The following is a 461,373-nucleotide window of genomic DNA, read 5'->3' as shown; positions in this document are numbered from 1 at the left end:
TCAGTGGAAATCCCCAAACCCATATATCGGAATACTTCGACTTTTTCTCAGGGACCAGTACCGGTGGAATATTAACATCCATTCTACTATTCCCTTCTGAACAGGATCCCAATAAGCCAAAATACTCTGCTCGGGAAGCATTGGACATCTACCTCGAACATGGAGAGACTATCTTTTCGGCCAGTAAGTGGAGAAAGTTCTTAAGCAAATTTGGTTTAGTCAGTGAGATATATAATGAGGAAGTCATCGAAAAAATACTCGCGGATTATTTTGGGGATACCAAACTCAGCGAACTCATCAAACCATGCATCATAACAGCATACAATATCGAGCTTCGCAAAAACCATCTTTTTAGACAACAGAAAGCTATAAGCCATGGAGACACAAGAGACTTTTACCTGCGAGATGTATGTAGAGCTACCTCTGCAGCGCCAACTTTCTTTTCAGTAGCTGAGATATTCTCCCTCGCCAACACCCGTTATGTGCTTGTAGATGGAGGACTATTCGCACACAACCCAGCAATATCTGCACTTATCGAAGTACTAAAAAACTTCAACACATTCAGTATAAATGACATACACATCCTTTCATTGGGAACAGGAATCACCAAAAATGCCTACAACTATGAAGATTTCAAGAAAAAGTGGGCCATATCCATCGGTCCCGCTTTAGTGGATATTATGACCTCAAGCTCGTCGGAGAGTAATGACTACTTTATCAAACAACTCTTCCGCTCCGTAAACCGAGCAGGCAACTATATACGCATAGAGCCCACCAACCTCTCCTCTATCGACCCCGGAATGGATGCAGCGAGCAAATCCAATATCCAAAAAATAGTAGCCTTATCCGATAAAGTAATCAGTGAAAACGAATTGGTCATCGACAAACTCGCACATGAACTCATTCACGATAGAAAAGAAGTAGAACGGAGAAAGAAATCTGTTTGGAACTTTCTTTCCAGATAAAATTTCATAACTCGCCAGCTGCTGAATCCCAAAAGCAATGAACCTATCCCGACATTATCGGGAAGAAAGCTCATTGATGTCTTGAAATATAATGTCTAATCAATAATACGGACATTTTTATAAAAAAAAACGGATGGTTCACCACCATCCGTCAAAAATATTATTCCTTAATCAACGCGCGATCGAGGTGTACATATCCACCATCTACATAGAGCAATTGACCTGTAGTATGACTTGATTTATCGGATAATACAAACACCGCCGTATCAGCTATTTCTTCCGCTGTGGTCATTCTATTTCCCAATGGTATACGGTTTTTAATCTTCTGAAGCGTATCCTCAGGATTTTCTAAAGTCTGTATCCAGGAATCATATTGAGGCGTAGAAGCCTCCGCTACAACAATAGCATTCACACGTATTCCGAAAGGCAATAATTCTACCGCCCATTCGCGGGTTAAGGCATTACGCCCCCCATTAGAAGCGGCATAAGCAGATGTGCCGCCCTGTCCAGTTTCTGCAGTCTTCGAGCTGATATTAAGAATTGTTCCTTTTGACCGCTTCAATGCATCCAGAGCATGATGAGCCAACAGATAATAATGAATCAAATTCTTATGTAAAGACGCTAAAAAACCTTGATAATCTCCATTAGCCAATCCGACACCATCATTATGGCCTGCATTATTAACCAACCCATCAATACGTCCATAACGAGCCAATGCCTCTTCGACAGCACGAACACATTCGTCCGGGTTAGATAACTCTGCCTGTATCGTCAGAGCCTCCCCTCCGAGAATTTCAACTTCTCTTCGAACCGAGATATTATCATCCTCATTCCGGCCCACAATGATAGGTATCCCCCCTTCTCTAGCTAAAGCTAGGACAATAGCTCGTCCGATCCCCTTAGCACCTCCAGTCACAATGAAAACCTTATCTCTCAAATTTAAATCCATACCTATCAATATTATGTTATGTGATAAAACCTTACAGCATTCCGTCCCCAGAAGTCGGCGCGTTCAGATTCGCTAAACTCGTCCATGTAAGTGTTGGCTATCATCAAGACCTCTTCGTAGGTAGACGCCACCAAACTAACCGGCCAGTCGGAACCAAAACAAATACGCCCCTTACCAAAACAGGCAATTACATGCTGTACATAACGTTCAAAATCAGTGACAGACCAATTGTTCCAGTCCGCTTGTGTTACGAGCCCCGAAATCTTACAATATACATTTGGAAAGGCAGCCAATTCCTCAATAAAAGTAGCCCATTCTTCAAACTCACCAGTAGCCACTGCAGGCTTTGCCATATGATCCAACATAAATGACTGTTTCGGATGAGCTGCAACACACTTCAGAGTACTACTGTAATGCCTAGGATGTATTAATAGATCATAGGTATAACCATGTTTCGTAAGCGCCTTAATACCTCGTTGAAAAGTAGGCTGCATCAAAAAATCTACATCCGCTTCAGCTTCTATGATATGCCGAAATCCCTTGATAATAGGATGAACAGAGAGTCTCTGAAGCTGCTCTTCGATATCATCTGACCGCAAATCGACCCAGCCCACTACAGCTTTCACCATTTTATAAGCACCGGCCAACTCAACCAAAAAATCAGTCTCCCGCAAAGATTGATCAGCCTGTACTAACACCGCGCCATCGATTCGATTATCCTTAAGTGTCTTTGAAATATCATTTGGTAGAAAATTACGTTGTATTACTTTCATATCGTTCGTAATCCAAGCATCCTTCACAGGGTCAAATAACCAAAAATGTTGGTGTGAATCTATACGCATCGTCTATCTCTTTGAAAATCTCTTATTCTTACCTTAAGCACGCAACTACCTACGCCAAGCGATAACTTCTTGTCGCTGTTCGCCCAAATGATCAGCGCCAAGTTCAATCACATCTCCTTCTTTCAGATAGATTGGTGGATTAAACCCCAATCCGACACCTGCAGGCGTTCCTGTCGAAATAACATCACCAGGCAATAGAGTCATAAACTGAGAAACATACGAAACCACATGCTCTACCGAAAAAATCAGATTCTTCGTATTGCCTTCTTGGTAGGTCTTACCATTGACTTTTAGCCACAGGCGTACGTTATTGATATCCGGAATCTCTTCCTTCGTAGTCATCACCGGTCCCATAGGAGCAAAAGTATCACAACCTTTTCCTTTGTCCCATGTTCCACCACGTTCAATCTGGAATTCGCGTTCAGAAACATCATTGTGCAACACGTAACCTGCTACATAATCCAATGCTTCCGATTCTTCCACATACGTAGCCTTCTTGCCGATCACAATTCCAAACTCAACTTCCCAATCTGTCTTAACCGAGTTTTTAGGAATAACTACCTGGTCATTGGGACCAACAAGCGCCGTAGTGGATTTCATGAATATAATAGGTTCGGCAGGAATAGCAGCTCCCGTTTCTTCCGCATGATCTCTATAGTTTAGCCCAATACAAACAATCTTTGACGGTCGACCAAACGGAGCACCAAGCCGGCTATCTTTAGGGATCTCCGTAAGCTGTCCTGCGTTAGCTTTAACAAACTGTTCCAACCTATCCAAACCATTTTCCGCAAAGAAGCGCTCGTCATAATCGCCACCAAAAGCGGTGGTATCATAATTTATTCCATTAATCTGAACCCCTATTTTTTCTTTACCGGACTCGCCGTAACGTATTAATTTCATTTTCTATAGTATTTAGATGAGAGATATTAGATTTTAGAGCTGAGATATCAGACAGTGTATTCGCCTCAAATCTCATATCTTCAATCCCATATCTTCTATTAATTATTCAATTTAATAAACCCGCCATCGATCGGATAATCATTGCCTGTAATAAAAGCGGCATCATCCGAACAGAGGAACAAAGCTAATTTAGCAATTTCTTCCGGTTTAGCCATTCTTCCTATAGGTTGTGAGGCAGAAAGTTTATCAAACATCTCAGCTTCCTTACCAGGATAGTTTTTCTGAATAAAGCCATCTACAAAGGGAGTATGAACCCGTGCCGGTGATATCGAATTGGAACGTATATTATCCCTTAGGTAATCCCTAGCTATAGACATACTCATCGCATATACCGCGCCTTTGCTCATAGAATAGGCAAATCGATCAGAAATACCGACAAGAGCAGCTATAGAAGCTACATTTAAAATGGCGCCGCCTCCATAGCTCTTCATGCACGGAACTATCGCATGCAGCATATTATAGGCACCTTTCACATTTACATTAAACACCTTGTCAAAATCTTTCCCCGAGCAATGCTCGACATTTCCGACATGGGCAATACCAGCGTTATTGACCAAGATATCTACTCTCCCAATCTGCCCAATAATCGCTCCTACCTGTTCTTGATCCGTAACATTACACAAATGCAATATAGCCTTTCCTCCAGCATCAACAACCGCTTCTACAGTAGCCATCCCGTCTTTCTCGTTAAGATCAAAAATATGCACAGTAGCTCCCTGCTCCGCAAATAATGCCACTATAGCTCGACCTATTCCACTACCTCCACCGGTTACAACAGCGACTTTACCAACTAATTTTGACATACTATTTTGTTTTTATTATTAATACATAAGGTTTATCTTCTACAACAAGTGGAAGACTAACCTGTAAGGTTGAATTACTTAACGTATACTTCACTTTTTGATTCTTGTCAAATGAAGTCATGGATTGTATACCGATATCAAAATTAGGAACCTCCAATTTCGACAACTTCGTATTCAATACATGCAGGTAGACAATATTCCCCTTTCGGGTAAAAGCATAATCATCCGTAGGTTTTATAAAACCTCCCTGGGTACCATAGATACTCTCCCCATAGGTATCCAACCAACTTCCCATTTCCAGTAATCGTTCCTGCTGGTAATCTTGGATTTCACCGTTAGGCATAGGCCCCACATTCAGCAACAGATTGGAACCGTATCCGCCCGCTTTTATCAAATAGCTGATTACTTCCTGAAACGACTTACGCTTACGATCCTTGATATCAAAACCCCAAGATCCGGCGATAGTACCGCATACCTCCTTGGGCAATGCCCCGATATCCTCCGCCTTAGTACCGAATCCTGTGGTGTTATGTCCTGGAAGATCCCGCTCGAACATCTGAAAATCCTCCCCCGCTATAGGTGCAATATGATGATTGTTCCCTATGAGACACTGCGGTTGTAGACGATGGATAAGGCTATAAATCTCTCCATAATGCCAATCCGCATTAGGTTTGTCCCAATGTCCATCAAACCAAATACCGTCAATGGTACCATACTGCGTCAACAACTCAGTCAATTGACCTTTCATAAAAGCAATATATTTCCCCCAATCGGACTGCGTCGAATCCCGTCCAACAATCCCCCGTCCTGTACTTCCAGCAGGTAGATAATCATTCCGGTGCCAGTCCAATAAAGAGTAATAAAACATGATCTTAATACCTTCTTCTCGACAGGCATCCACTAATTCTCGGACAATATCACGCTTAAAAGGAGTAGACTCAACTACATTGTATGCAGATTGTTTCGTATGCCACATTGAAAATCCATCGTGATGTCTACTCGTAAAAGTGATATACCGAGCCCCACTCTGCTTAAATAACTTAGCCCACTGCTTTGCGTTAAAATCAATAGGATTAAAGAAACGAGGTAATAGTTCATATTCCCGCAGCCCAAAATTCTGATTATTCATAACCCATTCTCCGTCTCCCAATATGCTATACACGCCCCAATGAATAAATACGCCAAATCGAGCTTCTTCAAACCATTTGCGAGCATTTAGGTTTTCCGGACCAGGTTTATATCCCGTCTGCCCTATCGCAGACAGCAGGTGAAACAACAACAAACATGTCAGTACTATCTTTCTCATATCCTATCGTGGTTAATTATATTAAAGTGAAACTCCCCTTCGCCAAGGAATAAAATCATCTTGCCCCAGCTGAACCGCCTTCGGCATTTGCTCGCCACTAGCTATCGCGATGACATACTCCAATATTCTCTGGGCTACCTCAGCAATACTCTCCTCTCCATCGATAACAGTTCCGCAGTTAATATCGATGATATCTGGCATCTTTTGAAAGGTCTTCGTATTCGTGGACAACTTGACAACAGGAGCAATAGGATTCCCTGTAGGTGTACCTAACCCCGTAGTGAAAAGAACAACATTTGCCCCTGCAGCAACTTCAGCCGTCGTACTCTCCACATCATTGCCTGGTGTACATAGCAGATTTAATCCGGGCTCATTGACAACTCCTGGGTAATCGATTACTGCAACCACAGGAGATGTCCCCCCTTTCTTAGCTGCCCCAGCAGACTTAATAGCATCAGTAATCAGCCCGTCACGGATATTGCCAGGTGAAGGGTTCATATAAAAACCTGATCCATCTGCCTCGGCCTTGGCATTATAACTCTTCATCAGAAACATAAATTTTTCGGCAGTTTCCTCATCCACACAACGGTCACTCAGCTCCTGCTCTACACCACAGAGTTCAGGGAACTCCGAAAGAATCACAGAACCTCCCAACGTAACCAACATATCTGACAAATAGCCCAAAGCCGGATTTGCAGAAATACCAGAGAAACCATCCGAACCGCCACATTCTAGACCAATACACAATTTATCTAAACCTGCTTCCTCCCGAGATTGCTGATTCGCCTGAACCAATCCAGCAAATGTCGATTTGATGGCCTTTTCCATCAATCCTTGCTCTGTGCCTTCCAGTTGTTGTTCGAAAACAAACAGTGGTTTATCAAAGTTAGGATCGCGCTTAGCAATCTCATTCCGTAATATCGATGCCTGCGCATGTTGACAACCCAGGCTTAATACCGTAGCTCCCGCTACATTAGGATGGGTGATATATCCCGCCAACAGGCCACACAGGGCATCCGAGTCCATCCTTGTGCCACCACAGCCCATATCATGATTCAAGAACTTAACGCCATCAACATTCGGAAAGAGTCTCTTTTGCGATGCGTTCAACGGGCTTGCTGAAAAATCAACACTCAAAAGTTCATCAACCGAAGCTCCCGATTTATATCGCGCTATCAGCTCCTCAACCTCAAAAGAATAATCTTTACTATCTAACTTATAACCTAATTTTTCTTCAAGCGCTTCTTTAAGCGTTAGCACATTCCTATTCTCACAGAACACGAGTGGAATCACCAGCCAATGGTTGGCAGTACCTACGCTTCCGTTGCTACGATGATAACCTTTGAAACGACGGTTAACGAAACCTGATACATCCGGTTTATGCCATTCCAATTTTCTATTGCCCAACTCAAAATCCCCTGCCGCATGCCGGAGATTATCCACCGTAAGCAATGTTCCAATTTCTAATGCCTGATTCACCTTTCCAACCAGTACACCATACATGTATACCTCTGCATTCTTATCCAAATTGCTTACAGTAAACTTATGTTTAGCCGATACATTATCCTTTAACACGAAAGAATAACCATTCCAATCAATAGTAAACCCTTTTTCAAGATCGACTAAAGCCACCAACACATTGTCTTTCGGATGTATCTGTAAGAAAACCTTTTTTACCTTATCCATTTGTTACAACTCAAATATTTTATCCATAATTACCCACTTCTCGCCAGGACGGCTTCCTGGCATAGCACGTTGATATTTCCACATCAATGTCTCCCACTCCTGCACTTTCTCATTATTTGCATCCATCTCCCCTTTCTTCTCAAAACTAAAGCCCTCTTCTACGTCCATAATCATAAAAAGCCGATTACTAAAGCGGTAGATAGCCATCGAAAGTATACCAGAATCCTGTATAGAATGAATCACATCAGGCCACACTGCACGATGATATTCATCGTATTCTTTTATCAAATCTGGATTATCCTGTAAATCCAATGCCAACGCATATCTTCTCATAATACTTCCTTTTATCCTTATTTTTCTCCTTTATCTCCTCTTACTACTACTTTCTCTCTATTGTTCCACCCAAAGAGTAGCACAACAACAAAACAGATAAATACAACGTAGTAAGAAAGATGAATATTTCCCGTTATATCAGTTACTTTACTAGCAATAGGAGGTATTACAGCTCCACCAACAATAGACATTATGATAAGACTAGAGGCCGATTTAGTATCTGCACCTATCCCTGCTATCCCCATCGCAAAAATCGTTGGAAACATAATGGACATAAAAAACGTAATTCCTACAAGCGCATATAGTGTCATGAGACCAGTTCCGTAAATGACTACAAGAGATAACAAACAAGACATAATACTGTATAGTATCAGCAATTTATAGGGCTTCATATAACGCATAAAAAAAGTACCGACAAAACGTCCCACCATAAATAAAAAGCCCGCCAACCCAGCATAATATTTTCCTTCCTGCCCACTCATCCCTAAAGCATCCTCAGCAAATACTAATAAAAAACTAAAAACATAAATCTGAGCCCCGATATAAAAAAATTGAGCACAAACTCCCCACCGTACGTTCTTGTGCAACAGCGCCCCAAAAAAACCTTTAGATGAAGCACCTTCCTCTTCTTTTATCTCTGGCAATTTTGTAAAAAAGAATAAAACAGCAACCACTAGAATGAGTAATCCCAAAACTAAATAAGGCCCCTTTACCAAAGAAGTCTCAGCCTGTATATAAGCCAACCTAGCCTGTTCACTCATACGGGCCAACTCATCTCCGCTTTTAGGCTCCTCAGCCAAAATAAATATGCCCCCCACTATTGGAGCAATGGAAGCCGCTAACCCATTAAAAGACTGGGCAAAGTTCAAGCGTTGCGTTGCCTTCTCTGGATCACCCAATACTGTAATATAGGGATTCGCAGCAGTCTCCAAAATGGTCAACCCGCAGGATAGTACAAACAAGGCCCCTAAGAAAAAAGGATAGCTGATGGTATTGGCAGCAGGAATAAACAAAAAACAGCCCAAAGCGAACAAGCTCAATCCAACTAAAATACCGGTTTTATAGCCATAGCGTTTCATAATAATCCCGGCAGGAATCGCCAAAAAGAAATAAGCAATAAACACTGCAGAATCTACCAGAGATGCCTGAAAGTGACTCAAACTAAACGCGCTTCGAAGATGCTTAATCAGAATAGGGTCCAAGTTATGGATGAATCCCCAAAAGAAAAACAAAGAAGTGATCAGAATAATAGCAAACGTATATTTTTTTACTTGTGTCATACTGGATTATATTTGGTAATCACTAATTACGGGAGATAATTAGAATAAAACATAAAGCAATTTACCACATTAATAAATCATTTTACCAACATATATAAAAAACTAGATTATATTTGAATATAAACCTTACTATTGAATCATGAAACTGAAACAGCTTTCATTAGACCGAACATATTACAGTAGCTTCCATATCCGACAGGACAGCTATCCCAAATACCATAATACCTGGCATTACCACGAGGAAATAGAGTTTATATGTATATATAAAGGGCATGGAACCCTCTTCATTGGCGATTGCATCCAAAGTTTTTCTGCAGGCGATGTAGTCCTCATCGGTCCTAACCTCCCTCATTACTGGCTTTTTGAAGATCTGCGAGGCGATGAACAGTTAGATCCTATTGATTGTATAGTCATACACTTTAAAAAAGATTTCGCTGGGACTGACTTTTTTAATATCCCAGAGATGAGTCTATTGAAGGAATTGGTACAAAGTGCGGAAAAGGGCCTTTTAGTAAAAGATAATCTGCTAGCTGTCTTAAGACAACAACTTCGGGCGATATTAAACACGGAAGGGGTTACGAGATTTACCTACTTACTCCAGACCCTTGCACAATATGCCGCATTCCCCCACAAAAGACTGGTCAGTGACAACTACGCTATCCTTAATCACTCTAACGACGAACGTCGGATGAATGATGTCATGAATTATATCCGTGAACATTATAAGACGAAAATGGAGCTTGACAAACTAGCCGAACAAGCCAAGATGACCAAGAACTCATTCTGTCGGTACTTCAAGAATAAAACAGGAAAAACCCCGATACAATTTGTAAGCGAAATTCGAGTAGCACATGCATGCCGTTTACTCAAATACACAGATCTTAGTCTAAAGGAAATCTGCTTTGATAGCGGCTTTAATAACTTTGTAAGCTTTCATAAAATTTTCAAAGATCAACTCAACAAAACTCCTACCCAATATCGAAAGCAATAACAAAACTGTCATGGTCCCTTCAGCCCATCAACAGACATGAACCGCCCCCGATGTTATCGGAAGAGCGCTTAAATGTCAAGAAAAAACGCTCGGCTTTTCTATCAAAAACCGAGCGTTAGTTTGCTTTTTATCTGCTTAAAGAGAAAGGTAAGTCTTCAACAGTGGTTCCCCGCTTCTTATTCGGCACACTATCCATTGAAAAGTTAATTTTCCCTCCTTTGATCAACTCGCTATGATTAAGATAGTTTTTGGTAGAAGCTTTACCATTGACCGTCATCGATTTAATATACCGATTCATAAGACTATTGTTCTCTGCTTGGATAACCAGTTTCTTCCCATTATCAAAATGCAATGTTACCTTATCAAAAAGTGGCGTACCGACTATATATTCATCAGTAGCTGGAGTTACCGGATAGAATCCCAATGCCGAAAACACATACCAAGCCGAAGTCTGTCCGTTATCTTCATCCCCACAGTATCCATCTGGATTAGGCGTATACATCCTATTCATCGTCTCCCTCACCCAATACTGTGCTTTCCAAGGTGTTCCAACATAATTATACACATAAGGCATATGCTGTATCGGCTGGTTACCGTGTGCATATTGTCCCATATTAGCAATCTGCATCTCCCTGATTTCATGAATTGGAAAACCATAATAGGAATCATCAAAAATAGGGGGCAATATAAAAACAGAGTCCAATTTTGCTTCCAATGCCTTATGTCCGCCTGATAACCGAGCTAACCCTTCAAAATCCTGGAAAACCGACCAACTGTAATGCCAACTATTACCTTCGGTAAAGGCATCTCCCCATTTGAAAGGATTGAAAGGACGTTGAAAATTACCATCTTGATTCTTTCCGCGCATCAACCCCGATTCGGGATCGAAAAGATGTTTGTAGTTAAAAGACCGCTTCTTATAAAAATCAACCTCTTCTTTTCCCTTATTTAGCGATTTTGCCAACTGGTAAATCGAAAAATCATCGTAAGCATACTCCAAACTGCGCGCTACATTTTCGTGAATCTTTACATCATAAGGAACATAGCCCAAGGTATTGTAATAGCTGGCACCTGCACGTCCCACGGCAGTGATAGGCCCAGGATTCATCGAACCTTTCTTTACCGCTTCAAATAGCACCTCTATATCTTTAGAACGCACTCCTTTTATCCACGCATCGGCCACCACTGAAGCGGAATTATTACCGACCATAATATCACGATAACCTGGACTAGCCCATTCTGGCAACCAACCTCCTTCACGGTACGCATTTGCGAGCCCTTCCTGCATCTTTAGACTCATCTCAGGATACATCAGGTTAAGAAAAGGAAATAAGGCTCTGAATGTATCCCAAAAACCTGTATCTGTAAACAGATAACCTGGCAATACCTCTCCATTATACGGAGAATAATGCATCACTTTACCTGTTGCATCGTACTCATAGAACATTCTTGGAAAAAGCAAAGAACGATATAGACAAGAATAGAAAGTCCGTATCTGATCGATTGTCCCACCCTCTATCTCCAACTTTCCTAATTCTTTATTCCACACCGAAGCTCCTTTTTCAACAGCTTGATCAAAACTAAGTCCATCCAATTCTTTCAGATTCAGATTAGCCTGATCATGCGAAATAAAAGATGAAGCTACTTTGACTAAAACCTGATCTCCTCTACTTTTAGCCTGCAAACCGACAATAGCACCAACATGCTCCGCTTTAACTTTAAACCGCCCATTTTGTAAGACAGAATCTGCAAATGTGGAGATATTCGTAAATGAACGGTCGAATTCTAAGACAAAGTAATTTTTGAAATTATCCGGTACACCACCATTGTTTTTAGTGGAATAGCCAATAATCTTCCGCTGCTCCGGGATCACCTCCACAAAAGACCCTTTGTCAAAAGCATCGATCAATATAAATGCAGAGTCCGTCTGAGGAAAGGTAAATCGGAAATAAGCGGCGCGAGCTGTAGGAGTAATCTCTACCTTTGTATCATAATCAGCTAAATACACCGAGTAATAATGAGGTTTTGCGACCTCCGCCTTATGGGAAAAATAACTTGCCCTTTTATTTTCATCAAAAGTAGGCTTTCCTACCATAGCCATAACGCTAAATTGTCCGTAATCGTTCATCCAAGGTGAAGGCTGATGCGTCTGCTTGAATCCCCTGATTTTTTCAGCGGTATACGTATACATCCATCCATCTCCCATTTTACCTGTCTGAGGACTCCAAAAGTTCATTCCCCAAGGCATCGCAATAGCAGGATAGGTATTACCACTAGAAAGAAAATAGGTTGATTGCGTACCGACCAAAGTACTTACATAGTCAAGGGGAGCTTCCGTTTTACCAATTTTTTGGCTAAAACTACGTTGGATAAATAGCGAAAGAAATATCGATAATACAAAATTCAGTTTCATGCTGGTTATATTTTGAAAATATAAATATCTAAAAATATTCCAACAAAGCAAACTGCTAAATTATTTTAGCAGTATCAAAAAGCTAAAATAATCTTTCCACTGAAGGCACGGCTCTCCATCAACTCATGTGCGTAACGAGCATCTTTGTAAGAAAAAACCTCAGCAATAGGAGTCTTGTAAGCTCCTGTCTCGATCAAAGGAAGCACATTCTGCGATATAGCATCCGCTAGCTGTTTCTTAAACTCAAGTGATCGATTACGTAGCGTACTACCAGTTAGATGAATACGCTTTTGCATCATCTTAATCAAATTTAACTCAACTTTAGCACCCTGCATAGCATTAATCACAACAAGCCGCCCTTCCTCTGCCAATAGATTAATATTTTTTTCAAAATAAGTACCACCGATACTATCCAGGATAACATCCATCGAACCCGAGTTCCAGCTTTCTTCGAAGTCAGATTCTTTATAATTAACAATATGTGATGCCCCCAAGCTACGTACAAACGTTACTTTATCTGTCCCCCCAACCGTAGTAAAAACCTCTGCTGCAAATAGATGAGCCAATTGTATAGCTGTACTTCCAATACCACCAGCGCCACCATGTACCAAAAAACGTTCTCCACGAGTCAATCTTCCCCGTTCAAAAACATTATGCCATACGGTAAATAAAGTCTCTGGCATACCTGCTGCCTCCGTAAACGACAAATTATCAGGAATACGGATACAGCTCCCACAATCTACCGCAACATATTGCGCATACCCACCCCCAGCGACAAGCGCCATCACTCGGTCTCCGGCCTCGAAACTACGACAATCTTCGCCTACAGCCACAACTACTCCCGCAACTTCTAGTCCCGGAATATCTGCCACCGTACCGACTGGTGCAGGATAGTTTCCCCGACGTTGAAATACATCTGGCCTGTTTACTCCGGCGGCATGCACCGTAATCAAGACCTCATCCTTTCCCAGAAAGGGAATTGTCCGTTCTTGCACCTGTAAGACCTCAGGTCCTCCAGGTTCGGTTATCACAACTGCTTGCATCATTGCTTTTTTGGAAATTTTTGTAAACGAACATTTAATGAAAGCATAAAATAACGACCTAAACGACTGTTTTTGGCCTCATACACATCATTACCAATATATTCAGAAACTATACCCATCGTCTTATTCTGGTCGAATAAATCATAGCCCTGCAAACGCAATAAAGCAGACTTGTTCCGAAGAAAAGTTAACTCTATAAAACCATTCATTATCGTCTGGTTTTCATTCATAAAAGTATTCGCATAACCGTTATTATAACGCTGCGACATTTCTAAGCCTACAGACAGGTTATCATTCAAATATCCCCTAGCTCCCAAGCCCCAAAACATAGTCTCCACGTTAATTTTTGTTCTAAAGGGAATGTCATAACGAGTGTTGTTCCACATATAGTTTGCATTCAGCACAGACTCCACATAATCATTCCACTGGTACTTTAACTGCATAGACTGTGTCATCACCAACTGCTTAGTCGTACGCTTCTTTTCGTCAATAAATGATAGATTATTATAATAGTCCGTATTGCCCGTTAGATCTAATTGAAAATCATCATTAATAAAAGGAGTATTAAACATGTAATACCATCTATAATCATAGTATCCTGAAGTATTTCTAAAGGTCATTTCCTGTACAGTAGACCCCTCTTTAGAGTGCTTATCTATTACGATTTTATTAAGGATAAAATTATATGCAAAATTAGTCTCAAAATACTGCATCCTGGAACTGAAACTCTTTCGTAAAGTGGTTCCTATCCGATGTGCATTTTCGGCTTTTAGCTCTGGATTACCGGTTATAATATTCCTTGAATTTGTGTTATCCACCACAGGAGCAATCTGATTAAACGATGGCTGATTATTCTTGCCTTTATAATCCATCTGCCAATCCATTTCTTTAGAAAACCGATAGGTTACCTTAGCTGTTGGCATTAGATTTATATTTTCATATTTATACACCACGTTATCCTTGGTCACCCGTCCTTCCATATACAGGGGTTGTACGGCAAACCCTGCATGCATTTTAAACTTCTTATTAGGTTCATACTGATAGGTCACACCAGTTTTATTATTCTTAAAAAAATAATCATAATCTACCGTCAATGAATCGATATAATAAGGTACTGGAGCCAAACGATTCTCTACAAGACGTATTGCTTCTATACGCGTTACATCAAACTCATAACTGAACTCAAATAAACTATGTTCAAAAAAGGGTTCCACATAAGAAACCGAAGCCCGGGTCGAGTTGGTATAATTATTCTGTTTAATATACTGATCTTGACGGAATTCACCGTCTTTAGTAGCCATACCACTCTCTGCATACTGTTCAAAAACGCTTTCCCGCTTCTCTACATTATTAGAGTTTAGTATAAAATTTGCCACCAATTTACGTCCCACTTTATTAAACGATTTGGAATAGATAGCCTCTAAATTGCCATTAGGACTAATCTGATTAGATGAATCCCGATACACCCCTTCGTTTTTCTTCTCATAATTCGTTAACCTTGTGCTTTTCTTATTGAAACTGTTAAGCCTATTAAAAATCAAGTCTCCTTTTATCTGTAATACATCTGCGTTGTTGAACTTGCTATCAAAACCAAACTTCAGCTTATGATTTTGGTCTATATTATTCATCTTATATACCTCCTCACGTTCAATTTTATTGCCGACATAGGTAGAAGTCAATTTTGAAAACCCATCAGTTTCATTCTTCTGCCGAACGAAACTATAAGCGGCATTAAATGATGTACGTTCCCCCCACTTATCTGAAACATTGATCCCGGCAGAACTCACTTCATTGAGTCCATCTATAGGGTCAGCGTAATCTCCAATATCCATCGAACTGCGATTGCGGTCTCCACCTTCTGGACTACCGAAACTAAACAGATTGGTATTTGTGTTATTAAAAGATCCTAAAATTGAAATTTCTCTACCATCATCAAATTTATTTGCCCCAAAACTTCCTAAGTACCGGGAGTTAGTACCACCTCCACCGGTCACCTGACCAAAATAAATTTTCTTATGATCGTCTTTTAGGCTGATATTAATTATCTTTTCTGGGTCGCTTTGTTTTACTCCTAAGGCCTCTTCCTTATCACCGTAAAAATCAATCACCTGAACATTTTTAATAAAATCCACAGGCAGATTTCGTGTTGCAGTCAGCAGATCTCCTCCAAAAAAATCTTTGTTATCAACTTTCACTCTTTTTATAGATCTTCCATTATAAGTCACAGACCCATCACGTCCGACCTGAAAGCCAGGCAGGCTTTTTAAAGCATCTTCTAATAACGAGTTTTTTCGAAAATCAAAAGCATTAAAGTTGAACTGTACCGTATCACCATTCACCACAATGGGTAGAACCTTTAAAATATTAACGTCAGCGATTTCAACCGCATAAGGTTCAAGCCGAACAGCTGGAATTTCGAGTTCGCCCCCCACGCCTAGTACTAGCATAGATCTACTCTCACTTTTATATCCCAACATCGTATAAAGAAGCGATAGATTTTTTCCCTTAAAAGCTGAAAAACGAAAATTACCTAGAAAATCTGTCATTTGACTTAAGGTATCCGACTCACTGGTTAGACGTACACTGACCGACTTTAATGGATTGCCAGCCGTATCCAGGACCTTACCGTATACAATCTCTTGAGCAAAGGCAGAGTTCAGCAGCACTTGACAAGCAAATACAACAACGACAACCCCTATTTTATACCATGAGAATTCCACGAATCGGCCTGCAAAATCTAATTAGTTCAATATACTAAAATATTGCTATTCAAAAAAAAACCATTAAAGATTATACTATAAAACGATAAAAATTAGATTATCGTATACAAAGAAAGGCTATCATTATTGATAGCCTTTCAAATTCATTCTATATACGATGTCCGAGATTACTCGCCATCATAAGCAACTTTTACCAAGTGCTTATCAATTTCCCAACGGCCAGTACCTTCTTCACCTATAACATCGAACAACTCAAGGATACGTCTAGCTACATACTCCTCTTCCACTTGCTCAGCTAAGAACCACTGTAAGAAATTGAAAGTAACATAATCTTTCGCTTTCATACATTTGTCAGCCATATTATTAAACTGCTCTGTAACGAACATTTCCTGCTCCAAGGTTTGCTCAAACACTCCACGGAACGATTCAAAATCAACAGGGATATTCGTAATCTCCGGAGAGATAGCTCTTCCTCCACGATCGTTGATATAGTTAAAAAGCTTCAGCATATGCTCACGTTCTTCATCCGATTGCTTTGCAAAGAACTTAGAAGAATTGTCTAACCCTTGGTCATCACACCAAGCTGACATAGCTAGATACAATGCGGATGAATGAGCTTCGATTTTTACTTGCGCGTTTAATATATTCTCAATCTCTTCAGCTAGAGATGATCTTAATTTCAATAAATCTTTCATATCGTTATTTTTTATTTTTTACACTTTATTTAAACATAACAAACGACAATCATCCTTTGTTTGTTAATACAAAGATAAAGGCTAAATGAGCGATATAGATAAAAAATATGCAATACAAATTCAGTCTAAATTACAACCTAAAAAAGCTAAGTTGTTTAGACTCAATATGATTTAAAATAATTACAATTAGATTGCCAATACAGCGTCGCGTCTTAGGATGGAGCGAATCTGTCCATTTAATTCAAGCATAAATTTAGCGCCAGCCAATAGATCCCGTAACTCAAGCACATCTTCTACGGATAATAGAAAGCAGCGTTCCGTACGGAATGGCATAATTAATTCAAAATCAAAAGAGCGGGAAGAGTTATTCAGCATAGCCTCAACATCAATCTGATCGACACTCCGTTTGAACACAAAAAAATCACTTACCTTAAACGCCGTAGTATTACCTTGAAACTCTAACCAGTAACAGTTTTTTCGACTGCACTGATAAACCGCCCCCTGTGATGTTGTAAACACCTCTTCTACATTCGCTAATGGACAAATCATTTCTTCCTACCTTATTTTGTTTAGACTGCTATTGTTAAATGATGAGCAAATATAAACTTAATCAAGAATTAATCCAAATAAAATAAGAGATAGAAAAACATAAAAAAAAGCGGCTTAATAATAAGCCGCCTTCTTTAAACGTGTTCAGAGATTCTCCAACAATTAATACTCTTCCTCTTCTGCAGAGATTATCTCTTTATGATTACTAGCATTTGTCCTAGTTTTCGTTTTATGTTTATTAATCTGACGTCTCAACGACTCTACCGCAATATCTGTCGCCTCCTCAAAACTTTTCGCTTGCGCTTTTGCAAAAAGCTGACTACCTGGAATATTAAACTTCAATTCTACCACCTTATTCTCTTCGCCTTCCACATTTTCCAAACGAAGATAACATACGCCTTCAATGATATTGTCCAAATACTGCTCCAATTTGCCAGTTTTCCTTTTGATAAAGTCTACCAATTTTTGATCTGCATCGAATTTGATTGATTGTACGTTAATGTTCATTTTTCCTCCTTTTTTAAGCCTTTGGATGTGCTTGTTTGTAAATTGATTTTAACCGCTCTGCCGAATTGTGCGTATACACCTGAGTGGCCGCCAATCCAGCATGACCTAGTAACTCTTTGATTGCATTGAGATCCGCACCATTGTCTAATAAAGATGTAGCAAAGCTATGTCGAAGTACATGTGGGCTTCTTTTTTTCTGTGAAGTAATCATACTTAGATACTTTTTCACTACTCTATAAATCAACAACCGATACGCTCTCTTTCCTTCTTTAGTAACGACTAAATATTCGGAAATGTTTTCTAAATTTTGAAGTTTTTTCTTTCCTATATACTCTTTTAGTTCTTCGATTAAGGTTAAATGTAATGGAACAAAACGTTCCTTATTCCTTTTCCCTAATATAAGGATTTTTTTATTGTAAAAATCAATATCACTCTCTTTTATTTCCAAAAGTTCGGAAAGCCGTATACCCGTTCCAAAAAGCAGTTCCATAATAATAAAATCACGCAATGACTCAAAATCATCTGCTACTGCATCCATATGATCCAGCAATTGATTCATCTTATCCTTCTCCACCACAACCGGCAATTTCTTAGGTGTTTTCAACGCTTGAATCAAACGAACAGGATTTTTGACCACCAATTGCTCGCGTTGCAAAAACTTATAGAAAGAACGTAAGGTAGAAATTGCTCGATTCACAGAACTTGCCTCTTTCCCTTTCTCCCGCAGTATAGAAAAGTAATACCGCATCAGCTTATGATCAACTTCCTCAAAAGGCACATTTTCAGCTTCCAAAAAATCTAAAAAACCTTTCACCTCCATTTCATACGCTTTTATGGTATGTGGCGAGTAACGTTTCTCAAACGTCAAAAAACTAATAAACCGATCTTTATACATAGTATGCTACTTCCCCTCTCCTATCAAACTTAAGGAAAATGGTTTGTATTCGCCAACATACAATCAGAAAAAAACAAATGACTGGAAATCTATATCATTTCTTAAAAATTATATAACATCCTGGCCAACATTAACCCGAAATTAGTGTTATCATTATTATAATAACATTTTATACCACGATCTATTATGCATAAACACACCTATTATATCAGTGGCATGACCTGTGATGGTTGTCGTACACAAATAGAAAACAAGCTTAATGAAATACCTGGCATAAATGTCCGTATCTCGTTAGAAGAAGAAAAAGCAGAAATAGAGAGCGAAGACCACCTTGAGCTCGCCAAGCTTCAGGAGAAAATCAGCGAAATAAGCAGCAACTATCAACTACACGAACAAGCACACAGCCATCATCCGAATCCTCCAAAACAAGTCGACGATTCCCCTAGCGGGCAATACATCTGTCCAATGTTTTGCGAAGGGCACGATAAGATATATAGCCAAAAAGGGCGTTGTCCGGTGTGTAACATGTTCTTACAACCAATAGAACAGGTCCGCCAAACGCCCGCACATCAACATCAACATCCCCCAAAATCTCCAGAAAGCAATACATCTAATGCAGGAAAATATTACTGTCCCATGCATTGTGAAGGTGACAAGGTATATGATAAAGCTGGCACATGCCCAGTATGCGGGATGAATTTAGAAAAAATACCAGAGACAAATCTGAAAGTCACATTCAGTTGCCCGATGCACCCCGAGATTCAACAGGACAAACCAGGTGTCTGTCCTATCTGTGGTATGGATCTCGTACCTAACCAGCAGACAGAAGATGAAGATGACGTCTATCAAGACTGGAAAAAAAAGCTGATAATCAGCGTAATCTTTACCCTACCCGTATTCATCCTGTCTATGGGGGATATGCTTCCAGGAAAACCGATAAGTCAGCTCATTCCAGCTCATATCAATGGTTGGGTACAGCTTATTCTCACCTTGCCGGTTATCTTTTACACAGGCTGGACCTTCTTTCAACGTGGCTGGACATCTTTCAGAACATGGAACCTCAATATGTTCAGTCTTATTGCCCTAGGTACTGCAGCAGCTTTCATTTTTAGTATAGTAGCACTCCTATTTCCTCAGGTTCTCCCTACAGAGATGCTAGAACACAATGCCCATCCCCACCTGTACTTTGAATCGGTAGTCGTGATTATTACGCTCGTAATATTAGGGCAACTCATGGAAGCGAAAGCACATTCCAAAACCAACTCAGCCATCAAGGCGCTGGTCAAACTTACTCCCGCCGAAGCGATATGGCTACATGAAGGTAATGAACAACGAATAGCCGTAACAGACATACACAAAGGCTATATGTTGCGCGTGCGTCCAGGCGACAAAGTACCTATAGACGGTATTATTACAGAAGGAAGCTCTTCTGTAGATGAATCTATGATTACGGGTGAATCTATCCCTGTAGAAAAAAGAAAGGGCGACAATGTTATTGGAGGGACTATCAACGGCAATCATAGCTTCGTCATGCAAGCAACCCATATCGGATCAGAAACCCTATTATCCCAGATTATACAATTGGTCAACGATGCCAGCAGAAGTCAGGCCCCCATACAAAAGCTTACTGACCGAATATCAAGAGTATTTGTTCCCATTATTATACTCATAGCAATAGCCACCTTCATTGTTTGGATAGTAAGCGGAGTAGAAGATAGTCTTTCATATGCCATCACCAATGCCCTAGCAATCCTTATCGTAGCCTGTCCTTGTGCATTAGGTTTAGCTACGCCCATGTCCGTCATGGTGAGTATAGGTAAAGGTGCAAAAAATGGCATACTGGTAAAAAAAGCCGAAGCTCTAGAACAACTTCGTAAGATAGACTACCTTATTCTCGACAAGACAGGGACTATCACAGAAGGTAAACCTGAAGTAACCACTTTTGAAGGTGCGGACAATATTGATAATGATGATATCCTCCAAATAGCAGCATCGATCAACAAACAAAGCTCTCACCCACTGGCAGAAGCCATGGTCAATAAAGCGGCCGAGAAATCCATCTCCCTGTCAACCATTGAAGATTTCCTGAACATCACCGGAAAAGGAGTTGCTGCCCGTATCGGAGACCGTCAGGCATACTTGGGTAATGAAGCCTTACTCCAGGACAACCATATTAGTATTCCAACCTCCATAAGAGACAAAGTACATCAATTACAATCCAATGGCTCCAGTGTATCCTATCTAGCCTTAGATCAACAGTATGCCGGTTTTATTGCAGTAAAAGATAAGATAAAGGTCAATGCAAAAGAAATCATCTCTCATGTACAGAGTCTGGGCATCCAGGTTGTGATGCTCACCGGAGACAATGAACTTACAGCGCAGGCGGTAGCCAATGACACGGGAATAAACTCATTCAAAGCCAAACTACTTCCCCATGACAAGCTGGAAGAAATCAGCAAATTGCAAAGTGAAGGTAAAATCGTAGCAATGACGGGCGACGGAATTAATGACGCTCCAGCCCTGACGCAAGCTGATGTAGGTATTGCCATGGGATCCGGTACCGATGTTGCCATACAGAGTTCGGATATCACACTCTTAAAAGGAGAACTGACAGGCGTCTCCAAAGCAATAGACCTGAGCCGTATGATGATGCGCAACATCAAAGAGAATCTGCTGTTTGCATTTTTATATAATGTAATCGGAATACCGATAGCCGCAGGATTATTGTACCCTACGTTCGGCATATTGATGTCCCCAATGATTGCAGCCGCAGCCATGAGTCTAAGCTCAGTTTCAGTTATACTGAACTCATTACGTCTCAATCTCAAAAAACTATAACTGTTAAGTGACTCCATGTATATACAACAATGCATGGAGTCTAAAGACAAGCTTCTACCCAAAAGCTAAATACCTATTGGGATTCTCCAACAAAACTACCTATTTTTACACCAGATTATAAAAACTATTACTCTATTGCAAAATATTTAAAATAAGACCATCAGATAATATAATCAAGACATTCCATAAAACCATTAAAAAACAGACCATTTACAGATGAAATTCGGACAGGTAGCAGATCCTTCGACGATTGACTTTACAATCCCCCAAACTCCTCAGCAATCCCTCGACTTATTACTAAAAAACAAACAGGAGCAGCCTTTGGAGGTATATGTAGGTTGTGCCAAATGGAATAAAAATGACCTTAAAGGATTCTATCCCCGTGGCACGAAGGACGAATTAGCCTACTATTCGACACAGTTCAATGCTATTGAACTAAATGCTACATTCTATAACTCGCCTTCAAAAAGTCAGGTAGAAACCTGGAAAAACAAAACCCCAGAAGATTTTAAGTTTTTCCCTAAGATTCCGCAGTCCATCAGCCATTTCGGAAGATTATTGAATACAGACGAAAAAGTAAATGCATTTGTAGATTCTACCGTACTATTTGAGGAAAAGCTAGGCATGGCTTTCCTTCAACTAATCGACAATTTCAAACCAAAGGACTTTGACCGACTAGAATCTTTCTTGAGGAATTTCCCAAAAGGATACCCCTTAGCTGTTGAGGTACGTAATGAAGAATGGTTCTCTCCGTCAGTAGCCGAACGCTTCTATGCCTTATTAGAAGAAACAAACAAGACCAATGTCCTAGTCGATACAGCAGGAAGACGTGACATGATGCACATGCGTTTTACCACACCTACCGCTTTTATCCGTTATGTAGGAGCCAACCACCCATCGGACTATACAAGATTGGACGAATGGGTCAAAACGACAGTACAGTGGAAAGAGGCTGGCTTGCAACAACTTTACTTTTTCATCCATCAAAATATAGAAGTCGAGTCTCCCTTACTAGCAGCACATTTCATAGAAAAACTAAACAAAGCGATAGGCAGCAATCTCAATATCCCACAAAAGCCAGGGGATGCAAACAATAATAGCGCACCTACACTATTCTGATATGACACTAAAAGGTATTCATCACATTGCTATCATTGTAAGTGACTATACACGCTCAAAAGAGTTTTACACGCAATTGTTAGGATTGGAGATTCTGAAGGAGGTATATCGAAAAGAACGGGACTCATTCAAGCTCGATCTCGCTATTGGCAATCATTATGTTATTGAGCTTTTCTCCTTTCCGAATTATGTACCCCGCCCATCCTACCCGGAAGCACTTGGTCTACGCCACCTTGCCTTTGCTGTAGACAGCATCGAACAATGGATAGATAAGCTACAAAATAATGATATCCCCGTAGAGCCAATCCGTGTAGATGAATACTCTGGTAAAAAATTCACCTTTTTTCAAGACCCTGATGGGCTCCCTTTAGAATTGTACGAATACCAATAGAAAAGACACTTAAAGGCCACAAATCTTCTCCAGATAATGCTTGTTAATACCAAAATAAGCTTTAGTGCTATGGAGTTTATTTAAGATTTCTTGTTTCTTTAGCGACGATATTTCTTTCTTCTCCGCAACAATCATTACATTTTTAGGAGTATGTGCATCAGAGATAAATTGCATTACCTTAGTTTGATAACCATAATACTCAAGGATTAATGCTCTTATACTATCTGTTAACATCTCAGCATGGCGTTCTAAAAAAACACCGTGCCTAGTCATAAAATCCAGCTCATTTTTTTTCTTTACCCGTTCGAGTTCCCTACGCACCTGCTTATGACAGCAGGGCGCTACCACAATAAGCTTCGCATTGTACTGTATCCCCTTAAATATCGCATCATCTGTTGCCGTATCACATGCATGTAAAGCAATCAAAATATCAAGTTCATCTTCCGACACATAAGCATCAATAGTTCCCTGTGAAAAATGCAACGAATTGAATCCTGTATCTTTTGCAATCCCATTACACAACTCAACCAAATCCTGTCTATACTCGATCCCCTCTACCTTACTTTCTTTCTTTAATTCATTCGTTAAGTAATCGTACAATGCGAAAGTCAAGTATCCCTTACCAGCTCCCATATCCACGACCTTCAGTACATGATCCGACTGAAGCGTATTTAAAGAAGAGCTTAGAAGCTCAATATAATGATTGATCTGTTTCCATTTATCCTGAGCAGCTTTATACACTTCTCCCTTTTCATCCGTCAAACGTAGGGCATGAAGATAGCTTTTATTAGACTCTCCAATTTTTCGTTGCTTTTGCACATCGTGACTTCGTTCTTCTGGTTTCTTAGCCGTTGGCTTCTCCTTCCGTTCCGCCCATACACCTTTTTTGTTCTGCTGACAAATGAAGTTAGCTTCTACAGTGAATAAAGTACCGATTTTAAACTGTCCTGTATTTAGAAAATCCGCTATACGTTGCACCCCTTCTTTGATAGCATAATTTTTGGTAATATCCCTCGTTTTATACCTAAAGGTAAATGAAAGATTGATTTCCCGTTTTATCGACACCAACTTAACATAAACCTGTTTTAGCTCCTTTTCAGGACCATGATAATCTCCCAGTGACAGCTTGATAAAGTGGTCCTGTTCTATACTATTATTCAGCTTTTCGAAAAAAGAAGGTAGTGCCATATTGCAAATAGTGATTTTAGGCCACAAAGATACAAAATCAATTATTGCTGCTCCTACCTAATATTCCAACTACTACGATATTTAGATCTTTAACAGAAATTTCATCCCTGACATTCGTCAATCCGAAGCATTTTATTTAAGTTTGGGATAGACTCAGATTTACTATGCAGAACCCAGAAATTGAAGCCGTATTCTTTGATATTGACGGCACTTTACTAAGTTTCAAAACACACGAAGTATCTCCATCCACAGAAGAGGCGCTCGCACAGCTTCAAGCCAAAGGAATCAAAATCATACTATCCACAGGACGATCTATCAATAGCATAGACCACGTCAGGTACTTAGATTTTGACGGCTATATCACTTTCAATGGCGGCTACTGCGTGTCTAAAGAAGGTCATATTCTCTTCAAAAAATCTATTGATTCAAAGGATATCGAAAGTCTTCTAAAACATGCAAATGAAAAACCTTTAAGTTTTTCATTCATGTCAGAGAAGGAAGTAACTATACACGATGTAACGCCGGAGATTGCAGGCATGTACGCCCACCTTAACCTTCCTGTACCTCCACTGGTAGATATGGATAATGTAAATACAGACGAAATACTACAGACCAATATTTTCCTTGGACCAGATGAAGAGGAACAATTTATGCAAGAAGTAATGCCCAACTCCATAGCTTCCCGTTGGACTCCCCTATTTGCAGATGTGAACCCTAAAGGACAAAGTAAAAAAGTCGGTATAGATATTTTTTGTGAACATTACGGAATAGACATAACCAAGACCATGGCCTTTGGAGATGGAGGAAACGATATCACTATGCTTCAACATGTAGGCATAGGAGTAGCCATGGGAAATGCCAATCCCGAAGTAAAAGAAATAGCAGACTACATCACAGACGATGTTGATAGCGATGGTATTTGGAATGCTTTAAAGCATTTTAACGTATTGTAATCCACAAAAAAAGGTAAAGTGAAAACTTTACCTTTTTTATTAAATAGCTTATCAGCCTCAATTCAACAGTTGGTACAACGCGTGTATCCCATATTCCCTCAATTTTACTTCTCCCTTAAAACTATTGGCTACCTCTCCTCCTCTTCCACTTATTTCCACTTTTTCAACTCTGTCAAATTGAGATAACCAGGACAGATGTCTTTGGGCTGTCTCATTACGTGTGTAAGATAAAAGAAAAGCATGATCTGTTGACACATAAGGAAATTCATTTTTCCCGTTTGCGTCGGTACTTAGCCCGATCTGTTTACCCTCTATTCGCTTATAGAATTTATAGAACATCTTCTCAGGAAGGTATCCTGCCAAATGGGGTGATGCATTGAATGTAAATAAAATATTAGGCACCGCTTCCTCCCTTATTTCTTTTTTCTCTATCGCATTAAAATTCTCATCATAATCGTATGCAATGATGCTATCCGTTTGTAGCACATCATTGGCCCGCCATTGTATATCCATATACCCACCATAATAGTTCTTTAAGGTATCAACTGGGATATTATAACGCTGTAAACGGTTTTCATACTTCTCTAAAACAGGTCGGATATCCGCTTGACAATATACATTTAACACATTAGACGGAGGCAACTCCCGTACGTTAGCCTGTTGTGGCAATCGTAAAATATCATTAGACAAAGACCAATTTGCAGTTATCATTCCCTTTTTAAATGACAAATTTGCGTCCGCATCATTTCCCTTTTGCTTCCATTCGATATCGGCAGTATTTTCAAAACTAAACTCCGTTAGTGTTTTAATCGGCACCATTGCTGTAGTTCGTCCTTCCCAAATTTTCAACATTGCCGCTTTCTTATCTTTCTTATCAAAGCTAAGAGCTACTAAGACATTTTTGGAATCTCCGAGAAGTACTACCCTATTATCCTTACCATTAATCCACCAAAAATCATTTTCTTTTTCTATTCCAGTACTGTCGATACCGAGCTCAGTCCGCACGAAACCCTGTAACTGCTCTTGATTCTCAACACTAAACCATGTATACCACGTCTCTTCTTCATCTTTCAACGCAAACATATACACGTTAGCAGGAATTGATATTCCTAGGTTACGACTCGATTTACCATCACTTGTCGTATCGGTACTATCCTTACCAAAATAAGTCCCAGGATTTGAAATTGCATTCCAAGCAATGTCTGTCAGTATTTTATCTACAGCAACTTTAATCACATACTCACTTTCTTGATGGACCAAGCCTCCCTTCGAACGAGACTCCCGTACCGCCAAGAATAGATAGAGGCCTATTGCGATTACCGCAATAAGCCCCACTACTATAAATACTATTTTTTTCAATAGCTTCATTATTCTTTTAGTTTCAATGACCAACGATCCAAAACATCAAATAGGAATGCTAATGCATTACCTTTTCTATTCGGAAATTCCACAGCGATTTCTCCTGTTACTTTATTTCCTTTGACCCCTGTAGAAGTCATATAGAAATCACCGTATTGTTGTAATTCGGCAACAGTCTCCTCTATAGAGCGCTCAACTGGGATATCTAATTCCTCCAATAAAACAGGTATACGTTTTGTATTGAACAATAAGCTCAAATTATTTTTCTTAGCCATTGCTACATAAGGAGCATGTCCTTTTCCAGCGTAATGATTTGACTTTATCATCTCCATTTTAGCCATGTCATTACCAATAAATACCATCCCCTGCTTGATCAATAAATAAACAGTAATACCAGATCCCTTATTTTCCTTAACCTCATAGATACCATCATGATCAACTAATTCATTCTCCTGCACGCCGATCTGGATTATCTTTTCGAAAATACGTGTGTCATCCGAAGAAAACATCCATAAGAACTGAGGAATAGTCTCCGTTTTAGTTTTCTCTACTTCCGTATAGTTGTAATCGTCATCGTACTCATAATCAGTGTATGTTACATCTACTTTAGTCACACCATTTAAAACGAACAGGTTGTCACCTTTTATAACCTTTGCAATAGCCTTTTGATCCAAAGCAATGTCAAACAACATTGCACCTAAGCTAATCATGTTTGAATATCTTGGCATAAACGAGCCATAATAACTTTCCATGATTTTCGGAAGGTTCTTCAGGTAGGCCTCCGTATTCACATTAAAGGAGAAAAAGCCTAATACATCTTTATCCAAAAAAGGATAGAACTTTGGATTTAACTTCTTATTATAAATTTCCTTATAGTAAGAAGCCATCTCTTTGTCCAATGTCGCAGATCCAACGAACTTCAACTTATTTCCATCAACAACAATACTTGCATCGATTCCGTCAATACCATAGTCAAACTTTGGCTTTACACCGAACAACTCGCTAAGCGCTTCCTCAGGATAAAGATACTTGTAATAAGAAAACACATCTGCAGCATGGATATGTGCAATCGTATTGGCACTCAGCTTTGGTAATCTCTTAGCATCAAATGACTTGTAACCACCTGCCAACAGAAGTTCCATCTCGGCATTGACCCATTGTTTCACCAAATCATTTTTAATTGAATCGTTATGTCTCGTAATACTATCATAACGCGTATAATAATCATCAGCATACTCATCCTGCGCTAAAATAGAATCAACAATAGCATACTCGTCCTCATCTGTTGTATCTATCGGTGCAAGAATCGGTGGCGCTGCCAACTCATATTCCATTTCTTCCTCACTAACAGCAGCAGTAGCACGTGCAGCATCTGCTGCGGCTGAGTCCGCTGCGGCATCAAAGTCATATGCATCCCAAGTTGTTGCAGCTGAATCTACAACAGCTTCTGCATACTCCGCGTCATAAGCATCATATGCATTAGCTATCAATCCGTATCGATTGATTACATCCTCTTTTCTGAAATAGTAGTCCATAGCCAGACCTCCTAATACATACACTGTATTCTGATCCCAGCTAAGACGTAGAGAACGATCAGCAGAATAGATTGTAGGAAGAGAATTGACAATCTCTACTTTTTTATGTTTTGGGATAATGGACTCAAACTGGCTTTTGTCGGACAACGGGATTAAAGCGCCAATATACTGTACGCTATCTGTACTACGTACATACGCATAAGCTTTAGCTTTAAGATCGATTCCCAAGTCCTCTATCTTTGACGGTTTCAGTTTACTATCGCTGTTCATTTTATCAAAAAGCCCTAAACGGGTTAACGTAAGGTTCAGATCAGCAATATTCAAATGGTCAAATACAGCTTTATTATTGAAAGATACGACCACTTTAGCGTCATGAGGTACTTTCCGGATTAGGTCTTGAGCATTTGATGCTAAGGTCATCATTATGCCAAGTGCTAGTGCAGCAAATTTGTGTAGATACATATTTAAATTATAAAATTTTAAGCTTTTTATTTTAACGATATTTGGTTTGACAAGCTGACATTCCCATTCACTAGTTCTAATACTCCTACCCGCATCATGACAGCTTTTTTATTATCCGATATTTTCCCAACTTTATTATCCTGTTTTAGGACATTATCCTGAAACCTGTATATACTTGTAAAATAGGCATCGGAGAATGATTTCTGATTCTCTGGTTTCAATTTTGCTAACCCTTTCTTGGCTTCATCACTGTACGTATAGCTCCGCGCAAAGACCTTTGTCTTCGCATCATATGAATAACTTGAATAACTCGAGACTTTAGCTTTAAAATGTGTAGACAATGTCTTCGTAAAAGCATTCAATGCCCCTACATTGGTAAAGTCACATGATAAAGTACCTATAAAGTTATTGAAATCCAGACTATGCTGAACATTAGAAATCCCAGGCGTCTGCCTCAAAAGCTTCACGATATCATTGACCTCGGCTTGTATCTCTGATTTTGAAGGTACTTTCACCCCGTCTACTTTATCTAATTTCATTAAAGAAGCAACTTTCACCTTACTCTTACTCAAATTGACAGTTGCTTTTATACTACCTGAACCATTTGATTTCAGATTCACATCCTCTACCACATCAAAACAACTTGTCAAACTAAGAGTAGTGATAAAAACAAGTAGACAAACAAACCACCGATGCATTTTCATGACTGGATTAACCATATATAATTTACAAATTTCACAATGTCACAAAGGTAACAAGTACCTTCAAAAAATAATGAATGCATAAGTACAAAAGCTATTCCAAATCATATTCTAGAGCAAAAAAAGTACAATATTCACTGTTTTCCGGGATAATACAACTGCCACTATCGCTGATATTTGACACCTTCTACTGTCAATCGCACAGTAAATATTACATAAAGTTAATTTGTTCCTAACCACATTCTTCTTAGCTTCGCATATTATAATTTAATGCTATGCGCACTTTCAAAACACTATCTTTAGTTATAGTAACTGCATGGACATTAGCCGGTTGTAGGACTACCTACGTCCCCCGAGTAAGCGAGCCGACTACATATTCCATAAACTCATCCCTGCCGGAAGACAGTACTATTATTCACTACTACACTCCTTTTAAAATACAGATGGATCAGGAAATGAATAGACAAATTGGTTATTCGACACATTTTCTAAACAAAAGTAGGGCCGATGCAGAAAGTCTTGCAGGCAACTTCTTCGCTGATGCACTACTTGCCATGGGTAAAAACATAGATCCCGATGCGCAGATGGCTATTGCCACCAAAGGAGGGATTCGCTCAGAAGTAAAACAAGGTCCTATCACGGTAGGTTCCATGTTTGAGCTTATGCCTTTTGAAAATACAGTCACTATACTTGAGCTGTCGGCCCAGGACATTACAGTCCTTGCAGATTTTATAGCCAAAACCGGAGGTCAACCTATAGCGGGATTCACCTTAAAAATTAAGGGAGACAAAGCCTCAGACATCCGTATTAATGGCAAAGAAATCGACCCTAAGCAATCATACAAGTTGGTTACTTACGATTATCTCGCCAATGGAGGAGATTATATAGAAGGTATTACCACTCCAATCCACCGGACAAATAGCAGTTTGCGCGTCCGCGAAGGGCTAATACAGTATGTAGAAAAAACAACTAAAGAAGGTAAGAATATAAACACCGAGCTAGATGGAAGAGTTACAGTCATTAAATAGAAGATTATTTCTAAAAAGAGCGGCCGCTTTAGGTCTATTGGCTTCTTTCGCCCCTTTCGATAGTTTTGCTAAAAGTTCATCGAAATCAAAAGATGTCAAAATAACCATATTACATAGTAATGATGTGCATAGTCGTATCGAACCATTTCCAATGGACGGCTCAAGGATGCAGGGCTTAGGAGGTGTGGCGCGTAGGAGTACATTAATCCAAAAAATAAGGTCGGAAGAAAAAAATGTCCTGTTGTTTGATGCTGGAGATATGTTCCAGGGTACCCCCTATTTCAATTTGTTCGACGGACAAGTCGAACTGGAGCTAATGTCAAAACTGAAGTACGATGCTGGGACATTCGGCAACCATGAATTTGACAATGGCCTCCAAGGTATCTTAAAGCACTTTGACAAGGCCAACTTCCCCTTTATCACCTCCAATTATGATTTTTCGGAAACTGTTCTTGCAGGAAAAACCAAGGAATACCTTTTATTTGAGAGAGATGGCGTAAAAATCGGTGTATTCGCACTCGGAGTCAATGTGGAGGGCTTGGTCGACCCTAACGGTTACAAAGGCATGAAATACCTTGATCCGATGGAAGTGACTAATCGCATTGTTCCTAAGCTAAAAAAAGACCTTAAGTGCGATCTTGTGATATGTCTTTCCCACATGGGCTACTCTTACAAAGACGATACCATCTCTGATTTAAAACTTGCTGCCAATAGCAGAGATATCGACCTAATCATAGGTGGGCATACCCATACATTTTTAGAAAAACCTATAGAGGTTAAGAATCTCGATGGAAAAATCACATTGGTAAATCAAGTTGGTTTTGGAGGGGCAAGCTTTGGACGAATTGATTTTATCCTTAACCCTAAGACAAAACGCAAACAGATATTACTAAGCAGTAATTATACAATTGACAAAAGTTTAGAACAATCACTTGCCTAGATTTTCATAGCAACATTGAAAGCCCTCGTACGTCTCTATATAAATTCTTATAAAGGATTATCCCCTGCTGCCTGGCTATTAGCCTTGGTAATGCTCATCAACCGTACGGGTTCTATGGTTATTCCATTTCTAGGGATATACATGTCATCAGAACTCAACTTTTCCAAAACGCAGATCGGTTTGGTGCTGGGCTGTTTTGGGCTCGGCTCAGTAGCGGGTTCTTGGCTTGGAGGTTGGCTTACAGATAGATTTGGTAATTTCAAGGTACAGACCTGGAGTCTTATCCTTGTAATTCCGCTGTTTCTCATACTTCCTCTTTTTCGGACTTTTGAGACTTTAGCAGTAATGATTTTTATACTGACACTTGTAGCAGACACTTTCAGACCTGCCAACTCCGTGTCAGTAGCACGATACGCTAAGCCTGAAAATATCACCCGGGCATACTCTTTAAACCGTATGGCCGTTAATCTAGGCTTTTCCATAGGGCCTGCTTTAGGTGGCTTCTTGGCAACTTTTTCGTACAACTGGATTTTCTACGGCAACGCCATCGCCGCTAGTATTGCAGCCATCGTCTTTATTTACTTTTTTAGGAACAAAAAAGGGAATAACAAATACAGTCACCCACAGCCCCAAGAAGCCCCAACAAACAGTAGTACACCAGAGAAAAACGCATACCGAGATGGTTTATTTATAGGATTCAATATTTTCTGTTTCCTCTTCTCGATGGCATTTTTTCAGTTGATAACGACTCTCCCTCTATTCTACCGGGATGTCCATCATCTCGATGCCAGTCAAATTGGTCTGCTTCTCGGATTCAGTGGTTTTGTTATTGTTCTGTTCGAAATGGTTTTGATACACCTTATTGAAAACCGTATGACAGTCAGACAGATTATGCTGATCGGTACAGCTATTGCTGCTGGGTCCTATTACATGCTCAACTTTGATTTTGGGATGATATGGCTCTTTCTAGCCATGCTGGTACTTTCTACAGGTGAAATGCTAACACTTCCCTATACCGCCACTATTTCTATACAACGAGCTGGGAAAAATAATCAAGGAGCATACATGGGGTTTAACTCATTAGCATTTGCCGCCGCCAATATTTTCTCGCCCTACTTAGGTACCTATGTTGCCGAACATTTTGGATACCAAGTGCTGTGGAAAACTACAGGGACTGTTTTATTGATAGTGAGTCTTGCTTTTTATTGGATAATATCCAAAATGAAGGAAAGTTAACCTACATTTCGTTCATAAGGCACACGTGTCAAGATAGACCTTCCTAAAGTAATCTCATCTACATATTCCAACTCTCCGCCAAATGCAATACCACGAGCAATCGTACTTACCTGTACATCAAACTCGCGAAGCTTACGACAGAGATAAAATATCGTCGTATCTCCTTCCATAGTTGCACTAAGGGCCAATATAATCTCCTTAACCTCTCCTTTTCGCAACCGCTCTAGGAGCCCCTCAATTTTTAAATCAGACGGACCTATACCATCCATTGGTGATATCAATCCGCCAAGGACATGATACACTCCTTGATACTGATTTGTATTCTCAATAGCCATCACGTCACGCGTATCTTCAACAACACATATGGTCGATTTATCCCGCTTTATCGATTGACAGATTTCACAGGTTGGGTCATCCGATATATTATAACACACCTGACAATAACGAATCTTCTCTTTGAGCTGATCGATAGACTGCGTAAAGCGGCTCACCTCCTGATTGGATTGTTTCAAAAGGTGCAACACTAACCGTAAAGCAGTCTTGTTACCAATCCCTGGTAAACGCCCAAACTCTTCGACAGCGTTTTGCAATAATTTGGAGGAGAAGTTCATTTGGCAAAAATAAAAAGTAATTTTCTATTTTCAGCATTAACCGATTCTTTTCAATTCTGGTATTGCATACTCTTTTCTGTTTGATTATATTGTGGCATATTGTTCACGATATCTACGTATATATGACAGGAGAGAATAGAATTAGAAATTCATTTGCCAATAAGACGTGGCAGGAAATAAAAGTTAAGGACTCATGGCAGATTTTCAAAATCATGTCCGAGTTTGTAGATGGTTTTGAGAAACTGGCAAAAATCGGACCTTGTGTATCTATCTTTGGTTCGGCACGTACACCAGAGACGCATCATTATTATGAGATGGCAGTAGAAATTGCCAAGCTTTTAGCAGAAAAAGGGTATGGAGTTATTTCGGGTGGAGGACCTGGTATTATGGAAGCCGCCAATAAAGGTGCCTATCTTGCTGGCGGTAAGTCTGTAGGCTTGAATATTGAACTTCCTTTCGAACAATTTCACAACAAATATATCGACAGGGACAAAATCATGGAGTTCAATTACTTCTTTGTCCGCAAGGTAATGTTTATGAAATATTCGCAAGGATATATTGTCATGCCTGGAGGATTTGGTACTATGGACGAATTATTTGAAGCTATAACGCTAATCCAGACGGGCAAAATCGCTCGTTTCCCTATTATTTTAGTAGGTTCGGATTATTGGGGTGGATTATTGGAATGGGTAGAGAAAACTATGCTTAGCAATGCTTACATTGCTTCAGAAGACCTCAAGTTATTCCGCTTGGTAGACACCGCGGAAGAAGCCGTCGAACATATCTTCCGTTTCTACGATAAGTATCTATTGAAACCGAATTTTTAATAAGGTATTTTACAAAAAGTAAAACCCCTTAACCAAACTGGTTAAGGGGTTTTTATAAATACTACTATTCTCAAATACTAGAAAGCGTAACGCAATCCCAACGTTGCTGTCCAAGTTGTACCTTTTGTACTTGCTGGACGGAATGGAGTATTAACCAAGTAAGGAGCTCCATTATCAATATTCGCATCCGTATTGTTCATCATACGAAAAGTTGGTACATTCTGATTATCAATACTACGCGTAGTCAAAATATTTCTTCCCGCGCTTAATATATTTGTTTGAACTCCCCAATTTGAATTTAGCAAGTTTGCAAAGTTTACAATATCCACCGTCATTTGTAATTTATCACCTTTCATTCCAATATTACTAAATAAATCTTGTGTCCAGCGCACATCAAATCTATTCAACCAAGGCATTAAGAACTCATTTCTTGGCAAATACTTACCTCGATAACTCTCTAAGTTATTTTCAGCAATGAAAGCTTCGAGCGCTTTTTCTTGATCATCTACAGTGAATTTTTTACTTACCGTTTGTCCTGCTGAATTTTTGTAGTTTACAGAATATTCTTCGAACCTCAAGTCAGAAGCCTTATTGGGTAAGTACATTAAATCAACAGCTAAACCATCACCGTTGAGGTCATTTTGGTAGTAATAGGAGTAACGGCCTTGATGAGATCCGTCATAGTATATCCCCAATGTAGTATTCTTGATAGTATAACTAATGTTAGCAACAACACGATGTGGAATAGCAAAATTAGAGGTATGCAACATCATGTCATTAGGTGAATTGATTACCGGAGACGCCCCCCAAGCTGATGCTGCACTGGATCCGCTGTTTGCCGAAACATCTTTTGCTTTAGAGTAAGTATAGAACACCGAACCAGACAAGCCGTTCCATCTAGATACTGAAGCTCCGAAAGTAGCAGATAAAGCATATCCTTTAACACTTGTGTTCGTTAAGACAGTAGCACTATTCGCTCCAATTTTATCATTATATCTATAATCGCTCAAATTAGTGTAAAGCTCTCGATTATCGCCTGCATTATTTAAGAAGTTTTTAGAAGATTTACGATTTGCACCAAACTGCATTACTGCATAGACATCCTTAGTATACAATAGATCGGTTATTAAGGTAACTGGAGTATTCGGTATCTGATAATCTACCCCCAAGCTTGATCTCCATACCATCGGCATTCTAAAATTATCATCCACTAAGGCAAAAGTAGCGGGAGCTCCTTCGTTGGGTGTTTTTATAAACACATTCTCACCTCCGGCAGGAACATTATTAACATAATAGTAAGGATCATTTGGTTGGAATCTAATTCCTCCAATCCAATCTTTGACAGCATTATATCCGTCTGGTTCTATTGTATTTTGTAAAACTCCAGAAGCTGTTGGCATATTTGTCAACCACACGAATGGGATACGGCCTGTAAAAATCCCCGTACCACCACGAAGAGTCAGGCTACGATCTCCAAATACATCATAATTAAATCCTAAACGAGGAGATAACATAACACGAGATTTAGGCCAAGTACTAGACGAGTAATGTCTTGGATTTCCATTAATATCTAAAAGCTCTAGAGCATCTATAGATTTATTCCCTGCCAGTTTATTAATATAAATTGGCAATTCTGCCCGTAAGCCAAAAGTCAAATCTAACTGATCATTTACTGAAAAACGATCCTGAGCATACAAAGAGGCTAAACCAAAATTAATTCTTGAATATGTATCCTGACCTTCATAAGGATAAGTAATACCATACATAATAGGCGCTACTTCCTGAGGGGTCCCTGTTTTTAAGAAATCAGCTACAGAAGCATAACGATAGTACCCAGTCCCCATACGGGTATAAGAATTACCAAATTTTTGAATTTCAAAAGCAGCTCCAGCAGTAATATTATGCTTACCGAAATTCATATTCAAATTATTGGTAAAAGAGTAATTATCATTCACTACGTCATTTTTGTAGGAGAAAAGCTCTGTACCAAAACTCATATAGTTAGCAGTTCCAACTGCAGGGTTTGATCCAACGTTACCATCCCAAATATCAACAAAAGGGAACAATTGATCCGAAGGTGTTTTGCGTCGCTCTTGAATCTTTGAATAAGTGAATAAGAACTTATTAGAAAAGATTGAATTAAAGGACGAATTCAACTCTGTAGTAAAAGATCGAACAATATTCTCAAAACTATAATGTGCATTCTGAAAAGCCATTGAATTTTCCGAAATCCTATATGATGTCGAACGAGGTCTAGGTCCAGAGTCATTATTTGTAATCTGATTAGATTCTCCACGTAATACGTTATAACGGAATGCTAATTTATGCTTATCGTTAATATTATAATCAATACGTGCTAAGAACTTATTACCATATTGTTCAGCAGTATTTGCAAATCCCTGATATGCTCCTGGATCATAGCCCCAAACTGTCTTAAGATGGTTTTGAACAGCTATTAAGTCATCCTCTTTTACACGTGAAATATTCTGAGCTATATTTGCCGTTCCATCTTTTGAAGCCTTCCATAAATTGGCACCAGAAGCGTTAGCCCCCGTAGCTGCCTCACGTTCGGCAGATAAAAAGAAGAATAACTTATCTTTTATAATAGGCCCTCCAACTGTAACACCAAAATTCTTTTTTGCTCCCAAAACAAAATCAGGACCTTTTTCTCCGTTAATTTTATAGCCGTTAAGGTTCTCATTCGTAAAATAACCATAGGCCGTTCCATGAAATGTATTTGTACCAGATTTGGTTACGGCATTGATTCCGGCTCCTGTAAATCCAGATTGTGTTATATCAAATGGCGCTATGTTAACAGAAATTTCTTCGATTGCATCCAAAGAAATAGGTTGGGAACGTCCTCCAGGAAGAGGGTTATTTGTATCCGTTCCAAATCCGTTATTAAAGTTAGCACCATCAATTTGTAGATTATTATAACGTGCATCTCTACCAGCAAATGATGTTCCATTTGCCTGAGGAGTAAGACGAGTAAACTCTGTAATACTACGAGAGGTTTGAGGTAATACCTGAATCTGGCGTTGCCCAACACGTGTTGAAGCTCCAGACTTTAGTACTGATGCTCCTCTTCTACCTGTCACAGTTACTTCGTCTAAAGCTTTAGCCGTGTCACCAAAGATTGGATTTAACACAAAAGCTTGTCCCAATTGAAGATAGACATCCTCATACACGATAGGATTCTGTCCTACATAAGTAACTTCGACGCGGTAAGGCCCTCCCACACGCATATTGGCTAGATTAAACCGACCAGTTGAATTAGCAGAACCAGAATAGGCGGTTCCCGAAGGCAAGTGGATTGCTTTAATTGTAGCTCCAACTGTAACATGTCCTGAAGACTCGGTCACAACTCCATTCATGCTACTTGTAGTAACCTGCGCCTGAACGGTACCATAACTGGCTAAAACCAAAGCGAAAAAAAGTAAAGATTTTTTCATATTTATTTTTAAGATAGTTAAATCGACAACAAAACTAACAAGAGTGTTATCAAAAAGACGCACTTAACATAAATTTAATATACAGTAAATCAACATATAACACAAAACATAAGCTTCATATTTCAACAAAAATTACACTTATTTCAAAACATCTTAGAAATAAGAACAGCTTGTTAAAAACTTAATTTGATTTGACACCAAAAATTATACTTTTAACAAAAATTAACATTTATGAAATCGTTAAATTATTTTGCAAAGCGAACGGCCGAACGTAACAATGTTAATTTTTTAAAACAATTTCCTAACTAACATTTTTCCGTTATAAACAACAAAATGGCTGAAAATAATAAATACTTAAAAAACGTGTATTTTACTTCAAAACAATGCTTTATCGGAACATAAAAAACCCTACCTTTGCGCCAAATTTATAGCTAATCTAATAATGCAAAAAAAATCCACCCTATTGTATGCTACCTTAGCATGCATGCTTACTGGTAATATTGCTTTAGCCCAACAAGTAATAACCGGTAAAATCACGGACGGGAAACATCCTATCGCCGGAGCAACAATTTTAGTTTCTGGAAGTAAAATTGGAACGTCATCAGACGCCAATGGTAATTTTACACTAAAAACAGAACACAACACTGGACAACTAGAGATCAAGTACATTGGTCATGCGCCACAATCACTTACTTTTTCAGAAAAAAGTACTATCGGAACGATTATTTTAGTTCCTACAGCGGACCAATCTCTTGACGAAATCGTTATTGTCGGAAAGGGCGTGATTGATATTGCAGAGGGTAGACAGACCCCCATTGCGGTATCCACAATCCGCCGTGATGAAATTGAAGAGAAAGTAGGTGCTCAGGATATTACAGCTGCATTAGCGAATACACCATCTGTTTATATCTCAAGTCAGGCACGTGGCTTTGGGGAATCGTCAATGACAACGCGTGGATTTGATCAATCCAACACCGCATTCTTACTAAATGGTCAGCCGATCAATGGTATGGACAATGGCCGGGTGTACTGGTCTAACTGGAATGGCTTGACCGATATTGCATCTGTTATTCAGATCCAACGCGGTTTAGGTTCTTCAAAATTAGCAATCTCTTCTGTAGGTGGTACCACAAACTTCGTTACAAAATCTACGGACATGAAAGAAGGTGGTTTCTTCAGCCGCTCTGTTGGTAACGACATGTACCGTAAATCCACTTTGGCCTATAATACAGGTTTATTAAAAAGCGGTTTTGCAGTATCAGCTATGATTACGGATTGGCGTGGTGATGGTTATATGGACAGGACTGGAGGCGCAGGACAAAACTACTTCCTATCTATAGGCTACAAAGTCAATGAAAAGCATAACCTAAACTTGATGGTGACAGGTGCACCACAATGGCATAACCAAGGTTACACATCAAGATTAAGCAATTTTTTAGAAAAGGGACGTAAATTCAACGACAATACTACCATCATCAATGGTGTAGAAATGAATCCCCGTAAAAATTTCTACCATAAACCCGTTGCTAACTTTAACTGGGATTGGCAGATTTCCGATAAGGCATCTTTATCAACTGTAGTATATGCTTCCATGGCGAGAGGCGGTGGTCAGTCTTACCAAAAAGCGGATAAAACGTTTACAGCCCCCCTACTGGTTGCAGAAGTTAACAACCATCAATGGTATGGTATTGTTTCCAATTATAATCGAAAGTTGAATGATTACTGGAATTTCAATATTGGTTTTGACTTACGTGATTATAAGGGCGAGCATTACAAACAAGCAACAGATTTGTTAGGAGCTAATAGTATCGGTCACCAAGGAAATGTGAATTTACCTGGAGTTACCAACATCACTAACACTTATACAACAAACCCTTGGAAAACGTGGGGAGATCGTCCTAAAAATGCGGAAGACCGCTTAGGATGGGATTACGATCAAATGATTCGTTATGGAGGTGTTTTTGGACAACTTGAATTTGCAAAAGACGGTTTTACCGCTTTCTTCCAAGGTTCAGCTTCGCAACAACAAAATATCCGCGAAGACTATTACTTGTATAAAACTGGAGAAGGCAGATCTGAAAAAGTAAATAATTTTGGATACAATGCAAAAGGAGGTTTGAGTTACACTATCGAAAATCATACGCTATTCGGTAATGCTGGTATCTACTCCAGACAGCCTTATCAGAATAACATTTTTATGAACTATAGAAATGATATAAACACCAATGCTGAGAATGAAGAAATCGTTGGTTTAGAACTTGGGTATAAATTTGCGTCGGAATATTTTGATGTAAACCTTAATGCTTACCGCACAACATGGGACAACCGTGTTACTGGAAGTTCTAGCCGCGCTACAGCAGCTGATGTTAAAAAGTACAATCCAAGCAATGATCCTTCTCTACTTGTAGAAAATGATTACATATATTTCTCTAACTATGGCGTTAAACAAGTACACCAAGGTTTGGAATTGGATTTTGTAGTACGCCCATTCAAAGGTTTTAGGTTAAAAGGTTTCGGATCACTAGGTGACTGGAAATATGATGGAAATGCCACGACTATAGTTCGTAATGAAGCTCGTGTTGAACTGGCAACAACTAACCGTGACCTGACTGACGTACACGTAGGCGATGCAGCACAAACTTCTTATGGTGCTGGAGCAAAATACTCTCTACCAATGGGGTTATCTTTCGATGCCGATTATAGACGTTACGAGCGACTATATGGTAGCCTTCCGAAGGTAGGTTCTACATTACATTTGCCAAACTACGAATTAGTAGATGCTGGTATTTCCTATAAACTACAAATCAGTCACAAGAACACATTAAGCTTGCGTGCTAGTGTCAATAATTTATTCGATAAGTTATACATCACTGATGCTACATCTAATGTTGAGCCAACAGCCACCTCCGAATACTGGAAAGGGATCGAAACATCCAACTTTGTATTGATGGGATGGGGACGTACTTGGAATGGATCAATTAAAATGACTTTTTAATCATTTTATCTTATATCATAAAAGAGGGGCTGTCTCGTAATACTCGAGACAGCCCCTCTTTTATACAGCAAAAAACTATTACTTCACATTTCTTAAACTAAAAAAGGTTCAACTTCATACCAACTAGGGTACATTTTATTATATAATAAGGATTTCATACGGACTTTATTCGGAGATAACAGGGACTTCATTCGGATAAAAGCGAATAAAACCCCTGTTATTTCCCTTGTGTGTTCTGATTTAATACTTGTTAAATAATAACGTAGTAATAACATGTTCCCTAGCTATTAGTATTAGCTAATTAAGCTTAAAATAATACGGGAAGAGCAGAAAATAGACCAATGGGCTCTGCTTGTGGAAAGCTCAGACCTTTAAATGAGGCTAGATATTAAAATCAACGTAAGAAATAAAAGCAAAACGGCCTCCAGTGTAACCCGAGGCTTAATGTATTTAAAATGAGTTTTCTTAGAAGTAGACGTTATCGTTCATTTCGACTGTAGGGCAGCGAAATAGAGATCCCCCTTTTTTATTTTATGAAATATTACTAAATGAATCCACATAATCGATAGAGATTATACGTTCGTTCATCATTCGTACCCGTTGTCTCCTACTCGATATCTCATATACTACCATAAGCTTGTCCCCCTTTTTCTCAATCCCCTTTCGCAACGAGTTAATACCACTTTCTTTTAGAAAAGTCTCGAACTCATATAGTCTGGATGCTTTGTTATCTATAAACGTAACATAAATCGTTCTCGAGAAATAAATATTAGACAATACCGTTTCCATCTTCTGAAATAATGAGAGTACCACGACCATCAATATTGCAAGAGAAATACCGAGCATAAACTGTCCAAATCCAACCAACATCCCCACTGCAGCCATCGTCCATATTACAGCTGCAGTAGTCAAGCCCTGAACAGAGAACTTACCACGAAATATCACCCCCGCCCCCAAGAAACCAATTCCTGTAACAATGTTTGCCGCAATCCGGTCATCTGCCATATTCCCTAGACGCGAAGCCATCGTAAATATAGTAGCTCCCAAACAAATCAAAATAACAGTACGAAAACCTGCAGACTTATTACGGTACTCACGCTCCATGCCCACGATAGAACCGCATAGCAAGGATACTACAATTGTTTGAAAGTTCTCATTAGAGAATAAATCACCTATCATAAGGATGAATGAAATAAAAATTAAAACTTAGATCAATATATCTAAAAGCAAATATAAATGCAAAAGCAATAATTTGAAGACCTCTTTCAAGCATTTTATTTTTTCTGTTATTATTGTGACTTATACCAGTAAATCATACATTTACTATAACTTACATGACCATTCCTTACGTAGCTTATGAAAAGAAACGGATTTAAACATCAGTCCTTGTGCGTTGCAATCGCCTCCCTATCTGCGTTACTAGGTTCCTGTGCTTCTTACCAAAACTCAGCTTTCTCCTCACAGTTGAGACATAGCAACTGTAATCAACAAAATATATACAGCTATAAAGAAAGCGAGCTTCCCGTCCCACTGCATGAACTCTCCATCGACAGTCTATTGCATAATAAGATATCAAAGAAAAGCCTCAACATCGCCAACGCCATAGGAATACTAGATCCATTGACGCGTTACGCACGTGCTAAACAAGACATTAGCTCAGCTTCCGTGGAACATAAATTGGATATGATCAGTTTGAGATTAGATATCTTTCAGAAGATAAATAATGCTTCGTTGATTGTATCCGCAGTTTCTTCAGAGATGGACTGCGAAGAAGAACGCACAAGTCAAATAGCCAATTTTTTAGAAGGTAAACAAAGTGACTTAGAATCCAAACTTACGATTAGTGCTATTGTCATAGGAGCAAGTGGAGCTATTGCGACGGGTGGAACAATCAGTAATGAACGCGTAAGTAATAGTATAGGTATTGGCACAGGTATCGCAGAAGCGTCTATAGGTTTACTGATGCTATTCAACAAGCGTAAAATAGATTTCTATCATGAAAGAAATGCATTGAGAGATGTATGGCTTGGGAGTGAAACATCAACCAACTTTCCTCCTTTTATCTGGTATTATCTAAACTACGCTGACCCTAGTGAACCTGACACCAAATCAGTAAGAAATCAAATTATTGAAAAGTGGAAGAACTTTGGACAAATAGACGAAGAGGACGATGAATTAAAATTAGACAAACTATATTTTGGAAAGGGAGGAAAGTATAAAGCGGAAGAACTTAACAATCGCGCAGATATGTACGACCAAGTCGAATCTCACATTAACCTCTTAAAACAAGAACTGATGGCACTTTCCTTAGAGATAGAACGACTATAGCTGCAAAAAACAAATAAGTCGGACTTCATTTCCAGGAGCCCGACTTATCGATCGAAGGATTAACTTTTTTGTTTCCAGCCTCCGCCTAGTGCTCTATACAAATTTGCAATAGACTGAAGCTTTAATGTTTTGGTCGTCGCAAGTCCCAAGTCAGCCTGTAGTTTATTAGTCTGCGCTAAAATTACTTCTAGGTAACTGGCATTGTTATAACGGAATAGTGTCAAGGAATTATTCACCATAACTCCAGCCCGATCCACCATTTGCAGCGAAATCGCTTCTTGCTCTTCCAGCTTTTGTATCCGTATCAATGCATCCGACACTTCTGTTGCGGCCACTAATAGAGATTGTTTGAAATTCAATTCAGCTTGCTCCACCATAATCTTAGACTGTTCATATCGTGTTTTCAGTTGCTTTCCCTGCAATACCGGTTGCACAACACTCCCTGCAGCCATCCCGAACAACGAACCGGGTAGGTTAAACCAATTCGAAGCTTTAAAAGCATTCAGTCCACCCTGCGCTGTAATATTCAATGCCGGATACATACTTACTTTAGCGGCATGTGTTGCCAACTGTAGTTTCCGGATTTCCAATTCACTACTGCGCACATCGGGTCTATTTCCAAAAAGCTGAACCGGTACCCCTGTTTCCATTTCCTTAGGTACTAAGATCTCGTCAAGTCCTTTGCTCCGCACTATTGCGGCGGGGACACGTCCACAGAGCAACTGTAACGCATTTTCTTGCGTATGGACAGCACTCTCAATATCCCGCAACTGATGATCTAACTGATCGCGCGTCATTTCTTGCTGTTGAACAGCCAGAGCATTCGTCAACCCTAATTCCATTTGCTTTTGGAGAATGGCAAGTGTACTATCCATCAATAGCAAATTCTGCTGACTCACTTCCCGTTGTTTGTCCAACATCAGAAGATTATAATAACCTTGTGCTACTTCGCTGACCAATCCAGATTTGACAGCCCGTACTGCTTCTTCCGTTTTTAAATAATCAACCAATGCCTCTTGCTTCTGTGCCTTTATTTTTCCCCATATATCGGCCTCCCAAGAAACACCCAACACAGCAGCATTATAATCGGGGGTATAGCTTTTACCTATCCCCTGCTGTGCCATCTGCCCATTTAAACTGTTATCAGAAGGTCTATTTATACCCGCTCCAACGACAGTAGCCTGCACAACCGGTACATTCGCCCATTTAGATTGCTTATATCCCAATGAGGCTATCTCAATCTGCTTGATAGCAACCAGCAAATTGTTATTCTTAGCTAAGCTACTATCTATAAGCTGGATCAACAGCGGGTCCCTAAAAAAACTATGATAATCCAGATTAGCGATATTTTCGGCCGAGTCTGTACCGACCCCATCGAACACATCTCGATAACTCGCTGCAACCGGCAGATTTTCAGATCGCTGATATTTCTGTACTGTACATGCCCCCAATCCGGCTAATAGCGCCAATGGGATAGCTTTGAGTATAATATTTTGTTTCATTTTTGTAATTCCTATATGCATAACCCCATTTGATTATCGTTCCCAATCAGCCTCTGTAAGCTCTTTACCCTGCATTTTTTCCTGTAAAAACTGAAACAGAACAAAAAGAATCGGGGTAATAAAAAGTCCCAATATTGTTCCTACCACCATTCCGAATATCGCTGCATAACCAATAGAGTGGTTACCCATTGCAGATGGACCGACAACAAACAGAAGAGGTGTCAGACCAGCAATAAATGCCAATGATGTCATCAGAATCGGGCGCAACCGCGCTTTTGCTCCTTCGACAGCCGATGCTACCAGGCTCTTTCCAGCCTGTCTGCGCTGTATCGCAAATTCGACAATCAAAATACCATTCTTTGCCAGGAGACCAATAAGCATGACCATGGCGATTTGTACATATATATTATTGGACAATCCTCCAAGGCCAATACCAAAGAACACACCAGACAATCCCACAGGAATACTTAAAAGCACTGCAAATGGCAACATATAGCTCTCATATTGTGCAGACAACAAGAAGTAAACAAAGACAATACAAAGAATAAATATCATTGTCGTTTGCGAAGTAGCCTGACTCTCCTCTCGGCTCATCCCTTTGAAATCGTAAGTATACCCTGGAGGTAACACCTGTTCACTCACCTCTTCTACAGCTTGCATAGCCTGTCCCGTACTGTAACCTGGAGCAGGAACCACCGTTAGATTAGACGCATTAAATAGATTAAAGCGTTCGACCACCTCAGCACCTGTAGTAGACTGTAGAGTCACTAGTGTATTTATAGGTACCATTTCATTGTTAGCATTTCGAACGAACAACCCATTAAGCGCTTGCTGGTCGTTTCTGGTCTCAGGGGTAGACTGGACTAACACCCGGTAATATTTACCAAAGCGATTAAAATCGGAAGACTGTATACTACCGAAATACCCCTGCATAACCCCCATTACATCAGCGACACTAACGCCAAACTGTGCAGATTTCACTTCATCAACAAGAACTTCAAACTGTGGATAAGATACATCGAATGTTGTAAACGCAAAGGCAACTTCAGGACGCTGCATAAGCGCTCCCATCATCCCATAAGAGACGTTACCAAGTTGCTCTAACTCTCCATTCGTACGATCCTGCAATACCAACTCCATTCCACTAGTATTACCGAATCCATCCACTGTTGGTACGTTCAGCACCAAAAAATTCGCTCTGTCATCTGTAGACAATGTCCCTTGTAACTCTCCAATTACCTGATCGATACCAGCACGGGCAGCCTGAGGCTTCAACTTGACGAACAAACTACCAGCGGATGATGACATTGCTCCTGTAAATAAACTCAATCCCTCCACTGTCATCACTTCCAATACAGCAGGGTGCTTCAACAAGACATCCTCTGTATCTGACATAACTGTTGCCGTATTGGATTTAGATGTACCTGGACTTAAGTTAGCCGTAACAATCACAAAACTCTGGTCTTCATCCGGTATAAAGCCTTTTGGCGTAGTCATAGACATCCATACGAAAGCACCTCCAAAGACAAACATCAACGAAAATGCAATCCATTTATGTTTCAACATAAAGAGGATAGACCTTCCATAGCGATTCGTCATCTTATTAAAAGAAGCATTAAATCCGTGGAAGAACCGTTGTTTGAATCCTAACTTAGCCATACCATTCGAACCATGCTCCGAACGTAAGAACAGCGCACACAATGCGGGGCTTAGCGTAAGAGCATTGACCGCCGAAATAAGAATAGCAATCGCTAATGTCAGTGCAAACTGTTGATAGAACAAGCCTGTAGATCCCTCCATAAAGGCAACAGGGATAAATACTGCCGACATCACTAAGGTAATCGAAACTATCGCTCCTGAGATATCCCCCATAGCCGATACCGTTGCTGCCCTAGAACTCAGTTTTTTGTGTTCCATCTTCGCATGCACCGCTTCCACCACCACGATAGCATCATCCACCACAATACCGATAGCGAGTACCAACGCAAATAGAGTCAATATATTGATAGAAAACCCAAATAGACTCATAAAGAAAAACGTACCGACAATAGATACAGGCACAGCTATAGCTGGAATCAACGTCGACCGGAAATCCTGCAAGAATATATAAACAACGATGAATACCAGGATAAACGCTTCAATCAATGTCCATATTACCTGACTTATCGACTGATCCAACGATTCTTTTGTCGCATAAGGAATCGTATACTCCATCCCTTCAGGGAACGACTTAGCCAATTCATCCATACGTTGTTGCATAGCGATCTGTACCTCATTCGCATTTGATCCCGTCATTTGGAAAATAGCCATAGTCACCGCATCCTTCTTATTATAGCGGGACGACACATTATAACTATATGCTCCAAACTCGACCGTAGCTACATCTTTCAAGCGTAACACCGACCCATCGGCATTTGCCCGTACGACGATACCTTCATATTCCTCCGGTTCCGTAAACTTCCCTTTGTACCGAAGTATATACTCCTTAGCTTCATCTGTCAATTCTCCAAATCGCCCTGGTGCAGCCTCCAAGTTCTGGGACTGAATAGCACGTGAGATATCATTTGGAGTCAGACCATAAGCATTCAGCTTTACGGGATCCAACCAAACCCGCATCGCATAGTCCTTATTTCCGTATGCCATTGCATCCCCCACACCTTTAATCCTTTTGATTTCTGGGAGAATATTTATTTTGGCATAGTTTTCCAAGAACAAGTCAGACATCTTTCCATCCGTAGAAGTCAGATTGATCATTGCGATCATACTATTCTGCCGTTTCAAGGTCGTAATACCAGCCTGGATAACCTCCGCAGGAAGCTGATTCGTGACCTGCGCTACCCTATTCTGGACATTAATAGCCGCCTGATCAGGATCCGTTCCTAATTTAAAAATCACGGTAATAGTCAACGTACCGTCGTTACTCGCGGTCGATGTGATGTAATCCATATTTTCTACTCCGTTGATGGCATTCTCCAATGGCGGTGCCACCGAACGAGCGATAGTCACCGCATTCGCTCCCGGATACACAGCCATTACCGTGACAGTTGGAGGTGCAATATCCGGGAATTTCGTAATAGGTAGACTGATCATACCAACTACTCCCAGAATCACCAACAAAATAGATATAACAGTAGCCAAAACTGGCTTTTTTATAATCTTCTTTAGCATAAATAAAAAATGAAAGTGATAACGTATTAGTTATTTCTGTTCTTGGCCCTTTTCGCTTTTAGCAACTACAGCAGTACCGCTCTGTAATCTATCAAATCCTCTGACTACGTACTTGTCGCCAACCTCTACACCATCCGAAACAATAAAATCCTGTCCTACTTTACCCACAGCCGTGATAGGTGTCTGTTGTGCTTTACCTTCTTTATCCACGACAAAGACAAACAGTTTTTCCTGAATTGATTTAGTTGAAGCGATCGGAACCAATACCGCATCAGTAAGCTGTTCTTTAAGAATAATCTTACCTGTGTTGCCACTCCTTAAGAATGCTTTGGGATTGTCAAAACGGGCGCGCAGCGTGATTGCTCCAGTTCCTTTGTTGAATTGCCCTTCGACCGCATCTATACGTCCAGTATGTTCATACCCTTCTCCGTCAGACAACTTCAAGGCAACATCTTCCACTTTCTTTAACTTTTCGTCCATTGTATCTCCGGCATACTGGCGCTGGAAACGAATAAACTCATTTTCGCCCATACTGAAATACGCGAATATCTGGCGATTGTCCGACAACACCGTTATTGCCTCAGGATTTGTAGGAGCCAACAAACTTCCTAGACGGTAGTTAAACCGACCTACGAAACCATTTAATGGAGCCTTTATCGTCGAAAAATCAACATTGATTCGCGCAGATTCTATCGCCGATTTTGCCTGACCAACTGTTCCTAAAGCTGCTTGATAGGCTGCCTCCGCTTCCTTTACTTGCAAATCGGACACAATATTGCTTTTGACGAGTTCCTTTTTGCGATCTAAGTCAATTTTTACATTTACCAAATTTGCCTGTGCACTCATCAGCACAGCTTGTGCATTACGCAATTGCTCTTGATAAATCCGATCCTCGATTTTAAAAAGAACCTGTCCTTGACGCACATAAGCTCCTTCCTCCACATATATTTTGGTAAGATAACCCGAAACCTGTGGGCGGATCTCTACATTGGAAATTCCTTCCAAACTAGCCGCATATTCTTTTTTTAATTCAACATTTGATTTCGTAATTGTCGAAATCGGAACCTCCATTGGCCCGTTATTAAAGTCTCCGCCCTTTTCATTTTGCCCGCAGCTAGCCAGCAGAACAAATGAAAGTAACCATAATTTGAATGATTGTGACACGAATTTTTGACGCATAATATATACCCTTTTTTATTTTTCCGGACAAAAATCGCATAAAAAGAGCGAGTATAAAATGGTGCTTAAGCGCCAATATTTGTCCAAAGGTCGCTTCATAACGTCGTCCAATAACCGCTAAGACAGTACTGTGACAATTATTTGAAGCTATAAGTAGGAAAAAAGGCTATACCACTCCCCGGGACTTATAGAAAGTTGGAGAGAAGTCGGTGTGCTTTTTGAAAAACTTGCTAAATGACGCCTGATCCGTAAATCCCAACGCATAAGCAATCTCCTGAATAGATAATTTCGATGTTCTTAAGAGTAGCTTGGATTCCAACACAAGCATTTGACTGATAATTTCCTTGGGTGTTCTCAACATAGTCTTTTTGACAACACGGCCCAAATATTTTCGGCTCACAAAGAGTTGATCCGCATAAAACTGAATATCATGTTGCTGCCTGAAGAACTGCTTTAATAAATGGAAAAATTCCGAAGACAACGCTTCTTCCCTAGGTGATTTTGGCGTGACCAAAACAGTTCTGCTTAAAAAGGCTACAATCTCATGAACGATAAGCGAAAAAAAATGGAACATTATACCATCTATCAATGGAGCCTCCAGATGGGGAGTATTAAGGCGTTTCAATTCCAGCATATAAAATTCCATACGAGCAAACAAGTCTGGCTCATTTCGGATGATATCCTGAGATTCGTTCAACAGGGTTGCAGAAACATCATTGGAAACAAAACTTAATCCAACACTTTCCAAAACTTCTTCTGAGAAGAACATATACAAGGCTACATAATCATCCGAGATATAATCAATTCTAAAAGATCTAGAATTATTGGTAAACAGAATATCTCCGGCCTTTAATACATATTGCAATTCCCCTTCCGTATACCGGACGAAACCTTCCTTGATCAACAATACACCAAAATAATCGGCCCTATACAACAGATTTCTTTGCATAAGATAATTAGCCTTATTAACCTCAAAAACAATATAGTCATTGGTTTTGAGATTAAAATTCAGATGCGCCTGCAGATCATCTAAGGTAACAACGGACAAATATGTAGAACTCATGAGAAAATAGAAACTTTAGTATTCACCCGCCCATGCCATGTGAGAACGATGACTGAGACAAAAATCTCTGTTTAGCCCGATATCTTGAACAGCACAATGTAATATTTTTGTCGAAAAGTGATATGATTTTTCAATCTTAATCGTTAATTAACATGGTTATTCTTAATATTGAACATATATTAAAACTAAAAACTCATGAAACTAGTTAAAACAGCATTATTTGCAGCGGCATTATTTTCCGCACAGTTTACATTTGCACAGTTTAAGCAAACACCTTTACCATACGGATACAATGCATTTGAAGAGTCAATCGATGCGAAGACTATGGAGATACACTATTCTAAACACGCTGCTGCCTATACCGCTAACCTAAACAAGGCAATTGCAGGAACTGCAGCCGAAAAAGGAAGTATTGAACAACTGCTATCAAAAATATCTGGTCAAAGTGCAGCAGTTAGAAATAATGGTGGAGGTCACTACAATCATGAGCTTTTTTGGACAATCTTGACTCCAGAAAAAAACACAAAACCTTCTGATAAATTAGCAAAAGCCATCAACGAAACTTTCGGTTCTGTAGATGCCATGAAAGAGAAAGTAAATGCTGCTGGAGCTTCTCGTTTCGGTTCAGGTTGGGCTTGGCTTTCTGTTGACAAAAACGGCAAATTGTTCGTTAGTTCGACACCTAACCAAGACAATCCATTAATGGATGTTGTAGAAGAAAAAGGAACTCCAATTTTAGGTCTTGACGTTTGGGAACATGCCTATTACCTAAAATATCAAAACAAACGTCCTGATTATTTAGCAGCTATCTGGAGCATCATCAACTGGAAAGAAGTAAGCAACAGATACGAACAAGCATTAAAGAAATAGCTAACTTGTAAAATAAAAAAGCATCCCTAGGGATGCTTTTTTATTTTACAATGTTTTAAATTCCTTATATAATAAGAAGAGGTGTGCCGCGGACCAACTAAAATGCGGTGCCTTCAATCGCTTACCTGTACGCGCCTCATAATTTTCGTGAATTGGACCTTCCTCCTTCAAGCCCTCGAGACGATCAAACACCTGCTCTGTATATGAATCTGCGAGCGATGCATAACCATAACGTCTCAATCCAGATATCGCAAAATAAACCTGATCTAACCAAATTGGTCCTCTCCAATATCCTCTATCCATAAATTTTTCTTCTGAGATAGCCGCAGTAGGGAAAGGTATAAATGTTGAAAATTTTGACGTATCACTCATCACCTTTACCACTGCATCGGCCTGTGTTTGGGTTGCCAAGCCTGTCCACAGTGGTGCCCATCCCTCTGGCCCAAAGTGTTCGATCCATTCTCCCCCTAGTCTACGGTCAAAAAAATAACCTCTATCCCTATCAAAGAAAGTAGTCACGACATCCTTGTCCTCGTCTTCAAAAGACTGTCCTAAAATAACAGCGAACTTTTTCAGATATTGCTTTTCCACTTTTAAATAAGCATTTAGCTCGACCGACTCTTGATTCATACTCCAGGCATTAGAATTATTCTGAAGCATTTTTGCATCGTCAAAACGTATGGCATTATCCATACCGCTTTCCCATTTTGCAGCCTCCAATGTTCCATCTGTCGCACCATACTCACAAATACCGTTGTGGTCATGATCCCTATTCATATACCACCAATTATGATAGCGGACCAACTTACCGTACATCTCCTCAACAAAATCCTTGTCCTTATCAACTTCGTAGATCTCATTTACAGCCCATGCTGCCAATGGAGGTTTAGAGTCTCTATAATTATTTTCCTTACTGTCTGGATAAATACAATCTGCAACCATTCCTGCACTATCCTGAAAGTCAAACATGGCGCGTACCTGATTTTTTGCCAGGTTAACATCTACATGAGCTATCGCTACGGCATGCTTCCACGAATCCCAAGCCCATAAACCGACAAAATAATCGGCAACATGAGATGGCACTATGCCGTCATGCTTTATGTCCTCTCGTGCAGAACGCCAGTTACTCATAAGCGTAGCTACACTCTTAACCATGACTCGATGCGCCTCAAAAGATAGTTCCGCTCTAAAATTTGGTTTCAGATAGCGTTCCCATCTCATACTTTGCGCTTGGATCAGGCTTCCCTCCTCATTAACAATCCTCCTCCCATTTTTTTTAGCATCCTGTTTATGAAAACCTTTACGAAAATGCGTAATCGCGACAACATGCTGCTTCCCCATCAGCCTGCCGGTATACCGCTCTGCCTTGGTACTCAACGTCACCCCTTCCGAAAACGACAGCATAATTACTTCACCCCTCTGATTTTCAGTCCAAATATGACTTCCATCTTGTCTCCATCCCCCTTTCGAAAGTACTCCAGAGATCCAAACAGGATCAGCTGAGCTATTCGTTATTACCAACAAAGACGTTGAATCCGACAATATCCGGAGTGTCTGCTCGACTTTTCCTCCTTTATAATTTGACCGCATCCATAAACGGTCTACATAAGAGACGACACTATCTTGTCCCAACCGATCAAGTTGACCTTCTCCCTTCGGTTCCCCACCCAACACCTCCACAATTGCAGAACTCCACCAACTACGAGCGGCTAAATCATAGGGGCCACAAAATGCAGCTACACTCGTGTCCAAAGGAACACCATAGCCCAACCATGCCCCCCCATCCGTATATAGTGGATTGGTAAGACGTTTTGCTGCGTTCGGATCCTGTCTTATATCAAATAAATTATAGTAGTCGTCCATATTAAAATCACCCTTGTCCAGCTTAGTTACTGAACTAGAACAGGCCATACTGAAGACTGATAAAATGAACACCCCTATCCAGGAAAAATATTTTAGCATATTAGATTTTTTAAAAAGAACAAAAGAATGTAACCAAAAACGGTACCGTGAGATCTACAATTATACCGTGCGAAATAGCTACTACCACGTACGTTCTCCCACTATATTGCGAGATAATAGGCAAGCAGGTGTCCATGCTGGTAGCACCAGCCGCTGATATAGGTGCTAACCGTCCAAACCAACGTACCAATAGCGGAGCGGCCAAAAGGGCAAATATCTCCCGCATGATATTAGACATCAATGCAATTGTCCCTAGAGCTACACCTTTATATTTAGTAATAAAAATACTTGATAGCGAATAATAGCCAAATCCAGAACCTACCGCCATACTTTCGGTTATCGACCATTCGGGTATAAATACTCCTACTAGAGCAGTTCCAAGCAAAGTTCCTATTACGGTACCTATTGGAACCAATAGAATCTTCCAATTGGTCTTCCGCAAAGAATGAATCAATTCCTTATCGTAGCCTATACTCAATCCTACCAAAAACATCAATACATACAGCACGTACTGACTAGTATTTACCGAGAAAAAATCCGGAGGAAATACATCACCTACCCCAGAAAGAATCCCCAGTACGAAAAAACCGACAATAATCAGACTACCCTTCATGTTTTTGAAAAAAAAACTTGTAAAGTGCCCAAGCACAAAAGATACTTCCGATCAATGCACCAGTTGTAATCAACAGAGCCTGTATCCCTAACGTACTAAGACTAGACAGTAATTGCGCATTCGTCCCTACTTCTCTTCCCAATAGAAAAAGCAAAAAGTAAATAACAATAGAAATCCATTTTCCGACATGTCGAAAATGAGGGATTGACCTAACGCCAATCCCTACACCTACTCCGACCACCATGATACCGAATACAATTAACATATTTTTTAGTTTACTTTGTCGTTTGACTTAATTTCCAACAAAGGCGTTGGATAGAAGTTATGACTACTCGGATCAAAATTTGTCCTTCCTATCGCGTGCAATGCTTCCTTCGTTTTGCCCCATCTTCTCAAATCATAAAAACGCGTATTTTCCAATGCAAATTCAACGATACGTTCATGTTCGATTTGTTTTCTTACCTGTTCCTTATCCAATCCTGAAGACAGTGCTGGCATGTCCGCGCGCTTGCGTACCTCATTTATAAGAGGAATAGCATCACCAGACTTACCCTGTTCATTTAGTGTTTCGGCCAATAGCAACAGGACATCTGCATAGCGCATTAGAGGCAAATTGACAGCGGTTCTAGATTTATTCAAGTCATCAAATGTCGCTGGAAGATATTTCCTAAAACTCATACGACCGGAGCCCTGCTCGAACCTTTCATTGTACGTCTTTCCATAAACCCTTGGGGTATTGACATCGTTAAAGTAAGGATCCTCACAGAATAAAGTTTGATAGAGCCTCGAGTCATAATTTCCAGTAGTTGCCACCCTTCCTTCTTTTTTAAACTCAGACAACAACATGTTACTTGGAGTAATCTCATCCCAGCCTCCAAGTTCGCCCGTAGCAATCCATTTATGTATAGCCGTACGATAACTTGCTCCATTGGCTGTATTATCGGTAAACTGAAGCTCGAAGATAGATTCTTTGCTATTTTTATTGGTACCATCAAACATTGACAGAAAGTTCTTCTCTAATGTATAACCAGTTACATTTCTAAATGCCTTTTCTGCCTTATCCAGCATTTCATCCCGTCTCGAAGTCTCTTCGTAGGCTCGGGTCAGGTAACAATACCCCAAATATGCATAGCCAGCACCTTTAGTAGCTCTCCCCACATTAGCTTCTGTATGCTTAGGTGTCAAGCTACTCACCGCTTCTTCCAAGTCTTTAACAATAAAATCCCACACTTCTATACGCGACGATAGCTCTTTATTAATTTGACTTTCATTCGTTATGTATACGTCACGCAGAACTATTTTTTCCCAGTTCAGCAACAGCTTCATATGGTAGTAGGCACGTAAAAACTTTGCTTCAGCTACAATTTGATTTCGATAGTTTACATCCATATCAATTGTTGCTACCTTCTCTATCACTTGATTTGTAAAGGCGATCCCCGTATAATTGATATCCCAATATCTGGAAAATTGGCTATTCCCATTGGTGTAGGTAAAGTTATACAGTTCCACCCAAGTCTGGTAATTCATCGCATCACTTCCTATAACACAAATATCTTCTCTATAGGTTTCAACGGGAAACTTGATTTCAGAGAATTCCCATACATCTGTAGAGGATTCCAATTGAGAATATGCGGATGCTAATCCAGCCTCTGCATCGGATGCATTTCGCCAGAAATTACCTGAGGTCAACTGATCTGGTGCAGATAACTCTAATCTATCACTGCAGGACACTGTCGCCGAGGCCAAAATCAAGCAGAGAAATATATGTTTAAGTGTTGTTCTTTTCATCTTTATCAATTTTTAATTAGATATACGATCTATTATCTTAGAATAGAAACTGTAAGCCTAAAGTATAGGATTTGGTGAACGGAAAGATATAACGATCTACTCCAGCGCTCAGCACTCCCGAACTCCCAAATTCAGGATCTATACCATTATACTTGGTCCATGTAAATAGATTCTGTCCACTAATATAGAATCTTAGATTTTCTGATTTGATTGCCCCGAGAACATGCTTCGGTAATGTATAGCCCAGTTGTATTTGGCGTAAACGGATGAAATCACCTGCTTCCAGGAAACGCGTCGACTCCCGGCTATTCCCATTAGGATCTCCTAATACTGCTCTAGGCACATCCGTGTCCCTATTATTTTCAGTCCATGCATTAAGAGTACTACTCAGAAAGTTCGATCCCGAGCTCATTGCCTCAAAGAAGTAACGGTTGCCATTATATAGTTTATGTCCCCATCCGCTCCCCAACAATGCAGACATATCGAAACCTTTATACGATGCTCCTAATGTAATACCGACTTCCAACTTAGGTAGACCAGTACCACTGTACTGTTTATCGTCATCATTTATGCTTCCATTGCCATCGCTATCGACAAAACGAATATCCCCAGGTTTGGCATTAGGCTGTAGTAATTTTCCGTCAGCATTGACATAATTGTTCACTTCATCCATGTTTTGGAAGATACCATCGGTCTGATACAAGAAAAACCCTCCTATAGGAGATCCGATACGCGTCTGGTTCGGGAAGTGTTCGGACCCAAATTTAAGCCCCACTCCATATAGTGTCTGATCCTCTCCACCTAAAGAGATTACTTTATTTTTTAAGGTAGCGAGGTTAACACCGACATTATAGGCAAAAGGATTATTTTGATTAGTATACTTCAATTCCAACTCAAATCCGCTATTCCGGATTTTACCTACATTCAATACTGGGTCTACCAAACCAGACGAAGGCGCTATCTTTTTCGTAATCAATAGATCTTCAGTGGTATTGGAGTAATAATTTATTGCCCCCTTTAAAGTGTTATTAAACAAGCCAAAATCTGCACCTATATTTTGAGATACCGTAGTTTCCCAACCAATCTCTCTATTCTCCAAATTGGTAGCGATGCTTCCTGGCCAAGGATTCCCTCCTCCCCTTACATAACCTCTTACCAAACTATTATCGGAGTAGATTAAAGCCTGGTGGTCATAATATCTCAACGCAGCTTCATTCCCTAGCTTACCCCAGCTACCACGCAATTTGAGTTGATTTACCAAGCCCCCTTTAGGAAAGAATTCCTCTTCATCAATTTTCCACCCCAGTGCTAAAGAAGGAAAATTACCGTATCTATTATCTGGCCCAAACTTAGAAGATCCGTCCCTTCGTAAAGTGAACTGAAGTAAATAACGATTTGCGTACGTATAATTAATACGACCGAACACCGAGAAACGATTGTACTGATACTTTGACCCTGTACCACTGTATGTTCCTCCTCGCCCGGCGTCGATTGTCATAAAATAGGGATCCAAAAATCCTTCTGCCACCTCCTTGGTAACTAATCCTCCATTCTCAACCGAGTACACAATATTCTTTCCTTCTACCCCGATTGCATTCCAGTTGGACTCCTGCAGTGTTAATGATGTACCTAACAAAGCATTGATACTATGCTTATCAAAATCAGCTTGGTAATTTAACAGATTGTCCACAACCTGTTCCTGCCAATAGCTTCTTTCCTCACTGTAATAAGGATATTCGTAAGGGTTCTTTTCGTCCGAGGTAAATGCTGGTGTATGATAATATTTCTGGTTATTTATTCCATTAAATGCATAACTCGTCTTAAATGTGAGTCCTTTCCAGATGTCTACATTCACAAAGGCATTTCCTGCAAACTCTTGATTCTTGCTCCAACTTGTTTTGAAATATTCATCGGCCACCACATTTACGTTATTGGGTATGCCCCCCCAATTGGTTAAGCCAAAACCTCCGGACTGCTTGTCATCATAAATAGGCACCAATGGTGATATCATATAAGCTTCTTTTAAATTAAAATTAGGCCCTTGATATTTGGAATTAGTATACGCCATATTTCCCTCTATCGTAAATATATTCTTACGCGTACTTAGCTTCATCCGAACATTTTCCTTTTTAAAGTTATTCGCGATAACCACACCTTTGTCATTTCCGAGATTAGCAGATAAAGAATATCGGGTATCTTCAAATCCTCCCCGCACTGCGACACTATGTGCCGTATTTACCCCTTTCCGAAAGACCGCATCCTGCCAATCCGTATTAGCAGTACCTGGATTATTAATGTAATCGGGTAAAGCCACTGGTGCAGATGAATACTTGTTGTTTTCCTCATACATTTGACGATGCAATTTGACATAACCATTGGCATCCAATACCTCTAGACGATTGGCTGTAGAAGTGACATTGGCAAAACTATTGATATCCACCAATACCTTTCCTGACTTCCCCGCCTTCGTTGTTACAATCACAACCCCATTGGCGGCTACTGAACCATATATCGCCGCAGCGGCACCATCCTTAAGGATCTCCATACTCTCGATGTCGTTAGGATTCACATTACTAATAGAGCCCGGGAATCCATCAATAATATAAAGGGGATCATTACTACCAAAGGTATTAACCCCTCTAATCTTCACCTGCATTCCCGCACCTGCGATACCACTATTTTTTTGTACGTTAACTCCCGCTGCCATTCCCTGTAAGGCTTCAACGGGATTCGATGTCGCACGTTTTGCTAAGTCTTTTGCATCAATAGTTGTAATAGCTCCCGTCACATCGGATTTTTTGAGCGTACCATAACCGATTACCACCACTTCTTCCAACTCCTCATTACCAAGAACCAAAGTTATGTTCAGATATTTTCCTGCCGAAGCCGATACTTCTTGGTCCAAGTAACCCACATAACTGATTTTTAATCGTTCGTTACCATCCACTTCTATAGTAAAAGCCCCATTTCGATCCGTAACAGTGTTCTTGCCACTTTTAAGAGTAGATATACTCACTCCGGCCAAAGCATTCCCCTGCTCGTCACGGATGAGTCCTTTTACTTCATTTTCTTGTGTTCCCTTTCTAGCCTTCTTTAATAGAACTCGTTTACCAGATATTTCATAAGATACCCCACTATTTCCTAGTGCATTTTTCAATAGCGTCTCTAGATTGCCGGCTTGTTCGTCATAAGCGACCAAGGTGTTTACATCAATATCGGAGTTACTAAACATGAAGGAGTATCCATATTTCTTTTCAACCACTTCAATTAGTGATTTTAGGTTTACCGACTTCTTGTCTTTACCATTCACCTCCTGGGCATTAAGGCCAAAAAGTGTCTGGCTGAGGAGCAAAAAGCTCATCAGAATTGGTTTTTTTAGCATAATTTGTTTATTTAAGTGATTACATAATTTGTGTTTTTCGGTCTTATTTTAACGCTGTCTGACGGTTACCTGCTTCCCTTCAATTCTATAATCGAGAGGGGTGATAACATTGATCAACTGTAACATTTCACGTAAACTTTCGGTCTTCACCTTAAAAGTGTACCTCTTGGCAGATTTAGCATGTTCCCAATCCATTTCCACACCATACCACCTTTCTAGCTTTTTGACTACCACATCCAACGATTCATTCTCAAAAATCAGCTCTTCATTCTTCCAAGCACTATACTGTATGGCATTGTTATCTTGACGGAAAGCATAGGTGTTTTTCTCTTTATCATATCGAATCAAATCGTTTGGCAATAATTTCCGAACCAAGTCACCTTTCTTATTTTGAATATCTACTTTACCACGGAGAAGCGAAACTTCAGTATGTCTATCCTCAGGATAGGCCGATACATCAAATGCTGTCCCTTTGACCACTACGTCCAGATTAGCGGTCTCTACGACAAAAAGAAGATTTTTATTTTCTTTGACATCAAAAAAAGCTTCTCCCTCTAAGATTACCTTACGGTCATTCTGATTAAAAGTATTGTGATACGAGATCTTCGATCCAGCGTTCAACCATACGACCGATCCATCAGGCAACAGCACTTCGGATTTTTGACCCACGTTCGTTTTTATAGTAGTAAGCTGGTTCTGCAGTTGCTCTTGTATAGCATTCTTTTGGATAAAGAAAACGATCCCCCCTCCCAGGAAAAGTAACATCATGGCCACCGCGGCAGTGCCATACCAAAATCGCTTTGGATTGAAAACAAAAACCTTAGGTTTAGGACGAAGTTTTCCATAAACATGATCCCATATTTTATTTTTGGATTTGGTGTCTAATTGAATAGGTTCTTCATCGATATATCGCCATTCTGTTTTAAGCTGATCCATATAAACGCCATTTTTTGGATCCATAGACAACCATGCATCGATCTTATCCTTATCTTCCTGGGTACATCGATTGGAAAGATACGCAGCCAACAGCTCTAAAGAAGGTTTATAATTACTATTCATCGTACTTGGTTTACGATTAATAGACACAGGCAATAATAGAAACCCCTAAAAGAATTTTATTTTTTTTAAATAAAGTTACACAGCCCATATTGCGCCCTGTACGGTCAACAACAATAACAGCGAATTGGGGTCGGATAGCTGATATTTATAGATAATATGGGACTTGATTTTTCGGTAGGCAATAGACATCTGACTTTCGATCGTCTTTACCGAAAGTTGAAGTTCTTCGGCTACCTGTTTATAAGACTTATGAGCATCTTTACAATATTGGTAGATCATTTTACACTTTTCAGGAAGAGCTTCAACTGCTTCATTATAAAAGACAGCAAACTCCTCCATGTTAACACATTCCTGTGCATAAGCTCTGCTCATTTCTTCTGTTGCCCAGATTTCCTCCCGTAGTAGCCTACTATTTTGCGAGCGCAGAACGTTCAACATCCTATTTCGTGAAGATTTATAAAGATAGGTCTTAATATGAAATATACTTAGTGTGGCTCGGTCTTCCCAAAGTTTCACAAAGATGTCCTGAAGACAGTCTTCGATCAACTCTCTATCTCGAGTATAATATCCTAAAAAACGACACAAGTCATCGAAGTAGAGATTGAAGACCTCTTCTACCAACTCTTCATTGAGAAAAAACTCTTTCAGAATGGATTGCTTGTTCATAATTTGGCTTTAAACGAAGCTAAAGAAAAATTATGAAATAACAAACTTCTGACTTATTCGCTATTACATTAGTGCTTCTATCGTCTTTTCTAAATCTACCAAATCAAAAGGCTTGGGTAGATAGGCTTCCGCTCCAGCTTGAGCCGCCAAGGATGCGATATCACTATTTGCAGAACAATAAACTACCGGAATATCTTTGAATCTGGCATTACTTTTCACTAGCTTCGTCGCTTCTATCCCTCCTATATCCGGAATCCAATTGTCCATAATAATAACATCAGGCATCGCCTGCTCAAGACGCTCTATAATATCGTGGGATGTTTCAGAAATTTCAACAATATAACCTGAAGACTCCAATACTATAGAGAAGATACTTAAGATCGTCTTATCATCGTCAAAAATCATTACTTTTTTAGCCATACGTATATCAAAATAAGACTTTATTATTATTTATCATTCAACTTATTTATGTAGTGTGCAATGTCTTTTGGAGCTAGTACATGCTCAACTTTCAATTTATTCAATGCCTGTCTTGGCATAAAATCAACTTCTGCAGTAGCTGGATCCTGCACACATATAGTCCCACCGTATTGAGCGATATGAGCCAAGCCCTCTACTCCATCGCTATTAGCCCCTGACAGCAAAAGTCCGATCGCATTATCTCCAAAAACCTGTGCCGCGGAGTAAAACGCGACATCTATAGAAGGTCTGGAAAAGTTTACTTTTTCCGAAACATCTAAGGACATACATCCGTCTTTTTCAAATAACAGATGGTAGTCTGCCGGTGCTAGATACACCTTACCCTTTTCCAAAGGCATCTTATCAACAACCTCCAACACAGGCACTTTACAATATGCATTCAACAACATACCTAAAGTACTCTCGGGGTGGGCTTTGCGATGGAGCACAATTACCACAGTCCACAAAGAATCTGGTTCAAGATAAGGCAGAACTTCTATCAGCACATGGATACTTCCTGCCGATCCACCTATTACTACAACTTTCGTTCCGTTGGACATACCGCTAATGCTTTCTCCAGATTTTTTCATCCCCCACTTGGCGATAGTTACTTTCAATAGTGGAGAAACGGAGCGTTTCTTTAGTTCCTAAACCTAGATATCCCAGATTATGAAGACTTTCGTCAAATACTTTGAATACCCGTTCCTGTAAATCTTTGTCAAAATAAATCAACACATTACGACACAGAATTAACTGAAACTCGTTGAAAGATGTATCAGAAACTAAATTATGCGTCGAAAAAATCATCCGTTCACTCAATGCTGAATCAAATTTGGCATAATCATAACCTGTTACATAATAGGTTGAAAAATCGTTATTACCACCAGAACGTATATAATTTTCCGAATAGGCTTTCATCTGGTTCAACGGGAATATACCTGTCGCAGCTTTTTCAAGCACGGTAGGATTAATATCCGTAGCATACATCAAAGACTTGTGATAGAGATTCGCTTCTTTCAGTAATATCGCTATAGAATAAGCCTCTTCTCCTGTAGAACAACCTGCAATCCAAATACGAATCAAAGGATAGGTCCCCAATCGAGGCATTACCTCCTGCCTCAATACCTTATAAAAGCTTGGGTCGCGAAACATTTCGGTAACATTCACCGTAATCTCTTCTATAAAGTGTTGCAGATAAGAAGCATCATTAACGACCCGATAACGAAGCTCTGCAAAACTAGAAAAACGGTCTACAAGACATATCCGGTTCAACCTCCTCTTAAGAGAGGCTCTACTATACTGTCGAAAATCATAACCATAGATTGTTGCGACATCATTCAACAACATGGTTATCTCTTCATCCCGTAATATATCTGGCTCTAACATCACACCCATTTCTTTATTACATCCATCAAAATATCCACCTGTATAGGCTTAGAAACATAATCATTCGCCCCCGAATCTATACATTTTTCCCGGTCGCCACTCATTGCTTGAGCGGTAACCGCAATTATCGGGATATCGGGATACTTATCATCTTGCCGTATTACATTCAGCGCTTCATACCCATCCATATCAGGCATCATCATATCCATCAGTACCAGGCCTATCTGTTTATTACAGCGTAAGAGCTCTAAAGCCTCTCTGGCTCCTTGGCAGGTGACCACCTTGTATCCTTTTGCTTTAAGCGTCAGTTCTAAGGCAAAAATATTTCGTGCATCATCATCGACGATCAATATCAAGTTTTTGATTTCCATACTTAATACATCAAACTTTAGATTCATAAAGCCACACTCTTAAAAGCGAAAGCAACTGGTCCTTGTCTACCGGCTTGGAGATATAATCTGATGCTCCTGCCTGTATACATTTTTCACGATCCCCAACCATAGCCTTGGCAGTCACCGCTATTATAGGCAGCCGTGCAAATGCTGGCATTGCTCTAATTTCCTGTATCGTCTCATACCCATCCATCTCCGGCATCATCATATCCATCAATACCACTGCGATCTTCGGATTATTTTTAACTACTTCCAACGCTTCTTTGCCATTCGTAGCAGATAACACCTCCATCTGATACGGTTCTAGTGTTTTAGTCAACGAGAATATATTCCGCACGTCATCATCGGCAACTAAAACAGTCTTACCAACCAGCACCTCACTCAACGAACCTAATTTGTTCGTTTTTTTCTTTTCGACGTGTCCATTATTTTCTTCAACAAGATGTAAGAACAAGCCCACCTCATCCAAGATACGTTGGAAGGAATGCGCCGTTTTTACAACGATAGAATCAGCAAATTGTTTTATTTTCAATTCCTCGATCTGCGAGAGCTGCTTTCCTGTAAAGACAATAATTGGCAGATTCTCCAGCCCTTTATTGGCCTTAATCGCTTCCAACGTCTGATAACCGATCTGATCAGGTATCCCCATATCCAAAATCACACAGTTCACATCCTCGGTCATTAACGCATCAACCGTTTCCGACACACTCTCTTTTATCTCCGACTGTATATTGAAATTACTCAGAAAATAAGAGAGCGCCGTTGCATGTTTTGCATTTTCCTCTACAATGAGTACCTTTTTGGGATTACGGGTCAATGCTTCTTCAATACGTTCGAAAATACGTCCCATCTCCTCAATAGCGATTGGTTTGTTGATAAAATCAATAGCCCCTTTCATCAGACTCTCCCGCTTCATCTTCAAAGAAGACATCATATGTACTGGAATATGCCGTGTTTTAGGATTGTTTTTAAGATCATCCATAACCTGCCAACCATCCTTGACCGGTAGTTGTATATCCAATAGTATCGCTAGGGGCTGGTATTTTTCGGCGATATCCAACACAAGATCCCCTCGTACCAAAACGATTCCCTTATATTTCTGTTGCCGTGTATACTTCAAGAGCGCCTTGGCAAAGTTCGTATCATCTTCAACAATCAAAATTAACTGATCTCCATCCTGGATATTATCTCTATCATCAGGCACCTCATCAGGAATAGCTATCGCTGCATAAGAGGGCCTTTCCTCTGAAACAGGAACTTCTTCTGCTACCAGCGCGTTTGACTGCACCGTAAGCACCGGTTTGGCCCCTACCGAAGCACTCTGGTTTCTTTGTAACGGCACCAATATCATAAATGTACTTCCAATATCAGGTTGACTTTCCAAACTGATCTCACCATGGAGCAAACGCATGATTTCTCTACTTATAGATAATCCCAAACCGGTTCCTCCAAATTTTCTTCGAGTCGAGCCGTCTGCCTGTTGGAAAGCTTCAAAGATCAACTTTTGGTTTTCCTTACTTATCCCTATTCCCGTATCTGTTACTGCAAATTTTAAGAATCCTTCCTTCTCTGCACTAAGGCTTACATTCAGTGTTACTTTTCCTACAGAAGTAAACTTGATCGCATTTGACAATAGATTTCGAAGTACCTGTTCCAACCTGAGCTTATCGGTTTCGATCACCTCTGGCACCGCCCTATCGATCTCAACAGATAGACCAATTCCCTTATCCGTCACCACCGGAAGGAAGAGACTTTCCAGTTCGCGGCAAAGATTAGCGAGGTTCACCTCTTCAAACTCAAGCTTCATCTTTCCGGCCTCGATCTTTGAAAGATCAAGAATCTCGTCAATCAGAGTCAACAGTCCCGTACCCGAGCTCTGTATAACATTTGCCGATTCGACCTGCTCATCCGTCAGGTTATCCTCGATATTCTCAGCCAATAGACGGGATAGTAAAAGAATAGAATTCAATGGCGTGCGTAGCTCATGGGACATATTAGCTAGAAATTCAGACTTATATTTTGTCGTAAGTGCCAGTTCCTCCGCCTTTTTTTGAATTTCTAGATTTCTATTGGCAATCAATTCATTTTTCTCTTCCAATAGTTTTGACCGCTCTTCCAGTTCCTGATTACTCTGCAACAATTCTTCCTGTTGTACCCTCAGCTCCTCTTCAGAAGCCTGTAACTTCTGCGCCTGGGCCTCCAATTCCGTATTCAGGTTTTCCAGCTCGCTATGCTGTGCCTGTAACTCCTCCGACTGTGCTTGGGTCTCCTCCAATAGGCTCTGAATATAACTTCTTCCACGTGCAGACAATAATTCTAAAGCAATAAGACGGCCTGCCTCTTCTAAAAATGAAATTTCCAAAGGCTCGAACTTATCCATAGCTCCCAGCTCTACCACACCGTAACATTGTCCTTCCAGCATCAGTGGTAGCCATAACACATGGCGCAGCTTCAACTGCCCATTCGTAAAACTGATTACAAAATCAGTACTGTCAATATCTTCCAATAACCGCACCCGTTTGTCTACGTACACCTGACCGACCATCCCTTCCCCTACGTTGAAGCGATCTGCCATCTGTCCTTCCAGTCCATAATGGCTCCTTAGCGTCAAATGATCTTTATCTAAGAGATAAAATGCACCATTTATACATTCGCCATAATTAATCAGATGTGCCAGTGCATCTTGGGTGATCGCCTGTTCATCCTTATTGCCTACAAGTATCTCATTCAATAAAGCCAGCCCAGTCTGTTTCCATTCATTATCCTGTATTTTACGGAATGCCTCTTCCAAGTTGGCAGTCATCCCATTTAATGAACTTGCCAGACTTCCTAAATCATCTTTCTGTATATCTGATACCCGTACCGAGTAATCGCCTAATGATATTTCTCTGGCAATCTGCTCAATGACACGCACCCTATTACTCATGTCAGCATCTTTTTTCTTTAGGATATCCTGCAATTTCTCCCGCTTACGGAATTCACCACGAATCTGCATATAAAAAAAGATAGTGATACCTAAGGAAAAAAACGCTGCTATAACGATAAAGATCGACGTAGCATTGGATGAGTCATCTAATTCTTTATTTTGCTTTACCAACAGTTCATCTTCATCTCCTAAGAAACGGTTGATCAGGTTCCGACAGCTATCCATATAGACTTTACCTTCCTCCAACTGTTCAGCAGCTATCGTATTACCGGCGCGCTTTTGGTTCTCCCATTTTCCTAAAATTCCCAATCGCGTTTCTACCAACGACGATAGGCTATCCAAAACCTCAGCCTGTTTAGATTTTCGGGGTATAAGCTCTCTCGCCTCTTTAAAGGATTCAGGCAGCGACACCCGACTTCTCAAATAAGGTTCTAAAAAAGCTTCTTTATTCGTAAGATAAAAACCACGCTGTCCTGTTTCTGCATTTTGAAGATCGATCAGTATATGATTGATAGACTGTATCAATTGTTGGGTGCGTATCACCTGCTTCCGATTATCGATTTGCTTCTTTATACTGATATAAGAGGCCGCAGAACTTACAATCAGAACAAGCAATGAAATCCCAAAACCAAACTGTAGCTTTCTAATGACTTGTTTAGGCATCTTTCTTTAATTTAATGGTATACTAAAATAAAAAGTAGTTCCTTCTCCCGGGACGCTATCTACACCATACCCTCCATTGTGCTGTCGTATAATCTCGGCACATATATACAACCCTATTCCTAGTCCTTGAAACTTCACGGATGATTCCTCTACCCGATAAAATTTAGAAAAAACGTGTTCTTGTTTTTCTTTCGGTATCCCGATTCCAAAATCACGAACTGCGATATAAGCATATCCATCCCTTACTTGGGTCCTGACCACCACCTTTTCCGCTCCCGGAGAGTATTTAATAGCATTGGTCAAGAAATTGATCAACACCTGCTCTATACGGATTGCGTCGGCGTTTACTTCAACAACAAAAGGCTCGCCCTCACGCTCTACTTTCATATCCACATGTTGATGCGTGTGGGTAATCGTATCAATAGCATTCACTACGAGTGTCTCTAAATCAAAAGGTGCGCGATTCACTTTTAATTTTCCATTCTCCATTTTGGAAACATCCAGCAGATCTGCAATAAGACTTTCCAACTTTATCACCTGATCCTGAGCACGGTGAATATAAGTAGATACACTTCCATTCCCTTCTACCTTAACCATTCGCTCCAAAAGCTGTATGTAGGCTTTGATACTAGTGAGAGGGGTCTTCAATTCGTGACTCGCTATACTCAAAAACTCATCTTTTTTATTTTCAATCTGCTTCTGGTCTTCAATATCCGTAAAAGTACCTACCCAACTATTTACTATTCCACCTTCTTTGATAGGCCTGATGCGGAGTAAATGAAAATGATATATACCCGTATCAACATCTTTTATGCGCACCTCGGCTTCAAAAGGCTCGCCCGATTTTACATGCTTTTCAAAAAAGGTATGGACTTGTTTATCATCTGGATGGATTTGAGGAAATTCAATAGGAGATTGCGCGTATTTAAACCACTTTTCATTCACAAATGTAATGTGACCTAGCGCATCAGCTGTGAATGCTATCTGTGGAATGGTCTCTAATACAGTGTGCAAAAAATCAACTTTAAGCTTCAACTCTTCCTGTGCCAGCTTCCGACTTTCTACCTCACGTTGGAGTTTCCACTTCACTTCATTCAACGCCAGCGTCTGTTCATAGAGCCGGTAGAAAGTCTTCACTTTCAACATTAAAATATCGGGATCTACCGGTTTAGTGATATAATCTATACCGCCCGAAGCATATCCTTTAGTAATAAACTTCTTATCGGTATTCACCGCTGATAGAAAAATGATTGGAATTTCTTTCGTTTTACTGTAACCAGCCAAAGTTTCTGCCACTTCAAAACCGTCCATTCCCGGCATTTGTACATCTAAAATAATCAATGCATAGTCGGTTTTCAGAACTTTTTTGAGTGCCTCTTCTCCAGACAAAGCGGTATCTACGTGAAATTTTTTAGATTCTAACAAACTCCTCAATGAGAATATATTCTCGGGCTTGTCATCTACAATCAAAATCATAAATAAATGATTAGGTCTCCTATTTTATGTTTAGGCCTATTCCATCTCCTACTGGGATGAGGCCTCCACCAAAATAACGAAAAAACAGAAAAGAACGGCAGATCTTTACTATAAAATATGTTGGATACTAAAAGATTGGTTATTAAACTCAACCTTCTCCCCTATTGTCTTCCCCAACAACATCTTTCCAATTGGTGATTTTGGAGAAATCACATACACGTTGGAATAGTCTGCCAATTTCCCTACGCTTATAGCAACAAAATACCAACTACTTTTGTCTGTTGCTACGAGACTGCCTACCGACACGATGGATGTTGGCATTGCCTGTCGAATCCATTCCAGTGTTTTAAGGTCTTCCTCAGCCAATACCAATTGCTGTTGAAAACGGTTTAAATCCTGTTGAATCATTTCCCGGCCTGTCTCATATTTATCTCCAGCACTACTTTTGGTATCTTCCACCAACGAGTTATTAGCCGAGTCGATAGCTAATGTTACTTCCTTTACTCTGTTATTGACATACTCAAAACAAGCGTTCAACAATTCTTCTCTTGTCATAAATTCTCTCTCTCGGTATTAAACAGTAAACGCCCGTATTTAACGGGCGTTTACTAAATTATTCGCTTCTAGAACTTAGTTCTTCAACGCTTCTTTTAAGTTCTTCGCTTTTTTCTCTGCTTCGTTTGCAGTTTCCTTAACTGCATTTTCAGCTTTATCGCCTGCATCTTTTAAAGACGCACCTGCTTTATCAGCAGTATTTTCGATTGCTGCACCTGTTTTCTTTGCTGCATCTTTTGTAGCATCTACAGCGTTATTAACACCAGACTCTACTTTGTCACCTGCTTCTTTTAAAGCCTCTTTGGTTTTGTTCCAAGCTGCTTCTGCATCGGCCACAGCTTTACGTGCTGTTTCTTCAGCTTGCTTGTCACCTTTTGCAACAGCAGCATCCAAATCAGCTTTTGCTTTATTATAGTCTGCTTCCGCTTTTGAAACGGCATCTGACGCTACCTGATCCATCTTTTCGATGGAATGATCCACTTGTTCACCCGCTGTCACTTTACCATCCTCATTCTTATCTTTCGACGGAGAATTGTTGCATGAAGCAAATGTGATTGCTCCAGCTACTACTGCTAATAATGCAATTTTTTTCATTGGAATATAGTTTTAGTTAACCTTCTATATCAATCAATTTGTATGCCAAAACAAAATCACCTCACTCCATCAAATCATAGCCCCTTTTGGAACAGACTTAACCTTTCGGATAGATCGTCCCCTTCGCTGCTTCCAACGTATTCTTCAATAGGCCGACGATAGTCATCAATCCAACACCACCCGGTACCGGAGTGATCCAAGATGCTTTCGGTGCTACATTATCGAAATCAACATCACCATACAACTTGAAGCCAGATTTCGTCTCTGTCGAGTTCTCTCTATTGATACCCACATCTATTACAATAGCACCTTCCTTCACCATATCAGCAGTAACGAAATTCTTCTTACCTATAGCTGCTACAATGATATCGCCACGTAACACCTCCGTTTTCAAATCCTTGGTGCGGCTATGTGTCAATGTAACCGTGCAATTTCCAGGGTTGCTATTTCTCGCCAATAAAATACTCATTGGAGAGCCCACAATATTACTCCGGCCTACAACTACTGCATGTTTTCCAGCCGTATCAATACCATAGTGCGCTAGCATTAAAATGATACCATAAGGTGTAGCCGGGATAAAACAAGGCAAATTACGTTGCATACGTCCCAAATTGATGGGATGGAAACCATCCACATCTTTTCGATGATCAATAGCTTCTGTTACTTTATCCGGATCAATATGTGCTGGTAATGGTAATTGCACGATCAAACCATCTATATTAGGATCCTTGTTTATTTCTTGAATCTTAGCAATCAGTTCTGCTTCAGAGACCTCCACGTCATAACGGATATTAGTAGACTCAAAGCCCACTAATTCACAGTTTCTCATCTTGCTCGCTACATAGGTTTCACTCCCACCATCATTACCTACCAAAATAGCAACAAGGTGCGGTTTTCTTCCCGAAGCAGCCGTAAAAGCCGCAGCTTCAACTTTTATATCTTCTTTAATCTTTGCAGATACTTCTTTCCCGTCTAATATGTTCATAGTATTTAGCAGTTAGTATTAAGTATTTAGAAAGAACTTGCTACTATAGTATACTTAATCTTCTTCTTTTGTATTTATTAGTAAGTTATTAATCTAATTTTAGTACCGCCATAAACGCTGATTGTGGAATCTCCACGTTACCTACCTGACGCATACGTTTTTTACCTTTTTTCTGTTTTTCCAACAATTTACGCTTACGGGAAATATCTCCTCCGTAACATTTTGCGGTTACGTCCTTACGTAAGGCAGATATAGTCTCGCGTGCAATAATCTTAGCACCAATAGAAGCCTGTATACGGATTTCGAACTGTTGTCTAGGTAATAATTCTTTTAATTTCTCACAGATTTTCTTACCAAAATCATACGCATTACTTCTGTGGATCAAGGATGACAATGCATCGACAGGTTCGTCGTTAAGACGGATATCCAATTTCACTAGATCTGATTTACGGTAACCGATCTGATGGTAATCGAAAGAAGCATATCCTTTAGAGATAGTTTTAAGTTTATCATAAAAATCAAATACAATCTCTCCCATCGGCATTTCGAACACAAGCTCTACACGATCCGAAGTCAAATAAGACTGATTGATTATCGTACCTCTTTTTTGTATACACAACGACATTACCGGTCCTACAAACTCTGCTTTGGTAATAATATTCGCTTTGATATAAGGCTCTTCGATAGAATCCAGTTTACTTGGATCAGGTAGATCTGATGGATTGTGAACAATCACCTCTTCATTATCCTTGCTCAAGAAAGCCTTGTATGAAACGTTGGGAACAGTAGTAATTACCGTCATATCAAATTCACGTTCCAGACGCTCTTGGATAATCTCCATATGGAGCATACCTAAGAATCCACAACGGAACCCAAAACCTAGTGCAGCAGAAGACTCAGGCTCGAATACTAGAGACGCATCATTCAATTGTAAGCGATGCATCGATTCGCGAAGCTCTTCATAATCTTCGGTATCCACAGGATAGATTCCCGCAAAAACCATAGGTTTCACCTCTTCAAATCCCTGGATAGCAGACGTACACGGACGTTCTTTATGGGTGATCGTGTCACCTACTTTCACCTCTCGCGCTTCTTTAATACCTGAAATAATATAACCTACGTCTCCTGTCTTAATAACGCTTTTAGCGACTTGGTTTAGTTTTAAAGTACCTACTTCATCCGCATAGTACTCTTTTCCTGTTGCGACAAACTTTACCTTATCTCCTTTTTTGATCTCTCCGTTTTCAACTTTGAAATACGCCATAATCCCTCTGAAAGAGTTAAAGACCGAGTCAAAAATCAAAGCCTGTAGCGGTGCATCAGGGTCTCCTACTGGAGCAGGCACACGCTCTACAATTGCACGTAAGATATCTGGTATACCTAGTCCGGTCTTTCCCGACGCTGGGATAATTTCCTCCCTTTTACCACCTATCAAATCGATAATCTGGTCTTTCACCTCTTCAGGCATAGCTCCCGGAAGATCCATCTTATTTAAGATAGGGATGATTTCCAGGTCATGCTCCATAGCTAGGTATAGGTTGGAAATAGTCTGTGCCTGTATCCCTTGGGAAGCATCCACAATCAACAACGCCCCTTCACAAGCCGCAATAGATCTTGATACCTCATAGGAAAAATCCACGTGTCCAGGAGTATCGATTAGGTTAAGAATATATTGCTGCCCATCCTGAGTATACTCCATCTGAATAGCATGGCTCTTAATCGTGATACCTCTTTCTCTTTCCAAATCCATACTATCCAACAACTGGGCTTGTGCCTCACGCTGTGAGATGGTATTTGTGTATTCCAATAATCTATCTGCCAAGGTACTTTTACCATGGTCGATATGTGCTATTATACAAAAATTACGTATATGCTTCATATAGGGTTTATGCCTTCTTTTATAAACGGCAAATATACTGTATTTAAGTGAATTTTTTTTTCGAAAACGCTTGTTTTTTTAGCGATTCTTTTTTAACTGTGTCCCGAAACAGGAACACACCTCAGCAGTTGCCGAAAAGATATTTGTGAACACCAAAAAGGCCGCTCCTTGGTAGGGGCGGCCTCTTACTAAAATCATATACCGTAGCGTAAACTACAATTTACTATTCACATCTATTGCATTCAATTCTTCAAAAGCTTGTTTCAAACGCGTAACGAATGCTTCTTCCCCTTTGCGCAACCATACACGTGGGTCATAGTATTTCTTGTTTGGAGAATCGGCACCTTCTGGGCTTCCGATCTGTCCTTGTAAGTAATCATGATTTTTGGCTTCGTAACCACGAACACCATCCCAGAATGCCCACTGCATATCGGTATCGATATTCATTTTGATAGCTCCATAAGAAATTGCTTCTGCGATTTCTTCTGGAGAAGAACCAGAACCGCCGTGGAACACAAAGTTCACTGGTTTCTCTGCAGCTAACTTATATTTTTCACGGATATACTCTTGCGAATTATTCAATATAACTGGCTGTAACTTCACATTACCTGGTTTATACACACCATGTACATTACCAAATGCAGCTGCTACCGTAAACTTGTCCGAAACCTGAGACAACACTTCATAAGCATATGCTACCTCTTCTGGCTGTGTATATAATTTCGAGCTATCCACGTCTGTATTATCTACCCCATCTTCTTCACCACCAGTCACTCCCAATTCGATTTCTATTGTCATACCTAGTGGCTTCATGCGCTCTAAGTAGCGTTTAGAGATTTCGATATTTTCTTCAATAGGCTCCTCCGATAGATCCAACATATGCGAAGAGAACAAAGGCTTACCGTTTGCAGCAAAAAACTTTTCACCAGCATCCATAAGACCATCGATCCAAGGTAACAATTTCTTTGCAGCGTGATCCGTATGCAAAATAACAGCAACACCGTAATGCTCTGCCAACAAATGCACATGCTGCGCTGCAGAAACAGCACCTAATATACAAGCTTTTAGTCCATCATTATTCAACGTCTTGCCCGCATAGAACTGAGCTCCCCCATTTGACAATTGAATGATTACAGGAGAATTCACCGCCTTCGCTGTTTCCATTACCGCGTTGATAGAATTAGTACCTATCACATTTACAGCAGGAAGCGCAAATTTGTGCTTTTTAGCAATCTCAAACAATTCTTGAACTTGATCACCGGTTAGTACACCTTTATAATCTTTTAGGCTCATGTTTTTATATTTTAGTTTTATTTCTTTGATTCGATAAAGTTAAGTGTTTTAAATGAGAATGAAAACACTAGTGTAAAAAATACACTAAGATAATCCTAACATTCCATCAACTTACCTCCTGCCACCTCTACTACAGACATTCCTTTTGCATATGAAATCAAAATTGGCTAAGTTTAACAAATAAAAACAATAGAAATAGACTATGTTGGAGATATACGGAATCAAAAATTGTAATACGGTAAAAAAAGCACTAGACTGGATGAATGCGAATGAAATCGCTTACACCTTTCATGACTACAAAAAAGAGCCTGCTACACGTGAAAAACTTGAATCATGGGAAAAACATACCACCTGGGAATCCCTTGTTAACAAAAAAGGAACTACCTGGAAAAAGCTTTCTCCAGAAGAACAAGCGCAAGTCACAGACGCATCTTCCGCAAATACCGTCCTTCTTGCCAACAACAGCATGATTAAAAGACCAGTCATTGAATTGAAGGATGATGTAATCCTTGGTTTTGATGAGCATATTTACCAAGAAAAACTATTAAAAAAATGATTTACAAACCCTTCAAATACCTGCTGTATGTTGGATTAGCGGCATTTGCTATGCCCTCAATTGCCCAGCAAAATAGCAGCTATAACTATTCGGACGCCTTTGGCCCTAATTTTTACAGTTCAAACGGAACCGAGTACCGCTCTGCCAGCGGAAAACCCGGTCCAGCTTACTGGCAGAATTACGCTAGCTATTCCATCAAAGCAAAGCTTAATGAACAGCAAGACCGGATTTCTGGTTCTGTACAGATTGTTTATACCAACAATAGCCCCGAAGATTTAGATTTTATTTGGTTCCAATTGGATCAGAATCTTTTTAGTACCGAATCCAGAGGTCAGGCTACCATTCCACTATCAGACAGTCGATATGGTAGTTCCAGCAATCAATTTGAAGGTGGTTACAAACTGAACAATCTGCAGATCAACGGTCAGCAACAAGCTCCCTCGTACACCATTACTGACACCCGCATGCGCGTTGACCTTCCTACTCCTCTCAAAGCTAAGGGAGGAAAAACAACGCTGAGTATGGACTTCGAATTTTCTATCCCAGAATACGGTGCAGACCGTACCGGTATTCTGAAAACAGAAAACGGAAAAATATATGCCATTGCACAATGGTATCCTCGCGTCTGTGTATTCGATGATATCCTAGGCTGGAATACTCATCCTTATACAGGACCAGGCGAGTTCTATCTCGAATTTGGCGACTATGACGTCGAAATTACAGCTCCTGCAAATCATATTGTTGTATTAGGTGGCGAACTATTAAATCCGAATGAAGTCTGGACTCCAGAGCAGCTCAAACGTTACAATGCGGCCAAAACTTCGGAAAAGACACTGATGATCCGTAGCGAAGCCGAGGTAACCAACAAAGCCTCTCGACCAGACAAAAAAGAACTTACCTGGAAATACAGCCTCAAAAACGCACATGATGTCGCATGGGCATCATCGCCTGCTTTTATTATTGATGCCGCAAAAATAAACCTACCTTCTGGAAAATCGGCCCTAGCGATGTCCGCATATCCTAAAGAAAGTAACGGTGGAAATGCATGGGAGCGTTCGACAGAATACACCAAGGCATCTATTGAGCATTATTCAAAAAAATGGTTTGAATATCCCTACCCTGTTGCTGTCAACGTTGCATCCAATGTTGGAGGAATGGAATACCCTGCCCTTTCTTTTTGTGGACATGATGCCAAAGCAGGCAATCTTTGGGGTGTTACTGACCACGAGTTTGGCCATAACTGGTTCCCTATGATCGTAGGCAGCAATGAACGCCTCCATGGTTGGATGGACGAGGGATTCAACACCTTTATCAACGACATTTCAACAGAAGCATTCAATAAAGGCGAATATGCGGTAAGATATGGCAGAAAAAATGCCATGACGCTGATGTTATTTAATCCTGCTTTAGAACCTGTCGTAAACAGTCCTCAAACGATGAAAGAACGTAACATCGGCTTTCTTGTATACTACAAACCAGCTTATGCATTACACCTGCTCCGGAATGAGATTATTGGCAAGGAAAGATTCGACAAAGCCTTCCAGCGGTACATTCAGCACTGGGCCTACAAGCATCCTGCTCCGAATGACTTTTTCCGCACTATAGAAAATGAAACAGGCGAAAACCTTAACTGGTTTTGGCGCGGTTTATTCCAGAACAACTGGCAAATGGACCAAGCTATCACAGAGGTGCGTTACGTGGAACTAGATCCTTCCAAAGGAGCTATCGTGACAGTAGAAAATCTAGATAAGTTGCCTATGCCAGTGGAAATAGAAGCAACTACAGCTAGTGGTAAAAAAATAAATGTTAAACTCCCTGTAGAAATCTGGGAACGAAACAACAAATGGACCTTCAAACTGCGGTCTACCGAAAAACTTACAGAAGTAAAATTAGACCCAAGAGGCGTCTTCCCTGATATCAATCCAGACAACAACACATGGCGAGCCAAATAACAATGAAATCGATATACAAAATAATAATCACGAGCTGTTTGCTAATCGGGTTACAGCTACCTTCAGTGCAGGCACAAGACATCAAAGGTTATGTCTACGAACTCGTGAGCAGCACTCCGCTGTGGAACACCACCATCAAAAACATCAGAACACAGGAGGTTGTACAATCAGACCGTGACGGTAGTTTTAAAATCGGCGGACAACTTAACGATTATCTTGTATTTACAAATCCAGGCTACAAGCAGGACACTATATTCTATTACGAGAATAATATCCGGAGGATATATATGACCCGCGACGAGAGTCTAATTTCTATCGACGAGGTCATAGTAAGCCGGATGACAGACAGCAGACTTGCTGCTGAGATTGCCAAAGCTCAAAACGAAGGCAAAGCCGTAGATGCAAGTCAAGAACGTGGAGGACTGCGCGTATCTCCATCTAGACTATTTGGCAAAAAGGCAAAAGAATCCCGAAGAAACCTATCCATGCTGGTTGCGGAACAGGAGAAGAGAGATGTTGACAGGAGATTTACCACTCAGCTCATCGCTGCTACAGTACCCCTCAGTCCAGATGAAATCGCCTTATTCCGAGAACGCTTCAGACCAACTGCTGAATTCGCTAAAAAGGCATCTACAGAAGACTTCAAAGTGTATATTCTCGACTCCTATAAAAAGTTCAAATCAAATCAGTAACCCCACGGCATGACATTGAGATTTAACAGCATTATAGCGCTTATCGTACTTACTGTAACAATAGCTCAGGCCCAAAAAGTGGATCAGAAATTAGAGCAGAAAATAAAAAAGGAAATAGCAGGATTTCGGGGCGACATTGGCATCTATGTACATCAGCTGAAGAGTAATAAATTTGTTGCCATCAATGCAGACACCGTCTTCCCTACAGCTAGCATTGTAAAAGTTCCTATTCTAGCAGGAGTTTTTCAAAAAATAGCACAGGGAGAACTCAAGCTTGAGCAACCTTTTACCTATTCGGACAAGAGAGCTTATGGTGGATCTGGTCTGATGCAGTTTTACAAAGACAGCGCACAGACGGATCTCTCTACCATGATTTCACTCATGCTCACCTATAGTGACAATGTCACTTCAATTTGGTTACAGGAGCTAGCCGGTGGTGGGGCACAGATCAATCCACTGATGGACCAATTGGGGTTGACACACACCAAAGTAAATTCTAGAACGGCTGGACGGGAGAAAATCTGGGAAGAGTACGGCTGGGGACAGACCACTCCCCAAGAGATGGCAAAGCTATTCACCCTGATACGGAACGGCGCAGTCGTGGATGCACGTCATTCTGATAAAATGTACCGTTATCTTAAAAATCAATTTTACAACGGACGTTCATTATCCCAACTTCCAGCCTGGGTCAATACCATTGCCAAAACTGGTTCCGTAGACCGGGCACGCGGAGAAGTTGTCTTAGTCAATGCACCAAGCGGAGATTATGTCTTCTGTATATTGACAAAGAACAATCAAGATGCCAGCTGGACAGATGCAAATGAAGCAGAAGAACTTACGAGAAAGCTTTCAAGCATTATATGGAATCATTTTGAACCGAAGCATCCTTTTCAGAGCTTCAAAGTAATAAACTAAGAGAGGTGTCCAAATGGACACCTCTCTTAGTTTATTACAAAACTTTCTTAAAGCGCGTTAAACAAAGAAAACCTCTCCGAAAAATTCAGGCAAATGAAAGTTAGGAGTAGCATTTTGAATTGCATTCCAGGACATAAAATGTGGATTAGGTAAGCCATCACCACATTTATAAAAATTAGCGTGGAAAGTTCTCGCAGCATACCCCACATCACCGAATATATCTTTGGGAATGATTAGGTATATCTCCCAAGATTTAACTCCAGATTTCTTCACCACCTGTGTCCGAGCATCTATACGTTCGACAACCTCTTTAGGCAACCTATTCCGTTGTGCTTTATCTGCTGGACCGTAGCCTATCAAACCTGTTGCTAAAACATTGAATTCAAAATTATAATAGGTCTTTTTACCATCCAGAGAAAAGAAAAATTCGACGCAGCTATCTTCCCATACATTCTCATTTGGCCGTATATACTGTCCTTTTACAAATTCTTCTTTCACCTCATAGCGCAAATAAATATAACCCTCTGAATGAGCCATTTGAAAGCGAACCTCTGGCCGATAGGGAAATTCTGACTCCCATGGACATTGGTCTATAGCGTTCCAGGACAGCGTACTGAATGCCCTATCCAATTCTTTGATATCATCCGTTATATCTGCTATTTTTTCAACAGTAAGTCTCTTCATTAGAATAAATTGTTTTTTAATTTGAGTCCATCTACCAGGTAGACCAATAATTTAGCTATACACCAAACTTAACTAAAAAGCCTTGTATTCAACATACATACAGAAAAAAAAGCATTAATATCTCTTTTACGATGGAGTAACCACACTTTGGCTCAAAATTTCTCTCAGTTGCGCCTCAGCTCCCTCCAACTCTTTTACCAATTTCAACTGGGTATTCGTCCTTACCAGATTATGATCTGTATAGTGTACTTTATAATATACGTCCCCATCTATATAGTCTGTCAAAAAGCGGACAACCTGCATATACGGCAATAATAGAACGCCATACCATAGCGATTCAATTTCCTTCTCCGTCAGAAAATCCTTTGCTTCACTAAAGTACCCTTCTGTATAGGCCTGGAATAATGGGATATTGAGCACCACCTTATTCAAATCCTTTTCATCTTCTGCAGCGGCATTGATAATGGTACGTATAGCATCTCCAAAGTCATAGGCAACATACCCTGGCATCACGGTATCCAAATCTATCACACATTGTACGTTATCCTCTTGATCAAGTAGTACATTGTTAAACTTAGTATCATTATGTGTGATACGCAGTGGCAATTCACCTTTCTGTGCCATCACCAGGATACGACGCATCTTTTCCTCTCGCTCAAAGATATAATCTAATAGCTCTCCTACTTCAGCCAATCGACCTACACGATCAGCCTCGATTGCCTTTCTCAGGTTAGATAAGCGAAAATCAATATTATGAAAATTGGGAAGTATCTCCACCAATTGGGTTGCATCCAATGTGGATAACTGTTTTTGAAACCGTCCAAAAGCCATCCCTCCAGCAAAAGCCTGCTTTGTCGTTTCGACGATATCATAGCTCTTCGTACCATCCAAAAGGATAAAAATACGCCAATAGTCACCATTTGCGTCTTTTTGATATTTAGCTCCGCTTTTTGTTGGGATAATCGTCAGCGTGTGTTTATCCACATCGATAACCTCGTTTTTCAAAACCGACTTGAGGTGCGTAGTCACCAAATCAATGTTGTCCATCAGGCCATCTACATTCGGGAATATTTTATGATTGATTCGCTGGAGCAGATAGGATTTGTCTCCTTCATTCACGACCACTCTAAAACTATCATTAATATGGCCTGACCCAAAACGCTCAATACTGACCACCTTACCATCAAGTTCAAAACTACTTACTACCTTCTCCAGTTCCTCGGAATCGTACACTGACATAAACAGGATTTATAATTATTTTATTCAAAAACAGTTTAAATTACTGCAATATCTATAATTCGAAAGATTAAGTAAAGCTTTTTTTTCAATCAAACGTTTGCACTATTTTCGCTTAATATAAACTAAAATATTCTACGTTTTACTTTAACGATTTATTATATTCGTAGAAGATACCCCGTATACTCACATGATCACTGAAATAATCATAATCCTTGTTCTTATCTTGCTGAATGGCATTCTTTCCGCTTCCGAAATCGCAATTGTATCCAGTAGAAAAGCTCGTTTACAGGCTTCAGCAGCAAATAATCTTGGTGCCAAACGCGCATTGAAACTAAAGGAACAACCTAATCAGTTCCTATCTACAGTTCAGATCGGTATCACATTAATCGGTATATTAACTGGTTTTTTCTCTGGAGGTTCTATCTCCACTTACCTTGCTACCGTGTTACAAGAGGTCCCTGTACTGGCTCCCTACAGCCAGACACTTTCGGTGCTTTTGGTAGTCATTGCCATCACTTATCTTTCCTTAGTCATCGGAGAGCTGGTCCCAAAACGAATCGGCATGGCCATCCCCGAGAAGTACGCTTCGCTGATTGCGATTCCGATGGATACACTCAGTAAAATCGTTAAGCCTTTTGTATGGGCGCTGTCAATATCTACTGATTTTATCGTAAAATTACTCAACATCAAAGTCTCAAGTAATACCGTAACCGAAGAAGAAATCAAAGCCCTCGTAGATGAAGGTGTAGATAGTGGTATTATCGAAGATTTTGAACATGATATGGTAGACAGAATTCTAAACATAGGAGATAAAAAAGCAATCAACATGATGGTACATCGTAGCGATATTGCCTATTTAGATCTTGAGGATTCCATTGAAGACATCAAAGCCTACATCGTAAATAACGAGCATACCGAGTATCCGGTATGTGACGGCACATTTGACCAAATCAAGGGTATTATACACACAAAGAGCCTATTAAAGGCTGTATTGAGTGAAGAAAAGATAGTTCTCGAAAAACTGGTCCAACCAATCCCCTTTGTCAATGAAAACAGCAGTATCTATTCTGTTCTGGAAATACTAAAATCAGGAAAAGTATTACAAGCAGTAGTAATTGACGAATACGGAAGTCCACAAGGAATTATAACCGTAAAAGATATCATGGCCGGTTTAGTCGGTGGTTTCGATGATAACTCCGCAAGTAGTAGGTCAAAACTGTTCAGACAACGAGAAGATGGCACCTTTGTGTTGGAAGGGCGATATCAGCTTGACGATTTCTTTGAAAAGTTCGGGATTGACCTTAGCGAAGAAGATGAAGACGAGCTCGGCAACATCACTACCCTAGCCGGTTTGGTCTTTTTGTTGTTAGACCACATGCCGATGGAAGGCGAAACCGTATACTACAAAGGATATCGCCTCGAAGTACTGGATATGGACGGAAACCGTATTGACAAGGTTGTCCTTTCTACCCTAGACAACAGCGATAACACAGAAGTATCAAATATCGATTAGTTCAAATATTGATTGATAATGGCCAGCATTTGAGTTTTGGTCAATAATCCACTCTGTCTCCATACCTGTGCGCCATCTTTATAAAGAATCATGGTAGGGACTCCCTGTATTGCGAAACTCTTGGACAGGGCTTGATTACGATCGACATCCACCTTCAATACGGACAACTGCTCCCCAAAATGATCCTTCACCTCCTTGAGTATAGGTGCCAACGTCTGACATGGGCCACACCAGGCTGCTGAAAAGTCAACTAGCACCAGTTTATTTTTATTAATCAATTCCTTAAAATTTGCCATAATTAATACAACAACGAATAAAACCAACTTTTGTTTTTGTTCTCCTTACACTACCTTATCAATGAAAAGGGATACAGAGTTTCTCTAAATCTTCAATATCCCCTTGAAACATATTCAGGTCTACGTATCCCTTTATCCCAGATACCGCACCCCGCTCAGAAAACTGCCAAAAATCCCAATGTCCTTTAGGCTTTTCAACCCAAAAGTTGTAATTCGCTATCCATAAAGTATAATCTTTAAACTCCTTTTCCAGAAAGTCGGAGAAATAACTATCTCCTGAATAGACGATCGGTTTGATTTTATAGTGAGCTTCCACCCGGTCCAACCAACGCTTCAAACCTACTTTGAGGCTATCCATAGATTGGCTCTTTGGTCTTTCTTCTATATCCAATACCGGCGGCAAGTCTCCAGGGGATAGTTTCACCGTACGTATAAAGTTTTCCGCTTGTTTTACCGAATTTTCGTTAGGTCTAAAATAGTGATATGCACCCCGCAGCTTACTTCTATCCTGTGCTCCCTTCCAATTTGTCTGAAATTTCTTATCCTTATTCTTTTGTCCCATAGTGGCACGGATAAATACAAAATCAATTGGAAACTCTTGATTAATACTCTCTACCTCCTGCCAGTTTATTTTACTTTGGTACTCGCTGATATCAATACCAAATACCTTATCACGATGTTCGGACATCAAAAAAATATTCCGTGCATCATGTTTGTTTTTATCGGAGTCCGTAAAGCGGGCTTCCTTTCCTACCAACGCTTTAAAGTAATAGAAAATCCCCGCTCGGTAATGCCAGATTGCAAAAAGAAAAATAAGACCTATAGGAATGAGAATACTCCACATCAAGTAAGGCCTTCTATCACTCGCACCTGACACTAATTTCTCCTTGCTCCTTTTCTGATATTTTGCCATATTGCACCGAAAATAATGTATTTATTAGTTCTAAACAATACTCTTGTGCATGAAAGTTTACAATCCTAAAGATTGGCTTAATCTTACCCAATACTTCTACAAGTCCGATTATCTCAAAAAAATAGCTCCTTTATTAGTTCTTACCGCATTATTCTCTTGGGGTGTGGCTTATTTAGAATTAGAATACCTGAAGCTCTCAGACCGTAGTTGGGTAAAGAACATCACCATCGTCCATAGTCTATTAGGATTTGTTCTCTCATTAATATTGGTTTTCCGTACGAACACCGCTTATGACCGTTGGTGGGAGGCGCGTAAACAATGGGGTGCACTGACCAATGCAAGCCGTTCTCTGGCCATCAAACTCAACGCTATCCTCCCTGTCGACGATAAGGTAAGTCGTAGCTTCTACCGAAAGTCCATTCCTCTTTTTGCAGAAACTCTTTATAACTTTTTACGCTCGGATTACACCAAATTCATGTTGGATGAAGCCCTACATCCGGAGTTAAACGGACTAGATGACAAGAAGCATGGACCGAATCAAGTCGCCTCATTGATATTCAGGAAAACCAATAATCTCTATCAACAACAAGTCATCACCGGCGACCAGTTCCGGATTATTAACGATGAACTGACAGCAATGACCAATGTATGTGGAGCGTGTGAAAGAATAAAAAACACGCCAATCCCTATTGCCTACAGCTCCTTTATCAAAATATTTATTATCATCTACACCGCAACCCTCCCTTTTGGCTATGTATTTTCAATTGGTTATTTCGTTGCACTGGCTGTTCCTTTTATTTTTTATGTCCTTATCAGTATTGAGATGATTGGCGAATCTATCGAAGAACCTTTTGGTCGGGATTCGGACGATCTGCCCATCGACAAGATCACTTCTAACATAAAAAAACACAGCGGAGAGCTACTTCTACCTTGATTTTTTCTTTTTTTCAGCCGTCATAAGACACAAAAACAAATTAATCAACCTCATTTTCAAGCGCTAAGATATTATAGCTAGTTTTCGTTTTGCATAATTAGTTAGTTTTTCTACTTTTGTGGCGGAGAGCTGGCAGAGTGGTCGAATGCGGCGGTCTTGAAAACCGTTAACTGTAACAGGTTCGGGGGTTCGAATCCCTCGCTCTCCGCAGAAAAACCTTCATCGAAAGATGGAGGTTTTTTGCGTTTAGAAGGATGAAGAACCAGAAGGGATGGACGGGGTTCGATTCTTGAAGGTTCAAGATAGTGTGTGGGGATTGTGGGACTGAACCAATCCCTCGCTCTCCGCAGAAAAACCTTCATCGAAAGATGGAGGTTTTTTGCGTTTAGAGGGATGAAGAACCAGAAGGGATGGACGGGGTTCGATTCCTGAAGGTTCAAGATAGTGTTTGGGGATTGTGGGACTGAACCAATCCCTCGCTCTCAAAAGTCCGTTCAAGTCCCCTAAAGTCCCCTCGAGTCCGTTCAAGTCCGCCTTACCTTAGGTATAGCTGGTGTATAGCCAGTGCTATCCCACGTATATCGCATATATAATGCACTAAATACACATACATCAGAACCTAACTCGAAGAGGCCTACGGGAATAGACTGCGGTCGCGACTCCGAGAGATGGTCAATGTGATTGACTTTGATATGAGCGTACAGGATAGAGACAGTAGATATCAGTTCGGCAATACATCTGCCGAACTGATATTTTGAACATCAACATTTACCCTTTCATAATAAGTAATCATCTGTGAACAGCTATCCGTTAAGAGTTGCTCTATTGCTGAACTTTTAACAAATAGACAATCTAAATCATCCATATCCACAGTATAGCTATTTTGATATCTTACAGAAAGATAGGCTTCATTCAAAATCTCCAGCAGGAACATATCATACTCTTGATCAGTATCAAAAACCGTCAGCAATGAAGGTAAATAAGGTAATAGTAATTGGTGATGGTTACGCAAGTGATGAGAAATCTTCTCTCTACCTAAAAATACAATTTCTGTCATTCTATATAACAGTTCAAACGTCTGATGAAGCATAAAAGCACATAATGGGATGTGTCTCCTATTCAAATAGTATTCCGCACCATCCTTAAAGGATTTGATTTTGGCACATTCCATTTCAAAGCTTTCATAAGCCTTTTTCAAGTATGCTTCTATATCGGGAATCTTACTCATAACTGGAGTAGATTTAGGATTTATATAGATAAGATTATCAAAATGACATCTTTCAATGAAAGCACCACCTCCTCGGAATATACTTCTACGTACCTCATCGACGTAATATATTTGATAGCGAAGGTGACTATACTTACACATGACAATACCAACCATTGGACGAACTTCCGTAATATGCTGCCGGTTGGTTTTCGGAATCAGCACAAGCACCTCCTTAAACGAAGTCCCCTGGAAACAATAGCTAGAAAAATAAACTTGATCTATTTCCACCAACGATACAAGGCGATTTGTAATTAGATTCAAGGAATCAAATTCTTTGCTTTCAAAATGTACCATAATTAATCATTTATTAACCTTGCTTTAGTAAATATCATTGAATTTTTAGAGATAGTCGATATCCACCAATTGACCAGTTGCCTTTTTTCTCTTCATCTCAAGAAGCATCAGGTAGCAAGTTTTGATAATTAACTCTAAATCTTCCATCCTACACATGGAAAAAGTAATTGATCTGGATTTATCACAAACCTTTTGTTCAACCATACTGTCAATTGCTTTTTCGTAAGCAAGTACTTTCCATTCACGACCGAATAGTTGACCGATTAAATCTTCAAGATTAACGGGTGAATTTACTGGTAGGTTATTAAGGCATGATTTAATGTCATTTTGTAGTTCACCTATTGCATCCATACTTCTATCAACCTCAAATACTTTTGTCCATTCCACTGGAAGGATTCGACATTGAATTGTCATCCACATGGTCTGAATCATTACCCTAAAGTCTCTTCCCAGGTCATAATATTCGTTGTTCGTGAGCACCTCTGTCTCATCTGCCAGTACTGGTTTATATAGCTTATTTAGATTTGAAATATAATGATCCACGGACTTTCCGTCAAATAGGTTTACCAACCAGAAGTATGGATTAAACATATCCAAACCATCTACATCCATATCTTGATATGATGTCCGATTATAAAGTAAATGTGCTGTAGGCATATTTATAGCTTGAGCTAAAAAAAAATCAGGCATACTAAATAGATAAAGTGATTCGATAAGCTTTGCCAAAAAGATCTGTGTTTTCAATGGGTTCTGATCTATACGGACAAAGTCCCAGAGGTTTCCGTCTTCTTCAGTGACATAAAGCCAATGATCCAAAAGCTCAAGCCAACTTATAATAGATATTTCGTTATAAAAATCGTTTAGTACGGTATAAATATTAGCCGCATCAACGATAGATAAATTAGTGATATCACCGTAAAACCCACTTAAGCCAGAATTTCTTTGTCTGAATTGCGGCGACTGAAACTTTTCGGCTAGATATAGCGGATTTTCGATAAAATCAGTGGGTTCGACATCAATCCGTATTTGATATCGGTGATATTGGAATATTAATTCCCAACCATAATTAATAAGAAATTTCAACTTCTTAACGAATTTACTATAATCTTTTTTTGGAGGTTCTTCGCTAAGTACTTCTATAGTGAACTGATCCAATTCGATTTTAAGCTTACCAAGCTTATTCTTCTCAAAAAACCTTCTTAATTCAGACTGTTGACTTTCTATAATATTGTCTTTTTCGTCGTAGTGTTTTACGTGATATTTCGTTTCCATATGTGCGTATTATTTCTGATTTATTTCGTTATCAAATAACGTCGCCAATTTTTGCTCAAACGCTGTTTTCAAAATCTCAAAATATTTCTGCAGATCCGCGAAGCTTGGCAAGTATGCATCGCGCTTTGTGTCTTCGTCTAATTCTTCATTATCCCAGATTGGATATAATTCTATATTTTTTTCAGGAAAGCTTTGCACTAAGGGAATAATTCGAGTTGCCATTCTCCTGAGTTCAGTATACGATCTATTTAGAACAGGTAAATCCAATAGAAACGGGATAGATACCATTCTATACAACTGTTTAATACAAGCTAATGAAATGGCATATAATAGATCTGATGATATGTGATCATTATATAGCCCCTCGAATTGAGCTAGCATAGCCTTAGATTTTATAATTTGGTTTTGGAATCGATTAGTGATGATTTCTTGTACTCGTTTGATACCAGCTTGATCAAGCTCTTGGATACGATAGGGACTTCCCGAAAAGATAAGAAACTTTGATCTGCAATGTGCTGCATAGTAAGAGTGCTCATACTCCGTTTCACTGTTCCACTTATCATCAAAAAAGATATTTATCACAACTGAAGAAATTTTCATGCATGCAACATTTAAAATTCTTTCCACCAATTTTTCATGATTACAATCCTGTCGATGATTAAGTACTAATAAAATTTCTACAGTAGATTTGATATCAAACCTTTCTATACTAGGATGTGGAATTAAAAACAAACGACTTGGTTCCAACAACGCAATAATCATATCAAGAAGAGGTTTAAGCTGTGAGTATTCCCTATTAATCTGTAACACCCCACCAATCTTGCGCATCCAGTTTTCAAATTCGCCTGAATGATGTCCGGGGTGGAGGTAAATGTGGTTGGTTGTTCGTGTTGATAGGTCATTATCATATGCTTTTGAATGATGCCCATCATTTTTAATTGTAATCATAACTGTTTACATTTAGTTCACCCCAAAGAACCTAACAATCATCGATGTACCGAACCAAAACAACTTGTAACGCACCAATCCCATTAGTAAAAAACAATAGCTATTTTGTAAATTACTAAGCGCAAAGATTCTCGATAAACAAATGAGAGAATATTATTAACTTTGGGATATGAGTAAGGAAAACAAGATCGGACCAAAAATCAGCCGCTTACGCGAGTTGCGTGGCATGAAGCAAGAAGCATTAGCTACTGCATTAGGTGTAAGTCAACAGACGGTATCCAATATGGAACGTAGTGCTGAGCTAGAAGAAGATTTGTTAACCCAGGTATCACAAATACTAGGTGTTACTCCAGATGCAATACGTAATTTTGACGAAGAAGCGGTGTTTAATATAATTAATACATTTAACGATAATAGTTCTAACAATGGTGCATGGAGTACTCAACCGACATTCACATTCAATCCTATCGACAAACTACTAGAAGCACACGAAGAAAACAAAAAGCTTTACGAACGCCTTCTCGAAGCCGAAAAATCAAAGGTAGAATTATTAGAAAGGTTATTAAATAACAAATAAGCTTCTATTTCTTCAATTGTGCAACGGGCGTTACACAATTGAGAAACATCTCATTAATTACAATAAAAGTAAAGTGATTATCCAATTTTTGCCCCATCAACTCAGAGAAAACACTTAAGGTATATTTTCTACTTTACAGTTTATAGATAAATGGGCTCTCAAAAAATCAACAGATACTGAAGTAACGGTTATAACAGTACTTATAGAATCCTAGATCTAAAATAATGGGCTCACGATGGGCTCAATTCAATAAGACACTAAAATTATAGACCTATTCGACTTCACTTCGTTTCGCTCAAGGTGACGACAAATCCTAGCTTTTTAAACATTCTCATATTCTTACGGACTTTAATCATTATTTCGAAATTAAGATGCTTTATTGTCCTTAACTTGACATTCAGACTAAGTTAGGGACTCCAGTCTAGGTATTACCTTTTGTGGCACGATAAGACCTAAAATTTGATTCTTATCGTACCTCGATTGGTAAAGAAAGTGCAAATAATCAAGATGGTTAATTATTTTAACGCGTTAATTTCTTAATTTGCAACAAGTCCACCGTTGAAACTAAACAATAGCGCTTAACGTCGTTTCTAAAAGTTTAAAAAGATGATTCTAGAAGTAGCAGTATTAAATGTAAAGCCCGGCAGAACCCAAGATTTTGAAAAAGACTTTCAAACAGCTGCACAATATATTTCATCTATACAGGGATACATTAAGCATTCCTTACAGAAGTGTATAGAGGTGGACAACCAATATCTCCTATTGGTGGAATGGACTTCTGTCGAAGCCCACGAAGTCGGGTTCCGTCAGTCACCACAATACCAAGAATGGAAAGCCTTATTGCACGACTATTACAACCCTTTTCCACAAGTTTTACATTACAAAAGCTTATAGCCAAGATATGATAGATTATAATAACAAAACATTTATTGCAGTTGCTAACAGCGATAATGGAGAAACATCAGCTGATACCGTATTTAACTATAAGCAAGAAGGCTCAATGCTAACAGCACATTATAAGGGCGGTAAAATCATTTTTGGTCATCTCATTGGACTTGTGAACGAAGCGGGTATTATCGATATGCGCTACCATCAAATAAACAGCGAAGGAAAGTTAATGACCGGTGTATGTATTTCAAAGCCAGAAATTCTAGCTAATGGCAAAATACGATTGCATGAAGAATGGCAATGGACATCAGGCGACCTATCCTCTGGTCAATCGGTTGTAGAAGAAATCTAAATTATAACGAGTTAAGGGAGTGTAGGATTAAAAACATTAGTAATACAATTAACAGGAATTTATGAAATACGTCCATATTATTTTAGCTTTTCTAAGCATTCTTGCTTCCGTTTTTTTGACTTGCTTAGGGCTTTTTTTGTTCACAAAAAACCTAGGAATACTTACACCGTCTATTTTTATTATTACGGCCATTCTAATTGCTTTATATGTATTTAAAACTAAGCTCCTTTTTGTCAAAAGATACGAGAATGTGCTTACATACCCAATTGTCTTTGGAAGTTTATTTATATCAATAATCACCTACAATATTTTCAAGTATGAACGCATGGATGACCCAGATAATCAAATGATTCTTATAGCTATAGTAAGTTCAATTCTTATTCCTATTCTGTATTTAATATTTAATAAAAGAATATCCAATTAGCAACTTTAGCTCAGAAAAATCTAAATCAGTACAATATGTGGTGGATTTACGCCTTACTATCGGCCCTTTTTGCTTCCCTAACAGCCATCTTCGCAAAGCTGGGTGTCGCCAATATCAGTTCCAATCTGGCTACAGGTATCCGTACTATCATTATACTGATTCTAGTTTGGGCCATTGTATTCTTTAAGGGCGAAGTAAAGGATATCAGTAACATATCCAAACAAAGTCTTTTCTTTCTGATTATTTCGGGTATTGCAACAGGACTATCTTGGTTGTTTTACTTTAAAGCCTTACAGATTGGGAATGTTTCGCAGGTAGCCTTGGTCGATAAACTGAGTGTGGCACTGACCATTGTATTGGCAGTTATTTTTCTGAATGAATCACTTACCTGGAAAACCGCAATCGGTGCAGGGCTTATTATTGCTGGAACCTTGGTTATGATAGCGAAATAAGCTATTTTCTTTATATTTTTATCCTTATGAGCTCAACACGGATTATAATTAGCGTACTACTCCTATTAACGATATGCTTTAAAACTCACGCGCAAGAAAAAAATCAAGTAAAGCTTGAACTGGATTTTCAAAAAGCTCAGGGCAAATACCAAGAATTCGAAGCTAAATATAGACGCACGATCAAAACCAAAAACGTTGATTTGTCGTATCTTGAATGGGGCGAAAAGACCAATAAAGAACTCGTTTTAGTATGGCTACATGGAAGCTTGAGCAATGCTTATGAACTTGCGCCCTATGCAGAAGAATTTGTCAAACTCGGTTACCGTGTGTTCTCCATTGACCAATACAACGCGGGCAAGACTCCCCTACCTTCATTTGATGCTTCTTTTGATGACCTATCTGAAGATATCAAAACACTGCTAGACTCTTTAAAAATCCCAAAAGTGGTACTAGGCGGTTTTTCAAGAGGCGGATTCTTGGCAACCAATTTCTATAAACTATATCCCAGTTATGTAAAGGGGCTGATTTTGGAAGACGGAGGTTCTGTCGCGTTCAGCAGCAGTTACCTCAAACTGAACAAAGAGGCACTACAGCAAAAACTGAAAGAAGTAACTCCTCCTGATGTAATCAAGGAACAGTATTTTGCGCAGTATCCTACCGAATTTGACGCTTATAACAGCCTATACGATTCTGCGGATACAACGGATCAATTTGAAATTCTAAGCTATATACGGCCATTAGGGGATCAGTGGATAACCTATTACGGCCAACCTGAATATTACCATATGCAGGATAGTTTGCACATGGCAGAGGCTATCTTCGATAGCCCTAATGTGAGCAGATATGCATCTTCTATTATCAGAGTGGATCCTCCTGTCATCTTTCAAAGTCTAAAGGTCCCGGTTCTGATTTTAGACGCAGTCTCACCCGATGACCCTATTCCTGTTTACGAAGAGAACAAGAAGCTAGCTGAAAATCATCCACAGTGGATAACACATACCGTTGTAGAAAATGTTGCGCACAACATTCATTATGCAGAGCCTCAAATTTTCATTAAAGCGATTACTGACTTTCTAGCTAATCTTTAAAACAATTTTTTAAAAAATTTTAAGGAATAGGGCTGTCCCAAAACTTCTTAGACAGCCCTATACTCTTGGAATTAATTACCGCTCGTTCTTTTTGATTTTAGATTCGTCGGCCACTCCATCTGCTTACCGTTCTTATCTATCGGCAGTACAATTCTATCCCGCGATACCAGTTCGGGTTCTTCGCAGGCGAGATATGTTAGAATAGCGACGATAATCGCATTTTGCCGAACTTCATCAAACACGATCTTATCATAGGTATCGCGATTGGTATGCCAAGTCAATTTGCCATAATCCCATGATGTAGACGATAGTCCGAATGCCGGGATGCCCCGTTGGACAAAGGAGGAATGATCACTACCACCAGTACCTGGCATTCCGGGGAATGTAGTCTGAATTTCCTTGCGGAACTCTTCTGGAATATATTGCAACCAGCGACTAATGTATTCATACGATTTCTCAAAACCACTGCCTGCAATACGCACAATCCTTCCTGTTCCGTTATCCTGATTCCATACCACCTGAATATTTTTGGCAATTTCCGGATTATCCTCTACAAAAGCCGAAGAACCATTCAGTCCCTGTTCTTCACTTCCCCAATTTCCCACCAAAATAGTCCGCTTATTGTTTGGATATACCTTCTGTAAAATACGGACCGCTTCCATCATGGTAATCACTCCTGTGGCATTGTCGGTCGCTCCGGTTCCGCCATCCCATGAATCTAGATGCGCAGAAAGCACTACATATTCATTTGGCTTTTCTTTACCCTTTATTTCAGCGATACTATTATACGTTTTTGCTGTACCGAGTTCCTTCGAATTACCTTCCAGCAAAACCCGAGGCTTAACCCCTCTCTCAGCCATACGATACAACATGCCATAGTCTTCTAAAGCAATATTGAACACGGGAATCTGTTTTGATTTCGCGTCAAATATCCGCGTCAATCCAGGCAACTCCGTCCAATAGGAGTCAATTACCGCCACTGCCCCTGCAGCTTCTAGCGCTAATGGCAAAGTACGTCTCGTATGCTCCGTATAGGACATACTCAAGTCCCATTTCTTCTGTTGTTCATTCTTTAACCCCTGGTACTTATCATAACCTGCTGCCGAAGCGGACTCTTTCCAATTCGCATCCGAACGGCCCGATATAGGATTCATACCAATCAACACAATCTTACCTTTTACTGTCTTTAACCAAGCTTGAAAATCGGATGCTGAACTAAAGACAGGCATCGCTACCACTTCAGCCTCTATTCCTTTACCTTTTGTCGCAGGACTGAATGCCAATTGGGTACCTTCTAAAGATTTGACACGAGGATAAGTCATCGTAGCCTGAGAAGTTCCCCTGTCCCATGAACGCCACTCGCCATATACTTCATTGCGTGCTTCAGCCCCTAGTGCAGTATATGTTTTAACCACCCAATCGTGAGCCTGCTGCATCTGTGGGCTTCCCACCAAACGTGGACCTATCATATCCACCAACTCGAATGCATAGTTTTCCAAATAGGAGTTGCTATTCGCTTCCTGAACAATAGCAGTGACGACAGCGTTTTTATCCTGTGCAAAAACAGAGGAGCTAGTCAGTAATACATACGCTAAGCCCAATGACTTCAAAGCAACATGTTTAGTTAATGTTATTCTCATATTTATTATAATTAGTCATCTCTAAAATTACTAAAGATAATTCAGATTGGAAATTCACCTCCATTCATTCTTGTAGACTTTATAACTGTCCAACTTTTTTCTTCAATTACTCAAACTATTCGTTCTTAATAAAGTTTATACTATAACACATCTATCAAAAAACATAAAATACCTATTTATAAGCACATTAACTAGAGACCAATAGTATGGATAGTTTTAAAACACATGACGCCTATTCACCTGCCAAACTTGGCCCGATTACACTTCCTAACCGCACGATCAAAGCTGCTACGAGTGAAGGTCGTAGTCCTGATGGTAAAGTGACGCAAGCACTTATCGATTTTCACCGTGGTTTTATCGAAGGCGGCACCGGGATGACTACCCTCGCCTATTGCGCCATTTCACCAGAAGGCTTTGCAGCTCCTGGTGAAATTTTAATGATTCGTGACAACATCCCAGGTCTTCGGCAGTTTACCAAAGCTATGCACGATGCTGGTGGATTGGCTTCGGCGCAACTTGGTCACGCTGGCCCTGTGGCGAATAAAAACATTACGGGAGTGCGCCCAGTAGCACCATCTAGATTTGCCAATCCAACTAGTTTCCAGATATGTAGGGAGATTTCAAAAAAGGAAATAAATGAGATAATCATTCAGTTTGCTGATGCTGCTGAAGTAGCTGCAGATTCAGGCTTCGATGCTGTAGAATTACATTTTGGACATCTCTATCTAGTTTCTTCTTTCCTCAGCCCCTGGATCAACAAGCGTAAAGATGAATATGGTGGTTCTATAGAAAATCGCACCCGGCTAGCGAAGGAGATTTTATTAGCTGTCAAAGACCGTGTGAAAGACCGCCTAGCTATTATTATCAAGCTCTCCATGAGTGATGGTATAAAAGGTTCAATCTGGCTGGATGAATCGACCGAAACAGCACGTATTCTAGACGAAACAGGAGCCGTAGATGCTTTCGAATTGACAATGGGCTCTTCGGTATACAAACAAATGTATCTGTTTCGCGGAGATACCGATATTGATGGATTGGCTCAAACACAGAAAGGTATTTTTCGACTGGGGGTCAAGCTATTTGGAAAGCAGATGCTCGGTGTATACCCTTATGAGCACTTATACATGCTCAAATCGGCACGTCAATTCCAATTAATCATAAAAAATGCACAGTTGATACTTCTAGGAGGTATTAATGATGCTGTACATATTCAACGCGCTATGGAAGAAGGTTTTGGTTTTGTAGCCTTAGGTAGAGCTCTGCTAAGAGAACCTGACCTCATTAATAGACTCAAAAATAACAACCAAGGTCAAGGATTTTGTATACACTGCAACAAGTGTATGTTTTCCGTTTATCAGACTACAAACTGTGTATTTACACAGGACTATGCCACATCTTCCAAAGAAGCAATTTAGGTGGATACCCTTTAAAACAAATAAGGCTTAAGATTTAATAATCTTAAGCCTTATCCATTATCTGGTAAGAGTCTTACTTCTTTACTTTCTCAGTTTTTTTTACCGACCCCTTAATCTGCGTTTTCAATCTTTCTATTTCACTATTAGCAGTTTCCAATAATTCGGTTTTCTCTTCTAGCTCTCGTTGCATGGTTACGACCCTCAATTCCAACACACTAATCTTACGTGAATTTGTCCTTCTAACAGTCGTAAGCAAGTCTTCCAAAGTATATAGCAGATACGAACGCAATCCAACTCTATCTACATCAAGAGAATAACTATCAGCCTCTTTACCTCCCTTTCCCTGTTTTTCATATACTAACCCCATATCCATCAACCACGCCACACCGTCTTTATCAGTCTCCGAGTTATCTGTGTTTCTTTTTATCTTGATTGTTCTCTTACCCCGCTCTAAGTTCTTCGACCTCAAAACCCGTATAATAGGCATAAGACGATGCTCCAATAGTGTCAATAATTGATTAGGGGAATCATTGGTCAGAATTTTCTTTGCAAGTTCTGCAGGCTCACTACTGTTCATACCCACAAAAAAATTCACCCAAGTACTAGAACATATTTCCTTTTTTGGAGGCATATTCCAATTAATCCCCATATTACTTTGTATAAAGACCGTTGGGTACCACACCAATCTATCTAAATCTTCACAGGTCTCCTGAAATGTTCTTAAGCTCATGCTATAACTCAACTAATAATTGCTTCTTTTACACAGCTCCGTCTGCTAACAAAATCATTCTAAATATATTCATTTGGATGAATATATAGTTTTGATGTTCAAAACTATCAGTTTTCAACACAACCTCACGATAATTCTTAATCTCAGAATTAAAAACATTACATCCCACAACACCTCCCCCACTAAACAAACCTCAATTAGCTTTATTCTGCAGCAAGCCAATCACTTCTATCCTTTGATGTTACCACTGTTTCGGAGAGAGGATTATTATTTATTGAAAACAGGGGTAACATTCCCAAAGTCCTGCTGATATAACTACAGACAATTAAAGAAATATAAACTTTTAAAAATTTAGTTATGAAAAACACGATCAAAACTCTAGCACTAGTCGCCTTGGTATTAGTCGGCTTATCTTCTTGTGATAAGAAAGAAAATGCTCTTAACGAAGAGCAAAAAGAACAGATGTATGCTGTGAGCTTTCAATTAGAGGGCGCGGCTTCTTCGAAGGCTGTCCTTGTAGGAACGAAACCCGAATTAGAAAAAGCACTAAAGGAATCTGACGAACCTTTGGTGGTAAAGAAGATATCGAACAGCAATAATGTTTTCGAACCAGTAGTAGGTCCTACGAAACCTTCCTTTGAGAAATGTTGGGGAGAAATCCACAATTACTACGAGGCTCATTATTCAGGTTGGTTACAAACCGCGAATGAAACTTGTAAAAGTGTTATGGTCTGCCTTACCTGTCCAGAAGCAGGCGCGGGATTGTATGTTCTTTATGAAATCAAACCCACATCACCCAAATGTATTAAAGTCGTTATGGCTAGTACAAGCTTAATGAAGTTCGATTTTGGAAAAGGTCAATATGAGTCTGGTGAAGTAAGCAAATTCATCGACGCACAGACAAGGTAACGAACAAAAAAAAGCTTACTTCATAAAGCGACCATCTTAAAAATGGTCGCTTTTTAGTTTGAATTGTACCTACCATACTTGTCAAATCAGCCTTTTTTCATACCTTTGCAAAAAAAAACACTATGTTTTTCTATTTAAAAATTAGCTAAATAAATTCTTCCCTGTTATCTCACGATAATGGGTATATCTATTGTTGGAAATCAATTTATGGTTTCTAGGAGAATTGTATTATCTAATATTTTTAAAATGAAAAATCAAAAGAAGTCATTTATCTGGCTTATTATATTTCTTGTTGGGTTTCCGCAAATCAGTGAAACCATATACACCCCTTCCCTTTCCGAACTGGCGACGCACTATGATGTCACAGGTAATCAGATTCAACAAACGCTAAGTATTTATTTTGCTGGATTCGCTATTGGCGTATTTCTATGGGGGATACTTTCTGATTTTATCGGACGAAAATCGGCTATGCTGATTGGTATTGTGGTGTACATCGTTGGTTCTTTTTTATGTCTACATGCTCTCGATTTCCAAGCATTGCTGTTGGCTCGATTTATACAAGCTTTAGGAGCCGCTGTTGGCTCGAATGTGAGCCAAACCATTCTACGAGACACATACAGTGACCAAGAGCGCATCTCTGTATTCAGCAAAATATCGGCTGTATTAGCTTTTTCTCCCGCAATAGGCCCTTTGTTAGGTAGTATAGTGGCCTCTATCTGGCATGTATCGATGCTATTCAAACTATTGATTTTGATAGGAAGTGTTGCTTTACTTTGGTCCGCTAGCAGCTTGTCGGAAACCTTGGACTTCGAGTCAAAACCCAAATATGACTTTCGAAAAATCGGCAGAAATATTATTTCAGACCGATCGTTCTGGATTCTTGGAGGGCTTATTGGAACAATTAATGGTGTTATTTTTAGTTATTATGGAGAAGCTCCCTTTGTTTTTATTGAGCAACTGAACTTTTCACTGATTGAATATGGGTGCATTGGATTTCTAGTCGCATTTGCTAGCTTTTGTGGAGCAAAATTCTGCAAACGCATCAGTGCCAAAAAATCTTCGCAATATGTGCTCTATTTTGGCAATTTTACATTTCTACTGGGCATTCTTATTTATAGCCTTGCTGTACTATTGTGTGCTGACTGGACCCCGTGCCTTGTCGTGCTAATACTACTTGCCATATTTGTCATAATGTTTGGAATTACCTGTATGCTTCCCATCTGTCTGAGCAATGCATTGGTCCATCACAAGGCATACTTAGGGATAGCCGGAGCCATACTTGGTTTATACTACTATGCCATAGTTGGAGGAATCACTTGGGTGAGCAGCTATTTTCATAGTAGCTCGCTGCTGGTTTTCCCGATACTATTGTTCTGTTGGTTTATTATCAACACAGGATTAATTAGGTTGAACAGCAAATAAGTTAGCCCGATTCCATTAAACAGAAATCCCGTCATTCAATAACAGAAAGACGGGATTTTTATTTCTCTACGCTTCGGAATAAACCTTCAGCATGTCAATATGCATAATGCCATCTTCATCATAGGGCTCTCCTTCTGGAGCAAATCCCAAGGATTGGTACATCTTTGAAAGATGGTACTGTGCCCCAATCTTAATATCTACCTTTCCAAAAATAGCATAACACGCTTTAATAGCTTCTTCTACAATAATGTTCCCTAAACCTTTCCCTCTAAAATCCGGGTTGATTACAACCCGCCCCAAAGAGACTTGTTCATACGATAATCCTGCTGGCAACACCCTGCTATAGCCTGCCAAACAATCATCCAGATAGAGTAATACATGATGGGATTGGGGATCTTTGCCATCGGGGTCGAGATAGACGCAGCTTTGTTCTACCACGAAAACCTCACTGCGTAAACGCAACACCTCATAAAGCTCTAGATTCGTCAATTCATCGAAAGACTTTAAGGTCACACTTATCTTCATTACTTCTATTTTATTTGTTGTACAAATATCCGTTATAGGACTTAAAAGCCATAATTTTCCATTAAAATCACAGGCTCATGTGCAAAATAGGATATGCCTTACCTTGACCATCGTATTCCGAACGACCCGTCGCACCAAATCCCAGGTGCGTATAGAAACCTACAGCCTGCACATTCTGCTCATTCACATCCACCTTAGAGACCTTTAAATTATCCATTCCATACCTCGTTAATATTTTTCCAATTCCCTTTCCTCTATAATCGTTATGGATAAAAAGCATTTCCAAAGACTCTTCTGCGACACCTATAAATCCGACCAAAAGCCCCTCTTGTACATAGCCCCAAAGATTGACCTGTTCAAAATAAGAAGGTAACTGCTCTTGGTAATATTCAAAATCCTCTCTTTTTAGAAAATCATGGGTATGCTCCACAGCACTGGTCCATATTTCTATCATCCGCGGATAATCCGCCTTTTCTATTTTTCTAATCATAGTTCTACATCATAAGAATTGCAAAATTCGTTAATTATGTCGGAGATATGCTAAACTTAAATTAAAAATCTAGCGTCAATATAACCTTAGTTATAAGCTATAATCTGCCTATTACTAAGTTTTATATTAAGCTAGCTTTTACCTAGCCTTAACATAGCCTTTACCTAGCCTCAGCATAGTATTTCACTATGTTAATGCTATCTAATTACTACCTAAAATACGTCTTAAGGTATATCTTGATATCAAGGAAGTAATAACTATAACACTAGTAACCAAAATCTTTGTTAAATGAACGAATCTACATTGCATCATCTTTGTTATAAAATCGTTTGATAACATAAAAACAACGATATTGCAAATAAAACGAATGGAAGCAGTTTTTACAAAAGTCTCGGCAGATTGGAATAGAAAGCCTTATTTCGACTACTTTTATCATACGATTAAAACGAAGTACAATATCACCCATCATATCGATATAACAGTTTTTCGGGAACGCATAAAAGATAATAAACTTAAATTCTACCCTTCTTTCCTTTATCTCATCATGAAAGCGGTCAATCAAAATGAAGCGTTCAGGATGTCTTTTAATGAAGCTGGCGATTTAGGCATATGGAATTTTGTAAATCCGTCGTATACTATCTTCCATGAAGATGACAAAACGTTCTCCGACGTATGGAGTACCTACAAACCTACTTTCAAAGAGTTTTATGAAGAAGTAACTACTGATATCGAAAAATATAGGCATGTAAAAAAAATCAAAGCGAGAGAGGGTCGACCAGCTAATTTTTGTCCTATTTCAGTACTCCCATGGCTGAGTTTCGAAAGCTTCAGTCAGGATACCTACCACGAAAGTAATTTTCTCTACCCTATTATACGCTTTGGAAAGTATTATGAAAGAGATTCTAAGTGGCTTATTCCTATTTCAATTTTTGTTAATCACGCCGTTGCTGATGGTTATCATACCTGCAAATTAATCAATGATATAGAAGCATTGGGCAACGAAATCAACGACTGGATTTAGATTCCTGTTTTACCCCCCAAGCATCATACACATTACCTTTGTTGTCTTGGAAAGTAACATTCGGCATAGATGAATCCATTACCTTTCTGAACCCTTCCACATCGGGAACATCTATCTTTTTGTTTGTGTAATAGACAAATCGGTCATCCTTACCGACTCGCCCATCCAAGAGTTGATACGTTTCGGGATTGGCTAGCGGTATGACTTCGAGGTTATAATATACGTGCTTTTTGTCTTTGGCTATCAGTTCTGTTTTCGTTTTGAACAGTACTCGCAATGTCTTCGGATCTGCACCTGGTATTGGACGCCCAAAGAGAAACACCTCTTTCTGAGTTTTCAAAAGGTCATCGTCTACGACTTCAATCGGAAGGCTATTGGGAGAAAGGGGGCTTTTTATAACTCCCTCTTTTTTAAAAGGCTGAAAATAAAACAGCTTATTACCATCAACTAATACGTATTCATTATTTACTTTTTCTACTTCTTTCAACGATTTATCCACCACTAAAAACAGTTCTCCGTTATCTAGATACAGTTTTTCATCATCTTTCATAAAGCGGGCATTGAGAATCTGAAAACTTTTGTAATCCACTGAAATAAGGCGATTACGGTAATAATAATGGTTTTTGTCTTTTGCAAAACCAATTGCAGCAGCATTTAATCTTTGAAAAGTAGAAGGGTCGGCTTGTTCGATCATGGATAATACGTCTTCACCTCTCCTATTAAAATCTATATCATCTCCCATATAACAATATACGTGGGATTTATCTTTGGGTATTCCCTTTTCTACCTGAAAGGAATTCAAATCTATATGCTCCTGTTTACTTCCTCGAAAAAACACATGACGGCTATCTTTTCCGTAAGTTTCTGCAAGCGGTTGAAAAGATTGTGGATCTGCATCCATTTTCTTACTTCCTCTTTCAAAACTATTGCCACCCGGAATAAAATAGACATTTCCTTGTTTCACATAATATGATTCTGATTTGCTGGCATCGATTACTTTACCACAGGAACTACAAGTGACCAACATTACCAACCAATTTATACCGGAGAAAATCTTCTTTCGCATAGTTTTCTAAAATGTATTCTAAAACTAGTAATTACCTTAATAAGCATAGCGTATCTTTTACGATTCGTTTTATGTGGGTTATGATATGAGTTGGACTTTATATTAAGACACAATTGTATTGCTTGTAATAGCAAATTTATGTAGGTTTAAAACGAATTTTCACGAGACAATTAAATAAAAGAAGATATTCGATGATCAACAAAGATCCAATGAAAGAGTTGGCCTCACAGCTTCGCTGCCCATCGGGGGATCAGGCAGAGGCTATTGCCGACAACATGTCTACCTCCAACCAAGCTATGATTCAAGAAGCCATTTCTGCATTGACATTGGAAGACAAAAGCATTATACTTGAAATTGGTTTTGGAAGCGGAAAACATATTGCTCAACTCCTTGATATAGCACCTGACATAAAATACCATGGCATAGAAATTTCCGAAGCGATGCTCAACCTTGCTATCTGTCACAACCAATCTGTCGTCGATTCTGGTAGAGCTCACTTCGCTAAAGTAGATGGCAGTGGCTTAATACCCTATTCTGATAATTATTTTACGCATATTTTTTCGGTGAACACCTTGTATTTCTGGCCTGACATGGAGTTTTCATTAAGAGAAATACACCGTACGCTACAAGACGGAGGTCAGCTGGCCCTCACTTTTGTAGAAAAGGAATTTGGATCAAAGCTTCCTTTTACGCAACACGGATTTTCACTATATACGGACGATGAAATCGCTGAACATCTTTATCAGATTGGATTTGAGGCTATTCAATCAATGACATACACGGATGATACAACGAGTAAAGATGGGACACCTGTAAAGCGTACTTTTCTAACGGTGTATGCCGTGAAAAGTGAGCACGATTAATCGTTTGGCTACATAATGCTAAAATGCCTAAACATCATTAGTCCACCGATTCCTATAGAAATAAATGGGTAACCTTTCTGCAATGGCATCATATAGTCATAACCAATCCGACAATTAAACAAAGCCTGATATTCAACATACAGGTGTGGACTGACGCGAAATTGATTATCCATACCTTTATTAAAATCAAAGAGGTATCCGGTATGCACATTGGCTGAGACCAAAAAGTCTTTATATCTATTGTCAACGATATACCGAACAAATCCGACCTGCGGTGCTAATCCTGAAGGTTGTTTTGGATTTTTACTGCTGTAGTCTACGCCTACCGTAAAATCGTAATTCTTATCCCTATCAAACACGACTGGCACATTGAGAGCCGCCTGAAACATCGGCCTTTTGTCTTGTTTCATCCCCAAGCTAAATATTTGGGCGGAAGCCTTGGAAATAGTAAATATCCCAAGCAGTAATAGGTACAGATAATAGCTCTTCATAAATTGAGACTCTACAATATATATGCCTTAAATTTATATTTGCAGGTTTATTTTAGTGAATAGCCTATTACAATCCGAACATTAGTCTGTAAAAATTGAACATTCCTTTCTATAGGGAAAGGTTATCTTTGTATACTTCTCATACAAGGTTACCAAAAAAAGTACGATGAAATTACCTTTTGAATCCTATAATCCAGCTTGGAAAACAATGTTTGAAGGGCTTAAAGAAGAACTTAGCGAAATGCTGTTGGTTCTTTCTCCCCGTATCGAACATATCGGAAGTACATCCGTCGATGGTCTCTCCGCCAAACCAATCATCGATATTATGATTGGTGTATCAGACTATAGAGACTTGGATAAGGTGCCTATACTTTTGAATAATGGAAGTTATGTGTATTATGAAAAGTACAATGAGGATATGCCCTACCGTAGATTTTTTGTACGGTTGACAGCGAATGCCAAAGAACTGGGACTAATGGAGGTTATCGGAAAAGAAGATGATATCCCAGAGCAGATGCATGACCATAGTTTGCGCATGGCGCATGTCCATGTAATCCCTACGGATTCGGAACATTGGTTGAGGCATATTGCATTTCGTGATTACCTCCGGGCTCATCCTGCAATTGTACAGGAATACCAAACATTGAAAGAACGTCTAACACAACAGGAATGGAAGGACGGCAACGATTATAATGCGGGTAAAGACGTATTTTTAAAGAGAGAAGAACAAAATGCCCTTAGGTGGTATAAAGAATCTGAAGAGTAATGACACAAGAAAATATAGAAATAAGCGGAGCCACTTATACGCTCCATACACAATATCAACAGGAAGAAAGTTTACGTTTGGAATTCAACCGAATGACCCACAGCTTTTGGGATTTTGATTTTGAAAACTACTATCAATCGGGCTACTGGGATGATAGCTGTATACTGTACTCCCTCTTTGATGGGGCTAAAATTGTATCCCATGCTACCGTGAGTCTCTTTGATGCGGAGGTACTTGGTGAATCCAAAACATTGTTGCAAATCGGCACGGTAATGACGGATGAATCATATCAGAAAAAAGGCCTTGGGCGTTTTCTGATGGAACGTATACAGGATGATTTTAAAGAAAAGAGTGATGGCATGTTCTTATTTGCCAATGAAACTGTACTTGATTATTATCCAAAATTCGGCTTGGTCCCAGCTCCGGAATTTATCGCTGTAAAGCAGTTGGATACCCCGATGATTAGTCAGAAGCTATCGAATCGAAAACTGAACCTTGATATTGTCGAAGACTTACATCTATTCGAAGGCTTGATAGAACGTAACGTTACCAATAGTGCAGTGAGCTGTAAAAGCAAAGGACTTAGCCTATTCTATACTTATGCTTATCCAGAAATGGGTTTTAAAGATTCGATTTACTTTATTGAAGCGCTAGAGTGCGCTGTGGTAGTTGAACTAGAGAACAGCACTTTGCGTATCGTTGAACTGTTTAGCACGAGTAAGGTTAAGCTACAGGAGGTCATTGCTGCATTACAGGATTTCACTTTTGATAGGGTATCCCTGGGTTTTACGCCCCTTCAGGATGGATTCGATTTTGAGCCATGGCAGGATGATGACTTGCATCTCTTTGTCTCGCCCAATCTGAGACAGGCTTTCGAAGAACACAAACTTATCATCCCATTCTTATCACACACGTAACATAGACTTGAAATATATGCAAATACGAAGATTAACGAATCAGGATATTCCGGACTTGCTCCTTGCCATCAATGGTGCCTTTGCGGACTACATAGTGCCTTTCCAACTTAACAGTGAACAGCTGGATTTTAAAATCACATCCGAAGACATTCAAATGGACTATTCGGTCGGTGTTTTTGAAGATGGAACATTGGTCGCATTTATAATGCATGGGGTACGTCCTTTGGATAATGGCTATAGGGTATATAATGCAGGAACTGGTGTGTTGCCTGATTACCGAGGGAAGGGGCTTGTGGGACAGATGTACGCTTATATCGTTCCTTTTCTTCAGGCTCAGGGTGTTAAAGAAATGGTTCTCGAGGTTATAGAAAGTAATCAGTCTGCTATCCGTGCGTATGAAAAAGAAGGTTTTACAATAAAACGTAAACTATTGTGCTTTTCGGGTCCTCTGAAAGAATCTAAAGGGAATAACACAGCATTACTAAAGCCTTTGTCTTCGCTCCCTTGGGATACGCTATCGGATTTTTGGGATATTACACCAAGCTGGCAAAGTGATACCCGAAGTATGCAACTTGTACCTCCATCTATTCTCGGGGCTTTTATAGGGGACGAACTAGTGGGCTACGTTCTTTTTAATACGACGAAAAGAAGAATATACCAACTCGCCGTAAATCCTAACCAACGCCATAAAGGAGTGGCCCAACAGCTTATTGCTGCTATAGGGCAGCAGATTCCAGCAGAATCCATACAAATAAACAATGTGGACGAAGCTGCTGCTGATTTAAAACAATTCTTAGAAAAACAAGGGCTTCAAAATGATATTAATCAATTGGAGATGACCAAAAGTATTTAAGTCCATGATACGATTAGCAGAAGAACAAGACTATGACCGTATGGTCGATATTTGGTTGAATGCCTCTATCAAAGCGCATCACTTTATCCCTGAAGGATATTGGAAAGATGGGACTTCTGATATGAAGGAAATCTATCTGCCTCAAAGCCAATCTTGGGTGTATGAGGATGAAAGCGGCTGTATACAGGGATTTGCATCGTTAGTAGATAATCACATCGCTGCTTTATTTGTGGCTACCGATCAACAGGGCAATGGCTTGGGTTCTCATCTATTACGATTTGTAAAAACAAAATCAAGGCTGTTGACATTAAATGTCTATGCGGAGAATAAGGTTGCTGTTGAATTCTACCGGCACCATGGTTTTCAGGTGGATGAAGAACTCATAGATGAAGCGACTTCTGCCAAAGACCTTAAGATGGGCTGGAACAGTAATTTATTATAACAATCGATAACAATGAACGAGTCCCTACAACATTTTTACCTGGATAAAGAGGAGCCAAACAAAGGCTGCCTACTTGCTTTAAGAACAATTATATTGGGGCAAGACTCGGCTGTTACGGAGACTACTAAATATGGAATGCCTTGTTTTTGTTATAAGAACAAGGCATTCTGTTACCTCTGGGTGGATAAAAAAGTGAATGCTCCTTATATATTGGTGGTAGAGGGCAAGCTGTTGGAACACCCATTATTGGAAACCGGCGAACGTTCACGAATGAAAATATTACGGGTAAATCCCAATGAAGACTTGGACCTAGAAGTTATTACTGAAATCCTCAAACTGGCTTTAGACCTGTACCGCAATGGAACCATCAAGACCAAAGGTTAAGAATAAGCTAATTGCTGTCTTAAGCTTTCTTCTGTAATCTTGACATACTGAAAACAACCAGCAGCAAGAGAATAGCAAAGAATAGATAACGCCAAGCCAAATCCCCCTGTGTAGAAACCTGGCTACCTAAAGAAATCAAGGATCCTGATATCGAAGTTATAATATACACCAATCCGCCCATCAGTCCTCCAGCTGTGCCGGCATTAGTAGGGAAGAACAACATACTACTGGTAAAAAAGGTAGTAAACAATACGCCAGAGATGATGTGAATAAGGAAGGCAAAGCCTACCATAACGAAAATACTTTCATAAAACATGCTAACTCCTAAGAGGCCTATTATAGCGACTAACTGTACGGCTATGGGAATTCCAATTCGTTTATTAAATGGTTGATTCATCCGTTTCTTAGCAATAAATCCTCCTACTCCCCAGGAAAAACCAAGGAGTAAGGTACAATAGCCTATCGCTACAGAAGTATAGTGAAACGTATTTTCAATGATAAAAGGACCTGTGATATTAAATAGCATCACTATAGAATAGCTAATTCCCAAAATCAAAATGCCTAACATGAACTGCTTATTCTGCAGCATGGACTTATAGACAGATACTGTTTGACTTAAATTTATCTTCTTCTTTTCTGCAATACTTTCGCTACTGTATATCAGTTCGAAAACAAGCAGAATAGCAGCATAAAATGCCAGGAAATAAAAATTAGCCTGCCAATTGAATATCTTTTCGAGATAACCGCCCAAAAATGGAGCTAAAATCGGACCGCAAGACCATACAATAGTAAAGTAGCTCAGATAATTCTTAAGTTTATCGCCTTGATATAAATCCGCAAACAGAGCTCGGGTCGCTACGACTAGCGTTGCTACTGCCACACCTTGTACCCCTCGCAAAAAACAGATTATAAAGACGCTATCTGTAGAAGCAATGGCAATACCGCTCAATAGGAGGATAAACAACGAGAACAACCTCGGAAGATACCGTCCAATATTATCTAATATACTTCCTATAAACAGTTGGGAGATACCATAACTTAGCAAATAAGAAGTTAGGGTTAACTGAATATCTCTTTCACTGACCATCAATCCCTTGGCCATTGAAGGAAATGAGGGTAAATATATATCGGTTACAAATCCCGATAGTGGCATGGATATAAATGCCAATAGGGTTACCAGTTTTATTCGACTTTTAGAGGCTTCTCTCAACATATCCTATTTGTTTTTATCAGAAGACAAAACTAGATGGTAAATCTATTATTGAGATTTTATGATACAAAGTAAAAATTACGAAAATCAAATATTCGCTTTATTTTTACGATATTTCAACGGAGAGATTTGTGCATTCTTTTTGAAGAAATTATTGAAATGGGCGGGCTCTTCAAATCCTAACGTATAGCCTATTTCTGCGACATTCCAATCCGTATAGGTCAATAGGTTCTTCGCTTCTTCCAGTACTTTTCGTTTGATAAGCTGTGTTGTCGTCAGATTCGTAACCGATTTGACCGAGGCATTGAGATGGTTGACATGTACATGCAATTTATTTGCGAAATCGGCCGCTGTTCGCAACTCTAGCGGATAAGCTGGTGAATCTAAAGGAAACTGCTTATGAAGCATTTCATCAAATTGACGATACATGCGCACCGCACCGGCCTGCTCCTGCACCGCTACATCATCAACCCTCCATTCTAGTGCCAGATGCAGAATAGCAGCAAGATTGTTTTTTATCGCACTGCATTGCAATAGATAGTTGGAATTGTTGAGCCTATACATATTATTAAAGAAAGCTGTCACCGTAAGGAGCTGCTCTTCATCTAGGAAAATAATCGGATTACTCCACTCTTTAAAAAGAGAAGTTTTTTTGAATGGTTCGAAAGCCTGACTTCCAGAGAAAAACTCTTGATTGAACAGACAGAAATAGCCTTCTTGCTCATTGGTATCGCAAACCCAGGAATAGGGAATATTCAAGGCAGGTAAAAAAAGAACGGGCCGATCGATATAGAGTTCATGTTTGCCGTATTTGAACCACCCCTTGCCGATAATCAAACTGATTTTATAAAAGTCTCGACGGTTATAAGGAGTTTTAAAATCGCAGTATCTACGGAGTGAGATATTGAAATGTGATTTACCAATTTCAAAATCGCCTTCGCTGTCGTGCAAGTGACTCAACCGTTTATAATAATCGTCTAATGTTTCTAACGTCTCGCTCATGTGACTACAAAACTACAAAAATCAAACATTATCACCCAAAACAGAACAAGCTATCAAATAGATTGCTTCGCATAGCTACAAATGACAGATTACCTATGATGAGCTCGCAAGCTCGATTTACAAACTATGTCGTCATATCGACCGAAGCGGAGATATCTAGAAGCTATATAATTAACCCTATACAGTTTGTAGACCCGTTCGATTCCGCTCCGCTACACTCAGGGTGACGTTACTTTTATTGTCATTAAAACTCCACTGTGTTTGTTAAAAAACTAACCTCTCGCAATGACGTGCTGGTCAAACGTCATTGCGAATATGGAATGAAGCAGTCTGCATCAGGAATAAGATTGCTTCGCATAGCTCGCAAAGACGTACTGACCTAACGTCACTCCTTCACTTCTTAACCGCTGTAATCCTTCTTCAGAAGAGCGAACATCTCAGCATCTACAAAGCGACCTTTTTCAAAGAAGTAATCTCGTAATACTCCTTCGGATGAAAGACCTACTTTTTCTAACAATTTACGGGAAGCGATATTCGCTGGGTCAATAAATGCCTCTATACGGTTCAGCTTAAGTTCCGAGAAGCCATATTCTAAGATAGATGTTATTACTTCGGTCATCATTCCTTTTTGCCAAAAACGAGGGTGTAACTCATAACCTATCTCCGCCCGAAAATGTTCATTCGAGAAATTGTGGAAACCACAAGTACCAATCAATTCATCTGGATTTTCCTTTAGGCAAATCGCCCATCGAATGGTATCCTTTCTATCATAACGGTCTTGCCAAGTTTTGACAAGCTCGTCCGCCTCGGCTATATCCTGAAATGTAGGCAGGTCAAAAAACTCGGTTACCTCATCCTTCGAGAAATAAGAGAACAGCGCCTTTGCATCTGAAGGTTGAATCTGCCTCAGATGCAAACGCGCTGTATTTAATATTGGGAAATTTTCAAAACTCATATAGCTATAAAAGTACTCAAAATTATAGCCAACTGTTGAACTTTTTTATAAACCAATTCTTAACGACCTGGGTCAATAAACAATACGCAAAGAGTATTGCAAACAACCACGGAAAGTAACTAAGTGGTAATGCCTCCATTTTCAATGCCTCTGCAAATGGAGAGAATGGCAATAAAATACCGATCAGCATAATCAGAGATGTCAATGCGACCACTGGTGCTGCAGCCCAGCTCTGTATAAACGGAATCTTCTTTGTACGTATCATATGGATAATCAAGGTCTGTGACAGTAATCCTTCTACAAACCATCCTGTCTGGAATAAAGTCTGGTGTTCTGGACTATTGGCCTTGAATACAAAGAATAATACGGCAAAAGTTGCAAAGTCAAAGATGGAGCTGATTGGACCAATATAGAGCATAAAACGTGATACCCCTGCAGCATCCCACTTGCGTGGTTTCTGGATAAAATCCTCATCCATTTTGTCCCAAGGGATGGATATCTGTGAAATATCGTATAGTAAGTTCTGGATTAAGAGGTGCATCGGCAACATGGGCAGGAATGGCAAGAAGGCACTCGCTCCCAACATACTGAACATATTACCAAAGTTACTACTAGTGGTCATATTGATATACTTAATGATATTACCAAATGTACGACGACCATAGATTACCCCCTTACGAAGCACCATAAGGTCTTTCTCCAATAAGATGATATCTGCACTTTCTTTGGCCACATCGACAGCTGTATCCACGCTGATACCGACATCTGCTTCTTTTAACGCTGCAGCATCATTGATACCATCTCCCATAAAACCTACAGTATGTCCCTTTTCACGTAAAGCCCTAACGACACGCACTTTCTGTAAGGGATTAAGCTTTGCAAATACCGATACGGATTCAATGCAATTGTTTAAATCTTCGTCCGACATTTCTTCGAGTTCACTACCACGCACGATGTGCTGTACGGGAATACCAATATCTTTACATATTTTTTGAGTGACAATCTCATTATCTCCTGTCACTACCTTCACCTCTACGCCCAACTTGTGCAATGCCTCGATAGCTGGCTGAGCTGATGGCTTTGCTGGGTCTAGGAATCCGATAAAGCCGGTCAATGTCATTCCTTTTTCATCCCCAATACCGTAAGTCAATGGATGCGATGCATCAAACTCTTTAATCGCGACAAGGAGTACACGTAGACCTTCGTCATTCATTTTTTTTGAAGTCTGCAATACAATCCGACGCATGGTATCATCCATAGGGATTGCCTTATCATTTTCTACGTGGAGACTTCTATCTTCTCCGGGCTCAAAAGCATAATCACAAAGTGCCAACATCTCCTCTACTGCACCTTTACAAATCAGCAAATGCTTGCCGTCGTGCTTTTTTAAGATGACGGACATACGACGACGTTCAAAATCGAAAGGTATCTCATCGACTTTGAGGTACTGCTCTTCAACTTTAAGGTAATCATGTAGTTCCACGTGCTCCAACACGGCCTTGTCCATCAAGTTTTTAAGTCCCGTCTGGTGGTAACTGTTTAAATAAGCCCACTTCAACACTTCATCATCTTCTATACCGTACACATTGAGGTGTTTTTCCAGTACAATCTTGTCCAATGTCAATGTTCCTGTTTTATCAGTACATAACACATCCATCGCACCTATGTTCTGTATGGAGTTAAGGCGCTTTACAATCACCTTACGCTTACTCATATTGACTGCCCCTTTGGCTAGGTTGGCCGTCACAATCATGGGAAGCATCTCTGGCGTCAAGCCCACAGCTATTGCAATCGCAAAAAGGAGCGCTTCCATCCAATCCTGCTTGACCAGCCCATTAATCAAAAATATAACCGGGACCATGACCAGCATAAACCGGATCAACAGTAAGCTCACGTTATTAATCCCTTTATCAAAACTTGTTTCCGGTCTCTCGCTCGTTATGGACTTACTGATACTACCGAAATAAGTGTAATTGCCTGTAGCCACGACTACCGCCATTGCGGCTCCACTCACAACGTTAGTTCCCATAAAACAGAGGTTACGTAGTTCAATGACCTGCATATTTTCTGCATCGCGAATAGGCAAATGGTTCTTCTCTACGGGCAAGGCTTCTCCAGTAAGCATACTCTCACTGATAAACAAATCCTTACTGCTTAAAATACGGCAATCTGCAGGTATCATGTCTCCTGCAGAAAGGTAGACAATATCACCGGGCACTAATTCGGCAATCGCAATCTCCCGCTTTGTCGTTGATTTACGGACTACGGTAGCTGTAGTTTTGACCATACCTTTTAGTTTCTCTGCCGCATTATTACTTCTAAACTCCTGTATAAAGCGCAACAGGACGCTAAGCAGTACCATCACCAACACCACACCAAGTGTCATATAGTCTTTTTCGCCATGAGGCGCCAACCACACGTCGATAACAAAAGACACTAACGCAATAGCTAACAATATATATATAAAGGGATTCGCAAATGCCTGAAGCAACTGTATATACCACTTTGGTGCCTTTTGATGCTGTACCTCATTGGAGCCGAACTTTGCACGTCGGTCTTCTGCAATGCGATCGGTAATACCATCTTCGTTGGTTTCCAACATGGCATAGACCCATTTCTCATCCTGAGCGGAAGCATTCCTCAATTTGGTAATCGTCCCTAGATTCATACCACTGGAACCCAAAGTGGTTTGGAGCGCATCCTTAATCCTGTTGTTCATCTTTAATGCCATAAGATTTTTGTTTATTCTAATTTCAATGCTTCAAAATCTGTTACTAATCTATTTATCAGATGTGCTATCATTATAACTCAGACTCTGCACCGATAATTTCCCACCGTACTTTTACGACCTTCTCCTGAATGGTCAGCCGACTCGCCACCTGCTCAATTAAGCTATCCTGAGGGGTGACTGCCCGAATAATAGCTGTAATGATGACATGCGACTTATCATCCGTATCATCGCTGGATAATGATTTTAAGAGTACTCTATCTTCATTTCCTAACATCTGCATCAATGATATCCGTACGGCATTCTCTACATCGGTGCTACATTTGAGCTTAATCATGTAATCCAACTGTTCATGCTCGGATTTACTAAAACTCATCCGACCTAGCAGCAATCCCAGTGGGCGTAGTAATACGTGGGTCAATATAATCGCTAATGCGACAAGAGTTGCCTGTGGATACAATCCAACGCCGCACAAGGCCCCTACTGCTGCAGAACACCAGATTGTAGCAGCGGTATTAAGCCCCTGCACTGCTCCGCCGTCTTTCATAATAACACCAGCTCCTAAAAAACCGATACCACTCACGATATAAGAGGCTACCCTACCCGTAGCATCGCCAGCAATTTCGGCAGCTAGCAATAAAAATGAAGCAGCCCCTAATGACACCAAAGTGTTGGTCCGTAATCCTGCGCTTCTTTGGCGCCATTGCCGTTCTACACCAATCAACGCACCTAATAAAAAAGCGACAGCAAGTCGTGTTGCAAAGTCAAGAATTCCCATTGTCACAGATTTTTATTGTTTACAAAAACAAAGTTCCTATAATGACAACAAAATATGCGTTAGAGTGTTGGTAGAAAAAGATTAGAATTTTATTAGAATACGTTATAAATGTGGCAATTTGAGATAGAATGTTGTGCCTTCTGTGGGGTTGGAAACAACATGGATATTTCCGTTGTGCAGATTCACTATTTTATGGGTCAGGGAGAGTCCTATCCCATTACCATCCGTAAATGTCTTGTTCTCTCCACGGAAGAAAGGAGTGAAAATACGTTCTACGTCTTCGGCAGAGATACCGATTCCATTATCTTCGAAAGTTAAAATAACGCTATGAGCATCGAAGCCTATAGATACGGTACATTTATGGTCTTCGGAAAACTTACAGCCATTATCTATCAGGTTAGCAAAGGCCACTTTAAGTAAATAAGCATTGCCCAACACAGAAATAGAGGTATCATCTTCGATTTCGGCATCAAACTCTAAACCTATACGGTACGATGGCTCGGCAGTCTGTACCTGATGCAAGGCATCCAACAGAACCTCATCGATTCGAGTAGGTTTAAAGGTTATCTCCGTAGGATCGTAACTGGCTTTTGCCAGGTCAAGCAAACTATTGGATAGCTTGGTCAACCGTTTGGCATCATTCAATGCTCTTTGTATAGTAAGCTTATATTCTTCGATAAGATGCTCTCTCGAAGTAGAAAGCTCTAGCTCTGCAATGATGGCTGCTAATGGGGTGCGCAACTCGTGTGCAATATTAGAAACAAAATGCTTCTGCGCATCGAATGAACTTTCTAAACGGTCCAGCATACCGTTGAACGTGTCTGCCAAACCCGCCAGTTCATCACCATTTGCCGAACTTTCAATGCGTAAGTCCAGATTAGTAGCCGATATACTGCGCGCACGCTCTGTCATCGCATTAATCGGCTGAAAGAAACGTCTTGAAAAATATTTACCCGCAATATATATGACCAATAAAGATACGACCAACCCCACTAACATAGCTTTAAGCAAGTAATCCAATTTTCGATAGCCATACTCGTCATAAGCTGCGGCAGTCACCATATAATCCTTGCCTTGATAGGGATATAATACGCCTATCACCTGCCACTTATCTTGGTAGAAGCTCAGTCTATGTTCCTTAGCCAATGTGCTGAGCATATCGGGTGTCTCTTTTACAAAATCAATATCTACCGCATCATGGTACAGCAAGTTGTGCTCCATATCATAGATAGCGACCTCGACTTCGTTGAGTATTTTACGGTTGTTGTGGTATATATCCTGAAGGGTTTCTTTGTCGACACGGGCATTCAGAAAGACGTTGGCTTTGGTAATCGCTTCCTTCTCAAGGAGTGCATAGAATTCACGTTCCCGATTGTTAACGGAAGTATGATATACCGCAAATGCGAACAGTAGGAGGATAGCCCCTGTAAGCAAGGTAAAAAGCAATGTAAGTCGTGTCCTAATCTGCATTACATCTTATTTTAAAAAGTTACGGAGGTGAAATCAAGGTCTGTATTACTTTTCTTTTAAAATAAAGCCCATCCCTGATTTGGTATGGATAAGTTTTGTATCAAAGTTCTCATCCACTTTCTTCCGCAAATAATTGATATATACATTAATAAAATTTGTTCCCGTATCAAAATGCGTGTCCCATACTTTTTCGGCAATCTCCACCCGCGACAATACCCGGTCGGGATTCTGCATCATATATTCCAACAGCTTAAACTCTTTGGGCGTGAGGCTTATCTCCACATCCCCTCGTTTGACGACTTTGGTGTGTAGATTCATCTCCAAGTCGCTGTACCGCAGAACAAATCCCGTATTAGCCACAGGGCGTCCATTCCGTTTGAGCAGTGCCCGGACACGAACCAAGAGTTCCCGCATTTCGAAAGGCTTAACGAGGTAATCATCAGCCCCTGCATCAAATCCTTCTACTTTATCATCAGTAGTACCCAGTGCCGTGAGCATAATAATGGGCACATCAGGTTTTATCTGACGGATTTCTTTACACAAATCCAAACCATCCATTTTTGGCAATATGATATCCGTAATAATCAGTTCATAATCATTCTGTAGCGCCAGTTTCTTTGCCGACAATCCATCATAGGCTATCATGGAGGTAAAACCATGTTCTGTCAAACCACGCTGAATAAGCTCAGCTACGCGACTATCGTCTTCGACAATTAGGATGTTCATATGCAAACAATTCTACTTTTTATAGTCATTAACCTATATTAGGCCTATTTTAAATTTCTAATGGCAGACATGCTGCTTCGCAGTCATCCAGGTTGGCCGTCAGTGCCACACGGATATTTCACAGGCTACTAAATAGTAGCTCAAAACTAAGGAAATATATTCAATTAGTTTATTATCTATAGTTGGAGTTTTCTTTCTATCGAAAATTTTAGAAGAGTAGCTCCAGAAACAGCTATCTTTATTGCACGTAAATCAAGTACAGCCTTTATGGACAAAATCACCTCTAAAGCCGTTGTAGCTGACATTATAACAAAATCACGCGACATCTTTGAAAACAGAGGTAGAGCGGAGTTTATGGCAGTATTACATGCCGATTTGTTGAAAAAGAAAATCAGATTTCCGCTCTTAGAATTTGCTGCTGTACGAATTATGGATGCGGTACCACTAGCGCAACAGATAGAACTTATGGATTCTATCATCGAACTTCGTACAATTGGTAGTCAAGTACTCGCAGGTATTGCTTTGCAGCTACGCCTAGGAGTTGATTTTGAAGGTTCTATAGCGAAAGCCTGTAGTTATATCCAATATGGTAACGAGTGGTATGTGTGCGACATTATCGGCGAACGTGTGTTGGGCTATGCTTTATTGACTAAGCCAGAAGATACTATCCCTATTCTAAAGCAACTTGCGAAGCATGAGGATAAATGGATTGTTCGAACGGTAGGTGTCGCTACGCATTATGCCACAAAAAAGGGACTGGATAAGCATTTTGTGGAATCTGTTTTTCAGATTTTGCTGACCTGTACAGATACGACAGATTTTCACACGAAAAAAGGCATCGGTTGGGGTGCTAAAACGGTAGCCCGATTTCACCCGGATATCGTATCGAGGTACACATCCGAAATCATGGCCCCGACGACGAAGCAATGGTTCCGTACGAAAATCAATATCGGACTCCTTCGCAATAAAATGTCATGACACAGCGTATTTCTGCAAAAAGCATACTGAATAAAACGAAGCGACGAGACCCTTGGTTTTTGGATGACTATACATTGAATCCTTATAGCAGCTGTTCATTCAACTGCTTATACTGTTATACCAGAGGCAGCAAATACGGGATAAATATGGCAGAAAAACTGACTATTAAAGACAATGCTGTAGAACTTCTGCACAAGCAACTGACATTACGGGCCCGTAAAAAGGAATATGGTATCATCGTACTTTCTTCGGCCACAGACCCCTATCTGCATCTAGAAGAATCGGAACAGCTGACCAGGCGTCTTTTGGAGGTAATCCACTATCATCGTTTTCCGGTACATGTACTAACGAAGTCCGACCTGGTAGTTCGGGACTTTGATTTGTTAAAAGCGATAGATAGAGAGGCTATCTTACCGGATGACTTACAGAACAAGTTACAGCACAAAGCTATTTTAAGCTTTTCTTTTTCCACTATCGACGACACTGTCGCACGTATCTTCGAACCAGGAGCTACTGCCCCTTCGGCCCGTCTAAATGCTCTAAGAGCTGCACGGCAACAAGGACTCCATTGTGGAGTAAGCCTCATGCCTCTTCTACCTTTTATCTCCGATACAACTGCACAACTTGACTGGATGTTTCAAACCTTCAAAGAATTAGATATTTCGTATATTTTTCCGGCCACACTGACATTACATGGGGATAGCCCTTCAGCTAGTAAAACGCTCGTGTTGCGAGCTATTGCTAAACATTATCCAGAGCTGCTATCCAAATACGAACGATATTTTGCTAATGACGCACAGCTGCCTTTATACTACCGCAAGGCCTTCTCAAAAAAAATGCGCGAGCTGTGTCAAAATTATCAACTACCAAACACACTGTTTGGCTAGAAAAACAGTCTACTTTATTTATTTAATGGTACAGTGTAGCAAATCGCTCCAATAGTCGTTATAGCTTAAAACTGAAACTAAATTATTATGAGAAAGATTATTATCCTATTGGTAGCTGTAGCATCCCTATTGGGCTGTAAAAAATCAGAAGAAAAAGTAGACACTCCTGGATGTGTCCAAGAGATGGTCAAACGTTATGAGAACGAGTTGAAATGTACCGAACAAGGGTCAATGGAAACCAATCTATACCGTGGTACCTACAAAAATAAACAGGTGTATTTCGCTGACACAATGTGTCCAGTATGTAATGTACCCCCCCCTAAACATGGTTATGACTGCTCAGGAAAGAAGATTGAGTTCAGTGATTTCAAAGACGTAACTGATATCAAAGAAGTCTATAACAGTTGTACTAAAAAGGTAATCGAGTAAATATTTCGATTTCAGACCATCACTTTGTAGGTGGGGTCGTCGATAATATTTACATCTACGACTCCCTCTGCATTTTTCAACAGTCTGCGGCAGTCTTCGCTGAGGTGTTTCAATCGAAGGGTTTTACCCTGCTGTTGGTATTTTTCGGTAAGTTTATGCAGCGCATCTATTCCTGACATATCAACCACCTTACTTTCTCTAAAATCTATGATGACTTCCATAGGGTCGTCGAGAACGTCAAATTTTTCGGCAAACGCAGCTGTAGAACCGAAAAATAATGGCCCCATGATTTCGTAATGCTTTACTCCATCTTCATCGGTGTATTTCCGTGCGCGGATCCGCTTGGCATTCTCCCAGGCAAAGACCAAAGCGGATATGACCACTCCCACTAGTACAGCTAACGCTAAGTTGTGCAATAATACAGTTATCGCAGCGACTAGGATACCAACAAAAATATCTGGTTTTGGAAATTTATTGACAATTCGAAAACTCACCCATTGAAAGGTCTGTATCGCTACCATCATCATTACACCTACCAGTGCCGCCATAGGGATTTGTTCGATAAATGGAGCACCGACTAGTATGACCAGCATAATGGTAATAGCCCCAATAAATGCCGAGAGACGGGTGCGTGCTCCCGCTCCAATATTGACCAAGGTCTGTGCGACCATAGCACAGCCCCCCATACCTCCGAAGAAACCATTTGTAATATTGGCCACTCCTTGCGCTACGGCTTCCTTATTGGACTTCCCTTTGGTATTCGTGATTTCGTCCACCATATTTAATGTCAGCAGAGACTCTATCAATCCTACACCAGCCATAACCAAAGCGTAAGGAAAAATAATCTGGAGAGTTTCTATGGTAAAGGGCACCATAGGAATATGAAATGAAGGCAACGAGCCACTGACGGAAGCAATATCAATCACCTTCTTGGTATCAATCTTGAACAGGAACACGAGTGCAAACACCATCAGTATAGCGACCAAAGAGGCGGGGACAATCTTTGTCACCCTGGGCCATAGTAGGACGATAACTATCGTCAGTACCGTCAAACCTCCCATCCAATATAAAGAGATTCCCTGCATCCAGACCGTAACACCATTTTCGACGGTTTTGAACTGAGCGACCTGCGCCATGAATATAATCACAGCCAAACCGTTGAGAAAACCATACATCACGGGTTGGGGTATGAGACGGACAAATTTCCCAAGCTTGAATAGCCCAACGAACAATTGGAGAATTCCCCCTAAAATGACGGCAGCAAATAAATATTGAACACCATGGGAAGAAGCCAAAGCTATCAATACGACTACTGTTGCACCAGCTCCACCAGACACCATCCCAGGTCTACCACCTAGGATAGATGTGACGAGCCCCATCAGAAAAGCTGCATACAGGCCGGTAAGCGGTGAAAGTCCGGCTAGTATCGCAAATGACAGTGACTCAGGAATCATGGTCATCGCTACGGTGAGACCCGCTAAAACTTCGTTTCTATAGTTGATGGGTTGATTAAGGCCCAACACTCCCCGTACTCCTTGCATATAAATCCTATCTCATTAAAAACGTAAACCTATACGGATATACGGCAATACGGCTTCGTTAGAGATTCCCCAAGCAGCCTGTATCAGCATTAAATCGGCAGGGATAAAATATACCCCACCTCCATAGCCATGATGCCATGACTGTGATTTTTCCTGTGTCATCCAAACGCGACCGACATCATAAAAACCGACCAGCCCCACAGTTCCGGGAACGAGATACGAATCATAACTAAATAGCTTGGCTCGCATTTCTAGGTTATTATATACCATCGTCTTACCTGTAAAACGTCTGGAGTTGAATCCTCGAAGACTGCCCTCGCCCCCGAGCTGAGCATGCTGAAAGAAATACGGGTCGCCCCATACCGCATCCAGTCCGGTACGATTGGCCAATGTCGCAGCATCCTTTCCAAAAGTATGGTAAAAACTAAATGCGGTATTCAGATAGGTGTGTTGTTTACGCTCTCCCCCTATCTCTGACTGCCAATTGATCTTAGCATAAGCGTGTACTCCTTCTTTCGTGTTTTCGACATTGTCTCTTCTATCGTAGTCTATGCCGACTTTGGCACCGGTAAAGAACTTACTTCCATAAAAAGTCTCGGTCGGATGCTCGTTTTGGTAATCACCCAAGAACCTTCCATTATTTTTACTTTCCTGCGCATTGAAATAGGTGGAAGACGAACCATATCCCAGCCGCAAATTATTAGCGAGTGGATATAACAAGGCTATGTCCGCATTTACAACATCATAGCGATTGCGGTAATAATGTATCCCTCTATCTTCTCCTTTTTCATATACCGTATTATTACCATAGCCAAAAAAGTTACTCAGATTAAATGGCCCTTGAGATTCAATATCAATGTATAAATCCTGCTTTCCCCAAATTGATTTGGCTATGCCTTGATAACTTAGCATAAAAGATTCTCTCCCCGTCAGGTAGCTTGCTTTGAATACATGCTTGATAGCAAAGGGAGATTTACGGAATCCCTGGTTTTCGATAATATACCCTAGCCCCATAATCAAGCCGCGGTCAATACCGTAATTGACGTCAACCAGCACTCCTTTACGATCGTAGACAAAAGCTTCATAATCGTAGGCATGAACAACAGTATCTTTGCTCAGTCGGTAGCGTAACCCTAGATTTCGAGGTATTTTGTTTAGCGCGGTATCTTTATCATCGTAGAGGTACAATTTTTTATTATTCGAGAAAGAAGCCCCAATATTATACTCATCCCTGCCGTCTCCACCAATCAAACGTACTTTTATAGGCGATTTGTTTTCTCCTTCGATACGATAGCTATCCGTTCCGCCGATTCCATAAATACGGAGTTCCTTAGTCTCCTGAGGCAAGAAATCACGCTCTACAAGCACCCTCCCTTCGGTACCATCCTTTTTCTTGTTATTAACTTTTAAACCGATTACACCATCTTGTTTGTAATTCAGCTTTATAAACTCATTTTTTGCAGATAAAGGAATATCTACGACACGAGCCAGCGCTTTATAATATTCTATCCCGGTATGGGACATTTCATCTCTCCGGGAACGGATATTATGAACTAATTCATTGGCACTCAACTTAACAATCGTATCGGGCATGGCCAACATCGCATTCTCAATCAAGGAATCTGTAAGTGTCTCTTGTACCAGTTTAATTTCTGACTCCCAGTCTGATTGGTTTAATCCGTTCAAGAAGAAACGATCAAAATGACGGGCGTTGAAATTCCAGTGTGAAATATTTCTGATATGCGGACTGAAAGGTTGCAAATGCGCTTTCAACCATTGGTGGGAAAGCAGTACAGGAAATACGCCGGATGTCTTGTAATAAACTTTATCCCTATCTCTCGGAACGGGCGTATAGGTTTTTTTCCCCTTTTCTTTTTCAGGATCCCATCGCCAATTGTCCTCGTGCCGATCCCAATCCCCAAGAATCATATCCAATAAACGCGCCCTCAGTGTCAGGTCTTGTTCGACTCTGGTATCGTTATCTTCGAGCACTTTACGTATAACCTTGAGGGTATTGTCTGTTTTTTCATTCTCGAAAGGCATCCGGGGCTCAAAGATATAAGCCCTGTTCTTAAATACCGCTCTAAACTCGCCCAAGCGCTCATCGTCTCCGACATACACGAGCTCAGGCTTGGCGTGCGGAATTCCCAATGCTTCATTAAACGGAGGAACTGTCAATGCACCGAAAGGATGGGTGATTGAAATCTGATCCTGTACGATATCCTTTATAAACGTACTTCTAAGGTTCTCTGGCAAACTGCGTTCAGGATACTTCTGTATAGAACGTAATACCCATTCGCGCCCTTTGGGGTCTACCAGGCGTAACGATTGCGTCTGCATGCCCCCACCCAACTTAACGATCTGTAACCCTCCCTTTTCGGTGCTCAGATCGACTACACGCATAGGTACAGGGGTATTATATAGCTTACGATAGCTATCTCCAAACCAAAAACGGCGAACGGGACCTACTTTATCATATTCCGGCGCTATCAACGCACTCGTACTATCGACCTTCTGTCCATAAAGACCAAGTGGAAACTGTGCCATTATACCACAGAGCCATAGGCTCCAACCAATAGCTTTGTATTTTAATATCGTATCTCGTCTGCTATCTTGCATAGTTTATATCGTATAATACATTCCTATCCTTTATGAAATCACATTAACACGTAAAGCCCGTAAACCGCTGACTCCTTGCAGTTCTTCAAGTATCAATTCTTCAACATGGGACTCGATAAGGCCCAGTGCTGCTACAGAAAGAAGATCTTCTATTAAAATAGAGACTTCAGCCTCTCCCTGTACCACAACAGCTATCTTCCCGGGTTGAACCAGCCTTTCTTTGGTACCTCGAATCAATACTTTGTCGATCCGCTTCTTTATCATCTGATAACGTATATTGTACCCGCCCTCGACGTCAAATCGTCGTTCGTCATCTCTAAACGAAATATCAATCGCGTTAGGATGTACAAAAACCAACTGGGTGGTTTCCATCGCAACCTGTAGATTGTCCTGGAGCTCACCAATCTGTCGGCTAATCTGTGCCATTGATATCAATTGTTGTCGCCGGAATAGTCTCAATAGACTAGGGTTGAAGGCTATTGAAGGTGAAATAGATTGTCCTACATAGAAATCGTATTCTATTCCATCCGTTCTGAATTTTTCAAAATAGGAAGGAAATTTTGATTGGATAAAATCATTCAATTGTCCTATATTTTTACTGATGACGGTGTTTACGGTCTGTAGCGAAGTTTCGAAAGCATCCTGATAATAATTAGCCCCTAGATGCTCCGCGTAAACTTTAATCTGCTTATCAAGCTCGCTATCTAACCAAGATAATGTCAAAACGAAGGTTGGCACCTCTTCTTGAAAAAAGGCTGTAATATCGTGCATGTATTCCCCTCTATTATCTGTAGACAGCCAAGCTTCTACCTGAACCACTTTCCTCTTAAAGCTTTTTAATGCAGCCATATCTGGATAACGCTCTTCAGGAAGGTAACTCATCAAATTTATTAGCCGATCCAAATGACGCTTATTGTCTTTTCTAAAGGCAAGATTTCGGAGCATGGTCGAATCCTTAACATCGACTCCTCCGTACAAAGGATAGACGTCCGTAAATGTAATCCGCTCCAGGTTTAAAATCTCACTGGCATTGTCGTCATCTTTAAGATATTTGGCCGCGGCCTGATTAAAACGCCATTGTACTGCTGGCTGTAAAGCGGTATAATGCTGTAATATCACCGTCTCTAATTTATTCTTAAACCGGAGACGAAGGTCATACCCCAGTAAAGTGAGTACCGGAAATAAAGGTGATAACCGGGTTAAAATGGGGGGCGACAATTCCGAATCTCCACGGGTATGCAATTCAAGAAAGCCAACAAGCTCTCCTTGATGTTTGAGCGGAAAACAAACATAGCTACGTATTCCCAAAGATTGAATCTTACCTACAAAATATTCGTTTTTCGTATCGAAATCGGGATGTATATGATATGCTAAGACAAAAGGTGCTTCTAAATATTTAAGAATATGGTCTTCAATATTATCTAGATTACCGTCAATATAGTCGCTAAAAAGCAAATAATTGCGCGCTACTCCTTCTTTAAGAATGGGAACACCGTTGAGGTACAGAATCGGAAACAGCGAACAGTGTACATCTTCCTTATCCAAGACACTCTTAATTTTATCTAAAAGACTGTTTATAAAATCGGTACGTGTGTACTGGGTAAAGTCGGCAATCATTTCCTGGATCCTGTCTACCACAAAATCAACCGTTGCATCGGTAAACTTCAGCATCGAGAAACCCTCGAAAACAAAGTTATCCAGATGGATACTTTCTAAAAGCGGCTGTATGTTCGCTTCTTCGAGCATCTCCCGCTTATTGACACAAGAAAAATCTATCTTAGGCAGATCTGCCACCGGGCGCACAGACACATAGCTAAAGTCAACGGTCAACTGTACATATTTCTTAATCCCTTTTTCATCGATATATTCGTAGAGGTAGGGATTAATTGTCATGGGAATACCGTATAAGCGATCAAGAACCAACTCGTACATAATATTATCTACAACAATAGCATTTTTACAGAATAAGCCTGAGCTATTATCAATAATAGGCTGTAATGTGTGCTCCAACATGCTGTACATAGACTCCGTCCCTGCAAATAAAACCGATGGGATAGGCGTAGATACTCCCCAGGCTGTGGTCTTACGTTCGGCAAGGTTATTGACCCAACCAAATATCAATTGGAATACTTCTAAAAAATCAGGAGCAGTGTGCAATGACAGTTTCCCTTTTGCACGTTCCATCTCTTCAATACGGTCCACGACCATTTGGGTAATCCCATCAGTCACCGCATCTGTCCCATTTAGGGTCTTTAAGCAATTATAAAAATTAGATAAGGACAGCCCCCTCCCATCGCTCGTTACAGCAGTCAGCTTATCTATGTAGACATTTTTTGTCTTTATCATTCTATCGTTTCGGTTTGATCCTATAAATCTTAGCCTCCTCTTTATTTCCGGCCTCGCTGGATATATACAGATTCAACTGTTCATCAAATGTCAACCCTTCAGGTTGTTCGAAAGTATCTCTATCAAAACGGACTACCTGCTCAACATTAAAATCACGGCTGGTCACAATAAGAGCCCTATCCACAGAAGATATAATATACCATTCTTCTTTGGTAGGATGTTTGGCCATAGCGGAAGCTTTGAAAGATTTACCCATTGTCTTGTCCAATTGCCTTATTTCGTCGATGCTGATAACAAATGTGTTCTCCACGGATAATGCGCCATCGGATGACAGATTCAATAAGTACCCTGTCGTCGTCTTCGCCTTCTTATCCTCTTTACAGCTTTTACAAAGCACATGAAGTCTCTTCGTTTGTGTATCGTATGCCATAGATTCATATTCGCCATTCGGCAATAATCCGGTGTGTTGTCTCACGACCGATTTGTCGGTTGTCCCTATCGGGAAACTGTATATATCACCGTTGCTCTTGAGTACAAAGAAATGTGTGCCGTCACTTGCCAATCCTTCATAATCTCCACGACCGGCAAACTTGAACTCCGAAGCAATCTCGTCCTTCTCCAGATCGAAGGCAAAGAGAATCCCCTCTTCATCCTGTACGGCAAAAATCGTATGCGGAAAATCCGAGAGGTAAGTGATACCGGAAATTTCATCCAATACAGTAGGCATAGTGAAAGCTTGACCAGAACTCAGGGTATAAGAAAACTGGCTTGTATCCTGCGACGCCGTTGCCCCTTCTTGCTTAGCCGCCTTGGGATTACAGGCCCATAGGCTATTGATAATAATTCCGAACGTCAAGCAGAGAAGAATTCTCAATCTCTTTATAGGCAGTTTTAAATTATGTATTGTCATATCCCTAATAAGTTATTATTGCTATGAAGAAAGCAATCACTGATAAAACTAAACCAAACATAAATATACCATAGGCATAACGCAACAATCTGTACTTGCGCCCCAATACAACCCCTTGAGAATAGACATCCTTCGTCATCATACCGTATAAAAAACCGCTATCTTCCATAACCTCTTCCATTCCGGCCTTATAAGCATCGAAAGGCATTTTAAAAAAGTTACCAAAAAACAACAAATTGACCGTCTTATTCTGGACTTCCTCTTCTTTGAAAAAACCACTTGGAATCTTTGGTATAGTCGCTAGAATAGCCAGCACCATCGTAATCACTACGGCTGTCATTAGGGTGAACGTCGGTATAATGAGATGTTCGTTACTATCTAACTTCCGTAATAATCCAGCAGCTACAACAGAAAGAATAATAGAATTGACCGTCAACAGGATATTAGCTTTATTGTCTGCCATATCGCTAAGCCGTTGGTTATTGGATGATGTAATCCGAAACATCGTTTCGATACCACGTTCGGGACGGGACTTTTTCTCTTTTAGTTTTACTGTATTTTGTTTCTCTACCACGTTCCCACTATTCTTATCCATTAATGATTTCAAATTTTGTTGTTTTAGCTTCTCTCGCTGTCCTCGTGCATATTGCGTGTGATAGTGATGGTTTTCCATAAGCTTTATGGTCTGTAAACGCCATAATGCTTTGTCTATCGGCTGCCCTTTGACCAACTCTACTTCTCTACGCATTAACTTATTACGTTCAGAGAAATTTATACCTCCCAAATGAAACAAATCTGCATCGCAAACAATCTCTTGTAATAAACCTTCTGGTCTTTGGGGCATCTTGGTCGCTAATATACAACCTCGGATCTGCTGCCGCACTTCTTCATCAACAGCAAAGCCAAGGAGAAACTGATCAGCAAGCTCGGCACTACGTACCTCATGGTCCTGTGCACCACCAGGGAAATAACCTACATCGTGAAAATACGCAGCTGTAATAACAATAAACCTATCTTTGGAAGATAACATATAATGATCGGCCATTTCGCGTACCGCAGCAACGACATCCGATACATGCGTCTCATTGTGAAAACAGTAGGCTATATCTTCTGTTGATTGCTGTATATTCTTCTTAAGAAAAGAAGGAATCTGCTCAATAATGTATTCATATTCCATAAGTATCCGTAGCTAAAGCCTAAATTTACAATACAAGTATAAAATAAGCACAAAAAGTCCAAACAAAAAAATAGTACACCGTTTAAGATCATGTTTCATGAGCTATTATATACGGTTCAGTAGACATTATCTTCTTCTCACACCAATTAGCGGAAGATAGCATGCAACATTTACTTAGCTTTGACAATTACCGGTAAATACCTGCCTTGAGTTTTACTTTTGTATATATCAAGATGGCTTTGTAAAGGTTTTTTCGGATTTTTGTAGCTATAGGCCAATAACTAGGAAGATATTGAAGAATAAATTTAAAGTAATCAATCGAACAGGCTCTCAAAAGGATGCTTTTTTCACTGACATGGGCAAGCGCATAGTCATTGCTACATCTGCATTCCTCTTGTACAATATTGTTTCCTATATCGTTGATCCCTTGTCTTACTTTTGGCAAAACTATTTCCAACATGGATGGGACTACCTCTTAATGGATTGTGTAATTTCCTTTTTGTTTTGTTTTGCTGTATCCGAAGCCAGTATCGTGATTGGCAGGAAACTAAACAACTACGTTTCCTGGAAAGACAATCCACTCAAACGGCTACTTATCGAATCAGGTATAACTCTTGTTGCCGTACTACTGCTGCTTTATCTACAGATACTATTTTTTATCGCTTTCTTTGACGACCCAAACATCAAGGAAAGCCAACCTACTATACAAGACACGGTAGAATCTATCCGTTGGTTTGTGGTAAGCTTAATAATTTCTTTTGCCATAATGGCCATCAATACGGGCGACTATCTTATCACAAGTTGGAAAAATGCGGCGCTTAATGCAGTAGAGCAAAATCAGCTGGCCGTAGAAGCCGAATTGCAATCCTTAAAACTTCAATTGGATCCTCATTTTGTGTTCAACAATCTCAGTGTGTTATCGGAACTTATATTAACGGATCAACAGCTAGGACACGAATACGCGGAAAATTTCACCAAGCTATATCGTTATCTACTCGTTCATTCCAAAAAGAATCTGGTTCAGCTTGAGGAGGAAATCAAATTTCTCAACTCTTATATATTTTTACTGGAACAGCGCATAGGAGAAGGTGTTAAATTTGAAACAGATATCGATAAAACCTATAATCAGCTCTGTATCCCACCTATGACACTGCAGATGTTGGTAGAAAATGCGTTGAAGCATAATAAAACACTTCGTAAAGATCCACTCATTATCCGGATATATTCCAATGACCAAGAATGTATCGTTGTTGAGAATAGTCGACGGCCTATCGAGACTGTCACACTTTCATCAGGAATAGGCATCTCTAATATCGTCCGTCGTTACAAGCTACTAAACGCTACACCACCGCACATAAAATCTGATGACCAAACATTCAGCGTCACTGTACCATTACTAAAACAAACTGTATGAATATCTTAATCATTGAAGACGAAACACCTAATGCAGAAAGGTTAAAGCGGTTGATTCATGAAATCAGACCACAAGCTATCGTTCTTGAAGTATTGGAAAGCATCGTTGATAGTGTAGCATGGCTATCCAATAACCCGTTTCCAGATGTCATAATGATGGATATAAAACTTTCAGATGGCTTGAGTTTTGAAATTTTCAATCAGATCAAAATAGATGTCCCTATTATCTTTGTGACCGCATATGATGAATATGCCATAAAGGCCTTTAAGCAATACAGTGTAGACTATTTGTTAAAGCCAGTAGATCGGGACGAGCTCGTAGCAGCTTTTGAAAAATTAGATTACCTAACGGCCACTTCGGACCGACAGTCTTTCGAAAAGCTACTTTCCGCTTTTCAACCTAAGGAATACCGAAGTCGGTTCCTGATTCCTTATAGAGATGAGTTTAAAACTATTCTGGCGGATGACGTCCAATACTTCTCTTCCGAATCCCGGATTACTAGAGCCCGCCTAGTAGATAATAACGAAATCATTCTTCCTCAGACTTTGGACGAACTGGAGAAACAGCTGGACCCTAAACTATTCTTTCGGGCAAACCGACAATACATTGTACATATCAACTCGATAGCACGTATCTTCAACTATTTTAATTCGAAACTGAAGATTGTTTTGAAAGGAGATGAAAATACTGAAATCATTATTAGCCGAGAGAAGGCACCTCAAATCAAAACGTGGCTGGGTTATTAACCGCCACATTTCAGTCCCCATTTTCTACGTTTCAGTAAAACAATAACCTTATTACATCAAAGGTCTACGTTTATTTGCATCCTTAAAATACAAAGAACGTAGAATCTATGATGACAATGAATCACGTAAAAATCGCTTTAATTTACACATCGGCAATCGCCCTTTTCATGACCTCTTGTGGACAATCAGCATCAGAGCACAATGATGAAGCAATGCAGGCTGTAGAAACGGATTTCATCCGTCTTGAAGTCGAGGATGTAAATACCCATAAGGAGTATCCAGGAGCCATTGAGGGGATCGTAAATATCGAAATCAAACCACAGGTTACAGGTTATCTATCCGAAGTCCTCGTCCAAGAGGGAGATTTTGTTCAGAAAGGACAGACACTCTTTCGCATCAGTCCTGAGGTGTATACAGAGCAGGTCAAGAATGGACAGGCTGCACTCAAAGCAGCAATAGCAGCACAGGAAACAGCTCGTCTGGAAATTGAAAAGCTTAAACCATTAGTAGATGGCAAGGTCGTCACTGAGATACAGCTTAAAACTGCTATCGCAACGTACGAGTCTGCCAGTGCACAGGTAGAGCAGGCAAAAGCTAATTTAGGTTCTTCAAAAATCAATGTGGATTTTACGGTAGTAAAAGCTCCGGTGAGTGGCTATATCGGCCGTATCCCTAACCGTAAAGGAGCGCTCGTATCTCCGGCAGATCCGATTGCTCTTACCTCCCTGTCGGATATCAGCTCCGTACAAGTGTATTTTTCACTAAGCGAAGCAGACTACCTTGGTTATCAAAAGTCAGGTATGCTATCGCAAAATGGCAAGCAGGTCACATTAATTCTGGCCGACGGTTCAACATATGATCAGTTAGGGACTTTAGAAAGTGCAAGTGGAAACATTGATAAGGCTACTGGAAGTATTACAATGAAGGCTGTGTTTAGTAATCCGGACAAACTATTACGTTCAGGAGGTGCAGCCAAGGTGATGCTCAATCGTACCATCAATGCTATTGTACAATTGCCCAAATTGAGCGTCAAGGATATTCAGGACAAGTATTTTGTATTCAAACTATCTGATAGCAGTACGGTCAACATGGTCCCTATCGAAATCGAAGGGGGCACAAAAGACCTCTATTTCGTCAAATCCGGCATACAGCAAGGAGACAAAATAGCAATCAACAGAATCGATATGTTACAGGATGGCTTAAAAGTAGTAGCCAAAGACACCACGTTATCGATGCAATAAGCACAAGCTAATACAAGTATATCATGCTAAAGAAATTTATAGACCGTCCGGTACTCGCGACGGTAATCTCTGTAATCATTGTGATTTTAGGAATCCTAGGTCTTAGCCGATTGGCTATCACCCGATTTCCGGATATCGCTCCGCCGACAGTATCTGTGTGGGGTTCATTTCCGGGCGGTAATAGTGAGACGGTAATACGTTCTGTTGTCACTCCTTTAGAGGAACAAATAAATGGTGTAGAGGATATGGAATACATGCGATCTACCGCTAGTAACGATGGTTCATTTTCTATAACCATCGTGTTTAAACAAGGGGTAAATCCGGATCAGGCGGCAGTCAACGTGCAGAACCGTGTACAACAGGCGACACCTATCCTACCTCAGGAGGTAGTCCGCATGGGGCTCACTACATCGAAGCAGCAAAACAGTATGGTATTGCTATTTAATCTGTACACGGAAGACAATTCACGCTATGATGAGACCTTCTTACAAAACTATGCTAACATCAACCTTCTGCCGCAGATAAAGCGGGTAAAAGGTGTGGGAAAGGCAGAAGTGTATGGTATGAAAGATTATTCTATGCGTATCTGGCTAGATCCACAGAAGATGGCCGCACATGCCCTTGAACCAGCAGACATCTCTGCCGCTATTGCGGATCAGAGTCTGGAAGCTGCTCCAGGTAAACTCGGGGTAGAATCGGATGCTGCATTGGAATATGTAATCCGTTACAAAGGCAAGAAAAACCTGCCAGAGCAATACGAAGACATTATTGTCAAAAATGAAGAATCAAACCTGGTACGCCTTAGCGACGTGGCCCGGGTTGAATTCGGTTCCATATCCTATAGTGGAGACAACACTACCAATGGAAAAAACGCGGTATCTGTCGCTATTATGCAGGCCACAGGCTCTAATGCCAATGAGATTGAAATCGGCATCAATAAAGAAGTAGAAAAGCTGTCTAAATCATTTCCTCCGGGAGTCAAGTACTCTAAGGTAATCAGTTCAAAAGAACGGCTCGATGAGGCCACAGGGCAGGTAAAAGCAACATTGATTGAAGCCTTTATATTGGTATTTATCATTGTGTTCCTATTCTTACAGGACTTGCGTTCGACCATCATTCCGGCTATTGCAGTTCCTGTCGCGATCATAGGTACCTTCTTCTTCCTTTTAGTTTTTGGTTTTACCATCAACGTATTGACGCTATTCGCGCTAGTGCTGGCCATCGGAATCGTGGTCGATGACGCTATTGTGGTCGTAGAGGCCGTGCATGGTAAGATGGAAGGTACCAACCTTAGTCCAAGAGATGCGACTTATGGAGCTATGGGTGAAATTACTGGCGCTGTTATCTCCATCACTTTGGTCATGTCTGCCGTATTCGTACCGATCGGCTTTATGTCTGGATCAGCAGGGTTATTCTATAAGCAATTTGCGTATACTTTGGCAATCGCGATTATTATATCGGCGGTCAATGCCCTGACCCTTACTCCTGCCTTATGCGCACTGTTTCTAAAAAACAATCATGGAGAGGGGCATGGTCATGAGAAAAAGGGCTTTGTAAAACGCTTTACAACAGCTTTTAACGCTGGATTTGAAAACCTGACCGGAAAATATATCGCAGGAATAAAACTCTTGTTCCGTAAAAAAGCACTAGCTACCGGGATAATCCTAGGCACTATCGGACTAGCAGGGTACCTTTTGATGAGTACTCCAAAGAGTTTTGTACCGATGGAAGACGATGGTCTGCTGATGTACTCTCTGACCATGCCTCCTGGTACCGGCTTAACTAAAACAACAGAGGTAGCCGAGAAAATCAACAACATGCTGAAAGGCAATGAAGCGATACAGGAGAACACCTCCATCACCGGATTCAACCTACTGAGTGGTAGTGCAGGGTCGGGATACGGTATGGGATTTATCAAGCTCAAGCCTCAAAAAGAACGTGGTGCAGTTAAAGACATTAATGTGATCACGGAATCCATATCGCAACAATTGATGCAGGTGAAGGAAGGTGGTATCCTTACTTTTAGAATGCCACCTGTAGAAGGCTATGGTATCACGAACGATGCCGAAATTGCATTACAAGACCGTGTAGGCCGTGATCCTCAGGTTTTAAAAGACAAAGCAGATGAGCTGATAGGTCAGTTGATGGCGACTCCCGGTGTGGCTTACGCATACACGATGTTCCGCACAGACTATCCCCAACTCGAGCTGGAAATAGATGAAGATAAGGCCAAACAAATGCATGTGAGTGTTGCAGGACTATTGAACACCATACAGGCCTATTTTTCGGGAGATCAGTCTGCAGACTTTACGCGTTTCGGAAAGTTCTATAGAGTCAGTGTTAAATCCGATGGTGTATTTCGTATGGACCAGGACGCCTTCAATAACATATTCGTCCGAAGCCTTAAAGGTGAGATGGTACCTGTCAACACCTTAATAACGCTCAACAAGGTATATGGACCTGAAGCAGTAAATAGATACAATCTATACAACGCTCTGACCATCAATGTGTCGCCACAACCTGGGGTCAGTAACGGTGAACTGATGAGCCGTATAGAGCCTGTTCTAAATAGCTTACCATCGGATTATAGTTATGAGTGGACGGGACTTAGTCTTGAAGAGAAATCAGCCGGTAATCAGACTATTATCATACTCAGTTTATGTATATTCTTTGTTTACCTGATTCTTTCGGCACAATACGAAAGTTACCTATTGCCGCTTGCCGTGATTCTATCCATACCTACGGGTGTCATTGGTGCATTCTTAGGGATACGGGCGATAGGTTTGGACAATAACATCTTTGTCCAGGTGAGTCTGATTATGCTTGTTGGGCTTCTGGCCAAAAATGCGATCCTGATTGTGGAATATGCTGTACAGCGTAGAAAATCGGGCTTGTCGATTATAGAGGCTGCTATCGCTGGCGCACAATCGCGTTTACGCCCTATCGTCATGACCTCATTGGCCTTTATAGCAGGTATGATTCCGTTAATGGCTTCATCTGGAGGTATGGCAACTGGTAATATTTCGATCAGTATCAGTGCAGCTTTAGGAATGTTGAGCGGTGTACTATTGGGTGTATTTATTATTCCTATTCTGTATGCCCTGTTCCAATATCTACAGGAAAAGGTATCTGCGAAGAAAATACAACACGAGTTAAATATTAAATCATAATACAAAGGAACACGATGAAAATATTATATAGCGCAATTGCAACCATTATGTTTGTGAGTTCCTGCTCTGTAACTCAGAAATATAAACGACCAGAACTGGATCTACCAGACAACTATCGTACGGAACTCACGCTGACAGCTGATAGTATACAGTTGCCCTGGAAAGCATTTTTCCAGGACCCTTTACTGATTACATTAATTGATAAAGCTTTAGACAACAATCATGATTTACAGATTGCGCTCAAAAGCATCGACCAACTTGACTTGCTTCTAAAACAAGCCAAACTATCGATGCTCCCTACAGCTTCATTGAATTTAGGGGCTAGCCGAGGATGGTCTTCTAATAACAGTCTCAATGGTGCTATGAGTAGCCAATACACCAATAGTAAATACATGGATGACTATAGTGCGACGGTAAACGTCTCTTGGGAGGCCGACATCTGGGGCAAGTCTCAACTGTATAAAGAACAGGCGAGAGCTGCATACTTCGGTCAAAAGGAAAATTACACTGCGCTACGGACCCGCATTATCGCTCAGGTCGCCCAGGCTTATTATCGCTTGGTTGCATTGGACGAACAACTGAAAATCGCACAGGAAAATGTAACACTAAGCGAGAATCTGCTGCGTATCACCCGTCTTCAATATCAATCAGGGCAAGTGAATTCGCTCGCTATAGAGCAATCTGAAGCGCAGAAGAAGACTGCAGAACTAATCGTCCCCTTATCATTACAGTCTATTCGCATTCAAGAAAATGCATTATTGATTCTATGTGGTATGTACCCGGATTCTGTCCAGCGCACGACGCAATTAGGAGCGCTTACTCCGCAGGTATTTTTCAATACTGGTGTACCCGCACGTTTATTGAGCCGACGTCCGGATCTAAAAGCAGCAGAATATGATGTGATTGCACTCAACGCAAAGACAGGCCTTGCAAAAACAGCAATGTATCCTTCATTAAGTCTTTCGGCCCAAGCAGGGTTGAACTCCTTCTTATTTAAAAACTGGTTCGATTTACCAGGGTCAATTACAAAAAATATAGCTGCGAATCTCACACAGCCTCTATTCCAAAAAAAGGAATTGAAAACGGCCTACGAAACAGCTGTGATAGAACAAGAAAAGGCAGCTATACAATTCCAAAAAGTGACGCTATTAGCAGTCGCTGAAGTATCTGACGGTCTAGCAAACTATAAGGGCAGCTCAGACCGATTAACACTTGCACTGGAAAGAGGTGCTGCCTTGGATAAAGCGACAAACGATGCCTTATTACTTTACAAAAGTGGTATGGCGACCTACCTCGAAGTCATCAGCGCACAGAATGCGAAACTCCAAAATGATCTGGAGCGTAATAACCTCGAACAGGAAAAATTAAATAGCATTATCGATTTATACCGTTCCTTAGGAGGAGGAACGGATTAAAAACAAAGGCGGCCTTAAAATAGCCGCCTTTGTTTATTCTTTTTCTTTAGCCTTAATCGGGGCTTTATGCCCATTTTCGTCTATCAGATAATACCATCCCCCCTGCTTTACCATGACAGGCCAAGTTTTGTCCTTCGCCTGATAGTTTCTTCGGATTACATCGTAATCAGCTGTGATTATTATCTTTCCATTGGTATCGGCCATCCCCGATTTTCCGTCTTTTACAATCATGACCGTAGGATAACTAGAGCTAAAACTTATATCATCAAAAATAGGCTCCAGCAGTATAGTACCATCCCGTCTCACCAAACCATGATATTCGCCTTTCTGAACATGTAAAACACGTCCATCGGAACTGGCAGCGTACACATTATCGAACTCGAATGGTAGTACTACACGTCCTTCCGTATCAATCATTCCATACTTATGTTTTTTTCTTTCTTCTCCCTTCACTTGTCCTAATTTTGCGGCTAAAGCGATTCCTTCGTAGAAAGCATCCACCTGATCTACTCCTTCAAAGCGCTTTTCTTCTCCTTTATCGTTGATAAACAGATTACCTTCTTTACCGTATATTTTCTTCAGACCGTAAAAAAACTCACCATAGTTCTTTTTGTCATACTCAGGAAACCGAAGTAAATAATAAGATGGATTGGTATTCCAATCTGGATTTTCATAAATCAGTTTGTTATCAAAATCTATGAGTCTGTACTGTTTATTTTTCATCTCTAACAGCCAAAAACGATCCGACAACAGATGGCACTGTTCGATATTATCAGGCAGTGTATCCATCCTATCTTGCTTTATATCATAAGAATAAAATGCAGATTCATAGTTTTCAAGACTCTTACGGATAAGTATGCGGTTGCTGCTGACTATATCGATATTTTGTTCTGCTATTGGAATGACTATTTTCTCCAGCTTTAAGTCAAATAATCCAATCTCCTCACGATAACCACCCTCCTTCTTTCCATTCGAAAAGGAGATATAGCGATCTAGCAGCGGATATTCATGTTCGATTGCTCTTTTAGAAAATTGGTAAGAACCATCCAAAGAATAGATCGCTGGCAAGATTTCTTTTCCTTTGTCATCGGTGATTCCCATTTTACCTTTACTTTCTACGTGATAGAAGCTTTTCCCATTGCAATAGCGTCGATCTATACCATCATATTTTCCTATAGGCAGAATAGGTTTTCCCTCCCAACTAAAAACTCCTTTTAGTCCTTTTTTTGTTGCTGCTATTACATAGGGCTTTTCGTTCATCTCTGCATCATACCGCATTCGAGCCTTCATATTTTCGTCTCTCACCCCTTCTAATCCGTTAGCGGCCAAAGACACCGTAGGAACAAATTCGCTGGCATATCTCCCCGCAGCAGTTAAAAAACTGATTTCATCGTATTCAAAATCTAGAAGGATATCACCATGAATAGTTACTACCCCATATTTATCTTTTCTTTTAGCGATAGCAAGGTCACGATTGAAACTGCCAATATAGTCCAATGAGGGCTGAACAATCACTTTCTTGGAGAATGGGTCTATAATCCCGAGATGATCCTTCTCTTTAAAAACCAAAAAATTGGATCCAGTAATAGCTTGGTAAAGCTCGTGTCCCGAGATAATGACGCTTCCGGTGGTATCAAAAACGTAGGAATTATTGGCAATATTTGCTTCAAAACGAACGTCCTTTCCATAGTATAGAATCCGCATATATTCGTCGTATTGGACAGGGATAATCAGTTGTCCATCCGAACGGGCCAATCCGGCCTTTTCCCCATCTCTGACTTCGATAAAGTCATCACTGTAGAAATTCGTTACGTATTCAAATTTTGGTTCTTGCAGTAATTCTCCTGTTGTGGCCGAAACCCATCCCCAAAGGCCATTCCGGGAAACTGCAACAACGGTTTTATTCACTGCTTTGGCGTCATCGTAATCGAAGGGAACAATAATATTTCCGTGTTCATCTGCTACCGCAACCTTACCGTTACGTTTCAGAACAGCAAATTTATAATCATAATCTATTCCCTCATACCACTGTCCTTCGTAACGGGTTTCAAGTGTTATGGTATCGTACGCAATGGGAATCAAAAGCTTACCACTTTCCTGTAGTAAGCCATATTTACCATCCTTGATTACGACAAACAAATCCGCTGCATGCTCGTCGACTTCATCTATCCAAAGATTAGCCGTTGGATGGTAATAATAAGTCTTACCAGATTTCTTGATGCTTACCAGAGGGGAAAGATGGCTTCCCAAGTCTATGGACTCAACAATCTGCTCGTGCTGTGTGTACCCAATTGTAAACTGGAAAAACAAAACCAAGCTTAATAAATACTTCATCTTAAATCGAATATGCTCAAATATCGTGATTTAGGATGAACTATGGTATCCCTGAATACAGGTAATCTATAGTTTGCACACGACATCTGAGCATATAAATGGCGTACGATAAGACTGCCTATCGTAACGGACGAAAGTTTCTAAAACAATAGGCTGGCCATTATCCAACCTGTCAGATATAGACCTAGTCCATACATAAAATGAGCCTGCAGACTTCTAAACCGGGCTAAAGGAGGATTGGGAGTCTTTGAAGCAGCTACACCGAAACCAAATGCAGGCTGCATAATGAACCAAGGAGCTAAGGTAGTACCCAGACCTATAATCATGGCGGGCCAAAACGTAGGAGTGGTCAACCATGCTACACCCCATATCAGCAATAACAAATAAGCAAATGCAATACCTATCGTATAATGTGCTAACCACCCAATCTGCCTTTCTTTATAAAAAGGCGTCGCCTGTATAATTGAAGAATGCCTAAATGTGCCTCTACTAATATGACCAAGCCATCGTCCCAAAAGAGCATAATCTAACGATGGAATCTGCCATATCTTTTTTATGATCAACGCAAAAACATCCATTATCACAGTGGCTCCAACGCCTAATATAAGTGCATAAACTAGTGTAATCATATCTACATATTTAATCTAAGAGCACAAAGTTAATTAGGATACACACCGAAATCGCAACACAAAACATAGAGAAAACAGGACAAATCAAAGCATCCTATGTAACAAACAGACTGACATTTGATATGTACCATTTTTACTTGTAAATGTGTTATCCCCGCACTGGAAAGCTATCTAATTTTGTGCAGTATAAGGAGAAAAACAAATGGAAAAAGAAAACAACAGTTTGAAACTTCTGCAGTTTTATGCAGACTGGTGTCAGCCCTGTCAAATGATGATGCCTATAATCGAATCCATAAAAAGCAAAGGGTATCCGTTTCTAGAGGTACTACAATACAATGTAGACGAAGAGGCGACTTTATCCTTACAATATCATGTTCGCTCTATCCCGACGTTAATTGTTTTAAAAAACAATAAGGAGCTCTGGCGTTATACAGGTCCGATCCGTGCCAGTGAAATTGAAGAAGTACTTCTATCGGTACTATAATTTTATTTATCCCATATATACTTAATCGTAATACATCATGATTTTTTTAGACCAAAAAAGTGACAAACCCAGATTTATGCAATTCACGGCTGCCTGGTGCGGCCCCTGTAGAGTGCTCAACCCAATAGTCGACAACATTAAAAGCCAGAAACCTGCTGAAGTAGACTTTATGCGCATTGACGTCGATACACAAAGCGATATTGCGGAGGAATTTAACATCCGTGGCGTTCCGACTATAATTTTATTGGATAAAGATGGTAAAATAAGCTGGCGACATACTGGTCTAGCTTCAGAAAAAGAAATCATAAATCAAATCGATTCCCTTTTATAATGATGGTAAATACAACGAAATCTGTGATTATAGTCTCGACAAAGAAAGGGATACTATCCGTATTTGCCTGTGCTGACATACAAGATAGTGAATATGACCAAGCAATACCTTCAGTGGGGACTGGATGTCTGGCAACTCTAGATGTTGATCGTTATCTCACCAATCGAATAAAAAGCAATGAGATACTATGTATCGAAGAAGAATCTATAGTTTCGACGATAGGATCACGAAATGGCATCACCTGCATAGAGAACCTCTTCTTATAACACTCACATAATGATTATAAATAGAAGGAGCTTCCTACAAAAGACGGGAACAACATTATCTGGAATCGCGTTGTCAAATTCGCTTTTTGCATTCAACAGTAAACTGACAGATGAATATTTACCTTTATTTGACGTAATTATAGTGGGAGGTAGTTACTCTGGCCTTTCTGCGGCTTTAACATTAGGCCGTTCTCTACGTAAGGTTTTGGTCATAGATGGTGGGACACCCTGTAACATGCCTGCTCCACACTCGCACAACTTCCTAACCCAGGACGGCAAAGCACCTCTGGACATAGCCCACATGGCCAAACAGGACGTTTTAAAATATCCAAGCATTTCTTGGCTTGATGATCAGGTGACTCATAGCGAACTAAAAGATAATGTAATCGTAGTAGAGACTGCTAATGGTAAAAAAATCAGAAGCAGAAGAATTCTTTTCGCGACAGGATTAAAAGATATCATGCCTGGCTTAAATGGTTACAATGCTTGCTGGGGTAAATCAATACTCCATTGTCCTTATTGCCATGGATATGAATTTAAAGGAAAAAAAATAGGGATATGGGGAGACGGCAATGTAGCTTTTCACTATGCGCTACTGGTAAAAAACTATGTTGGCAGTTTACAGATTTTTACCAGAGATGTGACTCAATTGGAAAAAACACAACGAGAAGCACTATCCCGCAATGGTATTGAGTTCATAGAAAGTACAGTTAAGGAACTAAAGCATAAAGAAGGCTGGCTAGAGTCGGTGCTACTTGACAATGGACGTACTATCAGTCTGGATGTACTTTACCATCGTCCCTTATTTGAACAACAGTGCAAAGTGCCTGTGGATATGGGCTGTGAACTGACAGCACATGGTCTGCTAAAAACAGATTCGAAGCAACAGACCTCACTACAGGGGATCTATGCCTGCGGCGATAATTCTTCCTTTCGCTCTATTCCTGTTGCTGTCGCAACAGGTTCTACGGCAGGTGCTGCCATAAACATGGACTTGGCTATAACAGATTTTTAATAAGGGATCTCCATTCTTAAGGATGGAGATCCTTCACTTCTAATGTTTATGTTTCTTGCGAAAAGATAATGGGGTCATGCCTGTATGCTTTTTAAAAAAGCGACCGAAATAGGAGTATTCTGTAAAATTTAATGCCAGTGCAATCATCGAAACCGTATCACTGGTCTGTAAGAGACGCGATTTGGCCTCCTGTACCATCTGATTCTGAATAAAATGACTAGCAGGAAAGCCTGTAGTTTCTTTGACCACGTCATTTAAGTAATTGGGATGCACATGCAACAGTTCCGCGTAATCACTAACGAACCTCTTTTCAATAAAATGTGTATTGACCAATAGCTGGAACTGAGCTGCCAATTGGTCCTTGCGGGACAAAGAAAATTTTTCTTTACTGTCTTTCCGGTTGTAGATGCGTTCTGCTTCTAGTAAGATTACATTCAAAAACATACGGGTCAACAAATCATCGTTGAAAGATGTCTTTTGGCATTTCTCGCTATTCAATTTCCAAAACAGATGTTCCATCATCCCAATCTCGCGTTCTGAAAGCTCGATATAAGGCTCTTTGTCCAGCTGAAAAAATGGAAACTGATTAAGTTTAATCTGATGCTTGATACAGAGCAGAAAATAATCAGCATCAAACATACAGTATATCCCCCGCACATCATCGCTCCATTTCTCGGTAGCATGCAATTGGTTTTCGGCGATAAAAAACATAGACCCTGCCTGAAAAAGATACTTGTGATGACCAATAGTCTCTTCTATCTCGCCCTCAAGGAGTAGCACTATACTAAAAAACTTACGTCGATTCTTCCTACCTCCTATCTCCTTTTGCTGTCGTTTTAACTCTTCAAGTTTCGCTATTTCCAAGAAGCCGCTTCCGTAACCATAGGAGATAGCATTACATTCTTCACAAAAAGTCAATGGAGGTTCCTTTAGATAGAAATCTTTGAAATCTTGCTCGTCACGCAATTCTCTTATCTCATTGTCTTTCATTCCTAACAACCATTTACGTTAATATCCAAGCCTACAAAAATAGGTTATTAAATATACGCAGAGACAAGCATATTATCGGTCATTGTGTGCTATTTTTCAGATAAGCAGAAAACCTAACCTAGGAAATAACGATGCACGTCCATCCAATCCTGCAGTCGCTCGAACCGCTCCTCGTGAACATTGTGAAAGGTATTGAACAATAAAGGAGTACCTGAGAATGTAACTAGATTTTTGGTATGATCATCCAGCAGATAGTCCGTCTTGATGATATGTTTATCGCCACAGAAAACAATATTTTGCCAAGAGATAAATGGAAAATATTCGGCCAACCAGTCTCTTTTCTCACGGAGGCTCCATGGGAATTCCATTGCTGCAGAGACCACAAATATGTCATATTGCTCCTGCAACTCTTTGACTACTTCCTGTGCATTAGGCGATACAGGTAGTGTTCTAAAAAAATTAGGTGACTCCAGATATCTTCGTACAGCTCCCTTGTCTGGTAAACATTCCCCCTCCGGCAAACCTAAAACTTCATCTTCTTTAATCAGTATACCTGTCTCTTGGAAATAATAATGGATGTAATGTACCAGGTTATTGGCCAACACTCCATCCATGTCTAATGCTATCGATTTTCTTTTTTCCATTTTATTTTAACTTTAGTCAAATATAGCAAACAATTGCAACAAAAAGCAATATATTGCAAAATATAGCAAAACATAGAAATTGAGCTTTTTTATTATCTTTGCTCTTATGCTAAAGGAAGAACGCCACAACATTATTTTGGAAGAAACGAGCAGCAATGGTTCATCGTCTTTTCAGTTGCTTTGTAAAAAGCTGGCTGTTTCGGAAGATACCATTCGTCGTGACATCCGTGAGTTGGACAGCCGCGGGCTTTTAAAGGCTGTACGTGGAGGCGCTGTCAGTGTTTCCCGAATCCCCCACCATTATCGTGAACGGGAACATACTGATATTGAACAAAAGAAAGTTATTGCAAAAAAAGCACTGACGCTCATTAAAAACAAACAAGTTCTATTTTTCGATGGCGGGACATCCGTTCTTGAATTGGCTAAAATATTGCCCGTAGACCTCAACGTCACTATCATCACGAACAGCTTTCCTGTTGCCAATGCTTTGGAGGACCACCCTCTAGCTGAGGTTATATTTTTGGGAGGCCGGTTGAATAAAATGTCTTTCGCTACCTTCGGTCATGAAACTTTGAAAGGTATATCCAAGTTTAAGGTTGATATCTATTTCTTTGGTATATGTAGTATATCGCCCGACAGCCTGTCCTGTAAAGATCTGGAAGATGCGGAATTAAAACTAGCTATGATGCAACATAGCGTCAAGACTGTGGGGCTGTGTACCTTCGATAAGCTTAATAGTGAGTCAACTTATTTCATAACGGAAACGAAGGAACTGGATATCTTGATTACCGAAAAAGATGATCCATCACTACATACTAAACCTTTTACAAAATTGGGGATAGAAATATTATAGATGAATTAACGCGGACTTAATATACAATTCATAAAAAAAGTGTTATTTTAACATATAACAAATTGTATATCAACATCTGTGGTTATGAAAAAGGTTATTTATTTCTTCCAAAACATGTTCTCCTACCTATTTTTGGTACAGTTTAGCTCTTTCTATTCTCCTCTTAGGACTCCTAAAAACTAATCGGAACAATAGGTAAATGCGAATTACAAAAGAGTCCTTTGGCAAAGATTTTATCTGGGGGGTATCGACAGCCGCTTATCAAATAGAAGGTGCTCATCAGCATGATGGCAAAGGACCTTCGATATGGGATACTTTCGTAAAACGGAGAAATAAAATCGCGAAAAACCAAAATGGGGATATCGCATGTGACTTTTACAATCGTTACGAAAACGATTTGAAGTTAATGCAGAAAATGCACATTACGAACTATCGGTTCTCTATCTCCTGGAGTCGCATACAGCCCGATGGGATGGGGAAAATCAACCTTGCTGGAATAGATTTCTATAACCGACTTATTGACTTCTCCTTATCATTGGGCATTACACCTTGGATTACGCTCTATCACTGGGATTTACCACAGGAGCTGGAGAAAAAAGGAGGTTGGACAAATCGGGAGGTTAAAGATTGGTTTGGGCAATATGTGGCTATCTGTATCCAATATTTTGGCGACCGCGTAAAGAACTGGATTGTTATTAATGAACCTACTGTATTCAGTGCTGCCGGGTATTTTTTTGGCGTACATGCTCCTGGGAAAAAGGGATTGGACAATTTTTTGGCAGCCGCTCATCACGCTGCACTCGCGCAGGCTCATGGCGGACGAATTATTAAGTCCCTACAATCGGCTAGTCATGTGGGCACAACTTTCTCCTGCTCGCACGTCGAACCCTTTTCCTACAAAGAAAAAGACCTCATAGCGGCAAAAAAAGCAGATGTACTATTGAATCGTCTATTTATCGAACCTCTTTTGGGGATGGGATACCCTACACATGAGATTAAAGTACTCCGTAAAATAGAGCGTTATATGAAGCAAAATGACGAAGTGGATCTAAAGTTTGATATGGATTTTATCGGCGTACAGAACTATACCCGGGAAGTCATACGCCATTCTTTTTTTGTGCCTTTTTTACAGGCCAAGATTGTAAGTGCCAAAAAACGAAAAGTGGAGCAGACTGCAATGAACTGGGAGGTATATCCCGAGTCTATGTTTCATATCCTTAAAAAATTTGATGCCTACCCGAATATCCCACCTCTTATCATCACCGAAAATGGAGCTGCCTTTGAAGACTCGGTAATGGAAGGTAAAGTCGATGATCCCAAACGGGTGCAATATATACGAGAGGTCATCGAACAGGTATTCCGAGCTAAAAGCGAAGGCATAAATGTAAAAGGCTATTTTGTATGGACTTTTCTTGACAACTTTGAATGGGCTGAGGGCTACCATCCTCGATTTGGTCTGGTTCACGTCGACTTTAAAACACAACAACGTATTATAAAATCATCAGGACATTGGTATACTGATTTTCTTCGTTGATAAGATTCCGCGGTTTCACCTTAGTTTTTATGTAGATTTACAAAAAGAAGAAGTATGAAAATATTCGCAGAAACGGAACGCTTAATCTTGAGAGAAATACTACCTACAGATATAGAAGGTTTTTTCGAACTGGATTCGGATCCTGAAGTACACCGTTACCTTGGAAATACGCCTGTAAAAAGCAAAGATCAAATCGTTGAAGTGATCAATTTTATCAGGCAGCAGTACATTGACAATGGAATCGGCAGATGGGCCATTATTGACAAAGCTACTAATGATTTTATAGGTTGGGCCGGCCTAAAGTTCGTGACAGAAGAGACTAACAATCATATTGAATATTACGATTTAGGTTATCGATTAGTCAAAAGATACTGGGGCAAAGGGATTGCAACAGAAGCAGCTTGGGCCTCTCTAGCCTATGCCTTTGACCAATTAGAAGTGGAAAATGTTTATGCTATGGCAGATTGCGATAATGATGGCTCTAATAAAATCCTCAAGAAGGTCGGTCTGGTTCGTGTCGAGACTTTTGACCTTGACGGTGTACCGCATCATTGGTATGCTATAGACCGATCTACCTATAACACAAAAAAACTAAGCCACTAAAGGATGATTTAGTGGCTTAGTTGAATCTGGATTAGGACGCTTTATTTTAGTACCCCCATTTGACATTTAGATTGTGTTTTTCGGCGAATTGTTTCCCTAGGGTATATACACCTTCAAATAACTGATCTACATTGGGTGCATAATCTTTCTCAATTTTCTGAAGTACGACTTGCTTCTCTTCGTCGGGAGCTTTTGTGTCGCAAAGCTTAGCATATGCTGTATACTCATTTTTGTATACCGGTAATACTGCTTCAAACAACTTGACAGATTGCTCTCTTAACACTTTAGCATCTTCGTCTGATACGTTTAGCGCTTGAATGTCCTTGATCGCTTTTTCAACAGATAGAATCTTCATTGCCACAATTTGCTGGGCTTCATCGCCATTCTTTTTACTAGCAGGCACATCTGGAAATTCGACGGTCTCTTGTTCCAGACGTTTTCCAAATGTAGCGGGATCAAAATCAGCAATAAGATTGGTGTTCAGTACAACCAGTCCAAAAAACTTATCAGGGCTTGCTGACTGGCAGGCTACAAAAAACAAAGTGGTTAATGCGAAAATAAAAAAACGGAATTGCTTCATATATGTGATTATTTAGAGCTACAAAACTAAACAATTCTATCTTGGGGATATCAACAAATGGGAAATATTTTCCCCATACCCGATTATAATATTAGTGTGTACATCAACTCCTCATCCTGCACGCCATCTGGCCAAAGTACCTGTTCGGAATGTGTATATTGAAATCCGAAACGTTGATTTGCAGCTTTCGAAACTTCGTTTCCTGCACGATGAGACACAAGAATAGCAACACACCCTTTTCCCCTAGCCCAGGCAATTCGCTCTGCATAAAACAACTTAGACAGACCTTTTCCGCGATGCTCTTCCTTCACAAAAGAGGAAAACAAAATAGCCTTAGAATGATCTCCATTGTAGAGTGCCACCCCGGTCAAGCCCACCAAAATACCCTGGTAATATAGTCCAAAAATTGCGCTACTTTCATTTTCCAACAACGTGCGCCAAGTCTCATCACTATAAGCCACCTCTTTCTGATAACTACTTCCAAACTTATCTGGATTGGTATGAAGCGCTTCCAACCTAATTGTTTTATAATCTTCCCAATCGGACGGTAATATACGTTTTAGCAAATATGGTGTATCTATACTCTTCATTTTTGGCGACATTATATCGGGAATACCAATCCCTTATAGCTTACATAGACAACAAAAATACATTTTTTGTCTTTTCATTCCGGTATATCATCTCATAAACTTATAAGGGTAGGTTACAAATTTGATCTCTAAATTTGTAGTGTGGGATTATTTTACGATTTTTATTTAAGCTTTTTATTGGTTTAATATTTGTGCTATAAACTCAAATTCTGGATATGACGAAATTTTTGGCTCTCCCCTTCTACGTTAAACTAGCCTGTACATTAATCAGCATCATTGCTATCGTATACATCGCACGTGTAGGTCAGGTAATTATTGTTCCTTTTATACTTGGAAGTCTTTTTGCTCTTTTGCTGACTCCGCTAGGTGGTTGGATGGAACGTAGATTAAAAATGCCTAGGATTCTTGCATCACTTATCTCTTTGCTACTTTTCTTCACGCTACTGATCGGGATTGTCGTTTTATTAGGCTCCCAGTTGACGAATCTAAAAGAGGATTGGCCAGCTTTTGAACGGCAAGTGGTGCAGGGTATGGAAGTATTTCAGGATTGGATATCTCAAAATTTGCATATTAATTACTCCGACCAGATGGAATACCTCTCAGACACCTTGACAAAGTCGGTGAGCCGTGGAACAGCCATATTGGGCGTTGCGCTACTCTCCATGTCATCCACATTTATCTTACTGGTCTTTACCTTTTTATACACGTTTTTTATTTTGGTGTATCGTCGGCATATCGTCCGTTTTCTTCTCCTTCTCAACAAAGACCAACATCACAATATTGTCCTGGACATCGTATCCCAAGTACAATATGTTGTAAAACGTTACCTCATCGGTTTATTTCTACAAATGATTATCGTAGCGACAATGACCTTCATCGCACTTACAGCGATTGGCGTAAAATATAGCCTCATGCTAGCCATATTCACCGGTTTCTTTAACGTACTCCCCTACGTAGGGATATTCTTATCGATGTTGATTATTGCCTTGATTACCTTTGCAACGTCTTCCTTCATGCATGTTATCTTAGTTTTAATAGCGTTGGTTGTGATCCATTTTATAGATAGCAATTTTGTTGTCCCTAAAATCGTTGGCTCTAAGGTACAGGTAAACTCTATGGTCGCTATGATGGCTATCTTCTTTGGCGAATTACTATGGGGAATCTCCGGGATGTTTTTGGCCATTCCTATCCTTGCCATCTGTAAGATTGTCTTTGACCGTATCTTCGAACTAAAACCTTGGGGATTTCTCCTAGGCGAAGATGATGATAAGGATAGCTACATGAAGCTTAAAAAGGAAATCTGTGAAAGAAACTCAAGACTGTAATAGGAAATCAGCATAAAAATCAGGGATTTCGCTTTGGTATATAGCCTGCGCCACCTCGCTGATGGGGTAGTCGACCTTTATTATCTCAGCTTCTACATCCCTTGCCGAAATCGTTAAAATGGAGTATGATGCCTTTCTATCAACTTCTTTGCTCCTTCCCACAGAACCGCAATTCACAAAAAGTACATCAGACTCTTTTTGGATATAGGAGTAATGGGTATGCCCCATTACGATTGCATCAATGTCTCCATTTATTAAATCTGATGCTATAGATTGCTTATTGTCTTTTTCGAAAATATAATGTTCGTTACTGATAGGTGTCGCATGAACAAGTAAAACTCGTTTAAAAAATCCATCTATCCTAAACGTGAGTGTAAGGCTAAAAGGTAGATCACCCAACCACTCTTTGTTATCGGAGTAGATAGTTTGTTTCGAATGGGCAATAGCTTTGTCCCTATTTGCAGTTTCGATTGCATCATGGTGCTCCAACGGAAATACCGCTATATCATAAGCGATGCGTTCATCATGGTTGCCCAATAAGCAGGGGATGCCTCTTTTTTTGACCAGCGAGATTACCTCATTGCCCCATGGAGCAAAGTCAACCAAATCTCCTAGGCAATAAATTTGGCTTATTCCTCTATTATCAATATCTGCTAAAACATGTTCCAATGCAATAAGATTGGCGTGGATATCACTGACTATGGCTATCTGTACTGATTTCATCCGATTCTATTTGTTGCGGACAAAGATACCGAATCCTGCTCCCCTATTGAAAGTACTTTTAGACAAATATGTGGTATAATTGAACAGTTCGGGCATAGGATCCGAACTGTATTTAACTCGGGGCCCTTTCTTACCCCAAAAAGGCAAACTTATTTTCGAAAGCCGCACCTATAACGGGAATAGGCTTTTTCTGTTCGTTTACAGCGTTAATTATGCCGAAAACCCAAAGAATAAAAAGGAGGATTCCGACATAATTCAAAAAGGCAAGTGTAGGAATAATAGTCACAATGATGGACAGTGCTACATTGACCACCAAAGATAAGATAAAGAAACCTAGTCCTTGCCGAAGATGATAACTGACCAGGTCACTTTTAGGTTGTATATCCTTGCTTTTGACATAGGCGATAATCCAACCGATAATAGTTACATAACTTAAGATAGAAAGCGTTTTGTTGCTCATGATTAAACTAATTTTTAACCAAATCTAAACCATCCCCTTCTTCTTGACAACAGCCGATGTGTATACGGTGGCTTTAGCTTTGCAGTTGCCGCTTTCGACTTTGTAAAGGCTGGTACAATCAAAAAATGCTACGATGGTTTCATCTGTTTAAAAAAGGCTTCTTTATTAGCTCGTGATATCGGAATGGAGGCCTTATCCTGCATCTGCACAATTCCTTCTCTGGAATAGCTCAGGACATACTGTAGGTTGATTAAATGTGACTGATGTATACGCATAAAATGAGGTAAAACCAGAATTTCCTCATAGTGTTTCAGGGATTTGGAAACAATAATCTTCTTTCCGTCCACCAACATAAACGTGGTGTAGGAACCCGATGTCTCACATCGTACAATTTGGTCTACCTTGACGACATGCATCGCTTCTTGGGTCGGCAAAATTATTCGATCCGGCATTTTATTATAGTCTACAGCCAGTCCCTGTATCTGTGTCTGTAATGAGGCTGAAGGTTTGGATTCTGGAAGTCGCCCAACGGCTTCCTGAAGCTCTTCGGTATCAATAGGTTTTAATAAATAATCTAACGCATTAAACTTAAAAGCCCTTATGGCGTGCTCCTCATAAGCTGTGGTAAAAATCAGTTGAAACTCTTTATAAGAAATCTGCTGGAGCACATCGAACCCCGTGCCGCGCTGTAACATAATATCCATAAACACCAAATCGGGTTTGAGTCGGTCTATAATTCTTACCGCATCTTCTGTATTTTCGGCATAACCTATAACCTGAATCTTCTCGGGAGCCACCATTTCCAATAATATAGACAAGGCTTCACGCAAATGGTATTCATCTTCTATGATAATAGTTCTGTACATTATAATTAGATTATAGGAATTGCTAAATACACGACACAACCGAATCCTTCTTCCCGATCACGCACTTCGAGGCGAACGAACGGATTGTTGGGATACATCAAAGCAAGCCGCTCATTTGTTATTCCTGTGGATAGAGAGTTGTGTGATACATTGACCTTATTGCCCTTTGACTCTTCAAGCCCTATACCATTATCGGTAATTGTGCACTCTAAGATATCATGCGCTGTGTCCAGATGGAATTGTATTTCCAATAGTCCCCGGCGTATTTCTGCCAATGGTTTTAAACCATGTTCAATCGCATTTTCGACAAAGGGCTGTAACAACAACGGTGGTATACTGATGTCTGTTGAAATTGTTTCGTCTACATGAATATTATAGTCAAAACTAGCATTAAGACGTAATTGTTGCAGGTCTATATAGTTTTTTAAGGTCCGTATCTCTTCCTCGAGTAAGATATGTTCCATACGCGACTGCTCCAGCACCTGCCTGGTCAATTTGGCGAATTTGCCTAGATAAGACACAGAGGTAACGCGGTCATTTTGGAGAATCATACTTTGGATATTGCCTAATAGGTTGAAGATAAAATGAGGGTCCATCTGCGACTGAAGCAACCTCCGTTCGAGAGACAGTTTTTCCGCCAATGCTTCCAACGATTCCTTTTCCATCAATTGAACTTTCAATTCACTATTGGTCTGTTGCTGTTGCAATATATCTTCCCGGTTCTGATAATACCGCTGTCTATAATAATAAGAACGATACATGAATACTAAGCCGATCAACAGGACAGATGAGATACCATAGCCTAGAAATTTATTTTTTTTTTCTAAGCTGTTTTCTTTTTCTAACTGCTCAATCAGCGCTTGCTTTTTTTCGGACTCGAATCTCGCATCTGCATTTTGCATTATTTTTTGCGTCGCTTCGTCATATTTTAGCTTATTATACTTATTGAAATAGGTATCATACTCGTGGTAGGAAACATAGTCCTTTTCGGCTGCAGCGAGTTCCTTTAGACAGCCAAAGAATGTAGCCAATAAATCGTTATCCTTATAAGGCATCGTCTGTTGATATGCAATCCCTTCTTTAAAGAGACTTTCGGCAGTCCTAAAGTTCCCTTTTTGAAAAAAGAATTGCCCCCTCAGTCCCAAGGAACTGCGATAGATATTGCGTAAGTTATAGTGCATCCCTATCTGCGTGGCTTTCTCAAGGTTGGCAAGGAACGCAGATTCATCTATAGGCTTAGGACCATTCATATAAAGTACGGCAAGATTGATATGAGCGATTCCGATATTACTCTTGCTGACTATGGCGCTTTCTACCTGTTCGGCCTGCCAGATTGTTTCTTTAAAAAAGGAAACTGCTTTCTGCCATTGTGCCGGATTTCCTGTAGCTGCGCTGTCCAGCAGGTAACTCCCCACTGCCAGCCGGGCATGTAGGATGCTCTCTGAATCTGCAGATTTTTCCGCAAAGCGAAGCGCTTCATCCGCATATTTATGAACATTAGCATTAGAACTGGGGCTAAATAGATACGATACATCTGCCCCTATTTTGGCACAGTAGGCATATTCATCCAACGTTGTAAATAAATTATACGCCTTCAACATATATTCTATAGCTCCCGCCTTGTCATCGATGTAAGAACGCTGCAAGCCCATCGCCCAATTGGCGTATGCGGTAGCCCGGCGGTTATTGATTCTACCCGCTATTTCAAAAGACCTCTCGGCATAATCTGTAAACTCCTTTAGATGAAGCAATCGTCTATTCGTCATAGCTAAATAGGCATAACATATAGCTTCATCTGCGGGACTGTTTTTCTGTTGTGCCAACAAAAGTGCCTGGTTCTGCGTGCGAACACTTGCAGTGGTATCTGCAAAGCGTAATGCATAACCATCAATAGCCATCTGTTCGATATCGCTCTGCTTTTGCGCTGACGCCCCATTAGCATAAAGTAGACCGCACAATAGGGAAACAAGACATCGCATTACCCAACGTTGGAAGAAATATATTTCAAAAAAACTGAAAATCCCTTTCATAAAGTTTGTTAAAAGCCTGCTAATTTAGTTAATAAACTGATAAATCAGGAGAGGGCACCAATCGTAACACTTCTTTAGACCGTCTAAATGGCTCTATTTCCTTTTCAAGGCAACAGCATCTTAAACTTACAAAAAGCCAATTCGACCGAATACAAAACCAAATAGTCTATTTACAAATTGAAGTAAGACTCTTTCCTATTGAATTTTTATTCTTGTCCTATAAAAACGTCGTAACTATGAAAATATCAACTGTACTCCATACTTTTCTTTTTATCTCATTGAGCAGTCTATTCGCTATATCGACTTCACATGCCCAACAATGGGATGGAAATAGAATGAAGATAGAACTATCCATCAATAATGGTGCTAATACTACCGTCTCCAGTCTCACCTCGCTTTCTATTTCTTACAATAACCCATCCGCTACTACAACTAAAGATTCTGTAGAGAACTTGGTCATTGAGGATTATAACCCATGTTATATTGTTATCACTTTTGACCAATTAGACCTCCCTTTATTGCGCCTCTTCAGACAAAAAAACACGACGTTAAATGGTCAAATCACGGTAACAGATTCGTATGGTAAGCGGCCTACACGAAAAATCGAGCTCAAGTCTGTGGTGATGGACGGAATGAACGATAATTTCATAAACGACAGTGAAACCTCCTTTATGAATTTGAGCTGCAAAGAATTAATTGTTGACGGTATAATCTTAAAGAATTAATTTCAAGGGATTTTTTAGCATATTTCAACCTATAGCATGAATACCCTAAAACAAAGTGAACTTATCGCCCTTTTGGGACTTCCTAGTACAGCCCCTCAAATGGTTAGCTTCTTTGAGCAATATGATCTGGGGAAACTTCCAAAGACTATTACCCCAAATCAAGGAACTAAAAGTATCGTATCTAAATCGCTAAACATTTCATTTTGGTTCAAGTACGATATAAAAAACGATAAATACCAACCTCCTGTAAGTCCTAAAAACGACAACTATAAATTTGTTGCCTATTTGTCCAGCATTATGTTTACCCATACGGAGCACTCGGACAAACGTCCTGACCCTAAGCCTATCGGCTTTTGGGATGTACTTCTGCCACCTAATGCGCTACAAAACGACGTACAAACACTCATGGGAAATCCTGTAGATAGAACTGCGTTAGAGAGCACTTATGAAATGGCCTTAAATACAGATCAGGTGCTCACCGTAAAGTATAGTGATGGCGGAAAAGGAAAACTACTCTATAGTAGCTGGGCGGCTGTAAAACAACAGTCTGAAATTATTGGACGGGATTTTTTCAATCGTGATCACGATTTTGAAAGCTTTCCCTTTTTACGAAGAGCACATACGGTAATCATCAAATGGTTATTTGACAACAGGCTACTCCATATTGATAAACAGGCCTATGAAATTCCACTCAAACCGGAAGAGGGGGCCATCTTAGATTTTGTGGACACCTATTTAAATAATCATATTTGGAAGAATCAATTGGTGGATGCCCCCCTTCTATCTTCTTTTTTATATACGATTACGACGAATAGACTGCTCACAGCCCCCGATGGGACACCAAACTCCTTCTATATTCGTAGCCTCCTACTGGAGACCTTAGACCAAACTGCTGCTTTTGAACGCCTATATGAAGACCATTTTGACGCTGTTGATCAGTTCTTAAATCATATTATATTTGATGCCCCACTATATCAGGGAGCAGTTTCTTTACTGGACGAAAAGTTTAAATTATTCAAAACCTGGAGATCAACACTATAAATAAGTGTATCATGTCAAATACTATTTTACCCCCAATCACACAGAATGAAATCGACCAAGCAAAAGGAGATACTTGGGATTATTTATTCCTATTTTTAGACAAGTACGATGAGATAATCTCTTCATCTTCAAAAGACGAAGATGAAGTTTTGGACGAATTCACGGACGAACAACATATCCTAATGGAATTTAATGCGCTTTATGGTCAGGTGACGAACGGCGGTTTTATTCAGTTAATCCAAAATGGTTACGGTAGTTATATATTTGACAATCCCTTTGCAGAAGGTATAAAGGCTTGGGGCGCAACTGCAACCGCCGAGATCGTTGACCTTGCGAAGGTAATATATGACACCCATAGAGACGACCTAGAAAGAGAAAGAACCCTTGAGGAGTTTTCTAAAATGTATAAAGCATATCCTGAATTTGCTCCGCTTGAAGATAAATTTTATGAGATAATCGACCAAGAACTGGAAGTAATTAAGGAATTTATCTCCAATAATATACACCTTTTTGCTACCCTATCATGAAACAACATATACAACAACAGGCTGAAAAGGCTCTACTGGAGGGCGACTACACTAAGGCAGCTAGAATATGGGTACAGGCAAACGCCCTGCCCCAAAACATCAACGAGCTAAAAAGTATTTTTAAACGAATAAACTCCTTGCTTGAAAAAACGCCACATCCTGACCTATATGCTATATTAGGTATAATCGCTCTAGATTATAACGAAGTCTTCGATGCGAATAGAGAAAGTGCCCTTATCGAGTGTGTACAATGGAGTAAACGGGGCTTAGAAATAGATGCCGATAACTACAATTGTAATAGACACGCTGGGTCTGCTCTATATTGGCTCGGTGATACGAATTCCGCAACCGGATATTATAAAAAAGCAGCAGCGCTATGCCCATCTCCGGTCTTACAAATCCGGTTATTCAACCTTCAAAACCAAGGCAATCCGAATCCAGACTTTGCTACGCTTTCTATTGATACCGAACCCCTAATAGCTATGGAAGCCTACAATGCGGGTGTTGAGATTAACTATTTATTGGAGCAATACTCTAATATACCAACAGATGAAGTGGAACGATTGACGCTGCTCAAGCAGCAATGTTATGGACACGCTCATCGTTTATATCATGGAGCTGTGGTGCAGAATAATGGTGACTTTGTTAATTATGACCCCCAGACTTTTGCAATGTGCTGTAATAATCTGGCACGGGAACTACGGTTGCACGGGGAACATGAAAAAGCTATCGTTATCTGTACTGACGGGATAGAACAGTACTACTTTATGGTGATACTGCAAAATAGATTTGGCGCTTATATAGATGCTGGTCAGCTAGAAAATGCACTTAATGATGGTAAAAGACTGATTGATGAATTTGGTGATGAAATGGACCTTATTACCTATTTCACTACTATAGATAATATCTGTTCCTGTCAAATGGAACTCAAACTATATGAAGAGGCGCTCCAATGGCTTAACGCAGGGCTAGAAACTTACTATGAACTAGACAGTACGGATCCTATAACCCACGACAGTGAGGTGGTACGTTGTTTCACTAATTTTTTCATCCATAAATCTAATGCGGAAAGCGCTTTGGGGATACAACCCGAAGTAACCATAGCTTCGGAGGGTACTGATCTATTGCTAGAACAGATGCCAGACAACCCAAGTTTGCTAATAAGCCGTGCCAAGACTTTTATCGATTCAGGTGATTTTGCCAAAGCAATGGAATGCTATCAGTACGCATTACATTTTGCTTCAGAAAAGGGTCAGGAAAGGTCTATTCAGGTGGCGCTATATAATATGGGATACCTCCAGGTAGCACACCTTAATGATAGTGAAGCTGCCTGCGCAAGTTTTGAACAAAGTATAACCTCTGGCAATCCAGATTTTTGGTGCTACTATTGGGCAACACATTGTACCTATCATCTCGCCGAAAACGAAAAAACCTTATATTATGGAGATGGTGCTTTAAAAGCGCTTCCGCAACAGGAAAATGTAACGGAAGATATCATTGCAGAGCTATACGAACATATGGGTACTACTTGCTTAGACTTACAACGTTATGATGATGCTATAGCTTATCTTCAGCAATCTTTGGCCTTTCAAGATATGCCGATTACCCGTGCCAACCTAAAAGTTGCTGAAGCTACGAAACAACGTTCAAAAGGATTTTTTCACAAATTATTCAACAAATAAAAAGTCATTCATAACTTTTTGCACTTTGGTATGATTTTAGCGCAAAAGCTGAAACGAAAACTTAGTGTATGGAAATATTGTTGATTGTACTTGGCTTTGTAATTATGGTCTATTTATTAAATAGACAGAAAGACGAAATCAAGGGGCTGAGAGAAGGGCTGTCTCATACTTTTGAACAACTGAATACGTTGAGAAGTCTATTGGAGGGAATCAAGAACAATGTTCCTGTTGAGCAACTCCCGGAAAAGGAGGAATCAGCGCCTGAAGAGCTACATCAAGTGCAAGAAGTAATAACTTCTACCCCTATAGTCGAGCCTGAAGATATCATTCCCATACCACCACCTATCCCTGATATGCTGAGACAGGAGGTGCTAGAGGAGTCATTGCCTGCAATTACTACAACAGAAGAACATGAAAATACTATTCCTGTTCAACCGGTTATCGAAGAGGAACAGTTGTCCTGGTTTGAAAAATTCAAACAGAAGAATCCGGATATCGAGCGCTTTATCGGTGAAAACCTAATTAACAAAATCGGTATTATCATTCTCGTACTGGGTATCAGTTTCTTCGTCAAATATGCAATTGACAAAGAATGGATTAATGAACCGGCTCGTGTTGGTATTGGCATCTTAGCCGGCGGTATACTTTTGGGGGTAGCACATCGATTAAGGGCCAAATTCAAAGCTTTCAGTTCGGTATTGGTCGCTGGTGGTATTGCTGTGTTCTATTTTACGATCGGCATTGCATTTCACGATTATCAGCTATTTAACCAGACTACAGCCTTTGTCATTATGGTGGCAATTACAGCTTTTAGTATTTTTGTATCCCTGGCCTACAACCGGCAAGAGCTTGCCGTCATGTCCGCTATAGGTGGCTTTGCCGTACCGTTTATGGTCAGCACAGGGAATGGCAATTATCATGTATTACTAACCTATATCTCGCTTCTGAACTTAGGTATATTAACTATTTCTTATTTCAAAAGGTGGTTTGTCGTAAACTTTACGGCATTCGTTTTAACTTTCCTTATCGTTGCAGCTTGGTACATTTCCTTGGATTCGCCATCAACACTGGTACTGGTCCACGCACTGCGTTATTGTATCTTGCTCTACGTTATATTTACAGTAGCATTTATTATAAACAATATGCTACATAAGAATAAGTTTGCAAATTATGAAGTCGGAGCCGTAATATCGAATACGTCGGCATTCTATGCGATTGGTTATCATATTATCCACAGTTATTCTCCTGCCCATGTCGGTCTCTTTACGATATTACTCGCAGCTTTCAATATTCTCTTTGCATACGTGATTTTCAAGAAGTACAGATTTGACAAAACAATTATCTTAGTTCTTATTGGCTTGGCGCTGACACTAGCGACAATCACTATTCCAGTCCAATTTGAGGGCAACTATGTAACTATCTTTTGGGCATGTGAAGCGGTACTTCTCTTATGGCTGACGCACCAATCTCAACTAAAAGGTTTTTTAGTGGGGGGAATTATCGTGCAATGGCTAGCGATACTTAGTCTCTTACAAGACATCGCAGCTTATATTGAAGATGAAGTGTCGCACATGTTTGTATTGAACACCGTATTTATCACGGGAGTCATGGTTATCGGCTCGCTAGTAACCTGTTATAAGCTACTAAAATTATATTCTTACGAGTACGCGCTATATGGCGCCCGTTTCAATCAGATTGCTTATCGTAAATTTATATTTGTACTGGCGTTGGTTTTCGCTTACATTCTTCCGCTTATCGAAATCGGCTATCAAACGGCTCACTATTTTGAAAACTCGGGTACTGTTTACTTCTTCCTTTACCTCTACCATATGGTATTCAGTACGCTCCTCTTATATTTTGGTAAGTGTAGGACAAAACTAATTGAGACATTGTCCGATGTCTTGACTATAATCAATGCTATATTCTATGTCATTGTTGCCTACCGAATTCCAATCATTGAGAAATATACCACATTTATTTATAATGATGGAGGTTTTCCTTTTGCGTTCAACCTACATTACCTTTCGATTGCAGCGTTAATACTACAAGTATTTTGGTTTCTGAAACGTAATTTCTTACAACTTCCTGCGACCGGAAAACGGAATGTTTACACGGCTTGGTTGGTTGCCTTTTTTATCGTGTATCTATGTAGCGCAGAAGTCAACATTGCCTTTTTATTTCAAGCGGCAAATTTTGATGACTATTATACTACTCGCGAATTTGTAATGAAAGTTATTTTTCCAATATTATGGGGACTGCTATCTTTTACCTTCTTGATTTATGGAATTAAGAAAAATCTAAAAACAGCTCGCGTCATTGCGCTGAGCCTACTCGGAATTACGATACTTAAACTATTCATCTACGATATACGAGATGTATCGGAAACGGGTAAAATAATTGCTTTTATTCTATTAGGGGCCTTAATTCTCATAATCTCTTTTGTGTATCAAAAAATTAAAAAACTAGTCGTCGATAATGACCATGAACAGGTATAAATTTCTTTTATTCACTTCACTTTTTATGTTTGTTTTTTGCTTGACTACAGCAAAAGCTCAACAAATACAAGCTACAGTGAGCGCCGTTGAAAATGGTTACAGCAGTATCCTGATACCTCAAGAATTTAGGGCTAGAACAGCTAACAATCTGAGTACGATACGATTAAAAGATGCTAAAGGCAATGAAGTCCCATTTGTCGTGAAACCACAGGAGGCGGACTTATCTTTTTTTTCGCCAATCCCGTACGAACATATAAAAAATACCGTTGATAGCACTGAAGTATTTCTTATTGACCAGAAGGACAAGAAAAAAAGGAGTGGCTACATTATACAGGTTGCCAACTCGGATAATAATAAAAAATATTTTATAGAAGGCAGTGATGATATGCAAAACTGGTTTGGTATCGTAAATAATGGGATTCTGACAGGTCTAAAGGACGATACCCAGACCTTTACCAGCAAGTCGATTAATTTCCCTCCGGTGGACTATCGCTATATCCGTATTATGCTTGACAATAAGCGTTCTTCACCAATTAGAGTCCTAAATATTGGCGAAATAAAAAATAGTGGAACCACACTAAAGCTGGAAAAGATAAAGGATATTTCTTACAAGCAGACAAATAATCCTGAGCATAAAACGACAACGATAGCTATTACTAAAGACTTATGGACACCTATTGATTATTTTGTAGTCTATGCAAGCAGTCCAAAACAATATTACCGGACCGCATACACGTACGTGGAACAACAAAAGGCAAGCGCAGTAAAAAATAATAGTAAACAAAAACATAGTATCAGCGAATACCTCCAACTCCATAGTAATGCAGGTGAAACATATCCACTACAAGACTCCTATCCTAGTCTATTCTTTATGGAAATCGAAAATGAGGATAATCCTCCGCTCAAAATAGATAGTATCTTATTCTACCAGACCCCTATTCATTTGATTGCTGATTTGGATAAAAAGCAAACATACAGCTTGCAAGTAGACAGCAATTGGAATGCTCCTAACTATGATTTATCTAAAATAGACCTCGATCTACCTGCAGACATTCCCATAGCAAAAGTAAGTGATATCCAAGTCAATAAAACGGATAGCACATTAGAAGATAAGGGCTACGGAAACTGGGTATTGATTGGTTGCTCCATCCTTGGGATATTCTTAGTTTTTTATTTTGGCAAAGGCCTCATAAAAGACTTGAATAAAGAAAAATAAACGTTAAAAAAGATTGATACGGTTTCCCGTAAATAGTGCTATATTTATGGTGCATCTTTGTACCTAGATTAGTAAGGATATTTTCTAGCGTAAAAAAACTGAGTACCAAACAAAAACATAATCCTGACCTATGACTGCAAAAGAATTTGTATACAATATTCGGGCAAATCAACCCCAACGTATGCACCTTGAAAACAGGTTAAATACAGAAACATTACATGGCATTTTAAGTGATGCACATATTCCCGATTCAGGATCAAACTACCAAGAGCATGGCAACGAAATTTTGAACCTACTCCACAACTTTGACCTGTCGCGATTGAACGTCTATGATATCACCTTTGATCATGACCTAGAGGTGTACCAAGACTTCCTATTTTTTGGATGGGATACAATTGGAGACAGACTAGCATACCATATCCCTTCAGGAGAGGTGGTAAGTTACTATCTACATGGAGATTGTATTAATTTCAAATGTGCTAAGAATGACAGACAGTTTTTACAGTTGTTTTTTGAATTGTACCTTCTGCTAAAAGGACGTTTAGAAACCGAAGATGAACAGACTAAAGACAAGATAAAGGAAGAGTTTTGGTCAAAAACCACATCTACCCTTCCTGATGCTTACTGGAAACATTACGAAAGGTTTTTGATTCACCCTTAAAGTATTCTATCTTCTGGACTAGTCAGCTACCGGGCAAACTTTCTATATTTGCATTTCCATCTATTAAAAGGGAAGTTAGCTATGTACAACTTTAAGAACGACTATTCAGAGGGAGCGCATATGCGTATTTTAGATAAGCTGCGAGAGAGTAATCTCGTACAACAGCTTGGCTATGGAGAGGATGATTATAGTCTGGAGGCAAAAGCTATCCTTAGACAAAAAATAGCTAATCCAGCGGCAGAAATATATTTTCTGTCTGCAGGAACGCAAACAAATCTATTGGTTATCTCTTGCCTTCTCCAATCGCATGAGGCTGTAATAAGTGCGCAGTCTGGTCATATCTATGCCCATGAAGCTGGAGCAATAGAAGCTACAGGTCATCGGGTTATTACGGCAGAGACCAAAGACGGTAAACTGAGGGTTGCAGATATCGAACAGATTTTACAGAATCACACCTTAAGGCCACATGTTGTAAAACCTAAACTGGTGTATATTTCCAACTCTACGGAAATCGGAACCATATATCAGTTGTCGGAATTAAAAGCCCTGTCTGATTGTTGTAAGCTGCACGGCCTCCTGTTGTTTTTAGACGGAGCGCGATTAGGCAACGCACTTACAGCGTCCAATAACGATATTACACTTGCCCAGATCAGTCAACTGACGGATGTATTCTATATCGGAGCGACCAAAAATGGAGCTTTACTGGGAGAAGCAGTAGTCTTCAATAGCCCATTATTGTATCCTGACTTTGATTATGCATTAAAACAAAAGGGTGCCCTATTGGCCAAGGGAAGAATACTGGGAATACAATTTTTAGAGTTATTTAGAGATAACCTCTATTTTGAACTGGCAGACCATGCCAATAGAATGGCAATGAAAATAGCTGAAGCCGCAGAAGAGATTGGTTATAATTTTTTAACGCGTTCTACAACGAATCAGGTATTCCCAATTTTACCCCGCCGTACTATTGATGAGCTCCATAAGAAATACCTGTTCTTCGAATGGAAATCTATAGACAAAGACAATTCCGCCGTACGATTGATTACCTCATGGGCCACGCCAGAATCTGTGGTCAATGAGTTTATTACAGATTTAAGGTCATTGCAATAGACGGGGGCTAAACACCCCGTTGATGTAATGCAATTCTATTACCTTCTGAATCTTCAAACTCTGCGACAAAAAAATTATATTGATTGTTCTTAGTCTTAGGATACAAAACATGTCCTCCATACTCGACTACTTTTTGAAGGGTATCGTCTATATTGTCAGTTTTAAAATATAGGATAACTCCATTTTTTGTCGGAATATATACGTCTCCCTTGGCCAATGCTCCCGAAATGCCTGATCTGGATTCTGAAAAAGGAAAAAGTGCCATTTCATAGTTATCGATAATCTCCTTTTCAAAAGCAAAGCCAAAGACATTTGCGTAAAAATGTTCACCCCGACGTAAATCGTTCACCGGAATTTCAAAATAGATGACAGGATTGGTAGTAGACATCGCTATACGTAGTTGATTTTTGTACCAGATAAATATACTCAGTTTTCCTGAAATCTTAATTAAAGAAGTATACAATCACAAATAAAGAAGGTACCGCAATACCTATCCAAAGAAGGACGCCCAATACAAACGGCTTGATACCAACGGACCGCATTACTTTTAAAGACAAGCCTGAACCTATTAAAAAAAGCACGACAGTAAGTCCACTTTTCGATAAGGCCACAATTGAGGTGCCTAGCTCATGTAAAAATTGAACATAGGTATTGCCTAAAACTGCCAGTACAAAAAGACCAATGAAATAGGGTATTTTAATTTTGGTTCCCTTTTCCTTAAAAAGGAAAGCACTACCAAATGTTACAGGAATAATCCATAAGGCTCTGGTCAATTTGACAGAAGTTGCTATCTGTAAGGCCTGTTCGCCGTACCTACTTGCAGCTCCGACTACCGAACTCGTATCCTGTATAGCTACAGCGCTCCAAAGTCCAAATTGATTCTCCGAAAGATGAAATAAGTGACCCAAAGGAGGGAAAAGGAACAAAGCTATCGCATTCAATATAAAGATTGTCCCTAAAGCAACGCTAATTTGTGCTTGCTTTGCTTTTATAACGGGCGAAATTGCTGCTATAGCGCTGCCTCCACAGATAGCTGTCCCTACTGTAATCAAGAAAGAGATTTTCTTGTCCATCTTAAATACTACTCCAACTACGTAACCTAAGATAAGTATTCCAAACAGAGAGCATACCGTTAATAAGAATCCATTCTTGCTTGCTCCTATAGTAGACTCTACATCCATTCCAAATCCTAATCCAATCACAGATACCTGTAATAAAATATGGGTCAACTTTGCCGTAGTATCTGGAAAAGGATTATTGAAACATTGGGCGATTATAACCCCTATCAAGAGTGCCAAAGGAGCCGAAATAAACGGAAATAAACAGAGTACTCCGACTCCGACAAAGATAATTGCTTGTATAGACAAGGGATGTCTATTTTTGAAAATGCAGGCACTCTCCGATCTGTTAACAAGTCTCTTATTTAATCTGTTGGTATGTTCTTTTTCTAACATCATGTGTATTTTATTTTCTTCTTATTAGCTACAAATTTCAGCAGTGTGGCTATGGAAAGAAAATGAGAAATCTCTATACGACATAACCCAAGGTTATGACACCTATTCCACAACATCACTATAGCTGCCTACACAGAATAGCTCCTAATTTCACAACATTACCTCCAGCGTCTTTCTTGCATCATCCATAGTGCTCCTGAAAGGAGTAAAAAACCTCAGCTTTCAACGAAAAGATTCCTATCTTTGACTATTAGATTGAATAAGCTTTCCTAAGTAAGCTTTAACACATAAATTAATACGTATCCGAAACGATAAATATCTGTATCAACTGATAAAAATTTTATGGAATTATATGATTTTGGCATAGTTGGTCTTGGTGTTATGGGAAGAAACCTCCTATTAAACATGGCCGATAATAAATTTGCCGTAGCGGGATTAGACCTCGACCTCGCTAAAGTACAGTCTTTAGAAAACGAAATTAACGACAACCACCAGGTAAAAGCTACCACATCGGTAGCTGACTTTACACAGGCCATCCGAAAGCCTAGAGCTATCATGTTATTGGTTCCTGCAGGAAATCCAGTCGATAGCGCCATAAATAGCCTACTTCCCCATCTAGAAGAAGGAGATATTATTATCGATGGTGGTAACTCCTACTTTCCTGATACTGATCGTCGTTTTATAGAACTATCGAAACAAAACATACACTTCTTCGGAATGGGTATCTCTGGAGGCGAGAAAGGTGCCCGTTTTGGCCCTAGCTTAATGCCAGGAGGTGATAAAAATGCTTATGAACGTCTACGCCCTATATTTGAGGCTGTTGCCGCAAAAGTAAATGGAGAGCCCTGTGTAACCTATCTGGGCAACGGTTCTGCTGGAAACTATGTTAAAATGGTCCACAATGGGATAGAATATGGTGTCATGCAGCTTATTGCCGAAACTTATGACTTAATGAAACGTGGTTTCGGAATTTCGGATGATAAAATACAGCAAACATTTGCCAATTGGAATAAGGGAGAATTACATTCATTTCTAGTAGAAATAACTTCTGAAATCCTGAATAAATTTGATGAAGATGGTCAACGTCTTGTCCACGTAATCTCTGATTGGGCAAAATCAAAGGGAACGGGTAAATGGACTTCACAAAATGCAATGGATCTACAAGCTCCGATTCCAGTAATAGATGCAGCTGTAACGATGCGTGATATGTCTAAGTTAAAACCTGAGCGTATACAGGCTGCGAAAAAATTAACTTGGGCTCCTTCAATTGATGCTATAAACGAAGATGAGGTCATCGAACAAATAAAAGATGCCTTCTATTTCGCCATGTTAAACACATACGCACAAGGGCTAGCACAGCTTACCATAGCGTCCGAAACATACAACTATGGCTTAAACCTAGAACAGGTTGCTAAAATATGGCGTGGAGGCTGTATCATCAGAGCTGCGGCTTTGGAAGATTTCAGACAAGCCTATAGCCGTAACCCGGCATTAAGAAACATCCTATTGGATGATACGATCGCACAGAATATAGCGGCAAGACAAGAGGGTGCTAGAGCTACGATCAAATATGCTATTGACGGTGGTATCCCATTCGGTGCGTATATGAATGCCTTAGCGTATTTCGACTCGTATCGCTCGGAGCGTATGCCTACGAACATCATACAAGCACAACGTGACTATTTTGGCGCACATACCTATGAACGCATAGACCGTGAGGGGTCGTTTCATACGCAGTGGGATTAAGATAAATTGATTACCTTTTTTATAATACAATGAAGACCAGTAAAAAAGCCAGACCTTCCATTATAGTAATTTTTGGAGGTACGGGAGATTTGGCGAAGCGTAAATTGATACCCGCTTTTTACAATTTGTTTTTAGATAATTGGATGCCTGAAAAATTTGCTATTATTGGCCTAGGCCGTAGCGAACTTGATAATACCACATACAGGTCACATCTTGCTGAAGGTTTATCTGAATTTTCTAGAACGGGGGCACCCGAGCAACAAAAATGGGAAGAATTCAACCCTAATATTTCTTATTTCCAATCGAATATCGATGATATCGATTCGTATAAAGCGCTGGCAGCTCAATTGGACGCGCTGGATGAATTGTGGGGTGAACGTGCAAACAGATTGTTTTATCTTTCTGTAGCTCCCCGCTTTATTGAAGCAGCTACCTTATATATTAACGAATCTGGCCTTGCTAGTAATCCTGAAAAGGACCGTATTGTCATCGAAAAACCTTTCGGAAATGATAAAGACACGGCTGTTGCACTAAACAAACTTTTGAGGCAAACCTTTCAAGAAAAGCAAATTTATAGAATCGACCACTATCTTGGCAAAGAGACTGTACAGAATATTCTTGCCTTTCGATTCGGCAACGCGCTTTTTGAACCGCTTTGGAATAGAAACTTTATCGATTCCGTTCAAATCACCGTTGCTGAGCAAGTAGGGGTTGAAAACCGTGGAGGATTCTATGAAAGTGCGGGAGCATTGAAAGATATGGTGCAAAACCACCTCTTACAAATATTATGTATGGTGGCTATGGAAGCCCCTGCTTCTTTCAAATCGGAAGAGATACGAAACCGCAAGGTGGATGTATTGCGGGCTATACGTCGTATCAAACCGGAAGAGGTACAACGTTATGCAGTACGTGGACAATACGGTGAGGGTTGGTTACAGGGTAAAAAAGTACCTGGATACAGAGAGGAAGAAGGAGTAAATCCTGAATCAAATACAGAAACATTTGTAGCGGTTAAGTTCTTTTTGGACAACTGGCGCTGGCAGGGTGTGCCTTTTTATTTACGGACAGGGAAGCGGATGCAGGAGAAACACTCTTCGATTACCATACAGTTCAAACCTGTGCCACACTCTACGTTCTCTGATGGGCAGATGGATAATCTGATGCCCAACAAGCTGACTATAAATATACAGCCTCAAATGGACATCCGCTTACGTTTTATGACAAAGCGTCCAGGTTTGACGATGGCACTAAACCCTTCGGAAATGGTCTTCGATTATGATACGTGCTCGACCCAATCACCGGAAGCATACGAAACGCTATTGCTCGATGCGCTTAATGGTGACGCTACACTCTTTATGCGTTCGGATCAAGTCGAAGAGGCTTGGGATGTGATCACTCCAATACAGGAGGCATGGGAAAGCAGAAGTACACTTGATTTTCCAAACTATGCTTCAGGAACCTGGGGTCCAGAAAATGCAGAAGCCTTGGTCGCTCAAAACGGTCATGTATGGGCTGTAAATGCACATCACAAATCCAGATAAAAGGGCTTTTAGCCAAACTAGATGAGTTGAGTATAGTTATACATTAAAAGTTTGAGAAATTGATACAGATATTTGAAAACACACAATTATTGACTGAAGCGGCTGCCGCTCTGTTTGTAGATACCGCAAAGAAAGCAATAGCTGAACGCGGAAAATTTACGGTGGCGCTCACTGGTGGTTCTTCTCCTATAGCTTTGCATAAGCTACTTGCATCTGCAGCGTATCGAGAACTGATAGATTGGCAAAAAGTATTTGTCTTTTGGGGTGACGAGCGTTGGGTGCCATTTGAAGATGAACGTAGTAATACGACAATGGCATTTGAAACATTATTGAATCATGTTCCAATTCCAAAAGAACAGATCTACGCAATGTACAGTGAAACGGCAACTCCAGTGGAATATGCAACACAATACGAAGAAACGATAAAAGCAGTGGTAGGTGAAGATGGTTCGTTTGACCTGATCTTATTGGGCATGGGCGATGATGGGCACACGGCATCTTTATTCCCTCACACAGCTGTGCTTCATGAAGACAAAAAATGGGTCGATGCTTATTACCTAGAACCTCAGAGCATGTATAGAATCACACTAACTGCACCGCTCATTAATAAGGCTAAAAATATTGCTGTACTTACATTTGGTGAGAAGAAAACCAATGCATTATATGAGGTATTAGAAGGTGCAAGAAATGTAGAAGAATACCCTTCTCAGCTACTGAACCCTATAAATGGCACTTTGGTATTCTTAACAGATAAGGTTGCCGCGAGCAAACTGAATATCTCGAAATAAATAGGGCATTTTCTTTTATAAAAAAAGTGGTCACACATATAAAATGCGTGACCACTTTTTTTATAACCTGGACTTTTTAATGAAAGCTCCTAAAGAAGGTCTATTAGGAGCTTCAATTCTAAAACTAGGAATTAAGCTTCTTTATTGCTTGAATACGACGTAGTAAATCAGCATAATGATCTGCTTCAAATCCTTTGCTGCCTTTAGCCATTTTCTTAACCCGTATTTCAGTATCATTGAGCTCACTCAAGATTAAAATCCGCATATCAGAAAGATTTGGATTGTAAGGTGTAAGACCTGCTGCAGCGTAAGCAGTCTCCTGTACAGGTTTATCCAATTTCAGCATTACACCAAGACGGTCTACATAGGCACGTTGTAATCCACGTTTGAACATATCATCCTTGGCACCTTTAAATATAGAACTGGAGACATCTGTCAATAGCTCCTTGACGGTATAAGCTTTTGTACCATTCTTAAATTCATTATCGATCATACGGGCAAAACCATAGGTTTCTAACAGTGATGTCAATACCTGATTTTGCATCTCTTGCACTTTATTAGCCATAGTACCGTAGTCAATACGCTTCATCAGATTGGTATCCAACAGCCAGTAAGGTGTCTCGAAGACATGTTTGTTGACAAAAGCAACAGCTCCTTGTTGCTTCTCTTTAGCAACGTAAGTATATACTGCTCCAGCTTCGCTCTTGGTTTTGTAGTCCTCAGTCATCGCCCCTACATATGCTATAGCATGGTTGATATAACGACGGTACTGTCCGATCAAGTCCTTGTAAAGATCTTTCGTATCTTCCAAACTACCATTCTGTTCGTAGGTCCATTTTTCCAAATTAGGAAGGATATACTTTAGATTCGCAATACCGTACTCTCCGGCTTTGACGGCATCATTTCCTAGGTCTTCACTTTGTGCCCTTGGATCCATAGACCCTTGCTTACCATAATAGTACAACGGATCTCCAGCCTTCTCCTGTATTTTAGCTTCCCACCAATCGCGATCTTGCTCAGGTGTCCTACCTCCGTGATGACGATATCCGAAATCAATTGCAAAACGATCGTATGCCCCGATTTTAGGATAAATATTTTTTACTCCGTCACCAGGCTGCGCTACATAATTAAAACGTGCATAATCCATAATGGACGGTGCTGTACCATACTTCTCTGTAAACGACGGTGAACGCAATGAGTCTACATCAAAGGCGTAGCTGGAACCAAAGTTGTGCAATAGCCCTAAACTATGTCCTAATTCATGTGAAGATACAAAACGGATCAATTGTCCCATTTGCTCATCAGACAGTTTTGCACCACGTGCTCCCTCATTGATCGCAGCAGTCTGCACGAAGAACCAATTGCGCAATAAGGACATCACATTGTGGTACCATCCTACATGACTCTCAACAATCTCACCTGAGCGCGGATCCGAAATACGCGGACCGTAAGCGTTCTCTATCTCCGACGCGAAGTAACGGATCACGGAATAGCGAGCATCTTCGGTACTGAATGTAGGATCCTCTTCAGCTGTAGGCGCTTCTTTACCTACAATAGCATTCTTGAAACCTGCGGCCTCGAATGCCGAGTTCCAATCATTTACTCCTTCGATAAGGTAAGGAACCCATTTTTTTGGAGTCGCTGGATCGATATAGAAGACAATCTGTTTCTTCGGTTCGACCAGTTCGCCACGTGCATAGGCTTCTGCATCTGAAGGTTCAAGGCGATAACGTTGTATAAAAGCATTGCGCGTTACCTTTTGATCATTCGCACCGAAATCCAACTTTCGATTAGAAAAATACCCCACACGCTCATTTTCATAACGCGCCTGCATAGGTACCTTAGGCAACAGGACCATAGAGGTATTCAAACCAAAAGTCATCGTACCCACTGAATTGTCTGCCGGGAGCACTGGTGATTTGAAGGTCTTTACTGTCCGCACCTCTACATTCTCTGGGAAAGACTTAATGGTATCGATATAAGATTTCTGCGCATCAATACCTGCAATCTTATAAGTCTTCTTTAATTTTTCAGGCAATGGCATACCCGGTATCTCACCGTTATAGAAATCGGTTACATCGATAACCACATTTTTGCCTCCATTATTGAAAGCTTTGATATCAAAAGCAGCTAATATCGGAAGAGCATTGGAATTGGCAAGTGCAGCATCCATATCTCGATTTACAGTTGCGATATAGGCATAACTCGGTACGCGTATATATATGGTATTCTCGCGACGTTGCCATTGCCAAAGCTGCTCATTCAACATCTCTCCGCCATACTGAGAACGGAATTCTTTTAAACCTACTGGTGTCTGTGTAAAACGTGTGACAACCAACATATCGCGATTCAGCAAGGTATCCGGGATCTCCATATAATACTTATCATCTACTTTGTAAGTATTAAAAAGTCCTGTTGATTTCTTTGCATCGCTAGTAATTAGCTCTTCAAATTTCTTGATCTTATCTTTTTTAGATTTATCGGATTGCTCTTTCTTCTCCGACTCCACCTTAGTTGGAAGATTAACCAAACCTCCCCATTTTCCAGATTGCCCTACGGTAACTGTAGCTTGCAAGCTTAATATCGCCAACGCGATTCCTAATTTATTTTTATATCTCATTATCAATTATGTGCAATTCTAAAAAACTACCAACCTGGATTCTGTGGTTTCAGATTCGGGTTTACGCCCATTTCTACTAGAGGAATAGGGAACCAATAATTGCGCTCTTCAAACGCACGTGAACCAGCATTCTTTTCTTTATAAGAGATGACTCCATTTGTCCCTTTGGTGATCGTAACACCTTTCACGGATTTATTAAGGATATCTGTTGCCAGCTTCCATCGTTTTAGATCTTGATAACGGATGTCATCTTCAAAAGCAAGTTCTATGCGACGTTCATGACGAATACGATCGCGCATCTGCTCTTTATTCAATCCGTTCGGAATAGCTGGCATACCTACACGCTTACGAATCGCATTGACCGCATCGTATACTGCTACACTTGGGCCATCCGCTTCATTCGTAGCCTCAGCAAAGTTTAACAGAACCTCCCCGTAACGCATAATGACCCAGTTTGTGCTACTTCCGAAATTTTTGTCCTTGTTAAAGTCAAATTTTTCATCCATAAACTTACGGATATAGTATCCCGTAGGGGTCGGATTGGTTCTTGGCAAATCCTTACCTCCAGTAAAAGTTTCTACAGCACGGTCTTTAAAATCTGCACCGTTAAAAAGAATAGATTTTGCAAAACGAGGGTCGCGGTTCTTGTATGGATTAGCAGGATCATAACCCGATCCGGCTTCCTCTATACGGAGACCGTTGGCCATTTCATAACTGTCGACAATATCCTGCGTAGGACAGTTGATTCCCTTACCTCCGTAGCCTGCGGGTGTATTATTTTGATCATAGGCATGCATCTTCTCCCCTTTAATCCCGTTGTAGCGGAACTCCAGAATTACTTCGGGTTTGTCCATGATATTCTTGTTGACGAATACAGCAGCATAATCCTTTTTCAATTCAAATGCTTTGGACTCCATAACACCCTGCGCTGCATCTGCAGCCAGCTTCCACTTCGCTGCTTCATCTCCTGTATTGACCAAGGGGCTCGCTCCCCATAATAGTACGCGACTTTTAAAGGCTGCCGCAGCTTCCCTGGTAATACGTCCCCAATCTTCCTTACCATAGGTACTAGGTAACTCTTTCACTGCAAGCTCTAATTCCTGTATCACAAATTGTAAGCCCTCTTCGTGACTGACTTTTGTTGGCTTATCCTCAGCCTCTTCAATAGACTGATGTTTTAACAATAATGGAGCATCTTTAAAAGAAGTAAACAAGTTAAAATATACGTAGGCACGCATAAATCGCGCTTGCCCCAACAAGACCTTACGTTCGGTATCATTCAGCACTGTAGACACCGCAGCCCGGTTAATGAAAACATTCAGCTTGCGGATCTGTGCGTAGCTGTCTTTCCAAAGATTACGCTCTGGAAATGACGTGCTCAGAAAATCCCCCGTAAGAAAACTCGTTATTTTCTTTTCCTCATTACCAACTAACTGTATATCATCGGTCTTTGCTGCCGGGATGTAGGTATCAAACCCCGTCTTCAAGAAGGTATAAAATTCATTGACCGATAATTTTATTAATTCAGGATCTTTCCAAACCACCTCTTCAGACAATAGGTTGAGGGGTTTTCTATCTAAAAAGTCTTTTTGACAAGAGCTTAAAGCCAATGCTAAGGCCAATGTGCTCAAGGATAATATATGTCTTCTAATTTTCATGGATTTCAATTCTTTAAAGTATTAGATACCTACACGTAAGCCCAACGTATAGATTCTTTGTGGTGGATACAGACTCGCCGATGCTCCTGTAGATTCTGGGTCAAAGCGCTTGCTAGCACTGATGGTAAACAGGTTCTGTCCTTGAAAATTAACACCTAAGGACTTGATGCCTGCTCGCTTGATCCAATCTTTCGGAAACTCGTACGCTACCTGCGCTGTACGCAATTTCAAATAATTACCATTCTTCACATAGAATGTAGACGGTAACTTGTTATTCTCATGATTGGACAATAGACGAGGATACGAAGCGTCTAAGTTTTCTGGTGTCCAACGATCAAGATGCAACTCATAGAAGTTGGCAAGATCATCTCCTGGTTTATAGTTTATATACACATCTGTGGAGGCCTGAAAGAAAGCATCTACAGAGAGACCTTTCCAAGAAGCACTTAGATTCAAACCGTAGACTGTTGGTGGATAAATATAGGTCGCTTCAAAAGCTCGGTCTGCACTACCGCTATACAACTCTACGACACCATCCCCGTTCATATCGACATAACGGATATCTCCTGCTTTTGGAGTAATCGGTGAGCCATTTGGACTATTCAGATATTTTGGCCAATTGCCCGCTTCTTCGTCGTTGCGGAATATACCATCTGCTTTCAAAATACGTGATATACCGATTGTAGATCCTTCTTGGCGCAATCCTGGCAATACCGCATCATTCTCTCCGTAGTTCACGACTGTACTCTTCGTATAGGTCATATTCAGACGTGCATTGACCCGTACGTTGCCAAGTGTATTTCTATGGGACACGGATGCCTCATAACCATAATAGCGTTCTTTAGCAAAGTTCTGCAACGCTGGATTAATACCGAATGTCAATGGTACGTCGTAATTCCTCGAACGCAGGATATCAAATTTATTCTTATTGTAGTAATCGACCTCAAAGCCCAACTTACCATTCCAAAGTGTCGCATCAATACCGATATCAAATGCGTCCACCTTCTCCCAAGTGATATTTGTATTTGGAACAGTCAGATTAGAGATACGAGCTAGTGGACTTATATTATCTGACGTACCGAATACATATCCCGCAGGAATAAGTGCATAATTATAGAAGTAGGTATATAGGTTTCCACCGTCGTTCCCTAAGCGCCCAAAAGAACTTCTTAACTTCAGATTATCTACGAAAGCAAAACGTTCTTTGAAGAAATCTTCCTCAGAAATGTTCCAAGCTGCTGATAATGCAGGAAAAAAACCATTACGCTTTCCTTTAGGATAATATGGAGAACTATCATAACGGAAGCTTCCTTCTACCACGTAACGTTGATCATAGTTATACTGCACTCTTCCGACCACACTGCGTCTAGCATTCTCCGATGCTGAACCTAAGTTTTTCTGTGTCTTGATATCTCCCAAAAACAATTGATCCAAACTAGAAACCGGGAAATTGCTACGCTCTGCCGAGAATACATCGCTCTTGAACTCGTTCTGTTCATATAGCGCCATTGCATCAATATTATGCTGTCCAAAATGACGTTTGTAATTCAGCTTCAGCTGTACATTGACATTATTGTTCTGATTGTAGGATTGCTCCATACGTGCTTTTTCAGTTCCATTTTGCAAGGTGTACTCATCCTTTGTATCAGCCAGTGTATACTGAGGGAACGGTATAGCGAATGATTTTTGAAAAGAGCTGTTGCGATCCACAGCAACGAATGCGCCAGCAGATAGTCCAGGTACAAAAGGAATCTTTTGCGTCAATCCGAAACTTCCTGTAAACACATTACGTGTATTTCTCTTATAACCACTCTCGGCCATTACGTCTGTAATCGGATTACCGGCATAACCTGAATAGGCATATAGACCATTCGAAAAACGAGATGGCATAACAGAACCCAGTGCAGCTAAGCGTCCAAAAATATCCTCTGGGTGAGAAGCTGGATTGTCCGAAGTCTCGGTGATATAGTTTAAGGAAACCGACAGATTGGTATTCGGTGTCACATCATAGTCTGTATTACTGACGATACCATAACGCTTCATTTCAGAGGTCTTCATCAAACCGTTCTGATCCGTAAAAGATCCCGACAAAAAGTAACGGGCATTCTTACCGCCACCACCGACATTCACATTATGTTTATGTAATAAGGCTGTTTTATCCAAGACATCACCATACCAGTCTGTATTTGGATATCGATCAGGATCCGAACCGTCTAAGAATTTCTGTAACTCCTCTGCTGTATATTTTCTACGTGGTGAGTTTCCGCGATCCGCAATATCATTGTCGTACATCTCATTATTCAACAATGCATAATTGTACGAATCCAGAAACTTAGGCAGACGTGTACTCTGCTGTATACCAAACTGACCTGCGTAATTAATGTCTAGACGGTCACGGTATCCCTTTTTGGTCGTAATCAATATCACTCCATTTGCACCACGAGTACCATATACTGCTGCGGATGCGTCTTTCAGTACAGTTACACTTTCGATAGCATTTGGATCCAGCTTATCCATCTCCATACCGATCAGGCCCTGCCCCTCACGTGCTACACCATCGATTACAATCAATGCCTCGCCCATACCACGGATCTTTATCGCTGCCCGATCACGGTCCGGTGCTCCAGATATCATAGTCGAGCTTAACCCTGGTGCTCTACCCATTAGGGTATTCGAAATATTAACTGCTGGTGACTTGGAAAGCTCCTCTCCTTTTATCGTATTGATAGCACCGGTAACTACCTTTTTCTGCTGTGAACCATAGCCCACTACCACGACATCAGTCAATTCGTTGACCGCTACAGAAAGCGTCATCGTTATTGGCTTATTCACCTCTTTGACCTTATACTGTCCTTTTTGATAGCCTAAAAAGCTAAACTCCAGGATATCATCTGATTTTGCAGCTATTGAGAACTTTCCTTCCGTATTGGTCGTAACCACTGCTCCTGTCCTGGTATTACGGATAGTCGATCCTGCAATCGTATTTCCCTGATCGTTACGTAACACTCCGCTCACCACTGCCTCCTGTAGAGCGTTGTTAGCGGCCGAGCTAGCTATTGCTACTTTTTTCTTCTTTAGTACGATACTCTTGTCTTTGATGACGTAGGTAATATCTGTTCCAGCTAAAGCCATATCCAGTGCCTTGGTGACAGAAAGTCCATCAATGCGAATACTCTTTACCCCTTGGTGTTCCAGTAATTGGTCATCATACAAAAAGTTGTACCCTGTTTGCTTTTGTATTTCTTTGATCAGTTTTTCCATCCGGATCTGGTTCTCCCGGATATTGACTACCTGGACATCTCCTTGAAAAGACACAAGAGTAAAAGCCACTGCTACCGGCAATACCTTTGTCTTCATCGCCCATAATGCGGTCGAAAGATTCTTATTCCATCTTTCTTTCTTTTGGTTGTACTTCATTTTATTAGTTAATTGTTTAGGCTGCTTTACTCAACGTTAGTTTTACGCTATATAATTTAAATGTTCAAAAAGCTCATACTTAAATCTATTTTCTCAAATAGACTGTTCTTCCTTTAATGGAATAATTCAATAATTCCGTATAACTGAATAGATCCAGTGTTTCGGATAGGTTGCTATAACGGGACAAAGAACCCGAGAATGTTCTTGCTAACAATTCTTCTGACCCTTTCTGAATGATAAATTCAACATCATACCAGCGCTCCAGCTTCTTCATAATGTCCGTCAAAGGTTCTTTAACAAATACAAAGCGATTGTCCTTCCAAGCCGTAACCGATTCAATATCTACCACACGTCTTGTCAATCGACTACCAAATGCATCACTCTGCATACCTGGCTGTAAATCCATCTGCCTATCTCCCGTATTAACCGTTACAGCCCCTGTCACCAAAGTTGTCTGAATGTGTTCTTTCGAGTAAGCAGATATATTAAAGCTGGTCCCGAGCACCTTGACGGCATGATCTTGACTCTGTACAACAAACGGTTGTTTCTTATTCTTGGTCACCTCAAAGAAAGCCTCCCCTTCTAGATATACTGTTCGATTTGCTTCGTTAAAATGAAGAGGAAAACGTAGTGATGAAGCTGCGTTCAACCACACTTGGGTACCATCTGCCAAGACAAGTCTATAATGTCCTTTTTTAGGTACTTCTATCGTTCGCCATATCGTTTCCGAATTTCCGGTATTTAGTAGGTTTCCTTCACCATCTTCAAGACCGCTTTGTCCTACGAGCAATTCGCCTTGTTCACTTAGGTTGAGTGCTGTTCCATCGGCCGAACGAAGAATAGCTGCATAACCACCTGGTGCAACGTCTTCTTTGGGAAGCTCAGCAACAATAACCTGTTGTTCAGCGGACTGCTTCCAAATAAAATAAGTACTAAATAAAACAAATAGTGCCGCTACAGCAGCTGCAAATGGCCAGTAACGGAACAATCGAACCTTAGCTCCGCGATTTCGCTCTAGGCCCACGGTTTCAGAAAAACGATTAAAGGCTGGCTTCCAATTTTGAGCATATTCTTCGGGATTTAATTCTACCAGCGTATCGTTAAGGAGGTTATCCAGAAAAGTGGTATTTACAGGATCCTGTATAATCTCTATCCACTCCAGAAGTTCTTCGGTGGTCAGCGATTCGTGAACATATTTATGGTATAAAAAGGTAATTCGTTCTACTTTCTTCATGATCAGGTATAAGGTCCCTAAAATATAATGACGAAATAAGGGGTGTAAGGAATACTAAACAATAGCTATTTTTTAACAAAAAACACATAAACATCTGCTATTCAATGAATTATTTTCAAAAAGAAATAATCTTTAAACAATCAGAAATGCAGATATTAAGTAAGGGAATAGTAAACAGACATGTATTTTACATGCGATTTAAAATTAAGAAAGCAACAAGGATGGATTGTACTTCTCCATGATGACGGATATACAAACGTAACGCTTTTAGTGCCCTAACGACATAAGTTTTGGAGGTATAAACCGATATTCCCAATTGCTCTGCAATCTCTTCATGGGACAGACCTTGATAGCGACTAAGCATAAATACTTCTCTAATATTTAATGGCAAGGAATCTATCCCGTTCTGCAGACAGCTCTCTAGATCTTTATACAAGACCTTTTGTTCTGGTCCGAGTGCATCATCACTCAAATAGACAATCAAGTTTTCAATATTCTCGGTGACTAAGACACGTTTCTTCAAAAAATCAAGGCTAGCATGCCGTGCCACGGTATAGATATAAGCATCAAGATTCCGTATCGAGGGAAGTTCTTGTTTGTTGTTCCAGATCTTGATGAAAATTTCCTGTGTCAGGTCCTCCGCTTGGATCTCGGATTTGACTAACTTATGCACCAAAGCATTAATACGAGGCCAGTAGGTCGCAAATAGCTTTTCATAAGCTTCATTTGTTCCTTCTGAAAGCTGTATTAACCAATCTTCATCAACAATTAGTTCAGACATATACTAGACTCCTAAAACAAGCAATCAAACTGAATATCAACCCAAAACATACCAATAGCAGTGCGCGGAACAAATTTAGGTAATTCTGCTTAATTATCAACTCATGGCTTTCCGATTCAAATTCATATTGATGTCACAAAATAGGTACAGCGTACTTCCATTGTTCCCAAATATATTCATCGACTGCCACGTCTGCTTTATCAAACGCTCCGCTTGATTTATCTCCTACCTCAGTTGATTCATCATCTTGCCCATTCTATTCATCAGTTGCTCCATTTGATCAATAATCTCCCCTATCTGATTCATCATACAGTCCATTCGATGATGCGCCTGTAGTAGATGATTAATAGCGCGTTTCATTTGATTAATCTCTTGATGAATTTGATTCATGATGAACAGCAGTTGATTAATAGATCAGCACATTTGATTTATAGATTATCCCACTTGATCTATCGTCTGTACCGCTTGATGAATAGATTATCCCACCTGATCTATCGCCTGTACCGCTTGATGAATAGATTAGTCTATTTGAATCATCATCTATCTTCTTTGATTATATGCCCAAGTCATTTGATTAATCTTTTGTCTGCGTTGATTCATCATCCAATTCATTTGATTATACTCCCAAGCCAATTGATTCATCGTCCGACCCATTTGATTAATCTGCTACTCCATTTGATTCATCAGTTGCGGCACTTGATGTAACAGCTGACGCAAAAGGACATCCTAATTCGAGATCCTTCTGTCACTGCCAGATTACTTATACCCGCTGGGATTGGTTCAGCCCCTCAACCCCGAACATATCCCTGAACCTCCTTCGGATCGAACCTATGGCTTCGACCCTAAAGGGCACAAAAAAAGCCTCAACGAAAGTTGAGGCTTTTTTTGTGATCCCGCTGGGATTCGAACCCAGGACCCATACATTAAAAGTGTATTGCTCTACCAGCTGAGCTACGGAATCCTAATTCTTTATTTCGAATTATACTTCGTTTGTTTGAAGTGTTGCAAAGGTAAGAAAAATATCTTTAAATGCAAGGCTTAAGCGTAGATAAATTAAACAAATCTGCTTTTTGCAATAGTTAAAACGAACAAGCTAATATAGCAATCTGGTTTAAAACAACTTAACAAAAACTAAGCCTACTGCTCCATACCGAAAAAAGCTTCTGTCTCTTGCAAAAAGCACAACTTAGAACTCTTTCCTTCCAGCATATCTGGAAATTCTTTCGAAATCTGCTCCCCCTAACCTCAACTTTCCAACTCAGGTTACTTATCTCGCTGGAATTAGTTCAGCCCCTCAACCCCGAACACATCCCTGAACCTCCTTCGGATCGACCCCCTAGCTTCGACCCTAAAGGACACAAAAAAAGCCTCAACTTTTGTTGAGGCTTTTTTTGTGATCCCGCTGGGATTCGAACCCAGGACCCATACATTAAAAGTGTATTGCTCTACCAGCTGAGCTACGGAATCCTAATTCTTTATTTCGAATTATACTTCGTTTGTTTGAAGTGTTGCAAAAGTAGACATTTTACTGGTTTTTACAAACATTTATCTGCTTTTTTTGAAGTGTAATCTAAAACAGACTCATTACTAAACCATTAAATTATTGCTCATTGATCACCTTCCACAGCATATCCTTCAGCGGAAGAATATTTTTGTTGGCGACAGAAGAAATAAAAATATAAGGAATATCTTTAGGCAGCTCCGCCTTCATTTGTTCCTCGAGTTCTTCATCCAACATATCAGATTTTGTAACCACCAATAAGCGAGGCTTTGTCAAAAGCTCATCATTATAAGAGGTCAACTCATTTAATAAAATATTGTACTCCTCTTCTATTGTACGGTCTGTGTCTGCAGGAACCATAAAAAGAAGAACTGAATTACGCTCTATATGCCTTAAAAATCTAATTCCCAAACCTTTACCCTCCGACGCTCCTTCTATGATCCCCGGAATATCAGCCATCACAAACGATTTATTGTCACGATAACTTACTATTCCAAGATTCGGAACAAGGGTTGTAAACGGATAATTGGCAATTTCGGGCTTTGCAGCCGAAACTACAGACAATAATGTAGATTTTCCTGCATTAGGAAAACCAACGAGACCTACGTCTGCCAATACCTTAAGCTCCAAGATCACCCACTGTTCAATCCCTGGTAATCCAGGTTGAGAAAATCGGGGTGTCTGCTGTGTGGAACTCTTAAAGTGCCAATTTCCCAAACCACCTTTTCCTCCCGCAGTAAGAACTTTAGTTTCTCCTTCTTCGGTAATCTCGAACAGAATTTCTCCTGTCTCAGCATCCTTAGCGACTGTACCTAAAGGAACTTCTAGTATCTCATCTTGACCATTTGCACCAGTTCTTAAAGCTGATCCTCCTGGACCACCGGATTCCGCAATAATATGCTTACGATACTTCAAATGGAGCAAGGTCCAATGCTGTGTTGAACCTTTTAATATAATATGTCCACCTCTTCCTCCATCTCCTCCGTCTGGACCACCCTTGGCCGTGAATTTGTCACGATGCAAATGCGAAGATCCAGCCCCTCCATGCCCTGATCGACAACACACCTTTACATAATCAACAAAATTTGAACCTTGAGCCATATACTTTTTATAAAAATAAAACTAAGCGTTGTAACTATCAATCACCTGAGACAATTCTGTAAAAATCGCTTCAATCTCTCCGATACCATTTACTTTAGACAACTTACCTTGAGCCTCGTAATAAGGCAACACATGTATAGTTTTACCGAAATACTCTTCTATACGTTTCTTAAGTTTATCCGCAGCATCGTCGGCACGTCCAGATATTTCCTGACGTTTAGCAATACGTTGTGTTAATTCTTGTTCATTTACATCAAGAGCAATAACTCCAGTGATAGCACTGTTATTATCCGCTAAAAACTTATCCAACGCTTCTGCTTGTGCCACAGTACGTGGAAAACCATCAAAAATAAAACCTTTTGCCTGTGGATTTTGCTTAATCTCTTCCTCCAACATAGCAATAGTAATGGAATCTGGCACCAAATTTCCGTCAGCAATAATCTGACTAACTTGTTTACCTAGTTCGGTTTGACCTTTGATATGTGCACGGAAAATATCTCCAGTAGAAATATGCACAAGATTGTATTTACTGATAAGTTTTTCTGACTGTGTACCCTTTCCTGCTCCTGGAGGACCGAATAATACAAGGTTTAGCATAGTGTTGAGTAATTTTTGATGACAAAAATAAAAGCCTAATCCGGTTAAGAGAATTAGGCTTTTCAGTTAACTAAAGTGCGCTCCAAGGGAGTCGAACCCCTAACCTTCTGATTCGTAGTCAGATGCTCTATCCAATTGAGCTAGGAGCGCTGCGACCATAACTTAAAAGAATAACCTTTTCGTTTTTGGTGTTGCAAATATAGCTATTTAAAAGCTTTATGCAAACATTTTTACAATGTTATTCGCAAACGACCAATTATTACTATTTATTCGCCCCCAAAAACAAAACACGGGAAGAATTTAAACTCTTCCCGTGTCCTTACTTAATATGGTGTGTAAATATTAATTACTAATGTTTTACATCCATTTCGTCGACGTACTCTTCGTTCGGCACATAATCTGCCACAATCAATTCTTTGTAGTTGACATCCTCACCTTTACCAAAACGTCGTTGTAAACTATCAAAAAGAGAATACACGACAGGAACAACTACCAACGTCAAGAACATCGAGGACAGAAGCCCTCCAATAATAACAATCGCAAGTCCCCTATTTGTATCCGCAATACCTCCCGTCGCCATAGCGATAGGTATCATACCAAACACCATGGCTATCGTCGTCATTAAGATCGGACGAAGACGGGCGTGGTTGGCTGCAACGAGTGCATCATGAGTTGTTGCTCCGGAAGCTTTCTTGTGGTTAGCGAAATCGACCAAAAGAATAGCGTTCTTAGCGACCAAACCAATCAACATGATAATACCTAGAATCGTAAATATATTCAACGTCTGGTTGGTCAATGCTAATAACAGCAACGCACCAATAAATGATAGCGGAATAGAAAACAAGACCACAAATGGTGTTGCAAAGTTGTCATACAATGCTACCATCACTAAATACACCAAGATAATAGAGGCCAAAAGAGCGACTCCTAATGTTCCAAAACCCTCCTCTTGGTTTTCCATATTTCCACCCCACATGGTAGCTACTCCGGTCTTCTTAGGCAACTTATCAAATTCTGCTTGCCATTCTTGTGCTACAGTACCAGCTGGACGACCTATCACCTGTGCCTTTACAGCTACTGAAGGCGTTTTATCCCGTCTCTCTAACAATGTCGGCCCAGAGCCATAAGAAATATCTGCAAATTGCTCCAGCGTAATCGAAGCGCCTTGATTATTGATAAATTTCAACTTACGAACATCATCTATCCCAGCTCTTCCTTTGTCATCAAACTGTATATTAATATCATATTCATTATCTCCAGCTCGAAACTTGTTATCGGTGTTTCCAGAAAAGGCGACCTGCATGGTACTACCCACCGTTGCGACATTTAATCCAAGCGAGGTCATTTTATCACGATCTACTTTTACATTTATCTCAGGGTTACCTGCCTCCGACGACAATCGCACTTGTGATGACCCAGGTATTTTCTTCAACACCTCAGCAGCTTGATTCGCAAATTCCAAAGCATCTTCCATCGAAGTACCTATGACCGTCAAATGTACCGGTGCCTGCTCTGCCCCCATCAATCCCATATTCACTGTTCGAACTATTGCTCCGATAAGCTCATTCTCCAACTCACGCTTCAACTCTGCAGAATACACCTTAGAGTTTAGAACGCCCACATACTCGTCCTTCAAAATAACATGGATTTCAGCCTTGTATCTAGAGCCAGAAACTCCCCCCATACCACCATCACTCGACTGTCCTACAGTCGTAATCATACGCTTTACTTCAGGTTTTGAAGCAATCAGATTCTCCGCACGTTGGGTCAATTGGTTTGTCATTTCTAAGGATGCATCTTTTTCTAACTCAAATTGCATCATAAACTCTCCTTTATCATTTGCAGGGAAAAAGTCTCCCCCGATATATCCTAAAATCGGTAAAGAAAGGGACGCGAAGAACAAAACAATAGCGATCAACAATGTAATCAACTTATTACCTCTCGTACGCAAAGACCACTTCAGAATATCGGATATCCAATGGGTAAATCTAGAAAGACCACGTTCAAATCCTAAAATTATCTTTCCAAAGAATGAACTGGAATTGATATGCTCTAGACGACCAAACCGAGAGTACAACCAGGGCACTACAGTAAATGACACCAATAAAGACAATCCCGTAGCAATAATAACAGTTACACAGAACTGAGCTAAGATATTAGCAACCAACCCTGTAGACATCGCTATTGGCAAAAACACAACCACAATTACTAAGGTAATTGCAGTTACCGTAAAGCCAATCTCGGCTGCACCATCGTAAGCGGCACGCACCTTGTTTTTACCCATCTCCATATGACGGTGTACGTTTTCGATTACCACAATAGCATCATCGACCAAGATCCCGACCACAAGAGATAATCCCAATAACGACATCAGATTTAACGTATATCCCATAAAGTAGAAACCAATAAAAGTTGCTACCAAAGACAACGGGATAGCCACCATCGTAATGGCCGCATTACGTAAACTGTGCAAGAAAAACAGCATGATAAATCCAACGAGTATTACCGCTACCACTAAATCCTTCATAACGTGATTAGCAGAATGCAAGGTATACTCACTAGAGTCATTAGCTATGAGTACTTGTATCCCCTCTTTTTGGTAATCTTTTTCAATACCGCTTACTACGTTACCATCCTTATCTTTTGTTGCAATCGTTTTTTGCACTAATTTGGAAACTGCTACCGCATTGGCATCAGATTGTTTATACACTTGCATCAAAATTGTATTCTTGCGATCCAAACGCGCTACTTTTTCAATCTCAGCGACACCATCTTGAATATCGGCAATATCACGTAGAAAAACAGTTATTCCTGCAGGTGTGGTCACGGGTAAATTACGCAATTCTTCAACAGAGCCAACCTTACCTGCAAGACGAATTGTATTTCGCTTTTCGGCAGACTGTACACTTCCTGTAGGGAAATCCATATTAGAAGCTGCAATTACTTGTTGAATCTGCGTAATATTCAAGCCATAACCTTCTAGTTTCTCCGGATCAACTTTCACCTGTATCTCGCGTTCTTCCCCTCCGATCATATCGACCTTTGCAACTCCATTCACCCGCGCAAACACAGGCTGTATCTTTTTATCCAAAAGATCATACAGTTCTTTTTCTGACAACGATGAAGTTACCGCCAAACTCATAATTGGCATATCATCCAATGAGAATTTATTCAAGATCGGTGGGTCTACATCGTCCGGTAAATCATTCAATATAGAGTTGATTTTCCGCTGAGCATCTGTAAGCAAAAAGTTCACATCAGCTTCATCATTTAGTGTTACCGCAACGACAGAAACACTTTCCATAGACGTCGCCTCAATCTTCTTCACCATTTCAAGTGAAGAAATCGCATCTTCAATTTTTTTGGTGACAGTATTCTCTACCTCAGTAGGTGATGCCCCCGGATATACCGTTTGAATCAAAATAACTTTGATATCAAACTTAGGGATCAGCTCATACCCGAGTCGGGTATAAGAAAATATACCGCCAAGAATCAGAATGATAAACATCACAATGATTAAACTTGGCCTTTTTATCGAAATTTCAGAAATCTTCATATTATTTACCGCCTTTTCAACTTATTATTTGATAATAGAAATAGGAGCTTGATCGAACACATTGATCTGACCAGAAATAATAACCTGATCACCAACATTCACACCCTCTAACACTTCAATATAGTCCCCAAAGCTTCTACCCGATTTAACAGTTGTAGCAACTGCCTTTCCATTTTTAACTATAAAAATCTTGTTGTCACTGACTGATCCTAAGAAAGCAGTACGAGGTATAACCAGAACGTTAGCTGTCACATCATCCCCAAATCGAGCAGTTCCATACATACCTGCACGCAATTCGTTATTCGGATTAGCGACCTCTATCTCAACAGGGAAATTCAAACTTCCGTCTGACTTTGGAGCTATAAATGTAATTCTGCCACTATAAGCTTTATCTGGATAAACACTAACCCCCAGATTCACATGCTGACCTACCGCTAATGTGGCCACATTCTTTTCATCTACATTTACACGTAATTTCAAAGTACTGACATTCACAATATCGAATGCTGCCGTACCAGAATTTACGTAAGTTCCCGGTTCGATTTTTTTAGAGTTTATGATTCCGGACACAGATGTTTTGATCGTCACATCACCAGCCGTTAGCTTTGCGCTACGGAGGTTATTTTTTGCATTTTCAAATTGAAGCTTTGCCTGATCTAATTGTTGTTGCGTAACCCCTCCTGTACTGAAAGCACTCTCAAACCGTTGTACATTTTGTAAAGCATTATCATAGTTAGCCTGTGCATTTGCGACATTTACATTCAATTTATCTCCTTCTACAATCGCTAATGTCTGACCTGCACTAACTCTCGACCCTTCACTTACTAACACTTTGACAACACGTCCTGGTGTCTCTGCCGAAACTGTCACCTCTTGCTTCGGAATAAAATTACCGTTAGCAATATAGGTTAAATCCACAGTTTGCGTACGGGCAGTATCTACACGTACAGCCACCTTCTCGTTAGTTACCGCAGCAGCTGCAGTAATCTCTTCATTTTGCTTCTTATTCTTGTTCAATAAATAAACAATACCCGCCAGTACAGCTGCGATACTTACGATTGTTATTATTACGCGTTTCATAATATATATTAAGATTATTTTTCGTTTACTAATGTTTTTAATTGTCCTTTTGCCTTAATCAACTGAATTTCTGCAATCTTGAAATTAAGCAGTGAAGTGTTGAGATTATTCTGTGCATCAGCGTACGCATTTTCAGCATCGAGCACCTCTGTTAATGTAGCAAGGCCATTTTTATAGTTATTCTCTGTATCGGACAATACTTCTTTCGCTAACCCAACATTTGAACGATTCGTATTAATGGTTAACAGTGAATTTTTGATTTGGGCTCTAGCATTATCATTAGCCAAACTTAAAGCTAGTTTAGTATTTTCCAACTCAACCTCTGCTTGCTTTAATTGGATAGTAGCTTGATTAATTCTTGCCTTTGTCAATCCTCCGTTAAAAATTGGAATAGAAAGATTTAAACCAATGGCTGAAAAGGCTGATTTACTAGCAGCATTACCAAAAAAGGGAAACTTCTCACCAATCCCCATATAACCTAGATTCCCAGTTAAAGATAAATTAGGATAGTAATCCGCTTTTTTAGAATCACGATTCAACTCTAATAATTGTGTCTGTTTTTCCAACAATTTAATTTCAGTACGTGTTGACAAGTCGTATTCTTCCAACATTGCTGTATTTTGATTAACCTCAAAAGTCTCCTTGGGCAGATTGACTTTTTCTTGGATAGGCATACCAATTGCAAATTTCATAGCATTTTCTTTTAGCTCTAAAGCATTAATAACTATTTGTCGATTGGCTTTCAGATTATTTACAGCAACATTAATTCGGTCGAGATCAATTTTCCTTCCCAAACCAGCGTCAACTAATCCCTTAATTACATCCCTAGTTTTGGTTGTACTATTTAGGTTATTATCAATTGTCTGAAGTTGCAGATGACTTTGAAAAACATCATAATAAGAACCCGCAACCTTTTCGATCAATTGTTCATCTGTCAACTCCTTATTTATCTGATAAAATTCCTTCGTCGTCTTTGCCGCTTTCAGTCCTGTGAATAACGCCTGATTAAATATCTGTTGGTTGACGCTCACCGCAGCCTGAGCTTGCCACGGTTGTCCAAACTTCATAAACATAAGTGTAGATGCACCTCCCTCAGGGGTCATAGTAATAGCATTCTCCTGAATCAGAGGGTTGTAAGTCAAACTGCCCTGTCCATTAATCTGCGGTAAGCCCCCAGCCCGCACTTCATCAATCTGATACTGCGCATTTTCAAGATCCAAAGCCGACTTCTTAGCATCAGCCTTATTCTCGAGCGCGTATTTTATAGCTTGCTGTAGCGTCAACACCTCTTGAGCATTAACACTGGAAGCTCCAAAGATTCCAGCTAGTAAAACTGCAATAATTCTTATCCTTTTCATCTAGTATGTTTGTTTTTCTTTTTTTTGCTGATGAAAGCTCTCCCGACACATTGGGATTGGTTTCATTATTTATTGTTTGCGACGATGCGCTCTTCAAAAATTAATCTTATTGCCCTTCTCTGGCTATCTACAATGTGGCATATATTGTCTTTATTAGGAATCCCTGAAACAATATCTTGTACGTTATGCATGATACCAAGTGATTTCATGATCTCAACGAAAGCAACACTAGCCTCATCGACATCTTTAATCCGCACATCACCAATATCGACAGATTTAGAAAACAACACCTTAGTAGCCGCAATATCCCTTTGATAAAGCTCTTGGATAACGGATGCAATCTCTACTCCTTTAATCCATTCAAGATTCTCATCGATGTGGAGCATGTAATATTTACTGAGATAAGAAGCGCGCAACTCAAGAATTTCATAGAGTGTAGTCATTAAGTCATGCTTATAGCTAGCAATAATAGCTTCCTCTTTGGCAAATAGCTCGTCAGCAACAGTAGCTATTACATCTCTTATCAAGGCCGACTTATCTTGATAATAGTAATAGAGATTCGCCTTAGTAATTTTCATATCCTCAGCAATCTCATTCATTGTGGTCTTATTAAAACCATAATGGCAAAATCTTCGCAGAGCTACCTCAACAATTTCTTCCTTACGTTTATCCATTTTTCACTTTTACCTTCTGACTTTTATCAAACTTTGTTCAAAAGTACAGAAAGACCATGCCAGACGGATAAGAATTGTTTAAAAAAAACAATTCCATGACAATTAAAGCAATTAAATTAAAGAAATATTAAGCAAAGAGTTTGGCAAACTTTCTTTTATCGACTTTATACAGTCGTGCAGCTCGATAGGACACTCCGGTCTGATATTCGTCAAGCTCCTTCAGGTAACCGAGGTTTCCCATTTTCTTTCGAAAATTACGTTTATCCAAGGACTCTCCTAATATAGACTCGTAGATTTGCTGAAGTTGGGTTAATGTGAATTTCTCGGGCAAAAGTTCAAATGGCGCAAAGGAAAAACTTAAATTGGTCTTTAGCTTCTTCAACCCGAGTCTTAGAATCTCATTATGGTCAAAAGCTAACTCCGGCACATCATTAACACCGAACCATTTGGCCTGACGCATATAATTGGTAATAGGTTTTACTTTATTTTTCACTTCTTCGTAACGAACGAGTGCCATATATGCTACCGTCAAAATACGACCTTCAGGATGACGCTTGACCCCTGCTAAGGCAGCCAACTGTTCCAGATAAATGTCTTTTAAACCGGTATTTTCATAGGATATGCGCTTTACAGCTTCCTCCATTTCTTCTTCTTTGTCTACAAAATAACCTGGAATAGCCCACCAATCTTTATAAGGGTATTCATTCCGCTCGGTAAGCAAAACTTTTAATTGCCCTTCATGAAAGGTTAGAATTAGACAGTCAACGGTAAAAAAGGAAAGCACAAACTTTTATTTTAAGTGAAAAATCAACCAAATCTGAGACAATATTGCTTAAAAATTACACAAGAAACAAAAAAAATATGGTCAAAAATTTAATAGTGTAAAAAATACACACTATATTCGTATTGCCTAAAATTAGTTTGATTTGAAAAAAATAACAAACATCGGTGTATTTACTTCAGGTGGTGATGCACCAGGGATGAACGCAGCAATCCGTGCTGTAGTAAGAACCGCAATATACGAAAATATACAAGTAACCGGTATTTATAGAGGATACCAAGGGATGATTGAAGCTGATTTTGTAGATATGAATAGACGCTCGGTCAGCTCCATTATCCAAAAAGGAGGTACTGTATTAAAATCTGCCCGGTGTCTTGAATTCAAAACCAAAGAAGGCCGCCAGCAAGCTTATGATAATATTAAGGCGCATGGTATAGATGCATTGGTGGCCATCGGAGGAGACGGCACATTTACCGGTGCTGACCTTTTTTCCAAAGAATTCGACATCCCAGTTATGTGCATACCCGGAACTATAGATAATGACCTCTATGGTTCTGACTACACCCTTGGATATGACACTGCCAACAATACAGTAATTGAAGCAATAGATAAAATCCGTGATACCGCGTCTTCTCATAGCAGAGTCTTTTTTGTAGAAGTAATGGGGCGAGACTCTGGTTGTATTGCGCTAAATGCAGGCGTCGGAGGAGGAGCTGAAGCGATATTGATGCCCGAAGTAGATACTGGAATCACAGAACTCTTTGGCGAGCTTGAGCTAGCTGAGAGCCGCAACAAGAGCTCAATGATTGTTATAATTGCAGAGGGAGATCAAAACGGAGGTGCCTATAATGTTGCCAAAATTGTCAAAGATAAATTTGACCATCTTGACATAAAAGTTAGTATATTAGGACATCTTCAACGTGGAGGGTCACCCAGCAGTTTTGACAGGGTACTAGCAACTCGAATGGGATTTAAAGCAGTAAAAGAATTGATGAACGGTAACTCCAGAGCCACAGTAGGGCTAAGAGGCACTGCAATCGTAACTACTCCACTGGAAGAGGCTTTAAGCAAAAAAGAATTCAAACTAGACGAGGAATTGCTAGCTATAGCAAACATAATGAACAAATAAAAAAGCATGATTTTAATAATTTTCACCGGATCAAGATATGCAGACTGGCGTCTAGCGGATAAAGGAAAAGTTTTGCACGGTTTCAGAACCGCTGGAATAAACTCTTATATTCAGGATGAAAATTTCATCAATCAGCTTTTAAATAAAAACACAGACCTACTCTATAATGCTGAAAAGGTCCGGAAGATATTTTTCTTCGGAGCAGGTGCCTCCTCAAAAGACCGACAAGAAAAAATAATACGGGTATTCTCCACTTTTTTCAAGAATGCAAAAGTCAAAGCATCTCATGATTTAGACGCCTCTGCCATAGCTACGTTTGGTGATGAAAAAGGAATCGTAGGAATCATTGGATCGGGCTCAAATGCGGCCTATTTTACAGGAAAAAAAATAACGGAAAATAATTATGGCCTTGGTTATATATTAGCCGACGAAGGTTCAACCAACTGGCTAAGTAAACAAATACTGAAAGACTTTCTAACAGAAGCTATGCCTAATGGATTCAGAGAAAAATTCTTGGAAAAACATAATATTGACCGTAAAGTAATTCTAGAAAAGATATATAATACCCCAAACCCTAATATATTTTTGACATCTTTTGCAGACTTTATATTAGAAAACAGAAATGACCCTTATATGTCGTCAGTAATAAAGAAAGGGCTTGACCTCTATTTCAAAACCTACTTAATACCCCTAGCTGACAACTACCCTGACTCACCAATAAGCCTCACAGGTTCGGTCGCTTATAACTACAAAGAATGGGTAATGGAACTGGGAAACGAATATCATCTAAATATTGAGAAAATAGTCAAGGAACCCATTCAAAATTTAACGAAATACTACATAAATAAAAATTGAAAAAAATGAAAATTGGAATTAACGGATTTGGCCGTATTGGCCGTTTAGCATTTAGAGCTGCTGTAAATCGCAAAGATATTGAGATCGTTGGCATCAACGACTTGGTAGAACCCGACTACATGGCTTATATGCTAAAATACGATTCAACACATGGAAGATTTGATGGCACAGTCGAAGTTAAAGATGGCAACCTAGTTGTTAACGGAAAAACGATACGTGTCACTGCAGAAAAAGATCCTGCTAATCTGAAATGGAATGAAGTTGGTGCAGAAGTTATTATCGAATCAACTGGATTATTCTTGACACAAGAATCTGCTCAAAAACATATTGATGCCGGAGCAAAAAAAGTAATCATGTCTGCTCCAGCGAAAGATGACACGCCTACTTTCGTAATGGGTGTAAATCATAACGAGTTGAAGGCAGATCAAAACATCGTTTCTAATGCTTCTTGTACAACAAACTGTCTAGCTCCTATCGCGAAAGTATTGAATGACAAGTTTGGTATCTTAGAAGGACTTATGACTACTGTACACGCTGTAACCGCTACACAAAAAACTGTAGATGGCCCCTCGGTAAAAGACTGGAGAGGTGGACGTGGCGCATACCAAAATATCATTCCTTCATCAACTGGAGCAGCAAAAGCTGTAGGTCTGGTACTACCTGAATTGAAAGGTAAATTGACAGGTATGTCTTTCCGTGTACCTACAGCAGACGTTTCTGTAGTGGATTTAACTGTTCGATTAGATAAAGCAGCGTCTTACGAAGATATCAAAGCGGCAATGAAAGAAGCTTCTGAAGGCGAATTGAAAGGCATATTAGGCTATACAGAAGATGACGTTGTATCTACAGATTTCTTAGGAGATGCGCGCACTTCTATCTTTGATGCTAAAGCAGGGATATCTTTAAATGACAACTTTGCAAAGGTCGTATCTTGGTATGACAATGAATGGGGATACTCCAATAAAATCATTGACTTAGCACAAGCTGTAGCAAAATTCATCTAGTTTTTTAAAACTAAAAAGAGAGAGGGCTTCCTCTCTCTTTTTTTTATAACAATCCCTCATCTCTAAAACTATAATAGCTGCTATCTGTAAAAATCAAATGATCATTCACCCGGATATCCATAATTCGTGCAGCTTCATTAACTTTATTGGTCAATTCCTTATCGGCTTTACTCGGATACAAAGTTCCTGAAGGATGATTATGAACCAAAATAATGGAATTAGAATTGGCCTGTAAAGCATGACGTAGGATAATACGTACATCAACCGGCGTAAAATCATTCCCGCCGCTTCCGATTAGCTGTTCGTGCACCACTTTACATGCGGTATTTAAATAAATAACCCAAAATTCTTCGTGTGGCAGATCCTGCAGATAGGGCCTAAAATAATCATAAGCTCGTCTGCTACTATTCAATACCGGATTATCCTGCTCTCCTTCCTCCTTTCTCCTCCGCCCCAACTCCAATGCAGCGATAATAGAAATAGCTTTAGCTTCTCCAATCCCCTTATATTGACATAACTGAGAGACGTCTTTACGGGATAAATGACTAAGATTGTTCTTCGAGTCATTCAAAATACGTCTACAAAGCTCTACAGAAGTTTCCCCTGGTGAACCAGAACCGATAAGAATAGCCAACAGTTCTGCATCAGAAAGCGCCCTACGTCCGCGCTCCAATAATTTTTCTCTGGGACGATCCGCCTCGGCCCATTCTCTAACAACAAGCTTATCCATAATACGATGATAGTAAATAATTGATTTACTTAAAGTTAGCAAAAAACCACAAACTAGCAAACTTAAACTTGTTTTGCCTATAGATCTCCACGTACTTTAGCCAAAAAAAACCTATATTTGTACCTCGAAAAACAAATTTATTTAGTAATGAGTAAAGCAATTATCAAGACAGAGAAAGGCGATATGACTGTACAGTTTTATACAGCAGACGCTCCAAATACCGTTGCAAATTTCATCAAACTCGCAAAATCGGGTTACTATGATGGACTCGCATTCCACCGTGTAATACCTGATTTTGTTATTCAGGGAGGATGTCCTAACTCAAAAGAAGGTGCTACCGGAGTTGCAGGCACAGGAGGCCCAGGCTATAAAATAGATTGTGAATTAACCGGAGAAAATCAATACCACGACCGTGGGGTCTTATCAATGGCACATGCCGGACGTAATACAGGGGGCTCTCAATTTTTCATTTGCCATAGTCGCAACAATACGGCACATCTAGATCGTAATCACACTTGCTTTGGCAAAGTGATCGAAAACGTAGACATCGTAGATGATATACGTCAAGGAGATCGTATTTTATCAATCGAAGTAATAGAAGACTAGTAAACAACAAAGCAATAACATGAATTTAAGAGCTTTAGTGTCAGTAACAGGTAAACCAGGCTTGTTTAAACTTATTGGACAAAATAAAGGTGGGTTTATCTTAGAATCTTTAGATAGCGCAAAGATTAAGTCTGTTGTTAACTTGAACACAACAAAAATGGCTACTCTGGAAGATATCACTATCTATGGCGAAGAGGAAGAAATCCGCTTGTTGGATATTCTTGAAAAAATAAAATCTGAAGAAATAAGCGTTCCGGATACGAAATCAAATGGAGATACATTAAGAGACTTCTTTAGAAATGTAGCTCCTGGCCATGATGAATCCCGGGTTTATACATCTGATATCAAAAAGATAATCAGCTGGTACAATATCCTAAAGGAATTTCCTTTATTCGAAGAAGAAGCACCTGCTCCTCTTCAATAACTAAAAGAAGGTCTGATAAAAATCAGGCCTTTTTTTGTGACTTTAGGGCACAAAAAAAATGCTTCGTATGGAAAGCATTACATTTAACTTTGATTCTTAAAATTAGACTCAGCTATTAACGTTTTTCTGAGCGTTCGGCTTCTTGTTTAACAGGCCGTTCTATAAATCCCCAATTGGTCATATAAAAAGCAAGAGGATTTCGCTGTAATGTGTTTGTTTTGTCTTTCTTTTTTTTAATCATATTTTTCCTTTCGTTTTGTTTTCACTTAAATAACTATCAACAAGCGAGCCAAATAAAACGAATGACAGTCCAAGTCGTACAAAATGACATACATACGATATATAATACTTACAAAAATGGGGGCAACTTTTTAAATTGCCCCCATTTGCATATACAATATAATCTATTTTATACAACGATATTAATAATCTTACCTTTTACGAAAATCAACTTCTTCAATGCCTTTCCATCCATAAAACGTTGTACATCAACATTAGACAATACGATATCTTGTACTGCTTTTTGATCCAAATCCAAAGCTAGGGATAAATTCATCTTCATCTTACCGTTGATAGATACAGGATAAGCAAATTCCGATTCGACCAGATACTCCGGCTTAAATACAGGATAATCTGCAAAAGAAATCGTACCTGCTGAGTTGCCTAACAATAACCATAGCTCTTCAGCAATATGTGGAGCATAAGATGACAACACAATAATTAAATCTTGAAGAATAGCTCTTTTATTGCACTTAAGATCAGTAAGCTCATTGACACAAATCATGAATGCCGATACAGAGGTATTAAAAGAAAAGCGTTCAATGTCTTCTTCAACTTTTTTGATAATCCTGTGTAATGCTTTGTACTCTGCCTTTGTAGGTGTTTCGTCCGAAATACTAAGATTACCATCTCCATCATGAAAGAGACGCCACACTTTTCTCAAAAACTTATAGACCCCTTCGATTCCGTTTGTATTCCATGGCTTAGCCTGCTCTAGTGGCCCCAAAAACATCTCATAAAGACGTAATGTATCTGCACCAAACTGAGCTATTATATCATCTGGATTGACTACATTAAACTTAGACTTGGACATTTTCTCAACCTCAGTTCCACAAATGTATTTACCGTCCTCCAATATAAACTCGGCATTTTGGTAATCAGGACGTGAAGCTTTAAATTTATCTGTATTGAGGACATCATGATGCACGATGTTTACATCTACATGCAAAGGGATAGTATTGTATTTACCTTTCAACCCTAAAGAGACAAAAGTATTAGTACCTTTTCCTTCATCATCCAATATACGATACACAAAACTAGAACGCCCTTGGATCATACCTTGATTGATCAACTTCTTAAAAGGTTCCTCTTCGTTGTGGTAACCAAGATCCTTCAATATTTTATTCCAAAATCGCGAGTAAAGCAAATGTCCAGTAGCATGTTCGGAGCCACCAATATACAAATCAACAGATTTCCAATAATCTATAGCCTTTTTGGAAGCAAAATCTTCTCTATTCTGCGGATCCATATAACGGAACCAATACCATGAAGAACCGGCCCAACCTGGCATAGTACTTAATTCGTATTCATATTTATCTTGATACTTCCATCCCTGAGCACGTCCCAGCGGAGGTTCGCCTGACTCTGTAGGTAAATATTTATCAACTTCTGGAAGTAGCAATGGCAACTCATCTTCCTTAATAAGGTAAGGTAATCCATCTTTAAAAAATACGGGGACTGGTTCTCCCCAATAACGTTGACGCCCGAAAATTGCATCACGCATCCGGAAATTCACTTTTGCTTTTCCTAATCCCAGTTCAGATAGCTTAGCAATGAGTGCTTCAGTAGCTTCATTATAAGTCATACCATTGATAAAACCAGAATTAATGTAGCGGCCATCCTTATTAGGATCTGCAGCCTCTTCTATCTCTTGAGTATCAGATATCGCAACTATAGGAAGGCCAAAATGCTTTGCGAATACATAATCGCGTTGATCGCCAGAAGGAACTGCCATAACTGCTCCTGTTCCATATCCTGCCAAAACATAATCCGCTATCCAAATCTGCACATCCTCACCTGTAATCGGATGTTTGGCATATGACCCCGTAAACGCTCCGGACACCGTCTTTGTGTCTGCCATACGATCTAACTCTGATTTCTTAGCCGTCTTCTCAATATAGCTTTCCACTTGGTCACGGCAAGCATCCGTCGTCAGTGAAGAGACCAATTCATGCTCTGGTGCCAACACAACAAAACTAACGCCGAATATAGTATCCACTCGAGTTGTAAATACCTCGATAACCGAATCAAGTTGGGGAATAGGAAACTTAACAAGCGCTCCTGTAGATTTACCAATCCAATTACGCTGCATCTCGATCAGTGGCTCAGGCCAATCGATGGTATCCAGTCCTTGAAGCAATCGATCTGCATAAGCAGTGATTCGCATTGACCATTGCATCATTTTCTTCTGCTCCACGGGAAACCCGCCTCGCTCAGAAACGCCATTGATCACCTCATCATTTGCCAGTACTGTTCCTAATGCAGCACACCAGTTTACTGTGCTTTCTTTTAGATAAGCTAACCTATACTTCAGTAACTCTCTTTGCTGTTCTTCGACAGAAAATGTCTTCCATTCTTCAGCCGTAAAAATCAATATATCCTCATCGCATTCCGCTTCGATACCTTGCGAACCTGCTTTTTCAAAATGAGCAGCCAATTGTTCAATAGCTACAGCACGATTTTCCTTTTTGTCATACCAAGCATCGAATGCTTGCATAAAAATCCATTGCGTCCATTTGTAGTAATCTGGTTCTGACGTACGAATCTCGCGCGACCAATCATAAGAGAATCCGATATTATCCATCTGCTCCCGATACCGATTAATATTTGCCTCGGTCGTAATGGATGGATGTTGCCCTGTCTGTATAGCATACTGCTCAGCAGGCAGACCAAACGAATCGTACCCCATAGGGTGCAACACGTTGAAACCTTTAGCACGCTTAAATCGTGAAAAGATATCCGAAGCGATATACCCTAGCGGATGTCCCACATGGAGACCTGCACCAGAAGGGTAAGGAAACATATCCAACACATAATACTTCGGCTTTTCCGTAGACTCAGACGTTTTGAAGGTAGCATTGTCCGCCCAGAAGGCTTGCCACTTCTTTTCTATTGATTTATGATTATACTCCATTTTTGTATAAAAAAGAATTTTACAAGAGTTGCGAAAATAGCGATTTTAACTCATTTTTAATACAAAAGTTTTTTATTGTACGTAATAATTTCAGATATTAGTTGCATTATTCACTGGTTTCAGTCAGTAAGGAAAGACGATAAAAAATGTTAAATATAGCTAGATTAAAGAGCTTATTATATTAATAGTTCCTAAAATCATCTTAATTCTTTACTTTCGCATCAAATTAAAAAACGGTTTATGTCAGCATTAGAACAAGGTTCACCTCGTAAAAAAACTAAATCTGTATATATTTCTACGGTTATTAGTATTGCTCTCGTATTATTAATGACGGGACTATTAGGTTTAATACTAGTTCATGCTAAAAATCTATCAAAATATGTAAAAGAGAACATCGTCTTAAATATTATTGTCAATGATAATGTAAATGAAGGGGATGTACTGTCTTTACAGAAAGATATTGAAAAAGACGACTATGTATTACGCACAGAATATGTCAGTAAAGAACTCGCTGCAAAAAGTCTTAAAGAAGATCTAGGAGAAGATTTTGTTGCCTATCTAGGGCACAACCCATTATTGCCTTCTATCGATGTTTATTTAAAGGAACAATATGCTAATTCGGACAGCATACAACCATTTATACAAAAACTAACGAAAAACAGCCGTGTTAAAGAAGTTGTTTATCAAGAATCGTTGATTGATATGGTGAATAAGAATATTCGTATCATATCGATGGTTGTATTGGCTTTCACTGTGATATTATTAGTGATTGCTGTAGCATTAATCAATAATACCATTCGACTGGCGATCTACTCACAACGCTTTTTAATAAAGAGTATGCAGCTGATCGGGGCAACAAAGAACTTCATCCGTAAGCCTTATATTTTGTATGGTATAGTGCATGGACTTATAGGCTCTTTAATCTCTATACTACTATTAATCTTCACTTTACAATTTGCTCAAAAGCAAGTACCTGAACTAATTTTTCTTCGTAACTGGTACGAATTTGGAGCAATATTCTTGATCGTCGTTATATTGGGTATATTGATATCTGGCCTTAGCACTTACTTTGCAGTAACAAAATATCTCAAAGCTAAATCACATAGCCTTTATCAATAGTATTCATATCATAAAGAAGTTTTTCAAGTCATCATTCAACTATAATAACTAAAAGATAATGTCACAAAAAAATCCTCTGATGAGCAATGAAAAGAAATCAAACATGTTTGTATTTCAAAAAGTAAACTATCAGCTTTTCATCATTAGTATCGTTATTGTAGCTATCGGCTTTTTTTTGATGATGGGTACTGAAGACATCTATAGTTTCGCTAAAATAACGCTAGCTCCTCTAGTTGTTATTCTAGGTTTTGCAGTTGGCTTTATCGCAATCTTATATAAGCCAAAAAATAAAAACATCTAAAGAACATGAGTTATTTTGAGGCTATTATTTTAGCCATTATTGAAGGTCTTACCGAATTCCTTCCGGTCTCATCTACAGGCCACATGATTATTGGATCGGCCCTAATGGGCATGGAACCCTCCCCATTTGTCAAATTATTTACTATTGTAATACAACTCGGCACGATACTCTCTGTACTGGTACTTTACTGGAAGCGATTCTTCAAGTCTTTGGATTTTTATTACAAATTGGTTGTAGCGGCAATACCGGCTTCTATACTTGGTATTCTACTTAACGACTTTATAGACTCTTTATTGGAAAGCCCACTTATGGTTGCTATAATGCTCGTGGTAGGTGGTGTAATCCTATTATTTGTGGATCGTTGGTTCAACAAACCTACAGTAGAAGACTCCGACAAGATTAGTTTTAAACAGGCATTTATTATTGGCTGTTACCAATGTCTAGCACTGATACCTGGCACATCGCGTTCAGCAAGTACTATTGTTGGTGGGATGACACAGAACTTAACTAGAAAAGCCGCCGCTGAGTTCTCTTTCTTTTTGGCTATTCCTATGATGCTAGGTGCATCTCTTATAAAACTACTAAAGTTCTTTAAAGAAGGACATTCTTTTTCTGGAGAAGAAATCAACTTATTAGTTATAGGCAATATAGTAGGCTTCATTGTAGCGATTATCGCTATCAAAACCTTCATTGATATCTTAACAAAATATGGCTTTAAAGCATTTGGATGGTACAGGATTATTGTAGGGGGCGTTATCATTGCAATGTTGCTGAGTGGTCATAGTTTACAGATTATTTAATGAAAGACGTGCAGGACCTTAACAGACAATTTTCATTCGCTGAAGGCGAAGTACTATTGGTAGATAAACCAATTACATGGACTAGCTTTGATGTTGTGGGCAAATTGAGAAATACAATGAAACCCCTTAAACTCAAAGTCGGACATGCAGGAACCTTGGATCCTTTGGCTACGGGGCTTTTAATTGTTTGTACTGGAAAGCTGACAAAAAAAATAGATCTTTTCCAGGCTGAAGACAAAGAATACACTGGCACTATTACTCTAGGGGCAACAACCCCCTCCTTTGATTTAGAAACCGAGATAGACCAGACTTTTGATATTTCAAATATCTCGGATGAAATGATAAGAGAGACTGCACAATCTTTTTTGGGAGAAATCAGCCAATTTCCACCGGCCCACTCTGCCCTCAAGATAAATGGAGAAAGAGTCTATGAAAAGGCTAGACGTGGAGAAGAAGTAGAACTAAAAGCCAGGACAGTCTTTATACATGATTTTGATATTGAAAAAATAGAGCTTCCGCTCATACATTTCCGTATAAAATGTGCAAAAGGTACTTATATCAGATCTATTGCCCATGACTTTGGAAAGAAACTAAATAATGGAGCGCACCTTTCTTCTTTACGACGCACCATGAGTGGTGAGCTTCACGTGGATAACGCGTGGAATTTAGAAGATTTAATACAAGCCATTCGAGCTCAAAAGGTTCTAATGGAAGAAAAAAAAGATTTATAATTTCTAATGAAAATTTATAGAAACCTAGACGATTTCGCTCCACTTGAAAATGCAATAGTCACTATTGGCACTTTTGATGGTGTGCACATAGGTCATCAAAAAATATTAAAGAAACTGGTTAACTGCGCCAAAGAGCTTGGAGGAGAGTCGGTATTGTTAACATTCTTTCCGCATCCAAGGCTTATTATAAACCCGGATGATGAAGGACTTCGACTGATTAATGATATCGAAGAAAAAACACATCAACTAGCGCTTGCGGGGATCGATCATTTGATTATCACTCCATTTACCAGGGATTTTTCCAACCAAAGCGCCGAAGAATATATCCGTAATGTTTTGGTCAATAAACTAGGCACCAAATCTATTATCTTAGGATATGACCACCACTTTGGCAAGGACAGAAAGGGGTCAATTAAAGATTTGATTCACTTTTCGACAATTTTTGATTTTCAGGTTCAAGAAATCCCCAAGCAAGATATTGATGATGTAGCAGTTTCTTCTACCCGTATTCGGGAGTCACTGATTAAAGGAGACATTGCCACAGCAAACAAATATCTAGGCTATCCTTTTGAGCTAACAGGCACGGTGATTCGGGGAGACCAGATTGGAAGACAAATTGGCTTTCCAACAGCTAATATCCATGTCCATGAAGCCCACAAGCTTATTCCAGCTTATGGAATATATGCAGTAGAGGTAGAAGTCTATCCAAAAGTAAATTCCGTTGAATCGGGGTATTATAACGTCCCACAACCAGAAAAGACTGCACAGGGTATGTGTTATATCGGAACAAGACCCACAGTAGACGGCATGAATCGGAAAATAGAAGTTAATCTATTGGATTTTAAAGACAATCTCTACACAAAAACGATACGAGTCAAATTCATGCATTTTATACGTCACGATGAGCGTTTTGATTCATTGGAGGAGATGCAGCAACAGATAAAAATCGACGAGGAAAGCATCAGAGCTTATTTTAAAAAATAAGCTCTGACGCTATCTTAAATTAATTCAAAAATATCACGTACCCCTAATAACTTTCTGGAAGTAAAACCTTCGGCATAGGCAACTTGTATATTGCGTCCAAACTCTTTGGCTCTCCCTTTCGTATATTCCATAAAGTCAGGACTAGAAATATAAGTCTGTGGACCATCATCTTCCGTTAGGGAGTTAAATTGTGTTTTATAAGCCAAAATAGACTCTTCTTTTAGACTCCAATAGTCACTAATATCTAAGACAACATCAGGTTGAATGTACTTATCCTGTATCAACTGCAGTTGTAACCTAGGTCGGAAAGCCTCCTGATCTTGACCATCGTCCTCTGTCTCAATACGTCTAAGTCCTGAAAGAAATAACGCATCATTAACAAGCTTGCTCGCTCTACCGTGATCAGGGTGACGATCGTCGAGGGCATTGGTAATTACAATCTCAGGTCTGTATTTACGGATAGCTTTGATGATAATGCGTTGACTATCCTCTTCATTGGCAAAGAAACCATCCCGAAGACCTAGATTTTCACGGACTGCCACTCCCAATACACGAGCAGCCTCTAAGGCTTCTGCCGCCCTGGTCTCTGCTGTTCCTCTTGTTCCTAACTCTCCTCGTGTCAAATCAATAATACCTACAGTTTTTCCTTCTGCAACATATTTCGCTATTGTACCTCCGGCCCCTAATTCGGCATCGTCCGGATGAACAGTCATGACCATTAAATCTAATTTCATCTGTTTATTTTAATTAAGCTATCAGATAGTCCGCTGTTTATAATATTTTCTCCGTTTCATATCCTGGAAACTGTTAATCCACATACAGACTCATAGCATATCTTCAAGCTCAAAATTAGGTATTTTATGTTTTCTATAATCGACTAATTCAAACAGAAGAAATGCAATACAGCTTTTATGACAGAACCGTGAAGGAATTCCACTACTTGGCATCCAAAAGATCTCGGATCCTCCGCTGAACCCGAGCAGACATTGGACTAGTTAAGCTGTAATAGAAATCAACAACCCTCCCCTCCCTATCTACAAGAAATTTATGAAAATTCCACAGGGGCTTACTATCTAAAACACCATTTAGCTCCTTTTTAGAAAGAAAATTATACAAAGGATGTATATAATCCCCCTTGACATGTATTCTTTTGAAAACAGGAAATGTAACCCTCTCTTTTATTTTACAATATGTCTCCAGATTAAGTCCCGTACGTGGCTCTTGGTTGTTAAAATCATTCGATGGAAAAGCTAAAATCTCGAATCCCTGATCTTTAAATTTTCCGTAAAGTTGCTCTAAGGTTTTGAATTGCTTACGGAAATAGCAACCACTGGCGGTATTAACAATAAGAACAACCTTACCTGCGAAATCTTCCAATGATCGTTCTTTTCCAGAAAATTCAAGAGCTTTAAAGTTGTAAATATTGTTCTCCATAAATCTTAATACTATTGATAAGGTTTGTTAATAGGTCTTACCCGTTCATATTCCCGGATAATATTCTCAATTTCAAAATCTTCAGTCGGGTTGTAGGTACTTTTCAAATTATGCCCAAAAACTCGGGCAACACCTTGATATACAAAAGCAGTAACACTCCCTTTCATATCTTTTACTAAATCATAACTTGTATTTCCAGTCTGCCGTTCAATCAACTTAATTAATATCTTACCCTGCGATACCGAAAGATTTTTGACTTCATTGGTAATCTTTTCTTTAATTTCTTGTTCGCAAGCTTTAATCAGCATCTTTTCATCTCTTTTGCTACTCACTAAAGCGAGATCCCGATCCAGCTGTTCATACCGCCTCTGTGCATATATAGCATAAGGGAGAACCCGTAATACGTTTCTTTTCAGTCTCATGTAGCGATTTTTCTCTTCCTCACTCTTCCACTCGCGCTGTGCTCGGACGACAACCTCTTCGATCGGAAACCAGGGAACAACTTCACCAGATGCCAATTTCGTCGTAAGGTAATAAGCTACAGTTTCTGCCTTCCCCTCTCCATAATGGGGCAATGTCAAAAGCGGCATCTGCTCTTGAGCAACAACCAAATTGCTCCAAGCCAACAAAACAATCAATACCCGCGTAAAGCCCCAGCTACACATTACTTTTTTGATTATAGATTCAGTAAAAAAATCTCTATTTATTCGTATATTTATATTATACAAAGGTTAAAAACAGTATAGTTTTCATCCCGTAACTATAAAAATACAATTTTTGATTGAAACTACGAAATTAATTGAAAGGTTCTTATGGCAGATTATGTGATTGATATTGAGGCGGAAAACAAAGAAATAAGAAAACGATATAGAGCTTTATTGAGGGCCTGTAAGCCAACTTTGCAAAAAGGTGATAAGCAACAAATTCGCATGGCCTTTGACCTCGCGCTAGAAAGCCACAAAGACATGCGTAGAAAATCGGGAGAACCTTACATCTATCATCCTATTGCAGTCGCACAGATCGCAGCAGAGGAAATTGGTCTAGGTACTACTTCTATTGTGTGCTCACTGCTGCATGATGTGGTGGAAGATACCAGCCTAACATTGGAAGATATAGAAGCTCAATTCGGCAAAAAGGTTGCGAAGATAATTGACGGTCTCACTAAAATATCTGGCGTTTTTGACCCCAATAGTTCAATGCAAGCGGAAAACTTCCGAAAAATGTTATTGACACTAGCTGATGATGTTCGCGTAATACTCATTAAACTGGCAGACAGACTACACAACATGCGTACAATGGAGTTTATGGCTAGGCATAAACAACTCAAAATAGCTTCTGAAACCAGCTATTTATACGCACCACTAGCCCATCGTTTAGGTCTTTATGCAATTAAATCTGAACTGGAAGACCTTTCGATGAAATATACGGATCCAGACACCTACAAATTCATCGCAAAAAAGCTGAACGAAAAAAAGGCCGAACGCGAGCGCTTTATCTCCAATTTCATAGCACCAATTAATGAAATACTAATTGAACAGGGTATAAAAGCAGAGATTTATGGCCGTCCCAAATCAATACACTCAATATGGAATAAGATGCGTAAGAAATCTATTCCTTTTGAGGAAGTCTATGACCTTTTTGCAATACGGGTGATCATAGACTCTGAATACGAAAAGGAAAAGACAGAGTGTTGGAAAGTATACTCTATTATCACGGACCTATATAGACCGAATCCAGACCGACTCCGGGACTGGGTCTCTACCCCCAAGGGAAATGGGTACGAATCACTACATACAACGGTAATGGGGCCAAAAGGGCAATGGGTAGAGGTACAGATCCGCACAAAAAGAATGAATGAAATTGCGGAAAAGGGATTTGCTGCGCACTGGAAATACAAAGAGTCTAACTCGGACAATGGGCTTGATCAATGGATACAAAAAGTTCGGGATATCCTTGGAAGCCCAGAGCAAAATGCACTGGATTTTCTAGATGATTTCAAAATGAACCTTTTCTCTGATGAAATATTCATTTTTACGCCAAAAGGAACCTTAATACAACTACCGAATGGAGCTACGGCCTTAGACTTTGCTTTTGAAATACACTCCGATATAGGAGCTACATGTATTGGAGCCAAAGTAAATCATAAACTTGTTCCGCTAAGTCATCATTTACAAAATGGAGACCAGGTAGAGATTATAACATCAAACAAACAATCTCCAAAAGAGGATTGGCTTAACTTTGTAGTTACCGCGAAAGCTAAATCCAAAATACGTTCTTCTTTGAAAGAAGAGAAAAGAAGGGTCGCCGAAGAAGGTAAGGAGATACTTGAACGAAAGCTCAAATCGTTAAAAATCACCTATAACACGGATAATATAAATAAAATAGCTAATTTTTTTAAATTTCCGAGTTCACAAGAGCTTTTCTACAACGTTGCCAAAGGGGCGATCGATATCAAAAACTTACGGGAATATGCGGCAAGTGAAAAAATACATGACAATAATAACAGTCAGTTTACTTCGCATATCTCCGGACTTGTCGAAAAGATTAATAAAAAAGACAGTGACACCATACTCATTGGCGATGATCTACAAAAAGTAGATTACACGCTAGCGCCTTGCTGTAATCCTATACCTGGTGATGACATTTTTGGTTTTTTAACAGTCAATGATGGAATAAAGATCCATCGTACCTCCTGTCCAAATGCATCAAAACTAATGGCTAATTACGGCTACAGAATATTAAAGGCGCAATGGGCATCATCTCAGATAGAGACATCATTCCTCACGGGAATCCGTATCATTGGAATTGACGATGTGGGCCTTGTGAACAAACTTACTACGGTAATTTCTCAAGAATTTAAAATCAACATCCGATCCCTATCTATCTCAAGTAATGAAGGAATTTTTGAAGGTAATATCATGGTACATATAAATAATCTAGGTCAATTGGATAATCTCATCAATCACCTAAAACTTGTCAGTGGAATAACCAGTGTAACACGGTATGAATCTGAAAATTAATCATATGATTATCAGTTTTTTTTATTATGCTATAAATAGCGTAGAAATTGGTAAATTTGTTTAGGTGTTAATCCTTATATAAGAAAATGAATCAAGCTGAGAACTACAGTACAGTAAAAAAAATATTTGAAGCTTACTTAGAAAACAAAAGTCTAAGAAAAACTCCTGAACGCTATGCTATTCTAGAGGAAATCTATTCGCGTACCGATCATTTTGATGTAGAGTCACTCTACATCCATATGAAAAACAAAAAATACCGCGTGAGCAGAGCTACAGTGTACAATACCTTAGAGCTTTTGGTTTCTTGCGACTTAGTGACCAAACATCAATTTGGTCGTAACATGGCGCAATTCGAGAAATCCTATGGCTATAAACAACATGATCACGTCATTTGTATAGAGTGTAATAACGTTGTTGAGTTTTGTGACCCACGCATCCATCAGATACAAAGTATGATTGGAGAGCTTCTTAAATTTGACATAAAACACCACTCTCTAAACCTCTATGGTGTATGCCAAGCTTGTCAAGAAGCTAAAGACAAAGAAAACAAGAAAGTAGATACAGAAGTAATTTCAAATTAATTCTCCAACCTTTATTTTAAATAGTATTTTTGTTCGGAAAATTGGCAATCAATTTTCCGAACTTAGTTTTTACAGTCACCGTTTATCAATCAAAACTATATGTTGATAGACTTTCCATAAGTATTTGGAAATGGCTCTAAATTCACTGTGCACGCTAGGTGTTATACAGTGTCAGAGCTGGGTACGTTATTTTAGTTTTTTAAAAAATTCAATTTTAATCTCAAAATAAATACGCTATGCAAGTTGATGTGCTATTGGGCTTACAATGGGGCGATGAAGGAAAAGGGAAAATAGTGGATGTATTATGTCCACAGTACGATTTAATCGCTCGTTTTCAAGGAGGCCCTAATGCCGGACACACTTTAGAGTTTGACAATAAAAAATTTGTTTTAAACACTATCCCTTCAGGTATTTTTAACCCTAAGACCTTAAACTTAATTGGAAACGGAGTTGTAATCGACCCTATCATCCTAAAAAGAGAGCTTGACAATCTTAAGTCAGCTGGTTTTGATCCTGTAGGAACAGGAAAACTGGTCTTAGCCCGAAAAGCACACTTAATCCTTCCGACGCATCAACTTTTAGATGCAGCCTCTGAATCAAAAATGGGTGCAGGAAAAATCGGTTCTACATTAAAAGGAATTGGGCCTACTTACATGGATAAGACAGGTAGAAATGGCCTACGTGTGGGAGATACTACACTACCTGACTTTATGGAGCGTTATGAAAGATTAAAAGAAAAACATCTAAGTATCTTAGCGCATTACGGTGAAGTTCCTGATTTTAAAGAACGTGAAGAAGCATTTCTTGCGGCGATTGAATTCTTAAAAACGATTCCGCATGTGGACTCTGAGCACCTCGTCAACCAATATCTGAAAGAAGGAAAGAAAGTTTTAGCAGAAGGTGCACAAGGTACATTATTAGACATCGATTTTGGTTCTTATCCATTTGTTACCTCTTCCAATACAACAACAGCTGGAGCTTGTACTGGCTTGGGGATCGCACCAAATAAAATTGGAGAAGTCTTAGGTATATTTAAAGCTTACTGTACTCGTGTAGGCGGTGGACCTTTCCCAACAGAATTGGATAACGAAGTTGGTGAGCAGCTGCGTCAATTAGGCCATGAATTTGGAGCGACGACTGGTCGAGCAAGACGTACAGGCTGGATTGATATTCCTGCATTAAAATACGCTATCATGCTAAATGGTGTTACGGAACTCGTAATGATGAAAGCCGATGTACTCGATACTTTTGAAAAAATATATGCATGTACGCACTACAATTATAATGGAGAAGTAATTGATTACATGCCGTACGATATCAATTCGATCAAACCGATACCAGTTTTGGAAGAAATTGAAGGTTGGAACCAAGACTTAACTGGTATCCGTTCGAAAGAGGAAATACCTGCAGCATTGGCAAACTATATCGCGTATTTAGAGAAAGCACTTGAAGTGCCAATCAAATATCTTTCTGTAGGTCCTGATCGTACACAGACAATTGTTTTAAAATAAAAAATGGCAACAGCCATATTTGAAGTAGACAGATTACCGTTCGTTGCTAAAGCTTTACAGTGGGCGCAGCAATTCGAACAATTCTGCCATCTTCAATCGAATGAGTATACAAACGAATACAGTTCAATCGAAGCACTATTAGCTGTAGATGCTTCCGATGAGTTTAAAGCTACAGATCATAAAGTCTTTAACGACTTAGAACAATTTAGAGCCAAGTACCCTAATCAATGGGTGCTTGGTTTTTTTAGTTATGACTTAAAAAATGAACTGGAAAACCTACATACCACATTTCCTGACCCATTAAACTTTCCAAACGCCTATTTTTTTGTCCCTAAAACAATCATTAGATTTATAGGGGAAACTGTAGAAATTGAAGCTACCGCACCAGCACAGATTCATCAATCCATATTAAATACAGTTTTAGATACCAGATCTGATGAAGGTAAAATAGCACAGGTAGAGGTCAAAAATAGAATGTCTAAAGACGAATATCTCAATACATTTGAGAAAATGATGTTGCATATCAAGCGGGGAGACATTTACGAAGTAAACCTCTGCCAGGAATTCTATGCAGAAAACACGGTCATCGATCCAATACTCACTTATGAGCGTCTTAACAAGGTATCTCCTACCCCCTTCTCCACATTCTTCAAATTAAAGGATAAATACATCATTTCGGCCTCTCCGGAACGCTTCCTTGCAAAAAGAGGAAGTACATTAATTTCTCAACCGATTAAAGGCACAGCTCCACGTGGGAAGAGCTTAATGGAAGATGAACGGATCAAAACTGAATTAAAAAACAATCCAAAAGAAATCGCAGAAAACATCATGATCGTGGATCTAGTCCGTAATGATATGACACAATCTGCAGAACCTGCAACCGTAATAGCTGAAAAACTTCTGGAGGTTCAGACCTTTAAACAGGTGCATCAACTTGTCTCTACCATAACTGGCTTACAAAGAAAAACCATCTCAGACATCAAGGCAATAAAAAACCTATTCCCTCCGGGGTCCATGACCGGTGCACCAAAGGTAAGTGCAATGCGTCTTTGCGACAGTTATGAAAGTAGTAGGCGTGGAGTGTACGCTGGAGCAATAGGATACTTTGCTCCAAATGGAGATTTTGACTTTAATGTTGTCATCCGTACTATTATTTACAATCATACGAAACAATACCTATCCTTTCATACAGGAGGAGCTCTGACTTTTAATGCCCTAGCAGAAGATGAATATAATGAATGTCTGCTAAAGGCAAGTGCCATAACAGCAGTGCTCAACGGAGGCTAAGAACCTACGCTAAATTCTTTTCGGAAACGAAACTTGGAGCGTCAAAATCATTCTTGGAAGAATCTTTCATAAACCTTACATTTACGATTAAAATCAATAATTATATGGCACTAAATTACGTATGGGTTTCCTTTTTTTTGATCACTTTCGTTGTCGCTCTAATAAAGCTAATCGGTGGGGATACCGAGGTGTTCCAAAACATTGTAAAGTCTTTATTCGACAGTGCAGCAAATGGCGCAACAATCTCCTTAGGTCTAATCGGAATGATGACTTTTGCATTGGGAATTATGAAAATTGGTGAAAAAGGTGGAATGATAGCCGTATTCGCTCGGATTGTAGGTCCTTTTTTCAACAAATTATTCCCTGAAATACCTAAAAACCATCCGGCCTTAGGGTCTATTTTGATGAACTTTTCTGCTAATGCCCTTGGCTTGGACAACGCAGCCACTCCACTAGGGTTGAAAGCAATGAAGGAACTACAGGAGTTAAATCCCCAAAAGGATACTGCTTCGAATGCACAGATCATGTTTATCGTCTTGAACGCGTCGAGCTTAACACTCCTTCCTATTTCCATTATGGCTTATAGACAAGAAGCTGGTGCAGCCCAACCGTCCGACGTTTTCCTTCCTATATTAATTGCTACTTTTTTTTCTACACTGGCAGCTTTAATAATGGTGTCCATTTATCAAAAGATAAACCTCTTTAACAAAACCATATTACTATATCTAGGATCTTTATCCGTTGCTATAGGGGGACTACTTTATTATTTTTCTACTCTACAACAGGAACAAATAGAGGTTATTTCCTCTGTGGTCGGAAATCTCACTCTTTTCTCTCTCTTTGTTTCATTTATCGCACTAGCTTTCTACAAAAAAATAAATGTTTATGATGCTTTTATTGAGGGAGCTAAAGAAGGTTTCAGTGTAGCTGTCAATATTATCCCTTACCTGGTTGCTATACTAGTAGCTATTGCAGTATTTAGAGCCTCAGGTACAATGGACTACCTTGTTGATGGCATTTCGTACCTAATTGCTAAACTAGGATTCGACACCTCATTTGTGGAAGCCTTACCTGTAGCCTTTATGAAACCCTTAAGTGGATCAGGAGCCAGAGGACTTATGGTAGACCTTATGGCAGCCAAAGGAGCAGATGAATTTGCTTCTCGTGTAGCTTGCGTCATACAAGGATCAACAGAAACTACATTTTATGTCTTAGCAGTCTATTTTGGTTCCGTCGCTATTAAAAACACAAGACATGCACTCCCTTGTGCTTTAATAGCAGAATTTATCGGAGTAATAGCTGCTATTATAGTTGCTTATATTTTCTTTGGGTAACCCCAAGATTATAAAGTAACACTTAGAAACACCGTTGAACTACCTATTGTCTTTAAATCTTACCTATAGGATTTAAAGACAATAGGATACATATAAAAAAGAACAACAATCCTTATGAAAACAATTGCTTTAATAGCCCATGACGGAAAAAAAGCGGAAATGGTAGCTTTCGTAAAAGATCATATAGAAAATCTGAAAAATGCTAACCTGATAGCTACGGGCACTACAGGAACCTATGTAAAACAAACTGGACTGCAGGTCGAGCTTAAATTAAGTGGTCCCAAAGGCGGAGACGCACAGATAGCTGCCCTAGCAGCAGAAGGGAAAATAGATGGAATAATTTTTTTTAGAGACCCGCTTGGTAAACATCCCCACGAACCGGACATACAAATGTTGATGCGAATCTGTGACCTGTACAATGTCCCGTTAGCGACTAACCCAGGCACAGGAACACTTATCATAGAGGGATTATTAAACGATCAAAAAAATGACTGACGAAGTAAAAGTAAGTATTGGGAAGGAAAAATATAAAACAGAAGTAAGCATTAATCAGCATCATCTTATAGCTGATGAACCCACAGAAGTTGGAGGAACTGACCTTGGCCCCAAGCCCACAGCCTTCCTATTATCGGCACTCGGTACCTGTAAAGCAATGACCATGCGAATGTATGCAGACCAAAAGCAATGGCCCTTAGAATCTATAGAAATATCCTTATCCAGCGAAGTTGTAAAAAGTACTCAACAACAGACTACCTACATTCGCTGTATCATTAAACTATATGGGGATCTAGATGATATGCAAAAAGAACGAATTCTAAAAGTGGGTGATAAATGTCCTGTACAAAAAATACTCAGTAACCCTATCATTATTGAAAGCAACATGCTACAATAAATTTACAGTTAATTTGACTTAAGGATATTATATTTGCGCCATAAATAAAGTTAATAATGTCGTCATCACAAGAGGAACTCATATTAAGTAGCCCTTACCAACAATTCGAAAGAGAAGAATGGAAGGATTTAAATGGACAGTTTAATCTAAATCTGGAATCTACAGATATAAATTCTCTCCATGCACTTAACGAACCTCTGAATATGAAGGAAATCGAAGAGATATATTTTCCTTTAGCTCACCTGATCGAACTTCATATCAAAAACCATGATACTATTCGTGATGACAGCAATTCTTTTTTCCAAAGAAACCAACAAAAGCTCCCTTTTATCATCGGTATAGCAGGGTCCGTTGCTGTTGGTAAGAGTACAACAGCTCGCGTCCTGACCAAAGTACTCTCTCTGCTGCCGCATAAACCCAAAGTAGAACTGGTAACTACAGATGGATTTCTCTTCCCTAATAAAATTCTTTCAGACAAAAATATAATGAATAGAAAGGGGTTCCCGGAGAGCTATGACACGAAAAAGCTCCTTCATTTCCTATCGGCTATAAAATCGGGCACACCGCAGGTATCTGTTCCAATGTATTCACATCTAGAATATGATGTATTGCCAGAAGAAGAACAAAAGATTGTCGAGCCAGACATTCTCATATTAGAAGGTATTAACGTATTACAGGTCAACTCTCAAAAAGGGCAAAACAACAAAGTATTCGTTTCCGATTTTTTTGATTATTCAATCTATGTTGATGCTTTAGAAAAAGATATCATCTCTTGGTATGTTAATCGTTTTGAATCTTTACGAGCGACAGCATTTCAGGACCCTACGTCTTACTTTCATAAATATGCTGATATGAGTCTTGAAGAGAGTAGAGATATGGCAATTCAAATATGGAATGAAATCAACAAACCTAATCTCCATGACAATATACTTCCTACAAAGTATAGAGCAGATCTTATCTTACAGAAGGGTTCAGATCACTTTGTCGAAAGCATTAAAGTCCGGAAGATTTAGTCTGCCTGTGTTTAAATGATAAGATATACTTAAGTATTTCATTTTCGATGCTTTTGTGAAGCTTATTGCTGCTACTCACGGCGTATAATTCGATCTTATAGCGCACAAAGTCTTTTCCGATTTCTATAACTTCCAAATCAAGTTCATTGTTAGAGGCTAGATTAGGATGGTTTCTTAAAGTATCACGAATATCCCTTTCCAACTCATCGACAGATACATTAATAGCTAGGGGCAATTCAAACTTTACTGCAAACAGATTGGAACGATGGGCAGACAAGTTGACCATAGGGTTTGTGAACACTAAATTATTAGGTATCATCACGATATCATCTTCATCATTCTGCAGCTCAATATTAGCAAAGGTTATATCAACGATTCGCCCCTTCTGGTCTCCTACTTTAATTCTATCTCCCACCGAAAGCTGCTCCGAAAACATAATAAACAGGCCGCTAAGCATATTGGTAATATAATCCCTAAAAAGCACCGCAATTGCCATGGCAACAATAGTAAGACTTGTTAAAAACTCTATAGGCTTTATCCCAAATGCTATCATCAAAGCTATAATTACAAAAACAGCATTTAACATCGCTGTAACTCTATTTATCCCCAGGACAAAATTACCCCGTACCGCCTTCTTTGCATGCCGCACATTGTAAAAAGAGATGATAACAAAACGTATAATAGAAACAATTATACTCGGCACCAAGAAAAAATAAAAACCTCTTACTCCCTGATACCACCACGTAAGCTCATCTTCAGTAACTGTATTGAAGAAAAAAGCTATCGTCATCCCTAAAAGAATGATTTTGATAATAAATGTAAAAGGAAACTTGCTGCCCTTATTATTGTCCACCATTTTATGTCATTTGTCTAAAGAGGTCTAATCTACTAATTTTTGAACAATTGCAGATACTATTAAAGCATAAAACCGTTTTAGAATCCCCTAAAAATACACTAACTTAGCCGACCTAAAACGAAAGTTTTTTTATATGGAAACAACATTTGATTTTGAAAAGCCAATCGCAGATTTGCAAACTCAGATAGAGAAAGTTCATCAAGTCGCAGAGAAAACGAAAGTTGATATGAGTGCTACGATTCGTGAACTTGAAGAAAAGCTAGCGGAAACTACTGTCGGCGTATACAAAAATATGACGGGATGGCAGAAAGTACAGATGTCTAGACACCCCGAAAGACCCCAGACATTCGACTATGTCGATATGATTTGTGATGATTTTGTTGAGCTACATGGCGACCGTACAGTCAAAGATGATAAAGCTATTATTGGCGGATTTGCTTCTATAGGCGGAGAATCTGTAATGGTTATTGGACACCAGAAAGGTAAAAACACCAAAGAAAGACAGTATCGTAATTTTGGTATGGCCAATCCTGAAGGCTATAGAAAAGCGCTTCGTCTAATGAAAATGGCTGAGAAATTCAACAAGCCAGTGATTACGCTTATCGATACCATGGGGGCTTACCCAGGACTTGAAGCAGAAGAACGTGGTCAGGGGGAGGCAATAGCCCGTAATCTACTGGAAATGTCTGTGCTTAAAGTGCCGGTAATATGTATTGTAATAGGTGAAGGTGCTTCTGGTGGCGCGTTAGGGATCGGTATCGGTGATCGTGTCTATATGATGGAAAATACTTGGTATTCGGTTATTTCCCCAGAATCTTGTTCTTCTATCCTTTGGAGAAGTTGGGATCATAAAGAACGTGCAGCTGAAGCTTTAAAACTAACGGGTAACGATATGCTCGCCAATGGACTGATTGATGGTATCATCCCTGAACCATTAGGTGGAGCTCACCAAAATCCAGAAGAAGCAGCGAACAATCTAAAAGAACAGATTTTAAGTGATCTAGCGGTTCTAAAAGCTAAAAATCCAGATACACTTGTCACTGAAAGAATTGACAAGTTTAGCAAAATGGGCGTGGTCCATGAATAATAAAAAAGCCTCAGTTGTACTGAGGCTTTTTTATTATTACCTATACTTAGTTCCATGTAGGCTGACCAGCCTTCATCTTTTCTAGAGTCCCTTGGTAATTTTCCTTTTCACCTGCTGCGGCTAAACTTAAAGCTTTTTCTTGCCATTTAATAGCATTTGCTTTATCGCCCGATTTGTATAAAAGGTTCGCATAGGTATCTATAAACATAGCCTGCTCTCCACCTTCTAAAGATTTTTTACTCCAATTCAAAGCAGACTTGATGCAAGCAGCGTCTTCACAGTTTTCAAAAATAGTCCATGCAAATGAATTCAACATATCGGCCGAAACAGCTTTTGGATTTACCGTCAAATAATCGTTAACAGCATCCTTAAAAGCTGTCCAATTTTTCTCTCTGGCAAAATATTGGGCTTTGGACATTGCTATAGGACCTCTCATATCGATATAAGGATGTGCCTGTTCTATTTCCTTCTGGAGTGCGACAAAATCTATAGCCCCAGATGCTCCTCTACCCATTTTAGGCTGAATCAACTCTCTAGACAATACTCCAGCCAAAACATCATTACTGCTTTTCGCCTTATTGCTTTGGGCTAACAGCTGATCCACTTTCTTCATATTATCCCGAATTATACCGTAAGATACACTCTTGCTGGATGTGGCCCCTTGCACCAATAAATCAATATTTTCTGCAGTCAAAACTCCAGACACCCCCACATTATCCACAAACGCGTCAATAGCCTTACTAGCAGTTGCTTCATCATAAGCTGACTCAGCTGCTTTCGCTAGACTCTTAGCGACTTGAGCATCCTTCGGATTAGCCTCAAACTTCTTAATCAAAGTAACATACTGTGTTTCCGGATTCAATCCTTCCTTTGCTCTAGCAATAAAAGCATCAGCTTCCCCACCTCCGACCATACGGTGTACGAGTTCACCCTCAGGCGAAAAAATTAAGAATGTCGGATAAGCCCGTACCTCATAGTCCTTCCCAAAGCGTTTCGCTTCCTCATACCAGGATTTTACATCTTCGGAATCTTGTTTTGTTTGGTCCATCTGAAGCTTTAAATTTACAAAGTTGGCGTTAAAAAATGTACCGACACCCTCTTGAGGAAATACATTTTCAGACATCCATCGGCAAGGCCCACACCAGGTTGTAAAACAATCCACAAAGATGTGCTTATTCTCGGCTTTGGCCTTCGATTTAATTTTTTCCCAATTGCTATTGTGCTCAAAGTGAATCCCTTTTTCCTGCCCCATCGCCAAAAATGGGATGATAAAAAGCAGTGCTAATAATTTTCTCATAATGTCTAATTAGTTATCAAATAAGTATTTTCAAAGCAATTTAAATCATTTTTATACACGAAGCATAATGAGACCGAATAACTTAACAAAAAATAACACTCTACGATTAATCGCTTACTTGAACGCCACAAAACTTGCAAAACACAAATTCTTATGCAAAACATCAATTTTTGTAAAACCAACCTCCTTAAGTAAATCTAACTGATACATAAGCGACCTTGGACTATCCTCCTTTTCTATATACTTAAACACGTGATCTCGATAAGCCTCATCTTTTAATGATTCTAGATACGATCCATATTTTTCATGATAAATTAAGTCTTGTAATACTGGATCAGCCTGTTCTACCAAATCAAAAATCCATATACTTCCTCCTTCTTTTAGTAAATCATAAAACCGGACAAAGGCATTCTTCCAATCCTCATCATCACGGAGATGATGTAACACTGCCGTCGCAATAATAACATCAAAACTTTGTGGTTCTAAACGAACTGTCCTGAAATCTCCTTGTAAACACGTCACCTTTCCCCCTACATTGACCGAATCGATGCGTTCTTTTGCTTTCTTCAGCATTGGTTTACTCAAATCAACTAAGGTAATATCCAACGGATGTATATGAGTCAATAACTGAATATCATAGTTTCCTGCACCACAGCCTATGTCTAATACCTCTCTTAAGTTAGGATAAACTCTCGCTATTCCCTGTGCAAACAGTTGCATATTAAATGTAGCGTCCAACGTCGTCTGTTGTCCCGTTTCTAGTTTAGAAAAACGTTCAACATCGTTGTCAAAACGTTCTTCAATTTCTTTCAATGTAGATTTTTCCTTCATATTATTCAAAGCTACCGAAGTATATAATACCTTAAAAATACTATTTTTGTTATTTATAAATACCTAATAAGTATCATGGAAATAAGACATCTTCGCTATTTTAAAGTATTAGCAGAAGAATTACACTTCGGCAAAGCAGCAAAACGACTATTCATCTCTCAACCTCCTTTGAGTCGACAGATCAAGGAGCTAGAGGAAGAGCTTTCAGTTAAGCTCCTGACAAGAGATAACAAAAGGGTAGCTTTGACCGAGGCGGGGAAACATTACCTTAGGGAATGTGAGTACCTATTAAATGGTTTAGAGAAGGCTAAACAACAGTGCCAACAGATTCATCTTGCGGAAAGCGGGATATTTAATTTAGGATACATCAGCTCGATTTCTAAAGAAAAACTATCAGAACTTCTAAAACAGATAAAAAACAGCTATCCTTTATTACAAGTTCACCTTTTTGAGACGTCTTCCCAAAAACAACTCACAGCCCTAGAGCAGGGTAAACTTGATATCGGTATTGTCAGAGCTCCCATTACACGTCCAATGTTTACCCAAAAATCCCTATATGAAGATGGTTTTGTCTTAGCCTTGTCCAGTTCAAGGGGGCAAATAATGAATGGTGATTTAAGAAATTTAAATCTTAGTAGATCTTCGTTTATATCCTATAACAGTGATTATGCGCCGGTATATCATCAAAAGTTTATAGAAATCTGCAGTAGGCTTAACTTTACTCCAATTGTTATGCACGAATGCAATACCATACAATCAATATTAGAGTTAGTTGCTCACGATGTAGGGATAGCTATCGTACCCAAAACAGTCCAACAATCTAGTATAGCGTCCAATATATGTTTTTTAGACATCAGTGATTCCTCCGATATCAAAACTCAAATTGTGATGACCTACCTCTCTAATAACCCTAACAAACTACTATTTGCAATTTCAGAACTCATATCCGATCTATTTAAATAGAAAAGCCTGTATTGATCAATACAGGCTTTTCTATTGTTATATTTAGGCTAACTTACCATTTCAAGATATCGTTTCCGAATGTGAAGAGCATTAGAGCAATCAGTATAAAGAAACCAATCATCTGTGCTGTTTCCAAGAACTTGTCACTTAAAGGTTTTCCCTGTACCATTTCTACAAGTAAGAAAATCACATGTCCGCCATCCAACGCCGGGATAGGTAATAAATTCATGAAAGCAAGAGCCATAGACAACGTACCTACGAGCGTCCAAAAGCGCATCCAATCCACCTCTTTACCAAACATCTTGGCTATACCTACTGGACCAGAGAGAGCCTTATCTGCACGAACCTCGCCTTTGAATATCTTGCCAAATCCTTTAATATTGTCTGTGATTACGGAAAAAGCTTTGTTTACGCCAATAGGAAAAGATTCCGTAAACGTATATTCTCGAGTCATCATCGGCCAATTACCAAATCCTAATTTAGTCGTGGTATCGGCTGCAGCTATCAGCTGTAATGAGTCTGTTCCACGGATAATATCTAATTTAATCTCCTGGCCTTTATTCTTAGCTACTTCGTCTTGAAACACATCCAACCTTACCACCTTAACTCCATTTATAGCGACAATGCTATCTCCTTTTAATAATCCCATTTTCGAAGCTCGAGAATCTTCTGAAACGGTATCAACAGGCAACATTTTAAATAATGGAGTGACAAACTCATTACGTTTATGTTCCGCTATCTCATTCAACATTGTCACTGGCAATACGATATCCATTGCATTTCCAGCTCTTTCGATCTGTAGTGTAGCATCTCCCATCAATACATCCGAAGTCATCAAATCCTTGTAGAATAAATTGGCCTTATTGCCATTTACTCCTACGATCTTATCTCCTTCTTGCAGACCTACTTTTTCGCCGATAATACCAGGTTTTATTCCGTACAATTTCGTATTATCAAAATCAGCCTCTCCATACTTAAAAGTAATCATCCAAAAGGCAATAATACCGACAATAACATTAACGATGATACCTCCCAACATTACGATAAGACGCTGCCAGGCCGGTTTCGAGCGAAATTCCCAAGGCTTTGCTTCCTCTTTCATCTGCTCCGTGTCCATCGACTCATCAATCATTCCCGCGATCTTAACATAGCCCCCTAGAGGTAACCATCCAATACCATACTCACAGCCCTTATAATTGAATTTAAAAAGCTTTACTCCCCAAGCGTCAAAAAATAAATAAAACTTCTCTACTTTAATTCCAAACATCCGGGCAGCCAAAAAGTGCCCCAGTTCGTGTAATATAATTAAAATTGACAGTGCCAAAATGACCTGCCCAATCATTACCAATGTTCCCATCTATAAAATATTAGTTTCTCAACTTATTGATTAAATCTCGTGCCATAAGTCGACTTTCCTTATCAAAAGCGATATAATCGTCCAAACTTAGGCTTTCACTATTACTTAGCTGACATAATGTCTCCTCCAGAACATCAGACATTCCTAAAAATGATACCTGATCCTTTAAAAAGGCGTCAACAACAATCTCATTAGCCGCATTAAGAATACAACATCTATTTCCTCCCGCTTCCAAAGCTTCATAAGCGAGTGCGAGATTTCTAAATGTATCCATATCAGGACGTTCAAAGGTTAGCTCTGGGTATTCCAAAAAATTAAAGCGCTTGAATTCATTCTTCAAACGAGAGGGATAGGTCAGCGCATACTGAATAGGCACCCTCATATCTGGAGCTCCCATCTGCGCCTTCATAGAGCCGTCTTCAAACTGTACGATAGAATGTATTATTGACTGTGGGTGTACAACAACGTCAATCTTTGAAACATCAAGATCAAACAACCATTTAGCTTCAATAACTTCCAACCCTTTATTCATCAATGAAGCCGAGTCTATTGTGATTTTTGCGCCCATTGCCCAATTGGGATGCTTCAGAGCTTGTTCGCGGGTTACGTTAATAAGATCATTGGTCGTTTTCCCCCTAAAAGGTCCCCCTGATGCAGTAAGGTATATTTTTTCAATAGGATTTTCTTCGCCGACAAGACATTGGAATATAGCAGAATGTTCAGAATCCACCGGAAGTATCTTGACGTTATGTTTACGTGCAAGCCCCATTACCAACTCACCTGCCATTACCAGAGTCTCTTTATTCGCCAATGCAATATCTTTGCCCGACTTTATAGCAGCTACCGTTGGTTTAAGCCCTGCAGATCCCACTATCGCATTCAAAACGATATCTACCTCAGCAAATTCAGCTGCATCGATAAGACCTTCTTCTCCTACTATGATCTGGCAATCGACAGTGGCTAGCGCCGATTTCACAGTATTAAAATGTAGCTCATTTATAATAACAACAAGCTTAGGTTTAAATTCTAAAGCCTGCTCAATCAGGATATCAACACTATTAGCTGCCGTCAACACAGAAGCTTCAAATCTATCAGGAAAGGAACGAACAACATCAAGGGCTTGTGTCCCAATACTCCCCGTCGATCCTAATATAGCAATACTCTTCTTCTCCAACTTATCGCTTTCTTAAATTATATTTTTAAACAATTCTGGGTCATCACTCCCCTTATATTCCTTCATCATATCAACATAAGCAATAGCCATCACCAAACTCACTGATGGAATAATTATAAAAGTATTAAGCACACTTAACACTTTAGCCATAAGCGGATAATCAAAATACTCAAATGTCAACTGTAAAATGTAAGCAGAAGCTAGCACCAACATAAGCATGAACAAATTCACAACGTTTCCTTTGGTAAAAGCTACACTCAAGCGCCCAGCTCTAAATATATTATGGTTTTTCTCTAATATAAAGAAAGGAAAAAAAGAAATTCGAATCAAAATCAACATCATAAATATACCCGTCAATGCTGGGTTTATCTCAGACAGAATCGTTTCCATTTGGACTCCCATATATAACAAGGGCATACATATAATCGAACATCCTAGATATACAACACCTGTCAAAAAAGAATAAATGACCAATCCGAATAGGAAGTTCAAAAATTGCTTCGGTGAAGGAATGTAAGTTTTCAGTGCAGCATGCTCCACATTACTAGCCAATAATATTGCCCTCTTAATAAGCACCAATTGTAATCCAAAGAAAAGCACTACAAAGACAATAAGTAGCAATACCTTTATAGCACTACCTGTAATATCACTGAGGTACATAGCCAAGAAAGCAGACAAATTATTGGTCACAAAAAGGAGAAAACACAATCCGGCCACAGAGATATAGTGTTTCTTCAAAATATTTAAGGCCCTGAAAAACACATCATTTGCTTTAAACGTGCTTTCCTTTAAAAATTCTAACATACAAACAGATAATACTGCAAAGATGATATATTTTTTGGATTACATCAATTGAAAATAAATCTTTATTTAAGACAAATATTGCAGAAATCGGTGAACGAATACGTCTGATTTCCCAGAACATTTACTCTTTTTTAACAGTGACAATACAAAAACTGGTGATAGAACAAAATTGCTATCACCAGTTTCCCTATACAAATCAGTTAAACTCCTTTGGTAAAGGTTGCTCCAATAGATATTGATAATAAAAACGAGCCCTTTCTCTGAAATCATACGCAACCTTCGATCTATTCCAGCCGTGTCTACTACCTGGATAAATCATAAATTCGAATGGCACACTACGGTCTGTCAGGGCATCAATTAACTGCATTGTATTTTGTAGATGCACGTTATCATCCAAATCCCCATGCATAACCCTCAATCCACCTTTATATTTATCAACATAAGACAAAATCGAGCCATTCTTATACCCCTCCGGATTATCCTGTGGAGTATCCATCCATCTTTCAGTATAATGCGTATCATACAGCTCCCAACTCGTTACCGGTGCACCAGAGATACCGTAATCAAAATAGTCCGCTCCTTTGGTCAATGCTAGGCATGTCATATAACCACCGTAGCTATGTCCAGTAATCAACAACTTATTCTTTGCGACCCAAGTTTTGGCCTTTAACCATTTTGCCACAGTGATATAATCAACTAGCTCCCATTGTCCCAGACTTCGGTGCATAAGTGCTACCCCCTGCTTCCCAAAATGTCCAGAGGCCCTATGATCACATGCTATTTGAATAATACCAGCATTAGCCCAATATTGATTTGAAGTGCCTTTCCATGTATTTTTGACAGTTCCAGCATCCGGTCCACCATAGATACTCATAACAACTGGATATTCTTTGTGTTCATCAAAATCAACAGGGTATGTCACAATTATTGGAAGATCAAACTTTCCATCATCCGATTTTATTGTAAAATACTCCGTTTTCCCAATTTTATAGTTATTAAAGTCTTCCGATCTAGAGTCTGCTAAGTCCTTTATCTTCTTTCCTTGATTATCCATCAAAGCGACTTTGTTTGGCGTATTAACATTCGAATAATTTGTAATAAAGTATTTTCCATCAGGAGACATTATCGTATTATGGGTAAAATCTCCAAAGGTAAGCCGTTTGAGATTCCTGCCCGAATAGTCTACTCGATACAGGTCCATAGTCGCAGAGTTTTCTTTGCGGGCTGTAAAATATACAATCTGGTTCTTTTCATCAATGTGAGCCAACGAATTCACTTGCCAATCCCCTTGTGTGATGGGGTTCAGTAATTTTCCATCTAGGGTATACAAATAATAATGTGCCCACCCAGTCTTGTCTGATTTTAAGATGTAGTGCTTATTATCTCCAAGATAAGTAATTCGCTCATCATGATCTAGATTGATCCAAGTAGATTGCACTTCATTATAAATTTCGCGCTTATTCCCTGTTCCTGGATCTACGGCATAAAATTTCAAATTATTCTGATCTCGATTCATCCATTGAACCATGATGGACTGACTATCAAAACTCCAATACGGCTGTCCAAAATACTGATCATCCTTTTCATTAAATGCAGCCCAGACAACAGGAGCTCCTTCTACCTTAACGAACCCTACTTTTACTTCAGGATTGTCCTGACCTGCTTTTGGATATCTTGTCTCTTCTAAATAACCATTTTGCCCTTTGGACACATAAATAGGAAACATCGGTACTTTCGTATCATCGAATCGCATAAAAGCGATCTGTTTACTATCTGGAGACCACCAAAATGCTTTGTAATTTGTAGGTCGGCCTAATATTTCTTCGTAATATACCCAAGAGGACCAACCATTGTAGATTACATCTGTTCCGTCATTGGTATACTGGATTTCTTTTCCAGTAGCTATGTTCACGCTGAATAAATTACTATTCCGTGTGAATGCAATATACTTCTTATCGGGAGACAAAGTCGGATTTTGCTCTTCTTCATTTGGCGAATTAGTTACCTTCTTTTGCGCTTCTTGTCCATATTTAATGTAAATGTCTTTATCTTTCACAAAGACCATAACATCATTGGTAGGTACAGGAATGTAGGGTTCTCGTTTACCAGATTTGACATGTACTTTGTACGTTTTTCTATCAGACGCATCTGTCTCTAGGTAATGATCCTTATCTGCCCACCCCGCATATCCAGGTATAGCTTTGGTAACCGTATAGCCCCTTCCCCAAGATTCATCAAAACTCAGCTTTTTGTCCTGCCCATTGACAGAATAGTTAACTACAAAAAGTGAGGCCACAAGAAATCCGCTAATTAGTTTATTCATAATATTATAGTATTTGTAATACGTACAAATTTTAAAGGGAAAATGAGTTCCCCATAACGCACATTAATTTTAAAAAGACCATTCTGGTGGATGAAACAAAACATCACTTTATCTAGCTGCTCTCTCACCTAAAGAGAAACAGCAGCAACACAGAACTATCCAGAGAACAGCCAACTTATTACAGAAAAAGCCACTTCGATAAAAGTGGCTCATTATTAACCTATAAAGCAGTTAGTTAGAACGAATAGTTACCTCTTTCAACCAACTCTTCATTACTTTCATATGCAGATTCATCCTGACTAGGCTCATATCTCTTCTCAACAACTTCTTGATTTGATTTGATGTAATCTACCACATCTGTAAGTCCCTCTGCAAATTTCTCAAAATCTTCTTTATATAAGAATATTTTGTGTTTGATAAACTGACCATCTTCAAAACGCTTTTTGCTCTCAGTGATAGTCACATAATAATCATTTGATCGCGTAGCCTTTACATCAAAAAAATAAGTACGTTTTCCTGCTCTCACCTTTTTTGAAAATACCTCTTCACGCTCTTTGTTTTCAAAATCTCCCATTAGTCTAGTTAAGTATTTAAGTTTAAATCCTATTTTTTAATTCCATAAATATATAATAATTAATTTTAAACATCCAAATTTTATTGAAAAAATATTTATTTTTCACACAATATTTCAATTCCAGTAAGAAGTATGTTATTTTCACCGAGTAAATATAGCCGTTTACCGAATGGAGCAAATCATATACCTAATAACACTACAGTTGAGCTAAGTGTAGTGATTACTTTTGGGGTAGGATAAATAAAATTCAAAATGGACACAAGAGAGAAGATGCAACAGAAGCCCGTACTTCCACCAAATAACAACAAAAGTTCTACTATGGTAGGAACAGTGATTATATTATTTGGATTTTTCCTATTATTAAAAAACTTAGATTTTGGCCACCTATTTCCAAGATGGATATTTGGATGGCAGATGATATTAATCATTATAGGAGTTGTTATAGGGGTTAATTCTAAGTTTCAAAAAAAATCCTCACTGATTCTAATAACTATAGGATCGGTGTTTCTTCTAAAAGAAATGATGGATTTTAATCCTGGAAAAATCCTTATCCCGGCTGTAGCTATTATACTTGGAATATACATAGTCAACAGAAACCGCAAAGCCCCAGAAATCCCAGTACCGGGTCCAAAAAGTAATCCTTCAGAAGATGTTGACGAGTTTGACTGGGATAAAAGAGTCATTGATATACCTGAACAGGAAGCTCAAAAGCAATCTTCAGCTCGTGAATCCCAAAATTTTGACTATCAAAGTTCAGAGAATAGGTTCGATGGTTCCAAAGGTAACAGTTTCTATTACGCAGAAAACTATTTAAAGATTGATTCCATATTTGGAAGTGCAAAAAAAATAGTACTGTCCAAAAACTTTCTAGGAGGTACCATGACCAATATCTTTGGCAGTACAGAGATTAACCTACTACAGGCTGACCTCAACCAACCAATTGTGATAGATGTATTTCAATTGTTTGGTAGTACAAAGATAATCGTTCCTCCACACTGGATGGTATCCCCTTCTGTATCATCTATACTCAGCGAAAGTGATGACCGACGTGTCATCATCAACCATATATTTGATGAAAACAAAAAACTCTTCATCACTGGGACGTCGATTTTTGGAAGTTTAACCATCAAAAATAGCTAAAGATAGCAATGGCATCATCCCTATTTAAACTAAAATCAAAAAAAACGTTGATTCACGTCAGCACCTTGACCATCTTCGTTCTTTACTTTTTGGTTTCTTATTTTCTACTCTGGTGGGAGGTACATCCGCTTAAGGTAAACCCAATCGAACCAGCAATAGGTGCGCTGTCCATTACTGCATGTTGTTATCTGATATTTAGCTCCATGCAGTTCTATATGCCTCAAAAGAACAAATACCTAAAAATCACGGTAATCTGTATTACCTTAACAGCATTAAGCTTAGGTATTTCATTATTTGCATTGCTCCGATTTTTTGACACTCCCTCAATCAATCACTTTTATCAGCGTCTTCCCTATCGGTTTATCATAAATTTTCTGCTCTTAATATGTGTAATGATCATTAACATCTTTTGGAATATACAGGAAGAATATACGGAGAACAAAAAACGAAAGGAAGAGTCAGAAAAGCTGGTACGTGACGCAGAACTTTACAACCTAAGACAGCAACTACAACCCCATTTCCTGTTCAACAGCTTGAACTCAATTATTGCATTGATCACTGTAAAACCTGATCTGGCAAAAAAAATGACGTTCCAATTGTCTGATTTTTTAAGAGGAACTTTACGAAAAGACGATAAACAGCTTATTCAATTATCCGATGAAATCAAACATTTAGAACTCTATCTGGAAATTGAAAAAGTACGATTTGGTCACCGGTTAAATACAACCTTTAATTATTCTGAAGACGTCCTATCCGCTAAAGTCCCTAGTATGATTGTACAGCCATTAATGGAAAATGCTATAAAACATGGTTTATATAATGTGACTGGGGATGTACTTATAGAAACCAATATAACCTTAGAGTTGCATATGTTGACAATTGAAATTGCAAACCCCTTCGACTCTGACCAGTTTTACAACGCAAATGGAACAGGCTTTGGCCTAACCAGCATACAACGAAGGCTATTTTTGATCTATGGCCGGACAGATTTATTAAGTGTAAGAAAAAAAGAAAACCAATTTACAGCAACCATCAAAATACCTCAACATGATTAAAGCAATTATTATCGATGACGAACCACTAGCACGCATGATTGTCCAAGGATATCTAGCGAACGAAGAAGACATAGAAGTAGTCGCAGAATGTGGTGACGGTTTCGAAGGAGCCAAAGCCATTCAGCAATATCGCCCAGATCTCGTCTTCTTAGATATTCAAATGCCTAAACTTACCGGCTTTGAAATGCTAGAAATACTTGACGAACTACCACATATCGTATTTACGACGGCATTCGAAGAATTTGCTATAAAAGCATTTGAAAAATCTGCTGTGGATTACCTTTTAAAACCCATACCTGAGGATAGGTTCAAACTTGCTATTCAAAAATTCAGAAATGCCTATGGTACCTCGCAATCAAACAAAGCGATCAAGAATCTTCAAGAAGAAGTCGAAGAGGAAGTACTAGAGCGTATAGTCGTAAAAAATGGAACTCAAATTAAATTGATTCCTGTACAACAAGTAATTTACTTGGAGGCTTATGATGATTATGTAAAAATCCATACAAAAGAGGGAATGTTTTTGAAAAACAAAACGATGTCTTCTTTTGAAAAACAATTAGATCCAAAACAATTTGTTCGCGTGCATCGATCATTTATCATCAAGGTAGATCAATTGGCCAAAATTGAACCTATGGAGAAAGAAAGTTACAGAGGCATTCTTCTAAATGGCGACAAGGTAAATATCAGTAAATCGGGGTATGCTAGACTGAAACAAACAATTGGATTATAACTCACCGATTTTGTAAGTTTGTGAGATGATTAGATATGCCCTATACTCGCTGGTACTGTTATTTTATAGTTTCAATACCTATTCCCAATCTATTGCAGAAAAAAACAATAGGCAAGTCTACAATAGAATAGAGTTTTTTTTCAACACACAACAAACGGACTCCATTTACGCTATGGCTTCGCCACTTTTTCAACAGAATATCCCACTTCAAAAGTTGGAAATGGCATTGCAGTATTTTTACAATTTTGGACAGATAAAAGACGCCTCACCAGCATCTTACAGCAATGGAATTGCGGGTTATAACATTACAGTGGGCAACAAGAAAGGCTCGATCTTCTTAAAGACAGACAGTACATTCCATTTTGATTTTTTGGAGATTAAAGACCAAGAGATTGCCACAGAGAAAAAGGAAAACGTCAAATCTGTGGTCCAAAAGAACAACGCCCTTGATGAATACATTGACTCATTGGCCTTAACATACATACAACAAAAAAACGCACAAGCATTAGCTATTGGCCTAATTCACAAGGGCAAAACAAATACCTTCTACTATGGTGAAACCATAAAAGGAGATACCCTTTCCCTTCCGAAGGAAAATACCTTATTCGAACTAGGTTCCATCACCAAAGTATTTACTGCGACACTTCTGGCAGATCTAGTCGAGCGAAAAGTAATAACATTGGATGACAGCATTAGTAAATATCTACCTGATTCTCTCGCGCAAAATCAATACCTACAAAAAATAACTTTTAAAGATTTAGCAAATCACACATCCGGTCTTCCTCGAATACCAAGCAATCTGGATAAGGTTCCAAAGTTTGTGGCAACCGCCCCCTATGCTCAATATGGTCGTAAAGAGCTATTCTCATATTTAAAAAACATCGAACTCAAGGACGTCCCTGGAAATAATTTTGAATATAGTAACACCGGCTTTGCATTACTTGGTGAGCTAATATCTTCCATATCAAAAAAAACGTATAGCCAGTGTATAACTGAAGTCATCACAAGTCCTTTAGGATTATTAAATACGGTAGAAAAAATAAATTATAAAACACAGAGCATTCCCAAGGTATATAGCCTAACAGGTACAGAGGTTCCATTATGGCAATGGCAAGCTTTTGCTGGAGCTGGTGGTCTAAAATCTACCATAACCGATATGATGAAGTTTGTACAGGCGCAGTTCAAAATGCCTGAAAACAGATTAGAACATGCCATGGCACTTACGAAGCAATTTACATACTACCTCCCGCCTTCTACTGATATCGGCTTAGCTTGGCATATGAATATGCTAGAAGACGTAGTACAATATTGGCACAATGGAGCAACGGGAGGAAGTTCGGCTTTTCTAGCATTAGTACCCGATAGTAAGTCAGCTATCATTGTCCTCTCCAATTCAGCAATTTCAGTTGACGAGATAAGCACTCAGATAATAAGCAAAGTCATTGCTGATAAATAGCCAAACTAAGGATGATAAAATCCTTTAAAAGGTTTATTTTTTCAATGAACGCTCTAGAATACCAAGATTTTTAGTTAAGTTTGAGGTATTACACAATAACTGCTTTAGTACTTTAAAGAATAATTCATTTCATGAAAAAAAGAATAGCAATTTTTGCTTCAGGTTCAGGTTCCAATGCACAAAAGATTATGGAGCACTTTAAATATTCTGATGATGCGGAAGTGGCTTTAGTATTAAGCAACAATCCCGAAGCTTACGTACTACAACGTGCTGACAATTTTGAAATCCCTTCACACGTATTCGACCGAAATGACTTTTATCAAACCGATGAAGTCGTCTCATTACTAAAAAGATTGGAAATTGATTTAGTCGTTCTAGCTGGTTTTCTTTGGCTTGTGCCCTCTAACTTATTAAGTGCATTTCCAAACAAAATCATCAATATACACCCCAGCCTCTTACCAAAACATGGCGGCAAAGGAATGTATGGTGATCGCGTACATAAAGCAGTATTGGCAGCCGGAGATGATGAACATGGAATTACTATCCATTTTGTAAACGAAAACTTTGATGAGGGAGAAATTATATATCAGGGTCGCTTCCGTGTTGAAAAAGGTGACACATTGGAAATATTAAAATTCAATGGCCAACAACTAGAACACCTACACTATCCTAAAGTAATCGAAGGCCTAATCAAAAAATACAACTAGATTTAATCTGCCTCTTCGCAAGGAGCTTCTAATCAATAAATAGAGGCTCTTTACAATTTTTATTCCCCTTAACTTAGCATTGTTTTATTAGCTGACACTTTTCCTATTTAATTAACCAATAGCAATAGGGAATAAATACTTAATTTTGTACATTTGCCACTTCAAATTAAATCTTTCCATTGTCTTTTTAAAATCAACAAACTAAAGGCAGTTGAAAGCTGACACTTTCAGAAAAAAAATAATGAATCATCCTGTTAAGATTAAAAACGCATTGGTTTCGGTCTACTACAAAGACAACCTTGCACCCCTTATCCAACTTTTAAACAAATACGGTGTTACTTTCTACTCTACAGGCGGTACGGAAGCTTTTATCCGTGACTTAGGAATTGGAGTAGAACGTGTTGAAGATTTAACAAGCTATCCTTCTATTCTAGGAGGTCGGGTTAAGACTTTACATCCAAAGATATTTGGTGGTATTTTATCACGTCGCCCATTAGACGATGACAAAAAACAATTAGAGCAATTTGAGATCCCAGAGATCGATTTAGTCATTGTTGATCTATATCCATTTGAAGAAACAGTAGCCTCCGGTGCTTCCGATGAGGACATTATCGAAAAAATAGATATCGGTGGAATTTCTTTAATACGTGCAGCAGCGAAAAACTTCAACGATGTCGTTATTATTTCATCTAAAAATGACTACAAAGAGTTAGAAGAATTATTAGCTCAACAGGAAGGAACCACTACGTTAGAGCAACGTAAGTCATTCGCAAAACGCGCTTTCAATACATCATCACATTACGACACAGCGATATTCAATTATTTCAACCAGACTGAACCGTTAGAAGTATTCAAGCAATCTGAACAACAGGCACAGGTATTACGTTACGGAGAGAATCCACATCAAAAAGGAGTTTTCTTTGGAGACCTTGATGCTATGTTTGACAAATTAAATGGAAAAGAGCTATCTTATAACAACCTGGTAGACGTAGACGCTGCTGTTGCTATCGTTGATGAATTTCAAGAACCTACATTCGCGATCTTAAAACATACCAATGCATGTGGTGTAGCCTCTCGCCCAACTGTAAAACAAGCTTGGATCGATGCTTTAGCTTGTGACCCTGTATCAGCATTCGGAGGAGTATTGATCACCAACGGAACGGTAGATGGTGAAACAGCGAAAGAAATCAACAATTTATTCTTTGAAGTCCTGATTGCACCAAGCTATACAGAAGAAGCAATCAATATTCTTACAGAAAAGAAAAACAGAATCATTTTACGACGTAAGGAGGTTAAATTGCCTACACAGCAGTTTAAAACATTGCTAAATGGCGTCATTCTACAAGACAAAGACAATACTGTCGAAGGTCCATCTCAAATGACTGCAGTAACAACTATAGCACCTACAGCAGAGCAACAAGAAGATCTTTTCTTTGCCAATAAAATTGTAAAACACACCAAGTCAAATACGATTGTATTTGCTAAAAATGGCACATTAATTTCTTCAGGCGTAGGCCAGACCTCTCGCGTGGATGCCTTAAAACAGGCAATTGAGAAAGCTAATGCTTTTGGTTTCGATCTTAAAGGTTCCTCTATGGCTTCCGATGCATTCTTCCCATTCCCTGACTGTGTAGAAATCGCTTCAGAAGCTGGTATTGCAGCGGTCTTACAACCTGGAGGATCAATCAAAGATCAGCTTTCCATTGATATGGCCAATGAAAAAGGTATCGCAATGGTAACAACAGGTGTTAGACACTTTAAACACTAAAAAATATTAATTATACAAAAAAAGGGAGTTTTAGAAACTCCCTTTTTTTGTATATGCCCTTAACCTATACTTTTTCTTTTCGAAAAAAGTATAAACAATAACGTAGCAAGTCCTGTCAAAAAGGGATAGTACAAGTATTGAATAAGTTCAAAAGGTGGTAATCCAGACTTCCCTGGCTCATCATATATAACAGCCGCAGCAGCCAACGCTGCTAGGATCTGTGCCCCATAGGGAATAATTCCCTGTACAAAACACGATGTGGTATCTAATATACTTGCTATCCTTCTAGAGTCTAAAGCAAATTTATTTCCGATTTCCTTTGCAAGAGGTCCTACAATAACAATTGTAATGGTATTATTCGCAAGTGCTAGATTGACTAGAGCTGTCAAAGTTGCAATCCCTAACTCAGCACTTTTTGCCGTTTTAACCCTTCGAAGGATTGTATCTAATAAATAATCAATTCCCCCATTAAAGCGTATTACTCCAACAACGCCACCTATAATCAAGCACAACAAACTTAACTCGAACATACTTGCAAAACCAGCATTGACACTAGTAACACTGGTCAAGAAGGTTACCTCATTTGTCCATATCCCGATAGACAATGCAACCAATACCCCTACTCCCAAAGTCCAAATCACATGGAGTCCCGATAGCGCTAGGATGAAAACGACAACGTACGGTACTATTTTAATCAGCTCATAATCCCGAATCACCATAGCAGTCATTCGTTGTTCAAATTGTGCTCCTAGGAAATAATATATCACCGCTACTAGAATTGCTACTGGAAAAACTATAGCAAAATTCATCTTAAACTTTTCACGCATTCCAACATCTTGGGTTCGGGTAGCGGCAATGGTCGTGTCCGATATAAAGGACAGATTATCACCAAACATTGCTCCACCTACTACCGCGGCTAATGCCAATGGCATAATACCCGGAATATGAGTTTCAAAGCCTACAGCTATAGGTGCAAGTGCTACGATAGTTCCTACCGATGTCCCCAAAGAGATAGATATAAAACAGGAAATTAAGAAAATACCCGAAACGATAAAGCTTGGGGAAATATAGGTTAAAGCAAAATTCACTGTAGACGATATAGCACCAATTGAATTGGACAAACTACCGAAAGCACCAGCCAATAAAAAGATTAAAATCATTATCAAGATATTCTCATCACCGGATCCCACAGAGAAGTGTTTGAGTTTATCAGAAAAAGATTTCTTTGGATATTGGATAAAAGCTATAAAAAGCGATAATACGAACACTACAAGCACAGGCACTGCATAGAAATCTTTCAAGTACAGCGATACCGAGAAATAAATAACTACAAATGCTATCAAAGGCAGTAATGCCCATACCCGAGTATCCCTTTTATTTTTGTCCACCATTTTCTTAATGTAAAATCGGTTACAAAACTACAATTCGTAAATTACATTTCACCTATCTAATTAGTTAAGGAAACTCATGGCACACTGTTTGCTATGATTATCTTACTTTACAAATAAACTTAACATTATGAGAAAGCTATCTTATACCACTTTCTTGTTGCTACTTTTTGTAGCATTTGTCCTGATATTCGCTACAACCTGTATTGGTGGGTCTTAGTTATCAAATCAGAAAAAGGATTAAATTATCCCTTTTTGTGACTTTCCCAAAAGTCAGCGTTTTTTATACCCAGTTCATTTGGATTAAATTCGGGATCTTCGATACCTTGTTTCCTTTTAGCAACATAGTCTTTCCAGACTTTCATTGCAGTCTTACTCATCAAAAGAATGGCAATTAAGTTGACCCAGGCCATCAATCCTACACCGATATCTCCTAAATCCCAAGCTAATTTTGCAGTTTTAATCGTACCAAAATAGGTTGAAAACAAAAAGATCACACGTAACAACCAAATCACAATTTTCTTATTCTTTCCCTTAATAATATACGCTACGTTAGTTTCTGCATAATAGTAATAAGCCATGATAGTCGTAAAAGCAAAGAAAAATAAAGCAACGGCCACAAACTGGTTACCAAATCCCGGAAAGTGATGCGAAACAGCAGCCTGAGTAAAGCCATCTGCGGCAACTCCCGGTATATTCTCTTTCAGCAGAGATACCGCATGCCCAGATTGATCAAATGATTCTGCCACATTATACATTCCCGTAAACAGAATCATCAACGCCGTCGCCGTACATACAAACAAGGTATCTACATATACAGAAAAGGCTTGTACCAACCCCTGTTGTGCAGGATGACTCACGTCTGCCGCCGCAGCAGCATGTGGAGCAGTCCCTTGTCCAGCTTCATTAGAATAAATACCACGTTTTACTCCCCAAGCAATAGCCATCCCTATGACACCGCCAAATGTAGCATCCATACTAAAAGCTGAACTAAAAATAAGCTTGAACATTTCGGGTATTTGACCAAAATTCATCCCTATAATAATCAATGCCATCAAAATATATGCACCAGCCATAAAAGGTACAATAAACTCCGAGGCCTGTCCTAACCGCTTCACACCACCAATAATAATAACGGTCAACAAAAGGACAACTATAATACCCACCCAACTGATAGTCAAGTCCATCCCCGCTATAGAAACCATACTATTGGAATAATCAAAGGCATTAGTTATTGTACTATTGATCGCATTACTCTGAACCCCTGGAAGTAAGAATCCTGTACTCACTATTGTAATCACAGCAAACAAGACCGCATACCACTTCACACCTAATCCCTTCTCAATATAGTAAGCAGGACCTCCTCTAAACTCATCCCCTTCTTTCTGCTTATATACCTGCGCCAAGGCTGCCTCCACAAAAGCAGAAGCAGAACCTAAGAAAGCTATTGCCCACATCCAGAAAACGGAACCTGGCCCTCCCATATATATAGCGGTTGCAACCCCAACGATATTACCTGTACCTACCCGCCCAGAGATCGCTAAGGCGAAGGCTTGAAAAGACGATATACCTTCATTCGATTTCTTCTTCTTAAACAAAAGATTCAGCATATCTTTAAGGTAACGCACCTGTAAAAAACCAGTCCGAAACGAAAAATACAATCCAATTAAAAGGCAAGAATATATAAAAAAATCGCTCCATACATAGCTAGAGATAGTAGAGATAAGCTGTTCCATCAATAAGGTCTAATTGTGATAATTGTCATTTACCCTGTAAATAAAGGTATTTTTTAGGAGAAACCGATAGTTTTATTACAAATATTTTTAATACACCGTGCGTCCCAATAATAAAGGCGTCTGTATATACAGACGCCTTTATTATTGGGCATTTAATATAGTTGCTAATTCCTTATCCAATAGCCTCACGTATTCGAGTTAGCTTCTGCATCAATCCTTCCAGCAAATCTAGATGTAGCATATTAGCCCCATCAGATTTAGCATTTGCTGGATCAGGGTGCGTCTCAATAAAAAGACCATCGGCTCCAACTGCAATTGCAGCTTTGGCAATTGTCTCTATTAATGCGGGTTTTCCTCCTGTCACCCCACTTGTCTGATTTGGTTGTTGTAAGGAATGAGTACAATCCATCACTGTAGGAACCTGAAAAGAACGCATAGCAGGTATACCTCTAAAATCGACTACCAGATCTTGATAACCAAATGAATTACCTCGTTCTGTCAAAACAACCTTTTCATTCCCCGCATCTTTAACCTTATCCACGGCGAATCCCATAGATTCTGCAGACAGAAATTGCCCTTTCTTAATGTTGACTACCTTTCCTGTTTCTGCTGCTGCAACCAATAATTCCGTCTGTCTACATAAAAATGCAGGAATCTGCAAAACATCTACATACGCTGCCGCCATGGCTGCTTCATGACTCTCGTGAATATCCGTTACAGTAGGAACTCCAAACTCTTTGCCTATTTTTTCTAAAATTTTCAATGCCTTCTCATCACCAATTCCAGTAAAAGAATCGATTCTCGATCGGTTAGCTTTACGATAAGATCCCTTAAAGATAAAGGGAATCCCTAGCGAATCTGTTATTCGAACTATCTTTTCTGCTATACGGATTGCTATTTCTTCTCCCTCAATAGCACAGGGGCCAGCCATTAAGAAAAACTGTTTAGAATCACCGTTCTTAATATCGGGGAAATACTTATTTATCATCTTACTATTTTAATTACCTAATTCTGATATAAATTTGATTCGCATTAGTTGTATATCCTCGTATGAATAATCCTGCTCTCCTAATTCAGATAAAGCATTTTTAATCGAATCTACCTCTGCCATCTTAAAATAATCATATACTTCATCTTGACGATCCTGATCAATCATTTCATCTACAAAATATCCTATATTCAATTTTGTACCTGAATAGACAATCGATTCCACCTCCTTTAATAAATCTTCATAGCTAATACCTTTTGAAGATGCAATATCTTCCAGACCGATCTTTCTATCGATATTCTGAATGATACTCACTTTGAGTGCCGATTTATTAGCCGTACTCTTTACGATCAAGTCCTGAGGCCTATCAATACCTTTTTCCTCTACATAATTCTTAATCAAATCGACGAAAGGTGAACCGAATTTAAGCGCTTTGCCAGCTCCGACTCCATGAATCTGCTTCATTTCATCCATGGTAATAGGATAGTGCGCACACATTTCCTCTAAAGAAGGATCCTGAAAAACAACAAACGGAGGAAGTGACTTTTGCTTGGCGATTTTTTTACGTAAATCTTTTAACATCCCCAACAAGTCCGTATCTAAAGCGCCTGAAGCTTGCTTTGGCTCCTCCACCCCATCATCATCGCTAACTTCCATCGGGCTATTCAAAATAAATTTTATCGCATATGGATTATTGAGATAGCGTCTCCCGTCCTCAGTCAAAGTTAAGAGACCATAATGATCAATATCTTTCTTAATGAAATCAGCCAACTCAGCTTGTCTAATAAGCGAATTCCAATAATTCACACCTTGCTCTTTTCCTGCACCAAAAAGAACATGCTCATCGTGCTTATAGGAAGAAATCGGTTGGTTATTCTGTCCCAAGAATACATTTATAACATGATGGTCATCAAACTTATCACCCTCCTCTTTGATAAAATTCAACATCTTTATCAAATCCGCTTCTGCATCGAAGTACGTCTTTTGAGCCCGGCAGTTATCACACATATTATTACATCCGGTTTCATCAAATTTTTCACCGAAATAGTGTAAAATCTGCTTACGTCTACATACAGAAGACTCCGAATAATCGATAACTTCCTTCAGTATCTGAGTACCAATCTCACGCTCTGAGACAGGCTTATCTTTCATGAATTTGGTCAATTTCTCAACATCCTTCTTTGAATAGAAAGATATACATACTCCCTCTCCTCCATCACGACCAGCGCGACCAGTCTCTTGATAATAACCCTCCATCGACTTCGGGATATCATGGTGAATTACATACCGTACATCAGGCTTGTCAATCCCCATTCCGAAAGCAATCGTTGCTACAATCACCTCCACATCTTCCATCAGAAATTTATCCTGTGTATCGGCGCGGGTCTTCGCGTCCAACCCGGCATGATAAGGAAGTGCCTTGATACCATTAATATTGAGTACTTCAGCTATTTCTTCTACTTTCTTACGGCTCAGACAGTATATGATACCAGTTTTACCGGTATTCACTTTAATAAACTTAACAATTTCTTTGACAACATTCTTTTTGCTGCGTACCTCATAGAACAAATTAGAACGATTAAAAGAAGACTTAAACAAAGTCGCATCATTCATCTGTAAATTCTTTCGGATATCAGACTGCACCTTAGGTGTAGCAGTCGCTGTCAACGCAATAATTGGAATATTTTCACCGATACCGTTTATAATCAATCGGATCTTACGATATTCAGGTCGAAAGTCATGTCCCCATTCCGAAATACAATGTGCCTCATCCACCGCCACGAAGGAGACTTTAATGTTTTTCAAGAACTGTACATTATCCTCTTTCGACAACGATTCCGGAGCGACATACAATAACTTTGTCTTCCCCGCGGACACATCGGCTTTAACTTTAGTGATCTCTCCCTTAGTAAGTGAAGAGTTCAAAAAATGAGCTATACTATCCGTTCCTCCAAAAGCCCTGAGCTGATCCACCTGATTCTTCATTAAAGCGATCAACGGAGATATAACTATCGCTGTACCGGCACTCATCAATGCAGGCAATTGATAACAGATAGACTTACCTCCACCGGTCGGCATTATGACAAAGGTATCTTTCTTGTTTAAAATGTTAGTGATAATGGCCTCTTGGTCGCCCTTAAATGCATCAAACCCGAAGAATTCTTGGAGATTGTCGTACAAAGATTTTTCTATTTCCATCTGCGCAGCTACAAAATTAAACAGGTAGCTTACCTATCTAAAATTTAAATAACCTATTTTTGTGAATTGTATTATAAAAATAGGCATATTTTCCGTGAAAAGCAATTCAGAAATAAAAAAAGAGGCTATAGAAGTCCTCGAACTAGAAGCTAAAGCACTGCTAAATGTAGCATCAAAAATCAATGATGATTTTGTTGAAGTAATACACCTTATCTTAAACCTCCAAGGTCGGGTAATTCTAACTGGAATCGGCAAAAGTGCAATTATTGCACAAAAAATAGTAGCTACACTCAATTCTACCGGCACCCCAGCTATCTTTATGCATGCAGCCGATGCCATACACGGAGACTTGGGCATCATCCAAGAACACGACCTGATCATTGCCATTTCAAAAAGTGGGAATACCCCTGAGATAAAAGTCTTGATCCCTTTCTTAAAACAAACGAAAAATAAAATGGTCGCAATTGTAGGAAACATGAATTCCTTCCTTGCCGAACAATCCGATTATAGATTAGATACGACAGTAGAACGAGAAGCCTGCCCTAACAATCTAGCACCTACTACTAGTACAACAGCTCAACTAGCCATGGGCGATGCCTTGGCGGTATGCCTCCAAACTGCTAGACAGTTTACAGATAAGGATTTCGCTAAATATCACCCTGGAGGGGCTCTTGGGAAACAACTATACCTCAAAGTGGGAGATGTATCGAACCCCAATGCAAGACCAAGTGTTCATCCAGACGACTCTATAAAACAACTTATCATAACCATCACAAATCATAGACTAGGTGCAACCGCCGTACAGGACAATGAAAAAATAATAGGAATCATTACGGATGGCGACATCAGAAGAATGCTAGAGAAACACGATGACATCTCCCAGTTGAAGGCCATTGATATTATGTCAATAAATCCAAAAGAGATCGAAGAAGGTGAATTAGCCGCTAACGCCCTACATAAGATGAGAGAAAACAATATCTCTCAATTATTGGTCACAAAAAGTGGTGAATATGCAGGTATCATTCATCTACAAGATTTACTAAAAGAGGGAATTATTTAAACCATAACAACAGGATACAGTCAAACAAACTACAAGATTTATTGTAAAAATATTGTTGTTTAAGCCACTGGTTAAAATATGTTAAGATAAACAACTACATTTGGCACGTCAATTGAACAAAATTTAGAAATTTAGATATTAAACGAATATGAAAAAGTTATTAAGTATTGCAACAGTATTAGTCGCTTTCATTTCATTCACAGCTATGGCATTAGCAGTTGGTGAATTCAAGTTTGAAAAAGAAACGCACGATTTTGGGACCATACCTTTTAACAAGCCGGCTAGTTTTGAGTTCGCATTTACAAATACGGGAGATGCCCCTATCATTGTTTCAGAAGTAGCTCCATCTTGCGGATGTTCTGTAGCAGATTTTTCAAAAGCGCCAATCAAACCTGGTGACTCAGGAAAAATAAAAGTGACATACAATGCAGCGACTAAAGGTCCGTTTACAAAATCATTTACTGTAAAATCAAATACAAAGACACCAGTAAAGACCTTAACTGTAAAAGGTAATGTAGAGTAAAACAAAAAAAAGCATATAAAAAGCCGTAACAGTTTAAAACTGTTACGGCTTTTTTATAATCCGTCTTTTCTTATCTTTGTACACTATTTTAACATTAAAACTCTAGTTATATGCCAAAGATATCACAAAAAGGCATGGATATGCCAGCCTCTCCGATACGAAAACTAACTCCTTTTGCTGATCAGGCAAAAAAGGAAGGAAAAAAGATATATCATCTAAATATTGGACAGCCTGATATCCAAACCCCAGAAATAATGTTGAATGCTTTAAAGAATATAGACTTTAAAGTATGGGCTTACACCCCTTCTGAAGGAACTGCATCTTATCGGGCCAAGTTGGCAGAGTATTACAACAAGTTAGACTACAACATTCAACCTACTGATATCTTAGTCACCAATGGTGGCTCCGAAGCTATTACCATAGCCATGCAAGCGTGCCTTAATCCAGGTGAGGAGATAATCATCCCCGAGCCCTTTTATGCAAACTACAATGGATTTGCCTGTTCTTCGGATATTGTTATAAAACCGATTGTCTCGCATATTGAAAATGGTTTTGCATTACCCTCTATTGCTGATTTTGAAAAAGTGATTACAGAGAAAACCAAAGCAATCGCTATTTGTAATCCCAATAATCCCACCGGATACCTTTATTCACGTGAAGAACTTGAAGCATTAAAAGCAATCTGTATTAAATACGATCTATACCTATTCTCAGACGAAGCTTATAGAGAGTTCTGCTACGATGGTCGCGAATTCATTTCGCCAATGCATCTAGAAGGGCTTGAAAACAATGTTATCGTCTTAGACACCGTCTCCAAGCGTTACTCCGCTTGTGGAGCTCGTATCGGCTGTCTTATAACGAAAAACAAAGGACTTTATCAAACAGCGCTAAAATTTGCACAAGCACGCCTTAGTCCATCACTAGAGGGACAAATAGCTGGTGAAGCAGCTGTCGACACACCAGATTCTTATTTCGATGCCGTTTCAAAAGAATATACAGCCCGTAGAGACACTTTGGTCAAAGGATTAAACAAAATCGATGGCGTATTCTGTCCTAATCCAGGAGGCGCATTTTATGTTGTAGCCAGATTACCAATTGATAATGCAGATAAATTCTGTCAATGGATGTTAGAAAAATTCAGCTACGAAAATGAGACAGTCATGATGGCTCCAGCTACAGGATTCTACAGCACTCAAGGTTTAGGTCTAAACGAGGTCCGCCTAGCTTATGTATTGAATCAAGACGATTTAAGAAAAGCGTTAGTCTGTTTAGAAAAAGCGCTTCAAGAATATCCTGGCAGAAAGGAATTTTAAATTCATCTCCCAAAATAAAAGGCTAAGTAAATACTTAGCCTTTCATTTTTAACTAGTGTATATTATGTTTTTTCATGACATCAAGTACAAATGGTTCAATTTGTTCAACCATACGCATAAATCCCAGGTCACTAGGATGCGTACCGTCCGTCGTTGCTTCATGATCCTCCCCTAACAAACTAGAAGTATCGAGATAATACAAAGCTTTACCCCCTTTTGCGATAAGTTTATTATATTCTGTTTTCCAATTAGCATTTTGTAAATGATTCCGGTTGTTCCAGTTTTGATGAAAATAACTTAACTCCCGAATTACCGATGGAATCATAATAATGGGCGTATTGGGGTGCTTCTCCCGCAGATAAGAAACCAAATACACGGTTCTTTCGCTCACCTGCTCAGGTGAAGAATTCGGCACACAGTCTAATATAAAAACATCTGGGTTTATATCTCCCAACATGTGCACAACTTCCTTTTCCATCCGCGCATTACCACTCACTCCGAAGTTCAAAAAATTAAACCCAGTGCGCCTCGACAACAATGCTGGGTACGCCATACCAGGACGACTGGCTGAAGCGCCGTGTACAATGCTCGAACCATAAACAACAATATTTCGTTTAAAAGGATTAGGCAACTCTACAAAACTGGCACCTTCCTCCACCCCAATCTCCAACGATGTAGTCTCATCATACAATGGAAGATAAACCAAAAACTCCTTTTCAGTAGAATCTAGATGTTCTAATATCAATCCATCTTCACAAGTTTTTACCGTTCCTTTTGAACCAGCGTACTGCCATCTCCCCGCTCTATTTTTAATATAGACATCCAGCCCCTTATTTGCAATCGCAGTTAGATTGAGTCCGACTTTCTTATCGGTAACACACCATTTGGCATATAATTCCGAGGAATTTGATTTAAAGGTTACAAATAGGCCTGCACTATTAGTGTAGAGTTTTTTCACACTTGCAGGCATAGTATTATACTTCAATGTATCAACCCGATGAAACTGTTGAGAAGTTTCAAAATATTTACCGTAAATCGGCAATTTATAGAAGCGCTTACCTTGATCTTGAGCAAAAAGGTTATTCATAAAGAGGAGCGTTCCCAAAAATAACGTCGTTAGTTTTTTCATTGCAATAAAATTAATAAAAATCCACACACAAGCAACTAATATAATTAGTAATTTTGACGAATGGAATATGCAATCGTGGATATAGAAACCACAGGCTCGTACGCTGGGGACAATGGGATAACAGAAATAGCTATCATTATACATAATGGAGAGCATATCTTAGAAAAATTCGAAACCTTAGTTAATCCCGGTACGACAATTCCTTACCACATCCAATCGTTAACCGGAATAGACAATGAGATGGTATCCAGTGCTCCTTCTTTTAAGGAAATCGCAAAGACCATTTATTCCTTATTGCACAAACGAGTATTCATAGCTCACAATGTCAACTTCGATTACTCATTCATCAATCAAGAACTGAAGAAAGCAGGATACGATTGGAAGGCTCCTAAACTCTGTACAGTACGTCTTTCGCGTAAGATATTCCCTAATCTGGCATCTTACTCTTTAGGAAAACTATGTCAAAATTTAGGTATTACCATTCATCACCGTCACCGTGCCATGGGAGATGTCGAGGCTACTGTTACCCTTTTCGAAAAACTCCTAAAAAATGACAGCGATTCTATCATAGCTACGACGTTAAAAAAAACAAAAGAACATAACCTTCCGACACATATTAACCAAGAAGACTTCTTACAACTCCCAGAGTCCACTGGAGTCTATTATTTTAAAAACAAAAGCGGCAACATCATGTATGTCGGCAAAGCTGTCAACATAAAAAAAAGAGTTTTAAGCCATTTTAGCGGGAATAGCCCTTCTCAAAAAAGGCAGTCTTTCATCAATGACATACATAATATCGACTTTGAAGAGAGTGGCACGGAACTCATGGCTCTACTGATGGAGTGTAAAATGATAAAGCAACATTGGCCCACACATAACCAGGCACTCAAAAAGTTCGAGCCTAAATTTGGTCTCTTTGAGTACGAAGATCAAAAAGGCTACAAACGTCTATTAGTTTCCACGTTCAATAAGCAGGCAAAAGCCATTCAATATTTTGAGCGGGCTACAGAAGCCAACCAATTGCTTTTAAAGCTAATGAATACCTATGAGCTCTCACCAAAGCTGTGTTTTTTCTATAGCAGTCGCCCGGAACAAAAAGCACCTACAGACTACGCGAGTATTCCAGACCTACAACAGTACAATACGCAGGTAAATCAGGCGTTGGATTATGTTATAGCACAACGAAACTCATTTGTAATAATAGATCAAGGAAGAAATCTTGACGAGAAATCTTACATTTATTTCAAGAATGATCAACTTGCCGCCTTTGGATTCATACACACAGACAACCAAACACGAGAATTTGAGGAGATGATCGCCGAAAATGACAAATGTTTAAGTAATTACTATATGAATAGCTTAGTACTGCAATATGCCGAGCGATTTCCTGGCAAAGTACACTACGAAAATACTAAAGCCAATTTTTGAAAATTAATTATGGAAATAATTAATTAGTTTCATCGTATATTTAAAATAAGCTTATTTAAAAACAACATCATGGTGAAACACTTCAAATCAATACCGCTTCTCGTTATATCTATTTTTGCAGTGACAGCATTTGTAAACTGTAGCAGTGGGAATTCCGAAAATCAGAATCGTATACGAGTAGGGGGAGAAGGCAAGATCCGGGTTATGCCTGACCAAGTTACATTGACCATCAACGCTAGTTTCTCTAAACCCAAAATGGTAGATGCAGTACGAGAAACCCAAGCCACTGTAGATACAGTAATGCGGATATTGGAATCCTTTGGAAACAAAGATCAGGACATCAAAACGAGTAGTATATCTGCCAACAAAGATTATCAATATGTAGGCAGTACATACAAATTTGTGGGATTTGAAGCACAGCAAACAATAGATTTTGTCTTACATGACTTAAACAAATTTACCGAGTTAACGGCAAAATTACTAGACACCAAAATAAGTAGTATTGCTCAAATCCAATTTAACCATTCCAAAGCAGATAGTATCCTTCGTGAAGCTGATCTTATAGCCTACGATGATGCTTTAAAATCAGCGACCAAAATTGCCAAAAGAGCAGATGTAAAATTAGGTAAACTCCTTTTCCTATCCAATGATGGTTCCGGAAGCGATGCAACCGGCTACAGCAGCGGTGAGCGGATAGACACCTACAACAAAGGTTTTGGAGGTCAAGGCTTTAAAATAGCTCCTGAAGTGATTGAATTCAAGCGCACCATAACCACCGAATTTGGCATAAAATAAGGTAGGTAAATAAAATAAACCTTATCTTTGCCGCATGATTAATGTATCCAATCTATCTCTTCGTTTTGGCAAACGTGTGCTATTCGAGGATGTCAATTTAAAATTCACTCCTGGAAACTGTTATGGCATTATTGGTGCTAACGGTGCGGGTAAATCAACTTTCTTAAAAATCATCTCTGGAGAGGTGGATCAGACTACAGGTTCTGTTTCATTTACACCTGGTGACAGGATGTCTGTTTTAAGCCAAGATCACTATGCTTTTGACGAATTTACAGTATTAGAAACTGTAATGATGGGTAATCAAGAGCTCTACAAGATTATGAAAGAGAAGGACGCCATCTACATGAAGGAAGATTTCTCGGATGCTGACGGCGAACGTGCTGGAGAGTTAGAGAGTTTATTTGCCGAAATGGATGGTTGGAATGCAGAATCCAATGCAGCTACTCTTCTTAGCAGTTTAGGTATCAAAGAGGAGTTTCACTATAAGTTAGTATCTGAAATCGATGGTAATCAAAAGGTACGTGTGTTATTGGCACAGGCACTTTTCGGGAAGCCAGACATTCTTATTCTCGATGAGCCTACCAACGACTTAGATATCAATACCATCGCTTGGTTAGAAGATTTCTTAGCTTCATACGAAGCTATTGTATTAGTTGTTTCTCACGACCGTCACTTCTTAGATGCAGTATGTACCCATACGGTAGATATTGACTTTGGCAAGATGACAATCTATACAGGTAACTACTCATTCTGGTATGAGTCTTCACAACTAGCATTGAAACAACGTACTGATCAAAATAAAAAGACTGAGGAAAAAGTAAAAGAACTTCAAGAATTTATTCGTCGTTTCTCTGCAAATGCGTCGAAATCAAAACAAGCAACTTCCCGGAAAAAGGCCTTAGATAAAATCAATATTGATGAGATCCAACCTTCTAACCGTAAGTATCCCGCTATTATGTTTAATAATATGAACCGAGAGCCAGGAGATCAGACTCTACAGGTTGAAGGTTTAAGTAAAACGGTCAATGGTGAAGTCTTCTTCAAAGATATCACATTCATGATCAACAAAGGGGATAAAATCGCTGTTTTAGGGAACAATTCCTTGGTTACTTCGGCATTTTATGATATTATTTCTGGCCGTGATACGGACTATAAAGGTGACATCAAGTGGGGAGTTACAATCACTCCAGCAGATATGCCGATGGACAACTCTTCCTATTTCGATGGCGTATCAGACAATCTTGTAGATTGGTTAAGAGGGTACACGTCCAATCCTGATGCAGATGAGCAGTTTATTCGTGGTTTCTTAGGGAAGATGTTATTTTCTGGAGAAGAAGTTATGAAGAAAGTTTCCGTACTATCCGGAGGTGAAAAAATGCGTTGTATGTTTTCCAAAATGATGCTACAAGGAGCTAACTTTTTGATTTTTGACGAACCGACAAACCACTTGGATCTAGAGTCTATCACCGCATTGAATAACGGGATGAAAGATTTCAAAGGTTCAATGTTATTTACTTCTCGAGATCACGAACTGACAGAGACAGTAGCCAACCGTATCATCGAGTTGACTCCAAACGGAATTATTGATAAACTAATGACTTACGACGAATATATCAACTCGGAGGCAGTACAGGCCCAACGAGAAGAAATGTATAAAGTTAAATAACAAAAAAGAGCGCTAAGCGCTCTTTTTTGTTTTATACGAGATTACCAAATTTACCACTATTAAAGTCTTCAAAAGCTTCTTGTATCTCTTCCATTGTATTCATCACAAATGGACCATAAGACGCTATAGGCTCATCAATAGGTTCTCCACTCAACACCAATACGATGGCATCGTCATCTGCTTTCACAGTAAACTTATCCCCGTCATTATAGAACAGTACCATTTTGTCCGTTGCTGCTTTAAAAGTATCATTGACAGTTACATTCCCGGCGATAATTAACAATGCTGTATTATAATGTGCAGGGAAATCAAATGTTACAACTCCCCCCTTATTAAGCTTAGCATTCATCAAATGTAGTGGAGTAAAGGTTGATGCACCGCCTTTTACACCATTATAGTCGCCTGAGATCACTTCAATAATACCGCCATTATTTTCCAATTCAACTTTTGGAATATCTGCATGTACCAAAGCTTGGTATTTCGGAGCGCTCATCTTATCCTTAGCAGGTAGATTTACCCACAGCTGCACCATCTGAAAATCGCCCCCCGTCTTACTCCATTCCGTCTCATGAAACTCCTTGTGCAATACCCCCGATGCCGCTGTCATCCATTGTACATCTCCCTCTCCTATTATTCCTCCGCCACCAGAACTATCTCCGTGCTCGACCCGTCCTTTATAAGCAATAGTCACCGTTTCGAATCCCCGGTGCGGGTGTACGCCTACCCCTTTAGGAATAGCACTAGGCGGAAAGTTATATGTAGAATTATAGTCCAACATAATAAAAGGACTCATTCGTGTCGTAGGTGCATAGCTTGGTATAAAATTATGCACTCTAAATCCATCTCCCACGAAATGTGCTGGTTTAGGATTAAAAATATTCTCAACTGTTTTCATCTTTATGACCTCCTTAAATTTATACTACAAAGATACTTTAGCCGATACCTTAAAAACTTAATATAGGTTAAGAAAAGCCTAGATACAGAAAACAAAAAAAGCATCCATTTCTGGATGCTTTCCTAATTATTTCTAAGATAACCTTACAATTGTTTATCTAATTTTTCGACCAAAACAGATTTAGGCACTGCACCCACTTGTTTGTCTACTACTTCGCCATTTTTAAAGTATAACAATGCAGGAATATTTCTAATACCAAAACGCACTGATATCTCTGGATTATTGTCTACGTTAACTTTTCCAACAACAGCTTTACCGTCATATTCTGTAGCAATTTCATCTACAACTGGACCTACCATACGGCAAGGACCACACCATTCTGCCCAAAAATCAATTAGTACAGGTTTATCTGCTTTCAAAACTAACTCTTCAAAGTTGCTGTCTGTAATTTCTAATGCCATAATAATATCCTCTTTTTATAATTTAATACAAATATAATCAATTGCCCACAATTGTACTCTAATCGTATTGTAATAAATATCTATACCTTATCAATTTAATTGATATCGAATTCCTTTATTCTCCAACTCGTCAATCAACTCATTAGTGACTTTAATCTTTAAGGTTTTGGCGGGCATCTCGACAGAGATATTTTCCTGAACATCCACTACTTTAAATTTTAAGCTACAACTTGCAACCTCTCCCTCTTCCACAGATGAATTAACTAGGTCATCAATAAGTTTTACCACCTGCTCGTTAAGCTGTTGTAAAGCAATCTGTATTGTAAAACTCTTCGCTAGCTTCTCTCTCAAATCCGACAACAATTGAATGTTCTTGATTTCAAATCCCCAGTTACCAACCTGTTTGAACCTTTCCTGTACTAATCCCCGGATCTGTACAAAATAGCCATCCTGAAGGTACCCTTTAAACTTCACATAATCCTCTCCAAAAACGGCAATTTCATACGAGTCAGAATAATCCTCAATTACAAACGCCCCAAAAGGCTTTCCATTTTTAGACACCCTATGTACCGCATTGGCGATAATACCGCCTACAACAGCCTCCTTGTTCTTGATACGGTTAAATTCTAAAAGCACCTCTTCTTCTACTTCGGAAGCTTTCACTTTATTAATCAATTGCAGATCCCGTACTGTATTAGCACAAAAGTGCTTTATTTCAAACTTATAATTATCTAACGGATGGCTCGTTAAATAAATACCGATTACATCCTTCTCATATTTTAACTTTTCAATCAGCCCCCATGGTGGACAGGGAGCAAGTACAGGTTCAGGCAACTCTGCAGCCGCTCCTCCACCGAACAGACTTGCTTGAGCCGATTGTTCATTTTCTTTAAACCGTTGAGCAAACTTAATCGCCTTCTCTATCCCAGTCGTATTATCTCCGTCCTTATAAAAATACTGTGCCCGGTGTGTATCCGTAAAACTATCAAAGCCGCCCGCATGCACAAGGCTTTCAAAAGCCTTTTTATTGGCAGACCGTAGGTCTATTCGTTTAGCAAAATCAAATATTGACTTATACAATCCATCATTACGGGTTTGCACTATTGTATCTACAGCTCCGGCTCCGACTCCTTTTACCGCTCCGATACCAAATCGAATAGCCCCCTGCTCGTTCACTGTAAATTTATAATGGGATTCATTTACGTCCGGTCCTAATACCTCGAGTCCCATCCGTTTACACTCTTCCATAAAGAAAGTAACCTGCTTAATGTCATTCATATTGTTTGACAGTACAGCAGCCATATATTCTGCAGGATAATGTGCTTTCAGATAAGCTGTTTGGTAAGCCACCCAAGCATAACAGGTAGAGTGAGATTTGTTAAAAGCGTAACTTGCAAATGCTTCCCAGTCAGTCCATATTTTCTCGAGTACCTTCGCTTTATGTCCTCTTTCTACGGCTTGTTCAACAAATTTAGGCTTCATTTTATCCAGTACAGCCTTTTGCTTCTTACCCATTGCCTTACGCAAAACGTCGGCATCCCCCTTCGAGAATCCTGCAAGCTTTTGGGACAAAAGCATTACCTGCTCCTGATAGACGGTAATACCGTAAGTCTCCTGTAAATATTCTTCGCATGCATCCAAATCATACACAATAGGTTCGATACCATGTTTCCGTTTAATAAACGATGGGATGTACTCCATCGGACCAGGTCTATAGAGTGCATTCATCGCAATTAAATCGGCGAAAACCGTCGGTTTCAATTCCTTCATGTACTTTTGCATCCCAGGAGATTCATACTGGAAAACACCAATTGTCTCTCCACGTTGGAACAACTCATAGGTGATCTCATCATCAATCGGGAACTCATCCGGATCCAGCTCGATACCATGCCTTAATCGTACATTGACAACTGTATCCTTTATCAGCGTAAGCGTCTTAAGCCCCAAAAAGTCCATTTTGAGCAAACCAGCACTCTCTACGACCGAGTTGTCAAATTGGGTCACATACAAGTCTGAATCCTTAGCTAAGGACACCGGAACGAAATTCGTAATATCATCTGGAGTGATAATAACACCACAGGCATGAATCCCTGTATTCCTCATGGAACCTTCCAATACACGGGCTTGTTTAATTGTCTCTGCCTCCAGTCCTGCTCCATCTGCTAACGACTTTAATCGATTGACAGCTTCCAATTCCTCTGTACGCAATACCTCCTTGAGTGCCTTCTCCTCCAAATTAAAAATCTTACTGAGTTTTAAGTTCGGAATTAATTTGGCAATTTCGTTAGCGTCAGACAAAGGCAAATCCAACACACGTGCCGTGTCCTTAATAGAAGACTTCGCAGCCATCGTACCATAAGTGATAATTTGAGCTACCTGTGATGCCCCATACTTATCAATTACATACTGCATGACTCTCCCTCGGCCCTCATCGTCAAAATCGATATCAATATCAGGCATCGATACACGATCAGGATTTAAAAACCGTTCGAAAAGCAAATCATACTGAATAGGATCTAGATTCGTAATACCCAAACAATAGGCCACCGCAGATCCTGCTGCAGATCCCCGTCCCGGGCCAACGGATACGCCCATTCGACGTGCCTCGGCTATAAAATCCTGTACAATCAGAAAATAACCAGGATAACCGGTACGCTCAATCGTAGCCAGTTCAAAGTCCAGTCGTTCCGTTACTTCTTCTGTTATTTCCTTATATCTCTTTTTAGCTCCAACATAGGTCAAATGTCTTAACAGTGCATTTTCACCACGCTTTCCACCATCTATCTCATCTTCTGCATGCTGGAACTCTTCAGGAATCTCAAACTTAGGGAGAAGTACATCTCGATTTAATGAATAAATCTCCACCTTATCCAAAATTTCCTGAATCGTCAAGATTGCTTCAGGTAAATTTTCAAAGGCCTTTTTCATCTCATCAGAAGATTTAAAATAATACTCCTGATTTGGCATTCCAAAACGAAACCCACGTCCTCTTCCCTTTGGAGTAGAAAGCTTCTCTCCATCTTTCACGCATAATAAAATATCATGCGCATGCGCATCTACCTTATTTACATAATACGTATTGTTGGTAGCGACTAGTTTGACTTGATGTTTGCGGGATAAGCGAATCAACGTCTCATTAACCCTATCCTCATCTTCTTGCCCATGCCGCATTACCTCAATATAGAAGTCCGCTCCAAACAACTCCTTCCACCATATCAATGCCTCTTCAGCTTGATTTTCACCAATATTCAAGACCTTACTCGGCACCTCCCCTTGGAGATTCCCCGAGAGTACAATCAAATCTTCTTTATACTTTTCGACAATACTCTTATCAATCCTAGGCACATAATAAAATCCTTCAGTATAAGCTGCCGAAGCCATTTTAGCCAAGTTATGATAACCATTTTTATTCTTTGCTAAAAATACAATCTGATAGCCATTATCTTTTCTAGACTTATCTTTTCGATCCTCACACACAAAAAACTCACATCCGACGATCGGTTTTATAAGCTGGCCTGTAGGTTCCAAACCAGCCGCTATATCTTCTTTTTGCTTCGCTTCGACCTCTTTATTATGTCCAAGCACCTTACTCACAAAGTGGAAAGCGCCCATCATGTTACCATGATCCGTCATCGCTACAGCAGGCATGTTATGTTTTGCTGCTGCCGAAACCAAATCACCTATAGAAATGGTAGATTGTAAAACTGAAAACTGAGAATGATTATGTAAATGTGCGAACGCTGCATGTTTTAGCGCTTCAAGACTCTCTTCATCAACGACAACTTCTCTCCCTGCATTTTCACGCGAACGAATAGCGTCTGAGGCTGCTTTTAGATTAGTATGTTTAAGACCTACCGTAGAGATAGCAGTAGGATTGTGTTGTTTAAACTCAACAAAGTATCCCGTATCAACTTGCAGTTCTTCGGCTGTGAATACTTCTTGTCGGATCAACTCAAAGAAACAGCGTGTCGTCGCCTCCACATCGGCAGTTGCATTATGAGCTTCTGCAAAGGGAACACCAAAAAGATAAGAATGAAGTTCAGTTAGATTAGGTAACTTAAAGCGCCCACCTCGTCCACCGGGGAGTTTAAGTAGATTCGCTGTCACCTCAGTACAGGTATCCAAGACAGCCATACTGCTCATAGGAGACTCTACGTTATACCTATAGAACTCGGATCCCATGATATTGATATCGAAACCAATATTCTGTCCTACGACAAACTTTGCTTTAGAAAGAGCTTCATTAAACTTAACTAAGACATCTTGAAGCGGCACACCGTTCTCCGTTGCAAGCGCTGTTGAAATTCCATGTATTTTCTCAGAATCGAACGGAATATCAAATCCATCAGGTTTAATGAGATAATCCTGATGTTCGACTATATTTCCTAATTCATCGTGTAATTGCCATGCAATCTGCACACATCTAGGCCAATTATCCGTATCTGTAATTGGTGCATCCCAACGCTTTGGTAAGCCCGTAGTTTCGGTATCAAATATTATGTACATAGTCCATCCCTCTTAGTCAAAACAAAAATACTCAAATAAGCTAAGATATTATCGACATTGTTTCCACAGTCGAAATTTATGAAAAAAGTCAAATAATATTTCACCCGTCACTCTTATTCAAAACAAAGTGTAACTTAGATAAAGCAATTAAAAACTTACAAAATGAATTATTTACTTTTTCTAAACATAGGAACACAAGAGATGATACTTCTCCTCGTGTTTGGCATTGCGGGGTTAGCACCCCTAATCTTTGCAATACTCGCATTAATCGACATTTTTAAGCGAGACTTCGCTCAAAAAACAACAGACCGCATCCTATTGATTCTATTGGTGCTTTTGCTCCCTATCTTTGGATCGATCATATACTTTATAGGGTTACGAAATACTTATCCCATAAAAAAACAAGAGGCTGTATAGTGACTATACAACCTCTTGTTTCAAAAAACTATTTATTGTAGAATAGTCACTTCTACCCTTCTATTCTTTTGTCTCCCCTCAGGAGTTTTGTTATCTCCTACTGGTTTAGAGGGACCAAATCCCTTTGTTGTAATACGACTTCCTGCTACACCAGCCTCTTCGAGATTTTTTTTCACAGAAGCGGCACGTTTGTCAGACAACCACACATTATAACCCTCTTCTCCCGTCGAATCAGTATGCCCATCAACACGAATCTTCTTTGTTTTATCTTCTTTCATCAGCTTCGCTAATTTGGTAAGTTCAACCTTAGCTTTATCCGTCAAATAAGACGAATTTGTTGGAAACAACAAATCTGAAGATAAGGTAAATTTAATACCTTCGGATGTTCTAGAAGCATCTTCAAATTCACTTTTCACATTTTTCAAACCATCATCCGTACCGTCCTTTGACACTACGGCGCCAGAATTCACAATAATCTGCTGTTGCTTACAAGACGCAAAAAACAACACAACAGCACTCGCTGAAAACAAAAAGATTTTCTTCATATAATTACTATAACAATCTATCTAAATAAGGACAATTAACAAAAACACTAACTAAGATATGTAAATTTTAATTAATGTCTTCTACCTGTCCCAAAAACAATTCTTTTCGTGCCTTCTGTAACTCTGGGATTTCTTGGTACAATTTCCAGATCATCCCTGATTTTGCATTCTCCAACATAACCGCTATAGCTCCCTGATTTAATGCAAGATACTCATCAGAAACATCATCATTACGCAAATCAAGCCAAGACCTGAACCCGTATTCAGTAAATAAGATATGCCCATATTGAGCGTACAATGCTAAAACAGAAGCAATTCCCAGCTCCGGTTCAATAATAACAGAAGATGGTGCAATAGCAGGATTCACCCGATAATTACCGACACTATCCTTATGCTGGTAAAAACCCCAGATATCACTATTCGTTGTTCCCACTCCCAATTCATTATCCCGGCGTTTTACATAATGGGTATAAGCCCCCAGCACCTCGCTCCAATCCATCAAACTATCCTTCAAAATCTTAGGATCTACCGTGAGAAAAGGTTTGTACAAATCAATCAAACTCCCTCTCATTTCTCCTAGAGGAAGACACACACCAAATTGGGTAGATGGCTGAATAACAGAAAGCCTAGCTAATGTATCTACGTTTGTCTTTGCGACAGTAGTCGAGTTCGCATAGTCATGTATCAAACTATCAGAATAAATATCCATATCCAGCTCCTCAATATGTTCATGTCTATTGATATTATAATAATTATAGACCCCATTATAGTATGCCGGAGCTGGTAGTGGATATTTCCGAGCAGCAATTGCCAACAAATAAGTATTAATTGCATCATTCGGTCCCGACAGCAAAGATGCTGCAGTAATTTCCTCAGGAGCATTTCCCTCCATCAAACTCAATTTTGAACGCAACACATTGCTTGTTTCATCCGCCACCAACTTTTGCCAATTCACATTATCATAAAGTGCTGTTATTCTACTCCGCAAATCTCTTTCTGTTTCATTGTCTTGCGAAAAATACTGTCTAGCAATCAGCAACGCTTCGACAAGAGCAGCTGTTCCGTTCACATCATAAGAAGAAAATCCTCTGCGATATTCCGGCAGTCCCTTTCTACCATCAAAATAAGCAGGGAAAACACCATATTTATTTTGTGCGCGCAACAAAAAATAAGTCATTTTAGAAATTCTGTTCAACGCGACTTGTCTATTGATAAACTTACGTTCCACCCCGATAAGCAATGATAATACAGCCGGAGCAGTTTCCTTGGTCGAAACAACCGCCTTATCTTTAGATCGATAAGGCAAATACATCCCGCTATTTATATCAAAGTTCTCTACAAAATAGTTGACATGAGTCATCTGGATAAGGGTAATCAACGCATCATTCTCCATCTTTTTTGTTGACGCCTCCCTTACAGAAGAAAACAACGATTCCTCGTAATTAAAATCCATCCAGGTAATTTTATAGAAATACTTCTGCCCCACCACTGGTACTACATCTAGGCAAGACTGCATCTGTACAGGTCTTATACCGATAGGTCTAAATACCTGCCCATCTTCAGATCTATATATTTTTATGTACCGGATACTTGGAGTAAGAGGCAGCTGCCATTTTAGATGAACAATCCGGTCATAACCAACAGCCTCCGTCAACACCGCATTTGTAGTCAACTTGACTTCTGAATACTTAGCTGGAAGAAACTCAACTTGATCCACAAAAACATGATGCATCTCATCAGATGTACCATGCTGTATAAAATGTACGCCGCTAATCGGCTCTTCTGCATCCTCTATTTGTAAATCCTTTGCCGGAATCTTAACCTGTACCCATTTTCCAACCTCGAAGTCATCAATATATGAGCGAATATCTAAGGTATCCGACACCTTATTACGTTGACTGATATACAATCTTGGCAAATCACCAAGCTTCGTATTTTCAGTCTTCACATACATACGTATGCTCAAAAAATCTTTATTAGAAAACCTGTAATGATATTTTTGCCTACTATAGCGCAAACTAACATCCCAGTGTCCTTGATTATTGGACAAATAACGGAGAGATAAGGCATTTCCAGGGGTAAAAAACAAAGTATCAGATACCAACAAATGGCCGTTCACATTTTCAACCCAACTAGCACCTGCATATTGAACCCGACTTTTTGCATAACTGCCTTTCACAAGGCTATTATCAAATACTACTTCAGGGTATGTATCTGCATAGACCTGCACATAACAAAAACTAAAGAAAACAACGAGAAAACCTAAGTACTTCATATCTTACGATCAATTCAATGCCCAAAAGTAAGCAAAAACCATGCATTAATAACCTAAAACAGGTAATTTGTTAAAAACATCAAAAATTAATAAACACAAATTGAGGACCTTACAACCCGTTCCTAAAATTAAGAAAATAAAAATTTCGCATTTTCATTTTTCTGTCTATCTTTGCATCACGTCAAGCGAAAGTAGCTCAGTTGGTAGAGCACAACCTTGCCAAGGTTGGGGTCGCGAGTTCGAATCTCGTCTTTCGCTCAGTTGCCTAGGTGGTGGAACTGGTAGACACGCAGGACTTAAAATCCTGTTCCCGTTAAGGGAGTGCGGGTTCGATTCCCGCCCTAGGTACAAAAGGCTAATCTTACGGTTAGCCTTTTTTTATATCTTTTCCTATACCACGCAACAAGCCCCAACATTTAAGAGCAAAAGTCACACAAGAATAAAACAGTAAAAAGCACAGCTTTAGAAAGGCTAAAAGCGACAATTAGAATAAACAATCTTATTACAGGGCAGCAATAAGAAAAAAACGACTATTCGGGTTCAACTTCAGTAATCACATACACATCTTCGTTCGTCTTTTTCATCTTATATTTTTCACGGGCGATGCGTTGTATTTCACTTGGGTTAAACTGTGCATCTTTAATCGCCTTTTCGATATTATCCGTTTCATTAGAATAAAACTCTTTTTCCAACTCTAGTTTATTCCGTTCCTGTTGGTAACCGATCTGAGTAGCGATATCATACCTATCAAAGAAACACATCCATACTAAAAATGCTACTCCCGATATAAGGAATCTATTCTTGACCAAAGAGACAATTCTTTCCATGTTGCAAAAATAATACTAAGATTGGACTTTATGCTTAAACTTAAAAAAACTTTTAGATATGTACAATATTAACCGAACTCCCATCCAAATAACATATCATCATTTTTTATAAAGCTCCATAAAAAAAGGGGCCAAAGCCCCTTTTCTATAGTAGTAATTAAACTATTTCTTTTTGATTGCAAATTTAAAATCCTTACCAATGAATCTAGCATTTGCACCAAGCTCTTCTTCAATACGTAACAATTGATTGTATTTTGCCATACGATCAGAACGCGAAGCCGATCCCGTTTTAATCTGACCACAGTTCAAGGCAACAGCTAAATCAGCTATTGTGAAATCTTCAGTTTCTCCCGAACGGTGAGACATAACCGAAGTATAACCACTATTTTGTGCAAGTGTCACAGCATTGATTGTCTCTGTTAATGACCCAATTTGATTCACTTTTACTAAGATAGAGTTCGCTGTATCGGTATCAATTCCTTGCTGAAGGCGTTTTGTATTTGTAACAAACAAGTCATCACCTACCAATTGAACACGACCACCGATTTTCTCTGTCAACAATTTCCATCCTGACCAATCATCTTCCTGCATACCGTCTTCAATCGAAATAATCGGATACTTCTCAGACAATTCCGCTAAATAAGCAGCCTGCTCTTCAGAACTACGGACAGCGCCTTTTTCACCTTCAAATTTAGTGTAATCGTACTTACCATTTACATAAAACTCTGAAGCCGCACAATCCAATGCCAAACAGATATCTACCCCTGGCGTATAGCCAGCAGATTCGATAGCTTTCAATACAGTCTCGATAGCATCTTCCGTACCTTCAAAAGTTGGAGCAAAACCACCCTCATCACCTACAGCCGTAGACAGACCACGATCGTGCAAAATCTTTTTCAAACTATGAAACACCTCTGTACCCCAGCGCAACGCTTCCGAGAAAGAAGGAGCACCTACAGGCATAATCATAAACTCCTGGAAAGCAATAGGAGCATCAGAGTGTGAACCTCCGTTAATGATATTCATCATTGGAATAGGCAATGTATTTGCATTAACACCTCCGATATACCGGTACAACGGTTGGCGGGATTCTTGAGCCGCTGCTTTTGCTACTGCTAGAGAAACACCAAGAATTGCATTCGCACCTAATTTACCTTTATTCTCCGTACCATCAAGATCAATCATAATCTTGTCAATTGCATTTTGTTCAAAAACATCAACACCTTCCAATGCTTGCGCAATAACTGTGTTAACATTTTCTACTGCTTTCAAAACACCTTTACCAAGGTATTTCGCTTTATCTCCATCACGCAACTCTACAGCTTCGTGAACACCCGTAGACGCTCCAGAAGGAACAGCAGCTCTACCCACAAAACCATTTTGTGTAGTAACATCAACTTCAATTGTTGGATTTCCGCGCGAATCTAAAATTTGGCGCGCATGTACATCGATAATTAAACTCATTTTCTTTTATAAGGTTATGACTCAAACACAGCTAACACTTAGTGTATTAATAACACTAATATACAACACATATTTTATAATTCAAAAATAGAAATTATATATGAAATATCCACATCCCTACTCTCCTGCTGGTAAATAAAAAAAAGCTTTAATCCGAGAGATTAATGTTTTTTTTAAAAGGTATCTTTGCTACATGGAATTAACACCGCTCTTAAAAAGACTACAGATTGATGATCTGAATAATATGCAAAAAGAGACATTGTCTCAATTCAGTCCAGAGCAAGACTTTATACTATTATCACCGACTGGCTCTGGAAAAACATTAGCTTTTTGTCTTTTAATTGAACAGCTAATCCAAATCAAAAAAAATGAAGTACAGGTTCTCTTAATTGTCCCTACCCGAGAACTTGCATTACAGATAGAATCTGTTGTCAAAACCGTTATAAAGGGACACAAAATCTTGTGCTGTTATGGAGGTCACGACACCAAGATAGAAAGGAATGCCTTAAAGGAAGCTCCTGCAATATTAATCGGGACCCCGGGACGAATCATATACCACCTCGAACGTTCTCATTTTTCAACTGATACGATCCACACACTAGTCTTAGATGAATTTGATAAATCCTTAGAATTGGGATTCTTGGATCAGTTAGAGAAAATCACAACAGCTACCCATTCTTTGGAACGCAAAATTCTCACATCAGCTACTGATCTTGATGAGTTTCCGGAAATCCTCCCTTTACACAACCCAATAAAACTTGATTTCTTAGCAGATGCAGAAAATAAACCTGCAATTCGGTTCAAGAAAACAATATCTCCAGCCCAACACAAGCTCAAAACCTTATTCAATTTAATCTGTAGCTTAGGAGATCAAAAAATACTTATATTTTGTAATCACCGTGATGCTGTAGATCACATTAGCGAGTTACTTGAGCATAGAGAACTGATCCACGATATGTTCCATGGGGGATTAGAACAACGCGACCGCGAGTTGGCCATACTTAAATTCAGAAACAATAGTAATAGAATACTCATTACCACGGATTTGGCAGCAAGAGGCTTAGACATTCCTGAAATAGACACCATTATACATTATCAACTACCAAGCAAGGAAGATGCTTTTGTACACCGAAATGGACGAACTGCCCGAATGAACAACTCTGGTGAAGTGATTATCATGCTTAAACCTGATGACAACTTTACTTACCTCCCTCAGGATACCGAAGAGATTATACTGGATGAAGAATATCCGCTTCCTGACAACACACCTTACTGTACACTGTATATTCCCTTTGGCAAAAAAGACAAAGTAAACAAAATAGACATCGTGGGATACATCCTACAAATCGATGGACTGGAGAAGGACGACGTAGGTCTGATTGAAGTAAAAGATAAAGAATCCTACATAGCCGTAAGAAGAAAAGTAGCAATCACCATAATCAAGAACGGAGGAAACGGTAAAATAAAAGGCAATAAAATCAAGTTTTTCAGAACTTAACCTTTTACAAAAGCTAGGATCTCAGGGGGGACTAATTTATCGACATTTCCCCCATTATTTAAAATATCTCGAACGATTGTAGAGGAGATATGTGCCGTACCGCTCCGACTTATTAAGAAATAGGTTTCTATAGACGGAGCCATGATAAGATTATTCTGCGCTATGGGATCCTCGTACTCAAAATCTTTAGTATTACGAAGACCTCTAAGGATAAAAGTAGCACCTACTTTCTTACAGTACTCGACAGTCAAACCTGTAAACAGACCGACCTCCACACGATCTTGGCCTCGATACAGCTCTTCAATAGCCAACTTTCGCTCCTCATTTCCCATAAGTCCCTTTTTTGAAGCATTCACCCCTACCGCAATGTAAACCTTATCAAAGAGCGTCAAAGAACGATCCACCAAATCCTTATGGGCGTATGTAAAAGGATCGAATGACCCTGGAAAAACTGCTATTTTCATATCTACAATAAATACTATCTTTTATTCAATATTTCCAGCACTAGCATTGATATCCAAATCAGGTTGTCTATAAAAGCTAAACGACGAATTTCCGTACGTCCTAGTTTCCAAATGGTAATCATGTGCTGCTAATTTACGCATCGTTGGATGCTCTACCACCAAGATACCGCCAGGGGCCAACAAACCGTTAGTTATGATCAGTTCTGCCAATTGAGGCAACACTCCGATATCGTAAGGAGGATCAGCAAAAATAAAATCGAACGAATCTTTACAACTCTGTACAAATTTGAGAACATCAGCTTTTCGTGTACGAATCTTATCTAAATTGTATTTAGTAGCTACCTCACGAACATACAACAAGCATTTATTATGAATATCCACTGCATCTACCTCCTTTGCCCCTCGCGACGCCAGTTCGAATGAAATATTTCCTGTTCCACAAAATAAGTCCAAGCATTTAACCTCATCCCATTCAACATATTGCTGTAGAATATTGAACAACGCCTCTTTAGCAATATCAGTAGTAGGGCGAACAGGCAAATTAGTTGGAGGATTAAGTCTAATCCCCTTCAATGTCCCTCCAATTATACGCATGATACACTATCTGCTAAAACATTCAATTCTTCCAAACGCTGTGACACCTCACTATTGTTTGTAATCCATTTCTCTTTTGGTTGAATCATATCAACCCACTCCGCATATCTATTCAACCGCTCAAACCATTCAGAATCTCTCGATGTTCCACTGAGTAATATTTTAGAAACTTTGTCTTTTATCGAAAAGTTTTTAAACACATTCAGCACAAAGTAGCTAAGATCATCAGGAGTAGCTATTTCAAAAGTATTATATAACCTCATCTCTCCGTTTACAAACAAAAATATATCAGCTTGATCATCGTATAAATGGACGCCGAGAACTTCTCCTTGGATGGGCACATAACTCTGAGCCTGATTTATGACCACTTCAAAATAAGGTACAAAGTCTGCCTCAGCAAAAATTTTCTTCCAGCGACTGTATAATAATTGGTCATACTGAAACAATGCAGTAACCCCTAAGACTTCGATATCCTTAGACAGAATCCGGTTAATGTCGCTTTCGGCAAAATAATCTACATACAACCCCTTCTCCGTCTCATGATACACCTCTGAAGGCACCCAAATCAAGTCTTGATGAGGAAGATTTACACAAACCCTTTTGAACGGCAAACTCAATATCTTAATCGCCTCTGCACTAGGATTTAGGTTATCATAGGTCATATAGATTAACACCTGCTTATCTTCATCCATTACCACAAGGTGATCATGCTGAAAATCACTCTGAATGAGAAGTGAATAAGTCGCTACATAGTGAAAATGAAAATCGTCCGCTGTATAATTCATATGTGTGATAAGATAAAGGTAAATCGCCCAATCAAACAAAATTAGCTTTTACAATTGAAATGACAAACCTTTTTAGATAACTTTGAACGTGTTCATCAACAATTTGCTTTTACAACAATTCGCTTGGGCTCCAACAGACCAGCAGAAGGAAGTATTTCTTCTCTTATCCGAATTTCTTCACACTTTTTCCAATACCTCCTGCTTCATCCTTAAAGGCTATGCCGGGACCGGAAAAACAACAATAATAAGTGCATTGGTCAATAGCCTTCCCACTATCCGAAAGAAAAGCGTATTGCTTGCCCCTACTGGACGTGCAGCCAAAGTTATGGGGGCTTATTCAGGAAGAAATGCTTTAACAATTCACAAAAAAATATATCGTAAACGTAATGTCACTTCACTTCAGATGGATTTTGAGCTTGCCGAGAACCTTCATGAAGACACCTTATTTATCGTTGACGAAGCTTCCATGATTACAACAGAAGGATTCAGTTTATTCTCCAGCGGTTTGCTAAGTGACTTGATATCCTATGTGCAATCCGGCAAAAACTGCTGTTTGATATTCGTAGGAGACAGCGCTCAATTACCACCCGTCGGATTGAGTAACAGCCCTGCTTTAAACCCTGAATTTATGCAGTCTGAATTTGGTCTTGACATACATACCTACGAGCTGACAGATGTCGTCCGACAAGAAAAGGGGTCTGGTATTTTATTCAATGCTACAAAAATCAGAAACGAAATCCGTCTTGACGAAGAGTCTCCGCAATACACTTTTCCAAAGTTCGCAACAAAAGGCTTCACTGATATTTTTAGGATGAACGGAGATAAACTCATTGAGGGATTACACTACGCATATGATAAATTTGATATCGAGAACTGTATGGTTATCTGCCGTTCGAATAAATCTGCCAATCTTTACAACAAACACATCCGTAATCAGATCTTATTTCGCGAGGAAGAGATAACCGGATCTGACCGTATTATGGTCGTCAAAAACAATTACTATTGGTTACAGCAACATGACGAACAACACACCGGTTTTATCGCAAACGGTGATATGGCCGTAATTCGAAAAGTAGGTAATATACATGAGATGCATGGTTTTCGATTTGCAGATCTCTATCTTGAATTTATGGACAACAATGAAGGCGATGCAATCCGTTGTCGCGTCAATTTAGACAGCCTTCATGTAGATGCACCATCCTTACCTTACGAACAACAGCAGCAGCTGTACGAATCCATAGCCAAAGACTATGCTGACATTGCACAAAAGAAAGATCGACTAGAAGCAATTAAAAAAGACCCTTATTACAACGCTTTACAAATCAAATTTGCATACGCCATTACCTGTCACAAAGCCCAGGGAGGGCAATGGCCTCTTGTTTTCGTCGATCAAGGCTATATGACAGATGAAATGTTGAACACCGAGTTCTTGAGATGGTTATATACTGGCATTACACGAGCTACACGAGAACTCTTCTTGGTCAACTTCAATGAAAAGTTCTACTAGCTATCAAAAATATTACAGCTATCCATCGTTTCTCCTTAAATAAAAGGATAATTTAGCTCTCTAAATTATTAACATTTTCATTTGACATGAAGTACTATCTATTAGGTTTATTAGCCTTATGCGTGCGCTTTGGACATACTCAAGAAGCAGAAAAACCGGTAAAGCCAAATTACTCCCAAGCGGCTAAGTATGCCCCTGGTAAGTTGAGAAATTTAATCTTTTCAACTGATGTAAAACCAAATTGGATTAATTACAGTGACAAATTTTGGTATGAATATACAACACCAGCCGGCAAGAACTGGTACTTAGTGGAACCAGCTGCCCGAAAAAAAACAAGCCTTTTTGATAATGCAGAAATGGCAGCAAAAGTCACTTCCATCGTACGTAACCCTTTCGATGCACAGCATCTTGCCTTAGAAAACCTACGTTTTATGGATAACGAGAACGTTATTCGTTTTGAGGTACAGAGCACAAAGGATACCGTAAAGAGCAAAGAAGAGATCGAGAAGCAAACGAACAAAAAGGACACCATTAAGCGAAAAAACTTTCATTTTGAATACAATATCGTATCCAAAGAACTAAAAGAAATTAGTGATACGACCAAAGAAAAGGCTAGACCAAGCTGGGCTAGCTTTAATCCGGATACAAGTCGGGTTTACTTTGCTAAAAACTACAACTTGTATTGGATGGATTATGCCAACTATCTTAAAGCCTCAAAAGATGAAAAAGACTCCACTATAGTAGAACATCAGATCACTACCGATGGTGTACAGTACTATGCTTGGGGAGGTGATCAATACAGTACCACCACTGCAGATAAAAAGACGCAGGAAGAAGAGCTAAAAAAACGCAAAGGAGTTTGGCTAAATTGGTCGCCTAATGGCAAACACTTTGTAGTCTCCAGAAAAGACAATCGCGCTATTTCTGACCTTTGGGTAATTAACAATGTTGGAGGCAAACGGCCCACATTAGAGACATACAAATACTTAATGCCAGGTGAAAAGGATTCTACCGAAGCTGAATTATACATTTTCAATACCGACAATCACCAACCTAAACAAGTAACTATTGCCGCTTTTAAAAACCAGACACTAAGCTTATGGGGACAGGAAAGAACAAAAGCTAGTTTCAAAGGTAAACACTACATTAACTATTGGTTGGGTAACGATCAGGAATTCTACATGGCTCGCTCAAGTCGTGATTTGAAAAAAATAGATGTTATTGCAGTAAATATCGATGGCAGTACACGCATCCTAGTAGAAGAGCGTGCGAATGTCTATTTAGATATCAAAGCTCCAAAACTGATCAACAATGGTAAGCAATTCATACATTGGTCTCAACGCGATGGTTGGGGACATTTTTACCTATATGACATACAAGGCAAGCTGGTACATCAGATTACAAAAGGAGATTTCCATTGTGATGAACTGACCGCCTATCAGGAGTCAACAGGTAGTTTATTTTTCAAAGCCAACGGCAAGGAAAAAGGTATAGATCCATATTATACTTTTTATTACTCCGTGAACAAAAACGGAGGTACTCCAAAACTATTGACTCCAGGAGATTTTGATCACCAAGTCGAAGTAAGTGAAAGCGGTAACTATATTGTAGACAACTTCTCACGCGTCAATACCAAGCCTATTAGTAATCTATACAGTGCTTCAGGACAATTAATAATGAAATTGGAAGAAGCAGATTTGTCTCAGCTTTTCGCTACAGGATATAAATTCCCAGAGCCTTTCAAAGTCAAGGCGGGAGATGGTATTACCGATTTATACGGCGTCATGTACAAACCATTTGACTTCGACTCTACAAAGACCTATCCTATTATTGAATACGTATATCCTGGACCGCAGACCGAAGCTGTCAATAAAAGCTTTGGTAGAGGCATGGATCGGATCGATCGCTTAGCACAGATGGGTTTCATTGTTATTTCCGTAGGAAATCGAGGTGGTCATCCCTCTCGTTCAAAATGGTACCACACCTATGGTTATGGCAATTTGAGAGATTATGGACTTGAGGATAAAAAAGTTGTTGCTGAACAGCTTGCAAATAAACACCCTTTCATCGACATCGATAGAGTTGGTATTACAGGTCATTCTGGTGGTGGTTTTATGTCTACTGCTGCGATGCTTGTATATCCAGACTTCTTTAAGGTTGCAGTATCTGGTGCAGGGAATCATGAAAACAACATTTATAACAGATGGTGGTCAGAGCGTCACCACGGTGTCAAAGAAGAAGTCTCAGCGAAAGGAGATACTTCCTTTAATTATCAAATCGAAAAAAACACCGAATTGGCTCGGAACCTAAAAGGCAAGCTCTTGATCGTAACGGGAGACATTGATAACAATGTGCACCCGGCCAATTCTATCCGTATGGTGGAAGCCCTAATCAAAGCAAACAAAAGATTCGATTTTGTGTTATTACCGGGACAGCGGCATGCATTTGGAGATATGACAGAATACTTCTTTTGGAAAATGGCCGACTATTTTAGCGAGCACTTATTGGGTTCGTCTAAAATAAACGAAGTCGACATGACAGAAATCAATAAAGAGCGTCCTATAAGACGTTAATTACAAATGGACAAAATACGATTCAATACTATTTCAGAAGCACTGTATACCTACAGTGCTTCTGACTTTAAAACAACTGTTTTGAAGTCAATCTCCATAGAGGAGCTAATCTTTATAAGCGCATCAACAGCAGTACCACGGGCTGCATTCCGAGCGGCATGGGCCTTAGAACATATACTCTTTGACTCCAGATCCTTATTACACGAATATCAAGATCAGATTGTAGATCTATACCTATTGAGTACTAACTGGAGCGTATTGAGAAGTATAACCAAACTAACGATAGAACTGACCAAAGCCGGTAGCAAGAATGCAAAACTATTGAGCAACGAACAAGAAGAACAACTGTTAGAGAAAACATTTCAAATCTTAGCGGAAATAGATTGTCCAATAGCCGTGCGTTGCAATGCCTATGACATCCTATTTACGTTAACACCCAAATACGAATGGTTAGCACAAGAACTATGCACACAGATTGACTTCGACTTAGAAAAAAACAAAACCCCTGCTTTATCCAGCAGAGGTCAAAAAATCTTAAAAAGAATAAATAAAAGAAGTCGCTAAAAGGAATACCTAGCTCCCAAAGAATACATCGTATACATATCATTCTTAGTGCCTATTCTTCTAAACTGATCATCATAAGGCATATAACCATCTAACAAATCATTATTAGCAAAATTAAACTGCGCATTGACCAAAGCACTCCAATAACTCCCTGTTTTGGAATAGCGTCTATTGATAGGAACCGCTACGCCCACACTGGCAGTAGGCATCGTGTAAGAGTTAATTTTCTTTTTAAAAATTGGCACGCCGTTTTCGTTATAATGGTCTATTGGTCCATAATTTCCTGGCGGAACATTCCCCATATAGTCTGCATCATAATAGTTGTCATCTCGAAATACATTATCCTTATAATTATTCATGATTCCGAGTATACCTACGCCCACGTAAAATGAGTTTTTCAATACATCTAATGCAGAATGCTCAAAACCTCCTCCCGAAGAAAAGAACTCAAAAGGATGAAATGTAAGCATGAGACCTCCGGCCATATAGTTATTCTTCGTTTCACGAAAATCCAAAAGTGAAGACATTGCTTCCAACGAACCGAATTGACCTTCCACTCCGACATAAAAGCCTCGTTTTACCTGATAGTCGCCCTTCAGAAAGAAAGCTTTCCCCATCGTTCCTGCTTTATCAATATCACCATACAGATGAGTCAACCCCACCCCAGCAGCAACATGATAGCGCTTCGTTTCATTCTGCACGCCAAATGGTGTTGGACAACCCTCCTGAGCTTTAATAGCTGAAAATCCTAAAATAAAAAGAGCCGTGAGTGTAGTTCTAAGCATATTATTAATCCTATTTAACACTAAAATAAGGTATTTCCTTTATTAAAATGATTTTTTCCCAAATGTTTATAAGCACTTTCTGTACATTCCCTGCCTCGAGACGTTCGCATAATATACCCTTCTTGTATTAAAAATGGTTCATACACCTCTTCTATTGTCCCCTCATCTTCTCCTACGGCGGTAGCGATGGTTTTCAACCCGACAGGCCCGCCCTTAAACTTATCTATGATCGTTGATAGTATCCGATTATCCATTTCGTCCAACCCATGTTCATCCACATTAAGCGCGTTTAGTGCATACTGTGCAATTGCCTTATCGATACTACCATTTCCTTTAATCTGCGCAAAATCTCTGGTTCTTCTTAACAACGCGTTAGCAATACGAGGTGTACCGCGGCTACGTCTCGCGATTTCATAGGCACCTTCTTCGCTGATAGCCGCATCCAATATACCCGCAGAACGCTGTACAATAGTCGTCAGAAGCTTGGCATCATAATACTGCAGGCGAGAGTTTATTCCAAACCGCGCACGTAGAGGCGCTGTCAATAGACCAGAGCGTGTAGTAGCCCCGACCAGGGTAAAGGGATTTAATGATATCTGTACAGACCGTGCATTCGGACCGGTCTCCAACATGATGTCAATTTTAAAATCTTCCATAGCAGAGTAAAGGTACTCCTCCACTATTGGCGATAGACGATGTATCTCATCAATAAACAAAATATCTCCTTCATCCAGGTTAGTCAAGAGTCCTGCCAAATCTCCTGGTTTGTCCAAAACAGGCCCAGAAGTAATCTTGATACCTACCCCCATCTCATTCGCAATGATATGAGAAAGCGTAGTCTTTCCCAATCCCGGAGGGCCATGCAACAGGACATGATCCAATGCTTCACCTCTCAATTTAGCAGCCTGAACGAATATCGATAAGTTTTCTAGAATCTTAGCTTGCCCTGTAAAATCATCAAATGCCTGCGGACGCAAGACCCGCTCCATGTCCTTATCGGTAGGATTCATCTTCTCAGGATTCGGATCTAGATTCTCGTTCATTATTTATAAGGTTTAAAAAGACTTTCCAACTTCAATTGAATAACACCAAAAAAAGCCTCCCGAAAAATTTTGGTACTCATTTTCGAGACCCCTAATGTTCTATCTGTAAATATAATAGGTACCTCCACGACGTTAAAGCCATATTGAATGGCTTTAAATTTCATTTCTATCTGAAAGGCGTACCCAACAAATTTAATCTTATCCAAATCTATCTTTTCAAGCACTTTACGATTAAAACAGACAAATCCTGCTGTCGCATCTTGAATATTGATCCGCGTTATCAAGCGCACATATACCGATGCGAAATAAGACATAAGAACCCTACTCATCGGCCAGTTCACCACATTTACACCGCGCACATAACGAGACCCAATTACCATATCCGCTCCGTTTAATGCCGCTTCACGTAATCTGATCAAATCCTCCGGATTGTGGCTAAAATCAGCATCCATCTCGAAAATATACGTATAACTGCGTGCCAAAGACCATCTAAAGCCGTGTATGTAGGCTGTACCCAATCCTAATTTACCACGACGTTCTTCCATAAAAAGCCGTCCAGGGAACTCAACCATCAAAGCCTTTACTACATCAGCTGTGCCATCGGGAGAGCCATCATCAACTACTAAAACATGAAAATCCACCGCAAGAGAAAACACCTTCCTGATGATATTCTCAATATTCTCAATTTCGTTGTAAGTAGGAATTATTACGATACTATCAGCCACTATATGATAAAAGTATAAGCCACAAAAATAACAAATTTAACTTCAAATCGCGATTGAATAAACGCTAATTGACACCATGCATCAGCTTTTTGATATATGGGGACAATACAATCAATATAGCTCCAGCGATTAGTGAATATAATCCCAGTTGCTTATACCCCTCAGTATAAGTAATCAACTTATCCATAAGTGAATCACCTTCTCTTGCTTCTGCCATATTCGCACCTATAAGACCAGCGACATACTGCCCATAGGCACTTGCCAAAAACCACATCCCCATCATAATACCTTGCAACCTTGCTGGAGATAATTTGGTCATGATAGACAAGCCTATCGGTGATAGACATAACTCGCCCACGGTAATTACTAATAATGCGATGGTAAAAATATCCAATGAAGTAATTCCCTCAATTGCGAAAAAGCGGGTAGCGTAGAGGACATAAAAACCTAAACCTAAGAAGACGAACCCCAACCCGAATTTAATAATAGTGTTCGGTTCTAATTTCCGCTTTGACAACCAAATCCACATTAATCCAAATAACGGTGCTAAAAGAATAATAAAGAATGCTCCACCAGAATTATTAACACCATTCGGATCCAAATGAAATGCTCCTCCCAATACAGAATCATTTAGATTTTTAGCGGCAAATATACTCAGCGAACCTCCACTCTGTTCATATATTCCCCAAAACACAATAGAAAACAAAATAAAAATAAGCGCAGCAATCAATTTATGTCTTTCTTCCTTTTCAACCTTGCTCATTTCATAAAACAAATAAATCAAAGTTAATGGGCCAATTATGTACATAAAATAATCTGTATACTCGGTTTTAGAAACCATCACCTGAATCAATGGCACCAATAGCAACGTACCAATATAGACTGCATACTCGGCTACCTTTGGAAGCGCTTTTGTTTTTACAATAGCATCAGGATGGCCTGGCTGTAACCCAATTGGGCCAAGCTGCCGCTTCGTAAAATGAAAATTAATCAAACTGATCAACATTCCTATAGCTGCAAGTCCAAATGCTACATTCCAACGATGTGCCTCATCAATTACAGAACTCAACATATAGCCTTTTCCAATGGCCACACAAATGTAACCTCCCAAAAAAGCTCCCAGATTAATCCCTGCATAGAACAGCGAAAAACCAGCATCTCTTCGAGGGTCGCCATCCCGGTACAACTCACCAACCATTGTTGAAATATTAGGCTTAAAGAAGCCTGTACCGATTATAATAAATGCTAAACCGAAAAAGAAAAATTCATGGGTATCAATCGCCAACAACACACTTCCCACAATCATCAATAAGCCGCCCCAGAATAAAGATTTTCGAAACCCCAAAATCTTATCAGCAAACAATCCACCGATAAAGGTAAACGCGTAAACAAAAGCTTGTGTTGCTCCGTATTGTAGATTAGCTTCTTTCTCGCCAAAATTCAGTTGGGTAATCATAAAGAAAACCAACATTCCCCGCATTCCATAAAAGCAGAAGCGTTCCCACATTTCGGAAAAAAACAAACTCCATATTTGCTTGGGATATTTTCCTTCAAAATTTTGAACTTCTTCCAGTGATTTTTGTGTCTCTATTGACATAACCTAATATAACTAATTATAAAAATGCCTTCCAGTTGGAAGGCATTTTGTTTTTATTTAACTCCGTGCATTAATCGTTTCAAAACAGGATGTAATAACATCACAAGTATACCAGCCACGATCGGTACTATCGTAAAGATAAGGAAGAAAGTGCTCAACGAGTACTGCTTCGTAATATTTTCAATCTCTCCACCTAAAATAGCAGCAAGCTTATTACCTATTGCAATCGCAAGGTACCACATACCGAACATAAAAGCGATCATTCGAGCAGGAACCAGCTTAGACACATAAGATAAACCTACCGGAGATAAACACAACTCTCCCAGTGTGTGGAACAAATAAGCTAATACAAGCCAAATCATAGATACTTTTACTCCTTCTTGAATGCCATGTGCTCCAAAAGCCAATAGACCGAAACCAATTGCCATCACGATTAGTCCCATTCCGTATTTAACAGCAGCTGGTGGATTGAACTTTGAATCCCATATTTTAGAAATAGAGTTAGCAAACGTAATAATAAAGAAAGAGTTCATAATAGAGAACCAAGACACCGTAATCTCCGAAGCTTCTGCAGTGAACTCACGATACAACATCCAAATAGCAATTCCCCATATCCCAGCAAAACAGACTGCCTGTACAATATTAGAAAGAGGGGCCTTACCATAAGTTTGCTTTGTTAATTTGGCAACCACATACGTAATCAAAGCAAGAGGAACAATGGTCAACAACATGTTCACGATATTAAAAATCGTCAAAGAGCTGCCTTCCAGAGTCCGATCTACACTATCACGGGCAAATATAACCAGCGACGATGCACCTTGTTCGAATGACATCCAAAAGAAAATAACAAAAAATGCAAATATAATCACAGCTATCATTCGTTGCCTTACAACCTTAGTATAGCGAGTCAATCGTGATATAACCACAAAGAAAAACAAAACTAATGCAGCGATAATTGCAACATTCTGTCCTGCTACGGCCCCCAATTGAAGACCAGATAAAATATCCAATCCAGCAATTTTAGATAAAGGATCATTGAATGCATAAGCCAAGCCCAATACGGTCATCGCCACAATTAAAATCGTATCTAATGCAGTAAACGGATTCGGTTTATCGTCAGGATCTACCGAAGTAGCTGCTGCTTGTTTGACAGATTCCTTTTGCTCTGCTGATGGTGGATCTCCAACTTTACCAAATATTGGTTTAGCGAACCAAAACTGCAATGTCCCCAAAAACATAAAGATACCCGCTAATCCAAAGCCCCAGTGCCAGCCTACCTTTTCCGCCAAATAACCACAAAGCATCATACCGAAAAATGCTCCTGCATTCACCCCCATATAGAAAATAGTGTAAGCACCATCTTTCTTTTGTGGGAATTTCTTATACATCTCGGAAAGTATAGAAGTCATATTAGGTTTAAAAAAACCAGTACCTATAACTAAAGCACCTAATCCAAGATAAAGAAAAAGAGGGGTATCAAAAGCCATAAACAAATGGCCCAGCGTCATAATCGCAGCTCCAATCACCACAGCAAAGCGATATCCCAAGAACTTGTCAGCCAATATACCTCCAAATATCGGTGTAATGTACAATAGCATAGCATAAGTACCATACAAAGCTCCTGCTTGTACAGGATCCCATCCCCAACCAGAGAAAGGACTACCTGATATAATAGCAGTTGTCAGAAAGTTTATCAATAAAACACGCATTCCATAGAAGGAAAAACGTTCCCACATCTCTGTAAAAAACAAAACAAACAATCCCGATGGATGCCCCAACACTAGACTACCGTCTATCCCCTGCTTCTCTAATTCTTCCGAAAAAGAAGCGTCCGAAACTTGACTCATACGTTATAAACTTACTTATTTAAATTAAAAACTATCAAAAATACTATTTCAACCCTAATAATACGTAACTAAAAAGCAAAAGGTTCAATGAATAACCATTTTGAACCTTTTGCTTTTACTTTATATCATTATTTTATTCCATGCATTTTCCTTTTCAGCATTGGATTTAACAATAATAAAATCAATGCTACGACAATTGGCAATGCCGCGATAATTAAAAAGAATACAGACATGGAGTATTCTTGCGAAATCTGATCAATCATCCCCCCCATCGACGCACCGATCTTGTTAGCGATGGCCGAAGCAAGGAACCAAAAACCAAAAATCAATCCCAATAATTTTTTAGGAGATAGTTTACTAACGTACGATAGCCCTACAGGAGATAAACATAACTCACCCATAGTATGAAAAAAGTACGCTAAAACCAACCAAACCATACTCACCGCAGCAGTTTCGGCTCCCTTAGGTATCGAGCTACTACCATAAGCCAGCACAATAAAACCAATTCCAACCAACAATAACCCCAAAGCAAACTTTACCGGACCAGACGGATTCCAGATCTTCTCCCACAGCTTACTGAATAAAGATGCAAACGTTACGATAAAGAAAGCATTCAGAATCTGAAACCAAGCTACAGTCACTTCAGTATCAATAGCAGTAAACTCACGATATACTTTCCATATTCCTAAAACTGCGATTGAAGCAAATGAGATAAGCGTAAAAATAATAGTCAGTGGATACTTATCGAATATTTTGGCTGATAATTTAAACAAAACAAAAGTAACAGCTGCAATCGGTATAATCGTTAAAAGAGCATCCAACCATTTAAAAGTAATGGCCTGAGTACCTTCCAATATACGTTGCGTGTAATTTTTTGCAAAGATTGTCATAGAACCACCTGCTTGCTCAAATGCTAAAAAGAAGAATATACTTGCAATCATCAATACTGCAACCACAATCAGACGATCACGAACTACATGTTTAGGAGTTTCTTCTTCTTCTGTGCTTTTCGCATCCTCCTTCTTAGGTTGTTCGCCAACAATACCAAATACACGTTGCGCAACAAGAAACTGCAACATACCAAAGAACATAAATACACCAGCCAAACCGAAACCATAGTGCCAGCCGATCTTTTCACCAAGATAACCACACAACAATGATCCTAAAAACGAACCGGCATTTATTCCCATGTAGAAAATAGTATAGCCTGCATCTTTCTTCGCACTGGTATTAGGGTAAAGTTGTCCCACCATTGACGATATGTTAGGTTTGAACATACCATTACCGAGAATCATCAATCCTAAGCCCAAAAAGAAAAAGTTTTTCTCAAAGCCTTCTAAAGCCATAGATGCATGCCCCAAAGTCATTAACAAAGCACCAATAAGAATGGCTTTCCGCTGTCCCGTCAGTTTATCAGCGATGTATCCACCAATAATCGGAGTAGCGTAAACAAGCATGGTATACCAACCATATAGGCTCATTGCACTTTCATTGGTCCAGCCCCATCCTCCTTTTGCTATTTCTGTAATCAAAAATGTCGTTAACAACGCCCGCATACCGTAGTAGCTGAAGCGTTCCCACATTTCGGTGAAGAACAACACAAATAGTCCTGCAGGATGCCCCATGACCATTTTATTATCCATACCACTACTGGTCAAATGATTAGCAAGCACATCGTCTTTCTGTTCAATCATAATCTTAGATCAATATCAATATTTTAGTTATAATAAGTAACAAAGAAAACATAATTTCTTAATAAAGCCACATACCCCAATAAAATAGTTACATTTCCACTACAAACCACTCTTTAGTTTTTTATTGGGTTTCAGCGGATCTATATACTTTCCGTCACCTTCAGGAGCACTATTTTGAAGTTGAATATTTTCCTTAAAAACCAACTTGCCACGCTCTATTACATAAGCATCATGCGACAAATCAGACCCATAATATTTAAAATTCCCTTCCAAGCTAGGATCTGCAGCCACAATATGATCAAATTCTATCCTCGCTTCTGCTCGATTGTATTTTAAATACATAGCAGCCTGTCTAGTAAAAGAAAAGATCTTTCGCGCCAATTTCGGATTATCAGAAAAAACATGTGCACCAAAAGACACATCACCACTGGGAGAGAAGTTCAGTACATCTATTACCTTCTTAGTGTAGTCGGCATGATGCCCCTTCCAGCCTAACACGATATATTGGTTTTTAGCTAAAGGTACAATATCATAATATTGTGCTCCGTACCAGTCTTTATTCGACACGATACTTTCGTCTGGAGAGTCGATTTGAAAAGTTTTATCAAGCAAGGGTGTCAGCTTGATAGTCCCCGATTTATGCTGTATAGTGCCATAATACAGATATGAGCCGTCCTGTAGGGGTAAATTCCAGCTTATAATACGAAATGATTTATCTGGAGCATTAAGAATAGACACCATCTCTAGCTTGTCAAAATCAAAATAAAAAGAATTTGGTTCCTTTAGGGCAGAAACCAAAGTCTTCACAAAAGTAAAATTGCTTTCTATACGCTCTGTCTCTGCAACCTCCCCAAACATCCGGGTGCCAAGATTCAACAAACTATCCTGCCAAACAGCCATTTTTGAGTTGTTCTGTCCATAGCTCGATGAACAGATCATCAACAGGCAGAGTAATAAAAAGCAATTTCGAGACATAGCTTATTGAAAACGCTCTAATAAAGCCTTTGTCGCTAAAATACCATCAATCTCACTAAGTTCACTGCCTTCATACTCGATACCAACATATCCTTTATACCCTGCTTTTTTGACAATATCCATCATTTTCGCATAATCAATTACAGCTTCATTTCCATTTTTGTCGAAAACATTAGATTTAGCACTCACTCCCTTTGCATAGGGCATTAAATCAATTACCCCTTGGTAACGGTCATACTCATAGAAATTTCCAAAATCAGGTAAGGAACCACAATTCTTCTTGCCTACAGTCTTTAACACATCCGACAACCAGTCGCCTAATGAAGAAGTTCCACCATGATTTTCTACAACTACATTGATTTTAGCCTTTTTACCATAATCCGCTAGTGTAGACAAACTCTCCACCATTCGCTCCTTCATTTCCTCCTTAGATCCTTTACCTGCAGCATTCACACGTATTGACTTGCAGCCTAAGAAATGCGCTGCATCAATCCATTTGTAATGATTTTCAACAGCTTGCTTGCGTTTACTCTCGTCTGCTCCAGCCAGCTCACCTTCACCATCCACCATAATCAAAACATTCGTCACACCATTACTTTTAGCCCTATCGTTTAGATCCTTCAAATACGTCATATCCTTAGCTTTATCTTTAAAAAACTGATTGACATACTCTACACCATATATACCAAACTTCTTTGCTGCAAACTCCGGAAAATCAATATTCTTAAGTTCTCCCTTATTAATTGTACGATGTAAAGACCACTCCGCAAGTGAAATATCAAACCATTTCTTCTTGCCTGCAAAAAGGTCCAAATTCGGTGCCATGGCCAATCCTGCTGTAGCTAGCCCCAAAGTTCTAATAAAATCTCTTCTTGAATTCATTTTTAGTTTGTTTAGATTGAAATATAAATTATTTATCTTTTAATACTCCTATTAAATTAATATCCATATTAAATTCCCACCTATTTTTACAGACTATACTACATGGATATTCTATATGTTTGCCCATCCCGAGGTCAATACATCTACAAGATGCATAGTTTTGATCGGAATATGATGTTTATCAATATAAGCCTGAAGCTGCAACAAACAGGATGCATCCGTTGAAATAATATAATCTGCATTCACAGCCTGTGCATTCTGAACCTTTTGCTCAGCCATTGCCGTAGAAATACCTTCAAACTTAACCGCAAAAGTACCGCCGAAACCACAACAGGTTTCCTGCCCTTTCATCTCCACCAATTCTAATCCACCTACCTGAGCCAGTAATTTTCTAGGTTCTTCTTTTATCCCACAGTCTCTTAGTGCCGAACAGGAATCATGATACACCGCCGTCCCAACTAATTCAGCACCAAAATAGTCCCTTTTAATCACATTAACTAAAAAATCGGAAATTTCGTATACATGTCGCTGAATATTCCGGCATCGATTATGTTCGATTGAATTAGTAAATAAGTCATTATACCCCTTTTTTAACATTCCGACACAAGATGCCGAGGGGGCTACAATATAATTTTCCTCCGTAAATTTCTTCAGAAAATTGCTTCCCACTTCCTTAGCTTCGTCCCAAAAACCTGCATTATAAGCAGGCTGTCCACAACACGTTTGTTCGCTATTATAGATAACCTCACAACCGACACGTTCCAACAATTGTATCGTATTAAACGCCGTATCAGGATATAACTGATCTATAAAACAAGGAACAAACAACTCGACTTTCTTATCCATTAGAGACTTGTTTTAAATATGTATTGTACCTCAATGCTCTGATTAGCAACAGAAACCCAAAGATAAAGAATACTGACAATGAAAGTGCTGAATACCTGATATTATGAGTTATCTGCTCTATTAGACCGAAGAGGAACAGTCCAACGACAATCGCCAGCTTTTCTGTAATATCATAAAAGCTAAAAAATGAGGTTGTATCCTCAATATCTTCGGGCAAAAGCTTTGAATAGGTAGATCTCGATAATGATTGTATTCCTCCCATCAACAACCCCACCATAAATGCTAAACCATAAAACTGCATTTCACTATTCAGATAATATGCCGACACACAGATTCCTACCCACAATAAAGTAACCAGCATTAAAACCTTAATATTCCCGTAGTATTTTGCAAGATAAGACATTAGATAAGCGCCAATAATTGCTACTAGTTGAATCAAAATAATAGTAATAATAAGTGACTCTTGCTCTAGGTCAAGCTCTTTCTGTCCAAACATCGTCGCCACCACCATTATCGTCTGCACACCTACTGAGTTAAAGAAATAAGCCGGCAAAAATCTCTTAACAGCCTTATTTTGGCTGATCTGTTGCCAAACACTTCGAAACTCAGTGGATACCCTTTCAAAAAGCCTTTTCCCAAAAGCATGCTCTGATGGTTGATTATTGGGTAGCACACGAAAAGGAATCATAGAAAAACCCAACCACCATACCCCTACCAATAAGAAAGAAAGACGGGCCGGAAAAGACCTGTCCACAATTCCAAACCAATCGGGTTTTAGAACAAATACAAAACAGATAATCTGTATAGTCACACAGCCGACATAACCATATGCGAACCCCTTGGCGCTCACAGCATCCTGTCGGTCGGGGGTAGCAATAATCGGTAAGTAGGAATTATTAATCGCTACCCCCCCTATATACCCCATGGCAGCCAGTGTAAAACATACTATTCCCAGTTCAAGGGTATCCAGCTTAAAAAAGAACAATCCCATACAGGCTAATGCTCCGATATAGGTAAAGGTTTTCATAACCTGCATTTTCCTTCCGTTAGCATCCGCATATGCAGAGAGAAAAGGCAAAGCCAAAACCATAATAAGATAGGCAAGGGCAAGAGCGTAGTTAGACAATACAGTGTTTATGACCTCAAATCCGAAGAAACTCACCCAATCATCACCACCAGACTTTGAAGTTGTAATCGCAATATAATAAATAGGAAAGATGGTGGAGGTAATAACAAGGTTATAAGCAGAGTTCGCCCAATCAAACATGGCCCAGGAACGAATCATCCTCTTGTCATTCTTTCTAAAATCTTGCATATTAAAAATTGAATAGCGAATATACCAATTGTTAAGACATAATTAATAATTCTGTCGAATAAAGGTCATAATCCGTACCATCTCCTTTCGGACATTAGAAGTACTGGTCATGAAGTTATTGTTTAAAAAAGAAAATGCATAACGTCTTCCTGTTCTCGTAACAAGGTAGCCTGACTGACAGTGCACAGCGTGTATTGTACCTGTTTTGGCCCATACAAAAGGAACTCCCTGATCTAACGCATAAGCATTTTTTAAGGTCCCATCTACACCCCCTGCCGGAAAATAAAGATAGCGTTGATTGTCATCAGGAATTAACTTTTTTATCTCCAACAGCACCTGAATCAGGCTTCGGGGGGACACCCTATTATAGGTAGATAGTCCACTACCATCACGTAGTTCAATGCTATCCAAAAATCCACCGTAATATGCTTTATGGATTTCAGAACGTAAAGAATCCGTATAGAATCCCTGATAACGAAGATCAGAAGACACCATAGTAAGATGCTCAGCTAGAAAATTGTCGCTCGGCAACATCATTTCCCGTAAAATAAGATTACGCGGCACAGAATATAATGTCTGTATATCTAGCGGCTTCTTATAATCTACTAAGGATTGTACCTCTCTGTGTAATGTATCCTGCAATAATTTCACCAGTAGGCTATCCGACCATATAAAAGGTCTACTTGTCCGATAGCCTGACGGCACATTTACAGAACTCATATCAAATTTATTCGAATTCAAGGCCCTCTTTACTGAAAAGTACTTACTTGATCTTTCACTGATACCGATTTCACGATCAAAATAACTCGGCACAGCGACAATCCCCTTTCCGCTTGCGCTAAACCGGACTAGGTTACCATATATCGGAAAGCTACTTATTTCTGGTTGATAGTCATAAGCATAGTCTTCAATTGCCCACCCCTCTCGATAGGCAGGTTCAGAAGAATGTTGAGGAACATAGAAAAGCTTTTTATCGGAAGAACACAAAAAATTATAAACCCGCCTACTATCTAATTTAGGATGCAGGAATGTAGGGTCTCCCGTCCCCCAAAAAATCAGAGAATCGCCTCGTTCAACATATTGAATACCAGGAATAGAATCCCCTATTATTTTCAAAGAAGCGAACAAAGTAAATACCTTCGTATTGGAGGCCGGCACAAAATGCTGGTCTTCTTGCTTTCCAAAAACAAACTTATTACTATCCAAATCATAAAGACTAAATCCAAAATGATGCTTGGGCAAAATAGACGATTTCGCAAATTGCTCCTCTAGAGTCGAAAAATCCTGAGCTCCGACTAATCCAACAGAAAACGAAAAAATTAGCAGTAAATAATAAGAGAAGTATCTTTTCATTTTAGAAAGATATAAAAAACAGCTATCTATTAAAAGTATATTGGTAAAAAAACAACATTCTATGTATTCAGCACAAAGCCTATAAATATAAAAACCGCCAAATCATATCCTGTCTGGAATAATTTAGCGGTTTCACAAGAAACTATATAATAATACTATTTTTCCACTTCTAGAAAATTCGGATTTTCTGCAGCTGATTCATCAAACTCACCTTCCCATTTAGCAACCACGACCGTAGCCAAGCAGTTGCCGATCACATTTACAGAAGTACGCGCCATGTCCATCAGCTCGTCTATACCAAGAATAGCTGCTATAACGAATGTAGGTAAGCCAAACTGATCTGCTGTCGCTATTAAAACAATCAGTGATGCCCGAGGAACCGCTGCTACACCTTTTGAAGTAATCATCAATGTAAAAGCAATCAATAGCTGCTGCCCTATACTTAACTCTATCCCCGCGGCCTGGGCAACAAATATAGAGGCCAACGACAAGTAAAGTGATGTTCCATCTAAATTAAAACTATATCCTGTCGGAATCACAAATGATACGATCTTACGTGGAACACCAAATTTCTCCATGTTTTCCATCGCCTTTGGCAAAGCCGCATCAGAACTTGTCGTCGCAAATGCGATAGACACCGGTTCTTTGATCGCATTTATAAATTGCTTTACAGGTACCTTCAGGTATAATGCAACAGGGAATAGCACAAGCAACAAGAAAGCAATTAAAGCAATATAAAGACTCATCAACAGCATAAAGAGATTCTTTAGGATATCGACCCCTAGATGGCCCACCGTATACGCCATAGCCGCTCCAACACCGATTGGTGCAAAGAGCATTACAAGGTTTGTGAATTTAAACATAGCCTCTGAGAGACTCTCCGTAAAATCCACCAGGGGCTTTCGTTTCTTTTCGGGGACCATTGCCAATCCAATCCCGAACAAAACACCAAAAATAACGATCTGTAAGACTTTGTTCTCATACACCGATTTTACGATATTTTCGGGAAAGGTATCCCGAATGAAAGCGTTGAACTTATAAACTCCATGCACTTCCTTAGCAATGTGATCCAACATCTTTTGATCAGCGACACTCACAGCAGAGGTTGTAGGCAACTCTTCATGGGGCATATGTTCTATATCGACCCCTACTCCTGCCTTTGTAATATTGATCACTGCTAGACCGATAAAGATAGCACAGGTCGTCGCACAGAAAAAGTACAACATGGATTTCCACGCCATACGTCCCACAGATTTTAAGTCAGAATGTCCAGCAATTCCAAATACCAGTGTTGCAAATAAAATAGGTCCGACAATCGTCTTTACTAATTTAATAAATCCCTGACTCAGTGGATGCATAGCTATAGCTAGATCCGGAAAATCTAACCCCACAAAAACCCCTAGTACTAAACAGGTCATTATCCAAGTAGTCAGATTCTTTCTAACCAAGGCATTTAAGATCAACACCAAAGCTGTAAGCCAACGCACACCTTTCATGACCCCAGGCGAAACGCCAAACAAATCAAACTCGTAGAAAAGGGTTATAATTATCGCAATAGTTATTGTAACTAGCGTTACAAAACCTACTTTCTTTTTTGACATCTATTACTGATTTTAAGATTACATAATTTATGATTACAGCAAAAATAAAAAAATAGGTAGGTTTAGCAAACACTTTTTAAGTATAAAGCAAACAAAAAAGCACGACTGCATAGTCGTGCCTTCAATAGATCTTTACTATTCTATATGACTATTCAGCGTGTAGCCACGCTTTTTTCGCCAACAGTTCTTCTTCTGATTCAACTACATCTTCATCCTCCACACAACAGTCTACCGGACATACAGCCGCACATTGAGGCTCATCATGAAAACCAACACATTCAGTACACTTATCAGACACGATATAATATACCTCATCTGAAATAGCATCTTGTGATGCTCCTGCATCAATTGTCACCCCATCTCCGAAGTCTATTACACCATCCAAGGCCGTGCCATCAGCAAATTTCCAAGGCACACCTGCATCATATATCGCATTATTGGGGCATTCTGGTTCACATGCGCCGCAATTAATACATTCATCTGTAATTTTTATCGCCATTTATAACCTCACAATTATAATAAATAAACTAATTTTGTACGCCAAAGGTAAATATTGGATTTATAACTAGCACAAAAAAAGTATATAACTTTAGTCGTTTATCCAATTATTTGACATTACAAAGATAAATCAAAAATTTATCAGAACGATTCTAAATAATATATTTTGACAAAGCAAGAACGGATAGCAGCCTTTGCTAAATTAGGAGAATGGTTGTCTACACAGAGTGAAGAGACAACACAATTAGTGGCACAATTACACCACAAAAACCCATGGTACACGATGGACAATGTCCTTCTTCAGATGCAGGCTATAGGCAATAATCTTACCTTGGAAAAACTAAGTTCCTGGATTGCTCCATATCCTGCCGAAGACAGCAAAAAAACGGTTGGTCTTGTATTAGCAGGTAATCTACCACTCGTTGGTTTTCATGATATACTATGCAGTGCAATCATGGGCTTCAATGTAAAGATTAAGGTATCTTCAGACGATGCAGGCCTGACCCAGTTCATAATTGAACGATTGATTCAAATAGAACCCTTATTTGCCGAAAAGATCACTCTAGTGGAGAAACTAACGGATTTCGATCTTATTATTGCCACAGGCTCCAACAACTCGGCGCGTTATTTTGAGTACTATTTTGGTCAGAAGCCACATATTATCCGAAAAAACAGAAATTCTGTTGCTGTCCTGACAGGCGATGAAAGCACAGAAGAACTTGTTGGTCTCGGACATGATATTTTCAATTATTTTGGATTAGGCTGTCGATCAGTATCCAAACTATATTTTCCGAAAGACTACCCTATCGCAACTTTTTTTGAAGCAATAGAACAATTCAGTCCGATAAGAGATCATTTCAAATACAACAACAATTACGATTATAATAAATCTATTTATCTGATCAACAAAGACAAGCATTATGACAATGGCTTTCTGTTGTTGAAAGAAGACACAAACCTATCCTCTCCATTAGCCGTCCTGTTCTATGAAGAGTATACGGATATCAAAGAACTGGAATCTAAGCTGGACGAGCAAAAAGAAGGTATTCAGTGTGTAGTATCTCAGCAAAGCTTACAGATTACTTCTCCTAATTTCTCATTGGGCAAGAGTCAGCAACCTGCACTAGACGACTATGCAGACGGTATAAACACGATAGATTTTTTGGTTCAGCACCAATAATTCTTTAATTTGAAAAAAAAAATTAACTTTGTTTTATGTATGTAATAAAAGTAAAAGGTGTCGCTAAAATCCCAGACTATGTCCAATTGCGAGACGATTCGTTTACTTTACTAGCGTATTTCCGAGTAGATAGACCAGACAAATCTTTAGACAAGATCGGGTTAGGTGGAAAGGCCGATCAGATCATGAAAATTGTCAACGAGCTACCCTTTGGTCAAATTAAGAAAATTGAACTTTGATGATGGCACAAAATACTGTAATAAGACTAAGAAACGTAGATATATACCAACAAAAGCATTTGGTTTTATCCAATGTTAACCTAGAAATTGCGCAAGGAGAATTTCTCTACCTAATAGGTCAGTCCGGAACAGGAAAAAGTAGTTTACTAAAAATCATCTATGGTGACCTCTACATTTCTAATGGAGAAGGATTAGTCGCTGGCTTTGACCTTAAGAAACTACGTGAATCCGAAGTTCCTTTCCTAAGGCGTAAATTAGGGATAGTTTTTCAAGACTTCCATTTGTTGAACGACCGCACTATAGAAAAAAATCTAGAGTTCGCCCTAAAAGCAACGGGCTGGACAGACAAAGGGCTTATACAAAATAGAATGCTCGATGTATTGGAAAAAGTTGGCCTTCGTTCCAAGCTAAAAAAAATGCCACATGAGCTATCTGGTGGAGAACAACAACGTGTAGTTATTGCGCGTGCCCTTCTCAATGATCCTGAAATTATCTTAGCCGATGAACCAACAGGTAATCTTGACCCTGCCACTTCCGAAGAAATTGTCCTTTTATTGCGTGATATTGCATCTTCTGGCACAGCCGTACTTATGGCGACGCATGATTATCAAATCATTCGTAATATGCCTGCACGCATTATTAAAACAGAAGATGGCGCTATGCATGACAATGTAAGCATTTAAAACAACTGACAAAACAAAGTATAATCCGACACTTTGCATGTATTTACTACAAAATACTGACAAGGTGTCGGATATTTTTATAATGGCAAATTTTTTGAATACGCTACGGCAGCTATTGAAGCAAATAAAAACTAGGTGGATGATGAACGAACAAGAACATATTCAAGACGAAGACAACTTAGCACAGGACAATACAGTCCAGAATGAGGCTGAAGAATTATCTATTGAAGAATCTCTAACAAATCAATTGGCAGAAGCGAACGATAAATACGCTCGTCTATTTGCTGAGTTTGATAATTATAAAAAGAGAACTTCTAAAGAGCGTGTAGAACTAATACAAACTGCAGGTCAAGGTGTAATTTCTAAATTATTACCCGTCCTAGACGACTTTGATCGAGCGCTTGCTGCAATGGCCAATGCCCAAGATGTAGAAAGCATCAAACAGGGAATAGAGCTCGTCAATAACAAATTTAAAAAACTTCTTGAAAACGAAGGACTTAAAGAAATGGAAACAAACGGACAGCCGTTTGATGCTGATTTCCAAGAAGCGATTACCAGCATTCCAGCACCTTCTGAAGACCTTAAAAATAAAGTAATAGACACCGTAGAAAAAGGTTACTTCTTAAATGACAAAGTAATCCGTTTTGCAAAAGTGGTCATAGGACAATAAGAAATAGAAGAGGAATGTCGAAGAGAGATTATTATGATGTACTTGGTGTATCTCGTCAAGCAGATGCAGCAGAGATAAAATCAGCTTATCGCAAACTAGCAATCAAATTTCACCCGGACAAAAACCCTGGCGATAAAGAGGCGGAAGAAAACTTTAAAGAAGCAGCCGAGGCTTATGAGATTTTAAGCAATCAAGAGAAAAAAGCACGCTACGACCAGTTTGGCCATTCAGGAAATTCTGGTGGTTTTGGCGGTGGCGGCATGAATATGGACGACATATTCAGCCAATTTGGCGATATCTTTGGTGGAGGCCACCCATTTGAAAGCTTTTTTGGAGGTGGCTCCCGTTCTGGAGGCCGTCGGGTTCAAAAAGGGAGTAACTTACGTATCAAAGTAAAGTTAACCCTTGAAGAAATAGCGAAAGGGACAGAGAAAAAAGTCAAAGTCAACAAACAAATCGTATGTAAGACTTGTGACGGTTCAGGCGCTAAAGATAAATCCTCTTTCCACACGTGTAAAACATGTGGAGGAGCAGGGTCTGTAAGACGCGTCACCAATACCATATTAGGACAGATGCAGACCACTAGTACTTGTCCAACATGTAACGGCGAAGGCGTCGAAATCACAGCTAAATGTACTACCTGTAAAGGAGAAGGTTTAGAAAGAGGTGAAGAGACAATAACGATCAATATTCCTGCTGGCGTCAGTGAGGGTATGCAACTATCAATGACAGGAAAAGGCAACGCAGCTCCGCGAGGAGGAATAGCCGGAGACCTCATCATCCTAGTTGAAGAAGTTCAGCACGAATCACTCAAACGTGATGGCATCAATGTTATCTATGATTTATATATAAACTTTGCAGATGCAGCACTAGGCACCAGTGTAGAAGTACCTACCATAGACGGCAAAGCTAAAATAAAAATTGATGCAGGTACACAAGGTGGAAAAATATTAAGACTTAAAGGCAAAGGTATCCCTGAAGTAAATTCTTACCATAAAGGAGACCAATTAATATATGTCAATATATGGACACCTAAAGCTGTTTCATCCGAAGAGCGCGAAATTTTAGAAAAACTTAAAGGCTCAGCAAACTTTAAACCTCAACCCGGAAAAAGTGAGAAATCATTCTTCGAAAGGATTAAAGAATATTTTGAATAATATTAAAAGGGACTGTTAAAAACAGTCCCTTTTAGTTTAATGGTATAGGATCGACCAGTTTAAAGCGAAACTTAAAGATTTCCTCACCTCGCTTCACTTCAAGTGATATACCATATTGGTCACGAGCCTGTAACCTCCCTTTTATACTTTCCAACGTCATCTTTCCAGCGTACTTCCCATTTATCTTATAAATACTATCTCCTTCCTTTACACCTGCTAGGTAAGCTGGAGAACCAATTCGAACATGCTGTATTACATAAGCAGGCACCAGTTCAATTTGATACATCACATCATCGCCCAGGTTGATTGTCGTCCCTTCGTTGGAAGTAGCCCCCAATGATTTTGCCCCAGTCCTACTTTTTAACCAGGAAAAACCAGTATGCCGAACCTCCAATCCACTCATATCAATATTAAAAGGATCACCGAACATTTTATTCTTACGGAGATACATCACACTGTCGGCATAATCAAAGATTACATCAAAACGAGCCATAATCTGATTCCCAACCGATCCCACCCTCCGCTCCACCAGCCTTCGGGCGCTATAAGAGTTGGTATCTGGATAAGAGACAAACAACCGCTGAAAATTCCATTTAGCAACTGTTACCCCTTCTATCCTATTCCGCTTACCGTAAATATTACCATTAAATCCCTGTCCTAAGAATTCATACACATAAGGCTTCGAGATTTTATAATCCTGCAATGTAGAAGAAAAAACCATCAAAGGATCCGAATTGCCAAGATCAATCAACATTCTTGATTTCTCAAACTGCCTTCCCCCACTGCTGATCGTAACATCCACAAATGGACGATCCTTCACAAGATCTAGTTTAACAGTAGTATATTTCATCAGATCTTTATCCACATCATCCAATGATTTAAAAACATGAAGCTTTTTTCTGATGTAGTCAATCCGAACGATGTGATTCTGAAAAAAGCTGCTCCCAAGGACTCCATGTATAGGCACCCCAATATTCTTCGAAAGGTTAATAGTACTATCCGTTATTACATAAAGATCGTGGTGATGATCAATCAACATTGAATCACCAATCGCCAATGCATTATCCAAAGACAATAAACCTTCAATCCCCTGATCTACACCAAGTCCCTGAAAGCTATAAGAAGATACATTTCTTAGAATCGTGGAATCCACGGCACCAAACAACATTGTTTCCTTAACCCCAGTGTCGAGAATAAAGGTCAATTGCTCTCCATTCAACTGTACAGGCAACATAATAATATGATTGGTAATATCTATCGGAATTACCACCCTACTGCCCCCTCCTTTAAAATCCCACTGCTGTGCTTTCGTCTCTGTATGACACTGCAGTATAACCGAAAAGAATAAAACAACAAAATATCTGAAAAACTGAAAATGAGTCCCACTAACAGGCACATTCTTATACAAACCTATAGCTTCGAAACAATCGGAAAGAGTGGGTTTTATATACATTGGTTATCATTTTACACCTAAACTTAGATAAAAAGATGCATTGAAAAAAGCTAAAATAATAAAAAAGCCTGCATCCGGGCGGATGCAGACTTCCTATTAACCAATTATAAACTTAAATTATGAGAACTCAAAGATACGACTTAATGTTTAAACTTCAAATGTTTTTTGCGTTTTTTTGCATTTTCTTTCGTTATCTATCCACTTCTCCTAACACAATATCGATTGACCCTAGAATAGCTATTAAATCGGCAATGAGCACTCCTCTCCCTAGTTCAGGCAAAACAGAAAGATTATTAAAACTTGGCCCTCTTGCCTTTAAACGCAAAGGAATATCTGATTTATCTTTAGTTTCAATATAAAATCCAAGCTCTCCTTTAGGATTTTCAGCACGTACATAGTAATTCTGCGCCTTCATTGTCGCTTTTTTAGGTACCATTGCACGTGGATCAAAATCCGGCAAACGCGCAAAGTCTGTCATCAATCTTGCAAGACATTGCTCTATGATTTTCACTGACTCATAAATTTCATCTACTCTCACCTTATATCTATCCCAAGAATCACCTACCTCCCCCATAAGCCCCTGCCCTACAGGTATCTCAAAATCCAATTCAGGATATACGGAATACCCATCAACACGACGGAGATCCCATTTTATACCACTGGCACGCAACATAGGACCCGAACAGCCATAGTTGATCGCCACATCAGCAGGCAATACCCCAATTTTAGCCGTACGGGAAATAAAAATTTGATTGCTGGATAACAATTCATCCAATTCCACCAACTTTGGCTTAAAATAAGTAATAAACTCTTTGCAGCGTTGTTCAAAACCTACAGGTAGATCATAAAATAAACCACCTACCCAAATATAATTATACAACATGCGTGAACCTGAAGCCCATTCCAACATATTCATAATATGTTCTCTGTCCCGAAAACACCACATAAAAGGTGTGAATGCACCAATATCAATCCCATAAGTACCAATAGCTATCAGATGAGAAGCAATCCTGTTCAATTCACACACCAAGACACGAATATATTCTACTCTTTTAGGAAGCTTATCATCGATACCTAACATTCGCTCTACTCCCATCACGAATGCATGGCTATTATTCATTGACGCTAAATAATCCAATCGATCTGTAAAAGGGATACTCTTACCGTAATTCATAGATTCAGCATGCTTGTCAAAACAACGATGTAGATAACCTAAATGTGGAATGACATCCTTTACCAACTCTCCTTCCGTAATAAGCTCCAGTCGTAGCACTCCATGGGTAGACGGATGCTGCGGCCCCATATTAATAATCATTTCCGTAGAACCGATTTGCTGTATTTTCTCTAAATACTGCTGATATCCTTGATTATACTTTGTATACATGTTGTGATCTAATTCTTGACAGGAATACCATGATAACTTTCAGGGTCTTCATAATCTTTACGTAATGGAAAACCCTCCCAATCATCCGGCATTAGTATCCGTCTTAGATCAGGGTGATCTGTAAAATAAATCCCCATAAGGTCAAAAGCCTCACGTTCGTGCCAATCCGCCGTACGCCAGACCATACTCACTGAAGGCACCTCTGGCAACTGCTCTAAACTACGGTCTTGCGCAAGCTCTACCCGAAGTGTTAACTGTAACTGAAATGGAATAGAAGTCAAGTTGTAAACTACCGCAAAGCGCCCTTCAGGGAAATAATCCACCGCTGTGATATTCGCTAAAAAATCGAAATAGTATTTCGGATGATCCCTTAACCAAAGACATAGCTCTCTTAGCCTTGATGGCGCTACAATCAAGGTATCCTGAAGCCCAACATCAGCCAACATAGCCACACCTGGCCCGAACACTTTATCTATTTCTTCTCCTATTTGTTTGATCATGGTGCTAATCGGTTAACTATCCAGCGTCCTTCTTCTAAAAAATAAACGATCCTATCATGTAGCCTAGAGCTCCGTCCTTGCCAAAATTCGAACTGAACAGGCTTGACTAGATATCCCCCCCAAAAAGGAGGTCTGTCTACGACATCAGATAAGGCAAACTTTTGTTCATAAAAGTCCACACGTCTTTCCAAGAAATCGCGATCGGGAATAATTTGACTTTGCGGAGAGGCCCAGGCTCCTATTCGGCTTCCTTTGGGTCTAGATGCAAAATACTCATCAGAATCTTCTTGACATAGGCGTTCCACCAGCCCTTCAACTCGTACCTGCCGTTGGAGTTCTGGCCAGAAAAACAACAAACTTACCTTAGCACAACGCGCCATATCCAATCCCTTCTGACTTTCGTAATTCGTAAAGAAGCTCAAACCATCTACTTTAATATCCTTCAATAAGACAATTCTAGCCGAAGGGAAACCACTCTCATTAATTGTCGCGAGTGTCATAGCATTGGGCTCTATCACTTTCGCATGCAAAGCCTGTTCAAACCACTGGGTAAACTGCACAACAGGATCTGCATGGACCTGCTGTTCTGAAAGAGAGTCTTTTGCATAATCCTCTCTAATTGCTGCAATATTTTTATGATCGATTGCCATAAGATGTATTTTTTCTTAGACAAACTTACTAAATGCAACACAAAAGAGTGTCATCTTTTGACCCTTTTTGAGGGTAGCCCCTACATTAGTCGACTGTTCATCTAGATTTAATCCCCTTTCAATAATAGACCAAAAGTCATAATTGTTTATAAAAGCAAATTTATCTAAGTTTATACTAGATAATATAAGAAGCAATGTTTAATCAAAATATCCCCACACAAGGTAGCCTGCTAATTTCGGAACCTTTTATACTCGATTCCAATTTCGAACGCTCGGTCGTTGTCCTCTGCGAACACAGTAAAGAAGGGGCTGTCGGATTAATCTTAAACCACCGTTCTAACGTTGTGCTATCCGACATAATAGAAGCGGTAGCATCAGAAAAATTCCCGGTATACATCGGTGGCCCAGTACAAAATGATGCCCTATTTTTTATCCACCAGGCTCCACACAAAATTGCAGGTAGCATACCTATTGCAACGGATATATTTTGGGGTGGGGACTTAGAACAAGTAATCCTATTAATCAATGAAAACATTATCGAACCCCAGGAGATAAAGTTCTTTCTCGGTTATTCAGGGTGGTCTGCGGGCCAACTAGAGGACGAGATAAACCAAAACACATGGGCTATACACAATTCGTTCGAAACCGAACTCCTTTTTTTGCAAGATGATGATGAACTTTGGAAGCAAGCATTAATTAGTTTGGGGCCGAAATATGCACACGTTGCCAACTTTCCGAAGAACCCCCATCTTAATTAGAACCAGTAGAAAAGAATTATTCAATTTACATCAAAAGGGACTATTACTTTTCGAAATAAAACAATGAGACAAGATGCCTTAAAAAAGTGAGAAATAAGGCGTTTTTCGACAACAATCAAACGGAGTAAAAATTTATTTAAAAACTTCCATCATCCATTGAATCACCCCGTAAATATTTGATTAGCAGTAAAAACAAAAAAGCCTCTCATTTCTGAGAAGCCTTTAGAAGCGGGTAAGTAATCGGGCTCGAACCGACGACCCCTAGAACCACAATCTAGTGCTCTAACCAACTGAGCTATACCTACCGTGTTTGTGATACAAAAGTAGGTTTTTAATCCATATACTCCAAATGTTTTTCACAAAAAACCCTCATTATGTAATAACACAATGAGGATTAAGCAATTATTTTTAATAAATTATTAAATCATCTCTACACTTCGTTTTACAAACGATGTTAAATCAGCTCCAGTCAATAATCCTCGCGATAATAAAGCTAAATCAAATGCCTGTTTAGCTAATTTTTGTCCTTCTTCCTCCCCACTTTCCAACATACGTTTCACCAAAGGATGGTTACCATTTACACTGACTTTATAGTTATCTGGAATACTACCATAGAATCCCATTCCTCCGCCAGTCTTCGCCATATCTTTCATACGACGCATAAACTCATCCAAAGTAACTGAGACCGGCAATTCATCTGCTTTTAAAGCTTCAATCTGTACATTCATATCAGTACGGTTGATTGCTTTCTGAAACAACTCGGTTGCTTTTTTACTTTCCTCCTCACTTAAGATTAACTCAATCTTCTCATCCTTCTGAATTAACTTGTCAATGACATCCGAGTCCACCCGCTTCAATTGAATCTTCTCTCCACCTTTCTGCTCCAGATAAGAAGTGATATGGGTATCCAACGGTCCATCCAAGACTAGCACATCATAGCCTTTAGCTATTGCTGTAGCGATGAAACCGTCCTGTTGTGCTACATCAGAACTATACAGATACACGATATTGCCATCCTTGTCTACTTGAATATCTTTTACCTTTTCGTAATACTCTTTCAAGGTATAACTTTCGTTATTGGTATTTTCTAACAAACAAAACTCATTTGCTTTATCTGCAAACTTTTCATCACTCAACATACCGTACTTAATAAAAAGACCGATGTCTTTCCATTTTTCTTCAAACCCTTTGCGATCAGACTTGAAGATTTCCTGCAACTTGTCCGCGACCTTCTTCGTAATATAGTTATTGATCTTTTTCACATTTCCATCAGCTTGTAAAAACGAACGGGAAACGTTTAAAGGAATGTCCGGAGAATCAATAACACCGTGCAACAACATTAAAAATTCCGGAACAATATCCTTCACTTCGTCCGTAATAAATACCTGACGTGAGTAAAGCTTAATCTTATTACGTTGAATTTCTAACTCATTCTTTATTTTAGGGAAATAAAGGATACCTGTTAAATTGAATGGGTAGTCAACATTTAAATGAATCCAGAACAAAGGCTCATCCATAGACTGCGGATACAGCTCACGGTAGAAAGAAAGATAATCTTCATCTGTTAACTCAGAAGGTGACTTTGTCCAAGCTGGGTTCGTATTATTAATGATATTATCAATTTCTATTGATTTATACTTAGGCTTACCCTCCTCATCTTCGCCATCAGGCTCCGATGTTGTCTTTGTTCCAAAGCGAATAGGTACAGGCAGGAACTTTGCGTATTTATCTAGAATTTCCTGTAATTTAAATTTACTTAAAAACTCAGTTGAATCTGCATTGATATGTAAAATAACATCAGTTCCACGTGTTGTACGACTTCCTTCTGATATTTCGTAAGAAGTGCTACCATCGCAGGTCCAGTGTGCTGGTTGTGCACCGTCTTGATAAGATAATGAATCTATCTCTACACGATCAGCTACCATAAACGCGGAGTAAAAGCCCAAACCAAAACGACCAATAATCTCATTCGCGTCGTTTGCTTCTTTAAACTTCTCCATAAATTCAGTGGCACCCGAAAAAGCAATCTGGTTGATATACTTCTTGATCTCCTCGGCAGTCATACCGATACCATTATCTGATATCGTGATCGTCTTCGCTTCTTCATCAAATTTAACATCAACGACCAATTCACCAACCTCACCATTGAACTGTCCTAGTGAAGAAAGACGCTTGATTTTTTGCGATGCATCAACTGAATTTGACACTAACTCTCGCAAGAAGATTTCATTATCAGAATATAAAAACTTCTTAATCACCGGAAATATATTCTCGGTGTGAATCGAGATACTACCTTTTTCTTGCATATGTATTTAACTGTTTAACTGTTTATTACTACAACGAACTTATCAAGGCTTGTTCCAAAGTTTGTTTTAAGACAGAATGTCAGATTAGACTTACAGAAGAGCACTAGGTTTGTCATTATTGCTTCCTTATGCCTTGGTTATAGTATGATATCTATACTCTAGAACCCAACTAGATATTTAACTGAGAGGAAACAGAGGGTTTGTAGAGATTTACCTCTATCAACCCTCTACAAACCCTCTATTATTACTCTATAAAACCTCAATAAAAATCTAAAAAATACCTAACTATTCACGAGATAATATCCTATAAAGAAATACCAATGTATATCCTAAAAAACAAATAACAGATTATTACTTGCTTTTATTAAAATAGTCGACTACATTTGTAGCGTATTCAGAATTGCAAAAGCAATACCAACCGAGTGTAGTCACCGCGGTGGTAAAATAATACGGGTTTACAACCAAAATAAACGTATTCAAAAGCGCTTATTTTTCCTACTGATTTCTGGATACAATTTATGGTTTAACAGCTAAATTTTTAAATTGTATGGCAACATCATTCTATCAACACTTACTAGAGAAGTTTGCACACTATTCTACAGAAGAACTTATTGACCTTAACAACGAAACGATAAAAGAGAAAGGTTGGGGCTCTTCTAAATCGACTTTTAGAACAGCTATTATCGCTACTTTTTCAAAAAAAGGTATTGACCTGTCTCGCATCATCACCAAAAACGACGGCTTCACCAGTATCCTATCTGTACCGGTAAAGCTCGTTGAAAACACATTAGTCCCTATCTGTACTGGTGAGCACAGTTGCGAATAATAGGCTTATTAGATTATTGTTGAGCGTGAGCTATTGCATAAAGAGCAAAAGTCCCAAGCCAATGCGACCCCATATAATCGTCTTGTGCGGACAGATTAGGAAGTGAAAACGCAATATGTTGGTTTGCAATTTTCTTCAAATGTGATAACTCAGGCAAAACCTTAGCAATACCATATAGACAGGCGCCACGGCTGTAATTTAAGCCATCAAGGTGAACCAATTTTCCATCTGTGCGATCTTTTACGACAGCAGGAGAAATAGCAAAGTCTGTGTCTAATAAATTAGGCATAAATTTTTTCAACCATACACGATAAGGCGCTGTATCCAACACTTTACTCATCAAGTAAGCTTCCTCCAGACACGGTGATAAAAAATCATAACCACTGGGCTCATAGGCCAGATTACAATTGATATCATTAACAAAAAGCCGTTTACCATGTTCTTTCAGTATGGCTTCAAAGTCTTTATCTCCAACTGTCTTTGCATAATCCAACGATAGAGATAGCCCAAATGCAGAATTATCATGTTGACCGGCACGAATAGGGTATACTAATTTAGGTAGATATTCCTTATAACGTACCACCAACAGATCCACTAGGGGCTGTAAATCTGCCTTCCACTTTTGTGCGTCGGCATCATCCCAATTGCTCAAGCTCTCCTGAAGTTTAAACAACCAGGCCCATCCATAGGTTCGTTCAAAACTAGTGTTGTTTTTATCGTTAAAAAAAGCCAGCTCTATTGCAACATTTTCGGGAGTGATATGTTGATTCAATATAGCCCGTACTTTACCCTCCTTATCCAGATCCGGATATTTTTGCAAGAGTTCTACAATAGACCAGTAACCGTGTACCGATGAATGCCAATCAAAACAACCATAAAATATAGGCCGTAACTGCTTTGGCGACTTTAAATCAGCACTCGATCCCAATACCTGGCCGAGTTTATTGGGATATTCCACCTCAAGACAGTGGATTGGCAAGGAAAAAATCTGACTTGCTTGCTCTTCAGTAAGATTAATATGCGTGGTCTCGTCCTTATTATCTCCAGATTCCTTTGTTGCCGAATTATTGCTACAATTAGAAAAAGAAATACCGCAGACAAGTGCCAAAGGGATCCATAGTTTAATTTGCATTTCGTATTTTTATTTAGCTTTATATAGAATTCTTTAAAATTATCATAATTACATTAAACTATCAAATCATGAATATAACAGACTTAGTTACAGGCGGAGTAGGCTCAAAGGCGATATCTGCGATAGCCAACCTATTGAACATAGAAGAAAGCAAGGCTAAATGGCTCGTAGCGGCAGCAGTCCCATTGATGATTGCAGCATTGAACTACAATTCAAAAAAAGGAACAGAACAAGAAGCTGGCATTAACAAAGCGTTAGATCAGCATAATGGTGGTATACTGGATCAAATCGGTGGATTACTTGGACAGGGGCCTACAGAAGACGACAATAAAATTGTAAACCACATGTTTGGAAACAACACCGAAATGGTAAAGGACAACCTCGCCGCTAAGACAGGGATATCAACGGACAAAATCGGCAGTGTACTAGCCATCTTAGCCCCTCTTGTAATGGGATATCTGGGTAAACAGAAACAAGAACAATCTTCCGGAGGAGGTATCGGTGATTTATTAGGTGGTCTAATGGGGGGCCAATCCGGTTCTTCGGCTGGTGGTGGAATTCTTGGTAGTATCCTGGGGTCGGTACTCGGTGGATCGCAGGAAGAAACACAGCAAACTCCGACAGAAATCGGTGGTCTAGGAGATCTAGTAGGGGACTTTTTCAACAAAGGTAAAGACGCAAATCAGAAAGGTTCGGTATTGGACTCCCTCGTCGGAATGTTTACAAAGTAGAGTCAGAAAGTTAAGGAGTTAGAGGGTAAAATCGTAAATGGGTGAATTTTCACAGTTTCACGATTTTGCGATTTTACTTTCCCATTAGATATAAAACCTTAATTTTGCCCCCTTCAAACACCTCCTATGGAGGTACCGAAGCGTTCATCATATAGATGAGTTCTTTTCCTAAACAGGTTTTAAATGTCTATAAATAAAGGGTTAGTTGCGTTAGCTTTTGGTGGTCTCGCCATCGGAATGACTGAATTTACGATGATGGGGATATTACCCGACATCGCTACTGATATTAATATTGATATTCCTACAGCCAGCAATCTGATAGGACTTTACGCCTTGGGCGTGGTCGTTGGCGCTCCAACATTAGTTGCTGCTACGTCCAGATACCCTGCAAAAAAAGTATTACTTTTCTTAATGTTGCTTTTCTTTGTTTTTAATGCGCTTTTTACCATAGCTCCTAACCATTGGAGTCTCTTCATCTCACGCTTTATATCAGGTTTACCCCATGGCGCATTTTTTGGAATAGGTTCAGTCGTAGCCGCTAGGCTCGCTAAACCTGGTAAAGAAGCACAGGCCATCTCTATGATGTTTACAGGGATGACAATAGCTAATCTTGCAGGTGTACCGTTGGGGACCTATATTGGACATCATTATTCGTGGCGGATAACCTATGCAGTTATATCCCTTTTAGGTTTAATTACGTTTCTGGCCATTTACTTTTGGATGCCTGTTATTCCAGCCAATAAGAACAACAATGTCATTCAACAGATAAGTTATTTCAAACGTTGGGATGCGTGGCTAATGGTCGCTGTAATCGCTATCGGGACAGGGGGTCTCTTTGCCTGGATCAGCTATATTTCAAAACTGGTCACTACCGTCTCTGGGCTTTCTCCGGATCAGGTATCCATCATCATGATACTCATCGGTGCAGGTATGTTTGTAGGAAATATTATCGGAGGCAAATTAGCAGACCGTATCTCTCCTAGCAAGGCTGCTATAGCAAGTTTTTCTGCAATGGCCTGCTGCCTACTGATTCTCTTTTTTATAGCACATATTACAGTATTAGCTTACCCGATGGCTTTCATTACAGGAATGATCGCATTTAGTATAGGATCGCCTTTACAGATGATGTTGATCAACAATGCGAAGGGTGCAGAAACCTTTGCTGCTGCTGGCGGCCAAGCCTCCTTTAACATCGGAAACTCTTTAGGTGCTTATTTCGGCGCTATTCCTATCGCTTATGGTCTAAGCTATAATTACCCTTCTTTGATCGGTGTAGTTATGGCTTCAACTGGTGCAATACTAGCTTTTATATTTTTGCAGAAAGTAGAGAAAAAACAAGCCAACAGAGGTAAAAAATTTGAAAGTATAGCGGATCTAGAACAGACATCGTAAAGAACAATCCCAACTCTTAACTGGTCAAGTCGAGAAACCTATGGCTCTAGCGACCCAAGCCCCAGTACTAAAACAGCCTTGTAAGAGATAGCCTCCAGTAGGAGCTTCCCAATCCAACATCTCTCCTATGCAATAGACATTGGGAAACTTATGCAGCATGAGACTAGCGTCCAGTTCTGTAAACGAAACTCCACCTGCAGTGGAGATCACTTCATCAATAGGCCTAAGACCTGTAACATGAATCGGATACTGCTTTATCATCATAGCAAGTGATCTAGGGTCTGTAAACACACCTTTGTCTAGTCGCTTCAGAAGGGCAATAGCGGTTTTCGATAACTTCAAGTTATTTTTCAGTAGCGACACAATACTCCCTGCCCCACAAAGCTTTTCTATAATACTGTCTGTCGATATATTGGGTTTTAAATCAATCTCCAAATCGAAAGGGAAAGATTTCTGTCGCGTGAATCTATTCATGTAATAAAGAGGACTCCCTTCTACGCCATAGTTTGTAAAAACAATTTCACCAAGCTTAGTATAGTTTTTATAACGTATCTGTATGTTCTTCAGTGCCTGCCCTTCGATATCGCTCCAATCCTCTTGCGTATTATATCCCGAATTAGCGGACTCGAGAGCTATTACATTAATTCCCTTTCTTTCAAAGATTGGTACCCAAAAGGCATCAGATCCAGTCTTTTTCCAAGAAGCACCTCCTAATCCCAAAATAAGTCTTTCATACTGACACGCTACCATCTCTCCTTTATGACTCAGATATACATTTTGCATATCAAAATCCATCATTTGAAATTGATAGAAAACGGATACTCCCAAATCTTTGAGATAGGCGAGCCAGGCCTGTAATACCTGAATGGGCTTGATATGTCTTTCGGGAAATATTTTACCTGAGCTACCTACATAGGTCGGAATACCGATCTTGGAAAGCCATTCGACAGTAGCTTGATTATCGAACGACCGAACTATATCCTGCACAAGAGCAACGTCGTATTTGTCCACAAAAGCACTTAGTGGTTCGCTATGTGTAAGATTAAATCCTCCATCTCCCGCTACTAAAAACTTTCGGGCGGCTGCTTTGTTCTGTTCATAGACATGCACTTTATATCCTTGAATCGCCAACTGCTGCGCAGCCATCAGTCCTGCAGGGCCTGAACCGATAATAACAATGGGATTACGACTCATCGAGACCTCAGCTATTAATGTACTCTACTTTTAAACAGCTTTCCATTAATGTCCTTGGACAGATCTATCAGATATCCGTTAAACACAGCATAGTACAGCTTTCCTGCCTTATCACCTATATAAAAATTTGCTGTCCCACCTAAATCCATACTGGTCGTAGGAAAAAACTGCTTCTGCGTAAAGAAATGGATCGGCAGACTATGCAGACTACTTGCTCTAGATCCTCCAATAGACTTCACAGGGACGGCCATAATTCCTTTTTTCAATAGATCAAATGCATCTTTTTGGCTAAGAACAGCTGCACTATCCAATACCATACTGGATACCTTGGCCGGAATAAATTGTAATCCCTTTGCATCTATTTCATCATAACCGAATGACTCCTGCAAATCACCAATATCTTCGACTCTGCCCCTTACAAAATAATCCCGATCAACGGTGGTCTCCCCTCTACGAATAGCAATATCTGTTTGATACGCGGTAGAGTCTGTTTTTACAGCTAGATTCCGAATGACGACATCATGTAGTTGCGACGCATTAAATGGTATCTTTTCATAGTCTTGGACCTCATATTGACCATATGATCCTTCCGCAATCTGAATTAAGGCATTCAGGATAATGATAAAATTTAACCTTCGTATTTCTTGCTTTTCAGTATCCCCCTTGCGCCCTCCAGATTCGATCAGGACTGTACTCGCTCCCCAAGATTGAAAGTTATCACCAAAGCCCCTTGGTGTATGTGCATCATCATATTTGGCTACCGCATCAGGTATATATTGTTGAAGTAGTCTATTCATCCCAACAATAATCTTCATAGCGTCTCCACGTACGGTATTGATTTCTCTTTCGTAATTATAGGCAGGGGCCAATAAAGATATCTGCACCGGATTGCTTGTCTCTGGAACATTATAATAAATATTCTGGTCATGCAGATTAAACCCATATCTCGGTTTCAAAAATTTAGCCCTTTCTTTTAATAACGCTCCCTCTACGGTCTGCCCCGCTCGGGCATCTCTGTTCATATCAATACTTTGGGCAGTACGTCGAGTAAACCGTTCTGCTCCATCAGGGTTTAACATGGGTATAAAGTGCAGTTTCAGCTTACTTTTCAGCAATTCGCGCACCGTATCCTGTCCATCGTCTTTGCCTTCTAAAAAGTTAAACAAATCGAATAGTGCCATCGTCGCTGTAGGCTCATCACCATGCATCTGAGACCAAAGCATCACTACTTTGTCCCCACCACCGTAAGTCAACTCATAGATTGCTCTTCCTTCAAATGATTTACCTATAGGGTCGACCTTTAAAACAGCCTTATCTTTACGTTCCTGTATTAAAGCATCGACATCTGAATGTTTAAAGCGACGGTATTGAAGTGAGGGTTCTTTATAAGTACTATATATTGTATTATATGTAATTGTATCCAAATTCATAGCTGAAGAATAATCTGAAACGGGTGTCTCTCCCCTTTCACATGTTGTAATTGCACCAAGAATTAACAGAATAGCGAGCAGCTTCATAGTAGTGATTTTTCTAAATATTCGATCTTCCCTATACTCGCATCCATACGGACACGAACGCCCACAGGCATCAGGAACTGATCCGAGATATGCCCAATCATCGCGCCAGAATACGCCGGGATCCCCAATGGCTTAATGTAATCTGTGAGCATCTGCTCAACCGTAAGTGCTCCGTATCCACCAGAGGGGCCGCAGTTGGTACATTTACCGAATATAAACCCTTTTATTTGCGATAGCACCCCTGCATTCATCAGTTGACAGAACATACGGTCCAAACGATCTGACTTCTCATCGATCTCCTCTAGAAACAATATTTTATCCGTAAAATCAGGTAGGTAAGGAGTCCCACATAATCCAGCGAGAAGCGTTAAATTTCCTCCAAGAATAGTCCCCTCAGCAACACCTGGCGTTATCGTCTGTATCCGATCTTTATACTGTATAATCTGTGTGTCGGATTTTTTTGGATTCTCGAAACTGGCTAACTTATTATCAAAAAACTGATCTTTAAACAACTGAGCGACATAGTTACTCCAGGTGCTGATACCTACTACACCGTGAAAAGACACCAGCCCCACCTTGGTGTAAAAAGCGAGTAGTAATGCCGTCACATCGCTATAACCTAGCAATATCTTTGGATTATTTGCAATCAGGTTGTAATCGATACGATGCAATAGCCGAGAGGCTCCATTTCCTCCCCGAATACAGACAATTGCCTTTACCGACTGATCTGCAAACATGGCATGCAAGTCTTCCAAACGCTGCTCATCGGTACCTGCTAAATTGCCATAGCGCGCTCGGATATTTTTACCTTCTTTTACAGAAAAGCCAAAGTAGGCAAACACCTCTTTGGCCATACGGATAGATTCTTCATCTTCTACGGCCCCTGCAGGAGCAATAAGCCCTATGGTATCACCTACTTTCAGTACATTCCCTTTCAACAGAGCCTTGGCACTAGAAAAGTAGGAATCTGCGTTAGCGAACTTTGACAAGGTAAGCGCCCCCGCTCCAAGCCCCAGACTTTTTAAAAAATCTCTTTTGTTCATAGAATGATAATTTAAGTTATAGAGGTTATGATAGTTATGGAGGTTATAACTCTGTAACTTTATAACCTTATAACTTCCCTTACCTATTAAACAATAACCGATGTCCAGACCCTACTTCTATTATCTTACCTTCACTGTACGCAAGATTTCCAGAAACAATTGTATGCACTATCGTAGAAGAAAAAGTATGTCCTTCGTAAGGTGACCAACCGCACTTGGAAAGAATATTATCTTTAGTCACCGTATATGTTTTATTCAGATCCACTAACACTAAATCTGCCCAATAACCTTCGCGAATGTAGCCCCGTTGCTCTATTTCGAAACAAATCGCGGTGTTATGTGCTGTCTTTTGAACCAGCTGCTCAAGCGTCATCTTTCCTTGTTTCACCAGATCCAATAAAGCTTGAAGCGCGTGTTGCACCAAAGGCCCCCCAGAAGGTGCCTGCAGATAGGTTTGTTCTTTCTCTTCGATTGTGTGTGGTGCATGATCTGTCGCAATCACGTCGATATGTCCGTCCAAAACCGCAGCTAAAATCTGATCTCTATCTGCAGCTGTTTTTACAGCAGGATTCCATTTGATATAATTGCCCTTTGTCTTGTAATCCGCATCTGAAAACCAAAGATGGTGAATACAGGCTTCCGCTGTAATCCGCTTTTGTTCTAACGGAATATTATTAGCAAACAAAGCTGTTTCCTTACCCGTTGAGATATGTAAAATATGAAGTCTTGTGTTATTCCTTTTTGCTAGTTCAACAGCTTTGGAAGAGGATAGGTAACAAGCCTCTTCTGAGCGAATCAGAGGATGCATCTCAATAGTGACCTGATCGCCGTAAAGCTCTTTATAATGAGCTAGATTAGCTTTGACAGTAGCTTCGTCTTCACAATGGGTAGCTACCAGTGTCGGTGCATTTTTAAAGATTTGTTCTAAGGCAGCCTCATTATCGACCAACATATTTCCAGTAGAAGACCCCATGAATACTTTAATCCCACAGACATCACGAGGATTAGTCTTCAACACCTCACTCAGATTGTCATTTCCTGCTCCCATAAAAAACGAATAGTTCGCTAGCGAACTGTCCTGTCCAATATCGTACTTGTCCTGTAACAAACGTTGGGTAAGCGTATTAGGAACAGTGTTTGGCATCTCCATAAATGAGGTCGTGCCTCCTGCTACCGCGGCACGGCTCTCTGTAAAGATATCTGCCTTATAGGTCAAGCCTGGTTCACGAAAATGTACTTGATCATCGATCAAACCAGGTAAAAGATGTAACCCTTCAGCATTAATCTCCCTATCGGCGTGCAAGTCGAGTTGCTTTCCTATTTTTTCTATCCGCCCATTTTTCACAAACAGATCTAAGGCTTCTATTTTTCCTTCGTTTACGACCTGTGCATTTTTTATTAAAAGAGATGACATATCTTGATTTAAGTAAGATTAAAATGATACACAAACTTACTAAACAAAATTGTCCGCACCTATTTTAATCATCAAAAGTTCCCTCCGGAACATAAAAATATTCCAGATCCTTTTTATTTACTATGGATCTACAACCTCCATTTTGAAGCAGCAAAATTCGTGTACTGATATCTAAAACAGAATTATAATGGTGATCCGAGATGATAAAGCCCTTTTGTCCGCAATTATCTTGAATCACCTGTTGAATCTTTTCTTTCAAATAAGGAGAAACTCCAGAAAATGGCTCATCCAGCAAGTAAAAGGTAGCCTGCCGAGCCAACAACAAGGTCAACTCCAGATACCTTTTCTCTCCTACTGATAAATCAGCAATTTTTGAGGACAATACTTTATCCAACACCGTATCTGCAGCGATACGCTCTCTGTCTTCCTTTTTATCGACCATAAAGTATATCATCTGGGAAACAGTTTTATAAGTAGGCAAAAAACTGTGTTGTGGCAAATAACATAGTTCTTTCGACATATACCCTCGTTTATATCGCCTGTTATTGATAGAAACAAATCCATTTTTTGGATGAACTATCCCGAAAAGAATCTTTAAAAGAGTAGATTTACCACAGCCATTACGCCCTAAGAGCGCCACGACCTCGCCTTGCTTACAATTTATAAAAACACCTGATAACAGCGAATATTGGTTCCGGTACCTAAACTCGATAGAGTCTCCAAAAATCTCTTTTACAGCCATAGCAAAGGTATAAATACGGAACCTATCACCAAGTTTATAAAAAATGTTCCCAAGACAATCTGTCCGCTTGAAAACCCTAGATTACAGTAAATATACTTGGCGTGTTTATAAAAATAGGAATGTAAAAACACGCTCAGGAAAAAACCAAAAGATATAAAAACAACATAAAACAAATCTATAAACACTAGACTTAAAGCAGTCGTTATCGCTAAATTTACTGGAAGGATTTGCTTATAGTAGTACCAATAGACTTTCATAACTCAGTGAATAATTCTAAGTTACCCTTTTAAAAGTATAGATCTATTTTTTTTAATCTTTTTAACACTCCGTATATTATAAGTGTTAAAAAGATTTCTGTTTGCGCTTAAATAATCCCGTACAATGATCCCCCTTTAGCACCTAATCTATCAATGTGCCTTTCGACAGTTTCGTCTTTTATTAAATCAGGTGCATGGTGCGGTTTACGGCGTGCGTCAATAATAACGGGTCCTGTACAGCCCCAGTGCTTAAATCTAATAAAGGAGCCTACTCCATAAATATCAAAAGCAGGATTCGATTTTGTAAAAGTAGTCCATACAAAATTATTGACGTTTTCGGCAGCGAAACCTGCGTCGTCGGCCAGTACCAGCATCGCAATCCCTCCGAAATCGACTCCTTTAGCAGCCTCACACCAAGCTGCCAGAACAGCTTGTTCTTCTTCATACGTTGTAAAAACAGCTCCCTCTAAAACTAATACACCAGGCAAAGCGAGCTTTGCTTTATTAAATGGCCTCGGCAGCTCGAAGTGGGCGGGTATCTCCGTCAACAATGTCCTTTTTTTCGAACCCGCAGCAGCAAACACCACTTTGGAACCGGCATTAAGTCCGTCACCAGAATAATCCAACGTATCTATGGTAGTGTTGGTATAAAAATGTAAATCGCGCGTCAGGTCTATACGCTCAAGAACATGGCTCATATAACCTGGTATATCGTGGATATCGAGCTGTGGATTATCTTCATCGGCTGTTATGAACAAATACTTAGCTAAGCTTAATTGATTTTTACCTAAAATCTGGTTCGCGATGGTCAAAATTTCCTGTGGTCGATCTACTTCCTGATAAGGAGTATAGCTTTCTCTTCCTATCGCAAATAGTAAAGGATGTACTCCAGCCGGATCGACAGCATGTACTGCCTTCAACCCTGCAATCTCTTTAGGAATAGCACTTCCCGTTATCTCATGAATCAAAGCGCCGAAGCTAGTATCCTCTTGCGGAGGGCGCCCAACTACCGTAAACGACCAAATTGGATCTTTTTTATGATAAACATTATGGACCCGCATTAAAGGGAACGGATGAGTGAGGCTATAATAACCAATGTGATCTCCAAAAGGCCCTTCGGGTTTGTTCTCATTAGGATAAACTGTACCTGTGATCACAAAGTCTGCATCTGCAGAGATACAAAACCCTTCATCATCATAGAAATACCTAAATCTTCGATTACCTAATGCTCCAGCAAAGATCATCTCGGAAAGCCCCTCGGGCAATGGCATCACTGCAGACAGGGGATGAGAAGGAGGGCCTCCAACAAATATGCTTACTTTAAGGGGCTTCCCTAAGGCATTTGCTTTCTGTTGGTGCACGCCTATACCGCGGTGCAATTGATAATGAAGTCCTATCTCCTGGTCTTGAATATAATCATTCCCTGAAAGCTGTATCCGATACATCCCAAGATTAGACTTCATAACTCCAGGTTTCGAAATATCCTCGGTATATACCTGAGGCATCGTTACAAAGGCTCCACCGTCCATAGGCCAATTCACGATCTGAGGAAGTTTACTGATTTGGGTTTTACCATAGAGAATAGGTGCATTCGACTTCTTCTTCCAAGGCAATGCCCCCAAAGCCACAGCAGAGGAACCAATATATTGAAATGGATTTTTCAGCACGGCTGTAGGATCCATCTTTACGTCTACTAGTTTTTTTATATGGGCTAGGGTATCCCGAAACATGAACTTCGAGCGATCTAAAGTACCGAATAAATTGGACACGGCTGGAAATTCAGACCCTTTTACATTCTCAAACAACAAAGCAGGACCTTCAGCATCGAAGACACGCATATGGATAGCTGCCATTTCCAAGTAAGGGTCAACCTCTTCTTTTACCCGTATCAAATGTCCATGCTGTTCCAAATCGGCAATACAAGCCGCTAAACTAGAGTATCCCATATCTTTGCTTAAGTGAACAACAAAAATAGCAGAATATTTCTGCTAACAAAAACGGCATACACAACTACCTATATATCTAACAAGATTGGCGAGGTTTTAAAATCCACTTGTCCTTGCCACAAAGAATTATGAGACTCGCCACCTCCCATTATTCCCAAGAGGTAATCATCATAGATATCCCGATCTACCCCATGCAACAATTTATTAATCCATATAGTAAGAAGTTTACTAGGTATCGAAAAAACCTGATGCTTATCTTGCTCCCCTCGTTTCTTTATAGACCACTTTACCAATTCATTAACACTCATCAACTGCTCACCTCCAAACTCTAAACATTGATTAATAAAACTCTCTTGCCAATTTACGCTCTTAATAAAGGAAAAAAGGTCGGCCAAGATAATTGGTTTAAACTTTTTATTTACCAATCCAGCGTAAAGAAATATGTTTTTTGTTTTTAACAATTCATCCATAAACAAATCAAAAGAACTCCCAAGCCCAATTGCCAAATCTTTTAAAAGAATAGTGTATACAACTCCTAGCTCTACAAAAAGAGCTTCAACAGCCTTTAAATAACCTTTGTCATGAGCCCTCCCTACATAGACGATACGATGACAACCATTTTGCCGCGATAAAAAAATAAAATTCCGGAGAGATAGCAGTTCATACTGAACTCCGAGTTGATCTTTCTGATTTGGAATTTGCGCAAAATAAATTGATAAATTCAGTCCTTCGATATTAAAGCTATCGTAAGCAACACCTTTTTTTATAAGATCCACTGAATACAATGTTGCATTAATACCTGTTCCCATTTTCTCTTTCAGAAGACCTACATCACGGGCTATTCCGAAAACGCTATGCGTATCATCGGGCAAATAAGCCAATCCGGCACGGCCAAGATAAGAGTTCAATCCACACAGCAATAAATTCATCATCCTATTCTATACTTAGATAATCCATTCATTAGGAACAAGCTAACTTTCCAATATTTTGTTTTCGCAAAAATAAGAGACTCTTCACTATCAGTTCGTTAAAAAAAGCTAAAAGATTACCTTCTGCAAATAAACTCTCACTTTGTTTGAATATTGTAAATATTCAAGGTTGCCCATCTGACAATCCCACAAATGTAATACCTTTACAGAACTTGAATTTAATCTAAATAAGTACGTGGTAGGTAAATGAGCAAAAAGGTTATTTTAGTTTGGTTTAGGAATGATCTTCGTACCCATGACAATGAGGTATTGCAAAGTGCTATTCAGAAAGCAGATTTTATTATTCCAGTTTATATTTTCGATCCCCGTTATTACCAAGAGAACAAATTTGGTTTTAAGAACACCGGAGAATTTCGAGCAGACTACATCGCCCAGACCGTATTTTCTTTAAAACAGAAACTACAGTCTTTGGGGGGCGACTTGCTCACCTATGAAGGCTATCCAGAACAGATAATCCCGCAACTCGTCCAAAAATATGACGCTGATGAGGTATACCATCACCGTGAAGTTGCGAAGCGGGAAACAGACATCTCAGAACTGGTGGAAGAAGAATTATGGAAGGTGAAAAGAAATTTACGTCACTTTATTGGTCACACGCTGTACCATAAGGAAGACTTACCTTTTCCTATTCGAGACATTCCAAATGACTTCAACACATTTCGTAAAAAAGTAGCGAAAGAGAGCTTTGTCCGGGGTTGCATAGCGGATATAAAACAGGTAGACATTCCTCCTCATCTTGAAAAAACAACGTTCCCCTTTGACTTTTCAGTTACTACGGCTCACTTTGGTGAATCGGCTGCAAACGCGAAGCTCAACGAGCTAATAAAGGAAACGGAGATCAACATGGAAAGCTACACGGAACTATCGCCCTACCTCGCATTGGGCGTACTATCCCCCGCTTACACCTATCATTTTCTCAAAAAGAATATTACCCCTAAGAACAAAAAAGGAATTAATGCCTTTTTAGAAAATCTAATGGTACGGGATTATTTTCGGTTTATGCTAAAAAAGTACCCAAACTGTTATTTCATAAATACCCAACAACGCTCTGACAGCAATTCATTAGCAGTATGGACATCAGGGCAAACCTCGTGCGAAACAGTAAATAACCTAATGTCTAAACTCAACACGACAGGAAGGCTAACGCGTACAGAACGGGAGACCGTGGCATTACATCTTATTTATGAGCTTAACGAAAATTGGCTTGCCGGCGCGGCTTGGTTCGAACAACAACTCATAGACTATGCACCTGCGACCATATATGGTTTTTGGGCACACATGGCTGACCAAGGAACGAGCATTAAAAACAATAAATCTATAGGTGATTGGGACAAAGTAAAAACTGAACACCCGAAGTTAGTAATTTAAGATAAAAACAAGTGCCACTTATCCAAATAAGCCATTTAAATTTATCGCTATCAAATTGACACTATTTAACTACAAAAACTTCAATTTCAGTACTCGAAACTCCTATTTAATTCCTAAATTTGGCAAATTCTTTAGACTTATATCAAAAGTAAATGGATAAATTGACATATTTGAGTAACGCCGATTCGAGCTATATCGATGGCTTATATCAAGCGTACAAGCAAGATCCAAATTCGGTAGATTTTGGATGGCAAAAATTTTTTGAGGGTTTTGATTTTGGTCAAGGCGCTGAAGGTGTCGCTATCGACACTGAAAATGTTTCGGAACATGCGTTGAAAGAAATCAATGTACTAAACATGATTCACGGCTACAGAGACCGTGGTCACCTGTTTACACACACTAATCCTGTCCGTGAGCGCCGGAAATACTACCCAGGCAAAGAACTCGAGACTTTTGGTCTATCTGAGTCAGACATGAATACGGTGTTCAATGCAGGTATTGAAATCGGTTTAGGTCCTGCCAAACTACGCGACATTCGTCAACTTATCGAAGATACTTATTGCCGTTCTATAGGAGCGGAATTTAAATACATCCGTAATCCTGAAAAAATAAAATGGTTGCAGGATCGTATGGAAGCTGATCGTAATACTCCAAACTATTCAACTGAACAGAAAAAACGTATTCTGCAAAAACTGAATAGAGCGGTTGTTTTTGAGAGCTTCTTAGGGACCAAGTTCTTGGGACAAAAAAGATTTTCTCTAGAGGGTGCTGAGAGTTTAATCCCTGCGCTGGACTCCGTCATGGAAAAAGGTGCCGACTTGGGCCTTCAAGAATTTATGATCGGTATGGCACACCGCGGCCGATTAAATGTATTGGCCAATATCATGGGCAAGCCTTACAAAACGATATTATCTGAGTTTGAAGGCAAAATGTATAAAGAAGAAGATCCTGAACTACAATTCGGTGGAGATGTAAAATACCACTTAGGATACTCTTCGGATATTACGACAGACAAAGGAAAGCATATACACTTGTCGCTAGCACCTAACCCTTCGCATTTGGAAACAGTAGGTCCAATTGTAGAAGGAATGGTTCGTTCAAAAATCGACATGAAATATGATGGTGATTCATCGAAGATAGCACCGATATTAATTCATGGAGACGCAGCTGTTGCTGGCCAAGGCGTAGTCTATGAGGTCACTCAAATGTCTAAGCTAGACGGTTATAAGACTGGTGGTACAATTCACATTGTCATCAATAACCAAGTCGGCTTTACAACCAACTATAAAGATGCTCGCTCCGGAACTTACTGTACTGATGTTGCTAAAATTACATCTTCCCCAGTATTCCATGTCAATGGAGACGATGCTGAAGCGGTGGTTTATGCAATCAATCTTGCTGTTGAATACCGTCAAAAATATAAAACAGATGTTTTCATCGACTTACTGTGTTACCGCCGTTATGGCCACAATGAAGCCGATGAGCCTAAATTTACACAACCGCTGCTTTATAAGCTGATTGAGAAGCATGCCAACCCAAAAGAGGTATATGCAAAAAAACTAGTCGAAGAAGGTTCAATAGATGCTTCTTATGCGAAAGAAGTAGAAAAAGAATTCAAAGACTACCTACAGACACAATTAGATGCTTCCAAAGCAGTAGAAAATCTGGAAGAAGAAGTTCCTATGTTTGGTGGTGCTTGGAAAGGTTTACGTCCTGCGAAAAAAGCAGATATCTTTCAGACAGTAGAAACTAAAGTTGCAGATAAAACATTCAAGGAACTAGCGACACAGATCACATCTTTACCTAAGGACAAAAAGTTCTTCCGTAAGATTTCGAAACTTTTCGAGGATCGTGCTGCTATGATTGAAAAAGATGCATACGATTGGGCAATGGGCGAACTTATGGCTTATGCAACACTACTAAGCGAGGGTAAGCGTGTCCGTATTTCTGGACAGGATGTACAACGTGGTACTTTTTCACACCGTCACGCCGTATTGACTTTAGAAGATTCAGAAGAGAAGTATATTCCATTGGCCAATGTCAAAGGTGGTGATAAATTCAACATCTATAACTCATTGCTATCTGAGTATGGTGTTTTAGGATTTGATTATGGTTACGCTTCGGCCAACCCACAAGCACTTACAATCTGGGAAGCACAATTTGGTGACTTCTATAATGGTGCACAGATTATCGTTGACCAATATTTAAGCAGTGCTGAAACTAAATGGAAACGCTCTAACGGCTTAGTGATGATGCTTCCTCACGGTATGGAAGGTCAGGGACCGGAGCACTCTTCAGGACGTATCGAAAGATTTTTAGAGTTGTGCGCAAACGATAATATGATTATTGCGAACTGTACCACACCTGCTAACTATTTCCATTTATTACGTCGCCAATTGGTTCGCGATTTCCGTAAACCACTAGTCGTATTTACGCCTAAAAGCTTGCTTCGCCACCCTAAAGTGGTATCAAAAATGACAGACTTTACAAAGGTTAACTTTCAGGAGGTCATCGATGATACTTCGGTAAAAGCTGCTTCTGTAAAACGCGTGTTATTCTGTACAGGAAAAATCTACTATGAACTGTTGGAAAAACAACAAGCAGAAAAACGCAATGATATCGCCATTGTACGTATCGAACAGTTATACCCTGCTCCAGTAGATCAATTATTGGCTATCCATAAGAAATACAATAAAGCTAAAGAATTCATTTGGGTACAGGAAGAAAACGAAAATATGGGTGCATGGCCTTATTACTGTCGTTCGTTCCGTAGATCTGAAATTGAGTTTACAGATGTAATCGCAAGAAAAGAAAGCGGTAGTCCAGCGACAGGCTATATGAAACAACATATCGCTCAACAAGAAGCAATAATTAATAAAGCATTTGAATAACAAATTATAAAAGCTAAGCGTTGTATCTTGTATACATATACAACGCTGGCTTTAAAAAGAACACATATGAGCTTAGAAATCAAAGTCCCTACGGTTGGTGAATCAATTACCGAAGTAACCTTAGCCCAATGGCTAAAAGAAGATGGCGACTACGTCGAAATGGACGAAAATATTGCCGAACTGGAATCAGACAAAGCTACATTTGAACTACCCGCTGAAAAAGCTGGTATTCTTCGTATCATCGCACAAGAAGGTGATACTTTAGAAATCGGTGCAGTGGTGTGTACTATTGAAGAAGGAAATGCTCCTGCCGGAGATAAAAAAGCAGATGCTCCTGCTGCTGCCGCGACGCCTGCGACTCCTCAAGCTACTGAAGCATCTGAAAACCCAGATTCATATGCAGCCGGAACAGCTTCGCCTGCAGCTGCTAAGATTTTAAGAGAAAAAGGAATTGATCCTTCTACTATAAAAGGTACAGGAAAAGATGGTCGTATTACAAAAGAAGATGCAGAGAAAGCGCAAGCTAAGCCTGCAGCTCCTAAGGCTGAATCTAAACCAGCTGCTGCAACTACGGTATCTGTTCCTGCTATAGCTGGAGCACGTAATGAACGTCGCGAAAAAATGAGCTCTTTGCGTAAGACTATCGCTAGACGTCTAGTAGCGGTAAAAAATGAAACAGCTATGTTGACGACCTTTAATGAGGTCAACATGCAGCCGATCATGGATCTTAGAGCTAAATACAAAGACATGTTTAAAGAAAAACATGGTGTTGGTCTTGGCTTTATGTCCTTCTTCACTAAAGCAGTTACTACTGCATTGAAAGAATGGCCTGCTGTAAATGCACGTATTGAAGAAAACGAAATCGTTTATTCTGATTTTGCAGATATTTCTATCGCGGTTTCGGCACCAAAAGGATTGGTTGTACCGATTATCAGAAATGCAGAATCGATGACTTTACACCAGGTAGAGAAAGAGGTTATCAACCTTGCTACAAAAGCAAGAGATGGTAAGTTGACAATAGAAGAAATGACTGGTGGTACATTTACAATCACCAATGGTGGTGTATTTGGATCAATGATGTCTACTCCTATCATCAATGCTCCACAATCAGCTATCTTAGGCATGCATAACATCGTACAACGCCCTATTGCAGAAAATGGTCAGGTCGTAATCCGTCCAATGATGTATGTTGCCTTATCGTACGATCACCGTATTATCGATGGCCGCGAGTCTGTGAGCTTCCTAGTTCGTGTAAAACAATTGTTAGAAGATCCAGCTCGTTTATTATTAGAGGTATAATCTCACTATAGTATACTAAGGTTTAAAGGCCGTCTTTAACAGAGGCGGCCTTTTTTCTGAAAGCGTCTGTAATAATGGACATCAAGAACTTGCATATCCGTTGACGACACAATGGAATCATGAAGGTTTTATTTAAAAAATGATTTAAGTTGCTATGAAACTTCTGCTCTCGCGTATTGTCCCTATCTTACTTATCCTGTTTTCTGCCAACAATGAGCTCTTAAAAGCTCAAGAAGTAGGCTTAAAACTAAATTTCTTTGGATATGCTGATAACCGAGAATATGGAGCCACTTATACGCAAGATAAAACCATTTTTGGCAGTCTGATATCGCCACAACTTTACTTCAAACTCAGCAACAACCACACCTTGTACGGTGGGGCCCATTACAATAAAGATTTCGGCAGTCGCCAACAAGACAAGCAATCATTCACCCCTATCGCTTATTACAACTACTCAGCTCCGACTATCGACTTTGCAATAGGATTTATACCGCGATACGAACGTCTAAAAGATGTGCCTCGAGTAGTATTAGCTGATACCTTTATGTATGATCGCCCCAATTTAGAGGGAATGTTCTTCCAATACCGCAAAGGTGGCTTTGAACAGCGTGTCTTTATTGACTGGTTAAGTAAACAGACTTATACAGATCGTGAGCGGTTTATGGCTGGAATTTCCGGACACTATCGCCAAGGGCTATTTTATGTAACACATGCGGGTATACTGTACCATAATGCCCTAACTAGCAATAAAGAACTCGATGAACATGTACAGGACAATGGCGTAATCACCGCAAATATAGGTTTAGATCTGAGCAATAAAACGGGACTAGATTCACTGAGCATAGACGCCGGTGCTGTAGTTGGTTTTGACCGCATCCGGACAAAGTATGAAATGCAGATTACTAAAGGCTTTGTAAGTACGCTAAATCTAGGGTATAAAAAATTTGGCCTAACGAATACGATCTATCTTGGACAGGCTCAAAATTTACCGAACGGAGATCCCTTTTATAGACGGAAAAAATATGATCGATTAGATTTCAGCTGGGCTCCATTTAAATCAAAAGCTATCGAGGCCAAACTAGTTGCCTCTTTCCATTTTTCTAAAGGAAAAATAGATAATCAACAGGCCTTTACCTTGCGATACAACTTTGACCGCTCGATTTGGAGTAAATAATAACAAAACTTAGGTTCCCGTTATTTTAAGGCATAACTTTTGTGTGCGTATCCAAAAAAATGCACATACATGCACTGTAAATTATTTCAACTTTTATTGGTAGCCTTTTTAACGCTACCCAATTATCTCTGTGCACAGCACAACTACTTTCTTTTCAAATACAATAAGCAGTACGGACTGAGCAATCTAGATGGGACTGATGTCATCGAAGGAAATTTCACTACACATAGTGATCAGATCAAAAACTATGCATTATTTGGTAACAAGGAGAAAAAGGAAATTCTAATTGACCTAAAAACTGGTAAAAAGGAGGTCTTTGATCGTTTTGACGGTAATAGTATTTTCCTAGATAGTCAATACTTTGCCAATGTGGAGAGAGCAGACAAACACTTTCTTTGGGGGCAGAAAACAGGAGAAATTCTACCTGTTCCAAAAGCGCTACAGGGACAAGTATTTCAGCGCGTCTATATGATCAACAAGAATTTTCTCTACGCTGTAGGGCAAGAAACCGTATTTCCCCCTCAACCAAAAAAGAAACCAGTCACGAGAGCCCGAACAGGGACTCAACCTCCTCCTCCTATCGCTCCACCAGAGAGATTAGATCCACCTAAACAGGTAACTTACGTCTATGTCTTCAAAAATGAACGTGCCATGCCACTGGTTACAAAAATAGAAGTAGATGAAGACAGGCTTTTTGGAAGCAATACGCCTACCGCTGTATTTGACTTCTATAATTTACAGAAAATAGATAAAGAGGTCACAAATGATCATGTTTATTTAGCGACGGAACGCACTTGGAATCCGGAGATAAAGCCTTGGCACTTCTATTACGATGAGACCTTCAATATAGCATGTACCTATAATGCGGGAAGTTTTATTGTTATGGACGGAAACTTCAAAAAGATAACTACGATAGCCTCAGAAGACCGTTATGATAAGGATGCAATTGCAGCTTATTTTCAATCTTTATACCCGGACAAAGAAGTCCGATTGGACTATGCCGGATTCTCTCCATCTGTCAGTATGGCCGGTAGTGCTAGAAAGCCTTCTTGGCAAGTAGTACAAAAAGATAAGATTTATGAGATCAGTTACCTTAAAGAAGATCAATATATCCCTTACCTTTCTGCAGAAGCTGTAGAAGCGAAAGTATGGTACGATGATAAACTGTACCTAAAAGATGAAAATGACAACGAATTAACGGTAGAATTGAATAGAGTAACACTCCAATTGCCTATCCCGATAAAGTATAAAGAACAGTTTAAAATACAACTTCTGTAAGAATTGGTCGTCATTCGGCGACCAATTTATTATGTATCATTCCATAGTTATACTGCTGTATAAAGGCGTGCAGCTTTTTTGTTAAACTATCTCCGACTGCTTTATTGCTCTCTACGAGATTTTCTTTAAGCATACTATCTGTTCTCAAATTGTATAGTGAGCTGGGTTTATTGCCATCATAGGTCATAAAATAATCTCCATTGAAGAAATTGAATGTCTCGCCACTCGTATTGACGACAAAATTGTCTTTATTATTATCCAAAGCATCAAAACCGAAAGCGAAATAAGGCTTTGGATAATTTAAATAACTCAAAACCGTCGGCATGATATCAATCTGCTGTACCAACTTGTCAGAGACTCCTTTTAAGTCACCACCCGGATGATAAAACACGATAGGAATCGCAAATGCATTAGGCAAGGTCTGGTATTCAGGCAGAGCGCTCAGACTCGTATGATCTGCACAAATTACAAACAATGTGTTCTTATACCAATCGCTTTTAGATGCCTGATTAAAAAACTGCCTTAAGGCATTATCAGTATAACCAATTGGTTCTTGTAAAGGAACCGGTCCTTTAGGAAATACCCCTTGATAGTGTTCGGGAACTTTAAATGGATGGTGGGATGACAGAGAGAAAAAACCAGCGAAAAAGGGCTGTTTTAAACCATCCATCTTATGCGCCATAAACTGCATAAACGGTTCGTCCCAAATCCCCCAGATACCATCAAAATCTGCATCGTTATTGTATTCGTTTTTACCAAAATAATGCTTGATACCAGCCAACTGTGTGTATGCAGAAAATCCCATACTTCCATTGGGCGCACCATGAAAGAACGCGGTTTCATAGCCCTCATCTCCTAACAATTTCGCAATACTTGTAGTCTTATTACCCGAATAGATAGATAAAACGAAAGGTTCACCTACGGACGGGACCCCTGTAATTACAGAGGGAAGAGCGTCGATCGACTTGCGACCATTGGCATAAGAACGGTTGAACGTAAAAGATTGTTCTATCAAGGAGTCTAAAAAAGGGGTATACCCTTTGTAATTACCTCCGTCGATATTCTTATTTAAGGCTCCGATATGCTCTTTTCCAAAACTCTCCAAAATTAAAAAGACAACATTAAGTTTGCGAAAGGAAGCTGAATCACAAGGTTCGTGAACTACTGGGTATAATGTATTGACCTCTTCATCCGAAAAATAGTGTTGTTCCTTGAGCTGTATTGCTTTTAATGTCTTAAGAATTGTGAAAGGAGTATTTAAGACAATACTCATCTCTTCGGGATTTTTAACATAATCTCCGGCATTACTTAAGGTAATGGGTCTAGTGCTATGCGCCCATCCACCTCGTACACCACCTATAAATAAAAACGCGACAAACAGTAAAGACACGAGCTGTATTCCATAAAAAGGCCATCTAATCTGAGCAGGTCGCTCCAATCGCACCCGGCTATAACACCAAGAAATAAAAAAAACTATAGCAATAAAAATCAATAGTATAAACCAATAATCCAGCATGAAATCTAACGCTAGTTTTCCTAAGTTTTGTTCATTCGAAAACTGACTAAAGACAGTACTAGTGGTACGCCGCAACGTAAACGGATAATAGGCATAATCGACCAAATTAAGAGCGATGGCCAAAGAGTTGGTAATAATAAAGACCCATTTGCAGACCTGCTGATAAAGCGAACTATATTTAAATGGGAAAGGAAGTATCATCAACAAGACAAAAAGTACATTGACATAGAGAATAGCCACAGTATCAAACTTGACACCTCCAATCAGCATAGTCAGCAGCGAAGAAGTATCTACCTGTGGAAACAACGAACTATTCAGTCCGTAAAAACCGAGTCTCAAAAGGGTATATAGAACGATTAAGAAAAGAAAGCTAATACCAAGCAAGAGCAAAGAATTTAAGCTTCCCTTTAAAGTCATTTTTTTATTCATATGTAAATAATTACTTTGTGATCCGCCAGCTGGCAGATCGGTTTGTCCTTTAACGGCCATTAACTTGTCCCCACTTGTTGGGATGAAATGCCCAGATTATCTTTGATGAGCCCTTCGGGGTTATTTTCATTCCGTGTTTGCAATCAGGGACATTTCGTAAGCGCAATTAATATGCTAAAAACTGCTTATAGACCCCTTGGTAATAAGCTTTAGCTATATTCAACAAGCTATCTGATTTTACTTTTGAAAAGGAAGGATCTGCCTGATAATTGATGGATTTACCAATATTATCAAAAGACAGGGTTTGCTCTGAAGTTATAATCCCAAAAGCATCTTTGGAATTATAGAAAGCGACTTCCGTTGTGGTAGGATTGAACAGATCTCTACTCCAAGGGTAGCGCTCCGTATTGGCTCCCAATTGCTGCAGTAACGTTGTTGCTAAATCAGTTTGATTACCTATTCTTGAAATGACCTTTCCTCTATATTCCTTCTTAATAACATCCCCAAAAAACACCAATGGAATGTGGAATCGATTGGGATGTGACAGGTCCCATTTCTCTGTCGGTAGACGATGTCCATGATCAGCAATCAGTACAAACAAGGTATTTTTATACCACTGTTCTTGTTTCGCCTTTTCTATGAAATCGAAAATCACAGAATCCGTATAATAGGCTGTACTCTTAAATTTATTAGGATTACTATCATTTCCAAATTTGTACTTTCCCTTTAAATCAAAAGGTTCATGATTGATTAAAGTAAACATGGTTGAAAAAAAGGGCTGTTGTTCTCTTCTGAAATCTTTGATCATCTGGTTAAAGATAACATGATCATATACCCCCCATGAAGCCCGCTCTTCATGCAAACCAAAGTTAGCTTGGTCTACTACCCGATCGATGCCATGTGTCAGCATATAGGACTTAAAATTATAGAACTCGCTCTGTCCACCATGATAGAATGAATTGCTGTATCCCAAGCTATCCAACTCTTCGCCAATGGCGGGTATATTTTCGTGTTTAGGGATATATTTGATAATACTCTCAGGGCCCTGAGCAGGAAATCCACTTAGGATGCCTATCATTCCTTTGTCCGATCGGTCAGAAGCCGCATAAATATGGTCAAAAAGAATCCCTTCATGAATCAACTTTTCTAGATTCGGAGTTATTCCCTTTTCTCCTCCCAGAGATGCCACCAAATCGCCGACAAAACTCTCCATCATGATCAAAACTATGTTCGGTCTAGTAGTAGTCAGCACCTGTACTGCCGAGTCTGGATTGTGCTCAAACACAGGTTTGATTGCAGACGCTATAGCAGCGTCATCACTATAGAAAGGATAGGGATTCCGTAATAATGTACTGCGTGTGAAATAATCTCGTAATAACGACCATTGTGTATTCACAGCTGCATGATTATAAAATGTTTTCTCAGAAAAATAAGCCTTACTTGGATTCAACGGTGCTCTTCCATAGCCCCCACGAATGAAGGTAAACAGAATGAATACACCGACAACAAACTTCATTAGGTTGGGCAACGGCTTTTTAATATTAAAAAACCATACCGATTTGAATAGGTATCTGTAGAGATAATATCCCAATACGATGCCTAAGATTATCCCTGCGATAGGAACAAAAATAGGTGTAGATTCTGCTGAGGCAACAGCTCCCGATGGTGAGGCCCAAAATGCATCAACAGCCCGCTTTGAAATCTTGTCGCCCCACTCACGATAAATATTGATGTTGATAAATGAAACACCAAAGTACACCAACAATGCTACTAACGTATAAACATCCAAAACTTTACGTTTTAGTTTCACGTTGGGCATAAAACTTAAAACACAATAAAACAGAAATGGAATTGCACATATATAAGCCACCGCAGAAAAGTCCAAAAATAAGCCGTGATAAAAAATTTTCAGTACATCGACAAACGAACTTCCCTTCACCTTTTCAAAAAAAGAAATGATAAAGATAAAGCGATCAATAAAACATATAATCAACCAAAATAAAAAATAACGAGTTAAAGCCTTTAACTCATTAACAAAGTTCTGCATCCTATTCCTTTATAAAACGAGCAAATTTACGCTTAATTATCAATGTCTTAATCACCTATTAACATTTTTTTAACAGATTATACCTAACGTGTTCTTTATTTGAGCGAAGAATGTGGGATTTCACAGCTTAAATCCTTATTTTTGTACACTTTTTACGCCATATTTATAGCAATGAGCATAGCAAAAACTTACAATCCAAAAGAAGCAGAAGACAAATGGTACTCCTATTGGATGGAGAATGGTTTTTTCCGTTCTACACCTGATGAGCGCGAACCTTATACTATTGTAATGCCTCCGCCAAATGTCACTGGAGTACTGCACATGGGCCATATGTTGAACAATACTATTCAAGATGTATTAATTCGTCGCGCCCGTATGCAAGGTAAAAATGCATGTTGGGTCCCTGGTACCGACCACGCATCTATCGCTACAGAAGCTAAAGTCGTGGCCATGCTCAAAGAACAGGGTATTGACAAAAAATCATTGACCCGTGAGGATTTCTTGACACACGCTTGGGAATGGAAAGAGAAATATGGAGGAATCATCCTTAAACAGCTAGAGAAATTAGGCGCTTCGTGCGATTGGGAGCGTACCAAATTCACTATGGACCCTGAACTATCTGAATCGGTAATTGATACGTTTATCAAATTCTACAAAGAAGGGTATATCTACCGCGGTGTACGTATGGTAAACTGGGATCCGCAGGGAAAAACAGCCTTATCTGATGAAGAGGTAATACGCAAAGAAGTTAACCAGAAGCTCTATTACATCCGTTATAAAATAAAAGATAGTGATGAGTATGTCATTATAGCAACTACACGCCCAGAAACCATCATGGCGGATACGGCAGTGTGTATCAATCCAAATGACGATCGCTACGCCCACCTAAAAGGAAAGACGGTATTAGTCCCGTTATTAAACAGAGAAATCCCTATTATCCAGGATGAGTATGTCGACATTGAATTTGGAACAGGCTGTCTTAAGGTGACTCCTGCCCATGATCTAAACGACTACGAACTTGGTCAGAAACATAATCTACCTGTTATCGACATATTGAATGACGATGGCACGTTGAACGAAAAAGCTGAAATTCTGGTAGGTGAAGACCGTTTTATCGCCCGCAAGAAGATAGCTAAAATGCTTGAAGAAGCTGAACAAATCGAGAAAATCGAAGATTACAAATCACAAGTAGGTTTTTCTGAGCGTACCGATGCTGTTATAGAGCCTAAGCTTTCGATGCAATGGTGGTGCAAAATGGAGGAACTTTCTAAACCAGCATTGGAATATGTAGAAAACGGTACCATCAAATTAATACCAGAGAAATTCTTTGCCTCGTACAAGCATTGGATGGAAAATGTGAAAGATTGGTGTATCTCTCGCCAATTGTGGTGGGGACAACGTATTCCAGCTTGGTACAATGATAAAAATGAATGGGTGGTTGCTAAAACAGAAGCGGAAGCTATCCAAGAGTTTGAAGTGCAAGGGAAATCTGCTACCGACATTCACCAAGAAGAAGATGTATTAGACACCTGGTTCTCTTCAGGGCTATGGCCTATGTCTGTATTTGACGGTGTACGAAACCCGGAAAATGAGGAATTTAAATACTACTACCCTACTAATGACCTAGTGACGGCTCCTGAGATTCTTTTCTTCTGGATCGCACGGATGATCATTATGGGCCACGATTACACGCAAAAGCCGCCTTTCCGTAATGTATACTTGACAGGTATCGTACGCGACAAATTAGGGCGTAAGATGTCCAAGTCTTTAGGGAACTCGCCAGATCCAATTGAGTTAATGGCTCAATATGGTACAGATGGTGTACGTGTGGGTATGTTATTATCTTCTCCTGCAGGAAATGACCTTATGTTTGATGTTTCCTACTGCGAACAAGGACGTAACTTTGCGAACAAGATATGGAATGCCTTCCGCTTAGTAAAAGGCTGGGATAGTGTAGAGGCTCCAGCAACGGACGCACAAAGAACTGCTGCGCAATGGTTCGAAAACCGCTTTAACCAAGCTGTGGTCGAAATCGAAGAACACTTCAATAACTATCGTCTGTCCGATGCGCTGATGACGACTTATAAGTTGATATGGGATGATTTCTGTGCCTGGTACTTAGAACTGGTTAAGCCTACTTACCAAACACCAATCGAATCAGAAACATTAGAAACAGTCAAAACATTGTTCCAAAGAGTATTGACCTTAGCTCACCCATTTATGCCATTCCTAACAGAGGAATTGTGGCACGATGAGTTATTTGGCCTTCGTGAAGCAAAAGACTGTGTCATTGTTGCGGAATTCCCTAAAATAACGGCTTTTGATGAACAGATAATCAAAGAATTTGCTTCTGTACAACACATCATTTCCGAGGTACGTAATATCCGTAATTCGAAAGGCATGTCTCCTAAAACAGCATTGCCATTAGCAATTAATGCTTCTAATATGGATTTCTCGAGATACCAAGATAGCATTATCAAATTAGCTAATATTTCGGATCTAACTTTTGTACAGGAAAAGGTAACAGGTGCATTAAGCTTTTTGGCAGGAAAAAGCGAGTGTTATGTCAAACTTGACACAGACAATATTGATATCGACGCGGAAAAAGAACGCATCAGCAAGGAGATTGACTATTTGAAAGGATTTTTAATTTCGGTAGATAAGAAATTATCCAACGAACGATTTGTTCAGAACGCTAAACCTGAAGTGATACAAAACGAACGGAATAAAAAGACAGATGCTTTAGCTAAGATTGAAATCTTAGAAGAAAGCTTAGCATCTCTGGGATAAATAACACCAGGTATAAATTAAAAACCTCACAAAAGTGAGGTTTTTTTTATCCCCGCTTTCAGTGATTGTGCAGCTTCTTTTTTTTTCGGTAATTCGCATGATATATAATAAAAACAGATGAAAAATATACTTTTCGGTTTATTAATGGTGGTATGCTATGGAACCCTATTCGCCCAGGAGAAACCGGCAGCCTATATTTTAGAAGAAGGCTACGACTTCTGGATGAAAGAAAAAGGTGATACAGCTCATGTCTTTGCTGATGTAGCCTACATTAGAGATTATCCTGGGACTAAGGGCAAGCTTTTAGACTCTATTCCACAGGAAACATTGGTTATTATTAAATCAGACTGCTATAACAATTCTACAGCGAGAGGATTCGAAGCCCCTTGGCGTAAGATATCGTATATCAAAGAGGGGAAACAAAAAGAGGGATTCATCTGGTCTGGTCTTTTGGCAATAGGGCGCATGCAACATAAAGATGGTACTATTTTCAGTGTTGGTTTTTTGCGTCGTGATAAGGAGACATCCTATAGTCCTGAAGCCTATATGCTACAGATAAAGTGCTTTGATACAAATCATAATCTCCAGACTAAAGTGTACTATCCTGCCGGGCTTTCCGAACAACGTTACTCAGAACATAAATTATTACCCAACATGGGCTTAGAGGGGTTGGAAAATATTATACGTATAGGATTTTTGGGTGAAGCATGTGGCATACCTAGTGAATACTATTATTTTAGTTGGAATGGCAATGAGATTATCCCAATGTTTAACCGCTATACTGTTGGAGACGCAGGCATCTACCACCATGAAGAAAAAATTCTCTTTCCTTCTGAACATAACCTAGACAAAAATTTAATAATCAAAGACATTGAAGAGGGAGAAGTCATTGATGAAGATGCCCAAGATTATAAGTATAAAACGACTCGTAAACGGGTTAAATACATTTGGAATGGCAAAGTAGCCTCTGAACTTATAGAAATGAAAGCTGTCAATTAAAACAGCTTTCAAAACAAAACTTTCCTATCTATGTTCTATCCCTACAACAATAGATAGAGAGATGGGATACACTACGTTTAAAAAACTACATGAGCAGCCACAGGTATTTGTCTTAGGTAATGTCTGGGATGCACAATCTGCAAAATTAGCCCAAGAGGCGGGCTTTAAAGCTCTCGGTACATCTAGCCATGCTATAGCCAACGTGCTAGGTTACCCTGATGGAGAAAGAATAAGTGTAGATGAAATTTTATTTATGGTGGAACGAATCGTTAATGCGGTTAATATCCCCGTATCAGTCGATTTTGAAGCAGGCTATTCGGATGATCCCGAAAAAGTCGCTGATCATGTACAACGCCTCTTGGATATCGGAGTAATAGGTATCAATCTGGAGGACGGAAAAATAGTGAATGGCACCCGAAAACTTAGTGAAAGTGCTATTCTCGAAAATAAAATAAAAGCCATCAAAGCAATCGGAAAACCGGTATTCATCAATGCTCGAATAGACACTTTTACTACTAAACACGAACAGGCGCTGGAAGAATCTATAAAAAGATCACATGTCTATGAAAAAGCAGGAGCTGATGGACTTTTTATCCCCCTAGCAGAAACAAAATCTGATATTCTAGCTTTGGTAGCAGCAAATAGCCTACCGATTAATCTATTTCTAACACCTCATCTTCCTACTGTTCAGGAACTCGCTGAATGGGGGATAAAACGCTTGAGTCATGGCGCGAAAATATACGAATGGTTAGTCAAGCAAAATAAAAAAGCTTTTGATGATTTCGCAGATTCTCCCACACTTCCAAAATAACATAACCTCAGGGAATCAGTTCATTTCGACCTTATTCTAGATAACCGTCCAGCAATTAAAACTTAGACGATTAGACTTTTATCATAAAAAGGTCAAACTCAATTCATGCACTTTTATATTTGAAAAATATGCTCGTAATTTGCATCATAACTTTTGAATTAAAATGTTTTAAAGTCAAAAGTAAAAACACAGTTGTTTAAACATGAGAGAGCTAATCAACAACAGCATATTTCTTTTTATCGGTATACTTTTCTTCAGTTTTACGAATGCCCAAGAAATCCAGATACGAGGTCGCGTTCTGGACAAGCAAAATAAAGAGCCTATTTCTTTTGCGACTATCGCAGTAGTAGGCGGGCAACAGAAAACATATTCCGATGACAATGGAAATTTTAATCTCACGCTACCCAATAGGCAGGTTAAAGTGCGTGTGTCTTATGTTGGGTACCATGAACAGATGCTAGACTTAAGTGGAGAAAAAACAAGCTTTGATCTGGCCCTCGACCCTGAAAATCTAATTGATGAAGTCGTCGTCAAAAGACCAAAACTCAAATATTCGAATAAAGATAATCCTGCGGTCGAACTCATTCGTCAAGTAATTGCCCACCGGGATCAAAACCGCTTGACCGGACAAGAGTTTGCTGAATACGAGCAGTACGAAAAGATATCACTAGGTTTAAGTAATCTTTCGCCCAAATTTGTCAAAAAAAAGGTCTTTAAAAACTATCAATTTCTATTTCAAAAAGACGATTCTACTACAACAGAAAGCTATGTATTGCCGGCATTCATAGAGGAAAGAGTTTCGAAATTTTACTACAGAAAAGATCCTAAAAAGACTAAGCAGTACATCATTGCCGAACAAAGAGCTGAATTTGACCCTAAGTTTGTAGATAATGAAGGATTATCTGCATATTTCAATAAGTTGTACGAAAAGATAGATATTTATGACAGTAATATCAGTCTATTGACGAATCAGTTTTTGAGCCCTATTGCAAACAGTTCACCTACCTTCTACAGATTTTATATTACAGATACTATCAAATCTGATCAACCATGGCTTGTCGAATTAAGCTTCTTCCCTCGTAACAAGAGCGATTTTTTATTCCAAGGCAAGCTTTATATTACATTGGATGGTAACTATGCGGTCCAAGGGGCTAAAATGAAAGTGAGCGATGATATAAATCTTAACTTTGTAAGAGATCTGGATATCGAACTCGCATTTGAAAAAGATAATCGCAATAAATATTTTTTGAACAAAACTAGTCTTGGAATTGACTTTGCCTTATCTGAAAAAGGCAAAGGTATTCGGGGAAATCGTATTGTATTTTACAAAGACTATATCAGCGGCAGACAACAGCCAGATAGCATCTATTCAGGTGATGACGTGGTTAAAGTTCCTGTAGCTCCGCAAACGGAAGAAGTAAGGGAAAGTTATTGGGCCACGCTACGTCACGAACCGCTCAACAAATCAGAGATGAACATCTACCATAATATCGACACATTACAATTAATGTCTTCTTTTAGGAGATTTATGGACATCAGTGCGTTGTTATTATCAGGATACAAACAGGCAGGCCCAGTAGAAATAGGTCCTGTAAACACGTTTTACAGCTATAACCCTGTAGAGGGTCTACGCCTGCGCCTGGGAGGACGGACGACAGAAAGTCTAAGTAAACGTTTCTACGCTGAAACCTACGGGGCCTATGGTTTTAAGGACAAAGAATGGAAATATTTTGTAAGTGGAACATATTCTCTAAATAATAAATCGGTATACAATTTCCCGCAGCATTATATCCGGGCTTCGGTACAGCATGACACTAAAATACCTGGACAAAATCTAGAATTTATACAGGAAGACAACGTATTACTATCTTTTAAACGCGGTGAGAACAAAAGTTATCTCTATAATGATATCTACCGCTTGGATTACAAAGCAGAATTTGAAAATCATCTCTCTGTGACAGCAGGATTAAGTAAATGGAAGCAAAAACCTGCTGGGGTAATACGCTATGAAATGAAACCTGAACAAGGAGACCCCTATTTGGTGCATGAACTAAACACGACAGAAGTAAGTGTAGGATTACGTTGGGCTCCAAACGAACAGTATTATCAAGGAAAACTATACAGAACTCCTATTTTCAATCAATATCCTATTTTCACCGTCAATTATACTGCCGGTATCAAAGGGCTACTAGATGGAGAGCAAAACTACCATAATTTTACGGGCAGTGTCTTTAAGCGCTTTTACCTATCACAATTAGGCCAGGCTGATGTAACTGTAGATGGTGGCTATGTAGTTGGCAAGAATATTCCATATCCCTTGCTTACGATACATCGTGCCAATCAGACCTATGCGTATCAACTTCAGTCTTATAACCTCATGAACTTTATGGAGTTTATTTCTGACCACCATGTAGGATTAAACGTCCAATATTACATGAATGGTTTTATCTTAAATAAAATACCTTTAATAAAACGCTTACAACTTAGAGAGGTGTTTAGTTTCAAAGGACTATATGGAGGACTTAGAGATGAAAATAATCCGTCCTTGAACAACAAAGTATATTCGTGGCAGACCAATTCCGATGGAGAGATTTCTTCGTTCACATTTGGTTCTAAGCCATACATGGAAGCTAGTATAGGACTTTCTAATATCTTCAAAATATTAAGAGTTGACTATGTCAGAAGATTAAATTACCTTGACCAACCCGACGTGTCAAAATCGGGTATCCGTGCTCGTATCAAATTTGATTTCTAATAGATAAAAAAAGGTCCAGAAATTCTGGACCTTTTTTTATCTATTAATACTCAACTGATATAATTGCTGAAAGCGGAATCAATACACCGCTTTTTATCTGTATATACTTATCCGTCAGTGACCATACCGTAGTCTCTATACGCATTGGACCATCTTCAGTATTAAATATAATGGTCACCTTCGACTTAAACTCATTACCTAAACGCTGAGCATCGTTCAATTTCCGACATAGCTCTTCTACCTTACTCTCGTCTGCAGCAATAATTTTATAATTGTTGATGTCTTCCTTTTCTATTAATGTACCGATCATTTTTTACGTATTTAAATCCGACAATTATTTATTTAAAACTCTTATATAAATATAACTAAATGAGTTTTTAAAAATCAATTGTTATAAAATAATTACATTAATATTAACATAATTTAAAGGTTTCAATCGACCAGTTCTAACCGTAAGGAAGCTTTAAAGATATTGCTATTACTATTTAAAATAAAATCGTAGTTATTTGGATACTCATAGTCTAACCTGGATCTGAAAAACTGTATAACATCTGTATCTCTTTGATCTGCGACATAGTGATTGATTCTATTACTCACTTCTAAGGTAAAGATCTTACCAATCAAACGCCCACGTACCCGTACGGGATATTTAGCATCAATATGGTAACCATAATGGAATGCATTTTGAATTAATGGAAATAATATGAAGGGAGCGATTCGATCGAAATCTCCCGGCAAGGGAAAATCACATAAAACCTGGATATCCTGTTTTCTATATTGACAGTACAGCCCAATATACCGCTCCAGATTCCGTAGTTCGTCTGTTAAGGAAATTCTGCTATCATTTCCTAACTGTAAAACATCTTGTAGATAACCTCCTAAATCTGACGGAATCGGCGGTTCATTTTTAAAATGAGCCAATACTAATTCCTTATCTAATTTACTTTGTTCTAAAGACAATCTTGCTTCGGCAGCAATAGCATCATCAAGCTTTATTTTCTCTTTACTAAATATACGTTTTAAGAATACAGTCATCTCTTCCTGGTTACTCAATTCCGGAAACACCCCCTGAAACGACTAATTTCATAGCATCTGTCGCACTCATGTTTAGCTTGGTGACACGAGAGGAATGAACGACTACAACCTGTCCAGCAAAAGAATAAGAATAGGGAAAATACACAATCACTTCATCCGGTAAACCAAGTTTGCCTAAATCCTTTTGTGTGAGGAAGCCAATTTTCTTTAATCCAGTCTCATTTACTTCCACTAAAACAGGCTCGTTAAATTTCTTCGCATCTCCAACAAAAGCTTCTGTAAAATCCTTAATAGAGGAATACAATGTATTAAATAAGGGAATTCTATTCACTGTCCGATTGAGCCAATGCTTAATTGGTTCAGTAACTAAAGTTGTAAAAATAAGACCTACGATAATCAGGAGAACAATTACAGTAAGAATTCCAATTCCGGGGATATAAAGGGGATGTCCCTCTTCGTCCTCTAAAAAATGCTGGGTGATATTCAGTGCATTGTCTAGGGATGCAACGATCCAAACAATCAAAAATATAGCACCTGCTACAGGAACCATGACCAAAGTACCTTTGATCAAATAATATAACAACCTTTGAAAAATCTTCTTAAACATAATTACTCGTAAAAATACACTCTTTTTACCCGAGATGAAATACCTGTTAACAATTCATAAGGAATAGTTCCAATACTGCGGGCTATCTCACTCATATTAGGAAATACTAAGACTTCGTCCCCTTCTGCAACATCTATATCTGTAACGTCCAACATACACATATCCATACAAATATTCCCGACTGTGGGTACCGATCTGCCATTAATAACCATATTACCAACCCCATTCCCCAGACGCCGGTCATAACCATCTGCATAACCAATCTTTACAGTCGCAATTCTCGAATCCCGCTGTAACACACCTTTCCTATCATACCCTACTGTTTCAGTTTTAGACAGCTGCTTAATCTGCGTAATGGTGGTCTTCAGACGACCTACATCTTCTAATTGCAGGCCATTAGGTGCCATGTCAAAACCATATGCGCCTATTCCCAAACGAACCATGTCGTAGTGAGCTTCTGGATGATGTACAATACCAGAGGTATTACAGATATGCTTGATGACTGTATAACCTAAGGTAGATTCAATCTTCGCTACCATATATTCGAACAAACCAATCTGTCCTGTAGTGAAAGATTTTAGTGCCTCGCTTCCTGCTCCAGCTAAATGCGAAAAGACGGTAGCCACACGAACCGTCGGATTTGCACAGATGGTAGTCAATGCCTCTTGTATCTCATCCGTCATAAATCCAAGCCTATGCATCCCTGTGTCCAGCTTGAGATGTATTGGGTAGGCTTCTATTTTTCGTTCCTCTAAAAAGGAAACAAATGCCTTCAATATACGAAGTGAATAAATCTCCGGTTCTAGTCGGTACAACAGCATATCTTCGAAGGTGCCTTCATGGGGGCTGAGTACCATGATGGGTAAGGTAATACCCGCCCGGCGAAGTTCTGCTCCCTCGTCTACAAATGCTACGGTAAGGTAATCAACTTTATTAAATTGAAGAACATTAGCGATCTCAAAACTACCACTACCATAAGAAAACGCTTTGACCATGGCCATTATTCGCACCCCGTTCTTAAGACATGAACGATATTGTGAAAGATTATTTTCCAAGGCCTTTAGGTTAATCTCCAAGATAGTATCATGAGACTTCTCTACTAATAACCGGCTTACACGTTCTAACTCGAACTTACGTCCACCTTTTAGCAATAAAACACTATCTGTAAGATTTAACTGTTGTAATGAATCTAACAGTGCATCTGTAGATTCGAATAACAAGGAAGGCACTGTCAAATGCGCTTTAACCCCTTTTAATCGATTTCCGACTAGAATAATTTGATTCAAAGGCTGTACATTCAACAAATCAGCCAATTTTGAAACAGACGATTTGGTCCACTCCTCTCCTTCAAAATCGCTCAAAATTAGTTTTCTAACCTCACCCTGATTCTGTTGTGCTAAAAAATCCAATGCTATCTGTAATGATGCCAGATCATTAGAATAGGTATCATCTATAATACTGTTATTATGCTTCCCCTTCTTTAGCTGTAATCTCATTTCTAAGGGACGTAAACCCAAAATACGTAGTTTTATTACGTCAGTAGCGTAGCCTAATGTCAACATGACTAATGTACAAGTCATCACGTTGTCGATAGAGGCCTTATCAATAAAAGGAACTGTCAATGAGAAAGCCTGTTCTTTATAGAACAGTTCTAAAATAGTGTTATTTTTATCCCTGTGCTGTCCTAAAAGCTGTAAATCATCAGTCCTGTCTCTCCCCCAAGTTGTACAGTTGGGATACTTATTCAACACATCCTCCAACACGGTAGATGGAGCAACAACAGTTTTCACACTTTTGAATAATTTCCACTTTTCTTCTAGTTTCTGCGTTATAGAATCAAATCCTTCTTGATGGGCAGGTCCTATACTGGTGCATATTCCAATGGTAGGTTGAATCATCTCCTCCAATATATCCATTTCCCCGACCTTACTGACTCCCGCTTCTATAAGGGCTATTTGGTGCTCTGATGTAAGATTCCACAAAGATAAGGCTACACCCAATTGAGAATTATAGCTTTTGGGACTTTGGTAGCAATTGTACTCTTCTGAAATCAATTGGTGCAACCAGGTTTTGACAATGGTCTTTCCATTACTCCCTGTTATACCTATAATCGGGATTGAGAAATGGTTACGATGAAAGGTTGCAATCTGTTGCAATGCCCGAAGTGTATCTGCAACCCAGATAAAATTAGCTTCTGGATAGGGACTGATATCAAACGCTGTATCGGATATTACAAAACTACGCACCCCTTTTTCATAAGCTTCTGCTATAAAACGATGTCCGTCTCGCTGTTGAACCAGTGCAAAAAACAAGCTATCATCCCCTACTCTAATCTTTCGCGTATCATAAGCCAACACCGAAAATGTGGCCTTAGCAAAAGGCAGAGAACTCTTACTGTAACTGATATGAGGGAGGATAGTATCTAGAATATACATAGTAAAAATTTAAACGAACAGATGAGGCAAAAAACAACTCCTGGGTAAAGCACAAATTTGATGATTATTTTTAATAAGTAAAAGAGGATTATGCTAGGCTTTTACATAAGTTTGTACTATGGAAGAGCAGCGATTATATAAAAAAAACTATACTCCACATCAAGCTAAACTGAAAGCTGAAGCCTACTGTGCCTATCAAGAAAGATCACAGCAAGAGGTGAGAGATAAGCTATACGATTGGGGGTTACATATGGAGGATGTCGAACAAATAATCAGTGAGCTGATATCTACTAATTTCCTCAATGAAGAGCGTTATGCGAATGCCTTTGCACTCGGCAAATTTAGGATCAAAGGTTGGGGAAAGATTAAAATACAACAGCACCTAAAAGCAAAACGAGTATCTGCTCCCTTAATAAAAATAGCCTTACAACAAATCGACCTAGACGAGTACGAAGAGAAACTAACAGATATTATTAAAAAAAAATCAACTGTAAGTTTGCAACAACTTAGCTTACAGGACAAAGCCAAATTAGTACGCTACCTGCAAAGTAAAGGTTTTGAAAACACACTTATTTTTGAAAGAATAAAAATTTAAAATCGGTCATTATTTTCATTTTTTTCTTTGCATAATTGCATTATTACTCTATATTTGCACCACGTCAAGCGAAAGTAGCTCAGTTGGTAGAGCACAACCTTGCCAAGGTTGGGGTCGCGAGTTCGAATCTCGTCTTTCGCTCAGTTGCCTAGGTGGTGGAACTGGTAGACACGCAGGACTTAAAATCCTGTTCCCGTTAAGGGAGTGCGGGTTCGATTCCCGCCCTAGGTACAAAAGGCTAATCGTAAGATTAGCCTTTTTTTATATCCTACTATTTTCTTAAAAAATCAAAATAGACACTACGTAAAGCTTCAGATATACTATGCTCTCTGACTTTTTCGCTTAATGGCTTAAAATAAAAAGCGCCAGCAATAAATTGCCAGCGCTTTCTTTCGTTAGTGCGTATTAATTACTTATTTGCAACAATATTAACACGGAAGTTAATCTCTTTAGAAATCAAATCATCTTTCTTTCCTTCATAACTTACTCCCCAATCTTCACGTAAAATATTGAAGTCCGCAGAAGTTTTTACAGTAGTATCTGTAATTTCGTCTACCTTCGAATCGAATGTAATATTTTTAGAAATACCTTTAATAACTAGATTACCAGAAATCACAACTGTACCAGCTGTAGCCCCAGCTTTTACTTCGGTAATAGTGAAAGAAGCTTCTGGATGTGTAGCTACCCCAAAGAAATCGTCAGCTTTCAAATGGCCGTCCAATTTATCCTTATACTCGCCTTCTAAATCTGTAGCTGAAATTGTATTCATATCTAATACAAAGTTACCGCCAGTGATTGCTCCATTATCGACATTTACAACTCCAGATTTCACTGTTATAGTACCTTCGTGGAAGCCAGAAACCTTGGTACCTTTCCACATGATCTTGGTTGCAGCAGTATCTACTTTGTAAGCAACACCTGTTACTTGATCAACTGTAGCCACTAAATCTTTTGTTTCAGCTTTTTTACCTTCTGGATTACCGGCGCAAGAAGCAAGAACCATTGCTGCTACTGCGGAGAATAAAACTAGTTTTTTCATTTTCTAACAATATGTGTTTAAACGTTTATTTTATACAAAAATAGAATAGCTTTTTAGATAACAAAGCGTATTTTGATTTATTAACATTACACAGACAATTTATTAATGTCCCATGGGCTGTGCTTCAACACGCTTTATATCAGCTCCTAGCGCGATAAGACGTTGTTCTATATCTTGATATCCGCGTTCTATTTGCTCGATATTAAAGATTGTAGATTTACCTTGCGCTGATAATGCTGCAATAAGCAAGGATACCCCTGCTCTGATATCCGGTGAAGACATTTGTATCCCTCGAAGCTGAGTCTGCTTATTTAAACCGATAACCGTGGCGCGATGTGGATCACATAAAATAATCTGAGCCCCCATATCGATTAGCTTATCCACGAAGAACAGTCTACTTTCAAACATTTTCTGATGAATCAAAACATTGCCCTTAGCCTGAATAGCTGTTACTAAAACGATACTTAAAAGATCAGGTGTAAACCCAGGCCATGGCGAGTCTGATATCGTTAATATTGAACCATCGATAAAGGTATCAATTTCATAATTATCTTGAGCAGGAATAAAGATATCATCCCCTCTTAATTCCATCTTGATACCTAAACGCGCAAAGACAGTAGGGATAATTCCAAGTTCGTTATAAGCTACATTTTTTATTGTTATCTCAGACCCTGTCATTGCCGCTAACCCGATAAATGAACCAATCTCAATCATATCAGGCAACATACGGTGTTCAGTACCACCCAAAGAGTCAACTCCTTCTATGGTCAGCAAATTGGAACCAATACCTGAAATTTTTGCTCCCATGCGATTCAACATTTTACAAAGCTGCTGTAAATAAGGCTCACAAGCCGCGTTATAGATTGTTGTAGTTCCTTTCGCTAATACAGCTGCCATTACAATATTAGCTGTACCTGTCACAGAAGCTTCGTCCAACAGGATATAAGTTCCTTTCAATGCTGTAGCATCAATATTGAAGAAATGATTATCAGCATCATAAACGAATTTTGCTCCTAGCTTCTCAAATCCCAAGAAATGGGTATCTAATCTCCTACGGCCAATTTTGTCTCCTCCTGGCTTTGGAATCGCTGCCTTGCCAAATCGTGCTAACAAAGGCCCTACAATCATAATAGATCCTCTCAAGCTTCCTCCTTTTTGTTTGAATTCTTCAGAGGTAAAATAATCTATATTAATATCTTTAGCCTGAAACTCGTAGGTATCTTTGCTCAATTGATTTACAGAAACGCCTAACGAACGTAACAAATCAATTAATTTATTAACATCCTTTATATCAGGAATGTTGCTTATAGTAATTTTATCTTCAGTCAGTAAGACCGCAGATAAAATCTGTAATGCTTCATTCTTTGCCCCTTGAGGTACAATCTCCCCTTTTAACGGCTTCCCACCGTGAATTTCAAATGCGTTCATATATTAATTCTATTATAAATATAGGTATAGCTATTTTCAAGCTGTTTTAATAAAAATACAACAAGAGGATGTCCTCAGACCGAAATACAAACAAAAACTTGACCAAATCAAAGTAACCTTGTTTGTATTTTGAAATTGTAGACATCCTCTTTCGCAGAAGTAATCGGATACCCTAACTTACTTCTTATAATTATTGTTCTGATAAGGTCGCTTGCCAGATCCAGCAGTATTACTACTCTGCCTTTTTCGGCCGTTATTATTGTTGTTATTGTTATTATTTTGGTATTGCTTCTTAGGATAGTTTGATCCCGAAGCTTGCTTCTGGCCGTGATTGCCTGCTGGCGTTTGAGATTTAACACGGTTGCCCGGAGGCGGTGTGCGGAAATCAAGCTTAGTGAGAACCGTATCCTCAGGCAACACTAAAACAAAACCTGAAAGCTCTTTCAAATCCTGAATGATTTGTAAATCATTAACAGAATCTTTGTTCCACGTGAGGTAGGCCATTTTCATAAAATTGGCGATACCTAATGTCATTTTCTGTCTTGTCTCTTCGTGAGGTACAGCCATTGCTTTCTCGATCATAGATTCGACGATATGCCCATAATGCTTAAAGCGTATTCTATGTTGTGGATAAGGCAAAGGTTCCGGCTTATGGCGTATTTCTTCTTTAGAAGGAATTGGATAAGGTGAATCCACATCTATCTTAAAATCTGAAATAATATATAAGTGATCCCAAAGCTTATGCTTAAAATCCGAAACGTCTCTCAAATGGGGATTTAAGACCCCCATCATATCGATAACGACTTGTGCCAATCTGTTACGTTCGTCCCTAGAAGGAACTGTACAGATATGATCAACCATATTTTGCACATTCCTACCATATTCGGCCAAAATTAGCTTAGAACGTGTACTGTTATAATCAAAATTCATATGTATTAATTTGCTTTTTAACGGCCATATGGAACATCCAAAGTACATTATGTGTCTTTGTACAGTCTGTACTGCTTGAATATTTCATATAGTGAAATTAAACGTAATATATAACGTTATTTTTTATTTAATATTCCATCCAAATGCTATTGGACAATTCTTAGTTTCGCAAATTTAAGCAACAATTGTTTCTGTCCCAACTCCTTAAAAAAAATAGTTGCTTTCAAATCCGGCTTATTGCCTTCCAGATTTATGACTTTCCCGAAACCAAAACGCTCATGCTCTACCTCCATGCCCACTTGCAGACCACTGGTATCCGAAGGTGCAAACCCCTCTGAAGGGACGTGGGCTTTCGGAAGAATAGACGTAGTCTTTACAATTTTGGGCTTGGGTTTGGAGAAGCTATCCTTCTGTTGCCACGCTATTCGATCAGACTTCATATCTCCATCCCCTGAAGCACTGTTCATTCTAGGTTTAAAGTCTAAATCTAAACAAGCAGGATTCAATTCATCTAAGAAACGACTGGGTTCGCAATTATTTAAAGTACCCCAGCGATACCTTGAGGTGGCATAAGAAATGTGCAATTTAGTCTCTGCACGTGTCACTGCCACATAAAACAGCCTCCGCTCCTCTTCTAATTCCGCTCGTGAATTTACGGATAATTGCGATGGAAACAAATTTTCTTCTAATCCTACAATAAATACATGAGGAAACTCAAGTCCTTTAGACGAGTGAATAGTCATTAATGATACGGTATCTGCATTGGGATCTTTATCATTATCGTCATTTGTAAGGAGTGCAACATCCTGTAAAAAAACGTCTAGACTTTTTTCTTCAATGTCTTCTCGTTCGGAAAACTCTTTGATACCATTTAATAACTCTTGGATATTCTCATATCGACTCAAGCCCTCTACCGATTTATCTTCATATAGATCTTTCAATATGCCCGAATGTTGTGCAATGTGCATCGCTGTATCGAAAGCATTAGCTTGATTCCCTATCGCCTGAAAGCTCTGCACCATGGTTCCGAAATTGGAAACAGCCGTTGCACTACGTCCATCTAAAAACATTTGTGCATTAGCGACTATATCCCATAAGCGATACTGGTTTTTGTCCGCGGCAACAATAATTTTATCAATAGTAGTATCCCCTATCCCTCTCCGTGGATAGTTAATCACCCGTTTAAGTGCCTCCTCATCATTAGGATTATACGTCAATCGGAAATACGCAATAAGATCTTTAATTTCCTTGCGTTGATAAAATGAAGTACCTCCATAAATCTTATAAGGAATATTAAGCTTACGTAAGGATTCCTCCATTGCCCGAGATTGCGCATTCGTACGGTATAGAATAGCAAAACTTTTAAATTGCAAAGAATGTAATGCCTTGTCCTGCAGGATTGCCTCTGCTACAATTTTACCTTCCTCATTGTCGGAGAAAGCACGAGCTACTTTGATCTTGTCGCCGTCTTCATTTTCAGAAAAAACATTCTTTTCAAGCTGATTTTTGTTGTTGGCAATAATACTATTTGCTGCATTGACAATCATCTTTGTCGAGCGGTAGTTCTGTTCTAGCTTAAATACTTTTACCGTTGGGTAATCCTTTTGAAAGTTAAGAATGTTCTGGATATTCGCTCCCCGAAAGGCATAAATACTTTGAGCGTCATCTCCGACGACACATATATTTTCATTGACAGCCGCTAACCGTTTGACGATAAGGTATTGAGAAAAGTTCGTATCCTGATACTCATCAACCATGAGATAGCGGAACTGATGTTGATACTTATGTAAAGTCTCGGGATGTTTATTCAATAAAACATTTGTTTTGAACAATAGATCATCAAAATCCATTGCACCTGCCCGATAACAACGTTGAGCATAAGTAAAATAAACCTGTCCCATCTGCGGTCGTCCATTCTCCCTATCTTCGGCAAGTATAGCTTCGTTTTTATTGTATTCCTGAGGTGAAATAAGGTTGTTTTTAGCAGAGGAAATACGTCCATAGACTTGATTGACATTGTACAGTTTATCATCTAGGTTCATTTCTTTCAAGATAGACCTTAATAAACTTTTGGTATCGTCGGTATCATATATTGTGAAATTTTTTGGATAACCAATCAACTCAGCTTCGACACGAAGTATACGAGCAAAAATGGAGTGAAAAGTACCCATCCATATATTTTTTGCTTCTGCCCCTACCACCTTTGTAATACGTTCCCGCATTTCCTTAGCGGCTTTATTGGTAAACGTAAGAACCAGAATCTTAAAGGGATCTACACCTTTACGAATAAGATGAGCTACTCGATATGTGATAACACGGGTTTTCCCTGACCCCGCTCCAGCCACAATCATTACTGGCCCTTCTGTCTGCTCTACAGCGTCACGCTGCGTGGAATTTAATCCTGCTAAATAATCCAAAATAAAAAGATTTTTTTCCGTTAGAAATAGATTGCAAAGTTACTAAATTACTGTTAAATACGGTTGGTTTGTATTGCTATTTATTCTGACAAATAGCTACCTTTATCTTGTTAACAAGACGTTATTATGATAAAACCGACACTTATTGCCTCCTTCTTCTTTATCCTCATTGCTACTCATGCACAACAGAGCTCGAACCGACTGCCTAATGGTTTTGTATATGTAAAGGATATCATACCACATCTAGAAGTGGATTTACGATACTGTGGTCATCACAACTTTATTGGAAAACCTATACAAGGCTATTTGGAACCTCAAACCATTCTTACAAAGAAGGCAACGGAAGCGTTGGCAAATGTAGAGAAAGAGCTAAACAAAAACAATATGGGGTTAAAAATATTCGATGCCTATCGTCCCCAATCGGCTGTAAATCATTTTGTAAAATGGGCCAGTGATCTCAAAGATACCTTAGGCAAATCTGAATTCTATCCAACCGAAGACAAACGCTTTTTATTTAAGAGAGGTTATATAGCGTCAAAATCGGGGCATAGCCGGGGGAGTACGGTAGACCTAACTATCATCATGCTAGATAGTAAGAAAGAGATTGATATGGGGAGTCCATTCGATTTTCTCGGCGAAAAATCAGGACATTCCTTTGCTAATCTATCCACACAACAGCTAAAAAACAGGAAGACCCTCAAATCCGTTATGGAAAAACACGGTTTTAGAGCCTATTCGAAAGAATGGTGGCACTACACTTTGAACAATGAACCTTTTAAAGATAAGTACTTTGATTTCCCAGTTCAATAACTGAAAATTTAGAATGGAGCATCATCCGGCATATCATTCATTCGTGAAGGCATCGTGATACCACCTCCACCGAAATCTTCAAAGGAAGATGACGGCATCATAGGAGATGCTCCAAAAGGAGAATCACCACCTCCACCACCAAAGGAATCTCCACCACCCATGCCAGAAAAATCATCTTCTAAATCCACAAACTTCACAAACTTGCCCACAAACTTAAGAGGAACAATACCGGTCTCACCGTTACGGTGCTTAGCAATAATTACCTCCCCTACACCAGCGGTAGGTCGGCCTTCTTCATCTTCGGTCAAGCCATAGTATTCCGGACGATACAGGAACAATACCATATCAGCATCCTGCTCAATAGAACCTGACTCACGCAAATCGGACAACATCGGACGCTTAGCATTACCCGGACGCGACTCTACCGCACGACTTAACTGGGATAAGGCTAATACAGGAATATTAAGCTCTTTTGCAACAGATTTTAATGCACGGGAAATACTACCAATCTCCTGTTCACGGTTCCCGCCTCCTTTACCTTCGGATTTACCATGCATTAACTGCAAGTAATCCACAATTACCATCTGTATATCATGCTGCGCCTTAAGACGTCGACATTTGGCTCTAAACTCAAAAACGTTTAGTGCAGGGGTGTCATCAATGATAAGTGGGGCCTCGGTCAATCTCCCAATCCGTGAATGTAACTGCTGCCATTCGTGATCTGCAAGGTTTCCTTTCTTAAGCTTTTCCTGTTCAATTTCGGTCTCTCCTGCAATAAGACGATTCACCAATTGTACCGAGGACATCTCTAGTGAGAATACAGCTACCGCTTTCTCGTGATCTACAGCAGCATTACGAGCTACGGATAATACGAAGGCCGTCTTCCCCATTGCAGGACGTGCAGCGATAATAACCAAATCGGAAGGTTGCCACCCTGAAGTCATTCTATCTAAGGCGGTCAATCCGGAAGGAACTCCAGTCAGACCATCGGTACGGTCGCGCAATGCCTCCAGGTTACTAATTGCCTCGCGCATAATATCATCCATCTTACGGGAATCTCTACGTAAGTTATTTTGCGCAATATCGAAAAGACTCTTCTCTGCATGATCCAGTAAATCAAAGATATCACTGGTCTCATCGTAAGAGGAATTAATAATTTCAGAAGACACTTTTATCAGTTCCCGTTGAATATATTTCTGCGAAATAATTCGTGCATGGTACTCGATATTAGCCGCGGAAACGACACGATCGGTAAGCTGAGTAATATAAAAAGCTCCTCCAACCATCTCTAGAGCCCCCATTTGCCTTAACTCAGTTGTGACCGTTAAAATATCGATTGGTGATGTCTTTTGAAAGAGACTAAAAATAGCCTCAAATATTTTTTGATGAGCTTCTTTGTAGAAAGACTCTGCTTTTAGGATATCAATAACTTCACTCAGGGCATTTTTTTCTAACATCAGTGCCCCTAACACAGCTTCCTCCAAATCTAAAGCTTGAGGAGGGAGTTTTCCTAATCCACTGACCAGATTATTAAGACCTGTCCGTTTCTTACTGAAACCTGTTCGCCCCGCATTAGATGATTGTCCTGTGTGTTCTTGATCCATTTTTGATTAATATTACTGTCCAACAATATAAAGTATAGTCCCCTAGAGATACCATAAAAACATCGTTAAACAAAGGTACTAAAAATACTAACTCACTATTTTTTTAGTTCTTCACATCGAAAAAAAAACGAAACGACAGTCTCTTCGTCCTTCCTATCCCACAAGCCTTTATTTTCAACACCAATTGTTGACAACCTGTTGAAAACACAATAGATAACCTTAATATCAACAACTTACAGAAGTGTGGAAAACTTTAAACATTGTTAATATCCAGACAGTCAGCCCATACTGAAGCCTTCAATAAGGAAGTCGTCTTTAACTTTTCATTCTCAATACGTTAAACAAAAAAATCATCAAACAAAAAGAACGTTACTTCGTTAAAGACAGTCAATAAATATATTATATCGCAATGAAAATATTATATTATCTTTGCTCTATGTCAAATGGAGCTTCAACATTAAAACCCTACAAATCGAAAGAAGGCGGTAAAAAAGAACAGGTCGCAGATATGTTTAATAACATCTCGCACAAATACGATTTACTGAACAGAATCATGACCATGCGTATTGATGTGATTTGGAGAAAAAAGGCGATTCGCTCTCTGCAATCTATCAAGCCACAACTCATGCTAGATGTGGCAACTGGCACAGGTGATTTTGCAATTGAATCCCTTCGTATCCTAAAGCCTAAAAAGATAATAGGTATTGACATTTCTCAAGGTATGCTTAACGTTGCAAAAGAGAAAATATCAAAAAAAGGGCTTGAGCAAAAGCTTGAAGTACAACTTGCCGACTCGGAGAATCTACCCTTTGATGATAACACCTTTGATGCTGTGACGGTTGCATTTGGTGTACGTAATTTTGAAAATCTCGATAAAGGGCTATCAGAAATAAATCGCGTTCTGAAACCCGGAGGTAAGGCTGTTATTTTGGAGCTATCAAATCCTACGGCATTTCCCATAAAACAACTTTTTCAGCTTTATTTTCATAAATTCATTCCTGCAATCGGCAAACTAATCTCCAAAGACTCCAGTGCCTATTCTTATTTACCCGAGTCTGTAGCAAAATTTCCAGATGGAAAACGGTTTGCAGCTATTACAACACAGGTCGGTTTCAAAGAGACAAAAGTAAGGCCTCAGACATTTGGTTTTTGTACAATATATGAAGCTGTAAAATAAAAACTACTTGAATGAAACATCTCTTCTTTATAATAGCGGCGGTTCTTTTTTCGATGAGCAGCTTCGGACAACGGAAAATTTCGCTACCGTTCTCCTCCTCTTATAATGAAGATGCAACCATCCTTCTAGGCATACAGTACAATGCAGTCATACAAAGCTACCAACTGCAATTAAAGGACGGTTGGCAAAAACATAGCATCGACTATGGTGACAACGATCATAACAGCTTAGGTGAATTAAAAAGCATACAATCCAAACCGAACATTGGCTTTTCGGTAGGTATACCTATTGATATACGGGCAAATGAAAATCTTTACTTCACATTTAATCCGTCTTTCTTATTTTTCAACGGACTAGGAATTGAATACCAATCTACAGGATCGAAACCGCAATGGGAGGGCAAAAGTATTACAAGAAAGCAAAGACATGTAGCCACATCTGCCGACGGATCCAACTTTAATGCTTTTGAATTTCCGCTCTCGATTAAATTCCGTTCAGATGAGAAGATATTAAAGAACAAATTTAATAGATATAGAGCCTACCTAATAGGTGGTGCCCGATATACGAGGTGGATTGGGGTCAACGGCGAATACAAAGGGATACTCCAACAAAATCCCGAATCTGCTGTTCCGCACTCACTTGTCATGAAACCAGGGTACTTATCTTGGGAAGCGGGCTTAGGGGCGGATATTTTTTTCGCCTACTTTAAAATGTCTCCAGAGATAAAATTCAATCAAAGCTTTGGAAACGTATTCGACCCAAGTCATAAATTAGCACAAGACAATAATTTTATGACTCCTATTGACAAGGGGTTGATACGTAACATATATGTGAGCCTAATTTTCCAGTAAAGACGTCGTTGTCTAATGTAAGAAAATTGGGGAAAACTTGTAAAAACAATAAGACAATGAGAACAGTATTAATAACAGGAGCTAGCTCGGGCATCGGGGCAGCCTGTGCACAGGTATTAGCAAGAGAAGGCTATAGACTCCTATTATGTGCACGCCGGGCTGACCGATTGGAAGGTCTCCGTACTGAAATCCAAACACAGTATCCTAATATCGATATCCATACGTTCATTCTTGATGTACGTGACAACGAAAAAGTAAAAGAAGCCATTAACTCACTACCTCCAGAATGGCAAAAGATCGATGTATTGATTAACAATGCCGGTCTAAGCCAAGGGCTTGACGCATTACAGGATGGAGATACCGACGACTGGGATCGTATGATCGACACAAATGTAAAAGGCCTGCTATACGTTAGCAAGGCTGTCATTCCTTTATTGAAAGAGAGTCAACAGGCACACATTGTAAATATTGGATCTATCGCCGGTAAAGAGGTGTACCCCAATGGAAATGTATACTGCGCAACTAAGCATGCCGTAGATGCGCTAAACAAAGCTATGCGTATAGATTTATTACCTTTCGGTATTAAAGTTACAGCAATAAATCCAGGAATGGTTGAAACGGAATTTTCAGAAGTCCGCTTCAAAGGAGACAAAGAACGAGCTAAAAATGTATACAATGGTGTAGAGCCCTTATCAGGCTTGGATATCGCAGAGACGATTAACTTTGTACTCTCCCGTCCTGCACATGTCAACATTAATGATCTCCTCATCATGCCGACCGCACAGGCAACAGGAACTGTAATAGTTAGAAAATAAATTAAACCCCTATAACAATGTCATTAGAACAAAAAATAAACCAAGATATCAAGTCGGCGATGATTGCTAAAGACAGCGTGCGCCTGAGAGGACTTAGGGCTATCAAAGCCGCTGTACTGTTGGCCAAGACTGAAAAAGCCGGGATAGAGGAATTGGACCAAGACACAGAAATCAAAGTCTTGCAAAAACTAGTAAAACAACGTAAAGAATCTGGCGAGATATATAAAGAACAAGGCCGTGAAGATTTATTCCAAATTGAATTGGAAGAACAACAAGTCATCGAAGAATACCTTCCTAAACAATTAGAACGTAGCGAGGTCGAATCTATTATTCGTACGATCATTACGGAAATCGGTGCATCAGGAATGAAAGATATGGGGAAAGTCATGGGACTAGCCAATCAAAAACTAGCAGGACAAGCAGACGGAAAAACAATTTCAGAACTTGTAAAAAGCTGTCTTTCTTAAACTAAAGACACATTTTTCTATGCTATAAAAAGAAAAGAGAACTAATTAGTTCTCTTTTCTGTCTTCCCTGCTACCAAAAACCTTGTCTCTATCGAAAGAGGCAATATGCCTTTCCTTCTTAGGAGGATAGATATCTTCTAATGTGATTAATATCCCCGTCTCTTCGACCTCACCAAATTCATCATTCATGGCAGTACCAAAAGTCATCATTGTTGGCGAAAGATTCATATAAGTATTAATAAGTGGCGGAATATTCTCTCCAAAATCCCGAACATGCTTATTCAGCACTTTGTAACCGTCTTTGTAGGATAGGCCATCAAAAATCCCTAAAAATGGTGTTATATCGGTCTTATATCCCACCAAAAGATTTTCATAAGGTCTCACCATTTTTTCCCGATCAGGGAAATAACACTCCATAAAATACAACAACAAGTCACGTGCCTGTGCATTGAAATGCGCATACATGGTAACTTTTCCAAACAGATACTTGATATCTGGGTTAATAACGACTAATGCACCTAGCCCATCCCAAAGATTATCCAATGAAAAGAGTCCTTTTCTGTTATCAATCGATGGTTGATATTTTGGTTGTACCCACGAACGCCCCAACTCGATCGTGTAAGGCAGGTAATTATTTATAAAATCGTCTGAAAATTCAAAATAGTGCAATGTAGAAAGATGAATATTCCCTTGTTCATCTTTTGCTTGATCACAACGAATCACACGGTATCCTGCTATAATTTCTTCATCTTCTGGATTCCAAGCTATTAATTGATCGTAATTATGCTTACAAGTATCATTCTCGTCAATATCTAGAGCAAGCCCGGTCCCCCCCCCTGCTCCTCGGAATGTTAACTCGCGCAATCTTCCAATTTCCCGCATTATATTTGGTGCGGAATGATAATTCACCAGGTAAACTTCATTATTTCCATTATTGGTATAACGCAGAAAAGCCTTTTCGGTTAACTCAGCCTTGATCAACCCCCTATCTACTGGGGCAATTATTTCTTCCATACAATTATTTCTCCGTCTTCAATTCGTATACCAGCTGCCTTGTGTAAGCGGCCCATTGTCTTTCATTTTTTGAAGTATCAAAAAACGTATATGGAATTTTCTTCCCAATTTTTATTACAACTCGTTGATTGCGTTGGGCAAAAAATTCATCTGCCAAATACAACATCTCAACATTAAATTTTACACCTAGTTTAGCCCTCCATCTCGATAAGTTATAGAAAAAACTGGAATTCTGGCCATCAATATACACTGGAATAACGTCCTTTCTATATTTCTTAGCTTTGGAAACGAAACTCTTCTTCCATTCCAGATCTTCAATCTTGCCATGAATCTTACGAGATACAAGTCCTGCTGGGAATACCAAAAGAGCATGTTCACCAGCATAGGCTTCTTCAATCGCGGCGATAGCATTTTTATCTTGCCCACCGACTTTATTAACACCTACAAACAAAGGTTGCAAATTCCCAACATTCATTAATATGTCATTCACCAAAAACTTCACATCTCTCCGATAGCGTCCAATAGCATGCATAAAAGCTATACCATCCAACCCTCCTAATGGATGATTTGAAGCAAAGATTACCGCTTCGGAATCTGGTATATTCTCCTCTCCCTCCAGAACAACTTCTACTCCCAGATCAGCAATTAATGCATCCACAAAGTCTAAGCCCTGCAAATCTCTGAAACGATACATGATGTCATTTATTTCGCTTTCATGTATGGTTCGTTCCAAATAACTTAAGAGTGGACTCGGTATCCATTTAGCAAGTCCTGGACTTTTTTTTCGTATGACTTCCCTTACTTGTATGAACTTATCTTTTTCTATAGCCATCGTTTTTGAAAGCACGGGGCACCCCCTATTTTCGTGAAGCGTAAAAATAAAAAAATAAAGCTGTATCTCGCTAAGAAAATTACATTTTAAGACAAGTTTCTTGTCTTTTATAGCTATTTTTGAATGAAGGTTAAACGTTTCCCTACATTAAAGGTTTCATAACTAAAATAGTAACTATGTTTATCGGCCAGTACATATCCACTGATTATCACGAAGTTTTGCATACAGATACTGTAGAATTCGTATTAGAGAAGATGAGCGAAAGTCACTCCAAGTTTCTAGCTGTCGTCAAAGGAAATGTTTTTCATGGTTTGGTTTCAGAAGAAACACTACTTGACCAGACAGACCTACAAGTGCCAATTGAGAATCTAAAGATACACTTTAAATCAGTTTATCTTTTTGACTACCAACATATATATGATGCGCTCCAACTCATCACAACTTACGATTATTGCTTTATCCCTGTATTGAACAAAAAGCACGAATATATCGGTGTTTTAACCAAGCAGGATCTATTAATTGCCCTCAATGAAACCTTAGGAAATGATGAAGGGGCTATTATTGTTCTTGAGCTTGGTATGCGTGACAATGCACTTTCACATATTGCTCGAATTATCGAGGCGGAAAACACCAACATTCTCAGCACAGCAATCCACCGTCTACCAGAATCCTCAAAATTAGAAATGACAATAAAAGTCAATAAAACAAATATCGCTGCAGTTGTCTCTTCCCTATGGCGAAACGATTATGTCGTTAAAGCTACATTTCGTGACGGAGGACAACAATCTGACATACAAGACCGTTACGACCTTTTGATGAATTATTTAGATTTATAACCTATTCTTTGCACTTTTGTGATTTACGAAACAGTACTATAGCAATGGAGCAGACGAAAATTGCAATTTTTGGTAGAATATTTAATTCGACAGTGATTCCCTATGTTGATCATCTATTTAATTATCTAATCCAAAGAAATATTCAAATTTCTGTACATGTAGAGTTCTATGATTTTTTATTAAAAAACGATTTCTCTTCACAACACTTAGAAACATTCACCAACCATCAAGATCTCCCTAAAGACATTAGTTTTTTATTGAGTCTAGGAGGAGATGGCACAATGCTAGCAGCTGTATCTATAATCCGTGATTCAGGTATACCAATAGCCGGGATCAACTTTGGTCGATTAGGTTTTTTGGCTAATATCCAAAAAAACGAAATGGAAGCCGCGTTAGACCAAATACTAAATAAACAATTTCAAATCCAGAAAAGAGCATTGCTGTCGGTAGAAAGTAGCCACAAGGATCTTTTCAATGGGGAAAACTTTGCTCTAAATGATATTACTGTATTTCGTTTCGACAGCTCCTCTATGATTACTATCGATGCCAAAATAGATGATGAACTCCTCAATTCTTATTGGGCCGACGGTCTTATTATCGCGACCCCAACTGGCTCTACGGCCTATTCGTTGAGTTGTGGAGGACCTATTATTATGCCTGGAAGTGGCAACTTTGTAATCACTCCAATCTCTCCACACAACCTGAATGTGCGTCCAATTGTTGTATCTGAAAACATGACGCTACGACTGCGCATCGAAAGTCGTACCGAAAAGTTTATATTGAGCTGTGACTCTAAGAGTGAAACCCTCCCCACTACTACAGAGCTATGTATACGTAAAGCACCTTTCAGCATCAATCTAATCCGTCTAGAGAAAGATGGATACTTCCGAACATTGCGCGAAAAATTGCTTTGGGGAATCGATGTCCGTAATTATTAGACTACATAATTGATTTAACAAAAATTAAGGTTACACTATTATTGCAAAAACTTTATCTTTACAACCAAAATCAGTAAAGTTGATTAAAATTCGTATAGCTATATTAACCATATTGTCCCTTGTACTGTCGGATCTCTACGCACAACAGTATGAGTTTGGTGTGTCCGGAGTTGGCACAGGTTATATGGGTGATATAAATACTACAAACCCTTTTTATTTCAAAAATCTAGGAGGCGGATTATTTGCGAAATACAACTTTAATCCAACTTGGGGCGTTAGATTGGGATACAATCATTTATACCTATCAGGCAGCGATAAGGATTTCAAAGGTGCCAATCAAAAGCAACGCAATCTTCAGTTTAACAATACGCTCTCTGAACTGGCAATCACTGCTGAATTTAATTTCTTCAAGTATATCGCAGGCAGAGAACTCAACAGATATACGCCCTATATATTAGCTGGTGTTGCAGGAGTCATACATGAACCTTATGTCAACTATGGTTCGAAAAAAATACGCTTGCGTGAGCTAGAGCTAGAAGCTGACGAAAACGGAAACGCTCTTACATTTTCTAAATTTGCATTATCCGTTCCGATAGGAGTTGGATTTAAATATAATTTAAAGGGACCTTGGTCTTTAGGGGCAGAAGTGATCTACCGTACAGTTCTGAGTGACAATATCGATGCTGTAAGCCAATATTATTTGAGCCCCGGAAACATTTCGGAACGCACGTCTATCCCCTATAGTCTGACTAAAGAGGATTTAACTTTTTTAGCGGACCCTAGTGCTGGAAAACTAGCATTAAATGAAGGAAGAGCTCGTGGCGATGGCAAAAAATTCGATGGTTATATGACTGCGGGAATCACACTGACTTATACAATAATTAGTAAAAAGTGCTATTGGTGGCAGTAATAGTTTAGTAAAATCAATGAGTGTTAAAGATAATATAGACCTTAAAAACCTACCTCGCCATATTGCTATCATTATGGACGGAAATGGCCGTTGGGCAAAAGGTCTGGGTAAATTAAGAGTGTTTGGCCACAAGAATGGTGTAACAGCTGTTCGAGAGGTACTTGAAGGTAGTATACATCTGGGAATCCCCTACCTAACACTATATGCATTTTCTTCAGAGAACTGGAATCGACCAAAGCTGGAGGTACAGGCGCTAATGGAACTACTAATAAATTCGCTAAATAAAGAGCTTAAAACATTTCAAAAGAATGGTGTAAAACTCAATGCTATAGGTAATATCAATGACCTTCCAAGCAATGCCCGAAAAACGCTATTAGAAACCATGGAAGCCACCCGTAACAATACGAAATGTACCTTGAGCCTTGCGTTGAGTTATGGCGGACGTTCTGAGATCTTAGAAGCGACGAAACGTATCGCCCAACAAGTGAATAACAATGTCTTAGATATAGATGATATTACGGAACAAGTTTTTGCACAAAACTTATATACTTCCGACATCCCAGATCCTGACCTGATGATTAGAACCGGAGGCGAATATCGAGTAAGTAATTTCCTCTTGTGGCAACTGGCTTACACGGAGCTTATCTTTTCTCCTAAAATGTGGCCGGAATTTGATCGAGAAAACTTGTTTGAGGCTATTTATGATTTCCAGTTACGAGAAAGAAGATTTGGAAAAACGAGTGAACAACTATAATACCGCACTAAAACCAACGATAACTACATAAAAAACAAGAAGTTACCGTAATTATACTTTTAACAAAAATTAACAAGAGTTTGATGTACTTTAGCATCCATAATAACAAGTAAATGAAGCAACTATATATACTAACAGCAGCGTTTTTTTTGTTGAACATCTCTTCTACGTTTGCTCAAATAGCTAATCGTGGGCCGGTCAATCTTTCGGACCCAGATGAGTTTTCTTATCTACAGCCTAAAGATTACATTATTGGAGGAATCACTGTAAAAGGGGCACAATACTTGGATACGGACGTATTGATTACGATTTCTAAACTCGTAGTAGGTCAATATATTGAAGTTCCTGGAGAAGCTACTGCTAGTGTTATTAAAGATTTAATGGCGCAAAACCTATTCGAAGATGTACAATTGTGGGCTACACGTATCGACGGGGAAACTATCTTTTTTGAAATCCGTGTCCAAGAGAGACCACGATTGACACGAATTGACATCAAAGGGTTGAGTAAATCTCAAACAGAGGAGATAAACAAGCGTTTAAACTCTAGCTCTGGACGTATCGTCAATGATAATCTTATCCAATCCACAAAATCCACGATACAACGTTTTTTAAGAGAAAAGTCGTACCTCTACCCTGACATCAAAATAAGTACGCTTAAAGACTCTGCTCAAGCCAACAATGAAATCTTAAATGTAAATGTTGAGAAAAACAAAAAGATTAAGGTAAATAAAGTTCTTTTCACAGGCAATGAAACCTTTAGCAACTCGGAACTGACTAAATATCTCAAAGGTGTAAAGCCGCGCAAATGGTTCAGAATATTTGGTCCTGGCAAATTTAAAGACGATAAGTATAAAGAGGCTAAAGAAAAATTAGTAGCAAAACTACAAGACAAAGGATATCGCGACGCCCAAATTCTGTCTGATAGTGTATATCGTTTTGGTGAAAAGGAAGTGCGTATTGACATGGAGGTCTATGAAGGCCCCAAATATTATGTTGGAAATATCGACTGGACAGGAAACACACGTTATAAAGACTCTATCTTAAATATTTTATTGGGTGTTCAAAAAGGTGATGTCTACAGTGAGGAAAAGTTGACAGCTAAGCTTACGGGACCTACCCGCAATAGTGATGATATTAGTGCTCTCTATCAGAATGATGGATACCTGACATTTAATATCAATCCTATAATCAAAAAAATATACAACGACACCATTGATCTCGAGATCCAAATCAGTGAAGGAAAACAATATACAATCAACAATGTTATTGTAAAAGGTAACGACGTCACAAATGACCGTGTAGTGTTAAGATCGATATACACTAAACCTGGGCAAAAATATTCGAGAGAATTGATTATGCGGAGTATACGTGAGATTTCTCAATTGGGTATGTTTGATGAGCAAAAAATAACTCCAGATATACCTTCTTCTACAATGAACCATGAAGAAGGTACTACTGATGTTGTATTCAATGTAGTAGAAAAACCATCAGATCAGGTTGAACTGTCAGGGGGGTATGGTGCAGGACAGATTATTGGTACACTAGGATTAACATTTAACAACTTCTCAACAAGCAATTTCTTTAAAAAAGATGCATGGAAACCACTACCACGTGGTGACGGTCAAAAACTAAGTATACGTGGACAAACTTCTGGTAAACGATACCAATCATATAGTTTCTCTTTCTCAGAACCTTGGTTAGGGGGTAAAAAACCTGTATACTTTGGATTGAGTGCCTATACTTCAAACTCTTCTTATGGTGGTTTCAACTACTATACAGGCGAGCAAATGGTCAAGGATTCTGAGTTACAACGTATCTGGATGACAGGTGTGACAGCCTCATTAGGTAAACGTCTACAATGGCCAGACAACTATTTCCAAATTAATAGCTCATTATCATTCCAACGTTATAAGCTACAGAATTATGGAAACTATTTCTTGTTCTCCAATGGTACGGCTTACAACCTTAACTTTACACAAGAGATCAGTCGTAACTCAATCGATGCTCCTATTTACCCGACGTCAGGTTCACATATTCGCTTCTCGGTACAATTGACCCCTCCTTATTCGGCATGGAACAATATCAACTACAAAACAGATCCAGAAGAGGTCCGTTATAAGTGGACAGAGTACCATAAATGGAAATTCGATTCTCAATGGTATATGAAAGTCGCTGGTAAACTTGTTGTGAAAACCCAAGCTCAATTTGGCTTCTTAGGAAACTATACAAACCGTACAGAGACTTCTACATTTGAGCGTTTCAAACTAGGAGGTGACGGTATGCAAGGATTCGACTTCTTACAAGGTTCTGAAATCATCGCTATGCGTGGATATGCCAATGGTACCATTATCCCTGAGTCAACAGGAAACGGAAACCAACGAATCGCCATCAACTCCGGTAGCCCTATCTATGCTAAATACCAGATAGAGTTACGACACCCGATCATGCTGAATGATCAAGCAACAGTCTTCGCCTTGGCCTTTGCTGAAGCAGGTAATACGTGGAATAAATTTTCTGAGGTTAACCCGTTCAAAGTGCGTCGTTCTGCTGGCGTAGGTGCTCGTATATTTTTACCTATATTTGGTATGCTGGGAATCGATTACGGACATGCATTCGATCCTATTCCAGGGATGCGTTCAAGTGAATGGAAACAAAGTTTCACATTCAGTATTATGCAGAACATGGGAGGTTTTTAATATTTAAACTTTTTAGTATAATTGTTGTCATAGAAATATGATAAAAGATTAAGATCATTAAATAGAAAATAAAACAGAGATGAAAAAGATATTCGCAATTTTAGCTTTTATAACTTGTAGCATTAGCGCTTCATTTGCGCAACGTGTAGCTTATGTAGACTCGGAATACATCTTAAAACATATTCCAGAATATGTATCGGCTCAGAAAAGACTAGATGACTTATCTGTACAATGGCAAGGTGAGGTCGACAAACAATACGGAGAGATAGAACGACTTTATAAAGCTTATCAAAATGATCAGGTATTACTGAATGATGATATGCGCAAAAGACGTGAGGATGAGATTGTCAATAAAGAGAAACAAGTAAAAGACTTCCAAAAGCAAAAATTTGGTTATGAGGGAGAACTTTTCCAAACCCGTGTGCGTCTAGTAAAACCTATTCAGGAGCGTGTCGCAAAAGCTATCCAAGATATTGCCACGACTCAAGGACTTGACCTTGTATTAGACAAAGGCAGTGAGGTTACTTTTCTTTTTGCAAGTTCTAGACTGGACAAAAGTAATGATGTAATCACAAAACTAGGTTTCAAACCAGATCCGTCATTAGCAGAGAAAGCGCAGTAACAATAAAACTAATTTATTAACAATAGAGAATTATCAAAAAATTACATTTTGTAATTGTAGAGTTTAACATGAAAAGAATGAAAAATTTAGTAAAAGGAGCAATTTTAGCGGTAGGGTTATTTGCGGGGGTACAAGTAGCAAGTGCACAACAAAAAATCGGACACGTCAACGCTGACGACGTATTTCAAGCTACTACAGAATTTAAGGCAGCTCAGGAACAGTTAAAGGTATTAAGTGATGCCAAGCAAAAGGAGTTAGAAGGAATGTACGCTGAGCTACAAAAGAAAGAAAAAGAAGCTAACGACCTCATGTTGAATCAAAGTGAAGCAAATAAATCAGAAACACAAACGAAATTACAAGCTATAGGCCAGGAGTTTCAACAGATGCAGACTCGTGTACAAGAGGTACAAAAAGTAGCGCAAGAAGATATCGGCAAAAAGCAACAAGAATTGATGGCTCCTATCCAAACTAAATTGATGAATGCAATCAATGCAGTAGCTAAAGAAAAAGGGTACGCTTATATCTTTGATATTGGCTCGGGTGCTGCAGTATATTACCAAGGTGGAGAAGATGTAACTGCAGATGTAAAAGCTAAACTGGGTATAAAATAATTTATAGTTATATCTATTAAAAAAAGGTGGTTTTATAAAACCACCTTTTTTTATATATAGGATTTTGTCTTTCGTCACCTTGATTACATTTCTTTTTACAATAATAGCTCCTCATTTATTTAAATAAAAATCACTAAATTAGTTCTGTTAACGTACACGATTACTAAATTATGGAAGAGTTATTTGATGTCATAGTTGTTGGTTCTGGGATTTCGGGGAGCTGGGCTACTAAAGAATTTTGTGAAAAAGGTCTAAAAGTCCTACTTCTAGAAAGAGGACGACAGGTTGAACACATCAAAGACTACCCTACTGCCATGCTTGACCCTTGGGAATTCCCCTATGCTGGTGCCGTTAGCCTCGAAAAAAAGAAATCTAATCCGCTTATAAGTAAACATTATAATTACAGCGATGCAACCTCGCATTTCTATATTACCGATGATGAGCAAGCCTATATTCAAGAAAAACCTTTTGATTGGATAAGAGGCTACCAAGTGGGAGGTAAATCCCTACTTTGGGCAAGGCAAACCCAACGGTGGAGCCAATTCGAATTTGACAATCCGAAGTTTTTTAAGACAACAGTTAATTGGCCTATAGCTTATAGCGACTTGTCTCCGTGGTATAGCCATGTAGAAAAATTTGTCGGTATATCTGGGAAGAAAGACGGTATCGAAAACCTTCCTGATTGTGAAGTCGTTGGTTCGTTTGAAATGAACGCCGTAGAAAACCACATTTCAACGGCTATACGTAAAAATTTCCCAAATCGGTTTCCCATTATTGGTAGAACTGCCAATCTAGCGCAGATTACCGATACACAAAAACAACAAGGTAGAGGTCAATGTATGGCGCGATCGCTCTGCGAAAGAGGCTGTCCTTTTGGCGGATATTTTAGTGCCAATTCATCCACTCTTCCAGTGGCAAAAAAAACAGGTAACTTAACACTAAAAACAGATAGTATCGTTGAGAAAATCATTTATGATGACCAATTAAAAAAAGCAATAGGCGTAGTAGCCATCGATGCACATACAAAGGAGAAAAAACAGTATAAGGCCAAAATCATCTTCTTAAATGCATCCACCTTAAACTCAAACCTAATACTACTTAATTCTACTTCGGAAGCCTTTCCGAAGGGGCTAGGGAATCGTAGTGGAATGTTAGGCCGTTATATCATATTCCATAACTATCGAGGTAAAATTCAAGCAAAAATTGCTGGTTTCGAAGACAAATATTATTATGGGAAACGTCCCACTCAGGTATTTATTCCTGCGTTTGAAAATATCAAAACCAAAAATCCAAACTTTGAAGGCTCGTATTTGATTGCTTTTAGTGCTCACCGCGAAGGCTGGAGACGTTCTCTTGACAGCCAAGTTGGTCCGCTATTCAAAGATAGTCTGTCCGAACCTGGTGAATGGAGGGTCAGTATGATGATGCAAGGCGAAGTAGTTCCTGTTTATGAAAATCACGTCCGACTAAGCCAGGAGAAGGATAAATATGGCCTACCGAAACTGATTACTTCTGTAGCATATTCTGATAATGATGTGAGTATGATGCAAGACTTCTTTAAATCTGGTCACGAAATGCTTGAAAAGTCGGGATGCACATCGATACAAATGATAGACCAACATCACGAATTAGGCAGACAGCCGGGATTAGAAGTTCACGAAATGGGTGGTGTACGTATGGGAAATAATCCCCAATCTTCGATTCTCAATAAATACAATCAAATACATGATTGTCCAAACGTATTCGTAACAGACGGAGCATGCATGGCCAGTGCCGGGAACCAAAATCCTTCACTTACTTTCATGGCACTCTCCGCTCGAGCGGCGAACTATGCCTTTGAGCAACTGAGAGAAGGCAAGCTATGACCACCAAGCAAATAGTTATTTCAAGAAATATTCAAAAAAAGTGTATATCACCTCTGTAGCATCTTCAGTCAACGCATGCATAGGTCGATTGGTCATAGCTACTCGTTCTTTTTTCCCCAATAACTTATTGACTTCGACACTGTGGTTCAGTGCCCTCCATTGCGTGACGGGATCTTCTGCTCCCCCCGAGACCAAAAATGGTCTAGGTGCCATCAAAACATGTAATTCATGCAGATTTCTATTGTCTTTCCGTAGCTGGTTGTATACGCCGTGTGCTGGATTGCTCTCTGTAATGAGTCCCCTATTCCGCCAAGGCTTTGAATGAAAACCGAGATACCATGGTTCCCAATAATTAATAGACTCTCTGTCTTCTTGCATTACAATACCTGGATCTGACCATGCTGCGGCAGCAAAATTATCGGTGAGACAGGAAGCAAACATTGCCCACTTGCCACCAAAAGAATGTCCTACGATACCTATCCTGCTTTTATCTACATTATTACTGTTAGCGAGCACGTAATAAGCATTATTGGCAGCATAGGCAAGCATAGACAATGGCTGTACCGATACGGAATCAATAGAAGGATAGTAAAGTGAAAATTCATTCCGTTCTGATGCTTCTTTCGTACCTATCGCTAGCGTTACAAAGCCTCTATTTGCTAATTCCTTAGCAAAATCTCGCCATGGTCGCCATGGTCGACTTTCACTTCCTATCCCTATGGAGCTTTCCGCATCATAAAATACACTGACTACCGCAGGCATTTTACTGCTTGCATTCTTGGGGACCAATAGATACCCTTTTGTCCATTCATTTGGTGTCCATTTAAAACGCACACCATACTGTGTATAAGTATCTTCGTAAAGCGTATCTATATATTCAAATCGTTGTTGGGTATAGAGTTCTGGCCAGTGCCCTAGATAGTTTTCCCAATCATGCTTGATTTCTGCTTTCCGTCTTGTCCAGTCCTTTGCAGACCGGACCTGCCTTCCGTCGTTAAACACAAGAGGCGATTGAAAATGTCCAAAATCTTGTTCCAATGAATCAGGCGCATAAAAATAAGGAACTAATTTCTCATGCAAATGCGTTTTCTGAGCAAACACCATTTGACAAAAAAGAAATGAGAGGATAAAAAAACTAATCTTTTTCATGTTCAATAGTTTTTGCCTTCGCCAAAGCCTGGGTCGTTAAATAATACTTAGCTAACATAAAAGACTTTTCCCAATCGGGTAATGACTTCACTTTTCGATATGAGATAAACTGTGCTAGTACCTTTGCAAAATGATCCTCATGGCTTAAATATAGACTTTTAGGAATGGTAATCTTATAGGCTCCCTTCTCCTGCTCAATATCAAGTCCAGGCAGATCTTTTATAGATTGTAATGATTGTCTTAACTCATCTTCAAACTTATCGTTTAATCTATTGGGGGCAACAAATACTGCCATCGTCCCCTGACCATCAGGCTTAATCTCTAGCCGGAACTTCTTGGTCTTAAAACTTGCTGAAAACTGATCTCCCTTATTGTCCAGTGATTCGACCTTCCATTGCACTGCAATAGAAACAGGTATCCCCTTGAAACTAAAATCCATTTTCCCATTACTATACACAGCAAGATCTCCACTTTTTGTTTGAGCATCCAGAACCATATCCGGATACTGCTTCAAACCTGTAGATCTTTCAAAGTCACTCTTCCGCAATCTAGTCTGCCATCTAAATGAACTATCTAATCTCAAATCTTTTCTTACATCAATAACTTGCTCCGAAGAAAGCATCCAATACACCAAGTCAATATAATGAGTCGTCACATCAACTAGACCTTCACCTTGCTTTAAGGTATTATAAAACATAGCTGGCCGAATCAAAGGTTTTCCAGAAACCTCCTTAATAAAATGATGGGTACTATTAAATTGTACCGCAGCTTCAGCACCTTCCTTACTAACACCTCCCGAAAATTCAGTGTCATTCAGAAGCGATTTGACAATAAGGTTCTTGATATCATAGCGTTCGGTCATGATATCGTATATCAGTGGAGCTTGAGCAGAAGCAGCATTCAATAATTCGGAAAGCTTGCTATATCCTTCTTCATTTATTACCAACGGCTTGTCTGCGAAAACGTCCTTTCCGTGTTGCACAGATTGGGAAATAAAGTCTATTTTTTGTTGATTATCTCCAGCTAATACAACGACGTTTCCAGAATTACCTTTAAACGCTTTCTCTAGAAAATCATAGCCATAGTAAGAGATGACCTTCCAATCCGTTGGATCTTGATCTCTCGAATTGTACTGTTGGATGAGATTTTGATAGGCTTCTACAGAACTTACCGTATCAGCAAAAAGGTATACCTCCGGATCTATCTCTGGATTCTTGTATTTCTGAACGAGAGCAGCATGAAAATGTTCAGGCTGTATAACCAAAAGCCCGATCCGATCCGTACCACCTGACGAAGACGGTCTTTCTGAGCAGCTCGAGATCAATAAGTATAAGGCACTGCAGAAGCAGATTTTTAAATGTAATTTCATATTTACCATTTACGAATTTTATGGCCCTTGACCGCGTAGAATATCAGATAGAGGTAACATGGCACCAAAACCCAATAAGCAGCCTTCAGATCGAATACATCAGCATAGTGACCGTATATCATCGGCATGATTGCATTTCCACATAAGCCCATAATCAGTAGAGCCCCCCCCTGCTTGGTAAATCTTCCAAGATCGCTCAAAGCCAATGGCCAGATACCTGCCCAGACTAGAGAGTTCGCAAATCCCAGTAAAACAATAAACCAAATTGAGATATCTGCTTTATGTCCTAAAAGCGTGATATCTCCACTGAGGTAGACTATTCCCAAAGAAAGCAAAAGGCCTAAAACAGTACAGACTCTCAAAGCCGTAACTTGACTCATCACCTTAGGTATCAAAACAATACCACACAAATACCCTACGATAGTAAGGAAAAGTGTGTAGGAAGGGAAAACCTTCGCTTCCAAGAGATCGATGTCCATTGACCCCGCATATCCAATAATCGTATCAATCGAAATAATCTGAGTGCCTACGTGTAGAAAAATAGCTATTGCTCCAAGAATCAAATGCGGAAACTGAAAGATGCTGTTTTTTGAAGAATTAGCAGCAGCGACAGCATCATCCTCGTGTTCAGTATCTATTTCAGGTAATGGAGAAAATCGGACTAAAAGTCCTAATCCTACAAGGATAAATCCCAAAACGGTATAAGGTGCAATGACTCTTCGTATAAAAATATCAAGCTCTTGGGAACGCTGTGCCACATCCATTGTTTCCAGATTCTTAAACAAATCAGAATCTGTGGCACGTAGTACTACTGTAGCGAAAATCAAAGGAGCCAATATCCCTGCAGCTTTATTACAAATCCCCATGATTGAGATGCGCTGCGCAGCCCGTTCTTTCGGGCCTAATATTGTCACATAAGGGTTCGCTGCAGTCTGTAAAATCGCCAATCCGGCACCCAGCGAAAAAAGTCCTACTAAAAACACCTCATATGTACGCGTTAGAGCAGCGGGAATAAACATAAATGCTCCGAAAGCCATGATAAAAAAACCAATCATTATACCATTCTTAAACCCCTTATTTTTCAGTAGATAAGACGAAGGCATAGATATGACTAAGTAAGAGATATAGAATGCAAATGTGACGAGATAAGATTGAAAATTGGTCAGTTCACAGGCGATTTTAAAATAAGGTATCAGTATAGCATTGACCCAACTGACAAAACCGAACATAAAAAATAAAACACCAATGATTCCAATAGAAACAATAGTCTCTTTTTGCGTCAGACTAGCTGCAGTTTTAACGTTACTCGCTCCCATATCGATTAGACTTTAGGCTCCCACCCTTTAGCATACTCTCTTGACCATAAATTTTTCATAGCATCACTGTCATTTAATATATGACCATTCTGAGAGTTTATTTCTAATTGTTTACCTGCTCTGAGTGCGATGTTTCCTAGCTGTACCAATAAAGTACTTTTGTGTCCACTCAAGATATCTGAATTAAGGTTACCGTTATTTTTTATAGCCGCAAACATGTTTTGCATATGCAGTGCATCCAGTTGCTGAGACGGGCTGCTAAGACTTGCTGTATTAATAGGACCGCTGTCTTTTACTTCCTTAACCAACTTGCCTTGAATATCAAATAATTTATAAGAGTTTGCACCATCAATTTGCAGAGATCCTTTTGAACCGTAAAACATGACCCCCACATTAGATCCTTCGGTAGTCATTGCATTACAGCTCCTTCCCTCCCAAGTAATCATCTTATCAGGTCCAAATTCAAGGCTTATAACTTGTGTATCTGGGGTTTGCCAGTCATCTTGATAGGCATATCGACCACCATTAGAACTCACGCGAGTAGGGTAATCAACCTGCAATCCCCAACGTGCTAAATCCACCATATGAGTACCATTGTTTAGCGCCTCTCCGGTCCCCCAATTCCAGAACCAATGCCAATTGTAGTGCAACAGATTATCTTGAAATGCTGCACGTGGTGCAGGTCCTTGCCACAAGTCAAAATCTAACCAGGATGGCACAGCCGTTTTCTTTCCTATTCCGATCGAAGGGCGATTATTCGTATACCAAGTCTTAGCATAAAATACTTTACCTATCGTACCATTGTGCACCTCTTCAATTCCTTTCACCACATTAGGCCAAGATCGTCTTTGATTGCCCATCTGGATCACATTACCATATTTATTCGCCGCTGCTATCAATAACTCTCCCTCCCTAGGGTTATGGCTACAAGGTTTTTCCAAATACACACTTTTTCCTGCCTGTGAGGCCAATATAGCCGCTGGTGCATGCCAATGGTCAGGTGCTGCGACAACGAAAATATCGACATCTTTACTTTCCAACGATTTTCTAAAATCTTTAAATCCAGTGACCGTTGTCTTTTGGAATTTAGCAAGCCCTTCTTTACATTTATCGATGGCACGACTATCGACATCACATACATGGATGACTTCACTCTGCGCCTGACTGGCAAAATTTTGAGCCAATGCTGCTCCACGGGAATTCACTCCCATCACAGAAACTCTCATTTTCTCATTAGCGCCAACAATCCTGTTGTAACTTTTAGCACTGAAGCCAGGGAGTATCCCTCCTAGCCCCACAGCAGTAGAGGCTATCAATGTTTTCTTTAAAAAATCTCTTCTTGAGTTATTATCCATAATTGTAGGTTTTATTTTAAGGTTATCTCTGTTAAGTTGACCGATTGTCCATGCCGATTTTTGCTTAAATCAGCTGCCTCAATAAAAGCACATATTTCCAACGTTTGTTGCCCATCAACCGGAACTTTCCCCGATTCGAAAAATCCGACAATCTCTTCCAATAATGGTGCATACCCCACAAAATCGCCTAATTTAACCGCCGCCTTTTCACAATATATCGTTCCTCCAAATGCAGATGCTCCTGTTCTCGTTCCTCTTACTGTTCCGACTCTACCATCGTCCCAAACACCAACGATAATATCCGTCCCCTCGGTATGCGTCCGATTAAGCGACTTACATCCTACCCCCATTGCTGTAATCAACATTTCTACTGCATGTATTCCATACCAAAAGAAATCAGGATGGCTAGGTTCAATCGTTGCCGGAGAATAAACGTCCGCGCCTAAGACCTTACCATATTTCCCTTCCAAAATATCTTTCATGCCAGTAATATATCGAAGTGAAGAAGAAGAGAAAAAAGGAACTTTATGCTCTGTTGACAGGCGTATGATTTCCTTCGCGTCCTTATAGGATGCCGCTATCGGTTTGTCAATAAAAACAGGCTTCTTTGCTTTAAAAACTTCGCGAGCCTGTTCTAAGTGCAGTCTCCCATCATTCGTTTCTAGCAAGACATAATCCACCTGTTTCAACAAAGCCTGAATTGAATCCACAATCTTCACGTCCAATTGCTCTATATCGGTGATATACTTAGGAATACGGTCTGTGGCAGAGGGTATAGTTCTAGTGCCATAGGGATAGGCTGCTACCACCTTATAATCACGAAACTTTTCGGGACTATCGTGCAAAGATTTTGTAAAGGCTACGGCGTGAGATGTATCTAAACCGATAATACCGATACGTTTTCCTTTACTCTGAAAGATGGACGAAGCAGATGCTGTATGCGTAATTACGGCACCCAAAGCTAAGGAGCCCATGCTAACAAAGTCTCTTCTACTTAGATTTTTCATAATGCGGTTTATTATGTTATGTTATGTTATAAAGATAGTGAATAGTGTACGTACCCGAAAATTTATTCACAAATAAATCTACCTCCTATTTAATTCTTATAGTATTTATAATTCTCTTTTGTAAGAATATCAATAGGCATCAATTGTATCTTTTCTATCTTCTCACTCTCTACAAAGTAACCGTAAAGCGTCAACAACCCTCTATATCCTTGTTCTATAGGCTTCTGACAAATCAAAAAATCGATAATCCCCTTCTCCAAATACTCCACATTACGAGACAGATAATCGTAACCGATCAGTTTGATATTTGTAATATTATTCGTTTCAAAATACTTAGCTACAGTAGAAACTCGTGAATTTGTGACAAACAAAAGGTCTACGGTATTGTCTTTTAAATAAGCTGCCAGCTCCGCCATTACGGAATCATAATCAGTCCTATGCACTGTCAACATATTAACAGTAGAAGTTGACTTATTTTCTTCAAAATAACTTTTGAAACCAGTCGCTTTCTTCAACAAGTGATGCTCCGCCCCCAACTCTCTAGATACATTGAAAATAAGAATATTACCACCATCAGGAATAAGGTATTTTGAGAGATTTCCTGCTAGCTTGCCCGATTGGAACAAATCTGGGCCAATATAACTTAGCGGGCTAACATTAGATATATCTGAGTTTATAAACACACATTTTATCTTTCTCGCTTCGCATTTGTAAAAAAACTCTAGTGCTTCACTAATAAACGAGGGAGCTAAAATAATTCCGTGAAAATTATCTTTAAGGATTTTATTGGCCTCACGGTTAAATGTTTGCCTGTCATTAAGTTCATAATGAAAAAAAACAACTTCAACACCATACATCCGAATCTCCGCCCAGGCCGTATTGATACCTTCCAATGGGGCTCTCCAATATTCGGTCTCTGGTGATTCACGTGGAATCAATACCGCAAAACGAAAAACTTTTCGTGAGGCCAGGCTCCGAGCCAAAAGGTTAGGTTTATAATCCATTTCCTTTATAATAGCCTCTATTTTTTCTTTCGTCTTCGCTGAAACGCCTGTGCGATTGTGGATGACCCTATCCACCGTCGCAATGGAAACATTTGCTCTTCTAGCAATCTCCTTTACCCCAGACAATTCATTATTCTTTTGCATATCGATACCAATTGAGCTTCAAATAAAGAATTTTTTTTTAACTTTCCAAAAGTCTACTACTTTCAGTATCCAAATACAACTTTGCCTGTGGATGATTTCTCAAAATAGTTGAAGGATACAACTCATCAATGTCCTCATGGATTGTCTGATAAACAGCTTGCTCTTTAGTTTTCCCTGGCACCACACAAAAAATGTACTCTGCCGACAACAATACAGGGATAGTCAATGTCAATGCATGCGTAGGTACTTTATCAAGGCTAGAAAAACAACCGTCATTTACTTGTTGTTGCCTACAAATCAGATCTAACTCGACCACTTTGACCACCTCTACATCGTCAAACTTCGCCAACGGGGGATCATTAAAAGCAATATGTGTATTCTCCCCAATCCCCATACAGACAATATCAGGAGCATTAACTTCTAAAATAGAAGCATACCTTTGACATTCAGCATCGATATCTTCACATTCACCTTGTATATATGTAATGGATTTTAATGGAATAAGGTCAAAGAGATTCGTTTTTAAATAGTTTCGAAAACTTTGTGACTCTTCTGCACTCACACCAACATATTCATCCATGTGCATAGCATTGACTTTTTCCCAAGGAATATCCATCCTCAACAAACTCTTATACAAATCTCTTTGAGAAGGGGCCGCAGCGAAAATAATATTCACCATATCTTTATGCGTCAGCAACTGATCAATAGCTGCTTTTACATCTTTTGCAACTGCATCTCCCATTAATTCGCGTGTCGAATAAATATTGACTTCTAAATTATCTACTTTTTTATTCATAATTATTTATTTAATTGGTATACGATTCTTCCATTGACTATTGTCATCTGAACATTTACATCATCGTCAAAAATCACCATATCAGCGTCCTTCCCTACTTCAATAGCCCCTTTTCTATCTGCAACTTTCATTACTCTAGCGGGATTAAAAGTGATCATCTGTATCACTTCTTCTAGAGGAATATCCCCCAGTTTCAGCATCGTTCGTATCAATCGATCTGCCGTCGCCACAGAACCCGCAAAAGCGGAACGGTCTTTCAATTTTGCTACTCCATCTTCAACAAGCACCTCCAGACCGTCATCAAAACTGCCTAGTACGGATTCGCTCACATTAGTACCCGCCGCCCGCATCGCATCAGTAACGAGTACCATCCTATCTGGCCCCTTGACCTTGTATATCAAGCGCAACAAAGGATCTGGTAGATGAATACCATCAGCAATTAACTCTAAATCAAAATCATCGATGAGATAGCCAGCCTCCACAACTCCCGCGTATCTAAAGGCATTGCGTCTACTGACTCCAGACATTGCAGAATAGAAATGAGTCATGAGATTAAAACCAACTTTATGAGCTGCTACAACATCTTCATAGACCGCATCCGTATGAGCCACAGCTGCAATAATTCCCTTTTCAGATAGATATGCACCAAATTCCAAAGCTCCTTCTAATTCAGGAGCAGCGCTCCATCGTACAATACCTGCGTAATTTTCAATCAAATACCGGTATTCTCTAGGGTCAGGTTTACGGATATATCGCGGATCTTGAGCCCCACGTTGTGTCAACGCAAAATAAGGCCCTTCCAAATGCATCCCTAAGAATTCGGCACCATTGATAACTTCATCTCTCACCTTCGCATAACTATTCAATGTATCTTCAAGCCTTTCAGTTGTAGTAGTAAGTGTGGTGGGGACAATAGCTGTCGTCCCATGTTTAGCATGTACAATAGCTATTTCACGAAAAGCTTCTTCCGTTCCATCCATAAAATCGTACCCTCCGCCCCCATGTACATGAATATCAATAAAACCAGGGGAGAGATAGTTTCCTTCCACATCAATAAATTCAACACCTTCAAACTCGCTAAGATCGAGGTCCTTTTCTCCGATAACACGCTTTATTTTCTTCCCCTCTACAAGGACTGCTCCCCATTCAATACTATCATGTAGAATTACTTGAGCATTATGATATAACGTCTTCTTCATTATTTGGTTAATAGCACTACTGTGTACGTACACGAAAATACAACTTCTTTATTATCAAAACAAGGAAACTTCTATTTTAGAGGATATAAACTTTATCCTTTTAATTTAATTTACCTCATAGAGAATTCTCTTATATACCTGAAGGGTATATAAGAGAATTCTTCGAATAAACTTTAGGTAGAACTAGTATCTGTTAGAAACTATAATGCTCATTCTGCTCTAAGGCTTTGTTTCTATCCCACGCGTCCCTAGGGATAGGAAACACTATAGGGGTAGTATTTAACCAAGGCTTTTGTGCTACATTTAATTCATTATAATTTGGCCTTTCAGCAGCAATAAACTTGAGAAAACGTCCGCTCCTATTCAAATCAGAAAAACCTCCAGTAGGTTCCCAGATAAACTCCATACGACGTTCTTTAAAAATTGCATCCAATACTTCGCTTTTGACCAAGCCATTCGGTAAATCATCGAGGCCTGCCCTTGTACGAATTCTATTAACTTCTTCAATAGCGTCATCTCCTCGATTTTCTTCATTTAATGCTTCGGCATAGTTAAGAAGAACTTCAGCAAAACGGATTACTGGAGCATTGACTCCAGAGTTGACCAAAGTTGGTTTCTGCCAATACTTGGTCATAATAAATCCTGAGTGTGACCAACCTGCAGGTACATTTGTAGGCATCACAAAGGCGGGCATATCTTGATGTTTCTCGCCAGGACCTATAATTGAAGCCCAATACCGCTTGTCTTTGATCCGGCCATTCCCATCTTTTTCATGAGAATTCACCCAGTGTTGTTGTGGAACAAAATTACTCCAAGCTTGGCCTCCGGTAAATTCAGCAGGTGCACCACGAGGTGCTGTACGTTTTACCAAGTTATTTCCTTCAGCGTCTACACTTTCCTTAAACTGGGTCGAGAACAATATTTCATCATTATTTTCATTGCTCTCCATAAAAACCGAACGATACTCATCAAGTAGTTTATACCGTTGTTCATCAAACAACTCCTCCGTAACAGTAATGACATTGGGATATTTCTTTTGCCATAGAAAAGCCTTTCCCAACAACGCTTTACATGCCCCCGACGTTACTTTTCCAACATTCTTAGCGTCCCATCTAATCGGCAAATCGACTTTAGCTTCCTGAAGATCTTTTTCAACAAATGCCCAGACCTCTGTTGCTTTAGCCCGAGGTATCTGAAGATTCGAACTTGCATCTAAAGGCGTATCTATCAATGGAACACCCCCAAAATAGGTAACTAGACGATAGTAGAACAATGCACGGATAAACTTAGCCTGTGCAATTATTTGCTTTTGGGATTTTTCATCCACATCTTTCATTGCAGACACTTTTGCTATCACCATATTAGCCCGACCTATACCAATGTATGCAGCGGTGTACATATCTTTTAAGATCGTATTCGTAGACGGAAACACCAAAGAGTGCAACTCGATACGGTTAGCGCTTCTATCCATCTCATACATATCTCCGGAGATTGCCCATTCAATATCTGCTGCATCCCGCACATTTGAAAAAGCCTCTTCTTTCTGTAATGTCCCATATACCCCCACTAATGCTGCCTCTGCATCCGAAATATTGACAAAGAACTTATCTTCTACCAACGTATCCGTCGGAGACAATGAAAGAAAACTATCACTACATGCTGTTACTGTGCTCAACAAAGCAAACAGAACAATATTTTTCACCTGTTTCATATTATTTTATCAACTAATTAAAAACCTACTTTCAATCCAAACATATATGTTCTTGGCACTGGGTACACTCCATCGTCTACTCCAGAGGCTAACGGATTTGTAGAACCTATCTCAGGATCGAAACCACTATACTTCGTAATTGTAAATGCATTCTGTATAGAGCTATATACACGTACACGCTTAATCATTTTACTATTTTCAAATAATGTAGCGGGCAAACTATATCCTAAGGTTACGTTTCGTAAACGTAAATAGGCACCATCCTCAATGTAAAATGAAGATAGATTTGCATAGTTACCATTCAAGTCCGTATATTTTAAGATAGGTACCGTATTCCCTCCTGTTTCCGGAGTCCATCGATTCAATACATCAGCAGAAGCATTGATTACCCCACTACCTCCAAAATACTTGATAGGGTAAGTAGAAAATTTGTTAACATGAAAAATATCATTACCCGCTACCCCCTGCAAAAGCAAGTTCAAGTCAAAACCTTTATATGAAAAATCCATATTCATACCGTAAGTCAATTTTGGCCATGGATTGCCTAACATAACACGATCATCATCTGTTAGCTTACGATCTCCATTTACGTCACGGAATTTAAAATCCCCCGCCGAAGCATTAGGTTGAAAGGATTTATCGACATCAGCATCGTTCTGATAGATTCCATCCACGATATATCCTCGAAAATATCCTATCGGCTGGCCTACCTGCGTGTAAGAACTGTTCATACTAGTGAAGCCTACTAAAGGACCAGATATTGGATTTCCAGCGCCCATGGATAATACTTCATTTTTTAAAGTTGACAAGTTGACACTCACATCATACTTGAAAGCACTTCCTCCAGCATATCCTACCAATAGTTCAAATCCAGAATTACGAATCTTGCCACCATTTACAGATGGGGCTATCTCAAAACCTGCTTCCAACGAGACAGGAAGACTCACCAACATATCTCGTGTATCCTTGATGTAATACTCTGCCGTCAAATAACCTTTATTATTCAAAAATGTAGCATCCACTCCGAAATTAAGTTGCTCGCTCGTCTCCCATTTCAGATCCATATTTCCCGGTCGGATCATGCTTGCGCCAGTGACCAATCCCTGTTCTGCACCCAAAATGTAATTATCGATTACTCTTCCTAATCCAAATGTACTCGAATAGCCGAACGCGCCAATTGCATCGTTACCTAATTGTCCCCAACTAGCACGTAACTTCAGACTATTAACGGGACCAGACTGATTGAAAAAATCTTCATCCGAAATATTCCACCCTGCGGACACCGAAGGAAAATTCCCCCACTTATAAGAAGGTCCAAAATTAGATGAACCATCACGACGGATACTAGCCGAAAACAAATACTTATTAGCATATGAATAATTAACACGGCCCAAATAAGAAGCCAATGTATATACAGATCCTGTTCCTGTTCCTCTACGATTCGCATCTGAACTGGTATTTACCACTCGGATGGTCTCATTTTGAAAATCTCTGGCCGTAATCGAAATCCAGTCACTCGCATTACGCTGAGCAGTCTGACCAACTACAGCAGAAAGATTATGCTTATCGAATTGCTTACTATAGTTTAGCGTGTTCTCTATCAACCAGTTTAAACCTTGGGTTTGGGTTTCAGTCAGTGTTGCAAGCGGGTTACTATAGAATCCACGTTGAACTTTAGGCTCCCAACTACTCGTACGATTAGCGGCATAATCTAGTCCGATACTCGACTTAAATGTTAATCCAGGGATAATAATAAATTCGCCAAATGCATTCCCGTACAATCGCATATTGCGAAGCTTCTTTTCTCCAGATTTAGCGCGTAGGTAAGGATTGTCCCCTTGCGTGGAATAATATGCAGAGGAACCATTCACAACATCTTCTAGTCCCAACGTTGGATAAAATTGCTGAGCCAAATTAAATATACCAAGCCTGAAATCTTCATTCTGTAACCCTTTTCCATTCGTATAAGCAAAGGCTAGACTACCCCCAAATTTCAAGCGTTCGTTAGCTTGGATGTCAACATTAGCACGTCCTGTATAACGTTTGTTCCACGTCTCTATAAGTGTTCCTAATTGGTCACGATAACCTACAGACAATGCATTCTTAACTTTTTGATTCCCCCCCATCACTGACAAATCCACGTTATGTACAGGTGCAGTCCGAAAGACTTCATCAATCCAATTCGTACCCACTCCTAGTGCCGATGGATTGGCCCACTCTGGGTTAGGGGTCATATTTGAATTCTTAAACAGTTCGTTTGCTAGCGTTGCAAACTGTTCTGCATTCAGAAACTTCGGCTTTTTCCAAAGCTCCTGAAAGCCTGTATATGTACTAAGATCCGCTGAACTTACACCGTCTTTCCCTCGTTTGGTTGTAATCAAAATAACTCCATTTGCCGCACGTGCTCCATAAATAGACGCCGCAGCAGCATCTTTCAGCACTTCTATGGACTCTATATCATTCGGATTCACAATCGACATCCCGTCAACTTGATCCGAACTTCCACTAATAGACATATTACTACCTCCAACTGGAAATCCATCTATAACATACAAAGGTTGATTTCCACCAGTAGTTCCCACACCACGAATCCTTACAGAACTAGCTCCTCCTGGCGCTCCACTAGTGTTAGTAATTGTAACGCCAGGTACCTTACCTTGTATTGCACCTGTAAAAGAGTTACTGGCTACTTTTTCTAAGTCCGTCGATTTAATGGAAGAAATTGATCCTGTCAGTTCCTTTCTCTTCTGAGTACCATAACCGACCACTACAACCTCTTCAAGATTCCCCTCATCGAGTTCGAGGACAACCTTCAAAACACTTAAATCAGTCACTAAAACTTCTTTTGGTACGTACCCGACACTTGAAAACACAAGAGTCTTACCGATAAGTTGTCCTGAAAGCTCAAAAAAACCATCGACGTTAGTCCCTACAGACTGTGTCGTATTTTTGACTTTAACACTCACTCCCCTAAGGACGTTGCCTTCATTATCGACAACCTTCCCTGAAAGTCTCTCTTGAGAAATCACCAAACTAACATTAAATGCATTATCGGCAGCATATGCCGCGGATTGATTTAAAAATGGTGAGCCCAAAAAGATACAAAGCATGCAAACTTTTGATCTCATAATACTAAATTTATAGTTTTAATTATTTAAACTGGTTACTGTATTAAAGGTAAATACAAGCACTTCTACTCATATCTACCATAACAATTCTTAGGCTTTAAGCTAACAATTGGTTTATAAAGCTTTAAAACATAATCGTGTACGTAAACGAATATAATAGTTTTATCTAAAACAAAGAATAAAATATTATTTTTTTTTAGATAAAGGACTTTAATAGAGGCTCTAGGCATATCCGTTGGAATTTATCCAACTAATTTTTAATCCTTCTAAATGTATATTATGCCCGCATAATATTACATATATTTAATTATATTTGTTTTAAACCTGATTATACAACTATGATTGGTCAATTGATATTTACAGTACTATTTCTTGCTGCGGGATTCTTTTTTTACAGGAATTCAGCAAAGATTTACAGAAACATCAGACTTGGCAAGACACTCAATCGTTTTGACAATCCTTCTGAACGTTTGAAGACAATGCTACTAGTAGCATTCGGTCAAAAGAAAATGTTCAAGCGGCCTATACCGGCACTACTTCACCTCTGCGTGTATATAGGTTTCTGTATCATCAACATCGAAATGCTAGAAATTGTAATTGATGGGATATTTGGCACCCATCGTGCACTTTCTTTTATGGGGGGATTCTATAACTTTCTAATATACAGTTTCGAAATACTAGCCCTACTCGTCCTATTATCCTGTGTAATTTTCTTGATCAGACGGAACATTCTTAAGCTAAAAAGATTAAATCAGCCGGAGTTGAACAATTGGCCCAAAACCGATGCGAATATCATCCTGATCACGGAGATTTTACTTATGGCTGCATTCTTACTAATGAATGGTGCAGATCAAAAGTTACAATTACTAGGACATCCACACTACACCACAGTTGGGGCATTCCCTATCAGTACAGCTTTGCTGCCTTTACTACCAAGCTCATTAGACGGTTTGATATTTATAGAACGTTTTTGTTGGTGGTTCCATATTCTAGGGGTATTAGCTTTTCTTAACTACCTTCCTTTATCAAAGCACCTACATATTATCCTCGCTTTTCCTAATACGTATTTTACGAAATTGGAGCCAAAGGGTAAATTTGAAAATATGCCCGCTGTCACCGAAGAAGTGAAAGCCATGTTAGACCCAAGTCTTCCTCCTCCTAGTGGTGAGGTATCAAGATTTGGCGTAAAAGACGCTACAGACTTAACTTGGAAAAATCTTCTGGACGCTTATACATGCACCGAGTGTGGTCGTTGTACCTCCTCATGCCCAGCCAATATCACAGGCAAATTGTTATCTCCTCGTAAGATAATGATGGATACCAGAGACCGAATTGAGGAAATAGGAAAGAATATAGACGCTAATAAATCCCTCGTAGATGATGGAAAATCATTATTGGATAACTATATAAGCCGAGAAGAAATCTGGGCCTGTACAAGCTGTAATGCTTGTGTCGAGCAATGTCCTGTTAATATCAATCCTTTAGAAATCATTATGGGCTTAAGGCAATACGCTGTTATGGAAGAATCCAAAGCTCCCACTAGTATCAATGTCATGTTGGGAAATATGGAAAATAATGGTGCCCCTTGGAAATATGCTCAAGCCGATCGTGCTAACTGGGCCAATCAATAAAGACTCTTAAACATGGAAAATCAAATACAAGTCCCCACAGTCGCCGAATTAGTTGCTAAAGGCGAATCTCCTGATATATTATTCTGGGTGGGTTGCGCAGGCTCATTTGACGAAAGAGCCCAGCGTATCACAAGAGATATCTGCAAAATACTTCAACATGTAGGTATCAAATTTGCCATTCTAGGTACTGAAGAAAGTTGTACTGGCGACCCGGCCAAACGCGCAGGCAATGAGTTTCTATTCCAGATGCAGGCTATGATGAATATACAAGTGCTCGATGGCTATGAAATTAAAAAAATAGTAACTGCATGTCCGCATTGCTTCAACACCATAAAAAATGAATATCCTGAATTAGGTGGCAACTACGAAGTCATCCACCATACCCAGTTGATTCAGTCACTTATTGAGCAAGGCAAGCTAAAACCAGCAGATGGGCACACCTTCAAAGGAAAGCGCATAACATATCATGACCCTTGTTATCTTGGCCGTGCCAACGAAGTTTACGAAGCTCCCCGCAAAGCACTGGAGGTATTAGACGCTGATCTAGTCGAACTCAAACGTTGTAAAAGTAATGGCCTATGCTGTGGAGCCGGTGGCGCACAGATGTTCAAAGAGCCTGAAGCGGGTAAAAAAGATATTAATATCGAGCGTATAGAAGATGTGATAGAGGCTAAAGCATCTGTTGTTGCTGCAGCATGTCCATTCTGTATGACCATGCTACAGGACGGGGTAAAGATCAAGGAAAAAGAAAAGGAAATACAAGTACTCGATATCGCCGAAATCACCGTAAAGGCTAATGATCTTTAAATCAAAAAAGAATTCACATAAAAAAGGCGATTATTTAATAATCGCCTTTTCTGTACCCAGAAGCAGATTCGAACTGCCACGCCCTTGCGAGCGCCACCCCCTCAAGATGGTGCGTCTACCAATTTCGCCACCTGGGTATTACTCCGACAAAAATATAGCTTTTTTTTAAAGTCACAAGCTATTTTTACCTATTATTTTTAAAATTCTTATCAATAAGGGTCTGAATAATTCCATCGACCAATCCAACTCGCGGAGCCACAATGTTTTTCAGATGTCCCACCTTCATAATCGTTAGAAAAATTTCTGAAGCCGGTATAATAACATCAGCACGATCTGAACGCAATCCCAGTTCATGGATACGATCTTTTAACGAAAACGAATTCAGATGATCAAATATCGCCTTCAGCTTAGCATAAGTCATCGGTTTATCTCCCTTTTCATTTGCGATACGTGACAGCTTATTAATGTTACCACCAGTACCTATGCCATAGATATTCTTATAACCTCTTGTTTTTTCCTTGACCCAGCGTCTCATTTTATCCCAGGTCTCGGGTTGATCTTGATTATCCAATATACGGATAGTCCCCAAATTGAAAGACTGTGAGTCAACAAGTTCACCATTTGCAAATAGCGTTATCTCTGTACTTCCTCCCCCAACATCAATATACAAATACACTTTAGTCTTGTCGATGGTATTGCTCAAATAAGAATTATAGATAATTTTAGCTTCTATCCCACCATCCACAATCTGTATATCAATTCCCTCCTCCTGACAAGCTTTAACGACCTCCGCCCCATTGTCCGAGTCCCGCATCGCCGATGTGGCACAGGCCATATAATCCGTGACTTTATAAACATCCATTAGGTTTCTAAAAGCACGCATGGTTTTGACCATATCCTGAAATTTACCGATCGATATACGCTTATCAATAAAAGCGTCATCTCCCAAACGTAATGGCACACGAAGCAGTGTATTCTTCGTATAAACCACCTCCTCTTTCTTTTCTAAAATATCAGCAATCAACAATCGGACTGCATTGGACCCTATATCTATGGCTGCGTATCTCACCGGCATTATATTTTTTTAATCTGCCAATAATAACATTTTAATATTAATTTTTCGTTAAATCAACGTTAGAATTAATATATAATAAAAAAGGGAACATATATATGTTCCCTTTTTTATAGCGTAAAACAGCTATTAATGGTGTGAATGAGCTTCTTCTTTACCACCAATCTGTTTGTAAACTTCAGATACAATACTCACTTGCTTTTCAGCAAAAGCGCGTAAATCTTCATTCGTATTGCGAGTCAAACGTGTCAACTGTTCCTTTATCAACCCTATTTCATGCTGTGCATTATGCACATAGTCAGTATGCTTTACATTTGTTGAAGCAGTAGAGTCCGTTGCATGAGCAGTAGTCAATTCTGGAGCAGGCACACCCTTGATAGGAAAATCGATTTGCACCGTTCTAGCGATAGTATCCAGAGACGGAATCAATTCTGCGTAATAAGCTTTCACTTTTGCGGCAACCTCTTTCGATTTTGCATCACCGTTAGCCTCTTCATGTTCAGCAACAATTACACCTACCTGTGCTGCTTCTCCAATTTTCTGGAAAGCAGAAAACGCATCACCGTCTACTAAAGTAGTATGAGTGTATTTCAACTGATTCTCTCTTGCTGTTTTATCCACACAAGAGTTAAACAAAGTACCTGCACATACTGCGGCAAAAAATAAAGTATTTAATTTCATTTTAATTCTTTTTTCTCGAATACAAAAATATAAAATATCTATCAGAATACGCCATACTTTCGGATTATCTATTATGCAAGATTCCTACCTGCATTTACAACCCCATATATTGTACGTCCAATAAGCTTTCTATATACATCTTCTTGCTCCACAGAGAGGTTCGCTTCACGCAATCTTCGAATAGCATAATGTTGGATAATCAAAAGAGGCAATACAATTTTTTCGCGCTCTAGAATCGATGCCCGCTCCACTGGATAATTTTCCATAAGCACATTCGCACCACTCAATTTCAATAAATAACTCTTAGTCTTGAGATATTCGTCATAGAGTATACGCCAGAACTCACCAAAAGTAGGATCATCTTTCATATACGACGTAATTGCAAAATTAGACTTCGTCATAGACATCATACAGTTATCGATAAGCGTATTGAAAAAACCTGAGTTTTCATAAAGATTACGTACATAAGACCACAAGTTATTTTCTTCCGCCCACTGCAAGGCTGTCCCAACGCCGAAGAAACCTGGAATATTTTGTTTAAGCTGACTCCAAGAAGTCACAAAAGAAATTGCCCGGAGATCCTCTAATCGAAGATCCTTATCAGAATTTCGTTTCACAGGCCGACTACTTATATTGATAGAAGAAAGGGCTTTCAAAGGACTCAATGCCTCTAGATACTTTAAAAAAAGCGGGTGATTACGTAAAGACAAAAACTTAATATGACTAGCCTCCGCCATATCCTCTATAATCTGTTTTTGCTTTTCCGTCAGCGTATCCCCTTGATTTTGCTTTATTTCTGAAATCAACCCCGCATGCAATAGCTGTTCTATATTATACTGTGCGGTATCCAGCGATCCATATTGACTACTGATAGTCTGCCCCTGTATAGTCAATTGTATATGCTTATTCTCTATCTCAGTCCCCATAGAGGCATAAAACCGCTGAGTCTTCCCTCCTCCACGGGCCGGAGGTCCACCACGACCATCAAAAAACACTAAATCCACGCTATATTCCCGCGCCAACGCAGTCAACTCCATCTTTGCATTATAAATAGACCAATTGGCCATAAGGTAGCCCCCATCTTTTGTACTATCAGAGAACCCCAACATAATAGTCTGCTTATTCCCTCTCCTTTGTAGATGCGCCGCATAAATAGGGTTACGATACAGTGTACGCATCACGTCTGAGGCCCGCGCCAAATCATCAACGGTCTCGAATAGCGGTACAAAATCGATAAACAGCTTGTCTGCTTGCCAACCTTCCCATAAGAACAACTGCATCAATCCCAGTATATCTGAGGCCTGTTGACAATTAGAAATAATAAACCGCTGAGCTGCACGCTCCCCTCCCGAGCGCTGAATATCCTTCAATAACTGTATGACACCGACCGTATCTTTTACCAACGGAGCTGCATCATCTCCATAGGCTAGATTATCTTCTGTAAAAGGAAGCGCCTTCTGTTTGCTTTCTTCATCTTTGGCAAGTTGTGCAACATCTACATTCAACTTATCACCATGCTCTTGGACCAAATAATTTATTGTTTGCCGCAATACAGAACTATCTTGACGAATGTCCAATGTCGTAAAATAACAACCAAATGTATTCACCTTGCGGATTAAATCTTCAACAAGCTCAACAAACAAACCATTGTGTAGAGAATGAAGTACCTCTCTAATTGCGTTCAAATTTTCCAGTATCTCTACGGTATCATCTTTAGGATTTTCCACGGTGTGAAAACTGTTTGTATAAAACAGCTCCTGTAGGTTCTCCAAATAACCTTCCACCCCCTTAAAAGTAATACGTCGTTTCACCACTCTAAAATCACGGTAATAACAACGGAATAGAATAGTCCTAAGCATCCCCGCAACACGTTTTGTACTTTCGACGGTCACGTTCGGATTGCCATCACGATCTCCGCCAGGCCAAAACCCCAACTCTATCAACTGCTTCACATCCTCTGACGGTACCTCTAATTCGTCATCAATTTTAGACTGGATTCCAGAAGTAACTTTATAAAAAACATTCTCTAAGTACCAAGCCAAACTCACTGCCTCGTCCACTGGCGTAGGGCGCTGCTGCTTGATAAAAGGAGTCTTGCCCAATTGTTGAAGTAAAAGATGAATATTCGAAATATCATTTGCCTTTATAGCTGCAATGAGATCATTGATTATCCCTAATACTGGTCCCGGATAGAACTGTGTAGGGTGGGCTGTTAATACCAAACGCACAGAAAAATCACGCAATTTCTCCACCAGTTGCTTTTTCAGCTTAGCATCATTTTGAGCCAATTTGAACAAAGAGTTCAATCCTCCTATTTCATCGCTTTTCCCAACAGATTGAAAAGAGGAGTCTTCTATAGCATCAAATAAGACAACTTGACGCTCGATATACTGAACAATCCTGAACAGAAGATCCACACGATCTTCATCCTGTATATATTGCTCATACTGCTGAAAAAAACTATCGATTATAGCCTCCGGTGTAGAATTCTTTTCAACCCCCTGCTCACAGTGTGTAGTAAAAAAAGGAAGCAATGTCCCAGTATGTTTTACACGTTGAAAAGGCAACGTTAAAAACAGACTTTTAAATAAATCAAAGCGCGTGAGCACTTCATTCTCAAATACGGCTTGTTTTTGACTTAATTTCATTTCAATAAATTATGTATGATCCTTTCGTCTCACTGATTAGTCTGCCCAGAAAGCTGTTTCAAAAACAAAAAACCTTCAAAAGCAACAAACAAATATACATTTTAATATTAAAAAGCATATTATTTTGTTAAAATCATATTTAAATATGATTTTTTATACAAAAATAATAAACAAAAGATTCAATATATGGCTCGAGAAAGCTACCCCAATAAAAAAGCAACCTTTCGGTTGCCTATTCACTATCTTTTGGAACGGTCTGACTTTTTATAGCTTCTTTTTTCCGTCCCGGTCTCCGTTTACCATATGATCCCATTACGATCTTACCTCTTCTTGTCTTTTTATCTCCTTTTCCCATAACTATATTTTTAAATAAATGACATATAAAGTTGATAACCAATGACAATTTACAGTTATAAATATTGAAAAGCAAACAAAAAAAGGAAGGCATCGTCCTCCGATGCCTTCCTTTTTACTTATTTTACAAAAACAAACTACCCTCTACTATTGTAATTTGGCGCCTCTTTTGTAATCTGAATATTATGAGGATGTGACTCTCTCAAGCCAGCTCCGGTGATTCGTACAAACTGTGCTTCCTGTAGTTTCTCAATAGATGCAGCACCACAGTACCCCATAGAAGCACGCAATCCACCAATATATTGATACACTACCTCAGCCAAAGTTCCTTTATAAGGTACCCTACCAACAATTCCTTCAGGCACCAACTTCTTAATATCATCTTCTACATCCTGGAAATAACGGTCTTTCGAACCTTTCTCCATGGCCTCGATAGACCCCATCCCTCTATAAGATTTAAACTTACGTCCTTCGAGCAAAATAGTCTCACCTGGAGCTTCTTCTACACCAGCGAAAAGCGACCCTGCCATAATCGTATATGCACCTGCAGCAATAGCCTTAGCGATATCTCCCGTCTGCTTTATTCCACCATCTGCGATCAAAGGCACACCCGTACCTTTCAATGCTTTAGCGACTTCATAAATAGCATACAACTGCGGAACCCCAACCCCAGCAATAATACGAGTAGTACATATTGAACCTGGGCCAATACCAACTTTAACAGCATCTGCACCTGCATCTGCAAGATCTTTCGCAGCTGCTCCAGTAGCAATATTACCAACAATAACCTGCAAATCAGGATATTTCGCCTTAACCTCTTTCAACTTATTAATTACACCTAGAGAATGACCATGTGCCGTGTCAATCGTAATTACGTCAACTCCAGCTTTCACCAATGCATCAACCCTTTCCAATGTATCTCCTGTAACCCCTACAGCAGCTCCAACCAATAAGCGTCCATGCTCATCTTTTGCTGCATTAGGATAGTGCTTATATTTCTGTATATCTTTAAATGTAATCAGCCCCTTCAACATGTAGTTATTGTCGACCACAGGCAGTTTCTCAATTTTATGGTTCTGAAGAATCTCCTCAGCTCTAACCAGATCCGTTCCTTCAGGAGCAACAACAAGATTATCCTTCGTCATCAACTCATTAATAGGACGAGCCATATTTTTTTGAAAACGCAAATCCCGATTTGTAACAATACCGACCAGTTTACCATCCAAATCAATAACTGGGATACCTCCGATCTTATGCTCTTTCATGATACTGAATGCATCCCCCACTGTAGCGGACTCCAACAGGGTGACAGGATCCTGAATCATACCACTTTCTGAACGCTTTACTTTACGCACCTCAGCAGCTTGTTCACCAATAGTCATGTTCTTATGTAACATCCCTATTCCACCAGCCTGTGCAATAGCAATTGCTAAATCAGATCCCGTGACTGTATCCATCGCAGCCGAAACCAACGGTATATTTAGTTTTATCTTCTTCGTCAAAAAAGTGCTTGTATCTACATCTCTAGGTAGAATCTCGGAGTAAGCTGGTATTAATAATACATCGTCATATGTGAGACCTTCAGCTACGAATTTTTGTGGATCTAATTGCATGGCAAATATCTTGTGGGTTTTCTATTTGCCAGGCAAAATTACAAATTTTTATCAAAATACCAAAATAAAAATAACGCACTCTATTAAATGACGTTCAGATTATATTCTTTTTTTAACCAACAATTAAGGCCACCTATACATTTTGGCAAGTTCTTTGCTAAGCCCTATCAAACACAACTATAAAGATGAAGTTCCAACACATGCCGCTATCTTCATTAAGACTAGGCAATCGTGATAAAGCTTCATCACACTTTAAATTCTAATAAATAAAAGCTCAAATGAAATACTCATGTTTAGCGAAGCATCTACCATGAGTATTCCAGATGACAATTTTAAAAAACAAACCGATCTGCCAACTGGCAGATCATTTAATAATTATATACATATGAAAAAATTGGCTCTATCTGTATTTTCGATAGCTCTGTTAGTCGGCTCCTCTGCTACCGTAAAGGCACAGTCCTATAGAACTGCCCTAGGGGTAGGTATAGACGTAGGTGATGGTCCCACCTTAGGTGGTCCACAGATCAAACACTTTTTTGACAATCAAAATGCCGGTAACGCACAGGTACTATTCGGGGACAATGTCACATTGATAGGAGTTGACTACTCCTACAACCAGCCGATCCGTGGAGCTCGCGGCCTCAGTTGGTATGTCGGAATAGGCCCGCAGCTGACCTTTCTCGACAATAACAGCATTTGGTTTGACGACAAACACCGCGACAACCACACCCATGTTGCTATTCGTCCTGCCGTAGGTCTCGAATTCAAGATACCTTCCGCTCCGTTGGCCTTTCATTTTGACTGGAAGCCCTGGTGGAATCTAACGCACAATTCTAGCTTCGAACCTTCAAGATTCACGCTAGGATTCAAGTTCACTTTAAAATAGTACACACACAAAACACCACAACCCTATGCTATGGTCGAAAAACAGGCATAGTTGAAACAAAAAGCCTATTCATAGCGCAATTGGAAACAAACATTCCAATTGCGCCAAAGGCACCTCCACAATAGACACTTCTGTCAACATTTTCTTCATATTCCCATAACAAAAACTTTTCAATAGTTATCCATATATTTTGTTTTCATTATACAAAATTTTTATACCTTTGCGATTCTTGGTAAAATATATTTTGTCAAAGTGTTAAGTATAATCCAAGCCAGCAAAAAAGACTTTACCGTCCTTTTTAGTCCAATGATTAACGATACTTTGACATATTTTCACGAGATTTAAAGCAATTAAAAAACATAAACTATATCAAACTAATAGACGAATACAGAAAATGCAGAGTAAAGGGCTGATTAAATTTTTGGTAATAATAGTGGCATTAGCTTGTCTCTATTCTTTATCATTCACTTTTGTAACAAGAAAAGTGGAACGTGAAGCTGAGGCATATGCAGGAGGCGATATCGCAAAGGAAAAAGCATACCTCGATTCCATTGCGGGCGAAACGGTTTATAACTTGGGATTTGCCAAGTACACGTACAGAGAATGTAAATCCTATGAACTTGCTCTAGGGCTAGATCTTAAAGGAGGTATGAACGTCACTATGGAGATTTCTTTAGATGAGTTGATTAAAAACTTAGCTAACAATCCAAAAGACGAAAAGTTTAATACTTCTCTAAACTCAGCAATTCAAAAAAGTAAATCGTCAAACAAATCCGTTGTCGACCTTTTTATCGAAGATTATAAAGCTAGTGGTGCATCTGCTAGTTTAGCTTCATTCTTTGCGACAAAAGACAATTCTGCTTTCATTAAAGCAACAAGTTCAGATTCCGATTTAAAAAACTTCCTTCAAAAAGAAGCTGATAACGCGATCCAGAACTCCTACAAAGTATTACGTACACGTATCGACAAATTTGGTGTTGCATCTCCAAACATTCAGATTCAACAAGGAACCAACCGTATCCTTATTGAGCTGCCTGGTGTCAATGACGAGAGCCGCGTACGCAAACTCTTACAAGGGTCAGCCAAATTAGAATTCTATGAGACGCATGATAATGTACAGATCTATCCATTGTTAGATAACATTAACCGTTCTTTAGCGAGCTCTTTAAAATCTAACGAACCTGCAAAAACTACTGTAACCACAGATTCAGCAGCAGTAGACAGTACAAAAAAAGAAGACAACCTACTTGCTAATTTGTCTGCAAACAAAGGCGACAAACAAGATTCTACCGCAGTAGCGGCAAATATGGCTGCAGAAAACCCATTATTCAGTGTATTGATGCCATCAATATACCAAGCTGAAAATGGACAACAACAACTAGCTCCTGGAGCTCAGGTTGGTATCGCTAATCTAAAAGACACTGCCAAAGTAAATGCTTACTTGGCAAGACCGGAGATCAAATCCCAGATTCCTTCAAACTTAAAATTGATGTGGGCGGTAAAACCGGAGCACCGTAGCCCTAACTTCTTATCGCTGTATGCTATAAAACCAATCCCAGGTGAACATGGTGCAGTATTAACAGGTGAAGTTATTACAGACGCTAGAGATGCTTTCAACCCGCAGACCAATGCCCCTGAAGTATCTATGCAGATGAACTCTTATGGTGCAAAAGAATGGAGACGCATCACAGCTAAAGCAGCACAGACTAAAGCATCGATAGCTATCGTTTTAGATGGAGTTGTTTACTCTGCTCCTACTGTAAGCAATGAAATTCCGGGAGGTAGCTCTTCAATATCCGGTAACTTCACAATTGAAGATACGAAAGATTTAGCCAACGTATTGAAAGCAGGTCGCCTTCCTACAACCGCTAAAATCGTAGAAGAAGCTATTGTTGGTCCTTCATTAGGACAAGCAGCAATTGACTCTGGTGTTAACTCTGCCGTAATTGGTATTGTAGTCGTCATGATATTCATGGTTGTCTACTACAACAGAGCAGGTTGGGCTGCCAACATTGCTGTATTATTCAACGTATTCTTCTTACTAGGTATTTTGGCATCATTAAATGCTGTATTAACCTTACCTGGTATCGCTGGTATCGTATTGACTATGGGTACGGCCGTGGATGCCAACGTACTGATATACGAACGTATACGTGAAGAACTCCGTCTAGGCAAAAGTATTCGTCAAGCTATAGCCGATGGTTATAAACATGCATTACCGTCTATCTTAGACTCACAAATCACAACATTCCTAGTTGGTGTTGTATTATTCTTCTTCGGATCAGGACCTATCTTAGGTTTTGCAACAACATTGATGATTGGTATTATCACGTCACTATTTACGTCTATTTTCATCTCTCGTTTAATTTTCGAGTTTATGTTAGACAGAGATATGAAAATATCAGTTTCATTCCCATGGTCGGAGAAAACACTTCAAAATGCGAACTATCAATTCATTAAAAACCGTAAGAAATTCTATGTCGTATCACTGATCGCTGTAGCAGTTTCTTTAGGTTTTGTCTTCACTAAAGGCTTCACATTAGGTGTAGACTTCCAAGGTGGACGTACCTACACTGTACGTTATGACAAAGTTGTAGATCTTGAAACGATTCGTAAAAACCTAGATGAAACGTTCCAATCCACAACAGAAGTAAAAACATTTGGTAGCGAGAATCAAGTACGTGTCACAACAACATACCATATCACCGAAACTTCGGATGAAGCGGATGCAGAAGTATTAGCAAAATTAAATGAAGGTCTATCCAAAGAGCAAGGAAACAAATACGAAATCCTTTCTTCTCAAAAAGTAGGTCCATCTATTGCTTCCGATATCAAAGGAAGAGCAGTTTGGTCTAGTATCCTTTCTGTGTTAATCATTGCAGCTTATATCTTAGTACGTTTCCATAAATGGCAGTATTCAGTTGGTGCAGCTGTAGCAACTATACATGATGGTATTATCCTACTAGGTCTATTCTCCATATTAGATGGTATCGTACCATTCTCATTGGATATTGACCAGCACTTTGTAGCGGCTTTCCTTACTGTACTAGCCTATTCGGTCAATGATACAGTAGTTGTATTTGACCGTATCCGTGAAGATGTAAGCAAGTCAAAAGGTATGAATAGATATTTTGGAGATGTTGTAAATCAAGCGATCAATACCACTTTGAGTCGTACCATTATTACTTCATTAACAATTATCTTCGTACTTGCAGTATTGTTCGTATTCGGTGGAGAGGTGATTAGAGGTTTCTCTTTTGCAATCTTAATCGGTATCATTGTAGGTACATACTCGTCTATCGTACTAGCAGCTCCTACTGTATATGACTTAGGAAAAGGCAAAGCTATTGCTAAGCCCGCTGAAGAAAAAGTAAAAGTAGTGACACCTTAATCGTCACCCATATCATATAAAAAAGGCTACCGAACGGTAGCCTTTTTTTATGCCTATTAGATTCAACATCACAACGTCAGATTCATAGTTTTTTACGATGTACATTCGTTGAATACAAAGCATTTTATATAAGTTTGTAGGGATAAAAAACAAACGTATGAAGAAAATGATTATACCAGCTTATCTTATTGTAAGCGTATCGTTGGGGTTATCTAGTTGCTCTAATACCTCAAGTAATACGGAACAGAACAAAACGGAGGCTGACGCACATCAAGGTCACGACCATAGTGCGCATGCAAACAGCACTAATAATACCACTACCCAAGCGCCTGCAAACAACACGTCCAATCTTGCTCAGGGTGACCCTATTGCGCAAATCCCGACCTTTACATTTTATAAAGTAAAATCTGGTATCTCATTTACAAATACAGACATTCCAAAAGGAAAAAAAACCGCCTTCATTCTTTTTGATCCAGGCTGTTCACACTGCAGAACAGAAGCAGCAGCATTAGGAAAAAACTACGACCGCATTAAAGGAATCAATATCTACTTCGTTTCTATGAATGACCCCGCCTTAATGGCATCTTTCTTAGAAACATTTGCTAAAGAACTTGTCGATAAACCGAATGTTGAAGTCCTTTATGACAGAAACCAGGAATTTATTCAAAAATTCCACGTTCCTACGCAATTCCCGGCCAATTATGTATACGATAAAGACAATAAGTTACAGGCCCATTGGGATGGAGACAAAAATATCAACGAAATAGTAGCAGCCTACACTAAATAATAAGCCCAACACAACAAGTGATACCCCCCATGAAATATCCATGTGGCATTGGAAGCAAGAGCTCCAACACAGCAGTTAGGATATTCCATTCCGATATATCGGAACAAGTTAATCGCCGTTAAAAGAAAGATTATCCACATATGAAAATAGCAATAAATGGCTTTGGTCGTATAGGTAGACACACCTTGCGCAACCTATTGGCTCGTCAACTTCCAAACATTGAAGTTATAGCTATAAATGACCTCACAGATTCCGCTACGCTGGCACATTTACTGAAATACGACTCAGTACATGGCCCTTTTCCAGGAGATATTTCGCATGGTGCGGATTTTATAAGTGTGAACGGCAATAAAATAACAATACTGAACGAAAAAAATCCAGTAGACCTACCTTGGTCCACGTTACAGATTGATCTCGTTGTAGAATCTACTGGATTTTTCACCGCTCGCGAAAAGGCTAATTTACATCTAGCTGCAGGAGCCAAACAAGTTCTTATTTCAGCTCCCTCTTCGGATAAGGATGTCCCTACTGTAGTATTAGGGATAAACGACATCGATTTTGATTGGCATGCTCCTATTTTCTCGAATGCTTCCTGTACCACCAACAATGTTGCCCCTTTAGTAAAGATATTGGATGAAAACTGGCAAATAGAAGATGGCTATATTACCACGGTACACTCCATGACTGGAGACCAGAACCTGCATGATGCTCCTCATAGAGATTTACGCAGAGCGAGAGCAGCCTCTTCGTCTATCATCCCTACCAGCACAGGTGCTGCAAAAGCGATAACCAATGTCTTCCCTCACTTGGAAGGAAAACTTGGTGGAGCAGGCATCCGTGTACCTGTATTGAATGGTTCACTTACTGATTTTACCTGTACGCTCAAGAAAAAAACTACAGTAGCAGAGATCAACGAAAAGTTCAAGGCAGCTGCAGCTGGGAGTCTCAAACAAGTGTTATACTATACGGAAGATCCAATCGTATCTGTTGACATTATCAACAACCCGTACTCTTGTGTCTTCGATGCGCAATTGACGTCTATTGTCGGCGGGTTGGTCAAAGTTGTAGGTTGGTATGATAATGAGTTTGGCTATTCCAATAGATTGGTAGACATATTACACAAAATAAGTTCGTTGTGATACGCTTTATAACAGCAGAGCAAACGCTCCCTCTTCGCTCCGAGGTACTTCAAAATGGAATAGATTATACAAAATGTCTTTTTGACCATGACCTATATCCCACAACATTTCATATGGGATATTTCGAAGAAGACAAACTAGTCTGTATACTGACTTGCATGCAAGAGAATCATGGCAAACTCCCAAAATCAGCCTATAGATTACGCGGCATGGCAACAGCTCCTGAAGGTAGGCGCAAGGGATACGCTGCACAATTACTGCTAGCCGCCATGGAGCATCTTCGATCCCAGCTACATATCGACTATCTTTGGTTCAACGCACGTACTATCGCCTTCCCCTTTTACGAAGCATTAGGATTCGAATATATGTCCGACGAATTCGATATTCCAGGAATAGGACCACATCGCGAAATGTTTAAGATGCTATAACCACTCGTTCAAAAGCTATTACATTTCGCGTTCTACCCCTAGTCCAAACAAAGCAAAATCATATTTTACCGGGTCATCCGGATCCAGAATCAAAAGGTTATCTGTCAGTTCTACAGCAGTGTTCCAATTGACTTTATCCAATGTAATTAGTCCAAATTTACGTGCGACCCTTTCCACATGCACATCACAGGGACATACCAACTGAGCCGGTGATATCTTCTCCCAGATTCCAAAATCTACCCCTTGTGTATCACGTCGTACCATCCAGCGCAAAAACATATTTAACCGCTTGCAAGTGGATTTTTGAAAGGGCGAACTCACATGTTTTCTCGTACGTGTAGGATAATCTGCTAATGAAAAAAAATAAGCTTTAAACCTATTTAATGCTATCTCAATATCGATCGAGGGATACCCAGCCTCCTGCCCTATCAAAAAAGCATCCTCCAACGAATCAGATTCCATATAATGGTGTCTAAAGAAAGCAACAAAGTAAAGCAGATCCGTATCATTAAAAGTACGATGCTTAAATCCCAACAAGCTCTTGAGATCAACATCCTTATGATTTCGGATAAAATCATAAGGCGCACCATCCATCCTATCGATTAGCTCTTTACATTTATTAATAATAGTCTTCCGCTGTCCCCATGCCAAGATAGCAGCAATAAAGCCCATGATTTCGATATCCTTCTTATCACTAAAAAGATGAGGGATCAATATCGGATCATTTTCTATAAACTCCGGACGATTATACTCCTCCACCTTTTTATCAAGAAATTCCTTCAGATTAAAACTCCCCATACTATTCCAACGCTTGCTTTAAATCTGCTATCAAATCATCGGCATCTTCAATACCGACAGAAAGCCGTAACATATTATCAACCACACCTACACGGTCACGCTCCTCTTTCGTCATCGAACCATGAGACATCGTCGCCGAATGATTAACCATAGACTCTACACCTCCTAAGGACTCTGCTATCGAAAATAGCTTAAACCTAGAAGCGATACGAAAAGTCTCCTCCAGATCAGCACCGCGTAAAACCACAGAAACTACTGCTCCAAAATCCCGCATTTGTCTTTTTGCTATCTCATGCCCCTTATGCGTTTCGAATCCAGGCCAATAAATAGTCTCTATCTTAGGGTGATCTTTCAGAAATTCCGCCACTTTTCTTGCATTTTCACAATGTGCTCTCATGCGCAAATGAAGCGTCTTAATACCGCGCAGGGCTAAAAAACAATCTTGAGGCCCAGGAGTTCCTCCGCAGGTATTGTAATAAAAACGCAACCGTCTATATAGCGCTTCATCATTCATGACCAACGCCCCCATTACAACATCCGAATGCCCATTGATGTACTTCGTCGCAGAATGCATCACGATATCAGCTCCCATATCCAATGGGTTCTGCAAATAAGGCGAAGCAAACGTATTATCCACTACATAGCATATTGAAGCAGCCTTAGCAATCCTTCCAATAGCCTCCAAATCCGCAAGCTGTAACGTTGGGTTAGTAGGAGTCTCGATCCATATCAACTTCGTGTTTTCGGTAATTGCCTTCTCTATAGCTTCCGTATTCGATGTGTCTACAAAACGAAAGTTGATTCCATAATCTGCATATACCTTGGTAAAAATACGATAGGATCCTCCATAGAGATCATCGCTGGTCAACACCTCATCCCCTGGTTTTAACAGACGTAGCACACAGTCCGTTGCAGCCATCCCCGAAGCAAAAGCCAATCCATATTGACCATTTTCCAATGATGCCAGACAATCCTCTAAAGCTTTACGCGTAGGATTTGTTCCCCGAGAATATTCATACCCCTTATGTTCACCAGGATACGGCTGTTTATAAGTAGAGGTCTGATATATAGGAGTCATTATAGCACCAGTAGCAGGATCGGCCTCCTGCCCGGCATGTATCGCACGAGTTGCAAACTTATAAGCCATTGTCTTTAAAATTTTATCCATATAAACTTACTAAAAATATAGCGGTGAAGGATACTTATATGAATACCCCAATTCGTCCATAATCTTCTGTCCCAATACCACCTTTTGATGGCTAGTCACAGGATCAAAACCAGTAGGTAAAGGCAATCCGTACTTGGACGCAGACGCTAAAATAACCTCTTTCTTTGTTGGGTGTATTGGAGCGACAATATTATAGACATTCGGCGGAGCCAATGATAAAAATCCTAACTTGATCAACTCCGTCACATCCTCCAAATGCACAAAATTAGCGGGTTGGTCACCGGTTTGACACAGTCTCCCTCCAAAATACTTTGCGAATATACGCTCCTTCCCAAATAAACCTCCCAGTCGATATATCAACGTAAGAGGAAGGCTCCCCATGGCCTGCTCTGCCTCCAATAATCGCCCATCCAATTCATCGTTCCATTCCTCATCATACAAACCATCTTTATCAGGATAAACGCCAATAGAGCTTAAAAAAATATGCTTCTTAAAGACGAGCTGCTGCAATAGGGATTGAACATTCCTAAACCTTCTATCGAGCACATCTTTAGTATTTCGCGATGCAGCGGGTATAGAATTGAGAACAAAATCAAATGAATCAGGAAGTACCTGCTGCTCTTTTAATCCTTCATCAAAGTCAATACAAACCCCATGATAGCCCAATCCTTTAAACACAGCGACCTTATCAAGAGACGTCGTCGATATCCATACCTCGTACCCATCACTATATAGGAGCGCTGCAACATCTTGTCCAACCCAACCACCGCCCAATATCAACACACGTCTTACCCTCTCAGATAACATTGTACTCTTCATAACCAATAAACTTAATCAGAACCAAAAAATCGTAAAAAAGCAAAACTGTAAAAACATACAATCTCGCTTTTTTACGATTTCAAAAACTAAATCAGCGACCTGACTAGTATGCTTTCGCAAAAAGAACTCTTCTAGACGAAGGTTTACCTGTAAAGATACATACCCCCTCTTCTTCTTTAGCGTCTAAAGGAATACAGCGGATAGTAGCTTTTGTCTCTTCCTTCACACGTTTTTCCGTTTCTACCGTACCATCCCAGTGACAAGAGACAAACCCGCCCTTACCTTCTATAACCTGTTTAAATTCGTCGTAAGAATTTACTTCCGTAGTATGAGATGCCCTAAAATCAATCGCTTTCTGATAGATATGCTGTTGAATATCTTCCAAAAGTACTTCTATCGTATTGGCTAGACCTTCTTGCGCTACTGTTTCTTTTGTTTGCTTATCGCGACGCGCCAATTCCACCGTTCCATTCTGCATGTCACGCGCACCTACAGCTACACGTACCGGCACACCTTTAAGCTCCCACTCTGCAAACTTGAACCCTGGACGTTGCGTATCACGGTCATCGTATTTGACAGAAATATCTTTACCTTTCAGCTCAGCCTGCAAATTAGCGACAAACGTATCAATAGAAGCTTTCTCTTCGTCCGTTTTATAAATAGGCACAATGACGACCTGTATAGGCGCTAATTTAGGCGGCAATACCAGCCCCTGATCGTCCGAATGAGCCATAATAAGCGCTCCCATCAAACGTGTCGACACACCCCATGATGTCGCCCATACGTATTCTTGTTTTCCTTCTTTACTCGTAAACTTAACATCAAATGCCTTCGCAAAATTCTGTCCCAAGAAATGTGAAGTACCGGCTTGTAATGCCTTGCCATCCTGCATCAATGCCTCGATACAAAACGTATCCAATGCGCCTGCAAAACGCTCATTTTCTGTTTTTCTACCGCGAACTACAGGAACTGCCAATGTGTTTTCAGCGAAATCCGCGTATACCTCCAACATTTGTTCCGCTTCAGCAATTGCTTCTTCACTCGTAGCGTGCGCCGTATGGCCTTCTTGCCATAAAAACTCCGCAGTACGTAAGAAAAGACGTGTACGCATTTCCCACCGAACTACATTCGCCCATTGATTGACTAAGATTGGTAAATCTCTGTAAGACTCAATCCAGCCCTTATAGGTATTCCAGATAATCGTTTCCGAAGTAGGGCGAACAATAAGCTCCTCTTCTAATTTTGCATCCTCATCAACAATGATATTACCACTTCCATCATTTTTCAAACGGTAGTGCGTCACCACAGCACACTCTGTTGCAAATCCTTCTACGTGAGAAGCCTCCTTAGAAAAGAAAGATTTAGGAATAAACAAGGGAAAATACGCATTACTATGACCTGTTTCCTTAAAACGCTTATCCAAAATGGCCTGCATACGCTCCCAGATTGCATACCCATAGGGCTTAATAACCATACAACCTCTCACCGCGGAATTCTCCGCCAAATCAGCCTTAATCACTAGGTCATTATACCACTGAGAATAATCCTCGCTTCTACTCGTTATTCCTTTGCTCATTGTTCTTTTTTAACTATTTAATTTGTAACAATATATTATATTTACGGACAATCCGTAATAATATCTTTTTCCTTGGATAAATTAATTTATATTTTTGAGACAGGGATTAAACCTTTGCAAAAATACGCGTCTAAGATAGTAAAAAGAGACTAGATTATATAGACACTTTAGTGATAAAGATATAAAGAGCCCTACGTGTACAACACAGAATACCATGGGTTGTTCCTAAAAAAGGCTCCATCTGAAAACTAAACAAAAAATCAAACAGATGAAAACAAATAAATTACTTATCGGAGGCTGGACTTTAGCACTTGTTGCCTTATTGAGCTCCTGCTCGACGAGTAGACAAGTTACGTATAGAGACGATGTCTATAACAATCAGACTGCAGGCAGCAGACCTGCACCGGTTTATCAAAGCCCTGATTATTACTATACTGAACCGCAAAATTCGAATTCAAACACAGGTGGTGGCTATTATTCAGATGAATATTCAGACGAAGAATATTACGAAGATCAATACGAAGACCTACAATACGCAAACCGTATCAATAGATTCTATTATTCATCACCAGGCATGACCTATTATGATCCTTGGTTTGACCCATGGTATGGGTACGGAGGCTTCGGATTAGGCTGGTCTACCGGTGGATGGGGATCAAGCTGGTCCATTGGATTTGGCTGGGGATCGCCTTACTACAGCTACGGCTGGGGATCACCTTATTATGGTTACGGATGGGGAAGACCTTACTATGGCTACGGTGGTTACTGGGGACACAATTCCTATTACAACTCTTGGGGACATCCCTATTATGGATACAATAATAACTACTACTATAACAACGGTTATTATGGCAGCAGACGCCCGGCGAATTCTTCTGTACGTTCCACTAGTCGTGATAGATTCAATACAAGAACAGCGACTTCTAGCCGTAGGGATGCAAGCTCTAGTAGTAGTAGTAGACGTGGATCCACAGGCGTAGTACGCGATGCTAACGGCCGTATTGACACTAGATCTACCGCATCGAGCCGTAGAGGTACGAGCGATGGTACGACATCAAACCGAGTAGGCACATCCCGTGGAGACGGTGGAAGCTTAAGAGGCTCAGCCAACACATCACGTAGAGGAACTTCCACCGAGGTAAATAGAGGAACCATGGACTCCGGAAGAGGAACAGACACTCGTGCAACAAGTAGCAGACGTGGACAATCTACAAGTCAAGGTACAGTATCAAGACCTACCACGACCGATAGATCAAGTACTTCGAGACCGACTACAGCTCCTTCAAGCCGTCGTTCTGACAGTGGTAGCTCAAGGTCTTCTGGAAGCACCTACACACCTCCTTCTAGAAGCAGCAGCGGTTCGTCTATGTCCAGTGGCGGTGGTTCTATGTCCCGCGGAGGCGGTGGTGGTGGAGCAACTCGCTCATCTGGTTCTTCAAGACGCTAGAAGTAAGCTAATCCTCCAAAAAGGAATTAGCCTAGGTAACAGTTCTTTAAATAAAAACAAAAATAATCCTTATCAACAGCCAATAGTCAAATTGGCTGTTGATAAATTGGGCAAATAATATTCTATGAAGTTTAAACATATTATCCTTTCGGCATTTGTATCGAGCATCTTTTGGTCGCAATCACATGCACAATCCGTAGACGATGCATTGACATTCTCAAGAGAAGACAACGGTGGGTCTGCGCGAATGAAAGGAATGGGGAATCCCCAAACAGCACTAGGAGGTGACATTTCAGCAATCAATGGTAACCCCGCAGGACTAGGTTTCTTCAGCCGATCAGATATGTCAATCACATTTGACTATCTAGGAAACAAAAACAAGACCTCTTATCAGGGGATGAATTCCAACAGTAAGAAGGACAATTTCGGTGTAGATCAGGCAGGTGTTGTTTTCCATTTCCCTTCTTCAAATTACCGGTCCAATTCCGGTTGGTTGAATTTCAATGTCGGAATAAGCTACAATAAAACGCAGAATTTTAACAACAGGCTCACATATGAGGGTGTAAATAATCAAACGACAATTGTCAATGCACTTTCGGATTTAATGGCAAATGATAGAGTCGGTGATTTTAGAAACGATTTTGCCAATTCCAACATTGTAGAGCAATTTGGAGACTCAAAAAAAGGATATTTTCCTTTAGCCAAAGAAGCCGCTGACAAAAACCAATACAATGATATTATCACCAGAGGCAACCGCAGTAAGACAGCTATCGCCTTTGGTTCCAACTACGATAACAAATTCTATATTGGTGCTACTTTAGGTATTACATCATTCAGATATGAAAAAAGTGCTCAATTCATTGAAAATGGCTGGACCAAAAGTAGAGATGAAATCTTAGCAGATAATCCAAATTCAGATTATGCTGATCCAACAAAACCAGGGTATAAATACACTGAAGCTAGTTACGAACTATTCGACAACACGGGCCAGGTAGCCGAAGGCTCTGGAGTGGATTTCAAATTAGGAATGATCTATAAGCCTACAACCGACTGGAATATTGGTCTTACAATCAATACGCCAACCTGGATGACGGTTAAAGATGATAGCCAAGCGTACACTGATGTACATTTCTACGATAATGATTCAGCAAAAGATCCCTTCCACGTCTACGAATCAAAAAACTACCCTGGGCAAGAAGACTATAACATGACGACCCCTTGGAAATTTGGTTTAGGTCTATCCAAGTTCTTCAGTAGAGGGCTCTTAACTGCAGACATGGAGTATGTCACATACAATACGATGCGTTATTCTTCAGCTAACTACTCGGGAGGAGGAAACTACGATGGTATAAACAAGGATATTAAGGACTTGTATAAGAATGCTGTAAACTTCAGAGTTGGAGGAGAATTCTTATTCACTAATATTCTAAGTGGACGTGCGGGTTTCAATTACTTCGGCAATCCATACAAAGGTGGCATTGATGACACAAACTATAGTGGTAGCTTAGGATTAGGTATTAAACTAACAAATTCACTTTACATGGATCTAGCTGTTGTCCACCAAGTCAATTCTTACAAACAAGCTGCTTACGCTATTGCAGAGGACTTCTGGAAAGCCCCTAGTCCAGTAGCATCTATTGATCACAAAAGAACAAGTGGTATCCTAACCTTAGGAGCCAAATTCTAAACAAATACAGATCATATTAAAAAAGGGGCTGTCTAGAGTATTACGAGACAGCCCCTTTTTCTTTCTGCAGTAAAAAACCATTAGCTCACATTTCTTAAACCAACACAGGTTCAACTTGATACCAACTAGGGTACTTCTTATTAGATAATAGGGATTTCATACGGACTTTATTCGGAGATAACAGGGACCTCATTCGGATAAAAGCGAATAATCCCCCTGTTATTTACCTACTATATCCTGACTTATTACTTCTTAAAAAATAACGTAGCAATAACATGTCCCCTAGATATTATTAGTATCAACTAATTAAGCTTAAAATAACATGGGAAGAGCAGAAAGTGGACCAATGGGCTCTGCTCGTGAAAAAGTAGGATCTTTAAATGATGCTAGATATCAAAATCAGCTTAAGCAGTAAAAGCAAAAAAGCCTCGAGCGGAACCCGAGACTTAATATACTTAATAAAAGTGGCTTAACTAAGCCCCTTTTTAATAGGGTAGATTCACTATTTCGCGATGATCGTTTCAATACCTAACGAATCAAACAACTCTTGAAAAGCAGGAGGTATCTCATTACTGATAATGATATCAATCTGTGAAAAATCCACAATTTTCCCAAAACTCTTTCTACCAAATTTACTGAAATCGGCCAATACGATAACCTGTTGTGCTACAGTAATCATTTTTTGGTTTAACATCGCTTCCTGCGCATTAGTTGTAGATATCCCATAGTCAAGGTCGATACCATCTACCCCTAAAAACAATTTCGAACAGAAAAAATGATCTAAGATATTATTCGCATATTGTCCAGTCACCGATGAAGATGTACGGCGCACTGACCCTCCCAATTGGATGACCTCTACATTTTGATGTTTAAGCAGCTCTAGCGTTACATTCAACGCAGACGTAACTACAGTCAGGTTTCCCTGTGGCATAATCTCCCTGGCCAAAAACTGAGTTGTCGTACCCGATCCAATAATAATAGAATCATTGGCCAACACAAGTCTCGATGCCGCTCGGGCTATACTTATTTTTTCATCTTCATATATTTTTTCCTTCTCAACAACTGGCCTATCTGTTTGATAAGGATTCTGTCTCGTAGCGCCACCATGCGTACGATATACTAACCCAGTATCTTCCAAAAATTGTAAATCTTTACGGATTGTTACAGAAGAAACACTTAATTCTTCGCACAAATCCAAAACAGAAACATGCCCATTTTGGTTTACTTGTTTGATAATATATTGATGCCGTTCGACATTATTCATACGGATATTACTTATTTTCATTGGATACCAGCTACCTCTTTGGTAAATCTGGGCAGATGTAACAGATGGTATTAACCAAGATTACGATCTCTACATTCACAACCCTAAGATAATTAAGTTATTCCAAAACTAGGGCATTTATCTAAAAGACTTCATAAACTTTCGTTTATTTACGTTTTTTACTATTTTTACAAAACAAAGCACAAACAAACACAGTAAATCAAAATGAAATTCACAAGAAACGAAGCTTTAGAAAGCATTCAGAACACAGATTTTTGGGATATTGCCATTATTGGGGGCGGTGCTACCGGCTTAGGAATTGCCGTCGACGCTGCTTCGAGGGGGTATCGCACATTACTTGTCGAAAAGTACGATTTTGCAAAAGGCACATCAAGCAAAAGTACCAAGCTTGTGCATGGTGGGGTACGCTATCTCGCTAATGGCGATATTAAACTAGTGCTATCTGCTTTAAAAGAAAGAGGATTACTGTTTAAAAATGCTCCTCACGTCTCATTTGTTCAGAGCTTTGTCATTCCATCCTATTCCACTTTCAATAAGTTGAAATTTCTTATAGGACTAAAACTGTATGATTGGATGGCTGGGAAACTAAGAATAGGGAAATCTACCTTATTGAACAAAGATGAAGTCTCTCAAAAATTACCCAAGATAAAGACTAAAGGCCTAGTAGGTGGTGTACAATATTACGATGGTCAGTTTGATGATTCCAGACTTGCTATCAACCTGGGGCAAACAGCGGCTTCTCATGGAGCTACTCTATTGAACTATGCCGAGGTCAACAACATCACCAAAGACGCTACTGGAAAAACGAATGGTTTAAGCTTAATTGACACCTTATCAGGAGCTACCTTTACCATCCAAGCAAAGTCAGTAATCAACGCAACAGGCGTTTTTGTGGATGACATCCTTAAACTTGACACCCCTACGCACAAAGACATTGTTCGTCCGAGTCAGGGAGCCCATATTGTTATCGACAAAAAGTTCTTAGGCAACGAAGACGCATTGATGATACCAGAAACCAGCGATGGACGAGTGCTTTTTGGTGTACCATGGCATGACAAAGTATTGCTCGGCACCACCGACACTCCACTACATGCGCATCAAATTGAACCCAGACCACTAAACGAGGAGATCGATTTCATCTTAAAAACGGCAAACGATTACCTAGAAAATGCCCCCACAGAAAAAGATGTCCTTAGCGTATTTGCTGGCTTACGTCCTTTAGCTGCGCCAACCGATGGTGACTCCGAAAGCACCAAAGAAATATCCAGAGATCACAAACTAATCAAGAGTGCTTCACAATTGATTACCATTACAGGTGGAAAATGGACCACATACCGCAAAATGGCTGAAGAAACAGTTGATTTAGCTATTAAAACAGCAAATCTTCCTCCTGCCGAATGCAAAACACACAAGCTACCGATCCACGGTTATTCGCTAGATAAAAAACCCGGCCATTGGCAAGTTTATGGTTCCGATATCGAGCCGCTCATGAAACTCGCTTCAACATCTCCTGCACTAGGCGAGAAATTGCATCCGATGTACGAGTTTCTAGCTGCCGAAGTGGTCTGGGCATGTCGTTATGAAATGATTGCCAAAGTAGAAGACTTTCTAGCCCGACGAGTACGCTTTCTTCTATTGGACGCCAAAGCCTCTTTAGAAGCGGCCCCAAAAGTCGCAGCACTAATGGCGCAAGAGCTTGGCAAGAATGAAGCTTGGATAGCGAAAGAAATCGAAGACTATACAACCCTTGTTAAAAACTACACCCTATAATAGCTAACCTATAAACCCACTATATGATGAACAAGGAATACATACTCGCTCTGGATCAAGGCACCACCAGCTCCCGAGCCATCCTTTTTAGCCAAAAAGGAGAAATCATCGAGATTGCTCAAAAAGAGTTTACCCAGATATATCCAAAATCAGGTTGGGTAGAACACGATGCCCAAGAAATATGGTCTACACAACTTGCCGTTATGACCGAGGCAATCGCCAAGACAAAAATAAAACTAGAAGCAATTAAAGCCATAGGTATTACCAATCAAAGAGAGACGACTATAGTATGGAATAGAAAAACAGGTAAACCGGTATATAACGCCATCGTTTGGCAGGATCGTAGAACAGCGGACTACTGCAAAAAAATTGCAGAGAAAGGACTAGAGCGCACTATTCAAGAGAAAACAGGACTTCTGATCGATGCCTATTTTTCCGCTTCCAAAATCAATTGGATACTTAATAACGTAAAAGGTGCTAAACAATTAGCACAAAAAGGCGAGCTTGCTTTCGGAACAGTAGACTCTTGGCTGGTCTATAACCTTACAAATGGAGAGAAACATGTTACAGATGTATCGAATGCCTCTCGCACTTTACTTTTAAATATACATACCTTACAATGGGACAAAGAGCTATTGGATATCTTCGAAATCCCCGAATCAATGCTTCCTACGGTATGCAGTAGCTCCGAAATATACGGACATACCTCACAGGACATCGCTAAAGTTCAGGTTCCAATTGCAGGAATTGCAGGAGACCAACAAGCGGCCCTGTTTGGACAATTATGCACACAAAAAGGCATGGTCAAAAACACTTATGGTACAGGCTGCTTTCTCCTCATGAACATTGGTAAAAAACCGGTTATATCCAACAATAAACTCGTCACCACAGTAGCCTGGAAAATCGGCAAAGAAGTCAATTACGCATTAGAAGGCAGTATCTTTATCGGTGGCGCTGTAGTACAGTGGCTCAGAGACGAACTAGGCATCATCCGCAAATCGAATGAAGTCGAGAAACTCGCCAACAGCGTGCCTGACACCAACGGGGTCTATCTTATACCTGCATTTTCAGGATTGGGAGCTCCACATTGGAATGCCGAAGCCCGAGGAACTATGGTAGGACTATCCCGCGGATCCAATGCCGCACATATTGCGCGAGCTTCATTAGAGAGCATCGCCTACCAGACTTATGATATACTAAAAGCAATGGAAGCAGACTCCTCCTCTCGAATAAAAGAACTCCGTGTAGATGGTGGCGCCACCCAAAACAGCTTTTTGATGCAGTTTCAGGCTGACATTCTTAAAACCAAAGTCATTCGTCCAGCCATTACAGAAACTACAGCTATGGGCGCAGCATTCCTTGCTGGTTTAGCTGTTGGATTCTGGAAGGACACCCAAGAGCTGCAGGCCCTATGGGAGGAAGATAAGGTATTCGAACCTACAAAATCGACTAAATACAACACACAACTTGCCGAATGGAAGCGAGCGACCGATACAGCAAAATTCTGGGCAGACTACAATAAGTAACAGTATGTAACCATTTTTCAATAAATCTATATTATGACACCTTTTATTGCAGAGTTAATAGGAACTGGAGCAATGATCCTTCTAGGCGGAGGAGTAGTTGCCAATGTAGTCTTAAACCACACCAAGGGTAACAACTCAGGTTGGATTGTCATTACAACCGCCTGGGCATTTGCCGTCTTTGTTGGAGTTACCATAGCTGGCCCCTATAGCGGAGCACATCTCAACCCAGCTGTGACACTTGCCAACTATATTTTAAACAATATAGATCTACAAACGACACTTTCGTACATTGCAGCGCAGTTTATTGGCGCGATGACAGGAGCTACCCTTGTGTGGATCATGTACAAAGACCACTTTGACCAAACGGACAATCCTGGAGCCAAACAGGCAGTATTCTGCACGGCTCCTGCTATCAAAAACCTTCCTATAAATCTATTCAGTGAGGCCTTAGGTACTTTCGTACTTATATTTACCATATTACATTTCAAAGAAGCAAGCTTAGCAGACCACTCCCCTATTGGGCTAGGATCTATAGGTGCTATTCCTGTAACATTCCTCGTTTGGGCCATTGGACTATCCTTAGGTGGCACTACAGGTTATGCAATCAATCCTGCTCGAGATTTAGGTCCTCGTATCATACATGCCTTATTGCCTATTAAAAATAAGGCAAACTTCGACTTATCTTATGCATGGGTACCTGTCGTAGGTCCATTGATAGGAGCTTCGTTAGCTGCGTTATTGTTCGTCTTTATGAAATAAAACGAAACAAAAAGCAACAATTAACATTGAGTTAATATTAAAACACCAATTTAGCTACCAATTTAATCACACAACTTATGTTAACAAACAATCAAGAAAAAGTTAAGCCACATCGTATAGGATCTAAACTCCTGTGGATTGCTTTAGCTACTGCTTGTTATTCTGGAGGGCAAGCTTATGCTAATCACTCCTTCTCTTTCGAGAAAACAACTAGCCAGGAAAAAATAAAAATCCAGGGTAAAGTAGTAGACAAGAACACCAAATCACCGTTACAAGGTGTCTCGATCCGGGCTAATGGAAAAACTATTACTTCCAGTAACTCAGAAGGAGCTTTCACTATTGACATCGTACCTGGAACAAGCGTCAGTTTTCAACTGATAGGTTATGATAACGTCACACAAACATTCAGCAGTGGGAATATAAATACGACCATACAATTAGCAGAAACATCTGAAGGCATTGAAGAGGTAGTGGTTACCGCTTTAGGAATCAAAAGAGAACAAAAAGCCCTGGGATATGCAGCTACAGAAATAAAAGGCGAACAGTTAACAGATGCTATCTCGAATAACTGGACAGACGCTCTTTCTGGAAAAGTGGCTGGAGTCAATCTTGTCCGCTCAGGTGGTGGACCGGCTAGCTCAAACAAAATCATCCTTCGTGGTGAAAATAATATTACCGGCGATAACAATGCTCTAATTGTTGTTGATGGAATTGTAATCAGTGGAAGTAGTGGTCAGATGACAGGTGGGGACCATGGAGCTTATCTTTCAGGAGATTCTCCTGTAGATTACGGTTCCGGCCTTTCCGACATCAATCCAGAAGACATTGCCAATATTACCGTACTTAAAGGCCCCAATGCAACCGCTCTATATGGACAACGAGGAGCAAACGGAGCAATAATAATCACGACTAAATCGGGATCAAACCGCAAAGGAATTGGCGTAACTGTCACCTCTAACTCAACTATTGAATCAATATCGAGATGGCCGGATTATCAATTTGAATACGGACAAGGAGATCAGGGCAACAATTTCTACTCTTACTTAGATGGTAATGGGTTAACAAGTACACGAAGTACGAGTTCAGCCTGGGGGCCTAAATTTGATGGTCAACTGTTTTACCAATTCGATCCCGTTACACAGACTCGTGCCAAAGAGCCAACACCTTGGGTCCCCTATCCTAATGCACGTAAAGAGTTTTTTGATACAGGACGTACCTTTACCAATTCAATCACATTAGATGGTGGCAATGATCGCACTAACATGCGTTTCTCCTACACCAACTTAAATAACAAATGGATTATTCCAAACACCGGATATGATCGCAATACGGTGTCTATTAATGCAGCGCATAAGGTAACCGACAAGTTAAAGGTCCAAACCCGAGTCAACTACAAACAGAACCAGAGTGACAACCTGCCGTCTACAGGATACAACAACCAATCCTTCATGTATTGGAATATATTTTGGGTTCCCAATGCGCCTTTAGACTGGTTAAAACCTTACTGGCTTCATGGACAGGAAGGTAATAGACAAAACTATCCGTTCAGTTCTTATCCTGACAACCCATATTTGATGGCTTATGAAATGCTCAACAAATCAAAACGTAATGGAATTACAGGAAATGTTGAGGCTACATACGAGTTCTCAGAAAATCTTAATATCATGGCCAGAACAAATCTGGACTTCGGTATAGAGAAACGATCACAACAGCGCCCTTTTGATACAGAAAAGTTCAGAAAAGGAATGTATAGAACACAATCTATCCATAACCAAGAGACTAGTGCAGATATCATGATCAACTACAAAAAGGACATCAATAAAGATATCAAAACCACATTGTCTATCGGAGGTAGTACCTTACGCAATGAAAAGTCTCAAGAACGTAATTACGCAGATTCACTATCAGTAGCAAACAACTATACTATGGCCAATGCCGCAGGAATAGTAGTCTCATCTCCGTTACAAGAACAATACAAACTCAATAGCTGGTTTGCACTAGGTACTTTCTCTTATAAGGACTATCTTTTCTTTGACTTCTCGGCCCGTAATGACTGGGCTAGTACCTTAGCTACCCCTGAGCGAAAAGGGAACTCTTCCTTTTTCTATCCTTCGGCTAACTTGAGTGTAATTCTATCAGATTTACTGAATTTACCAAATGAAATTTCTTACTTGAAACTTCGTTCTTCTATTGCGAGTGTGGGGAGTGGAGGCACCACAGCATACCTTACCTCCTATACATATAATCCGGAGATCACCTTCCCGGGAGGGGCATCCAACCCAACTTTAATCCCCAACCCTAATTTAAACCCCTTACGCACAAATAGCTTCGAAATAGGCTCCGACATGCGCCTTTTCAAAAGTCGTATGAATCTGGGATTGACATATTACGTAGGCAATACATTTAATCAACATCTTAAAGCAACGGTAGACCGGGGGTCTGGCTATAGTACCATCCTCCTAAATGCGGGTGAAATAAGAAATAGTGGTATTGAAATAGAAGCTGGCGGATCCCCGATAAAGAAAAAAGATTTCTCTTGGAACCTTAATGGAACGTTTGCGGCAAACCGCAATAAGGTAATAGAACTCACTGATATTTTGCCTAACATCGTACTGCAAAATGGTCCAGGTAGCCGAGGAGCCATTATTGCCTACGTAGGTGGAAGCATGGGTGATTTGTATGGCCGTGGTTACGAAAGATCTCCTCAAGGAGAAATCGTCTACCAAAACGGCATCCCTCAGCTAGGTACCGACTTGAAGTATATTGGCAATACTAACCCAAAGTGGAAAGCTAGTTTAAATAATGAATTCAAATACAAACAATTCAGAGCAAGTTTTCTATTTGATGCACAAATTGGAGCCGTCGCTTACTCACTGACCGCAGCCAATCTAGCCGAACAAGGCAAAACCAAAAACACTTTACCAGGACGTTATAATGGAATTATCGGCAAAGGAGTCATTAGCAATGGTGACGGTACCTATAGACCTAATGATTATATCACCGAAAACATCTGGGATTATTACACTGCTCATTTAGGAAAGGATAATGTAGAAAGCACGAGCTATTCCACCGATTTTCTAAAACTAAGAGAAGCACGAATAGATTACTCTCTTAGCCCACAACAGCTGTCAAAGATAGGACTCCAAAGAGCCACAATAGGTCTTTTTGGGAGAGATTTATTTATGTGGACCGATTGGCCTGTATTCGACCCAGAATTTGGGACATTAGGAGGTTCGGATATCAACAAAGGGTTTGAGTTAGGACAGTTTCCTTCAACACGGACATTAGGAATTAACATTGTAATCGGAATTTAGTCATGAATTTTATAAAACTTAGAAATATATTTGGCGCAATAGCCCTATCTATGTTAATTGCTTCCTGTAACAAGGGATTCGAAGACATAAATACTAATCCAAACGGGTTAAAAGAAGTAACTGCAGCCAACTTACTGGCCCCTGCTCTAAAAAAATCAGTCGAGTACAACATGAGTAGAGCACAACGTGTCACGAATGAGCTCATGCAGGTAACCGTAGATATGGGCGATGGAGATGGAAAGATATTCCGTTACGAAATTAGAGCCAATGAAGCGGATTATCTATACAATAATCTATTTGTACAGATCAATAATTTTAAAGACATCTATAGATTAGCCGAGGCGGAAAACAATAAAACTTTTATGGGAATTTCTTTAGTCGCTCAAACATGGTTATTTTCCATTTTGACCGATACCTATGGAGACATTCCTTATTCCCAAGCGATAGGTGGAAGAGATTTGAATATCACACCGACATTTGACAGTCAAGAGGATATTTATAAAGGATTTTTCCAAAACTTAGATTCTGCCAATAACTACTTAAGCAATGCAAGTAATATTATTGAAACCGCAGACCCGATTTTTAAGGGGAACGCAACTTTATGGCGAAAATTTGGCAACTCCTTACATCTACGTCTACTGCTGCGAGCATCTAATAAAGTGGGAATTAATGCTGCTCAAAAGATAAAACGCATGGTAGATGACGAACCGACCAAATATCCAATAATGGAAAAAAATGACGAATCTGCTATCTTAAGATGGACAGGTGTAGCACCTTATACTTCTCCATTTGCCACTTGGCGTCCAGGAGATTGGTACGGGCCTAAACTGACATCATTCTTTGTCGACAACCTTAATGAATGGTCAGATCCCCGCATCCAAAGATGGGCAACGCTTTACGACGGAAACTACGAGGGCATTCCAAGTGGATATCCCATCGGGAGCAATCCGAAAGCCAAATCCACATTGTTAACATCATTATTGAGCGAACCCCTACTCGGAAACATACTTAATTATGCAGAGCTACAATTTATACTCGCAGAAGCGGCAGCAAAAAATTGGATAGGCAAAAAAACGGCAAAAGAATACTATGAGACAGGCATAAAAAATGCAATCGAAATGTGGGGAGTAACCATGCCTGATTACTATCTCACTGGAATACATATCAACTGGGATAACGCAACGAGCCTAGACCAGCAAATGGCACTGATACACCAACAAAAGTATTACTCTCTATTCTTCACCGATCTACAGTCTTGGTTTGAATTTAGACGTACCGGCCATCCAGAACTTCCTATTCTTTCAGGACACTTTAACGGTGGTATAATGCCTGCCAGACTTAATTACCCTGTTTATCTACAAGCTGCAAATCCCGAAAACTATAAAGCAGCCGTATCCAGACAAGGGCCTGATAATATAAACACATTAATGTGGTGGCAAAAACCTTAATGCAGTATACAATGAAAACGATATTAAATAGAATACTAAAAAGTAGCGCACTAGTTTTAATAGTAGCTACTGTTGGATTATTCCATAGTTGTGATGATAAAGAAAAGACCTACATCGGAGAATTAAGTCCCTATATCGCTTTAGAAGATGTGAGAGCCTTACATAAAGGCCAAACGGTAACACTAAGTTCGGAACAACTTAGTGGTGCTTCTCAAATCTATGGAACGGTAATTTCAGACCACCGATATGGCAACGTACCGGAAGGGATCGTTGTCCTACAACAATATAAACGTCAACGACTACGCGGCATAGTATTACAGCTTGGTTCCGAAGCCTCGTCTTATCTCCCAGGAGATTCGATCGTAGTCAATATCAGTAACAAATCCTTGGTAAGAGATGGATTTTTAATGATTCAAAATATTAAAAATGAAGACATAAAAAAAATATCATCTGATAATAGAATTAATGCTTTAACAACTGTAGCAGCCAATATTAATACTAATCCTGAAAATTACGAATCTACAATGATAAAGGTTGTCGGAGGACAAATGTTTCCGAAACCAGAGGCAAGCGAGGTCTTCAAAGGAACTAAGTTAATGATTCAGGCAACCGATACCATTGGAGTAGCTACGCTAGAGGGAGCTGACTATGCGGAAATGCAAGTACCACGCAACATTACTGCCACTGGTATTATGCTCGGGGCTAAACCTGGGACTGCTACCAAAAACCTCATTTATCCACGATACAAGCAAGATATAGTAGATGTATCCGACCCAGACGTCCCTGAATACATTGGCTCCACTCCTATTATTATAACAGGATTCTGTAATGATCCTTCAGGAGGAGATGGAAATTACGAATATATACAGCTCATGGCTAATGTCGACATCGATTTTAAAGAAGTACCGTTTTCCTTGGTAACGAGTAACAATGCTGGAAAAGAACTACATACTGCAGGCTGGGCCACAGGAGGTGGTAAAACCTATAAATTTAACTTAACCACAGGGTCAGTCAAAAAAGGAGAAATGTTCTATGTAGGCGGTCATCGTAAGCTAATCAATGGTGCGAACTCGACCAGCATCGCAAGCGCTAAATGGATTCGCGTCATCGAGACCTCCAAAAACCCTGGAGACGGATTTGGAAATTCAAACTCCAATATCCTAGCAAACAGTGGTAATGCAGGAGGTATAGCTATTTTTGTAGGAACAAATATCTCTGAACAGTCCGTACCAGTAGATGTTCTTTTCTTTGGTGGACTGGCAACAGAATCAATAATTTCCTCAGATAAGACACATGGTTACCGAATAGCCAACACAGACCATTATGCACAGTACAACGCAGCAACAGGTGAATTAACCCCTTTCTTCTCTATGGGAGGTGATGCTAAAATTAATGATTTTAGATTCGAACACCATGGTGGGCCAACCGATACGGACATTGGCTATTTCTTCCAACTAGGAGGTACATTTAATACCACAACCCGTAAATGGGACAGCCCTAGAGAGCGTACGTTGATTTTACTAGACAAACAGTCCACAATACAGCAAATAGAGCAAGGGAATGGAATGACGAAACAAGTAAACTAAGTGTAAAAGCAGTTTTGCTGGAAGATACCAGCAAAACTGCTTTCAACACCAACAGTCCTTAAACCTAAAATTCAAATGCAAATCAATAAAATTCTCAAATCAACTTTTATTTTTCTATCATTAGTCATCTTTGGCAACTCCTCGTGCAAAGACAAGGTAGTTGTTCCCACTAAAGAAGAAAACAATACATCTACATCATTCGATCTTAACGACATTGGTATTTTGCCCTCTTATTACATAGGGCCAAATGTAGAACTAACTCTAAAGGGAAAAGGCTTTCAGAAGGAAGACATTATCACTTTTGCGCCACGAGATCAACAATCGCCAGCGATAAACCTACAGATCAAAACAATCCTTTCAGACGGAATCCTATTAAACTCATCCAATGAATTCAAAAATGGAATATATAGAATCCTAGTTAAAAGAGGAAACTCACAACGTCAAATTGGACAGACTAGCATTTCTGCCGTATTCAATCCCAATATTCCAGACAAAGAAGGGATGACAATAAAGGGTAGCGTCTATGCAAATGGGAGAGGTATTGCCAATGTGGTCGTCTCAGATGGTAATGAAGTGACCAGAACAGATGAAAACGGAATATACTATCTAGCTTCAAACAAGTCTACAGGCTATGTGTTTGTTTCTATTCCTGGCAATTACGAGATAGTAAACAGTAATGGCAATCTTCCTGTTTTTTATCACTTTTTGAGCGCAGCAAACCAAGAAATCGAGATAAAAGACTTCGAATTAAAACCCGTCAACAACGAAAACCATGTTGTATTTAGCATTGCTGATTTACACTTGGCAAATCGTACAGATGATTTAAATCAATTTCAAAACGGTTTTGTCAAAGACATCAATCAGCAAATTGAGAGCCTACAAAGCCAAGGTAAAAAAGTGTACGGTCTAACCTTAGGTGATCTGACATGGGATGGCTACTGGTATAGTAACAACTTTATGATGCCTGAATATGTCAAACAGATCAGTAATGTAAAGGCACCTATTTTCAACGTCATAGGTAACCATGATAATGACCCTTATGTGGCTAATGACTGGCTATCAGAAAATCCTTTCAGAAATGCACTAGGGCCAACTTATTACTCGTTTAATTTAGGTAAGATACACTATATCGTACTCGACGACACAGAGTACCTTAACAAAGGTGCTACCTCGGGAATCATAGGAGATCGTGAATACAATGGAAAGATAACTGATCAACAAATGAATTGGTTAGCGAAAGACTTAGAAACGATTTCTTCGAATACCCCAATTATAGTAGCCACACATATTCAGATCCATAATGCTCCTTCGGAAAAAGGTACACTCCCATCCTTCAGAATCAGCGATGGAGACAAGTTAATAAATCTATTCAACCGCTTCAATGAAGTTCATATCCTTACAGGGCACACACACGTTAATTATCGTGTCCCTCGTGATAATAAAATCATGGAGCATAACACGGCAGCCGTATGTGCTACTTGGTGGTGGACAGGCAATAAAGGCTATGCTAACAACCACATTGCTCCCGATGGTAGTCCAGGTGGTTATGGGATATGGGATATGAACGGGGACAAAATAAAATGGAGTTATAAATCCATTGGATATGAGCCAACGTACCAATTTAGAGCGTACGACCTAAACAAGGTTCACATTACAGCAGATACCTATACTCCAAATGCGAGTGATCAATACAAAAAATTAGTACCTAAATATGCCTATACCTTTGCTGGGGAGAATAAAAACAATGAAGTGCTAATTAACGTATGGGGTTATGATCCAGAGTGGACCGTATCTGTCACAGAAAATAGCGTCCCCTTACAGGTGGAGCGTGTAAGCTCTCGAGACCCGCTACATCTTATCTCCTACGGTATGAAACGACTGAATGTGAATGCCGAACCAACTTTTGCTGCTGCTAACACATCACATATGTTCAAAGTAAAAGCCAGTTCAGCAACCAGTAGCTTAGAAATAAAAGTCACTGATCGCTTTGGAAACGTTTATAACGAAACGATGACAAGACCAAAAGCTTTTTCATATAATATGCGTTAGTAGAGAATACGTCATTATTTTTTAATTTTACAGATTACAAAATTATTGAGCATGTCAAATAACAAAGTAAATATTATAACAACCGCCTTAGTATTAGGACTATTAACATCTTCCTGCAACACTCAAAAGCAAGTTCGTATGCAAAATCCTGAATTCCCTATCTTCTCTTACGAAGGCCACCGAGGTGCTAGAGGGCTATATCCCGAAAACTCAATAGGTGCGATGAAAACGGCTATTGACCTACCTAAGGTAACAACCTTAGAAATGGACTGTCATATCACTAAAGACAAAAAAGTGGTCGTATATCATGACGATTATTTAAATCCTAAATTCGTCACTTACAAAAACGGCACTGAGCTTAAAGGGAAAGATATAAAAGGAACAATATATAATTATACCTGGAAAGAGCTCGGTAATTTTGACTTAGGATTAAAAGGGAACATCGACTTTCCAGAGCAAAAGAAGTCTGCGACACCAATAGCCTTGTTAAAGGACCTTATCAAGGAATCCGAAGCCTACGCCAAAGAAAAAAAGCGTGCTCCGATGTTCTATAATATTGAGACCAAAAGTAATGAAGGCAAAGACCATGAGTGGCACCCCGCTCCACAGGAATTTTCGGACCTAATATTAGAAATTGTAATTGAGCAAGGGATAGCACCTAGGACAGTTATACAATCTTTTGATAAGCGAACCATTCAGTACATCAATAAAAATTATCCGCAGATCAAAACATCTTATTTAATCGGAGCCAAAAACAGTAAAAGCATAAAAGAACTCGTTGCAGATCTTGGTTTCACTCCATTCATTATAAGTCCACACTACAGCATCGCCAACGCAACTTTTATAAAACAGGCACATGACCTTGGTATCAAGATCGTCCCATGGACAGTCAACAGCAAAAAAGAAATTACCGAGCTAGAAGCCCTAAAAGTAGACGGCATCATTAGCGACTACCCAAACCTATTTTAAAACACACAAACTATGTTCAGTATATTTAAGCCAGCCTCGCACAAAGCGAGGCTGCCAGAAGACCGTATTGACGCTGAGTATAAAAAACTCAGACTACAGGTATTCCTTGGGATATTCTTAGGTTATGCGGCCTATTATTTTGTGCGTAAGAACTTCTCTTTTGCCGTAAAAGACCTGCAGGACACCTTAGGTTACAGTAAAGCGGAGCTCGGATTCGCCATGTCCGCCATCTCTATAGCCTATGGATTAAGCAAATTCTTTATGGGGAATGTTTCGGATCGAAGCAATGCCCGCTATTTTCTAGCCGCCGGACTTATCCTATCCTCCTTGACCATGATCTTCATGGGATTCTCCTCTTTTGCAACCTCCTCAATAACCATCATGTTTGTCCTCTTATTTATCAATGGATGGGTACAAGGGATGGGATGGCCAGCTTGTGGACGCGTCGTCGTACACTGGTACTCCATCAAAGAGCGCGGTACCGCTATGTCTATATGGAATTTAGCACACAATGTAGGGGGCTTTTTAGTAGGTCCATTAGCCATATTAGGTGTAGAGCTATTCGTAGATTGGCAAGCACGTTTATACTTTCCAGGATTAGCGGCATTGCTTGTTGCCATCCTCTCTATCTTTCTAGTCAGGGATACCCCACAATCCTGTGGTCTCCCTCCTATCGAAGAGTATAAAAATGATTACCCAAAAACCTATGAAGCCTCTCAGGAAAAAGAATTCAGTTCAAAAGAGATCTTCTTCAAATACGTATTGAACAACAAATTGCTTTGGTACATTGCCATTGCAAATGCCTTTGTATACCTCGTCCGAAACGGCATTATCAACTGGGCACCTACCTTCCTTCAGGAAGCAAAACATTTTACAGCATCCGAAGCGACTTGGTCTGCCTCTATTTATGAACTGGCCGCCATTCCGGGAACTATCCTATGTGGTGTGATGAGCGACAAGCTCTTTAAAGGGCGAAGAGCTCCAGTTACCATTCTATATATGGCGCTAACCTTCTTGGCCGTAGCCATGTACTGGTTGACACCGGGAGAAAACCAATGGATGGTAAATGGCGCATTATGGTCAATTGGCTTTTTAATATATGGCCCTGTAATGCTGATCGGTGTTCAGGCCTTAGACTTAGTCCCTAAAAAGGCTGCAGGTACTGCTGCTGGGCTCACCGGATTATTTGGTTATTTCATTGGTGACCTTCTTGCAAATGCAGCCCTTGGCGCAATAGTAGACAAAAGTGGCTGGGATGCCTCCTTTGAGATTATCCTGTTAGCATCTGCATTAGCAATATTGTTTACAGCCTTCACCTGGAACAAAGAAAAAGAGTTCTTGCGCCTCAAATAATAGAATAGGCAACGAGATCAGTTTAAGTTTGGCGCGATATCTGTGCATATTTACATATGGAAAAGACCCTATTTCGCTTTTTGAACAGGATAAACAAACTTATCCTACCTCGTTATAGTCACAAAGACCCTTCAAAACTAAATAAGCTACAACAAATCGTTGTAGCTTATCGATATTATATCCTTACAAGAGCCTTAGATTAAGATTTCTTCGACACCGTAGCATTCGCAATCAACCCACCGTCATCACTTTTAATATGCATATCGGTCTGCGGATATGGGATTGAGATCCCCTTCTCATCCAATGCAACCTTTATTTTCTCTCTCAATCCATTAGCCGTTGCCCAGAATACCTCACGTTTTACCCAGCCTCGTATCGTCAGATTGACCGAACTATCAGCCAGTTCACCAACAAACACATCCGGTGCGGGAGTTTTCAAAACTTCAGCTTCACTTGTCAAAACACCTAAAATAGTATCCTTAGCAACCTTAATATTATCTTCGTATGCAATTCCGATTACAAATTCAAATCTCCGGGACAGAATCTTCGTGTAATTTTTAATCACCGAGTTGGCCAGAGTACCATTCGGACTAAAGATCTTTATTCCACTATCATCCGTCAATGTGGTGTACAATATATCTATCCGATCTACCGTACCAGTAGATCCATTCGCACTGGAAATATAATCACCTACCTCAAAAGGTCTGAACACAAGAATCAGTACACCACCCGCAAAATTCGATAGACTTCCTTGCAATGCCATACCTACGGCAAGACCGAAGGCCGACAACACAGCAATAAAAGATGTAGTCTGTATCCCCATCGTATTAGCTACCGTCAAGATCAACATCGCATACAGTACAAACTTCAGTAAGCTTGAGACAAAACTACGGATAGAGCGATCCACATTACGTTTTTCAAATCGACTGTTCAAAAATTTAAGAAAGAACTTAATAGCATAACGCCCAACCACCAACACAATCAGCGCAGCAGCGATAGTCGGCAACTTCAATACAATTAGATCAATCAGTTTTTCTATTCTAGTTTCAACATTTTCCATAAGCAAATATTTTATATTCGAGTTTGTCCTTTATACAAATCTATAAAATATCCACGTTAGAATAGGAATACTACTGCATATTTTGAATATCTTTAACCTCATGATATACCTGGACAACAATGCAACCAGCCGGTTGGATGAACGAGTTCTCGACAGTATGCTCCCCTACCTAAGGGACGATTATGCTAATGCTTCCAGCCTACAGCACAAAATGGGGAGACATGCTAATCAGGCCATCGAAGAATCACGCAGATCCGTTTCCCACGTACTACAGGCCCAGCCTAAAGAAATATTCTTTACCTCAGGAGCGACAGAAAGTATTAATACCGTACTTCGAGGCGTATTCTTACGATACCACTCCAAAGGCAACCATATCATTACCTGCCAGACAGAACACAAAGCCACCTTATCTACCTGCGAATACTTAGAAAAGAAAGGTGCCCGGATCAGCTATCTACCCGTAGACAAAAATGGAGCTATTGATTTAGATACACTAAAATCAGCCATCACTCCACAAACCATTTTGGTAAGTTTAATGTCCGTCAATAATGAGACAGGCGTCATCCATCCTATAAAAGATATAGCCAATATCTGTCAGGACAATAACCTATTATTCTTTTGCGATAGCACACAGTCTATCGGCAAACAGGCCTTTGATCTCACATCTGTACCCTTAGACTTCTGCTGCCTTAGCGCCCACAAATTCCACGGACCTAAAGGAATCGGAGCACTATTCATCCGGCGAAAAAGCAGACCGCTGCAAGTAGAATCCCTTATCACGGGAGGCAATCAGGAGCAAGCACTTCGTGGAGGCACCTACAATGTACCCGCAATCGTCGGGATGGGGACAGCATGCCTGCAAGCAAATGAAGTAGACTTCTCCGCAATAGAACAATTACGGAACTACTTTGAACACCGCATAATGACCGAGATTGATGACTGTACTGTTAATGCAAAAGAAGCTCCGCGAATCTGTAATACCAGCAATATCATGTTCAAGCATGTACGTGGCAATGAGCTCATGACAAAGATGCCTAATATCGCTGTATCATCAGGGTCTGCTTGCGTATCGGGGAGTAGAGACCCTTCACATGTACTCAAAGCTATGGGACTCACCGACGACGAGGCCTTTTGTAGCCTTCGTTTCAGTTTATCCAAACACACAACACAACAAGAGATAGACCGTACCGTGGAGAGTCTTAAAACAGCCATTAATACCATCCGCAAACAGTCTCCGATATGGCAGATGTACAAAGATGGGCTTTTAGGATAATATGACAGTTCCGTAACGTGGCATACTTGCGTTTAGCAAATATTTTACGAAATTTGTAAGAGATTAATTAATAATACTATGGTAACAATTACAGACAAAGCCAAAGAGCGTATCCTTCAGGTTATAAAGGATGAACAATATGATGAGAGCTATTTTGTTCGGGTAGCTGTTACTAGCGGAGGCTGTTCCGGACTTTCCTATCACCTCAATTTCGATAACGAAGAAAAAAAAGGAGATCAGTTCTGTGAAGACAAAGGAATAAAAATCTGCCTAGATATCAAGTCTTACTTATATCTAGCTGGTACAGAATTGGATTATTCCGACGGACTTACAGGAAAAGGCTTCGAATTCCATAATCCGAATGCTTCACGTACCTGTGCTTGTGGCGAAAGCTTCTCCGTATAAACAATTAAAGAACAATCCCTAAAAATAGGTAAAACAACCTCATTGTTTTACCTATTATACTCCTTAAGCCTCAATCCACCGACCTTCACCATTCTAATACTGCGCATATCATTACCGCCTACCACATCCCTTTTTGAATACAGCTATGCATTTAAAAATTTTACAATAAAAACCATTATACAATTGTCATTTTGATTACATTTGCAGAGCAATGTTGCTATATTAATATCTAAATTGATGATATAAGCTTCCAGAGAAGCTAAAATAAGTGTAATTATATATGGGACGTAACCTATTAAAAAGAGAACAAGCAATCACCTTTGTTAAGGAAACTTTTTCGACTCATTTGAGGCAGGCTTTAAATCTGATACCGATATCATCTCCCCTGATAGTTTTGGACGGAACAGGAATAAACGACGATCTCAACGGAATAGAACGTCCAGTCTCCTTCCCTATTAAATCATTGAATGAAGAACGTGCTGTCGTCGTACACTCCCTTGCCAAATGGAAAAGGGTACGCCTCAAAGAACTCGAACTCGAGCCGGAGGAAGGCATAATCACCGACATGCGTGCACTACGTCCTGACGAAGATTACTCCCCCATTCATTCTATATATGTAGATCAATGGGATTGGGAAAAAACAATCCTCAGCAAAAGCCGTAATTTAGGCTATTTAAAAGATACCGTAAAAAAAATATACGCGGCATTGGTAGAAACAGAAAAAGCGGTCGAACATCAGTATCCCGACCGTAAGGCTATACTACCGGAACAAATCTTCTTTATTTCATCCGAAGAATTACTGAACAAATATCCCGGATACACTCCGAAAGAGAGAGAGAATGCTATTGCCCAGGAATATGGAGCAGTTTTCCTCTATGGTATCGGCGGAGAGCTCTCCAATGGATTTTCCCATGACGGACGGGCAGCAGATTACGACGATTGGAGTACCGACAACGATGCCGGATACAAAGGTTTAAATGGCGATATACTCGTTTGGAACCCACTCCTTAATAGTGCATTTGAACTATCTTCCATGGGAATAAGGGTCAATAAAGAAGCCCTTATCAAACAATTGGAAATACGTAACTGTACAGACCGCAGCAAATTGTCTTTCCATCAGATGCTATTGAGTGACCTCCTACCCGAATCTATCGGTGGGGGCATCGGACAATCACGTGTATGTATGTTCATGCTCAAACTCGCCCATATAGGCGAAGTACAGGTCAGCATCTGGGATCCTGAACGTAAACAAAAATTAGCCAACGAAGATATCTTTCTACTCTAATTCTAATATAAAAGGTCGGATTCAAAATCCGACCTTTTATATTATTTCAATAGGTTAACCTCATAGAGATCCTTACGCCTATCCTTCAAAATCTTCACTGTACCATATTCGTGCAGATCCCTCAACGCATAAAGGTCCACATCTGCAATCAATACCATCTCCGTATTGGGAGTTGCCTCCGCTTTCACGGCATTATTCGGAAATGCAAAATCTGAAGGGGTAAACACCGCAGACTGTGAATACTGTATATCCATATTATTCACCCTCGGCAGGTTTCCTACAGATCCCGCTATCGCGACATAACATTCATTCTCGATTGCTCTCGCTTGTGCACAGTGCCTCACCCGCATATAACCATTCTGGGTATCCGTCATAAACGGAACAAAGAGAATCTGCATCCCTTGGTCAGCCAATATCCTACCTAACTCCGGAAACTCCACATCATAACAAATTAACAGTCCCACCTTACCACAGTCTGTATCAAATACCTTCACTTCATTGCCACCGGCCATACCATAATGTTTGAACTCATTTGGTGTAATATGGACTTTACGGAAAGAATCAATATGTCCACTGCGATGGCATAAATACGATACATTGTAAAGTTTATTCCTTTCATATAGTGGCATAGACCCCGCAATGATATTCACATTATACGATACTGCAAACTGTCGTATTTTATTCACGATCTCCTTAGTTTGTCCCGCCAGCTTCTCCATCGCTTCCCGCTCAGGTAGATCATTATAATAGCGCATCAATGGTGTGTTGAAAAACTCGGGAAACAAAGCAAAATCAGCTCCATAGTCACTAACCGCATCTACGAAAAACTCCACCTGATCATAGAAGTCCTCCAATCCTGTAAACAAGCGCATCTGCCATTGCACCAGTCCCAATCGAATTGTCTGTTTAGAAGCCGAATGCGAACGAGCGTCTGGTTCATAGTAAATATTATTCCATTCCAACAATGTCGCAAATTCCATAGACTCACTATCCTCTGGCAGATAGTTCTTCAGGATCTTCTTGACATGAAAATCATTTGACAACTGAAAAGTTAGTGTGGGATCAAATATTTCCTTCCGTTTCACCCGGTCGATATACACCCGAGGACTCATCTCGTCGGCGTAATTAAAATAGTTGGGAATACGCCCACCTGCCACAATACTCTTTAGATTCAATTCCTCACACAGCTCCTTTCGGGAGTCGTACAGACGCCTTCCCAACCGCAAAGACCTGTACTCCGGATGCACGAATACCTCGATCCCATACAGCGTATCACCTTCATAATCATGTTTGGAAAACTTACCGTCATCAATGATCTCGTAATAACTGTCATAAATATTACTCTTCTTCGAGTTCAATATAATTGAGAGCGCACAGGCAACAACCCTACCGTTCACTTCAACAGCGAGTTGCCCCTCAGGAAATACATCTATGAGGTCTACAATATTTTCACGGGTCCAGACCTCACCTACACCTTGGTAAGCTTCCGACATCGATTTTTTAAGATCTTTGTAATCTTCCTTCGAGAGCAACCTAACTTTAATATCCATCATATGTTATCGTGTATATATTTAAGAGTTAACAGTTTTCAACTAACCATTCAAAAGTGATACCAATCTATACAAAAAAACGTCTTGTCTCGCTATCATTACATCAGAACACATAGCCAAACAAGACGCTTCATCCAGAGGGAGAACCTTCTTATGCTTCTCCTTTCGTACCTCCAAAGTTTAACGGGAAGGGTACATCCTTAGATGATATCGAACCGTTCTGTCCTTCAAAGCGATTTACATTATCCTGCAATGCACCTAATAGCCGTTTAGCGTGCTCTGGAGTCAAGATAATTCTAGACTTAACCTTTGCCTTAGGCAATCCCGGCATAATACGGACAAAGTCCAGTACAAACTCAGTATTCGAATGCGTGATTATAGCCAGGTTAGAATATGTTCCTTCAGCTACCTCTTCGCTCAACTCAATACTTATCTCATTATTTTCGCCATTTGGCGTATTATTATCATTATTCATATTTTTATTTTTTTTATTGTTTAGAAGACCCTATCAACCCTATTAACTATTTCGTAAAACTTCTAAAGTCCTGACCATCTTCAATAGTCAATACCATCTCATAAATAAGGCGGATTACATTATCTACGTCCTCCTTGTGGATCATTTCTACCGTCGTGTGCATATAACGAAGTGGCAATGAGATCAAGGCTGAAGGCACACCTCCATTAGAGTACGCAAAGGCATCTGTATCTGTTCCCGTATACCGCGAAGAAGCTTGACGTTGGAAAGGTATTCCATTTTTCTCTGCCACATCGATCAATAAACGGTTCAGGTTAATCTGTACAGCAGGTGCATACGATACCACAGGGCCTTTTCCACAAGCTAGATCTCCCTGTGTGATTTTATTGATCATCGGAGTCTGCGTATCATGCGTCACATCAGTCACGATAGCCACATTAGGCTTGATATAGTCAGCAATCATCTCTGCGCCTCTCAAACCGATCTCTTCCTGTACCGAATTCACGATATACAAACCAAATGGAAGCTTCTTCTTATTTTCTTTCAATAGACGTGCGACCTCTGCAATCATAAAGCCTCCGGCACGGTTATCCAATGCCCGTCCTACATAGTAGCGGTCATTCAGTACCATAAACTCATCTTCATACGTCACTACAGATCCCACATGAATCCCCAACGCCTCCACTTCCTCTTTTGAAGTACATCCACAGTCTAAAAAGATATTCTTCAAACTTGGAGCTTCCTCTTTCTCGCCCGAGCGCGTGTGGATTGCTGGCCAACCGAATACTGCTTTCACAATTCCTTTGTCCGTATGGATGTTCACACGTTTTGAGGGTGCGATCTGATGATCAGAACCACCATTACGGATCACATAGATCAGACCATCTTTTGTGATATAGTTAACGAACCAAGAGATCTCATCTGCATGCGCTTCAATAACTACCTTATACTTCGCTTTAGGATTAATGATACCGACTGCCGTACCGTAATTATCGATATAAGTATCATCCACATAAGGCTTCAAATAGTCCAGCCACAATCTTTGCCCTGCCCATTCAAACCCCGTAGGTGAAGGGTTATTTATATATTTTTCAAAAAATGTCAGTGATTCTTTCGTAACAACAGATTTATGTTCTACTTCTTTACTACTCTTCTTTGCCATATCTAATTAGTTTGCTCACAAAATAAAAATAATTATGTTAATCCTAAAATTATACAATAACAATTGGCGAATGCCAAGCATTTTATCTAAGTTTACTTCGCAAAAAATTACACTATGGATTTTATCTTTAATGCTATTCACTGGAATATAGACCAAGAGTTGTTCAAAATTGGCTCTTTCGGAATACGTTATTATTCCCTCTGTTGGCTTCTAGCGTTTGCTCTTTCCTATGTACTGATGCTCAAGGTATTCAAAAGAGAAAATAAAACTCAAGAAGACCTGGACAAACTCAGCATCTATATTTTCGTAGGAATACTTCTTGGTGCCCGTGTCGGTCATTGCCTATTCTATGAATTTGACGAATATATCACCAAACCTTGGATGATGTTTCTTCCCTTCCAGATCGATGCCCGAGGTGAATGGCACTTTACAGGCTTCCAAGGCTTAGCATCTCATGGAGCTGTAGTCGGAACCCTTATAGCCCTGTACCTTTATGCTAAAAAAACGAAGACTGATTTCCTGTGGATTGCAGATCGCCTTGTGCTCGTAGTCCCTATAGCAGGTGCTTTTGTACGCTTAGGCAATTTTTTCAATTCCGAGATTATTGGCAAACCAGCAGATCCGAGCTTACCTTGGGCTGTAATATTTGAAAATGCAGGCCTTAGACCTGCTGAATTAAATATGATACCTAGGCATCCGGCACAGTTGTATGAAGCTATAGGCTATGTTATATTATTCATTATACTGTGGAATATGTACCAAAAGAATAAAAGTCCAAAACCAGGATTGTTATTCGGATTGTTTTTTGCCGTATTATTTGCGATACGTTTCGTTATGGAATTCTTCAAAGAAAATCAAGAAGAGTTTGAAGCGGGCATGCTATTCAACATGGGACAACTACTCAGTATACCCCTAATAATTATAGGTTTATACTTCATATTTAGAAAACCAAAAGACAACACTGTAAAGAAATAAACACGAAGCCCCTTACCAAAAGGGGCTTTTATTTTGAATATAAACATGCATAAAAACAAAAAATTAATCTTGCTGATCCTCGGTCTATTATCCGCAATAGGCCCATTCTCAATCGATATGTACCTCCCTGCATTCGAGACCATTTCCAAAGACTTCAGTACTTCTATTGACAAAGTCCAGCTATCACTCACCGCATTTTTCATTGGAATAGCCATAGGACAAATCATCTACGGTCCTCTCTTAGATCGATTTGGCCGTAAGAAGCCCCTCATCATAGGCCTATTTATCTATATAGTGACCTCTGTGCTTTGTGTATTCACAAGAGATATCGAAAGTCTAATAGCGCTCCGTTTTTTACAAGCATTAGGCAGTTGTGCCGGAATGGTTGCTTCCAGAGCTATGGTACAGGATTACTACGAGCCACGGGAAGCTGCCCGTACTTTTAGTCTATTAATGCTCGTTGTAGCAATATCCCCCATATTAGCACCATCAGCAGGAGCATTCCTAATGGAGCATCTGGACTGGCATTACATTTTTATCACCCTAGCTGCTTTAGGAGTGCTTATCATTATCGGCACCATATTCTTCCTCCCAGAGAGCTACAAGGGGAATCCTAATTTTTCATTGCTTCCCCCAGCCATAATCCGGCAATATTGGAGTGTATTCGTAAACAGAACCTTTATCAGTTATTGTCTTATAGGCTCCATTGCAGCCGCAGGCCTATACGCCTATCTCGCAGGCTCCTCTTTCATTATTCAAGAATTATATGGACTCTCTAAAAAGGAATACGGTTTGATATTCGCATTTGTGGCCTCGGCACTTATTCTGGCCACACAGCTTAACCGTCAATTCTTGAAACGCTGGACCATGTCCCAAATCAGCAGGGTTGCAAACTGTGGTCAGGCACTCGTAGGGATTGCGATGTTAGTAAGCGTATGGACACATACCTTGAATCTACAGATTCTAATCGCTTTAGTTTTCGGCTATCTCTTATGTCAAGGTTTTATATTTCCCAACACATCAGCTATGGCACTTTCTCCCTTTAAAAGTGCGGCAGGAAGCGCCTCTGCATTATTAGGATGTTTACAGATGGGATTAGGAGCCCTATCATCAGGAGTTGTTAGTTTCTTCCACAACAGCACAGAAGCCCCTATGCTACTTGTTATGTGCAGTTGTGCGTGTATCGCTTTGCTATTACATCTCTTTGCTGTACCACCGCGCGAAACGGCACATAAGTCTTAGATCAGACTTTCGATGGCTAAGCGGTAACTATCCAGACCAAAGCCCAGTATAACACCTTTACAGTTTTTCGAAAGATAAGAATGGTGTCTAAAAGTCTCTCGTTGATGTACATTAGAGATATGTACCTCGACGACGGGCGTATTTATAGCCGCTATAGCATCAGCAAGAGCCACCGAAGTGTGTGTATACGCTCCGGCATTCAATACCACACCATCAAAGTCGAAGCCGACCTCATGAAGCTTATCAATAAGAATACCTTCCGTATTGCTTTGGAAATAATACAGATCCAAGGATTCGTATTTCGCTTTCAAAGTCTCAAAATAACCTTCAAAAGATTGATCGCCGTATATACTTTTCTCCCTTACGCCCAAAAGATTGAGATTGGGACCATTCATTATCAATATCTTCTTCATAAATCCAGAACAATTATCAGCCTGAGCCAATAGTTTTATTAAAACGGTTAAAGAATAAACCTACATAAATTCAGTATTAAATACAATATAATCACATCATAATATAAAAATGAATTTTGCAGCACTCCTCATCCATACAGCCTCCCTATAGCGAAAGCATATTAAAAGTCGTTATAGAAGCTACGGAATGACGAACGTAATCCGACAGAGATCACACCTGATTTCTGAGTGGCCTGATCTTCAATCTTACGGTAACGCTGGGTATATCCCAATTCCAAACGGAGGTTATACCTCGGATTCAACACATAAGCAGCTTTAGCATCGGCATAATACAAGTTATTCTTCACTCCCTGTCCGATTTTATTACCATACATATTAGGAATGGTTGTATAAGATTGAAATATATCACCTCCCATATTTGCCCCATCAGCAGGATCTGTGCCATATAAGCTATACAAAGCCTGCAGCGAAAAATCAAAACGCTTCCAGGAATAGTTAGCGATACCTACAACCTCCCTGAAATTAGCCCCTCTTGGATGCGCCAGTGGTTCTCCGTGATTGCTATAATTAGAGGTCGAAGAGAAGTGTTGATACGTATAAGGCCGGGCCAGATTATACTCACCGAGGAAGTTTAGATTTTTAACACCAAAAGCATCAAATCCTCTCACACCAATCTGTGCTCCCCACTTGTTGTGGGCATAACCATTATTAGCGAAGAACTCCTTAGCCGTAAATTCGCCTAATAAAAACTGTCCATATACCGAGACATTGTTCAACACCTTATACTTCGCGTTTAGACCTAAAAACATCTTATCCGGAGAGGATGAGTTATTAGACTCCACTGGTCTCAAAAAAATAACAGGATTTAGGTAGTTAAAATCAAATCCCCGATGTCCGGCTTCGTTTTCATTAGCCCAGGTAATCGCCTGAAAAAAACCAACTGACAACCTGTTCGTTGCATTGTAGTCTAAATATTGAAAAGCTCCCCACTTAATACCATCACCTAATCTAGCAGAAGGGTTTGCCGGATCTATTCTAGGATTCTTCTGATCCAACATATAAGCCCATACCGATGTATACTGCACATTACCTATTGTACCTCTCAGCTTAAGGTGCGTATAGTTACCCGAAAAATCAGACAGTAACATAGAGCGGTAACCATCCCCGATATGGTTCTTATCATACGCCAAGGTCGTTTGAAAATAAGGACTAAAATCGTAAGTCACACTAGCCGTAGCATACATCCAGTCCTTTACATTTTTCGACTGATTTTTAACAGTACCATGCCCAGGCATCACACCATTTGCTATCGCATAATCATCAATATATTGTGGGTACACCCCTTGATTCTCGAAAAAGTTAGTATAAAAGGTCAATTTATCTCCTATAGTCAAGCCAGCCTGAAAACCACGTCCATTCAGCCATGTAGTACGTTTATCCGCTCCCATCAATTCCGAACCAATCTGAAAATCCGGCAAAAAATCCATATAAAAAGTATGATCCTCCTTCTCGACCTGCACCAGATGCTCATTAAACAACTTACGCATAAACCAATTCTGGGATTCCGTGCTATTTGCGGATTCTAGAGAATCCTTACGTTCCAACAACCTCCCTTTATATAAAAAGGGCTTAGAAGCCGTATGTAAACGAAACTCCGGGCTGTACAAGATATCACTATACTTTTGAGTCTGTTGAAATGAATAGGGTTGATTACTAACTTGCGCTCGTACTGTAAGCGTTGCCATCGAAGACAAAAGTGCAACTAATAAACTAGTGGTAATCTTTCTATTCATATTCTATTTCTTTAAAATTTCTATTATTACTATCAAAATCTATTCCCATCTCACCTGGCAAAGGTAACTTTTTTTTTGAAACACATTAAAACAGGTAATTTCAAAGGAAGGTTTACTTTTATCACTAAGGCAGTGACTGGCCAATACTTTTTTTCTGCAAAAAAAGGTACACAAAAACCGGAACGAAGTGTAGCTCATAGGAACCGAATAGAGGTGACCTTGTAGCATATGGATTCTGAGGCCGTAAACCTATCGTAGCACAAATATACATCTTACAGTAGATAAGGATTTCCAGCCTTGTGATGGCCAGCAACGTTGGAGGCCTAGGAAACCGCCATGATAGCTTTACGTGCCATGATGAACATAAGCTACACAGTCTTGATTCTTAGTTACTTTTGCTTGATCAAAAGTAACTAAACCTACATGGCTATGAATGCATAAATTATTTGTTCCTAAAAAATGATACACCTTCCATAACATTATTCTATACCGTAAAACCAAAAAGAATACACTGTCTTGATACTATTTGGTTATATATATAGTAACTTTGTACCTTAAAATTTACTTAGAAACGTCTTGAAAACATTTGATATCCATAAAGTACGTGCTGATTTTCCATTGTTGAAACGGGAGGTGAATGGTAAGCCTTTGGTTTATTTGGACAACGGTGCGACTACGCAAAAGCCACAATCGGTAATCAATGCCATCATTCATTATTACTCTGACATGAACTCTAACGTGCATCGTGGTGTTCATTATTTGAGCCAAATATCTACGGATGCTTTTGAGGTTACCCGACGTAAAGTCAAAGACTTTATTAATGCTAAAGAAGAGGTGGAGGTGATTATCACGAAGGGTACGACGGATAGTATTAACCTTGTTGCGCAGTGTTACGGTAAGGCTTTTATTGGTGAAGGGGATGAAATCATCATTTCGGCTATGGAGCACCATTCGAATATTGTGCCTTGGCAGATGTTGTGTGATGAAAAAGGCTGTGTGCTGAAGGTCATTCCTATGGATGAGCGTGGTATGTTGGATATGGATGCCTATGCGAAACTGTTTTCCGACAGAACGAAGATTGTGTCTGTAACCTATGTTTCCAATGCACTAGGAACTATCAATCCTGTAGAGGAAATTATCGCTATAGCGCATCAGCATGACGTCCCTGTATTATTGGATGCAGCTCAAGCGGTACAGCATATCGCGGTTGATGTTCAGAAATTGGATGTTGATTTCTTGGTGTTCTCTGGACATAAGATGTATGCTCCTACAGGAGTAGGAGTGCTATATGGTAAAGCAAAATGGCTGAATGCAATGCCCCCTTACCAAGGTGGTGGAGATATGATCAAGGATGTTTCTTTTGAAAAAACAACTTACAATGAGTTGCCCTTCAAATTTGAAGCAGGAACACCGAATATTGAAGCTGGTATTTGTTTGGCGGCTGCTATTGATTACATCAATGCTATCGGTATTGATAATATAAAGGCCTATGAGGATGAGTTGTTGGCTTATGCTACGGAGAAATTGGAGGGACTGGAAGGGTTACGTATTATAGGTACGGCTGATAAGAAATCGTCGGTACTATCTTTTGTCGTAGACGGTGTGCACCCTTATGATATTGGTGTAATTCTTGACAAACAGGGGATCGCAGTGAGAACAGGACATCACTGTGCGCAACCGATTATGGATCAGTTTGAGATCCCTGGTACGGTGCGTGCGAGTCTGGCTATGTATAATACAAAGGAAGATGTAGATATCTTGGTTGCAGGGCTGGAACGGGCATTGAATATGTTGCGGTAAGTTGCGAATGGGTTAATTAGTATGGTTCCTATTACGGATTGATGCTCTAAATTAATAAAAATGACTATAAACGAAATACAAGACGAATTAATAGACGACTTTGCATTTTATGGCGATTGGATGGAAAAATATGAGTATATCATCCAATTGGGCAAAGAGTTACCACTAATAGACGAAGCACACAAGCAGGAACAATATATTATTAAAGGTTGTCAATCTAAGGTATGGCTGTATCCTGAACTCAACGAGGGCAAGCTGTATTTTTCGGCTGATAGTGATGCCGTGATTACAAAGGGATTGGTGAGCTTGATGGTCAAAGTGCTGTCCGGACATAGTCCGAAAGAGATTTTGGATACGGATCTCTATTTTATTGATCAGATAGGTTTAAAAGAGCATTTGTCACCGACCCGTGCAAATGGGTTGCTGTCGATGGTCAAGCAAATGAAACTGTACGCTCTGGCGTTACAGAATAAATAGAAGATAGTATAAAAAAGCGCTAAAAATATCCTAGGGCTTTTTTTATACTTTAATATGTTCTGCAGTAATAGTTTTTCCAAAAAATATGGTTGCTTTCTGTTCAAAATCTTCGGCACTGTCCGTTGTGTAAAAGGTCATGTGCCGACCTTTGCTACAGGCATCCTCTACTTCTGGATGTCTTTCTAAATAATTTTCCAGACTTTTCGCTACGAGTTTACCCTGTGATAAGATGGTTACGCCCTCTGGCACATATTGTTCAATAATAGGTAATAACAAGGGATAGTGGGTACAGGCTAAGACGAGTGTATCTATATTCTCCGAAAGGGATAATATGGATTCGATGTCTTTCTGTATAAAATAATGTGCTCCCTCGCTTTGGATTTCATTGTTTTCCACCAAGGGAACCCAGAATGGGCAAGCATATTGGAATACCTCAATCTCCGGGTGGAACTTGTTGATTTCTATTTTATAGGAATCTGACAATACGGTGCCTTGTGTAGCCAATATTCCTACTTTATTGCTCTTGGTATATTTATCTACGGCTTCTGTCGTAGGTCTAATGACGCCTAGTACCTTCTTTCCCGGAGGGAGGTCTCGTTGTTGGATAGAACGGAGAGCCTTCGCAGATGCGGTGTTACAAGCTAGTATAACAAGATTGCAGCCCTGCTCAAACAGTTTGAATACACACTCCTTGGTGAATTCATAGACTGTCTCGAAGGAACGTGTGCCATAAGGTACACGGGCGTTGTCGCCAAGGTATATATAATCGTATTGGGGAAGGAGCTTCTGGATCTCCTTAAATACGGTCAAACCACCGTAACCTGAATCAAAAATGCCTATTGGACCACTCGTCATATGTTCTCTAAATAAAAAAGGAGATCTGTACTATTTTCTGTGTACAAATCTCCTTAAAAAAAGTTAATCTCTCGTTATATTAAACCAATAAATGTGGCTTTTCTTTATAGGTTTTCCAAAGGAGTTCACCAAAGAGTGTATTGGCCCAAGCGAACCAATGACGGGTGAATTTTGTTGGATCGTCTTTATGGAAGGATTCGTGCATAAAGCCGGTTCCGCCATGGGTAGACGCTAATGTCTTGATGCAATTGCGTATCTCATTATCATCTGTTGAAGTAAACGCCCGCATAATGATGGCCATCGGCCAGATCATATCGCGACCGATATGTGGCCCTCCGACTCCTTCTGCGGCTGTGCCTTTGAAGAAGAAGGGATTGCTTTTCGATAGTATATAGTTTCTCGTCCGTTGATATACCTCATCCTTTACATCTACAGACTCCAGGTAAGGAAGAGCAAGAAGTGAAGGCACGTTGGCGTCGTCCATCATCATATAGCTTCCAAATCCATCAACCTCGAATGCGTATACGCGCCCATGTTGTGGGTGGTCGATGATACCATATTTCTGTACCGCTTGTTCTACCTCATTGGCTAGGCTTTCCATTTTTCCCGCCAGTTCGCTGTTGTTGATCTTTCTTAGAATTTCTGCAGATTGACGTAAGCTCTTTATGGCAAATAGATTGGATGGAATTAAAAACAAGAATATGGTACAATCGTCGGAAGGGCGAAAGCTAGAACATATCAGTCCCACAGGATTGACAGGATATCCCCAACCATCTACCTGTAAGGTGTCTGTACCACGGGATGTGGTGCGTGAAAAGTTATAAGGACCTAGATTCTCTTTACGTTGTTGTTCTACGAAGGTCTTGTAAGTGTTTTCCTGCGCTTTGACCCAATCAGCATCGAACGGCGTGGTATCTCCTGTTTCCTTCCAATAGCGATGTGCCAGTCGGATCGGATAGCATAGTGAATCAATTTCCCATTTGCGTTCGTGTATTCCGGGCTTCATCTGGGTATGGTCCGAAAACCATTCTCCTTTTTTGGTCGGATCATTGTAGAAGGCATTAGCGTAAGGGTCGATATTGATGCATTGCGATTGTTTATTGATTAAGCCTAAGATAAGGTCTTTGAGCTTGGGATCCTTTTTCATAAAAGGTATATAGGGCCAAACCTGTGCGCTACTGTCTCGAAGCCACATGGCATCAATATCACCAGTGATCACGTAGGTCAGCTTTTTATTTGCGGTAGATTCGTCGTATATCGTCGTGTCGAGTGTATTGGGAAAACAGTTGTTGAATAGCCAGCCCAATTCTGGATTTTTGACGTTTTTCTGAAATTCTTTTATCGCATTTTCAACAACAGTGCTGCTGAAATGTCTCTTGTCGGCAGTGACACGTACGGTAGGAAAAGTATTTGTTGCGTTCGCAAAAGAAAGTTTGCTCGCCAGGACGCCTGCTCCTAATACGGCGGTCTGTTGTAGAAATGTTCTGCGTTTCATATGTGTTTAAGTAGCTTTTTAAGGGTCATATGGAATACTCTTATGTGTTTTTATTTCTCAAAATAGGAGTATTTCATTATAATTTATGTTTTGTTTATGGCTCAATTTCTGATAGCAAGATGCGATTAATTATTTAAAACCACAACAGTAAAAACGTTTTAGCATACATTGGTACTCATATGAAATAGATTTTGTCAATTGCTTTTTGTGAGCAATAGGTAAAATGAATGGGATTTTTAAAGAACGTTTTCTTTTGTCACTCAGGCTGTGACTAGCCTGTACTTTTTTTCCACAAAAAAGTACACAAAAAACGGAACGAAGTGTAGCTCAGCGAAGCTAAAGTCGTCACTGTGCCAGCTTTCAACAACGAATCACTATCACTACAATTGGCAAGCCACCAAGGTGACATTTGCTAAAAAGAAAGAAATTACGAACAGCTAACGCAAACCGAATAAAAAATGACCTTGTAGCATATGGAAACTAAGGCAGTAAAGCTATCGTAGCATTATTGTACATTGTGCAATAGACAAGGGTTCCAGTCCTTGGAACGGGCAAGCGCAATGGGGACCTAGGAACCCGCCAAGATAGCTTTACTCGCCGGGTTGAACATAGGCTACGCAGTCTTGATTTTTGTTAAACTTTTGATCAAGCAAAAGTTTAATGCCCCGCGCCGGCATAGAGGCGCAAAGAATGGTTCTTTTAAAAAATCTACACAACAATATTTAAATCAAGCTTTTTTCCTATCCATTCGTGAATGCTAAGCATTTTAATTAATTTTGTATTAATTATGCAAGAACAACCCTTAAATATACCAGAAGGATCTCGGAAAGAAGTAATGACTTACTTAGAGCCCTTCATGCTCAATGAGATGAGTGAGTATCTTAAGCCCGTAGAGCAAATGTGGCAACCAGCAGATTTTCTGCCCGATGCCTCACGCAGCACCTTCTTTGAAGAAGTCCGCGACCTACAGGAAAGCGCAAAGGAACTCCCTTATGACCTAGTAGCGGTATTAATTGGTGACACCATTACCGAAGAGGCCCTTCCAACCTACGAATCTTGGTTGACCATGGTCGAAGATGTAGAGAAAAATGAACAGGGAGGCTGGATGAAATGGGTCCGTGCCTGGACAGCAGAAGAAAACAGACATGGGGACTTGCTTAACAAATACCTTTACCTTTCCGGTAGAATAAACATGCGCGAATTTGAGATGAGCACACAATATCTAATCGCTGATGGTTTTGATATTGGTACAGGTGCCGATCCTTACCGCAACTTTATATACACCTCTTTCCAAGAGCTGGCTACCAACGTCTCGCATCGTAGAGTTGCTGGTATATCCAAAAAGAGCGGTGATAAACTATTGGCCAAAATGTGTGGAGTCATTGCTGCCGATGAAGCAAGGCATGCCAAGGCCTATATGTCATTCATTTCAAAAGCATTGACCGTAGATCCAAGCGAAGTTATGTTGGCCTTTGAAGATATGATGCGTAAGAAAATCGTGATGCCTGCCCATTTCTTAAGAGAATCGGGCGGCCCCCAAGGTGGAGCTTTCGCACATTTCTCAGATGCAGCACAACGTCTGGATGTCTATACAGCATTAGATTATGTCGACATTCTGAAAGAGCTTATCACAGAATGGAAAATTGACCAGGTATCGGGATTAAACGAACAGGGCGAAAAGGCCAGAGATTATTTAATGAAACTACCAGATCGCTTAACGAGACTAGCTGACCGTATCAAAATACCGGATCTGCAGTACAAGTTCAAGTGGATATATGGATAAACAAAAAAGTCCGTCACGTAAAACGTGACGGACTTTTTTTGTTAAATAGCATTTTTCAGCTGTTCATGAGTTATATACTCTCCTCGTTCAAACTCCTTCTCCCCCTCTATTAAGTCCAGGTTATAATCTTCTACGGTAACAGTCTTATCTTCTTTTCTCGATTTGAGAAAGGTTTTAAGCAATTCCACAACAGATCTCTTCTCTGACTCATCCAATTGAGTAAAGTAGCTAAGCATTTCATTTTCAATAACTGTCGCCATAACTTTATCTATTATCTTATTAATCAAAGTTAACAAAGCCCTTTTAATATAACAAATCAGCTAATAGCTGTTCACCTAGTATTCCTTTATTTCAGTAAAACCAGCGATCAAGCAATTCCCAAAAGAACTTTTCATCAGTACCATATTGTTCTAAAACACGCTTCCAAGTCTCTTTACCAAATTGTATCTCATTGCCGAAACTATCTTTATATAGCCATCGGTCAAAGATATCCTGTCCAAGCGAGGCTGTCTTTTCACCTTCCTTATATTCCAATACGCCCCGCATGTTCCTTTTAAATACCGACTTCGTCCCCCCTACCTGTTCTTGAATATTAGTATTACCAAATATATCCTTACTCTCTTCTAATTTATACCCCTTATTGTCCTCAATAATCATCTTATCAAAGATATCTATCTTAAAAGTGGCCGTATATCCCGAATGTCTATTATTTTCCCGTACCAACCTTCTCAGCATACGGGCCTGCGCTTCCTTATCACCTCTCAAGCCAGGCTCCATTTTATCGAGATATTTCTTTTCGTAATGTAGCTTGTTCTTCCTACTATCCGTAAACACCAGATCATCAAAAATATTTTTCTCTAAACTTGCTTTATACTGTCCATCAATAGTTTTAAACTGGAGATTGCCAAAAATATCGGTATCCACAGTACCCCGCTGCGCAAACAGCAGACTAGATGACAATACCAATGCTAGAATAATTATAAGTTTCTTCATACCAATAAGGTCCTTTATTAGGATAGACTAGCTAAGAAGCGATTGGTTTATTTCAATATATTTAGTATTTCCCAAAAAATCGTACGTGTTTAAACTATTTAAGAATCATTATAAAATATAGGTTTGTAACCTACCAAATAACGTCTCCGTTCTATCAAACCTTAAAAAAGACATATCGACCATTCACATTTCGCACATACACCTTTCCTGCTTTAATCAAGTTATACAATCCATCTTTAAGGTGCCTCGGATATATTTTAAGATTATCCCGTCCTGTAAATTCCACCTCTCGAAACAGCTCTATTGCCGATTTCCCTTCCTTTAGCTCTCCCTTCTCAAGAAGCCTATTCAATTTATGACGAATATCAATAGTCGCATCAGAGACCATTTCCAAGTTCTCGTCCAATAGCCATTCTTTAAAAGTTAACTCGGGTAGCGTATACTTTCTAGACTTCCACACGCCAGCCTCCTTGTAATGCTGCTCAGGTGTAAAAGTCCAAGGAACAGTCAGTTCAAATTCCCGGTAAAAATCTCCTTCTTCGATATTGACTCGGATTAAACGTTCCTCATTAGTTTCGTACGACTCTCGGACAGGCATAATAGGCTCCACAGTAGAATCTTGATAAATCCGATCCAACATAGTACGTTCACTTTGCAAAAAATTTTCTACAACATGCATAAGTTCAAAATCATTGTAGTAAAAAGGAGCCTTCCCCAATAAGAAGGATAATTCTTCCGAAGACCATCCCTTAGCTATTCGTCGCTTCAGATAAGTGTACCAATACACAAAATCCGACGAGTACATCATACCAGCATAGCTGTTACGACCTGTTTCTATCTTTTCCATAATTCAAAGTTTTGATTAGTCAAATAATTTCAACAACTCTTCTTTGCTCAACGTCTTCATCAAATTCGTTTCATCTAAAATCAATCCGTCAGCCAATTGCTTCTTGTGTTCCTGTAATGCCAATATTTTTTCTTCTACACTGTCTTTGCAAACTATCTTATAGGCATTCACATGCTTCTCTTGCCCGATGCGATAACAACGATCAATTGCTTGTGCTTCCACAGCCGGGTTCCACCATGGGTCGAGAATATAAACATAATCAGCCGCCGTTAGATTCAATCCTGTCCCCCCTGCTTTCAGACTAATCAAAAACACCCGACAGCTTTCATCCTCTTGGAACCGTTCTACCGCCACTTGCCGTTGCTGTTGAGAAAGCTTGCCATCGAGATAAGCATAACCAACCTCCTTTGCCTTAATACGCTCTTCAACCAATTGTAGCATACTTGTAAAAAAGGAAAAGAGCAGCACTTTATGTCCAGGAACAACCTCGGACAATATCTCTTCAATCTGGTCTAACTTAATCGAATCTGAATTAAAACTTTCATCTTTCAATAACGCGGGCGAGTTACAGATTTGCCGCAATTTATTCAAAGCCTCCATAGCCACGAACTTAGATTTTGAAGGATCTGCACTGTTTAAATTATCAGCAACCTCACCCTGATATATTTTTCTATATTTATCATACACCTTTCTTTGCGCGGGTAACATATCGACAAGAAGTGTTGTTTCCGTTTTGTCTGGCAAATCAAGCGCCACCTGCTTCTTTGTACGACGCAACATAAAAGGTTGTATCATTTTTTGTAAATTTCCCAACGTTTCATCTCGGCTTTCATCATCCGCTATCCCCTTATAAGACTTATTGAAAGCCCGGTAATTTCCAAAGAAGCCAGGGTTAACGAGGGTCATTTGTGCATAGATATCCTGAATACCATTTTCTACCGGTGTCCCCGTCATCGCAATCCGATATAGTGCCTTGACTTTTTCCAATGAATGAAAACGTTTCGAATTCCGGTTCTTAGCATTTTGAGACTCATCCATTATCAGATAAGCAAAATCGTGTTTCTCAAAAAATGCTACACTAGACATCAGCGTCCCATATGTAGTCAATACAATGCTGTTATTGGCGAAAGTCTCTATAGCAAACCGATCAGGACCATGATATACGGTTAACAAACGTGATGGGGCAAACTTTTGGTATTCGGACTGCCAGTTAAACAATAACGAGTTCGGAACCACCACCAATGACGCTGCCGTATCACCGTACGTCGTATAATACTGTTCCAGCAAAGTGATGACCTGTAAGGTCTTTCCTAACCCCATATCATCAGCCAAAATACCTCCCCACTTAAATTCTTGCAAAAATGCCATCCAATTGAATCCATCTATCTGATAGGGACGAAGCGTCGCCTGAATCGTTTCAGGTATCGACCGCTCGGGGATTTCATTCAACTTGGCCAAACGCTCCCTACTTTCTTTAATACTATCCTGAATAATTTTAGGGTCAACTTTCTCCAATACCGTCTGCAACGATATCATTTGTAGCGAGTTTAATACCAATAAATCCTTTTCAATGGTAGCACTTAGGAATAGTGGTTTAAATAAAGCAATATCTTTAGATTGAATCACCCCATACTGATTATTTCCTAAAGGATAAACCTTAGGACCAGCGGTCACCATATCCTCAAATTCAGCGAATGGAATAGCTTTCCCTCTAAATCTTGGACGCAACCGTATCGAACAGCGGTTATCAGCATACTGCACATCAGACACTTGCCATTGCAACCGATACGGGTAATACGAGGTTCCTACAGGAATTTTATCGAGGTTAACCTGTATCCCTTCGGCTTTGCAACGATCAACAAACTGCGCTAGCCATTGCGAATAATTTACACGCCATCGGTCAACGGAAAAGAAACGCTCATGCAATTGCATCGGCCAGGTACTATGCTGTTTTTTTATGAAATCATAAAATTCCTGTTCCAGCGTCAGGTGACGATGAGCATACCGATATCTCTTTCCCCCCTCTTCCATCTGAATCAACATAGTAGCTTGCGGTGCCAAGGGATAAGATCCAAAACCTTCATATTCCACCGACATCCCAACAATCAAATGGCTATCGGTCATACGTACATCCACAACCCGCTTTGGCTTTTTCACCTGCTCGACGGTATTTCCTTTTTTACCTTTCACATCCACCTGCAGCGCATAGCGATTTGCTATAGGAATCAGCTCGTTATCCAAAAACGGCTTTTGGTCGCGATCCAAGACCGTCAAGATATAATCAGACTGCCGAACCTCCCTTAACAGACCTTCCAAATCCAAATCATCAATAAATACTACACACCCCTCACTAACGACCAAAAAGAAACAATAGGTATCCGACAAAAATTGTGGATACTCAATTCTGGCCCCCTTATACCATACACTAAATTTCAACCGCAGGTAAGAAGGATGGTCTTCTAGTTCGACCTGAATCTTCACAGTAGCATCTGCTATAGCAACCGAATAGGCTGCTCTCTTCAACATATTTTTAATCTTAAGACGAGAAGGTGAAGACGGATAACCATAAAAACTTGAGAAAATTAATCGCTCTCCTTCTACTAAGGATCCAATCAAGCTACGCCATTCCTCGATAATTCGCAAAGAATTTTGCCCCCGTTGACTCTTCTCATCTGCAGCAAAAATTTCATATGCTTGCGCGAAACCGTCTCTCTCTTCCACAATCCCCAGGATCCGCTTACATGCCCTTTCTTTAAACAAGTCAGACGCTGCCAACTTTAGGCTAACATTCTCGTGGAAAAGGTAACTCCTACTCCAAATGCGCCCCTCATTGTCCTTTTCTATAAAAGGCAATATATAAGGCAACCCTTCATGTAATCCGTTCGTCACCACAACAAATTTCACCTTGGTCTCTTCCTCTGGTCGGAGTTTGAACCCTCTCAGCGATACAGGACTATAAGCCCAAGCGTTAGCATCGTATTGCTCTGAGATATTCAGGTTATACACCTTACCATAGGTAGAGCTATTTTGTAGTTTCAGTGCAACATTCCCCCAGTCAGCATCTATCTTAATATTCAACATCGCTAGAAACTTCGGCGATAGAGTCAATAAGGGTTCACTATACAATCCCTTGAAGTAATAGGAAGAACGCCAAGCAAATCTATTATAGATGATTGCAGCAGCGTGATGGCATAAGCCAACCACAGAATACCCACAGTTACAACTTATAGACAACTGTTTCTTATTGACCTGAAAATAAAGCGTAAAGTTCTCTTTATCTCCTTTTTTAAAGGAAAAACTATATTCCTCCAAAGAATAAAAATCGTTAAATGAACCATAACAAGATAAGTCCGGTATTTTCTTACTCCCCTTATAAAAGGTCAACAAATATTCCTTTGATAACTTAAAAGGCTCTCCATTCTCCCAAGGAATCAGAAAAGGTTCGGAAGCCTTACGCTTAGGCAAAGCAGTGGCCTTGGACACCACTACAGCGTCCGTTTCTACGGTCTCTTTCATATGACTTAGTATTAGTTTTTAATTGGTTGCTGACCCAGCTACCGACTTTATGACATGGTATTCAGGAGTTTCAAATTCGCCATCAAATGTTCCTTGGCATCCTCTCCAATACCGTAGTCATACAAAAAAGCACCTCTTAGCTCCAATTTAGTAGACAATCGTTCAATCAATAATTCTTTGTTTAGTTCCATAATCAATTAGTTTATTTTAGTATTATCACCTACTCCCACACACCTATTGCCGGGATAGTTCATAACTGGATATCTTTTGTTGATTTAAACAGGGACAAAACATCTTTTTTAGCGTACAAAACATTGACAACACACCTATAGTTGTTCTCGCGTTTTTTGTTAGTTTTGTTTAGTGTTAAACTGTCTTTATCAACAAAACAAAGATAGACCAATATTTTAGATAAAAACAAATAAATATCAAATATTTTGGATACAGCCAGAAAAAGAATTATAGATTTTATTGAAAACCAAAACATTAGGCCAAAAGATTTTTTATCAAAAACTGGCTTAGCAAAAGGTTTTGTAGACCGTTCACATCAGAAATCTGGAATATCAGACATAAATTTATCCAAAATATTAGAAAACTATCCAGAGTTAAGTGCAGAATGGTTAGTAACAGGAAAAGGTAATATGCTGAAACCACATCATCCAGACGTGGCGGAAGAAAACACAACCTCTCATCAACCGGAGCCAAATACAATGATGGGCTTATTACAAAAGCAGTTAGCACTACTAGAAGAGACAAAAGAACTTCAATCCGAAAAAATCATACGGTTAGAAAAAGAATTAGCTGATGCCAAGAGAGGAAATATAAAAAGCTAAACGAAATCCAATATCCACCACCCTATTCAACAAAACATCGTATATTAAACAGGGTAGTTTTATCCTATACCCCTTCACGGATAAGGCACAGCATATTCACCTCCAAAAGCGGTTCTCTGCGTGTTGAGTCCGTGTTCTCTCCGAGTTGATAGCGTGTCTAGGTCGGTAGCAATTTGCTATAATGTAATAGTCACCCCGTACACAGCTACCTTCTTAATAGGTTCTCCACTAGATCTCTAGTATATCTACACTAGTTTAACACCACATCCAATTACCAATTTCATAATCGTAAAGTACCACCGATTTCAAAATTCATAATGCCCAGTATTTCGACTTTTTTAATTCATTAAAAAATACAAAATATTGTTTTTCAGATATTTAAATGCTTATATTTAGCTTATGGCAATAATCGAAAATGGATATCTGAGAGGTCAGATCGGGAATCTGGTCAATCGCAAAGTGGGAAACAAAAATGTCGTACAGACCAAACCGTCCGACAAAATACAACAAACGAGATGGACTGAAGCCGCATCCCGCGACTTTGGAACCGCTAGTTCTGCGGGCGCATTAATCCGTAGAGCTTTCAGACCCCTTCATATGGATATACATGATAGTGGGATGCATAATAGACTACAGCAGCAAATGCAACGTGTACTGCGAGGAAATGGAAAACAACTCCAAGGAATGCTTCATGTGCAAAGAGGAAACATCCAAAGGCTAGTAGACTTTCAGTTCAATGAAAAGTCTCACCTCTATGACTATCTATATTTTGATCCAAAGGTATCTTTCGAGACCAATGGCACAACCTCTATAGCCCTTCCTTCTATTAACGCGCAACGCAATTTTTTTATCCCCAAAAACTGTAGCCACGTTATCTTAAAAATCGAAGTAGCTGGTTTTAATTTTAGATTCAAGAACTTTCAAACAATAGGTAGCCACGAAATGGAATTTCCAATATACAGTCAAAACGGGGAAGGAACAGATCCCCAGACACTCATCTTCGAGCGACAGGACAAGCATCACGACAGTATAGTAGTCTCCCTTTCGATTCTTTACATCACCAAAAACGGAAGCTACACGTTCTTATTAAATTCAGAAGACTTAAACCCTGTTGGTATCATCGCAGCTTATAATCTCTAATATATAAATCCACTATTACTTACATATGACCAACTTTCTTTAAATTATGAAAAGCAATAATTATATTTGTCACACTAATTATTGTTATGCTAAACGAAAGTTACAATCAATACTCTTTTATTCTCGACCGAACCGCGAGAAAGGTGAAACAGTACGCGCAGACCGCTTTTGCCGAACAACAGTTTGACCTTACCGTAGATCAGTGGATAGTTCTCCGTACGATATACGAAAACCCATCCCTAAGCAACAAGGAAATGGCCGAACTATGTGGCAAAGATCAGCCTACCTTAACAAGAATCATTGATCTATTGATAAAAAAAGAATTTGCTGAACGGATCAGTCACCCCTCCGATCGCAGGTCTTTACGCCTACACATCACAAAAAAAGGAGAAGACAAAATACAGGAAATCGCTCCCAAAGTTGCCGATTTCCGTATGCAGGCATGGAAAAATCTAAACGAAGAAGACTTTGCCCATTTCACTAGGATATTAAACACCATATACGATAACTTAACCCAAAAATAGTATCATGATACAAACAGATATTTGCATTATAGGTGCTGGTCCTGTTGGACTATTCGCAGTATTTGAAGCCGGTTTGTTAAAAATGCGCTGTCACTTGATCGACGTACTACCACAGGTCGGTGGACAGCTCTCCGAGATATATCCCCACAAACCCATCTACGATATACCTGGATACCCAATAGTAAAAGCCCAAGAGCTGATAGACAATCAGATGGAACAGATAAAGCCGTTCGCACCTACATTTACATTAGGCGAGCGCGTAGAGAAAGTCGAAAAACAAGAGGACGGATCTTATATAGTCATCACGTCTGATAATACGCAGGTACATTGTCAAGCCATAGCAATAGCTGGCGGTTTAGGTTGTTTTGAACCCAGGAAACCCGAATTGGAAGGCGTTGATACATTCGAACGGAAGGGAATTGACTACATGGTCAAAAATCCAGAAACCTATCGTGACAAGACACTCGTTATCGCTGGCGGTGGCGACTCGGCCCTCGATTGGACCATATTCTTAAGCGATATCGCAAAAAAGGTAACTTTAGTTCACCGTAGTGACAGCTTCCGCGGAGCACCAGATTCGGCAGACAAAGTATACGACCTGGCACAGAAAGGAAAAATAGATCTCTTACTTTCGCACAACCTACTCAGCGTACACGGCAATGGTTCCCTATCACAAGTAAAGGTCGCCAACAAAAGTAAAGAGGAATATTTACTGGATGCCGATTATCTGATCCCGCTATATGGACTGACACCAAAATTAGGTCCAATAGCAGACTGGGGACTGAACATCGACAAAAATGCCATTGAAGTAAATACATTTGACTACTCGACCAATGTCGAGCGTATCTACGCAATCGGTGACATCAATACTTACCCAGGCAAATTAAAACTGATACTATGTGGCTATCATGAGGCGACATTAATGGTACAATCGGCCTTTAAATACGTATACCCTGATCAAAAATTGAGCTTTAAATATACGACCGTAAACGGAGTGCATGCATTTTAGAAAAAGGTGAACAAGATATCAAGTGAACAGGTTATCAAGATTTAATCAAATTGGCTAGAAACTAGATAACATGTTAACAAGATAACTTGATAACAATATAACATAAAAAATGAACAACCATATCATTGAAATAGAAATAGAAGACAGAGATGGTAGCACAGCGACCGTTGAAGTCCCCACAGATGTCAACTTAAATCTGATGGAAATCCTAAAAGCATCTGAATACGAAGTCTTAGCTACGTGTGGAGGAATGGCACTATGCGCAACATGCCATGTAGAAATCAAATCGGGCGGAGACAACTTACCTGAACCTGAAGATCAGGAACTTGACATGCTGGACACCCTACCTGATGCAGATGATAACAGTAGATTAGCCTGTCAAATTCATTTGACAGACAACAACAACGGACTATCGATCAAGTTAAAAGGAGCTTTACAATAAATAGTGTAAAAAAAACACTAAGCTAACATTGTTTAAACAACTAGAAAGGCCTTCACATAGTAGACAACAGTGTTTTAATCGCAAAAATAAGACGATATCAATAAAATTTTACTATTGAAATATTATATTTTTTTAAGATATTTGCATTAAAATTTAAAACAATAAAACTAACGATATATGTTGTTGAATCGTACAGAACGTTCTTTCCCTCGAGTAATCATTATTGGTGGAGGCTTTGGAGGTGTGGAAGTTGCGCGCAAGCTTAAGGACAAAGAGGTAGAAGTCGTATTGATCGATCGAAACAATTTCCATACTTTCCAGCCCTTGATGTATCAGGTGGCGACCGGTACATTGGCTGAAGATGCAATCTCCTTCCCTATTCGTAAAATGTTTAAGTCACAGCAAAATTTCCGCTTTCGGATGGCTGAAGTACTACGCATCGATAACGAAAAGAAAGAAGTCCACACTTCAGTAGGCACATACGACTATGATTATCTAGTCATCGCTACAGGAGCGACATCCAATTTCTTTGGCAATGCTGAAGTTGAAAAATATTCACTTCCGATGAAAAGCATCAAAGAGGCATTGAATATCCGTAGCTATGTCTTACAAAATCTAGAAGAGGCTGTTCTTCGTAAAAACATTTCCGATCGCGAGCGCTACCTTAACTTCGTTGTAGTGGGTGGTGGACCAACAGGGGTTGAGCTTTCTGGCGCTATCGCCGAAATCCAGCTTCACATGTTGAAAAAAGATTACCCTGAGCTTTCAGAAAACGAAATGAAAGTATATTTGGTAGAAGGAACAGGCAAAATTTTAGGTGCACTTTCTGAAAAATCATCACGTGATGCAGAGCGTTACCTGAAAGAACTTGGCGTTAAGGTCATGCTCAATACGCAAGTAACCGGCTACGATGGCAATACCATCACATTCAACAACGGTGAAAGTATTCCTACTAAAACAGTAATCTGGGGTGCTGGTGTGAAAGGGCAATTCCCTGAGGGTATCCATGCAGATTACATAGAAAGAGGTAACCGCATCCGCACCAATGGCCAATGTCAGGTAGAAGGATTCGACGGCATCTACGCTATTGGTGACGTTTCAGCTATGATCACAGAAGAAACTCCACGAGGTCTTCCTGGAGTAGCGCCTGCCGCTCAGCAACAAGGTAAATATGTGGCACAGCATATTATGAATATCCTTTCCGGAAAACCAAACGAAGAGAATTTCAAATACTTCGACAAAGGTTCAATGGCTACCGTAGGTCGCAACAGAGCAGTTGTTGATATGGGGAAACTTCACATGAAAGGTTTTATCGCTTGGTTAACATGGATGTTCGTACACTTAGTATCGATTTTCGGTTTCCGTAACAAAGTAGTAACCTTTGTCAACTGGTCAATCAAATTCTTAACCAAAAACTCAGGAATCCGATTGATCGTAAATCGTTACAACAGACCACTACCGGTCAGTAACGAAGAAAAAGAGGAAAAAGTAAAATAAGACAAGAAAATGGGCTATTTCAAAGATAGCCCATTTTTTGTAAGATATAGGATAAGGAAGTTTTTTGCGCCTCTTTGCCGGCGCTGGGCAACAAAGTTTCCTTCGGAGATTGCTTTGCAATTTTGCTTAATCAAAAGTTTGACAAAAATCAAAGCTGTATCTTATTTGTTGCTCCAGTGACGCCATGGTGCAAGCGCAGTTCCTAGGTCTCCTATGCTCAAATCCCACACGAGGACTGGAATCTGCTGAAGATTTTATTAACTTTGGACAACCTTCAAAATTTATATAGACATGGATAATAAAACGATAGCACGCACCTTCAAGCTTTGTGGACAGTTAATGGAATTACACAACGAAAACCCTTTCCGCAGCAAAGCTATAGCCAGTGCTTCGTTCAAAATAGACAAGCTCCCTTTTCAAGCTGCAGAAGCGAGTCTAGAAAAGCTCAGTGAGCAGCCAGGAATCGGGAAAAGCACTGCTGAAAAAGTAATACAGATAATCACTACAGGAACCTTCCCTGAACTCGACGAGCTATTGGCAAAGACACCGGAAGGCATCCTAGACATGTTAAAAATAAAAGGACTGGGGCCAAAAAAAGTACAGATTATCTGGAACGACCTAGATATCGAAACCGTAGGAGAACTCTATTATGCCTGTAATGAAAACCGACTTATAGAAGCCAAAGGTTTTGGATTAAAAACTCAAGAAGACATCAAAAAAGCAATCGAATTCTCGCTTGCTAATCAAGGATGGTTCTTATATGCACGAGTTGAAAACTCAGCAAATACCGTCTTGACCCAATTACGAGCTGCTCTTCCCGACAATCAGGTGGAATTTACTGGAGATTTTCGTAGAAAATGTGAGGTATTAGAACAAGTGGAACTAATTACTGACGCACAACGGAATGACCTCAATGCTGCCATCATAGCACTAAATAACGAGCTAAAGATCGAAGACCAAGAGGACAGCATATCGTTCAAAGATGAAAACAGTTGCCCATTTGTCGTTTACACCACAAGCAAGGAAAATTTTGCTCAGAATTGGCTGATACGTACTGGCTCAGAAGCACACCTCGAGCTCCTAAAATCATCAAGCCCAACAATTCCATCAGCACCTACAGAACTAGAAATATATCAAAGCCTAGGGCTCGATTACATCACTCCCGAATTACGTGAAGGACTAGACGAAGTCAGCTTAGCAAAAGCACATAACCTACCAAAGCTAATCGAGTTTGAAGACTTACAAGGTACTGTGCACAATCACTCCACCTACTCGGATGGTGTACATAGCTTAAAAGAAATGGCACTCTACTGTAAAGACGCTTTAGGCCTCTCCTATTTCGGCATCTGTGATCACTCCAAGACCGCTGTATACGCCAATGGTCTGACGGAAGAACGCCTACAGCAACAGTGGGCAGAAGTAGAAAAACTAAACCAGGAACTAGCTCCATTTAAGATTTTTAAAGGGATAGAAAGTGATATTCTATCCGATGGCTCTTTGGACTATTCGGACGACATATTAGCGCAGTTTGATTTCGTAGTCGCTTCAGTACACAGTAACCTAAAGATGGATGAAGAAAAGGCTACTGCTCGATTAATCAAAGCTATTGAAAATCCGTATACAACCATCTTGGGGCACCCCACCGGTCGCCTACTGTTATCTAGGGCTGGATATCCTTTAGACTTCAAAAAGGTAATAGATGCCTGTGCTGCAAACGGTGTTGTAATCGAAATCAATGCCAACCCGCTGCGTCTCGATCTGGACTGGCGTTGGCACCGCTACGCTTTGGAAAAAGGCGTACTACTGTCAATAAATCCAGATGCACACCGCACAGAAGGCCTCCTGGATATGCACTATGGAATCCATATAGCGCGTAAAGGCGGATTGACAAAAGAAAAATGTCTCAATGCATTCACACTGGAAGAGATATCCAGATTTTTTGCAGATCGAAAAGCAAAAATATAAAGATAATTAAAAAGCCATCCCGAATTGACTTCAGGATGGCTTTTTAATATCATACGAAACGACAAACTAGCCTTCTATACTCGGAACAGCAACAACCTCATTCGTATCAGCTTCATAGTTCACTTCAGGGAAGTTGAAACCAAAAAGGTTAAAGAACTCGTCGCGGTAACCTTTAATATCCGAGATCTCTTCTAAGTTTTCAGTCGTAGCCTCACCCCAAAGTTTAGCAACTTCTGCTTGTACATCAGCACGCATTTCCCAGTCATCGACACGGATACGTCCTTTTTCATCCAACTCTAGCTTTCCATCTGTACTGTAAAGACGTTCTGCAAACAAGCGTTGCATCTGCTCAATTGTACCTTCGTGAATACCTTTAGCCTTCATTACTTTATAAAGTAACGAAATATACAAAGGAACTACAGGAATCGCGGAACTAGACTGTGTCACCAAAGCTTTATTGACCGACACATAAGAAATACCGTTAAGGTCTTTCAACAAATCGTTGATTACAGGTACTGTACCTTCCAAATCATCTTTTGCCTTACCGATAGTACCATTTCTATAAATAGGGTAAGTAAGCTCAGGGCCAATATACGAGTAAGCAACAGTTTTTACACCGTCTGCCAATACACCAGCAGCTTTTAAATCTTCCATCCAGAATTTCCAATCCTCTCCTCCCATTACCGCGATAGTATTAGCGATATCCTCCTCGTTTTCTACCGGTTGGATAGAAATATCAGAAACAACTCCTGCATGGAAGTCTACTGTTTTATTCGTAAATGGATTTGCAATAGGTTTTAAAACAGAAGCGTGAGCCACACCTGTCTTAGGATGCGTACGTCTTGGAGATGCCAACGAATAAACTACTAAGTCCACTTGACCTAGATCTTTCTTGATCAACTCGATAGTCTGTTTTTTAATATCGTCAGAAAATGCATCACCATTGATACTTTTAGCGTACAAACCTGCAGCCTGCGCTTCTTTTTCAAATGCAGCGGTATTATACCATCCAGCAGTTCCTGGTTTGCCCTCGGCAGCTGGCTTTTCAAAAAAGACACCGACAGTAGCAGCATCCGAACCAAAAGCTGCAGTAATACGTGAAGCCAAGCCAAAGCCTGTAGATGCTCCAATTACCAATACTTTTTTAGGACCGTTATCAATCTTACCTTTTGACTTTACATATTCAATTTGGTTTTTCACATTCTGTGCTGTCCCTTCAGGGTGTGAAGTCAAACAGATAAAACCTCTTACACGTGGTTGAATAATCATATTTAATACTTAGATGTTAATGATGTTAACAAAGTACAAACTTATGCAAAATGCTTTGCATTCGCGCAATAGGTAATACAAAAAGTTAAAACATACAAGCAAAGCGGAATGTGCCCTAATTCATTACAAAAGCAAAGCAATGCCCAGAAATATCTAATCCAACTATTTATTGACTACATTTGCAATCAAATTATTGATAAACAATATAAAAAACCAAGCTTTTTATGAAAAAGATCTACTTAAGCTTAGCCTTGGCATTAGGCTTTGGAGCTACACAGGCACAGGAAACACATCCTGCCATCCAAAAAGGAAAAATAATGGTTGAAACCAACTTCACCCCTTTTGGCACAGGAAACAGCGGATTTAGCTACTCGAAAACCGATGGTTCTAAAGCTTGGCAAGTTGGTGCATCTGCTGGATACTTTGTTATGAACAAACTTGCTGTTAAGGCTGGCATTGGATACTCAAAAACGGAGCTGGAACTCGATTTTGGAGGCGGTACCTCAGCTATCATCGATAGAGATGCATTAACCTACCAAATTGGCGCCAAATATTACATCATTAACTGTATCCCTGTACAGGTCGATTTCAATGGCGCGAAGCTAGGGGATATAAAAACAAACTTCATTGGCGGACAAGCGGGATACGCTTGGTTCATAAAGGATAATATGGCACTTGAGCCTGCAATCAAATACAATTTGGGTGTAAATGACAATAGCCGCAATTTGTTCTCCGCAGGGTTAGGATTTTCAATTCACTTTTAAAACAAAAGGCTTTCGAAAACGAAAGCCTTTTGTTTTTCAGCTATTTTACATGCGCTCTAAGCATCCACGCTGTCTTTTCATGTTTTGCAAGTATATCCACCAAGAAATCTTCTGTTCCGGCATCTCCATGTTTATCTGCAATCTCTATATATTCTCGAAGAGTAATAATGAGACTTTCAAAATCCCCTAACAATTCTTTGATATAGCCTTGGCTATCATTCTTACCATATTTCATTTCCGTAAGCTGTGTAAGCTCTAAGAATTGTTTCATCGTACCTACAGCATAGTGTCCGATAGCACGTACACGCTCTGCTACCTCATCAATCAGCTCTTCCAGCTCATCATATATTCCCTCTAAAAACACATGCTGCGCGTGAAAATCTGCTCCTTCAATATTCCAATGTGCATTACGCACTTTGATGTACAACACATTTTCGTCAGCCAATAATTTGTTCAATAACGCAGCAACAGCTGCCGTATCTTTTTCTTTAATTCCAATATTTGCTTTCATATGTATATAATTTGATTTTTAGTTGTCATATGGAATATCCAGATTATCTTCATTGTGTTTATGTTTTGTAATCGTGGATATTTCATATAATTGTATTTAATTGTTAATGTTCGATTGTTAATGATTAACGCCGGCTCACTTTATACCTCCTAGCTACTGGCCAGCTCTAACTTAGCCAAGCTAGCTGCATCCAACCGTAGATTGACTGCTTCTACAAAAGCATTCATGTGCTGATTCTTTGTAGCACTGGCTATCGGTGCAGTAACCGTTCTTTGTGCCAGCAACCAAGCTAAAGCGACAGCCGAAGCTGATACCGAATACGCATGGGACACTTCGTTCAGCGCAGCTACAATGCGTCGCCCACGATCATTCCAATATTTCTCTTGGATACCCGCCCCTCTTGCGGACTGACCAAAATCAGCCTCCGTACTGTATTTACCAGTTAGGAACCCACTTGCTAATGAATAATACGGGATAACCGCAATTTGTTTTTCAAAACTTATCTTTTCGTATAAATTCTCAAATTTAGCCCGGTCATAGAGATTATATTCCGGCTGAAGCGATACATAGGAAGGAAGTCCCTTTTCGGCCGAAGTATCCAAGCTTTCTACAAGCCGCTCGGGCGATATATTAGAAGCTCCGATAAAACGGATTTTCCCCTCTTGTATCAAATCCTCATAGGCCCGTAATGTCTCCTCTACAGTAGTCACTTCATCATCATAGTGCGTCTGATAAAGATCGATATAATCCGTGCGTAAACGCCTCAATGAATTTTCTACCTCCTCTTTTATATAAGTACCTTTTACATTTGGCTTACTATCGTACCCAAATCTCCCACCTACTTTGGTCATCAACACCACTCGATCTCTCAATCCGCGTTCCTGTAGCCAGTTACCAATAATTGTTTCCGACTCTCCCCCCTTATTCCCTGGCACCCAGTGCGAATAATTATTAGCCGTATCAATTGCATTAAAACCTAAATCTATAAAAGCATCTAAAATACCAAAAGAAGCGTGTTGATCTAATGTCCAGCCAAATACGTTCCCACCGAAAATTAAAGGAACTATATCTAGGGAAGAGCTTCCCAACCGTCGTTTATCCATCATAAGTCTATCGTTTTTGAAGTACTACAAGCTACCCTTTTTTAGCCGGATTCAGGCTTCAGCTATGTAATATTTAAGTCAGTTAATTGATAACCCCACCACTTCTTCCTACTTTTGCACTCTATAATATCAGAATAGCAAAATGAACGAGTCCATTCCATTTTTCCACCGCTTCAAACAAGACATCAGTAAATTGGAAAAACCAGACAGATTCACTTTTCCTTTTTGTTATGATCCACATCCCCTCAGTCTACACGCCGCTCAAGAACTCCAGCAGTATCTACTCGAACAGCAAGACTTCCAGCACAACTTTGGTCTTTCTGAAGAACAAGAAGGAAGTCCTATCGGAAAAATGTTTGGCGTACTAGTGGTTGAAAATAAACAGGGCATATTAGGATATCTAGCTGCATGTTCTGGCAAACTCGCTGGGACCAATATACACAGGCGCCTAGTACCGCCCCTATTTGATATGCTCGCCCCAGGGAGCTTCTTTTTACAGCAAGAAGCAACAATCAATCAACTCAACCGTGAGATTGAAGCCCTAGAGGCACAAACAGACATTCCTTTATTAGAAGAAAGGCTGAATAATATCCAACGTGAAGCAGCGGAATCGCTCAGCAATATGCGTCGCTTGCACAAGCAAAACAAAAATCAACGCAAAGAGAGCCGAGAAAGGCAAAAACCACTTTTATCTGAAGAAGAATACCTCACTTTAGAACAGGACCTCATCAAACAGAGTTACAGAGACCAACATGAGTACGATGTCCTAAAACAAAATACGAAAGAAAATATAGGTCTGGTAGAACAGGAACTCCAAAGCCACCGTCTTCAGATTACGGAAAAAAAGGACCTACGAAAACAGCTTTCAGCAGGGCTTCAACAACAGATTTTTGACCAATACGTCTTTTTAGATGCACATGGACATACAAAATCGCTATTGCCCATCTTTGAAGAAGCTTTACAGATCCTCCCTCCCGCAGGAGCAGGAGAATGTGCAGCCCCAAAGTTATTGCAATATGCCTATCAAAATGAACTAAAGCCAATCTGTATGGCCGAATTCTGGTGGGGAGCATCACCATCGTCCGAAATCCGAAAACATAAGTATTTCTATCCCGCATGTAAAGGAAAATGCGAACCAATACTGACTCATATGTTACAAGGACTCGCAGTAGATCCTAATCCATTGTTAGAGAACCCGGCCAACGACAAAGAACTACCTATATTATTTGAAGACGAATGTATTATTGTTGTGAACAAACCCGAAGAATTCCTTTCTGTGCCGGGAATACACGTTCAGGATTCAGTACAGACACGCATACTCGACCGTAATCCAGAAATAACGGGACCTCTGATCATCCACAGGCTAGACATGTCGACTTCCGGCATTTTGATTCTTGCCAAGACCAAAGAAGCCCATCAGTTTATCCAAGATCAGTTTATTAAACACACTGTACAAAAAAGATATACAGCCTTGTTAGATGGTATCGTAAACAGTCAAGAAGGTATTATAGATTTCCCTCTACGTGTTGACCTCGAAGATCGACCTCGTCAGATGCTGTGTTATGAGTATGGAAAAAATGCACGTACCCAATATAAAGTTGTCGCTATTGAAGGTGATAAAACACGGATCCATTACTTCCCGCTTACCGGACGCACGCATCAACTCCGTGTGCATTCGGCCCATCAGCAAGGACTTAATGCACCGATATGGGGAGATGACCTCTACGGCAAAAGGGCCAATCGCCTCCATCTGCACGCCGGATATATTCAATTCATACATCCCAACACAAAGCAAAATATTGTTTTTGAAGTTGACGATCCCTTTTAATAGAATTATTTTTTTTTAATGCATTTCCTTACCTTAGGTCAAATTAAGCTGCGGAATGGAAACATTAAAATATGTATATCAACACCCCTTGTTTGAAACAAAGGACTTTACGCTCATCAGTGATGTACATGAGAAAATACAGTGTCCGAAAGGAGAATTGTTGTTACAAAAAGGACAAGTTGCAAATGAGTATTATATTATAGAAAGTGGCCTCACTCGATCTTACCTATATGATTACGAAGGCAACGAAATTACCATCGATTTCAAGGGAGACAAAGAAATCGCTATCGAGGTAGCCTCGATTTTTCAGCGCGTACCTACACAGGAATATATACAATGCCTTACCGACTGCACCCTATGGAAAGTCAAGTTTGATGACTTTCAAGAGCTTTTCCACCAAATTCCTGCAATGCGGGAATGGGGTCGCGCCTGGATGGCATTCGAATTATATTTGAGCAAAAAAAGAGCCACAGAGATGATTACAGAACCAGCTACCAAACGCTATCTTCAACTGATGCAGGAAAGACCTCAGATCATACAACAGGCCCCTCTCAAATACATCGCTACCTATCTTGGCATAACCGATACATCACTAAGCCGTATCCGCAAAGAAATAGCACATACCTAAAATACCAAAAGTAAAGCATCTATGTATAAGATTATTCTAGCCTTAATGACTCTATTAATAACAATTTCTTGCCAGAACCAACCAAAGAAACAACAACCGCAAGAGGATCGAGTAACTGTAGCGAAAGCGGAGAAGGAAAGCATGATAAAATCCAAGTTGGCATCTAAAAATCTATCTCCAGATAACTTGAATATCTTATTCGTAGCCTATAAAAACACGGATAAACTAGAGCTATATGCCAAAGCACAAACAGACGACTACTATGCACTGCTCCAGACCTATGCAATATGTAAGCGTTCTGGCGTATTAGGCCCCAAAAAAGCAGAAGGCGACAAACAAGTCCCCGAGGGATTCTACTATATAGACCGTTTTAATCCCCAAAGCTTATACTACCTCTCTTTGGGTCTCAATTACCCCAATGAACTGGACAAAAGCCTTGGGTACACCGGATCGGATATATTCATACATGGAAAATGTGAAACGGTCGGATGTCTGCCTATGACAGATGAGCTTATTAAAGAAATATATCTTTACGCCTTATTGGCACAAGAATCCGGTCAACAGCAAATCCCAGTTTACATTTTCCCATTTGAAATGACAAACGAGAATATCGAAAATTTCAAATCCGAAACAGACGAAACTACTTTAGCTTTTTGGAAAAACCTACAAGAAGGATACGCACTATTTCAGAAAAACTCAAAGGCACTACACTATTCCGTACAGAATGGACGATATGTGTTTGATTAGATCGTTGTGTAATTTTAAACGAAGGTTTATTATCGATATCTTTTTGTCGCTCAAGCCGCGACTGGCTCCTCGTTTTGTCTTGCCAAAATGAGGTAAAAGCGCGTCACTGTGCCGGCTTGCCACAACGGGTCACCATTACTACAATTGGCAACCCGCCAAGGTGACATTTTCCAAAATGCAAGTAATTGCGAACAATCAGTGTAAGTAGAACGATCGACCTTGTAGCGTATGGAGTCAAAGGCCGTAAAGCTATAGTAGTACAACAGTACATCTTGCAATAGGTAAGGATTTTCAGTCTTGGGTAGGCTATAGCCGGGAGACCTAGGAAACCGCCTTGATTGCTTTACGTGCTGTGATGAACATAGGCTATACAGTCTTGATTTTTTTGCTTCGTTTTTTGATCAAGCAAAAAATGAAGGCCCTGTCCTGGCAAGGACAAAAGATATTTTAATGGTTCCTTAAATTTCTTCCACCTCTTCAAAGTCAGAAATATTTATCCTTCCCACTCCTTTATTCTCCTTAAATTTTAGCAGTTTTGCAGCACTAAAATAAAAATCAAAGTGCCGAAGAAGAGTTACATAATCGTTCTTAAGAGAATTTCTTATATATTGACTGGATCAATTGCTGCAATATTATTAGCAATGCTTATCCTGCCGTATTTTTTCAAAGATCAAATCAATAATACCCTCAAAGAAATCGCTAATAAAACAATCAATGGTACTCTAGATTACCGTGATGTTAATGTTAGTTTCTTTACCCATTTCCCATCCTTAACAACCTCTGTACACGATGTACAATTGAAAGGATCTGCGCCTTTTCAGGACAGCACATTATTGGCAGTAAAAGAAATCAGTATAGGAATAGATTTACTATCGCTATTCAAGGACAAGATCGTTTTGGATAAAATGATTTTGACAGATGGACGGATCAATGTACTGGTAGACTCACTAGGGGCTGCAAACTACAACATATATACAGGCGCAGACACAACTACGCAAGCCAAAGAAGAAGACACCTCCGATGGACAGATTGCCTTCAAATTATTAAAACTGAAGAATGTAGACCTTCATTATTCAGATGCGTCATTACCGATGCTTATTGAAGCTAAGAACATTGATTACGAAGGAAAAGGAGATTTGACCTCATCTATTTTTGACTTGAAGACTAATGCAAAAATAGAAGCATTTTCCTTCATGTTTGACAACGAGAAATATATTGAGCACAAAAGTATCGACGCTCAGCTTATTACACAGATAAATACCGGTGACCTATCTTTTGTATTTGAAAAAAACGACATCCGCATCAATAAACTTCCCGTACGCTTCAAAGGTTCTTTCGCTTTTCTCCCTAATGGCTACCACCTAGATTTCAAGCTAAAGTCCCAAGAGAGCACGCTGAATGAATTGCTGTCACTAGTTCCTAAAGCTTACGCCGACTGGCTAAAAGATACACAGGTAAAAGGTACCTCCGAAGTATTTATGAATCTAATCGGAGACTATATAGCCGATGAACATAAAATGCCAGATCTCAGCTTAGGCTTGATCATCAATGACGGATATCTCGCATACAAGGGCGCCAAAACACCGATTTCAGAATGGAATGCAAAATTCAGGGTAGACCTACCGCAAATGAATATGGACTCACTAGCTATTGACCTGCGTCAATTTGAATTTAAGATAGCCAATGGCTTCTTCAAAACCGAAGGACATATCGCTGGTGTAGACCCCATGAACATCCGCTCGACAGTCAACAGCTCATTGGACCTAGGAAGCCTTTATCAAGCCGTACAGTGGCCCGACTTCACTTTTGCAGGACAGCTCGACCTTAATGGAACAATAGATGGCGCCTATGCTACAGACACCCTGACCTACGGTCTCCGCAAGAAGAAAGAAGTATATATTTCTTCTATTCCCACATTCAACATTAAAAATGTATTGAAAAACGGGTACTTCAAGCTGACTAGCCTCCCAATGGCTATTGAAAAGATAGCATATGTACTTGAAGCATCAGGTGCCGACAATCAATTGAAAAATGCCAAAATTGCACTAAAAGATATAGATATCGTTGCCTTAAACAACTTTATAAAAGGACACGCAGATATCAAAGATTTTCAAAAACTCCATCTTGACGCAAATGTACAGGCGGATATCGACCTTTCGGATATTAAGAAAATATATCCTATCCAGGACGTGGAAATCGCGGGGAATGTCTTTGTAAATATCATTTCCAAAGGATTTATGGATCTGAAAAAAAACATAATCCCTGAAACCAGTGCGACCATAAGCATGAAAAATGGTTATTTCATGACTACAGACTATCCCGTTCCTTTGGAGGAGATACAAGTAGAGACCTATATCAATAGTAAAAAAGGTTCCTTGCGTGATTTAAGTGTGAAAATACTGCCAATTTCTTTCAAACTTGCAGGCGACCCCTTCTTTCTAAATGCGGATTTCCAAAACTTTAACAACATCAAATATGCCGTAAAATCGAAGGGAAAACTAAACCTTGGTCCTATTTACAAAATCTTTGCATTAGAAGGCACAAATATCGATGGCTATATACGTACAGATCTCGATCTCGCAGGCCTACAAAGCGACGCCCTACAGGGACGATACAGCCGTCTCAAGAATGATGGAAATATTGATATTGGCAATATCAGAATAGATACCGAGCTACTTCCTCAACCAGTGCGTATTAAAAGTGGAAAATTCTCGTTTAAAGAGGAAAAACTAAATTTTGACAAATTTGTTGCCCAATACGCAAACAACGAATTGAGCGTAAAAGGATATATCAACAATATCATTAATTACCTGACCCTAGACACGGATGTACTAAAAGGTAATTTTGACATACACAGCCGTAAAATAAATCTGGATGACTTCATGGCATTCAGCACTCCCTCGAGCACATCTGCATCGACAGGTAGCTCTGGTGTAATATTACTACCTAAAAATCTAGACATAGAAGTGGTAGGCGTAGCCGACCAAGTAACCTATGACCAGCTTTTAATTCAAAAATTCAGAGGAAACTTAAAACTGAAAGACGGTAAGCTCGCTCTCGAGAACACGGGGTTCCAACTCGCAGGACTCACTACGGACATGCAAATGAACTACCAGCCTATCAACCCTTATAAAGCCAAATTTGACTTTAAGGTTAAGGCCGATAGTTTCGATATACAACGTGCCTACCACGAAATACCAATGTTCCAACAGATGGTTACTAGTGCAAAAGATGCACACGGTATCATTTCCCTAGATTACGAACTTGCAGGATTACTAGATGCCAACATGAACCCGATCATGCCATCGATACAGGGACAGGGGATATTAAGCTTGAACCAGATCCGATTCAAAAACTTCAAATTGCTCAACGGTATCAGTCAAGCAACTTCCAAAGAGGGTTTTCTAGATGCCGATCTCAAAAAAGTAAATATACATAGCTCCATCAAAAACAATGTTATGACCATCCCGCGTACCAAAATGAAGATGGCTGGTTTCAGACCACGCTTTGAAGGACAGGTCACTTTAGACGGACGAATGAATATCGGGTTTAGATTAGGACTTCCCCCACTCGGAATATTAGGTATACCGATGCGAATCAATGGTACTTCCGACAACTTCAAGATCAAGCTTGGGCGTTATAAGGAAGATGATCTAGATACGGAAATGGATGAAGAAGACAAAGCTGCTTACGATGCTTCGATGCAGCAAGACAGCTTGTCTAATAAATCGTAATACAGAGTTTATCTATTTCTTTTTGCTTTCTTTCTTAGGGAAGCCCGAATTAAAGACCTTATCCCATATTGCTGAGCTAACGCCAAATCCTTTTTCAGGATCTGAGTAATGGTGCAGCATATGGTGATCTTTAATCTTCTTGAAAAGCCCTGACTTAAAGTTGGCGTGATGCATTGCATAATGGCACTCATCATAAATCAAGTACCCAAACAAAAAACCAGCGAAAAAAGAAGCTAAAGTAAATTCAGGAAAGAAAATATAAAAAATAAAGTAAATAATCGTAGCCATAGGGATACTCGCAGATAGCGGCATCACCAAACGTAAACGATCCTTCGGATAATCATGGTGTACACCGTGGAATATAAAATGTATACGCTGTCCAAATTTACTCTTAGGTTCAAAATGAAACACCCAACGGTGTAAGATGTATTCTGCGAACGTCCAAAAAGCCAAACCGAGTAAAAAATACAAGACAATATCACCCACCGACATCTCCCCCATCACATAGGACTTGCGTATAAAATAAATAATAACTGGAATCCAAAAAATTAAAGGAACGGTAAAATGTACCTTCGTCAATGATTCTAAAAAATCATTCTTAAACATTCGCGTCGATTCCGTTGAATTTGAAACGTAATTTTTCTTTGCCATAAATCGATTGATTCAATCTCTGCTCTAACAATAATCTCCAAAAAAGGTTAACACAAAATTAATGTTCACAAATAACATTCAAAAGACCTGTTCGTCATATTTATGTCCCAATACTGACTTTTATACCCGTAAGGTTAAAACGAAATAAAACCCGCCAAACCCCAATTACAAATTTCAGATACCTAAAATTACAAAGAATTTTGTAATTTTACCCTGCGAGAAACAGCCCTTACATCACCCTTAGCATAATTAAAGTAACATTAATGATTGATGAAATAAACGGTTCTGAGGACAATAATTTAGAGAACAACCAACAACAGGAATCTGAACAGACCAGCAATACTATACCCTTATCAGGGCTTTATGAGAACTGGTTCTTAGACTATGCATCCTATGTTATATTAGATCGGGCAGTGCCTCATATCAATGATGGCTTCAAACCCGTGCAGCGTCGTATCCTTCACTCTTTAAAAGAGATGGATGACGGCCGCTTTAATAAGGCCGCCAATGTGGTCGGAAATACCATGAAGTACCACCCGCATGGTGATGCTTCTATTGGTGATGCTATGGTACAGATTGGTCAAAAAGACCTTTTGATTGAATGTCAGGGAAACTGGGGCGATCCTGTAACCGGAGACTCTGCTGCTGCCCCACGTTATATCGAAGCAAGGCTTTCCAAATTTGCAAACGAAGTCGTATTCAACCCGGATACCACAGAATGGCAATTGAGCTATGATGGCCGTAATAAGGAACCGCTCACCCTTCCCGTCAAGTTCCCACTATTACTTGCACAAGGAGCTGAGGGGATTGCCGTAGGTCTAGCGACGAAAATTATGCCCCATAACTTTATCGAGCTTATTGCAGGATCTATCCAAGTATTGAAAGGAGAAAGACCGGATATTTACCCTGACTTCCCAACAGGAGGACTCGCAGACGTATCTAACTATAATGAAGGACAACGTGGTGGAAAAATCAGGGTCAGGGCTAAGATTGAAGAAAGGGATAAAAAAACACTTGCTATCACAGAGATACCTTATGGAACCACTACAGGGGGGCTAATCGAAAGTATTGTATCTGCCAACGATAAAGGCAAAATAAAAATTAAGAAGATTGAGGATAACACCGCAAAAGAGGTGGAGATCATTGTCCACCTTGCTCCAGGTATATCGCCCGATGTAACCATAGATGCCCTTTATGCATTTACATCTTGTGAATCCTCAATATCTCCTAACACCTGTGTTATCAAGGATAATAAACCGCACTTTATGAGTGTGAATGACATCTTGATTAAAAACACCGAGCAGACCAAAGATCTTCTCAAACAAGAGTTGGAAATCCGTCTACGGGAGCTTCAAGAGAAAATTTTCTTCAGCAACCTACTCAAGATCTTTATTCAAGAAGGGATGTACAAACATCCAGACTACGAAAACTCGGGAGATTTTGACACTGTTGTACAAGTATTGACCAGACTTTTCACGCCTTTCTTTGAGCAATTCTACCGCGAAATCACAGCAGAAGACTATAAAAAGCTGATCGATAAACCAATGAGTAGTATCACCCGCTTTGACGTCAAAAAAGCTGATGAGCAAATGAAAGCATTGGAAGACGAGATCAAAGAGGTCAAGAAAAATCTACGTCAGCTTACCGAATTTACCATTAGCTGGTTTGAAAGACTACATACCAAATACGCTAAAGGACGTGAACGAAAAACCGAACTCCGTGTATTTGACAAAGTAGAAGCCTCGCAGGTAGCCTTAGCCAATGCCAAACTCTACGTAAACCGTGAAGAAGGATTCATTGGAACAGGTATGAAAAAGGATGAGTTCGTATCTGACTGTTCGGATATAGATGACATCATCGTGTTCCGCGAAGACGGCAAATACAGCGTGGTTAAAGTACAGGACAAAGTATTTGTCGGAAAAGACATCATCCATGTCGCTGTATTCAAAAAAGGAGATGATCGCACCATTTACAATGCCATATATATAGACGGACCTAATGGCACAACCTATATTAAGCGTTTTGCTGTAACAGCGGTTACTAGGGACAAAGATTACGACATCAGCAAGGGTACAAAGGGATCGAAAATTCTTTATTTTACAGCCAACCCGAATGGAGAAGCTGAGGTGGTACACATCCAGCTCAAGCCGCACACCAAGCTACGAAAATTAACTTTCGACCAGGATTTTGCAGAAATCGCAATTAAAGGTAGAGCATCTATGGGGAATATCGTTTCGAAATATCCTGTTAAGAAAATCACCTTCAAAAGCGCTGGCGTATCTACCCTGGCAGGCCGCAAGATATGGTACGACGAAGTATTGAAGCGACTAAATGCGGAAGAAAGAGGTAAATTCTTGGGTGAATTTGATGGAGACGACAAAATCCTACAGGTCTTCCAGGACGGTTCTTTTGAGTTATCAAACTTCGACCTTAACAATCATTTTGATGAAAAAATGATCCGTATAGAAAAACATTTTCCAGACCATGTGTACACAGCTGTACATCAGGACGGAAAATCAGATGCATACTATGTCAAACGTTTTGTCTTTGACGATATACAGATCGGTAAACGAATTTCGTTCATCAATGAAGAACCAGGTTCAAAATTGATTCTATTGACGAACAATCCAGATCCAGTGGTTAGAATTGACCAACTGAAAGGAAAATCTCAATTAGCGGAAACCATAGAACAATCTTTGAATGAACTAATTGATGTCAAGAAAATCAAGGCACAGGGCAATAGGCTTTCTTTCCATAACGTACAAAAAGTAACTAGCCTGAAAGAAGAGATTGACCTAACTGCACCTCCTATCAGCGAACCGGAAAAAGAAACATCCGAATCGGATTCCATTACATTGGAAATTACCAATCCAGATGATATACAAACCGATGACGGTGGTCAAATCGAATTATTTTAAAACAAGAAAGGAGCTATCATTTAGCTCCTTTCTTGTTTTAACAGAACTCAAGGTACCTCCTCTTTCTTTATTCAGTAGTTTTCCGATTTTCATTAAATTTTCAACATAAAAACGCAAAAACATTTAATTAATTCATTATTATTTGCACTTCTTTGCCTTTTTATCGTAATTTAGACATTACTTAATAAGATCCTCCTCACGATTGAGATTATGATTATGATAAAAAAACTTACATACTTCTACTTTCCGATATTAGCGATTTTTTCATCGGTGACCACCTCGGCACAAGTCGATTCTACAAAATACAAAAGTATAATAGCGGCTATAGAAGAAGCTAAATTAAAATTTGCTCCGGATAAAAGGACGAAACTAATCGAACTCACGAATGCTGACTTACAGACAAACACCTATACGATACAAACAACAGAAACCAATGCCCTTTCTTTCTTAGAGGAGAAGTTACAAAAAAGTGGCGCACAGCTTAACATGAAGCTGTATCCCGACACTTCCGTTGGTACTACCCCCGTAGGGATTATTAACCTATCCGTAGCAAATCTACGTACAAAACCGGGACATGCTTCCGAAATGGCTTCACAAGCTCTTTTAGGAACACAAGTAGACCTATTACAAAAATCTAACGGAGAATACAGAGTTCGCACCCCTGAAGGTTACATTTCTTGGGTACCTACTTCTTCGCTTGTACCAATGACGAAGGCAGATCTATTAGGATGGAAAAACCGGAAAAAAGTAGTCTATACCAATGATTTCGGTAAAGCCTATTCAAAACCAGACGTAAAAAGTATCCGTATATCGGATTTGGTCTACGGCAATATATTAGCTTTACAAAAAGAGACTTCACAATATTATGAAGTTGCTTACCCAGATGGACGAATTGGATACATTCCTAAGGACGAAGCCATTGTAATGGAAGAGTGGATAAAATCTAGAAATCTTACTGCCGACAACGTCCTAAGCAGTGCCAAAAGTATGCTGGGGCTACCTTACCTTTGGGGAGGCACTTCTGTCAAGGGAGTAGATTGCAGTGGTTTTACCAAGACCGCATTCTTTATGAACGGTTACGTCATACCTCGTGACGCTTCTCAACAAGTACTAGCTGGCGAAGCAGTCGACATTTTGGATAGTGAGGGGCACTTTGATGCAAGCAAGGCATTAAAAAACTTAAAACCTGCAGATTTGCTATTCTTTGCTGCCGGTAAAGCAAAAAATGCAAATGCGCGAGTCACACACGTCGCACTTTATATAGGTAATGGTGAGTTTATCCATTCTGCAGGAACCGTACGTATTAACTCTATGCTGAAAGATGCCAACAATTATGATGACTTCCAGACTAGAAGTGTCGTAGCGGCGAAACGCTATATTGGTGCAAACGACAATGCTATCCAAGCCATTCAAGATAATACATTCTACAAAAAATAAAAAAGTCTGTAATACGAATCAGTAAATAAACGATAAATACAACATGAACAGCAATTCCTGGGAAATAAAAAAGATGGGTAAATTTACATTACGTTTTAGGCCTTACACCCTAGAAATGCGTCATGTCTTTACCGTTGCATCGTTCAGCCGAACTACCACCCCTGTCGTATTGACAGAAATCGAATATGAAGGTATTATAGGATACGGTGAGGCTAGTATGCCTCCCTATTTAGGAGAATCTCAAGAAAGCGTATGTAGCTTTCTACGAAAAGTCGACTTAAGTCTATTCTCTTCCCCCTTTGAGACCGAAGAGATACTACACTACGTTGATTTACTCCAGGAGAAGAACACCGCAGCAAAAGCAGCAATTGATATTGCCCTACATGATTTACTGGGCAAAATGATGCAGCAACCCTACTATAAAATATGGGGATTAAATCCAGATCGTATCCCGCCCACTTCCTACACCATAGGTATAGATAGCGAAGAGATGATCAGGAAGAAAGTCAAAGAGGCAGAACAGTTTAAAATATTAAAAGTAAAACTCGGGTTAGATACCGATAAAATGATTATCGATACAATCCGATCGGTTACAGATGTTCCCCTATGTGCGGATGTCAACCAAGGTTGGAAAAACAAGGAAGAAGCACTGGAGATGGCGCATTGGTTGCATGAACAGAATGTCGTATTCTTGGAACAACCTATGCCAAAAGAGATGATTGACGAGAACGCTTGGCTAACAGCTCACTCGCCTATTCCTACTATTGCAGATGAAGGCTGCCAACGTCTGGTTGATGTTCCAAAACTAAAAGACGTGTATACAGGTATTAATATCAAACTGATGAAGTGTACAGGAATGCGTGAAGCCAAGCAGATGGCCGAACTAGCCCGTGCGCTGGAGATGAAAGTGATGCTGGGTTGTATGACCGAGACATCCTGTGCTATCTCTGCTGCTGCTCAGCTCGCTCCTTTGGTAGATTGGGCTGATCTAGATGGAGCACTGCTCATCGGAAATGATATTTACGACGGGATGACTGTACGCGATGGTCTGTGTATCCTGCCGGATCGTCCAGGCATAGGTGTTTTAAAAAGCACGTAAACAACAAAAAAACAAATCTCCGGTCGCAAGCCGACCGGAGTACCAAATAAACTTAATAATTATAAACTAAATAAACCTTATTCATGAAAAATCATCTACTCACCACACTATGTGTGATGGCGAGCGCTGGTTTACAGGTTGTAAACGCGCAGCAAGTTTCAATTGCTGGGAAGGTTACCGATCAGAATGGAGCACCCCTATCTGGTGTCACAGTCGCGATCAAAGGTACATCTAATGCAGCATCCACAAATTCCAGTGGACTCTTCACCCTCAATGCAGACCAAAATTCGACTTTAGTCGTTTCAGCAGTGGGCTATATCTCTCAAGAGATCCCTGTAAAAGGCCGTAAGACAATTAGTGTAACCTTGGCATCCGACGAACAGGCAATCGACGAAGTAATGGTTGTAGCCTATGGTACCGCCAAAAGAAGCTCCTTTACAGGTTCAGCAGCTACAGTTAGTGCCAAAGACATCGATAAACAACCCGTTACTTCTTTTGAAAAAGCACTATCAGGGCAAGTCGCTGGCTTGACAGTGACAACAAATTCAGGACAAGCAGGAGCAGTTTCTTCTATTCGATTAAGAGGTATTGGTTCCATGAACGCTTCAAACGAGCCTTTATATGTTATTGATGGAGTTCCCGTGGTTTCAGGAGATATTTCTCAGATGTCAGGACAGATTGCTACTTCTAATAATATAATGAGCACTCTTAATCCAAATGACATCGAAAGCCTCACTGTATTAAAAGATGCGGCAGCAGCTTCGCTTTATGGCTCTAGAGCTGCAAACGGAGTAATCATTATAACGACAAAAAGGGGTAAGACAGGAAGTCCGAAAATTAATTTTAAAAGTTCACTTGCCCTAAGTCCAACCTGGGCAACAGACAACTACGAATCAGCATCTCCTCAGGACCAAATCAACATGCTTTATAGCATTCTCTATGATTCAAGAATAGCTGCAGGTCGAACTCCAGAACAAGCGAATGAACAAACATTAATGCGTTTAAACTCTAGAAACTGGACTCCTGGGACATCCTATGGGCAACCTAACTCGGGTTATGGTTTTGGTATTCATGGCTATGAGTTCTCAACGAATGGTACTTCTATGTTTGAGAATGTAATTATCAAAGGAAAAACTGATGGTGTAGAAAATAGAGATGGAAAATTCTTTGATTGGGATAAGGTATTTTTCCGCACAGGGAAATTCAACACGAATGATGTTTCCATAAGTGGAGGTACTGAAACGACAAGCTATTTTTCTTCTTTAGGGTATACTTCTGACAAAAGTAGAGCTGTGATCAACAACTATGACCGCATCAATGGTCGAGTGAATCTTACACAGAAAATAGGCTCTATAGCAGAATTTAACGCCAACGTTAACATAGCCAACACAAAACAATCAGGGGTAAATGATACTCGAAATACAAGTACAAGTTATCTGTTCCAATCAAGAAATCTATTTTGGCCATTCTATTGGCCTACAGACTATAAGACAGGAAAACCATGGACAGATCGATATAATAGCTACGCACAGAACCATGATTACTACAACAATGAATGGGAAAACTCGACAAATACCCGTCGGATATCAGCGGCTCCTTCATTAACTGTTTTCTTATTGCCTGAATTAAACATCAAAACGATATTTTCCTATGATAATGCAGAAGCAAAGGATCATATATACTTTAGTGCAAATCACTATGCCGCTTCTTCCGTCTTTGGATCAGTATCAGAGATGTCTACCAATGTCGAGAAATTGGTATCTTCTACAACAGCGAACTACAACAAATCCTTTGGATTACACAATTTAGGACTTTTGGTTGGTTTTGAAGCGGAAAAAAACCAAACTAAATATATGCGTTCTTCTGGTACAGACCTTCCAAACTCTGAGTTACATACTGTTGCTACTGCAGGAGTCTTGGATGCAACAGCATACAGCTGGGGTAACAACATGCTATCTGTACTATCCAGAGCGGAATACAACTACAACGAGAAATACTATGGATCTGCCTCCTATAGACGTGATGGTTCTTCAAAACTAGGCCCAGATGTCCGTTGGGGCAACTTTTGGTCAGTTGCTGCTTCTTGGAATTTAGCAAAAGAAGATTTCTTAAAAGATATCAGTAGTATAAATAGCTTAAGATTGAGAGGTTCCTACGGTGTCAATGGTACCCTACCCACAGACAATTATGCTTGGAGACCTTTAGTTACTTTTGGAAATAAGTATATGACAAGACCCGGCGGGGGTCTTGGAAACTCTCCCAACCCTAATCTTACTTGGGAAACGAACTATGCATCTAATATTGCACTAGAGTTTGGAATACTACAGAACAAACTATTTGGAACGATAGAATATTATAATCGTGATACAAAAGATTTGATACAAGACGTCCCACAATCTATGATTACGGGTTTCAGTTCTTCTGTCAAGAACGTAGGACAAATTAATAATAGGGGGCTAGAGTTCACTTTAGGCTCTGATATTGTTAACAATGAAAATGTAAAATGGACATTGAGTGTAAACGGAGCAACCATCAAATCAAAAGTAGTTTCACTCAATGAGGGAGCCCAGGTTGTGTGGTATGACCCAACTGGAGGTGATGCACGCACACGCTTGGTATATAGAGAAGGACAGCCGACTTTGTCTTTCTATGGATTAGAATGGGCTGGGACTGACCCTTCCAACGGAAAAAATGTATGGTTTGTCAATAACTCAAAAGACGATTCTAAAGGAGATTTTCTATACGAAGGAAGAGGCGCGACAAACGATTACACAAAAGCACAACAGGTTATTATCGGAAGTGGTATTCCTAAATTATTTGGCGGTATCAACTCCAATGTGGAGTATAAAAACTTTGCTTTAGGGCTCAACTTCAATTACAAGATTGGCGGAAAAATCTATGATGCAGGCAATAGAGATGTCGCTGATGATGGCTATTACTGGGAACGTATCCATGCTCAATATTTCGTAGAAGATACCTGGAGACCAGACAACACGTCTGCACACTTCCCAATGGTATCTGGGCGCGATCTGGAAGACGTAAACCAAGTTAGTAGCCGTCACCTCTATGACGCCTCCTTTCTACGTTTGAAAAACGTATCCTTGGCTTATAATCTCCCTAAATCATTACTAAATTCTGTTAAAATCAGTAATGCACGGGTCTACTTCAATGGTAGCAATCTTCTAACTTTCAGCAAATACAAAAATGCGGACCCTGAAGTAAATCAATATAGTACAAGAGGTTGGGAAACACCTATCGCTAAAACGTATACTTTTGGAATTGACTTTAGTTTTTAACTTTAATTAGACAAATCATGAAAAATATAATATTAGCATCCTGTGTATTTGCAGTATGTAGCTTTGCTTCATGTAGTGGCTTTCTGGATGTAGTTCCTACAAATTCAATAGATGCCAATCAATCGATCAAAACTGCTGCGGACGCTCAAGTTATCATTCGAGGATTGATGAGTAAAATGGCAAGTGGGTCCTACTATGGCCGTAACTTCCCTCTTTATGCTGACACAAAAGGAGGAGATATCACCATCACCTCCCAAGGTAGAGGATATGACTATCTATATGTGTTCAACCATTCTAAGAATACAAACAACTACTCCAGCATTTGGTCTCAGGGATATCACTGTATTGCACAGATTAATGATCTCCTAAGTGAAATAGAGAAACTAAAAACTAATGGATCTACGGAAAACTTTGACAACTCAATCGGACAAGCTTTGACTGCTAGGGCTATGATCTATTTTGACCTAGTCCGGTTATATGGTGAACCTTATAATAAAAACAAGACAGCATTTGGCGTACCGATAACTCTTACTAGACTGGAAATGGAAGATCAATTAGGTCGAAACACAGTTGAAGAGAATTATACGCAGATACTAAAAGATCTAAAAGATTCAGAATCCCTGCTGTCTAAGAGCAAAACAAATGGCTTTCTAAATTATTATGCTAACAGGGCTATGCAAGCTAGAGCTTATCTCTACATGGAGGATTTTACCAATGCACTAGCAGCAGCAGAATCAGTCATTACACCTAATGTGTACAAACTCTACGAAAATAGCGGATGGGTAGATTCATGGACTACCGAATTTGGTACGGAATCTATTTTTGAATTGGGCATCTATGCAAAAGAAGGTGATCTAGGGAACACGTCACTTGGGGCTTACTACCGTCGCAGAGGCCATCCTAACACGACAATAGCAGCAGGATACTTTACTGCAAGTACTGACTTTATTAACCTTTTAAATCAAGATGCCAATGATGTTAGAAAAGGAGTGATGTCCTATGACGAAGTTTCCAGTACAAGATTTGGTGCATCTTATAAATATAGTGGTAGTACAACGCTAGCAGGTGATAAGAAAACGCCAAGCAACACTACTGCTGTAAATATTAAAGTGATTCGATTATCAGAAGTATACCTTATTGCAGCAGAAGCGGCTTTACGTTCAAGTACCCCTGATCTTGTAAAAGCATCCACTTATCTAAATGCAATAAGAAAAAGATCTCCGAATCTTATGCCAAGTAGTCAAGCAACAATCACAATGGATATGATTGCCAACGAACGTTCAAAAGAGCTCTTCACCGAGGGACACCGCTTTTTTGACATGATGCGCTGGAACAAGTCAATTACTTTTGACGATGACCTCGGCTCTATTCCTCATACTCACAGAGAGAAAACAATAGATAGAACATTCTACAAAACACTATTACCTATTCCTCTTGGCGAAATGGACGCAAATAAAGTAATCCAAAGTCAACAAAACCCGGGGTACGAGTAACAAATCAAAGGGGCGATATCTATCGCCCCTTTTTATTAATCTTAAAACAAAGTCTTAGCTATCCCTCCATCGAGAGGAATCGCTGCACCAGTCAAAAAAGATGCATAATCGGACGCCAAAAAAGCAGTCAGATAACCGTACTCCTTTGGATCTCCCAACCTTTTCACTGGTACAGAAGAAACCCGCTGCTTCCTGATATCTCCCACATCTACACCTACAGACTTAGCTTGATTTTCCATCAAGCTATTCAACCGATCCGTATCAAAATAGCCCGTCAGAATAGAATTTACAGTAACCCCATCCGCAGCAACAGCATTAGATAAGCTTTTACTCCACGAAACCAAAGCTGTACGCATTGTATTCGACAGCACCAAGCTATCCTGAGGTTCTTTCACCGTCATAGACGAAACATTGATAATACGTCCAAATCCTTGTGATTGCATATGAGGCAAGGCCAAACGGCTAGCAAATACAGCATTCTGAAACAACAGATCAAAAGCCTGTTGATAATCCACCTCTTCCTTATGCAGTACATCCCCCGCCTGAGGGCCATTGGTGTTATTCACTAAAATATCTACGGTATGATTTTCAAAATAATACTTCAAATTACCCTTGTGGGATTCATAATCGTTAAAATCAGTAATAAGATAACAGTGTTCTTGTCCCGCATCGGTATTCAAATCGGCTAATACCGCCTTGACCTTTTCCTCAGACCGGGCCATTAGGGTAACTGATGCCCCACATGCTGCAAGCTCCATAGCTATCGCTCGACCAATTCCCGAAGAACTCCCTCCGACCAGAGCCTTCTTTCCATTTAATAATATTTTCATCTGTACTGTTTAGGAATTCAAAATACAGTTGCCTCTTCGACAGCAACCCTATCAAACCTAAATAAAATATACGAATATACCGCACAAAAAACACGTAAACCAACGACTTCAATCCCTTTTTGGATATCCCTCCTCATCTAGATCGTCCCGACGATCCTCTTCATCTTTAGCAATCTCTTTGTCCAATTTCGACAACTTCAAATTCCCCTTCCCTGTCACGCGCATCCCTGAATTCTCCAATTCTTCGGCTTTTAGATCATCCAGATCTGCATACTCTGACCCTACAAAGGGGTTAGATGCATCATAAGTAGAAACATCCGATTCAGCCCCCTGACTCAACGTATCGTAATCAGCAGGATGATCCCAATCCGGATCATTATCATCCACATCGAGACGATAGCTTCCCCTCCCCTCGTCAAAAGCTAGGTCATTCACTTCCAATCGCTCACCTTCGTCATCCTCTTCAAAAAAATCTTCTTCTGGATCAACGTAATTATTCAATAGCATAATACCCTCCTTCTCTTGTTATATTAAGATCTCACAGAGCTCTGTACCCTATAAACAAATTACGATATAAAATAGTTTTTCTTAAAAATCCGATTACGACCTACATAGAAGAGAACAGCTCTCCGTTGGGCTTTGAAATACAGTTGATTTTTTTTATATTTACATAACCACTTTTATAAACAATCACAATTATGCAGACGAAAACAGAATTTTTGATCTGGGATAAAATTGTCAACAGCGCAAAAAAACGCTTTGATTACGAACTTTATGCCAATAAATTCAAAAGCTTAGATCCTGATATTTTTGACAAATTGGTTTTACATATTATCGTTGGCTTTGCTAGTGGCGAATGCCATGAAGCCATCTCAACCAACTTACACAACGAGCTCCAACATATCGGTGTCGAAATAAGAGATCAGATTATTGATACTATTGTAGAGGATAAGCATGTCGTATTCAGTGGTGAAATATATGCCGCTTATCTTACTTTTTCGATGCTGGAAGATGGACATAGTGAGATTGAAATCTTAGGCTATGTCACAGATCTGCTCGAAAGTCCAAAGGTACATTAAATCTAAAACAGATCGCTACTGCGCAACATCCACTTTTTATTATTAATTTCGAATGATATTAACAATAAAATGATGATCAATTACGTTTATTTCGCTGCATTCTGGGCCTGTCAGATAGTTGCCAGTATATTATTCAAATGGGGCGGGATAAATCCAAAGTACCATTGGCACGCTTTGATAATCGGAAATGTGATACTACTGTCCGCAAGTTGGTTTTTAATACAATTATTTAAGAACGTGTCTCAGCCTATTGTAATAGCACTTTGTTCTGGAGGGACATTTATTACCGTACAGCTCGCCATGGCATTATATTTCAAAACATCCATTTCCTGGCTACAAATACTAGGCATTTTTGTTATTGTAGCAGGTATGATCATGATTACTTTTGGTGACAAGAATCAAGTACTATAGTAGACTTTCGCTATAAAAAAAGAGGCTCAGTAAACTGAGCCTCTTTTTTTATCCTTTTATCATGCTGATAAAATCATCGAATAAATAACGGGAATCGTGTGGACCTGGAGATGACTCCGGGTGATATTGTACAGAAAAGGCTTTTTTACCTTTTACACGGATACCTTCGATAGAGTTGTCATTCAAGTTGATATGCGTTACCTCTACATTGTCCGAATTCTCGATATCTTCACGGACCACACCAAAACCGTGGTTCTGTGATGTTATCTCACATCTATTCGCAATAATATTCTTTACCGGATGATTAATACCACGGTGTCCATTAAACATCTTCTCGGTACGTATTCCATTCGCCAAAGCTAAAATCTGATGTCCCAAGCAAATACCAAACATCGGCTTGTCCGCTGCCAAAATCTCTTGCACCGTCGTAATAGCATACTCCATAGCTGAAGGATCCCCAGGGCCATTGGAAATAAAATATCCGTCAGCACCCCAAGCTTCCATCTCAGCAAAACTAGTCTTAGCAGGAAACACTTTCGCATAAACCTGTCTTGCATCAAAATTGCGAAGAATATTTTTCTTTATTCCCAAATCCAGAACAGCTATACGTGTACTTGCAGTCTCATCTCCGTAAAAATAAGGCTCCTTTGTCGTTACCAATGAAGATAGCTCTAAGCCCGCCATCGACGGCACCTTCGCTAATTCAGCCTTCAATGATTCTACGTCAATATTCTCAGAAGAGATAATGGCATTCATCGCTCCTTTATCCCTGATATGACGCACCAAAGAACGCGTATCAATGTCAGAAATACCAACTAGATTCTGCGCTTCAAAATAAGTCTGTATAGACTCATCTGCCATTTTACGACTGTAGTTGATATTATAATTCTTACATACCAGTCCCGCAATTTGATTTCTATCGGATTCAGCATCATCTTCATCGATACCATAGTTACCAATATGGGAATTGGTCGTCACCATGATCTGTCCATAATACGACGGATCAGTGAATATCTCCTGATATCCCGTAGTTCCGGTATTAAAACAAATTTCTCCAGTAGTTGTACCAATTTTTCCGGCGGCCTTACCGTGAAAAACTGTTCCATCTTCTAAAACTAAAATTGCGGGTAATTTACTGTAGCTGGTCATTTTCTATATTAAATACTAAATAATTTCAAATTTAGATAAGGTCTCCCCTCTCTTTGTTCAAATGATATTTCCGCTTTTCGGAAGTCCAATATTAATTTTTGGACATAAAAAAAGCCCAAATGGGCTATACGTATCAAACTCGTGATATTTCAATGTAAACATTGAACACAGTGTCCTTGGAAATCAAATCAAAAATATCAATTTTCACGAGGGACAAAGGTAGAAAGAAAACTAACAAGTCAAAAATAAAAATAAAAATATTATCCTTAATCCTCTTCCAAGATTTCTTGTACGCGTCCGATTTGTCCATCATCCAAGCGCACCTTGATACCACGGTGATGAAATGGTGCTGAGGTCAACAGATTCTTCACTATACCTTCCGTAAGAATTCCCGTACGTTGATCTTTCTTTAGCACAATATTCACCAACATACCTGGTTTGACATCCGCTCTTGTTTTTCCATTTTTCATATGTAAATAATTATCTTTGATGATCGCCAACTGGCGGATCGTTTTGTCTTTTAACGGCCATAAAGCAATTAAATGCAACGACGCTACCCCCATTTTATTGGATTCACCTAATTAGTTTAAAATCTTGAATATCATCTCACGCATCAAATCCCCATCACTCGTATTAGGCCCCGCATTCAACCCTTTGGATTTGAGATCATACTCCCGCAGCACAGAAAGCACATCGAATAATTTACGTCGATTGAAATTACGTGCCGCCATGTCATACTCTTTTGTAAAGAAAGGGTGTACACCAAGCTCCTTCGCCACGACAGCAGAAGACTTGTCTGGTAGATAATGATACTTTAACAATTTCGTAAAATATCCTGCCAGCGAACCTATCACTACGACAAAAGGATTTGACTTTGGATTTGAAGCAAAATAATCAACGATCTGAACCGCTTTAAGCACTTCTCGTTTACCCAATGCAGAATTGAGCTCAAATACATTGAAGTCTTTGCTTATTCCGATATTCTGTTCAATATCTTGCACTGATATCTCACGATCCTTGGGTACATTAAGTACCAATTTCTGTACTTCGTTAGCAATTTTGGAAAGATCAGTTCCGAGATAATCCGCCATCAGTGCCGCCGCCTGAGGGTGCACCCGCTGTCCATTACGTTGCAGTTCCTCTACAATCCAAGGTGCCACCTTGTTGTCATAAAGCTTTTCGGATTCAAAAGCTACCCCTTTCTTCTCAAGCGCTTTATACAGCTTCGTACGTTTATCAAATTTGCCATGCTTAAAAGCGAATACCAAAATAGTTGTGGGTGTAGGCTGATCAATATACTTCATTAAAAAGTCGTCATCCCCTTTCCATCTCAGCCCCTGCGCCTCCTTAACAAGGATGACCTGATATTCACTCAACATCGGATAACGCTTTGCTGCGCTTACAATTGTGGAAAAATCAGTATCCTTTCCATATAAAATGGTTTGATCAAAGCCCTTTTGGCTATCGTCAAGTACACCATTTTCGATACTATCGCTGATTAGATCAATATAATAGGACTCTTCACCATGTAACAGATACAAAGGTTTAAACTTCCGTTGCTTGATATCACTTAAAATCGATTGTGCGCTCATGTCCTTGCGAAAATACATAATCTGGAGGAATATGTAGGTAGTGAATATTATTCTCTATTGAAATGGAGGTTTATTTTTGTCGCTCAAACCGCGACTGGCTTCCCCATTTTGTTATACACCCAAAATTCCGTAAATTTGCCTATGTTTAAGCCTGTACAATTAAACTTACCCCCTTTCCCGTTAAAGCTGACCCGTATTCAAAATAAGGTTTATGTTTTCGATATTCTCAGAAAGAAAAACCTTTTGCTCACGCCCGAAGAATGGGTACGGCAACATTGGGTACATTTTTTGCACTTAAATAAGAAATATCCAAAATCCTTGATGAAAATAGAAGGCGGATTAGTCGTCAATGAGCTGCAGAAGAGAAGTGATTTAGTGGTATTCAACAATAGCGGAGAAATGATATTATTGGCTGAGTTCAAAGCCCCAGGGGTAAAGATATCACAAGCTACCTTTGAACAGATCGGCAGCTACAACAGCAAACACAAAATTCCGCTTCTACTGGTAAGTAATGGTTTGCAGCATTATTTCTGTAAGGTAAATTTTGAAAACAATACAGTTGATTTTATTTCAGATCTACCAAATTACAATAAGGAGACATAAATATTATTCGTATTTAAGAAAAACGATTTATATTAGTCTAATATTTTTAAAAAAGTAACATCATAGAACAATGAATATAGATAAAAACGAATTCAGAAAATACGCAGTAAAGCACCACCGCATCGGATCACAACATGTAGATGGCTTTATTTCTCGCGTAGAAACGCAAATGCCGACTAACTTGACCCCTTACATTGTGGAAGAGCGTCAGTTAAATGTTGCGCAAATGGATGTATTCTCTAGGCTAATGATGGACCGTATCATCTTCTTAGGAGATGGCGTCAATGACCAAGTTGCAAATATAATTCAGGCACAACTATTATTTTTACAATCCACTGACGCACAAAGAGATATTCAAATATACATCAACTCACCTGGTGGAAGTGTATATGCAGGATTGGGAATCTACGATACCATGCAGTACATCTCTCCAGATGTAGCCACAATCTGTACAGGTATGGCGGCTTCAATGGGAGCAGTATTATTAGTGGCAGGTGCAAAAGGAAAACGTGCTGCCCTAAAACACTCGCGCGTCATGATTCACCAACCTTCAGGCGGTGCACAAGGAGTTGCTGCTGATATGGAAATCAACTTGCGTGAGATGTTGAAACTTAAAGAAGAACTTTATACCATCATAGCTGAGCATTCAGGACAAAGCTACGAATGGGTTGAAAAGTCTTCGGACCGCGACTACTGGATGAAAGCAGCAGAAGCAAAAGAATTTGGAATGATAGATGAGGTCTTGGCACCTCGAAAAGAAAGTAAATAAATGAGCAAAAACAACAAAGATATCCACTGCTCATTTTGTGGAATCAGTAAAAACGAAGCGTTAATGCTGATCGCAGGAGATGGAGCGCATATCTGTGACCGCTGTGTAACTCAGGCTGGCGAAATTTTGGCTGAAGAGTTGAACCAACGAAAAAACAAATCGTTGCAAACAACACTCAAGCTAATCCGTCCATTAGAAATAAAACAGCATCTAGATCAATATGTCATTGGACAAGATGAAGCTAAAAAAGTAATCTCAGTAGCTGTTTACAATCACTACAAGCGATTGAACCAAAAAACAAGTGCTGATGAAACTGAAATCGAAAAGTCAAATCTAATTATCGTTGGAGAGACAGGAACGGGAAAAACTTTATTAGCAAAAACAGTAGCAAAAATATTAAATGTTCCTTTCTCTATCGTCGATGCAACAGTATTGACCGAAGCGGGGTATGTTGGTGAAGATGTAGAAAGTATACTTACAAGATTGCTCCAAGCTGCTGACTACGATGTCGCCTCTGCAGAGAGAGGAATAATTTATATTGATGAAATCGACAAAGTAGCCCGCAAGAGTGATAACCCTTCTATAACCAGAGATGTATCTGGTGAAGGTGTACAACAAGCCTTGCTTAAAATTCTTGAAGGAACTAATGTCAATGTACCTCCTCAAGGAGGCCGTAAACACCCAGATCAAAAAATGATCACAGTGAATACGAGCAATATCCTATTTATCTGTGGTGGAGCATTCGACGGCATACAGAAAAAAATAGCTAATCGTCTACGGACACAGACTGTGGGTTACAAAATGATGGAGGATGAAGAGGACATCGACCTTAACAACCTATACAAATACATTACTCCGCAGGATTTAAAGAGTTTTGGTCTGATTCCTGAGCTCATAGGACGATTGCCTGTATTGACACATTTAAACCCTCTTGACAAAGAAACACTTTTAAGTATACTTACTGAGCCGAAAAATGCGTTAATAAAACAGTACGTCAAATTGTTTGAATATGAAGACGTAGAGCTTAAATTCGACAAAGAAGTTTTTGAATTTATAGTCGATAAGGCTTGGGAATTTAAATTAGGCGCACGTGGGTTACGAAGTATCTGTGAGGCTATCATGTTAGATGCCATGTTTGAAATTCCGACAACAAAAGAAGAACGTGAGGAGAAAAGCTTACATATAACACTCGATTATGCTAAAAAGAAGTTTGCAAAATCGGATATTAAAAAGTTAAAAGTAGCCTAAGCAATACAATCCCTCACCCCTCCCGGTGGGGGATTTTTGTATAGGGTCAAAAACATTGAGATATGAAGAAAACAAAATCTGTTGAAACTCCGATTACACCGGGGCTCAAATCAAAAGAAGACATTGTGTTAAACTGGCTACCCCGCTACACAGGAAAGCCTTTGGAAGAATTTGGAGAATATATCCTGCTTACAAATTTTTCGAAATATGTCACCATGTTTTCGAATATGCATGACGATGCGCCTATATATGGTCAGGATAAAGCCATGCAAGCATGTACAGCCAATGGTATCACAATCATCAATTTCGGTATGGGAAGTCCAATGGCAGCTACAGTAATGGACCTATTATCGGCCATCAACCCTAAAGCGGTTCTTTTTTTAGGAAAAACCGGTGGTTTAAAAAAGAAGATAGCTGTGGGCGAACTCATTCTACCGATAGCCGCTATTCGAGGTGAAGGTACGTCCAATGACTATTTTCCACCAGAAGTCCCCTCACTCCCAGCCTTTGCCCTCCAAAAAGCGATTTCGACAACGATAAGAGATCACGCTAGAGACTACTGGACCGGGACTGTATACACGACCAATAGACGCGTTTGGGAACACGACAAGGCTTTCAAAAAGTACCTCAAATCCATACGTGCAATGGCAGTTGATATGGAAACAGCAACGATATTCAGTGTAGGATTTGCAAATAAAATTCCGACCGGAGCCTTATTGTTAGTATCCGATCAACCTATGGTACCAGAGGGAGTAAAAACCATAGAGAGTGACCTCGCTGTGACTGAAAAATTCGTCGAGACACATCTAAATATTGGAATCGATGCACTAAAACAGCTTATCAACAATGGACTGACGGTAAAACACCTGAAGTTTTAAAATATTCAAAAAAAAACTCAACTATAATACTACTAAAAGGGAGATAGAAGCTATATTTTAAGAACTTAGCACAAATTCATTGGTTATTTAAAAGATATATCATATATTTGCTACGCACTTAGACAGTAGTGCACCTAATCAACACCTTTCTAGTATTGGTCTTGATTTATAAAGAAGCGGCGAGAGACTGGCTCTATGACCCGCTGGCAACCTTCAAAAAGTATTTGAAAAGGTGCCAATTCCTGTCCAAAGAAATAAATCTTTGGAGCATATAAATGAAAGAAGACAATGAAATCAAAATTCACACAACAATTATCAATTGTTGCGAATAGTTTAACTACTCGCAAAGGCTACTTTGGTACAGATATCTATAGCTGTACATCTACGCGAATGCGTTAGTCGTCGGTCCCTTTCTATCCTTGCGTTACGCAACATCTTTGACAGGCACTTCCAACGACGACCTACCTCCAATCCCTCTTTTACTTCTTATATTATATCTTTAAAAAAAATCAAAATGGCTACTAATAAAACTTTAAATTTCGAAACATTACAGGTACATGCAGGACAAGAAGTTGACCCTACAACAGGATCACGTGCATTGCCTATTTATCAAACTTCCTCTTTCGTTTTTGACAATGCGGAACATGGAGCTAACCTTTTTGCGTTAAAACAATTCGGCAATATCTACACACGCATCATGAACCCAACAACAGATGTGTTCGAAAAACGTATAGCAGCATTAGAGGGTGGGGTTGCAGCTGTAGCAGTAGCTTCAGGTCAAGCAGCTCAATTTATCGCTTTGACGAATATACTAGAGGCAGGTGAAAACTTCGTTGCAGGTGCTAACCTATACGGTGGAAGTTATAACCAGTTTAAAGTATCTTTTAAAAGACTAGGAATCGAAGCAAGATTTGCTGCAGACAGTGATGCGGAAAACATCGAAAAACTAATCGATGATAAAACAAAAGCGATATATGTAGAGACAATTGGTAATCCAAGCTATAACATTCCTGATTTTGAAAAAATCGCAGCAGTAGCACGCAAACATGATTTACCGCTGATTGTAGACAATACATTTGGAGCTGGTGGATACCTATTCAAACCCCTTGAACATGGAGCTAATGTTGTAGTAGAATCCGCTACAAAATGGATCGGTGGACATGGTACAAGCATAGGCGGTGTAATCATTGACGGTGGTAACTATAACTGGGGAAATGGGAAATTCAAACAATTCTCAGAACCTTCAGAGGGATACCACGGACTTGTATTTTCGGATGTATTTGGTGTTAATGGTCCATTTGGCAACATACAATTTGCGATAAGAGCGCGTGTAGAAGGTCTACGTGACTTTGGACCTGCTCTTTCCCCTTTTAACTCTTTTCTGTTAGTACAAGGCTTAGAAACACTATCCTTACGTGTACAGCGCCATGTAGATAACACGCAAGAGATCGCGCAGTGGTTGGAAGCTCATCCACAGGTAGAATCTGTAAGCTATCCAGGATTAAAGAGCCACCCTTACCATCTTTTGGCTCAAAAGTACCTTAAGAACGGTTACGGTGCTGTCCTTTCATTCACCATCAAAGGAGATGCAAAAAAAGCAGATGAATTTATTGATTCATTAGAATTGATCAGTCACCTGGCCAACGTAGGAGATGCAAAAACACTAATCATACACCCAGCAGCAACCACACACCAACAATTGAGTGAAGAAGCACAACGTTCCGCAGGGGTATATCCAGGATCATTACGCCTATCAGTAGGTATTGAACATATTGACGATATCAAAGCTGATTTACAACAAGCTTTTGATAAAATAAAGTAAGAACAACTAAACCGTAGATACAGAGGCAATTTGACTACAAACAAATTGCCCTCCGTATTTATAAAAAACTAGGTTGTCTCCTTATTCTTTGTTGCAAAACAAGAGACAACATAGATAATAACAATTAAAAGCAGTATTAAAACGAAATGAGTAAAAAGCTTACTATTGGCATGTTCGGTTTTGGCGTCGTAGGCCAAGGACTATATGACATCATCAAAACGAAAAAACTCAACTTAGAAATTAAGAAATTTGTAATCAAGAATGCAGGTAAAACAAGAAGTCTACCAGCAGAGCTTTTTTCTACAAATCCTAATGATATCCTGAATGACCCTGAAATAAATACAGTTGTAGAGCTTATAGATGATGCGGATGCAGCATTCGAAATAACGAAAAAAGCATTAACATCGGGCAAAAATGTAGTGTCGGCCAATAAAAAAATGATTGCCACACATCTTCAGGAGCTTACCGCTCTACAACAGCAGCATGGTACCTCTCTTTTATACGAAGGTGCCGTATGTGGTAGTATTCCAATTATCCGGAATCTGGAAGAATACTACGACAATGAGCTGCTACACTCCGTAAGCGGAATCTTCAATGGATCATCCAACTATATCTTATCAAAAATATTCAACGAAAACCAAAGTTACGATACTGCTCTTAAAAAAGCTCAAGAGCTCGGTTTTGCCGAAACTGACCCTACGCTAGATGTTGGTGGATACGATCCCAAATTCAAGTTGACTATCGTAGCTTCTCACGCTTACGGCTTATTTGTAAATCCAGATCAGATCTTAAATTTGGGTATAGATAGATTAGACAATACTGACATTCGCTATGCCAAAGAAAAAAATCTAAAAATCAAGCTGATCCCTCTTGCCAAAGAAGTAAGCAATAGTGAAGTCGTTTTATACGTTCTTCCGAAGTTTATTTCAAAAGATAGTATCTTATTTAATGTCGAAAATGAGAACAATGGAGTCCTTGTAAAAGCAGCATTTGCCGACGAACAGTTTTTCTATGGTAAAGGGGCGGGTGGCCACCCTACCGGATCAGCTGTACTCTCCGATATCACAGCATTACGCTATGACTACCGGTATGAATATAAAAAACACTTAGACGCGCAAGAACTTCGCTACACAACAAATGTTGACATTAAAGTCTATTTTAGATATACCGATGAAAACATTTTAGAAAACATTGCATTTAAGAACATCTCCGAAAGATTCTATGGTGAAGATTACAAGTATGTAATAGGACACCTCAATCTACAAGAGATTATTGATAAACGAGAACTAATTAACCAGCCAGGATATTTTCTAGCAGAGATAGCCTAAGCATATTAACCCCTAAAATTATGAAGAAGGTACCTTAAAAAAGAGGTACCTTCTTTCGTTGGAAAACACGCAAAAAACCACCACACTCAACAGTATAAAATATAGCGTTAAAATCCGTTAAAAAACTTAAAACCAATTGCTTTTGTCAAAAAAAATAAGTAAGTTTAAAGGTTAACGATTTATATTTGTATTATGAGAAAATGGCATAGTGTATTCTTCCTAATGTTGCTTTCTATTAGGGGATGGGCGCAGACAGGAAGTGGTTCGGATCAG

Annotated in this window: 386 protein-coding genes, 10 tRNA genes and 2 riboswitches (1 of these 398 cut by a window edge); of the genes, 187 read left to right on the top strand and 209 right to left on the bottom strand. The window is 39.6% G+C overall.

Features of this window, described 5'->3' with window-relative positions; translation table 11 throughout:
• On the top strand, positions 1-965 hold the 3' portion of the coding sequence (locus CLV99_RS13675) for a patatin-like phospholipase family protein (RefSeq protein WP_133585049.1). It extends 91 nt beyond the left edge of the window; the window shows 965 of its 1,056 coding nt (coding positions 92-1,056); the start codon falls outside the window, past its left edge; the stop codon is at positions 963-965.
• Between the two features lie 160 nt (positions 966-1,125).
• Here the strand turns inward: CLV99_RS13675 and CLV99_RS13670 are convergent, their stop codons facing one another.
• From CLV99_RS13670 to fucP, 8 genes are all read right to left on the bottom strand, one after another.
• Positions 1,126-1,914, bottom strand: coding sequence for an L-fucose dehydrogenase (locus tag CLV99_RS13670; RefSeq protein ID WP_133585048.1), 789 nt, complete (start codon positions 1,912-1,914; stop codon positions 1,126-1,128).
• Between the two features lie 11 nt (positions 1,915-1,925).
• Complete coding sequence (locus CLV99_RS13665) at positions 1,926-2,756, bottom strand: amidohydrolase family protein (RefSeq protein WP_133585047.1); 831 nt, start codon at positions 2,754-2,756, stop codon at positions 1,926-1,928.
• A gap of 45 nt (positions 2,757-2,801) precedes the next feature.
• On the bottom strand, positions 2,802-3,656 hold the full coding sequence (locus CLV99_RS13660) for a fumarylacetoacetate hydrolase family protein (RefSeq protein WP_133585046.1): 855 nt from the start codon (positions 3,654-3,656) through the stop codon (positions 2,802-2,804).
• Between the two features lie 98 nt (positions 3,657-3,754).
• Positions 3,755-4,519: an SDR family NAD(P)-dependent oxidoreductase gene (locus CLV99_RS13655; RefSeq protein ID WP_133585045.1), complete on the bottom strand. Its 765-nt coding sequence runs from the start codon at positions 4,517-4,519 to the stop codon at positions 3,755-3,757.
• Between the two features lies 1 nt (position 4,520).
• Positions 4,521-5,825, bottom strand: a complete 1,305-nt coding sequence (locus CLV99_RS13650; protein WP_133585044.1) for an alpha-L-fucosidase — start codon at positions 5,823-5,825, stop codon at positions 4,521-4,523.
• Between the two features lie 21 nt (positions 5,826-5,846).
• Positions 5,847-7,511, bottom strand: a complete 1,665-nt coding sequence (locus CLV99_RS13645; protein ID WP_133585043.1) for a UxaA family hydrolase — start codon at positions 7,509-7,511, stop codon at positions 5,847-5,849.
• A 3-nt stretch (positions 7,512-7,514) separates the two neighbouring features.
• Positions 7,515-7,844 (bottom strand): L-rhamnose mutarotase, encoded by a 330-nt coding sequence (locus tag CLV99_RS13640; protein WP_133585042.1) that lies wholly within the window; start codon positions 7,842-7,844, stop codon positions 7,515-7,517.
• A 17-nt stretch (positions 7,845-7,861) separates the two neighbouring features.
• Complete coding sequence (gene fucP / locus CLV99_RS13635) at positions 7,862-9,124, bottom strand: L-fucose:H+ symporter permease (protein ID WP_133585041.1); 1,263 nt, start codon at positions 9,122-9,124, stop codon at positions 7,862-7,864.
• Between the two features lie 139 nt (positions 9,125-9,263).
• Between fucP and CLV99_RS13630 the strand changes: the two genes are divergently transcribed.
• Positions 9,264-10,115, top strand: coding sequence for a helix-turn-helix domain-containing protein (locus tag CLV99_RS13630; RefSeq protein ID WP_133585040.1), 852 nt, complete (start codon positions 9,264-9,266; stop codon positions 10,113-10,115).
• A gap of 127 nt (positions 10,116-10,242) precedes the next feature.
• On the opposite strand, the gene CLV99_RS13625 is transcribed toward CLV99_RS13630, so the two are convergent.
• The 7 genes from CLV99_RS13625 to CLV99_RS13595 form a co-directional block, all read right to left on the bottom strand.
• Positions 10,243-12,528, bottom strand: a complete 2,286-nt coding sequence (locus tag CLV99_RS13625; protein ID WP_133585039.1) for a GH92 family glycosyl hydrolase — start codon at positions 12,526-12,528, stop codon at positions 10,243-10,245.
• Between the two features lie 74 nt (positions 12,529-12,602).
• Positions 12,603-13,574 (bottom strand): NAD(P)H-quinone oxidoreductase, encoded by a 972-nt coding sequence (locus CLV99_RS13620; RefSeq protein ID WP_317126633.1) that lies wholly within the window; start codon positions 13,572-13,574, stop codon positions 12,603-12,605.
• Complete coding sequence (locus CLV99_RS13615) at positions 13,571-16,291, bottom strand: TonB-dependent receptor (RefSeq protein ID WP_133585038.1); 2,721 nt, start codon at positions 16,289-16,291, stop codon at positions 13,571-13,573. The genes CLV99_RS13620 and CLV99_RS13615 overlap by 4 nt, the downstream gene beginning before the upstream one ends.
• 167 nt (positions 16,292-16,458) lie before the next feature.
• Entirely contained in the window at positions 16,459-16,986 is a 528-nt protein-coding gene (locus CLV99_RS13610; protein ID WP_133585037.1) for a ferritin, read from the bottom strand.
• Between the two features lie 186 nt (positions 16,987-17,172).
• A complete protein-coding gene (locus CLV99_RS13605) occupies positions 17,173-17,535 on the bottom strand; it encodes a DUF6686 family protein (RefSeq protein WP_133585036.1) in 363 nt (120 codons plus the stop codon).
• 162 nt (positions 17,536-17,697) lie between these two features.
• Entirely contained in the window at positions 17,698-18,042 is a 345-nt protein-coding gene (hpf, locus tag CLV99_RS13600) for a ribosome hibernation-promoting factor, HPF/YfiA family (RefSeq protein ID WP_133585035.1), read from the bottom strand.
• A 13-nt stretch (positions 18,043-18,055) separates the two neighbouring features.
• A complete protein-coding gene (locus tag CLV99_RS13595) occupies positions 18,056-18,937 on the bottom strand; it encodes a tyrosine-type recombinase/integrase (RefSeq protein ID WP_133585034.1) in 882 nt (293 codons plus the stop codon).
• Positions 18,938-19,123: 186 nt separating this feature from the next.
• Between CLV99_RS13595 and CLV99_RS13590 the strand changes: the two genes are divergently transcribed.
• The 3 genes from CLV99_RS13590 (at position 19,124) to gloA2 (ending at position 23,285) form a co-directional block, all read left to right on the top strand.
• A complete protein-coding gene (locus CLV99_RS13590; RefSeq protein ID WP_133585033.1) occupies positions 19,124-21,775 on the top strand; it encodes a heavy metal translocating P-type ATPase in 2,652 nt (883 codons plus the stop codon).
• Positions 21,776-21,991: 216 nt separating this feature from the next.
• A complete protein-coding gene (locus tag CLV99_RS13585) occupies positions 21,992-22,894 on the top strand; it encodes a DUF72 domain-containing protein (RefSeq protein WP_133585032.1) in 903 nt (300 codons plus the stop codon).
• Positions 22,860-23,285, top strand: coding sequence for an SMU1112c/YaeR family gloxylase I-like metalloprotein (gloA2, locus tag CLV99_RS13580; RefSeq protein WP_246032771.1), 426 nt, complete (start codon positions 22,860-22,862; stop codon positions 23,283-23,285). Before CLV99_RS13585 ends, gloA2 begins: the two co-directional genes overlap by 35 nt.
• A gap of 9 nt (positions 23,286-23,294) precedes the next feature.
• On the opposite strand, the gene CLV99_RS13575 is transcribed toward gloA2, so the two are convergent.
• Positions 23,295-24,473, bottom strand: coding sequence for a class I SAM-dependent methyltransferase (locus CLV99_RS13575; RefSeq protein WP_133585031.1), 1,179 nt, complete (start codon positions 24,471-24,473; stop codon positions 23,295-23,297).
• 164 nt (positions 24,474-24,637) lie between these two features.
• Between CLV99_RS13575 and CLV99_RS13570 the strand changes: the two genes are divergently transcribed.
• On the top strand, positions 24,638-25,426 hold the full coding sequence (locus CLV99_RS13570) for a Cof-type HAD-IIB family hydrolase (RefSeq protein ID WP_133585030.1): 789 nt from the start codon (positions 24,638-24,640) through the stop codon (positions 25,424-25,426).
• A gap of 57 nt (positions 25,427-25,483) precedes the next feature.
• On the opposite strand, the gene CLV99_RS13565 is transcribed toward CLV99_RS13570, so the two are convergent.
• Genes CLV99_RS13565 through CLV99_RS13555 form a run of 3 tightly spaced genes read right to left on the bottom strand, consistent with a single transcriptional unit; the run spans position 25,484 to position 29,486 of the window.
• A complete protein-coding gene (locus CLV99_RS13565; protein ID WP_133585029.1) occupies positions 25,484-26,794 on the bottom strand; it encodes a hypothetical protein in 1,311 nt (436 codons plus the stop codon).
• Positions 26,794-28,782, bottom strand: coding sequence for a hypothetical protein (locus tag CLV99_RS13560; protein ID WP_133585028.1), 1,989 nt, complete (start codon positions 28,780-28,782; stop codon positions 26,794-26,796). Before CLV99_RS13560 ends, CLV99_RS13565 begins: the two co-directional genes overlap by 1 nt.
• Before the next feature lie 26 nt (positions 28,783-28,808).
• Positions 28,809-29,486: a hypothetical protein gene (locus CLV99_RS13555; RefSeq protein ID WP_246032770.1), complete on the bottom strand. Its 678-nt coding sequence runs from the start codon at positions 29,484-29,486 to the stop codon at positions 28,809-28,811.
• 272 nt (positions 29,487-29,758) lie between these two features.
• Between CLV99_RS13555 and CLV99_RS13550 the strand changes: the two genes are divergently transcribed.
• Genes CLV99_RS13550 through CLV99_RS13540 form a run of 3 tightly spaced genes read left to right on the top strand, consistent with a single transcriptional unit; the run spans position 29,759 to position 32,687 of the window.
• Complete coding sequence (locus CLV99_RS13550) at positions 29,759-30,511, top strand: 5'-nucleotidase C-terminal domain-containing protein (protein ID WP_246032769.1); 753 nt, start codon at positions 29,759-29,761, stop codon at positions 30,509-30,511.
• Positions 30,486-31,451: a bifunctional metallophosphatase/5'-nucleotidase gene (locus tag CLV99_RS13545; protein WP_133585027.1), complete on the top strand. Its 966-nt coding sequence runs from the start codon at positions 30,486-30,488 to the stop codon at positions 31,449-31,451. Before CLV99_RS13550 ends, CLV99_RS13545 begins: the two co-directional genes overlap by 26 nt.
• Positions 31,452-31,466: 15 nt before the next feature.
• Positions 31,467-32,687 carry an MDR family MFS transporter gene (locus CLV99_RS13540; RefSeq protein WP_133585026.1) on the top strand — a complete coding sequence of 407 codons (1,221 nt, stop codon included), beginning with the start codon at positions 31,467-31,469 and terminating at the stop codon, positions 32,685-32,687.
• Here CLV99_RS13540 and recR read toward each other — a convergent pair.
• The gene (gene recR / locus CLV99_RS13535; protein ID WP_133585025.1) at positions 32,684-33,298 is read right to left on the bottom strand and encodes a recombination mediator RecR; all 615 of its coding nucleotides are present in this window, start codon (positions 33,296-33,298) and stop codon (positions 32,684-32,686) included. The two genes, CLV99_RS13540 and recR, sit on opposite strands and share 4 nt — an antisense overlap.
• A 122-nt stretch (positions 33,299-33,420) precedes the next feature.
• Between recR and CLV99_RS13530 the strand changes: the two genes are divergently transcribed.
• Complete coding sequence (locus tag CLV99_RS13530; protein ID WP_133585114.1) at positions 33,421-34,125, top strand: LOG family protein; 705 nt, start codon at positions 33,421-33,423, stop codon at positions 34,123-34,125.
• 77 nt (positions 34,126-34,202) lie between these two features.
• Here CLV99_RS13530 and CLV99_RS13525 read toward each other — a convergent pair whose 3' ends face one another.
• Positions 34,203-37,577 (bottom strand): TonB-dependent receptor, encoded by a 3,375-nt coding sequence (locus tag CLV99_RS13525; protein ID WP_211348540.1) that lies wholly within the window; start codon positions 37,575-37,577, stop codon positions 34,203-34,205.
• Positions 37,578-38,019: 442 nt separating this feature from the next.
• Between CLV99_RS13525 and CLV99_RS13520 the strand changes: the two genes are divergently transcribed.
• On the top strand, positions 38,020-40,572 hold the full coding sequence (locus CLV99_RS13520; RefSeq protein ID WP_133585024.1) for a TonB-dependent receptor: 2,553 nt from the start codon (positions 38,020-38,022) through the stop codon (positions 40,570-40,572).
• Between the two features lie 531 nt (positions 40,573-41,103).
• Here CLV99_RS13520 and CLV99_RS13515 read toward each other — a convergent pair.
• Positions 41,104-41,751 (bottom strand): MgtC/SapB family protein, encoded by a 648-nt coding sequence (locus CLV99_RS13515; protein ID WP_133585023.1) that lies wholly within the window; start codon positions 41,749-41,751, stop codon positions 41,104-41,106.
• Between the two features lie 177 nt (positions 41,752-41,928).
• On the opposite strand from CLV99_RS13515, the gene CLV99_RS13510 reads away from it, so the two are divergent.
• Positions 41,929-42,900 (top strand): hypothetical protein, encoded by a 972-nt coding sequence (locus CLV99_RS13510; RefSeq protein WP_133585022.1) that lies wholly within the window; start codon positions 41,929-41,931, stop codon positions 42,898-42,900.
• Positions 42,901-42,959: 59 nt separating this feature from the next.
• On the opposite strand, the gene CLV99_RS13505 is transcribed toward CLV99_RS13510, so the two are convergent.
• The 4 genes from CLV99_RS13505 to CLV99_RS13490 form a co-directional block, all read right to left on the bottom strand.
• On the bottom strand, positions 42,960-44,402 hold the full coding sequence (locus CLV99_RS13505; protein WP_133585021.1) for a TolC family protein: 1,443 nt from the start codon (positions 44,400-44,402) through the stop codon (positions 42,960-42,962).
• Positions 44,403-44,435: 33 nt separating this feature from the next.
• Positions 44,436-47,570: an efflux RND transporter permease subunit gene (locus CLV99_RS13500; RefSeq protein WP_133585020.1), complete on the bottom strand. Its 3,135-nt coding sequence runs from the start codon at positions 47,568-47,570 to the stop codon at positions 44,436-44,438.
• A gap of 30 nt (positions 47,571-47,600) precedes the next feature.
• Positions 47,601-48,749 (bottom strand): efflux RND transporter periplasmic adaptor subunit, encoded by a 1,149-nt coding sequence (locus CLV99_RS13495; RefSeq protein ID WP_133585019.1) that lies wholly within the window; start codon positions 48,747-48,749, stop codon positions 47,601-47,603.
• A 166-nt stretch (positions 48,750-48,915) separates the two neighbouring features.
• A complete protein-coding gene (locus CLV99_RS13490; protein ID WP_133585018.1) occupies positions 48,916-49,812 on the bottom strand; it encodes a helix-turn-helix domain-containing protein in 897 nt (298 codons plus the stop codon).
• Positions 49,813-50,007: 195 nt separating this feature from the next.
• Between CLV99_RS13490 and CLV99_RS13485 the strand changes: the two genes are divergently transcribed.
• Positions 50,008-50,682 (top strand): superoxide dismutase, encoded by a 675-nt coding sequence (locus tag CLV99_RS13485; RefSeq protein ID WP_133585017.1) that lies wholly within the window; start codon positions 50,008-50,010, stop codon positions 50,680-50,682.
• A 45-nt stretch (positions 50,683-50,727) separates the two neighbouring features.
• On the opposite strand, the gene CLV99_RS13480 is transcribed toward CLV99_RS13485, so the two are convergent.
• From CLV99_RS13480 to fbaA, 18 genes are all read right to left on the bottom strand, one after another.
• The gene (locus tag CLV99_RS13480) at positions 50,728-52,644 is read right to left on the bottom strand and encodes an MGH1-like glycoside hydrolase domain-containing protein (RefSeq protein ID WP_133585016.1); all 1,917 of its coding nucleotides are present in this window, start codon (positions 52,642-52,644) and stop codon (positions 50,728-50,730) included.
• Positions 52,645-52,654: 10 nt separating this feature from the next.
• Positions 52,655-53,257, bottom strand: coding sequence for a lysine exporter LysO family protein (locus CLV99_RS13475; protein ID WP_133585015.1), 603 nt, complete (start codon positions 53,255-53,257; stop codon positions 52,655-52,657).
• Positions 53,247-53,522 carry a LysO family transporter gene (locus tag CLV99_RS13470; RefSeq protein WP_133585014.1) on the bottom strand — a complete coding sequence of 92 codons (276 nt, stop codon included), beginning with the start codon at positions 53,520-53,522 and terminating at the stop codon, positions 53,247-53,249. Before CLV99_RS13470 ends, CLV99_RS13475 begins: the two co-directional genes overlap by 11 nt.
• 5 nt (positions 53,523-53,527) lie before the next feature.
• Positions 53,528-55,045 (bottom strand): RagB/SusD family nutrient uptake outer membrane protein, encoded by a 1,518-nt coding sequence (locus tag CLV99_RS13465; protein WP_133585013.1) that lies wholly within the window; start codon positions 55,043-55,045, stop codon positions 53,528-53,530.
• Positions 55,046-55,082: 37 nt separating this feature from the next.
• Positions 55,083-58,427: a SusC/RagA family TonB-linked outer membrane protein gene (locus tag CLV99_RS13460; RefSeq protein WP_133585012.1), complete on the bottom strand. Its 3,345-nt coding sequence runs from the start codon at positions 58,425-58,427 to the stop codon at positions 55,083-55,085.
• Between the two features lie 48 nt (positions 58,428-58,475).
• Complete coding sequence (locus tag CLV99_RS13455; RefSeq protein ID WP_133585011.1) at positions 58,476-59,486, bottom strand: FecR family protein; 1,011 nt, start codon at positions 59,484-59,486, stop codon at positions 58,476-58,478.
• A 75-nt stretch (positions 59,487-59,561) separates the two neighbouring features.
• Positions 59,562-60,152: a sigma-70 family RNA polymerase sigma factor gene (locus tag CLV99_RS13450; RefSeq protein ID WP_133585010.1), complete on the bottom strand. Its 591-nt coding sequence runs from the start codon at positions 60,150-60,152 to the stop codon at positions 59,562-59,564.
• 63 nt (positions 60,153-60,215) lie between these two features.
• Positions 60,216-60,572, bottom strand: coding sequence for a response regulator (locus CLV99_RS13445; protein WP_133585009.1), 357 nt, complete (start codon positions 60,570-60,572; stop codon positions 60,216-60,218).
• A 26-nt stretch (positions 60,573-60,598) separates the two neighbouring features.
• A complete protein-coding gene (locus CLV99_RS13440; RefSeq protein WP_246032768.1) occupies positions 60,599-61,201 on the bottom strand; it encodes a chemotaxis protein CheB in 603 nt (200 codons plus the stop codon).
• Positions 61,176-61,997, bottom strand: a complete 822-nt coding sequence (locus CLV99_RS13435; protein ID WP_133585008.1) for a CheR family methyltransferase — start codon at positions 61,995-61,997, stop codon at positions 61,176-61,178. The genes CLV99_RS13440 and CLV99_RS13435 overlap by 26 nt, the downstream gene beginning before the upstream one ends.
• Positions 61,997-62,395: a response regulator gene (locus CLV99_RS13430; RefSeq protein WP_246032767.1), complete on the bottom strand. Its 399-nt coding sequence runs from the start codon at positions 62,393-62,395 to the stop codon at positions 61,997-61,999. The genes CLV99_RS13435 and CLV99_RS13430 overlap by 1 nt, the downstream gene beginning before the upstream one ends.
• Positions 62,379-65,978, bottom strand: a complete 3,600-nt coding sequence (locus CLV99_RS13425; protein WP_133585007.1) for a response regulator — start codon at positions 65,976-65,978, stop codon at positions 62,379-62,381. The genes CLV99_RS13430 and CLV99_RS13425 overlap by 17 nt, the downstream gene beginning before the upstream one ends.
• Positions 65,979-65,984: 6 nt before the next feature.
• The gene (locus CLV99_RS13420) at positions 65,985-67,454 is read right to left on the bottom strand and encodes a hybrid sensor histidine kinase/response regulator (RefSeq protein WP_133585006.1); all 1,470 of its coding nucleotides are present in this window, start codon (positions 67,452-67,454) and stop codon (positions 65,985-65,987) included.
• 108 nt (positions 67,455-67,562) lie between these two features.
• Positions 67,563-68,009 (bottom strand): GreA/GreB family elongation factor, encoded by a 447-nt coding sequence (locus CLV99_RS13415; RefSeq protein WP_133585005.1) that lies wholly within the window; start codon positions 68,007-68,009, stop codon positions 67,563-67,565.
• Positions 68,010-68,084: 75 nt separating this feature from the next.
• The gene (locus tag CLV99_RS13410) at positions 68,085-68,603 is read right to left on the bottom strand and encodes a hypothetical protein (protein WP_133585004.1); all 519 of its coding nucleotides are present in this window, start codon (positions 68,601-68,603) and stop codon (positions 68,085-68,087) included.
• A 97-nt stretch (positions 68,604-68,700) separates the two neighbouring features.
• Positions 68,701-69,588 carry a bifunctional 5,10-methylenetetrahydrofolate dehydrogenase/5,10-methenyltetrahydrofolate cyclohydrolase gene (locus tag CLV99_RS13405; protein WP_133585003.1) on the bottom strand — a complete coding sequence of 296 codons (888 nt, stop codon included), beginning with the start codon at positions 69,586-69,588 and terminating at the stop codon, positions 68,701-68,703.
• 88 nt (positions 69,589-69,676) lie between these two features.
• On the bottom strand, positions 69,677-71,467 hold the full coding sequence (lepA, locus tag CLV99_RS13400; RefSeq protein WP_133585002.1) for a translation elongation factor 4: 1,791 nt from the start codon (positions 71,465-71,467) through the stop codon (positions 69,677-69,679).
• Positions 71,468-71,680: 213 nt separating this feature from the next.
• Positions 71,681-72,760, bottom strand: coding sequence for a class II fructose-bisphosphate aldolase (gene fbaA / locus CLV99_RS13395; protein WP_133585001.1), 1,080 nt, complete (start codon positions 72,758-72,760; stop codon positions 71,681-71,683).
• A gap of 202 nt (positions 72,761-72,962) precedes the next feature.
• On the opposite strand from fbaA, the gene CLV99_RS13390 reads away from it, so the two are divergent.
• The 4 genes from CLV99_RS13390 to CLV99_RS13375 are packed head-to-tail and all read left to right on the top strand — an operon-like array spanning position 72,963 to position 76,875.
• Positions 72,963-73,316 (top strand): ArsC family reductase, encoded by a 354-nt coding sequence (locus CLV99_RS13390; RefSeq protein ID WP_133585000.1) that lies wholly within the window; start codon positions 72,963-72,965, stop codon positions 73,314-73,316.
• The gene (locus tag CLV99_RS13385) at positions 73,313-75,268 is read left to right on the top strand and encodes a M1 family metallopeptidase (protein ID WP_133584999.1); all 1,956 of its coding nucleotides are present in this window, start codon (positions 73,313-73,315) and stop codon (positions 75,266-75,268) included. Before CLV99_RS13390 ends, CLV99_RS13385 begins: the two co-directional genes overlap by 4 nt.
• A gap of 2 nt (positions 75,269-75,270) precedes the next feature.
• Complete coding sequence (locus CLV99_RS13380; protein WP_133584998.1) at positions 75,271-75,960, top strand: hypothetical protein; 690 nt, start codon at positions 75,271-75,273, stop codon at positions 75,958-75,960.
• Between the two features lie 9 nt (positions 75,961-75,969).
• Positions 75,970-76,875, top strand: coding sequence for a serine hydrolase (locus CLV99_RS13375; RefSeq protein WP_133584997.1), 906 nt, complete (start codon positions 75,970-75,972; stop codon positions 76,873-76,875).
• A 57-nt stretch (positions 76,876-76,932) separates the two neighbouring features.
• Here the strand turns inward: CLV99_RS13375 and CLV99_RS13370 are convergent, their stop codons facing one another.
• Complete coding sequence (locus tag CLV99_RS13370; protein ID WP_133584996.1) at positions 76,933-77,559, bottom strand: carbohydrate-binding family 9-like protein; 627 nt, start codon at positions 77,557-77,559, stop codon at positions 76,933-76,935.
• Positions 77,560-77,685: 126 nt separating this feature from the next.
• Positions 77,686-78,798, bottom strand: a complete 1,113-nt coding sequence (locus CLV99_RS13365) for a phosphotransferase enzyme family protein (RefSeq protein ID WP_133584995.1) — start codon at positions 78,796-78,798, stop codon at positions 77,686-77,688.
• 187 nt (positions 78,799-78,985) lie between these two features.
• On the opposite strand from CLV99_RS13365, the gene CLV99_RS13360 reads away from it, so the two are divergent.
• Positions 78,986-80,311 carry a hemolysin family protein gene (locus CLV99_RS13360; RefSeq protein WP_133584994.1) on the top strand — a complete coding sequence of 442 codons (1,326 nt, stop codon included), beginning with the start codon at positions 78,986-78,988 and terminating at the stop codon, positions 80,309-80,311.
• Here CLV99_RS13360 and trxA (CLV99_RS13355) read toward each other — a convergent pair.
• Together trxA (CLV99_RS13355) and CLV99_RS13350 are read right to left on the bottom strand one after the other, a co-directional pair.
• Positions 80,308-80,634, bottom strand: a complete 327-nt coding sequence (gene trxA / locus CLV99_RS13355) for a thioredoxin (protein ID WP_262708294.1) — start codon at positions 80,632-80,634, stop codon at positions 80,308-80,310. The two genes, CLV99_RS13360 and trxA (CLV99_RS13355), sit on opposite strands and share 4 nt — an antisense overlap.
• Before the next feature lie 31 nt (positions 80,635-80,665).
• Entirely contained in the window at positions 80,666-81,520 is an 855-nt protein-coding gene (locus tag CLV99_RS13350) for a glycoside hydrolase family 25 protein (RefSeq protein WP_133584992.1), read from the bottom strand.
• 49 nt (positions 81,521-81,569) lie between these two features.
• Here CLV99_RS13350 and CLV99_RS13345 point away from each other — a divergent pair, with 49 nt between their 5' ends.
• Both CLV99_RS13345 and CLV99_RS13340 read left to right on the top strand, forming a co-directional pair.
• Complete coding sequence (locus CLV99_RS13345; RefSeq protein WP_133584991.1) at positions 81,570-82,454, top strand: bestrophin family protein; 885 nt, start codon at positions 81,570-81,572, stop codon at positions 82,452-82,454.
• Positions 82,455-82,577: 123 nt separating this feature from the next.
• Positions 82,578-82,662 (top strand) — tRNA-Ser (locus CLV99_RS13340).
• 513 nt (positions 82,663-83,175) lie between these two features.
• Here the strand turns inward: CLV99_RS13340 and CLV99_RS13335 are convergent.
• Genes CLV99_RS13335 through CLV99_RS13325 form a run of 3 tightly spaced genes read right to left on the bottom strand, consistent with a single transcriptional unit; the run spans position 83,176 to position 86,238 of the window.
• On the bottom strand, positions 83,176-84,018 hold the full coding sequence (locus CLV99_RS13335; protein ID WP_133584990.1) for a hypothetical protein: 843 nt from the start codon (positions 84,016-84,018) through the stop codon (positions 83,176-83,178).
• A gap of 45 nt (positions 84,019-84,063) precedes the next feature.
• The gene (locus CLV99_RS13330; protein WP_133584989.1) at positions 84,064-85,290 is read right to left on the bottom strand and encodes a hypothetical protein; all 1,227 of its coding nucleotides are present in this window, start codon (positions 85,288-85,290) and stop codon (positions 84,064-84,066) included.
• 9 nt (positions 85,291-85,299) lie between these two features.
• Positions 85,300-86,238 carry a hypothetical protein gene (locus CLV99_RS13325; RefSeq protein WP_133584988.1) on the bottom strand — a complete coding sequence of 313 codons (939 nt, stop codon included), beginning with the start codon at positions 86,236-86,238 and terminating at the stop codon, positions 85,300-85,302.
• Positions 86,239-86,407: 169 nt separating this feature from the next.
• Here CLV99_RS13325 and CLV99_RS13320 point away from each other — a divergent pair, with 169 nt between their 5' ends.
• The 5 genes from CLV99_RS13320 (at position 86,408) to CLV99_RS13300 (ending at position 90,019) form a co-directional block, all read left to right on the top strand.
• Positions 86,408-86,815 (top strand): helix-turn-helix domain-containing protein, encoded by a 408-nt coding sequence (locus CLV99_RS13320; protein ID WP_133584987.1) that lies wholly within the window; start codon positions 86,408-86,410, stop codon positions 86,813-86,815.
• A 606-nt stretch (positions 86,816-87,421) separates the two neighbouring features.
• Positions 87,422-87,709, top strand: a complete 288-nt coding sequence (locus CLV99_RS13315) for an antibiotic biosynthesis monooxygenase family protein (protein WP_133584986.1) — start codon at positions 87,422-87,424, stop codon at positions 87,707-87,709.
• A gap of 7 nt (positions 87,710-87,716) precedes the next feature.
• Positions 87,717-88,055: a n-acetylglutamate synthase gene (locus tag CLV99_RS13310; protein WP_133584985.1), complete on the top strand. Its 339-nt coding sequence runs from the start codon at positions 87,717-87,719 to the stop codon at positions 88,053-88,055.
• 459 nt (positions 88,056-88,514) lie between these two features.
• Complete coding sequence (locus CLV99_RS13305) at positions 88,515-88,931, top strand: EamA family transporter (RefSeq protein WP_133584984.1); 417 nt, start codon at positions 88,515-88,517, stop codon at positions 88,929-88,931.
• Positions 88,932-88,957: 26 nt separating this feature from the next.
• Positions 88,958-90,019 carry an alpha/beta fold hydrolase gene (locus tag CLV99_RS13300; protein WP_133584983.1) on the top strand — a complete coding sequence of 354 codons (1,062 nt, stop codon included), beginning with the start codon at positions 88,958-88,960 and terminating at the stop codon, positions 90,017-90,019.
• Between the two features lie 71 nt (positions 90,020-90,090).
• Here the strand turns inward: CLV99_RS13300 and CLV99_RS13295 are convergent, their stop codons facing one another.
• Entirely contained in the window at positions 90,091-91,659 is a 1,569-nt protein-coding gene (locus CLV99_RS13295) for a M20/M25/M40 family metallo-hydrolase (RefSeq protein WP_133584982.1), read from the bottom strand.
• A 206-nt stretch (positions 91,660-91,865) separates the two neighbouring features.
• On the opposite strand from CLV99_RS13295, the gene CLV99_RS13290 reads away from it, so the two are divergent.
• Positions 91,866-93,074 (top strand): NADH:flavin oxidoreductase, encoded by a 1,209-nt coding sequence (locus tag CLV99_RS13290; protein ID WP_133584981.1) that lies wholly within the window; start codon positions 91,866-91,868, stop codon positions 93,072-93,074.
• 73 nt (positions 93,075-93,147) lie between these two features.
• On the opposite strand, the gene CLV99_RS13285 is transcribed toward CLV99_RS13290, so the two are convergent.
• Positions 93,148-93,804, bottom strand: a complete 657-nt coding sequence (locus CLV99_RS13285) for a hypothetical protein (protein ID WP_133584980.1) — start codon at positions 93,802-93,804, stop codon at positions 93,148-93,150.
• 357 nt (positions 93,805-94,161) lie between these two features.
• On the opposite strand from CLV99_RS13285, the gene CLV99_RS13280 reads away from it, so the two are divergent.
• Complete coding sequence (locus CLV99_RS13280; RefSeq protein WP_133584979.1) at positions 94,162-94,713, top strand: hypothetical protein; 552 nt, start codon at positions 94,162-94,164, stop codon at positions 94,711-94,713.
• 246 nt (positions 94,714-94,959) lie between these two features.
• Positions 94,960-96,135, top strand: a complete 1,176-nt coding sequence (locus tag CLV99_RS13275) for a multidrug effflux MFS transporter (protein WP_133584978.1) — start codon at positions 94,960-94,962, stop codon at positions 96,133-96,135.
• Between the two features lie 66 nt (positions 96,136-96,201).
• Here CLV99_RS13275 and CLV99_RS13270 read toward each other — a convergent pair whose 3' ends face one another.
• Positions 96,202-96,660 carry a GNAT family N-acetyltransferase gene (locus tag CLV99_RS13270; protein WP_133584977.1) on the bottom strand — a complete coding sequence of 153 codons (459 nt, stop codon included), beginning with the start codon at positions 96,658-96,660 and terminating at the stop codon, positions 96,202-96,204.
• A 67-nt stretch (positions 96,661-96,727) separates the two neighbouring features.
• Positions 96,728-97,150, bottom strand: a complete 423-nt coding sequence (locus CLV99_RS13265; protein WP_133584976.1) for a GNAT family N-acetyltransferase — start codon at positions 97,148-97,150, stop codon at positions 96,728-96,730.
• Positions 97,151-97,517: 367 nt separating this feature from the next.
• On the opposite strand from CLV99_RS13265, the gene CLV99_RS13260 reads away from it, so the two are divergent.
• Positions 97,518-98,171 carry a chloramphenicol acetyltransferase gene (locus CLV99_RS13260; protein WP_133584975.1) on the top strand — a complete coding sequence of 218 codons (654 nt, stop codon included), beginning with the start codon at positions 97,518-97,520 and terminating at the stop codon, positions 98,169-98,171.
• Here the strand turns inward: CLV99_RS13260 and CLV99_RS13255 are convergent.
• Positions 98,155-99,237: a DKNYY domain-containing protein gene (locus CLV99_RS13255; protein WP_133584974.1), complete on the bottom strand. Its 1,083-nt coding sequence runs from the start codon at positions 99,235-99,237 to the stop codon at positions 98,155-98,157. The genes CLV99_RS13260 and CLV99_RS13255 overlap by 17 nt on opposite strands.
• A 191-nt stretch (positions 99,238-99,428) precedes the next feature.
• Between CLV99_RS13255 and CLV99_RS13250 the strand changes: the two genes are divergently transcribed.
• Positions 99,429-100,100, top strand: a complete 672-nt coding sequence (locus CLV99_RS13250) for a class I SAM-dependent methyltransferase (protein WP_133584973.1) — start codon at positions 99,429-99,431, stop codon at positions 100,098-100,100.
• Between the two features lie 8 nt (positions 100,101-100,108).
• On the opposite strand, the gene CLV99_RS13245 is transcribed toward CLV99_RS13250, so the two are convergent.
• Positions 100,109-100,510, bottom strand: coding sequence for a hypothetical protein (locus CLV99_RS13245; protein WP_133584972.1), 402 nt, complete (start codon positions 100,508-100,510; stop codon positions 100,109-100,111).
• A 247-nt stretch (positions 100,511-100,757) separates the two neighbouring features.
• Between CLV99_RS13245 and CLV99_RS13240 the strand changes: the two genes are divergently transcribed.
• From CLV99_RS13240 to CLV99_RS13220, 5 genes are read left to right on the top strand one after another with little or no spacing between them, the layout of a single operon-like run.
• Positions 100,758-101,357 carry a GrpB family protein gene (locus CLV99_RS13240; protein WP_133584971.1) on the top strand — a complete coding sequence of 200 codons (600 nt, stop codon included), beginning with the start codon at positions 100,758-100,760 and terminating at the stop codon, positions 101,355-101,357.
• Positions 101,357-102,274, top strand: coding sequence for a GNAT family N-acetyltransferase (locus CLV99_RS13235; protein WP_133584970.1), 918 nt, complete (start codon positions 101,357-101,359; stop codon positions 102,272-102,274). The genes CLV99_RS13240 and CLV99_RS13235 overlap by 1 nt, the downstream gene beginning before the upstream one ends.
• A gap of 16 nt (positions 102,275-102,290) precedes the next feature.
• Positions 102,291-103,127 (top strand): GNAT family N-acetyltransferase, encoded by an 837-nt coding sequence (locus tag CLV99_RS13230; protein WP_133584969.1) that lies wholly within the window; start codon positions 102,291-102,293, stop codon positions 103,125-103,127.
• Positions 103,128-103,131: 4 nt separating this feature from the next.
• A complete protein-coding gene (locus CLV99_RS13225) occupies positions 103,132-103,569 on the top strand; it encodes an N-acetyltransferase (protein ID WP_133584968.1) in 438 nt (145 codons plus the stop codon).
• A 12-nt stretch (positions 103,570-103,581) separates the two neighbouring features.
• Entirely contained in the window at positions 103,582-103,953 is a 372-nt protein-coding gene (locus CLV99_RS13220) for a DUF1801 domain-containing protein (protein WP_133584967.1), read from the top strand.
• Positions 103,954-103,972: 19 nt separating this feature from the next.
• On the opposite strand, the gene CLV99_RS13215 is transcribed toward CLV99_RS13220, so the two are convergent.
• The 7 genes from CLV99_RS13215 to CLV99_RS13185 form a co-directional block, all read right to left on the bottom strand.
• A complete protein-coding gene (locus tag CLV99_RS13215) occupies positions 103,973-105,166 on the bottom strand; it encodes an MFS transporter (protein ID WP_133584966.1) in 1,194 nt (397 codons plus the stop codon).
• Between the two features lie 84 nt (positions 105,167-105,250).
• Positions 105,251-106,165 carry a helix-turn-helix domain-containing protein gene (locus CLV99_RS13210; RefSeq protein WP_133584965.1) on the bottom strand — a complete coding sequence of 305 codons (915 nt, stop codon included), beginning with the start codon at positions 106,163-106,165 and terminating at the stop codon, positions 105,251-105,253.
• Positions 106,166-106,565: 400 nt separating this feature from the next.
• Positions 106,566-107,120, bottom strand: coding sequence for a GNAT family N-acetyltransferase (locus CLV99_RS13205; RefSeq protein ID WP_133584964.1), 555 nt, complete (start codon positions 107,118-107,120; stop codon positions 106,566-106,568).
• A gap of 22 nt (positions 107,121-107,142) precedes the next feature.
• Entirely contained in the window at positions 107,143-109,851 is a 2,709-nt protein-coding gene (gene mgtA, locus CLV99_RS13200) for a magnesium-translocating P-type ATPase (protein WP_246032766.1), read from the bottom strand.
• Between the two features lie 70 nt (positions 109,852-109,921).
• On the bottom strand, positions 109,922-110,626 hold the full coding sequence (locus CLV99_RS13195) for an MgtC/SapB family protein (RefSeq protein WP_133584963.1): 705 nt from the start codon (positions 110,624-110,626) through the stop codon (positions 109,922-109,924).
• 102 nt (positions 110,627-110,728) lie between these two features.
• A complete protein-coding gene (locus CLV99_RS13190) occupies positions 110,729-112,096 on the bottom strand; it encodes a sensor histidine kinase (protein WP_133584962.1) in 1,368 nt (455 codons plus the stop codon).
• A 45-nt stretch (positions 112,097-112,141) separates the two neighbouring features.
• Positions 112,142-112,822 carry a response regulator transcription factor gene (locus tag CLV99_RS13185; protein ID WP_133584961.1) on the bottom strand — a complete coding sequence of 227 codons (681 nt, stop codon included), beginning with the start codon at positions 112,820-112,822 and terminating at the stop codon, positions 112,142-112,144.
• A 267-nt stretch (positions 112,823-113,089) separates the two neighbouring features.
• On the opposite strand from CLV99_RS13185, the gene CLV99_RS13180 reads away from it, so the two are divergent.
• The 3 genes from CLV99_RS13180 to CLV99_RS13170 all read left to right on the top strand — a co-directional run bounded on the left by CLV99_RS13180 (position 113,090) and on the right by CLV99_RS13170 (position 115,116).
• Positions 113,090-113,800 carry a DNA alkylation repair protein gene (locus CLV99_RS13180; protein WP_133584960.1) on the top strand — a complete coding sequence of 237 codons (711 nt, stop codon included), beginning with the start codon at positions 113,090-113,092 and terminating at the stop codon, positions 113,798-113,800.
• Complete coding sequence (locus CLV99_RS13175; RefSeq protein ID WP_133584959.1) at positions 113,797-114,687, top strand: SPL family radical SAM protein; 891 nt, start codon at positions 113,797-113,799, stop codon at positions 114,685-114,687. The genes CLV99_RS13180 and CLV99_RS13175 overlap by 4 nt, the downstream gene beginning before the upstream one ends.
• A gap of 87 nt (positions 114,688-114,774) precedes the next feature.
• Positions 114,775-115,116, top strand: a complete 342-nt coding sequence (locus CLV99_RS13170; protein ID WP_133584958.1) for a hypothetical protein — start codon at positions 114,775-114,777, stop codon at positions 115,114-115,116.
• Between the two features lie 11 nt (positions 115,117-115,127).
• Here the strand turns inward: CLV99_RS13170 and CLV99_RS13165 are convergent, their stop codons facing one another.
• From CLV99_RS13165 to CLV99_RS13145, 5 genes are read right to left on the bottom strand one after another with little or no spacing between them, the layout of a single operon-like run.
• On the bottom strand, positions 115,128-116,657 hold the full coding sequence (locus CLV99_RS13165) for a SulP family inorganic anion transporter (RefSeq protein WP_133584957.1): 1,530 nt from the start codon (positions 116,655-116,657) through the stop codon (positions 115,128-115,130).
• 15 nt (positions 116,658-116,672) lie between these two features.
• Positions 116,673-119,276 carry a BamA/TamA family outer membrane protein gene (locus CLV99_RS13160; protein WP_133584956.1) on the bottom strand — a complete coding sequence of 868 codons (2,604 nt, stop codon included), beginning with the start codon at positions 119,274-119,276 and terminating at the stop codon, positions 116,673-116,675.
• Between the two features lie 30 nt (positions 119,277-119,306).
• Positions 119,307-121,622, bottom strand: coding sequence for a GAF domain-containing protein (locus CLV99_RS13155; RefSeq protein ID WP_133584955.1), 2,316 nt, complete (start codon positions 121,620-121,622; stop codon positions 119,307-119,309).
• Position 121,623: 1 nt separating this feature from the next.
• Positions 121,624-122,532 carry an SdiA-regulated domain-containing protein gene (locus CLV99_RS13150; protein WP_133584954.1) on the bottom strand — a complete coding sequence of 303 codons (909 nt, stop codon included), beginning with the start codon at positions 122,530-122,532 and terminating at the stop codon, positions 121,624-121,626.
• A 4-nt stretch (positions 122,533-122,536) separates the two neighbouring features.
• Positions 122,537-123,709: a Pycsar system effector family protein gene (locus CLV99_RS13145; protein WP_133584953.1), complete on the bottom strand. Its 1,173-nt coding sequence runs from the start codon at positions 123,707-123,709 to the stop codon at positions 122,537-122,539.
• 292 nt (positions 123,710-124,001) lie between these two features.
• Between CLV99_RS13145 and CLV99_RS13140 the strand changes: the two genes are divergently transcribed.
• From CLV99_RS13140 to CLV99_RS13120, 5 genes are all read left to right on the top strand, one after another.
• The gene (locus tag CLV99_RS13140; RefSeq protein ID WP_246032765.1) at positions 124,002-125,123 is read left to right on the top strand and encodes a sensor histidine kinase; all 1,122 of its coding nucleotides are present in this window, start codon (positions 124,002-124,004) and stop codon (positions 125,121-125,123) included.
• Complete coding sequence (locus CLV99_RS13135) at positions 125,120-125,869, top strand: LytR/AlgR family response regulator transcription factor (protein ID WP_133584952.1); 750 nt, start codon at positions 125,120-125,122, stop codon at positions 125,867-125,869. The genes CLV99_RS13140 and CLV99_RS13135 overlap by 4 nt, the downstream gene beginning before the upstream one ends.
• Positions 125,870-125,976: 107 nt before the next feature.
• Positions 125,977-127,110, top strand: coding sequence for an efflux RND transporter periplasmic adaptor subunit (locus CLV99_RS13130; protein ID WP_211348539.1), 1,134 nt, complete (start codon positions 125,977-125,979; stop codon positions 127,108-127,110).
• A 23-nt stretch (positions 127,111-127,133) separates the two neighbouring features.
• Positions 127,134-130,280 (top strand): efflux RND transporter permease subunit, encoded by a 3,147-nt coding sequence (locus CLV99_RS13125; protein ID WP_133584951.1) that lies wholly within the window; start codon positions 127,134-127,136, stop codon positions 130,278-130,280.
• 14 nt (positions 130,281-130,294) lie between these two features.
• Positions 130,295-131,695, top strand: a complete 1,401-nt coding sequence (locus CLV99_RS13120) for an efflux transporter outer membrane subunit (protein WP_211348538.1) — start codon at positions 130,295-130,297, stop codon at positions 131,693-131,695.
• A gap of 33 nt (positions 131,696-131,728) precedes the next feature.
• Here CLV99_RS13120 and CLV99_RS13115 read toward each other — a convergent pair whose 3' ends face one another.
• Positions 131,729-134,029 (bottom strand): WG repeat-containing protein, encoded by a 2,301-nt coding sequence (locus CLV99_RS13115; RefSeq protein ID WP_133584949.1) that lies wholly within the window; start codon positions 134,027-134,029, stop codon positions 131,729-131,731.
• Positions 134,030-134,169: 140 nt separating this feature from the next.
• A complete protein-coding gene (locus CLV99_RS13110; protein WP_133584948.1) occupies positions 134,170-134,658 on the bottom strand; it encodes a DUF2938 domain-containing protein in 489 nt (162 codons plus the stop codon).
• A 202-nt stretch (positions 134,659-134,860) separates the two neighbouring features.
• On the opposite strand from CLV99_RS13110, the gene CLV99_RS13105 reads away from it, so the two are divergent.
• Genes CLV99_RS13105 through CLV99_RS13090 form a run of 4 tightly spaced genes read left to right on the top strand, consistent with a single transcriptional unit; the run spans position 134,861 to position 136,754 of the window.
• Entirely contained in the window at positions 134,861-135,142 is a 282-nt protein-coding gene (locus tag CLV99_RS13105; protein ID WP_133584947.1) for a thioredoxin family protein, read from the top strand.
• 37 nt (positions 135,143-135,179) lie between these two features.
• On the top strand, positions 135,180-135,473 hold the full coding sequence (locus CLV99_RS13100) for a thioredoxin family protein (RefSeq protein ID WP_133584946.1): 294 nt from the start codon (positions 135,180-135,182) through the stop codon (positions 135,471-135,473).
• Positions 135,473-135,739 carry a hypothetical protein gene (locus CLV99_RS13095; RefSeq protein WP_133584945.1) on the top strand — a complete coding sequence of 89 codons (267 nt, stop codon included), beginning with the start codon at positions 135,473-135,475 and terminating at the stop codon, positions 135,737-135,739. The genes CLV99_RS13100 and CLV99_RS13095 overlap by 1 nt, the downstream gene beginning before the upstream one ends.
• 10 nt (positions 135,740-135,749) lie before the next feature.
• Positions 135,750-136,754, top strand: coding sequence for an NAD(P)/FAD-dependent oxidoreductase (locus CLV99_RS13090; RefSeq protein ID WP_133584944.1), 1,005 nt, complete (start codon positions 135,750-135,752; stop codon positions 136,752-136,754).
• Between the two features lie 39 nt (positions 136,755-136,793).
• Here the strand turns inward: CLV99_RS13090 and CLV99_RS13085 are convergent, their stop codons facing one another.
• Together CLV99_RS13085 and CLV99_RS13080 are read right to left on the bottom strand one after the other, a co-directional pair.
• Positions 136,794-137,744 carry a helix-turn-helix domain-containing protein gene (locus CLV99_RS13085; protein WP_133584943.1) on the bottom strand — a complete coding sequence of 317 codons (951 nt, stop codon included), beginning with the start codon at positions 137,742-137,744 and terminating at the stop codon, positions 136,794-136,796.
• A gap of 113 nt (positions 137,745-137,857) precedes the next feature.
• Entirely contained in the window at positions 137,858-138,388 is a 531-nt protein-coding gene (locus CLV99_RS13080; RefSeq protein ID WP_133584942.1) for a 5' nucleotidase, NT5C type, read from the bottom strand.
• Positions 138,389-138,494: 106 nt separating this feature from the next.
• On the opposite strand from CLV99_RS13080, the gene CLV99_RS13075 reads away from it, so the two are divergent.
• From CLV99_RS13075 to CLV99_RS13065, 3 genes are all read left to right on the top strand, one after another.
• A complete protein-coding gene (locus tag CLV99_RS13075; protein WP_133584941.1) occupies positions 138,495-139,241 on the top strand; it encodes a DeoR/GlpR family DNA-binding transcription regulator in 747 nt (248 codons plus the stop codon).
• Between the two features lie 199 nt (positions 139,242-139,440).
• On the top strand, positions 139,441-140,775 hold the full coding sequence (locus CLV99_RS13070; protein WP_133584940.1) for a GH1 family beta-glucosidase: 1,335 nt from the start codon (positions 139,441-139,443) through the stop codon (positions 140,773-140,775).
• A gap of 54 nt (positions 140,776-140,829) precedes the next feature.
• Positions 140,830-141,378, top strand: a complete 549-nt coding sequence (locus tag CLV99_RS13065) for a GNAT family N-acetyltransferase (protein WP_133584939.1) — start codon at positions 140,830-140,832, stop codon at positions 141,376-141,378.
• A 46-nt stretch (positions 141,379-141,424) separates the two neighbouring features.
• Here CLV99_RS13065 and CLV99_RS13060 read toward each other — a convergent pair whose 3' ends face one another.
• Both CLV99_RS13060 and CLV99_RS13055 read right to left on the bottom strand, forming a co-directional pair.
• Positions 141,425-141,958 carry a hypothetical protein gene (locus CLV99_RS13060; protein WP_133584938.1) on the bottom strand — a complete coding sequence of 178 codons (534 nt, stop codon included), beginning with the start codon at positions 141,956-141,958 and terminating at the stop codon, positions 141,425-141,427.
• A gap of 83 nt (positions 141,959-142,041) precedes the next feature.
• Positions 142,042-142,548: a GNAT family N-acetyltransferase gene (locus CLV99_RS13055; protein WP_162850106.1), complete on the bottom strand. Its 507-nt coding sequence runs from the start codon at positions 142,546-142,548 to the stop codon at positions 142,042-142,044.
• Between the two features lie 215 nt (positions 142,549-142,763).
• Here CLV99_RS13055 and CLV99_RS13050 point away from each other — a divergent pair, with 215 nt between their 5' ends.
• Positions 142,764-143,873 (top strand): AI-2E family transporter, encoded by a 1,110-nt coding sequence (locus tag CLV99_RS13050; protein WP_133584936.1) that lies wholly within the window; start codon positions 142,764-142,766, stop codon positions 143,871-143,873.
• On the opposite strand, the gene CLV99_RS13045 is transcribed toward CLV99_RS13050, so the two are convergent.
• The 4 genes from CLV99_RS13045 to CLV99_RS13030 form a co-directional block, all read right to left on the bottom strand.
• The gene (locus CLV99_RS13045; protein ID WP_133584935.1) at positions 143,862-144,596 is read right to left on the bottom strand and encodes a metallophosphoesterase family protein; all 735 of its coding nucleotides are present in this window, start codon (positions 144,594-144,596) and stop codon (positions 143,862-143,864) included. The genes CLV99_RS13050 and CLV99_RS13045 overlap by 12 nt on opposite strands.
• A gap of 130 nt (positions 144,597-144,726) precedes the next feature.
• Positions 144,727-145,056, bottom strand: a complete 330-nt coding sequence (locus CLV99_RS13040; RefSeq protein ID WP_133584934.1) for a DUF4870 domain-containing protein — start codon at positions 145,054-145,056, stop codon at positions 144,727-144,729.
• Between the two features lie 128 nt (positions 145,057-145,184).
• Positions 145,185-145,922, bottom strand: coding sequence for a LytR/AlgR family response regulator transcription factor (locus tag CLV99_RS13035; RefSeq protein WP_246032764.1), 738 nt, complete (start codon positions 145,920-145,922; stop codon positions 145,185-145,187).
• A gap of 5 nt (positions 145,923-145,927) precedes the next feature.
• Positions 145,928-147,952, bottom strand: a complete 2,025-nt coding sequence (locus CLV99_RS13030; protein ID WP_133584933.1) for a sensor histidine kinase — start codon at positions 147,950-147,952, stop codon at positions 145,928-145,930.
• A gap of 236 nt (positions 147,953-148,188) precedes the next feature.
• Here CLV99_RS13030 and CLV99_RS13025 point away from each other — a divergent pair, with 236 nt between their 5' ends.
• From CLV99_RS13025 to CLV99_RS12990, 8 genes are all read left to right on the top strand, one after another.
• Positions 148,189-148,677 (top strand): hypothetical protein, encoded by a 489-nt coding sequence (locus tag CLV99_RS13025; RefSeq protein ID WP_133584932.1) that lies wholly within the window; start codon positions 148,189-148,191, stop codon positions 148,675-148,677.
• 36 nt (positions 148,678-148,713) lie between these two features.
• Positions 148,714-149,718, top strand: coding sequence for a hypothetical protein (locus tag CLV99_RS13020; protein WP_133584931.1), 1,005 nt, complete (start codon positions 148,714-148,716; stop codon positions 149,716-149,718).
• Between the two features lie 11 nt (positions 149,719-149,729).
• Entirely contained in the window at positions 149,730-150,245 is a 516-nt protein-coding gene (locus CLV99_RS13015; protein WP_133584930.1) for a DMP19 family protein, read from the top strand.
• A complete protein-coding gene (locus CLV99_RS13010) occupies positions 150,242-151,927 on the top strand; it encodes a tetratricopeptide repeat protein (RefSeq protein WP_133584929.1) in 1,686 nt (561 codons plus the stop codon). The genes CLV99_RS13015 and CLV99_RS13010 overlap by 4 nt, the downstream gene beginning before the upstream one ends.
• A gap of 68 nt (positions 151,928-151,995) precedes the next feature.
• Positions 151,996-154,422: a DUF2339 domain-containing protein gene (locus tag CLV99_RS13005; RefSeq protein WP_133584928.1), complete on the top strand. Its 2,427-nt coding sequence runs from the start codon at positions 151,996-151,998 to the stop codon at positions 154,420-154,422.
• 25 nt (positions 154,423-154,447) lie between these two features.
• Positions 154,448-155,638, top strand: coding sequence for a hypothetical protein (locus CLV99_RS13000; protein ID WP_211348536.1), 1,191 nt, complete (start codon positions 154,448-154,450; stop codon positions 155,636-155,638).
• 130 nt (positions 155,639-155,768) lie between these two features.
• The gene (locus CLV99_RS12995) at positions 155,769-156,299 is read left to right on the top strand and encodes a hypothetical protein (RefSeq protein ID WP_133584926.1); all 531 of its coding nucleotides are present in this window, start codon (positions 155,769-155,771) and stop codon (positions 156,297-156,299) included.
• A gap of 81 nt (positions 156,300-156,380) precedes the next feature.
• Positions 156,381-157,409 carry a threonine aldolase family protein gene (locus CLV99_RS12990; RefSeq protein WP_133584925.1) on the top strand — a complete coding sequence of 343 codons (1,029 nt, stop codon included), beginning with the start codon at positions 156,381-156,383 and terminating at the stop codon, positions 157,407-157,409.
• 7 nt (positions 157,410-157,416) lie between these two features.
• Here CLV99_RS12990 and CLV99_RS12985 read toward each other — a convergent pair whose 3' ends face one another.
• Positions 157,417-157,797 carry a VOC family protein gene (locus tag CLV99_RS12985; protein ID WP_133584924.1) on the bottom strand — a complete coding sequence of 127 codons (381 nt, stop codon included), beginning with the start codon at positions 157,795-157,797 and terminating at the stop codon, positions 157,417-157,419.
• A gap of 55 nt (positions 157,798-157,852) precedes the next feature.
• Positions 157,853-158,866: a YeiH family protein gene (locus CLV99_RS12980; RefSeq protein WP_317126630.1), complete on the bottom strand. Its 1,014-nt coding sequence runs from the start codon at positions 158,864-158,866 to the stop codon at positions 157,853-157,855.
• A 339-nt stretch (positions 158,867-159,205) separates the two neighbouring features.
• Between CLV99_RS12980 and gndA the strand changes: the two genes are divergently transcribed.
• Genes gndA through pgl form a run of 3 tightly spaced genes read left to right on the top strand, consistent with a single transcriptional unit; the run spans position 159,206 to position 162,938 of the window.
• Entirely contained in the window at positions 159,206-160,609 is a 1,404-nt protein-coding gene (gene gndA, locus CLV99_RS12975) for an NADP-dependent phosphogluconate dehydrogenase (protein ID WP_133584923.1), read from the top strand.
• 29 nt (positions 160,610-160,638) lie between these two features.
• Positions 160,639-162,150 (top strand): glucose-6-phosphate dehydrogenase, encoded by a 1,512-nt coding sequence (gene zwf / locus CLV99_RS12970; RefSeq protein ID WP_133584922.1) that lies wholly within the window; start codon positions 160,639-160,641, stop codon positions 162,148-162,150.
• Between the two features lie 59 nt (positions 162,151-162,209).
• On the top strand, positions 162,210-162,938 hold the full coding sequence (gene pgl / locus CLV99_RS12965; protein WP_133584921.1) for a 6-phosphogluconolactonase: 729 nt from the start codon (positions 162,210-162,212) through the stop codon (positions 162,936-162,938).
• A 124-nt stretch (positions 162,939-163,062) separates the two neighbouring features.
• Here pgl and CLV99_RS12960 read toward each other — a convergent pair whose 3' ends face one another.
• The 6 genes from CLV99_RS12960 to CLV99_RS23235 form a co-directional block, all read right to left on the bottom strand.
• Complete coding sequence (locus CLV99_RS12960; protein WP_133584920.1) at positions 163,063-165,558, bottom strand: zinc-dependent metalloprotease; 2,496 nt, start codon at positions 165,556-165,558, stop codon at positions 163,063-163,065.
• A 26-nt stretch (positions 165,559-165,584) separates the two neighbouring features.
• On the bottom strand, positions 165,585-167,216 hold the full coding sequence (locus tag CLV99_RS12955; protein ID WP_133584919.1) for a RagB/SusD family nutrient uptake outer membrane protein: 1,632 nt from the start codon (positions 167,214-167,216) through the stop codon (positions 165,585-165,587).
• Between the two features lie 21 nt (positions 167,217-167,237).
• Positions 167,238-170,633, bottom strand: coding sequence for a TonB-dependent receptor (locus tag CLV99_RS12950; RefSeq protein ID WP_133584918.1), 3,396 nt, complete (start codon positions 170,631-170,633; stop codon positions 167,238-167,240).
• 85 nt (positions 170,634-170,718) lie between these two features.
• Positions 170,719-171,867 (bottom strand): FecR family protein, encoded by a 1,149-nt coding sequence (locus tag CLV99_RS12945; RefSeq protein WP_133584917.1) that lies wholly within the window; start codon positions 171,865-171,867, stop codon positions 170,719-170,721.
• A gap of 187 nt (positions 171,868-172,054) precedes the next feature.
• Entirely contained in the window at positions 172,055-172,648 is a 594-nt protein-coding gene (locus CLV99_RS12940; protein ID WP_133584916.1) for an RNA polymerase sigma factor, read from the bottom strand.
• 225 nt (positions 172,649-172,873) lie between these two features.
• Positions 172,874-173,038 (bottom strand): hypothetical protein, encoded by a 165-nt coding sequence (locus tag CLV99_RS23235; RefSeq protein ID WP_162850103.1) that lies wholly within the window; start codon positions 173,036-173,038, stop codon positions 172,874-172,876.
• On the opposite strand from CLV99_RS23235, the gene CLV99_RS12935 reads away from it, so the two are divergent.
• Positions 173,024-173,353 carry a hypothetical protein gene (locus tag CLV99_RS12935; protein WP_133584915.1) on the top strand — a complete coding sequence of 110 codons (330 nt, stop codon included), beginning with the start codon at positions 173,024-173,026 and terminating at the stop codon, positions 173,351-173,353. The two genes, CLV99_RS23235 and CLV99_RS12935, sit on opposite strands and share 15 nt — an antisense overlap.
• A gap of 183 nt (positions 173,354-173,536) precedes the next feature.
• On the opposite strand, the gene CLV99_RS12930 is transcribed toward CLV99_RS12935, so the two are convergent.
• The 10 genes from CLV99_RS12930 to CLV99_RS12885 form a co-directional block, all read right to left on the bottom strand.
• Positions 173,537-173,609: transfer RNA gene (locus tag CLV99_RS12930), tRNA-Lys, on the bottom strand.
• 433 nt (positions 173,610-174,042) lie between these two features.
• A tRNA-Lys gene (locus tag CLV99_RS12925) sits at positions 174,043-174,115 on the bottom strand.
• 133 nt (positions 174,116-174,248) lie between these two features.
• Complete coding sequence (gene obgE / locus CLV99_RS12920; RefSeq protein WP_133584914.1) at positions 174,249-175,250, bottom strand: GTPase ObgE; 1,002 nt, start codon at positions 175,248-175,250, stop codon at positions 174,249-174,251.
• Positions 175,251-175,271: 21 nt separating this feature from the next.
• On the bottom strand, positions 175,272-175,847 hold the full coding sequence (locus CLV99_RS12915) for an adenylate kinase (RefSeq protein ID WP_133584913.1): 576 nt from the start codon (positions 175,845-175,847) through the stop codon (positions 175,272-175,274).
• 76 nt (positions 175,848-175,923) lie between these two features.
• Positions 175,924-175,997 (bottom strand) — tRNA-Arg (locus tag CLV99_RS12910).
• A 199-nt stretch (positions 175,998-176,196) separates the two neighbouring features.
• A complete protein-coding gene (locus CLV99_RS12905) occupies positions 176,197-179,403 on the bottom strand; it encodes an efflux RND transporter permease subunit (RefSeq protein ID WP_133584912.1) in 3,207 nt (1,068 codons plus the stop codon).
• A 24-nt stretch (positions 179,404-179,427) separates the two neighbouring features.
• Complete coding sequence (locus tag CLV99_RS12900; RefSeq protein ID WP_133584911.1) at positions 179,428-180,483, bottom strand: efflux RND transporter periplasmic adaptor subunit; 1,056 nt, start codon at positions 180,481-180,483, stop codon at positions 179,428-179,430.
• A 14-nt stretch (positions 180,484-180,497) separates the two neighbouring features.
• Positions 180,498-181,841 (bottom strand): TolC family protein, encoded by a 1,344-nt coding sequence (locus CLV99_RS12895; protein WP_133584910.1) that lies wholly within the window; start codon positions 181,839-181,841, stop codon positions 180,498-180,500.
• 65 nt (positions 181,842-181,906) lie between these two features.
• Positions 181,907-182,515, bottom strand: a complete 609-nt coding sequence (locus tag CLV99_RS12890) for a TetR/AcrR family transcriptional regulator (RefSeq protein ID WP_133584909.1) — start codon at positions 182,513-182,515, stop codon at positions 181,907-181,909.
• A gap of 127 nt (positions 182,516-182,642) precedes the next feature.
• Positions 182,643-183,299, bottom strand: coding sequence for an NUDIX hydrolase (locus tag CLV99_RS12885; RefSeq protein ID WP_133584908.1), 657 nt, complete (start codon positions 183,297-183,299; stop codon positions 182,643-182,645).
• 142 nt (positions 183,300-183,441) lie between these two features.
• On the opposite strand from CLV99_RS12885, the gene pfkA reads away from it, so the two are divergent.
• Genes pfkA through gap (CLV99_RS12870) form a run of 3 tightly spaced genes read left to right on the top strand, consistent with a single transcriptional unit; the run spans position 183,442 to position 186,284 of the window.
• Positions 183,442-184,425 (top strand): 6-phosphofructokinase, encoded by a 984-nt coding sequence (gene pfkA / locus CLV99_RS12880; RefSeq protein WP_133584907.1) that lies wholly within the window; start codon positions 183,442-183,444, stop codon positions 184,423-184,425.
• 6 nt (positions 184,426-184,431) lie between these two features.
• Positions 184,432-185,280 carry a hypothetical protein gene (locus CLV99_RS12875; protein ID WP_133584906.1) on the top strand — a complete coding sequence of 283 codons (849 nt, stop codon included), beginning with the start codon at positions 184,432-184,434 and terminating at the stop codon, positions 185,278-185,280.
• Between the two features lie 5 nt (positions 185,281-185,285).
• The gene (gene gap / locus CLV99_RS12870) at positions 185,286-186,284 is read left to right on the top strand and encodes a type I glyceraldehyde-3-phosphate dehydrogenase (RefSeq protein WP_133584905.1); all 999 of its coding nucleotides are present in this window, start codon (positions 185,286-185,288) and stop codon (positions 186,282-186,284) included.
• A 43-nt stretch (positions 186,285-186,327) separates the two neighbouring features.
• Here gap (CLV99_RS12870) and radC read toward each other — a convergent pair whose 3' ends face one another.
• Positions 186,328-187,014 (bottom strand): RadC family protein, encoded by a 687-nt coding sequence (gene radC / locus CLV99_RS12865; protein ID WP_133584904.1) that lies wholly within the window; start codon positions 187,012-187,014, stop codon positions 186,328-186,330.
• Positions 187,015-187,161: 147 nt separating this feature from the next.
• On the opposite strand from radC, the gene CLV99_RS12860 reads away from it, so the two are divergent.
• Positions 187,162-187,620 (top strand): peptidylprolyl isomerase, encoded by a 459-nt coding sequence (locus CLV99_RS12860; protein ID WP_133584903.1) that lies wholly within the window; start codon positions 187,162-187,164, stop codon positions 187,618-187,620.
• 19 nt (positions 187,621-187,639) lie between these two features.
• Positions 187,640-188,044 carry a DUF5606 family protein gene (locus CLV99_RS12855; RefSeq protein ID WP_133584902.1) on the top strand — a complete coding sequence of 135 codons (405 nt, stop codon included), beginning with the start codon at positions 187,640-187,642 and terminating at the stop codon, positions 188,042-188,044.
• A gap of 115 nt (positions 188,045-188,159) precedes the next feature.
• Here the strand turns inward: CLV99_RS12855 and CLV99_RS23475 are convergent, their stop codons facing one another.
• Positions 188,160-188,285, bottom strand: coding sequence for a hypothetical protein (locus tag CLV99_RS23475; protein WP_262708293.1), 126 nt, complete (start codon positions 188,283-188,285; stop codon positions 188,160-188,162).
• Positions 188,286-188,453: 168 nt separating this feature from the next.
• A complete protein-coding gene (gene leuS / locus CLV99_RS12850; RefSeq protein WP_133584901.1) occupies positions 188,454-191,237 on the bottom strand; it encodes a leucine--tRNA ligase in 2,784 nt (927 codons plus the stop codon).
• A gap of 240 nt (positions 191,238-191,477) precedes the next feature.
• On the opposite strand from leuS, the gene CLV99_RS12845 reads away from it, so the two are divergent.
• Genes CLV99_RS12845 through CLV99_RS12825 form a run of 5 tightly spaced genes read left to right on the top strand, consistent with a single transcriptional unit; the run spans position 191,478 to position 195,172 of the window.
• Positions 191,478-192,356 (top strand): cell division protein FtsX, encoded by an 879-nt coding sequence (locus tag CLV99_RS12845; protein WP_133584900.1) that lies wholly within the window; start codon positions 191,478-191,480, stop codon positions 192,354-192,356.
• 58 nt (positions 192,357-192,414) lie between these two features.
• Positions 192,415-192,657, top strand: a complete 243-nt coding sequence (locus tag CLV99_RS12840) for a DUF3098 domain-containing protein (protein ID WP_133584899.1) — start codon at positions 192,415-192,417, stop codon at positions 192,655-192,657.
• 5 nt (positions 192,658-192,662) lie between these two features.
• A complete protein-coding gene (locus CLV99_RS12835; RefSeq protein WP_133584898.1) occupies positions 192,663-193,457 on the top strand; it encodes an undecaprenyl-diphosphate phosphatase in 795 nt (264 codons plus the stop codon).
• Entirely contained in the window at positions 193,457-194,188 is a 732-nt protein-coding gene (gene truB / locus CLV99_RS12830) for a tRNA pseudouridine(55) synthase TruB (RefSeq protein ID WP_133584897.1), read from the top strand. Before CLV99_RS12835 ends, truB begins: the two co-directional genes overlap by 1 nt.
• A 6-nt stretch (positions 194,189-194,194) precedes the next feature.
• Positions 194,195-195,172, top strand: coding sequence for a bifunctional riboflavin kinase/FAD synthetase (locus CLV99_RS12825; RefSeq protein WP_133584896.1), 978 nt, complete (start codon positions 194,195-194,197; stop codon positions 195,170-195,172).
• Positions 195,173-195,186: 14 nt separating this feature from the next.
• Here the strand turns inward: CLV99_RS12825 and bshB1 are convergent, their stop codons facing one another.
• The 3 genes from bshB1 to CLV99_RS12810 all read right to left on the bottom strand — a co-directional run bounded on the left by bshB1 (position 195,187) and on the right by CLV99_RS12810 (position 197,271).
• Positions 195,187-195,906, bottom strand: a complete 720-nt coding sequence (gene bshB1, locus CLV99_RS12820) for a bacillithiol biosynthesis deacetylase BshB1 (RefSeq protein WP_133584895.1) — start codon at positions 195,904-195,906, stop codon at positions 195,187-195,189.
• A gap of 202 nt (positions 195,907-196,108) precedes the next feature.
• A complete protein-coding gene (locus CLV99_RS12815) occupies positions 196,109-196,606 on the bottom strand; it encodes a glutathione peroxidase (RefSeq protein WP_133584894.1) in 498 nt (165 codons plus the stop codon).
• Positions 196,607-196,617: 11 nt separating this feature from the next.
• Entirely contained in the window at positions 196,618-197,271 is a 654-nt protein-coding gene (locus tag CLV99_RS12810) for a DUF4294 domain-containing protein (RefSeq protein WP_246032763.1), read from the bottom strand.
• Between the two features lie 147 nt (positions 197,272-197,418).
• On the opposite strand from CLV99_RS12810, the gene CLV99_RS12805 reads away from it, so the two are divergent.
• From CLV99_RS12805 to coaA, 8 genes are all read left to right on the top strand, one after another.
• Positions 197,419-199,626, top strand: a complete 2,208-nt coding sequence (locus CLV99_RS12805; protein ID WP_133584893.1) for a RelA/SpoT family protein — start codon at positions 197,419-197,421, stop codon at positions 199,624-199,626.
• Between the two features lie 86 nt (positions 199,627-199,712).
• Positions 199,713-200,207 (top strand): Fur family transcriptional regulator, encoded by a 495-nt coding sequence (locus tag CLV99_RS12800; RefSeq protein ID WP_133584892.1) that lies wholly within the window; start codon positions 199,713-199,715, stop codon positions 200,205-200,207.
• 236 nt (positions 200,208-200,443) lie between these two features.
• Positions 200,444-201,718, top strand: a complete 1,275-nt coding sequence (locus CLV99_RS12795) for an adenylosuccinate synthase (RefSeq protein WP_133584891.1) — start codon at positions 200,444-200,446, stop codon at positions 201,716-201,718.
• A gap of 3 nt (positions 201,719-201,721) precedes the next feature.
• On the top strand, positions 201,722-203,005 hold the full coding sequence (locus CLV99_RS12790) for an anthranilate synthase component I family protein (RefSeq protein WP_133584890.1): 1,284 nt from the start codon (positions 201,722-201,724) through the stop codon (positions 203,003-203,005).
• 104 nt (positions 203,006-203,109) lie between these two features.
• A complete protein-coding gene (locus CLV99_RS12785) occupies positions 203,110-204,339 on the top strand; it encodes a nucleoside recognition domain-containing protein (RefSeq protein ID WP_133584889.1) in 1,230 nt (409 codons plus the stop codon).
• A gap of 114 nt (positions 204,340-204,453) precedes the next feature.
• A complete protein-coding gene (locus CLV99_RS12780) occupies positions 204,454-204,834 on the top strand; it encodes a methylglyoxal synthase (RefSeq protein ID WP_133584888.1) in 381 nt (126 codons plus the stop codon).
• Positions 204,827-205,231 carry an OsmC family protein gene (locus CLV99_RS12775; protein WP_133584887.1) on the top strand — a complete coding sequence of 135 codons (405 nt, stop codon included), beginning with the start codon at positions 204,827-204,829 and terminating at the stop codon, positions 205,229-205,231. Before CLV99_RS12780 ends, CLV99_RS12775 begins: the two co-directional genes overlap by 8 nt.
• Positions 205,232-205,287: 56 nt before the next feature.
• Positions 205,288-206,244, top strand: coding sequence for a type I pantothenate kinase (coaA, locus tag CLV99_RS12770; RefSeq protein WP_133584886.1), 957 nt, complete (start codon positions 205,288-205,290; stop codon positions 206,242-206,244).
• On the opposite strand, the gene CLV99_RS12765 is transcribed toward coaA, so the two are convergent.
• Entirely contained in the window at positions 206,225-207,100 is an 876-nt protein-coding gene (locus CLV99_RS12765) for a mechanosensitive ion channel family protein (protein ID WP_133584885.1), read from the bottom strand. The two genes, coaA and CLV99_RS12765, sit on opposite strands and share 20 nt — an antisense overlap.
• Positions 207,101-207,233: 133 nt before the next feature.
• Here CLV99_RS12765 and CLV99_RS12760 point away from each other — a divergent pair, with 133 nt between their 5' ends.
• Positions 207,234-208,187: an acetyl-CoA carboxylase carboxyltransferase subunit alpha gene (locus CLV99_RS12760; protein ID WP_133584884.1), complete on the top strand. Its 954-nt coding sequence runs from the start codon at positions 207,234-207,236 to the stop codon at positions 208,185-208,187.
• A 46-nt stretch (positions 208,188-208,233) separates the two neighbouring features.
• Here CLV99_RS12760 and CLV99_RS12755 read toward each other — a convergent pair whose 3' ends face one another.
• Both CLV99_RS12755 and CLV99_RS12750 read right to left on the bottom strand, forming a co-directional pair.
• The gene (locus CLV99_RS12755) at positions 208,234-209,484 is read right to left on the bottom strand and encodes a thioredoxin family protein (protein ID WP_133584883.1); all 1,251 of its coding nucleotides are present in this window, start codon (positions 209,482-209,484) and stop codon (positions 208,234-208,236) included.
• 114 nt (positions 209,485-209,598) lie between these two features.
• Positions 209,599-210,315 carry a class I SAM-dependent methyltransferase gene (locus CLV99_RS12750; RefSeq protein WP_133584882.1) on the bottom strand — a complete coding sequence of 239 codons (717 nt, stop codon included), beginning with the start codon at positions 210,313-210,315 and terminating at the stop codon, positions 209,599-209,601.
• 75 nt (positions 210,316-210,390) lie between these two features.
• Here CLV99_RS12750 and CLV99_RS12745 point away from each other — a divergent pair, with 75 nt between their 5' ends.
• Positions 210,391-211,278, top strand: a complete 888-nt coding sequence (locus CLV99_RS12745) for a LysR family transcriptional regulator (RefSeq protein WP_133584881.1) — start codon at positions 210,391-210,393, stop codon at positions 211,276-211,278.
• Positions 211,279-211,330: 52 nt separating this feature from the next.
• On the opposite strand, the gene rseP is transcribed toward CLV99_RS12745, so the two are convergent.
• The 5 genes from rseP to CLV99_RS12720 all read right to left on the bottom strand — a co-directional run bounded on the left by rseP (position 211,331) and on the right by CLV99_RS12720 (position 217,510).
• Positions 211,331-212,635, bottom strand: a complete 1,305-nt coding sequence (gene rseP, locus CLV99_RS12740; protein WP_133584880.1) for an RIP metalloprotease RseP — start codon at positions 212,633-212,635, stop codon at positions 211,331-211,333.
• Positions 212,636-212,645: 10 nt separating this feature from the next.
• Positions 212,646-213,809, bottom strand: a complete 1,164-nt coding sequence (locus CLV99_RS12735) for a 1-deoxy-D-xylulose-5-phosphate reductoisomerase (RefSeq protein ID WP_133584879.1) — start codon at positions 213,807-213,809, stop codon at positions 212,646-212,648.
• A 12-nt stretch (positions 213,810-213,821) separates the two neighbouring features.
• Positions 213,822-214,613, bottom strand: coding sequence for a beta-carotene 15,15'-monooxygenase (locus CLV99_RS12730; protein WP_133584878.1), 792 nt, complete (start codon positions 214,611-214,613; stop codon positions 213,822-213,824).
• Positions 214,614-214,809: 196 nt separating this feature from the next.
• Positions 214,810-216,936 carry a S9 family peptidase gene (locus tag CLV99_RS12725; RefSeq protein ID WP_133584877.1) on the bottom strand — a complete coding sequence of 709 codons (2,127 nt, stop codon included), beginning with the start codon at positions 216,934-216,936 and terminating at the stop codon, positions 214,810-214,812.
• A 235-nt stretch (positions 216,937-217,171) separates the two neighbouring features.
• Complete coding sequence (locus CLV99_RS12720; RefSeq protein WP_133584876.1) at positions 217,172-217,510, bottom strand: DUF3276 family protein; 339 nt, start codon at positions 217,508-217,510, stop codon at positions 217,172-217,174.
• 252 nt (positions 217,511-217,762) lie between these two features.
• Here CLV99_RS12720 and CLV99_RS12715 point away from each other — a divergent pair, with 252 nt between their 5' ends.
• The 6 genes from CLV99_RS12715 (at position 217,763) to purH (ending at position 224,366) form a co-directional block, all read left to right on the top strand.
• The gene (locus tag CLV99_RS12715) at positions 217,763-218,650 is read left to right on the top strand and encodes a cell wall-active antibiotics response protein (RefSeq protein WP_246032762.1); all 888 of its coding nucleotides are present in this window, start codon (positions 217,763-217,765) and stop codon (positions 218,648-218,650) included.
• A gap of 8 nt (positions 218,651-218,658) precedes the next feature.
• Positions 218,659-219,705, top strand: coding sequence for a sensor histidine kinase (locus tag CLV99_RS12710; protein WP_133584875.1), 1,047 nt, complete (start codon positions 218,659-218,661; stop codon positions 219,703-219,705).
• Positions 219,698-220,435, top strand: a complete 738-nt coding sequence (locus tag CLV99_RS12705) for a LytR/AlgR family response regulator transcription factor (RefSeq protein ID WP_133584874.1) — start codon at positions 219,698-219,700, stop codon at positions 220,433-220,435. Before CLV99_RS12710 ends, CLV99_RS12705 begins: the two co-directional genes overlap by 8 nt.
• Before the next feature lie 25 nt (positions 220,436-220,460).
• A complete protein-coding gene (locus CLV99_RS12700; RefSeq protein ID WP_133584873.1) occupies positions 220,461-221,891 on the top strand; it encodes a serine hydrolase domain-containing protein in 1,431 nt (476 codons plus the stop codon).
• Between the two features lie 131 nt (positions 221,892-222,022).
• Complete coding sequence (gene purN / locus CLV99_RS12695) at positions 222,023-222,598, top strand: phosphoribosylglycinamide formyltransferase (protein ID WP_133584872.1); 576 nt, start codon at positions 222,023-222,025, stop codon at positions 222,596-222,598.
• Positions 222,599-222,839: 241 nt separating this feature from the next.
• On the top strand, positions 222,840-224,366 hold the full coding sequence (gene purH, locus CLV99_RS12690) for a bifunctional phosphoribosylaminoimidazolecarboxamide formyltransferase/IMP cyclohydrolase (RefSeq protein WP_133584871.1): 1,527 nt from the start codon (positions 222,840-222,842) through the stop codon (positions 224,364-224,366).
• Between the two features lie 59 nt (positions 224,367-224,425).
• On the opposite strand, the gene CLV99_RS12685 is transcribed toward purH, so the two are convergent.
• The 4 genes from CLV99_RS12685 to recQ all read right to left on the bottom strand — a co-directional run bounded on the left by CLV99_RS12685 (position 224,426) and on the right by recQ (position 230,677).
• The gene (locus CLV99_RS12685; protein WP_133584870.1) at positions 224,426-225,757 is read right to left on the bottom strand and encodes a Na+/H+ antiporter NhaC family protein; all 1,332 of its coding nucleotides are present in this window, start codon (positions 225,755-225,757) and stop codon (positions 224,426-224,428) included.
• A 242-nt stretch (positions 225,758-225,999) separates the two neighbouring features.
• A complete protein-coding gene (locus tag CLV99_RS12680; protein ID WP_133584869.1) occupies positions 226,000-227,490 on the bottom strand; it encodes an alanine/glycine:cation symporter family protein in 1,491 nt (496 codons plus the stop codon).
• A gap of 172 nt (positions 227,491-227,662) precedes the next feature.
• On the bottom strand, positions 227,663-228,478 hold the full coding sequence (gene kdsA, locus CLV99_RS12675; RefSeq protein ID WP_133584868.1) for a 3-deoxy-8-phosphooctulonate synthase: 816 nt from the start codon (positions 228,476-228,478) through the stop codon (positions 227,663-227,665).
• 9 nt (positions 228,479-228,487) lie between these two features.
• Positions 228,488-230,677, bottom strand: a complete 2,190-nt coding sequence (gene recQ, locus CLV99_RS12670; protein WP_133584867.1) for a DNA helicase RecQ — start codon at positions 230,675-230,677, stop codon at positions 228,488-228,490.
• A gap of 94 nt (positions 230,678-230,771) precedes the next feature.
• Between recQ and CLV99_RS12665 the strand changes: the two genes are divergently transcribed.
• The 3 genes from CLV99_RS12665 (at position 230,772) to CLV99_RS12655 (ending at position 233,573) form a co-directional block, all read left to right on the top strand.
• On the top strand, positions 230,772-231,737 hold the full coding sequence (locus CLV99_RS12665) for a KpsF/GutQ family sugar-phosphate isomerase (protein ID WP_133584866.1): 966 nt from the start codon (positions 230,772-230,774) through the stop codon (positions 231,735-231,737).
• A 148-nt stretch (positions 231,738-231,885) separates the two neighbouring features.
• The gene (locus CLV99_RS12660) at positions 231,886-232,260 is read left to right on the top strand and encodes a DUF1573 domain-containing protein (RefSeq protein WP_133584865.1); all 375 of its coding nucleotides are present in this window, start codon (positions 231,886-231,888) and stop codon (positions 232,258-232,260) included.
• A 110-nt stretch (positions 232,261-232,370) separates the two neighbouring features.
• Positions 232,371-233,573 (top strand): pyridoxal phosphate-dependent aminotransferase, encoded by a 1,203-nt coding sequence (locus tag CLV99_RS12655; RefSeq protein WP_133584864.1) that lies wholly within the window; start codon positions 232,371-232,373, stop codon positions 233,571-233,573.
• Between the two features lie 52 nt (positions 233,574-233,625).
• On the opposite strand, the gene CLV99_RS12650 is transcribed toward CLV99_RS12655, so the two are convergent.
• A complete protein-coding gene (locus CLV99_RS12650; protein ID WP_133584863.1) occupies positions 233,626-234,702 on the bottom strand; it encodes an SGNH/GDSL hydrolase family protein in 1,077 nt (358 codons plus the stop codon).
• Between the two features lie 60 nt (positions 234,703-234,762).
• Between CLV99_RS12650 and CLV99_RS12645 the strand changes: the two genes are divergently transcribed.
• The 3 genes from CLV99_RS12645 to CLV99_RS12635 all read left to right on the top strand — a co-directional run bounded on the left by CLV99_RS12645 (position 234,763) and on the right by CLV99_RS12635 (position 238,591).
• A complete protein-coding gene (locus CLV99_RS12645) occupies positions 234,763-236,130 on the top strand; it encodes an exonuclease domain-containing protein (protein WP_133584862.1) in 1,368 nt (455 codons plus the stop codon).
• A 69-nt stretch (positions 236,131-236,199) separates the two neighbouring features.
• Positions 236,200-236,925 carry an SIMPL domain-containing protein gene (locus CLV99_RS12640; protein ID WP_133584861.1) on the top strand — a complete coding sequence of 242 codons (726 nt, stop codon included), beginning with the start codon at positions 236,200-236,202 and terminating at the stop codon, positions 236,923-236,925.
• Between the two features lie 34 nt (positions 236,926-236,959).
• Complete coding sequence (locus tag CLV99_RS12635; RefSeq protein WP_133584860.1) at positions 236,960-238,591, top strand: ABC-F family ATP-binding cassette domain-containing protein; 1,632 nt, start codon at positions 236,960-236,962, stop codon at positions 238,589-238,591.
• A gap of 31 nt (positions 238,592-238,622) precedes the next feature.
• On the opposite strand, the gene CLV99_RS12630 is transcribed toward CLV99_RS12635, so the two are convergent.
• From CLV99_RS12630 to dnaE, 3 genes are all read right to left on the bottom strand, one after another.
• On the bottom strand, positions 238,623-239,486 hold the full coding sequence (locus CLV99_RS12630; RefSeq protein WP_246032761.1) for a pirin family protein: 864 nt from the start codon (positions 239,484-239,486) through the stop codon (positions 238,623-238,625).
• 143 nt (positions 239,487-239,629) lie between these two features.
• Positions 239,630-239,947, bottom strand: a complete 318-nt coding sequence (gene trxA, locus CLV99_RS12625) for a thioredoxin (RefSeq protein ID WP_133584858.1) — start codon at positions 239,945-239,947, stop codon at positions 239,630-239,632.
• Between the two features lie 90 nt (positions 239,948-240,037).
• Positions 240,038-244,453, bottom strand: a complete 4,416-nt coding sequence (gene dnaE / locus CLV99_RS12620; RefSeq protein ID WP_133584857.1) for a DNA polymerase III subunit alpha — start codon at positions 244,451-244,453, stop codon at positions 240,038-240,040.
• Positions 244,454-244,615: 162 nt separating this feature from the next.
• Here dnaE and CLV99_RS12615 point away from each other — a divergent pair, with 162 nt between their 5' ends.
• A complete protein-coding gene (locus CLV99_RS12615) occupies positions 244,616-244,870 on the top strand; it encodes a PLDc N-terminal domain-containing protein (protein WP_133584856.1) in 255 nt (84 codons plus the stop codon).
• A gap of 32 nt (positions 244,871-244,902) precedes the next feature.
• Here CLV99_RS12615 and CLV99_RS12610 read toward each other — a convergent pair whose 3' ends face one another.
• Both CLV99_RS12610 and CLV99_RS12605 read right to left on the bottom strand, forming a co-directional pair.
• Positions 244,903-245,415 carry an OmpA family protein gene (locus CLV99_RS12610; RefSeq protein WP_133584855.1) on the bottom strand — a complete coding sequence of 171 codons (513 nt, stop codon included), beginning with the start codon at positions 245,413-245,415 and terminating at the stop codon, positions 244,903-244,905.
• A gap of 67 nt (positions 245,416-245,482) precedes the next feature.
• Positions 245,483-247,690 carry a glucoamylase family protein gene (locus tag CLV99_RS12605; protein ID WP_133584854.1) on the bottom strand — a complete coding sequence of 736 codons (2,208 nt, stop codon included), beginning with the start codon at positions 247,688-247,690 and terminating at the stop codon, positions 245,483-245,485.
• 185 nt (positions 247,691-247,875) lie between these two features.
• Here CLV99_RS12605 and CLV99_RS12600 point away from each other — a divergent pair.
• Positions 247,876-247,948: transfer RNA gene (locus CLV99_RS12600), tRNA-Gly, on the top strand.
• Positions 247,949-247,953: 5 nt separating this feature from the next.
• Positions 247,954-248,038: transfer RNA gene (locus CLV99_RS12595), tRNA-Leu, on the top strand.
• Between the two features lie 182 nt (positions 248,039-248,220).
• On the opposite strand, the gene CLV99_RS12590 is transcribed toward CLV99_RS12595, so the two are convergent.
• Together CLV99_RS12590 and eno are read right to left on the bottom strand one after the other, a co-directional pair.
• The gene (locus tag CLV99_RS12590; RefSeq protein ID WP_133584853.1) at positions 248,221-248,517 is read right to left on the bottom strand and encodes an FtsB family cell division protein; all 297 of its coding nucleotides are present in this window, start codon (positions 248,515-248,517) and stop codon (positions 248,221-248,223) included.
• Between the two features lie 162 nt (positions 248,518-248,679).
• Positions 248,680-249,981 (bottom strand): phosphopyruvate hydratase, encoded by a 1,302-nt coding sequence (gene eno, locus CLV99_RS12585; protein ID WP_133584852.1) that lies wholly within the window; start codon positions 249,979-249,981, stop codon positions 248,680-248,682.
• A gap of 193 nt (positions 249,982-250,174) precedes the next feature.
• Here eno and CLV99_RS12580 point away from each other — a divergent pair, with 193 nt between their 5' ends.
• Entirely contained in the window at positions 250,175-251,479 is a 1,305-nt protein-coding gene (locus CLV99_RS12580) for a DEAD/DEAH box helicase (RefSeq protein WP_133584851.1), read from the top strand.
• Here the strand turns inward: CLV99_RS12580 and coaD are convergent.
• From coaD to CLV99_RS12565, 3 genes are read right to left on the bottom strand one after another with little or no spacing between them, the layout of a single operon-like run.
• Positions 251,476-251,943: a pantetheine-phosphate adenylyltransferase gene (coaD, locus tag CLV99_RS12575; protein WP_133584850.1), complete on the bottom strand. Its 468-nt coding sequence runs from the start codon at positions 251,941-251,943 to the stop codon at positions 251,476-251,478. The genes CLV99_RS12580 and coaD overlap by 4 nt on opposite strands.
• Positions 251,944-251,964: 21 nt before the next feature.
• A complete protein-coding gene (locus CLV99_RS12570) occupies positions 251,965-252,537 on the bottom strand; it encodes an RsmD family RNA methyltransferase (RefSeq protein ID WP_133584849.1) in 573 nt (190 codons plus the stop codon).
• Positions 252,528-253,322, bottom strand: a complete 795-nt coding sequence (locus CLV99_RS12565; RefSeq protein ID WP_133584848.1) for a DUF3822 family protein — start codon at positions 253,320-253,322, stop codon at positions 252,528-252,530. Before CLV99_RS12565 ends, CLV99_RS12570 begins: the two co-directional genes overlap by 10 nt.
• An 88-nt stretch (positions 253,323-253,410) precedes the next feature.
• Between CLV99_RS12565 and CLV99_RS12560 the strand changes: the two genes are divergently transcribed.
• The 3 genes from CLV99_RS12560 (at position 253,411) to CLV99_RS12550 (ending at position 257,966) form a co-directional block, all read left to right on the top strand.
• Complete coding sequence (locus CLV99_RS12560; RefSeq protein WP_133584847.1) at positions 253,411-254,829, top strand: ATP-dependent DNA helicase; 1,419 nt, start codon at positions 253,411-253,413, stop codon at positions 254,827-254,829.
• 86 nt (positions 254,830-254,915) lie between these two features.
• A complete protein-coding gene (locus CLV99_RS12555; RefSeq protein WP_133584846.1) occupies positions 254,916-257,402 on the top strand; it encodes a S9 family peptidase in 2,487 nt (828 codons plus the stop codon).
• 6 nt (positions 257,403-257,408) lie between these two features.
• Positions 257,409-257,966, top strand: coding sequence for a hypothetical protein (locus CLV99_RS12550; RefSeq protein ID WP_133584845.1), 558 nt, complete (start codon positions 257,409-257,411; stop codon positions 257,964-257,966).
• On the opposite strand, the gene CLV99_RS12545 is transcribed toward CLV99_RS12550, so the two are convergent.
• The 13 genes from CLV99_RS12545 to CLV99_RS12485 form a co-directional block, all read right to left on the bottom strand.
• Positions 257,963-258,751: a hypothetical protein gene (locus CLV99_RS12545; protein WP_133584844.1), complete on the bottom strand. Its 789-nt coding sequence runs from the start codon at positions 258,749-258,751 to the stop codon at positions 257,963-257,965. The genes CLV99_RS12550 and CLV99_RS12545 overlap by 4 nt on opposite strands.
• Positions 258,752-258,771: 20 nt before the next feature.
• A complete protein-coding gene (ruvB, locus tag CLV99_RS12540) occupies positions 258,772-259,794 on the bottom strand; it encodes a Holliday junction branch migration DNA helicase RuvB (RefSeq protein ID WP_133584843.1) in 1,023 nt (340 codons plus the stop codon).
• Positions 259,794-260,519 carry a polyprenol monophosphomannose synthase gene (locus CLV99_RS12535; protein WP_133584842.1) on the bottom strand — a complete coding sequence of 242 codons (726 nt, stop codon included), beginning with the start codon at positions 260,517-260,519 and terminating at the stop codon, positions 259,794-259,796. The genes ruvB and CLV99_RS12535 overlap by 1 nt, the downstream gene beginning before the upstream one ends.
• Positions 260,520-260,583: 64 nt before the next feature.
• The gene (locus tag CLV99_RS12530; RefSeq protein WP_133584841.1) at positions 260,584-262,116 is read right to left on the bottom strand and encodes a peptide MFS transporter; all 1,533 of its coding nucleotides are present in this window, start codon (positions 262,114-262,116) and stop codon (positions 260,584-260,586) included.
• Between the two features lie 53 nt (positions 262,117-262,169).
• Entirely contained in the window at positions 262,170-263,963 is a 1,794-nt protein-coding gene (locus CLV99_RS12525; RefSeq protein WP_133584840.1) for a peptide MFS transporter, read from the bottom strand.
• 128 nt (positions 263,964-264,091) lie between these two features.
• Positions 264,092-265,657: a peptide MFS transporter gene (locus tag CLV99_RS12520; protein WP_133584839.1), complete on the bottom strand. Its 1,566-nt coding sequence runs from the start codon at positions 265,655-265,657 to the stop codon at positions 264,092-264,094.
• A 99-nt stretch (positions 265,658-265,756) separates the two neighbouring features.
• Complete coding sequence (locus CLV99_RS12515) at positions 265,757-266,632, bottom strand: hypothetical protein (RefSeq protein ID WP_211348534.1); 876 nt, start codon at positions 266,630-266,632, stop codon at positions 265,757-265,759.
• A 3-nt stretch (positions 266,633-266,635) separates the two neighbouring features.
• Entirely contained in the window at positions 266,636-267,514 is an 879-nt protein-coding gene (locus CLV99_RS12510; protein WP_133584837.1) for a sugar phosphate isomerase/epimerase family protein, read from the bottom strand.
• Positions 267,515-267,625: 111 nt separating this feature from the next.
• Positions 267,626-268,360, bottom strand: a complete 735-nt coding sequence (locus CLV99_RS12505; RefSeq protein WP_133584836.1) for a (Fe-S)-binding protein — start codon at positions 268,358-268,360, stop codon at positions 267,626-267,628.
• Positions 268,353-269,675 carry an MFS transporter gene (locus tag CLV99_RS12500; protein ID WP_133584835.1) on the bottom strand — a complete coding sequence of 441 codons (1,323 nt, stop codon included), beginning with the start codon at positions 269,673-269,675 and terminating at the stop codon, positions 268,353-268,355. The genes CLV99_RS12505 and CLV99_RS12500 overlap by 8 nt, the downstream gene beginning before the upstream one ends.
• A gap of 42 nt (positions 269,676-269,717) precedes the next feature.
• Positions 269,718-271,028, bottom strand: coding sequence for a D-alanyl-D-alanine carboxypeptidase (locus CLV99_RS12495; RefSeq protein ID WP_133584834.1), 1,311 nt, complete (start codon positions 271,026-271,028; stop codon positions 269,718-269,720).
• A 155-nt stretch (positions 271,029-271,183) separates the two neighbouring features.
• Entirely contained in the window at positions 271,184-272,629 is a 1,446-nt protein-coding gene (locus CLV99_RS12490; RefSeq protein WP_133584833.1) for a dicarboxylate/amino acid:cation symporter, read from the bottom strand.
• Between the two features lie 148 nt (positions 272,630-272,777).
• Entirely contained in the window at positions 272,778-273,128 is a 351-nt protein-coding gene (locus tag CLV99_RS12485) for a 4Fe-4S dicluster domain-containing protein (RefSeq protein ID WP_133584832.1), read from the bottom strand.
• Between the two features lie 165 nt (positions 273,129-273,293).
• On the opposite strand from CLV99_RS12485, the gene CLV99_RS12480 reads away from it, so the two are divergent.
• The 5 genes from CLV99_RS12480 (at position 273,294) to dnaJ (ending at position 277,056) form a co-directional block, all read left to right on the top strand.
• Complete coding sequence (locus CLV99_RS12480; RefSeq protein ID WP_133584831.1) at positions 273,294-274,307, top strand: acyl-CoA reductase; 1,014 nt, start codon at positions 273,294-273,296, stop codon at positions 274,305-274,307.
• A gap of 35 nt (positions 274,308-274,342) precedes the next feature.
• Positions 274,343-274,546: a fructose-6-phosphate aldolase gene (locus tag CLV99_RS12475; RefSeq protein WP_133584830.1), complete on the top strand. Its 204-nt coding sequence runs from the start codon at positions 274,343-274,345 to the stop codon at positions 274,544-274,546.
• A 2-nt stretch (positions 274,547-274,548) separates the two neighbouring features.
• Positions 274,549-275,229 (top strand): cell division ATP-binding protein FtsE, encoded by a 681-nt coding sequence (locus CLV99_RS12470; protein WP_133585103.1) that lies wholly within the window; start codon positions 274,549-274,551, stop codon positions 275,227-275,229.
• Between the two features lie 82 nt (positions 275,230-275,311).
• On the top strand, positions 275,312-275,899 hold the full coding sequence (locus CLV99_RS12465; protein ID WP_246032760.1) for a nucleotide exchange factor GrpE: 588 nt from the start codon (positions 275,312-275,314) through the stop codon (positions 275,897-275,899).
• Between the two features lie 14 nt (positions 275,900-275,913).
• Positions 275,914-277,056, top strand: coding sequence for a molecular chaperone DnaJ (gene dnaJ, locus CLV99_RS12460; protein ID WP_133584829.1), 1,143 nt, complete (start codon positions 275,914-275,916; stop codon positions 277,054-277,056).
• Positions 277,057-277,087: 31 nt separating this feature from the next.
• On the opposite strand, the gene CLV99_RS12455 is transcribed toward dnaJ, so the two are convergent.
• The 4 genes from CLV99_RS12455 to pdxH all read right to left on the bottom strand — a co-directional run bounded on the left by CLV99_RS12455 (position 277,088) and on the right by pdxH (position 281,043).
• Complete coding sequence (locus tag CLV99_RS12455; RefSeq protein WP_133584828.1) at positions 277,088-278,509, bottom strand: PDZ domain-containing protein; 1,422 nt, start codon at positions 278,507-278,509, stop codon at positions 277,088-277,090.
• Positions 278,510-278,699: 190 nt separating this feature from the next.
• Positions 278,700-279,893 carry an NADH-quinone oxidoreductase subunit D gene (locus tag CLV99_RS12450; RefSeq protein WP_133584827.1) on the bottom strand — a complete coding sequence of 398 codons (1,194 nt, stop codon included), beginning with the start codon at positions 279,891-279,893 and terminating at the stop codon, positions 278,700-278,702.
• A gap of 8 nt (positions 279,894-279,901) precedes the next feature.
• Entirely contained in the window at positions 279,902-280,393 is a 492-nt protein-coding gene (locus CLV99_RS12445) for an NADH-quinone oxidoreductase subunit C (RefSeq protein WP_133584826.1), read from the bottom strand.
• Positions 280,390-281,043 (bottom strand): pyridoxamine 5'-phosphate oxidase, encoded by a 654-nt coding sequence (gene pdxH, locus CLV99_RS12440; protein ID WP_133584825.1) that lies wholly within the window; start codon positions 281,041-281,043, stop codon positions 280,390-280,392. The genes CLV99_RS12445 and pdxH overlap by 4 nt, the downstream gene beginning before the upstream one ends.
• Before the next feature lie 194 nt (positions 281,044-281,237).
• Between pdxH and CLV99_RS12435 the strand changes: the two genes are divergently transcribed.
• A complete protein-coding gene (locus CLV99_RS12435; protein WP_133584824.1) occupies positions 281,238-281,801 on the top strand; it encodes a YqgE/AlgH family protein in 564 nt (187 codons plus the stop codon).
• Between the two features lie 231 nt (positions 281,802-282,032).
• On the opposite strand, the gene CLV99_RS12430 is transcribed toward CLV99_RS12435, so the two are convergent.
• Positions 282,033-282,106: transfer RNA gene (locus CLV99_RS12430), tRNA-His, on the bottom strand.
• Positions 282,107-282,220: 114 nt separating this feature from the next.
• The gene (gene htpG, locus CLV99_RS12425; RefSeq protein WP_133584823.1) at positions 282,221-284,107 is read right to left on the bottom strand and encodes a molecular chaperone HtpG; all 1,887 of its coding nucleotides are present in this window, start codon (positions 284,105-284,107) and stop codon (positions 282,221-282,223) included.
• Between the two features lie 385 nt (positions 284,108-284,492).
• A riboswitch (SAM-I-IV-variant riboswitch) is annotated at positions 284,493-284,586 on the top strand.
• 68 nt (positions 284,587-284,654) lie between these two features.
• Between htpG and CLV99_RS12420 the strand changes: the two genes are divergently transcribed.
• Positions 284,655-284,933, top strand: coding sequence for a 5-oxoprolinase (locus CLV99_RS12420; RefSeq protein WP_133584822.1), 279 nt, complete (start codon positions 284,655-284,657; stop codon positions 284,931-284,933).
• Positions 284,934-284,946: 13 nt separating this feature from the next.
• Here the strand turns inward: CLV99_RS12420 and CLV99_RS12415 are convergent, their stop codons facing one another.
• Positions 284,947-286,065, bottom strand: a complete 1,119-nt coding sequence (locus CLV99_RS12415; RefSeq protein ID WP_133584821.1) for a DUF2891 domain-containing protein — start codon at positions 286,063-286,065, stop codon at positions 284,947-284,949.
• 68 nt (positions 286,066-286,133) lie between these two features.
• Here CLV99_RS12415 and CLV99_RS12410 point away from each other — a divergent pair, with 68 nt between their 5' ends.
• Together CLV99_RS12410 and CLV99_RS12405 are read left to right on the top strand one after the other, a co-directional pair.
• Positions 286,134-286,796, top strand: coding sequence for a DUF937 domain-containing protein (locus CLV99_RS12410; RefSeq protein ID WP_133584820.1), 663 nt, complete (start codon positions 286,134-286,136; stop codon positions 286,794-286,796).
• A gap of 183 nt (positions 286,797-286,979) precedes the next feature.
• On the top strand, positions 286,980-288,188 hold the full coding sequence (locus CLV99_RS12405) for an MFS transporter (RefSeq protein WP_246032759.1): 1,209 nt from the start codon (positions 286,980-286,982) through the stop codon (positions 288,186-288,188).
• Between the two features lie 24 nt (positions 288,189-288,212).
• On the opposite strand, the gene CLV99_RS12400 is transcribed toward CLV99_RS12405, so the two are convergent.
• The 7 genes from CLV99_RS12400 to CLV99_RS12370 all read right to left on the bottom strand — a co-directional run bounded on the left by CLV99_RS12400 (position 288,213) and on the right by CLV99_RS12370 (position 297,233).
• Positions 288,213-289,382, bottom strand: a complete 1,170-nt coding sequence (locus tag CLV99_RS12400) for a BaiN/RdsA family NAD(P)/FAD-dependent oxidoreductase (protein ID WP_133584819.1) — start codon at positions 289,380-289,382, stop codon at positions 288,213-288,215.
• A 14-nt stretch (positions 289,383-289,396) separates the two neighbouring features.
• A complete protein-coding gene (locus tag CLV99_RS12395) occupies positions 289,397-290,812 on the bottom strand; it encodes a M14 family zinc carboxypeptidase (protein WP_246032758.1) in 1,416 nt (471 codons plus the stop codon).
• An 83-nt stretch (positions 290,813-290,895) separates the two neighbouring features.
• Entirely contained in the window at positions 290,896-291,942 is a 1,047-nt protein-coding gene (locus CLV99_RS12390) for a S66 peptidase family protein (protein ID WP_133584817.1), read from the bottom strand.
• A 79-nt stretch (positions 291,943-292,021) separates the two neighbouring features.
• Positions 292,022-293,356, bottom strand: coding sequence for a dihydroorotase (locus CLV99_RS12385; RefSeq protein WP_133584816.1), 1,335 nt, complete (start codon positions 293,354-293,356; stop codon positions 292,022-292,024).
• A 64-nt stretch (positions 293,357-293,420) separates the two neighbouring features.
• Positions 293,421-294,098 (bottom strand): ATP-binding cassette domain-containing protein, encoded by a 678-nt coding sequence (locus CLV99_RS12380; RefSeq protein WP_133584815.1) that lies wholly within the window; start codon positions 294,096-294,098, stop codon positions 293,421-293,423.
• Positions 294,099-294,462: 364 nt separating this feature from the next.
• The gene (locus CLV99_RS12375; protein WP_133584814.1) at positions 294,463-296,301 is read right to left on the bottom strand and encodes a UbiD family decarboxylase; all 1,839 of its coding nucleotides are present in this window, start codon (positions 296,299-296,301) and stop codon (positions 294,463-294,465) included.
• A 68-nt stretch (positions 296,302-296,369) separates the two neighbouring features.
• On the bottom strand, positions 296,370-297,233 hold the full coding sequence (locus tag CLV99_RS12370; protein WP_133584813.1) for a hypothetical protein: 864 nt from the start codon (positions 297,231-297,233) through the stop codon (positions 296,370-296,372).
• A 243-nt stretch (positions 297,234-297,476) separates the two neighbouring features.
• Here CLV99_RS12370 and CLV99_RS12365 point away from each other — a divergent pair, with 243 nt between their 5' ends.
• From CLV99_RS12365 to CLV99_RS12345, 5 genes are all read left to right on the top strand, one after another.
• Positions 297,477-298,658 carry a deoxyribodipyrimidine photo-lyase gene (locus CLV99_RS12365; RefSeq protein WP_133584812.1) on the top strand — a complete coding sequence of 394 codons (1,182 nt, stop codon included), beginning with the start codon at positions 297,477-297,479 and terminating at the stop codon, positions 298,656-298,658.
• 152 nt (positions 298,659-298,810) lie between these two features.
• Complete coding sequence (locus tag CLV99_RS12360; RefSeq protein ID WP_133584811.1) at positions 298,811-301,549, top strand: 2-oxoglutarate dehydrogenase E1 component; 2,739 nt, start codon at positions 298,811-298,813, stop codon at positions 301,547-301,549.
• Positions 301,550-301,615: 66 nt separating this feature from the next.
• Complete coding sequence (gene odhB, locus CLV99_RS12355; protein ID WP_133584810.1) at positions 301,616-302,848, top strand: 2-oxoglutarate dehydrogenase complex dihydrolipoyllysine-residue succinyltransferase; 1,233 nt, start codon at positions 301,616-301,618, stop codon at positions 302,846-302,848.
• A gap of 154 nt (positions 302,849-303,002) precedes the next feature.
• Positions 303,003-304,022, top strand: coding sequence for a hypothetical protein (locus tag CLV99_RS12350; RefSeq protein ID WP_246032757.1), 1,020 nt, complete (start codon positions 303,003-303,005; stop codon positions 304,020-304,022).
• A gap of 69 nt (positions 304,023-304,091) precedes the next feature.
• Positions 304,092-305,300: a hypothetical protein gene (locus CLV99_RS12345; protein WP_133584809.1), complete on the top strand. Its 1,209-nt coding sequence runs from the start codon at positions 304,092-304,094 to the stop codon at positions 305,298-305,300.
• 10 nt (positions 305,301-305,310) lie between these two features.
• On the opposite strand, the gene CLV99_RS12340 is transcribed toward CLV99_RS12345, so the two are convergent.
• Both CLV99_RS12340 and CLV99_RS12335 read right to left on the bottom strand, forming a co-directional pair.
• Positions 305,311-307,245 (bottom strand): LTA synthase family protein, encoded by a 1,935-nt coding sequence (locus CLV99_RS12340; protein WP_133584808.1) that lies wholly within the window; start codon positions 307,243-307,245, stop codon positions 305,311-305,313.
• Positions 307,246-307,411: 166 nt separating this feature from the next.
• Complete coding sequence (locus CLV99_RS12335; RefSeq protein WP_246032756.1) at positions 307,412-309,064, bottom strand: LTA synthase family protein; 1,653 nt, start codon at positions 309,062-309,064, stop codon at positions 307,412-307,414.
• A 399-nt stretch (positions 309,065-309,463) separates the two neighbouring features.
• On the opposite strand from CLV99_RS12335, the gene CLV99_RS12330 reads away from it, so the two are divergent.
• From CLV99_RS12330 to CLV99_RS12315, 4 genes are all read left to right on the top strand, one after another.
• A complete protein-coding gene (locus tag CLV99_RS12330) occupies positions 309,464-312,082 on the top strand; it encodes a valine--tRNA ligase (protein WP_133584806.1) in 2,619 nt (872 codons plus the stop codon).
• 117 nt (positions 312,083-312,199) lie between these two features.
• Positions 312,200-313,081 (top strand): hypothetical protein, encoded by an 882-nt coding sequence (locus CLV99_RS12325; protein WP_246032755.1) that lies wholly within the window; start codon positions 312,200-312,202, stop codon positions 313,079-313,081.
• A gap of 61 nt (positions 313,082-313,142) precedes the next feature.
• The gene (locus CLV99_RS12320) at positions 313,143-313,892 is read left to right on the top strand and encodes an isocitrate lyase/PEP mutase family protein (RefSeq protein ID WP_133584805.1); all 750 of its coding nucleotides are present in this window, start codon (positions 313,143-313,145) and stop codon (positions 313,890-313,892) included.
• A gap of 202 nt (positions 313,893-314,094) precedes the next feature.
• Entirely contained in the window at positions 314,095-316,647 is a 2,553-nt protein-coding gene (locus CLV99_RS12315; protein WP_133584804.1) for a DUF5686 and carboxypeptidase-like regulatory domain-containing protein, read from the top strand.
• A gap of 43 nt (positions 316,648-316,690) precedes the next feature.
• Here the strand turns inward: CLV99_RS12315 and CLV99_RS12310 are convergent, their stop codons facing one another.
• From CLV99_RS12310 to CLV99_RS12295, 4 genes are all read right to left on the bottom strand, one after another.
• Positions 316,691-316,957: a hypothetical protein gene (locus CLV99_RS12310; RefSeq protein ID WP_133584803.1), complete on the bottom strand. Its 267-nt coding sequence runs from the start codon at positions 316,955-316,957 to the stop codon at positions 316,691-316,693.
• 122 nt (positions 316,958-317,079) lie between these two features.
• The gene (locus tag CLV99_RS12305) at positions 317,080-317,682 is read right to left on the bottom strand and encodes a LytS family sensor histidine kinase (protein WP_133584802.1); all 603 of its coding nucleotides are present in this window, start codon (positions 317,680-317,682) and stop codon (positions 317,080-317,082) included.
• 10 nt (positions 317,683-317,692) lie between these two features.
• Positions 317,693-318,289, bottom strand: a complete 597-nt coding sequence (locus tag CLV99_RS12300; RefSeq protein WP_133584801.1) for a DUF502 domain-containing protein — start codon at positions 318,287-318,289, stop codon at positions 317,693-317,695.
• Between the two features lie 2 nt (positions 318,290-318,291).
• On the bottom strand, positions 318,292-320,724 hold the full coding sequence (locus CLV99_RS12295; RefSeq protein WP_133584800.1) for a bifunctional UDP-N-acetylmuramoyl-tripeptide:D-alanyl-D-alanine ligase/alanine racemase: 2,433 nt from the start codon (positions 320,722-320,724) through the stop codon (positions 318,292-318,294).
• Positions 320,725-320,842: 118 nt separating this feature from the next.
• On the opposite strand from CLV99_RS12295, the gene CLV99_RS12290 reads away from it, so the two are divergent.
• The 3 genes from CLV99_RS12290 to CLV99_RS12280 all read left to right on the top strand — a co-directional run bounded on the left by CLV99_RS12290 (position 320,843) and on the right by CLV99_RS12280 (position 321,550).
• Entirely contained in the window at positions 320,843-321,319 is a 477-nt protein-coding gene (locus CLV99_RS12290) for a regulatory protein RecX (RefSeq protein WP_133584799.1), read from the top strand.
• A gap of 68 nt (positions 321,320-321,387) precedes the next feature.
• Positions 321,388-321,460, top strand: a tRNA-Gly gene (locus CLV99_RS12285).
• A 5-nt stretch (positions 321,461-321,465) separates the two neighbouring features.
• Positions 321,466-321,550, top strand: a tRNA-Leu gene (locus CLV99_RS12280).
• Between the two features lie 178 nt (positions 321,551-321,728).
• Here the strand turns inward: CLV99_RS12280 and CLV99_RS12275 are convergent.
• The 4 genes from CLV99_RS12275 to CLV99_RS12260 all read right to left on the bottom strand — a co-directional run bounded on the left by CLV99_RS12275 (position 321,729) and on the right by CLV99_RS12260 (position 327,133).
• A complete protein-coding gene (locus tag CLV99_RS12275) occupies positions 321,729-322,358 on the bottom strand; it encodes a YceI family protein (protein ID WP_133584798.1) in 630 nt (209 codons plus the stop codon).
• A gap of 102 nt (positions 322,359-322,460) precedes the next feature.
• A complete protein-coding gene (murA, locus tag CLV99_RS12270) occupies positions 322,461-323,786 on the bottom strand; it encodes a UDP-N-acetylglucosamine 1-carboxyvinyltransferase (RefSeq protein ID WP_133584797.1) in 1,326 nt (441 codons plus the stop codon).
• 177 nt (positions 323,787-323,963) lie between these two features.
• The gene (locus CLV99_RS12265; protein ID WP_133584796.1) at positions 323,964-324,716 is read right to left on the bottom strand and encodes a DUF4290 domain-containing protein; all 753 of its coding nucleotides are present in this window, start codon (positions 324,714-324,716) and stop codon (positions 323,964-323,966) included.
• 146 nt (positions 324,717-324,862) lie between these two features.
• On the bottom strand, positions 324,863-327,133 hold the full coding sequence (locus CLV99_RS12260; RefSeq protein WP_133584795.1) for an ATP-dependent helicase: 2,271 nt from the start codon (positions 327,131-327,133) through the stop codon (positions 324,863-324,865).
• Between the two features lie 126 nt (positions 327,134-327,259).
• Between CLV99_RS12260 and CLV99_RS12255 the strand changes: the two genes are divergently transcribed.
• On the top strand, positions 327,260-327,943 hold the full coding sequence (locus CLV99_RS12255; RefSeq protein WP_133584794.1) for a M15 family metallopeptidase: 684 nt from the start codon (positions 327,260-327,262) through the stop codon (positions 327,941-327,943).
• Between the two features lie 8 nt (positions 327,944-327,951).
• Here CLV99_RS12255 and dnaB read toward each other — a convergent pair whose 3' ends face one another.
• Positions 327,952-329,547 carry a replicative DNA helicase gene (dnaB, locus tag CLV99_RS12250; RefSeq protein ID WP_133584793.1) on the bottom strand — a complete coding sequence of 532 codons (1,596 nt, stop codon included), beginning with the start codon at positions 329,545-329,547 and terminating at the stop codon, positions 327,952-327,954.
• Between the two features lie 436 nt (positions 329,548-329,983).
• Between dnaB and ubiE the strand changes: the two genes are divergently transcribed.
• From ubiE to CLV99_RS12230, 4 genes are read left to right on the top strand one after another with little or no spacing between them, the layout of a single operon-like run.
• Positions 329,984-330,724, top strand: coding sequence for a bifunctional demethylmenaquinone methyltransferase/2-methoxy-6-polyprenyl-1,4-benzoquinol methylase UbiE (gene ubiE / locus CLV99_RS12245; protein ID WP_133585098.1), 741 nt, complete (start codon positions 329,984-329,986; stop codon positions 330,722-330,724).
• Between the two features lie 11 nt (positions 330,725-330,735).
• Positions 330,736-331,575 carry a PorT gene (locus tag CLV99_RS12240; RefSeq protein ID WP_133584792.1) on the top strand — a complete coding sequence of 280 codons (840 nt, stop codon included), beginning with the start codon at positions 330,736-330,738 and terminating at the stop codon, positions 331,573-331,575.
• A gap of 56 nt (positions 331,576-331,631) precedes the next feature.
• A complete protein-coding gene (locus CLV99_RS12235) occupies positions 331,632-332,390 on the top strand; it encodes an SDR family NAD(P)-dependent oxidoreductase (protein ID WP_133584791.1) in 759 nt (252 codons plus the stop codon).
• A gap of 17 nt (positions 332,391-332,407) precedes the next feature.
• The gene (locus CLV99_RS12230) at positions 332,408-332,857 is read left to right on the top strand and encodes a GatB/YqeY domain-containing protein (RefSeq protein WP_133584790.1); all 450 of its coding nucleotides are present in this window, start codon (positions 332,408-332,410) and stop codon (positions 332,855-332,857) included.
• 45 nt (positions 332,858-332,902) lie between these two features.
• On the opposite strand, the gene CLV99_RS12225 is transcribed toward CLV99_RS12230, so the two are convergent.
• Both CLV99_RS12225 and CLV99_RS12220 read right to left on the bottom strand, forming a co-directional pair.
• Positions 332,903-333,871: a GNAT family N-acetyltransferase gene (locus tag CLV99_RS12225; RefSeq protein WP_133584789.1), complete on the bottom strand. Its 969-nt coding sequence runs from the start codon at positions 333,869-333,871 to the stop codon at positions 332,903-332,905.
• A gap of 4 nt (positions 333,872-333,875) precedes the next feature.
• Positions 333,876-334,703: a 1-acyl-sn-glycerol-3-phosphate acyltransferase gene (locus CLV99_RS12220; protein WP_133584788.1), complete on the bottom strand. Its 828-nt coding sequence runs from the start codon at positions 334,701-334,703 to the stop codon at positions 333,876-333,878.
• Between the two features lie 176 nt (positions 334,704-334,879).
• On the opposite strand from CLV99_RS12220, the gene CLV99_RS12215 reads away from it, so the two are divergent.
• The 8 genes from CLV99_RS12215 to CLV99_RS12180 all read left to right on the top strand — a co-directional run bounded on the left by CLV99_RS12215 (position 334,880) and on the right by CLV99_RS12180 (position 343,935).
• Positions 334,880-335,539 (top strand): CBS domain-containing protein, encoded by a 660-nt coding sequence (locus CLV99_RS12215; RefSeq protein WP_133584787.1) that lies wholly within the window; start codon positions 334,880-334,882, stop codon positions 335,537-335,539.
• A 44-nt stretch (positions 335,540-335,583) separates the two neighbouring features.
• Entirely contained in the window at positions 335,584-336,477 is an 894-nt protein-coding gene (locus CLV99_RS12210; RefSeq protein WP_133584786.1) for an NAD kinase, read from the top strand.
• Between the two features lie 79 nt (positions 336,478-336,556).
• Positions 336,557-337,387: a type IX secretion system protein PorG gene (gene porG, locus CLV99_RS12205; RefSeq protein ID WP_246032754.1), complete on the top strand. Its 831-nt coding sequence runs from the start codon at positions 336,557-336,559 to the stop codon at positions 337,385-337,387.
• Between the two features lie 16 nt (positions 337,388-337,403).
• Positions 337,404-338,141, top strand: coding sequence for an isoprenyl transferase (locus CLV99_RS12200; RefSeq protein WP_133584784.1), 738 nt, complete (start codon positions 337,404-337,406; stop codon positions 338,139-338,141).
• 113 nt (positions 338,142-338,254) lie between these two features.
• Positions 338,255-340,837 (top strand): outer membrane protein assembly factor BamA, encoded by a 2,583-nt coding sequence (gene bamA / locus CLV99_RS12195; RefSeq protein WP_133584783.1) that lies wholly within the window; start codon positions 338,255-338,257, stop codon positions 340,835-340,837.
• A 79-nt stretch (positions 340,838-340,916) separates the two neighbouring features.
• Positions 340,917-341,459: an OmpH family outer membrane protein gene (locus tag CLV99_RS12190; RefSeq protein WP_133584782.1), complete on the top strand. Its 543-nt coding sequence runs from the start codon at positions 340,917-340,919 to the stop codon at positions 341,457-341,459.
• A 77-nt stretch (positions 341,460-341,536) separates the two neighbouring features.
• Positions 341,537-342,070, top strand: coding sequence for an OmpH family outer membrane protein (locus CLV99_RS12185; RefSeq protein ID WP_133584781.1), 534 nt, complete (start codon positions 341,537-341,539; stop codon positions 342,068-342,070).
• 170 nt (positions 342,071-342,240) lie between these two features.
• The gene (locus CLV99_RS12180) at positions 342,241-343,935 is read left to right on the top strand and encodes a GMC oxidoreductase (RefSeq protein WP_211348532.1); all 1,695 of its coding nucleotides are present in this window, start codon (positions 342,241-342,243) and stop codon (positions 343,933-343,935) included.
• 15 nt (positions 343,936-343,950) lie between these two features.
• Here CLV99_RS12180 and CLV99_RS12175 read toward each other — a convergent pair whose 3' ends face one another.
• The 10 genes from CLV99_RS12175 to CLV99_RS12130 form a co-directional block, all read right to left on the bottom strand.
• Positions 343,951-345,084, bottom strand: a complete 1,134-nt coding sequence (locus CLV99_RS12175; RefSeq protein WP_133584779.1) for an alpha/beta hydrolase family protein — start codon at positions 345,082-345,084, stop codon at positions 343,951-343,953.
• Positions 345,071-346,453 (bottom strand): putative oxidoreductase C-terminal domain-containing protein, encoded by a 1,383-nt coding sequence (locus CLV99_RS12170; RefSeq protein ID WP_162850102.1) that lies wholly within the window; start codon positions 346,451-346,453, stop codon positions 345,071-345,073. Before CLV99_RS12170 ends, CLV99_RS12175 begins: the two co-directional genes overlap by 14 nt.
• Positions 346,454-346,455: 2 nt before the next feature.
• The gene (locus CLV99_RS12165) at positions 346,456-347,769 is read right to left on the bottom strand and encodes a sugar MFS transporter (RefSeq protein WP_133584777.1); all 1,314 of its coding nucleotides are present in this window, start codon (positions 347,767-347,769) and stop codon (positions 346,456-346,458) included.
• Positions 347,770-347,774: 5 nt separating this feature from the next.
• Complete coding sequence (locus CLV99_RS12160; RefSeq protein WP_133584776.1) at positions 347,775-349,124, bottom strand: Gfo/Idh/MocA family protein; 1,350 nt, start codon at positions 349,122-349,124, stop codon at positions 347,775-347,777.
• Positions 349,125-349,135: 11 nt separating this feature from the next.
• A complete protein-coding gene (locus CLV99_RS12155) occupies positions 349,136-350,131 on the bottom strand; it encodes a Gfo/Idh/MocA family protein (RefSeq protein WP_133584775.1) in 996 nt (331 codons plus the stop codon).
• 89 nt (positions 350,132-350,220) lie between these two features.
• Positions 350,221-351,279: a substrate-binding domain-containing protein gene (locus tag CLV99_RS12150; protein ID WP_133584774.1), complete on the bottom strand. Its 1,059-nt coding sequence runs from the start codon at positions 351,277-351,279 to the stop codon at positions 350,221-350,223.
• 37 nt (positions 351,280-351,316) lie between these two features.
• Positions 351,317-352,075: a 6-phosphogluconolactonase gene (locus CLV99_RS12145; RefSeq protein ID WP_133584773.1), complete on the bottom strand. Its 759-nt coding sequence runs from the start codon at positions 352,073-352,075 to the stop codon at positions 351,317-351,319.
• 2 nt (positions 352,076-352,077) lie between these two features.
• Positions 352,078-353,274, bottom strand: coding sequence for an N-acetylglucosamine-6-phosphate deacetylase (gene nagA / locus CLV99_RS12140; RefSeq protein WP_133584772.1), 1,197 nt, complete (start codon positions 353,272-353,274; stop codon positions 352,078-352,080).
• A gap of 193 nt (positions 353,275-353,467) precedes the next feature.
• A complete protein-coding gene (locus CLV99_RS12135) occupies positions 353,468-354,985 on the bottom strand; it encodes a RagB/SusD family nutrient uptake outer membrane protein (RefSeq protein WP_133584771.1) in 1,518 nt (505 codons plus the stop codon).
• Positions 354,986-355,002: 17 nt separating this feature from the next.
• Positions 355,003-358,113, bottom strand: a complete 3,111-nt coding sequence (locus tag CLV99_RS12130) for a SusC/RagA family TonB-linked outer membrane protein (protein WP_133584770.1) — start codon at positions 358,111-358,113, stop codon at positions 355,003-355,005.
• Positions 358,114-358,451: 338 nt separating this feature from the next.
• On the opposite strand from CLV99_RS12130, the gene CLV99_RS12125 reads away from it, so the two are divergent.
• Positions 358,452-359,744, top strand: coding sequence for a (Fe-S)-binding protein (locus tag CLV99_RS12125; protein WP_133584769.1), 1,293 nt, complete (start codon positions 358,452-358,454; stop codon positions 359,742-359,744).
• Positions 359,745-359,756: 12 nt separating this feature from the next.
• Positions 359,757-360,551, top strand: coding sequence for a (Fe-S)-binding protein (locus CLV99_RS12120; protein WP_133584768.1), 795 nt, complete (start codon positions 359,757-359,759; stop codon positions 360,549-360,551).
• A gap of 53 nt (positions 360,552-360,604) precedes the next feature.
• On the opposite strand, the gene CLV99_RS12115 is transcribed toward CLV99_RS12120, so the two are convergent.
• The 6 genes from CLV99_RS12115 to guaB all read right to left on the bottom strand — a co-directional run bounded on the left by CLV99_RS12115 (position 360,605) and on the right by guaB (position 366,919).
• Positions 360,605-360,688 (bottom strand) — tRNA-Leu (locus CLV99_RS12115).
• A 47-nt stretch (positions 360,689-360,735) separates the two neighbouring features.
• Positions 360,736-361,620: a Ppx/GppA phosphatase family protein gene (locus CLV99_RS12110; RefSeq protein ID WP_133585097.1), complete on the bottom strand. Its 885-nt coding sequence runs from the start codon at positions 361,618-361,620 to the stop codon at positions 360,736-360,738.
• Between the two features lie 132 nt (positions 361,621-361,752).
• The gene (locus CLV99_RS12105; protein ID WP_133584767.1) at positions 361,753-362,304 is read right to left on the bottom strand and encodes a hypothetical protein; all 552 of its coding nucleotides are present in this window, start codon (positions 362,302-362,304) and stop codon (positions 361,753-361,755) included.
• Between the two features lie 71 nt (positions 362,305-362,375).
• Positions 362,376-364,952 carry a phosphoenolpyruvate carboxylase gene (locus CLV99_RS12100; RefSeq protein WP_133584766.1) on the bottom strand — a complete coding sequence of 859 codons (2,577 nt, stop codon included), beginning with the start codon at positions 364,950-364,952 and terminating at the stop codon, positions 362,376-362,378.
• Between the two features lie 232 nt (positions 364,953-365,184).
• The gene (locus CLV99_RS12095) at positions 365,185-365,307 is read right to left on the bottom strand and encodes a 30S ribosomal protein THX (protein ID WP_133584765.1); all 123 of its coding nucleotides are present in this window, start codon (positions 365,305-365,307) and stop codon (positions 365,185-365,187) included.
• 136 nt (positions 365,308-365,443) lie between these two features.
• Positions 365,444-366,919 (bottom strand): IMP dehydrogenase, encoded by a 1,476-nt coding sequence (guaB, locus tag CLV99_RS12090; RefSeq protein WP_133584764.1) that lies wholly within the window; start codon positions 366,917-366,919, stop codon positions 365,444-365,446.
• A 385-nt stretch (positions 366,920-367,304) separates the two neighbouring features.
• Here guaB and CLV99_RS12085 point away from each other — a divergent pair, with 385 nt between their 5' ends.
• The 5 genes from CLV99_RS12085 (at position 367,305) to CLV99_RS12065 (ending at position 373,550) form a co-directional block, all read left to right on the top strand.
• A complete protein-coding gene (locus tag CLV99_RS12085; protein ID WP_133585096.1) occupies positions 367,305-367,805 on the top strand; it encodes a hypothetical protein in 501 nt (166 codons plus the stop codon).
• A gap of 394 nt (positions 367,806-368,199) precedes the next feature.
• Entirely contained in the window at positions 368,200-371,196 is a 2,997-nt protein-coding gene (gene secDF / locus CLV99_RS12080) for a protein translocase subunit SecDF (RefSeq protein WP_133584763.1), read from the top strand.
• Between the two features lie 157 nt (positions 371,197-371,353).
• Complete coding sequence (locus tag CLV99_RS12075; RefSeq protein ID WP_133584762.1) at positions 371,354-371,983, top strand: peroxiredoxin family protein; 630 nt, start codon at positions 371,354-371,356, stop codon at positions 371,981-371,983.
• Between the two features lie 140 nt (positions 371,984-372,123).
• Complete coding sequence (gap, locus tag CLV99_RS12070) at positions 372,124-373,122, top strand: type I glyceraldehyde-3-phosphate dehydrogenase (RefSeq protein ID WP_133584761.1); 999 nt, start codon at positions 372,124-372,126, stop codon at positions 373,120-373,122.
• Entirely contained in the window at positions 373,119-373,550 is a 432-nt protein-coding gene (locus CLV99_RS12065; RefSeq protein WP_133584760.1) for a GNAT family N-acetyltransferase, read from the top strand. Before gap (CLV99_RS12070) ends, CLV99_RS12065 begins: the two co-directional genes overlap by 4 nt.
• Before the next feature lie 18 nt (positions 373,551-373,568).
• Here the strand turns inward: CLV99_RS12065 and CLV99_RS12060 are convergent, their stop codons facing one another.
• The 4 genes from CLV99_RS12060 to proS form a co-directional block, all read right to left on the bottom strand.
• Positions 373,569-374,348 (bottom strand): TIGR02757 family protein, encoded by a 780-nt coding sequence (locus tag CLV99_RS12060; RefSeq protein WP_133584759.1) that lies wholly within the window; start codon positions 374,346-374,348, stop codon positions 373,569-373,571.
• A 1-nt stretch (position 374,349) separates the two neighbouring features.
• Positions 374,350-375,516: a cystathionine gamma-synthase gene (locus CLV99_RS12055; protein ID WP_246032753.1), complete on the bottom strand. Its 1,167-nt coding sequence runs from the start codon at positions 375,514-375,516 to the stop codon at positions 374,350-374,352.
• 9 nt (positions 375,517-375,525) lie between these two features.
• Entirely contained in the window at positions 375,526-376,335 is an 810-nt protein-coding gene (locus CLV99_RS12050; protein ID WP_133584758.1) for a Rossmann-fold NAD(P)-binding domain-containing protein, read from the bottom strand.
• A gap of 103 nt (positions 376,336-376,438) precedes the next feature.
• Positions 376,439-377,911 (bottom strand): proline--tRNA ligase, encoded by a 1,473-nt coding sequence (gene proS, locus CLV99_RS12045; RefSeq protein ID WP_133584757.1) that lies wholly within the window; start codon positions 377,909-377,911, stop codon positions 376,439-376,441.
• Between the two features lie 268 nt (positions 377,912-378,179).
• On the opposite strand from proS, the gene CLV99_RS12040 reads away from it, so the two are divergent.
• On the top strand, positions 378,180-379,358 hold the full coding sequence (locus CLV99_RS12040; protein WP_246032752.1) for a hypothetical protein: 1,179 nt from the start codon (positions 378,180-378,182) through the stop codon (positions 379,356-379,358).
• A gap of 124 nt (positions 379,359-379,482) precedes the next feature.
• Complete coding sequence (locus tag CLV99_RS12035; RefSeq protein ID WP_133584755.1) at positions 379,483-381,045, top strand: OmpP1/FadL family transporter; 1,563 nt, start codon at positions 379,483-379,485, stop codon at positions 381,043-381,045.
• Positions 381,046-381,547: 502 nt separating this feature from the next.
• On the opposite strand, the gene CLV99_RS12030 is transcribed toward CLV99_RS12035, so the two are convergent.
• Complete coding sequence (locus CLV99_RS12030) at positions 381,548-382,330, bottom strand: DeoR/GlpR family DNA-binding transcription regulator (protein ID WP_246032751.1); 783 nt, start codon at positions 382,328-382,330, stop codon at positions 381,548-381,550.
• 204 nt (positions 382,331-382,534) lie between these two features.
• Here CLV99_RS12030 and CLV99_RS12025 point away from each other — a divergent pair, with 204 nt between their 5' ends.
• The 9 genes from CLV99_RS12025 (at position 382,535) to glpT (ending at position 397,104) form a co-directional block, all read left to right on the top strand.
• A complete protein-coding gene (locus CLV99_RS12025) occupies positions 382,535-384,100 on the top strand; it encodes a glycerol-3-phosphate dehydrogenase/oxidase (RefSeq protein ID WP_133584754.1) in 1,566 nt (521 codons plus the stop codon).
• A 23-nt stretch (positions 384,101-384,123) separates the two neighbouring features.
• Entirely contained in the window at positions 384,124-385,626 is a 1,503-nt protein-coding gene (glpK, locus tag CLV99_RS12020; RefSeq protein WP_133584753.1) for a glycerol kinase GlpK, read from the top strand.
• Between the two features lie 33 nt (positions 385,627-385,659).
• The gene (locus tag CLV99_RS12015) at positions 385,660-386,385 is read left to right on the top strand and encodes an MIP/aquaporin family protein (RefSeq protein ID WP_133584752.1); all 726 of its coding nucleotides are present in this window, start codon (positions 385,660-385,662) and stop codon (positions 386,383-386,385) included.
• Positions 386,386-386,462: 77 nt separating this feature from the next.
• On the top strand, positions 386,463-389,699 hold the full coding sequence (locus CLV99_RS12010; RefSeq protein WP_133584751.1) for a SusC/RagA family TonB-linked outer membrane protein: 3,237 nt from the start codon (positions 386,463-386,465) through the stop codon (positions 389,697-389,699).
• 2 nt (positions 389,700-389,701) lie between these two features.
• Positions 389,702-391,147, top strand: a complete 1,446-nt coding sequence (locus CLV99_RS12005; protein ID WP_133584750.1) for a SusD/RagB family nutrient-binding outer membrane lipoprotein — start codon at positions 389,702-389,704, stop codon at positions 391,145-391,147.
• Between the two features lie 11 nt (positions 391,148-391,158).
• Positions 391,159-392,733, top strand: coding sequence for a DUF5689 domain-containing protein (locus tag CLV99_RS12000; RefSeq protein WP_133584749.1), 1,575 nt, complete (start codon positions 391,159-391,161; stop codon positions 392,731-392,733).
• Between the two features lie 75 nt (positions 392,734-392,808).
• Positions 392,809-394,782: a calcineurin-like phosphoesterase C-terminal domain-containing protein gene (locus tag CLV99_RS11995; protein WP_133584748.1), complete on the top strand. Its 1,974-nt coding sequence runs from the start codon at positions 392,809-392,811 to the stop codon at positions 394,780-394,782.
• A 138-nt stretch (positions 394,783-394,920) separates the two neighbouring features.
• Positions 394,921-395,751, top strand: coding sequence for a glycerophosphodiester phosphodiesterase family protein (locus tag CLV99_RS11990; RefSeq protein WP_246032750.1), 831 nt, complete (start codon positions 394,921-394,923; stop codon positions 395,749-395,751).
• A 12-nt stretch (positions 395,752-395,763) separates the two neighbouring features.
• Positions 395,764-397,104 (top strand): glycerol-3-phosphate transporter, encoded by a 1,341-nt coding sequence (gene glpT / locus CLV99_RS11985; RefSeq protein WP_133584746.1) that lies wholly within the window; start codon positions 395,764-395,766, stop codon positions 397,102-397,104.
• A gap of 199 nt (positions 397,105-397,303) precedes the next feature.
• On the opposite strand, the gene CLV99_RS11980 is transcribed toward glpT, so the two are convergent.
• Positions 397,304-398,164 (bottom strand): mechanosensitive ion channel family protein, encoded by an 861-nt coding sequence (locus CLV99_RS11980; protein ID WP_133584745.1) that lies wholly within the window; start codon positions 398,162-398,164, stop codon positions 397,304-397,306.
• Between the two features lie 100 nt (positions 398,165-398,264).
• Between CLV99_RS11980 and CLV99_RS11975 the strand changes: the two genes are divergently transcribed.
• From CLV99_RS11975 to asnA, 3 genes are all read left to right on the top strand, one after another.
• Positions 398,265-399,437, top strand: coding sequence for a cysteine desulfurase family protein (locus tag CLV99_RS11975; protein ID WP_133584744.1), 1,173 nt, complete (start codon positions 398,265-398,267; stop codon positions 399,435-399,437).
• Between the two features lie 78 nt (positions 399,438-399,515).
• Complete coding sequence (locus CLV99_RS11970; protein WP_133584743.1) at positions 399,516-399,842, top strand: HesB/IscA family protein; 327 nt, start codon at positions 399,516-399,518, stop codon at positions 399,840-399,842.
• Between the two features lie 280 nt (positions 399,843-400,122).
• Positions 400,123-401,127 carry an aspartate--ammonia ligase gene (gene asnA / locus CLV99_RS11965; RefSeq protein ID WP_133584742.1) on the top strand — a complete coding sequence of 335 codons (1,005 nt, stop codon included), beginning with the start codon at positions 400,123-400,125 and terminating at the stop codon, positions 401,125-401,127.
• Between the two features lie 41 nt (positions 401,128-401,168).
• Here the strand turns inward: asnA and CLV99_RS11960 are convergent, their stop codons facing one another.
• From CLV99_RS11960 to CLV99_RS11950, 3 genes are all read right to left on the bottom strand, one after another.
• Complete coding sequence (locus CLV99_RS11960; protein WP_133585093.1) at positions 401,169-402,677, bottom strand: bifunctional GNAT family N-acetyltransferase/carbon-nitrogen hydrolase family protein; 1,509 nt, start codon at positions 402,675-402,677, stop codon at positions 401,169-401,171.
• A 151-nt stretch (positions 402,678-402,828) separates the two neighbouring features.
• Positions 402,829-403,152 (bottom strand): DUF3467 domain-containing protein, encoded by a 324-nt coding sequence (locus tag CLV99_RS11955; RefSeq protein WP_133584741.1) that lies wholly within the window; start codon positions 403,150-403,152, stop codon positions 402,829-402,831.
• Positions 403,153-403,198: 46 nt separating this feature from the next.
• Positions 403,199-404,314 (bottom strand): M42 family metallopeptidase, encoded by a 1,116-nt coding sequence (locus CLV99_RS11950; protein ID WP_133584740.1) that lies wholly within the window; start codon positions 404,312-404,314, stop codon positions 403,199-403,201.
• Between the two features lie 114 nt (positions 404,315-404,428).
• Here CLV99_RS11950 and lgt point away from each other — a divergent pair, with 114 nt between their 5' ends.
• On the top strand, positions 404,429-405,289 hold the full coding sequence (lgt, locus tag CLV99_RS11945) for a prolipoprotein diacylglyceryl transferase (RefSeq protein ID WP_133584739.1): 861 nt from the start codon (positions 404,429-404,431) through the stop codon (positions 405,287-405,289).
• 45 nt (positions 405,290-405,334) lie between these two features.
• A complete protein-coding gene (locus CLV99_RS11940) occupies positions 405,335-406,531 on the top strand; it encodes a multidrug effflux MFS transporter (RefSeq protein WP_133584738.1) in 1,197 nt (398 codons plus the stop codon).
• On the opposite strand, the gene aroQ is transcribed toward CLV99_RS11940, so the two are convergent.
• A complete protein-coding gene (gene aroQ / locus CLV99_RS11935; protein WP_133584737.1) occupies positions 406,528-406,944 on the bottom strand; it encodes a type II 3-dehydroquinate dehydratase in 417 nt (138 codons plus the stop codon). The genes CLV99_RS11940 and aroQ overlap by 4 nt on opposite strands.
• A 161-nt stretch (positions 406,945-407,105) precedes the next feature.
• Entirely contained in the window at positions 407,106-408,737 is a 1,632-nt protein-coding gene (locus tag CLV99_RS11930; protein ID WP_133584736.1) for a gliding motility protein RemB, read from the bottom strand.
• A 576-nt stretch (positions 408,738-409,313) separates the two neighbouring features.
• On the opposite strand from CLV99_RS11930, the gene CLV99_RS11925 reads away from it, so the two are divergent.
• Positions 409,314-410,537, top strand: a complete 1,224-nt coding sequence (locus tag CLV99_RS11925; protein ID WP_133584735.1) for a cysteine desulfurase — start codon at positions 409,314-409,316, stop codon at positions 410,535-410,537.
• Positions 410,538-410,597: 60 nt separating this feature from the next.
• On the top strand, positions 410,598-411,014 hold the full coding sequence (locus CLV99_RS11920; RefSeq protein WP_133584734.1) for a SufE family protein: 417 nt from the start codon (positions 410,598-410,600) through the stop codon (positions 411,012-411,014).
• Between the two features lie 42 nt (positions 411,015-411,056).
• Here CLV99_RS11920 and murI read toward each other — a convergent pair whose 3' ends face one another.
• Positions 411,057-411,869, bottom strand: a complete 813-nt coding sequence (gene murI, locus CLV99_RS11915; RefSeq protein WP_133584733.1) for a glutamate racemase — start codon at positions 411,867-411,869, stop codon at positions 411,057-411,059.
• 79 nt (positions 411,870-411,948) lie between these two features.
• Entirely contained in the window at positions 411,949-413,364 is a 1,416-nt protein-coding gene (locus tag CLV99_RS11910; protein ID WP_133584732.1) for a glycoside hydrolase family 125 protein, read from the bottom strand.
• Positions 413,365-414,151: 787 nt separating this feature from the next.
• Between CLV99_RS11910 and CLV99_RS11905 the strand changes: the two genes are divergently transcribed.
• Entirely contained in the window at positions 414,152-415,147 is a 996-nt protein-coding gene (locus CLV99_RS11905) for an acyl-ACP desaturase (protein WP_133584731.1), read from the top strand.
• A 41-nt stretch (positions 415,148-415,188) separates the two neighbouring features.
• Here the strand turns inward: CLV99_RS11905 and CLV99_RS11900 are convergent, their stop codons facing one another.
• The 5 genes from CLV99_RS11900 to CLV99_RS23230 all read right to left on the bottom strand — a co-directional run bounded on the left by CLV99_RS11900 (position 415,189) and on the right by CLV99_RS23230 (position 420,694).
• Complete coding sequence (locus tag CLV99_RS11900) at positions 415,189-415,407, bottom strand: hypothetical protein (protein ID WP_133584730.1); 219 nt, start codon at positions 415,405-415,407, stop codon at positions 415,189-415,191.
• Positions 415,408-415,498: 91 nt separating this feature from the next.
• Positions 415,499-416,140: a hypothetical protein gene (locus CLV99_RS11895; RefSeq protein ID WP_133584729.1), complete on the bottom strand. Its 642-nt coding sequence runs from the start codon at positions 416,138-416,140 to the stop codon at positions 415,499-415,501.
• Positions 416,141-416,294: 154 nt separating this feature from the next.
• The gene (locus CLV99_RS11890) at positions 416,295-416,987 is read right to left on the bottom strand and encodes a hypothetical protein (RefSeq protein ID WP_133584728.1); all 693 of its coding nucleotides are present in this window, start codon (positions 416,985-416,987) and stop codon (positions 416,295-416,297) included.
• A gap of 15 nt (positions 416,988-417,002) precedes the next feature.
• Positions 417,003-420,503, bottom strand: coding sequence for a DEAD/DEAH box helicase (locus tag CLV99_RS11885; protein ID WP_133584727.1), 3,501 nt, complete (start codon positions 420,501-420,503; stop codon positions 417,003-417,005).
• 47 nt (positions 420,504-420,550) lie between these two features.
• Positions 420,551-420,694 carry a hypothetical protein gene (locus CLV99_RS23230; protein ID WP_162850101.1) on the bottom strand — a complete coding sequence of 48 codons (144 nt, stop codon included), beginning with the start codon at positions 420,692-420,694 and terminating at the stop codon, positions 420,551-420,553.
• Between the two features lie 246 nt (positions 420,695-420,940).
• Here CLV99_RS23230 and CLV99_RS11880 point away from each other — a divergent pair, with 246 nt between their 5' ends.
• The 7 genes from CLV99_RS11880 to CLV99_RS11850 all read left to right on the top strand — a co-directional run bounded on the left by CLV99_RS11880 (position 420,941) and on the right by CLV99_RS11850 (position 427,913).
• The gene (locus tag CLV99_RS11880) at positions 420,941-421,336 is read left to right on the top strand and encodes a hypothetical protein (protein ID WP_133584726.1); all 396 of its coding nucleotides are present in this window, start codon (positions 420,941-420,943) and stop codon (positions 421,334-421,336) included.
• Between the two features lie 399 nt (positions 421,337-421,735).
• The gene (locus tag CLV99_RS11875) at positions 421,736-422,476 is read left to right on the top strand and encodes a hypothetical protein (RefSeq protein WP_133584725.1); all 741 of its coding nucleotides are present in this window, start codon (positions 421,736-421,738) and stop codon (positions 422,474-422,476) included.
• Positions 422,477-422,562: 86 nt separating this feature from the next.
• A complete protein-coding gene (locus tag CLV99_RS11870) occupies positions 422,563-423,000 on the top strand; it encodes a MarR family winged helix-turn-helix transcriptional regulator (RefSeq protein ID WP_133584724.1) in 438 nt (145 codons plus the stop codon).
• 4 nt (positions 423,001-423,004) lie between these two features.
• The gene (locus CLV99_RS11865; protein ID WP_133584723.1) at positions 423,005-424,009 is read left to right on the top strand and encodes an NAD(P)/FAD-dependent oxidoreductase; all 1,005 of its coding nucleotides are present in this window, start codon (positions 423,005-423,007) and stop codon (positions 424,007-424,009) included.
• A gap of 109 nt (positions 424,010-424,118) precedes the next feature.
• The gene (locus tag CLV99_RS11860) at positions 424,119-424,451 is read left to right on the top strand and encodes a 2Fe-2S iron-sulfur cluster-binding protein (RefSeq protein ID WP_133584722.1); all 333 of its coding nucleotides are present in this window, start codon (positions 424,119-424,121) and stop codon (positions 424,449-424,451) included.
• Positions 424,452-424,628: 177 nt separating this feature from the next.
• The gene (locus CLV99_RS11855) at positions 424,629-425,948 is read left to right on the top strand and encodes an NAD(P)/FAD-dependent oxidoreductase (protein WP_133584721.1); all 1,320 of its coding nucleotides are present in this window, start codon (positions 424,629-424,631) and stop codon (positions 425,946-425,948) included.
• A gap of 291 nt (positions 425,949-426,239) precedes the next feature.
• The gene (locus CLV99_RS11850) at positions 426,240-427,913 is read left to right on the top strand and encodes a DNA polymerase/3'-5' exonuclease PolX (RefSeq protein WP_133584720.1); all 1,674 of its coding nucleotides are present in this window, start codon (positions 426,240-426,242) and stop codon (positions 427,911-427,913) included.
• A gap of 66 nt (positions 427,914-427,979) precedes the next feature.
• On the opposite strand, the gene fabV is transcribed toward CLV99_RS11850, so the two are convergent.
• Positions 427,980-429,182, bottom strand: a complete 1,203-nt coding sequence (fabV, locus tag CLV99_RS11845; RefSeq protein ID WP_133584719.1) for an enoyl-ACP reductase FabV — start codon at positions 429,180-429,182, stop codon at positions 427,980-427,982.
• Between the two features lie 224 nt (positions 429,183-429,406).
• Between fabV and CLV99_RS11840 the strand changes: the two genes are divergently transcribed.
• Entirely contained in the window at positions 429,407-429,946 is a 540-nt protein-coding gene (locus CLV99_RS11840) for an outer membrane beta-barrel protein (RefSeq protein ID WP_133584718.1), read from the top strand.
• 40 nt (positions 429,947-429,986) lie between these two features.
• Here the strand turns inward: CLV99_RS11840 and CLV99_RS11835 are convergent, their stop codons facing one another.
• Positions 429,987-430,457 (bottom strand): Dps family protein, encoded by a 471-nt coding sequence (locus CLV99_RS11835; RefSeq protein WP_133584717.1) that lies wholly within the window; start codon positions 430,455-430,457, stop codon positions 429,987-429,989.
• A gap of 149 nt (positions 430,458-430,606) precedes the next feature.
• On the bottom strand, positions 430,607-431,563 hold the full coding sequence (locus tag CLV99_RS11830; RefSeq protein ID WP_317126628.1) for an aldo/keto reductase: 957 nt from the start codon (positions 431,561-431,563) through the stop codon (positions 430,607-430,609).
• A gap of 139 nt (positions 431,564-431,702) precedes the next feature.
• Between CLV99_RS11830 and CLV99_RS11825 the strand changes: the two genes are divergently transcribed.
• The 4 genes from CLV99_RS11825 (at position 431,703) to CLV99_RS11810 (ending at position 438,497) form a co-directional block, all read left to right on the top strand.
• Positions 431,703-433,388, top strand: coding sequence for an RluA family pseudouridine synthase (locus tag CLV99_RS11825; RefSeq protein ID WP_133584716.1), 1,686 nt, complete (start codon positions 431,703-431,705; stop codon positions 433,386-433,388).
• A gap of 55 nt (positions 433,389-433,443) precedes the next feature.
• Positions 433,444-434,016, top strand: coding sequence for a Crp/Fnr family transcriptional regulator (locus tag CLV99_RS11820; protein ID WP_133584715.1), 573 nt, complete (start codon positions 433,444-433,446; stop codon positions 434,014-434,016).
• Between the two features lie 21 nt (positions 434,017-434,037).
• On the top strand, positions 434,038-434,763 hold the full coding sequence (locus CLV99_RS11815) for a L,D-transpeptidase family protein (RefSeq protein ID WP_133584714.1): 726 nt from the start codon (positions 434,038-434,040) through the stop codon (positions 434,761-434,763).
• A gap of 560 nt (positions 434,764-435,323) precedes the next feature.
• Positions 435,324-438,497, top strand: coding sequence for an AsmA family protein (locus CLV99_RS11810; RefSeq protein ID WP_133584713.1), 3,174 nt, complete (start codon positions 435,324-435,326; stop codon positions 438,495-438,497).
• Between the two features lie 12 nt (positions 438,498-438,509).
• Here the strand turns inward: CLV99_RS11810 and CLV99_RS11805 are convergent, their stop codons facing one another.
• Entirely contained in the window at positions 438,510-439,148 is a 639-nt protein-coding gene (locus CLV99_RS11805; RefSeq protein ID WP_246032749.1) for a sterol desaturase family protein, read from the bottom strand.
• A 263-nt stretch (positions 439,149-439,411) separates the two neighbouring features.
• On the opposite strand from CLV99_RS11805, the gene CLV99_RS11800 reads away from it, so the two are divergent.
• The 5 genes from CLV99_RS11800 (at position 439,412) to CLV99_RS11780 (ending at position 449,391) form a co-directional block, all read left to right on the top strand.
• Positions 439,412-442,066 (top strand): DNA gyrase/topoisomerase IV subunit A, encoded by a 2,655-nt coding sequence (locus tag CLV99_RS11800; protein ID WP_133584712.1) that lies wholly within the window; start codon positions 439,412-439,414, stop codon positions 442,064-442,066.
• A 216-nt stretch (positions 442,067-442,282) separates the two neighbouring features.
• Positions 442,283-443,503 carry a C40 family peptidase gene (locus tag CLV99_RS11795; RefSeq protein WP_133584711.1) on the top strand — a complete coding sequence of 407 codons (1,221 nt, stop codon included), beginning with the start codon at positions 442,283-442,285 and terminating at the stop codon, positions 443,501-443,503.
• Between the two features lie 43 nt (positions 443,504-443,546).
• A complete protein-coding gene (locus CLV99_RS11790; protein ID WP_133584710.1) occupies positions 443,547-444,602 on the top strand; it encodes a dipeptide epimerase in 1,056 nt (351 codons plus the stop codon).
• An 83-nt stretch (positions 444,603-444,685) separates the two neighbouring features.
• Complete coding sequence (locus tag CLV99_RS11785) at positions 444,686-447,898, top strand: SusC/RagA family TonB-linked outer membrane protein (RefSeq protein ID WP_133584709.1); 3,213 nt, start codon at positions 444,686-444,688, stop codon at positions 447,896-447,898.
• A gap of 17 nt (positions 447,899-447,915) precedes the next feature.
• A complete protein-coding gene (locus CLV99_RS11780; RefSeq protein ID WP_133584708.1) occupies positions 447,916-449,391 on the top strand; it encodes a RagB/SusD family nutrient uptake outer membrane protein in 1,476 nt (491 codons plus the stop codon).
• A gap of 41 nt (positions 449,392-449,432) precedes the next feature.
• On the opposite strand, the gene CLV99_RS11775 is transcribed toward CLV99_RS11780, so the two are convergent.
• Both CLV99_RS11775 and CLV99_RS11770 read right to left on the bottom strand, forming a co-directional pair.
• Positions 449,433-450,221: an SDR family oxidoreductase gene (locus tag CLV99_RS11775; protein ID WP_133584707.1), complete on the bottom strand. Its 789-nt coding sequence runs from the start codon at positions 450,219-450,221 to the stop codon at positions 449,433-449,435.
• Between the two features lie 108 nt (positions 450,222-450,329).
• Complete coding sequence (locus tag CLV99_RS11770; protein WP_133584706.1) at positions 450,330-450,728, bottom strand: hypothetical protein; 399 nt, start codon at positions 450,726-450,728, stop codon at positions 450,330-450,332.
• A gap of 191 nt (positions 450,729-450,919) precedes the next feature.
• Between CLV99_RS11770 and CLV99_RS11765 the strand changes: the two genes are divergently transcribed.
• Together CLV99_RS11765 and CLV99_RS11760 are read left to right on the top strand one after the other, a co-directional pair.
• Complete coding sequence (locus tag CLV99_RS11765; RefSeq protein ID WP_133584705.1) at positions 450,920-451,300, top strand: hypothetical protein; 381 nt, start codon at positions 450,920-450,922, stop codon at positions 451,298-451,300.
• Between the two features lie 69 nt (positions 451,301-451,369).
• Positions 451,370-451,711: a hypothetical protein gene (locus tag CLV99_RS11760; protein WP_246032748.1), complete on the top strand. Its 342-nt coding sequence runs from the start codon at positions 451,370-451,372 to the stop codon at positions 451,709-451,711.
• A gap of 48 nt (positions 451,712-451,759) precedes the next feature.
• Here CLV99_RS11760 and carA read toward each other — a convergent pair whose 3' ends face one another.
• From carA to holA, 3 genes are all read right to left on the bottom strand, one after another.
• Positions 451,760-452,860: a glutamine-hydrolyzing carbamoyl-phosphate synthase small subunit gene (gene carA / locus CLV99_RS11755; protein WP_133584704.1), complete on the bottom strand. Its 1,101-nt coding sequence runs from the start codon at positions 452,858-452,860 to the stop codon at positions 451,760-451,762.
• A 266-nt stretch (positions 452,861-453,126) separates the two neighbouring features.
• Complete coding sequence (locus tag CLV99_RS11750) at positions 453,127-453,330, bottom strand: YwbE family protein (RefSeq protein WP_133584703.1); 204 nt, start codon at positions 453,328-453,330, stop codon at positions 453,127-453,129.
• A gap of 111 nt (positions 453,331-453,441) precedes the next feature.
• Positions 453,442-454,452, bottom strand: a complete 1,011-nt coding sequence (holA, locus tag CLV99_RS11745; protein WP_133585089.1) for a DNA polymerase III subunit delta — start codon at positions 454,450-454,452, stop codon at positions 453,442-453,444.
• 141 nt (positions 454,453-454,593) lie between these two features.
• On the opposite strand from holA, the gene CLV99_RS11740 reads away from it, so the two are divergent.
• The 6 genes from CLV99_RS11740 to CLV99_RS11715 all read left to right on the top strand — a co-directional run bounded on the left by CLV99_RS11740 (position 454,594) and on the right by CLV99_RS11715 (position 461,100).
• Positions 454,594-455,055 carry a type I restriction enzyme HsdR N-terminal domain-containing protein gene (locus CLV99_RS11740; RefSeq protein ID WP_133584702.1) on the top strand — a complete coding sequence of 154 codons (462 nt, stop codon included), beginning with the start codon at positions 454,594-454,596 and terminating at the stop codon, positions 455,053-455,055.
• Between the two features lie 70 nt (positions 455,056-455,125).
• Positions 455,126-455,824, top strand: coding sequence for an ATP-dependent Clp endopeptidase proteolytic subunit ClpP (gene clpP / locus CLV99_RS11735; RefSeq protein ID WP_133584701.1), 699 nt, complete (start codon positions 455,126-455,128; stop codon positions 455,822-455,824).
• Complete coding sequence (gene clpX / locus CLV99_RS11730) at positions 455,825-457,072, top strand: ATP-dependent Clp protease ATP-binding subunit ClpX (protein ID WP_133584700.1); 1,248 nt, start codon at positions 455,825-455,827, stop codon at positions 457,070-457,072.
• Positions 457,073-457,134: 62 nt separating this feature from the next.
• The gene (locus tag CLV99_RS11725) at positions 457,135-457,950 is read left to right on the top strand and encodes an AMP nucleosidase (protein WP_133584699.1); all 816 of its coding nucleotides are present in this window, start codon (positions 457,135-457,137) and stop codon (positions 457,948-457,950) included.
• 163 nt (positions 457,951-458,113) lie between these two features.
• Positions 458,114-458,228: riboswitch (SAM riboswitch) on the top strand.
• A 236-nt stretch (positions 458,229-458,464) separates the two neighbouring features.
• The gene (locus tag CLV99_RS11720; RefSeq protein WP_133584698.1) at positions 458,465-459,772 is read left to right on the top strand and encodes an O-acetylhomoserine aminocarboxypropyltransferase/cysteine synthase family protein; all 1,308 of its coding nucleotides are present in this window, start codon (positions 458,465-458,467) and stop codon (positions 459,770-459,772) included.
• Positions 459,773-459,918: 146 nt separating this feature from the next.
• Entirely contained in the window at positions 459,919-461,100 is a 1,182-nt protein-coding gene (locus tag CLV99_RS11715; RefSeq protein WP_133584697.1) for a homoserine dehydrogenase, read from the top strand.
• Positions 461,101-461,373: the final 273 nt, after the last annotated feature.

It is taken from the genome of Sphingobacterium yanglingense (genome assembly GCF_004363245.1).
Lineage (GTDB): Bacteria > Bacteroidota > Bacteroidia > Sphingobacteriales > Sphingobacteriaceae > Sphingobacterium > Sphingobacterium yanglingense.
This window is presented reverse-complemented; position numbering and strand designations above follow the sequence as displayed.

Bases quoted from the DNA above. Each gene is read 5' to 3' on its own strand.
- CLV99_RS13670 (WP_133585048.1), bottom strand. From the start codon at position 1,914: ATGGATTTAAATTTGAGAGATAAGGTTTTCATTGTGACTGGAGGTGCT.
- CLV99_RS13665 (WP_133585047.1), bottom strand. From the start codon at position 2,756: ATGCGTATAGATTCACACCAACATTTTTGGTTATTTGACCCTGTGAAG.
- CLV99_RS13660 (WP_133585046.1), bottom strand. From the start codon at position 3,656: ATGAAATTAATACGTTACGGCGAGTCCGGTAAAGAAAAAATAGGGGTT.
- CLV99_RS13655 (WP_133585045.1), bottom strand. From the start codon at position 4,519: ATGTCAAAATTAGTTGGTAAAGTCGCTGTTGTAACCGGTGGAGGTAGT.
- CLV99_RS13650 (WP_133585044.1), bottom strand. From the start codon at position 5,825: ATGAGAAAGATAGTACTGACATGTTTGTTGTTGTTTCACCTGCTGTCT.
- CLV99_RS13645 (WP_133585043.1), bottom strand. From the start codon at position 7,511: ATGGATAAGGTAAAAAAGGTTTTCTTACAGATACATCCGAAAGACAAT.
- CLV99_RS13640 (WP_133585042.1), bottom strand. From the start codon at position 7,844: ATGAGAAGATATGCGTTGGCATTGGATTTACAGGATAATCCAGATTTG.
- fucP (WP_133585041.1), bottom strand. From the start codon at position 9,124: ATGACACAAGTAAAAAAATATACGTTTGCTATTATTCTGATCACTTCT.
- CLV99_RS13630 (WP_133585040.1), top strand. From the start codon at position 9,264: ATGAAACTGAAACAGCTTTCATTAGACCGAACATATTACAGTAGCTTC.
- CLV99_RS13625 (WP_133585039.1), bottom strand. From the start codon at position 12,528: ATGAAACTGAATTTTGTATTATCGATATTTCTTTCGCTATTTATCCAA.
- CLV99_RS13620 (WP_317126633.1), bottom strand. From the start codon at position 13,574: ATGATGCAAGCAGTTGTGATAACCGAACCTGGAGGACCTGAGGTCTTA.
- CLV99_RS13610 (WP_133585037.1), bottom strand. From the start codon at position 16,986: ATGAAAGATTTATTGAAATTAAGATCATCTCTAGCTGAAGAGATTGAG.
- CLV99_RS13605 (WP_133585036.1), bottom strand. From the start codon at position 17,535: ATGATTTGTCCATTAGCGAATGTAGAAGAGGTGTTTACAACATCACAG.
- hpf (WP_133585035.1), bottom strand. From the start codon at position 18,042: ATGAACATTAACGTACAATCAATCAAATTCGATGCAGATCAAAAATTG.
- CLV99_RS13595 (WP_133585034.1), bottom strand. From the start codon at position 18,937: ATGTATAAAGATCGGTTTATTAGTTTTTTGACGTTTGAGAAACGTTAC.
- CLV99_RS13590 (WP_133585033.1), top strand. From the start codon at position 19,124: ATGCATAAACACACCTATTATATCAGTGGCATGACCTGTGATGGTTGT.
- CLV99_RS13585 (WP_133585032.1), top strand. From the start codon at position 21,992: ATGAAATTCGGACAGGTAGCAGATCCTTCGACGATTGACTTTACAATC.
- gloA2 (WP_246032771.1), top strand. From the start codon at position 22,860: ATGCAAACAATAATAGCGCACCTACACTATTCTGATATGACACTAAAA.
- CLV99_RS13575 (WP_133585031.1), bottom strand. From the start codon at position 24,473: ATGGCACTACCTTCTTTTTTCGAAAAGCTGAATAATAGTATAGAACAG.
- CLV99_RS13570 (WP_133585030.1), top strand. From the start codon at position 24,638: ATGCAGAACCCAGAAATTGAAGCCGTATTCTTTGATATTGACGGCACT.
- CLV99_RS13565 (WP_133585029.1), bottom strand. From the start codon at position 26,794: ATGAAGCTATTGAAAAAAATAGTATTTATAGTAGTGGGGCTTATTGCG.
- CLV99_RS13560 (WP_133585028.1), bottom strand. From the start codon at position 28,782: ATGTATCTACACAAATTTGCTGCACTAGCACTTGGCATAATGATGACC.
- CLV99_RS13555 (WP_246032770.1), bottom strand. From the start codon at position 29,486: ATGAAAATGCATCGGTGGTTTGTTTGTCTACTTGTTTTTATCACTACT.
- CLV99_RS13550 (WP_246032769.1), top strand. From the start codon at position 29,759: ATGCGCACTTTCAAAACACTATCTTTAGTTATAGTAACTGCATGGACA.
- CLV99_RS13545 (WP_133585027.1), top strand. From the start codon at position 30,486: ATGGAAGAGTTACAGTCATTAAATAGAAGATTATTTCTAAAAAGAGCG.
- recR (WP_133585025.1), bottom strand. From the start codon at position 33,298: ATGAACTTCTCCTCCAAATTATTGCAAAACGCTGTCGAAGAGTTTGGG.
- CLV99_RS13530 (WP_133585114.1), top strand. From the start codon at position 33,421: ATGACAGGAGAGAATAGAATTAGAAATTCATTTGCCAATAAGACGTGG.
- CLV99_RS13525 (WP_211348540.1), bottom strand. From the start codon at position 37,577: ATGAAAAAATCTTTACTTTTTTTCGCTTTGGTTTTAGCCAGTTATGGT.
- CLV99_RS13520 (WP_133585024.1), top strand. From the start codon at position 38,020: ATGCAAAAAAAATCCACCCTATTGTATGCTACCTTAGCATGCATGCTT.
- CLV99_RS13515 (WP_133585023.1), bottom strand. From the start codon at position 41,751: ATGATAGGTGATTTATTCTCTAATGAGAACTTTCAAACAATTGTAGTA.
- CLV99_RS13510 (WP_133585022.1), top strand. From the start codon at position 41,929: ATGAAAAGAAACGGATTTAAACATCAGTCCTTGTGCGTTGCAATCGCC.
- CLV99_RS13505 (WP_133585021.1), bottom strand. From the start codon at position 44,402: ATGAAACAAAATATTATACTCAAAGCTATCCCATTGGCGCTATTAGCC.
- CLV99_RS13500 (WP_133585020.1), bottom strand. From the start codon at position 47,570: ATGCTAAAGAAGATTATAAAAAAGCCAGTTTTGGCTACTGTTATATCT.
- CLV99_RS13495 (WP_133585019.1), bottom strand. From the start codon at position 48,749: ATGCGTCAAAAATTCGTGTCACAATCATTCAAATTATGGTTACTTTCA.
- CLV99_RS13490 (WP_133585018.1), bottom strand. From the start codon at position 49,812: ATGAGTTCTACATATTTGTCCGTTGTTACCTTAGATGATCTGCAGGCG.
- CLV99_RS13485 (WP_133585017.1), top strand. From the start codon at position 50,008: ATGAAACTAGTTAAAACAGCATTATTTGCAGCGGCATTATTTTCCGCA.
- CLV99_RS13480 (WP_133585016.1), bottom strand. From the start codon at position 52,644: ATGCTAAAATATTTTTCCTGGATAGGGGTGTTCATTTTATCAGTCTTC.
- CLV99_RS13475 (WP_133585015.1), bottom strand. From the start codon at position 53,257: ATGAAGGGTAGTCTGATTATTGTCGGTTTTTTCGTACTGGGGATTCTT.
- CLV99_RS13470 (WP_133585014.1), bottom strand. From the start codon at position 53,522: ATGTTAATTGTATTCGGTATCATGGTGGTCGGAGTAGGTGTAGGGATT.
- CLV99_RS13465 (WP_133585013.1), bottom strand. From the start codon at position 55,045: ATGAAAAGAACAACACTTAAACATATATTTCTCTGCTTGATTTTGGCC.
- CLV99_RS13460 (WP_133585012.1), bottom strand. From the start codon at position 58,427: ATGCTAAAAAAACCAATTCTGATGAGCTTTTTGCTCCTCAGCCAGACA.
- CLV99_RS13455 (WP_133585011.1), bottom strand. From the start codon at position 59,486: ATGAATAGTAATTATAAACCTTCTTTAGAGCTGTTGGCTGCGTATCTT.
- CLV99_RS13450 (WP_133585010.1), bottom strand. From the start codon at position 60,152: ATGAACAAGCAATCCATTCTGAAAGAGTTTTTTCTCAATGAAGAGTTG.
- CLV99_RS13445 (WP_133585009.1), bottom strand. From the start codon at position 60,572: ATGGCTAAAAAAGTAATGATTTTTGACGATGATAAGACGATCTTAAGT.
- CLV99_RS13440 (WP_246032768.1), bottom strand. From the start codon at position 61,201: ATGAAAAAATCTGGAGAAAGCATTAGCGGTATGTCCAACGGAACGAAA.
- CLV99_RS13435 (WP_133585008.1), bottom strand. From the start codon at position 61,997: ATGTTAGAGCCAGATATATTACGGGATGAAGAGATAACCATGTTGTTG.
- CLV99_RS13430 (WP_246032767.1), bottom strand. From the start codon at position 62,395: ATGAATCTAAAGTTTGATGTATTAAGTATGGAAATCAAAAACTTGATA.
- CLV99_RS13425 (WP_133585007.1), bottom strand. From the start codon at position 65,978: ATGCCTAAACAAGTCATTAGAAAGCTACAGTTTGGTTTTGGGATTTCA.
- CLV99_RS13420 (WP_133585006.1), bottom strand. From the start codon at position 67,454: ATGATTTTGATTGTAGATGACAAGCCCGAGAATATATTCTCATTGAGG.
- CLV99_RS13415 (WP_133585005.1), bottom strand. From the start codon at position 68,009: ATGACAAGAGAAGAATTGTTGAACGCTTGTTTTGAGTATGTCAATAAC.
- CLV99_RS13410 (WP_133585004.1), bottom strand. From the start codon at position 68,603: ATGAAAAAAATTGCATTATTAGCAGTAGTAGCTGGAGCAATCACATTT.
- CLV99_RS13405 (WP_133585003.1), bottom strand. From the start codon at position 69,588: ATGAACATATTAGACGGGAAAGAAGTATCTGCAAAGATTAAAGAAGAT.
- lepA (WP_133585002.1), bottom strand. From the start codon at position 71,467: ATGAAGCATATACGTAATTTTTGTATAATAGCACATATCGACCATGGT.
- fbaA (WP_133585001.1), bottom strand. From the start codon at position 72,760: ATGAGCCTAAAAGATTATAAAGGTGTACTAACCGGTGATCAAGTTCAA.
- CLV99_RS13390 (WP_133585000.1), top strand. From the start codon at position 72,963: ATGTTGGAGATATACGGAATCAAAAATTGTAATACGGTAAAAAAAGCA.
- CLV99_RS13385 (WP_133584999.1), top strand. From the start codon at position 73,313: ATGATTTACAAACCCTTCAAATACCTGCTGTATGTTGGATTAGCGGCA.
- CLV99_RS13380 (WP_133584998.1), top strand. From the start codon at position 75,271: ATGAAATCGATATACAAAATAATAATCACGAGCTGTTTGCTAATCGGG.
- CLV99_RS13375 (WP_133584997.1), top strand. From the start codon at position 75,970: ATGACATTGAGATTTAACAGCATTATAGCGCTTATCGTACTTACTGTA.
- CLV99_RS13370 (WP_133584996.1), bottom strand. From the start codon at position 77,559: ATGAAGAGACTTACTGTTGAAAAAATAGCAGATATAACGGATGATATC.
- CLV99_RS13365 (WP_133584995.1), bottom strand. From the start codon at position 78,798: ATGTCAGTGTACGATTCCGAGGAACTGGAGAAGGTAGTAAGTAGTTTT.
- CLV99_RS13360 (WP_133584994.1), top strand. From the start codon at position 78,986: ATGATCACTGAAATAATCATAATCCTTGTTCTTATCTTGCTGAATGGC.
- CLV99_RS13350 (WP_133584992.1), bottom strand. From the start codon at position 81,520: ATGGCAAAATATCAGAAAAGGAGCAAGGAGAAATTAGTGTCAGGTGCG.
- CLV99_RS13345 (WP_133584991.1), top strand. From the start codon at position 81,570: ATGAAAGTTTACAATCCTAAAGATTGGCTTAATCTTACCCAATACTTC.
- CLV99_RS13335 (WP_133584990.1), bottom strand. From the start codon at position 84,018: ATGGTACATTTTGAAAGCAAAGAATTTGATTCCTTGAATCTAATTACA.
- CLV99_RS13330 (WP_133584989.1), bottom strand. From the start codon at position 85,290: ATGGAAACGAAATATCACGTAAAACACTACGACGAAAAAGACAATATT.
- CLV99_RS13325 (WP_133584988.1), bottom strand. From the start codon at position 86,238: ATGATTACAATTAAAAATGATGGGCATCATTCAAAAGCATATGATAAT.
- CLV99_RS13320 (WP_133584987.1), top strand. From the start codon at position 86,408: ATGAGTAAGGAAAACAAGATCGGACCAAAAATCAGCCGCTTACGCGAG.
- CLV99_RS13315 (WP_133584986.1), top strand. From the start codon at position 87,422: ATGATTCTAGAAGTAGCAGTATTAAATGTAAAGCCCGGCAGAACCCAA.
- CLV99_RS13310 (WP_133584985.1), top strand. From the start codon at position 87,717: ATGATAGATTATAATAACAAAACATTTATTGCAGTTGCTAACAGCGAT.
- CLV99_RS13305 (WP_133584984.1), top strand. From the start codon at position 88,515: ATGTGGTGGATTTACGCCTTACTATCGGCCCTTTTTGCTTCCCTAACA.
- CLV99_RS13300 (WP_133584983.1), top strand. From the start codon at position 88,958: ATGAGCTCAACACGGATTATAATTAGCGTACTACTCCTATTAACGATA.
- CLV99_RS13295 (WP_133584982.1), bottom strand. From the start codon at position 91,659: ATGAGAATAACATTAACTAAACATGTTGCTTTGAAGTCATTGGGCTTA.
- CLV99_RS13290 (WP_133584981.1), top strand. From the start codon at position 91,866: ATGGATAGTTTTAAAACACATGACGCCTATTCACCTGCCAAACTTGGC.
- CLV99_RS13285 (WP_133584980.1), bottom strand. From the start codon at position 93,804: ATGAGCTTAAGAACATTTCAGGAGACCTGTGAAGATTTAGATAGATTG.
- CLV99_RS13280 (WP_133584979.1), top strand. From the start codon at position 94,162: ATGAAAAACACGATCAAAACTCTAGCACTAGTCGCCTTGGTATTAGTC.
- CLV99_RS13275 (WP_133584978.1), top strand. From the start codon at position 94,960: ATGAAAAATCAAAAGAAGTCATTTATCTGGCTTATTATATTTCTTGTT.
- CLV99_RS13270 (WP_133584977.1), bottom strand. From the start codon at position 96,660: ATGAAGATAAGTGTGACCTTAAAGTCTTTCGATGAATTGACGAATCTA.
- CLV99_RS13265 (WP_133584976.1), bottom strand. From the start codon at position 97,150: ATGATTAGAAAAATAGAAAAGGCGGATTATCCGCGGATGATAGAAATA.
- CLV99_RS13260 (WP_133584975.1), top strand. From the start codon at position 97,518: ATGGAAGCAGTTTTTACAAAAGTCTCGGCAGATTGGAATAGAAAGCCT.
- CLV99_RS13255 (WP_133584974.1), bottom strand. From the start codon at position 99,237: ATGCGAAAGAAGATTTTCTCCGGTATAAATTGGTTGGTAATGTTGGTC.
- CLV99_RS13250 (WP_133584973.1), top strand. From the start codon at position 99,429: ATGATCAACAAAGATCCAATGAAAGAGTTGGCCTCACAGCTTCGCTGC.
- CLV99_RS13245 (WP_133584972.1), bottom strand. From the start codon at position 100,510: ATGAAACAAGACAAAAGGCCGATGTTTCAGGCGGCTCTCAATGTGCCA.
- CLV99_RS13240 (WP_133584971.1), top strand. From the start codon at position 100,758: ATGAAATTACCTTTTGAATCCTATAATCCAGCTTGGAAAACAATGTTT.
- CLV99_RS13235 (WP_133584970.1), top strand. From the start codon at position 101,357: ATGACACAAGAAAATATAGAAATAAGCGGAGCCACTTATACGCTCCAT.
- CLV99_RS13230 (WP_133584969.1), top strand. From the start codon at position 102,291: ATGCAAATACGAAGATTAACGAATCAGGATATTCCGGACTTGCTCCTT.
- CLV99_RS13225 (WP_133584968.1), top strand. From the start codon at position 103,132: ATGATACGATTAGCAGAAGAACAAGACTATGACCGTATGGTCGATATT.
- CLV99_RS13220 (WP_133584967.1), top strand. From the start codon at position 103,582: ATGAACGAGTCCCTACAACATTTTTACCTGGATAAAGAGGAGCCAAAC.
- CLV99_RS13215 (WP_133584966.1), bottom strand. From the start codon at position 105,166: ATGTTGAGAGAAGCCTCTAAAAGTCGAATAAAACTGGTAACCCTATTG.
- CLV99_RS13210 (WP_133584965.1), bottom strand. From the start codon at position 106,165: ATGAGCGAGACGTTAGAAACATTAGACGATTATTATAAACGGTTGAGT.
- CLV99_RS13205 (WP_133584964.1), bottom strand. From the start codon at position 107,120: ATGAGTTTTGAAAATTTCCCAATATTAAATACAGCGCGTTTGCATCTG.
- mgtA (WP_246032766.1), bottom strand. From the start codon at position 109,851: ATGGCATTAAAGATGAACAACAGGATTAAGGATGCGCTCCAAACCACT.
- CLV99_RS13195 (WP_133584963.1), bottom strand. From the start codon at position 110,626: ATGGGAATTCTTGACTTTGCAACACGACTTGCTGTCGCTTTTTTATTA.
- CLV99_RS13190 (WP_133584962.1), bottom strand. From the start codon at position 112,096: ATGCAGATTAGGACACGACTTACATTGCTTTTTACCTTGCTTACAGGG.
- CLV99_RS13185 (WP_133584961.1), bottom strand. From the start codon at position 112,822: ATGAACATCCTAATTGTCGAAGACGATAGTCGCGTAGCTGAGCTTATT.
- CLV99_RS13180 (WP_133584960.1), top strand. From the start codon at position 113,090: ATGGACAAAATCACCTCTAAAGCCGTTGTAGCTGACATTATAACAAAA.
- CLV99_RS13175 (WP_133584959.1), top strand. From the start codon at position 113,797: ATGACACAGCGTATTTCTGCAAAAAGCATACTGAATAAAACGAAGCGA.
- CLV99_RS13170 (WP_133584958.1), top strand. From the start codon at position 114,775: ATGAGAAAGATTATTATCCTATTGGTAGCTGTAGCATCCCTATTGGGC.
- CLV99_RS13165 (WP_133584957.1), bottom strand. From the start codon at position 116,657: ATGCAAGGAGTACGGGGAGTGTTGGGCCTTAATCAACCCATCAACTAT.
- CLV99_RS13160 (WP_133584956.1), bottom strand. From the start codon at position 119,276: ATGCAAGATAGCAGACGAGATACGATATTAAAATACAAAGCTATTGGT.
- CLV99_RS13155 (WP_133584955.1), bottom strand. From the start codon at position 121,622: ATGATAAAGACAAAAAATGTCTACATAGATAAGCTGACTGCTGTAACG.
- CLV99_RS13150 (WP_133584954.1), bottom strand. From the start codon at position 122,532: ATGACAATACATAATTTAAAACTGCCTATAAAGAGATTGAGAATTCTT.
- CLV99_RS13145 (WP_133584953.1), bottom strand. From the start codon at position 123,709: ATGGAATATGAATACATTATTGAGCAGATTCCTTCTTTTCTTAAGAAG.
- CLV99_RS13135 (WP_133584952.1), top strand. From the start codon at position 125,120: ATGAATATCTTAATCATTGAAGACGAAACACCTAATGCAGAAAGGTTA.
- CLV99_RS13130 (WP_211348539.1), top strand. From the start codon at position 125,977: ATGATGACAATGAATCACGTAAAAATCGCTTTAATTTACACATCGGCA.
- CLV99_RS13125 (WP_133584951.1), top strand. From the start codon at position 127,134: ATGCTAAAGAAATTTATAGACCGTCCGGTACTCGCGACGGTAATCTCT.
- CLV99_RS13120 (WP_211348538.1), top strand. From the start codon at position 130,295: ATGAAAATATTATATAGCGCAATTGCAACCATTATGTTTGTGAGTTCC.
- CLV99_RS13115 (WP_133584949.1), bottom strand. From the start codon at position 134,029: ATGAAGTATTTATTAAGCTTGGTTTTGTTTTTCCAGTTTACAATTGGG.
- CLV99_RS13110 (WP_133584948.1), bottom strand. From the start codon at position 134,658: ATGATTACACTAGTTTATGCACTTATATTAGGCGTTGGAGCCACTGTG.
- CLV99_RS13105 (WP_133584947.1), top strand. From the start codon at position 134,861: ATGGAAAAAGAAAACAACAGTTTGAAACTTCTGCAGTTTTATGCAGAC.
- CLV99_RS13100 (WP_133584946.1), top strand. From the start codon at position 135,180: ATGATTTTTTTAGACCAAAAAAGTGACAAACCCAGATTTATGCAATTC.
- CLV99_RS13095 (WP_133584945.1), top strand. From the start codon at position 135,473: ATGATGGTAAATACAACGAAATCTGTGATTATAGTCTCGACAAAGAAA.
- CLV99_RS13090 (WP_133584944.1), top strand. From the start codon at position 135,750: ATGATTATAAATAGAAGGAGCTTCCTACAAAAGACGGGAACAACATTA.
- CLV99_RS13085 (WP_133584943.1), bottom strand. From the start codon at position 137,744: ATGAAAGACAATGAGATAAGAGAATTGCGTGACGAGCAAGATTTCAAA.
- CLV99_RS13080 (WP_133584942.1), bottom strand. From the start codon at position 138,388: ATGGAAAAAAGAAAATCGATAGCATTAGACATGGATGGAGTGTTGGCC.
- CLV99_RS13075 (WP_133584941.1), top strand. From the start codon at position 138,495: ATGCTAAAGGAAGAACGCCACAACATTATTTTGGAAGAAACGAGCAGC.
- CLV99_RS13070 (WP_133584940.1), top strand. From the start codon at position 139,441: ATGCGAATTACAAAAGAGTCCTTTGGCAAAGATTTTATCTGGGGGGTA.
- CLV99_RS13065 (WP_133584939.1), top strand. From the start codon at position 140,830: ATGAAAATATTCGCAGAAACGGAACGCTTAATCTTGAGAGAAATACTA.
- CLV99_RS13060 (WP_133584938.1), bottom strand. From the start codon at position 141,958: ATGAAGCAATTCCGTTTTTTTATTTTCGCATTAACCACTTTGTTTTTT.
- CLV99_RS13055 (WP_162850106.1), bottom strand. From the start codon at position 142,548: ATGAAGAGTATAGATACACCATATTTGCTAAAACGTATATTACCGTCC.
- CLV99_RS13050 (WP_133584936.1), top strand. From the start codon at position 142,764: ATGACGAAATTTTTGGCTCTCCCCTTCTACGTTAAACTAGCCTGTACA.
- CLV99_RS13045 (WP_133584935.1), bottom strand. From the start codon at position 144,596: ATGAAATCAGTACAGATAGCCATAGTCAGTGATATCCACGCCAATCTT.
- CLV99_RS13040 (WP_133584934.1), bottom strand. From the start codon at position 145,056: ATGAGCAACAAAACGCTTTCTATCTTAAGTTATGTAACTATTATCGGT.
- CLV99_RS13035 (WP_246032764.1), bottom strand. From the start codon at position 145,922: ATGTACAGAACTATTATCATAGAAGATGAATACCATTTGCGTGAAGCC.
- CLV99_RS13030 (WP_133584933.1), bottom strand. From the start codon at position 147,952: ATGAAAGGGATTTTCAGTTTTTTTGAAATATATTTCTTCCAACGTTGG.
- CLV99_RS13025 (WP_133584932.1), top strand. From the start codon at position 148,189: ATGAAAATATCAACTGTACTCCATACTTTTCTTTTTATCTCATTGAGC.
- CLV99_RS13020 (WP_133584931.1), top strand. From the start codon at position 148,714: ATGAATACCCTAAAACAAAGTGAACTTATCGCCCTTTTGGGACTTCCT.
- CLV99_RS13015 (WP_133584930.1), top strand. From the start codon at position 149,730: ATGTCAAATACTATTTTACCCCCAATCACACAGAATGAAATCGACCAA.
- CLV99_RS13010 (WP_133584929.1), top strand. From the start codon at position 150,242: ATGAAACAACATATACAACAACAGGCTGAAAAGGCTCTACTGGAGGGC.
- CLV99_RS13005 (WP_133584928.1), top strand. From the start codon at position 151,996: ATGGAAATATTGTTGATTGTACTTGGCTTTGTAATTATGGTCTATTTA.
- CLV99_RS13000 (WP_211348536.1), top strand. From the start codon at position 154,448: ATGTTTGTTTTTTGCTTGACTACAGCAAAAGCTCAACAAATACAAGCT.
- CLV99_RS12995 (WP_133584926.1), top strand. From the start codon at position 155,769: ATGACTGCAAAAGAATTTGTATACAATATTCGGGCAAATCAACCCCAA.
- CLV99_RS12990 (WP_133584925.1), top strand. From the start codon at position 156,381: ATGTACAACTTTAAGAACGACTATTCAGAGGGAGCGCATATGCGTATT.
- CLV99_RS12985 (WP_133584924.1), bottom strand. From the start codon at position 157,797: ATGTCTACTACCAATCCTGTCATCTATTTTGAAATTCCGGTGAACGAT.
- CLV99_RS12980 (WP_317126630.1), bottom strand. From the start codon at position 158,866: ATGATGTTAGAAAAAGAACATACCAACAGATTAAATAAGAGACTTGTT.
- gndA (WP_133584923.1), top strand. From the start codon at position 159,206: ATGGAATTATATGATTTTGGCATAGTTGGTCTTGGTGTTATGGGAAGA.
- zwf (WP_133584922.1), top strand. From the start codon at position 160,639: ATGAAGACCAGTAAAAAAGCCAGACCTTCCATTATAGTAATTTTTGGA.
- CLV99_RS12960 (WP_133584920.1), bottom strand. From the start codon at position 165,558: ATGAGATATAAAAATAAATTAGGAATCGCGTTGGCGATATTAAGCTTG.
- CLV99_RS12955 (WP_133584919.1), bottom strand. From the start codon at position 167,216: ATGAAAATTAGAAGACATATATTATCCTTGAGCACATTGGCCTTAGCA.
- CLV99_RS12950 (WP_133584918.1), bottom strand. From the start codon at position 170,633: ATGAAGTACAACCAAAAGAAAGAAAGATGGAATAAGAATCTTTCGACC.
- CLV99_RS12945 (WP_133584917.1), bottom strand. From the start codon at position 171,867: ATGAAGAAAGTAGAACGAATTACCTTTTTATACCATAAATATGTTCAC.
- CLV99_RS12940 (WP_133584916.1), bottom strand. From the start codon at position 172,648: ATGTCTGAACTAATTGTTGATGAAGATTGGTTAATACAGCTTTCAGAA.
- CLV99_RS12935 (WP_133584915.1), top strand. From the start codon at position 173,024: ATGAATTTGATTCATGATGAACAGCAGTTGATTAATAGATCAGCACAT.
- CLV99_RS23235 (WP_162850103.1), bottom strand. From the start codon at position 173,038: ATGAATCAAATTCATCAAGAGATTAATCAAATGAAACGCGCTATTAAT.
- obgE (WP_133584914.1), bottom strand. From the start codon at position 175,250: ATGGCTCAAGGTTCAAATTTTGTTGATTATGTAAAGGTGTGTTGTCGA.
- CLV99_RS12915 (WP_133584913.1), bottom strand. From the start codon at position 175,847: ATGCTAAACCTTGTATTATTCGGTCCTCCAGGAGCAGGAAAGGGTACA.
- CLV99_RS12905 (WP_133584912.1), bottom strand. From the start codon at position 179,403: ATGAAGATTTCTGAAATTTCGATAAAAAGGCCAAGTTTAATCATTGTG.
- CLV99_RS12900 (WP_133584911.1), bottom strand. From the start codon at position 180,483: ATGAAACGCGTAATAATAACAATCGTAAGTATCGCAGCTGTACTGGCG.
- CLV99_RS12895 (WP_133584910.1), bottom strand. From the start codon at position 181,841: ATGAAAAGGATAAGAATTATTGCAGTTTTACTAGCTGGAATCTTTGGA.
- CLV99_RS12890 (WP_133584909.1), bottom strand. From the start codon at position 182,515: ATGGATAAACGTAAGGAAGAAATTGTTGAGGTAGCTCTGCGAAGATTT.
- CLV99_RS12875 (WP_133584906.1), top strand. From the start codon at position 184,432: ATGATTTTAATAATTTTCACCGGATCAAGATATGCAGACTGGCGTCTA.
- gap (WP_133584905.1), top strand. From the start codon at position 185,286: ATGAAAATTGGAATTAACGGATTTGGCCGTATTGGCCGTTTAGCATTT.
- radC (WP_133584904.1), bottom strand. From the start codon at position 187,014: ATGGATAAGCTTGTTGTTAGAGAATGGGCCGAGGCGGATCGTCCCAGA.
- CLV99_RS12860 (WP_133584903.1), top strand. From the start codon at position 187,162: ATGAGTAAAGCAATTATCAAGACAGAGAAAGGCGATATGACTGTACAG.
- CLV99_RS12855 (WP_133584902.1), top strand. From the start codon at position 187,640: ATGAATTTAAGAGCTTTAGTGTCAGTAACAGGTAAACCAGGCTTGTTT.
- CLV99_RS23475 (WP_262708293.1), bottom strand. From the start codon at position 188,285: ATGATTAAAAAAAAGAAAGACAAAACAAACACATTACAGCGAAATCCT.
- leuS (WP_133584901.1), bottom strand. From the start codon at position 191,237: ATGGAGTATAATCATAAATCAATAGAAAAGAAGTGGCAAGCCTTCTGG.
- CLV99_RS12845 (WP_133584900.1), top strand. From the start codon at position 191,478: ATGTCAGCATTAGAACAAGGTTCACCTCGTAAAAAAACTAAATCTGTA.
- CLV99_RS12840 (WP_133584899.1), top strand. From the start codon at position 192,415: ATGTCACAAAAAAATCCTCTGATGAGCAATGAAAAGAAATCAAACATG.
- CLV99_RS12835 (WP_133584898.1), top strand. From the start codon at position 192,663: ATGAGTTATTTTGAGGCTATTATTTTAGCCATTATTGAAGGTCTTACC.
- truB (WP_133584897.1), top strand. From the start codon at position 193,457: ATGAAAGACGTGCAGGACCTTAACAGACAATTTTCATTCGCTGAAGGC.
- CLV99_RS12825 (WP_133584896.1), top strand. From the start codon at position 194,195: ATGAAAATTTATAGAAACCTAGACGATTTCGCTCCACTTGAAAATGCA.
- bshB1 (WP_133584895.1), bottom strand. From the start codon at position 195,906: ATGAAATTAGATTTAATGGTCATGACTGTTCATCCGGACGATGCCGAA.
- CLV99_RS12815 (WP_133584894.1), bottom strand. From the start codon at position 196,606: ATGGAGAACAATATTTACAACTTTAAAGCTCTTGAATTTTCTGGAAAA.
- CLV99_RS12810 (WP_246032763.1), bottom strand. From the start codon at position 197,271: ATGTGTAGCTGGGGCTTTACGCGGGTATTGATTGTTTTGTTGGCTTGG.
- CLV99_RS12805 (WP_133584893.1), top strand. From the start codon at position 197,419: ATGGCAGATTATGTGATTGATATTGAGGCGGAAAACAAAGAAATAAGA.
- CLV99_RS12800 (WP_133584892.1), top strand. From the start codon at position 199,713: ATGAATCAAGCTGAGAACTACAGTACAGTAAAAAAAATATTTGAAGCT.
- CLV99_RS12795 (WP_133584891.1), top strand. From the start codon at position 200,444: ATGCAAGTTGATGTGCTATTGGGCTTACAATGGGGCGATGAAGGAAAA.
- CLV99_RS12790 (WP_133584890.1), top strand. From the start codon at position 201,722: ATGGCAACAGCCATATTTGAAGTAGACAGATTACCGTTCGTTGCTAAA.
- CLV99_RS12785 (WP_133584889.1), top strand. From the start codon at position 203,110: ATGGCACTAAATTACGTATGGGTTTCCTTTTTTTTGATCACTTTCGTT.
- CLV99_RS12780 (WP_133584888.1), top strand. From the start codon at position 204,454: ATGAAAACAATTGCTTTAATAGCCCATGACGGAAAAAAAGCGGAAATG.
- CLV99_RS12775 (WP_133584887.1), top strand. From the start codon at position 204,827: ATGACTGACGAAGTAAAAGTAAGTATTGGGAAGGAAAAATATAAAACA.
- coaA (WP_133584886.1), top strand. From the start codon at position 205,288: ATGTCGTCATCACAAGAGGAACTCATATTAAGTAGCCCTTACCAACAA.
- CLV99_RS12765 (WP_133584885.1), bottom strand. From the start codon at position 207,100: ATGGTGGACAATAATAAGGGCAGCAAGTTTCCTTTTACATTTATTATC.
- CLV99_RS12760 (WP_133584884.1), top strand. From the start codon at position 207,234: ATGGAAACAACATTTGATTTTGAAAAGCCAATCGCAGATTTGCAAACT.
- CLV99_RS12755 (WP_133584883.1), bottom strand. From the start codon at position 209,484: ATGAGAAAATTATTAGCACTGCTTTTTATCATCCCATTTTTGGCGATG.
- CLV99_RS12750 (WP_133584882.1), bottom strand. From the start codon at position 210,315: ATGAAGGAAAAATCTACATTGAAAGAAATTGAAGAACGTTTTGACAAC.
- CLV99_RS12745 (WP_133584881.1), top strand. From the start codon at position 210,391: ATGGAAATAAGACATCTTCGCTATTTTAAAGTATTAGCAGAAGAATTA.
- rseP (WP_133584880.1), bottom strand. From the start codon at position 212,635: ATGGGAACATTGGTAATGATTGGGCAGGTCATTTTGGCACTGTCAATT.
- CLV99_RS12730 (WP_133584878.1), bottom strand. From the start codon at position 214,613: ATGTTAGAATTTTTAAAGGAAAGCACGTTTAAAGCAAATGATGTGTTT.
- CLV99_RS12725 (WP_133584877.1), bottom strand. From the start codon at position 216,936: ATGAATAAACTAATTAGCGGATTTCTTGTGGCCTCACTTTTTGTAGTT.
- CLV99_RS12720 (WP_133584876.1), bottom strand. From the start codon at position 217,510: ATGGGAGATTTTGAAAACAAAGAGCGTGAAGAGGTATTTTCAAAAAAG.
- CLV99_RS12715 (WP_246032762.1), top strand. From the start codon at position 217,763: ATGGACACAAGAGAGAAGATGCAACAGAAGCCCGTACTTCCACCAAAT.
- CLV99_RS12710 (WP_133584875.1), top strand. From the start codon at position 218,659: ATGGCATCATCCCTATTTAAACTAAAATCAAAAAAAACGTTGATTCAC.
- CLV99_RS12705 (WP_133584874.1), top strand. From the start codon at position 219,698: ATGATTAAAGCAATTATTATCGATGACGAACCACTAGCACGCATGATT.
- CLV99_RS12700 (WP_133584873.1), top strand. From the start codon at position 220,461: ATGATTAGATATGCCCTATACTCGCTGGTACTGTTATTTTATAGTTTC.
- purN (WP_133584872.1), top strand. From the start codon at position 222,023: ATGAAAAAAAGAATAGCAATTTTTGCTTCAGGTTCAGGTTCCAATGCA.
- purH (WP_133584871.1), top strand. From the start codon at position 222,840: ATGAATCATCCTGTTAAGATTAAAAACGCATTGGTTTCGGTCTACTAC.
- CLV99_RS12685 (WP_133584870.1), bottom strand. From the start codon at position 225,757: ATGGTGGACAAAAATAAAAGGGATACTCGGGTATGGGCATTACTGCCT.
- CLV99_RS12680 (WP_133584869.1), bottom strand. From the start codon at position 227,490: ATGGAACAGCTTATCTCTACTATCTCTAGCTATGTATGGAGCGATTTT.
- kdsA (WP_133584868.1), bottom strand. From the start codon at position 228,478: ATGATAAATAAGTATTTCCCCGATATTAAGAACGGTGATTCTAAACAG.
- recQ (WP_133584867.1), bottom strand. From the start codon at position 230,677: ATGGAAATAGAAAAATCTTTGTACGACAATCTCCAAGAATTCTTCGGG.
- CLV99_RS12660 (WP_133584865.1), top strand. From the start codon at position 231,886: ATGAAAAAGTTATTAAGTATTGCAACAGTATTAGTCGCTTTCATTTCA.
- CLV99_RS12655 (WP_133584864.1), top strand. From the start codon at position 232,371: ATGCCAAAGATATCACAAAAAGGCATGGATATGCCAGCCTCTCCGATA.
- CLV99_RS12650 (WP_133584863.1), bottom strand. From the start codon at position 234,702: ATGAAAAAACTAACGACGTTATTTTTGGGAACGCTCCTCTTTATGAAT.
- CLV99_RS12645 (WP_133584862.1), top strand. From the start codon at position 234,763: ATGGAATATGCAATCGTGGATATAGAAACCACAGGCTCGTACGCTGGG.
- CLV99_RS12640 (WP_133584861.1), top strand. From the start codon at position 236,200: ATGGTGAAACACTTCAAATCAATACCGCTTCTCGTTATATCTATTTTT.
- CLV99_RS12635 (WP_133584860.1), top strand. From the start codon at position 236,960: ATGATTAATGTATCCAATCTATCTCTTCGTTTTGGCAAACGTGTGCTA.
- CLV99_RS12630 (WP_246032761.1), bottom strand. From the start codon at position 239,486: ATGAAAACAGTTGAGAATATTTTTAATCCTAAACCAGCACATTTCGTG.
- trxA (WP_133584858.1), bottom strand. From the start codon at position 239,947: ATGGCATTAGAAATTACAGACAGCAACTTTGAAGAGTTAGTTTTGAAA.
- dnaE (WP_133584857.1), bottom strand. From the start codon at position 244,453: ATGTACATAATATTTGATACCGAAACTACGGGCTTACCAAAGCGTTGG.
- CLV99_RS12615 (WP_133584856.1), top strand. From the start codon at position 244,616: ATGAATTATTTACTTTTTCTAAACATAGGAACACAAGAGATGATACTT.
- CLV99_RS12610 (WP_133584855.1), bottom strand. From the start codon at position 245,415: ATGAAGAAAATCTTTTTGTTTTCAGCGAGTGCTGTTGTGTTGTTTTTT.
- CLV99_RS12605 (WP_133584854.1), bottom strand. From the start codon at position 247,690: ATGAAGTACTTAGGTTTTCTCGTTGTTTTCTTTAGTTTTTGTTATGTG.
- CLV99_RS12590 (WP_133584853.1), bottom strand. From the start codon at position 248,517: ATGGAAAGAATTGTCTCTTTGGTCAAGAATAGATTCCTTATATCGGGA.
- eno (WP_133584852.1), bottom strand. From the start codon at position 249,981: ATGAGTTTAATTATCGATGTACATGCGCGCCAAATTTTAGATTCGCGC.
- CLV99_RS12580 (WP_133584851.1), top strand. From the start codon at position 250,175: ATGGAATTAACACCGCTCTTAAAAAGACTACAGATTGATGATCTGAAT.
- coaD (WP_133584850.1), bottom strand. From the start codon at position 251,943: ATGAAAATAGCAGTTTTTCCAGGGTCATTCGATCCTTTTACATACGCC.
- CLV99_RS12570 (WP_133584849.1), bottom strand. From the start codon at position 252,537: ATGCGTATAATTGGAGGGACATTGAAGGGGATTAGACTTAATCCTCCA.
- CLV99_RS12565 (WP_133584848.1), bottom strand. From the start codon at position 253,322: ATGAATTATACAGCGGACGATTTTCATTTTCACTATGTAGCGACTTAT.
- CLV99_RS12555 (WP_133584846.1), top strand. From the start codon at position 254,916: ATGAAGTACTATCTATTAGGTTTATTAGCCTTATGCGTGCGCTTTGGA.
- CLV99_RS12550 (WP_133584845.1), top strand. From the start codon at position 257,409: ATGGACAAAATACGATTCAATACTATTTCAGAAGCACTGTATACCTAC.
- CLV99_RS12545 (WP_133584844.1), bottom strand. From the start codon at position 258,751: ATGCTTAGAACTACACTCACGGCTCTTTTTATTTTAGGATTTTCAGCT.
- ruvB (WP_133584843.1), bottom strand. From the start codon at position 259,794: ATGAACGAGAATCTAGATCCGAATCCTGAGAAGATGAATCCTACCGAT.
- CLV99_RS12530 (WP_133584841.1), bottom strand. From the start codon at position 262,116: ATGTCAATAGAGACACAAAAATCACTGGAAGAAGTTCAAAATTTTGAA.
- CLV99_RS12525 (WP_133584840.1), bottom strand. From the start codon at position 263,963: ATGAGTCAAGTTTCGGACGCTTCTTTTTCGGAAGAATTAGAGAAGCAG.
- CLV99_RS12520 (WP_133584839.1), bottom strand. From the start codon at position 265,657: ATGATTGAACAGAAAGACGATGTGCTTGCTAATCATTTGACCAGTAGT.
- CLV99_RS12515 (WP_211348534.1), bottom strand. From the start codon at position 266,632: ATGTCTCGAAATTGCTTTTTATTACTCTGCCTGTTGATGATCTGTTCA.
- CLV99_RS12510 (WP_133584837.1), bottom strand. From the start codon at position 267,514: ATGAATTCAAGAAGAGATTTTATTAGAACTTTGGGGCTAGCTACAGCA.
- CLV99_RS12505 (WP_133584836.1), bottom strand. From the start codon at position 268,360: ATGGATAAGAAAGTCGAGTTGTTTGTTCCTTGTTTTATAGATCAGTTA.
- CLV99_RS12500 (WP_133584835.1), bottom strand. From the start codon at position 269,675: ATGCAAGATTTTAGAAAGAATGACAAGAGGATGATTCGTTCCTGGGCC.
- CLV99_RS12495 (WP_133584834.1), bottom strand. From the start codon at position 271,028: ATGAAAAGATACTTCTCTTATTATTTACTGCTAATTTTTTCGTTTTCT.
- CLV99_RS12490 (WP_133584833.1), bottom strand. From the start codon at position 272,629: ATGTCAAAAAAGAAAGTAGGTTTTGTAACGCTAGTTACAATAACTATT.
- CLV99_RS12485 (WP_133584832.1), bottom strand. From the start codon at position 273,128: ATGGCGATAAAAATTACAGATGAATGTATTAATTGCGGCGCATGTGAA.
- CLV99_RS12475 (WP_133584830.1), top strand. From the start codon at position 274,343: ATGTATGTAATAAAAGTAAAAGGTGTCGCTAAAATCCCAGACTATGTC.
- CLV99_RS12470 (WP_133585103.1), top strand. From the start codon at position 274,549: ATGGCACAAAATACTGTAATAAGACTAAGAAACGTAGATATATACCAA.
- CLV99_RS12465 (WP_246032760.1), top strand. From the start codon at position 275,312: ATGGCAAATTTTTTGAATACGCTACGGCAGCTATTGAAGCAAATAAAA.
- dnaJ (WP_133584829.1), top strand. From the start codon at position 275,914: ATGTCGAAGAGAGATTATTATGATGTACTTGGTGTATCTCGTCAAGCA.
- CLV99_RS12455 (WP_133584828.1), bottom strand. From the start codon at position 278,509: ATGTATATAAAACCCACTCTTTCCGATTGTTTCGAAGCTATAGGTTTG.
- CLV99_RS12450 (WP_133584827.1), bottom strand. From the start codon at position 279,893: ATGTATACAAAGTATAATCAAGGATATCAGCAGTATTTAGAGAAAATA.
- CLV99_RS12445 (WP_133584826.1), bottom strand. From the start codon at position 280,393: ATGATCAAACAAATAGGAGAAGAAATAGATAAAGTGTTCGGGCCAGGT.
- pdxH (WP_133584825.1), bottom strand. From the start codon at position 281,043: ATGGCAATCGATCATAAAAATATTGCAGCAATTAGAGAGGATTATGCA.
- CLV99_RS12435 (WP_133584824.1), top strand. From the start codon at position 281,238: ATGTTTAATCAAAATATCCCCACACAAGGTAGCCTGCTAATTTCGGAA.
- htpG (WP_133584823.1), bottom strand. From the start codon at position 284,107: ATGCAAGAAAAAGGTAGTATCTCGATTCACACCGAGAATATATTTCCG.
- CLV99_RS12420 (WP_133584822.1), top strand. From the start codon at position 284,655: ATGGCAACATCATTCTATCAACACTTACTAGAGAAGTTTGCACACTAT.
- CLV99_RS12415 (WP_133584821.1), bottom strand. From the start codon at position 286,065: ATGCAAATTAAACTATGGATCCCTTTGGCACTTGTCTGCGGTATTTCT.
- CLV99_RS12410 (WP_133584820.1), top strand. From the start codon at position 286,134: ATGAATATAACAGACTTAGTTACAGGCGGAGTAGGCTCAAAGGCGATA.
- CLV99_RS12405 (WP_246032759.1), top strand. From the start codon at position 286,980: ATGTCTATAAATAAAGGGTTAGTTGCGTTAGCTTTTGGTGGTCTCGCC.
- CLV99_RS12400 (WP_133584819.1), bottom strand. From the start codon at position 289,382: ATGAGTCGTAATCCCATTGTTATTATCGGTTCAGGCCCTGCAGGACTG.
- CLV99_RS12395 (WP_246032758.1), bottom strand. From the start codon at position 290,812: ATGAATTTGGATACAATTACATATAATACAATATATAGTACTTATAAA.
- CLV99_RS12390 (WP_133584817.1), bottom strand. From the start codon at position 291,942: ATGAACAAAAGAGATTTTTTAAAAAGTCTGGGGCTTGGAGCGGGGGCG.
- CLV99_RS12385 (WP_133584816.1), bottom strand. From the start codon at position 293,356: ATGTCATCTCTTTTAATAAAAAATGCACAGGTCGTAAACGAAGGAAAA.
- CLV99_RS12380 (WP_133584815.1), bottom strand. From the start codon at position 294,098: ATGGCTGTAAAAGAGATTTTTGGAGACTCTATCGAGTTTAGGTACCGG.
- CLV99_RS12375 (WP_133584814.1), bottom strand. From the start codon at position 296,301: ATGGGATACTCTAGTTTAGCGGCTTGTATTGCCGATTTGGAACAGCAT.
- CLV99_RS12370 (WP_133584813.1), bottom strand. From the start codon at position 297,233: ATGATGAATTTATTGCTGTGTGGATTGAACTCTTATCTTGGCCGTGCC.
- CLV99_RS12365 (WP_133584812.1), top strand. From the start codon at position 297,477: ATGAGCAAAAAGGTTATTTTAGTTTGGTTTAGGAATGATCTTCGTACC.
- CLV99_RS12360 (WP_133584811.1), top strand. From the start codon at position 298,811: ATGGATAAATTGACATATTTGAGTAACGCCGATTCGAGCTATATCGAT.
- odhB (WP_133584810.1), top strand. From the start codon at position 301,616: ATGAGCTTAGAAATCAAAGTCCCTACGGTTGGTGAATCAATTACCGAA.
- CLV99_RS12350 (WP_246032757.1), top strand. From the start codon at position 303,003: ATGAAACTTCTGCTCTCGCGTATTGTCCCTATCTTACTTATCCTGTTT.
- CLV99_RS12345 (WP_133584809.1), top strand. From the start codon at position 304,092: ATGCACTGTAAATTATTTCAACTTTTATTGGTAGCCTTTTTAACGCTA.
- CLV99_RS12340 (WP_133584808.1), bottom strand. From the start codon at position 307,245: ATGAATAAAAAAATGACTTTAAAGGGAAGCTTAAATTCTTTGCTCTTG.
- CLV99_RS12335 (WP_246032756.1), bottom strand. From the start codon at position 309,064: ATGCCCAACGTGAAACTAAAACGTAAAGTTTTGGATGTTTATACGTTA.
- CLV99_RS12330 (WP_133584806.1), top strand. From the start codon at position 309,464: ATGAGCATAGCAAAAACTTACAATCCAAAAGAAGCAGAAGACAAATGG.
- CLV99_RS12325 (WP_246032755.1), top strand. From the start codon at position 312,200: ATGAAAAATATACTTTTCGGTTTATTAATGGTGGTATGCTATGGAACC.
- CLV99_RS12320 (WP_133584805.1), top strand. From the start codon at position 313,143: ATGGGATACACTACGTTTAAAAAACTACATGAGCAGCCACAGGTATTT.
- CLV99_RS12315 (WP_133584804.1), top strand. From the start codon at position 314,095: ATGAGAGAGCTAATCAACAACAGCATATTTCTTTTTATCGGTATACTT.
- CLV99_RS12310 (WP_133584803.1), bottom strand. From the start codon at position 316,957: ATGATCGGTACATTAATAGAAAAGGAAGACATCAACAATTATAAAATT.
- CLV99_RS12305 (WP_133584802.1), bottom strand. From the start codon at position 317,682: ATGACTGTATTCTTAAAACGTATATTTAGTAAAGAGAAAATAAAGCTT.
- CLV99_RS12300 (WP_133584801.1), bottom strand. From the start codon at position 318,289: ATGTTTAAGAAGATTTTTCAAAGGTTGTTATATTATTTGATCAAAGGT.
- CLV99_RS12295 (WP_133584800.1), bottom strand. From the start codon at position 320,724: ATGTATATTCTAGATACTATCCTCCCTCATATCAGTTACAGTAAGAGT.
- CLV99_RS12290 (WP_133584799.1), top strand. From the start codon at position 320,843: ATGGAAGAGCAGCGATTATATAAAAAAAACTATACTCCACATCAAGCT.
- CLV99_RS12275 (WP_133584798.1), bottom strand. From the start codon at position 322,358: ATGAAAAAACTAGTTTTATTCTCCGCAGTAGCAGCAATGGTTCTTGCT.
- murA (WP_133584797.1), bottom strand. From the start codon at position 323,786: ATGAACGCATTTGAAATTCACGGTGGGAAGCCGTTAAAAGGGGAGATT.
- CLV99_RS12265 (WP_133584796.1), bottom strand. From the start codon at position 324,716: ATGAATTTTGATTATAACAGTACACGTTCTAAGCTAATTTTGGCCGAA.
- CLV99_RS12255 (WP_133584794.1), top strand. From the start codon at position 327,260: ATGATAAAACCGACACTTATTGCCTCCTTCTTCTTTATCCTCATTGCT.
- dnaB (WP_133584793.1), bottom strand. From the start codon at position 329,547: ATGGATCAAGAACACACAGGACAATCATCTAATGCGGGGCGAACAGGT.
- ubiE (WP_133585098.1), top strand. From the start codon at position 329,984: ATGTCAAATGGAGCTTCAACATTAAAACCCTACAAATCGAAAGAAGGC.
- CLV99_RS12240 (WP_133584792.1), top strand. From the start codon at position 330,736: ATGAAACATCTCTTCTTTATAATAGCGGCGGTTCTTTTTTCGATGAGC.
- CLV99_RS12235 (WP_133584791.1), top strand. From the start codon at position 331,632: ATGAGAACAGTATTAATAACAGGAGCTAGCTCGGGCATCGGGGCAGCC.
- CLV99_RS12230 (WP_133584790.1), top strand. From the start codon at position 332,408: ATGTCATTAGAACAAAAAATAAACCAAGATATCAAGTCGGCGATGATT.
- CLV99_RS12225 (WP_133584789.1), bottom strand. From the start codon at position 333,871: ATGGAAGAAATAATTGCCCCAGTAGATAGGGGGTTGATCAAGGCTGAG.
- CLV99_RS12220 (WP_133584788.1), bottom strand. From the start codon at position 334,703: ATGGCTATAGAAAAAGATAAGTTCATACAAGTAAGGGAAGTCATACGA.
- CLV99_RS12215 (WP_133584787.1), top strand. From the start codon at position 334,880: ATGTTTATCGGCCAGTACATATCCACTGATTATCACGAAGTTTTGCAT.
- CLV99_RS12210 (WP_133584786.1), top strand. From the start codon at position 335,584: ATGGAGCAGACGAAAATTGCAATTTTTGGTAGAATATTTAATTCGACA.
- CLV99_RS12200 (WP_133584784.1), top strand. From the start codon at position 337,404: ATGAGTGTTAAAGATAATATAGACCTTAAAAACCTACCTCGCCATATT.
- bamA (WP_133584783.1), top strand. From the start codon at position 338,255: ATGAAGCAACTATATATACTAACAGCAGCGTTTTTTTTGTTGAACATC.
- CLV99_RS12190 (WP_133584782.1), top strand. From the start codon at position 340,917: ATGAAAAAGATATTCGCAATTTTAGCTTTTATAACTTGTAGCATTAGC.
- CLV99_RS12185 (WP_133584781.1), top strand. From the start codon at position 341,537: ATGAAAAATTTAGTAAAAGGAGCAATTTTAGCGGTAGGGTTATTTGCG.
- CLV99_RS12180 (WP_211348532.1), top strand. From the start codon at position 342,241: ATGGAAGAGTTATTTGATGTCATAGTTGTTGGTTCTGGGATTTCGGGG.
- CLV99_RS12175 (WP_133584779.1), bottom strand. From the start codon at position 345,084: ATGAAAAAGATTAGTTTTTTTATCCTCTCATTTCTTTTTTGTCAAATG.
- CLV99_RS12170 (WP_162850102.1), bottom strand. From the start codon at position 346,453: ATGAAATTACATTTAAAAATCTGCTTCTGCAGTGCCTTATACTTATTG.
- CLV99_RS12165 (WP_133584777.1), bottom strand. From the start codon at position 347,769: ATGGGAGCGAGTAACGTTAAAACTGCAGCTAGTCTGACGCAAAAAGAG.
- CLV99_RS12160 (WP_133584776.1), bottom strand. From the start codon at position 349,124: ATGGATAATAACTCAAGAAGAGATTTTTTAAAGAAAACATTGATAGCC.
- CLV99_RS12155 (WP_133584775.1), bottom strand. From the start codon at position 350,131: ATGAAAAATCTAAGTAGAAGAGACTTTGTTAGCATGGGCTCCTTAGCT.
- CLV99_RS12150 (WP_133584774.1), bottom strand. From the start codon at position 351,279: ATGCAAAAGAATAATGAATTGTCTGGGGTAAAGGAGATTGCTAGAAGA.
- CLV99_RS12145 (WP_133584773.1), bottom strand. From the start codon at position 352,075: ATGAATAAAAAAGTAGATAATTTAGAAGTCAATATTTATTCGACACGC.
- nagA (WP_133584772.1), bottom strand. From the start codon at position 353,274: ATGAAGAAGACGTTATATCATAATGCTCAAGTAATTCTACATGATAGT.
- CLV99_RS12135 (WP_133584771.1), bottom strand. From the start codon at position 354,985: ATGAAACAGGTGAAAAATATTGTTCTGTTTGCTTTGTTGAGCACAGTA.
- CLV99_RS12130 (WP_133584770.1), bottom strand. From the start codon at position 358,113: ATGAGATCAAAAGTTTGCATGCTTTGTATCTTTTTGGGCTCACCATTT.
- CLV99_RS12125 (WP_133584769.1), top strand. From the start codon at position 358,452: ATGATTGGTCAATTGATATTTACAGTACTATTTCTTGCTGCGGGATTC.
- CLV99_RS12120 (WP_133584768.1), top strand. From the start codon at position 359,757: ATGGAAAATCAAATACAAGTCCCCACAGTCGCCGAATTAGTTGCTAAA.
- CLV99_RS12105 (WP_133584767.1), bottom strand. From the start codon at position 362,304: ATGAAATTAAATACTTTATTTTTTGCCGCAGTATGTGCAGGTACTTTG.
- CLV99_RS12100 (WP_133584766.1), bottom strand. From the start codon at position 364,952: ATGAAATTAAGTCAAAAACAAGCCGTATTTGAGAATGAAGTGCTCACG.
- CLV99_RS12095 (WP_133584765.1), bottom strand. From the start codon at position 365,307: ATGGGAAAAGGAGATAAAAAGACAAGAAGAGGTAAGATCGTAATGGGA.
- guaB (WP_133584764.1), bottom strand. From the start codon at position 366,919: ATGCAATTAGATCCACAAAAATTCGTAGCTGAAGGTCTCACATATGAC.
- CLV99_RS12085 (WP_133585096.1), top strand. From the start codon at position 367,305: ATGAAAAAATTGGCTCTATCTGTATTTTCGATAGCTCTGTTAGTCGGC.
- secDF (WP_133584763.1), top strand. From the start codon at position 368,200: ATGCAGAGTAAAGGGCTGATTAAATTTTTGGTAATAATAGTGGCATTA.
- CLV99_RS12075 (WP_133584762.1), top strand. From the start codon at position 371,354: ATGAAGAAAATGATTATACCAGCTTATCTTATTGTAAGCGTATCGTTG.
- gap (WP_133584761.1), top strand. From the start codon at position 372,124: ATGAAAATAGCAATAAATGGCTTTGGTCGTATAGGTAGACACACCTTG.
- CLV99_RS12060 (WP_133584759.1), bottom strand. From the start codon at position 374,348: ATGGGGAGTTTTAATCTGAAGGAATTTCTTGATAAAAAGGTGGAGGAG.
- CLV99_RS12055 (WP_246032753.1), bottom strand. From the start codon at position 375,516: ATGGATAAAATTTTAAAGACAATGGCTTATAAGTTTGCAACTCGTGCG.
- CLV99_RS12050 (WP_133584758.1), bottom strand. From the start codon at position 376,335: ATGAAGAGTACAATGTTATCTGAGAGGGTAAGACGTGTGTTGATATTG.
- proS (WP_133584757.1), bottom strand. From the start codon at position 377,911: ATGAGCAAAGGAATAACGAGTAGAAGCGAGGATTATTCTCAGTGGTAT.
- CLV99_RS12040 (WP_246032752.1), top strand. From the start codon at position 378,180: ATGAAAACAAATAAATTACTTATCGGAGGCTGGACTTTAGCACTTGTT.
- CLV99_RS12035 (WP_133584755.1), top strand. From the start codon at position 379,483: ATGAAGTTTAAACATATTATCCTTTCGGCATTTGTATCGAGCATCTTT.
- CLV99_RS12030 (WP_246032751.1), bottom strand. From the start codon at position 382,330: ATGAAAATAAGTAATATCCGTATGAATAATGTCGAACGGCATCAATAT.
- CLV99_RS12025 (WP_133584754.1), top strand. From the start codon at position 382,535: ATGAAATTCACAAGAAACGAAGCTTTAGAAAGCATTCAGAACACAGAT.
- glpK (WP_133584753.1), top strand. From the start codon at position 384,124: ATGATGAACAAGGAATACATACTCGCTCTGGATCAAGGCACCACCAGC.
- CLV99_RS12015 (WP_133584752.1), top strand. From the start codon at position 385,660: ATGACACCTTTTATTGCAGAGTTAATAGGAACTGGAGCAATGATCCTT.
- CLV99_RS12010 (WP_133584751.1), top strand. From the start codon at position 386,463: ATGTTAACAAACAATCAAGAAAAAGTTAAGCCACATCGTATAGGATCT.
- CLV99_RS12005 (WP_133584750.1), top strand. From the start codon at position 389,702: ATGAATTTTATAAAACTTAGAAATATATTTGGCGCAATAGCCCTATCT.
- CLV99_RS12000 (WP_133584749.1), top strand. From the start codon at position 391,159: ATGAAAACGATATTAAATAGAATACTAAAAAGTAGCGCACTAGTTTTA.
- CLV99_RS11995 (WP_133584748.1), top strand. From the start codon at position 392,809: ATGCAAATCAATAAAATTCTCAAATCAACTTTTATTTTTCTATCATTA.
- CLV99_RS11990 (WP_246032750.1), top strand. From the start codon at position 394,921: ATGCAAAATCCTGAATTCCCTATCTTCTCTTACGAAGGCCACCGAGGT.
- glpT (WP_133584746.1), top strand. From the start codon at position 395,764: ATGTTCAGTATATTTAAGCCAGCCTCGCACAAAGCGAGGCTGCCAGAA.
- CLV99_RS11980 (WP_133584745.1), bottom strand. From the start codon at position 398,164: ATGGAAAATGTTGAAACTAGAATAGAAAAACTGATTGATCTAATTGTA.
- CLV99_RS11975 (WP_133584744.1), top strand. From the start codon at position 398,265: ATGATATACCTGGACAACAATGCAACCAGCCGGTTGGATGAACGAGTT.
- CLV99_RS11970 (WP_133584743.1), top strand. From the start codon at position 399,516: ATGGTAACAATTACAGACAAAGCCAAAGAGCGTATCCTTCAGGTTATA.
- asnA (WP_133584742.1), top strand. From the start codon at position 400,123: ATGGGACGTAACCTATTAAAAAGAGAACAAGCAATCACCTTTGTTAAG.
- CLV99_RS11960 (WP_133585093.1), bottom strand. From the start codon at position 402,677: ATGGATATTAAAGTTAGGTTGCTCTCGAAGGAAGATTACAAAGATCTT.
- CLV99_RS11955 (WP_133584741.1), bottom strand. From the start codon at position 403,152: ATGAATAATGATAATAATACGCCAAATGGCGAAAATAATGAGATAAGT.
- CLV99_RS11950 (WP_133584740.1), bottom strand. From the start codon at position 404,314: ATGGCAAAGAAGAGTAGTAAAGAAGTAGAACATAAATCTGTTGTTACG.
- lgt (WP_133584739.1), top strand. From the start codon at position 404,429: ATGGATTTTATCTTTAATGCTATTCACTGGAATATAGACCAAGAGTTG.
- CLV99_RS11940 (WP_133584738.1), top strand. From the start codon at position 405,335: ATGCATAAAAACAAAAAATTAATCTTGCTGATCCTCGGTCTATTATCC.
- aroQ (WP_133584737.1), bottom strand. From the start codon at position 406,944: ATGAAGAAGATATTGATAATGAATGGTCCCAATCTCAATCTTTTGGGC.
- CLV99_RS11930 (WP_133584736.1), bottom strand. From the start codon at position 408,737: ATGAATAGAAAGATTACCACTAGTTTATTAGTTGCACTTTTGTCTTCG.
- CLV99_RS11920 (WP_133584734.1), top strand. From the start codon at position 410,598: ATGACTATAAACGAAATACAAGACGAATTAATAGACGACTTTGCATTT.
- murI (WP_133584733.1), bottom strand. From the start codon at position 411,869: ATGACGAGTGGTCCAATAGGCATTTTTGATTCAGGTTACGGTGGTTTG.
- CLV99_RS11910 (WP_133584732.1), bottom strand. From the start codon at position 413,364: ATGAAACGCAGAACATTTCTACAACAGACCGCCGTATTAGGAGCAGGC.
- CLV99_RS11905 (WP_133584731.1), top strand. From the start codon at position 414,152: ATGCAAGAACAACCCTTAAATATACCAGAAGGATCTCGGAAAGAAGTA.
- CLV99_RS11900 (WP_133584730.1), bottom strand. From the start codon at position 415,407: ATGGCGACAGTTATTGAAAATGAAATGCTTAGCTACTTTACTCAATTG.
- CLV99_RS11895 (WP_133584729.1), bottom strand. From the start codon at position 416,140: ATGAAGAAACTTATAATTATTCTAGCATTGGTATTGTCATCTAGTCTG.
- CLV99_RS11890 (WP_133584728.1), bottom strand. From the start codon at position 416,987: ATGGAAAAGATAGAAACAGGTCGTAACAGCTATGCTGGTATGATGTAC.
- CLV99_RS11885 (WP_133584727.1), bottom strand. From the start codon at position 420,503: ATGAAAGAGACCGTAGAAACGGACGCTGTAGTGGTGTCCAAGGCCACT.
- CLV99_RS23230 (WP_162850101.1), bottom strand. From the start codon at position 420,694: ATGGAACTAAACAAAGAATTATTGATTGAACGATTGTCTACTAAATTG.
- CLV99_RS11875 (WP_133584725.1), top strand. From the start codon at position 421,736: ATGGCAATAATCGAAAATGGATATCTGAGAGGTCAGATCGGGAATCTG.
- CLV99_RS11870 (WP_133584724.1), top strand. From the start codon at position 422,563: ATGCTAAACGAAAGTTACAATCAATACTCTTTTATTCTCGACCGAACC.
- CLV99_RS11865 (WP_133584723.1), top strand. From the start codon at position 423,005: ATGATACAAACAGATATTTGCATTATAGGTGCTGGTCCTGTTGGACTA.
- CLV99_RS11860 (WP_133584722.1), top strand. From the start codon at position 424,119: ATGAACAACCATATCATTGAAATAGAAATAGAAGACAGAGATGGTAGC.
- CLV99_RS11855 (WP_133584721.1), top strand. From the start codon at position 424,629: ATGTTGTTGAATCGTACAGAACGTTCTTTCCCTCGAGTAATCATTATT.
- CLV99_RS11850 (WP_133584720.1), top strand. From the start codon at position 426,240: ATGGATAATAAAACGATAGCACGCACCTTCAAGCTTTGTGGACAGTTA.
- fabV (WP_133584719.1), bottom strand. From the start codon at position 429,182: ATGATTATTCAACCACGTGTAAGAGGTTTTATCTGTTTGACTTCACAC.
- CLV99_RS11840 (WP_133584718.1), top strand. From the start codon at position 429,407: ATGAAAAAGATCTACTTAAGCTTAGCCTTGGCATTAGGCTTTGGAGCT.
- CLV99_RS11835 (WP_133584717.1), bottom strand. From the start codon at position 430,457: ATGAAAGCAAATATTGGAATTAAAGAAAAAGATACGGCAGCTGTTGCT.
- CLV99_RS11830 (WP_317126628.1), bottom strand. From the start codon at position 431,563: ATGATGGATAAACGACGGTTGGGAAGCTCTTCCCTAGATATAGTTCCT.
- CLV99_RS11825 (WP_133584716.1), top strand. From the start codon at position 431,703: ATGAACGAGTCCATTCCATTTTTCCACCGCTTCAAACAAGACATCAGT.
- CLV99_RS11820 (WP_133584715.1), top strand. From the start codon at position 433,444: ATGGAAACATTAAAATATGTATATCAACACCCCTTGTTTGAAACAAAG.
- CLV99_RS11815 (WP_133584714.1), top strand. From the start codon at position 434,038: ATGTATAAGATTATTCTAGCCTTAATGACTCTATTAATAACAATTTCT.
- CLV99_RS11805 (WP_246032749.1), bottom strand. From the start codon at position 439,148: ATGGCAAAGAAAAATTACGTTTCAAATTCAACGGAATCGACGCGAATG.
- CLV99_RS11800 (WP_133584712.1), top strand. From the start codon at position 439,412: ATGATTGATGAAATAAACGGTTCTGAGGACAATAATTTAGAGAACAAC.
- CLV99_RS11795 (WP_133584711.1), top strand. From the start codon at position 442,283: ATGATAAAAAAACTTACATACTTCTACTTTCCGATATTAGCGATTTTT.
- CLV99_RS11790 (WP_133584710.1), top strand. From the start codon at position 443,547: ATGAACAGCAATTCCTGGGAAATAAAAAAGATGGGTAAATTTACATTA.
- CLV99_RS11785 (WP_133584709.1), top strand. From the start codon at position 444,686: ATGAAAAATCATCTACTCACCACACTATGTGTGATGGCGAGCGCTGGT.
- CLV99_RS11780 (WP_133584708.1), top strand. From the start codon at position 447,916: ATGAAAAATATAATATTAGCATCCTGTGTATTTGCAGTATGTAGCTTT.
- CLV99_RS11775 (WP_133584707.1), bottom strand. From the start codon at position 450,221: ATGAAAATATTATTAAATGGAAAGAAGGCTCTGGTCGGAGGGAGTTCT.
- CLV99_RS11770 (WP_133584706.1), bottom strand. From the start codon at position 450,728: ATGCTATTGAATAATTACGTTGATCCAGAAGAAGATTTTTTTGAAGAG.
- CLV99_RS11765 (WP_133584705.1), top strand. From the start codon at position 450,920: ATGCAGACGAAAACAGAATTTTTGATCTGGGATAAAATTGTCAACAGC.
- CLV99_RS11760 (WP_246032748.1), top strand. From the start codon at position 451,370: ATGATGATCAATTACGTTTATTTCGCTGCATTCTGGGCCTGTCAGATA.
- carA (WP_133584704.1), bottom strand. From the start codon at position 452,860: ATGACCAGCTACAGTAAATTACCCGCAATTTTAGTTTTAGAAGATGGA.
- CLV99_RS11750 (WP_133584703.1), bottom strand. From the start codon at position 453,330: ATGAAAAATGGAAAAACAAGAGCGGATGTCAAACCAGGTATGTTGGTG.
- holA (WP_133585089.1), bottom strand. From the start codon at position 454,452: ATGAGCGCACAATCGATTTTAAGTGATATCAAGCAACGGAAGTTTAAA.
- CLV99_RS11740 (WP_133584702.1), top strand. From the start codon at position 454,594: ATGTTTAAGCCTGTACAATTAAACTTACCCCCTTTCCCGTTAAAGCTG.
- clpP (WP_133584701.1), top strand. From the start codon at position 455,126: ATGAATATAGATAAAAACGAATTCAGAAAATACGCAGTAAAGCACCAC.
- clpX (WP_133584700.1), top strand. From the start codon at position 455,825: ATGAGCAAAAACAACAAAGATATCCACTGCTCATTTTGTGGAATCAGT.
- CLV99_RS11725 (WP_133584699.1), top strand. From the start codon at position 457,135: ATGAAGAAAACAAAATCTGTTGAAACTCCGATTACACCGGGGCTCAAA.
- CLV99_RS11720 (WP_133584698.1), top strand. From the start codon at position 458,465: ATGGCTACTAATAAAACTTTAAATTTCGAAACATTACAGGTACATGCA.
- CLV99_RS11715 (WP_133584697.1), top strand. From the start codon at position 459,919: ATGAGTAAAAAGCTTACTATTGGCATGTTCGGTTTTGGCGTCGTAGGC.